This is a genomic window from Methanosarcina sp. WH1 (assembly GCF_000970005.1).
In the GTDB taxonomy this organism is placed as follows: domain Archaea; phylum Halobacteriota; class Methanosarcinia; order Methanosarcinales; family Methanosarcinaceae; genus Methanosarcina.
Genome location: NZ_CP009504.1, coordinates 57672 through 519044 on the forward strand (window position 1 = coordinate 57672; position 461373 = coordinate 519044).

Genomic DNA, 461373 nt, shown 5'->3' on the forward strand with positions numbered 1-461373 from the left:
GATTACATTCAAGGAAAAGCAGTAATAAGCCCGATTGGAGCAGGCTGGTATAATACGGCAGTCATTGAAAGTGTGGAAGCCCCGGATGACTATACAGTCCGGATAAAGCTCAACCAGCCATATGCGCCTTTCATGCAGCAGGTAGCTGCTGTAATTCCTATCATGCCGGAACACATCTGGAAAGATGTCTCTGACCCGACAAGATACATGGAAGATAAAGCTGCCGTTGGCACAGGGCCTTTCATCCTTGAAGACTATAACAAGGATCAGCAGTCTTACAAATATTCTGCAAATGAGAACTATTTCCTTGAAAAGCCGGTTATTGATACTCTTATTTTTGTGAAATCCACTGACCCTGTAATTTCCCTTAAGGTAGGGGACGTAGACGAAGCCAGCCTTACCCTGGACCAGGTTCAGGCCCTGAACGATTTGGAGGATATGAAAGTAATCGAAGGTCCAGGATATTGGGTTTACAGGCTGAGGTTCAACATCCCTGCAAATTCCATTCTTGAAAATACCGAGATCAGAAAAGCAATTTACCATTCCCTTGACTGTGAAGAAATCCAGAATAAGGTACTTCACGGAGGAGGCATTGCAGGCAATCCGGGATATGTGCCTCCCTACTCAAGCTGGTATAACCCGAATGTAACACAGTACGCATATGACCCTGAAGCTGCCGGTAAGATCCTTGATGAGGCAGGATATGATGAAGTGGGTTCGGACGGGATAAGGCTTACCCCGGATGGAGAAAAGCTTGAGTTCCAGTTACTGTATGCCTCAGACCAGCAGAACCAGAGGATTGCAGAACTTGTCCAGAGTTATCTGAAGGACGTGGGCATTGGGGTGGTCCTTAAGCCTGGGGACACGAAAACTGTGGATGGTCTGGTAAATGCAGGCAACTTTGACCTGGCTATCTATTCCCATGGCACCTCGACAGACCCTGCGAGGATGTTGAATTCTTTCACGACATCTACGGGTTGGAATAACATCGAATTCGTATCCCTGGCAAACCAGCAGATGAGCACCCTGGATGAAGAAGAACGCAGGGAGCTTGTCGACCGGATGCAGGTTTTGATTGCGGATAGTGTGCCGACTATCCCCCTCCTCTACAAGAACGTTTACAGTGCCTGTAACCAGGAAAAGTTTGATGGCTTTTTCTACACCCCCGGAGGTATGGGTGGAGGAGTCCCCACGGAATACAACAAACTGGTTTTCATCTATGGAAAGTGGAACGGTCAGGGTACTGCTTCTGCCGGGAACAATCCTGTCAGTTCAGTGGATAGTCCTTCGATGGATGCTCCTGGTATCCTGACTGCATTGATGGCATTTGCAGCTGTTTTTATGCTGTACAGACTAAAAAGGTAATGAACAGGTGTTGTGATTGTTGGACAGAGTTCAGTGGGGCCACATATTCTCAAGAGGGTTTGAGTATGCCCTCACATTTTTTTTGATCCTTGCTGTCAATTTTTTTCTGCCTCGCTTTATGCCCGGGGGGCCTCTCTTAAGTGTGCTTGGAAGCCAGAATGCCGACTTACCGGTGGTCATCGATGAGGAGACAAAATTAAAGTTGATGGACTACTATCACTTAAACGATCCCCTGCACCTGCAGTTTGTTCACTACCTGATAGATGCAGCACATCTGGATTTTGGTTATTCGATATTCTACAATGTGCCTGTGGTCGATGTAATCTCTGGCAGGTTACCCTGGACCCTGCTCCTTATGGGGACTGCACTGCTGCTGTCAACAGTGCTGGGGATTTTGCTCGGACTTGAATCTTCCTGGAACCGGGGAAAAAGGCTGGATAACTTGTTGCTTATCGGAATACCTTTGTTCCGGTCCGTTCCGGTATTCTTCTTAGGGTCTATCCTCATCTTCCTTTTTGGGTACAGGATGGGCATGTTCCCGGTTTCTGGAGCTCTGACCCCGTATATGGATTATCAGGGCTTTTCTTCCATGGTAAAAGATGTTGCTTCCCACCTGGTACTTCCACTGGTATGCCTTTCGGCTTTTGAAATGCCTGGCACATACCTGCTCGTAAGAAATGTCTGTTCCCAGCAGCTTGAAAGTCCCTATGTCCTGATGGATATCGCAAGGGGTCTGAAGGACAGCCATGTTAAGAGGCACATACTTCTCAATTCCATCGGGCCCGTGGTGAACCAGGTAGCCGCAATGCTCGGATTTATGATAGGGGGGGCCTTATTCGTGGAGACTGTATTCTCATATCCCGGAATGGGGCTTCTTGTCTATAACGCCTTTATCGAAAGGGATTATCCTGTCCTTCAGGGGGCTTTTGTTTTTATTGCTCTCTTTGTGCTGACATGCAACTATGCAGCTGATATTGTATGTACATACATTGATGGCAGGGCCGGGCAGGAGTGAACATGCACGAAAGGACTGTCTCACAGCGGTTAAAAACTCCAAAGGGAATCGCAGGTCTTACAATTCTGGTTTTTTTCATTGTAATAGCTGCAGCAGCCCCTCTTCTGGCTCCTTACGGACCCTCTGACATCTCAAGCCAGCCTTTACTTCCTCCGGATATTGATCATCCGCTTGGTACCGATGATGTGGGAAGGGACATCTTCACGGAGCTCCTGTATGGCTCAAGGACTTCACTTACGGTCGCTTTTGTCGTATCTTTCGGGGTGCTGGTAATAGGTACCCTCGGAGGGGTATTTTCAGGCTATGTAGGGGGAACATTTGACAGAGTCCTGATGAGAGGTGTTGACATTTTCCTTATGATCCCGGACCTTCCCCTCATCCTCATCCTTGCAGCATACCTGAGGCCGAACATCTGGAATATTATTTTCATCCTGATCATTATGGGATGGCCCGTAGGGGCAAGGGTCACAAGGGCCCAGACCCGATCCCTCAGGGTATCCGGACATGTGGATTTTGCCAGGGTATCCGGGGCAGGACCCTGGTATGTGGTCAGGAAACATATTGTGCCGGACCTGTATCCCATCATGGTCACCTCCATTGTAATGCAGTCCATCCGTGCTATTCTGTCGGAGTCAGGGCTTGCTTTCCTGGGGCTTGGAGACCCTTCTTACCCTAGCTGGGGGACCATGATAAAATACGCAATAGCCTATCCTATGATATTTTTCACGGATGCGTGGATGTGGTGGCTGCTGCCTGCAGGGATGTGCATAACACTGCTTGTACTTGGATTTGTGCTTCTGGGCCAGTCTCTGGAAGGTGATTATTGATGCCTGTGCTTGATATTGAAGGACTTACAGTTGATTTTACTACCCGAATGGGGACTCACCATGTGTTGAAAAACGTAAACCTCCATATTGAAAGGGGAGAAATCGTGGGCCTGATAGGGGAGTCAGGCTGCGGGAAATCAACGCTTGCTATGAGTGTCCTTGATATAAATACCCGGAATCGGGACATGTCAGGGCAGATTCGCTTCATGGGTGAGGATCTTCAGAAACTCAACAGGGAAAGAATGCGGGAGCTCAGGGGCAGGCATATAGGATTTATACCCCAGGCTTCCATGAATGCGCTCAACCCGCTTGTCCGTGTTAAGAAACAGTTTCTGGAGACTATCAGGGCTCATGTGGACATGCCTGAAAAAGAAATGCTTGCTCTCAGCCGCAATATGCTTTCCCTTGTGTCCATAGATCCCGGAAGAATGAACGCTTTCCCCTATGAATTCAGCGGGGGACAGCGCCAGAGGCTCATGATTGCTCTTTCCATGCTTCTCTCTCCCGAGCTGATCATTGCCGATGAACCCACCACTGCTCTTGATGCAATGATACAGTTGCAAATCATAGATCTTCTGAAGAATATGGTCAGGGAAAAAGATACTTCCTTGCTTGTGATTTCCCATGACTTGCACACGATTTCCAGAATTTGTGACCGGATTTACATAATGTATGCGGGGAGAATCGTGGAAGTGGGCACGAAAGAAGAGATCCTGAGGAGGCCGCTCCATCCGTATACACAAAAATTGTTAAGTTCGAGATTGCCCCTTATGGTCGAACCTGTAAGGGTGAAAGGTATACCCGGCAGGCCTCCGTCTACCCTGAAAGTGTATCAGGGATGTGAATTTCTGGAGAGATGTGAAAAGGGTTCCGAACTTTGCAGGGAGAAAAAACCTCCTGAATGTACTGGCAGTGCCAGAGTGTCATGTCACTTATTTCACTTTGAGGGATGAAAATGAACGAAAATGAACTTGTCAGGGTTGCCAATGTCACAAAGGAGTTCAGGAGTAAAAGGTTATTCAAAGGCAGTTCATCTGTCACCGCTCTTGATGGTGTGTCTCTTTCCGTGGAAAAAAACAAGATACTTGGAATCATAGGAGAAAGCGGAAGCGGCAAGACCACCCTGGCTAAATTAATACTGGGTCTCCTGAAACCAACATCAGGAGTCATATCCTTTGCCGACATGAAAGATGGGAACGGTGGATTAAGGAAACCTGAAGTCCAGGTGATTTTCCAGGACCCCTATGATTCCCTGAGCCACATGATGACCATCGAAGATATTGTGGCTGAACCATATCTCATAAAGCACAAAAGTCCGTGTAATGCTGATAAAGTACGCAGCGTCCTTGAAGCCGTGGGTCTGACACCTGTTGACGAGTACCTTCATAAGTATCCGCGTTCCCTCAGCGGCGGGCAGCGCCAGCGTGTGGCAATTTCCAGGGCGATAATTACCAGCCCTGACCTGATAATAGCCGACGAGCCTATTTCCATGCTTGATGCTTCCATAGGTGTCGATATCCTTAACCTGATCCTTGAAATGAACGAAAAATTAGGAATTACATTCATTTTCATCACCCATGACATCGCTGCCGCTGCTTATATATGCAATAATATTGCCGTGATGAATTCTGGGAAGATAGTTGAATACGGTTCTCGAAAGCAGGTAATAGTCGAATGTCAGAACCTCTATACCAGTTCATTGCTCTCGGCGGCAGGAGCAGATTTCATATTCTCCGAAAATAAAAAACGTAAGGCTGAGCTGGCAATCAAACAGATCTGTTGATGGAATAAAATCGGGATAACAGAATTCGGGGATAAAAAAGTGCCGGAATAACATACTATAGGAATAAAAAAGTGCCGGAATAACATACTATAGGAATAAAAAAGTGCCGGAATAACATACTATAGGAATAAAAAAGTGCCGGAATAACAGACTATAGGAATAAAAAGGAATTCCGGAATAACAGACTATAGGAATAAAAAGGAATGCGGCTTTTTCAGCCGTTTTTTCTATATTTTTTCGGAACTTCCGGATTCACTGATAAGCTAGAATAAGGGGTTCAACTGCTCTCGGATCCCCGATTTCAATAAGAATTAGGGCGGTTTCATCCTTGACTTTCCGGTCTTCCGTTTTCAGGTTTTCTATAAGAGGATCAACTGCCGGTTCTCCCATATCTATAAGGGCTTCTCTGGCGCTAACTCCAAAGTCTTTATCTCCCAGTTTTTCTACAACAAATCCTGCAGCTTCCTGGTTTTCGGTTTTGCCAAGAGCAAGGAAGGCTCCGTTTCTGACGCCCATATTCATACTCTGGTTGTCAAATACCGCCCTAAGGGTACTTACAGCTTCGGGGCTTCCTATATTTCCAAGAGCTGAGGCTGCTGCAACCCTGACTTCAAGGGCTTCCTCATCATCTTTCAGCACGCCGATTAATGCTTCCGTAGCTTCCTCGCCTCCTATTGCTCCAAGGGCAAGGACGACGCTTTTTCGGACATCTGCAAGCGTATTAATGTTATCTTTTCTTCTGCCTTCGGTTTCTTTTCCGCTTTCCAGCACATCTATCAGGGGTATCACCGCAGATTTGTCTCCCATTCTACCAAGTGTGAGGGCTGCATTGCTCCTTACCGTAGCTCTCGTGTCTCTCAGCCTTTCGATAAGATAGGGTACGGCTTCTCCTGCTCTTATTTTCCCAAGAGCGACTGCAGAGCTGCTCCTGATGTAATCTTTCCCGTTATTTTTCATTTCTGTCATCAGGGTAGCTGCCGCCCTCTCGTCTCCGATTTCCCCCAGTGCTATAACTGCACTGTATTTTGCCAGAGGGTAATCTCGAAGCAGGATCACCAGTAAGGGATCTATTGCAGCTTTTTCTTTTTTTTCTCCAAGAGCCATTGCGGCTGCAACTCTCACGTATCCATTTTCACTTTTAAGGGCTTGGAGAAGTGTTTCGGTTTCATTTCCATTTTCTCCAGATCCGAACTTTGAAATTGCAAAGGAAGTATAGAGAGTTGAATTCTGTTCTTCGGCATTGAGGGCTTCTTCAAGAACATCTGTTTCATTGTCATATTCCATATTAAGGGACTTTGCAAGAGACTGTCTCATGGCTTTATCTTTTGCTTCTATAGCTTGTAAAACATCTTCTGAAACTTCTCTCTGTCCGTTGACGGTATTTTCGGCTGCATCCTCACTTGAAGCCTCTTTTTTTTTAAGGTTGCTTGAATTTTCAAGGTTGCTTGAAAGAACATTTTCCGCTCTTTTATCTCCGGTTTCAAGAAGTGCGAGAAGCATGTAACTATTTATTTCCCCCGAACTCGAATTTCCTTCCTCAATCTTTTCAAGAAGAGCATCTGCTGCAGACCCTCCGAGTTCCCCAAGTTCGGCTGCAGCATTTAATCCTGTTTCACGGTCGCCAGTTTCCAGCCTATTCATGAGATTTATGATCTGATTTTCGCTTGAAACTCCAGCTACTGTTGTGGTGTTTGTTTTATATCCACTGTTTTCCGTAAACTTATCACCGCTTAAAAGGAGTGAAAAAAATATAGCAAGAGTGATAAGTGCAAATAAAAGAGAAATTTTCCATTTGACCTGGGACATTATGTTTGGTATTATTTTTTTATTGTTTATATCGGTTTCTCTGCTTGTAAGGCATAACTCAAGCGAAAGGTTCTTTCATATCGTAAATTTCAGGTTTTTCCCCCTTATCCGACACCCAAGTCCGCATAGAAGGGCTGTTACCCCAGTTTCGACAGAATCTGCATTAAAGTCTCCAAAAATAGTTATCCTGTAGGTCACTCCGAGCCTTTCTGTCTCTTTTCCCTCTTTTTCAACTTCTTTCCCCTCGGTCCCATTGTAAATGTCACTGATTTGACAGGCTACAAGATGTTTGTTTGTGCTTACAGCTCCCAGGATAACTTCAGGATCGGCGCCTTCGGGGATAAGGACTGAAATATCCCTGATCGCATGCTTCAGGTTTTCTTTTCTCCACTCTCTCAATTCGGATTCTGAAAGGAGGCGAAGGTTTTCAAGCTTAAGTTTTATGAATTTGTTCTTTATATGAGGAGCGGTGCCTTTTGAGGCAAGTTTTGTAAGAATTACCTCATTGGGACCAACCTTTTCCAGTGTACCGATGTGGACCTTTCCGGAATAAAAGTGAGAAAAGCCGCAGATTTTTCCGACAGAGTTCAGGATAGTCTCATATTCGGCTATTCTGGAGTTAATCAGCTTATCCGACCTTCGCAGGGCATGGGTTGTATCATCATATTTTCGGGCAGCAGCTTTCATTTTCCTTACAAAACCCTCCTCATCATGAGCCTTCACAAGTCTGGAAAGTTCCTCACATTCCTTTATAAATGCTTCATGCACTTTCGGTACACCCGGGTTTTCCATTTGGATCAGGGCATAGAGGTAGGGGTTCTGGCCAAGGATCCTGCCTACAAAGTCAAGCATTATGCTGTAAACCGGACTTACGAATTTCCTGGATTTCTTTATATCGAAATCAAGCCTGTCAATGGTCGTCCCTATGGCGATATAAGCAAAATGAGTAAGCCCCTGTACTACGGAGACCAGCCAGTCGTGTTCGGCTGCAGTCGTGATTTCAACATGTGCGCCGCTTTCCTCAAAAAGCTGCCTGATTACCGGAAACCATTTTTCTGAGCGCTCCTTTATCGGAACAAGGATTACGGTTTGCCCCCGGATGGTGGGAATTGTGGGGCCGAACATAGGGTGCGTTCCAAGAATCTCAACCCCGGCAGGTGCAAATCTCTGCATGGCTTCAACAGGTTTTACCTTGGTGGAGGTAAAATCCATAAGGAGGCTGCCTGCTTTCATCTTCGGGGCAACTTCTTCAATAGTTTTTTCGGTGGCGTTGATTGGAACGGATACTATTACTATATCATTTTCAGGGATAGTTGCCTCAAGGTCCGAAGCAAAAGGTACATCCAGTTTTCTGGCAACTTCCACCTTGCCTCCTTTTCCCCAGACCGTAACCTCATAGCCCCTTTCTTTAAAAAAATGAGTGAACCACTGCCCCATCTCTCCGGTTCCGCCAAGGATCAGAACCTTTGTTTTTCCGGAACTCTGTTTCTCAGGGTTCGTGTTCAAGCCTGCAGAACCTCCAGTACAGTTTTTTTCATGAGTTCCACTGGAGGTTCAACTCCGGTCCAGAGTTTGAAAGCTTCGGCTCCTTGATAGACGAGCATTAAAACTCCGCTAACGGTTTTTGCTCCTGCAACCTTTGCTTCCTTTAAAAGCCTGGTCTCAAGCGGGTTATAGACGATGTCAAAAACAGTAAGGTTGCTGTGAAGTTCTTCTGCTGTTGCAATAGTTGCATCTGTGTTTGGGTGCATCCCGAGAGTTGTGGTATTGATCAGGACATCTGCATCCCGCAACAGTTCTTTTAGCCCTGAAAGCCCTGTCCCGCTTATTTTTCCTGGAAGAACTGCAGACGACACATCTTTTGCAAGTTCTACTGCTCTTTCTTCTGTCCGGTTTATTACGGTGATTTCTGCGCCGTCGGCTGCAAGCTGGAAAGAAACCGCCCTTGCTGCTCCTCCTGCTCCCACAACCACCACTCTGGACCCCTCCATTTCCACTGCAGAGTTCAGAAGGGCCTGTCTTGCCCCCAGCCCGTCAGTGTTGTACCCCCGGATTTCTCCTGTTTTTCCGAAGACCACAGTATTTACTGCTCCAATTCTCTCTGCAAGGGGATCAGGCTTGATGAAGTCCAGTTTCAGAGCCTCTTCTTTTAATGGGACTGTCAGGTTAAGCCCTCCAAATCCCATAGTTTCGGCTCCCATGATCGCTTTTCCCAGGTTTTCCGGCCTGACCCTGAAAGCGTGATAGACGCAGTTCATGCCAAGGGCTGAAAACGCTGCATTATGCATGGCAGGGGAAAGGGAATGACCTATAGGGTCTCCAAATACACCAAAAACTCGCTTCATTTTAGCATTTCCATTATCTTCTTTACTTCGTCTACCGGAAGTTGGCCCGGAGCTGCGGATGCATCACCTTCTACTGAACCGTATGTCAGGACTGAGCCGTAAAGAGGGGCAACTACCCTTGTGTGTTTTCCTGGTTTGCCCATTGCAATGGTGCATACTGATTTTTCTTCTTTCCTGAAGTCCAGTGTAACTCTCAGCAGATTAAGTACATCTTCCATTAATTGAGGCATCACTGCAAGTTTGGCAATATCCGCCCCGGCAAGAAACATCTCTTCAAGAATTGCTTTCATTTCCCGGGGAGAAGGAGTTTTTGAAAAGTCGTGGGAAGAAACTATTACGGTTTTTCTGTGATCTTTAGCTGCTTTTATAACCTTATCTCTTTCTTCCAGGCTGGCAGAAAGTTCGATATCAACAGCATCCAGCCCTTCTTTAAGGGAAAATGGGTATTTCAGAAGCCCTATCAGAAGCTCTGTTCTGTCTTCCTCTGCTCCCTCCCATTTTCCTCCTTCTGCCCTGGAACGGTTGGTAGCGATTACAGGAAGTCCGGTTTTGGACTTTATTTCCCGGATTATTTCTGCGGCTCTCTCCAGATTCCTTATTCCCAGCAAATCCAGCCGGATTTCAAGGATATCAGCTCCCTTTTCGGCTGCCTTTTTTGAAGTTTCAAGTGGCTTTTCAAGAATTACTGCGACAACTGCAGCTTTTTTTTCAAGGTCAAATGAGCCTATTCGCGTCATTGCTTGCTCCGGGAGTTAAGGAATCTGGTTATTATTCAGTTTTCTCTGGTTCACTTCTCTATAATCGTTTCTTCAATTTTTTTGCCGAAATGCCTGGCTCCTTCCTCGAGGCGAACCAGGACCTCATCTCCTTTCTTGAGTTTTGCAACTGAGATGGGGCTTCCATCTTTTCCTACCAGTTTGATGGTTTCGGCATTTTGCAGGATTGCAGTTAAAGTTCTGTCTCTGGCTTTTGCTTCTATTAGCATGAGGGGGCGGCTTTCTATCTTGACTCTGCCAACTATGCCTTCCCGCTGTTTCCCTTTTGAGTCTACAATAGTTACGGCATCCCCGGTCCGGAGTTCCGAAAGATAGCGAGTTTTATCTCCTATTTTGATGTAAGAGTGAACCGCACCTGCATTTACCCTGAAGGGACGGGCTGCCACGTAAGGGCTTTCATCGGACTCCGAGTTTATCAGGAACATCCCGCTTGCCTGCGAACCTATGAGCATACCTTCTCCGCGCTGCATGAGATTGCATGTATCCACGCAGACCCGGTCTCCCATTCCAAGGGGTTCTACCCTGGTTATAACCGCAGCCTCAAGTTCGGCACTTTCACTTTCCAATTCTCTTGCAGCCTTGATCGTATCTTTTATTTCCTGGGGATTCCCGCTGTCAAGAAGGACCCCATCAGCTCCTGTCTCAAGAGTCTGGAAGGCGAGTTTTGCTTCCTCTGCACTTTTTACTCCGAAAATGATCTTTACTTTCTGGCGCTGGAGGTTAGCTATCAGGTTTTCAAGTGGGATGACTTTCCAGTCAGTGCCGGTAACAAGCAGATAATCGCAGATTTTTCCCATTTCGGCTGCGAAGTGTTCATAATGTTTATCCTTTATGATTATGTATCCACCTACGGTTACGCCTTTATCCATGAGCAAAGTTGCTGCGTTAACGTCTAAAGAACCAGGTATTTCAAGGGGCAGGGGTTTTGTCCCGTCACCTTCTCCTCTCTTTCCCACGACCACGATGTCAGCTCCGGATTTGTTGTCGCGGGCAAAGGCTGCTACTGTAATGTTTCCCAGTTCCCGGACTTTTTCCACCTCTCCCGGGTTTACCAGTATGCAGTCGGCTCCGGATTCCAGGCCTGTTGTTATCCTCTCTTTCTGTTCTTCCCATCCACCTTCATCGGCTTTTATCCAGACGCTTTTCTTTTTCAAAAGCTTTCAACCCCGTTCATAATTCTGTTTTTTTGCTTCTCAATATCCTTTTTACTTTAACTGTTCCAGAGCTTCTTCTACAGGTTTTCTATGGTGCACGATTTCGCAAATAGCCCTGGTCAGCCTGACAGGATCCCGGTGCTGGAATACATTTCTTCCTATTGCAGCTCCTCTTGCTCCGGCTTCCATTGCCCCGTCAATCATTTCAAGAAGTCCCAGGTCGGTTGAAGTCTTCGGCCCACCTGCAATTACTACAGGCACAGGACAGCCCCTTACCACGTCTCTGAAACTGTCAGGATCTCCGGTGTATACGGTTTTTACGACGTCAGCCCCCAGTTCAGCTCCAATCCTTGCAGCATGTGCCACATTTACAGGGTCGTGGGGGTTTGTGATCTTTTTGCCTCTGGGGTACATCATAGCAAGAAGAGGCATACCCCATTCTGTGCAGTCCCTGGAGATTGTTCCGAGTTTTTCGAGCTGGTCGGTTTCTGTGTCAGACCCTATGTTGATATGCATGGAAACTGCATCAGCTCCCATCTTTATCACTTCTTCAACGGTACAGACCTGCACCTTGGCGTTGGGGTCAGGGCTCAGAACAGAAGAGGCACTGATATGCACAACAAGCCCGATATCGTGGCCATATCCTCTATGCCCGTACTTGACCATTCCTTTCTGCATGAGAACTGCGTTTGCTCCTCCTTCGGCAACCTTATTAACTGTATCGGTAACATTGATTAGCCCTTCAATAGGTCCGTCGGAGAGCCCATGATCCATAGGAATAATGACAATGTTTCTGCTCTCCCGATTCATCAGCCTTTCTATGCGTATTTTTTTGCCAATTTCTGACATCGTGGTTCCCCTAAATTCCGAATTGGTTTACGTTATTTGTAAGTTTTATTGATTTTTATTAATTGATTTATTCTAGCGTGCTAGTATGTCACATACTAACACACATCTTATATTTAAACTTATTCAAGCTCTGATTCTTGTCAATTTTTCCAGTCACCATAGATTTAGATGACATGTATTGAACTAATATGTGCATCTATGTACTATAATGTTCAGTTCTTAAAGTTATCTCTTATTTGACAGGTATTTGACAGTTCAAGTTCACTATGCTTGCGATGGTTGCCCTGCATATCTTCTCTTTTTTAGATCGCTGCATGAGTCTGAAAACTGTGGATTTGAAGAGTAAGAAAGAGCTGAAGCAAAGCCAGAAAGATACATAAATTAAAATAGGATAACGCGGGCTAAAATAAGATAACATAGGCTAATAGGATAAGCTCAGAGCTAAGAATCATTTCATTTTTATAAACAGGAATGGAAGGAACTATGAACGAATTAAAAATCCTTGTTGTAAATAATTACGGGCAATTTTGCCACCTCATTCACAGGGCTGTCCGGGATCTTGACATGGATACAAAAATTATTTCCAATGTAACCCCGATAGAGGATATTCTGGCAGAAGAGCCTGACGGGCTGATCCTGAGTGGCGGGCCGGAGATGGAAAAGGCAGGCCTTTGTTTTGACTATGTTCGGGAAATCGATATTCCTATTCTTGGGATCTGCCTCGGGCACCAGGCAATTGCCCTGGCTTACGGGGGGCACGTCCATGCAGGGAAAAAAGGCGGGTATGCCGAGATTGAAATAGAGGTCCTCGAAGAAGACGACATACTCAGGGGACTTGGCTCAAAAACAACTGTATGGGCTTCCCATGCCGATGAGGTTGCTATTCTTCCTGAAGGCTTTATTCATCTTGCTCGCTCAGATGTCTGCGAGATTGAAGCCATGCGCCACCCCACAAAACCGATTTATGGCGTTCAATGGCATCCAGAGGTTTCCCACACAAAGAAGGGAGACGAGCTGCTGATGAATTTCTTTGAGGTATGTGACCAGTACTGACATTTCTCTAATTCTATAAAGAGCTCTAAACGGATCAGAGTTCTCTACAGAGTTCTCTACAGAGTTCTCTAAACGGATCAGAGTCCTCTAAACGGATCAGAGTTCTCTAAACGGATCAGAGTTCTCTAAACGGATCAGAGTTCTCTAAACGGATCAGAGTTCTCTAAACGGATCAGAGTTCTTTAAACGGATCAGAGTTCTCTAAACGGATCAGAGTTCTCTAAACGGATCAGAGTTCTCTAAACGGATCAGAGTTCTTTAAACGGATCAGAGTTCTTTAAACGGATCAGAGTTCTCTAAACGGATCAGAGTTCTCTAAACGGATCAGAGTTCTCTAAAAGAATCCGAATTCTATATAAAAATCCTGTGAGTTTTAAGAATCACGGGAAAAAGGTGCAAAGATAATAAAAGTATAAAAAAGAAAGACAGAAGAAAGTCCCGGGATTATTACATCCCCATTTTCTTCTTCATCATTTTCTGAATATTGAATTTTCCGCCTCTAAAGCCTTTCAAAGCCGTCTGCATGGTTTTGTGGTACTTCAGAAGTTCTCTTACATCTTCCGGGCTGCAGCCTGAACCTCTTGAGATTCTTTTGATCCTTGAACCACTTATGAGTTTAGGGTCTGTCATTTCATCTTCTGTCATTGAGTCCATGATGACCTTGTAGTTTTTCATCTTGTCACTGGTAGCCTGGAACATTTCGTCTGAGAACTTCGCGCCTCCCATTCCTCCTATGCCCATCGGGAGCATTGACATGATCTGTTTCAGAGGCCCCATCTTATTCATTGCTTCGAGCTGCTTGTACATATCCTTCAGGGTGAAACGTCCCTGCATCAGGGCTTCAACATTTACGTCTTCTTCACTCAGGCTTTCTTCTGCTTTTTCCATCAGGCTCTTAAGGTCTCCCATTCCGAGCAGCCTTGAAATGAACCTGTCAGCTTCGAATTTTTCAAAATCTTCCGGGGTTTCCCCGACTCCGATAAAAGCAATCGGAGCTTTTGTTTCGGAAACTGCTGAAAGGGCTCCACCACCTTTTGCTGTTCCGTCCAGTTTTGTGATGATAACTCCTGTAATCCCTACAGAGTCATTGAAAGCATGAGCTTGCTGGCTTGCCTGCTGCCCGATGCCTGCGTCCAGAATCATGAACCTGTGGTCGGGTTTTGTAACAGCATTGATCTGTTCCATTTCCTCTATCAGTTCGGCTTCAAGGGCGTGCCTGCCTGCAGTGTCTACAATTTTTATATCGTATTTTTCAAGTTCTTTAAGGCCGTTTCTTGTAATCTCGACGGCATCGGGGTTTCCTTCTTCCCCGTAAAATGCTACATTGAGCTTTTCACAGAGGGTCTTGAGCTGGTGGTAAGCCCCAGGACGGAAGGTGTCTGCGGCAATAACTCCTGCTTTGAGTCCCTTTCTCTGGAAGTAGCGAGCAAGTTTTGCAGTACTTGTAGTTTTTCCGCTCCCCTGCAGCCCTACCATCATTATGGTCTGGGGTTTGAGCTGTATCTCCGCTCCCTTCCCGATGATTTCCATCAGTTCCTGGTAAACAATGCGGATTACATGCTCCCTCGGATTCATACCCGCAGGAGGTTCTTCTTTCATTGCACGCTCTTTGATTCTCTGGGACATCCCCATGACAAGTTTTACGTTAACATCGGCCTGGAGCAGAGCCCGTTGAATATCCTTTACCACTTCGTTGACCGTGCGCTCATCAATTCTCCCTGCGCCGATCAGTTTCTTGAGTGCCCCCTGTAAGGAGTCTCCGAGTTTTTCCATTACCATATGAGAATCGTCCTGCTTAATTTTGAGAATGGATAAAAAGGTAGTTTAAGTTCCGTTTATTAGCCTGTGAAAGAAGGTTACTTTTTCTTGCGTTTATTTTTTTCCAAATATCAGAAAGTGGTTTTTTGAATTTATTTCAACCTGTATAAAATTTATTTCAATCCTGTATAAGAAAGTGATCTTTACTTAATAAGCCTTTGAGTTTCTTACGCTTTAAAAAGGTATGTAGAACACATAATATGGGATTGATTATTCAAGATCTGATTGATTAATCTGGGTAGGTACGCCTTTTCCTATAAAAAATAGAGGTATGGTACAAAATCTGAGCTAATATAAAATTATTGGGTATGGAAAAACGAAACCAAATTTTAAAAGAATTGTAGATAGCGGGGGATGGATTCGAACCATCGGTCTACGGGTTATGAGCCCGTCGGGATCTCCTGGCTACCCCACCCCGCTACGGGGCTTTTCGATTTATTCTGTCCATAAGGATAATTATCATGAAAAATGTTATTTGAAAGTTCTCTGATTATCTGAACGTTCTCTGATAGCGGGGGATGGATTCGAACCATCGGTCTACGGGTTATGAGCCCGTCGGGATCTCCTGGCTACCCCACCCCGCTACAGGGTTTTTGGTCAGGCACCTTGCCTGAGACAACTATCTGAACATACTAACGATTACTTATATACTTTTCGCTTGATCCTGCGATCTTTCCGGGAAATCTGGAAAACTTATGGTTTGCTTTAGAGGCTTCGCAGTCTCAATCCAACGTTTTATATTTTTTTTATCTCTTGTTTTGCTAGCTAACCGGGCTTTTCGGGAAAGATATTTGAAAGCTGGAGCCCCACATTATACTATGACCAGATGCTTGTTTTGCGGGGCCTATTGTGAAGTAAAATGTGGAGTTTACTGTGAAAGCTATTCCGGAAACCCGGAAGAAATAGAACACAAGGAAGATGTAAATATACTCGGGTGTACCCAGATAGGCACGTCGCATGTCTGCGACAGTTGTCTCAAAGACTTAAAACAAGCTCTGGGGCTCCTGTGAGATCGCTGGAAAAGAGGCTGCGTCTGATAGAAATAATTTTTTTCATGCCTCGCTTTCTTACTTGAGATAAGGGAAAAAAGGAAGTAGAGGCATGAAAAGAGAGGCTGCAGTTCAGACTACTTCAACATTAAGTGTAAATTTATTTTCCGTGCCAGTTTCATTTTCCCAGGATCTTATATATATTGCTGTTACCTGCTGGTTTCCCTTAGAATCGGCTTTTATTTCCCACAGATGAACCCCACCAGCACCAATAAGGGGCTGTTCTCCTTCTTTCAACTCCGGAGGATAATATGTCCCAGAGAAATTGGTGGGGTTGAGTCCCTGGCTCAGGTTGAGTTGCCAGGAATAGCCTGTAGTTGGGTTTTCCTTAAGCCTCAGGTAAAAAGTCTCTCCTTTTTCGAGACTTATAGTTGTTCCATTATTAGCTTCGGTTATAATCTGCTGTCTCGGTGGCATAGGGCTTGTCAGTCCGTCTAATTTATTGTCAATAGCAAGCTCAAATGATCCGTTTACCCCGTTTACATTTACAGTATAGTTTCCGGCGCTGAGTCCCTGAACTTCAAGAGGAATCGTTTTTGTAAAGTTCTCTATAGCTTGGGTACACATTGCATCTGTTGGGCGCTTCGTCGTGATGTTGATATTGAAAGTGTTTCCTTCCCTTTCAGGCTTTATTTTGTCAATCTCAGTGCAGCCGTCAGGCAGGTAGCCTTCTGCTATCACCTGTATCTGCACGGGGAAAGATTCCAGAGTCAGAATCTCGATATTTTCCACGTTTGCTATACCATATGTGTATTCTTCAGTACTGATATTCTGACTCTCGTTTACTGAACTTTCTGTCTGGTTATCCGTATTATCCTGTCCATCCCCAACACAGCCGGAAAGAGCAACTGTAAAGATCATGAACAGAACTGCCGTCAATCTCACAGTTTTTATAGAACTATTAGAATTGTTATTTGTCCTTCTTTTCATTTTTCTCCCTCTTGCTTCTTCTAATTTATACATGGAAGGATAAGCTTGTTTGAATTTATCCTTTGCTTAAACTTCAGTTCTGTTCGCAGCTTTAACAGTAAGTTTATTATTTTGGTTTAAAATAAATCTATATTTTTTTTAAATCCTGTTATTGTAGGATGTTGAAAGCAGTACCTATAGCATTTTTTGTTTTTATCTATGTCATATGATATTTTTGGTGGAATTCGATTGAGGGTTGTGGTCATCACAAAGGGCATCACGCAAGTTCTACAATCGGTTATAGAATCGAAACAAAAAGTGGTTGGAATTGTTGATTGTGCCCCAACAAACGAATCAAATAAACTTCTTAGAGCAACAGGAAGGTTTCTTACAGGTATTCAATATTCGTTTGCCTCAAATCCTTTAAGCTTAAAACTTTTTTCCAGAAAAATGCAGATTCCTTATTATTATCTCAGAAAAAGGGAAAGCAAGGATCTGGAAAAATGGGGCAGGAGTGTGGAACCTGATCTTATTTATTCGTACCCTCCGGAGTATTGGGAACCAAATCCTCTGTTCTGGGAATATTATGGTTATATTTATGATTATATACTTGATCCTGGTGTAACCGTCCACTGCGTGGATAAGGAAGAAGATACAGGGGACATCGTCTGTCAGGAACGTGCCTTTATAAGTTCTGGGGAGAAACTTGAAGAAACCGGTCAGAAGTTAGTCTCTGCCGGGATTAAACTACTTTCAGAGACTATAGAGGCTCTTGAAAGCGGGAGTGTTGGGTTAAAATTCAGCCAGTTGACACTCCAATACCAAGGGCTAGAAAAATCAAACCTGAAGAATATAATAAGCTAATAAAGTGGGAAGATTGGAATGTTGAGAGAGTCTTCCGTTTTTAAATGGAACTCCGAATTACCATTCTACTCAGTTGAAGAAAAACAACCTTTACAGGCTGAGATTCAGTATCAGGGTTCTTGATTACGAAAACTGCAATATTTCCGGATATAAAGTCGGTGACCTCTATAAAGAAAAATCAGGATATTTTTTCGCTTGTAAAGACGGAAAAATATACGTTGATATAAAACCCTCTCTTGATAACATTTTTTCCAGGATTTATCCCTTTATCTCCTGAGCCTGGTCTTTATAATGGAGAATAAGGTCTTCAGCCCATTTCAAAGGGGCAGGTTCAAAGCTTATGACACTCTCCTGATCATAGGCTCCTTTCCATGTAAGGAAATCAGCCATCATGAAATATTCGGTTTTTGTCAGCATGGCTATTTTTACTTCGTCAGCGCAGACAAAAAGTCGCTTCTTTTCCTGATTCAGATAAAGTTTCAGTTCTTTCCCAAAGTCGTTTTTCAGCCTTTCATAAATTTTTTTTGTTACTATAAGGGTAATTTCAACATCGTTATTCTCAGTCTTCAGAAATGTTTCTTGAAATACAGGATGGAATATCGAAGATAGAAAAAGTATGGTTTTTGATTTTTCTACATTTTCCAGAAACACTTCAGGGGTCTCGAAAAGTTTATCGGGGTCGGGTTTTACAAGAGAATAAGGTTTTAATTCGTTAAGTCTCTCAAGAAAGACTGGAGACAAACCACTCAGATCTCGCTCCTGCCAGAAATCCTTATCCTCCTCAATAACCTCAAGAATATCAAGCAGTGGCTGCATTTTTTCGACCAGAACTTCTGCCAGAGGGGTAAGCCTGTATACTCTATCATCCTGCAAAACCAGAAACTCCTCCTTTAATTTTTTAATCTGGGGAAGCATCCCTGTAGGGGTAACATTAAGAATATCTACGATTTCTTCTATTGTTTTTCCTCCGTTTCTGAGAAGGATCAAAAGGTCCTTTCTTTTCTGGGACATAAAGAGCAGGTCTATCAGCATTTTATCCATTGTTCTCACTTTCCAGACTCCCGTTTCTACTGGATAATTTATTTTTTGAGTATTTCTTTTTTAGCTTTTTTCTGAACCATTTTTTAGCAAGATAAGAAAACTTAAAGCAAGATAAGAAAACTTAAAGTCTATGTTCTGAATTATATAATCTCGAAGGTAGAGCCTGGAAATGAGCGCTCCTTTAACAGTAAATTTCCTTGTAACGTACCGGGTTCCGGATCCGGGAGGTTTTTACATAGAATCGTTTAGATGTGTGCTTACGAACTGGGATTACATTTACAACCTGTGCCGAAATATTTCAAGAGAAATTAAAAGTTCGGGGTATGAGCCGGACGTCATTATCGCGCTTGCCAGAGGAGGTTGGTTTGCAGGACGTGTACTGTGTGATTTCCTGGGGCTCGATGACCTGTCCAGTCTGAAAATCGAGCACTACATAGGGACTGCAGCTATTGACACTGGTGAACCCTATATAAGATATCCTCTCTCAGACAATGTAATGGAAGGCAAAAAAGTGCTTATTGTGGATGACATTGTAGATACCGGGGAAAGTATGATCAGTGCTAAGGCTTACGTAGAAGGCAGGAACCCCAAAGAGATTCGAACTTCTTCTTTACAATACCTGGGGAGTTCGAAAATCGATCCTGATTATGTGGGGGAGCGACTTGAAGACTGGGCCTGGATTGTCTATCCCTGGAATTTTATGGAAGACATGATGAGTATTCTGACAAAAAGCATGAGAAAAGGCCCTAAAAAAATATGGAATCTTGAAGACCTTAAACATAGCCTCTACGTAAACCATGCCCTTGACCCCGTAGTTTTTGAAATCACTCAACCTGGCAGACTTCCGGAAGTTATGGAAGAAATGGTTCGAATCCATAGAGCCAGTTCTGAGGTTATTGACGGAAAGGAGTACTGGAAACTTCTATAAAAAGTTCTGCTATCCATAAAACCTCAGCAGGAAATCCGTTAAATTTTTAGATTCAGCGGGTAGTTGACCTGTGTATCGGTAGTTTGTGTACCAATACAAATATACATATTTATTAAAGGTATTTATTTAAGATACCATTTAGGTATATGATATAAGTGCCAATCTCGTGTTAGAGTAAATCTCACAGACCGTTAAGAAGCCCTTTAAGTTATCCATTTAATATCAATTTAAGACATGTATCCAGGTAAGCTATTTACTTTATAGTCATAAAGCTTGCAACGATTAAGTTCATATTATTGATTACCGGTGAACTCATGCCCCACAGATGTACCAGATGCGGAACCATTTTTGAAGACGGGGATTCTGTAATCCTCAGCGGCTGCCCGAACTGCGGCTGGAATAAGTTCCTCTATGTGAAAAAAGAGCCAGAAGGTTTGGAAAACCAGGGAAGGCCCGCTCTGGAAGAACAAAAACTGGATCTGGAATCTTCTCTGGATGAAGTTGTCAGGAATATTGACGAAGCCCTTGCATCCGGAGAAAAAGACAGGGAGCAGCCGTCAGAAAATGAAAACAAAACTGAGGAAGAGAGGGTGGAATCTGTAAGGATCCTCGGTCCTGGTTCTTATGAACTTAATCTGGATTCCCTTTTAGAGCGAAAAGAACTTGTTATGGCAATCAGGGAAGAAGGTTCATATGCCCTCCATTTACCCTCTGTTTTTAACCAGCAGAAGGAAAGACAAAAAGAAAAATCAAAGTCAAAAAAGCAGAGATAATCCTGATCTTTTATTTTTTTTACCAAACTTTCCTTTTTAAACTTATCTTCGAAACTCTCTAACTTGCCATCATAATATATTTTTTTAGCATAACTTCTTATAAGTATCTCTATTTTTCTTCGGTTTATAAGTATCTCTATTTTTCTTCGGTTTATAAGTATCTCTATTTTTCTTCGGTTTATAAGTATCTCTATTTTTCTTCGGTTTATAAGTATCTCTATTTTTCTTCGGTTTATAAGTATCTCTATTTTTCTTCGGTTTATAAGTATCTCTATTTTTCTTCGGTTTATAAGTATCTCTATTTTTTTTCGGGTTTTTACCTTTTTCTATTGGCGTGGCCGTGTCAATGCACAAAAGTATGAAATAAAATAGGAAAGTTCTTCTAGGAAGAGCACAGATTAATTCTTTGTTGGGGAGTTTATTACTTATTATCTCCAGGGTGGGGGATTCGAATGAAAGCATATATTACAATAGTACTTGCAGCCTTTTTGACGCTGGCTGCTTTTTCAGGGTTTCTGGTTTTAACTGAAGACAATAGTAAAGTTAAAACTTCCGAATATTCTGGAACGCAACTTGATGAAATTGCTTTCAATGAAGGTTCATTCAAGAAATTTTCTGGAATCCCTGGAGACAATATCATTCAGAAGATCGAGATTCAGGACAATTCGCTTGAGTTCCAGGAGCATTGGGACGGATTAGAAACTGTTACAGTAGATGTTCAAGAATTCGAGCATGCCGCTTCAAATGGAGCTGTAAATCTCAGGTTATTGGAGAGAGACTTTGAAATAGAAATTGAGGAGATTTCCAGACTTAACGGAGGGAAGTCATATCGCTATTCGGGGTATATTAAAGGAATCCCTCAAAGTAAGGCAACTTTCTATGTATGCGGTGAGTTATTTAGTGGCTCCATAGAGTTTGAAGACCTGATGTATAATATTGCAGTTACCTCTGAGAAATATAATGGAAAAACTGTTCATACTGTATTTATAATTGACTGGAAAAAAGATCGAGAGAGATTGAAACGTTCGTTTAATCCCCTGAGGCTTATTTTTGTTGCGGGTTCAACAGGAAATTCTTCAGAGATTGAGAAATGTATGGCCGGTGAATACGGTGTATTTGAAGAAATAGAGTCTGGCAGGGATTTTTTCGAAATTCCTGAGGCTTGTGAGGATTTTGAGATTGTGATAGCAAATCCTCGAAGGTTCCGGGAATCCGCTTCAAATGGGACAGTGGATCTAAGTTTGATAGGAAAGCATTTTGAACTGAAGCTAAAAGAAACGAATACTTCCAGTTCACAGATAACCTATGCCGGATACATTATCGGAATGCCTCAAAGCAGTGCAGTTTTTGCAGTAGGCAACGATACAATTGACGGTTTCATTAATGTAGATTTTTACACCCTTTCCTATGGAATTATAGCTACGGATAAAAAATGTGATGGAAAAGTTGTCCATCTTATATGCAGATACTATAACGAAGACGCTGAAGAAGAATTAGATCAGGAATTTTCTGCAGATCCTCTGCAGTTCTTCCTGAAAAGTGATGATCAGAAAACACACGATATAAGCATCAAAATCCTCGATTTCTATAATGAATCAATATTCTACAAGACTTATTCGTTGAACCCGGGCAATGAAATTTCTTCTCCCGAGATTAGCGTGGAACCTGGAATTTACAGGTATGAGATTACTCTGGACAGCAATTTTACCTTTGAACAGGAAGTAAGGGCTGACTATGCTACCGATTCTGGTTCCTCTGAAAAACTGCATATAGACCTCGTAGACCACCCGGAATATCCGATAGTAATTGGGATTGAATCTACCTGAAGGGGTTTAATACATATGCAGGAAAAAGCAAAAAGTATAATTGCAATCATCATTGTCATGGCAGTATTATACTGTGCTCTTCCTCTATTCTATGAGACTTTTAATTATTATCCTCCCATGAAAGAGGATACGCCTTACAGAAGGACTGTACAGATATGGAACACTCTTACAAATCAAAGAGTAACCCTTGACACTGAAATTCCTTTAATACCTGTAAATCAGCTTCCGGTGTATCAGGGAAAATCTTCCTCAAACACTCTGAATGTTAGTTTTATTAACTCTAGTAAGTCTTATAATAAGAGCTACACTGAGGAAATTTATTTCCTTGTCTCGGATACGGGGGTTGCGGAAAGCAGGTTTAACTTAACCGATGGTTCTGCGGCTCTGGAACCCAAACAGATAGTAAGTTTTAAAACAGCGGGTTTAAATGACTCAGGTAACTATATAATCCAGCAGGTAAAAAACAGAAATTTCGTTACTCAGAAGGGTAAACTGCCGATGTTTTCACTGGGGAGGATCAGGATCACTGATGTCAAATTTGTTTATTTCAACGGGTTTGACACTTATCCCTACAGATATGAAGGTCAAACTACATATTATCCTGCCTGGAAAGTCATGGTTGAAACTTCAAATTACGGGGATGAAGTTTTGATGATTAAAGCATTTCAATGAATGAAAGATTAAAACATTTTAGTAAAATGTTTCCTCCCGGCTCAGTAATTCTTTTTAATTACCTCATCTTCATTTTTTTTTGTTCACATATTTTTTAACAAATAGTTTCTCCTCTATACAGGCCCAGATAATACTGAATAAGTTGGCACTACTGGAAAATTTCTGCTAAATTCCCAGGTATTTTCTAATATTGTCAGCCATATAGAAACATTTATATGTCATTATTGCTAACTAATGGTTACTAACTATTGTGCACATGCACCAATTAGTGCTCTGGCCAGGGATATCCGGTAACTTCTGCCATACAGATCAGTGAATTCTCTTTACCGGAGATTTGAGTAGCAGGAATAAGCAATTCAGGTGAACTGTAGAAAGGACCTGAGCTACTATTAAATATCTGTCAAATAAATATCTGACAAATATATTATGCATGTTATTATAATTACTGAGGAATATATAAAAAACAAAATTCAACACTTATCGTTAATTATACATCATAAAAATTCAATAATTACAGAGGAAAAAACATGGACCCAGCAAAACTACTTGACATCCTGGGGAATGAAAACCGTAGAAAGATAATTCAGCTTCTTGCAAACCGCCCCTGCTATGTCAGTGAAATTTCAGGTAGGCTGGGGGTGGGACCAAAGGCGATTATCAGTCATCTGAGCCTGTTAGAACAGGCAGGGATGATCGAGTTCAGTGTGGATGATCAGAGGCGCAAGTACTTCAATATTGCAAATAACATGAGGCTTGAGGTGTCCGTATCACCTTATGCATATACAATGTCTCTTCAGGACATTGATTTTGACAGGGAGAAAAAAGGGGAAAGATCCTCTGTCGAGAAGAAAGAAACTGTTGCTAGAGATGAATCATCCTGCTTCTTCCTGAAACTGAACGGCAAACTCCGTGAACTTAAAGAAAGGCAGGAAGAACTTGTGCAAATGCAGAAACAGCTACAGGTTGAATATATGGAACTGATGGACAGATGCCTGGACTCAATTGAAGAGGTTGCCAGAAATCCTGTAGAATGTGAGCTCCTGTTTGAGCTTCTGAAAAATGAGGCTACACCGGCTGTCCTCTGTTATAACCTGCGTCTTCACCCTAGCATTATAACGTCTAACCTTATGGATCTTGCAGAAAGGGGTTTTGTTGAATACACAATTAAAAATAATCAGCAGTATTGGAGAATATGTGAGACCGGAGTTGATAACAAATGACTGAAGAAATGAATCTGAGAGTAGCTGAGGCGTATCATAAGGATGTGGGTAGGGGAATTGCAAGAATTGATACCCGCATGATGCAGCAAATGGACCTTGTAAGTGGAGATATTATTGAAATCTCGGGTAAATCCAAGACTTACGCAATTGTCTGGCCTAACGTCGAGCGCGGGCAGGAGAGCAGGATTCGAATAGACGGAAACCTGCGCAGCAATGCAAAAGTTGGAATTGATGACAAAGTTACGGTCCAGAAGGTCGAGGCAAAACATGCGCAAAGGGTCACACTTGCTCCATCCCAGCCTGTCCGGCTTGTAGGCGGCGCCCATTACATCCTGAGAATAATCGAGGGCAGACCTCTGAACAAAGGTCAGCAGATCAGGGTTGAAACTGTAAATAATCCCCTTACTTTCGTTGTAGCATCTACAAGACCCGCAGGGCCGGTTGTCGTCACTAAAGACACTGAAATTGTTATCAAGGAAAAATCAATTGAGGAAATCAAGACTCCGGAAGGCATCTCATACGAGGACATCGGGGGGCTCAGGCGGGAAATCCAGCTTGTCAGGGAAATGATTGAGCTGCCAATGAGGCATCCTGAACTCTTCCAGAAGCTGGGAATCGAGCCTCCCAAAGGAGTCCTTCTTCGCGGTCCTCCCGGAACGGGCAAGACAATGATTGCAAAGGCAGTCGCAAGTGAAACTGATGCCAATTTCATCACCATAAGTGGTCCTGAAATCGTTTCCAAATATTATGGGGAAAGTGAACAAAAGCTCCGTGAGATCTTCGAAGAGGCTGAGAAGGATGCACCTTCCATTATCTTCATAGACGAAATTGACTCCATTGCCCCCAAACGCGGTGAAGTAACCGGAGAAATGGAAAGAAGAGTAGTTGCCCAGCTGCTTTCCCTGATGGACGGGCTCCAGTCCAGGGGGGAAGTAGTGGTCATAGCTGCCACAAACCGCCCGAATTCCATTGACGAAGCTCTCCGCCGCGGCGGAAGGTTTGACAGGGAAATTGAAATAGGAGTTCCTGACCGGAAAGGCAGAAAGCAGATTCTTCTGATCCACACCAGAGGTATGCCTCTTGAAGATGAAGTGAACCTTGGTGAAATTGCAGATGTGACCCACGGTTTTGTGGGAGCTGATCTGTCCTCTCTCTGTAAGGAAGCCGCGATGCATGCCCTTAGAAGGATCACTCCTGAAATCGATATCGAAGAGGATATCCCACAGGAAATCATTGACAATCTGGTGGTTACGAAGGAGGACTTCAGGGAAGCTCTGAAGAATATTGAGCCTTCAGCCATGCGAGAAGTCTACGTTGAAGTTCTGCATGTGGGCTGGGACGATATAGGTGGGCTGGAGGGTGCAAAACAGGAACTCCTCGAGTCTGTGGAATGGCCCCTCAAGTATCCCGAAATGTTCAAGGCTGTCAGTATAAAGCCCCCGAGAGGGGTGCTGCTTTTCGGGCCTCCGGGTACGGGCAAGACAATGCTTGCAAAAGCTGTTGCAAGTGAGAGTGAAGCCAACTTTATAAGTATAAAAGGCCCCGAACTGCTCAGTAAATATGTGGGTGAATCCGAGCGTGCAGTCAGGGAAACATTCCGAAAAGCAAAGCAGTCTGCTCCGACTGTAATTTTCTTTGATGAGATTGATTCAATTGCTCCTCAAAGAAGCTCTGTTTCCGATACCCATGTCTCCGAAAGAGTGGTAAGCCAGATCCTTACAGAACTTGACGGGGTAGAGGAACTCAAGGATGTGATAATAGTTGCTGCTACAAACCGGCCGGATATGGTAGACCCTGCCCTTCTGAGGCCTGGCCGTTTTGACAGGCTTATTTACATCAAACCGCCTGATAAAGAAGGCAGGGAGAAGATCTTTGAGATCCATACAAAAGAAAAACCTCTTGCAGAAGACGTAAATCTTTCCGAACTTGCTGAGATGACTGAAGGATATGTGGGTGCGGATATCGAGGGTATATGCAGGGAAGCGGCAATGCTCGCGCTCAGGGAAATAGTTACCCCGGGTATCGACCGAAAGTACATCCAGGAAAAGGTTGGAGAGGTCCGGATTTCCAAAAAACACTTCGAAAAAGCAATCCGCCGTGTAAAGCCTACAACATCCAGAGAAACTCTGAGTGCTTATGAAAAGAGTGCCGAACTCTTTGCCAGGTATGCAACTGATTTTGAGGAAGAATCTTCAGAAGTAAAAGAACAGGAAAAGAAAAGTGAGGAAATAGGAGTTCCGAGTTTTCTGCCTTCTGAATGAGGTTCTGCCTGGCATGCCGGTAAATACCGGCCGTTTTAATTTTTGTGAAAAAAGTAACCATTTCAATAATGACCTACTGATTTGAGTGGTACTCACTTAAGAAACTCAAGACGCATAACTTAATAATGATGTGATGAGATGGACAGAGACAGGAAAAAAAGAAGTTTTTTCGATGAAATATTTGGAATTGACCCCCTGAAGGATATGGACGAAATGTTCGAGCGCCTTAGCAGGGCCATGGGCATGAGCATGGATAACTTCGGGCAGCATCCTTTTGTTTATGGTTTTTCCGTTACCCAGCGGCAAGGGGAAGAACCTGAAATCAGGGAATTCGGCAACATCCCAATGTTTGAGCAGGCGGAAACCGGAGAAAAACGTTATCTTGACATAAGGAAACCCTTTATTGATGTACTGGAAACCGGGGCAACAGTCCATGTGATTGCCGAGATTCCAGGAATCGAGAAAGAAAACATTCAACTGAACGCAACTGATTTAATACTTGACATCGAAACATTAGATGGGAATCCAAAATATTCCGAACGTGTCGAACTGCCCGTAAAGGTAGACCCCCAGAGTGCTAAAGCCACATATAAAAATGGTGTGCTGGAAGTTACCTTTAACAGGCTGGAGTCCAGTTCTCGAACTTCAATTGATATAGAGTAATTTTTCGGGAGCGAGAGGTAAATCAGAGGTAATAATGGTGGGCACAAGAAAAAGAAAGGATTTCTTTGAAGATTTTGGGTCTGAACTTTTTGATAACCTGGAAGAGATGATCGAAGCCCTCCTGGAAGAAATGGGAGAGTCCGTTCCCTTTGTTTACGGATTTTCTATCATTCATCGCCCGGGGGAAGATCCTGAACTCCGGGAATTCGGAAATGTTCCGGAATACTCTCAAAACGAAGAGAACTTCTTTGCCTCAGAAACAAAAGAACCTTTAATTGACATATTTGAAAATGAGGACATGGTGTATGTACTTGCAGAATTCCCGGAGGTTGAAAAGAAAGATCTCCTGCTGCATGCTACCGCTCAACACCTTGAAATTAAAGTCCTTGGGCTTTCTGAATATTCGGAAAATGTGGAACTCCCAGTTCTCGTGGATCCGAAGAGTGCAAAAGCAAGTTACAAAAATGGAGTGCTTGAGGTTACCTTCAGGCGCTGCGCAGAAGAAAGTCTTGTAGCAATAGAGATCAATTAATTAGAAAAGACAGAGGACTGTTTCAGGGTGAAGGACAGGAAACAAAAGCCTGAACCCTGATAAATATGCTGAGTATAGGATTAGCATATAGAAGAATTATTGTTTTTCTCTTATTATAGAGAAAATAATTCTGAACCTCTTTTTATCAGCAGGCTTTTTTAATTTTCACTATTTTATCGAAAGCCTAATTCCCTAAAATATTTCCAGACCCTAAAATATTTCCAGACCCTAAAATATTTCCAGACCATTTCTGACAGTTTCAGAACCAGAAGGTTTCGAAGAATTATGTTAGATATACTCTTTTCCTTTTTGTGATCTTTTTTTGTCAGCTATTTCTTTTTTTTGACCAAGACCTTTCTTTCTAGTTTCTTTCTATTTTTATTTTTTTTACTTTCAATGAGCATATTTCTCTTTTTTATCTATTTGATTCATTTTATACGCAAGTTTCTATTTTTTGATATGTAATCATATATATTTAAATATAGAATTATTTTCAATAAACCTGCTACTGAATCATTCTCTATTGCTTTTTCAAATTAAATTTCCTGATACACAGTTTTAATTGTCTAAATAATTTCTATTGATTGAGGGGATAACTTATCAATTAATTTTGTCAATTATCCTGATTATATTGCTACTCAAAAAGGAAAAAAATTTTCTCTGACCTTTATTTTCATATTTTTTTTCTCGAAATCGCTGTTTTTCTTGATGGTGTTTTTTGGAAATATTCAAATATTTGAGAATCCACATGGAAATTAGTAAACCTAATGCTATCGGTTTTAAACCTCTACATTTATTTAGTTCTGATTTGGAGTACCGCATAACGTTCCATTAAACCCCCATAATGATAAAATCGGTAGCGTTAAGAACTGAGAAAATCTAAAATTTCAACGAAAAAAGTGGGATGTAATTTTAATTACGTAAAAATCTGCAGTTTTGAAAGGGAGGTATTTGCTGTAATCAGGAAATAATCCAGGAAGATTTCGTGTGCAATTTTGGACGCAAAATAGTTTGCTTGATGCTGAAGATGCGTCCAGTAAAAACCGAAACATTTTTACTATATGAAAAAAGAGTATACGCGAGGGAAATATAAGATTACATTATATCTTTATTTCCTATGTGGATTGAATTCTGGATTGAAACTTTTGAACCTGACTAGTATTCATTATCATTTATCAAGAACCAAAAAACTAAAGAGGTTGGGTTGATGATTCATGGATCCATTTAATGCAATAGTAATAGCTGTCTTTTTACCATTTATACTTGCATGGACTTTACCTGCGTTATATAAAGTATTTAAACAGAGGATTGGCTGGATTTCGGCACTTATAGCATTTACGTGTTTTGCGCTGAATACTCAGGTAATCCCGTACGCTATGGCAGGTACTCCTGTAAAGGGTTCGTTTACCTGGTTACCGGCAGCGGGTCTATCCTTAGACTTTTACGGAGACGGCATGGCTGTTCTCCTGGCATTAATCGTTTCAGGCATTGGTGTTATCATCATGTCTTATTCAAATGGTTATATGTCCACAAAGGAAGACCTGCCAAGGTATTACCAGTGGCTCTTACTCTTTATGGGTGCAATGCTGGGTATTGCCTATACAGACAATACGATCCAGATGTTTATTTTCTGGGAACTGACTAGTATAACATCTTTTATGCTTATCGGATACTGGAGAGAAAGACCAGAATCCGTATATGGCGCAACCAAAGCCTTTCTGGTAACTGCCGGTGGCGGACTTTTCATGTTCGCAGGCTTCCTGATGCTCAGGGTCATTACAGGCACTTATGCGATCTCTGAACTGGCTCAGAGTTCTGAACTCCTTGGAGTTCTCCACGGAAGCAACTTATACGTTGCAACTCTGATCCTGATCTTCATAGGGGCTGCTTCCAAATCAGCACAGGGGCCGTTCTATATTTGGCTGCCCAATGCTATGGAAGCTCCGACTCCTGTGAGCGCGTTCCTCCACTCGGCTACAATGGTCAAGGCTGGTGTCTATCTGGTTGCAAGGCTGCACCCTATCCTTTCGGGAACCCCCGAATGGCTTGTCCTGGTTGCCGGGACAGGGATGATCACCATGGTTATGGCGGGCTTCATGGCTTTCCGGCAGACGGATATCAAAGCCATCCTGGCGTACTCGACAATCAGCCAGCTGGCCTACCTGATGACCATGTATGGTTATAGTACGGCTGAACACCCGGGACTGGGCTTTGCGGCAGCAACCTTCCACATGTTGAACCACTCTACCTTCAAAGCTACCCTCTTCCTTGTGGCAGGTATCGTGGCTCACGAGACGACAACCCGAGATATCCGAAAATTGGGTGGGTTGCGTAAGGAAATGCCAAAAACGTTCATAGTTGCGGTGATCGCAGCAGCTTCAATGGCTGGTGTTCCTCCACTCAACGGGTTCCTTAGCAAGGAAATGTTCTATGAAACATCCCTTGAGATAGGTGAGCTGGTTTCAGAAACTTATGGAGGACCGTGGGCTATTGTCTTCCCGGCTGTTGCAGTGGCAGGTGGTGTATTCACCCTTATGTATTCTATCAGACTGATAGACGGGATCTTCCTCGGAGAGAGGACCCACGACCATGATGTTCCTCACCACGTGCACGAAGCTCCCTGGGTTATGCTGGCTCCGGCAGTTTTCCTTGTAGGTCTGATCATCTTCTTCGGGCTCTACCCCAAGTTCCCAATCGAAACTCTGATACAGCCTGCCTACAGCGGCCTTGTTCCCAACGCAGATCACCTGCATGTAGCGCTGTGGCATGGAGTAACCACGCCTCTTTTGATGACGATAGCAACCTTTGCCATCGGTATTGTGCTTTACAAGTTCTATGACTCACTTGCTGCCTGGCAGAACAGTTTCAACGACAAGCTTCCCTGGATCAGCACGAACTACTGGTACGATGCAACCGTAAACAACGCAAGAGACATAACCCACAAGTTCGCAGCGATTACCCAGCCAGGACCCATTGGAGTGTATATCAAGATGACATTACTCTTTATGGGTTTCCTGATCTTCTGGCCGGTCTATAAGTTTGGTATAGGCATGGGTATAGGAATTGGCAACATTCTGCCTGCAGGGATAAACTATGCTGCACAGCCTTATGAAATCGTGCTGTACGCTCTGATGATTCTGGCAGCGCTTGGTGCTGCAGTTCTTCCAAAATATCTGCCTGCGGTCATATCCCTCTCCGAACTTGGTTTCTTGGTAGCCCTGCTTTACGTATACCTCAAAGCTCCTGACCTTGCAATGACCCAGGTCTGCGTAGAAACCCTGTCCACCATTATTTTCATCCTGGTGGTCATGAAGGTTCCACAGAAGTTCAAGGAGCCTATGCCGGCAGGTAAGGTTCTGGTGAACCTGCTACTCTCAGGTGTTGTTTCATTTGGAGTTCTTGCCGTAATGTTAAATGCAAATATAGGGGTACTGGCTCCGTTTGAGACCTTCAACTACTACTTCATAGAGAAGGCTCTGGAAATGACCGGCGGACTTAACGTAGTTAACGTGATAGTCGTGGACTTCAGAGGGTATGATACCATCGGAGAAATCTCAGTCCTTTCCCTGGCAGCCCTTGGAGTGTATAGCCTTATCCTGAGCAGAGCAAAAAAGGTGAAGGGAGGTAAGGAATAATGGCCGATACCTCAGTAATTACCAAAACAATCGCAAAGGTCTGTTTGATGATCGATATGCTGTATTCAATCGATCTTTTGCTTATAGGAGGTAACAGGCCGGGTGGAGGTTTCATTGGTGGTGTGCTTTGTGCAGCTGGTATCGGACTAATCTACGTCGCATACGGGCATGATGCAATCAAGAAAATCTGGAATCCGGACTGGCATATGTGGTTTGGATACGGGCTCCTGTTTGCAAGCATAACTGCTTGGTCTCCATTATTTGCAGGCCACAAATTCTTCCGAAGTGCCTTTGATTTCATTCCCGTAGAAGTAGGAGGCATACACCTTTTTGAGCTTGAAATGGTCTCATCGATGTTCTTTGACCTTGGTGTGTACTTCGTAGTGGTCGGAGGTCTGCTGTTTATTGTAACTAAATTAGGAGCCGATAAAGGTCCGGAGGGAGAACATGAATAATTTTTTCCTTGAGCTTACAATCGCTCTGCTCTTCGGGATAGGAACTTTCCTGGTCCTCCGCAGGGACATGATGAAAGTTATTATCGGTTTCGGTGTAATTTCCCATGCCATTAACCTGTATATCGTTGGAAGCGGAGTTTTCACCGACGGTACCCTTGTACCTATTCTGGAGCATGAGCAGGCTTTAGAAGGTCTTGGCCAGGGGCTTATCTATAACGATAACCTGACAGCTGGAATTCTTGGGCCGATAACAACTAATCCGTATACAGAATTCGTGGACCCTCTTGTGCAGGCCCTTGTACTCACGGCAATTGTGATCGGGCTTGCAACCACTGCATTCGTATTGACTCTTTGCTACCGCGTCAATGAAGAATATGGTACTGTTGATGTCCAGGAACTCAGGAGGCTTCGAGAATGAGCTTTTTAATGGATAATCTGCCGATGCTCCTGGTTGCTATCCCTCTGTTAATGGCTCCGGTCACAATCCTGACCAAAAGTAATCCCGGGCTGCAAAAGGTACTCGACATCGTATCTGGCTTTGTTTTATTGTGCTTAAGTGCGCTCCTGATCACAACCGTCTGGAACAATGGAATTATTGCATATGATGTAGGAGAATTCGGAAAGTACGGGATTGTACTTGTAGCCGATCTGCTGGGTGCAGGGATGGTTCTTCTGAACTGCCTTATTGGCTTCTTGGGCTTGATTTACTCCTATGATTACATAGAAGAACAATCCCTTAATCAGACTTACCACTCCCTTTACAACCTGATGCTTGCAGGTATCAATGGAATCTTCCTGACGGGTGATATCTTCAATATGTTCGTCTTCTTCGAAGTAATGCTGCTTTCCTCGGCAGCTTTGATAGTTGCAAACGAAAACTCAAAGGTTACGAAGATTTCGGACAAGATGGAAGCCACAATGAAGTACCTGGTCCTGAACATTCTCGGGGGTAATGTGATGCTGATAGCAGTTGCGTCATTGTATGCATCTATCGGTTCCCTGAACATGGCAGACATTACCCTTAAGATCAGGGTGCTTGCTGAGGCAGGAGCTGTCCCATGGCACCTGTATGCAGTGGGCTTGCTCTTTATCATTGTATTTGGTGGTAAGGCAGCAATGTTCCCTCTACACTACTGGCTTCCGGATGTGCACCCCACAGCTCCGTCCCCTATCAGTGCAATGCTCAGTGGTGTTATCATAAAGATCGGAGCTTACGGTATACTCAGAGTCCTCTTTATGGTGTTTGCTCCCTTCCAGTCAGTGTACGGACCAGTCATTCTCTTCATGGCTCTGGTCACCCTGGGCTTGGGAGCAACTTCGGCAATAGGGCAGACGGATGTTAAGCGTATGCTGGCTTATTCCAGTGTATCCCAGATAGGATACGTCTTCCTGGGCTTTGGAATGGCAGCAATGGCAAATGCAGCCGGCGAAGCTGAGGCTGCAGCTCTAATTCTTGGCGCGTCCGTGGTCTACCTGATAAACCACGCACTTGCAAAGAGCATGTTGTTCCTTACCTCGGGTGGAATCATCCACACTGCCGAGACAAGGGATATGCGGCAGATGGGAGGCATGGTCAGCAAAGCTCCTATGATGGGTGTTGCTTTCCTTGTGGGAGCCATGTCCATTGGTGGAGTGCCCCCGATGGGAGGATTCATCTCCAAGTTCCTGCTCTTTGATGCAGGTCTTAGATCTCAGTTCTACATGCCCATAGGGATAGCTCTGATTTTTGCAGTCTTTACTCTCTTCTACATGTTCAGAGGCTGGATGCTTATATTCTGGGGAGAACGAGATCCGCAGTATGGGGAATATTCTCACCACAAACTGTCTCCTCTTATAGTGCTTCCAGTCCTGTTCCTGGCAGCTATTGTGCTGATCCTTGGACTGTACCCTGAACCTGTCGTAGAGTTATCACAGATCATTGCAAACCAGATTATTGATCCGCAGCCTTATATTGATGCAGTAATGGTGAGGGTGATCAGATGAAGCGTCGTACACTTACCTATATGGCACTTCCAGTTGTTTGGTGCCTTGTCAGCGGACAAATAACCCTTGGCAGCATTCTGCTTGGTTTCCTTTTTGGAATCGTAGTAGTAGCTCCCTTCAGCGAGCTGTACAGGCTGGATGAGGTGGTATACCCCACAGGAAACTGGATTTCAAAGATTCCGAAGAAAATCATGTATTTTTACGTTTTGATCAAGGAGGTCATAAAGGCCAACATAGCAGTTGCAAAGATCGTCATCAAACCCACGATAGACATCAAACCGGGAATTATCGCGGTTCCTATCCGGACCAAAACCAATATCGGAATTACGGGTATTGCCAATACCATTACCCTTACCCCCGGAACCCTTACAGTGGACATTTCGGAAGATAAATCAATCCTCTATGTGCATTCTATCGATGCAACAGATCCCCAGGGCATTCGTGATTCCATCCGGGATGATCTTGAACACTATGTACTGGAGGCATTCGAATGATGATTACACTGGAACAGGCAAATTTCCTGGCACTGGTCGTTATGGTAGTTGCTCTGGTGCCAAGTACGTACAGAGTTCTGTACGGTCCGACTCTTCCTGACAGAATCGCAGCTTCAGATGCCGTTGGTAACGTTCTTGCAATGATATTTGCTCTCTATGCTTTCCAGGGACGTTCGATCTTCCTAATGGATGTTGCCATGCTGCTTTCAATCATCTCCTTTGTGGGGACGGTAATAGTAGCAAAGTATCTTGATACAGGGGAGGTGTTGTAATGGCTGTACTCGCGAATATACTGGATATAATCAGTATAATCTTCCTTGTTGTAGGGCTCATATTCATATGTCTCGGAATGCTCGGCCTGCTGCGTTTACCTGATGTATACAATAGGCTGCACGCAACAACCAAAGTTGCAACCCTTGGTGCTCTCGGAGTCCTTGTGAGCATCATCATCCAGGAGGGCTATACACCAATGGGAGTAAAGGCGCTGACTGTAGGGCTTTTTATCCTGCTTACAGCTCCTATTTCAGGCCATATGATCGGCAAGGCAGCCTATCACTCAGGAGTAAAATTCTGTGAAGGCACCTGCCTGGATGAATACGGGCCTGAACACGGGCCAAAAAGTGTACCAAAAAGTGTACCAAAAAGCGTACCAAAAAACGGACAAAAGAGACAAAAATAAAAATAAAATGAATGTGTTTTTTAAACACATTCATCCTTTTGTTTTTTATCGGGTTTTTGTTTTTTCCGATTTATAGATATTTATAGATATTCGATTAGGCATCTGTTTCTTTTTTATCCGGTTCTAATTCGGTTTTTTTGATTCTATCGAATTTCTGTTTTCAGATTCTTTTTTTTCAGATATTCAGATTCTTTTTCTTTTTTCCAGATATTCAGATTCTTTTTTTCCCGGATTATAGCTGTAAAAAGTCAGGTGGCTTCAAATTTGAGGGAATGAGTTTATTTCAGCAGGATAAAAACCACTCCTGATGTAAAAAATAGCTTATTTTGAAATTGAAAGTCTAATGTTTTTTTTGCAAACAATAAAATTTTTTAGCCTTCTAAAAAGGGAATCAATTATGTTATCTATTTTCAGATCCCATTTATATATGCCAGTAAATCCCGGAGAAATTAAGGGTTCCTTTGTCAGATAGGCCCTTTTTTAGGAACCAACTTGAAAGCGAGTTATAATGGGTCTGAAAAGAGTTCTGAACATGATTCTACAGGATAAAGACCAAATTTGAAATACGGAAAAATTCTGAGTCCAGAAATGTTCTAAAAAAGAACAGGAACGGTCTTAAAAGAGTCAAATCGGATCGAAAAACGAATCAGAGCCAACTTTTAACAAATGATTCGCCATTGAAGATCCCTGAATTAAAATCATGGGTGAAATATTACCGGGATTTAAACTGGTTTTTTAAAGGGATTAAAGCAGTTTCGAGCTTTTTTTCAGCCAGATATTATCAATAAAGATTATCTGGTATGTGTAATATATAGACAACTCATTTAAATGGTATTTTTTCTTTTTTATATAGACTAAATCGAATAGGTATATGTTCTCCTCCGCGAATTCTAACCCTGAAAAAGCCAGAAATGTGAACAAGCAGAACAGAGAGGAATAGATATTATAAGAATGGTACATCTTTCAGACATTCATTTCTCAGAGGCATACTATATGCCGGAGATTGCAGATGCAATGCTTGAAAAAATAAATCAGGATAATCCGGACATTGTTGTAATTACAGGCGACCTTACGGAAAACGGGCTTGCTGCCGAGTATAATGGGGCAAAAAACTTCATTGACAGGATTGAATGCAAAAATAGGGTGGTTGTTCCCGGAAATCATGACTCAAGAAATGCAGGTTACCTTTTCTTTGAAGATATTTTCCAGGCGAGGTCTTCTTCCGGATGTTTTGGGGAAGTCACGGTTGTAGGGCTTGATTCTTCCCAGCCGGAACTTGAAGAAGGGCACATTGGAAGGGAAAACTACGGCTGGATAGAGGAGTCTTTCTCAACAAACGGTTTTAAGGTTTTTGCCCTTCACCATCATTTGATTCCGATTCCCAGGACAGGCAGGGGTAATAATGTGCTTGTGGATGCAGGGGACGTGCTTGAGCTTCTGGACCGTTCAGGTGTGAACCTTGTGCTTTGCGGGCACTGGCATATCCCCTGGGTCTGGAGATTAAACGACATGCTTGTCGTCAGTGCAGGAACAGTTTGCTCGTCCAAGATCCGGGGAAAAGCTTCGCAGTGTTATAACTATATTGAGCTTGAAGTGCCTGAACCTGGATGTACTCGCTGGCACCTGCAAGTTCACAGAGTTTTCGCCGGAGGAGAAAAAGAGCGGGTTGTAGACAGTATAATATAATCAGAGTTTTGGTAGTATTATTAATGGGTAAAGCGAAGAGGTAGTATAATATAAAGGAGAAAAAGAGCGGGTTGTAGACAGTATAATATAATCAGAGTTTTGGTAGTATAATTAATAGGTAAAGCGAAGAGGTAGTATAATATAATAATGAGGTTACGAAGAAAGAGTCCTGATAACTTCAGATTCTTTTGCCGTTTCCTCTATATTACATTTTTTGCTGTTTCCTCTATATTACTCATCTTCTTTTTTACTGCTTTTTTCCTATTGTCCTTATTATTCTTTTCTTTCAATATTTCGTTTCCTCTATTATTTCATTTTCCTCTATTATTTCATCCCCCTCAATATTTTACCCTCCTGCAGAACCTTATACTCCTGCAAAATTCTGGTCGGCTATGTTATATTTTTGGAAATAACTTATAAACTATGAAGCTCGGTTTAGGAATCGATACTGGTGGGACATACACTGACGCCGTTTTAATGAACCTTGCAGACGGCAGAATTCTTGATTCTAATAAAGCACTAACTACGCATTCCAATCTGGTTGAAGGGATAGAAAAAGTAGTTGCGGGCTTAAAACAGGAGTATCTGGAGGATATAAAACTTGTTTCGGTATCCACAACTCTTTCTACAAACTCCACACTGGAAGGCAAAGGCCATCCTGCAGGCCTGATCCTGGCAGGCTATAAAGTCAATGGAAATATCCCGGCTAGTGAGATAATTTCCATAGATGGTGGCCACGATTCAAAAGGAAACGAAGTTAGTTGCCTTGAACTTAATTCTGCAGAACAATTCGTTAACAGCACCAGAGGCAGGCTCTTTTCATATGCCGTATCTTCTTATTTTTCCGTACGGAACCCGGAACATGAGCTTTCAGTAAAAAAATCAATAGAAAGGTTGACCGATAAGCCTGTCGTCTGCGGTCACGAACTTTCCCTGGGCCTGGGAGCTTACGAAAGGGCAGTTACTGCAGTTCTGAACGCTCGTTTGATCCCGATAACCTCCCAGTTCATTCGTGCCGTTCTATCGGTTATGGAAGCACGAAATATCAAAGCTCCTATGATGGTAATGAAATGCGACGGTTCCCTTGCACGCATAGAAGAGGCTCTTGAAAAACCCGTCGAATCTATTTTTTCAGGCCCTGCCGCAAGCCTTGTAGGGGCTGCCCATATAAGCGGCTTGAAAACCTGCGTGGCTGTGGATGTGGGAGGCACGAGCACCGATATTGCTCTGATGGAAGGTGGAGTTCCCGAGATCAGTGAATATGGGGCTGTAGTGGGAAACTGGAAAACTATGGTCAAGGCGGTCAGGATCAGAACTTCGGCTATGGGAGGAGACAGCCACGTCTGGGTACAGAGAAAAATCTATATTGGCCCGAACAGGGTTATTCCTCTCTGTCTTGCAGCTTCAAACTATTCTTTCCTTGAAGACAAGTTGAGGAAAGCTGAAAAAATTTCGGACAGGATAATGGATGATATCTTCCAGCCAGCAAGCTTCTTTGTCAGGAGTGGGAATGCGGGGGTAGATGATGACATACATGCTCTTAATTACTCCATCGAGTTTGAACTGGAAAACTATGAACGTCAGATCTTTGATTTTATAGGATATGAACCGGTTTCAGTATCCGATATTTCTGAAGCAGTTGGAAAACATCCCCTGCAGTTTGTAAAGGCTCTGCGTTCTCTGGTCCAGAAGCGCTGCATTTACCATATAGGTTTCACACCTACGGATGCTCTTCATGCGCTTGGAGAGTATGAAACGTGGAACAGTACTGCCTCCTGGCTGGGAGCAAAAATTCTTGGCAACTATCTCGGACTGGATCCTGAAAGTTTTTCCCGAGAAATAAAACGAAATTTTGCAAAAAATATTGCTCTTGACCTGCTGGCGTTCTTTGCAAAAGACTTCAAGCGGGAAGACCTTGAAAAACTGCTGGAAAACACTCGCTTCACAAAGTTCAAAATCAATATTCCGGTTGTAATGATCGGGGCACCTGTCAAAGCCTATGTACCCGAACTCAGAGAATTTATCGATGCGGATATCAGGGTTCCCGAATTCCATGAAGTGGGCAATGCCGCAGGAGCCCTGGCTGGCAACGTCATCAAGAGAAGTGAAATTCTAATCCGGCCGGTAGGTCTCGGAACCGAGCAGTATCATGTGTTCTCTGAAGTAGAAAGGAGGGTTGCAGATAATTATCTCGAGGCTGTGGACTATGGAACGGAGCTTATGGAAAAACTGATTTTTGACCATATGGACGGGTATGGGCTTCAGAAAGATCAGGTCCGTTTTGACTTTGAAAGAAAGGACTTCAATCCTGGCTTCGGAGCCCAGAAAGAGACTCGTTTGACAGGGCTTGGTATAGGAAACCCTTTGAGGCTGGAGCAGTAACGAATCTTAAAAGTAAAGAACCTTAAAAGTATTTTCCAATTAGAGAGCTGACCTTATCAGGGGATTATAATAAATTTCCGAATAGATCTTCAGTTCTCATAATATCCTTTTAGTTTCTTTTCCCTTTTTCTGGAGATTACAGGAGTACTCTTTTTTTCTTCTCCTCCAGCCCCTTTTCCCGTTAGATCAGGTTTTTCGGTTCTGATAAACAAATTTTTATTTATGTTTAGTTACCTCCTTCTATCAGAACTATTATTCTATATAACTGAATTTTATTCTGCAAAATTGCTTATTTCAAAGGAGTGACGAAAATGCGCAGGGACTACATAGACAGGGATTATAGCCCAAAAGACACAGATCTGATCTGTGAATTCCATATCGAACCGTCGGCAGGAGTGAATTTTGAGGAAGTTGCCACCCACATGGCAGGGGAAAGCTCTATAGACTCCTGGACTGAGATTTCCACATTGAGTCCCGAACTTGCAGTAAAATTAAAACCTCACATTTTTTACCTGGACGAAGAATCACAGACCGTAAGGGTGGCTTACTCGGAAGACCTTTTTGAGCTGGGTTCGGTCCCCCAGGTGCTGAGTGCTGTTGCAGGAAACATTTTCAGTATGAAAATCGTTGACAACCTCAGACTGCAGGACATAGCCTTCCCCAGGCCAATGCTCCGCGAGTTCAAAGGTCCGAACTTCGGGCTGCCGGGGATCAGGAAACTTGTGGGGGTGCAGGACCGGCCTCTTATTGGGACTATCGTTAAGCCAAAGGTAGGCTTAACCTCTGAGAAACATGCGGAAGTTGCTTACAATTCTTTTGCCGGAGGTTGCGACCTTGTTAAAGATGATGAGAACCTTACCGACCAGAAGTTCAATGGCTTTGACAGAAGGGCTGAACTCACCCTGAAATTCGCAGAAAAAGCTGAAGTTGAGACCGGGGAGAAGAAGATGTACCTCTGCAACATCACAGCCCCGACCTGTAAGGAAATGACCCGGCGCTTAAATGTCCTCAAAAACCTGGGTGCCAGCTATGCAATGATCGATATCGTGCCGGTAGGCTGGACTGCTCTTCAGACTCTGAGGGAAGAGGCCGAAGATGCGGGTCTTGCCCTTCATGCCCACCGCTGCATGCACTCGGCTTATACCCGGAACCCTCGCCATGGGATAAGCATGGTTCTTGTTGCCAAGCTCTGCAGGTTGATAGGGCTTGACCAGCTCCACATAGGTACGGTTGTCGGGAAAATGCATGGAGAAAAGCATGAAGTCCTGTCTCTAAGGGATGAGTGCGTGCTTGATAAAGTGCCTGCGGATGAGAGCCAGCATGTCCTTACCCAGGACTGGGGAGGATTAAAGCCAATGTTTCCGGTAGCGTCTGGAGGGCTTGCCCCTACAATGATTCCTGACCTTTACTCTATCTTCGGAAAAGATGTTATTATGCAGTTCGGGGGTGGAATCCATGCGCATCCGATGGGTACGGTAGCCGGAGCTACTGCCTGCAGGCAAGCCCTTGATGCAAGCCTTGAAGGAGTAAGCATGCAGGACTATGCAAAGGACCACAAAGAACTTGAAGTTGCTATCGAGAAGTGGCTTAAAAAATAAGTTATGTAACGACTAGGATGTATAATAAGAACCAGTTTCTAAGAACCAGTTTCTTAGAACCAGTTTCTGAGAACCAGTTTCTGAGAACCAGTTTCTGAGAACCAGTTTCTAAAAGCAATTTACAAGCTGTTAAAAACAGAAAAAATAGCAGGATACTTATCAGTAAGGAGTTTACCTTCGGTGCAGGCAGAAAACGGAAATAAAATAAAGACCCGGTTTTTTCGGGTCTCTGAAGAGAACTTTGATGTCGTTCTTGACGAGGCTGCGGCGATTATCAGAAGGGGTGGGACAGTAGCCTTCCCTACGGAAACTGTTTATGGGCTTGGAGCTGACGGGCTGAACCCGGATGCTGTCCGGAAAATCTTTGAAGCAAAGGAACGCTCACCTGGCAATCCTCTCAGCTTGCTTGTCCATTCCAGGGAAGATCTCGGAAAGGTTGCAAAAAATATTCCTGAAAAAGCTTTCAGGCTTATGGATGCTTTTTGGCCTGGTCCCCTTACGATTGTGCTTGAGAAAAACGATATTGTCCCGGAAATTACCTCGGGAAACCTGCCGTCGATAGGGCTCCGCATGCCTGATCACAGGATTCCTCTGGAGCTTATAAAGAAGGTAGGCACTCCTCTGGCTGCTCCGAGTGCGAACCTTTCAGGAAAGCCCAGTCCCAGTCTGGCAGCCCATGTCCTGGCTGACCTTACAGGCAGGATTGATGCGGTTATTGATGGAGGGGGAGCAGCTATAGGGCTTGAGTCAACTGTTGTCGATATGACGGTTGAACCTCCTGTAGTGCTGCGGCCCGGAGCCGTGGGAATTGACGAGCTTGAAAGATTTATTGGTAAAGTCAGGCCCGCGTCTGGAGGGACTGAAGCCGGGACGGGAGAGGCTATGCCTGAAAAGCGGGCAGGTCAGAAATACAGTCATTATGCCCCTGATACGCAGGTCATGCTTGTGGAAGGGGACAGAAAAAAGGTTTCTGAAAAGATTGACGCCCTGCTCGAAAATTACCGGTGCGAATGTAAGAAAGTCGGGCTTCTGATCAGTGATGAGACCGCAGGCTTTTTTGCTTCTGAAAGATTGAGTGCATATGAATGCTTTTTATTGGGGTCCCGCGAAGAGCCTGAGGAAGCTGCCAGAAGACTATTTGAAGGGCTCAGGGTTCTGGACACGAAAAGTCTGGATGTGATTTTGGCTGACGGCTCTTTTACCCCTTCAGGACTTGGAGTTGCACTTCTTAACCGGTTAAGAGAAGCTGCCTCCGTAAGATATGCTGTTTAAGTCTGTTGTACCGGTTAAATTGCAATAGTATCGGTTAAATTGCAATAGTATAAGTAGAGTTTGACAGAGTAGAGTTTGACAGTCAGATTTGATAGTTATTGATTTTTTAGATATCTGGAGAGATCCTCTTGAAAGCAGAAAAAAAAGAACAGATGGAAAAGATGCGGGCTTATAAAAAAGTTCGGAAACAGAACAACAAGACAACAGGAGTAAGTCTTGCGATCCTGGCTGTAGGTCTGCTTTTTAAGACTCTTAATATAACTATTCTTGGTATTGATATCGGGTACTATCTTCTCTGGTCAGGAGTTTTTGTCTTCTTTGTGACTTCGATGTCAGGTCTCTTCGCTGCGGGATCCCTGCGTAAGCAAAAATAATCTTTTTCTTTCATTTCCTAAAAGAGGCTTTTCAAGATGGGTGAAACGATTGCAAGTGAAGAAATGCATGAATACTTCAATGGGCTCGAGGCAAGGCTAAAAGAGGCAATTGAGGTTGCAAACAGGGCCCGTTCCCGGGGTGGAGATCCGAAGCCCACTGTGGAAATTCCCCTTGCCAAAGACCTTGCAGATAGGGTAGAAAACCTTATCGGGGTCAAAGGAGTTGCTGCAAAGATCCGGGAACTTGAGGTCAATATGTCCAGGGAAGAAGCTGCCCTTGAAGTCGGGCGCCAGGTCGCCGAAGGGATTGTAGGAAGCTTTCCAGCAAAGAAAGATGCCGTGGAAGCTGCTATCCGGGTTTCCATGGCGGTCCTGACTGAAGGGGTAGTTGCAGCTCCTATCGAAGGAATCGATAAGGTAGATCTCGGGAAAAATGATGATGGTTCTCAGTATATCCGGATATTTTATTCCGGGCCTATCAGGAGTGCGGGGGGGACTGCGCAGGCGCTTTCCGTGCTGGTTGGCGACTATGTGAGGCGCGGGATAGGGATTGACCGCTACAAGCCAAGAGATGAGGAAATAGAGCGCTATGTGGAAGAAATCCTGCTTTACAAGAGGGTCGCAAGCCTTCAGTACATGCCTTCAGAAGATGAAATCCGTTTGATAGTCAGGAACTGCCCGGTTTGCATTGATGGGGACCCGACTGAAGAAGCCGAGGTTGAAGGGCACAGGAATCTTGAGAGGATAGGGACAAACCGTGTCCGGGGAGGAATGTGCCTTGTGCTTGCCGAAGGTCTCGCCCTCAAGGCCCCGAAGGTCAAAAAGCACGTTAACAAGTTGAAGATGGATGGATGGGACTGGCTGGAGACCCTTATCGGGGGTGCTAAAAGTGGGGAGAGTGCTGAAGATGAGCAGAAAAACAAGATCAAGCCAAAGGATAAATATATTCGTGACCTGATTGCCGGGAGGCCTGTGTTTTCTCACCCTTCAAGGCCAGGAGGTTTCAGGCTGCGGTACGGGCGGTCAAGGAATACTTCCTTTGCTTCGGCGGGGATCAGTCCTGCCAGCATGGTCTTACTTGATGATTTTATAGCTAATGGGACTCAACTCAAGGTTGAAAGGCCTGGAAAAGCTGCAGCCATGTCTGCCGTGGACTCCATAGAGGGACCTACGGTAAGACTTTTTTCGGGAGATCTTATCCGTATAGATAATATAAAGGAGGCATATGAAGTCCGGCCACAGGTTGAAGTAATTGTTGATATTGGGGAAATTCTGATCAATTATGGGGACTTCCTTGAAAATAATCATCCTCTTATGCCTTCTCCTTATGTTTTCGAATGGTGGCAGTACGATTACCAGGCAGCCTGCCCTGAACAAATTCCCGAGGACGAGCTGAAAAACCCGTCGGCTGCTCTTGCTCTCAGGCTTGCAGAGGAGTTTAATGTGCCATTGCATCCGAAGTTCACCTATCTCTGGCACGACATAAACCGGAACGAGTTCGAAGCTCTCAGAAACTTTGTGGCTGAAAAAGGGAGTTTTCTGGCAGGTGAAGTGGCTGGGGCAGGGGTCCTTAAACTGCCCATGAAAGCTTCCCTTGAAGAGGGAATAAAGCCGGTGCTTGAAAAGCTCCTTGTACTTCACAGGGTAAAAGATGATGAAATCCTTATCGAAGAGGCTCTTCCTTTTATTTTGTGCCTTGGGCTTGATCCTTCCCTCAAAGAAAAAGCCAGTATGCCAGACCTGGATGATATGGTGGAAGCTGCAGGTGTTTTAAGTGGGTTTAAGGTTTACCCGAGAGCTCCTTCAAGGATAGGGGCACGGATGGGAAGGCCAGAAAAATCTGACCTGCGCAAGATGTCTCCTGCAGCCCAGGTGCTCTTCCCGTTAAACAATTCCGGGGGAATTACGCGAAATCTTGTCTCTGCCTCCGACTACACATCCTGCATGAATGGAAAGATAGGGGAAATTGAAGTAGAATTAGGGCTGAGAGAATGCCCTGCCTGCAGGAAAGAAACTTATTTCTGGCGTTGTGAATGTGGAGAATTCACGAATCCCAAACTTTTCTGTTCTCGCTGCAAGATTGATGTAAGGGGTGCTGAGGTCTGCCCCAAGTGCGGGAGAAAGCCGACTTCTGTTGCAAACGTAAAACTGGATTTCCGTTCCATTTATAAGCAGGCTTTTGAGAACTTAGGGGAAAGGGAAAAAATGGGTCTGATTAAGGGGGTAAAGCGGCTCATGAACGGGCAGATGACCCCCGAGCCTCTGGAAAAAGGAATCCTGCGTTCAAAACATAATGTCTACGTTTTTAAGGACGGGACTATACGCTACGACATGTCAGATATTCCTCTTACCCATATCCGGGCGGATGAACTGGGAATTACGGCAGCCAAACTTCTGGAACTTGGTTACAGGGAGGATATATGTGGAAACCCTCTTGAGAGGGATGACCAGGTTGTCTGCCTGAAGGTTCAGGACCTTGTGATATCTTATGACGGGGCTGAGTATATGCTGCGTACTGCAAAATACGTGGATGACCTTCTTGTGAAGTACTATAAGATTGAGCCCTATTACAATGCTGAAACTATTCAGGACCTCGTGGGGGTACTGCTCATAGGGCTTGCTCCTCATACTTCCGCAGGAGTACTCGGGCGTCTCATAGGGTTTACGAAAGCTTCCGTAGGCTATGCTCATCCTTTTTTCCATGCTTCAAAACGCAGGAATTGTGATGGGGATGAAGATTGCATAATGCTCCTTATGGATGGAATTCTCAATTTTTCGAGGTCATATCTGCCTGATAAAAGGGGGGGGAAGATGGATGCTCCTCTGGTGCTAACTACCAGGATTGACCCAAAGGAAGTGGATAAGGAAGCCCATAATATCGATGTTTCTGCGCGCTATCCTTTTGAGTTTTACAGGGCTACGCAGGAGATCAAAAGCCCCACTGAACTTGAAAGTATTATGGACCTTATTAGCAGTCGGCTTGGGACACCTGAGCAGTACGAACATTTCATGTTTACACATGATACCTCAAACATTGCTGCAGGCCCTCTTAATTCTTCATATAAGACCCTAGGAAGTATGATTGAAAAAATGGAGGCCCAACTCACCCTGGCTAACAGAATAAGGGCAGTAGATGCATCGGATGTAGCTGAAAGGGTACTCAAGTCCCATTTCCTTCCGGACCTGATTGGGAACCTTCGTTCTTTTTCCAGACAGCGGATGCGCTGTATCAAATGTGGGGAGAAATTCAGGCGTCCGCCCCTTACCGGAGCTTGCCCGAAATGCGGAGGCAATGTGATACTAACCGTGCACGAGGGATCTGTCCGCAAATATCTTGAAATTTCAAAAGAGATTGGAGAGAGGTACGGAGTCTCCAGCTATACCAGACAGAGGATCGAGCTTCTGGATTATGATATCAGCTCTCTCTTTGAAAATCACAGGGTTAAACAGCTGGGACTTTCAGATTTTATGTCCGGGTCTGCGCGCTGAGGCAAGAGCCGCGAGTCTTAATAATATGAAAAAACTTCTTACTATCTGCAGGATGGAGACAGGGCGGTCTAAAAGCTGGAAAAAATCGGAATGTTTATTAGAATGTTTATTAATAATACTCCCAAACTCCTCTGCAGAGTTTTTTTTCTTCTGGAAAACAGGTCTTTTCATTTTCTGGCTTATTTTTACTGGCAAAACTTTTTCTATCTAATTGGACAGTTCCCTATTTATTTTTTTCCACACTTATATAATTTATTCTGAATTTATATAGGGTCTGTTTTAATATCTATACCTCAATCTGTATTTTTTTTTTATTAATGTTCAGCTTTTTTCAGAGTTCGAGTTTAACGCCTCTTGGGTATGGTGGGGCTTTACTTTACAGGCAGCCCCAGGGAGTTAATCTGACTAATAAGTTCTGTGAAGTTCTCTATTTCCAGTTCCAGAACCTGTTCTTTGGTCATGCCTATGGACATTTCCCCGTCCACGGAAAGACACTCTGGTCCCCTGCGCACAAGCCTGTCCACCCCGTCTCTTCTGAGAGCTTCTTTGACTTCCATATCATGGACAAAAGCTCTTCCCGGAATGAATACAGTTTCAGTCACCTCCGAGAGATCCAGGGTTTTGAAATCGTCAATCGTAATAAGGCAGCCAATGTCCTTTTTCAGTGGAACTACGTTTACAGTTCCTCCAAGGGCTTCAAATATTTCCATAAGCCTGGAGGCTGCGACTTGACCTGTGATGATAGTTGCCTTTTTGGTCACCTCAGGAAGTCTTGAAAGGGCTTCCGGAACGTTGCGGATTGCAAAAGGTGAGCCAATTAATGGGTCTTCCAGGGGTGTTCCTGTGATCCTGATTGAAGGATGTTTTTCTGCGGAACTGCGCACAATTTCGGTAAATTCGGAAACCTTATGTGGAGTTATTCCGGGAATGATAGGAGAATTATTGAGAATCAAACCGTTTTCCTGAAAGTTTGCAAATCTCATAAGAATAGCTCCCTTTGCTCCCATAGTTTCCAGGTCACTCAGGGTCTTTTCAAGAACCTCTCCATCATTTATTCCCGGGAGGAGAACTATTGCTCCGTAGACTTCACAGTGGGCACAGAAGTCTCGAAGAACCTGAATTGAAGCTTCAGGCTCAGGGTCTTTCATATAGTCGGCTCTCATCGCCGGGTCTGTTGCAAAGACAGTGAAACTCACTTCTGTAACTCCATGATCTATGTAGAAAAGAGCATCATCAGGCTTACTGAAGCCTTTCCCGCTGGTATATCCCAGGTGTATCGGAGTGTTGAACTGAGATAGAAAAGTAACAAGATTCTTCAGTTCGGGGTAACAGCTTAAGTCCCCTCCTCCGCTGACAGTGAATTTTTTTACTTCTCCGGTTGTGAAGTAAAGTTTTCTTGCAGTCTCTTCGAGTACTATCTGGAGGGACTTGAAGCCTGAGTACGATTCTTTTACACTGCGAGTACAGTAATCACATCCTTTTTTAATAGGGAGGCAATACTTGCAGCCCAGGGGCTGGACATCTTTGACCTTTTTAAAATAGCAATATTTGCAAAAGCCTTTGCAGTCTACTCCGGGATTTCCACCTACGTCGACAACTACTTCCATATTAAACTTTCGTATCACGAGGATATTACTAAATCTTTTTGGTATGATTCTCATGATTAGATGGGAACATTTAAAAAAAAATCACGTCATATTAATCTTTTCTTATGAAAATACTTATATGTGTATTCAAGGGATTTTTCGGTAATATTAAGTAACTTTGAAATTTCTTTTTTCCATTGATCCCGTTTTTTTATATGAATTAAGAAAAATAGGTCACATCTTTATAAAATTGTCTTTAAAAAAATACATGAATTCATTTACCGGAGAACACAAAAGATTTAAGTACCTTCTAAACGAATGAGATTTCATTGGGAAAGTGGACACTTAAAAACGATGCGGTACTTGATTTGTGAGTGCTTTTGCACTCGAGTAGGTGACCAGTCCCAAAATGATTTTAATAAATTAAGGAGGAAATTAAAGTGTCTGACACAGTAGACATCTACGACGACAGAGGAAAACTGCTCGAGAGCAATGTCGATATCAAGAACCTTGCTCCAACAAGAAACGCAGCAATTAAAAAAATCATATTGGACACCAAGAGGTCCGTTGCAGTCAACCTCGCAGGTATTCAGGGCGCACTTGCCAGCGGCAAGATGGGCGGCAAAGGCCGTCAGATCTTAGGCCGTGGGCTTAACTACGATATCGTAGGCAACGTTGATGCAATTGCAGAAAATGTGAAGAAGCTCGTTCAGGTCGATGAAGGCGACGATGCAGATGTAAAGATCCTTAAGGGTGGAAAGAGCCTGCTCGTCCAGGTCCCAGAGTCCAGGATACTCGCTGGCGCTGACTACATGTCCGCAACCACCGTCGGTGCAGCAGCAGTCACCCAGACCGTTCTGGATATGTTCAAAACCGACATGTACGATGCACCTATCGTAAAGTCCGCTATCTGGGGAAGCTACCCACAGACAATGGACCTCATGGGCGGAAACGTTGCAGGTATTCTGAACATTCCACAGAACAACGAAGGTCTTGGCTTCTCCCTCAGAAACATCATGGCCAACCACGTTGCAGCAATCACCAACCGCGGTGCAATGAACGCAGCAGCTCTCTCCTCAATTTATGAACAGTCCGGTATCTTTGAGATGGGCGGCGCAGTTGGTATGTTCGAGAGGCATCAGCTCCTCGGTCTTGCTTGCCAGGGTCTCAACGCCAACAATGTCGTATACGACACCGTAAAGGAAAACGGCAAAGACGGTACAATCGGAACTGTTCTCCAGTCTATTGTCGGCAGGGCAATTGAAGACGGTGTAATCTCCGTTGACAAGACCGCACCATCCGGATACAAATTCTACAAGGCAAATGACGTCCCACTGTGGAACGCCTATGCAGCAGCAGGTACCCTTGCAGCCACTCTCGTGAACTGTGGTGCAGGCCGTGCAGCCCAGAACGTCTCCTCAACACTTCTGTACTTCAACGACATGCTTGAGAAGGAAACCGGTCTCCCAGGATGCGACTATGGTAAAGTACAGGGTGTCGCAGTAGGATTCTCCTTCTTCAGCCACTCAATCTATGGTGGCGGTGGACCCGGTGTCTTCAACGGTAACCACGTTGTTACCAGGCACTCAAGAGGCTTCGCAATACCCTGCGTATGCGCAGCAGTAGCCCTTGATGCAGGTACCCAGATGTTCACAATCGAAGCAACATCCGGCCTCATTGGCGACGTGTTCGGTGGAATATCAGAATTCCGCGAGCCAATTAAGGCAGTTGCAGGAGCGCTCTAAACAAATTAATTAAAAAAGGTCTAAAGATGTCAGACTCTGCTTCAAACACGGAAGATCTTATCCAAATCGAAATCTTTCCCAGTAGAATCCTGTCTCCTGAAACCGCTCAGAAGCTTATTACTGAGCTCTATCGGATTGACGGGATAATCCGCGTTATGGTCCAGGGCTCGAGACTCCCCGAAAGGGTGTCTGCAGGCCCGGGGACCGGGGAAAAGGTGGAACACCCCCTAAGGAAACCTATTCAGATCGGAGATCAGGTTATTGAACTTAAGATCAGTGTAGGTAGGATCAGGCTTGAAATCTCAAATGCCGAAACTAAAGAAGAGGTCAGGTCAGTATGCGATAAAGTGCTCCCGTTCGCTTTTGAATTCAGGGAAGGACACTTTTTCAGGAGAACGCCTACTGTGACTGACTATGCTAAATTTGGTCCTAATTCAGACCCTTGCTTGCTTGGTATGGTTGATGCTAAAGCAAAAATCGACCAGCTCGTCTTCATCGAGAAACAAGAGAAGAAGCAAGAGAAAGACGATGGCAAAGATCAAGATGAGTGAATAGATATGATGATCGATCGGGAAACCCAGGTAGTTGACTGCCGATGCGGCGGAGGACTTGGCAAAGGAGGAGGGCTTGCTCAAAGAGGCACTCTTTCGGAAGCCGGTCGTGCCGATGTGGTAGCTATTGCTATGAGCCCCGGCCAGAGGCATATCACAAAACCAGTATGCGAGATTACATACGGAATGAGGAAGGAAAACATTCAGGTGAGTGTACTTGTACTTTACTCAGGTTCAGGGATTCCCGAATCAGGCATGAGGACAGGGTCATTTGTACTGAGTCCGGTAGAAGTCGCACAGATTGAAATGCACAAGCTGGCTGTTATTCACCTCGGAAATATTAAGGACCATGTAATTAGAAAAACCAGGGAGATCCTGAGCCAGGCTGATATCCCGGCAATTGTTGTCAGCCAGATTCCGGTGGATTTTGAGGATTTTGCAGAAGCAGGGATAAAGACGAGATTAGTGATGCCAAAGGATGAAAATATTCGTACCAAGGGAATTGTAATGGATATGGTAAGTGGAGTTACACGTGGTGACTTCTGTCCTAGGGATAAACTAAATTCAATAGTAAAATACGTCAAGACAACATTAGACCAGTTAGAAAATCATAAAGGAGTTGCATGAGATGGCATACGAACCACAGTTTTATCCAGGCGCTACATCAGTTGGCGCTAACCGAAGAAAACACATGTCCGGGAAACTTGAGAAGCTCAGGGAGATTTCAGACGAAGACTTAACTGCAATCCTCGGACACCGTGCACCAGGGAGCGACTACCCAAGTACCCACCCACCACTCGCAGAGATGGGAGAGCCCGCATGCTCGGTCCGCGAGCTTGTAGCAGCAACACCCGGCGCAGCAGCAGGAGACAGAGTCAGATACGTCCAGTTTTCTGATTCCATGTACAACGCTCCGGCTACCCCATACTTCAGATCATACTTCGCAGCAATCAACTTCAGAGGTGTAGACCCAGGTACCCTTTCCGGTCGTCAGATTGTTGAAGCCCGTGAAAGAGACATGGAACAGTGCGCAAAAGTTCAGATGGAAACCGAAATGAGCTGCCCAGCCCTTTCCGGTATGCGTGGCGCAACTGTGCACGGTCACTCTGTCCGTCTTCAGGAAGACGGCGTAATGTTCGACATGCTTGACAGGAGGAGACTCGAAAACGGCACCATCATCATGGACAAGGACCAGGTTGCAATTCCACTCGACAGGAAAGTAGACCTCGGCAAGCCAATGTCTGATGAAGAAGCCGCAAAGAGAACCACCATTTACCGTGTGGACAATGTAGCCTTCAGGGACGATACAGAAGTCATTGAATGGATACACAGAGTATTTGATCAGAGGACCAGCTTCGGATTCCAGCCGAAATGAGGTGACCACAATGTCAGCAGATATTTTCTCAAAATTCAAAAAGTCAATGGAAGTCAAGTTCACACAGGAATTCGGTTCAAACCAGCAGTCCACAACGGACATCACTGGCAAGACCGAGAAGTTCCTGAGGCTTGGACCTGCACAGGACGCAAGAAAGGCCGAAATGATTAAGGCCGGAAAAGAAATCGCAGAGAAGAGAGGCCTTGTAGGCTACAACCCGATGATGCACACCGGTGCACCCCTCGGTCAGCGTGCAATCACTCCTTACACCATCTCTGGCACTGACATTGTCTGTGAGCCAGATGACCTGCACTACGTCAACAACTCTGCAATGCAGCAGATGTGGGATGACATCAGGAGAACCTGTATTGTCGGTCTTGACATGGCTCACGAGACACTCGAGAAGAGGCTGGGTAAGGAAGTTACTCCTGAAACCATCAACCACTATCTTGAGACCCTCAACCACGCCATGCCCGGTGCAGCAGTGGTTCAGGAAATGATGATCGAAACCCACCCTGCCCTTGTTGACGACTGCTATGTAAAGGTCTTCACCGGTGACGACGAGCTTGCAGATGAAATCGACAAGCAGTACGTAATCAACATCAACAAGATGTTCAATGAAGAGCAGGCTGCCCAGCTTAAGGCCTCCATCGGCAAGACCACCTGGCAGGCAATCCACATCCCAACAATTGTCTCCAGGACAACTGATGGTGCCCAGACCTCCAGGTGGGCTGCAATGCAGATCGGTATGTCTTTCATCTCCGCATACAACATGTGTGCTGGTGAAGCAGCCGTCGCTGACCTGTCCTTCGCTGCAAAGCACGCATCTCTGGTTTCCATGGGTGAAATGCTCCCTGCAAGGCGTGCACGTGGTCCTAACGAGCCCGGTGGACTTTCCTTCGGTCACATGGCAGATATCATCCAGACCAGCCGTGTAAAAGCAGAAGATCCCGCAAAGGTTTCCCTTGAGGTAGTCGGTGCTGGATGTATGCTCTACGACCAGATCTGGCTCGGATCCTACATGTCCGGTGGTGTCGGTTTCACTCAGTATGCAACAGCTGCATACACCGATGATGTCCTCGACAACAACACATACTATGACGTTGACTACATCAACGACAAGTACAATGGTGCAGCAGAAGTGGGCCAGCCGACCGTAAAGGCCAGCCTCGATGTCGTAAAGGACATCGCAACCGAGTCCACAATCTACGGTATCGAGACCTACGAGAAGTTCCCAACCGCCCTTGAAGACCACTTCGGTGGTTCCCAGAGAGCAACCGTGCTCGCAGCTGCATCCGGTGTTGCATGTGCTCTTGCAACCGGAAACGGAAACGCCGGTCTCTCAGGCTGGTACCTCTCCATGTATGTCCACAAGGAAGCATGGGGCCGTCTCGGCTTCTTCGGATTCGACCTGCAGGACCAGTGCGGTGCAACCAACATCTGTACCTACCAGGGTGACGAAGGTCTCGCAGGCGAACTGCGTGGTCCAAACTACCCCAACTATGCAATGAACGTCGGTCACCAGGGTGGCTACGGTGGTATCGCTTCCGCAGCTCACTCGACCCGCGGAGACGCATTCGCTGTCAACCCGCTGATCAAGGTCTGCTTCGCCGACGATCTCCTGCCCTTCGACTTTACCGCACCCAGGAGAGAATTTGGCCGCGGTGCCATCAGAGAGTTTGTGCCTGCTGGTGAGAGATCCCTCATCATCCCGGCAAAGTAAACTCAATAAATTAAACACTTTAAAACAGAGTAGGCCTTCGGGCCTGCTTTTTTCTCTTTTTCCCGAATTGCACTTCGCCCGAATTGCGCTTTGGGATCTCAGGAAATCGGAGATTTTCTGGGAGTTGCACTGCAAGTGCAACAGTATACGGTTCTTTTCGCTACACTCAAGAGGGCGATTTTACGGGAAGTTGCTTCTTTTCGTTCATTCAAAAAATGTAGATGTGTTGACAGTATTCTTTCCATTCCAAATTCATATAATCCTCCTTCAAATCACGACAACTTTTTTGCCTAACTTGTTTGCAGCTTCCACAAATTCTATTGTGTCCACACCAGGAAATGTATCTATAATACAAATATCAAATTTTTCATCTAAACAATTCGCTAATTCTCTGATATCCATACTATAAACTTCAAATTTGTCTCCAGATGCTATTAATTCTTCTTCACTGCCTGAAAATTTGACTGGAAATCCATTTGCTTCCAAATTAATCAAAGTAGTCTCTATTGCAGGATTCCATATATCATTAAAAACAACTTTCTGCACTCCGGCTTTAAGGCATGCGATTCCTAAAGTCCCGGGACCACAAGTACAATCAAGAACAGTAGGTCTATCATAATCTTTCAAAGCTTTTTCAAGTATCTCTATTTTCGGTGAGTTTACCTGTGGAAACTCTATATGAATTTCACGCTGATATTTGTATATTCCTAAAGCCCCATAAGGAGTCTGTATAATATCACATCTCAAATCGCATCCAGCAAGAAGTTCATATACATGAGAATCAGAATCAGAGTCTTTTATACCCACAGTTTTTCTTATATCTCCCTTTAAAACCCCTTTAACTTCCCCTACTTCTTTTACAATTTTTTCAGCGCATCTTTTATCCATTTCTTTAGATAATATTACCAAAGAATCCTCAGGCAAATAGGGAACAGAATTAGTCGGATAGCCAGGAGTCACAAGAGGAACACATGCATTCCTTAAATTAGCTTTTTTTTCTTTTATTCCTTCATCGATCATTACTTTTAGTACGTGAGACATTACAATATCAAGTTGCCTCTTCCTGCATTTACAACTTCCAAAATGGGAATCTATTTCATCTAAGTTAATCTGTTCTGCCAGGGGAGAGAATTTCCTTATTTTTTCTGTTTTGCAATCGTTGCATGGTTTGTAGAATAATTCAATGTCTTTTAGTGCTTCCGAAATAGGCCTTATACACGACGTATCTCCACACCTACACCTTATTTCCATATGGTTAAATATGGATATTTTGTATAAAAGTTATGCCATCCTTATTATTCCTGAATTTTGGTTCAGATTCATTTACAAGGTAAATGATTTCTTTGACCGATTGGAGGTTAATTCAAAAAAGAAAATACTGAAAGTCTGAGGATTTCTCTCATGATCAGTTATTAAAGTTAAATAAAATCTGTTTAATCCGCATCTAATCTGCATCTAATCTATGTCTAATCTGCATTTAGAAATCTAGATTGTATTTTCAACTTATTCTTCTTCAGTCTGGTCAATTTTTACTCCAAGCCTGGACATATCTTTAAAGAAGTCCGGGTAAGAGATCGCTACGGACTCGGTTGTGTCAATTGTTGTATTTCCTGCTACCATCCCTGCAAGTGCAAGAGACATAACAATCCTGTGGTCATCCCAGCCGTGGACTGCTGCCCCTTTTAGTTCTCCCCCGGTGATGGTCAGGCTGTCTTTTTCTTCCTTAAGCCGGACTCCAAGTTTCGGGAGTTCAATTGCAAGGGCGCGAAGCCTATCGGTTTCCTTGTAGCGGACATGCTCGGCATTTTCTATCCTGCTCACCCCTTCGGCAACCGAAGCCAGGACAGCAACAGTCGGGACAAGGTCAGGGGTTGCTCCGGCATCAAAGGTAATGGCTTTTAATTTTCGTCCTCCCCTGACGGTCACAGTACCGGCTTCTCTGTCCCATTCGATGTCTGCTCCCATCTGTTTAAGGGTTTCAATAATTACTCTGTCTCCCTGTTTTGAGGGGAAGAGGTTTTTAACCGTAATTTCGGACCCCTCGGTCATGGCTGCAGCTGCAAGCAGGTAGGAAGCAGAGGAAAAATCACCTGGGATGGTATATTCTTTGAGATTATATTTCTGTTTTCCAGGGATGATGAATCTGATACCGTTATTATCATCTGTATGGATTTTGACTCCTGCCAGTTCGAGCATTTCCAGGGTCACGTCAACATAGGGCTTTGATTTTAGCTCTCCGACGATTGAGAGGGTGGTGCTGTTTTTAGCCAGGGGGCAGGCTATAAGGAGGGCAGAGATAAATTGGGAGCTGATAGAACCGTCAATTTTCACAATAGCCCCCCCAAGCCCCCCTTTAACCACAATTGGAGCTCTTTCGTTTCCGCGAGTCGAGAAAGCTTTTACTCCCAGCCTGTTAAGGACCTCAAGGAGAGGACCATTAGGCCTTGTACGAAGGGAAGCATCTCCAGTAATTACGGTGATCCCTTCAGTGAGGGCTGCAATTGCCGTCATGAAGCGGAGGGTTGTCCCGGAGTTTGCGGCATCAATTACATCGTCCGGAACCCTGGGCTTTCCATTCACTCCCTGGATGAAGAGGTCATCTCCCTTCTGTTCTATGGACGCTCCGAACATCCTGGAGGCATGAATGGTAGCGAGAGTGTCAGTGGAAAGCAGGGGGCGGTGGATAACTGCTCCTTTAGATAGGGCTGCCAGGGTTATGGCTCTGTGAGTATAACTCTTTGAAGGGGGTGCAAAGACTTCCCCTTTAATTGATGATTTATTGATCGAAACACGCATTTACAACAGGACTCCGGGTTTTTCTACTGTTTATTTTATACTGTTTTTTCTGACATTTAAATGGAATATTTATAGGAAGAAGCGTAAAACCCATGAAATCTTAATTTCATGGGATATAAACATCAACTTCCTCAACATTATTTTTGATCTGCGTTGCCTTCATATGTGCCATCGTCTAATATTTTATTAGATAAAGATATGTGAAAATCAAGCAACCTTTTTCCAAAAGTTTACCATCAGGTTCGATAGGTCTTGAATAAATCCACTGTACCAGGTTCGTATTCATGTAAAGCTGAAACGGATGAATGGACAGAACTCAGTAGGGATGTTATAGCCCGAATTAACGCTCATGGAGATGCCGATGGTCTTCTATGAAGTGAGAATCCGCTAAGTCTTTAGCTTAGGGGTAGTTCACTCTGATATCCTCGTAATACTTACTCTTATAAAGTTTTTCTATCTCAATTCGTATAATTTGAGATTCAGTACACGCCTTTCACAATATTTTCTACCATGTCCCAATCGTGGTCGTAGACATGGGCTGAAATACTGACCGTGGTGATTGTTCCCGGCTCCACTCCTACTCTTCCGGCAACGTATTCAAGGAGTTTCGAGAGCCCGTAAAGGTTTGCAGGGTAGGCTCCTCCGAAGTCGTGGCTCCTGAAGAGGGTTGTGAGGTGGACTTTTCCGTCCCTGATCTTGAAATCGTCAAGGATCATGCAGGGGACTTCATTGACTTTCGTGTCCACGGGCGGAATCCAGGTGACAGCTGTAGCCCGACGGGAAGTGGGGCTTTCCTGAAGTTTCTCGATTACGTATTCGATCTGGTCTACTTCTTCATTCCAGTTTCTGAGGCGCTGCCCGTAGGTGTACTCAAAGTCCTGTGCATTTTCGCCCGAGATTAGCTGTTTTGCATACTCTTCGAGCCTTTCTTCGTTCCAGGCGGTATCTTTGGGAATTCTGTCCGTATAGGGGTTTTCGATTACCACCATCAAGTCCATGAATTCCCTTATCTGGCTTCCCCTTTCGTCGGTAATTACCTGCCCGTGGTTCCAGATGATGTTAAGCCCGCGGTACCATGCATCAGAGATGTTTTTTGCTCTGATGATCCTGCCAATCTCAAACTTGTCTTCCATAGAAAATCCCCCAATCAGGTTAAGATAGGGTATTGATAATCATCATAATAATTTATTATTGACTATTCGTCCTTTCCACTTTATCTATCACTTTCTTTTATAAGTGCTTTTTCTCCTGCGAAGTCTTAATATTCTTTGTGCAATCTGATAACATATAGCATGCATAATTTAAAAAAATACCGGACAAGCTTTCAGAGAGAAAATGAGGCAGAAAACGAGATTAAGAAATAAGATCGGAAAAATGAATAAATTATTCAAGAGGTCAAGAAAAAGCAAAAAGTAAAAAAGAGATTTTGAGGGTTTTAGAATCTCATTGCCCTCAGGCGCTTTACACGCTCATCGGTTACCGGGTGGGTTCTGAAGAGAGACTGGAGCACTCCACCCTTGAGGGGGTTTACAATAAACATATGTGCGGTAGTCTCTTTTGCCTGTACGTCCCTGATGCTCGGCTGGAAGTGAGAGTTTCCGTATTCCAGTTTTTCCAGGGCATTTGCAAGTGCCCAGGGTTTTTTGCACATCCTGGCGCCCTCGTAATCTGCAGCAAACTCCCTTGAACGGGAGATTGCAAGCTGGATCAGGGTTGCAGCCAGTGGGGCAAGCACAGCCATTACGATAAAGCCTACTATTCCACCGTTGTCGTCATCCCTGCCGCCAAAGCCGCCAAAGATTGCAGCCCAGCGGGCCCAAGTAGCCAGCATTGTGATGACTCCGGCAATTGTTGCAGCCACTGCACTGATAAGGGTATCGCGATTTTTGACGTGAGCCAGCTCATGGGCCAGCACCCCTTCGATCTCTTCATTCGAGAGCAGGTTGAGAATTCCGGTCGTAACAGCCACCGCTGCATGCTTTGGGTTCCTGCCTGTTGCAAACGCATTCGGCATCCCGGACTCAACGATATAAACCTTAGGTTTCGGAAGTCCTCCCTTCATTGCAAGGTCGCTCACGATCTTGTGCAGGTTTGGAGACTCCGCCGGAGTAACCTCCCTTGCCCTGTACATTTTCAGCACGATCGTATCGCTGTACCAGTAACTCCCAAAGTTTATGACGACCGCAAACAAGAATGCGATGATCATCCCGCCCGTCCCACCGAAGTAGTTTCCGATAAGGACCAGAAGCCCTGTAAGGGAAGCAAGCAGAATTGTGGTTTTAAACATGTTCTTCATGACTTCTCACACGACATCCTCCCAGGCTAACGTCTGGGTTTTCAGTCTTTTGATTTATCTGTCTTTGTTTCTTTCTATAAGTTAGATCAGGTAGAACCAATAGTATATACTCTGATTGCATATATATATTTTTTATCTTCCATATGGCAGATTTTCCGTTTTGTATCATTTACCATTTCTATTTTATCTAAAAAAGCCCTTAAATTCTATAAAGTGGAAAATTTATTTCCTAGATTGGAAGTTCAATTTTTATATAAAAAGTATTATCCTGCCTTCTGCTGCAATCCCCATATTTTAAATTCGCAGCAGCCTTTTAAATATCTGTTTGGGGATATTTATAATTGGCATGTTTTTGGATGCGATTTTAGTTTGATTTCAAACTAATGAGTGAGTTTCGTGTATATATATTTATTGAAATAAATTTTACTAAATTAGTTTCAATGAAAATGAATGAAGCTTAGATTTTGCCATTACTGCAGTTGCTTGTACTGTAGTTGCCATTAATAAAGATCTTTGATTCTTTATTACAGTTTCAATAAGTTACATGTTTATGCTTAACTTCCAAACGAATCAGAAGTATGATGCTTCTTGTGAGACGAATGCCCAATATTCAGATCACTCCATCTTCAAAATAATCCGTATCCATTTTTTTAACATCATAAGACTTTACTTTCGAAACTCCTACTCCATATTCAATCATCAGCCTTGCAAGCATTTCTCCCTCAATCAATACAATATTCCCTGTAAAGTCGGCATATTCAATAGCCTCTTTTGAAAAACTTGAAGTCGTTATAAAAACTCCTTTTTTCGCCTTTTTCCCGATCAGGGCTCCGGCAAATTTCTGGATTTCAGGTCTTGCGACTGTTCCTTCCCATCTTTTTGCCTGTATGTAGATGACATCAAGCCCAAGTCTATCTTCTTTTATGATGCCGTCGATTCCACCATCATGACTTTTGCCAACCGCTTGCCAACCGCTTTCCTGGCATCAGCTCTTGAACCACCGTATCCCATTTTTGTTAGGACATCAACGACCAGTGATTCAAAGAATCTGGCTGAGCATTTTTTTATGATCGAGAGAATTTCGGAAACGAGTTCGTTGTGAAGTTTCTGGTATGCGATTTCGAGGGACTCTTCAGGATCAAGATCTTTTTTTCGTTCTATTTCAGGAACATCTGGCTTATCGATCACAGGCTGTTTATCTTTGTTGTAAAATCCGTTAAACTCTTCGTATCGCTTCAAAAAATTGACATCAATGGAAGGAGGTTTCTCTCTCAGAACATCCAATCCTCTCCGGGTAATAGAAAAATATCCCTTTTTTCCGGAATTCAATAGTCCAGCTTTTTTCAGATAAGTGCTAGCCCATCCTACTCTGTTCTTAAAAATAACCTGCTGGCCGCTTGGCAGAAGCTCATTTCTTTCCTCTTCACTTAGCCTGAATTCTTCGGCTAGCTTTTCTACCGCATCGCGGATTCTATGCTCTTTTCCGTCTCCTGCATATTTTAGCAAAGGAAGCATTACGGATTGATAATCTGGAATTACCATTAGATCACTCAAAAGGCTATATTATTTCATTAAAAACTTTGAGTGTCTGTCTTGTTATAGTTTGTTATTTTGTTATGTGTATCTCAATTTCGTACTCCACCCTCACCAGTCCGCTCTCATACCTCTCCGTATTAATCAACTTGAGCCCGATTTCCTTTTGAATCTGGTCAAACAGTGGAATCCCACTTCCAAGAATAACCGGAACAAAGAAAACAATCAAATCCTGCACAAGGTCTTCTTCGAGAAACACCTTGATAAGCTGTGAACCGCCGACGAGCCAGATATCCTCCTCAGTATTTTCCTTTAGCTGGCGCGCAAACTCCCCGATGTCTCCGGAAATAAATTCTATGTTTTTTTCGCGGCGCAGGAGCTCTTCTTGTCTTGTAAAAACATACGCTTTCTTCTCTCCGTAAGGCCAGTCTCCGAAGCCCAATACCTGTTCGTAGGTTTTTCTGCCCATAAGGACCGTGCCGATCGAGGAGTAAAATTCGGAATAGCCGTAGTCGGTTCCAGGGTTTTTTTCGTATTCTGTTAGCCAGTCTATGCTGCCGTTTTCCCGGGCTATGAAGCCGTCGAGGCTGCAGGCTATGTAAAGCTTTATTCTGGGCTTGTTTCCTTTCATTTTCTTGCCCCTCATTTAGTGATATATTATGGTTTTATGTTGATTTCTCTTATTATTTATTGTTCCATTTCTGTTGTTGTACGGCTCAGACCGTTCGCTTGCGAACGGGAAAAGACAGACGGGAATAAGCTATTCCCGCAGTATGGGTGAAGTTTTTGGTCTGTTTTTTGCTTGCTTTTTACCGGATTAAGCCGGGAAATACAGGATCTTTCTCATGGTGGTCTTTTATGAAAGACCAGAATATGGCAAAATTAGTATTCTATATAAGACTAAATTTTAAGTAAAATGGTCTCCTATAGAAGACCATGGAAAAAAAGGAGCTTTTCAAATACCTCATAAAGGAGTTCCACGAAAGAAAGCTCCCTGAAATTTATCCCCGTGCCCTTGAAATTCCGGAAACCCGGATGATTGTAAGTCTGATAGGGGCAAGGCGGATAGGAAAGACTTCTTACTTTTTCCAGATGGTAGGGGAACTGGAAAAGAAGGTGGGGAGAGGACGGATTCTTTACATCAACTTCGAGGACGAGAGGATTCTGCCGCTGGATGTTAAGGACTTGAACTCAATCCTTGAAGCCTATTATGAACTCTACCCTGAAAATGTGGATCGGGAGCTATATCTCTTTTTTGATGAGGTGCAGAATGTTCCGGGCTGGGAAGTCTATGTGCGCAGGCTCTATGATAGGGGGGATTTGAAGCTCTTTTTGACGGGATCGAGTTCGAAGATGCTCTCTAAGGAGCTTGCAACAAGCCTCAGAGGCCGGACTCTTTCTTTTTACCTCTATCCCCTGGATTTCCGGGAGTATCTTGCTTTCCGGGGAGTTGAGCCTGTTCGGGATTTTGAGTACTCTAAGCAGCGTTTTGAACTCAAGAAGCTTTTTGAGGAATATCTCTATGAAGGGGGCTTTCCCGAAGTCGTGCTCGAAGCCCCGGAACTCCGGAAGAAGATTCTTCAGGATTACTTTGAAATGATGATCTATAGGGATCTTGTGGAACGCTTCTCTATCCGGAACACCACCCTGCTCAAAGCTCTCACAAAATACTTGGTTACAAACATCGGGAATCCTTTCAGTGTAACTTCCTATTACAAAGCGATAAAGCAGGATCAGGAAGTCTCAAAAGGCACAATTCTGGGATACCTTTCCCACCTTGAAGATATCTCTCTGGTTTATTTTCTGCCCCTCTTCAGCTACTCGTTAAAGGCACAGGCAATAAATCCGAAAAAGGTTTACTGTCTCGATAATGGACTTCGAAACGCCGTGTCTTTTACCTTTTCAAAGGACGAAGGCAGGCTTGCCGAAAACCTGGTTTTCCTTGAGCTCATGCGCCGGGAAAAAGAGGTATATTACTGGAAAAACGGGGGTGAGGTAGATTTTGTGGTGAAGGGAGATGACGATTCGTTGACTGTAATCAATGTCACGTACAGCGACAGTATTGCTGAAAGAGAGGTCAGTGCCCTCAAGAAGTTCTCTGTGAAGGAGGAATTTGCTTCCCGTATAAAAGAATTCATCCTGCTGACAAAAGATACTGACAAAACCGAAAACGGGATCACATACATTCCGCTCTGGAAGTGGATGCTGGAAAAGTAAACAAATAGGCATTTGGGAGGCAATCATAACCTTTTTACCTTTCCTTCACAAAAACTCCTCCATGTCTCCTATGAATTCCGGCATCCCCCTCAAAATAAATCATTCTACAAGAGACCGTCTCTACTGGAACTTCTTCAACATGATCCCTTTCTTAATAGGTTCCATAGCAATTGCCAGGGATTCGCTCAAATGGGTTGCAGTTTACATCGGAATAGCTCTCTTTTTCTTCCTGGTAATCGAATTTCGCTTTGCCTGTACCCACTGTCGTTACTACATAAGAAGCAAGGGCTACGTAAAGTGCATGATGCTTTCGGGAGTGCCAAAGATTTTCAAAGCCTGTCCCGGACCTCACAGCCCTTTTGAAAAGGCTATGACCGTGCTCGGAGCCCTTCCCATGTTTTTCTTTCCGGTTTACTGGCTGGTCAGGGATCCTCTGCTGCTGGGGGGATATGTTTTTTCCTGGGCGCTGTTCTTTTTGACAGCAAGAAGGTATGAGTGCATTCGCTGCATTAACTTTGAATGCCCTATGAATCGGGTGCCTTCCGGTGTCAAAAAAGAGTTTGAGAACGGGGATAGGCTTTCCGCGAACTTTGAGCCTTCCGGAAAAGGGATTCGAGAGCCAGGTTCAGACCGATGTACTTCCCTACGAACAAAACATGAATTTAAGGACTTTCTCTACTGGAACTTTGTGACCTTTGTTCTTCTCTTTTCGGCGGGGCTTGCAATCGGTATCAGTTCAACAGGGTGGCTTCTTGCCTATATTTTCATAGTTTTTTTCCACTTTAATATTCTGGAACAGCGTTTTTTCTGTACTCATTGTCCTTACTATGGAGGGGAAGGAAAACGGTTGATGTGCATGATGAATTGGGGCTGGCCTAAGCATTTCAGGCACAGGCCGTACCCTCCGGGAAAATTCGAGCTTGTTATCACCACGCTGGGGTTCATAATCGTGATTCTCTTTCCGTTTCCCTGGCTTTTGAAAGAGCCGTTTCTGCTGGGGGCTTACTCCATTTCGATTTTGCTTTTCTTGCTGACAATATGGCGGTATGAGTGCTCTCGCTGTATTTATTTTGGATGCCCTTTTAACAGGGTTCCGGTTGACGTGAGGAAAGAATTTGAACAGGAAAACGCGAGTTGAATGGGGCCGGGACGATTTAAAGGACTGGTAATATACGGTGCAGTACCGTGTTTTTCTTTTTTCTTTTTTCATATCTCTTTTTCATCATTGAACTGGTTTTTTCCTGTCACTCTTGAACTGGTTTTTTCCTGTCACTCAGGTTAAAGTCCCGTAAATTCGATAGCAAGCAGTCCAAATGATTTTTCTTTTTTCCAGGTTGTGTTGTGTTATCCTAAAAATTCTAATTGTTCTCGAATAGATATTTATTTATCATATGACTAGGAAATAGGTTACCGTCTTCCTTACGTGCTGTGCTGAGAATACTTCATAAAATGATAATGAGGTTATTTTCTGAAAACCTTCAGTAAGCCGTAAAAACGTAGAAGTTCTCCAAAAAACAGATTCATTAGCGTTTTCCAATCCCAGTAAATGTATATCTATTTAACAATTGAATATATTTTTATACCATTATGTTTATCCGAACATAACGATTAAACTATAATAAGTCTGTAGGGATTTCTATGCGTGGAAAAATAGGTACGATATTGATACTCTCTCTGCTGGTTCTGGTTGTTGCATCCTGTGGATGTGCAGAAAATACGAATCAACAGGCTGTGCAAAATTCAAGCACTATGCTTCAGAACTCAAACATTGTGCAGATGCCCGATATGTTGGGCAGGCAGCTAACAGTACCGGCGAAAATCTCCTCGGTAGTTGCCACTTCTCCGCCTGCCACTATCCTCGTGTATATGCTTGCGCCGGACAAACTTGCAGGCTGGAATTTCAAAAACAATTTTACCCAACTTTTTATGGATGAAAATTACACAAATCTGTCCGTAATAGGGGGCTGGTTCGGGACCCAGACCGGGAACTATGAAACTATAATCAGCGTGGACCCTGATATTGTAATTGAAGGATACACCACGGACGGACAGATCAATGAAGCCATAGAACGCAGACAAGAAAGTTTCGGCAGCATTCCGGTGGTTGGTATTAATGGCTCTATCATCTTCGTGACACAATCCGATCCTACCATCGAATATGTGGGTAAGTTGCTTGACTGCGAAGCCCAGGCGGAAAAACTGATCGAGTTCCGGAGTTCAATTCTCAACGAGCTCAATAGCACTGTAAAAGATATTCCCGATGATGAAAAAGTACGGGTTTACTATGCTGAGGGGCCGAAAGGTCTGATGACCGATCCCTCAGGTTCTCAGCACTCCCAGGTTATTGATATTTGTGGGGGTATCAATGTTGCCGACTGTCCGTTAACTCCGGGAAGCGGTATGACCCAGGTCTCAATAGAACAGGTCATGGACTGGAACCCCGAGGTAATTCTCACTTCCAATCCGCAGTTTTACGCATCCGTATATTCTGATTCTCTATGGGAAAGCGTGGATGCTGTACGGAACAAAAGGGTATACCTTGCCCCTCAGAATCCTTTCTGCTGGATCGATAGGCCTCAGGGTCCTCACCTCATAATAGGGACTGCCTGGACTGCAAAAATGCTGTATCCTGACCTTTTTGCAGATATGGATCTCTCCGGGCTGACCCGTGAGTTCTACTCGGAATTCTTCCACTACGAGCTTACGGATGAACAACTGAATACGCTCCTGAATCCTGCAGCAGAGGCCTGAAAGTGGACGAAAATGGCAAATCTCCGGTTTTTCCCTATATTGCCGAGCACATCTTTGCTCCCATTTACCCTGTAATAGCGGCTCACATCATTGGTCAAAGCGGGATAAATCAGGGCATGTGCCTGGATCTGGGATGTGGCATTGCCTCCTTGGGAATCGCTGTTGCGGAACTCACGGATATGCAGGTCTATGGGGTTGATTTTTCAACGGAAATGTGCAGGCTTTCAAAGGACAAAGCTCACCGTCACTTCCTTTCAGATAAAGTTGTTCCTTTACAGGCAGATGTCCATCTGCTTCCCTTCAGGGATAACTCCGCATCCCTCATAGTAAGCCGCGGCTCCGTATTTTTCTGGAAAGACCTGCCTGTGGCTTTTAGGGAAATTTCCCGTGTCCTTGCTCCGGGAGGACAGGCATGGATAGGGGGCGGGTTCGGCACAAAGGAATTGAAATTGAAGATCTCTGAAAAAATGGTAGAAATAGACCCGGACTGGCATACCGCTTCAAAAAAGCGCCTTAGCCCGGCAATGATTCGGACCATACGGGAAACCGGGGAACGGACTGAAATCCCCTGCCGGGTGGTTAAGGACGATTCCGGCTTCTGGGTGGTTCTGAACAAGGGAAAGTAATGGAGATTAGGAAAGGAGGTTAAAAAATGCAGTGCAATGTGTGTGAGTTCGGGTGCGAAATCGATGAATACAGCCGGGGTAGGTGTGGGACTTATGTCTGTGCCGGCGATACCATAGTCCAGGACCCTGGGATGGGATACCTTGGAGCATATCCTGTTTCCATAGAAACGATTCCTTTGCTTCATTATTATCCCTCAGGTAAGTTCCTTCAGGTATTCGGCACGGGCTGCAATTTCCAGTGTTCAGGGTGTGTGGCTCGCTTGTTGGCATCGGACAAACCTCTTTCCCGTTCCACCTTAATTCCCTCTCAGGTCGTGGAAAGAGCCCTGCAGCAGGATTGTCTTGGCGTGGTTTCCACACTGAATGAGCCTGCTGCAAATTATTACCTGTTCAGGGACCTAGCAGTGCAGGCAAAAGAACAGGGTTTGCTCGCAGGCTGTTCCACAAACTGCTATTTCACAGAAGAGACTTTGAACAAGCTCGGGCAGCTTGTGGATTTCATGAATGTCGGAATCAAAGGTTATTCTGACAAAAGTTACATAAGCTGCGGAGTCCCTTCATCAGCTCCCGTTTTCCGCAATATTTCCCGACTTTTTGACATGGGAGTGCATGTTGAAACTTCGGTTGTTTATTCATGGGGAAATGAAACCGACGTGATAAAGGTTGCAGAAATGGTGTCCGACATCTCCCCCACCATTCCGGTTCAGGTCATGAGATTCATTCCCTTCGGGGATGCTCCTATTGAGCTTGAACCCTCTGTAGGAGAGGCGGAGAGCCTGTGCGCTGATTTGCGTAAGTATGTGGATTATGTTTATCTCTTCAATTCTCCGGGTACGGAACTATTGAATACTTACTGTCCGGAATGCGGCAGTCTCCTGACAGAACGGGAGTTTTACGGGCCCATGGGTTCGAGACCAGTAAGGCCCTGGGTAACTTATGCCTGTGATTGTGGGAAGACTGTGTCTGTTAAAGGGACAACTACCGTTGAACGTTTCAATGAGGAAGGCTTCATGGGCGGATACCGGATAAGCCGGGCTTTCGGGATGGTCCATGGAGTACTTACATGTCTGGGAATACTGGACGATTCCAGGTTAATAGATGTCTGGAGAGAAATCTCCGATTCCGGGACCCTTATGCAGGTACACCATATGATCCAGCAGCCTTACGCTTATCTTGATTTTGTCAGGCTAATCGCGGAAAAGGCTAATATGCCGGAAAAAGGAGAAGAGCTTATTTCCTTTATCCGTACACGCCTGGAGCTTGTCAAGGCTCTCGCAGCAAAAAACAGCAATCATAAGGTGTATTACTGCATGGGCTCTCCTCTCTTTGCCCTGAACGCCGGGAGAATGGAAAACAACCTTGTGACATTTTCCGGGGATGTGAGCATCAATAAGCAGCTCCGAAAGGAAGGCAAACCGGGTGTAAATGTTTCTCCTTTCTTTATCAATGAACATAATCCTGACACAATTTTCATCTCCGGTTTCCTTTCTCGCCCTCTAGATGAATTCTATGCCCTCTGCCGGGAATACGGTATACATGCGGATGCTGTAAAACAGCAGCGGATTTATGCAGTCCCACCCTCCTGGGATTTCGGAAGCCCTCGCTGGATACTGGGGCTCATGTACATAGCAGACAAATTGAATCCCGGAAACTCAGGAATCGACCTGAGGAAAGAAGCAGACGAGTTCTACCTGCAGTTTTACGGCATGCCGTTTGAGGAGGCCACGCCTAACAGGTCTTTTCACAGGCCCACTTCCGGGATCTGGCCCAGACATTTTTTGAGGTGCACCCATGCCTGAATGCAAGAATTCCCGCACTGCTCTGGTGTACATGCTTCCCCTCGCCTTACTCATAGGCTCTCTTTTTGTAGGGAGATATCAGATTTCGGTCTTGTCGGTTGTGGATGAGAGTATGAAAGCTTTTTCATCTCTCTTTTTTGGCACCCCTGCTTCGGTTTCTACTCAACACACGGTCCTGTTCAATGTAAGGCTGCCCAGGATACTTGCAGCTTTGCTGGTAGGAACTGCACTTTCCACAGCCGGGGCCTCTTTTCAGGGGATTTTCAGGAATCCCCTTGTCTCTCCCTATATCCTGGGAGTGGGTGCAGGTGCGGGTTTCGGAGCATGCCTGGCAATACTTCTGTGGGATAATTACCTGCTTATACAGTTGATGGCTTTTGCTTTCGGATTGCTGGTGATGTTTCTCGCCATAAGTATGGGGAAAGCCAGTAAAGGTTCGGGAACTCTGGTCTTCGTGCTTTCAGGAATAATCGTGAGCTCTATTTTCACGGCGCTTACCTCACTGGTAAAATACGTTGCAGACCCTTATGATGAACTTCCCACGATAGTATTCTGGCTTATGGGAAGCCTTGCTAATGTCAGGTATGGGGATCTGCTCTACATAATTATGCCCATGTTTGTTGGAGCTCTGGTGCTGTTTCTTCTCAGGTGGAGGATCAATATCCTGGCTCTCGGAGACGAGGAAGCTAAAGCCCTGGGGATGAACGTGGAAAAAATGCGTTTGGTTATCATTGTTTGTGCAACCCTTTTAACTTCAGCAGCAGTCAGCATCAGCGGTGTTATTGGCTGGGTCGGGCTGGTCGTGCCTCATATTTCAAGGATGATAGTTGGTCCCAACTACAGCCGCCTGCTGCCCATGAGCGCGGTCATCGGGGCTTCGTTTATGCTACTTGTGGATGATCTGTCAAGGACGATTGTCGCTACGGAGATTCCCCTGGGAATCCTTACTTCCCTGGTAGGCGCTCCTTTGTTTGCATATCTTATCCGGAGGGGGCGCATGGGATGGAATTGATGCTGGAAGTGAACTCCCTTGCTTTTTCCTATGGAAACGGGCCGGTCTTTGAGAACGTCTCTTTCTCGTTAAAAAAGGGGGAGGTTATGTGCATCCTGGGCCCGAACGGGGCGGGAAAATCCACATTGATCAAGTGCATTGCAGGGATTCTCAAGCCGACTGCCGGAGCTGTCCGAATTCTGGGTAAAGATACGGCTTTTCTCGGGGTAAAGGACATTGCCCGGCATATAGGTTATGTGCCCCAGCAGAATGAGGTGGTGTTTCCTTTTACCGTGCTGGATTTTGTGGTAATGGGCCGGGCTCCTCATCTTTCCGTGTTTGCATCCCCCTGTGCTGAAGATATGGAGCTTGCAAGGGAGTCGCTTGCAGTGGTAGGGCTTTCGGAGCTTGCGGAAAGGCAGGTTGCCAGTCTCAGTGGCGGGCAGGGTCAAATGGTTCTGATAGCCCGGGCTCTTGTCCAGAAGCCTTCTCTGCTTTTACTGGACGAGCCGACTTCCCACCTTGATTTTGGTAACCAGGTCCTTGTGCTGGAAACGGTGCAGCGGCTTGCTGCCCTGGGGATGTCTATTGTGATGAACACCCACATGCCGGACCATGCTTTCCTGGTGGGCAGCAGAGCTGCGGCCCTTTCCGGGGGCAGGCTGGTTGCGCTGGGAGAAGTAGAAAAGGTCGTAACCGGCAAGATGATGTCCTCGGTCTATGGGGTAAAGGTAGCTGTCCGGGAAATTGAAGATATGAAGAGAAAAGTGTGTCTACCCTTACGGGGGAATAATACACTGAACAAACTAAATCAAGACATTGTGAATAAATCAATACAATGAACAAATTTTTGAATAACAGAAAGGGGTACAATCTCCTGAATTTTGCTTTCATGATAAAGGTCTGAACATAGAAAAACAAAAATTAGACTTTAGTGGAGAATTTTTATGAACTTAAAGAGATTTAACGCTGTAGCTCTGGCTATCTTTGTGATAACTTTAATCCTTGCGTTGGCAGGAACGTGTACTGCTGCGTCGGTTGAAATCAGGGGCATTCCTCTTGATACCGGGAGTACGGATTCTCAGAATATCTCGTGGGATTTCAGAACCTTCCCGGCTTTTGTCTTCAATGCAAATAAGTACAGTAATTGCGTTAGTGGGCCCGGAGAGCACCTTTATTTTGAGGACAAAGGAAACAGCTCTGCCCTAGGTAAAGATAATCCTGCAGCCAGCAAAATTGATTAGAGTGAACTCTTTTATACTACCAAACAGTTCCCTTCGAAGTATAAGGTGTTTTCCGAAGAAGAAAATGTAACAAAGGTGTCATTCTTTACATGATATATTTGTTTGGTAAACTCTACAGTACTATTGACAATGATGCAACGCATCTTGCTAAGATGCTGTACCAGCAGGATTAGAGCGACAAAAAACTCTCAAAGCGGGAGAGACCTGGGATATTGCAAGTGGGTACAGCCTTACTCTGAACGGAATTAATTTGATGGCAACAAATGCTATTTTTTGCTTTACAATAATGATATGGAACTGGATACTGCGGTAATTTCCATGGACGGCACCGTAGATTACAGGATATTTACTGCAGATGATGAATTCGGAGACAATACTTCACATATTTATATGAAGAAGCGTAAAACCCCTGAGTCTTTAGCTCAGGGGATATAAGCGTCAACTTCAACCCTGATTCCGTATGTAATATTCTGCCGCCTCTTTACTCACATTTCCGATAGTAAACGCAAAATAACCATCACTCCATAACGTATTCTCACCCCAATAATACTTTTTCATATATTCTTTTTGAGTTTTCCATAACCTGTTAGTATATTCTTGTTTCAATTTTCTGACAATTGACAAAACGCTAACTTTCGGCTCACTCTTAATCAAGAAATGAATATGGTCTTTGTCAGTTTCCATTTCAAGGATTTCAAAGTTAGACTCTTTTGAAATGTCAATCATAATCTGTTTGAGTTCTTCGCTAATTGGTTCAAGTATGACTTTTCGGTATTTGCAAACAAAAATAACATGATACATTAACAAAAATTTGCTATGATTCCGTGTTTCATACTTCGTATTTACCAAAAAGTACATGTGTTGTTAAAGCATATAATGCCTTTGTATGATGCAAGCGTTCAAATTTAGACTCTATCCTACAACTACACAAGCTATTCAATTGAATCAGCATATAGGTAGCTGTAGATTTGTCTATAATTGGGCACTTGACCAGAAAATTAAAACTTATGAGCAGACAGGGGAATCAATTTCCAGATTTGACTTAAACAAATTAATTCCTACTCTAAAGGCTTCTAATGAGTGGTTAGGAGAAGTTAACTCTCAATCATTACAGGGGATGACTAAGCAGGTTGAATCCGCTTTCACTAGATTCTTTAGAGAGAAAACAGGGTTTCCAAAGTTCAAATCAAAAAAGAATCCGATACAGTCTTTCCCTGTACCTCAACACTACACTGTAAACTTTGAAAATAATACTATCAAGCTTCCTAATATAGAACCAATTAAAGCAGTTCTTCACAGGAAGTTTGAAGGAGAGCCTAAAACGGCTACGGTATCAAGGACATGTAAAGGACATTACTACATCAGTATCCTTGTTGAAGATGGAAAAGAACTTCCAGTAAAGGAAGCTTTCACAGAATCAACAACAGTAGGAATTGATGTAGGTATCAAAGACTTTGCTGTCCTTTCAACAAGAGAAAAGGTTGAGAATCCAAAGTACTTGAAAAACTCTCTTAAAAGGCTCAAAGTATTACAGAAAAGAGTCTCAAGGAAACAGAAAGGTTCTAAGAACAGGGCAAAAGCTAAACGAAGACTTGCTGTACTCCATGACAAAATAACAAATCAGAGAAATGACTTCCAGAACAAACTCTCTTTTAGACTTGTTAGCGAAAACCAAGCTGTAGCTCTGGAAACTCTAAATGTTAAAGGCATGGTTAAGAATCATCACTTAGCACAGGCTATAAGTGATTCTGCGTGGAGTAGTTTTGTAATAAAGTTGGAATATAAGGCTCAATGGTTTGGAAAAACCGTCCTGAGAATAGGACAATTTGAACCCTCTTCTAAGCTATGTAGTGTGTGTGGATACCACAATAAAGAGCTTCAGCTAAAAGACAGAGAATGGATTTGTCCAGACTGTAAAACCAAACACGATAGAGACATTAATGCCGCTATCAATATCAAAAAATTCGCTCTCATAGATCAGAATCTAATTGGATTATGACACCGTAGGGACTACGGGGATGAGCTTGGGGACTTGCCCTCAATAGAGGGAGGAATGAACCAAGAAGCCACTCAGTCTTTAGCTGAGTGGTAGTTCACTTTGTTATCTTTGAGGACTCTGTTTTTGCAAGTGAAGATACCGATTTTGCAGTGTTCAAATACACCTGGCTGATAGATAAGGATAAACTTCTTTTCATCGAATCGGGGGACGAATTTGGTAATTTCGAAGTAGACCAGGCTTTTGAAAACCTGATAGTAATGTCAAATACCGACGCAATAACAATTAATGTCGATGCTGACAGGAAGACCAATATTACGGAAGAGTGGTATTTCAGGACCTCTGATGTGGGAAAAGGAAGCAATGGGGGATACGTGATCTACCCGGCAAAAACAGTCATTCTCGCAGAACAAAGTCCTGCAACTGCAGGAACCGAAACTGCGGGAACTGATACTTTTGAATAGGTTTTTGAATAGGTTTTTGAATAGGTTTTTGAATAGATTTTTGAATAGATTTTTTGATCCTATTAACTAACCTCCAGAAATCCAACAAACCAACCTCCAAAACACTAAATAGATTTTCTCATTACCAGTTATTCACTTCATGCCTTAATTTAGCATGAAAGTATATGAGGAGATCTTCCTCACGTACTCTCTCTTTCTTCATTTCTCGCAATTACATATATTTCACTCATTATTTTGATCCTTTCATCAACTGAGAATATCTCAGTCTCCACTATCTTTCTCTTTTGAATTTCCCCCTTTTTATATCCAGTTTCATCTTCATACATCTCCTCGTTTGTGATCAGATGCCATATAATTGTTGCAATTTTTCTTGCCAGGGCAATAATTGCCTTTGAATGCCCAATCGACTTCTTTTTTCTGTTGAAAAACTCTTTTAACCTGCTATTTTTTGTTCTTGCTGCTGCCTGAGCAATCTGTGTTAGAATCCACCTTGCTTCCTTAGATCCTCTCTTAGTGATTCTTCCGTTATGGTATTTATCCGCTGATTGGTACACATTCGGAACTATGCCAAGCCATGAAGCAAGCTTATCCCCTGAAGAAAAATCTTTGAAATCGCCTATTTCAGCAATAAGAGTTGCCGCTCCAAGTTCTCCTATTCCTGGAACAGACATTAAAATTTCCATTTCTTGCTTATGATTTTTATAAGCATAATTGAATATTTCTTTTTCCAAAATTTTGATTTCATTGTCAAGATGCTTTATGATATCCAGACAGATCTGAAGCCTGAATGCAGCACCTTGAGAGATTTCTCTGTCCAGAGTTTCCCTTATCTGATCACTTTTTTTACGAACATTTGGGGAAAGGCTTGCTATAATCTGGTCAACGCTTTTACCTGAACAAATTCCTGATAGAATTGCTCTACCACTCTTACCAAAAATATCTGTTAGCACATTCTTCAGATTAAACATTTCAGGTGCGAGTATGGCGTGAGCTTCATTTTTTATATCTGTTCTTTTTTGTACAAGGTTATGGCGAAGCCGGATACATGAACGAAATGTTCTATGGTTTTTTGGGAAAACTCTTGATGGTTGAATCATATTATTCAATGCAAGTTGTGCGATGAATTCGGAATCGATCTTATCTGTTTTTTTGTGTGTAAACGCCTTCATATCTCGGGCATTTCCAACTATAACAGGTAGATGTTTTATCAACGCATCATAAATCGGAACCCAAAAGTCACTCGTTGATTCACAGGCAACAACGTCACATTTATCTGATATAACCCAGTTTTTAAAAGCTAAAATTTCGTCAGGGGTTCTAGAGAAATATTGTTGCTGTTTTTCACCAGATCTACTGAGGATTGTAGCAATGAAAAAGAGTTTGTGAATGTCTAAACCACAAGCTTTGTTAATGACTTCAACCAATTTAGATCACCAAATTAGATCACCAAATTAATTTGGGCAGTAGAATTGCCTCAAAGGCCAATTTAGCATCCGTGATCAAAGTCACATTTGAGCCTTCGATGGCAATTCACTGGTTAGTTTTATCACGGCTTCAAAGAACCAAAATAAGTACAACCTTACTGCCCAAGAGAATGATGAGGTTGATAGGTAAAAAAGGTAAGGAAAAAAAAGTACTTTCATTTCTTTGTGCCTGTTATTCGAAGAATTTCATATGCGTTTTATCTAGCCATTCTTATCTGGCTATTCTTTTTATCTGACTATTTTAAGCTCAATAAGATGGCAATGGACGTTGAATCTATAAAAAAGAAGCCGATGAAAATTTATCGAAAATTATTCTGTTGACCCATTAAGCTTTGTGCTTCTCCTGAGTTCAGATTCTCTCATTTCTTTCTTTTACTTTTTTTATTGTTTTTTGGCAGTATAAATAAACAGGTACACGCCTAGTAAACAGGTACACGCCTAGTAAACAGGTACACGCCTAGTAAACAGGTACACGCCTAGTAAACAGGTACACGTCTGCACCTGAATTAACTGCTGTCCTTTTTAAAGGAATATGTCTTTTTGCCCTTTTTTTTCAGCTTAAAAAGTTTTTTCCGGGTTACCCTTTCCATGATTTCTTCCTCTTTCATGTGATGGTCGCTAAAAGAAAGTGTCCCTTCGGGCTTCAGGACGCGGTGCAATTCTTTCATAACAATTTCTGGCTTGTTCAGGGTATGATAGGTATCATAGAAAAGGACTATATCCAGGCTCTCGCCGGGCAAGCCGGTATCGTAATCGGAAAGTATAGTCTCTATGTTTTTCAGCTGTTTTATCGAAGTCAGGTGCCGGACCATCTCAACAGCAACCGGATTGATATCCAGGGCATAGACTTTTCCTGAAGGTCCCACCATTTCGGAAGCGTCACGGATATAGGAACCTGACCCGCAGCCATAATCCAGAATTTTGAAACCGGGCTTTATCCCTGCCTCTTCCAGGATTTTTCTGCGGGGGAAAAAAAAGTCCCGGAACTTGAAAATAAGGGTCCTTGCGTGAAATCGAAAATCAGAAGCTGGTTCTTCCGTGGTGTTTTCCTCCTTATGGTCAGTCCTTGATTCAGTAATGTTTCAGGTTTTTTTTTGCAGACGGTTTTTTTCTTCAAGCCTATTTTGAGATTGACATGCTTTATATTTTTCCTAAGGAAAGTTCTCATGATTTTTTTGTTCTATCAGATTTTTGTTCTATCAGATTTTTGTTCTATCAGATTTTTGTTCTATCAGATTTTTGTTCTATCAAATATTTGGATATATATATAATCAAAGTACAGCTTGATAATCAAAGTACAGCTCATTGGTCATCGGTTAAGGAATTTTCTTGCCCGAAAGCTATCTATTTTGTACCATAAATCGATCTCAAACTTTGCCCTCTTTACCTAAAATCGATACTTTACTCCAGCCTATATTATATTAAAATTTTAGATAACTGTTGTAGAAATAGGTGCAATTTATCATGATTCCTCACTTTACCGAAGACACATGAAGTACAGCTTGATAATCAAGGTGCTGCCTGAAGTAGCTATCTGGAGTTCAGTCTCCAGCTGTATAACTTTTATATTGAAGTGCAAAAACCTTAATCTAAAATCAGGAAATAGAATGTCTTAATAAAGTATCTAAATGAAGTAATTACACCTTATAATTGGCAGGAATGAAAGACAACCATGAAAGCCGCTTGTATCCAGATGAATATCTCGCTTTGTTCGAAACAGGAAAACCTTGAGCGTGCCCTCTCTCTGGCAGAAGAAGCAGTTTCAAAAGAAGCCGATCTGCTTGTCTTTCCGGAAGTTTTCTCAACCGGCTTTTGTTATGACCATATAGAAGAATTGGCTGAAACCGCCTCTGGTCCCACGCTTGAAGCTCTCCTCGACTTTTCCAGAGAACATGGCTGTATTCTTTCAGGCTCAATGATCGAAAAGAAAGAAAGGAAAGAAAGTGATGCAATATGTCTAGAAAAGAAAACTCCTTCTCAGTTCAATCTTGGTTTTTGCATCGAATCCGGAAAGCTAACTGGTATCCGTCGAAAAGTCCAGCTTTACGGCATGGAAAAGGAATATTTTGCTCCTGGGGACAGCATAGCTCCTATCAGGCTGCAGAAGTACGGGCTCTCCATAGGACTTTTAGTTTGCAATGAACTCCGATATCCGGAAGTTGCCCGAAAATTAGCCCTTGAGGGAGCAGATTTGCTGGTTTCAGTTGCCGATATCCCGGATTTTTATATATATCCTTGGCGAATTATGTCCCTTTCCCGTGCACTTGAAAACCAGCTGCCGCATATCGCCTGCACCAGGGTGGGGAAAGACAGGTATTCGACTTATCCTGGCGGCTCTTTTATTGTTGACGGCTGGGGGCGCATTCTGGCAGAGGCTGGTATGGAAGAGTGTGTTCTTCTTGGAGAAATTGATCTGGAAGAGGCAAAAGAAATCAGGCAAACTGGCTCTATTCTCGAAGATCGAAGGCCTGATCTGTATTAAATAATATTTTCTTATAGGGTAGTGGGCGAGACTGCGCCGAGGTGCAGGGTAGAAAGCTCCAATTCTTTATTCAGCAATCCCTGCCAGAAACCCAATAAAAAAGTAGTTAAAAAGGTAAACCCTGCCGGGTTACCCTTTAAGTTCCTTTTCAATTAGTTCGCGAGCAGTTTTCGCATCTGCCGTGCCTTTTGTCTTTTTCATTACCTGTCCTACAAGGAAGTTCAGGGACTTTTCTGCTCCTCCAAGGTAGTCCTGCACTGCTGCAGCGTTTTCTGCAATTGTTTCGGCAACAGCCCTGGTGACCATGTCATCTTCCGCTTTGAAAAGACCTTTTTCTTCGATGATCTGAGAGGGAGTTTTTTCCTCTGTCCCGTCCAGAATTGTGCGGATGACTTCAACTGCCGCCCGGTCACTTACCTTGCCTTCGGCAAAGAGGGTGACCAGTTCTACCATATCCAGGACCTTGAAGGAATTCTCGATCCCCGGGTCTTTTGCGTGGATGAAGCCGATTGTCTTGCCGTCGTAAGAAGAGATTGCAAGGTCGCGGTAGTTCAGTTCTCCCAGGAAAACGTCGGCTGTCCAGGTAGCGGCAGTCTTCGGGTCAACACCTGTTGCACAGACACTTTCATAGAAGTCGGCAAGCATGATCTTGGAAGTAAGGGACCTTGCATGCATATCAGTGATGCCGTACTGTTCCATGAAGCGTGCACGTTTGGCGTCAGGAAGTTCAGGCAGAGTCTCTTTAATTGCAGGAATCCAGCCAGTAACGCGCATGGGCATAAGGTCAGGTTCACGGAAGTAGCGGTAATCTTCTGCCTCTTCTTTTGTCCTCATCGAGATTGTTACTCCTCTGCCCTCATCAAAATGGCGGGTTTCCAGCATGATTTTACCGCCACGGCGGATCACGTTCTTCTGGCGCATAATCTCGTAGAGAAGAGCCCTTTCCACTCCTTTGTGGGAGGAGATGTTCTTTATCTCAACACGGGTGCCCCAGTAGACTGAAACGTTTGCATCGACACGCATAGCCCCTTCGAGATTTCCGTCAAAGACATCCAGGTATTCGAGGATGTTTCTGAACTTGTCAAGGAATCTTCTGGCCTCCTTGGGGCTCCTCATATCTGGCTCGGTAACGGTTTCAATCAGGGGCATGCCTGACCTATTGTAGTCTATAAGGACACCTTTGGACTTCTCGATGCTCCCTATATGTACAAGCTTTCCGGGGTCTTCTTCCATGTGAGCCCTTGTAATTCCGACTACATGTTCCCCGTCCTCTCCTTCGATCACAACCTTTCCCTTACTAACAATGGGAAAATCGTATTGAGTTACCTGGAAACCTTTGGGAAGGTCAGGGTAGAAGTAGTTCTTCCTGTGAAACTGGGTCTCTTCTGCAATTTCTCCTTCAAGAGCAAGTCCCACCTTAATTGCTGCTTCCACGGCTTTTTTGTTCAGTACCGGAAGTGTACCTGGAAGGCCAAGACAGACCGGACAGGTGTGGGTGTTGGGAGCTGCATTGTGGTAATCGGTAGAGCAGCCGCAGAACATTTTGGTCTTAAGTTTGTTGAGCTGGATGTGGATTTCAAGCCCGATCCTTATGCCGTCAGGGTTTTCATAGACCATTTACGCCACCTCCGGAGGTCTCTTTGTGTGGTAATCAGTATTCTGCTCAAAAGTATAAGCTGCACGCAGAACCGCGGGCTCATCAAAAGGCTTGCCCATTATCTGAAGCCCGATAGGCAGTCCATCAGTAAAGCCGCATGGTATGGAAATTGAAGGCACGCCTGCAAGGTTGATCGGACAGGTGTTTACGTCCGAGAGGTAGAGAGTCAGTGGATCTTCAATCTTTTCCCCAATCTTGAAAGCAGGGTTGGGCATGGTCGGAGCCATAAGCAGGTCAACTGCTGAAAGAGCCTTATCAAAGTCCTGTTTCACAAGTGTCCTTACCTTCAGGGCTTTGAGGTAGTACTTGTCATGATAACCTGCAGAAAGCGCATAGGTCCCCAGGAGAATTCTTCTCTTGACTTCGGTTCCAAAACCCTCGGCTCTGGTCTTTGAGACCATTGTGTGCCAGTTTTCGGCGCTTTCCCTGAACCCATAACGTGTTCCGTCGAAGCGGGCAAGGTTTGAGGAGGCTTCACTCATTGCAATGATATAGTACGAAGCAAGGGCGTATTTTATGTTGGGCATCGAGACCTCTTCCCAGGTCGCTCCGAGGCTCTCATATTTGTGTATAGCGTTCCATACGGCTTTTTCTACGTCCGGATGGATTCCTTCTCCGAAAAATTCCTTTGGAATACCTATTTTCAGCCCCTTCACATCGTTAACAAGAGCTTTCTGGTACCCAGTTTTACTATCAATGGAGGTGGAATCTCTTCGGTCGTAACCGGCTATAACATCCATCAGGACTGCTATATCTTCCACATTGTTTGCTAGAGGTCCTACCTGTTCAAGAGAGTTTGCATAAGCCACAACTCCGTACCTTGAAACTGCCCCATATGTTGGTTTAAGCCCTACAACACCACAGAAAGCTGCAGGACAGCGTACGGATCCTCCAGTGTCAGATCCCAGGGCAAAAGGGGCTTCTCCTGCCGCAACAACCGCTGCGCTGCCACCGGAAGATCCTCCAGGTACTCTTTCGAGGTCCCAGGGGTTTGCAGTCGGCCCGAAATGGCTGGTTTCCGTGGATGAGCCCATTGCAAACTCATCCATATTGGTTTTTCCAAGGACTATGGCTCCGGCAGCAAGAAGTTTTTCGATTACGTGAGCATTGAAAGGAGGAACGTAGCCTTCAAGAATTTTCGAGCCGCAGCTGTTTGTCAGCCCGACCACGGAAATGTTATCCTTGATTGCGATTGGAACTCCTGCAAGGGGACCCTCATGCCCTTCAACATCGATCTTTTTTGCCTGCTCAAGGGCTTTATCGGAAACTGTTACATAACCATTGATTTTGCTCTTTCCGATAGCTTCGAGGTATCTGGCTGTTACTTCTTCGACTGAGCTTTCTTTGATCTTCTCTTTAACCTGTGCAACACTCATCCATTTTGCCATCAAAACATCTCCTCAGCCGATCTTCGGGACCCTGAAAGCCCCGTCCTGTTTGTGTTCGGTGTTTGCAAGAACGGTTTCTTGCGGGAGGCATTCTTCAACCACATCTTCCCTGAATACATTATAGATCTCAGCAACATGGTATGTGGGAGCAACATCTTCGGTCGGCACCTCATCGAGCTGCCCGAAGTACTCCAAAACTGAATTAAGTTTTTCCATATATTCGACTGTTTCCTGCTCATTGATCTCAATGCGGGCAAGCCAGCCGATGTGTTCTACATCCTCTTTTGTGATCATTAAAATTCCTCAAAAATAGAATAATCCTGAATAAAATGTCGTTAATTATGCATACTAGAAACAGTTTATGAAATAAATATATTCTTCCTATCTCATCTTGGGGGGTATGCTGGGAAGTATTTTTTAATATAATTTGGTGTAAATATTCTCTTTTTTCAGATCGAATTGAAATACTGATAATCATTCAGTTACCATTACTCCTTATTTATTCTTCTGCTACACTCAATGCTAATTATTTTCATACTGGCTAGAAATACGCCTGGAAATACACCTGGAAATACGCCTGGAAATACGCCTGGAAATACGCCTGGAAATATGCCTGGAAATATGCCTGGAAATATGCCTGGAAATATGCCTGGAAATATGCCTGTGGCAATATTCTGCAAATTCATATCTGCAAATTTATTGATTCTTCCATCTACGTAGATCAGCTTTAGAAAATCTCATGAAATTCCCCTGAAATCCCAAAGATTCCAAATATTCGGGAACAAGGTGAATAAGTGATAATAAATAGAGTAGCAGTGGATCAATTTAGTGAGACTCTTCAAAAAGCAAAGAACGATCTTCAAAAGCTAACAAAGTGATTGAGTTTGAAGGAAACTGGGAGATTGGCAAAACAGGACCTCAATTTTTCCACAAATATAATATTTGAAAGAGGAAGGGAGTACTTGATCCTATCTGAATGAGGGGGAAGTACTTGATCCTATCTGAATGAGGGGGAAGTACTTGATCCTATCTGAATGAGGAGGAGAGTACTTGATCCAATCGGATGAACCTGTAGCACTCGGAGGCGGTGCAACTGCTCCCAATCCTGTTCAGTATGAAGAAATCGATAATTCACTGAAATCGCAAAGCAGCGTTGTCCATGTTATTACTGTTTGACCACTGCAATTATCCCCTAAACTCTTATCTGTGGCTATATCCAATTTCGGGGCATATATTTTTTCTGCTTAAGATGACTGCCTTTTCATTTTGGATTTTTACACTTTCTGCCTCATATGCAATGCATACATCTGGACCTTTTTCATCTTTGCCAGGTTGAGTACTTTTTCGAGTTCTTCGTCGGTGAGGTGTCGGGCTTCGATGTAACCGTTGTCTACGGCTTCGTTGAAGATCTCGTAACCTATGGCTGAACGGGTGAGGACTGTGGTCCAGCCCTGGGGGCTGCCGACTCCGCCAAAGGAGATGTCCGCATTTTCAGAGGCTAGGTCTGTGCAGAACTGGCAGGATGAACTCCTGTATTCATCGAAATCGCTGAGTTCTAAGACGTGTTCTTTTCCGTTTTTCAGTGTAACTTCGAACTTTCCTTTTCGGATTTTCATGGCCTCTACATTTTCTAGCGTGATCCCATAAATTTCCAGCACTGCCTTGATCCCTTCATAGGCGAAGGTGTCCATGCAGAAGAGTCCCAGTTTCAGAATTTTTGCCCGCATGAAGAGATGTAGTAAGCCGTATGAGCTTTTCTGCATCTTTGTGACGGCGTCGATGTTGCAGCTCGTTCCCACAAAGGCGATACTCTGCTTTCCCTGCTTGATTGCGCTCATCAGGGCTTCAAGAGTCATTGAGTGGGAGTAGATGCTTCCTCCGCTCTCAAGAATCTCCTCCCTGGTTGTTGCTACTTTGGGTATGGGTTTCCAGGGTTCTTCCTTTGAGCGGGCTGTGACGACAGCGCAATCTATCAGTCCCTCGTCCAGTGCATATAGAAGGAAAGAGGTCACAGCTCCGCCGTCCTGCCTCTTTATTTCGGGAATTGCAGACTTTGCGGCGTAGGCATATCGGAAGCTCCCGATTAGCCCTTCTTCTGTGGTGATTGTCCTTGGGCACTGGTAATAGCAGACCCCACAGGCTTTGCAGGGGCCGACCAGTTTTGGCGCACCGTTCTCAATGGTTATGTACTCACAGTTTGCTGCACAGGCTCCGCAGAGGGTGCAAATTCCTGGTTTTATGATGTCTTTTTTCAGTTTTCCAAAGGAAATCTTTTCCTTTTCACTCAGGTTTCGCTTGAGCCGGATGACACTCTTTTCCAGTACATCGAACTTCTGCTTGCATTCGGTACTGCAGAAATAGTAATGTTTTCCCCCGTAATCCGAAAAGTATTCAGTATCGTCAGATATAATTTTCTTGCAAATAGGATCTAGCGGCATTAAAGGTCTCCGATGATTATTATTTCCGAATCTCAGGAAACGCTACATGCGTCATTCCTGAAAGAAAATATATTAATCAGTTCTTCATTATCTAATTATTATATTTCATAAGTGTGTACTAGTCATGCGCGTTATTATAATCATGCTCTTTATAATTTATGCTCTTTATAATTATGTGCTCTAATTTATTCTTATAGGTAAATAATTTAGGCTTGATTGAAAACGTTTCTTTGAAGTGGGAATATTTTGTAGAAATTGCCATTAAGGGATAAATGAAAAGGTACCACATCAAGAGAGATTAATGATAAGGTACATGACAAAAATGATACCCGAAGATAAGTGAATACAATAAAAAATGGATACAAAAACAATTGATAAGGATAGTCGAATAGGGATAAAAATAAATTATAGTTGTGAAAACCAGCGCTGATGGATCAGTTATGATAAGACTTAAATAAACTGGCACTTTGAAGTGTTTTAGCAAAGATTATTATAGACTTTGATTAATACCTTCCTAAAACTTCAGGTAAATTGTGTTCTTGTCATATCTCTTTATCATATCCTGAAGATACATACCTCCTGAATATTCCCATATTCAAAACATCCGGTTTCTAATTGCCGTATCCAATTCATTTATGTTAGACTCGACCAGATTTAAATAGTGTTTAAGTTAGTTTGAGTCAGTTTCGAATCATTTATGTTAGACTCGACCAGATTTAAATAGTGTTTAAGTTAGTTTGAGTCAGTTTCGAATCAGTTTGAATTACCTTTGATTAAACTGTAAAAAGCAATTAATCTCTAAAATGAAATTTATTATTACATTCTATGTACAAGTTCAATTGAATTAGATTTCGGCAGTTCAACTGTACCGGATGCAGATTCAATTGAAACTATGTACAGATCCTCAGGAAGGGATAAAAATGGCTCTGAAACCCAGAATTGCAGAATCTCCTCAGGTTCGTTTGATTGACCTCAAGTCAAAACCATTCTTTATCGTAGCTTCGGTAGAAGTAGGAAATACCACCACCAAATCTATCCTTACAGCCGTCAATATGGAAACTGGAAGGACCCACATCATAAACAAGGTCTTGCGCATGACCCGAGATGTCCGTCCTCCAAAACCCGGAGAAACCGTGTTTGGAAAGACACTTACAGGTGTGGAACTTACGCGCGAAGCCGTTGCAGAACTGGTGAGTAGCACTCTAACCGAAGCCATGGAAAAAGCCAACCTGGACATAAAGACTGACCTTCATTTTGTGGTGCGCTCTACGGGTGTCGTTGCAGGCTTTGACAGTCCGGAGGAAGTGGGTGAATTTGTCAAAGCCCTGGCAGAAGGGTGTCTACTGGGAGGTGTCCCTCCAAAGAACATGACTCCTCCAATGTCCATCTCGAATATTTCTAAAAAACTCCAGAAATACAGTAACCTGGAAAAAGTTGTCTTTGATGGGGCTGTAGCTGGGGTTACGCCTCCGATTGGTTCTACAGGGGTTGAAATTGTTGCAAACGAAATGGAGGGAGAGCTTGCAACAGCAGGAATAAAGGAAGCGGCTAAACTGACTGATGTTGATTTCAGGAACCCCTGCATCTCAATCGACTTCGGGACGACCCTTGACGGAAGGATCACAAGCCAGGACCAGCCATATGCAAAAACAATTGGAAACTTCTGCGGTTATGCAGGTGCAATTCCTGATGCCATTATCCGGGGTTCGAAAATCGTTGATTCTAAGTTAGGAACCGCTCTGGAAGCTTTTGAGAACCAGAAGCCGCCTTCTTTCCTCACTCTGAAGATGAAGGCTAAAGCTATCGAAGATTATGCGAGGCGCATTCATGAGCTCATAATCATTGAAAAAGTTCCAAAGGATAGAATGAGGTACGGCAGTGTTCCTGTAAGGCCGGATGCAGCCGAGGAGATAGGTGTAACGCTTATCGGATGCGATGTAGGAGCAAACGGTTCAGATATGGGAAAGCTGAGTGCAATAGGCCTGGAGATCTGCAAAAGTCATGGTCTTCCGATTGTTTATGCTGTCATTGATGAGGTAATGGCTGGAGTGGTGTGCAGGCTCATAGGGGTCGCAAAAAAAGAAGGGCTCATTTTTGAAGATACAACTTTTGGAATTACAGGCAGGGCCGGGATTACCGGGAACAAGCCTAAATTAATCCTGAGCTGCCTGGAAAAAATGAACCTCGCTCCTAAAATCGATGAGAGAGTGGTCTTTGTGGATGACGGGCTTGCCAGAGGTGCGGCTGTTATGGCGCGCTGCATGAACTCCCTTGGTACACCGCAAAAACCGCTTGGTGGCAGACACGGCGGAAAATGTATTCTTGCGCAGCGGATAAAAATGCAGAAGAGGTAACGAAATGCAAAGTCAACGAAGAAATTTATCGGTAAAATAAAAAATGATTTGTAACTATTCAGCCACTGATAAAAAAGTATGTTTTTTCAGCAAAATGCTGAAATTCTCAGAATAATAGCGGCGCTCCTTTGAGCGCCGCGAGAATACCGTCTATAACAGGTAAATCGTTCTTTTTAATGGTTGAGATATAAGCTCTAATTCTGCAGAAAGCTTCCGCTCCTTGTATAGTTCTGAAAGTTCCTGATATTTTCTGCTGTAATTTCATCATCCTTATGTCTCTTTCTGCTTGGTTATTCTCAAACGGAACTCTCAAGTCATTGAGGAATCTCAGGATCTGTTTTTTGTTTTCTATAAACCTGTCAAGTAGGTTCCTTGCTTTTGTTTTTGGATTTTTACCACGTTTTCCTTGTTTTTCAGGGTTTAGAGAAGGTGGATTTTCTTCAATCCCTTTCATGACTACAGCATCGAACCTTTCTTCTAACACTTTAATTTGCTCAAAGTCCAGATCTTTGACCTGCTCTTTACACTCATCAGTATACTTTTTCATTTCTGTTAACAGTTCATTCATCTCTTTAGCCCATTGCTGTTTATAGTTCTCCTCAATTCCAGTAAGTTCTCTCTGGAGATGAGCATTGCAAAGAGCATGATCACATTCATAACTGTTATAGGGTTTCCATCCGTCATGAACTGCTATTCCTTTAAACTCTGGAAGAATTCCCATGGCATTAATTGCTTCTGATCCTCTTTTTGAGTGAGCAAAATAACAGGTGTATTTGTCATTAGAAGCTACATGAAGCCAATGCCTTTTTCCTTCATTTTCATCCCAGTTTCATCACAATGGATTACAGGAAAGTTATTAACCTCTCCTGACTCACATTTTCAAACTCCTCTAAATTCCGGAAGCATTCTTTTTCTGCTCTGATTATCGTAGCAGAACAGATTTTTATCCCCATAACGTCATCAAAAAACTCTAAAATCCTTTTGTAGGGAATAAACTGGTAGTTTTTACAGTAAATTGCTGAAGCTAAAATATTAGGACCATACTGGACGGGATATTTCACAGATTCTGGAAAAGAAGCTTTATTTGATTTTCCACAGTGAGTACAGGTCTTAATCTGACTTCGATGTTCCGTAACAATTAGATTTACAGGAGGAATATCAAAAATTTGTCTTCTCTCATAAGCTTCAACTTCAACATCCTCAAGAGTATGTCCACATTCTTTGCAGCAGGTCAAAGAATGTTCAATTACCTAATCAGGATCATTAACCATATCAAGAGTTGTGCCTGGATGACCTTCTTGACCTCCAGGTTTCTTCCCACTCTTTTTCCGGAGACTCTTGGGATTAGGTTTTTCTTTGACTAAAAAATCAGTAGAAGGAGGTTTACTGCTGTTTCTGCTATTTTGATTTAAGCGAGATTCTAAAATCCTTACACGTTCTTCTAGTTCAGCAATTCGAATAGCTTGTTCTTCTATGATAGTTTCAAGTCTCTGGATTACAGAAATTACAGCTTCAGGACCAGCTTCATAGATAACGAGGATCTCTTCACGTGTAAGCATAATAACGAAACAAAATAGGATTCAATTTATATGCAATTTTTCCTCGAAAAGAGGAAAAATTGTAGCCTTTCAAAGGCTACCTGAATTGTTACAATGATTTTTGAGTAAAAAGTAAAGGCGGGAAGAATTACCCTCCTGCCCCTCCTCCTCCTCCAATTTTTTCAAGATCGAAGCTTTGAGCTACTTCTCTATCTTTCCTGAACCTTTCTTCCAGTTCCTCGACAGTATACTCCCTTTCTTCTCTCTTTTCTGTGGGTCTGATATCCGTAAATTCCAGGGTTTCTTCTCTATACCAGAGGTCGGTACTTTCGAGCAGGACCCAGACTTTTCCCTGGTCGTCCTTTTTGATCTCGTTAACCCTGCTAACGGTATCGCTATTTACGTATTTGACCGCATCTCCCACTCTGATGGTCTTTTTGTTGCGCCCTACTGCTATTATTTCTTCAGCATCAGCCATGCTTTCACCTCGAGAGCTTCCAGGACGCTGGCATTTTAGGCCCTGCAAGTCTATTCCTTCTTTAATAGCTTATAATAGGTTATTCCGGTCCTTTAATAAAGTTTATGTGGTCTCACCGTAAATGACTCCAAAAAAAGCCCTGAAATACTTAATTGAGGCTTCAAAATTTGATACATAAAAAAAGAATTTAAAGTTTGCTGATTTCTCAAAATCAGTTACCTTCTTTCGTAAAACCTCATCAGGAGCCCCTGAGTATTTTAGCTCAGGGGTAGTTGACTAGTTCGGGCTTTTTACTGATTGATTTCACTCCTGAGTTCTCCCATGAGAGCCACCCTCTCAGCAAATGCATTGTGCCTGTGTATGCTCTCTTCATTAATCTGTTTGATAGTGATTACCGCATTATCGGGAAGGTTCGGGAACTCTTTTACAACATTGTCTGCCATTGTCCTTACACAATCTTCCACAAACTTCGGGTTCATGTGTGCGGTTTCCACAACAACTTTTTCGTCCGAGCGTTTCAGAACCTCATAGATGCTTGAACTCATAGAGCGTTCTATTATCTTGATTATATTCTCAAGGGAAACGTCAAAGTCGTGAGCTACCTTGATTGAGATAATGCCTCTTCCGCGCTGGTTATGGGTAGCCATTGGCACTTTTTCCAGGAATTTTATAATTGTATCCCTGTCAACCCCAAGATTGGCAAGCTCGTTTGCAGCCTTATCTCTCATTATCTCCTGAGCGCAGGGACAGGCAGTCATTCCAACCACTTCAGCTCCGATGAGTTTTTTCACATCAAAGTAGTTTTTGTCGCCGTCACCTCTTACAGCCGAAGCTTCGGCAAAGATATTCACGACTTCCTGACACTTGATTCCTGTTGAGGGGGAGGCGCGCCTTATCATATATTCGCTTTTCATCCTTACTTCAGCCTGATTTGCATATTCATGGCGGCCAAGCAGGTTATGTGCAATATCGCTGCACAGTTGTTCTATTTCATATACCGGTGTGCTGAGAATCTTTTCCAGTACCTCGTTTACAGCTTCAAAGTTTCTTGAAAGGTTTGCTCCCTTACGGTCTGAAGGCAGGTCAACAAAGACATCAAAAGTTGAAATCAGCACTATCGGACGTTTGTCCTTTCGTTTGATTTCAACCAGCTTTTTCATGTTTGTTACCCCAACACGGGTGAGGTTGATAGCTATGTTTGGTTTGCTGGCTTGGACGTCCGGGAGGTTGAAAGTACACTGTTCCATGTTTAACCAGATCCGTGAAAAGATGAGTTTGTTTTTGATTTAGAAAATTAATCCTTAACAAATACATAATAAATCTTTAACAAATACATAATTTTATTATATGCATTTGGAAAAATATAGTGACCATAAGAAGTAATAGCATGTAAAGTTTGTGCTTTCCAGGCTTTTTTTCCAAATGTACAATATAATATCTTTTTCAAAAGTATCTAAAAACCCTTTCCTGAATACTATTTCAGGTCATATTTTTAACAATGAGTAAATATTTAAACATTTCCCATTTTGACAACAATCTCTAAAAATTTAGTGTATATACCCTGCACAGATTAAGGGCTATTTTGCATAAACCAATAACTATAGGCAACATTCTGAAGAAAGATTTTATATACTTTAAAAATTAATCAGTGTCTAGCAATACAATTTGCGAGGTGACCTTTATGTCCAACACAAGAAATTTTGTTTTACGAGACGAAGAAGGCAATGAGCATGGTGTTTTCACTGGAAAACAGCCTCGGCAGGCTGCCTTGAAAGCTGCAAACCGGGGTGCCGGTACAAAATCCAAACCGGATGTCATCCGCCTCAGAGAACGCGGGACAAAGAAGGTGCACGTTTTCAAGGCATGGAAGGAACTTGTCGCAGCCCCCAAAAACAGGCCTGACTGGATGCCGGAGAAAATCAGCAAGCCCTTTGTCAAGAAAGAAAAGATCGAAAAAATCGAGTAAACCTGTATTTCTCACATACCCTGAAAACCGGGGTTCTTTCTTTTTCTTTTTGATATCCATATGCAGAATTAGCCTGGGCAGTTCTTTAATTTTATACTATCCGGGCTGGCTTATTTCTATAATTCCTATGTGTTATTCCTATGTGTTATTCCTATGTGTTATTCCTATGTGTTTGTAAATTTTTAATGAAATTTGGATATATTTTCTTTTTTTACAGAATTTCTCTGAGCTATAACCTGTATGGTTTAACGATAAGTTTAAAAAGAGATTTTCTGATTCCTAAATGATGGAACTCAAAAGAGAGAATGTGCTTATTGAAGCCCTGCCTTATATGCAGGAGTTCTGTGATTCAATCATGGTTATCAAAGTGGGTGGAAACGCAATGATCAGCGTCCAGATCATGGAAGATATCATAAAAGATATTGTCCTCCTGCGTTATGTGGGAATCAAACCTGTTATCGTGCATGGTGGCGGACCTGAAATAACTGAAAAAATGGAACGTATGGGCAAGAAGGCTGAGTTTTTCCAGGGACTTCGCATTACAGATGATGAAACTATGGAAATTGCAAGGATGGTTCTTGTCGGAAATATCAATACTAAAATTGTATCCCTTATCGGAATGTTCGGCGGCAAAGGGGTTGGATTTACAGGCTACGACGGAAGAATGATCCTTGGTCATAAACAGGCTGCAAAACGTGTACTTATCGACGGTGTGGAAACTGAAGTGGATATAGGCTGGGTCGGGGAAAGTGAGGTCATAAACCCGGAAATTCTCCATATAATGCTTGAAAAAGGCTATATTCCTGTAATCTCTCCGATTGCTGTGGATGCAAAAGGTAATGCCCTAAATATCAATGCTGATACGGTTGCAGGAGACATTGCAGCGTCTTTGCATGCTAAAAAATTGATACTTATGACCGATGTTTCAGGTCTCCTGAGAGATATTAAAGATCTGAGCAGCCGCATTTCCCGCGTAAATCTGGATGAAATTGATTCCCTTATTGAGGAAGAAGTTATCAGGGGAGGCATGATCCCCAAAATCAAAGGTGCTGCGGTTGCGGTTAAAAGTGGGGTAGAAAAGGCACATATCATAAATGGGAGCGTTTCCCACTCCATGCTTCTTGAGCTCTTCACAGACGGTGGAGTCGGGACAATGATATACGGATCGGCCCAATCGCCGGAGTAACTACGGGTTACCAGTGGCCTTTAACTCTTGGAGTGTGGGGGCACGAGAAGCTACCTTCTTCGGAGTACATCAGCCCAATGGGTGGGGATAGTTATCTTCTAACAAAAGAAAGACTTCGGGATGAGGGCAGCCATGGATTTACTCCTTATGCTTTCATGGATTTACTTCTCATGCTTTCATGGATTTACTTCTCATGCTTTCATGGATTTACTTCTCATGCTTTCATGGATTTACTTCTCATGCTTTAATTGAGCATCAAGTCTCAACATCCTGGTAACGGAAGATCAAAATCATGAAAAAAAGAATTGCCTGCGGGTTGAAACAGGCAATTTTTACAGCCCACGAGTTGCTTTAAGTTTTTAAAGCTTGAATATTTAGCTTTAAGTTTTCAGAGCCTGCATACTTCGCTCTTCCTGAGCCAGTCAATGTCGGACTGGTAGAGAAGCCTCAGGTCTTTAAGCCCTAGTTTCAGCATGGCAAGCCGGCTTACTCCGAGCCCCCAGGCAAGGACGGGTTCTTTGATCCCGAAAGGTTCTGTGACTTCTTTTCTGAAAACGCCTGCACCTCCGAGTTCAACCCAGCCGAGGCCGTCTACATAAACCTCAGGTTCCACACTTGGTTCGGTATAGGGGAAATAGCCTGGACGGAAACGGATTTCTTCGAATCCCATCCTGTGGTAGAACTCTGCCAGGAGGCCTAACAGGTCTGCAAAGGACATGTCTTTGTCCATAACCACGCCTTCAAGCTGCTCGAATTCAGGGGTATGGGTCGGGTCAATCGTCTCCCTGCGGTAAGCCCTGTCAATGCAGAAGGCTTTTACAGGCGGTTCGGGGTTGTCTGCAAGGTACTTTATGGTTACTGAAGTGGTATGGGTTCTGAGTACATTGCGTTCGGCAAGTTCCCTGTCCCATATCCCTCCCCAGCCGCAGGAATCAATGTCTCCTCCGCGCTCGTGCATTGCTGCCACTTTTTCCGGATATTCAGCCGGGAGCTGGCAGGTACTGCCAAGGTGGAAGGTATCCTGCATGTCCCTTGCAGGGTGGTCCTGGGGCTGGAAGAGGGCATCGAAGTTCCAGAAAGAGCTCTGGATGATACCGCCTTTGATCTCTGTAAAGCCCATTTCCAGGAAGATCTGGCGCATTTGTTCAATCAGGCGCCTGTAAGGGTGGATTTTGGCTCCGTAGAGGGGTTTTGGAGTGATGTCAAGCCTATAAGGCCTGAACTTTTTACCTTTCCAGGTGCCACTCTTCAGCAGGTCGGATGTGATCTGGGCAATTTCTTCTTCAAGGATAATGCCTTGAGCTGCAAGAACACTTCCTTCACCTGTTATGGAAATAGTCCTGAACTTCTCTTCGTGTTTTATGACAAGTTTGCGCTTGAGCAGGTCTTTTATAGTCCTTTCATCGGCTGCAAGCTCTTCGAGAGTCTTTGCCTTGCCTGCGAAAGTTGCAAGGGCTTCTTCATCTTTGCCTGAAGGAGCTTTTCCCGAAGGTACCATTACTCCGTTTTCAACCTTCGCCCATCCTTTTTTCACGAGCCAGCCGGTTGCAATTCCTACGATCTGAGGGGAAAAACGGCTCCTCAGTTCTTCAAGAGAGGTAGGAGCTTTCAGGGCGTCAATTATCTGGCGCTCCGGAAGTCCGGTTTTCGTATATTCTTCTCCTTCTTTTGTAAGGGAGTAACGTTCGAGCACTTTTTCGGAAACGGAAGCAAGTTTTTTTTCCTGGAGCATGAAGGCTGCCTGCATTGCCGCATCCACCTGCAGCCCCGACTTCTCTTCCAGTTTATCGGGGGCGGTCGACCCCAGTTCCTCAAGGGTGAGTAAGACCTTTTTCTCGTTGATTGTGAGGTTATCCTGAGCACTCATATTGTAATCACGTCCTGATCTTCCTGAAATGATTAAAAAGTTGATCTGTTATAATAATTTGATTTGTTATCGGAATTTGGTAAGGCTCTAATAATTTAATTTTTGTAGATCTCTGAATAATTTAATTTTTGTAGATCTCTGAATAATTTAATTTTTGTAGATTATTCTGTACTCATCAAGCTGTTCCCGCGCAAGTTCCCGCTTTTCCTGATGGTCTTTAAGGAATTCTTTCATTTTTTCGGCTGCAAGCTGTTTACACGAGCCACACATCCTTGTGCCTGAGATACATTCCTGTTTGATTTCCAGCAGTTCGTTGTCGTCATCAAGCAGGTGGAAAAGCATCAGTTCGAAGACAGAGCACTCTTCGGGCTTTCCCCCAAGCTTTTTCTGTTCTTCCAGGGTTACACAGCCTCCGGTCTTTGCCTTCTTTACCTTTTTTTCTCCTTCTTTGGGGTCGTCCGTAAGGGCAATCTGGCTTTCAGGGATGCTGCTGGACATCTTCCCGCCCTGCAGCCCGCTCATGAATCTGTGGTAGGTGGATGCAGGAGGAATGAAAGCGTAGCCTCCGAACTCGACCGCTACCTCCCTGACAAGCTTTTCAAGCCCTGCAAGATCAGGATACTCTAGCACGTCAATGTGCTCTTCATAGAGTTTTACTTTCCCGGGAATGCGTTTCTTGAGCTCCTGAAGAGCATCTTTCTGGGCGGTTTTTCCCCGGACGCTCAGGTATTTCCTGCCTGTCTTTACGTCTTCCCGCCCCTCTACTCTGAACATGTTCATCTTGCCTGCAAGCCCCCTTGTAAGGCGGAGGTGAGGGTCCTGGTCCGGACCTACAGGAATTACAACTGGTTTTGGCCCCCCGAATTCTTCAAGCTGGGGCTGGAGGATGTCTGCGGCCTGGGTTGCCACGCTGAGCATGTGGGAAAGGCCTGTCTCTCCTGAAAAACCGTAGATGGCGCTCAGTTCCGAGAAATTTACTTTAACTCCGAGTTCAAATGCCAGGTCTTTGACGCTTCCGCAGCCTGACTGGAAATAAATAAGGCCGTCAGGTTTGAATCCAAGGGCGATCAGGCTTAATATGTATTCTTCTACCCCGATTTCTTTACATTTCTGCCAGGAAAACCCACGCACTGAAAAAGCTTCCCTGTCTGCAATCCCTACAAAGGCCGAAGCTCCCATTTCTTGGTGCCAGACGATCTGGTCCATGACCATCTTGTGCCCAAGGTGAACCTTTCCGGAGGGCATAAAGCCGTCCATTACTGAAAAAGGGGCACCTGTCCGCATGGCCTCTGCAATCTGTTCGTAATCACGGTGCCCGAAGATAACTTTTCTCCGCATGTACATATGCGGGGACGGGATTTCCGGAAGTACGTTTTCAAAAGGAGAAATCCCAAACTCTTCGAATAACTTGTAATAGTCAGTGATATTGCTTGAACTCCAGGGGTCAAGTTTAGTATTCATAAAGTCCCTCAGGGGCTGCCTTTTCCGGAATGTTGCCGCAGGCAGCTTTTTCTTGCTACATAAATAAGGGTAACGTTAATATGGGTATAAATCCCGTTCCGGCTAAATTGCTCTTTAAAAATACCTGCTCATATGTAAATGTTTATCTTCTGGCATTCAGTTCCAGAAATTAACATTACTTTATATTTCCTTTCTTAAGGTCATTTGGAGGTAACTCTCCTATCAAAAACGAAACCTTAATGTATAAAGATATTTGGAAAGTTATTCGTGCTTTTTCCTTCAATTGCTATGTTTTTTGAACACATAAGTCCAAAACAATTATCTTTTTCCTGATATGGATAATTTTCCTGATATGGACTACCAAATAGTGAAATTATTTTCAATGGGGACATTATCGATGGAGATTTTTTTCCAAGTACCAGATTCAAACTTCTCTAAGTACAGACTCTAACCTCCAGAAATATATATTCAAAAGCTCAATTGTAATTAGATGGATAAGAGCTTATTTTTAGCAGATATAATAAATATTTTATCCGGATTGAAAGATGTAGATGCAGCCTACATCTTCGGTTCATTTCTTGAAAGGAAATATTTCAATGATATTGATGTAGCTTTGCTCCTATCCGAAAGTTTAGATCCTTATCAAAGTCTCAGGTTTTGAATGGGTCTCTGAACCTTAATAAGGTTATTTCTCGCAAATCTTTTCAAAAGGATAAGGCAGTTTTGCCTCTTCAGGGATCTTGTCAACGAATTCCATAAACTCAGGGTCGTGCATAGGGCTCAAACTTTTCTGCCTCTGGAAATACGGATAGCTCCTCATCCTTTGCCAGATCTCTTTTAAGGGCACTTCTTTTACATTTCCGAACCTGAAAGGAGGGTAAGGGCTTGGTTTTACGTCGCCATCTGCGGTTACATGCATCCAGCGCCTGCCTGCCATTGCACCCATCATCTGGCCTTCAAAATAAGTGTTTGCAAACATGCGTGGGCCTTTCGGGTCCGAGTTAATCCTCCGGTACATTTCCAGAATTGTTTTCCGGTTACTGTCATTAAGCACAGGTTCACCTCTGGTTTTTGGCATTGCTTCCCAGACTGAAAACTCCTGAACCCCGAGTTCCGATGCAAGAGTATAGAGGGCAGGAAGTTCCTGCATGTTTGAGGGAGAGGCGTGAGTTGTCATTACAACCAGAAGCCCGGCTTCCAGAGCCATTTTTATGGCAGAGACAGCCCGGGCGTACGCTCCTGCGGAGTTTCGGGCAGCATCGTGTTTTTCGGGATTAGTTGAATAAACACCAACCATGAGGGAATGAAGTCCGGCTTCTTTCAGTTTAAGGGCAGTTTCTTTTGAAAAATCCGTGCCCCAGGTGGAACAGTTCACTATAGCACGGCTTTTGTCCACATACTCGATAAGCTCGAAGACATCTTCCCGCAGCAGGGGGTCATTTTCGGTAAAAGTGATTATGAAGGTGCCAAGTTCCAGGGCGTCGTCTATTACTCTTTTAATTGTGCCTGTATCCAGTTCGTCAACGGCTGTTCCCGGCGGGTACCTTGAACTGTTCTGGTGGGTGAGTTCGATGGAGACGGTTTCAGGAACGTATTTTCCCAGGGATATCTGAATTTCTGCAAAAATGAGACGCCTGAAAACGGGGCCTGGTATGGGAGGCAGCCATGCTGAAGGAATAACCCTGTCCTCCTGTACAAGAGCCGGTTTTTCCTCCTGCAGGCGTGAACTAATCTTTTTCAGTATAGGGCTGCAGGCTGCTTTCAGGGGTCCGCTTGCTGTAAGTTTCAGAGCTTTCCCTTCATGCCGCCGAAGGTTCACAGATAGCCCTGGCATGGAGAAAAGTTCTATATTTCTGTTCCTTGCGGGAGGGTCCGACACATTTTTTTTTTCAGAAGTCATTTTTCCTCACGGGTCATTTTCTTACGAGTTCCTAATTTAACTGTCTAATATTTAAATCCGTCTCCGGTTTAAACCACTCATCAAATCACTATTTTTTCCCGGGATAAACGTAGCTGTTCTATTTGAAAAATAACTTTAAACCAGCCTCAGAGGACCGTAAACTCTTTGAAAACAGGCACTGCTTGAATATAATACTGAACACAAAGCTATGTTGGATATCGAACACTAAGTCTCCGTATCAGAATATACTCTGCAGATTTCCTATTGAAAATCAAAACGTCATATAGGAACTCTACATAGGTTGTTCTGTGACGGCTAAAGAAGGACGATTACCATCAGTCAACATTATGAGCTACTAAAAAGAGCAAGAGAATACAATAAAACTGATCATTTCAAGGAAGATATGAAACAAAGAGCTCATATCGAACCAAAGCAAGGAGAAATGAAAAGACATCATGGATTGGAGAGGGTAAAATATTGGGGACTTCCAAAGATGAATATACAAGCAACAATGAGTGAAATTATGGTCAACGTAAAAAGATTTATCGCAATGAATAGTTGTGGCTATCAATTGGCATCATAAAATATGTAAAATGAATGAAAAATTGAAAGAAAAGGATGAAAAGAATGAATTGTTTTGATGAAAATTACTCCAAAAACTGGAGGATATTTATGAAGTGCAAAATTTTGCGCTGAAATTTTTATGTTGGCTGAACATTGCCTACTTTTACGACTCTATCGGATAGGCTCCATACTTGAAAATGTATCATACTTGAAAATGTATCATACTTGAAAATGTATCATACTTGAAAATGTATCATACTTGAAAATGTATCATTCTTGAAAATGAGGACTTGGGCTGTCCGGACGCGAGGGCTGAATTAATCCTTAGTCAGTCCGGACTGCCTCTTTAATTAGTAAAAAAGCTTGAACCTCATGCCGCCCTTTCTGAGAAGGCGAGGTTTCCGCTGATTTTCTTTATCTTCACTTTTACCACGTCGCCTTTTCCGGCACCGGGAACAAAGACAGTATATTTATCGATTTTTGCTATCCCGTCACCTTTGGACCCAACGGCATCTATCCGGAGTTCGTAGGTTCCTCCTTCCTCGATAGCATCCCTGACAACCACGTTGCTTACCTTTCTCTTTTTGACAGGTCTGTGAGCCCCGCAGGCAGAACATTTCAGGATAAGTACTCTGTCTACCCTGACAAGCTGGGTATCAGGGCGTTCGCATTCCGAACACATAACGTATTCGTCAACATATGCCTGAATATTATCTGTAATCTGAGCTCTCGTAAACCTGCCCTGGAAGACTGCACGTGTGCCTTCTATCTTCCCTGCAGTCCCCAGTTCCCTGGTGAGATATTTCATCAGGTGGTCAGGGTCCCGGTTAAGGGTGTCTGCAATATTTCCAAAGTTATCCAGAATTGTGGTTTTACCTTCGGAAAAGAGTTTGGGATCAGGGATTACGAATCGAGCGTCAGTAGTCTCAGTGTCCGGCATCTTTGCCATTGCACGATCCAAAAGCTCTTCGTAATCATACATTCTTTAGACTCCCTTGTAATCTTTACGGCTTTACCGGTTACTGTACCAGTTCTGCGCCTTCATCGATAACGATTCTGCAGGGGGTGGGCAGTTTCTGTCCAGCGTGCCAGAGAGCTTTCTTTGCAGCCTGGAAGTTCTGCTTCTCAATTGCCACTGTAAAGATCTTCTGCATTGCTTCTACCCTTGCTGCAGTACCGACATTCTTTCCAAAAGCCCTGCGCATCCCACTGGATACACGGTCAGCACCAGCGCCTGTTGCCTGCTTGTTTTCCCTGAGTACTTCATGGGGGTAAACACGGAGCTTCATGTAAAAGCCCATCTTTCCGGCATCTGCACTCAGGTGCCTGTTTGCTGTAATACGGGCTGCTTCGAGAGCAACGTGCCTGATCTGGCATTTTTCTTCTACAAGCAGGGAAATTTTAATTGGGAAGGAGGTATTTGCTTTGTCTCCCATGTCATAGTGAATAACCTGACTTCCGGGAACACCGCCCATGTATTTTTTTCTGGTAAATGAGCGCTGTCTAACGTTTCTGTACATACTTCCTGGCTTTCGTACCATTAGCTTGATTCTCCTGAAAGATAATGATTTTAATAGAAATTTGTTGTAACGGATTTGTTCCCGCATATAAATGTTTGCATCACGTTCGCAAAAAATCGTTTAGCAAACCATTCAGTATGAGATATGTGCATATAGAAATCACTGCATGTATTTACATTTATCTGTAAATCCGCCCTTGTGGGTTCTGGCAGGAAACTTCTGAGTCTCCAGGTTTTCCGATAGGGAATTTCATGCCTGATATTTTACAGCCCCTTAAATATTATATATCCCGGGCTTAGGTGACTTAATCCCTACTACTTAGTTGTTTATAAGTTTTATTGATGGCTTCTGGTGGTTTATAAGTTTTATTGATAGCCTCTTATGGTTTATATTTTATTGATGGTCTCTTGTGGTTTATATCTTATTGACGGCTCTTTGTGGTTTATATTTTATTGACGGCTCCGGGTATGTCTCATAAAATCCTGCAAGAAGCCCAAAGCAGCCTGAAAGCATCATACTCCCGAAGGGTGCAGCAAAATGCAGCTTTTTTGAAATTTCCTGCCTGACCTCTGAGCCCGGGAGCTTTTCAAGCATCTCCCTTTTAGGGCCGGTAATCATTATCGAACATACCTGTTCAATGCCGGAGGCTTCCTTTATATATGCACCATGCCCTCCGTCATTAAAGACTTCCTCAAAGCCAAGGGTCCCCCCGGCAAGCCTGATTATATAATCCTGGAGTTTTTCCGGGTTCATGCTGGAACTGTGGTGCTCAAAAATAGCTGTAATCCTGTTTTCATTTACAAGTGCCCCAAGAGTATGCCCGTTTCCTATATTGACCACGATGGAAGGCTGGACGGCAGCAGGGTCGGTAAGAGCCCCAAATACGGCTGCAGGCCCCGTATCCATGAAAACTGCCCGTGTCTTAAGGACAGTCGTGGATTTAAGAAGCGAATCTGCCTGGGCTTTCATGCGGGTAAAAGCCCGTGGGATTTCTTCGGGGCGGTAAACGAAGTTTTCGAGCTTTCCTCCTTTCTCTATAAGTTCTTTCAGAAGTTCAAACCTGTACACCCTGTTGCTCTTGTCCGGGGCGTTTCCGTGGTCCTGCACTGCCACTGCATAATTTTCCGGCATCCTTACTTCAAAATTTGAAAGTGCGCATGAAACGGCGCAGGGGTCAAAGTCCTGCATAATAACTTCCAGCGCCTCCCCTGAACCTGCAAGTTTCTTTGCCTCTTCCTCCGAGACTATCCTTACTCCAAAAGCCTTCACTTTCTCAAGGTTGTCATGAATGGTCAGAGCAGCTTCTTCAGTGGCATACACAGGAAGCCCTGCTTTCAGGTGAGTGCGGACAGCCCATGCCGAGGGTCCCCCTCCCATTATGGTCCCGGTAAGTACAAGCGCCTTTCCTGCCTTTGTTACTCTCCGCACTCTTTCCGCAGTAACCTGTGTGGGAGCCGGCATGACCATTATCAAGCTGTTTTCAACTTCTTTTGCCGAGTCAAAGAGCAGGAGATCCTGCGTACCTGTACCTATATCTGCCGTAAGTATATGCATACCCTGAGCATTGAGCTGATAAGTTATTAAAATATGGGCAGGCAAGTAACAGTGCAGGATACAGAACAACAGGATACAGGACAACAGGATACAGAACAACAGGAAGAAAAAGCATAATATGAAAATCATAATGTGGAAACTGAACAGGATACAGGGTAAACAGGAAGAAAAGTATTATATGAAAATCATAATGTGGAAACTGAACAGGATACAGGGTAAACAGGAAGAAAAGTATTATATGAAAATCATAAATGTGGATATTGAACCGGATACCCATAACAGGAGAATTATCTGAATATATTGGAGAGTGCCGTTTTCATGAAAGAATCCATTCCTGAAATTCACAAAAAAGACGCCAGAAAATCTTATTCTTTTGCCATAATTACAATTTCGACCTCAAGGTACGAAAAGTATGGGGATGCAGTTTCTCCTGATGGGGCGGAAGACCTTTCTGGAAAAGCTATGAAAGAACTTCTTGAGGCCGCAGGAAACACCGTTTCTTTCTACAGGCTTGTGCCTGACGAAAAGAATGCAATTCATGATGCCGTTTTTGCCGCTCTTGGCAGCTCTGCGGATATTGTTGTAACAAGCGGGGGCACAGGGCTTGCTCCAAAAGACCTCACTATCGAGTCTGTAGCTCCTCTTTTTGAGAAGGAAATCCCTGGCTTCGGGGAACTTTTCAGATATAAAAGCTTTGAAGAGATAGGGACGTCGGTAATCCTTACCCGGGCGTCGGCAGGTGTAATAAAAGGAAAGGCTGTATTCTGCCTGCCGGGGTCCCCGAATGCGGTGAAGCTTGCCCTTTCTAAGATTATCATTCCTGAAGCCGGGCACATTGTCAGGCATGTAAGGGAATAATTCCCTCCTTTTTTCCTGGTTTCTTTTTCCGGGCTGCGCCTTTTTACATTGAAATATATCGATAGTGTTAGAGGTAAAAACGGACTCAGTACCAAAATCCATTGATGAATGTATAATTAATAAATCATTAGATTTTGGACCAGAGTCCAAAAACGTTCTAATCAATTATAATCAATCGATTTGATCGGAAAGCAAATATCAATATCTATCAAAATCTATCAAATTGATAAAAACTGATAGAAACTGATGAATAAAAATGGAAAATCTTGCCCTTCGTCCCCATAAAAGAACCCAAAGCATCTAACACTCCACCCCCACCCGGATCTAACTTGCAAACTTGGAAGAAGCATAATTGGCAGGGAGCCCTTTTGATTTAGGAGAAACTTACGAGAAGCTCTTTAAAAGGTGGTGAACAAGCAAGGTGGAAAAGCAAACAGGTAAAACAATAACAGCAAAAAAGTAATTCCTTTTTACCTTCCCTTATTTATGCAAATAAAGGATGCTGGATATAAACCTTATATTTATTTTAAAGAAAATCGGTTGAAGTTCACACATATAATTTGTTTCAATCATTGGATATCGATAAATCTCTTCAAAACCATTTTCTAATAGATGGTATACAATATAGCATTGCTCTGTACTTCTGCTTGTTATTTTTTTGTATGGATAGCAGGAACAATTGCATTAGCTAGAACTCATAGTTATGAACCGGCTTTATATGGCATAACTACAGCTTTTGCCGTACTATATCCACTTTCGGTTTTTGGATCACTTTATTTTGTTGCCCTCAACCAGAGAAAGTCCGATAAATGGTTTCTGGGACTCCCCCTTCTTATTGTTATTCTCACATTGATCTTAAGCCTGTTTTTTTCAGAAAAACTGTTTGTGCTCCTTCTTGTGCTTGCAGCACCAGCTTCTGCACTATTCATCCTCTCCGTGCCCGAAGAACAGAGAGGATCAGCAAAAAAATACGTTACAGTAGCTAAGGTGGTCAGCATTTATGCGTTTATAACCGGTCTCATTTACTTCATGGAGACTTTTTCACTCATAGATCTTCCACATGGCTTGGTCCACAACATGCTTCTGATATATGTAGGCTTTGGGCTTCCCTTTATAGGGATATGCCTGGTGCTTATGGCAAAGAACGAACGAAAGAGGTCCGATTCCTCTCCCGGTATTTTTGGGGAATTATAGTCGCTTCCTGAACATAAAACCCAAACTCAAAAATTTCAAAACCCATCCTCAATACTTCCTTACCTCTCTGCTCATATCTCTGAAGTATTCGAACAGGTCTTTTCCCCATTCTATTGCTCCGGGTTCGAAGCTTATTATATACTGGCGGTCAAATCTTCCGCTTTCATTAAACAGCCCCATAAGCATTATTTTGTCAGAAGACACAACGACTGCAGGGATTTCAACTTCTTTTTTGTCCAGAATAAAGAGATTTGTGTTCTCCATTCTGAGATACTCCGCTCCTTCTTTTTTGAAATCTTCTGCAAGCCGTGAGTATACAGATTCACTCAGGACAAGGGATATTTCAGTGCCTCTTCTGGCAAGTTCCAGGAAGAAAGCAGGGAATTGGGGATGAAAATAAGAGAAAAACATGAGGATATGATTCGAGTTAGAAGTATGCTTCACGAATTCCGGGTTAAGGTCAAAAGTATGACTCAGGTCCGGTTCTATCAGGTGATAATCCCCAAGTTCGCGGATCCGCTTCATAAGGTAAGGGGGAATAGGTGTGAGTTTCCTGTCTGCCCAGAACTCCTCATTTTTCTCAAAAACCTCAAGGGTATCAAGAAGAGGCTGCATTTTCTCTATAATAATCTCTCCTATCAGGCTGAGGCGATACATTCCTTCTTCATGGATTACAAGGTTTTGTTCTTTCAGCTTCTTTATCTGGGGAAGGAGAGCGGTTCTTGGAACCTGAAGCCTGTCAAGAATCTCCTGGGCATTCTTTGGTCCTTCTTTCAGCAGCAGGAGAAAATCTTTTCTCTTCTCTGAAAACAGGATCAAATCAAGCAAGTTTGGGTTCATTTACGGTCGCCTCCCGGAAGTGGAAGAGGGGTTTTATTTTTCGTGTTTGGTTCTTTATAGCGTTAATGAATATCAAGCCGATAATAAAGATGCCGAATTTATTTGAAATTCCTGTTCAGGTTCGATATCTGCCAGCACAAAAAGCCACAATGTAGGTGAAAAAGAAGTAACTGATAAAACTGAAAACCAGATGTTCCTTAAATCAGGTTAACCGGGAAACTTTGATATAGATGCCGGTGAGAATGGATGAAATCATACTCAAGGGTAAACTAGCTTCAAGGTAGAAGGAATTATTTCATCGATGTTGTGCATTTCTTATCACATTGATGATGTGAGCTTTTTATAATTAGCAGGCGAGTTTTATCATTAACGATGTGAGGAAGGGCAATGGAGAAAGAAAAACTATACCAGCTGAAATCCGATGCAAGCAAGATAAGTCCTATTCTTAATATTGGAAAGAATGGGGTCACTGAATCTTTGATCGAAGAACTGAATAATAAGTTGAAAGTTAACAGGCTTGTAAAGGTCCGGGTGCTCAAGAGCGCAGAAGAAGGAAAAGATTTGAAAACTATCGCAGATGAGATCGCCGTATCTACAAGATCCACACTGATTGATGTGCGCGGCAGAACAGTTGTGCTGTACAGGTAATAATTTCAGGGAGAAGGCGTACTTGATTGTCGTTACTTGATTATCGTTACTTGATTATCGTTGTTTAAGTCGAAGCTTTTGAGTAACAGCATTATAATTGAGATCTAATCGAGAGTACTTAAGTAGCTGAAGTATGTCCCCTTTAACCTTCTCCCTGCAATATCGTTTTTTTCGGGTTGCTTTACAGGCAAGAAGTTCACCTCTGGAGGAAAATAACACTTTTTTATGTCTCATAATGAAGAACAAAGTTTTTCTGTAGAAGTGCCTCTAATAGTTAAGGTTCGTAAGTGTGGATCTGTTTAAATATGATCTATTATTTCATATTATTATATATTTCATCAGTATTATGTAAATTTCATCATTATTATGTAAGTTATGTAAATTTCATCATTATTATGTAAGTTACTTATATTGAAAAACAATTAGCTGTAAAGTTTATTCGTACACAAGCCTACAGGACCTCACTATTATGAGGTTGACTTCCATACCGCTGTATGTAAACGGATAAACGCATTAAGATCATCAAAGCACAAAAGTGCCTGAAACCCCCATTGAGACGGTTGAGCTGGGATACTTCTGCTTTACTTTTATTTTAAGACACAGTGGGGCAGATCGCACCCCACCATCCGGAGAGATTATTATGCTTGAAGATGAGTATCAACTTGACTTTTTCAAAAACAACGGTTTCGTCCGGAAGCAGTGCCAGAAATGTGGCAAATTCTTCTGGACACGTGACCCTGAAAGAAATACGTGCGGAGACGCGCCCTGTGACCCTTATTCTTTTATAGGGAGCCCTGTCTTTTCCAGGGAATTTAATATTTCAGAGATGCGCGAATACTACCTCTCCTTCTTTGAAGCAAGAGGGCACACAAGGATTGATCGCTATCCTGTGGTCGCCCGCTGGAGAGACGATATTTACCTTACCATCGCTTCAATTGCAGACTTCCAGCCCTTTGTAACTTCAGGGCAGGTTCCACCTCCTGCAAACCCCCTTACCATTTCCCAGCCCTGTATCAGGTTAAACGACCTGGACTCGGTGGGCAGGAGCGGGCGCCACCTGACAACTTTTGAAATGATGGCGCACCACGCTTTTAACAAAAGGGACAATGAAATTTACTGGAAGGAACATACCCTGGAACTCTGTGACGAGCTCCTGAACTCTCTTAAGGTAGACCCCTTCGCCGTAACCTACAAAGAAGAACCCTGGGCAGGCGGAGGCAATGCCGGGCCCTGTGTGGAAGTCATTGTGAATGGCCTCGAGCTTGCAACCCTCGTTTTCATGGATCTGAAGACCGACAAAAAAGGAGATGTCATGATCAAGGGCGAGACCTATTCAAAGATGGATAACTACATCGTGGATACCGGATATGGGCTCGAGCGTTTTGCCTGGGCTTCAAAGGGGTCTCCTACGATTTATGACGCTCTTTTCCCTGGCATAGTAAATGAACTCATGGGGCTTGCAGGGCTGGAACATGAACTGGATAACTCCGAGTATGCAAACATCCTGGCGCAGAACGCCCGGCTTGCAGGGTTTATGGATGTCAGTGAAAAGGCAAACCTGATGGAACTCAGGAAAAAAGTTGCCTCAAGCATTGGGATGACTGTGGACAAACTTTCGGCTATCATGGAACCTGTAGAAAAGGTCTATGCGATCACTGACCACACGCGTTGTCTCACCTTCATGCTCGGGGACGGAATCATTCCCTCCAATGTCAAAGCAGGGTACCTGGCGCGCCTCGTCCTGAGAAGGACGCTGCGCATGATGAAAGACCTTGATATCAGGACTCCACTCTCCGAAATCGTGGACATGCACATAAAGAACATGCCCGAGTATCCCGAGTTCCGTAACAATTTCTCTGTTATTCAGGACATCCTGGAATCCGAAGAGGAAAAGTTCAACGCTACCATGGAGAGGGGGCGCAGGATCATCCAGAAATCGGCATCCCATTTCAAGAAGACCGGAGAAAAAATTCCTCTATCCCAGTTAACCGAACTCTATGATTCACACGGAATCCCTCCCGAGATGGCAAAAGAAGTTGCAGCCGAAATTGGGGTAGGAGTGGAGTTCCCTGACAATTTCTATTCTATCATTGGGGAACTGCACAACAAGGCTGAAGAAAAGGAAGAACAGGTAATTCCTTTTGCAGAAAGGCTCAAACACCTCCCGAAGACCAAACGCCGCTTCTATGATGAGCCCACCCGTCTGGAGTTTGAGGCAGTTGTCCTTGATGTGTTTGATAACCATATTGTGATGGACAACACATTCTTCTATGCGGAAGGTGGAGGGCAGCCTGCAGATATCGGAACCATCACTGTCGGAGATGCTGTGTACAGAGTTGTGGATGTTCAGGTCTATGACGGTGTAATCGTACATACGGTTGACACCCCAGGCAGGGAACTTGAGATCTCAAAAGGCGATATTATCACCGGCAAGGTTGATGAAAAGCGCAGGATGGCTTTTGCAAGGCACCACACAGCAACCCATATTGTAAATGATGCCGCCAGAAAAGTTCTTGGAAAACACATCTGGCAGGCTGGTGCCCAGAAGTTTGAAGATCACTCCAGGCTTGACCTTTCCCATTACAGACATATCTCTCCTCAGGAAGCCAGGCAAATCGAGCTTCTTGCCAACCACACGGTTATGGAAAACAAACGTGTGATTACGGAATGGATGCCGAGGACTGAAGCCGAGCAGGTATACGGTTTCGGGCTCTATCAGGGTGGAGTGCCTCCAGGAGAAAAAATCAGGATTGTAAAGGTCGGAGACGATGTGGAAGCCTGTGGTGGGACTCATTGCCTGAGTACTGGAATCATCGGCCCTATCAAAATCCTGAAGACAGAAAGGATTCAGGACGGTGTGGAGAGGATCGAGTTTGCAGCCGGAGATGCAGCCGTTCGCGCCATGCAAAAAATGGAATCTCTCCTTGTTGATTCCGCAAAGACACTGAGCGTGCCTCAGGAACAGCTTCCGGTAAGTGTGGAACGTTTCTTCGGGGAATGGAAAGACCTGAAGAAAGAAAACGAAAGGCTCAAAGAAGAACTTGCCCGAACCAGGGTTTACAGGATGCTCGGGGATGCTTCTGAGGTTGCAGGCCTCAGGGTTGTTGCCGAGCCGGTTCCCGGAGCAGACTCTCTTGAGCTCCAGAAGATGGCTACGGAACTCCTGAAACACGAAAATGTGGTTGCCCTTCTTGCAAGTGATGTTGAAGGCGTCAAGCTTGTAGCATCTGCCGGAGAAAAAGCCCTAAAATGTGGAATCAATTCTGGTAGCCTTGTCCGTGAGATGTCGAAGATTGTCGGCGGAGGCGGAGGCGGAAAGCCTTCCCTTGCAATGGGCGGTGGAACTGACCCCACAAGAATGCAGGATGCTCTTGCCAGAGGTCTTGAGCTTGTGAAAGATGCCTGCAAAGAAGCCTGAAATAACGGTTTTATCAAGTTGGATGGCTCAATCAAATTCGATTGAGCCGAAAAACAAAACTGATGCCGGGTTTTTAAAGCCCGGTTTTTTTACTTTTTTTAGTTTCTGGCTGTCTCTCTCTCAGATTTTTTGAAATTAAAAAAGGAATTTGAGAATTGCCTATTACCTCAGGTTTTAAAGAGCACTTCACAGAGGATTGCAATGCTGTCTTTTACAAAGAGGTGTATGGTTTTCTTCCCTTCAAGTCCTTTTTCTACTTCGTTTCGAACTTCCCAGTAGTCCTCGGGTTTTACGCCTGCCCGAAGTACGACACTCCCAACATTCCTGTCCTTCAGAAACTTATTGATTTCCCTTGGCTCAAAGGGAGTGACTTTCAGGACCAAGTAGTGATTTTTGATCATGGACTGCTTTATCAGGGCATCAGAAGTCAGTAAAAGCCTCTTTTTGTCAACCCTGAAAAGTTCGAAAGCCCCTACAATCGGGCCTGCCATCTGCATCATGGATTCAACAAGTTCAGGTAGCAGACCTGCTGCAACAACAGAGGGCTCGGGTTCATAGGCGCAGAGTTTCATCTTTTCTGCTTCTCGGATCTGCGGAAGCGGCATATTCTTCGAGACCAGCCCTTCGCCTGCAGGAAGAGCCACAGCAAGCCGGTCATACTGTTTTAAATCGCCGAAGTAGAGAGTCAGGCGGTTGAGCTGCCCTTCCAGGGAAATATACTCTTTTTCGCAGTCAAAAGGAATCCTTTCCGGCGGCATCTGGGGTGGAGCTTCGAAAGCGAAATTTGCTGTCTTTTCCCTGTAAGCCGAAAGCACATTCGGGATTCCGGGCTCAAGGCTTGAGACATGCCTTTCATCTTCTTCTGCCGGGCGGAAAGGGTCCGAAAATACCACATCTACTGCCGGGATCTGCTCGATCACTTTCGGGTCAAGAGCGTCTCCGCAGATGAATTTCACATTGTTAAGTCCGTACATCTCACAGTTTTGTTTTGCATACTCGATTTTCTCGGGGTCGATTTCCACTGCATATACAAACTCGCACTGCTGTGCAAAAAAAACCGTCTGCCCTCCAATCCCGCAGCTGATATCAGCAAGAGTCTTGCACTTCAGGCGCTGCGCCCTGTAGCGAGAAATAGGCTCAGGGGTTGCAAAGCGCACGCTTTCCTTATCCCCGTGCAGGGGTTTTTCAAATTGTTTTCTCCGTGCCACATCGATCAGAGGAGTAGTAGGAGTTTTATGGGATTTAAAGGCAACTGAAAAAAGAGGGGTATATTACTTCCCGAGTTCCAAACCTTGTTTTCGTGGAGATTGCTCGCGAATAATATAATTATAAGGATGGAAGGTGTCCAGTAGAGTTTCAATCCTTGTTTTCGTGGAAGCCACTTCTCGACTGAACTACGGTTGGAAAAATGGAATTAATTGTGTTTCAATTTTTTCTGGCTTGAAATCTGCCTTATCCGTTTAAAGAATCTCCACTGCCTGCATCGTCATAAGCTCTTTTCCTACAATTTCTCTCAGCTTCGGAACTAGAGCCCGAATTTTTTCTTCACTATCAACCGCTTCCACAACTACTGGAAGACCATTGCTCAGCTCCAGGATCTTCAGGGTATGGATCTTTCCGTCTGTCCCGTAACCTTCGATTCCTCTGAGCAGGGTTGCGCCGATGATGCCGGAATCACGCAAAAGTTCGAGGACTGCTTCGTGGATGGATTTGCCGTGGTAGGTTGAGTTTTGTTTCAGATAGATGCGGAGAAGTGCAGATGACATTGTTTTAAACCTCAAGTGTGAGTTTTTTGAAAAAACTAATTTTAAAACTAATTTTAAAAACTAATTTTATTCTTATCTCCGATACAGGATATAAATTTGATCAAAAATAGTTCTGATTTTCAAAAAAAGTCGGAGAATTCCGGCAATTCTGCGTTAATTTGAAAAGAAAATGTAATGAGGGAGATTTGAATTATTCTCCCTTTATTATTCTTGTAATGTCGTCCCCGACGTCTGAGGTGGTGCTTCTGCCGCCCATGTCGTAGGTTTTGACTTTGCTGTCCAGGATATTTTTCTGGATTGCACTTACTATGTTGTCTGCAGCTTCCTTTTCTCCGAGCTGTTCTATGAGCATTGCGCCTGCCCAGATTGTGGCAATCGGGTTGACTTTGTTCAGACCCTTGTATTTAGGGGCTGAACCGTGGATTGGCTCGAACATGCTTGTCCCGTTCGGGTTGATGTTTCCGCCGGGAGCAAGGCCGAGGCCGCCCTGGATCATGGCTCCGAGGTCGGTTATGATGTCTCCGAACATGTTCGGAGTTACGACCACATCGAACCATTCAGGGTTTTTCACAAACCACATTGTAATGGCGTCAACGAAGTTGAAGTCCGTGGTAACGCCGGGGTGCTTTTCAGCAACCGCGCTGAACTCTTCTCTCCATAAGCCGTAGATGTCGGAAAGGACGTTTGCCTTATCAACAGATGAGATGTGTTTTTTCCGGTTTTCTGCAAGGTCAAAGGCGTATTCGATAACTCTTTTTGTACCTTCTTTTGAGATAAGGCCGATCTGGTACCCAATTTCTTCGCTGTCGGTCTCGATGTCAAGGCCGAATTTTGCGGAGTAGAGTGTCCTTTTGACTTCAAGGAGGTCTTTACTCTCTCCTTTTTTTGCTCTGCCGCCGATTCCTACGTAGAAGTCCTCGGTGTTTTCCCTGACCACGACAAAGTCGATGTCTTTTGAGGTCTTATCCTTGATTGGGGTCCAGACTCCTTCGAGGAGTTTTATCGGGCGCAGGTTGACGTACTGGTCAAAGTAAAAGCGTGCAGTTAATAAGATTCCCTTTTCAAGAACCCCGGGGGCAATCCTCGGGTCTCCGATGGAGCCAAGGTAAATGGCAGGGTAACCGGACAATTCCTTTAAGGTTTCTTCCGAAATCAGTTCTCCTGTTTCCAGGTAGTGATCTGCTCCATGCGGGTATTCAATCCATTCTACATCAAAACCAAATCTCTCGCCTGCGGCGTCAATTACTTTTCTGCCTTCGGCGAGGATTTCTGGGCCTATCCCGTCGCCGGGGAGGACCGGAATCTTATACTGCGTCATGTTTGTGCTCCTTTCAAATTTACAGGCAAAAATGCCTTTTTAATGCGAGATGTCAAACGTGGGTCAGGGCTGTCTCTGGACAGGTTTCCTGTTTTTCATTGCTCAGAGACTAGTTTCCGGGCATACTCTATAAGCCCTCCCGCATCCACGATCTCGCGGACGAAATCCGGGAGGGGGGTTGCCTGGTAGGTCTCTCCTTTTGTTTTGTTTTGAATGACCCCTGTTGCAATGTCTACTTCAAGTTCATTTCCGTCATCGATCCTGTCCGTGTCCGGGCATTCAAGGACAGGGACTCCGATATTGATCGCATTCCTGAAAAAGATCCTTGCAAAAGACTTTGCGATCACACAGGATACCTTTGACCCTTTAAGGGCAAGAGGTGCGTGTTCGCGCGAGGACCCACAGCCGAAATTGCTTCCTGCGACCACGATGTCATTTTCATGAACATTTCTTGCAAAATCAGGGCGTACGCCTTCAAATGTATACTTCGCAAGCTCTTCCGGGGTATTAAATATCAGGTACCTTCCGGGAATTACTGCATCCGTATCCACGTCATTTCCGAATTTCCAGGCTCTTCCTTTCATGAAATCACCGTAATTTGCTGTAATTAAACGCTGTTGATAAAATGTTCACAGCCTGTAACTCAGCTATACTCACAGGGTTGAAGTATCACAGGTAATATTTAAATTATTTTCTGACAGGCTATAAAACAGGTTAACAATTCCTGCCGTTTTGCGCCTGCTTTTGCCCGGTAAACTTTAGTAAAGGAAAACTTTTGTAAACAAATTCTCTGCCTTAAGCAAATTGCTGAGGGTTTTGAGCAGCTGTTTCTTCTTTTTCCCCTCTTCCGGGTTCAAGAGCACTTGGCTCTCCTCCACCGTGCCAGCTCTTCCTCGGGCGGATGCGCACCATATGGACAGATTCTGAGTGATCATCTATTATCAATGCAGCTCCCCTTTCACTCCCCATTTTCTTCAGGTATGCCCTGAGGCTTTCCTGCATATAAAGAGGCCGCGATGTTTCAAGAGCAAGGATATCATCACTTGAGGTGAGGCGGTGGCAGATAAGAAGGTCGCTCTGCGAGACAACATCAGGGTGAAGGCTTGCGGGTCTCTGGGTTGCCAGTACCAGGGAGAGCCCGGGTTGCCTGCCCTGCCTGAGGCAGCGGTTAATAAGTACCTCCGAAGCAAGACTTTCTGTCCCTGCGGGAACGAAGATATGAGCCTCATCTATGAAAAACCAGACCATGGGGAACTCTTTTCCTTCCTGCTTTTCCCCCATCTGCTTTTTTTCATAGGCTCTTCTTGCCTCAAGCCTCTCTGCATAAAGCCTGCCTGCAAGAATTGATACTGCCGCAGCGCAAACGTTTTCATTTTCAAGGGCGCTTATATCAAGGACTGTTGTCCTGCCTCCTGATATTAGTTCTGATAGAGGCGTCCCTTCCTTTGAAAACAGACCCCAGGATTTCACAGCCCTGAAATAGTTTTCAGCAGCTCCTTTAGATGCTGAATCCGAACGTGTATCCCGAAATATCTCGCTGATAATGTCTTCAAAAGAATAAGGTTCACTTTTTTCCCGGAGGGATTCAATAGTCCTTACGAGCATAATTCCAAGAGGAGAAACCTCTTCAATCTTGAGGAGCCTGCACCACTGGCTTCCTGAGAGCTCCCGGATTGAAATTGAAAAAGGCTGTACCTCTATGTTTCGCGTCTTATAGGCTTCGACCTTTCCTGCCGGCACGAAAACCTCGGTATCGAGTCCCGTGGGGGCAAGGTCCCAGCTTTTTAGCCTTCCTGCCTCGGAAGTATTCGGATAACTCATTGTCCAGAAAATTCCCATGGTATCAATGATAAGGGAGGCAAGTTTTCCCTTGATGGCAGGAGGGAGAAAGGCAAGTTCTTCCAGCATGCATCCCATCGTATAAGATTTTCCATACCCTCTTTTCCCACAGATCAAAACAGCATGAGGTTTAAGGGCATCCAGATAAACGGCTGCTCCCCTCGAATGGTCAAGTGCCATATAGTTTCCAAGAAACAGGAGTCCTTTTCCTTCATTTTTTTCATTACCAAGAACGCGCAATGTCCCGCTGAATTTTCCCCCGAAAGCAGGTTTGAACTTTTTATTCTCTCCCTCAGGCATCCTTGATAGTATCGGACGGATTCCTACTTAAAATAATTTGTTTAGGTGTGATCTAATAAAAGTCCCTATCTTTAAGTTTTTCAGGCTTGAATCTCGTTCTGAGTGGCCTTTACGTTATCTAAAACCTTAACTGGAAAGTATTTCATTGGTGTTTTTGTAGATGATGGAAAGGAACTTCCTGAGAAACCGAAATTTGATGATTCTACTACAGTTGGTATTGATGTAGGTATCAAGGATTTTGCTGTACTTTCTACATATGAAAAATATAATTATTTGAAAGCTTCTGAAGATTTCAGTAGCTTCAGGATATTATTTTATCCAGCTGGTTTGTCTGGGCTGCCTTTTTGATTTCCTGAGCTATTCTCCTTCCGGTCGAGAGGTCTTCCTGAATCAGGTCTGCGTAAGGGGAACCTGAAATGTAAAGGTTTGTCCCTGCCACAATTCTGGCTGAAATCTCAAATACCTTAATTTCAAGCTCATCCGTAAACACAGTTTCAAGGCAGAAAGCTCCTATCATCCCGCCGAAAAGACCAAGGGATTCTTCAACCACTCTTTCTCCAAGAGAGAAGATAAGAGGCAAGAGGGATTCCCTTGCGACGAGGGGCATGTTTCCTGTAACCACATATGTCGGGCGGATACCTGCTTCTATAAGTTCTCTGGGGGAGCCGAGCCTGAAGATCTCATCGGCATTGGATTCTACTCTGCGGTCCATGCTAAGAAGCTCAAGGCTTCCCTCGCTTAAGGTATATCCTTCGTTCCGGATTGGGGAGTAGAAGTAATGCAGGTAGTAGCGGGTCCCGGTAATGAACTCCTGGATAGTGTACTTCTGAGTGCGGTCAACTAGTTCATCGAATTCCTCATAGGTTTTTGCGACGAAGAAGCCTTTTCCTCCTTTTGCACCGTTGTACTTGACCATCACAGGCCCGTTGATGTCATGAGGGTCATCTATTTTTCCGGGCATGTGGATGCCTGCTCCAAGCAGCCATTCTCTTTCTTTATCCCGGTCTGACTCCCATTCCAGTACAGCCCGGTTCCCGAATGTAGGCACAGCTATCTCTGCAAAATTTTCGGTACCTAGATAAGCGACAAATGAACCGTGTGCGATAATGATTACATTTTTCTTTCTGAGTTCTTCAGCCTTATTCATTATGTCCGCATAGCTTTCAACAATAAGGTACTCATCAGGTTTTGCTTTTGGAAATGCCTCGTAGAACTTGGGTGGTTTGCCAACGCAGATCCCCAGAGTTTTGAAGCCTTCTTTTCGCGCCCCGTCAAAGATTTGAAGGCTTGAATGAGAACAGACTGTTGCAATAGTAATATTTTCTAAATCGTAATTTTTCAGAAATTCAAGAACCTGCTGTTTTGTTATCATGATTGCTACCAGCGGAAAATTTAGATTAGAATATACAATGTTATATTTAAGGTTAAGGGCAGGATTCTATATATAAATATAGTAGCCGATCTATAATAAACCGTAGAAATAAAACTTTATATTAAGATCGGTGCAAAGTACAGTACAGAGTATACTTGATAAATATTGATAATAAGGTTTTTAACTCAGGAAATATGCATGAACGGGCTTGAAGATAGAGACGGTTTATCTGAAACCGGTGAGCCTCCCCAGGGGCCTGGACTCGAGGAGCAGGATAACAGGGTACTTGTTCTCCCTGTAAACGGTGACTCAAGAAAGCTTACCCAGATCCTCTCCAACGAAACATCATTGAAGATTCTCGAACTTCTTGGGAAGAAAAGCATGTCTGCAACCAATATTGCAGAAGAGTTGAACCTTCCCCTTACCACGGTCAAATATAACCTTGATTCTCTGATCGAATCCGACCTGATTAAAGTCAAACAGATTAAGTGGAGCCAGAAAGGGCGGCAGATCAAGATCTACGAATCTGTGGAAAAACTGATTGTCCTTGTCCCTTCCAGAAATTCAATGGATAAACTCTCCATTATAAATTTGCTGCAGAAATACATGGGAGTAATAGGAGCAGCCTTCTTTGCAGCTGCAGGAATAGAGTACCTTTCAGTCTACCTGCGGGCAAAAAGTATCGTCGATGCCACTGCTCCTTTGCGGATGGGGATCACGGGGCCGGTAAATGAGACTTATCCAGAAGCAACAATTATGGAGAGCGTTAAAGATGAAAAGCTGAGCCCTAAAGACGGAGGTTCGAACTCTACTTTTGATCAGGCATTGCCGGAAGAGGGGGTGATGGAAGAGGAGGTAATGGAAAAGGAGGTGATGGATGCAAGCCCTGAGACCTTTGCCGGGCAGCAGGTAATGGACGGTTCAGGAGCAGAAAAATTGCCTTCAGAAATGGACGCTGCCCGGGAATCAGGGGCTGCTGAAGTCTCTGTCCCGGATACTCTGGACTCAACTCCGGAACTGCCTTCCGTTCCTCCTGAAGGGCTCACACACCTTGGAGGGGTTCATGGGCTTTATGATGCCCTTTCTCTTCATCCGGGGATCTGGTTCCTTTTCGGGTGCATCTTTGTAATATTTTTGGTAATTGTAAGAGAAGTCTATTATAAGAAAAAAACCAAGTAATCAGGGATTGGATGAGAGTCGCTTTAAAACTTGCATACATAGGCACCGAGTTTCATGGATCCCAGATTCAACCGAATGTCGAGACCGTGGAGAAAGAACTCTTCAAGGCTCTTCGGAATCTCAGGATTATAGAAAGCCCCAAATCTGCTAACTATAACTGTGCGGGTAGGACTGATGCAGGGGTTCATGCCCTCGGACAGGTTGTAGCTTTTGATACAGACAAACCGAACCTGGCAATTCCCAGAGTTATCAACTCCGAACTTCCTCCCTCCATATGGGCATGGGCCCATTCTGAAGTCCCTTTCGACTTTGATGCCAGGAGGAGCGCAGTTTCCAGGCACTACCGCTATGTGATGAGCGGCGGAGATTACGACATTTCAAAGATGAGAGAAGCTTCAAAACTGCTGCTTGGAACCCATGATTTTGAAAATTTTTCCAGGTCAAACGGAGAAAAAAGTACTGTTCGTACTCTGGAGAGGATCAATGTTCGTGTAGACGGGGAAATTACAAAGATTGATGTCGTTGGCAATAGTTTTCTTTGGAACATGGTAAGAAAAATAGTGACCGCCCTCTCAATGATCGGAAAAGGGGTGCGTGACAATGATTGGTTGCTCCAGATGCTAAACCCCGAGATTTATGAAGAAGGAATTGAACCGGCTCCTCCCTATGGATTAACTCTTATGGGAGTAAACTATGGAGAAAATATAGAATGGATTGAAGACAATTATTCAATCAAGCGGGCAGGTGAGCAGAACCACAAACGTATTCTCAGGCACAGGGTAATGGCTGAGGTGCTGGAAGAACTGATCTCCCATGAGTGAGAAATATCTTTAAAGATGAAAAGCTATCTTTCCTAAAGTTTCTACTCTTACTGTTCTTTACTCTTTCAGTTCTCCGGTAAATTCTACTCCATATCTTTCTGAAAAATAGTTATTATCCGTGTGAGACTTCTGTGCACTCTTTGTACATAAATCTCAAGAACCTTAAGTCCTGCCTTCTCCCCGTACTCGAATGCTGTCTTATCCGAGACAACAACTGCAATACCTCCGGGTTTTAAGACACGGTGGATTTCTTCAAGGGCGCTGGAATATAACTCTTCTAAGGACCCGGCAAGGATTGCAGCCGATCTTCCGTAGGGCGGGTCAGTGACGACTGCATCGATTGTAGAATCCTTTAGCGGAATCCTGCAGGCATCCCCTTCCATCAGGATGTAGTCCAGTTCATAGGCTTCAAGGTTCATGTGAGCCCCGAGGACAAGTTTTTCCTGGGCATCGATTCCTATGACCCTTGCACCCATAAGTCCGGCTTCTACAAGTATGCCTGCGGTGCCGCAGAAAGGGTCCAGAAAAAGCTCTCCCGGCTTTATCCCGGAAAGGTTTGTAATGGCGCGGGCAACTCTTGGCATAAGTACGCCAGGGTGGAAAAAAGGCTTGTTCTGGGGATTTCTGGCTTCATATGCGCTCCTGTCAACCGAGGATAGGAGAGTCCCAAGTACAGCTTTTTCACTCAGTATGAGCCGAAATTCCACATCAGGGCTCTTCAGGTTTGCCCTGAACCCTTTCCTGTAGATGAATCCTCCAATTTTCTGCTCCAGGTACTCGCACGGAAAGTTAACATGGTGTTTGATCCTCTTTGCCCTGACAACAAAACTTTTCCCGTCCCTGATATATCCTGCAGGTTCAAAGGCTTCTGCAAGTTTCAGGACAGCATCAGGGTTGTTTTTGGTAATCCCTACAACTTTTAGTATATGGTGAGTCATTGCCAGCCTTTCAGTTACAGGGTCGGTGAGGGTTCTTTCAATATCCTCTTCTCTGCCTGCGATATCCACTACAAGGCACTGGTCGATTCTTGCATAGGGACGGAAATCAAGCCCCTCAATTTTGAGGCAGGCAAGGACTTCGGCAGCTGGCAGTTCTTCGTGTTCTCCAGAAAGTTCAAAAGCGTATAACATTGATGATCAGAAATAAGTTGATTAATATAGTTCAAAATGATCTCTAGACAGGTCAAAATGGATCGACGCGATTCAAAATAATTCTTACAGGTCAGGGGACAAAATATAAAATATCATATATTTAAAAGTGTGTTGAGCCTGTGTTTTAATTTAAGTCTATTTTTTATTTGTGTTTTTTTATTCGTGTATATACCAGTGGGTTGCTTTGGGTCCTGTGCAGAATTTTGAGCTCAAAACAGGTTTTTACATGTAAGAAAAAAGTTGCCTGAACAGGAGACAGCCTGCAAGAGTTCATTGTATGATAGGTCCGAGTGTAAGAAATACATTTAAGACGTTGTCTGTGAAGTAGATCCTATCCTTCAACACATTTTTTCCATGGCTTCCCTGCCAGTCATTCCAATCTCAATTCCAAGCTCTCCGGCAAACTTTGTTACCTCAACAACAGTGGTTTTGAGCATATCTTCGAAATTCTGCACACCCTTCACTTTTGCTGCCGTATCCCCGAGTGCCTCAGCGGCGCTGATATTAAGATAGCCACACATCAGAAAACCCTTCTCTGCCCTTATAACCAGCAGAGGATACTTCTGCATCTCAAATCGGAGGCCAAGTGCGCATCCGTTTTCAAGCGGGATCTGTTCAATGAGCATGTTTTTCTGAATAAGCTTCAAGCCAGATTAACTTTTGGGCTCCTTTCAGGCTCCTTTCAGGTTCCGTTCAGGTTCCGTTCAGGCTCCTTTCAGGTTCCGTTCAGGTTTCGATTAATTTTTTTGAAGACATCTTTGAAAAACTCAGTGATTTGACTTATTTCAGCCTTTCCTCCAGAATTCAGGTTCCTGTTTACCCCTGTCCTGCTCTTTTTCTCCATACTCTTATTCTCAACACTCTTATTCTTGGCACTCTTATCCCTATTTATTTCCATATCCAGCGGTTCGGTTTTAAAGCTTTCATTTTCTGAAAGCCATAAAGTAATGTTTTTTTCAGGGCCGAAATTCCCCCTCAGTAAGGTACGGTTATTTTCAAACCCGAGGCTTTTGTTGTCGAGTCCTTCCGTTAATTCTGCATCAAGACCCTGCGGAAGAGTAATTGTAACACTTGAATTCGGAGTGTTCATCAGCCATATCTCTGTTCTGGGACCTGCTTCTTTTTTGAACCCATAGGTCACACTGGCGCGGTTTGTAATTGACGAGTTTTTTTCAGTTCTTCCGAGGGCATCTTTCGAGATCCAGAATTCAACGTCCCTTAATTCAACAGTATCTGACGTTGAGTTGAGCCTTACATTAGGTTCTTCTTCTATAGCTTTCTCCATTTTGTCCTCTAAAAAAACCTCCATTTTCAGGATTTCCCAGGCATTAACAAAATTGTCATTGTTGCCTGTTTCTCTGTCTATGAGATTCCTGTAAAAAATAGCTTCGTTATCCGTAATTTTCTCGTCGTAATTCCACGTCATCCCGGCTTTTTCCACTGTGATATGGTTGCCAAGGATAAAGGCAGCAGAGCAGGGTTCTGCAAGAAGGGCAGGAATGAAGAAAGTGGCCAGTAAAAGGCTGGCTGAAAGGAGGGAATATATTTTCAAGTTTTTCAACTCTTTTATTCGTCCTTTATCTGACATTCATTTTTCCGTTTTTTTTCAGGGCTTATTTTGTTGTGACTTCACATCCATCCCGGGTTATTATTAACGTATGTTCTGCCTGGGATACAAGTCCCCCGGCACTTTCAATAAGCACAGGATAAGAGTGGATAATTCTGGCTTTTTCAAGCTGGATTAATGAAAAATCAAGTTTGTCTGAATTGAGCCAACGCTTTGCAAAGGGAAGTCCCCTGTAATCCTCTGCCTGTTTCAGGACGTTTCTGATTGCTGGCAGACGTACAGGCTTTTTCTGTATAACACTGTAAATCTCTGCCCAGCTGCCGTCATGTACAAGGCCCGTTCCGTTAGTTGCAAAGGGTTCAATTGCAAGCACATCTCCTTCCTTCAGGACAACTCCCCCTTCTACATGTTTGTTAGGCACTGCAGGGTTGTCGTGGGCCTCATACTGAGAAAGCCCGTGGCCTGTGAGATTCATAATAGGATTTAAGCCGTAGCTGCGGATCGTCTCCTCTATTGCAGCTCCTACCTCTCCTGTGCTGACTCCCGGTTTCATGAGGTCAATGGCTGCTGCAAGAGCTTCCTCAGAGGCTTTTACAAGGTCGGAATTGCCTGAAAGGTCCACAGTTACTGCTGAGTCTGCTATGTATCCGTCTACGTGGACTCCGAGGTCCAGCTTCACTATATCTTTTCCAAAGACATCCTTATCCCCTACTTTGGGAGTCGCGTGGGCAGCTTCCTGGTTTCTTGAGATATTGCAGGGGAAGGCAGGCCTACCTCCAAGTTCTATGGTTTTCTTTTCCACAAATTCAGCAACTTCAAGCAGGCTGTTTCCGACTTTCACCATATCTGCGGCTTCAGTTCTGACAATCTTCAAAATCCTGCCTGCTTCTCTGTATTTTTCAAGGATATCTTCTCTGTTGTATACATTATCTGTCATGTTAACCTCAAACTGGATGATTTCTCATAATTATAAACTCTTATTATGGTAGATTCCTGCTGTATTTATGCTTATTTCATGTAATTAAGGGTTATAAAAGGCAAATTAAGGTGAATTAAGGCAAATTAAGAGTACAATCTGGTTGTATAATTTATATGGTTGTATAATTTATATGGTTGCATAATTTATATGGTTGTATAATTTATATAAATGATTTTAATACAAAGTTTTTCTCTAATCCTGTAAGGTTTTTACACCCTGTTTCAGTAACCAGCACCATATCTTCAAGCCGGATTCCCCCAATTCCCGGATAATATAGTCCGGGCTCGATCGTTATCACATTACCTGCCTCCAGAAGCACGCCGTTTTCTCCTACGCCGGGAAGTTCATGGATGTCAAGCCCGACCCCGTGGCCTGTAGAGTGTGTGAATCCGGCTGTTGCTCCGCTTCTGTAAGTGTGGTAGCCTCGTACCTCAAACAGGTCACAGACTGCACTGTGTATTTCAGCGGTTGAGACTCCAGGTTTAACCATTTCCAGAGCTTTTTGTTGGGCTGCAAATACAGTTTCATACATTGCCTTTAGTTTTTCCGAAGCCTCGCCTCTGATCACGGTCCTCGTCATATCTGCAAAATAGCGCTTCTTTTTACTCCTCGGGAATATGTCCAGGATGATCGGAGCATTTGCCCTGAGAGGCCCTTCGGTAGTTCCGTGGGGGTTTGCAGTATCCTCCCCGCAGGAGACAATTGTCTCTTCGGCTTCGCATCCAAAATCCAGCAGAGTATGGTCAATGGCCGAATTCACTTTAGCTCCGGTAAGTACCTGCCCTTTAAAATAGAGAATACCGTCCCTGTCTTCTGCTCCTGCTATCAGAGAAATTGCTGCCATCATAGCCTTTTCTCCAGCCATCTGGGCATACCTTATGGCTTCAATTTCTTCGGGTCCCTTCACGCTCCTCATTTTTCTGAAAGGGCTTTTTACAGGCACTACGGTAAAACCTGCTTCTGTAAGATAGTTTGAGTAAAAAACAGGAAAATCGTAGGCAACTGCAATTTTTTTTACTTTTTCTTCAAGGAGAAGCTCGGATATGCAGGCTGCATAGGCAATGGATACATCCTTTTTTTCCTTGATTTTTTCGCGGTAGCCAAAGTCCTGAGTGGTTTTTATATTTGAAATTCTTGACTCGATTTCAGCCCTCCCGCGCTCCATTTCCGAAATGAAAATAACTTCTTTCCCGCTTTTGGTCTGCAGGTAAACGAACTCGTCCGATGCCAGGAAGCGGGTTACATAGTAAATATCGGCACTGTGAATATTCCCTGTCATCAGATAGGCGTCTGTTCCTGCTTCCTCAAGGACCTTTTTTGTACTGAAATCTGTCTCTTTCATGCAAGGTAATTCTGATGTTTGTAGATAAAGTTGTTATCGTCGGCTTGCAGGCAGGTCTGTATATGGATCCTGATCCGGGGTATTTCTTCCTTTTTCATCTTCTCTTTTCTTTTTCCCCTTCTCTTCTCATTTTCTTTTTTCCTTTTTTATTTTCCTTTTTCTTTGTTTTTCTTTTTTATCTCCTTTATTTTGTTTCCAAGAATTTAAAGCTCCTCAAACATCGTGAAATAGAGGTCAAGAGAAGCTGTCACCTCGTCCGAAAACCTGAGAATGCATACATATTTTCTTCTTCCCTGCTCTTTAACCCATATTCTGTCTTCCAAATCTTCATTTTTCAGGTCAGTGAAAACTTTTGCCGCGCAGCCCAGAATTATTCGAATGCTTGATGTCAGTTTCCTCTTTATCCTATCTTTTTTAAACTCAAGGTAATCGCGAGAAGTGTCTGTCTGAAACAGCGGACTCCTGTGAACCCAGTACTCATCCAGGTTGAGGTTCTCTTCGACAATAAGAGGGACCCTGAAATTCATTTCCTTCAGGCGCGATAGTTCATTCAACTTATTTTTGTCGGTTTCTGAATTTTCGGAATAACCTTCGTTTTTCAGAGAAGGCGTGTTTACTTCCAGTTCCCTGTTAATCCATTTCAGGGCGAAACTTTTGGAGGTTTTGATAAAAATGAGAGTTTCCTCTTCCATTTTTTTCTGGTACTCTCCATCTTCTTGCATAGCTCGCTAAATCTATCGGCTTTTGCTTCGGAGCAATCCGGAGTATTGGACTCAATCCCCATTTTTTAACCTCCTGCTTCAACTTTATTCCTTTTTTTTAAAAACGTAGGTTGGTTTAAATAAGGGTTGGATAGCACTGACAAAAATTTTAAATTAGATAAAAACAGGCTCAAGAAACCTGTGTATAATAATATTTATACAGTTGCCAAATCGAAAAAAAAGAAACGCCCGGACCGGGATTCGAACCCGAGTCGGAGCCTCGACAGGGCTCCATGATAGGCCTCTACACTATCCGGACACTTCGGTCTTTTTAGTTGCTGTTTTGCCCGCGCTGCGAGCAAACCTTAAATGTCTCTCTGGTATATAAATGTTCCCGTTGACTGGTTCCGATTCTGGATTAAATTCCAGGTCCCGCCTCCCAGACTCGAACCGGGGACATCGCGGTGCCTGCGCAGAGATGTACGGGACATTTCCCGCACGAGCCGAACTACAGCCGCGCACTCTACCACTGAGTTAAGGCGGGACGATGATGCTGATCCAGTGCTGCACAGGGCTACACTGCCTCAGTGCACCATCTCCATATATGGTGATGGTATTTATTGTTTTCGCTAGGTGTGGGAGATTATGGCTGACATTTATAACATTTTTCATATTTGTCAAAAATACTTTTGTATATTACGGAGGACATAATGCATAATTACAGTAAGAAAATGAACAGATTTTACAATACAATATATCTTAAAATACCTTTACAATATAATATATCTTAAAATACCTCACAATACAATGTACTTTTAAATACCGAAGGAGTAAGGAATATGGTCGCCCAAATCTTTACAAACGCCAATAATTCCGATACGGTCAGCATCAACCTTGGAAACACTTTTGTGATTAAACTCAGGGACCAACCTGGAGAGCACCTGTACAGTAAGGAAGATTCTGTTGCCGAAACGGTATGGAAAATGGAGGCAGAAGAAGGTCTCAAACTGCTCCGGGAACAGTTTACTCCGGATGTCCCGGATACAAAGACTCTTCCGGGGATTCACGAATGGGAATACGAGGCTGTAAAACCAGGCATCTGGGTAATCGAAGGTAATTATACTATTTTCCGCTTTGGAGGCGAGGAGAAGTTCAAACTAACTGTTAAGGTTATCTAAAAAATCTCCTTGAATTAAAATATTTTTATTTTTCTGAGGCTCCCCAAGGGAAGTGAAAACCTGCATCTAATAGTTGAAAATGTCTTCTTTCCAGCTGAGAATTATTAATTCTTGAGTTCGGCAAATACCTGAAAGGTGCAGTAAAAAATATGTGAAAAGAACCCGAAGGTTCCCCTCGATATTTTCTTGCTTCAGATATTTTTGGTTTTATTAAAAGGTGCTCAGTTCTCCTTTGATAACCATTTCCGTGATTTTTGTCACATTGGCAAGCCAGTCGTCAATTACAACTTCAGCTTCTGACTTTACCTTTGCAAAGGAGGTGCCTTCTTTCGGAATGATCTGAGCGCTTGCCACAAGTGGCTGGTCAATGGGCTTTCCTATCTGGGAAAGCAGTCTGATATTAACGTCCTGTAAGTCCGGAACCTGCTTTACAATATCCCGTGCCATCTGTGTCGAGAGGAGGTTGTAGATTTTTCCAATATGGTTAATCGGGTTCTTTCCACTGGTTGCCTCCATGCTCATAGGCCTGTTGGGTGTGATCAACCCATTGCAGCGGTTTCCGCGTCCTACTGAACCATCATCTCCCATTTCAGCTGATGTTCCGGTGACTGTAAGGAAGACACAGCTCGTTTTCAGGTTATCGCCTGTGTTAATCTGGACTTTCACGTCCCGCTCAGTATAGCGAGTTGCAAGCTCTTCCACATAGGTCTTCATTTCCTGAGTCATGTTTATGTAGCTGTCCAGGTCGTCGATATACCGCCCTATCATGCCGCTGCATATAGTAAGGGTTATATCTTCCCCATCCCTGAGTCCCATAACTTTCATGTCTTCTCCTATTGCGGGCATGCGGGACTTCATATCAGTAAGGAGCTGCCTCTCGGTATTGTATACGATATTTTCAAGTTCCGAAAATGGGGCATGCCCAACTCCGAAAGAGGTGTCATTTGCGACTGGCACTCTATCTCTCTTGAAGACATCTCTGAGGTCTGAAGACCCTGTCCCGAGCTTGCAGTCCATGATCACGTCTCTTTCAAGATCCATGTTCACCATGGTATTTCTCAGGTACTTGCGGGCAGCCTGGAGGGCTACGGACTCTGTGGCAAGCTCGGCGCCTTCGAATTCTTTAGTGGCTCTGCCTACCAGTAGCATATATATGGGCTGCAGTACCTCTCCTCCTCCGAATTTCGGACTGGATCTTCCGGCTACTATCTGGGTTTCATCAGTGTTGTGGTGAAGTACAGTTCCACATTTGGTTATATATTCCCTGCATAGCGCTCGGCTTACGGCTTCGGCAAGTCCGTCCGATATGCTGTCAGGGTGCCCTATTCCTTTGCGCTCTACAAGCTCTATCCGCTGCTTTTCGATGGGGGTTTGCAAGAGCTCTTCAACTTTTATATTTCGGGCCATTTGGATCCTCTTTTTTCAAAATTATTGATACTTTTATTGCTAGATGTTAATATTACCGCTTTATTAATCTTTAGTCCGTTGACGTAATCAACATATTTACTTAGCGCTAACTCTAAATTAAATACTTATGTCATCCCAACATTTATATCATTATTTTTATAATACTATTTATATGACTCGTTCGTCTGTTTCTATTTAATTACTACAGATATATAATGATTCTCATGTATTCATTACTGTAGGTAATAATTCTTGATGAAGCTGTCTTTCGGCTTAAGCATCAAAAAATCAGTCTATTCCCTTTGGACCCACTGCGAAATAACATCGGCAACTTTTTAGACTGTACTCAACCATTTTCACAAGCAAACCCCTCGATTAAATCCCAAAATAATTATGCTTTACCCAAGTTATTTCGTAACGAGCCCTTTGTGTAAAAATTTACCGTAATATAAACAGAATCATCCTTAACAACGGGTTTCTGGAAAAAAGTTCACAACGAGCTTCACCGTGAAGTCTATATTATACAAGAGTATTGTGGATAAATGTTTTATACGGAATAAACATACCGGAGATAAGCTTCCCGGCAGATCACTTAAATCACTTATCAGCTTAGATCACTCAGATCACTTAAATTACTTATCAGCTTAGATCACTCAGATCACTTAAATTACTTATCAGCTTAGATCATTCAGATCACTTAAATCACTTATCAGAGATCACTCAGATCACTTAAATCACTTATCAGAGATCACTCAGATCACTTAAATCACTTATCAGAGATCACTCAGATCACTTAAATCACTTATCAGAGATCACTTAAATCACTTAAATCACTTAAATCACTTACCAGACTTATTAGAGGACAGAGCAGATGATTCGCATTGCAATACCCAATAAAGGACGCCTTCACGAACCCACAATGTCTCTTTTTAAAGATGCAGGGCTTCCCATTAGCGGAGGAGCCGAAAGCCGAATACTCTTTGCAAAAACTGCAGACCCTGATATCCATATTCTCTTTGCCAGGGCTGCCGATATACCTGAGTATGTACAGGACGGAGCTGCAGATGTAGGTATTACAGGAATTGACTTGATTACGGAAAGGGAGGCAAATGTTGAGGCTCTTCTGGACCTTAAATTCGGGAAAGCGAACCTTGTTCTGGCTGTCCCTGAGGACTCTGTTTTCCAGAGTGCCCGGGATCTTGAAGGCAAAAAAGTGGCAACCGAGTTTCCAGAGATCACGCGCAAGTACTTCCAAAACCTTGGAGTTAATGTTGAAGTTATAAAGGTCAGCGGAGCTTGTGAAATGACTCCACATGTGGGAATTGCGGACGCCATTGTGGATATTTCAAGCTCCGGGACAACTCTCCTGATAAACCACCTGAAAGCTATCGACACAGTCTTTTCTTCCACTGTCCATCTGATTGCTAACAAAAAAAGCCTCAGGGAAAAGGACAAAATTCTGGATATAAAAACTGCACTCGAAAGTGTGCTTAATGCAAAGAAAAAACGTTATTTGATGATGAACGTTCCCGAAGCTTCCCTCCAAGCAGTAAAAGAGGTCCTTCCGGGAATGTCAGGTCCGACGGTAATGAAAGTTGAGTCCAGCAGGTCGTCTGAAGAATCATTCCTTGCTGTCCATTCCGTTGTGGATGCAGACCTGATCTTTACCATGGTAAACAAGCTCAGGAAGGTCGGTGCAAGGGATATACTTGTCGTCCCGATCGAAAGGATCATGCCCTGAAAGGAAAAATACCTGGAAATAGTGAAGGCTTAAAACAGATCAGAAACAGAAGATGGTTTTCTTGCAAATATGCCGGAGATGTGGTTTTCTATGGTTTTTGAAGTGATTCCTGCAGTGGATATGAGAGAGGGAAAATGTGTTCAGCTGGTGCAGGGCGTGCCTGGCAGTGAGATCGTATCTCTTGATGACCCTCTTGCAGTTGCCCTTGACTGGGTCGGAAAAGGGGCAAAGACCCTTCATCTGGTAGACCTTGACGGAGCAATTGAAGGGGAACGAAAAAACGCCCCCATTATTGAAAAGATAGTCCGGACCTGCAGAGAGAAAGGTGTAAGTATCCAGGTTGGGGGAGGAATTCGTAGCTTTGAAGACGCAGCTTCTCTTCTTGAGCTTGGGGTTTCAAGGGTAATTCTCGGAACCGCTGCCCTCCAGAATCCCGAACTTGTAAAACAGCTTTCCAGTGTCTTTGGAAACTCATGTGTAAACGTTGCGCTGGATGCAAAGAATGGGAAAATCTCAATCAAAGGCTGGACTGAGGAGTGCGCGCAAACTCCTGTTGAAATGGGTAGGAAGTTTGAAGAGCTTGGAGCTGGAAGTCTTCTTTTCACGAATATCGATTCCGAAGGTTTGATGCAGGGAGTAAACCCTGTTCCTACAAGGGAACTCGTGGAATCTGTCAGCATCCCTGTAATTGCATCCGGGGGGGTAAGTTCCCTTGAAGACCTTAAGGTCTTGAAGAAAACCGGGGCTGCAGGTGTTGTGGTAGGCAGTGCCCTTTACACAGGCAGGTTTACCTTTGAAGAGGCAATTGAGGCCTCCCTCGGAGACTGATTGGGCTGCTTGTTTTCACTTCTCAAGAGCCCTTATTCATCAACCCATTTCCTTAATTTTTCCGGGACAAACTGAATATCAGGAAAAGATAATCAATGAATAGATAATCAATGAATAGATAATCAATGAATAGATAATCAAGGAATTGGTAATCAAGGAATTGGTAATCAAGGAATTGGTAATCAATGAATAGATAATCAAGGAATTGGTAATCAATGAATAGATAATCAAGGAATTGGTAATCAAGGAATTGATAATCAAGGAATTGATAATCAAGGAATTGATAATCAAGGAATTGATAATCAAGGAATAGGTACGCAGCTAGATACAAAGTATTTAATTATTTTAAAAGGGAATGTGATGCTGTATGAGAACAAGCAAAATCTCCCGTAAGACAAAGGAAACTGATATCCAGCTTGAGCTTTCCCTTGATGGTGAGGGAATTGCAGATGTCAGTACAGGGATTGGATTTTTTGATCATATGCTTACTTCTTTTGCAAGGCATGCCGAGTTTGACCTTAAAGTGCGTGCCGAAGGCGATCTTTATGTGGACGAGCACCATCTGGTAGAAGACGTCGGGATAGTCCTTGGAAAGGCTCTTGCCGAAGCTCTTGGAGACATGGCAGGAATCGCCCGTTTCGGGGAAGCTCGAATCCCAATGGACGAAGCTCTCGCAGAAGTTGCCCTGGATGTAGGTGGGCGCAGTTATCTAGTCCTGAAAGCCGATTTTGTTGCCTCACAGGTAGGGCAGTTCAGTACCCAGCTGGTGAAGCACTTCTTCGAGACCCTTGCCTCAAATGCGAAAATTACCATACACGCCAGTGTCTACGGGGAGAACGACCACCACAAAATCGAAGCTCTCTTCAAGGCTTTTGCATATGCGATGAAAAGGGCTGTAAAAATTGAAGGCAAAGAAGTAAAAAGCACGAAAGGGACACTGTGAATAATTCCCATTCTAATTTTTTAAACTCCGAAGGTTCCTTTTATTTTGAGAAATGACGCGCTTAAATCCGGACCCGCCATTCATTCGCAAATACCAGCATTGCTTCTGACCTGAGTTGCCCCACAAGGCATATGTTCGCTTTTTTTGCAGCTTCAACTCCGGAGTCAAAGGGCATGGCTTTGGTGGCAACAAGGGAAATTCCTGCCCGAGCTGCTTTTGTGACCATGTAGGCAGGCTGCCTACCGGTGGAAAGCATGTAGTGTTGTGAAATGTCGAGCCCCTTTAGGAATGCCGTTCCTACTACCTTATCCACGGCGTTGTGCCTGCCAATATCGACAATATGTGCTGTGAGTTTTCCTTTTCTGTTTATAAGGGCTGCAAGATGTGTCCCCCTTGTGAGCTTGTAAGTCTCGGATTCGAGATGATCCGTGCCTGTAAAAAGGGCTTCTGGATTGAACACAGCATCCGAATCTACGAAAATTTGTGTCCTGGCTGCCTCATCCCTTGGGGTTCGACTTTCCTTTCGAGTCAGGATATGGACATCATTACCTTCTACCTCAACCCCTGCAATCTCTCCGTAACTGATAATTCCTTCCGTTATCAGGTGCCCTACTGCAAGCTCTTTTAGCTCAAAAGGGGAGGCAAAAAGGGTCGTAAACGGTTTCCCGTCTAGAAAAAGTTTAACAGGGACTTCCCTTGCAAGCAATACTTTAGTGTCTTCGGCCCTGCCGTCGGAATGGATTCTTCTGGCAGGGTAAGGTGTGGTGTATCTCTCAGGCATATGGATCTGTTTTCTCGCTTTTTCTGTATAAGCAGATATAGTCTCCATATGCCTTTTTCTTTTCCGTTAGGAGTCGTCACAGAACAAATTATGCACAGGTTTCGATTGGATGCCTTAATTTTCAGAATCATTGCCACCAATTGAAAATTATCTTTATGAAAAATATGCATAATCTATTTTGGGACATATACTTAGTCTAAGCGCATTGTGAGGTAGTTGATATGTAGAATTCCCTGAATTTTACGGACTGACAATCTAAAATAACGGCACATGACTCTGGTTTTCTTCCATTTGCAATTCTCAGTTCAGTTCTCAGTACAGTGTTGATATGTTCCCAAATTTCTTTAAGTCGCCAGAGGCGGAAATAATGTAAACAGTTTTCCATGGTGGAAATTCGTGGAGTAACATTCGCCAGGCACAACCAGAACGTAACAAATAGAAGATGGTATTCAGTGTTTCTCGATAGGGATGAACGCGTTTTTTACCTCGATTCGTTCTTGGATTCGGAAAATGAGGTTTAATTAGTTGCAATTCTCGATCGGATAAATCGCCAGGAAAAGGAAGTATTCGAGATCGTTTTAACTCTGACGAACAATGATGGTATAAGGATTATTTAATTTTAAAATAGCCTCTTAGAGGAAAAATATGTCAAATCTTTGGAATCATATACTTTTTAATTAGGGCCAGCCATCTCGAATTCTGCGTGTTGCCCTCCAACATTGAGTATTATCTTGATGCCTTCAAGATCAATCGCTTCTCCTCCACTGTGGAAGATCTGCATTATTTCTTCTGACCTGTTAATACTTTCCTGCAGGTCGGTACGCGGTACACACGGGGGGTTTATTGCCCCCCCCCCATCTGAAAATACTGTAAGCGCGATTGAATAAAAAGCCAGCACGACAATAGATATCATGAGCACCTGCCCTATTACCTCTGAGACTGCCTGGCATTCCCTGGTAAATTTCCTGGTAAATTTTCTGGTAAATTTCCTGGTAAATTTTCTGGTAAATTTCCTGGTAAATTTTCTAGTAAATTCCCTGAGTTTTTTATTTCCCACCATGATAAAAATCACCTACTATAAAATTACATTCGGTTCTCTACATTCTTATTTGCACTGTTGTTTATTGAGTATTAATTTTACTGTCTGAATATAATGTTTTTATTCTTTGGGATTCCCGGGAAACATTTATAAAAACGAACTGCCTTAATTACTTAATTATCTTGTAAAGTATCAGCAAAAATTTATCTACAAAAGAAGTCTATCTTTAAGGAGAGTTGTAAAAAGTATTAATTGTTATTATGTGTTTTCAAGTGTTAAAATTCAGACAGGTTGTCCTGTCCGGATGTTTTTAACTCAGGAGGGAGAAGATCATATGGATCGCAAAAAAATATTTAGGAACGATAAGGCAGTGTCCCCGGTAATCGGTGTCGTGCTGATGGTCGCAATCACCGTCATCCTCGCCGCAGCAATTGGTTCATCTGTCTTTGGCCAGGGACCTGCAAAATCAGCACCGCAGGCGAACATCAATGTAAAATTCTCTAATTATGTGAGTGGTGTCCCTGAGAATATAACTATTGAACATCTTGGTGGCGACTCTATCAATTGGGATAATGCAGAACTCCGTTTATATGATATAAACGGCTCAACAGTTGGTGTAAATACCACTTCTATTCAAACTGATTACTTTAACGTTGGAGACGTTGAATCCCTCGGAATAAATGGTACTGACGTAATTGAACTTAATTCCATCTATAATGTGAAAATAGTTGATTTATTGTCTAACCAGGTCATCTGTAACAAAGAACTGAGGACTTAAACATAACTTTCAAAATTGTGCCCATTTGGGCGCATTTTCTTTCATTGATGCCGCCTCATCTCAAAACAAAGTTGCCCTCAAATATCGGCGTGCCAATAAAAGTCGAATAACACTTATATAATGTTTATTAAAAGCTTCTTCTATCTTGTTAAAAAAATTGAGAAGTAATCTTCATAAATATTTGTCTCATTATCTTCTCTAAATTTCTTCGATTTTTTATATTAATATGAATATTACTTACTCAACATTCCTAAGGACTAAATGAGTTGAACTAAATCTAAAAACGAATAAAATTGTTAAGAACAATCTCTATTTTTGTATATATTGTTTGCTTATTAAGGACATTGGTTTGTTTTGTCAACAACTACCTTTCCGAGATTTTATAAAAGCCCTGAATTTTCTTTTTTAACCGAATAAGCTTATGAATATAACTTCCTATATAATTAGAGGACACAATGTATTATTTGTGGAGATTCCCGTTTTCCTGTAGAGGCCGGGAATAGTAAAAAAGGGATTCAGGAACTTCTGCAGGTTCCATCTTGTAATTTTTAGACTGTCTTTTTTGGGTGAGGTATGCTTCGGACTTCACGCAATTTAATTTATTGGGAAAAGCTACAGGAACGATTTTGAAACGAAAATTCAGGGCTTTTAATTAAATCTCGGTCTCTATTTTTATCAGAGTACTGTATGCTTTAAAGTTGATACTTTTATTTTCCGGGGAAAGGGAAAATTTGACAGTGTAAGTATCGTTGGTTATGTTGTAATCTGTGCCTTCCTGAAGGGGAATCCCACTCTCGTCGACTGAATCTTCAAAATACTCTTCCCAGGCTTCTGTATTTTCTGTGTAGACAGTAAGGTCCACGGAGGTGACGTTAGCTTTTAAAGTTTTGTTTCCATTAGTAAATAAGTCGTCAGAGTCATAGAGATTTATGAAGTTCTGGGAAGTCAGCATTATATCTTCTATGCTGTTACTGGCCATTACTCTGCGTTTTCCGTCGAGGGTCACGGCTCGCACTGAAAGGTTTACGGAGGAGATGCCGGTTCCATTTTCAAGCACAATTCCCGGGGAAAGTTTCATCATGGACCTGCCGTTCCGGGCGACGATGAGAGCCCCGTTTTCGTAGCAGTAAGTTTCGTCCACGTAATGGGTGTTAGTAGGGCAGTATGAGACCGAACCGGTATAATCTAGAGTTTTATTGCTGTCGTATCCCAACATATCATCATCCACTACTATCAACATGCCTGAAATGTCATTGTTTATAGCAATGGTCCCGCCTGTTTTCATGTCTCCTATGAACGGCAAATCGGCTCCTCCCATCTGGATCGGACTGTTCAGGGTTATCCTGGAATTCGGATTCATTTCGGCCCCTGCGGCCAGAATGTCAACGTTAGACTTGAACCTGGTCATGTCCTGCCAGACGTCGGACATGTGGGCGTATTCCGCATCCTCTTTCCAGACGGGCACATAGTGGACCTGGATTGTCGTCATAGTGGCAACTATAATTCCGAGCAGCAGGGCTGCGGCAATAGCAGCTGCTATCCCTGATTCGGACTTTTTTAATGCTTCAAAACCCCTTTTTTTCATTCTTTCCCCTTCTCCAGTTTATTTTTAATTCACATACGACGCCATGTAGCTACGTTTAGGTCATTTCCGGAACTTCTATTTCCTGCAGTCATCAGTCTTGAAAATTGCCACCTGGTGTTGTTTATACAGGCAGATAGGTCGGTTTTAATAAGCCTCGATTGAATCATGTTTCGGAAGACTCTCATCATACCATTTTTCTGAGCTTTTCTCAGGGCGACAGCTGCAAGTTATGGATAACTTCTTTTGAGGGGGTATCGATAAGATACACATTTATTTCATCTTCTTCGTTGATGTTGACTCCCCATTCTCCCAATGTGTTAATCTCTATTTTGTCTCCCAGCTCCCATATGCTCCGGTTTCCCAGATTCACATATATCTGGGATGAAGAGTAAGTGTGTCGATTCCCATCGATGTTTACCGCTATTTCAAGAGATTCAGTATCGATAAACTCTCCTCCGCAGTGTTCCAGATAGATCGTATCTGTCGGTGCACCCATCCATCCTTTAACCTGAGTGTGGGGAACATCAGCCGGTCCACCGTATGATAAGATGGATGCGGCAATTGCGCCGAGAATAAGGACTGCTATTGTCGTCATGAGCATCTCCCCCAGGACATCCGAAACAGCAATGTAATTTTTAAAGAGTTTTTTTACTTTTGGCAAACAGATCCATCCATCTCATATTTTTTTTCACGTTTTTTTTACTATCAATAATTGCTTTCTTTCCAAAGTTGAGTTGTTGGCTAAAGATTGCGTTTTTTCTTTTTTCATTAGTTAATAAGCACACTTCTTTGTTACATCAAAATCAATATCAACTAACTGATTCTGGACTGGCTAAATAGTTCGTTTTCTCTACCCATAACCCCATATAATCGATAAATATTGCTTTATCATCAGACGAGGTAGTTGATGCCTCAATCCGTACCTTGAAATTAGCCAGGTCTGCAGGAGTATTGATATGATCTGTCAGGTTGATCGATTCTGATTCGAATTGATCAGTATGTTTTGGAAGCTGATTTTCGTAGTATACCCATTCCCCCTGTCCATACTCGTTTATGTCATAAAATTTAAGTCTGAAATCTTTAATTGATTTATCATTAGAATAGTAAACGATTATGAGAGTAACATTACAGAAAGTGTCCCCCGGTCTAATCCCCCAGGCAATGGGCTTAATTTTGAAATCGAGTTCCTGATATATACTGGTGTTTATCGTAGTTTTATTGGGATAATACGTAGTACAATTTCTATCTTCTTTGGTTATTTTTGGGTCCGTTGCATCTTCTGTTTTTGTGCAATCTACAAAACGAACCTGGATCTTGTTCCCATAGCCTTTTGTATCTTTTTTTGATCCTGATGTGTCCGTTATATCTCCCATCGGGGTGAGCAATATTTTTAAGTCGGGCATCTTTTGGAACTCTGTCGTAAGTGTACTTTTCTGGATCAACTCGTTTGATGGGGTATCGACCAGAAATAACTCTACTTGGTCGTCATTGTTGAGGGGAACCCCCCAAGTTTTTATTGTATTGATTTCAATAGTGTCCCCAATTTTCCAGACATTGTTGTTCCCCAGGCTTGCGTAAATTTGTGAAGATGTGTATATATACTTCTTGCCGTTTATATTTACTATTATCTCGGCATCCTCGGGACTTATTGGTTCACCTCCATTGTGTTTCAGGTAAATCGTGTCAGTGGAAGTGTCCATAATTTCCTGGACATTCGTGTGGGGGACATTGGCAGGTCCCTCCTGTGAAATAACAGAAATACTCAATACGCTGAGCATGATTACTACTATGCCTACTAGAAGGACCCCTCCCATTACTTCCGAAACTGCATTTTCTTCCGATATAATCTTTTTTTCGGACTTTTTTGGCACAGAAAACGCTCCTTGAAAATTCTTTATACCATGAATGTAAAGACCGCGTAGGTAATTATCATCATGCTGACGCTGTACTTCAAGCCCATGTAAACTGAACCCTGCTCCATTTTTCCTACAATAAGCCCGGAAGTTATAGCCTGGACAAGAATTGAGTGGTACATGAGCATCGTGTACTCCTCTAAGTTGAAGTAGCCGTTTCTTATCCCTCCGGATCCCACTCCCTGAGACGAACTCTTGAATGATGCACTTTCCGGGAAGAAGTACACAGCCAGGATGTAAACGATGAAAAGGAAGACGAAAAAGGCTATGTAGATGGTGACGACGTAGATCACCATTTCCGAAGAGCGCTCTTTTTTCAGCCTCTTATCACCCTTTTTTAACAGTAGATACTGTCACCACAACCCAAAATGCGAAAACCAATCTGAGGGAGTTGGATAACAGGGTATCGTATAACTTAAGGGATCGGGAACATTAAGCCGGAGAAAACCGGAAGCTTTAAGCATCTTGAGTAATCCGATCATATATTCCATTTCACCTGTGGTATGTGGGGTAGAACCTGTATGACTTGTCCTCAGTAGAGGGAAGGGTGACTCAGGAAGCCGCTAAATCTTTAGTTTAACGGTAGTCCTTTTCCCAGGCGGGAAGAGAAGAGAGTCTCCTGAATCCTGCTATGAAATACATCTCCTACCACGAGCAGCCCGGAATCAATAAAAGGTTCAAGATCCATTCCCAGAGATTTTGACTGAAGGATGACATCTTCCAGCAGTGATCTTTTAAGGATCAAAAGCTCCTTCTTCCCTGCAGAGTAGTTGCTGTACAGGAAATGTGTACCCATTATTGTCTTTCCCGAACCTGTGGGTCCTGTGATAAAGATACCTTTTCCCCTGGGATATCCCCCTCCAAGGAGTGAATCAAGGCATTTTATTTCACTCGTAATCCTTTTCATTTATTTTGCTCCTGAAAAGAGTTTAGGTCAAAGCAACTTCTTTCAATTTACTGTTATGTAATGATATTCGTCAGTACCTGTATTAAAAACAATCTCTAAAAAATAAATATGTGTTCGAATGTAACTCCCCTTCTACTTAAATGCCGGATGAAATTTTCAGGATACAGGTATTTTTCAGGATACAGGTATTTTTCAGGATACAGGTATTTTTCAGGATACAAGGGATTTGAGTGCATTGACTGCATTTATAAGTATATTTACTTCTTCTTCCGTGTTGTAGAGTGCGAAGGAAGCCCTCACAGTGCTGTCAACTTCAAGGAAGCGGGTAATAGGGATTGCACAGTGGTGTCCACTGCGGACGCAAATCTTTCTGGTCTGGTCAAGGATCAGGGCAACATCGTGAGCATGAAGCCCTTTCACATTAAAAGGTACAATACCTGTCCGGTTTTCAGGCCCGTAAACCTCCACGTGCTCGAGTTCTGAGAACCTCTTTGCAGCTTCCCCGGAAAGTTTCGCTTCATGCTTTTCAATCTCAGAAACCCCTATTTTTTCCACATACTCTACTGCTCTCCCAAGCCCGATAACCCCGGGAATATTTGGAGTGCCGGCTTCAAAACAGGCAGGCGAAGGCTCAAGTGTGTATGAAAGCCCGCTGACGTCCGAAACCGCACCTCCCCCTACTAAGGCACTTTCCAAAATCTCTGGTTGTCTGATGTAGAGTACGCCTGTTCCCTGCGGGCCAAGCAGCCCTTTGTGTCCTGCGGTTGCAAAAAAATCACATTCAAGGTCTTTCAGGTCCACTGGCATATGTCCTGCAGCCTGGGCACCGTCAATAAGAGTTTTTACCCCGTTTCTGCGGGCAATTTTCGTAACCTTGCTGACATCCTGGACAGAACCTAAAACGTTTGAAACCTGGGTTATAGAGATGAGTTTTGTCTTGTCAGTGAGCGCGTTTTCTATCATCCGGGGATCAATTATGCCTTTGCGGTCCGGGCTTACAACTGTTACGTTTACTCCTTTCTTTTGCAGGCGCAGCCAGGGCAGGAGGTTTGAATGGTGCTCGAGCAGGGTTGTAACAATGTGGTCTCCTGCTTCCCAGGGATAGCTGTTTGCAACAAGGTTTATCCCTTCGGTTGTATTTTTCGTAAATATGGTCTTTGACGGATCTGCATTCAGGAAATGAGCAACAGTTTCCCGTGCATCTTCATAGTGGTTTGTGGTCTCCCTGGCAAGGCGGTGCGCTCCTCTCCCGTGGTTGCCGGCGTACCTGTAAAAATATTCAACCATGGCTTCAACTGCAGGGATCGGGGTCTGCGTAGTCGCTGTGCTGTCCAGGTACACAACTTCTTTTAAAACAGGAAAATCTTCACGGACCGCATATACATCGTACATGCTTCTTTTCTAGGAATGAGAACTAAAAAAAGCTTATGCAGGTTATTTACCCTGCAAGCCGCCTATCATAAAGCGGTAAAGGTCTAATTCATCTGTGTCCAGACTGTCTGTGCAGCCTTTTACAACTGTGTGGTAACCGTTTTTACGGTGTTTGTATTTATATTCATTTCTTTTTCTATCTTCGTTATTTAGTTCACTCATAAGTTTTCCTCCTGTCTCTTCAATGTTTGCGCTCTGTCAGGGTTAATATTTCACTCCTTCCGGATACAGGTCCATTCGGTCAGGGCAGAATTCTTGCCCCTTTCGAAAGGGTAAACTGCACTGCAGGTTAGAGCTCAAATCTTTCCGGATAAAATTCCTCAAATTGGAATTTCCGGTCCTTCCGGACGAATTCCTGAAATACAGGCCATAATTCTAGGTCCTTCAGGTTGTAAACCCCCAACAGCGCAACAGGCGTTGTTCTTACCCACAACTATATATTAATTGTAATTTGTAATATATATCTATTCCGGAATTTTTTTTAGATTGCCTTAAAATTTTTTTGGATCACTCTAATTTCGGGACGTATGCTCCACGATAGTTTTTTTATCCCGGGATCATGGATTTAAATTCAAATATCACTTTTTTGTTTCCAGATTTGCCATGAGACCTGAGATGTGGGCAGGTATCGCTCCTATTGCAGTGCATGTCTCAAGGGAAAGCCCTTTAGAGGTAATATCAAGATGGTATTTCCCTCTTTCAAAAAGTTCTTTTGGAAGTCCCTTATGCCCAAGGCCCACAAGAAATAGAAATGAACGGTTGCGTAGCGCTTCTTCAGCGACTTTCACAGGCATAACCTTCTTTTTTGGGTCTGGTTTTGAAGTGGTGATAATTATCTTCCCAAACTGGGAAGGAAATCCTTTCTTTGGAAGGTCAGACACTGAAAGGTGGTTTTTTTCGTAAAGGGTCCTGAGATAACTTCCTGATTCTCCTATGGTGGTTTTATCCATTACGAATGCGACGAGCTCTTCTGCGGTTATTTTAAAAGGGAAGTCATAAAGAGCAAGGTGGAACCCAAAAGCATGGCAAATTGGAGCGGCTCTGGCAATTGCACGGTAATGAGCATCGAGAACTTTGATCTTGTCGTAGGTATTGACGATTCCAAGGGTGAGCATAAACTGCTTCATTATGCGTTTTTGTAAAATAATGTTTCGTTAACCTTTATCAGGTCCGTTTCTTCAGGAAATTCAAAAATACCTCATGGCGTGCTGTGCACACTTCTCAAAATGCTCGCACTTTCTGCAGTCTTCCCAGAGAAGTAATTTTTCAGAATCCTGCAGTGTTATAAAACCAAGTTTTTCAAAAAAACCCGGAGCAGTCGTCCGCACATATAATTCACAGGCAGGGGCTCCAGGAGTTTCCGGGAAATCAATAGTGTTTGTAAGGTACTCCATAAGCCTGGTTCCGATTCCTTTTCCTCGAAGATTTGGATGTATGGCAATGGAGTGAAGCTCCAGAAAAGTCTTCTCGTTTGAAGTGTCCCTTATAAGGGCAGCACATCCGATCACTTTACCTTCTTTTTCAGCTAGCACAAAGTCTTCGGGTTCAAGTTCTTCCATATCCAGAAAATAAGTGGATAGAAGCCTCTGGATTGCAGAAAGGTCTTTTTTTTCGGCTTTTCGGATTAAAATTTCTGTCATATTTCTTCAGCTTTTTTCCGCATGTGAGGTTCATCCATACTTCCTGAACGGAAGCCCTCAAGGTCGAGGGTTACATAGTCAAAACCAAGAGCTTTAAGATGCCTGGATATTTTTTCTTTTTTGCGGAATGCATCCTCAAACTCCTCGTCGGTGACCTCTATCCTGGCAAGGTTGGAATGCATTCTGACTCTGAACTGCGTAAAACCCAGTGATAATAAATAATCTTCGGCTTTTTCTATTTTCTCAAGGACTTCGGTGGTAATAGGCTGTCCGTAAGCAATACGGGTTGCAAGGCAGGCTGCAGGCGGCCTGCTGGCTGCTGAAAGGGAACGATTTGAGGCAATCTCCCTGATCTCTTCCTTTGTAATGTTAAATTCCACAAACGGGGAAAATATCTTCTCTCCTGCTTCCTCAATTGCTCTGTATCCTGGACGGTTTTCCCCCTTTATTTCAGAAGCATTCGTTCCTTCAAGCACGACATTATATCCGGTTTTCTCTGCGAACTCTACCAGGGTTTCAAGAAGGGCTTTTTTGCAGAAATAACACCTGTTAATCGTATTTGCAGAAAAATAGGGCACACTGGTCAGGGAGAATGGGAGGATTTTGTGCTGAATTCCTATTTCACAGGCTGTCTGGGCAGCGGTTTCAAGCTGCTGCCTGGGAAACAGAGGAGAATCTATAGTTACGGCAAGGGCTTTTTCCCCAAGTTCCTCAAATGCAAGTGCTGCAAGAGTTGAACTGTCCACTCCCCCTGAAAATGCAATGACTGCACTTTCTCTGGCTTTTATAGCTTCTCTTATCATTTCGATCTTTGCAATGTCCATTAATAACGAGTTTTCAGCTAATAAGATATATGTATTTTCCAGCCCTATGGTCAGGTGCCTCACAATAGTTATGTAAGGGGATATGTGTGTACCGAAACTTTGTTTTCCTATCAGGGTTCTGGTTACAATAAATAAATCTAATTAGAACCTAATTTCCTTATAATGGTATAATTTTGACGTAAATAATGAGATGGAGATCTTAAATGGAATTATTCGGAACTAATGGTGTGCGTGGTATTGCCAATGAATATGTAAACCCTGAAATGGCAGTCAATTTAGCCAAAAGCCTTGGAACATACATGGGCTCAAAAGGTACGGTTGCAATTGGCTGTGATACCAGGATTTCGGGCCAGATGTTGAAATCTGCCGCAATTGCCGGAGCTCTTGCAACAGGTTTGAGTGTGATTGATGTAGGGATTGGCCCTACGCCCTCTATTCAATACTATGTGCGCGACTATGCAGATGCCGGAATCGTTATTACGGCATCTCACAACCCCAGGGAATATAATGGGATCAAGTTGATTGCAGGAGATGGTTCAGAGTTCCCGAGAGATGGGGAAAGGGAAATTGAAAAAATTTATTTTTCAGGCAAATTTTCAACGGTCTCCTGGGAAAAAACTGGAAATTTCAGGGCAGATCCGGCAGTTAATGATTATTATATCAAAAATATAATCCGGGCAGTAGATGCCGAAACAATACGCAGCCGGAAATTTAAGGTAGTGGTGGATACGGGCTGCGGGGCAGGTTCCCTTACCCTTCCTTTCCTGCTCAGGGAACTTGGCTGTGAGGTACTGACTCTTGGGGCTCAGCCTGACGGGACTTTTCCATGGAGAAATCCCGAACCCACGCCTGAAGTCCTGACTGAGCTTTCGGACCTTGTTAAAAAGACAGGTGCAGCCTTCGGGGCGGCGCATGATGGGGATGCGGACAGAATAGTCTTCATGGATGAAAACGGGGTATTTGTAAATGAAGAAGTTCTGCTTGCCATGATGGCGAAATATATGCTTGAGAGTGAAAAAGGGCCTATAGTCACTCCTGTTAGTTCTTCCCAGCGCATGGCTGATGTTGCAAAGGAAGAAGGGGTTGAACTTCACTGGACAGCTGTCGGTTCAATCAATGTCGCCCGAAAAATGATGGAAGTAGGTGCCGTTTTCGGAGGAGAGGGCAATGGAGGCCTTATTTTCCCTAAACACCAGTACTGCCGGGATGGAGCAATGGCATGCGCCAAAATCCTTGAGATTCTGGCTGGAGGGAAAAAGTTTTCCGAGTTAACTAAAAGCGTGCCTGTATACTTCAATGCAAAGACCAAGACGCCTTCCAGTGATGTAATGGGCACTATGGGGAGAATCCGAGATGAGACTTCAAGCATGGGACTCATAACAGATACCATTGATGGGGTCAAGATCTGGTATGACGATGGGTGGGTCCTTATACGCCCTTCAGGTACGGAACCTATTTTCCGGATCTTTGCCGAGGCAAAAAAGCAGGAAAGAGCAGAAGAATTAATGCAGGCAGGTCTGGAAATGGTCTTAAGGGCAGAAAAGGCCTGAACAGTAATTTTAGCCACAACAGTATCTTTTTGGAATGCAGGTTCTCAACACATCCCGAAGTAAAATATCCGGGTAGTGATAACGTGAATCTACAGGATAAAAAAATGCAGGTGAGGTTCAAGTTAAATTGAGCCTTGATCTGCCATTCTTTATTTGACTGCCTCTTATCGAAGACGGAACCAAAAAGATTAACTGGTTATGAGTTTCTAATAGAATTTTACTTTCAAATTTAAAGTGATTGGTGATTTGCTTTTGTATATACTTTTATTCTTTTAATTGCTCTTCTTTTAATTGCCTTTCTTTTAATTGCTCTTCTTTTAATTGCTCTTCTGTATATTCTTTAATTTTGTAAATTCTTTAATTCTGTAAATTCTTTATTCTACAAATTTTAATTTTATGTGTTCCATCTTCTTAATTATTATCTATTATGTATTATTTTAACATAAGTAACAACAAATTATAAATACATTGAAGCATTTCTTACATATGAGACTAAAAAAATTATCTTCCTGCAGATAAATTTGTTAGTACGAGAGCCTCCTAATTTGAAAAACATACGCCTCCTGATTTGAAAAACATATGCCTCCTGATTTGAAAAACATATGCCTCCTGATTTGAAAAACATATGCCTCCTGATTTGAAAAACATATGCCTCCTTATTTGAAAAACATATGCCTCCTGATTTGAAAAACATACGCCTCCTAAATCGTAAAAAAGTATCAGAAGGTTCTAAATCACCTGCTAAGATGAATGAAACAACAATACAAGATCGATAAGCACATTTCAAAACAAGACCTAAATACAGGATCATCAAACATCCTTTAAGAAGAGCCATCAAAACTGCATAAATAAAGAGTTCTTGAAATATAAATACAGGCAGGAGATTCAATTCCGTTAATCGGAATTGACATCTGAGTTTATATATAGTAAAGTAACAGGGTCTAAAACAAAAGTCCCTTCGTGCGATTTAATTCAAAAACGGTTCAACCAGAACGCAGGATTGGGTTTTTAAAGCCGGCATGGAGTAGCACCTGTCGGCTTTCCTTAATCCTCTTCTCCTTTTTTTCAGGTTTTCTTTTATACTTTCCTGTGTTTTTCCCAGTAACCTGTTAGTTTTCCCCCAAGGGCAAGTTTTCCAAGTTCTCGCCTGACATGGGCGCTTACTTCCGAGGGGACTGCTGATACGTACGGAGTTCCAGGCAGGGGGGTCAGGTAATGAGCTCGGACAGTCCCACCTTTTCTGCAAATCCAGCGCACAAGGTCAAGGCTTTTTTCCTGATCCTCTTCGGTTTCGGTGGGGAGCCCGAAGATGAAATCAACTGCGGGAACTATCTCATGTTCAAAGCAGCACTCAATAGCTGAGATGCTGTCCTCAACCGTATGTCCTCTCCTTATCTCTTTAAGGATGCGGTCACTCCCGGATTGAACGCCCATGCTAAGGCTGTCATTTGCACAGTATTTTCTCACCAGTTCGGCAGATTCCTCGGTCACGAATTCAGGACGGACCTCAGAAGGGAAAGTCCCGAAAAAGATCTTCTTATCGGGCAGTTCGTGCAGGGTAGAGAGCAGTTTTTCCACCTTGTCGAACCTCGGGTGAATTCCATCGCTTCCGTAAGCGAAAGCATTTGAAGCTATGAAACGGAGGTCATCATAGTGCTGTGCATTTTTCAGGATGCAATCAATGCTCCTGTGCCTGACCTCCCTTCCAAAAAGCCTGGGAGTCTGGCAATACTTACAACCCCAGGGGCAACCACGGCTGATTTCAATGGGGGAGCGAAGCTTTTTCGGGTCAAAACAGAGATATGCATCCAGGTCTACATGCTTCCTTTCAGGAGTTATGATTATCCTGCCTGTATCTGATTTGTAAGCAATTCCCTTTACCTCTCCCGGCTCTCCCTTTTCTTTCAGGACCTTTACAAGTTCTGGGAGGGTTTCTTCACCTTCGCCAATCACAACGTAATCAAAATATTCAAGTGTCTCTTCGGGAGAGCCGGAAGGATGCGGTCCTCCTGCAATGAAGATTGAGTCAGTCCCTGCATTTTCAACCTCCATGAAGACTTTCGCTGCCTGTCGTGTGGTAAAACTGTAGATCATGATCCCATTAAGGGGACTGTCTGTAAATCCGGCTTCTGGAAGTAAAGGTGAAAGAACCGCAAAGCTGTAAGAGTTCTTTTTACTATACCGGAAATGCACGTCCATTATTTTTTTCTCCTTTTTTCAGTGCTTTTTTCAGGTTTTGGTTCTCTTCAGGTTTTCCAGTTCTTTTCAGGTTATGGGCCTAAAAGGAATAAGGGTAAAGCAGAGAAGACCAAGGATAAAGGTAAGTATTCCTATAAGGATACGTTTTCTATCCAGTTTCACTTTATCATGAAGAGGGGATGGATGCCCTGCCGCTGCAAAAGCCCACAGGAAGAGCGCCCAGAATATCCAGATAAATCCGTCTCCATTTAACCAGTAAACCACATAAAAACCTATCAGGAAAAGGACCTTGGGCATCATTGAAGATACCCAATCCGCTTTTTTGCCGAGCATTGCTCTGAGCACATGCCCGCCGTCAAGCTGCCCTGCAGGAAGGAGATTCAGAAGGGTTACAAACATCCCTACCCAGCCTGCAAAAGCTACAGGGTGCAGGTCGCTCCCCGTAACCCCAACAAGTTTCTGGAGCATCACAAAAAGAGGGGGGAGGCCAAGCTCAAACATCAGAGCATCGGGTAAGGGGGTTACTGCAGGTGCATCAAGATTTAGCCCGATTATAGTAACTGCAGTTGAGACCAGGAGCCCTACCAGAGGCCCTGCAATTCCAACATCAAAGAGAGCCTTTCGGTCAGGGATAGGTCCCCTGTAACGGATTACCGCTCCCATAGTGCCTATAAAAGTTGGAAACGGAATAAAGTAAGGGAGGGAGGTTTTCATCCCATGGTGCCTTGCCATTGCATAATGAGCCATCTCATGAGAGCCGAGCACAGCCAGTATTGCAAAGGTGAAGGGCAAACCCTGAAAAATCTGAAGGGGATCACTCCAGAGGTCAACTCCGAACAACCAGGCTCCGCAGATCATGGTTGTAAACACTGTTGCTATGAAAAGTGCAAGGTTCACCCAGACTTTTTCCTTTGACTTTTTTATAGGTGCAACAATAAGAACGTGTTCTCCAAGTTCGTATTTCAGGGTACCTCCAAACCCTCGTTGTTCGAGGGGAGCCCAGAGTTCTCCCATTACATTTTCGGCATCTGTTTTAGGGGTGCCGAAAAAATAAAGAATCTCTCTGGACTTCTGGATTTCATATACGTCAAATACCCTCATTATGAAAGGGTATATACGGGAAATCATCTCTTCAGTATCTAATTTACCATCGCTTTTTCTCTGGTCTTCTTTTCCCTGTTTCATTTTAAGTTTCACGTCTTTGCAGCTTGAGGTTTTTTTAGCTTTTACATTTAATGCAATTTTCACGTTTTAAGCTTAAACGGCAAGGTATTCAGGTTTAAAGTTAATTCAGGATCATTAATGTTTAATCTGCATCATTATTCTGCCTTACTGCCTTTCGGTTTAATAAATTTGATATATCCCTCGCTGCCGTTTACCAGGACAATGTCTCCATCCTTTAAAAACTCATATGGGCTTTTTTCCAGCATGTCAACTAAAGGGATTTCAGATATAATTGCTCCTACCGCTACAATCGGTTCGGTTTCCAGATTGATAATTGCTACCGGTCCAGCTTCATTCTTCTTCAGCTGGTACATTACATAGGAGCCAACAGTCGAGCCCTTTCCATGGGGAAAAACAAGAACTTTCCCTTTGATTGATTTTCCTGCAAGAGAGTGTTTTTCTTCGACAACAATTCCTGTTTTAGGGTCTACACTGCCAAGGAACGATATGGGGTCTCTGGAAAGCAAAACTTCCCCTTCTGCACATCCCCTGGAAATTGTCCGACCTTTGAGTTTAATAGGAATCACCTGCCTTTTTTCCTTTCCCTCCGGTTGCTTCCTCTATGCAGGCTTCCATATTTCCGTATACACTTTCAGCTCCGCACATCCCCGGCACGTAGGCAAAGGCTTTTCCCGAATTCACCATAACGCAGGAGTAGCTGTTGGTTGCCGGAGAAACTACCATACAGGTATCGCAGACAACCTTAGCCCCGCTTCCCTCAATGGTCCGGATATATTCAGGGTAGCGTTTTGCAAGTTCCCGCGAGGTAAAGATCCAGGTTTCTTTTGAAACCGTTTTTCCTTTCAGGAGCTCAGCCGCTTTTTTAAGTTCAGCTGCAGAACAGTGGGGACAACCGATGGTAATCAGCTCGGGTTCTTTTCCAACTCTTTTTCTGCTCTCATAAACTTCATCAAGCTGGCTTCTCTCGATAATAATTTTTTCTTCAGGTTCTTCAAAGCCCAGCCTGCAGGTTTCAGGGGTCACTTTTTCCACATGATAAAGTGCCACTGCTCCGGATGCCGCCATTGCAGCTCCAAGGGCTTTAAGCTCATCCTTCTCCGGAGTATCCTTCAGGTGAAAAATAGGTATCCTGCTCCCTATGATTTTGCCTGCTACATATCCAAGGGCTCCATAATCTGATTCTTTAAGTGAGCACTCCACACGGATCGAAACTTCAGGAATGCGGTTTTCCTTAAGATGTAACCCATAGTTTGCAGTTTTCCCCAGAAGCGCTGCCGAAAGGGCAGATGGTCCTCCCTCCCTGTTTGTTCGGGCTCCTATTACGGAGTTTGCATAGGAAATGGCTGAGGACTCACTCCATGCTAGGTGGTCGCCGTAGCCCGCTGAAAAGCCTTCTAGGTTATAAGGAGTACAGGTACATTCACAGCGAATCCCAAGCTTTTTGTAAGCCTGAATAATTTCTTTCTGCTTTTCTGCAAATTCAGGAGAAATTCTCAACCTTTCCCAGTCTTTCAGGTCCATTCCAGCCGGGTTTAGGATTGCAGGGACCTTTACCTGTCCCTCAAGGTCCGATATCCAGTCAAGTCCGGCATCGCCTATGGTTTTATAAGAGACGCCTGCAATCTGGGCACTTCTGATGGGGATCAACCCTTCCGCACCATAGATGTCCCCGAGAGCTACAAGGATCTCAATCGCTTTCCTGAGAGTCTCTCCGGCTTCTCCATTCAGAATTTGTTCTTCTTCTTTTGTAAGGTACATGAAAATTCACTCTTTAATTGCCAGGTAGTAAAGAAATAATGCAAAATCTTGAGTCAGGCCTGATTGTGGCATGTACAAACAATTAAATCAAGTACAGAACACTGAGGCAAGTATAAAATATTAAAGCAAGGTTAGGGTATTCTATACCTCGGATTGCAGCCACTTAAAAATTATCTGCCCTTTAAAAATCTCATATTTTTAAAAGCTTAATATCAGTCATTTAATATCAGTCATTTAATATCAGTCATTCTTCAGGAATGACTGCCCTTTCGAAGTTCTCTTTTTCAATAAGGACTTTTGTAGCATCGATTCCTACTTTTGTAGTCGTCCCGTCAGGAGCCCCTCTGGGATCAAGGGAACTTCCGCGGACATTAGGAATAATCATAATATCCATATCCCCTTTTACCCTTGTAGCAATTGCAAATTCGACATCATCAGGGTCAAAGATATTTATGTCCTCATCCACGACCACTACATGTTTCAGGCTTGTATGGGCTGCAAAGGCTGCCATTATGGCGTTTTTCCCGTCTCCTTCAGTCTGCTTTTCGATCTGTACGATTGCATGAAGGTAACAGCATCCTCCTTCTGTCAAGACCACGTTTTTGACGGTCGTAACTTCCCCTACAGCTCTGTATATCCTTGGCTCGTAAGGCACTCCCATCATCAGGAGATGTTCGGGACCAGCAGGCAGAATTCCGTGATAAATCGGGTCTTTTCTGTGGATCACGCGGGTGATGTGGATTACAGGTTCTTTCCTTACCACATCGTATGTTCCGGTAATGTCCACAAATGGACCTTCATCAACTTTTTTCACAGGGTCAACATACCCCTCGAGCACGATCTCGGAGTGTGGTACTTTTATCCCATTTGAGCACTCAAAGAGTTCTACCGGAGCACCCCGCAGGGCGGCCGCGTATTCAAATTCCTTTCCGACAGGAACCCTTGTAGAGGTTGCGTAAATAATCGTAGGGTCGCAGCCGATAACAATTGCAACAGGCAGAGGTTCACCTTTTTCGATGGCTTTTTTGTGCAGGAGGTAGGTATGTCTCGGGGGGACAAGGCGGGCTGCGAGTTTGTCTTTTCCCACAAGCATAAGGCGGTGGATTGAAGCATTAATGGTGCCTCCGTATTCGGAAACCACAATCCCTGCAGTTATATAGGGAGCTCCGTCTTTTTCAAAATGGGTAAGGATTGGAAGTTTTGTGAGGTCAACCTCGTTTTCTATGACTTCAAGGGTAGGAGATTCTGAAACTATCCGGACTTCGCCTTCCGGAGAAACTTCCGCAAGCTTCCTTATTATTTCTTCTTTAAGAACCCCTAGCATGGAAGCAAGCTCGTCCCTGGACCCGAGCAGGTTCATAATAACCTTTGAACCTGAAATGTCGCGGAAAAGAACCGGAGCTTTTGTTTTTTTTGCAATCCTTGAAGCCTCGAATCTCGGGGAAACGGGCTGCGGAACTTCTACCAGTTTTCCGTTTTCTTTTAACCGGTCTATAAAATCTCTATAACTCATGGGTATCTGGATATCAAAAAGCGGTCAGATGATAAAAAGATTCTCTGATACCAGGGCTTAATAGTTTCATGCCCTATTTCAGGCATAAACAGTTTTTTTCTGAAATTTTAACATTCATCGAGCATGAAGGCTCTGGGTCTTATGATCTTTTTCTTCTCATACTGGTCGAAACAATGGGCTATCCAGCCCGAGACTCTCCCGATTGCAAAGATCGAGGTCGCAAGCTGCGGAGGAATTTCCATATATTTGTAGATGACCCCGGAATAGAAATCAACATTCGGATAAATCGGCTTTCCTCTTTTTTCCACAAGCTCGCGGACAACAACATTTTCGATTGCCTCGGCTGTCGCGTACCAGCACATATCCCCTTTAGATTCAGCCAGTTTCTTTGAGAGCTGCTTGAATATTGTGCCCCTGGGGTCATATGTCTTGTACACTCTGTGCCCGAATCCCATTATTTTTTCTCTCTGTTTGATTTTCTCAAGGACAAATTTCTCAGCATTTTCAGGGCTGGCAACTTCTTCAAGCATATTCATAACTTCTGCCCTTGCCCCTCCATGAAGGGGGCCTTTAAGCGTGCAGAGTCCTGAAACAACTGCAGAATAGAGGTCGGACATGGTTGAAGCTGTAACTCTGGATGAGAAGGTGGAGGCATTCAGCTCATGCTCGGCACTGAGAATAAAGTCTTTTTCCATGACTTCAGCTTCCAGTGGTTCTGGCTTGCTTCCTTTTATCATGTACAGGAAATTGGCTCCGTGAGATATGGAGGGATCAGGGGGCACAGGTTCCTTTCCATTTGACACTCTATAATAAGCAGCAACAATGGTTGGGATTATGGCAATTAACCTTATGGCTTTTCTTATATTTCCTTCCGGGGAACTGTCATTCAGGTCCGGATCGAATTGGGATATGAAAGAAATGACTGTGCGCAGCGCTTCCATAGCATCGATATTGAAATTGCACATGCGGATAATGTCCATTACCTCCCTGTTGATTTCACGCTCCGCATGCAGGCGGGCTGAGTACTTGGCAAGTTCCTGTTCTCCGGGGAGCTCTCCCCGGATTAGCAGATAGGAAACTGCATCATAAGGAAGTTCGACTAGTTCGTGGATATCGACTTCCCTGTATTTCAGAACGCCCTCCAGCCCGTCTATGAAACATATATTTTTACTCATTTTCTACCTCACAGTTATGCGTAGAGGATTTTCAAAAAACTTTGAAATTGGGGAATCCTCTGATTATACGTGAAAGATTTAACACGAAGGATCTTTTGGGTCCAAAAATAGGGTGACAATGCAATTGTATTATCATCGAATAAGTATATTAAATTTGTTGAAATTGTAACTTTAAATCTTTTTAAATATATTTTCTTATGTTAAAAATCCTGCCCCCTTAATCTCCTTATCTATTTTAAGAACGGGGTATAATATTTTTCGTAAAGTACCCCTCTTCAAATAAAGTATCCCTCTTCAAAATACCTTTTTGAGCTAAAATACCCCTGTATACAATACGGATAAAAGAAAGGTTCCTGAAAAAATAAGAAGCCTTATTAAGGCTTGTGGAACCTCCTAACTAATCTTTTCATGCTATTCTGGCATAAGTGACCATTATTTTTTCTTCACCGAATCCCTGAGGAACTTATGCAAAATTCCTCCATTCCTGTAGTACTCTATCTCCACAGCCGAGTCCAGCCTCAATGCGACCTTAAACTCTTTTTTTCTCCCGTTATCGTCCTTTGCTCTTACGGTAAGCTCTCCGTGAGGTTCCATTTTCTCAATGCCGAGGATATCGTAGCTTTCTTTTCCCGTGAGGCCAAGGGTATCTGCATTTTCCCCCTCCCTAAATTGCAGAGGAAGAACTCCCATACCCACAAGGTTGCTTCTGTGTATGCGTTCGAAGGACTCGGCAATAACAGCCTTTACTCCAAGGAGGAATGTTCCTTTTGCTGCCCAGTCGCGGGAACTACCTGTTCCGTACTCTTTTCCTGCGAGAACAATCAAGGGGGTATTGTTTTCCGCATAGAGCAAAGATGCATCGTAGATAGGGATCCCCTCACATGCCTCGGGCGGGAAGTCTTCTCCTTTTAGGTGGTAGACAGTCCAGCCTCCTTCCCTGGCTACAAGCCTGTTCCTGAGCCGGATGTTCGCGAAAGTTCCACGCATCATTACTTCATGGTTGCCCCGGCGCGAGCCGTAGGAATTGAAATCTTTCTGGTCCACACCCCAGGATATCAGATATCTGCCTGCAGGGCTGTCTGCCGGGATATTTCCTGCAGGGGAGATGTGGTCTGTAGTGATGCTATCTCCGAAAAAAGCAAGAACCCTGGCGTTTTGTATATCTCCCGGCAGAGGCAAAGTAAGCGGGAAATCCACAAAATACGGCGGCTCCTGAATGTAGGTGGATGTCGGGCTCCAGTCATAGAGGGTACCTTCAGGCACATCCAGGTCTTTCCAGAGTTTTGCTCCTTCCAGAACCCCGGAGTATTCTTTTTTGAACATTGAAGGCTTAACGCTGTTCTTTTCAGCTTCCCTTATCTCTTCGTTTCGGGGCCAGATATCCTTTAGATAAACAGGGAGTCCGTTCGGGTCATAAGCAAGGGGGTCGGTTTCAAAGTTTATGTTTATTGTGCCCGCGATTGCATATGCAACAACAAGCGGAGGAGAGGCAAGGTAGTTTGCTTTTACATGGGGGTTGATCCTGCCTTCGAAGTTCCTGTTCCCGCTGAGTACGGCTGCAACTGTAAGGTCTTTTTCTTCAATTTCCTTTGCAACATGTTCGGGTAGAGGTCCGCTGTTCCCTATACAGGTCGTACATCCGTATCCTACCTGGTGGAAACCCAGCGCCTCCAGATAGGGCAGAAGACCTGCGGCTCCAAGATACTCGGTGGCCACCCTTGAGCCCGGAGACAGGCTTGTTTTCACAAAAGGTTTAACCCTCAGACCCTTTTCAACAGCTTTTTTTGCGACCAGCCCGGCTCCTATGAGAACCGATGGGTTGGAAGTATTGGTACAGGAAGTGATAGAAGCGATTACTACGGAACCGTGTGTGACCCTGAAATCTCTCTCATGGGGCTCAACCTTTTCTGCCTCTTCCATGCCCAATGCTTCGGCTTCTTCTACCGGGGCTCCTCCTTCTCCCAGCCAGCGCAGATAGGCAGGGTCTCTGGTCAGCTCAGCACCTCCCTCCTTCTTTCTTATAAAGGTCTGCCTCATTGTTTCACGGAAATTTTCCGAAACTTCGTTCAGGAAGAGCTGGTCTTGCGGACGTTTTGGTCCTGCGATACAGGGCTTTACAGTCCCCATATCAAGTTCGAGAGCGCTGCTGAAAAGAGGTTCGGGTTTGTGGATTGAGTAAAGAAGGTCCTGGGCTTCCAGGTACTTTTTTACAAGGTCAACCTGCTCATCACTTCTGCCTGTCCTCTTCAGGTAGTTTAAGGTCTCCATGTCAGGCGGGAAAATCCCGAGCGTTGCCCCGTATTCGGGAGCCATGTTTGAAATCGTTGCCCTGTCCGGGAGGCTTAAGGAATTCATGCCGGGTCCGTAGAACTCGACAAACTTGCCGACTACACCGTGCTTTCTTAATATTTTGGTGATCGTAAGAACTAGATCCGTGGCTGTAACCCCAGGTCCCAGTTTTCCATAGAGTTTGAAGCCCACAACCTCAGGAACGGGAATATAGTAAGGCTGTCCGAGCATTACGGCTTCGGCTTCTATGCCGCCTACTCCCCAGCCAAGGACTCCTATCCCGTTTATCATTGTGGTATGGGAGTCAGTTCCGACAAGGGTGTCAGGGAATGCAAATAACTCACCTTCCTTCTCTTTCAGGTGCACGAGTGGGGTCAGGTACTCAAGATTCACCTGGTGGATGATCCCTCTTCCAGGGGGTACGACCCTGAAATTATCAAAGGCATTCTGTGCCCAGCGGAGGACGGTATAACGCTCCCGGTTGCGTTCAAACTCCTTTTTCTCATTTTCTTCAAGGGCATATGAGGTTCCATAGGAATCCACCTGAACCGAGTGGTCAATGACCATGTCAGCAGGAATTACAGGATTGATTTTGGCAGGGTCTCCTCCAAGGCGCTCCATTGCCGAGCGGAGGGCTGCCAGGTCAACTACTGCGGGCACACCCGTGAAGTCCTGCATGATTACCCTTGAAGGAATAAACGGGATATCCCTCTTGCTTATATTTTCAGGACTCCAGCGGGCAAGGGCTTCCACGTCCTCTGTAGCTATCAGGTGCTTTTCAGTATCCGCATGCCGGAGCAGGGATTCCAGCAGGATCCTTATAGAGTAGGGGAGCAGGGAAATCCCTTCAAAGCCCTTTTCTTCCAGTTTGCTCAGTCTGTAAATTGTAGCTTTTCCGGCAATTGTTTCGATGCTATCTCTTACCCCAAAGGGGTCCAGGCCTTCTCTCATTGTATTTTTTACCTCCAGCAAAAATATAAAGTAAAGATAAGTATGGATTAAAGATAATCGTGGCTAATGTTCTTCCATTAACTCTTTATCTTATGAAACTTCCTCTCTTTTGTCCCTGAGACTATTTTATTCCTTCGGGCTTGTTATCTTCCTTTTTTTGGAGACCAGAAGTTTATCGCTCTTTCCCCCACCTGATTCCCGGTTCTCGGCATTCTATTTCAATTATATATTCAGGGGCTCTTTTCCAGCCCTTCCCCGTTTTCAAGCACTTGCAGGATAAAAGGTAAGTTTTAAAGACAGGTTTTTTTGATTTTTCCTGATTTTCCTTGGGAATTATACCCAAGTTAATTATATATCATTCAATGGGAATTATACCCAAGTTAATTATATATCATTCAATATTATATGTTATCTATTATAATAACCATTGACCGTTTCAGCTTTCAAAAATCTGTCCTTTAAGGTTCTGGGATATGAATGTCCAGAATTATGTATCCCCCCATACTGTTTTAGCAGGGGTAAGGGTGATGTGGACAGGAAAATGATTGAAATCCAGGTCGAGAAAATTAAAAGGCTCCTTTAATATGCCTGATTCTTCGGATCTGTATTCCCAGGGGTCGATCAACAGATTCCAGGCTCCTCCATCATCCTGAATATCTGATGAAGAGGGAAATGGATCGGAAATGGATCGGAAATGGATCGGGACTGAATCGGAAATGGATCGGAAATGGATCGGGACTGAATCGGGACTGAATCGGGACTGAATCTGAAAAAATGGAGCCTTTTATAGAAAAATAAACCAAAAAAAGGATGGAAAGGGGGTTGTTTATTCTTTAGCGTCCCTGATTGTAATTGTGTAATCAAAGTTTTCAGTGTTTTTGGGAAGGATTGAAAGCGTCCATTCTCCTGTAGCTCCCGGAACTGTATAGGTCTCTACAAACGTTGTGGTTCCACCCCGATAGCTTCCATGGTTGGAAGTTTCCATGCCGCCTGCGATTCTGGCGGATACATATGAAAGATACGGTTGTTGATATGTGTCATCTATTATGTTTACCGAGCCGCTGTATTTCGTGCTTACGAGAGTGGGTGTTACCTCGTTTCCAGAGGGGTCTTTCAGGCTCACCTCAAAAGAAGAAGCAAGGTCCCGTTTTCCTCCTGCGGTGTACAGGCCGTATCCGTACCGATAGGCGCTTACCTCTATGTTGATGGTGCCGTTAGTCCCGGCTTTAAAGGTGGCTTCATAAGGCTTTTCGAGGATCGGGAGAATTCGGAAATTAAGGGAAACTTTCCCTTCGTATTCTCTGATCCCGGGATCATCTATGTTAAGGTCAAGGCTTCCTGTGTAGCTGCCTTTTGCATGCATCTGTTGGAACTTTAAGTGTCAGCTTTACAATGGATGTTTGGCCTGCTTTTACCTTTTCCGGGGCTTCGACATTTATCGCATCATTTCCGAAGGCATATGTTACTCCTCCGTAAGGAGAGATGCTATCGTAATATATGATGTCTCCTCCCTCTGTAAGCTCAGGGGATATTGCAATATCTGTACTGCCCGTGTTCCGGAGTTTTATCTCATAAGTATAGGTATTTCCTGCTTTTACAAGGTTGTTGATGTAAGGTGTAAGGATCTGGACTGTGGGCGGGACCCATACCTGCAGGTTAAGCTGCATTGTGCCCGGAAATTTCGAATAATAGCCTGCTACATCTCCTTCAGGCACATCTTCCGTAAAGGCGATGAGTATGGCATAGTTCCCAGGTTCTGCATCTCCGGGTACGTTTACCTCCACCTCAAACTCCTCTTTTTCTTCCGGGGCCAGGTCCTTTGCGGAGGGGCTTATGCTGACCCAGCTTTCATTTATGAAGTTTTCAGTATAAGGGATGATAACAGGTCCGGGGTACAATGCAATGGTTTTATTGTCTTTGTTTCCAACAGTCACAGTAAAGTTTTTACTGTCTCCTGGCTTCAGTTTAAGGTACTGATAAGCCGGATCTACACTGATTTTTTCAAACTCGGGATACCCGGGATAATAATCTCCAGCATAAATTCCGGATGCAGCACCAGAGCTAGTTGCCACTTTCATCTTCATCACTTCAATTTCTGCAGGCGCAGTCGTCTTTCCTGCCCCTGCCCCTGCACAGGCATTTGAGAGAATGGATACGAGAAGGAGCCCGCATATGACTATTTTCAATGTCTTTACATTCTGTATACTCATGCTTTTCACCTCGCCTGATATTAACTAAAGCATGAGACTTATAAAAAAATTATCTAATCTACGAATCAATCTGCAGTTCTTTTTGAAAAAAAAGGAATTTAAGTGCTTTTTTTCATTTATAACCTTTTTTGTGGGCTTATTAAAGTAAAAACCGTTTTTATGCTTTTTTATTATTTTGTTCTCCTTTCCAGTACGATATTTATATGATGTTTATATGATGTTTCATTACTACAAGCGTTTCAGTATGATATTTCCGGGTTTACAATATTCTTGTACGATAACTCGGGATTTCGCCGCAATGTAAACAGAAAAAGATATTAAACCCCGGAATGAAATCTGTTTATGTAATTACGAACTATGTATGTGGTAAAAATGATACTGAAATCACTTCAGGCGATGAACATTTTCGGTAAAAATCGAGTAATTCTTGCTTCATAACAGGCATGGATGTGATTTTCTTGCTCAAAAATAAACAGGACATATTCAGGAAATTTTCAAATTCCGGCAGCAGGCTCAGGAAAAATCGTGGGTCTGGGAAGGATTCTTTACACGACTCTCTCATGTGGTCCTGTCCTGTAATTGACGCCGACTTTGTTGAGGTTAGCGAAGGTCCTACATTTGATGGAGATTATTCTGCCGAACCGGATCCCGAACTGATAGAAAATCTCAGAGAATACCTTGGAACAAGATCTAAAGAGGAAATCACTGAAATCTTTGAAGAAATTCGCAAAATCCTGGAAAGCAGAAATTCCGAAGGCAGATTTTCAAGAGACCCCAGGGGGAGCTCTTATGATTACGAAAAAGAGTGGCTGAAAGATATTCCGGGAAGAGCTTTCAGGACGGTTTCGAAAACTGCCTCCTGTGGGAGGGACCGGGTAATAAAAATCTCAAAAACCGTCTCTTCAAAAGCCTCAACAATAGCTTCCGACAGTAAGGAGTCAGTAAAGGGCTCTTCGAAAAAACTTAATGATAAGTGGAGTAATTTAAGTCCCCGGGACCGCAAGATGATCTCTGAAGTGATAATTACAGTGATCGAAATTGGTCTGCTTAAGAATTCCAATAAAGGTAAAAAGGCGGCATTTGTTGTTCTGTCAAGTATTTACAAACACCAAACGCCAGGTAAGAAAGATCTTGAAGATTTCATAGAAGAGATGAGCAGGCGTTTTAAACGCAGACGTTAATTGTAAATCTTTGATCCTGTTTTTATATGAAACCTGAGTTCTCGAGAATTCCAATCTGTATGAAATTCACTATTTCTATTTCTATGACCAGTTAAACCCCCCTCACAGGTCTGCTGATTGCTTTTATAAACCTTGCGGGGCTTTCTTCAGCCTGCCAGTTTCCGGCATCAGGGATAATATAGGTATGGTCTGAGACCTGGTCCAGCCCTCCTGCATCATAGTTTCCTATTATCAGGGAAAATATGCGGGCTTTTCTTTCGGCTTTTATTTCATTCCATTCCCGGATAAGAGGTATTTCTGAGAGTTCGGAAGCACCGTCGGTAAGGAAAAGGAGGTCTGCTCCCTGATAGGCTTTTTCTTCTTTTATTGCTTTGAGCCCTGCACGAAGAGCCGTATTGAAGTCTGTTCCGCCCCCGAAAGTATATTTGAGAAAGTCCAGAAACTCTTTACCCATGCGTTTTTTATCTGTAAGTTTGATCTCAACTGTCTGCCATTTCGATGAAAAAAGAATTACTTTGACATCCCTGTTTTCTCTTAACATCCTCCTTGTAATTGCCAGTACCACGGCTTTTGCAAAAATTTCAGGGGCTCCACGCATGGAGCCAGAGGTATCAACCAGGGCGACCACAGATCCTTTTCTCTTTTTTCCTGCAGAGTTTGAGTTCCAGTTTTTCCCTCTGAGCTGGTATGTAAGGAGTTTTTCTTCGATCATGTCAGCATAGAACTTGAGCTTCAGGATGGGGTGTTTGAGTTTTACGGCTTCTACCGGAAGCAGGGTCTGGATCTCCCCTGAAAAAGTAATTGAGTGCACTTCACTTTTGCTGTGCGGCGACAACTGCAGTTTCTTTGAGCCGTACTCAAGCTCAATTCTGCCAACCTGTTCGAGAATCTCATGCAGGTCGGAACTCTTCCTGAGAATTGCTGCATATTTTTCAAGGTTTTCGAAGTATTCCCTGTGAAGGGCCTGTAAAGAGTAGTCCCACATTCTTCCTGGAAAGAGCATGGAGAGGATCTCAAGCATTTCCAGGTGGTCTTCGAGGACAGGGATAAGCTCCTCAAGCTTTGCAGCTATCCTTTCTCCTATTACAGAGTCAACTGCTTCTCCAGCTTTTTCGCTGAACATGAATTCCAGGGTCATTGAGGCAAGTCTTTCCAACGCTGCAGTGTTTTCAGGCTCCTGGCTCTGTTTGCTCTCTATCCGATCTTCATCATTTTTATGGAAATTTCCCTGGCTATTATTTCCTGCTCTCTGGTTATCATCTTCTGCCTTTTTTCTGTCCTGCCATTCGTTCACATTTCTCTGCCAGTCAGAGTATTTCGGGCTTTCAGACCTTTCCAGCCTGTTCCTTTCCCATATGGCTTGAGTTTCACTGATCAATTCTTTCAGGGCTTTCAGACTCTTTTCCAGCCCTTTCTGGGATTTTTTGAACAGGGTCTGTTCTATTTTTTCGTAATCTTCAAGAAGAGTAAAAATTTCTTCCAGCAGACTTTTCAAGAGAAAAATCCCTGCCATACGGTTTGCTCCTGCAAGGGTTTTTACTTCTTCCCAGACCTGCTGGTTTCTCATACTGAGGAAAATCGGATAAAAAACTCCAAATTTCTCCATAAAGCGTTTTTCGTCTTTTATCTCGTAGCTTTTTCCTGAGAGGAGTTCATAAATAAGGACCTTGGCAATCTCTTCTCTGAGCCTGTGAGGCACTTTTCGGGGAGTTGCCAGAAATTCCCGCAGTTCGGTATTTAATATAGTAAAGGGATTAAACACCTGATCAAAATATAATTCCCTGCCTGATCCGGACAGGTCTTCGAAACCTTTTTTCGAACTTTTCGGGTTCTGCATATTTTTTGTTTCCTTTCTTTTTCGGACTTTCAGGAACTTTCCAATTCAGGAAACTTCTGCTTTTTTGAGTTCCACATCAAATATCTTCGGTTTTTCGAGCAGAGCCCGGATTTCTTTCAGATGGTTTGCAATTTCGTAAATATCAGTGTTTTTGGAACGGTATTTCATCAGGATCTCTTTGCTGTCCTGTCCGGAAACCCAGATATTTTCCCTGAGCGTATCCTCAAGGACTTTTTCTTCTTCCTGCACTTGCTTTCTGAAGTAGTTCAGTCTTTCTTCAAGGTTTTCGTACTCTTTTTCGTAGAGCCTCTTGTCTCCGTAGTCCAGGCTGAGTTTGAACTCAAACCCGTACTTCCGGCGGAACTGCTCTACAACTGCTTCAAAGCCCAGTGAACTGTTAATATTGTTGCCGTATTCAAGCCCGAAACTGTAGGTGTGGGTAGGGAACTCGGTGTGGTGTTTTAAAAAATCAAGGGCATTATTAAATGTGAGACTCTTCGGAGCTTTCACTCCTGTAAACCTGGAACTCTTCATGCCTCCGGTTACCTTTTTCTCCTGTTCAAAGCACTTGTTGCAGGACAGAGGGTCCGGAAGTTCCTGTTGCAGGCAACTGTAAACAGAATTTCTCAGGTCAAGCACGTTTTGTTTGAGCTTTCCGGTATCAGTACCTCCTGAGACAATCCTTTCCAGAATAAGTTTCCTTACAGTTTCCTTTTGCTCAGGGAGGTCCCAGAGCATGTGCTGGAGCAGGACCACAGTCATCCTGTTTACGCTGGTGTGCCCGTTTACGGCTGAAGCGACTCTGAGGACGTTTATAATCTTCTTCCAGCGCCTGTCTGAAACGAAGATATTGGAGTTCTTAAGCTCTCTTCTCAGCTCTTTAATAATTGCTCGAACTTCAGGGTCTACACGCATATCCCTTGCTTTCTTCTGGATTTCCTTTATATCTTCAACCGGGAGTTTTATTGAAGACATGAAATCCTCGGTATTTTCGAAAATAAGGGCTTCAAGGTTTTCTTCATGCTGAATATAATCCACGCTATACCTGAAAAGGAACCTGTCATAAAGCGCTTCAAGGCTTTCGTCTTCTTCGGGCAGTTCGTTGGAAGCCCCAAAAACGGAAAAGAGAGGAACATCCATGACCTCCTTGCCATTATGGTATTTTCTCTCGTTAAGAACTGTCAGGAGGCTGTTTAATATAGAGCTGTTCGCCTTGAATATTTCGTCAAGAAGGGCGATATGTGCAGTCGGCAGGTAGCCTTCTACCCTCCGGCTGAATTCGTCCTTCTCAAGCGCCTTTAGAGAAAGTGGTCCAAATATTTCTTCCGGAGTGGAAAACCGGGTAAGGAGGTAATGGAAAAAGTTTCCTCCTTCGATAGTTTCGCAGATTTTGTTTGCAAGCAGGGTTTTTGCAGTTCCCGGAGGGCCCAGCAAAAGAACGTGTTCTCCAGAGAGCAGTGCCAGCAGAGAACCGTTGATTTCAGCGTCTCTTTCTTTAAAGTAATCAGAGAATTCCTGTTTTATATTGAGGATTGTATTTTTTAAATCCAGAACTTTCATAAACTCCAAAACCTTTATATATCTCTCTTTTCCAGCATCTCATCTGTAAGCCTGTAAAAGGGTTTTGCAATAATAAATAGCAGTATCAGGCTCCAGTAATCTTAATAATGATTTAACTATTTTTATGTGTCCTGCCTTAATTAATTTTTCCAAAAAAATTCTGATTCTTAACCCCTTATTTTTAACCCCTTATTTTTAACCCCTTATTTTTAACCCCTTATTCTTAACCCCTTATATTCCTGCGGGTTGTCCGAAGAGGTTATGCATAAAGAATTCAATCATTACTGAAATGGTTTTAACTTCTCTGGATAATAAAGTTATTCGGAGAATAAATGGCGTTATTCGGAAACTAGCCAACAAAATCAATATTCGAGACGAATATTCTGGAAGATCTTTCATGAATGATTTTGAACATGAAAAATACAGCCGGCAAATTCTTCTTTTTGGAGAAGAGGGGCAGGAAAAGTTGAGAAATGCGAAAGTACTGGTTGCCGGTGCAGGCGGACTCGGAAGCCCCATTTCCACATATCTTGCAATAGCCGGGGTCGGGAAAATAATTCTTGCAGATTTTGATTCGGTGGATCTCAGTAATCTGAACAGGCAGTTTCTCCACCATGAGAAGGATATTGGAAGAGCTAAGGTCGAATCTGCAAAGGAAAAGCTTCTTTCTATGAATCCTGGAATCGAGGTTGAAACCATCGGGGAAATGCTTACCGAATCAAACATTGAATCCCTGATTCCTGAATGCGATATTATTGTCGATGCTCTTGATAACCTTGAAACCAGACATTTGCTCAACAGGCTTGCCGTAAAAAGGAGGATCCCTTTAGTTCATGGAGCAGTTACCGGATATGATGGGCAGGTAACTACGATAATTCCTGGAAAAACTCCCTGCTTTTACTGTATTTTCCCGCGAATTTCTAGAAAGGAAGTTTTTCCGGTTCTTGGAACAACTCCGGGTATTATCGGCTCTATTCAGGCAAATGAAGCAATTAAGTTTCTTATTGGAAAAGGAAAGCTTCTGGAAAGCCGACTCTTATTCTGGAACGGGCTTTCAGGAAATTTCAGTGAAATCTCTCTCTCAAAGTTAAATAATTGTCCGGTTTGTGGATCTCTTAATAAATCAAATGAATCTAAATAAGCACAAATACTCATAAATAAGATAATCTATAAATATATCGGAACCACTGTTATATAATAGAGGTGACTGGGTATAAATGTATTCACTGGGCATAAATGCACCTATACCTATTCAAAGGAAGGACGAATATTTGTTTTAATTTCCTGCTTATTGAACCTTTTTTTATATATCCTTAGTAATAATATCTTATAATATCTTATGGGATATATCGTAGGAGGATATTTATGAAACGGAAGGTCCCGCCAGTTGAGGCCAAAGGCGATAATTGGCAAGATTATTCAGGCTCATTGTCTCAGGGATTTTGCGATCTTAGTCCCTATGCCCCTTATTTCTCTTGTGCTTCTGTCCCGAACGTTCCCTATCTTGATCTAAAAATCTTTCGGGAATCCAGGGTTAAGTCATTGATTAAGACACACAGTAAGGATATGTACCAGCTGCTTGAGAAGGTTAACTTTGATGGGAAATACTACAGAATAAAGTGTGTGAATTCTGGGGAATGGGAATGCTGCTGGGACCTGGCTATCAAGGTTCAGTTTTTCGGGAAAATGCAGGGAGTGGTTCTTTATCCCAAACGTCTGTTTTCCCGGAAAGAAAAAAAGATTGTTTACAGGTCTGTAATCCTTGTTAACCCCTATCAGCTCTGGGACGAGGCTCTTGTAAACAAATTCTGGAACTTGCAGGAGAGAGTTGAATTCCTCATATCCAGAATCCTTTTCCACGAGTGTATTCATCTTATGATCTCACTTGGAAATACCCTGCCTTCCTGTTTTGGAAATACGGATATATATCTTGAGTTCAGAAAGATGTTTGAGGTCTCCAGTTCTAATAAACTTTTATCTGAGCGTCATGAGGTGGAGTTCCGCCTCTGGAGTCTTGTCCTTTTTGGAGCTTCAGGTTCCGAAAGTGAACAAGTCCTGCTCGGAAGAGTTCAGGAGATCTATGAATTTCTTATTAATGAAAAATACAGTAACCAGAAAACGGGAAATATTTTTCATTCCCCTTTTAAAAATGAAAAAATAGCCCGGAAATATGCCTGGGTGGCAGCTGTCAAAGCCGGAGGGGATGTCCATGTCAACAAAAATGTATGGAAAGTGGAAGTCCGCAGGCTCAGCATCGCACTTAGAGGGCTGTATAATGGGATTGATGCGCTGCTTGACAATTGAACAGAATGGGCTTTTGATCCTTTCCTTCTTTTTTCCTCATTCTTACCCGGATTGACCTCATCTTTCCCTATTTTTATTCATATTGATTAATTGAGGATTTTTCTTTTTACCAGACCCCGTTGTTTTTCAGGGTCGCAAGAATATTTGTGAACTCGTTGTTGAACTTACATTTTTGGAAATCAGGGGTGTTCAGAATATTTTTCTTTATTTCCTGCAGTGCTATTAAAAGGCACATGTCGTTACTGTACTCGAATTCTTCTTCAGATGAGGTTATGCTTTCGGCAAGAATTTCGATGAACCTCGGATCAAGGTCATTTGTAATATAAGTGTCCAGGATCAAAAGATCTGAAATCCTTTTATAAAAATCGATTAGTTTCTGGTAATCAGGTAAGGAGTAAATTTTTGCTGTATATTTTTGTCTGTTGAGATAAATCAGGTAACGTGATATTGTATTTATTAAGTTCTCTGTGAGTTCGCTTTCAGGGAATGTAATTGGAAACCTTTTGAGTATTTTTGGGTACATATTGTTGTTATTTCGCACTTTTTCGAGGTTCCAGATCTCAGGAAAAACCCTTGATATTGAGGAGTTAAGTGCCGCTGTTACATAATGGTAGAGTGTGGGGTCCCCGAGAACAACTCCGATTCCATCTGAAAACACGTGGTTTCCGGCAGAATCGTAAGAAGCCTGCAGACGGTAGTGATCAGTAATGATAATTTTAGGCGTGTTAATATACTGCAGAAAGTTTTCACCTTTCAAGCGATAACAATCAGCTGAATCGAGCTCTTCTCCATCTGTTCCGAATGTATATTTGATTTCCATAAGCCTTTTATATGCCATCGGAAACCTTGCTTTCATTTCTTCTGGCTGAAATATCCTGTATTTTTTCCTTATGTCCTGGCCGAGGATTTCATAGGGCAGCATAAACCGATACTGGGTTGAGTGAATGGCAAATTCATTCGACAGGGCACCATCCATATAAGGATACATAAGTTCCTGTTCTATGTTTACGTTCCTTAACAGATCTCTACAGACATACGGGGCATCTATGCAGTCTTCCTTTGAAAAGCTCACTTTGTGTAAAAAATCATTTGTTGAGGGTACGCCTTCAAAGATTTCGATTGAGATATCCTCCAGAGTTCGAGGTATTTTGCTCAACCTTTCTACAATATTGTCCTTACTCCAGAACATATATCTCACTTCTTTTTTTATATATTTATGAAGTTTTGGGCAAATAGCCTCTCATTATTAGTTGCAATATCATATTATAGAATTCTATTTTGAGACACTGGATATTTGACCTTCAGAATCTTTGTATCAAACTTTAAATAGAATTCTTTATATAATAATTTATTTATAACGCAGGTTAACAATTGAATCTACTTTTCTCCATAATCTGAAAATCAATGAAAGTCGATCCCGCTAAGTCCGATGCCTCCTGTCCTTAAGGAAAAACTTTTAAAACTTGGATGAAATCCAGGTTTATATATAAAATCAGAGTTTTAACTTTATCTTTATCTTTATGTTTCCAGGCAAATTGTAATCATTACTCAGTGCATTGAATGCTGTTAGCACCACACTATAAGTCTTAGAACATCTGATTCGTTTAATCTTATTTATGCACCCGACTTTCCGCAGATGTCCTTTCAATTTTCACAATTTTTCTTGTAATCGTTTTTACTGAAAATCGCCCTGATAACTCAAAAGTGTGGTTTTGATATTTTCCAAAGTTTTCGGCTTTTTGCCTTCATTGAAAACTTCCAGTAACCATTTCCCTAAGCCTCAGTTGAGACAATAACTGTAAATTTTCGAATAATTCTCAAAAAACGATAACAGAATAAATGTTCTTTTTTAGAAGAAATCTGCGGAAAGTAAGATGCACCAGTGAAAAGTAGAATTTAGACAAAATTAGTAAAGTAGAATTTAGACAAAATTAGTAAAGTAGAATTTAGACAAAATTAGTAAAATAGAATTTAGATAAAATTAGTACAAAGCCTCGTGCGTGATTTGAACACGCGACCTAGTGATTACAAGTCACTCGCTCTACCGGGCTGAGCCAACGAGGCGCAATGAAGCTGCCAGCAGACTTATCTAAATACAATACTAACAGATAAACTTTATGGCAGAATCCCCCTTTAAAGAGTTTGCCTCAGTGTTTTAACTGTCTCCATTTTCCCTGTTTTTGTTATTTCCGGAATGTGGGGCGCATAAACCTTATGGCATTCTTCCTCTATATCTCACATAAGATGTGGCAGGAAATGGCAAAATACGGGCGCAAGCTGGTAGAACACGGACTTGTGGAATCAAATTTTGGAAACATCAGTGTCAGAATCGGGGATCAGATGCTTATTACCCGGAGCGGAACTGCTCTTGACGAGATCAGCGGCGATAATGTTGTTGAGGTCGAAATTCAGGATACGTCTTCTCTTGACATAATTGCGTCTTCCGAGACGGTAGTGCACCGGGAGATCTACAGGCAGACCTCAGCCCTTGCAATTATTCATGCCCACTGCCCCTATGCAGTAGTAGAATCCCTGCTTGCAGGCCCCGGAGGGGTGATCGTTCCTGTAGATAGTGAAGGGCAGTACTTCCTTGGGGATATCCCGGTGGTAGGCGGCGGGATCGGGAGCCGGGAACTTGCCGAAAACCTGGCAGCCGGTCTTTCGAAACATAAGGGTGCGGTTGTTTACAGCCATGGGACTTTTGCCATTGGAAGAACCCTGGGGGAAGCGTATATTGTGACCACTCAGCTTGAGCACTCCTGCAGAATAAAGTACCTGTATGAGCTTGCAGCCGTAAAAAAGTGAAAATAAGAAGTGAAAATAAAAAGTGAAAATAAGAAGTGAAAATAAAAAGTGAAAAGTGAGATAAGTAAGTATTATCTAGGGAGTACACTGATAATCAAACATGCAGCCTTAAGTATAAATATCAAAAGACAGGTAAACAAAGAATTAATATAAATAAGTAGATCCAAATCGTTATAAGAAGCAGGATAAACTGCCATTCTTTCGGGCCTGCCTCTATAACGGATATACAACTAAAAGGAAGATTCCAAGTACCATGACGTTTAATGCCCTGAGACCCGTTGCTTCGAGAATTATTGACCCGCTGGCAGATCTTTTTATAAGATATGAGGTCTCACCTGATACGGTTTCCATAGTTTCTCTGGTCTGTGCTTTCTTTGCGGGGCTCAGTTTTTATTATTCTCCTGTATATAAAGAACTTACCCTATTAGCAAGTATCCTGGTAGTGTTTAACTCGCTTTTTGATGCACTTGATGGGGTAATAGCACGCAAATCCAACAGGGCAACATCGAGGGGTGATTTCCTCGACCATGTAATCGACCGCTATTCGGACGTTTTTATTATCTGCAGCATTTTTTTTGCAGGTTATGTGTCCTGGCAGATAGGGGTTGCGGCAATTGTGGGCGTGCTTCTTACGAGTTATCTCGGGACTCAGGCTCAGGCACTCAATCTGGGAAGGTATTACGGCGGGATTATGGGTAGAGCTGACCGTCTTGTAGTCATAATTCTTGCCGCTTTTGCCAATTCGGTTTATCCGGCTTCGATTGTAGGTTTTACCATCCTGGGCTGGGCTGTTATCCTGATTGCTGTGACCAGCCATATTACTGCAATTCAGCGGATTATCTATATCTGGAATAGGCTGGACTGATACTTTTCAGTGTTTTTTGATTTCAGCTGTTTCAGGGTTCATCTGGCTAAATCTTTTTTAAACCTGTTTTATTCCTGAAAACCGGCTTCTGAGGCGGATAGGTTAATGTAAGACAAAACCCAATACAGGGCTATGCCGTCTCAAGGAAAAAAGTATGAGTATCTGGAACACACTGCAGACATAAAGTTCCTGGCTTATGGAAATACTCTGGAAGAGGTATTTGAAAATGCAGCTCTTGCGATGTTCAATGTTATTATTGATACCGGGAAGGTTTCTGGAGAGACGGCAAGAGACGTTTACCTTAAGTCCCCTGACCTGGAATCTCTACTTGTGGACTGGCTTTCTGAGCTTTTATATCTTTTTGAGGTCGATGAGGTTGTTTTCTGGAAGTTTCGGGTAGAAGAAATCAGAGCAGAAGAAGGGGAATGCTCAATAAAAGCCCGGGCATCGGGTGAAAAATACTATCCTGAAAGTCATCCCTTTGAAACTGAAATTAAGGCGGTCACTTATAATCAGCTGGAACTCAAGAAGACTGCCGAAGGCTGGAAGGCTCAGATCGTTGTTGATATTTGAAGAGCAGGGATTTTTGTTTTTTTATGATGGCTGAAATGTACAGCTACTATGCGTGACTTTCGTGTATGCCTCCGGTTAACTTTGCGCTATACATATCTTCATGTACGTGAATTATTATCCTATCCTGTGCTATAAATCTAAAGTGAATTTTGACATTCTTAATTATAATATCTGAATTATATTCATATCCTGATTATAATATACAATTACATTCATACAGGGCTATAATCTCAGAGTTATATTCATAACACGTAAAGGAGCAGGGAGCATCGATTATGGTAGAAAATGAAGATATCGGTACTGAGGAATTGAGTGTGGAAAGTGTGCCCCGAGACATAAAACACATGGTTCTGAAGCTTTCCGATTATAGCTGGGAAATTCCGAAAGGGCATATTCCTAATATGAAGGTTCCAGGGCGCCTGTTTGTATCTGAAAATTTGCTTGGAGGCATTGAGCCCGATACTATCGACCAGATCGCAAACGTAGCAACTCTTCCTGGCATTCAGAAATATTCCATGGCAATGCCTGATGCCCACCTTGGTTATGGTTTTGCTATAGGGGGCGTTGCAGCTTTTGATGCAGAGGAAGGAGTTATCAGCCCCGGTGGAGTGGGTTTTGATATCAATTGCGGGGTGCGGCTAATCCGCACAAATCTTCAAAAGGAAGATGTAGTTCCTGAAATAAAAAGGCTGACTGATGAGCTGTTTAATAACGTGCCTTCAGGTGTCGGATCCAAAAGCCGGTTCAGGGCTTCTGACCGGGAACTGGACAATGCATTTCTTGAGGGTGCAAAGTGGGCAGTAGAAGCCGGGTATGGTGTGGAAGCGGATGTGGAACACTGTGAAGGGAATGGCTACCTGGAAGGTGCAGATACTTCTCATGTGAGCACAAAGGCAAGGAACCGTGGAAAACCTCAAATAGGAACTCTCGGTAGCGGTAACCATTTTCTTGAAGTCCAGTATGTGGACAAGATTTATGACAGGGAAGTGGCTTCGGCCTTCGGGCTTGAAGAAGGCCAGGTTACGGTAATGATCCACTGCGGATCAAGAGGCGCAGGGCATCAGATCTGCACTGATCATCTAAAAGAACTCTCTCAGGCTGTTAAGAAGTATGGGATTGAAATTCCGGATAAGCAGCTTGCCTGTGCTCCGGCTCAGTCAAGGGAAGCCCAGAACTATTTCAAAGCCATGCTCTGTGCTGCAAACTATGCCTGGGCAAACAGGCAGATGATCACTCACTGGACACGCGAATCGTTTGAAAAGGTATTTGGCAGAGATGCCGATGATTTGGGAATGAGCCTCCTGTATGACGTTGCGCATAATGTAGCAAAACTTGAAGAACATAACATTGACGGCAGGAAAAAAGAGGTTTACGTGCATAGAAAGGGGGCAACAAGAGCATTTCCCTCCGGGCACCCTGAAGTTCCGGCTGCATACAGGGACGTGGGACAGCCGGTTTTAATTCCTGGGAGCATGGGAACACCTTCTTTTATACTCTGTGGTGCAAAAGAGGCTATGGATGTTTCTTTCGGCAGTGCCTGCCATGGAGCCGGGAGGATTATGAGCAGAGCACATGCAAAGCAAGAGTTCCACGGGCAAAGCATAAAAGAGAACCTTGAAGCCCAAGGAATCACTGTAAGGGCAACTCACCCTTCCGTAATTGCAGAAGAAGCTCCTGGCGTGTACAAGTCAAGCAGTGAGGTAGTAAATGTCGTGCACGAACTTGGCATTGCCCGCAAGATTGCAAGAGTTATTCCGCTTGGGGTTGCAAAAGGTTAAACTGGTGAAAATTTCTCAGGAATTCCAGTCTTTTGAAAATAAATCAGGTTCTTTGAATCCTTCCACTCCAGCTAAGTCGGAGCTGTTTAAAGGTTCGTATTCCTTATAGAACCTGAACACAATCATGCTTGAATATGAAGTAGTTACAAAAGGTGTGCCCTGTTCTCTGAATATGTTTGAAAAGTATTCGACAAGGGTATTGATTACTTTTTCATTTTTGAAATCATGGAAGATTGTTACTGATTCCTTTCCTGGTTCAAGATAAATTTCTATATTCTTTACCAGCTGGGTTGCCAGGTACATCTTCTTGAAGTATATCAGTAAATCGGGAAGAGACATTTCGCTTACTGATTGTTTGCACAGGCGTTCCAGTATTTTTGTCGGATTCGGGACATCTCCGACTGTAAAAGTTTCGAACTGGCTTCTGTGCAACGTTACAAGGTTGTACCTTTCAACATTATATGTATACATTAGCTGGGTCCAGAACTCTGTATTATCATCAAGTTCTCTGCATATGATGTCAAGGTACCCAAAATGTTTTCGAATCCCTGGCATGGTTTCATTAAGAGAGACTGAGAGATTCTTCTTGAATGAGATCTGGGTTGAATTTGCCCTTCTGAAAATGTGTTCCACGTCCAGCTGTTTCCATCTGGCCAGAAAATGGGCTATAAGCTGGGCAAAAAATTCTCTGCTGTTTATGGTGGCATTTGAAAGGAGTATAAGGGCAGATTCAGGATTGTGTATGTCCTCACATTTGATTGAAGTTCTGATTGTCCACTGGTAGTTTCTGGAAATACGGTTAAGGTAGTTCTCGAGTTCTTTCATATCACTAATTTCAAAAGGATTGATGAGTTCATTAACCAGCTCTTCATCAGTGAGCCTTCCTTTTGTATACTTGAAAAGCCACTCGAGCATTGTTCTATTTATTATGGTATTTTCTCCGTTTTTAATTGTGTCACTAAGTTCTTCTTTTGCGGGGGTTTCTTTTAAAAATTTAATTGCTTCATCAATGCTTCTATGATATGAAAGTGCTATATCTGCAACTTCGATCGTATCTCTGACTGCAGCGCTAAGATTCCCGTCATTAGCTTCCAGAAGGGGCTGCAATTTTTTAAGGTACTTATCATCAAGGGATATGTTTTTTCTGATCAGCATATTTTACACCCAAGATGGTCTGGCTTTCTGGTCTTTTATGCTCCGATCCATAATTTATACCCCTTGTATCAATGGCTTTTCTATCTATTCCGGCTAAATGTTTAGAAATTTGTTTTATCAGATATAAATTCTAATTTTAGTACCTAAAAACCTTTATCAGTAGCTTATATATTGGTAAGTACTACCGAATATTAAATCTTTCTGTTTAGTGCCATTTATTGAGAATTTTTGTCAATTTATATTATTCTTCAGGGGGTCAATTAATTCGTAGTTTCATATAATATTCTCTGTTTATATCTTCTGGTAAATTCCTCTAATCGACGATTTTCTTTTCATTGCTCTACTGCCTATATAAGGTAGAACTTTTCTCCCATGTATTGAAGTGAATAAGTGGCAACGTATCTAAAACGGATAATATCGGTTCACAATTCTTTATATATATATGTAAGACAGTGTACGACATGTAAATTAAATAAATTGGAATGTGAATGGGGCTCAAATAGCCTTGAGAATCAGGTTAATGATTTCCTATGCTCACAGTTTTCACGTCTTTGTTGTCTTCTCTAGTTACGAAAGACATTGCTTAACTCTCTGACAAATTGTGAGTATAAAAGTGGATTTGTATGCCTTCTGATCGGGTGGGGGGTTCTGTATAAACACTCTGTCAGACATTTATATATCCGTAATAATCTGATCTCTACAGGGCGTATTTGTTCCCCACAAAAGCGAGTTGGGAGTGGATTCATCGTATCTGGCAGGCTTTTTAATGTTTCCTCGTCTGCCAGGTACTTTCCTTCCAAAAAATAACCTGTCTATGAAAAAATTTCTTCAAAGTATATTACTTTTTCTCTGTTGTTTTTTTTCTCTGTTGTTTTTTCTTTGTTTCAGTTTTCCCTATAGTTCCCTTATATGTCTCCCAATTTTTTACTATTGAAGGAAGTAACTACAAAAAAGGTACATAGGGGCTGGTACAACTTCACAGTTACTACACGGATTGTGGAATCTAATGATGGAAAATCTTGAACTAAATTTGCAGAATCTACGGTAAAAAAAGAAAAAGCAAAGAGAAAATGCCTCTTTGCTTCCGGATCTAGCGACCCATTTGATAATTTTTGAACTTACGTCAGTTTGGTGACCGGGTGGTTTTCCAGGTCTGCTATCTCGACGCCAAGTTCCTTTGCGGTTTCGCCGAGCATGATGTCTACCATGGCGACAGCAGGGAAAATCTGGTTGACGTTCTCGATAGGGCCGTAGAGCAGGAAGTCAGAACCTGCAATCTGGGCTACGAGGTTGGTACCAATGTCTGTAGGCATGTAGATTGCCTTGGGGTCAGGCTGGGTTTTCTTGAATTTCCGGAGCCAGTCCCAGGCAGAAGCCATGTTGTGGTATCCACCGCCGACAGGCAGGCCGAGCTTGCCCTTAATGGTGGGGATTGAGCGGATTGTTGCGCCTGAGCCAGCGCCAAGGGGCATTGCAGCAACGTCGACAAGGGGAATCTTGATTCCGCATTCCTCGGCGACCTGGAGCATACCCTTTGTCTGTCCTGAACCACCGATTTCAAGGATGTCCATCTTTCCTTTTACGGTTGGGTCAGTTGCGTTGAAAGCCAGAACTATTGCGGCTTCCACATCGCTCTCTGCGAGCACGTCCATTTCATCCTGTTCGATACTTGCGTTGATGGAGTTGTGGATTGCCCTGTTTGCAACTCCGATTTCAGTACAGTACTTGGCTGCAAATGCACGCACATCTCCGGCTGAGGAGTCGATCAGGAATGGGGTCCTGTCATCGATCCCAACGAACCAGTCGATGTAGTTCTTGATTGCTTCGGGGGTTTCACCCACAATCTGGTTTACATAGGGGTTTCCTGTGGCGTCGCTCATTGACACCTGTGTGTTCCACAGAGTTTCTGCAGCGGCTTTGTCAAAGAGACCTTTGTCCTCATCGGTCACGATCTTGTGCCTTGCATAGAACATGGTACTGACTAACACGGTTGGGTATTCGCCCGGCTGTCCACCGAACTTAACTCCACCTACTTCGTAAACTTCCTGTTTCCTGTCAAACTTGAACATTTTGATCCCTCATTATATTGTGAACATTGATGATACCGAGACATAGATCAGGAAGAGAAGCAGTCCTATCACTGCGCCGTACAGAATTCCGATATCTCTTCCTACCTTCTTTCCGATTCTCTGTGCAACTTCACTGTTGACGAACTCAACCTTTTCATCGATCTTTTCGAGCCTTTTCATTACTTCGTTAAACTCGGCTGGATCTACAAACGCTGCTGGTGCTTTTCCTTCCATAGTTTCACCTCTCAAGCTTAGAGACCGGCCATTAACGGGAGTATAATCACCATCAGCAGTGAAAAGAGGAAGCCTGCTGCAAAGCCAATCATTCCAGTGGACATTATTCCTGAATCCAGCTTCTGGTTCCTCGAAATCAGCTGTGCTCTGTACCGAATGCTCTCAACAGTAGCGTCAATTGCGCCCATCTGAGGGTTGAGCACCATTGGGACTCCTTTTCCGTATTCTTCTGCCATTCTCATTACCTCCCGAGCAGTAACATCCCAAGCAGGGATATGGTTACTGTCAACCCGATCATGGCACCTTCAACCTTTCCTGCATGAATCCCTGAGTGGAACTTATTCAAGTTTCCTATGTCAAGCATCCGGGCTTCAATGCCTTTCAGCCTGTTGCGGATGACTGCAATCTCACCGGAAACCGGTCTGACGACTCCGCCCTCTTCTTCTTCTTCTCCCTCTTCGCTGATTACCACGACCATTGGTTCTGCATCAAAAGCACCAGGGTCCTTTGATACAAGTTCCCTTACTTTGGCTGTGATTGCACCCATGTCTTCTGTGTCCAGCAGGTTTACGGTCTGGACCTGCTGCTGGAAGCGGTCAATTACCTCGTCGTTCAGGTTTTCTACATAAGGGATAGCGCCGACCGCACCTATAATTCTGTGGTCTTTTACACCATTTTCATGGATAGCAAGCATTGCCTGTCCTGTAACGTGCCCTTTGACTTCAGCTCCTGTTACAACCAGGAACCTGATATTGGGGTTTGCAATTATGTCGGCAACGACCTTCTCTATACCCAGGTTTTCTGTTTTACAGGACCCCGTGATTGCTGCTCCAGCATCGAGAATAGGCTTTCCGGGGAGGTGTGAAGCACAGGTAATGACTGCAACACAGCCCTTTACATCGCCTACTTCATACTCTCCTTTCAGGATGGGCCATCCAGGTGCTGGTTCTCTTTTATCTACCATTTTACATACCTCCCTCGATCAGTCTCTGTATGAATATGACCAGGGCAAGCAGTCCGCTGAAGGCAAGACCTACTACGATTCCGTAGAAAGAGTTCCCATAAATTCCTGCCATATAGGAGGTGTTCTCACGGCCGGGCCATGAGTTAAGGAGTGGTTTGCTGGGTGAAAGTGAGTTCAACAGATCATCTGCAATCCCATCAAGTTTGTCCATCCTCTCAAAGACAGGGTCCATGGAATAGAGGATCGAGTCCGCCCTTTCTTCTGCTACAATTGCAGTTTCAGGGTCCATGACAAGATGTACTTCGGGGGCTATGCGAATCATGCTCATTCTAATTCCTCCGCGCTTGGCAGCAGCCCGGTTCCAACGACCGAATGTGCATCTCTCTTGACAAACCCATAGTACTTCATAAAGGCAAAAGCCCATATCGCAAGTCCTACAGCGATGTTTAATCCTGCTGCCATCAATCCTTCATGGAGTGAAGACGCAAAACCTGTAATTACCAATGCGATGGCTGCCTTTTCAACAGCTACAGATAGAGTTCTGTCCTGTTTCTCATCAGGACCGAGGTTAGCATTGAAGGGGTGAAGGATTCCCATACCGCCTATGATAAAGATCAGTGCAATGTATCCATTGGCGACTACGTTTTCAATAACTGCGCTGTATGTGAATTCTCCTGCAATGACAACGCTTAATCCGATAATCGCCAGAGTTCCCGCACCTGCAATTTCCACCATCGCCTGTTCCATTATAGGAATTCCCATTCCTATTACTTTGTTTGCGAGGACACCAATTACGGCACCTATTACCGCTGCGGCAATGAAGGATACTATAGGTCCTGCAATACCTCCTACGGAAAGTCCGAACAGGGCAGCTACAATACCCATACCAAGGGAGATCATACCAATGGATGGAACCCCGGTACCAAGCCCGTAGCTTGCTACACGGCGAACCGCATCAGCACCCCATAAAATGGCGCAGATTGCTCCAAGACCTCCAAAGAAGGAAAACACTGGAGGCAGGAAGTGACCCAGATAAATCCCTGCAAGGCCGCCAATTGCACCTATAGCCATTATTGTTTGTGGAGGATACGCGGCTGGGGCTTCTCCTCCTGATCCACCTGCAGACATTTTTAGATACCTCCGAGCTGTGAAATTGCGATTACTGCCACAACGGCACAGAATATTGTTGCTACAAAGGAAGATATTACCGCTTTTGGCCACTTCTTCCACTTAGGATCGTGGAACCCTTCGATTGTACCTCCAATGTTATAGGAGGGAATCACGGCGTTCACGAAGAAGATACCTATTGCGAACATTGCAGCAATTCCTACAAGTTCATTTCCTGTAACCGAAGAGTTTGCGCTTGCAGCGAGACCTGCAGTAATGCCCACTTCTATAAGAGAATAGTATATGAGGGCTCCGCCGATTCCACCAAGTAAGCCGCCAATTACACCGCTGACGTAAGAAACTGTTGGAAGTCCGTGTCCCTCAGTACCCTGGGATACATACAGGTCCTGTCTGTATTTTGTAATAGGGTCGACTTTTACTTTTGCTGAGGAAGGCACACAGCCTACACCATAGACGTAGACCCAGGTTCCGACAATCATGGTTACAGAGATCATGATCATCGCCCCTACCGCACCTGAGGCAAGAATTAGGGGTAGATCCTTTGTCACGTTCATCATGAACCCTGCACTGACAAGTCCTGTCAGTCCTGCCCCTGCTGCCAGCTGCACGGTACCTGTACCGATACCAGTTGCTTGAGCCATAGCTGCAGGTGCGCCGCCCACAGGCACGAAGTGGACACTCCAGGAAATCAGGACGCCACCAACTACAATGAATACCATCCATAGGATGTTAGCCATGAGAGCGTCAATCATGCTGAAGCCTCCTCAGTTTTGTCTTCCTTGTAAGGTCCAAAAGCATTACGGGCTTTGACTTCAATCTTCCAGTTCCAGATAATTAAGATAAGAACAATTATGACACCTGTGATAACAGAGAACCAGCCTCTGGTAATGCTTACTGCAGGATCAAAAACGGTGGTAACCCAGCTTCCAAGGAACACAGTCATACCAAAAGCAATGCCTGTAACAGGACCTCCGAACTTGGCACAGAACCAGGAGTTATCATACCCGTTTCTGACCCCGGATTCTCCATATCTGACAATGTTTCCCGAGTTTGAAGCGTTGAGCCCGGAACCGAACTCGAACTGCTGGAATTCACGCTCTGCACCGTAGTGAACATCACCTGTAGATGAACCAATCGCACCTACTGTAATACCCCAGATAAAGGCAAGCATAGTTAGTGGGAAGGGGTGTCCGAGCACAACGGTCATCAGATAAGATACAATAAGGATACAGAAAGTCGTTATGAATGAGTATCCCATGATTACCGGGGTGTGGCTTCTTATCATATCCAGATAAACTGGTTGCTTGAAACGCCTCTGACTGGCTGCTCGACCCATTGTGGATGTGACAGCAAAGGTGCCGTGGACGCATGCTGCAACAAGGGAACCGATTACCAGTGCAAAGAGCGGAGATAAAGTAAATTCACTTATAAATACTGTAGCTACGGCTGCACCTACCGAGCACATCAACGCGTTTGAGGGTGGTTCCCCCGATACCGCTTTGTTATATATTCTGTGCGGAAACATCATTTGGGGAGCTAACTGGACCTGTGAGTTTGGATTACTCTGGGATCCGACATCGGATTCGAGGTCTTCTGAGGCACCTGCAATGGTTGCAGCTACGCCAATAAGTGCCAGCACTCCCATGCCTATGAGTGGTTCCATTTATTTTCCTCCTTTATAGTTATTAACATGTTAATAAGCTGGATTCAAAAACGTTATACATTTTTTTAAAATCGTCTGCCACATCATTGCAAATAAAAATGATGATGACGAGCGTTAAATTTTGGATTAGAGGGATCATTCATAAACCTTTCGAAATAAGGGTGCTTTTAAAATATTATTATAATATTATATAATATACAATCAATTTTATAAGATGCAGTGCACCGGTTAAAATAAACAAAATCCTATATATATAAAAAAAAATAAATTCTACTTTATTCAGTATCATATAAAGATTCCGATTCTTACTAATGAATTTTTTTATTTAATTTTACTAATATAATAATTATTTTTATAATAATAAGTTATCCTGATGTGGTTTTTATATTGTCAAATTTTATCTAATGTGCAGCTCTCCAATTTCCTTCATTTCTTCAGAGGACAAAAAGGACATTTTTCTGCTTCAAAAAATTTGAATTATTTTTTATTGTTCTTCTCTTCAGTGGAAATATATTCTTATGGACAAATCTGTATATTTATTCAGAAACTATTAATTAATTCTTTTGAAAAGAAGGGCGGGTAACAATTTATTATATATAAATATGTTGGCTATTTTCCCGTTTTTATAGAGATTTAAAGCCTTTTGCCTCGGGTTAAATACAAATATCATCTTTTTTTCATTCGGTGCTCAAACATCTCCATTAATTTTAACAGTCTGCAATATACTGGTTGTTACAGGCCCCGCAAAAGAATTTTATATTTTGTCTCCTTGCTTAATGCGTGATCTTCGGAGCTTCATCCTTTGCTGGTTCCCTTAAGGAACTAAAGGAAAATGTAAGGTCTATAGAATTATATGTCCCTAAACTGGGAATTTACAATGGTTCGGCACTTGAAAAGAAAGAGCTTGAACGTATCCTTGACGAAATGTCAGCATACTATTTCGCAGGTACTGTTCACGCCCCCTATTCTGCAGCAGATCCTAAGTACCCTGCAGCTCTGCAGGTGGATACTGCAAAAATGGGGGACAGAGAGTTTACTCTCCTTGAAGAGTCCATGGCAATTGCAAACAGGATAGGAGCTCATGTAGTGGTGCTGCACCCTGGGAGGGTTGGACCCGATAGAGAAAAATCCTTTGCTTCGATGGTCAATAATCTTCGATTTCTTGCCTCTTTGGCTGAAGACTATGGAGTTATGCTGGGGCTTGAAAATAAGGAAGGTACAGACCCCTCGAACTTTTGCTGCGAAGCAGAAGAACTTTCCCGGACCATTGAAATTGTGGACTCAGATTATCTTAAAGCTACCTTTGATATCGGGCATGCGAATCTCACCTGTGGGGGTGACTCTGAAAAACTCAAGATGTTTATCCGGACCCTGCAAAAACATATTATTCATCTTCATCTGCATGATAACAGTGGGCAGTGGACAGAAAAATATGATGGGGACGAGCATATGGCGCCAGGAAAGGGATGTGTCGATTTTTCGGTCCTTAAACTGCTTTCCGAATACAGGGGTGTCTACAATCTTGAAGTATTTTCCCTGGAAGATGTTCAGTTTGGAAAAAAAATCATTGAGAAAGCTCTTTATTAATATTAATATTTAATATTAATATTAAACCTCATAATTGCTCTCTCTAAAAAAATTAATGGGCTGGTTCGGTTAAGAACCTCAGCCTTCTCAAGGCTTCTACTTTTCTTAATTAATCCTTTTTTAGTAAAAGTCCAGATTAACCCCTTTCTGGCCAAGCACTTTTTTCAGCTCTTCATAAGCTGTGAAAAGCTCTTTTCTCTGCCTTTCAACGGTTTCAAGTTTTGGTTCGGCTTTGAGCCAGATATCCCTTTCTTCGCTTCCCCTTGTAACAGCGACGCAGGCAAGCATATCCCCGTGGGTCAGCCTGTATATGGAATCAAGCCCGGTTGGAGTAACCCATGCCGGAGAACTGGTTTTCAGCCTTTCTACAAGTTCGTGCCAGCTGAGAGTCCCTGAAGCCCGGAGGTTAAGCTGAAGGTGGGTGCGTTCCCCTGCAACTTTCTCATCAATGTTTTTGAGGAAAGCATTGTATGAGGGGTCTGCCTCACTGATATCACGTGCCTCGTAGCGAGCAAGCTCTTCTGCTTCCTCTTCGAAAAATGGTGCGAGATTAACCCTGCTTGAGGGCTTTGTCATAAGGGAGACCCCGAAGAAGGCAATGGCACTCAGGCCCATTCCCACAATAACACCATGGCTCATCAGAGCTGGGTGGATTGTTTCAAGATAGGAAGATGCCATGGGGGGGGTCTTTATAAGGTCCAGAGCTACAAGGGTTACCTGAACTGTAAAGCCTATCAGCATCCCTGCAAAAGCTCCTTCTTTCGTAGCTCTTTTCCAGTACAGACCTCCCATGAGAGGGAAGAAGTAAGAAGCACTTGCAATAAAGGTTGCAATATGAATTGCATCGATAATATTGGGGATAACAAATGAGCCGGCTGTCGCAGTAAGTACAATAATGAGCACACTGATCCTGTTTACAACCAGCATTTCCTTCATTGTAGCATCAGGCTTTATGTATCTCTGGTAAATATCCCTTGAGATACAGGAAGCTCCGGAGGTTGCAAAAGTGTCTGCACATGACATGGAAGCTGCTGCAAGCCCGATTGCGCTGAGAGCTATTATCAGAGGGATAGAGGTGAAACGTTCACTGACAAAGGCAAGAAGTGCAGGTTCTGCCAGAGCCATTCCTGCAGGAAAGCCCATTTCTGCTATTTCAGGGTAAATGGCGTTAAGAGCTATTGCAATTACAGCACATGCCGCGAAAACTACAGTGATCATAAGAGATCCTATGATCATCCCAAGCCGGGCTGATTTTGCATCCCTTGCAGCCCAGACCTTTTGCCAGGGGTCCTGTTCCGTAATCCAGCCAGGTACGATTGCAAACACAAAGATAAGAACCATGGGAATACCAATTGAGAGGGGGTTCCACCAGGTATTCTGTACGTTTCCGAAAAGCTCTGAACTGCTCATTGCAGGAATATTGAGGCCGCCATCAACTACTGTTCCTACTGCGACAAAAGCCATTGCTATTGTGAAGATTGCAAGGAAAGTAAACTGGATTACATCTGTCCAGACTACTGCCGAAAGCCCTCCCAGGGTTACGTAAAGGGAGACTGCAATTGCAACAATAGCCGCAGCATAAAGAGGGTCAAGGCCGTAAAAGACCTGAAGCACCAGGGAGAGCCCCGTAACATCCGCTACCGCAAAAAGGATCATCACTACGGTAATAATCAGGGCAATAGGCCATCGGACTGCGCTGCCATAGCGCTGTTCCAGAAGTTCGGGTTGTGTGATTGCAGGCAGGTTCTTTATCTTCCCAACAAGTACCGCAATGATAAGGAGGGCGAGGATGTTCGGGGCAACAAAAGACCATATAGAACCTATTCCCAGCATCATGTAAAGCCCGATAACTGCAAGAATTCCTCCGGCTGTCAGCCATGAGGCTGCAGCTGAAAATCCAAGGGCAGCGGGTCCTATCCTTCGTCCTGCAAGCCAGAAGTCAGTAACAGATTTTTGTTTTTTATTAAAATACCAGCCAATAGCCACAAGTCCGGCTATGTAGACTGAGAGCAATACTAAGAAGATGTTATAACCATCCATAAGGACACCTTTAAAAAGATAACAATTTATGGGAGTATATCTGTTTTATAGAAATTTTCCTACGTCTTACTCCTATTCAGGAACATTTGTTATATATATATTCTCATATTATTAATTCACATATTATATATTCTCATATTATTAATTCACATATTATATATTTACATATTATTAATCAATGAATAAGTAAAATTTACTTCAATTCTACTATTTATTTATTCCTCAGATGTTTTATGGGCTCTTTTTTGCTAATTAATGCAAGTTGACTTGGTTTTCATTTATTCATAAACCTTCAGCAGGAAACCCCTGAATCTTTATCTCAGGGGTAGTTGACTTTAACGTCTCGTTTTTTTGTTCAAGATTCTTGATTTCTTTATTTCTTTTATATGGACTGATTTTTCGCATGGAAAACGCTTTTTTAAGCTTCAGATCCCCTTTTCTTACTTATCTCGACTCCTTTTTGAGGACAAATATGGCATTTTTTCTCAAAAGGTTTATATCTGTTATGTTCAAGACCACCTAACATGAGAGGTAAAATTGGAGTTTTAAAGGTAATCGCTGTTCTTTCAATCCTGGCTGCTATATTTGCTGGTCTTGGCTGTGTTGACAACCAGGTAGAGGATGGAAATGCAGAAACTATGGAAGTCAATTCTGATAATACATCTGCAGGTGAAGGGTCAGTCCTTACGGTTTTTCATGCAGGGAGCCTGAGTGTGCCCTTTGAGGAACTTGAAGCCGAGTTCGAAGCCCAGCACCCAGGAGTCGATGTTCAGCGGGAAGCTGCAGGGAGTGCGCAGAGTGTAAGAAAGATCACCGAACTTGGAAAACAGGCTGATGTTCTGGCATCTGCAGACTATGTCCTTATTCCTTCCATGATGATGCCGGAATATGCGGACTGGTATGCGGCTTTTGCAAGAAACCAGCTCGTAATCGCTTACACCAATGAAAGCATGTACAGCGACGAGATCAATGCAGATAACTGGTATGAGATCCTCAGGCGCCCCGGGGTAACTTACGGATTTTCTAACCCTAACGACGATCCATGCGGTTACAGGACCCAGATGGTGACCCAGCTCGCAGAGTTCTATTATAATGACAGCACGATCTACGACGACCTGATCCTGGATAAGACCGGCATGACCGCTACAACAGAGGAGAACGGGACCGTCCTGGTACATGTCCCAGCATCCGAAGTCCTTTCCCCTGATACCAGCAAGATAATGCTCAGGAGTATGGAAGTTGAACTTTCCTCTGCCCTTGAAATGGGCGAAATCGACTATTTCTATATTTATCGGAGCGTTGCTGTCCAGCATGGTTTTAAGTTCGTGGAACTCCCGTCTGAAATTGATCTGGGATCCATCGAATATGCTGACAATTACTCAAAGGTCCAGGTCGAAATGGCAAACGGAGAAGTAGTTACAGGGTCTCCTATCGTGTACGGTATAACTATCCCTCTAAATGCTAAAAATCCTGAACTTGCTACCGAGTTTGTAAAACTACTCCTCGATGAGCCTGGTCAGCAGATTTTCATTGAGAACGGTCAGCCTCCGATTGTCCCTGCTATTTCCGAAGGAAAAGATAAAATGCCTGAAGAATTGCAGGTTCTTGTGGAATAATGATGAACTCTCCCTGGTCCGAAAAGCTGTTTCAAACACATCTGATAGGGTGGATCTCAGAACGCAAGGACCCAGGGAATTACTTAAAAACAAAAACGACAGTAAAAGAGTATAAGAATGAAAGCCACAACCCGAAAAATCCGTAAAATTGAGCCTATGACTTTCGTCTTTTCCCTTATACTGCTTGTTCTTTTTCTTTTTATTTTCCTGACTCTTTCAAACATGATCTTCGGGCAATTGTTGGGGGATTTTTCAGGTCTGGTAAAAGCTGCGGGAAACCGTTCAGTAATGGGCGCGATTTTTCTCTCTTTATATGCCGGTTTTCTTGCAACCCTTCTTGCTCTCCTCCTTGGAGCCCCTACAGGTTATATTCTTGCAAGGTTTGATTTTCCCGGAAAAAGGATGGTTGAGAGCATAATTGATGTGCCTGTTGTAGTCCCGCATACGGTTGCAGGAATTGCTCTTCTTACGGTTTTCGGGTCACGGGGGCTTATTGGTGGGCCCCTTGAAGCCTATGTCCAGTTTCGCGATGCTCTTCCGGGAATTGTGGTTGCAATGCTTTTCGTGTCCATGCCTTATCTGGCAAATTCTGCAAGGGAAGGCTTCAAAAGCGTGGATCCTAAACTTGAAAATGCCGCCCGTTCTCTGGGAGCTCCTCTCTGGAAAGCATTTTTCTTTGTAACCCTCCCGCTTTCAGCAAGGCATCTCTTAATAGGCGCCGTCATGACCTGGGCAAGGGCTATAAGTGAGTTTGGGGCAGTTGTGATTATCGCCTACTACCCTATGATAGGGCCCACGCTTATCTATGACCGTTATCTCTCTTACGGGCTTTCGGCGTCCAGACCCATAGCCGTACTGCTTATACTGGTCACACTTTCGATATTCCTTGTAATAAGAGTCCTTTCCGCAGGTTGGAGTATATATGATAGAGATTGAATCCCTCTCCCGGAAATGGAAAAATTTTGCCCTGGATGAGCTTAGCCTTAAAATAGAAGCCGGGGAATATTTTGTGATACTTGGGCCTACAGGGTCCGGAAAAACTCTGCTTCTCGAACTGATCGCGGGTTTTCATGTCCCTGATTCCGGAAGGGTTCTGGTTAATGGAAAAGAAGTAACCCACCTGCCTCCGGAAAAGCACAACCTTGCTTTTGTTTACCAGAATTATTCGCTTTTTCCTCACATGAACGTGAAACAGAATATCGCGTTCGGGCTGAAGATGAAAAAAATAAAAGACCCGAAAAGGGTTCTGGATGCTGCTCGAGACCTGAAAATTGCTCATCTTCTTGACAGAAACCCTCTGACACTTTCAGGAGGGGAACAGCAGAGAGTAGCCCTTGCAAGAGCTCTTGTCACGGACCCTAAAATTCTCCTTCTTGACGAGCCTCTGAGTGCACTTGATCCCCGTACGCAGGAAAATGCCCGGGAATTGCTTTTGGACCTCCATAAAAAAACTAATCTGACTGTGCTGCATATTACTCATGATCAGACCGAAGCCCGCTTAATGGCTGACAGAATTGCAGTCGTAATGGATGGAAAGCTTGTACAGGTTGGCACTCCTGAAGAGATTTTTGAAAAACCGGTGGATAGCCAGGTTGCCAGGTTTGTAGGATTTGAGAATGTGCTGAAAGGTAGGGTTCTCTCTGCTGATCGCGGGCTTCTCAGGATCAAAACCGGAGGAGCAGTGATCGACGCCTCAGGGAACATGGAGGCAGGAGAGCAGGTATATGCTTTTCTGAGGCCTGAAAACATAGCTTTAAGTAAAACTTCTACGCAATCCAGCATCAGAAACTCTCTGCAGGGCAGGATTGCGGAAGTCTGGATACTTGGAGCTCTTGTGAGGGTGAAGGTTGATTGTGGTGTTTCTCTGAACGCTCTCATAACACGGCAGTCAGCAGAAGAGCTGGATATCTCTCCGGGTGTTCCGGTTTATGTCCAGTTCAAGGCAAGTTCGGTCCAAGTGCTCCGTTAAAAGGGTGAAAGTCTGTGAAAGCAAGTTTCCAGTTTAAGGCAAGTTCGGTCCATGTGCTCCATAAAAGGGTGAAAGTCTGTGAAAGCGAAAACAAAGCTCTGGTTTACTGAAGATGGAAGAACGGTAATGGGGGCTGGCAGAGCCGAATTGTTGAAAACAATTGACAAAGAACGATCCCTTCGGAAAGCCTGCCAGAAACTTGGTATCTCGTACAAGCATGCCTGGATGATGCTTAAAAAAATGAATGATGCCCTCGGCGAACCTGCGGTAGTTACTGTGCGCGGGGGAAAAGATCAGGGCACCTTCCTGACTGATCTGGGTAGAAAACTGCTTGTTGAATATGATTCAAACAAAAAAATGATTAATGAAGCCATAGAAGACGAAACTTCATGGGAAAACGTAAGTTTCAAACTTTCAGCTCGAAATAAGCTTCCTGGAAGGGTACTTGAAGTCGAAAAAAGCGGGCTTGTCTCCAAGATCACTATTGAACTGGAACCTTCAGTCCTTACCTCTGTAGTTACGGAAGAGGCAGTGGAAAAGCTGGATATAAATCCCGGAGACCGGATTTATGCGGTCATAAAATCCACTGAGGTAATGGTTGCAAAAGTTGTCTGTGAAAAAGGACAGACCAAAACTGAGTCCGTAGATTCTGAGGAATAATCGCTCCGGTTGAAAAGTAGTCTCTGAAAATCAATTGTTTCATCCGGCTTGAGTTAACTCTCAAACCGGATGGCAACTGATTGAGTTTTATCTCGATTCTTGATTGAGTTTTATCTCGATTCTCGATTGAGTTTTATCTCGATTCTCGATTGAGTTTTATCTCGATTCTCGATTGAGTTTTATATCAATTTTCTTTTGACCCTTTCACTTCGCCTTCACTTTAAACCTGTTTCTTTCTTCTTAACATAACTAAACAGGCGCCTAGCACCATTACAATACCTGCTCCCAGCTCATATCCCGGAAGCGTCTGTTTAGCAGGCAGGACTTCTGTGTTGATCTTTACGGTATCTGAGACCCGGTCGTGCCCGTCCGAATCTTCATAGAGAATCTCACTGCTCAGGGAGTATGGCTTTGGAGTTGCAGTTTCGTCTACATCCATATCAAAAACGGCAACAGCTTCTTCCCCCGGATTCAAAGTCCCAAGGTAAGCCTGGTCGTCAGTAGTACTGAAAGGATCAGCTGCACTGACTCTTACAGTCGCGTCTTTTGCAGGTTCTTCTCCTGTGTTTTTGTATGTGACGTAAATCATCCCACTTTCGCCAGGGTAAAGGTCACCTGTTACATTTGCGGCTTCAAAGTAAGGTTCTTTTTTGACTTCTACATATATTGTCTGGGTTTGAGTCTTGTTTTCATACCAGATACCTACATCCTTGTTTGTCACAATGCCTGTAGTAGTATCATACTCATCTCCTCCCAGCTGAACATTGTTCTGATACTTGTATGCAAGTTCAAGGTTAAGGGGATATGTACCTGCAGAAGCGTTTTTATTGATTTCTATGGTGAACTTTGTGGGGCTGGAGCTCTGTTTCCCCTGTTTGAGAGTGCCTGCTTGCTGGGCTCCCGATTTGACTTTAATGTTTGGATCATCGGATTTAAGAGTTGCAAGAATGCCTATTGCTGTTGTAACCTGTGCCTCATACTGCATTTCTGTCTGCTGGAGAACCAGATCCACAGACTCTCCAAATTTCACGTCTTTATCAGCCTCAAAGCCTGTGATTTCTCCCTTATTCATCATTTCAATACTGAGGGTAACAGTATCTCCTCTGGAATACTCATTGTCTCCAATGAGTGTTGCATTGATGTCAGGGCTTCCATAAACATTATAATAATTCTCACTAATATCAAAATTTTTGGGTAAAGCAGCCTGCGCTGGCAGGACTACAGAGCAGAGGATCAGAAGAGTTATGGCCGTAGCAAATAATCCATTTTTATTCATTTTCATCACCTGATGCTTTTTCATCGTTTGGTGCATTTTCTTCATTCCTGTTTCTTTTCCGGTGTACATTTATGATCTGGTAAAGGGCGATAACGATAATCAGTATAATTGCTATTCCTGTTGTGCTGAATTTTTTCTCTGTAGCTTCAAGAGGTATGTTCACTTTCATGTTTTCAGAAAACGATGTCTTTCCGTCTTCATCAACGTATTTTATTTCACTGTTAATTCCGTAGTTCTTTACAAGGGCTTCCTTGTCTGCCGATATTTCAAAACTTGCAGTTTTCTCTTCACCGGGACCTATGTCCCCAAGCCTTACTATGGATTTCTCAGTGCTCAGGGGACTCATGACGATTATCCGGGCTAAAGCGTCTTCTGCTATTTCTTCTCTTGTGTTTTTATAGGTGACATTGATGAGTTTGCTTTCTCCCTGTACAAGGATTCCGGAGACATTGATTACTTCGAATTTAGGTCCGCTTTTTACGGAAATGGGTATTCTGAGAGTTTCTTTCTTTGTTTCATACACTCTTGCAAATTCTACACCCGTAACCCCGAGATTTATTGCATCCGCAGTTACAGTTTTAACATTTGCCTGGTACTGGTAAGTTACAGGCAAGAGGAGCTCATAATCCCCGGCAGGTGTGTAGCTGTTTATTTTGATGGTGTAACTGAGGGTTGATGTGTGCCCCGTTTCAAGTTCTTCTACACTCTGAGGATTAGATTTGGACTCGACCTCAATGTATTTTGTGTTCGATTGGAGGGTGGCCTCGATATCTTTTGCTGTTGTAGCTTCTTCCTCTTCCTCCATCTCTGCCAATGCAACTGTTTCCTCAGTGGAGTCGTTTATTAGTCTCTGGTTTGCATTGAGCCTCTTAAAACCGTCTATTACTCCGGTGTTTGCGATTTTCACCTTCAGGTCTACTGTTTCTCCTCTTGTTAACTCGGGATCCCCTGTCACTGATGCTTTTATAATTGGCTCTCCGTAGCTCTTGTAGTAATCTACAGTAGAGCCCTGATCCAGAACAATGAAGTTCGTTTCATCGTCCCCGAGGGCTGGAAGTGCAGTTACTGATACAATTAATAGAATTAACGCAAATGTAGTAACTTTCTTAATCATTTTCTGCCTTAATTTTTTGGGCACTGGTATCATATCTCGGCCCCCTGAATTTGTTTTTTTATCTCTGTTTCTTTTTCTGTTTCCCTGATTCCTTTTCTCCTATCCCTCCAGGCATCAAGGAATACTATCAGTGGTGGGAAGACCACAAAGGTTGCCAGGAGAGCCAGCATGACATCGATAACTGTAACCATACCGAAGTCGGATATCATGGGAAAAGGAGAAGCTAGCAGGGCCATAAATCCAAATACGGTAGTAGCTCCTGAAGCAACGATTGCGCTTCCTATTTTGGAACTGGCCATATGGATTGCTTCCATAGGACTTTGTCCTTTATCTTTTTCCTCAAAGTAACGTTCCATCATGAGGACAGCATATTCGGACCCCACTCCTAAAATCAAAGCTCCTAGAGTTGCTGTTAGAGGAGTATAGCTGAGGTTAAGGGAGCTCATGATTCCTCCTGACCAACCGATAACTATTACCATTGGAATTACAGGGACAAGGGCTTTCATCCAGTCTCTATAAACAATATAAAGCCCTGCGAGCACGAGGACAAGACCGAGGAAAGTCATTGCTACCCTTCCACTGGTAAGAGCAGTAATAACCTCTATAAAGACGACCGAATTTCCGGTAATCGTGGCCGTGACACCCGGAGGAGCTGGCATCCACTGCATATCCTGCTTAACGATGTTTGTAAGTTCTTTAATACCTATTACCTTGATGTCTGAAACTGCATTTCCTATATTGAAGTTCAGAAGAAGCATGTTTTTTCCGTACATGTAGCGGTCCTTCTGCGCATCAGGGATTTCTGAATAAATATCCTCTATCTCCTGTGTGGTGTCAGGAATCACTCCACCATTTCTTTCCTTTACGAGAGATACGATACTCGAGGCGCTGTAAATGTGGCTACTGGTTGCCACTTCATGTTCGGAAAACTGGTCAATCCATTTCAGGACATCAGGGTTGGCGGTGTTCTCAACTTTTATTATAAGATTTAATTCGTCGCTCCCTCCCATTATATCCCCCATGTGTTTGAGATCCACAAGAGAAGGCATATCCTGGGGTACAAATTCTTGAACGTCAGTCTGGATAGGGACGGACTGATCGAGGTATATACCGCTAACGCAGAGTAAGGCTGCGACTCCCAGTACGATAATATCGTATTTGATAGTCAGGTCCGTGGTTTTCTGGAGGATGTTTCCTATTAGGTGGTTGCTTTCTCTCTCTCCATCGGGTTTTTTCTTCTTTCTCGAATCTGCAGGCTTTATCTTATTTGTTACCTTTCTCAAGGGGTTTTTATCTGAATAACTATCAAATATTGAAATTGTTGTAACACCTACGAATATGGAGGAGAGGTAACACATGGCAATGCCTATCAGGAGCAGTTTCCCAAAGTCCTGGATCATTGGCACAGAAGATGTGAAAAGGGAGAAAAAGCCAAGGGCTGTCATTGTTAGAGCGATGAGGACTGCAGGACCAGTGTGCTTTACGGTTTCTATAACTGCTTTTGTTTTGTTCCCTTTTTCCTGCAGTTCTTCTTCAAGTCTGTTTTGGAACTGGATAGCATAGTCGATTCCTACGCCTATCAGGATCGGGAACGCAGACATTGAAACCATGGACATGGGAATTCCGACATAACCCATAGCTCCGAAGGTATAAATAATACCGAGAAGAACTACTGGCAGAGGAAGAAGACACCAGCGGACATGTCTGAACACGATTAGCAGTACAATAACCATGAAAATAGCTGAAAGCCCTAAAAGTATACCCATACTGGAATTCATTTCATAGTTCATGGAGTTTTGGAATGCCGGGTCGCCTGTAACGATAATATTGTAAGAAGGTGGAAATTCTGCAAACGGGACTGCATCTTCAGTAGCAGTAAGGATATCTTGCTGAGTTTTGTCATTGGTTGAACCGGCCATAACTACGGAAATCAGCATATGGGTATTGTCAGGGATAATCTGGTTGAAAATAGCAGGATTTCCGTCTATAATAGCTTCTATTTCTTCATCGTTTTCGGGAAGTTCATACCTCCCTGTTGTCCTGTAGTTGACAGCTTTGATAAGAGAGGCAGGGCTTGTAGTCTCAATCACTCCATTCGTTGCCGCAAGCTGATGTTCTAACCTGTCCACAGCCTCCATCAGGTCAGCATTCTTCACCTCGTTGCCCTCTACCATTACAACAATAGACTGTGTCTGAAAAATATTCTGATAAAGGTGATCGTAGTTCTGGTAGAGAGGGGAATCTTTTCCTACAAAGGTCTCTGTTCCTGATTTCATCTCAATTAGCTGTGCACCCTGTGTCGCTATGATTATGAACAGGAAAGCTATCATGAGTACGGAAAAACGGTTATTCTGAATTAAAAACCCCAGTTTTTCAAAATATTTTTTAATAGTCAATTCCTCTCCTAGTTTTGTTAATATGAAATTCGATTTAGGGACCTTGATTTACATATTCAACCTGTCGTTTTTTCCTTTGGGCTGGAGGTTCCCCATTCGAGGCTTGTTATTATTACATTCATATCCTTTTTATACTGTATGATTTTTTTTAAGCATTGTAGATTTGGTGACGTATTATAGATAGAAAAGATTTAAATCTATTGTTACTTTAGGGGTAACAAATGTTTTCACAACTTAATCCTCAGCTAATTAACAATCTGGAACGGCTAGGGCTAACTGAAAACGAGGCAAAGGTCTATGTTGGGGTTGTCAGTTTGAGGGAGGCTACAGCCAGAGAAGTCCATGAACTCACTAATGTGCCAAGAGCCAAGATATACGAAGTCCTTAAAGTGCTGGCAAAGAAGGGTTATCTGGAAGTTCGCCAGGGCTCTCCAACCTATTTTCGTGCAGTTGACCCCAAGCAGGTAATAGGCAAGATAAAAGACGAATTCATTAACTGTGCAATCGAGACGCTTGACCAGCTCAATGAATTAAGTTATGAACTTCCTAAAACCTCTCCTGTCTGGTGTATCCAGAGTGAGTGGGGTATAAAAAACAGAATCCTTGAAATCCTGAGCGAGGCAAAGGAAGAACTCATTATTTTCTCATCCAATCCTGAATATCTGCAGGAGTTTGAAGCGGCACTACAAAAACTGCAAAAAACGTGCAGGTTAATTTTTATTGTGGATGAGATTGATAAATTCAAATCGCTGCCTTTTGAGTTTAGAGAAGTTACTCAAGAGTTTAAAGATTTTATCAATGATATTGTAATTGACGGTGCTGAGTACAAAGAAGAACTCTTCATTATTGCTGACGGGAAAGAATCGATTGGTGTCCACAGTGCAGGAAATAAAAGAGAAGCAGTAGTCATCAGAATGCCTGTTGTCTGTTATCTTCAGAAGATGATCTATAATAAGGTACTGGAGCCAGGTTTCGTCAAAAAGGACTGATAACCGGTCTCCATGTCCAAATTTTAAAGTTATTCTTAAACTCCAGAAAGCTTGTTCTTGAACCCTTTAAAATCATACGGTTGCCCGGAATTTTAAGGGATCTTTTTTCTCTATATAATAGAGTCAACGCTGTCGGATACTATTAATATAATCCCGGGACAATCTTTCTATAAGTTTTTCTCGCAGGCTCAGTTACGGAGCCCGAAGGTGTATGAAATGAACAGTGTAAAGATTGAGGATGTTACTATTCAGTGGTTAGGCAACTCTGGTTTTTTACTTGAAGGGGACGGCAAAAAGATCTATATTGATCCCTATGAACTCAGTGAGGAGCCGGCTTTTGATGATAAAGCAGATATCCTGTTGATAACTCATGAGCACTTTGACCACTGCAGCCCTGAGGATATTCGGAAAGTCCGGAGGTCTGACACAACCACGTTGATCCCCGAGGGCTGTTCCCTTGAGTTCCGGGGTGATGCCCGGAGGGTTGAGGAAGGCGATATTCTGGCTGACGGGCTTGAGATTAAAGGGGTTCGGATTGAGGTAGTTCCAGCCTATAACCTTGATAAACCATACCATCCCAGAGGGCTTGGTGTGGGGTATATCATAGAACTCGAAGGATTGAGGATCTACCATGCAGGAGACTGTGATTTCTTTTCGGAGATGGAGACTTTCAGTGCCGATATAGCTCTTCTGCCCATCGGGGGCACGTATACGATGGATGAAGAGGAAGCCGCAAGTGCAGCAGCAGTTATCTCTCCAGGTTTTGTCATTCCCATGCACTACGGTTCAGAAGGAGTCAACGGAGATCCCGAAAGGTTTAAAACTCTTGTACACAGCAAGAATCCAGATATTAATGTGATCATTCTTGACTCCTGATTTTGCTTTTTAAGAGAAAGGCTGAAACAGGATTCCCTGGTCAGAAAAGGATCGGTCTACAATGCCTAAAGTAGCCAGAAAACACCAGAAAAACCTTATTCGGAATATAGCAACTCAACGTATGTGGCGGCTTTTTGAGCTTGCGAAAGTTGAGTTTCTAGAAAACCCTGAGCGCAGCAGGCGTTATGTGCAGCTCATACGAAATATCTCTATGAGGAACAGGATGAGCATTCCAAGGGAAATTAAAAGCAGGATCTGTAAACACTGTTATACATTTCTTATGCCTGGACATAATGCCCGTTACAGATTGAAAGGAGGGTTTATTGTCGTATCCTGCGAACACTGCGGAAAAGAAATGAGATATCCTTATAAAAAGTTAAAGTAAAGACTAATTGCATGCTGTATTCTGAATCTATATCAAATAAGCAGCGAGGTTAGAACTTCTTTTACCACGTAGGTAGCAACGAGGATCACTACCGCAGCCATGAGGTATGTAAAAACGTTTTTGTAAACTACATTCCTTTCTGATCCTGCCTTTATTCCAAGGGCTCCGGGACAATTTGAACAGGAAGCAGCTCCACACCCGCATCCAAGAGTTATTTCTTTGTATGGACTCTGGGCAATGTTTTTGGAACTACCTGATCCATCATTTATGACAGGTAGTATTTTTTTGTTATTTTCAGACATATCTGCAGGTTTTGTTTTCAAATGATATAAACATTCTTTTTAGTTCTCGATACAGTTTCTCAGTCATCGTCTCTCGTAAGAGTCTCTATGAGATTATTGTCTCTATGAGATTATTATATTTATCCTATATATAATCTCTATCTTATATATCGGCGTCTGATATATGTTTACTACGGTTAAGAACCTGTAACTTATAATTCATGTTCTTGCAGGTGCTTCTTTGCTTCTCATTTTTTTAATTGACAAAGAGATCTGCTTTGCAATTACGGATTTTGGACCTTTATCATCCACGAGCACCCTTCCGCTGACTTCCCACCAGGATTTTGGATAGGCTTTCTCAGGCTCTACTTCAGGGTTCAAGCCCAGCTGTTTGGCAGCTTCTTTAATCTCATTCAGATGCGGATCTTTTATGGAATTTTTTCGAGAGATTATTCTTCCACTACTTCTGGATCTAGCTTGGTCAATGTATGCAGGCCAGATTACAAGTTTTCCTCTATCTTTCATCATCATGCTATCTTCGTTCTAAATTGCTTTCATCAAATTTAAAACTGCCCGGCAGCTTCTAAAGTCCCGAAGTCTTTTTTTATCAATGTAAAGGTTCTGGCTTTTATCCGGACCCATAACCTGTAACTATTTATCTTCCTCTGACAATATCTTTCCCTGATAATTTCTGTATGGTGTATTTCCATGATTCCGGTGTTTTCAATTGATGAAAAAGTTAGAGCTTACATCAGGAAGAGCGGGCAGGACTTCCGGCTTTCCACTTCTTCAGACGGCCCTGTGCTTCTTCCGCTTGGGGAATCCTCTCCCAAAGCCTCTGACATGAAAATCCTTGTTGGCAGCAATGTTCTTTACGTTTCCAAACTTCAGGCAAAATATATCAAAAAAATTGACTGGCCTATGGTAGAAAGGTCTCTGAATTCTTCAGGAGAATCAAAAACATGAGCTTGAGCTTTGGTTGATATTTTTATTGTTACGCAATAAGTTTTTACTTTTCTGTTAGCTAAACCGTAGCTATTTTGTGTTCTCTTTCTGACAGGTTATCCGTTTTGTTTATTAAGAAGAGAGAGCATAGGATAAAGGCTGACCTGTTGCAGATACTGCAAGCTTCGCTCTAAATAAGAGGTAAATTGCTGCAGGTTGAGAAGAGATCGCTTCAAGCCCAAGGGAGAATTCTTCCGTGAAAATGAGAACAAAAAGTGTATTTATGCTCCTTGCCCTGCTGGTGGTCTTCATGTCGGGCTGTATTGATCAAAAGAAGGAGATCTTTCTGGATGAGCCCGGCAATGTCTCGAATTATGTATTTGAGGTTTTCCTGGATGAGTGGGATAATGAAATTCCAGCAAATACCACCACATATTACATTCTGGGAGATAATACAGAGGTACAGGTCGTCAACATCGTCATAAATAGCAGTAAGCTTGAAATTTTCCCGCCTGATTCCCTTGGCGGTGGATCCAATGAAGACCCTATTAAAAATTTCGTACTTCTGGTGGAACCTGCAAACGAAACTGTGGCAAGTTCAAGAACTTTTCTGAGGCTTTCAAACAGCAGCAACTTTTCGGATATCAATTATACTCTTACGCAGGAAATTACCCGGAACATAAAGGTAATAAACCTTGAATTTGAAGAACCCGTTACAGGTTTTATTGCATACACCCTTGATACACCCGGAACTCAGAGTTTTGCCTTTATGAAACCTGACTCCGAGTTCATCCGTGTGGTTCTTCCGAAGGGTTTTGTAACAGGGAATAGAGTATTCGGGATTGCAAGGCCTTCCCCACATTACACAAGCGTCGATGAGGAAGGAAGGCAGACTCTTCTGTGGATCTCTTCTAGGATGGAAGAACGGGAAGAGGTTATTCAGGTTAAATACTATGCTGAATCCGCACCCATGTATTTCTTCGCTGCAATTGTAGCCTTGCTCTTCGGGGTTGTTACGGTGCTTTCGCGTTATTCCAGAAGCAAAAAAGAATTGGAAAGCGTTCGGGAGATTCTCGAACTCGAAAAGGAATATGAGGAGAAAGACCGTCGGAAAAAATAAATAACCGAGGCAATATCCTCCTTCTTTTTTTCTTGTATTTTTTTGACGACAAGACTATATTTTGTCTGATACAAAATTATTTATTCATTCTCTGCGTATTATAGTCTCGATGAAGGCGTGGGGAAGTCTCCGGCATAAAAATTTGTATTTCTTTAAATCTTCACTCGAAGGTCTCTCTCCTGTTGTCGGCTCTCTTCTCCTTTTGCTTATTGTTTTTGTGCTTGTGGGTGCGGTTGCCAGCAGCATTAATCTCTCTGGATGCAGGGCAAACTTTCAGCAACCTATGGCAAGAATTACTCTTGAATCCTGTGAAGGGGGAATTTACGGTGCTGGATCAGTAAGCAAATGGGTCACGTTTAAGGAAAATCAGATTGTCCTTATGCATGAGGGAGGAGATTCCCTTCCATTAAACTCTATCTCGGTAAGGATTTCCGGATATGGAAATTCTTTCCAGGGAAATATTTCGAATGGAAGTGGAAAAAGAATTGAAGGAGATGTAGGGGTTCTTTATCTGGATCTGAGCCAAAAAGGAAAAAATCCGGACTATATAATTCGAAATAGTGCAGTGATAGAAGACGGGTTCTGGGATGTGGGTGAAAAATTGATTCTTTGCGGAAGAGATAGTGCTATCGGGTCTATTTATTCCAGTGTTAAGGTCAGTGTAGGCGGGGTCGAGAAAACAAAGGATAATTACGGTTTCAAAGCGGGTTCTGAAATTACCCTGATGGTTATTGACAGCGAAGGCAGGAATGTCATTGCTGAAAGAAAAGCCGTTGTCAAGCTCGCCGATTGATCAATCATTTTGGTAAATTCTATCCGGTCCATATCAATACATTGGGCGAGGCGGAAGATGAAATCCCCGCCCACAAATTCAGCACTTTTTTCCAGTTCGTTACCGCGGTATCGGGGTATGGAAGGGTCCAGAGCAGGCTGCGGTTGATAAAAACGTCGAATGTATCCGGCTCAAAAGTATCCGGCTCAAAAGTATCCGGCTCAAAAGGAGGGTTTTCTGCATCTCCCTCCCCAAAAGTTACGTCATCTCTACGGGCTTTAGCCTTTGCTTCCACGGTTTTTAGCATTTTTCTGGAAATGTCAATTCCTGTTACTTTGTGCCCCATCTCCGCAAAGATCAAGCTTAACTTTCCTGTTCTGCAGCCGACAATTATTATAATGGTTACAAAAAGAGTGATGATATTTATGCAGGTCTTACTGTGGGCCTGATCAAAATCGAATCTTTTTTTTCAGTCAGGTTGCCCCGGAATAATAATATCTTCCTGTTTCTCATGGACAATCGGTCTTTTTCAAATAGGAATTTTCGCCGTTGTCCTATTTTTTGAAAGAAAATCCCTTTTTGATCGATAATTTTATAAAATAGCGGTTTATATATTTTGAGCGCAATAGTCTTGTCTTCCGTTTTTATAGGTATGTTACGCTTTACATATCTGGAAGTTGCAGGGTTTCGGCTGGTGGTTCTTTCCGGCGCTCTGGCCAATTAGGGGAGTTCTATCCCTCAAATTGGAGTTTCGTCCATCTGAATCATACTAAAACAAGAAGGTTCTGTCAAAAGTCAATTATAAGTACAGTGCATCCTTCTGTGTTATGTTGGAATTTACCTAATGTAATTACTCCAATTAACCTGGCTGTCTGACATTTACTATGTCTGGACCTTAATATTTTTCCCGTTATGTTTTTTTAAACATAACGGTGGAACCTGTGGTGGTGCATACATTGCATAAAAACTCAGATCAAGAGAAATACCAGATGGAGGCAATTCTGAAGCAGGTAAAGGACCCAGAACTGCTTTCACAGATTGAAAAGGTCGTCCCCTTTCACGGCTTCCTGACCTCAGGGGCATTAATTGGCATCCAGATGCTCAATATTGCAAAAAGGGAGCTCGATGTCCGGGACGGGGAACGCATATACGTGACCTGCGAAACGAAAAGCTGCATGCCCGATCCTTTCCAGATCCTTGCCGGAGCTACCATCGGAAACAACGGGTTGAAGATCAATAACCTGGGGAAAATGGCGGTCACGGTAAACAAACAGGCGCCTGAAGGGGTTCACGGCATAAAAGGTATCCGGATCATCCTTGACCCTGAGAAGACAAAGGATTATCCCAAACTTCACGCCTGGTACCTGAACACTGAAAAGCTTCCCCACGAAGAGGTCGTGCCTATTCTTCTGGCTGCAGGAGAAAAGGTGTATTCCTGGAAACCTGTGGAGCTTGAAGTTCCGGTTCGAAAGAAAAAGCGGATACAGTGCTGTAACAAATGCGGTGAAATGTTCATTCAACATAATAATGAGCTGCTGTGCGGCGGATGCACAGAATAACGCTGAGAGGTAAGCAAAATGCAAAATGATATGCGATTGTCTGTCTTTTCTGAAAAAAAAGACCGGCAGCTGGTTTATAAGCCTGAAAAATGCATTGGCTGTGGAACCTGCGTACAGGCGTGCCCTAAAGGTATCCTGGCGGTAGGTGCCGTGGGAGCTATAGCACGGGGGTTTCTGGATGCTGATTTCCTGGAAATGAAGGAGAGTGAAGACTGTATTGTTTGTGGAATTTGTGCAAGGGTCTGCCCTACAGGTGCTCTTGAGTTGAGGCAGGAAGGAAAAGTCCTCAATGACAATTCCTATCTCTTTGGAGCCATGAAACCAACTTCCGTAAATGATAACTGCGTCCACTGTGGGCTTTGTGAAGACATTTGTCCCAGGGGCTGTATTGAGGTTACCAGAGATATTTCAGAGGACGGAAGCCTGAAGCTGGTCGGAAAGACCCTCATTGATACTGAGTGCTGTATCCATTGTGGCTGGTGTGCTGCAGTCTGTCCTGTGGATGCTATTTCCGTAGAAAAACCCTTTGAAGGACGCTGGACCCGGGACGAGAATGTCTGTCAGACCTGCCATACCTGTGTGGAAGTCTGTCCTGCAAATGCTATTTTCAATAAAAAGGCTAAACCCGGAGAAAGAGTAGAAAAGATTAGTCACCGCCCTGATGCCTGCATTTACTGTGGGGCATGTGCTGTTGCCTGTCCTGTGGATGCCATTGATGTCAGGAAAACTGCAATCCTTCCGGAAATGGAGAAAAAGGGCCCCCTCGAGAAAAAACTGCTTGAAGTCCCTGTTCCGGAGGTTCTGCTCCGCACATGCCTGGAAACAGATGAAACTGCTTGTCTGGGCTGCGGAAACTGTGTGATCGTCTGTCCGGTAAACGCTCTCAATAATCGTGAACTCGCTGCAGGGCACCTGAACAACATGGATGAAAAAGCTCTCCTTGAGGTTAAAAACGGAAAAATTTCGGTCGTAAACCAGGACCTCTGCGGAGCAGACGGAGCATGCGCCCTTATCTGCCCTGTTAATGCAATCTGGCTTGTGAAAAGAGAGGTGGAATGAATGGCAGGAACAATTGCAATCAAGCACGGATACGTCTTTGACCCCCTCAACGAAATAAAAGGGGAGAGAATGGATGTTTTCATCAGGGACGGAAAAGTTGTAAAAGAGCTTTCTGCAGCCGAACTGAAAAACGCAAAGGTTATTGATGCCTCAGGTATGACGGTAATGCCTGGAGGAGTTGACTCCCATTCTCACGTTGCAGGTGCAAAGGTTAACGCCGGCAGGCTAATGAGGCCGGAAGACCACTATAAAGCGACTCTCCAGAAAACTTCACTCACCCATGCCGGTTCAGGATACACTGTTCCCTCGGTCTACAAACAGGGATATGATTACGCAGCAATGGGCTACACGACGGTCTTTGAAGCGGCAATTCCTCCTATTGAAGCCCGCCACACCCATGAGGAGATGAAGGCAACTCCTCTTCTTGACATGGGTGGGTACCTGGTGCTCGGGAACAACTTTTTCTTAATGCGTTATCTCCGGGACGGAGACATAGAAAAGGCTGCTGCATATGTTGCCTGGATGATGAAGACTCACAAGACCTATGGGATCAAATGCGTCAACCCTGCAGGAGTCGAAAACTGGGGCTGGGGTAAAAACGTAAGTTCGCTTGATGAGGCTAACATCCATTTTGAAATTACTCCAAGAGAGGTCATAAAAGGGCTTGCTGAGATCAATGAACGGCTTGGAATGCCAATGCCTGTCCACCTGCATGCAAACAACCTGGGTCACCCGGGATGTTATGCAATTACCAAAGATTCCCTGAAAATCCCTGACGGGGTAAAGCCCAAGCAGAATATGGACGTGGAATGGGCAGAAACTAAAATGGATCCTTCAAGAGATCGTTCCGTATATCTCACCCACCTGATGTTCAACAGTTTTGCAGGCACAACCTGGGGAGACTGCGAATCCGGTGTAAAAGATATTGCAGACTACATCAATAACAAAGACCATGTGGTAATCGATAGTGGGTGCACTCCCTTCGGAGAAGCAACAGTTATGACCGGAGACGGACCTGCTATTCACGACCTTTACACACTTACAGGAAACAAGTGGTCGAATACCGATGTTGAGATGGAATGCGGCTCAGGTGTCATTCCCTTTACCTATCTCAAGTCCAACCCCGTACACAGTTTGCAGTGGGCAATGGGACTTGAATGTCTCCTGCTTATCAACGACCCCTGGAAAACAATAATGACCACGGACAGTCCTAACGGTGGGCCGTTTACGAAATATCCTGAGGTCATGACCTGGCTCATGTCTGAAGCTTTCAGGAAGCAGACCTTCAGTGAGTGCCACAAATGGGCAAATGACAGGAGTGAACTCGGAGGCGTAAACCGGGAACTTTCTCTCTATGACCTTGCGATTCTTACCAGGGCTAACCCTGCTAAGACAATTGGAATGGTTCACAGAAAAGGCTCTCTTGGCGTGGGTGCAGATGGGGATGTTACAGTCTACAACATAAATCCGCAGCAGCTTGACCCGAACAACTACGAGACTCTCCTCAGGACCTTCAGGAAGGCAGAATACACCATAAAGGGAGGAGAAATCGTGGCTGCTAAGGGAGAGATCGTTTCCGTTCCCGAAAAGCGTACTTATTATTCCAAAGTTCACGTAGAAGACGAGCGGGAAAAGGAGATGCTGGCTGACGTTAATGAATGGTTCAGGTACTACACTCTGGGCTTTGCCAACTATCCGACTTCAGAGAAGTATCTGGAAAATCCGACTCCCATAAAGGTTAACGGTGAGAGGTGAAGTGATGTCAGAAGTAATTCTTATTCTTAAGAGAGAGATCGACATTAAACTGGAGGCAGATGCCATAACTCCTGACTCCTTTGCAGGCAAAAATGCTGAAGAAATCGGAAACCTGCTTATCTGGCAGGGGCCAAAGACCTATCCTCTTTCCGACTTTTTCGAAGTGAAAGGCAATGGAGGCAGTTCTGCAGCTGAGACTCTGATCCGCATAAAAGGCGATGTAAAGAGGGTCAAAAGGATCGGAGAAGGTATGAGTGCAGGAAATATTGAAATTGAGGGTTCCACAGGTATGCATGTGGGATCCGGGATGAAAGGAGGCGAGATCCTCGTATCCGGAGATGCGGATTCCTGGGCAGGCATGGAAATGCTTGGCGGGCTCTTGCACATTAAAGGCAACGCTGGAGACCACGTGGGCTGTGCTTACAGAGGCAAGTGGCACGGCATGAAAGGCGGGCGTATCGTGATCGAAGGCTCGGCGCGGCACCAGCTTGGAGGCGGCATGGACGGTGGGGAAATCCTGGTAGAAGGCAATGTTGAAGGCTTCTGCGGGATTCGCCAGAATGGAGGGCTCATCGTTGTGAAAGGCAGAGCTCTTCGCTGCGTTGGCGTTGAAATGGCAGCCGGTACCATAGTTGTCGGGGGAGTAATTGAACGCTTTACTCCGGGTTTCGAATATACAGGTATGGTAGATGGCTTCACCCAGGGTGGGGTTGAGTTATCTGGAAAATTCAAAAAGTTTACCGGGGACTATGCAATCAGCAAGCGGGCAAAAGGAGTGCTCTATGCAGCTGCAGATGCAAATCCGGAACTCTGAGGTGAGAGGTATGGAAGTATTACTCATTACCGGAAGTACGATTGATGAAGGCAGGCTTGCCAAAGGCGGGGACAAGTTAACAGACGATTATATCACGGAATGTGCATCCTGCTGGCTTTCCCCGGTTGATTTCTTGTCACTCTGCTCCCCCGAAAAAGTGAAGGTTACAAGTCGGAATGGGAAGCATTCTGTAGCGGTCTATACGAAATGTACGGATTCTGTCCAGCCAGGGCATGTGTTCATGCCGAGGGCTATCTGGTCCAATGTTATCATCGATCCTGATACCCTTTCTACGGGTTCTCCTCTCTATAAGGGCGCCCCCGTGCAGGTTGAGCCCACAGAAGAAGAGGTTCTGAGCGCCGAAGATGTAGTGCTTAAAGTTTATGTCGGAGGGCAGTGAGTATGATTTACAAAAACATAATCTGTCCTGTCTGCGGGGCGGCCTGCGACGATATCCAGGTTGAATTCGGAGAAGGAAAGATTGAAGCTAAAAATGCATGTAAGATGGGAAACGCCAAGTTTAAGGAGGTTGTAAGTTCCCACAGGCTCAGGCAGCCCCTTATGAAAAATGGAGGGAAACTTACCCCTGCCGCCTGGGACGAAGCCCTTGAAAAAGCTGCCGATATCCTTGTTTCGGCAAAGCGTCCCCTCCTCTTTATGGGCAGTGAGACCTCCTGTGAAGCGCATGAAGTCGGGCTCAAGATCGGAGAATACCTGGGTGCTATTGTTGATTCCAATGCAACAATCTGCCATGGGCCAACAGCCATGGGAATCCAGGAAGCCGGAAAAGTCGGCGCAACCGAAGGGCAGAAGAAAAACAGGGGTGACCTTATAGTCTACTGGGGAACAAACCCTCTTGAATCCATGCCGCGGCAAATGTCCAGGTACGGAGTCTTCCCGCGTGGATACTGGACCAAACGTGGGCGTTTCGACAGGACAATCATCACTGTAGACCCAAGAAAGACTCCAACAACAGAAGCTTCCGATCTGCACGTGCAGCTCAAGCCCAACTCGGACTATGAACTGATAAGTGCCCTTCTTACCCTGCTCCACGGTAAAACTCCTCATCCGTCGGTGGAAGAGGTCACAGGGGTCCCCATCTCAGTGATGGAAGAGATGCTCGATATGATGAAGAACTGCAACTTCGGTGCCATCTCAGTGGGGCTCGGGCTTTCTTCTTCAATCGGAAAGCACAGGAATGCCGAAATTGCCATGAATCTGGTAAAGGAACTGAACAATTATTCCAAGTTCACCCTGGGTGCACTCCGTGGTCACTGCAACGTGGCAGGCTTTAACCAGGTCGCTTCCTACATGTACGGTTACCCCTTCGGGCTTGACTTCATGCGGGGCCACCCGCGCTACAACCCCGGTGAATACACAACCGTGGACGTGTTGCGGGAAAAGGACGTGGACGCAGCTCTTGTAATGTGCGCTGACCTTGTCTGCCACATCCCTGCAGATTGCGCTTCTTACCTCGCTGAAATCCCCATGGTCTGCCTGGACATCGCTCCCTGCCCGACCACAGTTGCCTCGGATGTTGTACTCCCTGGAGTCATCGATGCAATGGAATGCGATGGGACCTTCTACAGGCTAGACGATGTGCCTGTACACTTTGAGCCATTCACAAGCTCTCCCTTCGAGTTCACCCAGAGCAACGAAGATACCTTAAAACAGCTTTTTGCAAAGATTAAAGCAAGGAAGTAATTCTTTTACAGGTTTTTTTCTTTCTGCACCAGGGAAGAAAAGTAATGGAAAAGGGGGCAAATCCCCTTTTATTTTTTGATAAGATACAGTACGGTATTTCATACTTTCCAATCCTACTTTTCTAATATTGTGAGTTTCTTCTAAAAGCAACCATTTCCCCGCAGCATTTGTGCAGCTTTTTTTGTTTCCCCTGCCTCGCTGATAACTATAAGCATGGTCACAGGGACAGTGATCCTGGTGCTCATTACCTCTATAATTCCTTTTTTGAAGAAGGGTTCCGGATAGAAAGGAGCGCTCGGTCCTGGCAGAACAACTTCCCTTGCTTCGCCCTTTCCACAGAGCCCCTTTTTTCATCTTTCACCCCCTTCCTCTTTCCATTACCTTATGTCTATTTTTCCTTCAATACTAGGTGACTGTGATAACTGCGACCGCAGTTGAAGTTTAAGGAATTCTTTAATATGTGCGCATACATCTATTATTTGCTAGAATTGGCTGAATCGCAGTTAACAAAGTATTGAACAAGGAGTATGTGAATATGTCACAGGAAAATAAAAACGATAAATCTTATTACGTTATCATTGCACTATCAATTGTTCTGGTGCTGATGTCAGCAACGATATACGCTATTTCTCAGAGTGGGTCCGAAAAAGATATGGAAAATACTATTTCCATGAGTGGGTATGCTGAACAGAAAATCGTCCCTGACACAGCAACATTGAGCATAGGTGTTGTAGTTCAGTCTGCAACTGCAAAGGAAGCGTCCGATGAAAACGCAGCTCTCATGAGCGCTGTAATAGCAGAACTCAAAGCAATGGGATTGCTGGATAAGGAAATACGGACATCCTATGTTTCTGTGTACCCTATATACAATTATGATAAAGAACAAACAATCACAGGTTACTCTGCATCCAACAGCGTGCAGATCACAACCACGAAGCTCGACAACCTGAGTGAGATCATTGACAGGTCCACAGCCGCCGGAGCTAATGAGATTGGAAGCATTTCCTTCTCAGTATCCGATGATATGCAAAAACAGCTTCGTGAAGACCTGATGAATGAGGCAGTCGCTGATGCATCATCAAAAGCCGCTACGCTTGCTAAGAGCCTGGGGGTTGAGATAACTGGCGTGCAGACCTCATCTGTAAGTGAAAACGGTGGTTCCAGGGTATATTACGATTACGATATGGATACGGTAGAAAAGGGCTCAGGAGCAGTTTCCACTCCGGTTCAGCCAGGCGAGTCTACCGTTTCAATGTCAGTACAGGTCACATACTACATTGAATAAGAAATTTGGACCAGACAGTTTGAACGCTGAAGTATACAAATGATCAGGGGTTGCAGATAGCGAATGTTGTTTGCAACTTCTCATGTCAATGTATTTTTTATGTATCATCCTTCTATGCATCATCCATCGGTTGACGCCTATGGTCTTCTCTTTTTACTTTTTAAGGAATTTTTTAATTAATACGTTTCTTTATATGAAGAAGCGTAAAACCCCTGAGTCTTTAGCTCAGGGGATATAAGCGTCAACTTCAACCCTGATTCCGTATGTAATATTCTGCCGCCTCTTTACTCACATTTCCGATAGTAAACGCAAAATAACCATCACTCCATAACGTATTCTCACCCCAATAATACTTTTTCATATATTCTTTTTGAGTTTTCCATAACCTGTTAGTATATTCTTGTTTCAATTTTCTGACAATTGACAAAACGCTAACTTTCGGCTCACTCTTGATCAAGAAATGAATATGGTCTTTGTCAGTTTCCATTTCAAGGATTTCAAAGTTAGACTCTTTTGAAATGTCAATCATAATCTGTTTGAGTTCTTCGCTAATTGGTTCAAGTATGACTTTTTGGTATTTGCAAACAAAAATAACATGATACATTAACAAAAATTTGCTATGATTCCGTGTTTCATACTTCATATTTACCAAAAAGTATGTATGTTGTTAAAGCATATTATGCCTTTGTATGATGCAAGCGTTCAAATTTAGACTCTATCCTACAACTACACAAGCTATTCAATTGAATCAGCATATAGGTAGCTGTAGATTTGTCTATAATTGGGCACTTGACCAGATAATTAAAACTTATGAGCAGACAGGGGAATCAATTTCCAGATTTGACTTAAACAAATTAATTCCTACTCTAAAGGTTTCTAATGAGTGGTTAGGAGAAGTTAACTCTCAATCATTACAGGGGATGACTAAGCACGTTGAATCCGCTTTCACTAGATTCTTTAGAGAGAAAACAGGGTTTCCCAAAGTTCAAATCAAAAAAGAATCCGATACAGTCTTTCCTGTACCTCAACACTACACTGTAAACTTTGAAAATAATACTATCAAGCTTCCTAAAATAGAACCAATTAAAGCAGTTCTTCACAGGAAGTTTGAAGGAGAGCTTAAAACGGCTACGGTATCAAGGACATGTAAAGGACATTACTACATCAGTATCCTTTGTTGAAGATGGAAAAGAACTTCCAGTAAAGGGAGCTTTCACAGAATCAACAACAGTAGGAATTGATGTAGGTATCAAAGACTTTGCTGTCCTTTCAACAGGAGAAAAGGTTGAGAATCCAAAGTACTTGAAAAACTCTCTTAAAAGGCTCAAAGTATTACAGAAAAGAGTCTCAAGGAAACAGAAAGGCTCTAAGAACAGGGCAAAAGCTAAACGAAGACTTGCTGTACTCCATGACAAAATAACAAATCAGAGAAATGACTTCCAGAACAAACTCTCTTTTAGACTTGTTAGCGAAAACCAAGCTGTAGCTCTGGAAACTCTAAATGTTAAAGGCATGGTTAAGAATCATCACTTAGCACAGGCTATAAGTGATTCTGCGTGGAGTAGTTTTGTAACAAAGTTGGAATATAAGGCTCAATGGTTTGGAAAAACCGTCCTGAGAATAGGACAATTTGAACCCTCTTCTAAGCTATGTAGTGTGTGTGGATACCACAATAAAGAGCTTCAGCTAAAAGACAGAGAATGGATTTGTCCAAACTGTAAAACCAAACACGATAGAGACATTAATGCCGCTATCAATATCAAAAAATTCGCTCTCATAGATCAGAATCTAATTGGATTATGACACCGTAGGGACTACGGGGATGAGCTTGGGGACTTGCCCTCAATAGAGGGAGGAATGAACCAAGAAGCCACTCAGTCTTTAGCTGAGTGGTAGTTCACGAGTGGTTTTGTATAGAGTTTTCGCGATTGAATATTTTTTACTCTCCAGGGTCACACTATAGTATGGAATCAGCTCAGGAGAAAAGCCCATAATAAAATCCACAAATGCAGGAATATTTGCTGCCATTACGTTCATGTATTTGAAGTCTCGGGAGTTCAGGTCAAGAAATTCATTATAATACAGATGAGCAATTGGGCCCAGATGAGCAAAATCAGGGTTCAGGGCTGCGGTCCAGATTACAGCACATTTCTTTCCGTACAGGTTTAAGTGAGCTGCAACAGCTTCACCCTCGGGAGTCTCTGAGACAAACATGTATCCAATGTTTTTTTCCTGAAATAGCTTAAATACTCTTTCATAAAACTCCTCTGGAAGAGGAGGTTCCAGTTTCTGTTTCTCATAGGCAAGTGAAAGCAGACGGTAATATGTTTCAGGGTCATTCAATGCCCTGGTTTTAAGTCCTGCCTCAGTTGCAGTTTTAAGTTCCATCTGTCTTTCCCTTGAAAGATTGCTGTCTATGTTTTCTTTCAGATACAGGTAATGGGTGTAATGCACGGCGGAATCCCATCCATTCCACGTAAACGGCCTTATATCCTCAAAACCTGGAGCGAACGTTAGATGAATGCTGTCAAATCCCTGCTTACAGAGAAATTCCCTGAGGGGATTGAGGATTTCGTGAGTTTCCTGCATGCGTTTGCTAGCTTTCGTGCTGGCACTCTCTTTTATAAGAGGTCCACTGTAGCTGGTCATTCTACAGGTTGAAGTTGCCACTTTCAATATTCCCCTGATATTTTTTACAAAAAGGGGGCATCCTCCCACAAGCTCGCCGTTTCTGAAACAGCCGTAGATTTTTAGATCTTTTGACAGGACATCCCTGCAAATTTCAAGCCAGTCACTGGTATGAAAGAGTGTACCTGGTTGAGCTTCTTCTACAAGTAGATCCCATTCTTTGTACTCAGATGGTAATAATTCTCTGACTTCAATTCCTTCCATTTTAAGCTCCATGCAAACAGATAATTATTTTCCCCAAAACAACTCAAAACTGTAAAAAGGCACTAAATTGTTTTTTATATTCGTGGCTATATATAAATTTCTTTGCCGGTTAAACCTTCTTCAAATCTATTTTTTAATGTTCATATTTTCCTGTTTTGTTTTTCTCTCTGTTTCTAAATATGAATTTCCTCCTAATTTATTATAAATTTGAATCAATATGGTTGCAAAAAAATTATGTAGCTTTTGAGTCATAGTTTCCCGTTTTAAGCGAATATGTATACATATTAGAAAATTTATAAAATGTCTTATGCTCTGCTAGTGTATTCTGTAAAAAAAATTGTGCAGTTGAGTTCTAAAGCAAGTAGCATAGAACATCAAGCTACCTGAATATTTCTTTTTTCACAAACTCGCAAATGTTTGATTTTGAGATTAATTCCAAACAATAGTAGTAGTTAGAACTCTAAAATAACTAATAAGGTCTGATTATAGTGCTCAAAAGAAGGAACATTGGAAAATGGCTGATACTTATCATTTCTGTTTCTATTTTTCTATGCGTTTCTGCAAGTGCAGATGATAGCGAACTGAATTATTCTGAATATAATGAAATCTCTGCTTCCATACAGGGATTTGCAAATGATCCCTCTTTCATAGCCTATAGGGGAACCATACCGGAAACAATTGATCAGGAGTGGAAAAATTCAATTGTAGACTGCTGGCTAAATCTTAACCGAATAGGTCCGTCATATTCCGAATTTGACCGCTCAATAAGCAGCGTTGCCGCCAGTGATGTAATAATAATCGAACTGGGCTCTGCCTATAAAGAAGAAGTAAATGACTCAAGAATTGACGGGATATATCAGAAAATTGAGGATTATTGTCAAGAGCAGGAGGGAATAAGTGAGATCCCCGTTGTCTTTATGTGGGCGCAGGACGAGGAGGCTCTCCCATTACCGGATTATGGTCCTCATGTTTTTGAAGAAGTTAAACATGAATCCGGGTTCATAGCTACTCGAGGAACAATGCCTGTAATTACTGATGCCAGTGAAAAAGTGGAATGGACAGATTCACTTGTTCAGTGTAGTCGGTCACTCTGTAATCCTTATAATACTGATACAGGAATTATGCCGTATTTTGTCGAATTCGGCGGCCCTGTGAACAGTTTTGGAACTAACATCAATGGATATTTACTAGTAGGTTTCCAGGGATACAGTTCCGAAAAAGTAAATGAATCACTAATTGATGAAATATATCAAGTAATAGATGTCCGCTGCGAACAGGAAGGCGTAAGCGACGCACCAGTCGTTTTTGAGTTTATAGGATATATAACAGAAGCTGAAGAACTTTTACCAGAAGATGAGATCCCAAATGTGAATGAAAGTGATGACGCCAACTTATCAGGTAATGAAGAAGAGACTGCTGTTAATGAGACAACCAATCAGATGCCTGGCTTTACTTCAATAATGGCCATCTTAGGGCTTTTATTGCTTTTGATCGTCAAGCGTTCATAACTGCTTATTTCAGCCCAATACCCTACAACTTACTACAGGGGTGGGGGAAAAGAAATCAGGGGTCAGGAAATGAGGAAAGGGATTAAGATGATAAGATCGGAAGCGGTTAAATCTTCGAATCTGTTGTTGTTCGTTTTTTCTGTCGCTTTTCGTTTTCAATTTCTTTCGTTTTCATCTTTTTCATTTATTTTTGGAAAAGGCCGGCTTCCTTCGTCAGCCGGTGAGTTCATGGGGACTAAGAATCAATATACACAAACCTTCTCAGGGTTCTATTTTGAGTCCTAAAACGGCTATCTCATTACTTTCTTCTAAACGCAACCTTCTCTCCGCAATACTTGTGAAGTTTTTTCGTTCCTCCTGCTTCGCTGACAATGGTAAGCATGGTCTCAGGGATAGTGATCCGGGTGCCCATTACTGCTGTAATTCCTCGTTTGAAGAAGGGTTCCGGGTAGAGAGGAGCACTTGGGCCGAGCAGGATTACTTCCCTTGCTGCACCCCGGAGGGAAAGAAGTTCGTCAAAGGTCCTGTTTGCGAGAGTACTTGCACTGAGGATGATCACATCCGATGAGGGGAGGATCTCTCTGGCTTTTTCCGAAGGGAGGGTCCTGGTTTGAGGGGATTCGATTTCACGTTTTTCGAGGACCGTGAGTTTCTCGGTTATTTTCATGATTCTCGGGACGAGTGGGCCGAAATAGCCAATCATTGCAACCCTGTCTCCGGGCTTTATGAGGTCCAGGATGTCCGAGCTGGAACGCTGGAATTTTTCGGGTTCCAGGTCATGGAGCATATGGGAAAGTGCATTTATGGTTGCCACTCCTACTGCTGCTTTAAGGGGGTTTTCTGACAGGGCAAGTTCAAGTATTTTATTCGCAGTTTTACCTTGCAGGGTATCTACAAAACCCAGAGCAGGGCAGCAGGAAAACTCGTTGAGGGGAGTGCAGGCAACACCTCCGTAGTTTTCGGAAAGCAGGACTCCGGTATAGGCCAGCCCTATCCTGACATCCTTTACTTCGATTTCTTCAAGGGCTGGTCCCAGGTCTTTTTTGAGCGCACTTACGAGGGAGGACAGGATTCCAGTTTCTTTTTCTCCTTCCTCGTTCGTTTTTTTCATTTCTATCATTTCTCCCTCCTTTTTTCTTCTCTTTTTCTTATGTCCTTTCGATCTTCGTTGTAAAGTCAAGGGGATTTGCGTAATAGGGAGCGCTTATAACGATAATATCAACAAGAGGGGCGTATTCAGGAATCATTTTTGCCTTGATACCTCCCACTGCAAGTTCGAGTTTAGGGTTTAATTTCTTAAGTTCGGGTCCGAGTTCCCGCAATTCCTCTGGAGAAAGGTGGTCAAGGAGCATGATATCCGACATTTCGACATATTTGAATGCTTCTTCTCTTGACCTGGGCTCGATTTCTATTTTCTTCATAGCCCTGAGCTCTCCCAGTTCTCCGGCAACTTCCAGGTGGTTCTGGCTGAGCTGGATGGAATCACTGAGGGAGTTCCTGTGAATGTCTCCTCCGCCTGCTCGAACGGCTTTGAGCTCAAATATCCGGGACCCGGGATGGGTCTTTCGGCTTGTTGCAATTATAAGATCAGGGTTTGCTTTTCTGGCTGCGCTTACGAACGAAGAGGTTTTGCCTGCTATGGCACACATGATGGAAAGGAAAGTCTGAGAAACCCTCCACAATTTGAAAAGGGTTTTAAGGTCTCCTTTGGCTTCAAATATGCTGTCCTGAGGTTCAAATTTTTCTCCATCTCTGAGGTATTTCAGGACTATAAGGCCCTTTTTTTCATAATATTTGGCCAAGTCCTCGGCACAGGCGCAGACTCCGGCTTCCCTGGTTCGGATCCTGAGTGTTCCTTTTCCTTCAAGCCTGAGCAGTTCTGCACTTTCATCCTGGTAGGGGCAGTCTTCGTAAAAGTAAAGGTCAAAAAGGTCTATCATGCTTTGCCTCAAAAATTTTTATTTTTATGTTGATATTTCTTTTTCTTTACGTTTTTCTTAACATTTTTCCTGACATTTTTCTTTACGTTTTTCTTTACGTTTTTCTTAACATTTTTCCTGACATTTTTTTTACGTTTTTCCTGACGTTTTCCCTTATATTTTTCCTGACATTTTTCTTGATGTTTTCCTTGATGCTGGTTTTTTCATATCCCTTTCTTTGTTCCCGATCAATGTTCATTTTGAATGCTTTTAGTTTATCTTCGATCGTGTTTACCTTATTATCTTGGCATTTGAAGCTTTAAACACGGAATAGATTTCCCTGCCCGGTTCGAGCCCGAGTATTTCACATGAAGTCGGCGTAATCACGGCTTTAATTCCAGCATTTCCCATCTTCATTTCGACCACGACAAGGTGTTCTTTTTTGAAAATTCCCGAAACTCTTCCTTTCAAAATGTTCCGGGCCGAACTTTCCACAGTCTCTCTGGCAAGAATGATCTCTTCCGGGCGGATGGAGACAGTGACCTCTTCTCCGGGCTCTGCGGGGTCTGCAGAATAGATTTCCAGACCCTCGGCTTCAACTACTGCGAGTTTTCCTTTAAGAGCCTTTACTTTTCCTTTCAGCACATTGGTGCCCAGAAACTCGGCCACGAAATCCGGAGAAGGCCGCTTGAAGACAGATTCCGGGTCTCCTGCTTGCATAACTTCCCCTTTTCTTATGACAACCACCCGGTTTGCCAGGGCCCAGACGTCTTCAAAATCATGGGTCACATGCAGGACAGTGGTGCTGTAGTCCGCAATTGCCTTTTTCAGCATCTCCCTTAACTTTTCCCGTGTTCTTGTATCAAGGGCGCTGAAGGGTTCGTCAAGAAGGAGCAGCTTTGGTCTGGCAACAAGGCTTCTTGCAAGGGCTGCCCTTTGCTTTTCTCCTCCGCTAAGGGTAGTTGGTTTTCTGTGCAGGAGTTCGCTTATCCCGAGGACTTCAGCAACCTTCTTTACTTCGGCTTCTATCTGCTTTTTGTCCCGTACCTTTTTCCTGAGGGCATATGCTATGTTTTCGAAAACGTTCATGTGGGGAAAAAGCATGTGGTCCTGGTACACTATGCTGATATGCCTCATGTCGGGAGGAAGGTCAGTAATATCTTTTCCTTCCAGGATAATCCGACCTTTTTCGGGTCCGTAAAAGCCTATTACGGTTTCAAGGATCAGGGACTTTCCGCTGCCGGAGGGGCCTATTAGCGCCAGATAGTCCCCTTTTTCGGCTTTGAGTCCTATTCCGCTGAGTTCGAAACCCCCAACGTCAAGGCAGAGGTCTCTGATCTCAAGGAAACTCACATCTTACCTCCTTCGAACCTCTCGAAACTAAGGATTGCAAGAAAAGCAATTCCCATCAACAAAATTCCGCTTGTGATTGCCATTTCCAGGTTCCCGTAGGAGATGTTCAGGTAAAGGGTCACAGGCAGGACTTCGGTATGCATGTAAGAGCCTCCTGCAAGCACCAGGACGGCTCCAAAAGCCCCAATGCACCTGGCAAAGGTAATAACGCTCGAAGCAAAGAGCCCGCTCCTTGCCATCGGGAGGGTCACATGCCTGAAAGTTTCGAATTCCCCATACCCAAAACTCCTTGAGACCTGTTCGTACCGCGGGTTGATGTCTTCAAAAGTGGAGTAGATAACCCTTACAGCATAAGGAAATGCGACAAAAAATTGGGCGACCACTATTCCTAACTTGCTAAATATCACCTTTATTCCTGCCATCTCAAGGTAAGGTCCGAGAAACCCGTGTCCGAAAAGAAGCAGGAGGGCAAGGCCCATGACCAGTTCAGGAAACGCCATAGGAAGCCCGAGTACTGCCTTTACAATACTTTTTCCCGGAAAAGAATAACGGGAAAGGGCATAAGCTGTTGGGATTGAACAGCACATGACAGAAAGTGTCGAAGCTGATGAGGTAAGCATGGAAAGTTTCATGGAATAGGCCATCTCTTCTGAAAGCAGAGCTGAGATGATTTCCGAGGGTTTAAGGACGAAGAGCAGAACCCCTATGGATGAAAAAAGCAAAAAAGTAAAGAAGAAGGCAATGCCTACGGTGAGGTTCCTGAACCAGGAGTTGTTCATTCCCGGGGATCTTAAGAATTGCATGGCTCAAAGCCCCATTTTTCCCAGGTCTTTTCTGCCTCTTCTCCAGCAATGTAAGTGTTGAAAGCCTCTGCCAGTTCAGTATCTTCGGTATATACGGAAACTGCTGTTGGTATGGTTTTTACTTTATTCTGTTCTTCGGGAATCTGGATAATTTCGAGTTTTCCGTTGGCTTCACTCCAGCTTGCCATGTCCTCCCAGATAATTGTTGCATCCACTTCTTCGGATACAACGTAGATGAGAAGCTGATTTACGGTCGCAGTTTTGACAATTGTGTTATTCTCAACTTCGGGAAGTATGCCTGCCTTTTCACAGATTGCTTCCGAGACTCTGCCTATTGCAGGTCCGTTGGGGTCTCCGAGAGCCAGTTTTACTCCGGGTTTTCCAAGGTCTTCAAGCCCGCTTATGTTTGCCGGGTTTTTATCAGGAACTGCAATTACCGGAATATGCAGGGTCAGGTTTGTCACACTGTCATTGAAAACATAATTCCTGTCCATAGCCTGTTTGGTGTAGTAGTAATCTCCGGGAATAAAAACATCACACTCTTTTGAGGTCAGAATTCCGAATATTTCGGCACTTCCTCCGTAGCGCACCTCAACATCTGCCCCGGTCTCGTTTTCAAAATTCCCGATCAACTCGGTCATGGGTTTTATCAGCCCGGCTCCGGAACAAACCGTGATTTGTCTTCCCTCAAACTCTTTTCCCTGGTTTTCCAAAACAGGTGTAGATGCTCCTTTTTCAGCACACCCGGAACCAGCCAGGGCTATTGCCAGTATCATAATAATTATGAATGCGCAGACTTTTTTCATTCAAATACCTCTTCGGATGGAAGTTCAATGATATGTCTGAACACACATAACGGTTAATATAGTTTTTTATAATAATATTCCGTGCAAATATTATATAAAAGTATTGTGAGGTTCAGGCTGCCCACCAGGCCCGAATTCTCAAAAATCGAAATGAAGGCGTTTTCCTCTATATTTAAAGTTCAAATATTCTATTTCTATATCTCTTGAGTTCTTCAGCCCCCTTTTCCTTTGAAAGGCTGCTCACCTCGTAGATAATATGGGATGGCAGTACCTTCATCCCCATATACTCAAAAACGCAGTGAGTGACGGATTCAAGGTGCCTGTTAAGGTCCCCGTGTTCCCCTCCATCGGAGTACCATTCCTGCGAAGCCCCTGTAGTGGTGGCAATCATTGCAGCTTTTCCTTTCAGGAGCCCGGTTTCGTAGGCGCTGTTTGTGATAGGGTTGAATCCAAAGCCCGGAGCCAGGACCCTGTCTATCCAGCCTTTCATTATCGCGGGCATGGACGTGAAGTATATCGGGAACTGAAAGATGAGGAGGTCTGCCCACTTTACTTTTTCCATCTCCTCTTTTATGTCAGGTGCAAAAGCTCCGGTTTTCGAGGCATGGATTGCTTCAAGGAATGGCTTGAAAACATCCGGCTTTTTTCGTTCTGTGAAGTCCCCTGCATTGAGCACAGGATTGAAGCTCATTGCGTAAAGGTCTGACAGTCTTACTTCGTTGCCTTTTTCTTTCAGGGCAGCGAGAGCTGTGTCTTTCAGGGCGGCATTGAAGGATGTTGGCTCAGGGTGTGCGTAAATATAAAGAATTTTCATTTTATTCCCCCTAATTCTATTCATGAAATTCGTTTCCCTGAATAAATAAGTAAGGCTGCCTCTTTCTTTGAGGCAAAAAAGGTTGTTTCCTGGTATGTAGTGATATTATTATATTCTGAATTTTTCAGGGAGTGCTATAAATTATACCTTCAACTAAATATTACACATTAGCCAGGTTTTCTATCGCAAGCAAACCGCATAGCGGGCCTTAGAACCTTCAACTAAATATTACACATTAGCCAGGAGTAAAAGTTACGCATTGAGTTTTTTCAAAAGCCATGCCATATTCTGTCCCAGAACCTGCATGGTCCGGATGCCCTCTTCGTCTTTTTCGACATCCCCTTCAGCAAGTCCTATCCCTATGTTCCAGTAATTGGATCCTGGAATTATCATCTGGGAAATCGTAAAGAAGTGGTTGATAGAATCGAAAGCATGGACAGCTCCAGCTCTCCTGACTGCCACTACAGCTGCTCCTACTTTCCGCTTGAAAATTTCGCCATTGGCTATGGCAACAAACCCTGCCCTATCTATAAGGGCTTTGAGTTCAGGTGTCAGGTCTGCGAAATATGTGGGTGAGGCAAGGATTATGCCGTCGGCTTCAAACATTTTTTCAATGCAGTCATTGACGATGTCTTTGTCAATTACACACTTTCGGTCTTTGTTTTCAAAGCATTTTGTACAGGCTGTACAGCCGTGGATACTTTTTCCCCCTACCTGCACTGTCTCGGTTTCGATCCCTTCTTTTTCAAGCTCTTCAAGGACGTGCTTTATGAGAAAGGCTGTATTGCCTTCCTTCCGTGGGCTTCCGTTAAATGCGACGACTTTCATTGTTTATATCCCCCGATTAATTTCCGCATTTATATCTTATATGTTTGATGGAACTCCTTCAAAAAACGAATGGGAGTCGAATTTGAGGAATTTTATGATTTTGCCGTCAAATTAGATAAATCACAGCTTTTTTTTGTATATGTCAATTTCAGTTTCTTTTTCAAGATATTCTGAAAGCAAAGGAAATATTTCTTTGAAATGATTGGAGTTTAAGTGTTCGTCCAGGCTGTTTTTATCTTTCCATTCTTCTAATATCGTCAGGATTCCTGGATTTTCTAATTCCTGATACAACCCATATTCTATGCAGCCTTCTTCTTTTAATGATTCTTCAACAAGGTTTTTACACAAATCCATATATTCTTGAATTTTATCAGGTTTGACCTGGTTTTTTGCAACAACTCTTATCGTCAATAAAATCACCAGCTTGTAAAGAGTCTTGATTCTTTCAGTTCTTGATTCTGCCAGTATTACAGCATCATTCTTTATTCTGACCGTACCTGTTGTGGTAAACTTTCTCTTCCCTGTACCGGTCCTGAGATCCGGGCTGCTGAGCAGGATAACCGATAGGTACAAGCCCAAGAGGAAATACGTGATCAGGCAGTCCAAAAGCTTTCCGGAAGCCTTTAACCTTATCTGTCATGGGAAAAATCCCTGTCCAGACCGCTCCAAGCCCAAAATCGTGAGCTGCGAGCAGGAGGTTTTGAATGGCTGCCGAACAGTCCTGAACCCAGTACCCGGGGGCTTTTTCCTGAGTCGTATCCCCGCAGACCAGGATTGCAAGAGGAGCTTCCCTGCACATGCTTGCATAGGGGCTGTATGTGGGAATTTCATCCAGGAGTTTCCGGTCATCAATAACAATAAAGACCCAGGGCTGGGCATTAACTGCGGATGGAGCACTCATTGCTGCTCTCAATAGTTTGGTTACCAGCTCTCCCGGAACTGGCCTGTCAGTGTATTTTCTAATACTTCGGCGAGTGTGGATTGCTTCAAGAGTTTCCATATTCAGACTCCTTATTTATTCCTGAGAGATCCGGATGAGAAAATGCTTCTGCAGTTTTCTCTCCCTCTGTTTTACTGTTTTTGCCCGTTTTATCTCAGCTAATTACGGATTTTTTCCGCCATAAGACCTGACATGCTCCCAGGCTTTATGATGGCTGGCAAAAAGATCTCTATCCACATATATTGCATTGTCCTCCCTTTTATATCGCACTCTGTCGTTTCCTACAGGGCAGACCTTAATACATATTCCACACGGTGAGATGTAATGCTTGTTTAATTCAGCACTATATGAGGAACAGGCTTTCCTGTCTGTCAGTCCGCTGGGGTAATCTTCCTTATTCAGAGCATTTGCCGGGCACATTTTTACACAACGCATACATCGGGTGCAAAGCTGAGTCTTCAGCATTGGATCTGGAGGAAGTTCAGCCGTGGACAGAATTGAACCGAAACGGACTCTGGGGCCATAATCCGGTGTAAGGATCGTATTATTTACTCCAAAGGTCCCCAGACCCGCGAGAAAAGCAGCATGCCTGTGAGAAAAGAATGCAATGGGATTTTCCAGGAGTACCTGAATGTTTCCGTACCCGTCTCTCGGTACAAAAACAGATGGATATCCTTTATTGGTCAGGAAATTGGCAAGCCGATACGTATATTGATCCAGCAAGGTATTTACAGTATTGTACAGTTCGCGGTAATATATCGAGGGGGATGTCTCCAGCACCGGCAGAGGGATCGGCAATCCAATAACTATCACTGATTTTGCTTCTGGATATATGGAATGGGGATAGAATTCTTCAGGCACCCACGGCAAAAAAGGAGGGTTATTCCATCTTTCAATACTGGCAACCCCTACCATGGGTATATCCATGCTTTCGCATTTTTGCAGGAGAGCCTTTTTCAGATCTTCAGTCGTAGGTTCATCCCTTCTTTATAATTTTTTATTGCTACAGGGAGCTTGTTTTTTCTATTAATTCGAATATTTCATTCGCTAATATGTCAAGAAATTAATAAGTCCGGTGTTTCTGACAATTGGAAAGAAGGCGCGAACATCCCCCATTGTTTGTAGTGGGGGTGTTAGCGCAACTTTAATTTTTTTTCTTTAATGCCTGTTTACTTTAACAGGTTTAAACCTGCGGTTTTCGCTTTTTCCATAAGTCCGGAATCGTCCTTTACCTCTCCGGGGGCGTGGTATCCTACTCCTACTATCGTATCCTTTACCTCCATGCCCATGAAGTTTGAGATCTGTCCTGCGAACTCAGCATAGACCCCTTTGAAAGCGGCTGGGTCAGGCATTCCCTGAGTTCCTACTATCACAGCCTTTTTCCCTGCAGGGATGCGAGAGGAAAAGTCTGCGTTTATGAGGGAATAGCAGCGGTCAAGGAAAATCCTCATCTGGCCTGTAAATTGGCCAAAGTAAATTGGAGAGCCAAATACAACGCCATCAGCTGCTGCAAGTTCATCGAATAATTCCATAAGGTCGTCTTCAAGCTTGCACTTATCATGGCTCTTGCAGTAGTTGCAGCCCTGGCAGCCTTTGTAGTTCATCTCATTGAGGAAGAAGTTCCGGGTCTCAGCTCCAGCTTCTGCTGCGCCTTCAAGGGCCTGCTGGACAAGGATATTCGTGTTTCCGTTCTTTCGGGGACTTCCAACTATACCTATAACTTTCATTTTGACACCTTTCATCTGTTAATTTGAGCCTTTTTTAACAAAATAGAGTCTCTTCTGGCAGTAACGTGCATTTGCCAATATTTAATCTACAATAACTATATTTATATGCCATATATGCAATCCGGATACTTAGTAATAAAAAGGATAGTATGAAAGTTTATGGTAAACGAGGCACAAAATAATAAACACTATCATTGCCCTGTTGAAGCGACTCTGGACGTAATAGGTGGTAAATGGAAACCCTTAATCCTCTGGCAATTGCGAGCGGAGAAACTGCGATTTTCAGGGCTCAAGCGAAGCATGCAGGGGATTTCTCCCAAAATGCTCACAAAACAGCTTAGGGAACTCGAAGGAGATGGGCTTGTCCTCAGGGAGGCTTATCCTGAAATCCCGTCCCGGGTTGAATACTCTCTGACTGAATTTGGAAAAACCGTGCTTCCGGTTCTGGATGCTCTATTTGAATGGGGAAATGGGTACCTTGAAAGGGAGTACATTCTTGATAAAAATGAGGAAGTAAAAACCGCTGATGGGATTTCACATTAACTGTTTTTTCAGTAGCGGTCACTTTCCTGAAGCAGGTCACTTTCTTGAAGCAGGTCACTTTCCTGAAGCAGGTAAATTCCCTAAAGCAGGTAAATTCCCTTCAACCGGGTCAATTATCACATTTTTTCCTTTTTCAGCAAGCAGTTTGAACTCCTGGATTACCATGAATAGGGTTACTGCAAAAGCCAGGGTATCTGCAAGAGGGAAGGCTGCCCAGACCCCGAAGAGCTCCAGATACCTAGGGAGTATAAGTACCAGCGGGATCAGGAAAAGCACCTGCCTGCACATGGATAAAAATAGGGAGGGTCTTGTTTTGCCGAGCGCCTGGTAAAGAGCCCCTCCAACGACCTGAAAACCCACAAGGGGGGTTGCCAGCACCACAATTCTTACGGCGTATTTTCCTTCAACTATCAGCTGGTGGTCTCCACTGAATATCCCGAAAAGCTGCTCCGGAAACATGTAGAGTACCAGAAAACCTGCAATGGACATAACTGTGGTGGTGAGGATGGCAAGCTTTACAGTTTCCCTTACACGCTCAAAGTTTTTTGCTCCGTAATTGAAGCCTACAATCGGCTGAAGACCCTGGATAATTCCGAACATGGGCATGAAGGTAAACATCAGGAGCCTGTTAATTATCCCGAAAACAGCAATTGCTATGTCTCCTCCATAGAAGGCAAGGAGGTTGTTCAGGATTATTACCATGAAGCTACTTGATACGTTTCGCGCAAAGGGGGATACCCCGATTTCCAGGACTTCTTTTATGATTTTGCTGTCCGGCCTAAGATCAGTAGGGTGGAAATTGAGTGTGCTATTCCCACTCAGGAAGTAGTGGGCAATGTAAAGTACTCCTATTGCCTGGGCCAGAACAGTTGCGACAGCAGCTCCCTTAATTCCCATCCCAAAGCCAAAAATAAAGAGGGGGTCAAGTATTATATTGAGACCCCCGGACATCATCATGGATTTCATGGCAACCTTTGCATTCCCTTCGGCACGGGCAACAGCATTTGTTACCATTGCAAGTGAAAACAGGACAGTGCCGGAAAGGATTACTCCCAGGTATTCAAGGGCATAAGGGAGAATAGTGTCAGTTGCCCCGAACATTTTTAGGAGGGGTACGATATAGAGAAGCCCTGCTCCTGTTATCAGTAAGCTCGAAAAAATGGAAAGGAAGATCAGGTTTGCAAAAATTTTGTCGGCTTTTTTCGTATCTCTTTCCCCAAGGCGGCGAGATATGATGGACGCTCCTCCGATGCCGATAGCAAGGCTTACAGCCATTCCGATCATCTGGATAGGGAATGCAACTGCAATTCCTCCGATTGCCTGGATGCTCTCGGTTCCATAGGCCCTGCCTACGAATACCGTGTCCACAAGATTGTAGAAAGCCTGTACAAGCATTCCTATAGTTGCGGGCAATGACAATTTAAAAAGAAGTTTTCCGATTTTTTCTTCTGCCAGCATCCGGCTTCTTTCGTCCATCCTTTAATTCCTCAGAACTGTTCCCACATTTTATTTCTAATTGTTTTTATATTAGAGTATGAAACTTACAAGAACAGTTAATTGAATATAGTCTTATCGATGTTATGGTTTTATGAAATTGGAAGATAAGGCCGGAAAACTTTATCTGGCTATCTTTCGTCTGTCTTTCGTCTGCCTTCGGATAACTGGTCAAGCAATTACACACCACTCAACAAGTAAAAATAAATCCTCTCCCTCTGTGTTGGTATAGTACCAGGGATCGGTTTTTATCTGGCTTATTCGGTAGACAGTATAAATGATTTAATGATTCTCATAATAATAGTTCTCTGAAAATATCCCTCAAAAATAACTATAATAACGGGTTTCAAAATATTTATTTACTGTCGAGGGCGATAGTTAATTATGGTTCTTAAAGATGGTTAATGACAGTTCTCAGAAAGATATTAAGAGGAACTGTATGTTCCCCAGTATAATACATAAATATATAAATACCTAAATAAATATGTAAATACACAAATATATAAATAACTAATATATAAGTGTATAAATATATAAATAACTAATGTATAAGTATATAAGTATATAAATATATAAATAACTAATATATAAGTATATAAATGACAAATATATAAGTATATAAATATATAAATAACTAATATATAAATAAATAAATGACGAATATATAAGTATATAAATATATAAATAACTAATATATAAATATATAAATAACTAATATATAAATAAATAAATTAATAAAGTCTCAAAATGAATAAATTCCGATGGACTGTTCAGGGTTCAGGAAACCGGAGAGGTATCAGGGTTAAGCGTATGATGCAAAAGAACGGATACATGCGATATTTTACAAAAAAAAGCTGCTACCCAAACCAGGCAGAAGCCATGGAGAAGATTCATTCGGCTCTCCTGCAGGAAAAAATCGTGCTTTTTGAAGGGGCGTGCGGGACAGGCAAGACCCTGAGTTCCCTTGCTCCTGCTCTTCATGTGGGGAAGAAACTCAATAAGGTCGTAATCATAGTCACAAATGTCCACCAGCAGATGGTCCAGTTCATCCATGAGACCCGGGACATCAACAGGGACAACAGTATAAAAACAATTGTTTTCAAGGGCAAGACCTCCATGTGTCCCGAGAACCTCGACTATGAGGAGTGTAAGCTAAAAGGGGAAAACACCTATGACCTCCTTGAGTTTGAGAGGGAAGTCTCTTCAAAGGAAAAAGAACTCAAAGATGCCTCGGAAAAACACAAACGGACAAAAGACCCTGCCCTCTACGCCCTCAGGAACGAGCTTGAAAAAGAAATCGAGGAAGCCCGAAAAAAGGCGCAGTCCCTGAGAAACCACTCCTGCCCAAAGCTTTATGAGGTCCTCAAGTTCGAGGGAAATGAGTTTTCTTCCTGGCTCTTTTCGGATGTAAGAAGCCCTGAAGATGTTATGGAATATGCGGAAGACCGGGGCATGTGCGGGTATGAGTTGCTTAAAAAGGAGCTCAAAAACACAGAACTTCTGATCTGCAATTTCCATCATGTGCTCAATGCTGATATCTTCATGACTCTCCTTAAATGGCTTGAGAAGGACCCTGAAGACATCATTCTTATCTTTGACGAAGCTCACAACATCGAGGCTTCAGCCCGTTCCCATTCCTCCGTAATGCTTTCCGAAATATCCATTGAAAAAGCTCTTTCTGAGGTAGGGGAGATTCCTGAGCCTGACAATTCTTCTGCATTCGGGGGAGGTTTCGGATCAGGCTCCGGAATCCCTCTTGACCAGGACTATGCCTCCCGACTCTACGCAAAAAGGCTTTTTTCCTGTTTACTGACCTCTATAAGAGATACTTATGACTCTAAGTTGAAGTTCGGGGAGAGGAACAGGCTTGGAAAACACTGGCAGGACATTCAGATTAGTGATCCTTATGAGCGCCTCGATGTCCTGAAAGTTCGTTTTTTGCGGGATGCAAAGAAAGAAGGGTTTGCAGATGAAGAACAGGTACTTACCAGGCTGCGGGAAATTGGGGAATTTGGAGGCAGGCTGGAAGAAATTTATGCTGAAAACTACAAAAAAGGGCTTCTTTCTGTTCCCAAGCGTTCCCAGATCCGTTATGTTGCAGATTTTCTTTCTTCTTATCTTGTACTTTCGGATCGGCAGAACTATTACCCGATCCTGAACATGCGCAGAGACTTTAAAAGCGACAGGGTAATCGGCAGGCTTGAACTTTTCACCTGTATTCCCAAGAATGTGACCCAACCTTTGCTTGATTCCGTTTATTCGGCAGTGCTGATGTCGGCTACCCTTCGGCCTTTCGAGATGACCAAATCCTCACTGGGCATTACCCGGGAAATAGAAGAAATCACCTATGGGACTACTTTCCCACAGGAACGAAGGCTTACTCTTGCGGTTTCAGTCCCTCCTCTCTTTGCAAAAAACAGAGACAGCCCGGAAACTCTGGAAAGTTTGAAAGAAGCGCTTCTAGCTGCCATTGCTGCATCGTCCGGAAACGTGGTCGTTTATTTCCAGAGTTATGCGGAAGCCCTCCGCTATACAAAACTCCTTGGGCCCGAGCTTACGATCCCAATTTTCCTTGATGAAGTCGGGGTCTCAGCCCAGGAGATCAGGCAGGAGTTTTTCAAAATAGGTGAGCAGGGAGGAAAAGCTTTGCTCATTACCTATCTCTGGGGAACATTGAGTGAAGGTGTTGATTTCAGAGACTCCCGCGGCAGGACCGTGATCATTGTAGGCGTGGGGTACCCGGCTCTGAATGACAGGATAAAAGCTGTAGAGTCGGCATATGACACGGTTTTCAATTTTGGAGATGGCTGGGAGTTTGCAGTCCAGGTGCCAACAATCAGGAAGGTAAGGCAGGCAATGGGAAGAATTGTCCGTTCTCCTGGAGATTTCGGGGTAAGAATCCTCCTTGATGCTCGCTACCAGGGCTCCCAGATGCGCAAGCTGGGCAAATTTTCGGTTTTCGGATACTTCCCTCCCGAAGAGAGCAGAGAGTTTCTCGATGTAGCTCCAAGGGATGTGGGAAACTTGGTAGAAGAGTTTTTTGCAAATATAGTGCCCTGTTCCCCTGAAAAAAAGGAAAATGATAAAAAGGAGCCGAAATCTCCGGCTTCAGGTCGGCTGGAGTTCGGAAACCTTGCAGAAAAGCTCTGAAAAGTAAATGGCTCCATTACTCCATCTTTTTTCTTCATGATCACAAATTCATCATGTTAAATGTGAACTGTAAATAGGAGAAGCGGAACGTTATGAAACGTCCCGGTATCATTTCTTCATGCTCTTCAATACCAATCCGACTAACCCCAGAGCTCCGATAACGATCCCTACGCTTAACAGGATATTGCTGTTCCTGCTGTTCTCCTCAGATTCAGGTTCTTCAGTCTCGTTCTTTTCTGATTGAACATCACCAATAGATCTTTCTTCAGCGGGAATCTGTTTACTTTCTTCCTCAATCTGTCGGATAGTCGTACCTGTTATCGCAAAGGAAGAGAACCCGGGAACATCGGTAGTGAAGTAGAGGTATTTATCATCTTCTCCTGTAAGGTTGGTCGTCAGCTGCTCCCAGTTTTTTTCCTCATACCTGTTCAGTGTGATCGAGTCCTGATCTATACTTTTATTCTGTATCCAGGACTTCTCAACCTTGAAACTGAGAACAGGGTTTTCTATATTCTTTGAGCTTGCGATTTTGCCATTTCCAACCCAGACATTAAAGGATTTGTAGACCTCCCCTGCAGGCAGTTCGGAAACAAGTGCGGACTTATTTTTCAACTGCTCAGCAATAGTTGTGGTTTTTCCCAGAGTCTTTTTTGCGTCAAAGCCTACATACGCAACACAGGTTGCATTCTTTGTGAAGTCAAACTTTACAGCTTTTCCGTTTGTAATGAAGACCTGTGAAAGCTCCTTCACTTCAACATTCTTTGCAGGCTCAGGGGAACCTCCTCCACCGCCACCACCGCTACTGTGACTGCTTCCTCCTGAACTTCTCTTTTTCAGCACATTTATTTCGAGAGCTTTTGAAACCGTGCCGTTTTCATTGCTTGCGAACAGGTTTACGGTATAGGTTCCCGGAGATGTGTACACATAATCTATGGTACTGGAGCTTGCGTCAACCACTCCGTCATTATCAAAATCCCAGCCCTTCTCGGTTGCTTTTTGCGAGAGGTCTGTAAATAGGACTGCAAGGGGAGCATATCCGCTCGTAACATTCGCGCTGAAATCTACAACAGGAAGCCTGTCATCCTCTTCTGTCTCCAGCACTTCTATTCCTAGTGTTTTTGAAGCCGTGCCGTTTTCATTGCTCACTGTCAGGTTAATAGTATAGTCTCCCGGGACTTCATATACGTAAACCGGACTCCTGTCGGTGGAATCAGGTTGTCCGTTGTTGTCAAAGTCCCAGCTCCAAGAAACTGCATTTTGTGAGAGGTCGGTAAACTGGACCTCAAGAGGAGCAGGACCCTGAATAACGTTGGTGCCGAAATCTGCAACAGGAATTGTTGGTTTGGAGGTTTGAAGGACAGTTATCGAACCTGTTTTTGAAGATCCCCCATTTGCATTGCTTGCTGTAAGCGTTACAGTGTAGGCTCCTGCTGAGGTGTATGTGTGTACAGGGTTCTGGTCTGTTAAAGTGGTTCCGTCTCCAAAATCCCAGCTCCAGGCTGTTGGAGAGCCTGTACTCGTATCTGTAAATGAAACCTCCAGTGGGGTGTTTCCTGAGACAACATTGCTTGTAAAGTTAGCAACAGGAACGACTGGTTCAGTGGTTTGGAGGACCGTTATCGTACCGTCTTTTGAAGCTGTTCCGTCTGCATTGCTTACTGTAAGCGTTGTCGTGTAAGTTCCTGCTGAGGTGTATATGTGTACGGGATTCTTATCTGTTGAAACGTTCCCGTCTCCGAAATCCCAGTCCCATGTAGTGGGATCTCCTGTGCTTTTGTCAGTAAATGAAACCTCCAGCGGGGCATTCCCTGAAGTAACATCGCTGCTGAAGTCCGCAACAGGGGGCACAGGCTCAGGTGAGCTGGACGGGTATACAAGAGGCAGGTAATCTACGTATGAGCTGCCTGGCAGGGTGTATGTAGAGTCGGAAATCCCATCTCCATCATTATCTAATGCTGTGTCGGAGAACCCTGTTCCATCCGGTTTTCCCCAGTAGTTCCCTCCGATATTAGAGCCACCGACGATATTTGTTTCTTCGGTTTTTGTAGTATTAAATCTACTTCCTGACCCGGTTTTAATGGATATCCCGGTGTTATTGAAGTAGTTATTATAAACCAGATTTCGGTCACACAAGCTACAACTATAGAATCCTACATTATTGTTTAAAGTAACAGTATTGCCTGAAATGTTATTATCGTCAGAGCTGCCAATATAGATGCCGCGTTCGGAATTGGTAACCTTATTTCCGGATATGATATTGTTTTTTGAACTCTCAAGCAAAATTCCATAATAACCACAATTTATAACTGTATTACCTGATACCGTGCACTCTGTAGAACTCACGAGATAAATTCCGCGCCCGTTAACCGTGAGTTTGTTTTGTTCAATTACACAGTTATTGCATCCGGATAGACGTATTCCTGAGGCGCTTTGCGCAGTTGCTGCAGCAGCTTTAATGCCGCTAATTTTTACCCCGTCCGCATCCACAAAGACCGCGTTGTCTGCTGTATTCTTAGCTTTAATCATTGTATCGTCAGGGTTTCCGGATGCTGACCTGATAGTTAGGCCATCTGTATATATTTTGACATTTTCTGTATAAGTCCCGGGTTGTATGGTTATTACGTCCTCTGAACTTGCATTGTCAACAACAGCCTGTATAGAATCTCCTGGCTGGACTGTAATCTCGGCCGTGGCTCCAGTACCTGAAATTAATATTAAAATGAGAAAAGCAATTAGTAAAACGATTAATTTATTTTTAATTTCTAATTCCTCCGGCTATTCAAGAAATTGGGGGTGAAATCTGTATTATAGGTAAATTTGTTTGATGGGTATATTCCATAAACCCTCAGCAGAAAACCCGTTATATCTTTAAAATTAGCGGGTAATTAACTTGTTAGCAGTGAATCAAGATATACTCAAAACCATGCGAATGTATAAATCTGCTTATAATTATTTAATAACTGATTATATTCACTCCGCATCAACTTCTTTATATTAAAGAGTTATATTTAATTGGAAAGAATGTTAATTGATATAAATATTCTGATTTAGATTAATACTTTTAAATAGAGATAAAATATGCTATATGAGGTTGAAGCCCGGGGATGTCTGGATAAAAGGGTTACGGACATAATCGAGGATAATTGAGTCCTCCGGGGGCGAAAATTAGAAAACGTGATGAAGGAATAGGCCTTCATCAATCAATTTTTCGGTGTCAAAATCTGCATTCTGTTTTTGATTTTTTTCCTTTCTTTTTTTCAACTCTTACTTTCTCACTTTCTTTTATATTTAGGGATAGCGGACAAGCAGATTATCCCGTAGACTAGTTCAAATCCTGGGGCTTTCGTGTTCTCTCCCTGTGCAGCGCTCTGTTCAACTCCTTCTCCCGCATTTTTTACTGATTCACCTTCTGCGAGGCGAGTTTCCTGTTCTGGTCCCGAGCCTGTTGTATCTTCTCCGGAGAAGCTTGTTGCCTTTCCTGTCATTGCAAAGGATGAGAATCCGGGAACGTCTGCTGTGAAGTAGAGGTATGTATCGTTTTCTTCCGTGAGATTAACTGATATCTGTTTCCACGCTTCTTCCTCATCGTTATACCTGTTCAGGGTGATCGAATCCCGGTCTATACTTTTATTCTGCAGCCAGGCTTTTTCAACCTTGAAGCAGATTACCGGGTTTTCAATGTTCTTTTCAGTTGCAAATCCGCTGTTCCCCACCCAGACATTAAAAGACTTGTAGACCTCGCCTGCAGGAAGTTCGGGGACCAGGGCGGACTCGTCCTTCAGCTGCTCAACAATGGTTGTGGTCTTTCCAGCGGTCTTTTTTGAATCGAAGCTCACGTACACTACACATGTTGCTCCTTTTGCAAAATCAAACTTTACGGCCTTGCCGTTTGTGATGAAGACCTGGGAAAGTTCCTTGGTTTCAACGTTTCTTGCAGGTTCGGGGGATCCTCCTCCACCACCACTACTACTGCTTCAGCCGCTGCTTTTCCTCATCACGGTTATTGTAGTAGTTTCTGTGTCCGTGCTGTTTGCATTGATTGCGGTCAGTTTAGCTTCGTAAGTCCCTCTGGAACTGTAAGTATAAACAAAGCTGGACTCATTAGAATCTTCGATTCCGTCATTGTTTACATCCCAGCTCCTTCCTGTTGCATTTTGGGAACGGTCGGTAAAGAGGACTGTAAGGGGATAATGGCCGCTGGTTTTATTTACTGTAAAATTTGCTGTGGGAAGAATGTTATTATCACTTTCGTTTCCTTCATTTTCACTTTCGTTTTCTTCTTCCTCTTTTTCTAGCACAGTTATATCAGCAGTTTCTGAATCAGTGCCATTCAAGTTGCTTACCGTCAGGTTAACAGTATAGCTTCCTATCGCTGAATAAGTGTGGATTGGATTCTTTTTGGTTGAAGTAGCCCCGTCTCCAAAGTTCCAGTTCCATCCTGTTGTATCCTTTGAAAGGTCGGTAAAAAGGACAGAAAGAGGGGCATTCCCACTGGTCGTATTTGTTTTGAAATTTGCGGTAGGGAGGACAGGTTCAGGTTCCGTCCTGGGAGTTACAAGAGGCAGGTAGTCAATAGAACCTTCTGCGATCTGATATGCTTCCTCAGCTATCCCATCGCCATTAGTGTCCATGTGGGTCTGGGAAAAACCATCCCCCGAAGGTGTCGCCCAGTAGTTCCCGGCTATATTGGGTCCATCGATGATATTTTCACCTGCAGTTTTTGTAGTGTTCAGAGTGCAGAATGCTGCATCCTCAATCTGCAGGTTTATATTATTATAAAAATAGTTGTTGTAAATCGTGGCAGTGTCGTCGATCAGGCGGATACCTATGCCACAGTTTTTGAACGTATTTCCGGTGACTATGTGGCTGCCCATACCCCATCCGAAATGTATACCCACATTACAGTTTTGAAATGTATTCCCTATAATTTTATTATGCCAGCTGTCATAAGTATTTACTCCCGCCCCACTTCCTGTAAAGAGGTTGTTCATTATTGTCTGATTTCCATACATGTAACTGCTACCCATACTTACGCCGCAGTCTTCAAACCTGTTATTCCTTACTGTACATTCTATGCCGGCTCGGTCAAAATCAATTCCCTTAGTAATCGTTAGCCCCTCAACACGCGAATGCATGTACAGATTGAAACCACCAACTGAAGGATATCCTGAGGCTCCTTTTATTGTCACAGACACATTCACATCGATTCGTTCATCGTCTGGATAAGTTCCAGGATTCACTATTATAGTGTCTCCATCAACCGTATTATTTAGTGCATCCTGTATTGTTGTATAATCTGCAGATCCGTCATCGTCCACATAAATTGTTGCAGCTGATGCGCTTCCCCCTACAGACAAATAAAGTACAAGAATTACTGCAAATAAGAGGATACTATTTCTTTTTTCTTGCCACATAATAAACCCATTAAAATATATTTGGATGTCCTATTTGATAAATATTTGATAAATATTACATGTTCCCGTTTCCGGTTTTTGTAACATGCTCCATTCTGGCAGCTGTGTTACTTTTTTAACATATCTAAAGCTTCCAAAGCCCGGAGTCAGAATCTATGGTTTTAAAGAGTATTACTTTTAAAGAAAATGTACTGTTATATTATATTAACGAAATACTTTCTTATTTTTTCAATAAGCGTTTCCATCTTTCCTAATGTGTATGTTTCTCAATTAAAAGCTCTCAATCAAAAACGCCATATATTTCAAAAAATAATCTCAAGTAAGCCGGGTATTTGGTTGAATTTAGGGAAGAAAATAGACCCGGGGAGATAGACTGGAGGAAAAATATATCTGAAAAGACAGGCCAGAAGAGAAAAAGCATATACTCCGAAGGGTTCCGAAAAAAGCACTATTATTCTTACTCTAAAAATTGAATTTTAATTCGGAGTTACACCCGGTTAACTGTGAATACAGGGGAACAGCAAATACAGGATTACTCAAATACAATGAAGTTAATCTCTCTTATAACTTTATTATAAATGTCTTTAAGATGGGCAACATTTATTACTCATATAAACAAATGATACCGTACATCGGGGGCTAAAAAAGATGGGCGTAGAAGAGACCATTAAAGAAATTGCATCTGAACTTGAAAGAATTGCAACTACGAAAACTGTTGTAGGAGATCCTATTACAGCTGCCGGGAAAACAATCATTCCTGTTTCCAAACTCACAATGGGTTTCGGAGGCGGAGGTGGGGAAGGTAAAAAGGAGAAAGAATCCGGATATGGAGGTGGCGGAGGTGCAGGTGCGAAGATAGAGCCTGTTGCTTTTATTATGCTCTCTGAAGATGATGCAAAAATTTTCCGGATCTCTGAGAAAGGTGATGTAGGTTCAATCCTCAGTTCCCTTCAGGAGGTTGTGCCTGACATTCTGGAGAAATTCAAAGGCAAGACCGGCAAGCACAAAAAAGGAGAGGGGTCGGAAGCTGGCAAAACGGAAATTAAAGAACAAGAGCATACGGAACCCGAAGGGAAAGGGGGCTGTTTCCAGTAAATCCCTCCGGTTTAACCTTTTTGAGGAATTTTCCAGGAACCAGAACTAACGATTAGGATCTTCGGGATAGTCAGGGCTATCTTTTTCCCTCAACCTGTTTAGCATGCTTGCCATCTATCTTTTTCTTCTGGTTTTTCTGCTTGTTTTATTCATACTTTTTACAGCGATAGTTCTTACTTTCAAGCTCAAGGTCCTGAGCGTGGAAGAAAAGAAAGAACTGGGAGGCATATTTACTGTAAAATGGCTGCTCTTTTCCTATACTTTTTCAATTAAAGAGCCTGAGGAGGAAAAATCCATTCCTGAAAAGCCAGAGCCGGAAGAAGCTGAAAGCAGAAAGGAAGACCTCCTAAAATCAGAACTCAAGATGCAGATGGAAAAAGACAGGGAACCTGGAGAAAAGAAACCTGAAGAGGAAACATTAATTTTTGAGGGCAAAGAGAAAAGAGGGATATTTGCCCGGCTAAGAAGGAAAAAAGAGACTGGTCAGGAAGTTGAGGTTGAGGCAAAGAAAGGGATGAGCACCAGAGAAAAACTTCACTGGGGCCTTGAAGCTTACAAAGCTCTTCGAAAACCTCTGCTCCGTCTGTTTTCTGACACACTTTCCGCAATCAAAATCAAAAATCTGAAGGCTGACCTTACTTTCGGGCTTTCCGATCCCGCAGACACAGGAATGCTTTGCGGGCTTATACATGCTCTTCTGGGAACGGTTTACAACCGCTGTCGGAACTGCAGCTTTTCTGTATGTCCCGTGTTTATGGAGACACTGCTGGATTTTCGGGGGAACGCGGAGATTCGTATAAAAATATATTCGCTGATTTTTCCATTCCTTAAATTTATATTTAACGGGAAAACTTTATCTTTTACTTATTCGATTGTTAAGGAAAAACTTCGGGGTAGTTCGAAGGTTAACTCCTAAGCTTTATGAATAAGCAATGAGGATACAAATGAATATGATTAATGTAGTGTCTCCATCCAGACTGCATCTTACCCTTATTGATCTTAATGCAGAGATTGGCAGGGTTGATGGGGGAGCAGGAATTACTCTCGAATCACCCAGCCTGGAAATTTCGGCAGCTGAAGCGGATGCAGTCGAAGTTGTGGGGGATTCCCTTCTAGCAGGCAGGATGCGAAAAGCAGCAAAAGCTGTGCTTCCGGCAGGGAAAGGCATCAGGATTCATATTAATAAGGAACTTCCTGACCATGTAGGGCTTGGCTCAGGAACCCAGGTCGCGCTCTCTGCAGCAGCAGCCGTAAATGAGATTTATGGACTTGGAAAAAGTGTCCGGGAACTCGCAGTTGCCGTAGGTAGAGGCGGGACTTCCGGAATAGGGGTTGCTGCTTTTGAAAATGGAGGTTTTGTCCTGGATGGGGGGCACAAATTCAGGGATAAAGGTGCATTTTCTCCTTCCGCGGCCAGCCATATGCCTCCAGGCCCTGTGCTTTTCAGGAGGGATTTCCCCGACTGGCATATTGTCCTTGCAATTCCCAATACCAAAGGCGTCCATGACGCAGAAGAAGTCGATATTTTCAAAAAAGTTTGTCCCATTCCTCTTAGGGAAGTCCAGGAAATCTCTCATGTTATTCTCATGCAGATGCTCCCTGCGCTAATCGAAGAAGACCTGGAAAGTTTCGGCAGGGCAGTCAACCATTTCCAGACTGTGGGCTTTAAAAAGAGGGAAGTTGAACTGCAGCCTCAGGCTGTACTCGATGCCATGAAATATATGCAGGACAACGGAGCCAGTGGTTCAGGGATCAGTTCTTTTGGGCCTGTCGTCTACGGGATTGTCGGGAGTCCGGGAGAAGGTAAAAAACTCCAGAAAGAAGTCCAGCGGATGCTTGATGAATCACTTGGTGGGGATGTAATGCTTACAAAGGCAAAGAACCGGGGTGCGGACATCTTCGGAGGCTCCGATTGAAAATCGATACCTGGTTTGGAGTTCTTGAGATAGGCAGCAAAGGAGAAGTCTTTGCCTCCTACCCTTTTCCAAAAGATATCAGAGAGCTTGCACTCCGTTCCCTTTCTTTGAGGGGCAGCAAGAAGAATCTCCCCCCCGAAGGTTTTGACCTGAAAGCTGTCGCTGTCGAGTGCAGGTTTGTAGAGTCCCCTTCGGAATATTATTCTCTTTTACATGAAGTCATGCTGGAAGCTGCAAAAATCCAGGTCTCAGAGGCTCTTACTCCTGACCAGCGCATAGTTCAGGCAGTAGAAGCCCTTGACGACATCAATGAGACAACTAACTCCCTTTCGGAAAGACTTTTTGAGTGGTATGGAGGTTATTTCCCCGAAAGTGGGCTCAACGGGGAAGCTCTTGCGCTTTTTATCGTTAAATACGGCTCCCGTGACAATATTGCTCCTGATGATCCTCTTTTCTTAAAAGCCAGGAATTCCATGGGCGCAAAACTCGAAGCTTCAGATGAAGCGCTTCTTAAAGGTTTTGCAGAGAGCGTATGCGGTCTCTACGAACGGCGAAAGCAGATTGAAACTTACATCGAGAGCAGTATGGAAGTCCTTGCGCCCAATCTGACCATGATTGCGGGGCCCATGCTAGGGGCAAGGCTCATAAGCATTGCAGGCAGCCTTGAAAAACTTGCTGCTTTTCCGTCCAGTACAATTCAGGTTATCGGGGCCAGCAAGGCCCTCTTCAAACACCTCCGGGACAGGGCACCGTCCCCCAAGCACGGGGTAATCTTCAGCCATCCCCTTATCAATACCTCGCCCTGGTGGGTGCGAGGAAAAATTGCAAGAGCCCTTGCAGCAAAACTTTCCCTTGCCGCTCGAATCGACTTTTACTCCGGGAAAATTGACCCTTCTATGCAAGAGAAACTGGATGAAAAAGTCCAGAAAATCCGGGCTTCAAATCCCAGGCCTCCGCAAAAAAGGCATGAAAGTGGGGCAAAACCAAAGAAAAAGAGGAGGAAGTAAATGCCCGAAGTCAGGAAGCTTTATGATGGGGTTTTTGAGGTTACAAAGGGCAAAAAGCAGCTTGTCACAAAGAACCTGGACCTGGGAAAGACTGTTTATGGAGAAAAGCTAATCCCGGTTGAAGGAGTCGAGTACCGGACCTGGGATCCTCGCCGGAGCAAGCTTGGAGCCATGGTCCTCAAGAAGTTCAATATTCCCCTTAAGGAGACTTCAAAGGTTCTCTATCTGGGGGCTGCTTCAGGTACAACGGTCAGTCACGTTTCTGATATCGTCTCTGAAGGGGCAGTATACGCTGTTGAATTTGCTCCGAGAAGTATGCGCGACTTTATAAGGCTTGCTTCCAGACGCAAAAACATTTTCCCCATCCTTGCTGATGCGGGGAAACCGGACAGTTATGCCCATATCGTTGAGCCTGTAGACCTGATCTTTCAGGACGTTGCCCAGCCCAATCAGGCAGAAATCGCTGCAAGAAATGCTGCACGTTTTTTGAATAAAAGTGGATATCTCCTGCTCTCGATCAAGGCCCGTAGCATCGACACTGCGGCAAGTCCGAAGGAGATCTTTACGGAAGAAGTAAAAAAGCTTGAACAGGCTTTCGAACCCAGATTCGAAATCTTGACTACCAGGGATCTTATGCCCTACCATGAAGACCATCTTGGAGTTCTGGCAAAGTTAAAAGAGTGAACCTGCTTTTCCGGAAGATTGAATTTTTCGGAAATTTATTTGATCAGGATTCTCTGTATGGTAGTATAAGTTACTTTCACATAGGCTACTTTCATGAAAATTACTTTAGTTAAAGTTGCTCTGACGAACTTTAGTTAAAGTTGCTCTGATGAACTTTAGTTAAAGCTGCTCTGATGAACTTTAGTTAAAGCTGCTCTGATGAACTTTAGTTAAAGCTGCTCTGATGAACTTTAGTTAAAGCTGCTCTGGTAAGAGCTGCTTTATCTCTTTATATTCACAAGTAACCTTTTTTTCGTGACCGGAATTAGCTTCTTCCATTCCACGATGGCATCTTCATAAAACTTATATTCATCTACAGTTTTATCCGAGAATTTGCCGTCCACCTCATATATATAAAAACCCTCTTCCCCGTCAGTAGAGACTACCTTTGTCCTGTCTCCCATTTTCCTTACCTCTACAGCTGTTACGCTTTTCAAGGCTTCAAGCAGACTCGTACCTTCCTCCACCTCAAGCTTCTTGTTTTCTGCAAAGCGGTCCAGGAAAGAATATACATTGTTCATTTTTATGCCTATCATATGGGTATTTCCAAACTTTTTTCTTTCTACAAGTTCGGCTTTTTCCAGGATTTTTACATGTTTAGCAGCTACAGGCACGGAAATCCCTATTTCTCTTGCAATACCGGAAATATGCTTATCCCCTTCACTCAGGCTTTCAAGAATAGAGAGACGTGTATCACTTGAAATCGCCTTGAAGAGGTTTTCTCCACCGCCGTTTATTCCTGAATTTCTCATAACACTTACTACCATGATTACTTCTATTTTATCTCAACTACTTATAATTATTGCCCCTTCTAACACAAGTAACTCATGTTATGGTATCTTCTAATTGCTTTTTTCTTTTATTTTTATATCAAATTTACTTTCATTCCTTTCCCCGATCTCGGATTGTTCAAAAATATTCCATGGTTAACAGGGTGAATTCTCGCATAATTTTTGTTAAATTCTGACTCTCATTTGCTATTCTTGTCCCTGGATCTTTTTTTAAGGCAAATTATATATTAATGTATTCATATACCTATTCCCTCACTTTTACGATTGTTTCTCTGCAATTCCTGTCGCTGAGAGTCTGGAATTTTACCTTTATTCTTAAAAAACGTCTTCAATTGAACTTGTTATCCATATGGATAACGAACGTTACCCAAAAACCAGTTTTTATTTAATCCTATTATAGATGCTCAGAAGGTACTATGGACTCTTCGACGTTGACTGTTATTGGAATTTTGATAGGTATCCTTCTCTTCGGGATAAAAACTGGATTAGGTTGTGGATTTTCAAATATCACTACACGAGAAATTCTTACAATTGCGAGTAGTTACTTTTTTCTTGCTCTTTTATTCGGAAGCGTTGCTGATCATATAAGCCTGGATGCTTTTGAGCGTCTTTCTTCAATGGGTATGGGAGTCCATGTTCTTGTCTCCCTGCTTCTTATAGGGGCCGGGATTTATACCCAGAAAAAATGGAATTCAGGAAAAGATGTTTCCAGACACACTTTTCTGGCTATATCCATGCCCTGTCCTGTCTGCTTGGGGGCTCTTGCGGTATCCTGTATGCTGCTTTCAGAAAATCTCAATTTTTCTGGGATAGAAATAGGGCTTCTTGTAGGAATTGCTTTTTTTACTGTAGTTGTAGCTTCTTCTCTTCTTTTCAGGTTTGGGAAAACCCGGCTGGGAATGACTCCTGAAACAATGGGAAGCGCCATGATGCTTCTTGGAATTTATTATCTTTTAGGGGCTCTGCTAATACCGGCATATATGAAAACAAAACAGATGAACCTGGCTCCTATGGAAACGGGAGAATCAAGCATATTTCCTCTTCTGGCTTTCGGGGTCCTGGTCCTTGCAGGTTTTTTCCTTGGTCGCGTGAGGTCTAACCAATGAGTAATATGGATCTTTTATCCCAGACGATGTACGTATTTTCATCGGCTTTGCTGTATCCGGTAATGATACTTCTGACAATCCTTGCCTTCGTTTCACTTATCCAATTAGGAGAATTCATCTCTGAGTATTCAAAAAGGAACAGGGACCGGAACAACCTGGAAATTGATTGCAAAAAAATACGGGACAGTCTCTCTAATTCGGCTTTTTCTGAAGCATCAAGGGCTCTTGAGAGTCTAAAACAAAATTATATGGTCACGTCCTTTGCAAGAGAAGCTGCAAAATACCTCGAAGAACGGAATTTTCCTTCAATTGAGAAGCTCTCTGAGGAATACGAGATAAAAATGGCAAAGCGCCTTGAAAACACGAAGATCAGTTCAACGGTTGCCCCTATGCTCGGACTTATGGGGACGTTGATCCCGCTGGGACCTGCCTTGATAGGGCTTTCGCAAGGAGACCTCGAAACCCTTGCACAAAACCTGATGATTGCCTTTGCAACTACTGTTGTAGGGCTCTTTTCTGCCGGAATAGCCTATGTGCTTACCCAGGTCAGGAGGCGCTGGTACTGGGAGGATATGTCGGATATCGATTATATTCTGGATATACTCGAGGAGAAGAGCGGAAATTGATTGTTTTCTTAAAGGAGGAAAACCATGCGAAAACCCAGACGGTACAGGCGAACCGGGCTTTTAAATGACCCCGATGAGCAAAACCCCATGACCGGGGTTGCCAATCTTTTTGACGTTGCAATGGTCTTTTCTGTAGCTTTACTAGTAGCTCTTGTGATGTCTTACCATCTTCCTGAGCTTCTGAGCTCGAATGAAAATATTACTATTGTAAAAAATCCCGGAGCTGAGGACATGAAGATAATCATCAAGGAAGAGGGGAAACCCATAGAAGTCCTGAACATGACCGATAACATTGGAGGGGGAACGGGTGAAGCCCTCGGGACAGCTTACAAGCTGGCTGACGGCAGGGTGATTTACGTGCCTGAAGATTCGGAGGGGAATGGTACATCTTCTTCAACGGACACATCCGCTTCAACCGGTACATCCACTTCAGATTAATTTTTTTCAATAATTTACGCAAGTTTAGTTGTTGTGGCCTTCATTGGTGGAATTTATCTGGGATTCAGGAAAAAGAAGTTTTAATTTCGTATGTGAAATGAGGCGCAAAATAATAAGCGCCGTATTTTTTTTGGTAAGGCAAATTAATTCTTCATCTGCGCATATCTGCGTATATCTGTGGAATATTGATTCCTTTTTCTTTTTTTCTACATATTTTTAGGCTCTTTGTCATTCTCTATGGATAAGACGATTTTCACTTCCAGACCGCGTTGGTTTTTATGAGAATAGCCACACAAAACAACGAAGAGCCTATTTTTAACCTATCCCGCATATCTTTTTTATTGGGGACTCTACATGGGAGATGTATCAACTGCTTTTTTTCTCACAACATTTGCAGGAATTTCAACTGGTTTTGGTAGCCTTATAGCTTTTTTGGTTCCCAATCTGAAGTTCACATGGCTGTCCTAGTTGCTGGGAAATCCTGAAAAGTCAAAGTGATACCTTCTTCTTAACTCCCATGTGAGCTGTAATCTGGAAGACCGTATTCAGAGTTGGTGATTAATCGCTTTTTGGTTCATAATTCACTCCTGAACATCTGAGAAAACTTGGTTACTGAAAAGTTATCAAAATTAACACAATTGTCCTATGAGTCTGATTTTGATATAATAATTGAAGAATTTGCATGTAATTTTGGTTTTGAGGTCATAGAACCGGAAGGAAGTACTAAAATCGTGCAAAAATCGTACAATCAGATGCGAAACATGATTTTCAGACTGCTTAAAGTCTGAAGATGTTTTACACGCTTATAGCTGGAAGTTCAAGTATTGAAATCATCGTTTTGGTGCTTTCTCCAATTAACTCCACTTTTACTTGTTTTGTTATTTTTTCTTTTTTTTAATTTCTTTCTCTAAATGCGAAATCTATATATATTTAGATGTATTCTTATCTAATATCAAATCAAATTTACTTGATTTGTCTAATAGGTTCTGTTTTGAATCCTCCGATAATCTGCAGTCTCTAAGGAGTAATTTGCCATTTTATATCTCCTTAAACTTGCAGTTTTCCGGGAATAATTTGCCTGAAATCTCACACATTTTATTTTAATATATAAGTTATTAAATTACGGAAATGAAAAAAGTAAATAAATGATTTCATTTGTTGGGAGATTATTAAGTATGTCGAACTCAATAATTCCAAAATACCTTTTAAAATACCTTTTAGATGATATTGACAGGTTCATACATGAGAATTATCATTAACTTTTGCCATACTCTTTACTTATTGCTCAAGCATTTTGTTTAATTAAAATTCTAATTTGAGATTCTCTTAATAACCTAATTTGACAGATTCTGCTAATTAATACAGTATTTTCATACAAAAAACACGTTTTATCGACGCATTACAATTTGACAAAATAATAAATGTCATAAATCACTAAACATCCGATCTAAATTTATCTTTAATGAAGAAAACAGATGCATGAAGCCCATTTATACATTAAAAAATGTATACTTCTGTCAAAGTAGGGTAATAAAGCAAAAATATTGTGATAAATTTTGACTCTTTATCCATGGCCAAAGATGAATATGAGATACGGTAATATAGATCAGAAATTGATGGATGGTGAAACTCTCTACAGGATGATATTCGATCATAGCATAGATGGTATTATCCTGACCGATCCAAGAGACGATGGAAAAATCCTATCAGCAAATCTTGCAGTTTGCCGTATGCTTGGATGGACGGAAGAAGAGCTTGTTGGCAAAGAACATGATGCAATTTTAGATCTGCAAGAACCGTCGCTATCAGCTTTATTAGATGAACTTATTCTCTCTGGGTCAGCAAGAGCTCAACTTACTTACAGGCGTAAGGACGGAACTACATTCCTTGGAGAGGCAAGCATGGTCTTTTTTATGGATTGCAACGGAGAGCCTCGAACGGTTTCTATCATCAGAGATATTACTGAGCGTAAGCAGACCGAAAAATCCCTCTATAAAGCATATGAAACTTTAGAAGAAAAAATTAAAGAACGTACAGCTGAACTTGAAGAGGCTTATAAATCATTGCTGGAAAATAAATTAAGTCTCAGTGAAGCTCAAAGAATAGCTCATATCGGGAACTGGGAATGGAATCTTCTGACTGATGAAGTCTACTGCTCGGACGAAATTTACAGAATACTCCAGGTTCATCCGCAGGCACCGGTTTCAGCTCATAATGATTTTTTGAGTTATATAGATCTGGATGACCGAGACTTTATATATAATTCTATTCAAAAAGCTTTGCAAGGAGAGCCCTTTAGTATTGAATATAGGATTAACTTATCTGATGGAGAAAAGCGTACAGTTCATTCGCAGGGAGAAGTTGTTTTTGATGAGAAAGGTAGCCCTGCTCAGATAAGAGGAGTCCTTCAGGATATAACTGAGCGCAAAAAAGCTGAAGAAGCTCTGGAAAGAATGGACAAAATTCGGATAAAAGAAATTCATCACAGAATCAAGAACAATTTGCAGATAATCTCTTCTCTGCTAGATCTTCAGGCAGAGAAATTCGAGGATGAAAACATTATAGAGGCTTTCAGGGAAAGTCAGAACCGGGTAATCTCAATGTCTCTCATCCATGAGGAACTTTATAAAGGTGAAGGGACTGATACACTGGATTTCTCGGCATACATTCAAAAATTAGTTGAAAGTCTTTTTAAGACTTACAAGCTTAGTGGCAAAAATTTCAGTCTGAGCATGGATATGGAAGAAGACATTTTTTTTGATATGGATACGGCTATCCCGTTAGGAATTACCGTTAATGAATTAGTTTCAAATTCTCTCAAACATGCATTTACGGGGAGAGATAAAGGGAATATCCTTATTAAACTCTGTAAGGAAGAAATAAGTTGCAACACACATAAATCCCTTTTCAGCCTGACAATTTCTGACGATGGAAAAGGACTTCCGGAGGATCTGGAATTAAAAAGTGCCGAGTCCCTTGGTTTGCAGTTAGTAAACATTCTCGTTGACCAGTTAGATGGAAAAATTGAACTTAAGAGAAATAATGGGACCCAGGTTACTATCAGATTTATGGTGACGGAAAATGATAATCTGATTCAGTCGGCTTAAAATCATAGGATGAAGATAAGTAGTTTGAGGATATATACAACATTTAAAAAGTGTGTGATACGGAAAGATCTCCACAGTAGTTTTTTAGAAAATTGTCCTTTTAAAAAATTGTCCTTTTAGAAAATTGTCCTTTTAGAAAATTGTCCTTTTAGAAAATTGTCCTTTTAGAAAATTGTCCTCATAAAATTAATTCTCTTTTTATAATTCTTGTAAAATAGAGTACGTTATTATTGCAACCTACATTCCGCAGTATTTTTTTGAAAATCAATATTTTTTCCGATAGCGTTTTTCAAAAATTCTCAATTAATATACCCAAACTGAAATTTGAATAAAAATTGAATACTAAGTTTTTTGGTCTCTGAACATGCCGTATAGCCATTTTTAACTCCTGCATAGAAATCCGATAAATTCACGTTAGGACAAAAATCGATAGCAAGAAAAATAATGAATATACGAAAAATACTGCGGAAAGTGGGTTACAACAGCCATAACGAGACTTATCCGCTTAAGGTGTCGTATGTCCTCTAACTATGGAAACACTGCGCCATCATGGGCTTATGGAAGCACAGATATATTCCTTCCTTGGAGTAGAGCCTGCGAGAGATAAGGGGTACATTACCGGTTTTGAGGTCATACCACTAGAAGAGATGAATCATCCGAGGATCGATGTAATGGTCCATTCCTCTGGACTGCACCGAGATACGTTCCCATATCCACTGGAACTGGTCGATGAGGCTATCCGAAAGTTGCAGACATTAATGAAATCAATGAAACGAACTATGTCAGATGGAATTCACTGAAAATGGAAGCTGTACCCATAACAAATGGTTATAATGAGAGCACAGCACATTATCTTTCAAGATCAAGGATCTTCAGTGAAGCACCCGGGAACTATGATAACGGAATGGAAGATATAATAGCAGCAAGCGATACCTGGGAGAATGAATCCAAACTTGCCGACCTGTTCGTTCAACATTCTCCTATATCTATGGGCAAGATGTATGGGGTGACGGGTATGAAGCTGTGTTCACAATGAACCTGATATCAAATTAATTTAATACGAAAAATAGTTTAGCAATATCAATAACTGAAAAATATATGAAAGTTGACGCTTATATCCCATGAAATTAAGATTTCATGGGTTTTATGCTTCTTCCTATAAAGATGAAATCTATGAACTGTTGACTTAGATCCATCGCGACGAGGAACATCTTTCAAGTACAATCTGTCGTAACAACGTACAAAATGCCGTTAATTAACTTCCTCATATTTGCGCGTGGTCTCTCTGTATGTGATTTCGGTGGAGGAATCCAAGGTTCAGAAATTAATTACTAGCTGGTTTTCTTCAGTATATGTCAGAAAAAGTTCTGCTATATTTTTTGAACAAATAAATTCAATCCCTGGAATTAGTTCCTCTTTATTAAACCCGATCATATCTGAGGCAAGCTGACAGCACCGAAACTCTACTCCCATGTCAATGCACTCCTGAACAGTGGAATCATATTTTGGTGATCCTCTGGTTTTATTTTTTTTTGCAAGCAGTACACCCATAGGTCCCCATAGAACCACCAGTACTTTGAGCCCCTTACTCCGGTAAAACTTTGCAAATTTGAGAGTTTCCTGCGGGCTGTTGCTCTCATACACCATATTTTTAAGTAATAGTAAAACTTTTTCGACTTTTGCCATAATAGCTCCAGGTCTAAATCATACTTTGAAGCGACCGGCTACTTGCTTCCATATTTCACTTCCTTAACTATTTTGGCTATGCTCAAGAGAATCTACAATTTGGAAATATAAATAGGATTGAAAGCTTTGTTTAAGATTTAATCATAAAAAACATCAGTCTGACATTAATGAACAATTAATCTAATTATACTCAAAAAATAACTAAAGATATGGATTTAGCTAATAGATTTTAGCTTCGTAGATAATATAAATATAAAAATAAGAGATTATCCGTTTTTGAGCCATTTTGCAAGAACTTCATGCTCGTTTGGCAGGAATCAGGTCTTTAAATTTCGGATTGCAGGAGAAGGGGAATCTTCAGGAGCGGCTTTGGGAGCACCTTTGCCCACAGGGACGCTGAACACACTATTAATTCTTGAGAACTGCTGTGCAAGTATTGCACACTCCTGTCCGAGGGTAGCAGCAAGCATCGGATCAAAGCCGCTTCCGAGTCCATCAAGATCGAGCTCGGGGTCTCCTTCTATATCTACCCCTTCAAGAGATAGTATTTGTACATCTTTGAATTTGTCTGTTATTTCTGATAACTTAATTTTCTTTGTCATGTAATCCTCTCTCTATCCGTAAGTTTTTCGTTTGATATGTAATTAAGTAAAGTATAAATACAGATTTTACTATTCGATATGAAAGTACAGGTTGTGTTGCAAAAATTCTGAAAGTTAACAACTCTAATAACCTAGAAAATGGCATATACAAGTATCAATTATAGCCTTAAAGTGCGAGAAGAATATTTTTGCAACACAACCGGGATTTGGGACCCCAATGAAGGATCCTTACTTTGTTTCTATTCAGTTTCTATGTTTTTTCAATCCTTGAGGCAAAGTTCTGGAGTTTTTTCTTTTGGTGAGGTTTCTGGCTTATGTAGTTGATACTGATTTCTCAATACCTTTGAATTAGTTCTCAAGGCGGTAGTAATGCTATGTCAAATTGTTTGACATCTTTACTTCCAAGCACTGCTTATACAAGTTACTTTATATAAATTTAGCAAAAATGATAGTAACAATTCAGGTAGCCTTTCAAAGGCTACAATTTTTCCTCTTTTCGAGGAAAAATTGCATATAAATTGAATCCTATTTTGTTTCGTTATTATGCTTACACGTGAAGAGATCCTCGTTATCTATGAAGCTGGTCCTGAAGCTGTAATTTCTGTAATCCAGAGACTTGAAACTATCATAGAAGAACAAGCTATTCGAATTGCTGAACTAGAAGAACGTGTAAGGATTTTAGAATCTCGCTTAAATCAAAATAGCAGAAACAGCAGTAAACCTCCTTCTACTGACTTTTTAGTCAAAGAAAAACCTAATCCCAAGAGTCTCCGGAAAAAGAGTGGGAAGAAACCTGGAGGTCAAGAAGGTCATCCAGGCACAACTCTTGATATGGTTAATGATCCTGATTAGGTAATTGAACATTCTTTGACCTGCTGCAAAGAATGTGGACATACTCTTGAGGATGTTGAAGTTGAAGCTTATGAGAGAAGACAAATTTTTGATATTCCTCCTGTAAATCTAATTGTTACGGAACATCGAAGTCAGATTAAGACCTGTACTCACTGTGGAAAATCAAATAAAGCTTCTTTTCCAGAATCTGTGAAATATCCCGTCCAGTATGGTCCTAATATTTTAGCTTCAGCAATTTACTGTAAAAACTACCAGTTTATTCCCTATAAAAGGATTTTAGAGTTTTTTGATGACGTTATGGGGATAAAAATCTGTTCTGCTACGATAATCAGAGCAGAAAAAGAATGCTTCCGGAATTTAGAGGAGTTTGAAAATGTGAGTCAGGAGAGGTTAATAACTTCTCCTGTAATCCATTGTGATGAAACTGGGATGAAAATTGAAGGAAAAAGGCATTGGCTTCATGTAGCTTCTAATGACAAATACACCTGTTATTTTGCTCACTCAAAAAGAGGATCAGAAGCAATTAATGCCATGGGAATTCTTCCAGAGTTTAAAGGAATAGCAGTTCATGACGGATGGAAACCCTATAACAGTTATGAATGTGATCATGCTCTTTGCAATGCTCATCTCCAGAGAGAACTTACTGGAATTGAGGAGAACTATAAACAGCAATGGGCTAAAGAGATGAATGAACTGTTAACAGAAATGAAAAAGTATACTGATGAGTGTAAAGAGCAGGTCAAAGATCTGGACTTTGAGCAAATTAAAGTGTTAGAAGAAAGGTTCGATGCTGTAGTCATGAAAGGGATTGAAGAAAATCCACCTTCTCTAAACCCTGAAAAACAAGGAAAACGTGGTAAAAATCCAAAAACAAAAGCAAGGAACCTACTTGACAGGTTTATAGAAAACAAAAAACAGATCCTGAGATTCCTCAATGACTTGAGAGTTCCGTTTGAGAATAACCAAGCAGAAAGAGACATAAGGATGATGAAATTACAGCAGAAAATATCAGGAACTTTCAGAACTATACAAGGAGCGGAAGCTTTCTGCAGAATTAGAGCTTATATCTCAACCATTAAAAAGAACGATTTACCTGTTATAGACGGTATTCTCGCGGCGCTCAAAGGAGCGCCGCTATTATTCTGAGAATTTCAGCATTTTGCTGAAAAAACATACTTTTTTATCAGTGGCTGAATAGTTACAAATGATAACAAGTTTTAGCTTTATGAGTAAAATAAACACAGTATAGGTATTTTTGACCAACCTCACCTATCCAACCTTACTGGGTCCTGGCAAAGCAGTTAAGACTGTTTTTTCAGAAGTATGTATCCCTGCAGACTATTGATTCTCTGATCTTTTTTTCTACATATTTTAACCTTATCCCGTATATTTTCTTTATCGGGGAAACGGTATGGAAGATGTAACAATTGCTTTTTTCCTGGGGATTCCCAGGATGGGGCTTCTGGACCGTATGGTCGAGCACATCCATATGGACATCCTCTAAAGCTATTGCAGGAAAGAAATAGAGGAAAATCAACCGAATTTCTTGAAAACCAAGTTGTAGCAGCCCACAGGGTCAACTCTAGTTACCGGGAAATCCTGATAAGTTACAGTGATATCTTCTTCTTAAAGTTGCAGTGATATCTTCTTCTTAACTCCTATGTGGGCTGTAAATTAGAAGACTGAAAAAATAAAAAAATTAATGGAGGTTTTAAAGCAACATACTTCCGGAATACTGCAGTTTTTGGGAGATTTAAAATGGCAAATTACTCCTGGAAGACTGCAGATTTAAGGAGATTTAAAATGGCACTTTATTTCGCAAATCAAGTATATCTAATTTGCTTATGGGTAAAACTACGTCTAAATATATATATATTTCGCAGTCTTGAGAATTTGTTGATAAAAATAGATACTGTTAAAACAAGTAAAAATGAATATCTTTATTAAACTTGATATCCGGGTAAGAATATCTTCTTTTTCAAATTTTAATAGTTATATAAGAGTTTATTTGGTTTGTGGACAAAAGAATAATTTAAGACCTTAACTCCGATGAGTTAAGGAATAAGTATTGAATATTAGCCTCATATCCCAAATCAAGAGACATATTGCAATTCATTTTTTTCAAAATAATATATCCCCTATTAGGGAATGTAAATAACAAACCAAAGTTTCCATATTAGAGGCGATTGATGTTGGAAATTTATGAATTGGAATTACTTATTTCCTATAGATGGCAGAGTTAAGGTTAAGAATAAGCACAAGCTTCAGAATTTTTTAGATATTTTTTGAGTTGCTCCTTATTTTTCTAAAAACCTGACTTCATAATAGTTCTCCAGCTAAACTTAACTTTCCCGAATCCTTAACACAAATCAACCTGAATACAAAGGTCATATAATTATCTTTTTATTTTGCAGGAAAACGAGAACCTGAGAAATGGACAGGCTTTGAGTGAGTAAGCTAATTCTCGTTCTGAATATTTAAGGCGCAGCATCACGAAAATCAATTTAACTGGTTAAATATATTTATATATCATAAAAGGGCATAGTTATAATTAGCGGATGCACATAGGTGTAAAACCCGTATGTGTCAGCAAACAACCTAACAGATAATTGACCAGTAACAGAAAACAAGGAGAAGAATACATGATGCAATCTTTTATAGTTGAGCATTACCTCAACAAGGCTGTAGATGTCTATTGTGGAGGGCCTGATATTTTCAAAGGAAACGTAGAAGCCTGTGCCGATAATGTCCTCACCCTCAAAAACGATGGAAAGCTTACCCATATAACTATTGATAAAATAATAGCTCTTTGGGCACAATAATTTCAAAACTTTATATTTCAAAATCGTATAGTTGAGGTGCAAAGAAATGCAATCTTTTATAGTGGAACACTATCTTTGTGAAGTTATAGATGTTTACTGTGGGGGTCCTGATGTTTTTAAAGGAAAGGTGAAAGCCTGCGCAGACAATGTGCTCACTCTTGAACAGGATGGAAAGTATACGCACATAGCGATTGATAAGATTATAGCTCTCTGGGGAGAACCCGGTACCAAAATCCAGTGATGAAAGGAGAGATTTTTTATTATTTTCTGGGTTTTTGATTGATTGCAATCGACTGCTGGCGGAATTAATGGTGCATTTTGGCGATTCCCGAAACTGTTAAAAATTCGTAACTATTCAACCTATACAAAATAGGTCTGTTTGTATACAAAACAGGTCTATTAATATTGATTTCAACTTAATTGATAAGTACAAGTACCAACCAGTGAAATACAAAAAAATGTTATCAATAACAAAAAATGTTATCAATAACAAAAAATGTTATCAATAACAAAAAATGTTATCAATAGCCAGCAATTACAGAAAACGGACCTAGAGATATTTACCCGTTGAAGTTTTCTAAAGATAGTTTATGATATTGTTTTTCCCAGGCTGCTAGTTGACAGCGTGCTGACTTTCCTGTAAAGTTACATTTGTTAAAAAGTTATCGAATCAAAAACTCGATAGTATCAAAAAGGACTGAAAAATGGACATAAAGCTGGCAAAAAAGGCAAATAACCAGATACGGATCCACCTTTTAAATGTCAGCTTTGTATTGCCAGTTCTCGTTTCAGTTTTTGTATAACCTTTATTTGACAGAAGCATACATTTTATATAAAATATAAAATTGGGCTTCTTGACTATGTTTTCTTTGTATAATTTAACTTTTTATTGTGTGTGTTATACGTTTTGATAGTTTTCCATTTTTCCTATATAGTTCTTTTTTCAGTTTTTGTATCTTTTTTCAGTTTTTGTATAATCTTTATTTGACAGAAGCACACATTTTTTATATAGGATTGGGCTTCTAGCCCATGTTTTCTTTGTATAATTTAACTTTTTATTGTGTGTGTTATACGTTTTGACAGTTTCCATTTTTCCTATATCCTATATTATACTGTGTCGAAACAATGCGGTTAGATCAAAGACCTTATTCCGTCTTTTCACAACTCAAAAGGTGCTTCTTTTTTCCCCCTCGTTCATCTTCAGGATGGATCGGAGCTACATGAGCAACTTCTTCATCCTTCTTCTCTTCTTTCTTTTCTTCTACCATTGAGTTACACCCCCTATAATGAATTATTTAATCAAACTTATAAATTGGGGAATTTATTCCATACTAAATCCCCTATTAAATATAGCTTTGAGATTTAATAGTTTTTTGGTAATTATTCAGTCATTGGTGGTTCTCCTTGAAGAAAGGGAACATCTAGTGGTTTCAGTGCAGCTATAAATGTTAGATGTCGTAGTGAGATCAGCAATGTAATCAATATCAATACAACTGGGTGAAGTGATATCTATAACATCATACGTTTTTTATATTTATTTATATATATTTATATCTCAAAAGACGTGATGTTTTTGGTCTTTCAAGTGCGTAAATCCTACATATATCACTTAAAAACGCCATCATTCAACCTTTTTACCTGAATGGCTAATAATTGTGAGTTAAAAACCGTATTTTATGTATCTTCTTCCCTAATGCTCCGAATGTTGAAAATATTAAACAGAATCGGCTGCCATGTTTTTTTTGGAAGTTACAAGGTTATATTCTAAGTCATAATCGATAACTTCCACATCTATCTTAAAAATTTGGCGGCTGTTTTCCTGTAAGTTCCAAAGATTCGTAAACTTTCGCTTAAAAATAAATTAGTAGGCCAGGCATCCTGGTTATTTTTCTACCGGGGTGCCCCAGGGTTCATGATATATTGACTGGGGATAAGATGCGTACGTCACAAAGTAGGTTACTGGTTTTATGTGCAGTTTTCCTTTTAATGCTTGCACAGAATGTATCGGCTGATGAAAATCAAGTAAATATTACTTTTATCTGTTATGATGGAAACGCCCTTGCTGCGGCAGAGCAGTCCAATCCGTACAATGCAAGCATAAATGTAACATACATTTCGGCTTATTCTAACTTTGCTAATACCACTTTTGAAAACCAGGATGTAATATTTACCTACATGCTCTGGTCTCAGTTCAAAGATATCGGGGATGACCTTGAAAGTGCTCATGAAAATGGGACTGCACTTATAGACATTTCCTCTATGATGGACCCGGCACATATCAATACCTCAAGTTATGACCTGATCCTGTCGGGGACCAAGCCTTACAATTCCACTGAAGAAAAGTACTTCTACAGCATGGGTCCGAAAGGAGTCCTGCGAGAAAACACCGAAAACTTCCTTATCTATCTTGCAAAAACTTACGGGGATAAACCTGAGCTTACGGACAGCTGGGTTTACGATGAACCCATAGAATTTCCTGAAGCTGCGCTCTATCACCCGAATGCCGTTTCTTCTTTTAATGAATCGGAGCCTGACTGGTTCGAAAATACCTCTGATTATCTTGAGTGGTACTCCAACTCAACTGCCGTAAATGAGTCTAATCATGTTTACGATAAGAGCAAACCCACTATAGGGATCTGGTTCCACGCTTCCGATTATACAGCGGGAAACCTTGAGGTTATAGACTATCTTATCCGTGATCTCGAAGGAAAGGGCTGCAACGTAATTGCAGGTTTTGATACTTTCAATGATATCCACAAGTTTTATTTTGATGAAAACGGAGAACCTCTTGTCCAGTGCTTAATTTCTCTTAAATGTTTCCGTTTGAATTATGAGGACCCTGATAAAGGGATACAGGAACTTGAAGACCTTGATGTCCCGATTTTAAGAGGCATGGTTGTTTCAAATCCTGCAAATTCTATAGACGTAGCTGACCACAACAGGGGCATTCCCAGCAGTGAGGTTGTGTACAAAACTCTGCTTCCGAGTATTGACGGGATTTTTGAGTACATTGTAATAGGGATTGATAATTACGACTCCGAAACCGGGGAAAGCAACTACGAACCCCTGCCTGCTCAGGTTGATTGGATGGTCAACAGGTCAATAAACTGGGCGGAGCTGAAGTTAAAGGATAACGAGGACAAGAATGTTGCTGTAATATACTACAACTATCCTTCAGGAAAAGACAATATCGGGGCAAGTTACCTTGACACCACCAAGAGCATGTTCGACCTTCTTAACGAGATGAATGAAAGTGGGTACGAGGTCTCCGGAATTCCGGATAACAGCAGTGAACTCCTGGAAATGATGCAGGCACAGGGTATCAATGCCGGCTCCTGGGCTCCGGGTGTTATGAATGAAATGGTAGAAAACAGGACTGAATGGGGACTGCACCTGATACCCATGGAGACCTACAAAGAATGGTTTGAGTCTGAAATTCCTGAAGAACTGAGGTCTCAGGTAATAAAGGAATGGGGAGAACCCTGGGTTGAAGATCTTCCTCAGAATAAGAGCCTCATGATCTATGAGAACGAGACTGGGAAGTACATTGTAATCCCTTCTGTACGTTTCGGAGATGTCTGGCTCATGCCACAGCCTGCCAGAGGTTTCCTGCAAAATGATGACACCCTTTACCACAGCAGCCTTGTGCCTCCCCCACACCAGTACATAGCTTTCTACCTCTGGCTTAATCATGAATGGCAGCCTGATGCAGTTATTCACATGGGGACCCACGGTACGCATGAGTGGCTTCCGGGTTCTACTTATGGTATGAACCGGACTTCCGATTGGGCACCTTTACTGCTGCAGGGTCTGCCAAACATTTATCCTTACATAGTTGCAAACGTGGGAGAAGGGCTGACTGCCGAGTACAGAGGCAATGCCCTGATTATCGACCACCTGCCTCCGACCCTTGAACGCAGTGGGCTTTATGGAGAATTACTCAACCTTTCAATCAGTGTGCAGCAGTATTATGATCCCGGGCTTTCTACACAGACAAAGGCAGGGTACCAGACAGCCATAATCGAACAGATTATAGAACTTAACCTGGACGTTGACCTTGGAATCGAGAATGTGACTGCGCTTCGAGCTTACAATGAAGAAGAGTTTGGGGACTTTGTAAAATATGTCCTTCATGAATATCTCGAAGATGTGGAAGGAGAAAACATTCCTTACGGGATGCATGTCCTTGGTCGGGTACCCTCTACAAACCTGACAGATCCTGAAAAAGATGAACTTTCCGGAATGATAAGGGCCATGCTTGGAGGAGACTTCAAGGATAATATCACTGCTGCCTTCTATCCTGAATCCGTTTACCCCCTCGGGATTCCGTCAAATGATACTAAAGTGAACAGGCTTGTCTGGGAAGTCGTGACCAATAACACGGAGGTTTCCACGGCTCAGCTTGATGTTTATGGGGCAACTGATAGTTCAGTTACCCTTGATCTTGAACAGGGGCTGGAGTATAGAGAGCGGCTTCTTGACAGTGATGTGGAGATTGACAGAATCCTCTCAGCCCTGAACGGAGGCTTTATCCCACCCGGACCGGGCACGGACCCTGTTATGAACCCGGACGCAGTACCAACGGGGCGCAACTTCTACGGCATCAACTCAAAACTCTATCCTTCAAAGGCAACCTGGGAGCTTGGCAAATCCCTTGCAATCCAGCTGCTTGAGGATTATTACGATAAGTACGGAGAGTATCCGGAAAAGGTTTCATTCTCAAGGTTCGGGGTAGAGTTTATCCGCGACCACGGGACTCTGGAAGCCGAAGTGCTCTACATGCTCGGAGTGCAGCCGGTCTGGGATGAGTATGGGTATGTAACCGGGGTTGAGGCTATCCCTGAAGAGGAGCTGCTGCCGAACTATGATACAGAAAAACCGGGGAGACCGCGTATTGACATTGTCTATACAACCGCCGGTATGAGGGACGCTTTTCCGGATAAGATCAAAATGGTAGATCGCGCCGTGAAACTTGCAAGTTCACTTCCTGCCGGAAACTATCCCAACTACGTAAATGACAGCGCCCTTGCAATATATAATTCCCTGCTTGCGGCGGGCTATGACAATGAAACCGCAACCAAGCTCTCCACAATGCGTTGTTTTGCAGTAATGGATGGGACTTATGAAATAGGGGTCTCAAATGCTATCGGTGCAAGCGGGAGCTGGGACGACGAAGAGGCGATTGCAAATGTATACCTGGACAAGATGGGGTATGCTTATGGGGAAGATTTCTGGGGCATAAAATCCAGGGAACTTCTTGAGGGCAACCTGAAAAACGTTGAAGCTTCCGTACATTCGGATTCGTCAAACCTTTACGACACCCTTGACAACGACGACTTCTTCCAGTACTTCGGTGGTCTGAACCTGGCAACAAGGCATGTCAGGGGAGACGGAAGGACTCCCGAGATGTATGTTTCGGATACCAGAGATCCTGAAAGGGCTCAGATGACAGGAATGGGAGAGTATCTGAGCAAGAACCTGAGGTCCAGGTATTTCAATGAGAAATGGATTGAAGGGATGCAGGGCGCAGGGTATTCGGGCGGCAGGATGATGTCCGAGTTCGTGAACAACCTTTTCGGCTGGGAGGTCAGTGACCCTGATCTTGTGGATGACAGTGTCTGGGAGCAGACCTATGAGACCTATGTTAATAATCCTTCCATGAAAGAATGGTTCAAGCAGAACAATCCAGATGCTTACCAGTCGCTAACAGCCAGAATGCTCGAAGCTGTCAGGCATGAATACTGGAAACCTTCGGACGAGGTTATCGAAAACCTCGCAAAAGAATATGAAGAATCGGTAGCTGAAAATGGAGCTTCCTGCTGTCACCATACCTGTGGAAATCCGCTACTTCACGAGTTTGTAAGCGGGATGGTATCTGTCCCTGGCTATGCTGAACAAATGGAAGCAGCAACCAGGGACAAAACTCAGGAAACGGAAGAAGTTAAGAGCAGCAGCCATAAAAGCAAAGGGCATCAGACAAGTGTTGCCGATAAACTCAACCAGACAACTAGAGCAAATCCCGAATCAGCGGAAAGCAATCAGACTGTTCAGGACTCAGATGCAGGGTATGGTTTGGATTCCCCAGATCCTGCTCCTGAAGTTCAAAAGGCATCTGACTCCGATTATGTGGAAGGGTATGAGATGCAGAAAGATCCGGTCGATGAAGCTGAAAACAGCGGCATGTCCTTCTCGGGATCTGATGTTATCGGGATTCTCTTCGTGATGGTAGCAGTGGGTGGAATCTATCTCGGATTCCGTAAAAAGAAGATGTGAACCTGTCCGGAAGGAGAGCACTTTTTATTCTGTGCTCTTTTCCTTTTCTCTTTTTTAAGAACATTAACCTGATTGTAGATTTTTGTAAATCTTCAGGTAAGGAATAAAATGAAGTTGTCAGAATTTATATGAAGAAGCGTAAAACCCCTGAGTCTTTAGCTCAGGGGATATAAGCGTCAACTTCAACCCTGATTCCGTATGTAATATTCTGCCGCCTCTTTACTCATATTTCCGATAGTAAACGCAAAATAACCATCACTCCATAACGTATTCTCACCCCAATAATACTTTTTCAGATATTCTTTTTGAGTTTTTCATAACCTGTTAGTATATTCTTGTTTCAATTTTCTGACAATTGAAAGAACACTAACCTTTGGTTCACTCTTAATCAAGAAGTGGATATGGCCTTTGTCAGTTTCCATTTCAAGAATTTCAAAGTTAGACTCTTTTGAAATGTCAATCATAATCTGTTTGAGTTCTTCGCTAATTGGTTCAAGTATGACTTTTCGGTATTTGCAAACAAAAATAACATGATACATTAACAAAAATTTGCTATGATTCCGTGTTTCATACTTCATATTTAACAAAAAGTATATATGTTGTTAAAGAATATAATGCCTTTGTATGATGCAAGCGTTCAAATTTAGACTCTATCCTACAACTACACAAGCTATTCAATTGAATCAGCATATAGGTAGCTGTAGATTTGTCTATAATTGGGCACTTGACCAGAAAATTAAAACTTATGAGCAGACAGGGGAATCAATTTCCAGATTTGACTTAAACAAATTAATTCCTACTCTAAAGGCTTCTAATGAGTGGTTAGGAGAAGTTAACTCTCAATCATTACAGGGGATGACTAAGCAGGTTGAATCCGCTTTCACTAGATTCTTTAGAGAGAAAACAGGGTTTCCAAAGTTCAAATCAAAAAAGAATCCTATACAGTCTTTCCCTGTACCTCAACACTACACTGTAAACTTTGAAAATAATACTATCAAGCTTCCAAAAATAGAACCAATTAAAGCAGTTCTTCACAGGAAGTTTGAAGGAGAGCCTAAAACGGCTACGGTATCAAGGACATGTAAAGGACATTACTATATCAGTATCCTTGTTGAAGATGGAAAAGAACTTCCAGTAAAGGAAGCTTTCACAGAATCAACAACAGTAGGAATTGATGTAGGTATCAAAGACTTTGCTGTCCTTTCAACAGGAGAAAAGGTTGAGAATCCAAAGTACTTGAAAAACTCTCTTAAAAGGCTCAAAGTATTACAGAAAAGAGTCTCAAGGAAACAGAAAGGCTCTAAGAACAGGGCAAAAGCTAAACGAAGACTTGCTGTACTGCATGACAAAATAACAAATCAGAGAAATGACTTCCAGAACAAACTCTCTTTTAGACTTGTTAGCGGAAACAGAAAGGCTCTAAGAACAGGGCAAAAGCTAAACGAAGACTTGCTGTACTCCATGACAAAATAACAAATCAGAGAAATGACTTCCAGAACAAACTCTCTTTTAGACTTGTTAGCGAAAACCAAGCTGTAGCTCTGGAAACTCTAAATGTTAAAGACATGGTTAAGAATCATCACTTAGCACAGGCTATAAGTGATTCTGCGTGGAGTAGTTTTGTAACAAAGTTGGAATATAAGGCTCAATGGTTTGGAAAAACCGTCCTGAGAATAGGACAATTTGAACCCTCTTCTAAGCTATGTAGTGTGTGTGGATACCACAATAAAGAGCTTCAGCTAAAAGACAGAGAATAGATTTGTCCAGACTGTAAAACCAAACACGATAGATACATTAATGCCGCTATCAATATTAAAAAATTCGCTCTCATAGATCAGAATCTAATTGGATTATGACACCATAGGGACTACGGGGATGAGCTTGGGGACTTGCCCTCAATAGAGGGAGGAATGAACCAAGAAGCCACTCAGTCTTTAGCTGAGTGGTAGTTCACTCAAGACCTAAGTAGCTCTGTAGAAATCCTCGATATTTGAGTGAGTAGCCCAGTTTATAATATTTACAAATGTATTTTCAAATCTTGATGTTAATTGCTTTTTTAACCCAATTATCTCGATTTTGATTGTTTATCAGAGCCGCAATTAACATTATTAACGTGTTATTCAGTTTACTAATCCGATCTTGGTTTGAATGTGTAACATATTATAAACCTTCAGCAGGAAATCCGTTAAATCTTCAGATTTAGCGGGTAGTTGACTCCGTTCTTTGTACTATTTTTTTTCCTTTTTTGTTATCTTTATGGCTAATATCTATTACCCAAAATCGCAGTTTTTTATGTAAGTAAAGTAAAATTGCGTTCAAATTCTTTTATATATTTGTGTTTTGAGGTGAACAGTTAATAATTCTTTGAGGCGATGGCTATCTAAAACATATTTCAATGACTTCATTTGAATGGCATTATTCTCTAAATTAATTAGTAAAGTTTACTTTAGTTGTTGATTTGTGGTGTACTTTTATTTCTCTTTAGATCTGATCCGCCTGGTCTGCTGGTGGAGATCTAAAGCTGAAATTAAAGAGTTTACTGCAAGCAGCATACAGAATCAAGATTATAATATATTTTTTGCACAGTGATCCAATTAATCATTCTGGAGTAGGAATTATGAACGAACACTTGAATAAAAAAAGAAACCCTCTAAATAAAATATTTAAAGCCTATGGATTGATTATTTTAATCCTTTTAATGCTGTTTTCTACTTCTCCGGTGGCAGGAAGTGAATCCATCCAGTATGAACTTGTTGCCAGCACTACAAGTGATGCTGAAGGCAACTATCTGCTTTCCGGAATTCCCGATGGGAACTATACGCTTGTTGCTCTTTACAATGAGGACAAATGGCGTCGGGCTGACGAACAAATCCAGGTCCAGGGAATGGACCTTTTGGTGAACCTTGACACCTCAAGCAGGGGTATTGATGCAAACGAATCCCAGGCTCTTCTTGACCTGACTGGCAGTGGGATTGACCTGACAGGAAGTGCTACAATCAGCGGGCTCACCCGCCAGAAACAGATGGGTGGTGACCCTACATCTCTGGGGTTCACAAACGTTCTTTTGTTGAGGGAAACGGTAACAGAAACTCCGGTAACCCCCGACACCGGTCAGCAGCAGGAAACTACTTCTCCGGTGGCAGGAAATGAATCCATCCAGAATGATTCTCCAGTGGCAGGAAATGAATCCATCCAGTATGAACTTGTTGCCAACACTACAAGTGATGCTGAAGGCAACTATCTGCTTTCCGGGATTCCCGATGGGAACTATACGCTTGTTGCTCTTTACAACGAGGACAAATGGCGCCGGGCCGACGAACAAATCCAGGTCCAGGGAATGGACCTTTCGGTGAACCTTGACACCTCAAGCAGGGATATTGATGCAAACGAATCCCAGGCTCTTCTTGACCTGACTGGCAGTGGGATTGACCTGACAGGAAGTGCTACAATCAGCGGGCTCACCCGCCAGAAACAGATGGGTGGTGACCCTACATCTCTGGGGTTCACAAATGTTCTTTTATTGAGGAAAACGGTGACAGAAACTCCGGTGACCCCCAGCACTGGCCAGCATCTGGATATTGCCATTGTGACCGGGTACCGGAGCCATGAACTTCCCCTCAAAAACCTGATGGAGGATATCAATAATAACAGCAGCTTGGACCTGACTCTTAGCTGTTTTATGGCTGACTACGTAATGGAAAATGACGTTGACCTGAGCGGGATGGATATTATCTACATCAACATGCTTAGCCCTTCAACCGCCCAGAAACTCACACCCACGGTGGATGAAGTGATTGCAAGTGGGGGTGTGGTTATTGACGATGACACCCTGCTGAATGAGAGCATCCCGCTTTCTGCAGACCAGGTAGAGGGCTACAGGGAAAAGCTGAACAATTACTGGCTTAACGGGGCTTATGATCAGAGCAACCTGAAAAATCTTATATTCTGTATCGCTAACGATTGCTGCGGCAGGTCTGACCTCCTGTACGAGGATCCGCACACTCTTCCAGAAAGGGCGATCTACCATGCGAACATGACCGGTTACTTTACCGATTCTCTGGATACCTACCTTGTCTGGTACTCTAACAGAAGCGATGGAGGGCATGTCTACGATCCGGCAAAGCCCACAGTTGCAATTACCATGTACCAGAGCTATTTCCCCTTCCAGATTGAGCCAATTGATGCTCTGATCTCAGAACTTGAAGCAAGGGACTACAATGTTATTGTCACTTACGGGTCGGATTCCTTTCCCTCCGGGGACTTTTTCAAGCAGGGGGATGAAGTCCTTGTGGATGCGATTATTTCTTTTACGTACTTTGGCAACAAGTTTGATGCTGAAGAGCTCGATGTGCCTGTAATCAACGGCATTGTTAACAATTACATGAACAGAACAGAGTATGAAGCCAGCAGCAGCCCTCTTCCTGCAGATAAGATGATGAAACTCGATATGCAGGAACTCTGGGGGGCGATTGACCCGGTAATAATGGCTTCAACAGAACTAGACTCCGATACCGAGACAGAGATGTCAGTTCCCATAGACTATCAGTTGGACTGGCTCGTTGACCGCGTCGAAAGCTGGGTAAACCTCGGGGAAATTCCGGAATCCGATAAAAAAGTTGCTATAATCTATTATAACCATGGAGGGGGAAAGGATAACATAGGAGCTTCCTATCTCGATGTTGTTCCCAGTTTGTCCAGTCTTCTTGACGCCATGGCTGCCGGAGGATATACCCTGAACGAAAGCCAGGTCCCTAACGAGACCGAACTCCTTGATCTGATGCTTACTCAGGGTCTCAACATAGGGACATGGGCTCCGGGAGAACTTCAGAAAATGGTTGATACAGGCAAAATCGTTCTCGTGCCGGAAAGCACCTATGAGGGATGGTTTTCGGAGCTTCCTGAAGAGAGGCAACAGGACGTCATTGGCCAGTGGGGCTCTGCACCCGGAGAGATCATGGTCTGGGAAAACGAAAGTGGAAAATACCTCGTAATTCCCAGAATAGAGGTTGGAGAGAATGTGCTTCTGGCTCCACAGCCTTCAAGAGGCTGGCTTAATGACAACGAAGCTCTCTATCATGACAAAGATCTACCTCCTCACCACCAGTACATTGCGTTCTACCTCTGGCTCCAGCATTCCTCTGAAGAAGGGGGATTTGGCAGTGATGCTCTGGTCCACTTCGGCAGGCATGGGACTCAGGAATGGCTACCTGGAAAAGAGTTCGGACTTTCGCGGTACGACTGGCCTTCCCTCATGATCGGAGATCTGCCCGTGATTTATCCTTACGTTATGGATGGGCTTGGAGAAGGTAATGAGGCAAAACGCAGAGGAGGAGCAGTCATCATTGACCACCTTGTCCCCCCGATTATTTCAGCAGGAAGTTATGGAGCTTACGCAAACCTGAGTGAGGCTATCTGGAACTATGATCAGGCAAGAGCAGACGATTCCCTTAAATCAGCCCACAGGTCTGAGGTTTTAAACCTGACCCTGTCTCTTTCCTTGGATGACAAATTCAACATGACAGAGGCGGAAAACAACGAGACTTACTTTAATACTACTTTCCTGGAAGGGCTCGAGGAACTGCTGGAGGATTATAAGAGCCAGTCAATGCCTTATGGGCTGCACATCCTGGGCACAAGCCCGAAAGGGGATCAACTTGTGGGTATGGTAAATTCCATGCTTGGTACTGATTTTGCTGACTCGGTAAATAAATTCAATGAAACCGAAGGTGCCCAGCTCTATCTGCTGGATCTTGTTCTGAATCAGGGGTTTAATTCCACGGATGCTCAGATGCAGGTACTCGGGACAGGCAATGAAACTGTCACTAACTTCCTTTCCAGTGCAGAAGAATATGCTGCAAATCTGGCTCTTGGGGAAGAGGAAATCCAGCAGGTCCTTAATGCTCTGGACGGCAGGTTCATCCCTGGGAATCTGGGAGGTGACCCCGTTAGAAACCCTGAAACTCTGCCTTCGGGAAGAAACTTCTATGCTTTTGACCAGAGGATAGTGCCAACAGAAGCTGCCTGGACGCTCGGGCAGGAGATGGCTGGCCAGATGCTTGAAGCCTATGTTGCCGAGCACGGGACATATCCGAAAAAGGTAGCTTACATTCTCTGGGCCGGGGAAACCACCAGGCACGAAGGGGTTATGGAAGCAGAGATCTTCTACCTGCTCGGGGTCAAACCTGTGTGGAACAACGGTAGGGTAGTTGATGTGGAAGCTATCCCCATGGAGACCCTGGGCAGGCCCAGAGTTGATGTGGTGATCCAAATTTCGGGTCTCTACAGGGATATGTACCCTGGCAAGGTGGTCCTGCTGGACAAAGCCGTAAAATTGGCTTATGCTCAGGAAGACTCCCCCAACTATGTCCGGGAAAATGCTGAAGCTCTGAAAGCCTCTTTGATGAGTGAAGGTTCCATTAATGAAAGTCAGGCGCTGGATCTGGCTCTGCTAAGGATTTTTGGGTCTTCGGACGGCGCCTACGGTACAGGTCTTCCTAACGCGGTCTCTGCAAGTGATACCTGGGAGAGCAACGATGTGCTGGCAGACCTTTACATCAGCAAGATGTGCAATGCCTACGGAGAAAACGTCTGGGGTGAAAACCTGAGGGGTCTTTTCGAAAAGAACCTTGCAGATGTTGAAGCCACAGTGCACAGCCGGAGTACAAACCTCTATGGGACTCTTGATAATGATGATTTCTTCCAGTATCTGGGAGGGCTGAATCTCGCAGTCAGCTCCGTTTCGGGAGGAGAGTATCCGGATTCATTTATCACGAACATGCTGACCGGAGGAGATGAGAAGGTTGAAACTCTGGAAAAGTTCCTCATAAGGGAAACATACTCTCGCTATTTCAACCCCAAATGGATTGAAGGTATGCAGGAACATGATTATGCAGGAGCCCGGGAAATGGGAGACTTCATTGAGAACCTCTGGGGCTGGGAAGCCACAAACCCGGATTTGATCACCGATGATATGTGGAATCAGGTGTATCAGACTTACATGGCAGACCAGGAACTCAGTGACTGGATCAAACAGAATAATCCTCATGCATATCAGTCCATGACGGCAAGGATGCTGGAGACCGCTCGCAAAGGCAGCTGGGATGCCTCGGCTGAGGTCCTCGAAAGCCTGGCTGCGGAATACGCAGAGTCTGTGGTCGAAGATGGGGTAACCTGTTGCCACCATACCTGTGGGAACCCTCTTCTCAACAGCTACGTATCGGGCCTGGTCTCAGTTCCGGGTTTCACCGAAGCAATTGAAACGGCTACACAGAAATCCCTTGAGCAGGAAGAGCCTGAAAAACATCATAGTAGCAAAGGGCACCAGACAAGTGTTGCTGAAAAACTCAACCAGACTGCAAGCAATGGGGAATCAGCCAGCAACCAGTCTGTTCAGAATTCCGATTCAGGCTATGGGGTAGACTCCCCGGAACCCGCTCCAGAAGTCCAAAAAGTCGTGGACTCTGATTATGTTGAAGGCTACGAGATGCAGAAGGAACCGGCCGATGAAACTGAAAACAGTGGCATGTCCTTCTCGGGATCTGATATTGTCGGGATCCTCTTTGTGGTGGTAGCAGCCGGGGGAATTTACCTGGGGATGCGGAAGAAGAAGATGTAAATTCCGGCTCAGGTATGAGTTCGGTGAAAATCAGGAAAGTGGTGTTTTAACATGCCTTATTCACCACTTCCTGTTCTATTTTAGAAGTCAAATCTAAAAAAAGACTCTTAAAACTATATTGTTCCTAAGTTCCGCCTCTTTAGGTGCATATATGCTTTTCCGTAAATATGTAAGGTCAGAAGATTACGGTTTAGAGGTTCTACCTTGAATTTGATGTGCTTAAGTTATGCGCATGGGTCGGTATCAGGTGACATTTATGTGCTTAAAAATGCGGAACTAAGGATTGTTCTTTTTATGTTTTTTTCTTAAAAAATCCCAAATTTAGAAAATAATTGAAAATCAGTCCTTTCCTCCATTTCTACAATAAGCTGGGACTGTATACAAAAGGTGTTTCTATATGCTTGGATATGGGTGTATCTCTATTAATAAAAACTTTTGTATAAAATTTATAACTTCTGTATTGCTGTTAACGCTTCTAAGCTCGCTGACATCAACAGCCACAGCATCGGAAAATACATTCAGTTTTGTGCTGGGAGCGAAGAACAACACGGAGGCACTTGAAGCTGTGCTAGTGGAAGATAACCCGGGAGTAACTGTAAATCTCTATAATGCCACCGAGGCAAATTCCACGGACTTCAGTTCGGAAAAGGTACTCTTTTTGGCCTCCCTTGACGAGGGGGCCCTCGCAAAAATCAATAGTAAGCTGAACCAGAGTGCACACATCGTTTCTTATGACCTTCCCGAAGGGTTTGACCCTGGGAACTCAAACGACTCGAATATGACGGAGCTCTGGGAAACCGGAGGGTACCACAACATAAAAACGCTCATAAGATACATGAATGATACGTTTTATGGAGGAGGCGTTCAGGTTCCGGAAAAGCTTGAAGTTGCTTTTGTCTTTTCCAGGGAAAGTGCCGTACTGACGATGGATAAAGTGGCTCTTGACCCGGAGTTCCCAGGGGTCATTAATATCAGTACGTACTTCGGGCGTTCCAATGAGGACCTTAGCTTCGATCTCAGTGATAAGGACATTGTAATAATGAGAGACCTTGATGCTCAGGTAATAGAAGCTATTTCTCCGACTGTCAATCAGGCAAAAGCCAACGGGGCTTATGTTATCAGTGTGGGAAGCCTGATCCAGTCTTACAACCTGCACAATGTCAACCTCTCGGACCCGAATTATGCTGATATTACTGAATATTTCACATATGATTCGGAAGAAAACTTCAAGAGGCTTTCTACTTTTGTGGGAGTTAAGTTTGCAGGGAGTTATGAAGTGATCGAAGAGGCCGTTTCCCGTCCTTTATACGGGCTTTACCATCCGGATGCTCCGGAAATTTTTTCATCTCCTGCTGAGTACCTTGACTGGTATGGCACGGTGGGCTATGACCCTGTAAAGCCCACTGTAGGGATTGTATGTGATAGTTTCAAGTACATCGAAGACAGGGACGGGCCACTTGTGGAGGCTCTTGTTGATTCTTTCGAGTCAGCTGGTTGCAATGTGGTTGTTGTTACTTATTCCTACAAAGATTCGGGTTCCCGGGACTACTTAATGCTGAACGGAAGCTGTATCGCAGACAGTGTGGTCATAATTTCTCGAGGCTCTAGATTTAACTATTCCGACTCCTATCAGGGCATCGAAGATCTCAAGACCTGGAATGTGACTCCCCTGAATGGGATTCGCCTTTTCTATGATGTGAGTGCAGAGGAATGGGAAAACTCCTCTCACGGCGTCGGTCCCGAGCAAACTTATCAGCTTTCGGTTGCGGAGATGGATGGGATCATCGAGCCCATTGTGATCGGTTGTAAGGACCCTTCTATTGGAGATTCAGTTTATTATCCCATCGACTACCAGGTAGAATGGCTGGTAAACAGGACAATTTCCTGGACTGCACTCCACCACAAATCAAACTTCGAAAAGAAGATTGTAATCCCCTATTACGCTGCAGAAGCCGGAAAAGCTGAAATTGGAGCTGATATTGACTACTACCTGGACGCCCAGGCAAGCCTTGCAAACCTCCTTTTAGCAATGAAGGAAAGGGGATACAACCTAGGAAACGACAACCTTCCGGACAGGGATGAACTTGCCAAAATCATGCTGGAAAGAGGGCATAATGTGGGGGTATGGGCTCCCGGTGTTCTCGATTCCCTTGTTGAAAATGGGGATGTTATCCTCATCCCTGAAGCCAGGTATCTTGAATGGTTCGGAGCTCTTCCTGAAAAGAAACAGGCTGAGATGGAAGATATCTGGGGCCCTGCACCCGGGGAGATCATGGTCTGGGAAAACGGGACTGGAAAATATCTCGTAATTCCGAAAATCGAATATGGCAATGTACTGCTTGCTCCCGACCCGATGTGGGGCTGGGATCAGGACGAGTCCGTGACCTACTATGACGGTTCGATCTCTCCTACTCATCAGTGCCTGGCTTTTTACAAGTACATGGGGGAGGAGTATGGGGCAGATGCTCTTTTCACGATCTTTTCAAGTATTGAGATGATGCCCGGAAAGGAATCAGGGCTTTCCGCAAAGGACTGGGGTGCGATTCTACTGCAGGACATGCCTATAGTTCATGTACTTCCAATGGATGCTGAAGGGATTTTTGATAGGCGCAGGGCAAACATGCTGGTTGTGGACTTCCTAACCCCAACCATTGTGCCTTCTGGACTTTACGGGAACCTGACACTGCTCCAGCAGGACATAAGCCTGTTCGAACAGGCATCTGATCCGGCAGTCAAGGCCGAATACAGAGAACTCATCCTTAATGCTACCCGGGAACTTTGCTTGGATACAGACTTGGAGGTGGACTTTGAAAGCATTGCCGGAAACGAAACAAAAACTGATGCCTTTATAGAGGATCTGGACGCTTATCTTGGGGAACTGAAGACTGTCTACATGCCTTACGGTTCGCATACCCTCAGTGAACCCCCGGAGGGGGAAAGCCTGGTAGCAATGGTCGAGGCAATGCTTGGAGATGATTTCAAAGCCCACGTTGAGGAGCTAAATTCTACGGAAGGGCTGGCGACAGTACTTCTCAACGAGACTATACTTTCCGGAAAGACAGCTGAGGAAGCCCAGAATCTGGTGCTGGGTATGACTTCGGAGAATGTAACGTCCGACCTCGAACTTGCCCTTGAGTATACGGAGAGAATCAATGCTTGTGCTATTGAGATCCCGCGTATTCTCGATGCTCTGGAAGGTAAATACATCCCTCCGGGACCGGCTGGAGACCCTGTAAGGAACCCGGATGCTCTTCCGACCGGAAGAAACCTCTGTACCTTTGATGACCGTTTAATTCCTACTAAAGCTGCCTGGAATGTGGGAGCCAAACTAGGAGACGAACTCCTCAAAAAGCGCCTCGTTGAAAATGGTACCTATCCTGAAAAAGTCTCTTTCCTGCTCTGGTCTATCGAGACTTCAAGGAATCAGGGGACCATGGAGTCTGAGATCTTCTACCTTCTTGGCGTGAAACCGGTATGGGACAGCAAAGGGCGGGTACAGGACGTGGAACTGATCGATTCGGATGAACTCGGAAGGCCCAGAATAGATATTCTGGTCACTACTTCCGGGTCCTACCGCGATATGTATGCAAGCCGGCTTCAGTTAACCGATAGGGCGGTAAAACTTGCAGCAAATGCTCCGGATAATGAAACCTATCCTAACTACGTGAAACAGAACTCCAGGGAGACCAAGGAAGCTTTGCTGGCTGCCGGCTATAATCAGGAAACCGCTGAGAATCTTTCCACATCTCGTATTTTCTGCCCTCCACCCGGTTCATATACTCCGGGAATCGAAAATGCCATTTCTGGAGCGGACTGGGAAAACAGGGAAGAGATCGCAGACCTCTACATCAACCGGATGGGATACATCTACGGAGAAAACATCTGGGGAGAACAGTATACGGATATCTTCCGGGAAAACCTCGCTGATGTGGAAGTCGGGGTCTTTAGCCGGACTTCTAATGTTTACGGAGTTCTTGAGCACCCGATGGTAGCAGCCTATTTCGGAGGGCTTTCCATGGCAGTGGAAAGTGTGAGAGGCAGCAGTCCCGATCTGTACATCAATAACCTGCGCAACTCCGGGCAGGAAGGGATGGAAACCCTGCAGCACTTTCTGAGCCGGGATCTTCGTTCCCGCTATATGAATCCGACCTGGGTTGAAGGCATGATGCAGGATGGATACGACGGTACTCGCTATATGAATTCCTTTGTAGAAAATATGCGGGTCTGGGAAGTTGCTACTCCCGATCTTGTTACGGAGGATATGTGGAACGAGGTCTACAAAACATATCTACAGGACCAGTATGAAATGGGGGTTACCGAGCACCTGAAAAATACGAACCCTTATGCCTATCAGTCAATTACTCTGAACCTTCTAGAATCCGTAAGGAGGGAAGACTGGAATCCTCCTGATGAAGTCCTGGAAGAACTCGCCAGGGAGTATGCGGAATCCGTGGTTAAAGATGGGGTCACCTGCTGCCATCACACCTGTGGAAACCCTTTCCTTAACAGCTATGTATCGGGTCTGGTCTCTGTCCCCGGTTTCACTGAAGCAATTGAAGAGGCTACGCAGGCATCTCTTGAGCAGGATACACTTCAAAAGCACAGCAGTAAAGGGCACCAGACGAGTGTTGCCGAAAAACTCAACCAGGCAAATTCGACATCAAGATACGTGGACAGCAATCAGACTGTTCTGAATTCGGATGCTGGATACGGCGTTAATTCTCCGGAACCTGCCCCTGAGGTCCAAAAAGCTGCAGATTCCAATTACGTTGAAGGGTATGAGATGCAGAAAGAGGCTGTTGAAAATGAGGACTTGGGAGGGATGTCTTTCTCGGGTGCGGATATTTTAGGAACTCTTTTCGTACTGGTAGCAGCCGGAGGAATTTATCTGGGTATGCGGAAGAAAAAATTGTAAACAAAAATGATGTAAGGATTGTAAACAAAAATGATGTAAGGATTGTAAACAAAAATGATGTAAGGATTGTAAACAAAAATGATGTAAGGATTGTAAACAAAAATGATGTAAGGATTGTAAACAAAAATGATTCAAGTAAAATTTGAAAAAGGGTATTTTCCCCTTTGTTGCTGTGGTTTGCCAGGAACTTTCTCGTCGTGAGATCAAGGGATTTGAGGTAATCCCCGCAGTTTACGAACAATTATGTTAAAGACTCGACCTTGTAATCAAGGGGGATTTTGAAGCCCTGAGTTCGGGTCTGAATGGTGGCAGAAAGCACATTAAATGTCTGTTTAACCATAAGGTTGATTGGGAGTTTATGCACCCGGATCCTTTGAAGTATCTGGATGGTCTTGCTGTTTCTCTCAATATAAATGGTCCGTCCCTATTTCGGACTTTTAACGACGGTGAATATGGACAACCTTTGTATCATGAAGGATGATTATCTGACAACCTTTGTCGCCGGGGGCGTTACGAATCCTTCCCCTTCCGCTACCTACAAGCCGGGAATGATCAATATCATCCTTGTAGTTGGCGGGATAATTTCAGAGAGTGCAATGAATGGCAGGTGCTATAATTACTGCCACGGAAGCTAAGGGGCTTGCTCTCTCTGAAATGGGGTACGGGTTTTTAGGGACCACAACCGATGCAGTTATTGTAGCATATCAGAATGGTTTGGGACCATATCTCGAATATTCAGGTTCTTATACGGACTTTGGCAGGAAGATCACAAGAACGGTTTTTGAATGTGTAAAAGAAGGGGTGACAAAAACTATGAAGGAACTTGAATCTGATGAAACTAAAATATAGGTGATGACCGAAAAAGATGCAAGTAAAGTAGAAAAGGGATTTTGTCCCTTTGTATTTGTTTTAACTTTTATTTTCAGTTCGTGCCTTCTTCTATTCTCTTAAAGTAAGGCTTTATATCCAGCACAGGCGTCCCGTCGATGGCATCAAGACCTTTTACGTAAAGCACGTTGCCTTCTACTTTTAAAAGCTCTACAATGGTAAGCCCTATCCCATTAGGGCGGTATGGGCTTCTGCTTGCAAAAACTCCGGACATCTCTCCATCATAGCGGCGGCGGTGGATTAGTTTATACCCTTTCGATTTGCTGAAATAAAAGAGGATATACAGTTTTTCAAGCTCTTCTACCCTATAAAGCCCTTCTTCTAGGTTTTTTCTCAGAATGATTTTTGAAACCTTCTGGTAGATTTCTTCATTATATCCCGGTTCAAGGTAGTCATTCTCAACGTGTCCTATGGGGGTAAACTCGACCTTGTTGGGATTTTTCTCCGTATTTTCATTCATCTTTTGCCTCAAAACAGGAGATACAAACTATTTCTCCATTTTTCACCCTTCCCAGGGGTTCCATAAAGCCTTCTCCGCACTTACTGCATATGACGGTAGGGTAGATTATGGCTTTTTCCGGAGGCTCGATTTCCACTTCACTGACACGGAAAATTTCTTCTTCTGGCATTTCCAGGATTCTCTGGCTTTTTGCATCATGTGAAGCCTGAAACTCTTTTGCTTCTTCGGGAGTTGCAGTGCCTGCTCTCAGTTTTGCGAAAAGTGTTGTGTGTTTATCGTCCTGGGGGAGGGCGTCGGGTTTCAGGGAAATTCTCAGGGCTTTTTTGTCTCCTCTCTTGAAAAATGTATATACATGCTTTCCGTGCTCTTTAAATATGAGATTTCCTTTCCCGCAGGTGCAGCCGTTGATCGCCTGAATCGCATCTACCGCACATGACCGGTTTTCCACAATTGCAACAAGTTCTTCATCTTTGCTCCTGTCCTCAAAACGTTCTGCAGCCAGCATAGCCACTCTGTACCCTATAGAAATACCGGGGCAAATATGTCCGTGGAACTTTACAGCGGTATCAAAATTAGCGTCATTGAAATCCAGTTTTTCAGCTCCTACTTCCATTATTTTTCTGATGCGTCAGATTAATTTAATTAACGAGTTTCATATTCTCTGACTACTATTTATAAATTTTGTATTTAATTATTATTACAAAAAAAGTCTGAAGTACTATCGGCAGGTCGATCACCTGTATTATTTTAAAAAGCTTTAAAATTGTAGTGTTACTCTACCTCTCTTTATTCTTTTACTTTCATATACCGCAGATATAAGGAACATCGGATCTTCAGCCTGTTCTTTTATATCTCTTTTAATATTTATCTTACCTACCTATCTGGATATCAGTTTGGCCTTCAAAGAAGTCAGGTCTTCAAAGTAAAAAAAGAGAAAAACCAGTGCATCGATTCCAAAATAAATGCTTTGTTTAGCAGGAAATTCGTTGATATATAGATTTATATGAAGAAGCGTAAAACCCCTGAGTCTTTAGCTCAGGGGATATAAGCGTCAACTTCAACCCTGATTCCGTATGTAATATTCTGCCGCCTCTTTACTAACATTTCCGATAGTAGACGCAAAATAACCATCACTCCATAACGTATTCTCACCCCAATAATACTTTTTCATATATTCTTTTTGAGTTTTCCATAACCTGTTAGTATATTCTTGTTTCAATTTTCTGACAATTGACAAAACGCTAACTTTCGGCTCACTCTTGATCAAGAAATGAATATGGTCTTTGTCAGTTTCCATTTCAAAGATTTCAAAGTTAGACTCTTTTGAAATGTCAATCATAATCTGTTTGAGTTCTTCGCTAATTGGTTCAAGTATGACTTTTCGGTATTTGCAAACAAAAATAACATGATACATTAACAAAAATTTGCTATGATTCCGTGTTTCATACTTCATATTTACCAAAAAGTATATCTATTGTTAAAGCATATACTGCCTTTGTATGATGCAAGCGTTCAAATTTAGACTCTATCCTACAACTACACAAGCTATTCAATTGAATCAGCATATAGGTAGCTGTAGATTTGTCTATAATTGGGCACTTGACCAGAAAATTAAAACTTATGAGCAGACAGGGGAATCAATTTCCAGATTTGACTTAAACAAATTAATTCCTACTCTAAAGGCTTCTAATGAGTGGTTAGGAGAAGTTAACTCTCAATCATTACAGGGGATGACTAAGCAGGTTGAATCCGCTTTCACTAGATTCTTTAGAGAGAAAACAGGGTTTCCAAAGTTCAAATCAAAAAAGAATCCGATACAGTCTTTCCCTGTACCTCAACACTACACTGTAAACTTTGAAAATAATACTATCAAGCTTCCTAAAATAGAACCAATTAAAGCAGTTCTTCACAGGAAGTTTGAAGGAGAGCCTAAAACGGCTACGGTATCAAGGACATGTAAAGGACATTACTACATCAGTATCCTTGCTCCATGACAAAATAACAAATCAGAGAAATGACTTCCAGAACAAACTCTCTTTTAGACTTGTTAGCGAAAACCAAGCTGTAGCTCTGGAAACTCTAAATGTTAAAGGCATGGTTAAGAATCATCACTTAACACAGGCTATAAGTGATTCTGCGTGGAGTAGTTTTGTAACAAAGTTGGAATATAAGGCTCAATGGTTTGGAAAAACCGTCCTGAGAATTGGACAATTTGAACCCTCTTCTAAGCTATGTAGTGTGTGTGGATACCACAATAAAGAGCTTCAGCTAAAAGACAGAGAATGGATTTGTCCAAACTGTAAAACCAAACACGATAGAGACATTAATGCCGCTATCAATATCAAAAAATTCGCTCTCATAGATCAGAATCTAATTGGATTATGACACCGTAGGGACTACGGGGATGAGCTTGGGGACTTGCCCTCAATAGAGGGAGGAATGAACCAAGAAGCCACTCAGTCTTTAGCTGAGTGGTAGTTCACTCAAAATCTAAGGTTGTGAATATACTTTTGAATCATAGCAATTATATAGATATAAAAACCGGTAATTATATGGATCTCTGAACCAATTTACAAAGAGGACAAATATACGAAGAATCCTTTGAATTATTAGCTGGTTTTAGCTTTGGTAGGTAAAAATTTAATTTTTGATAATTCTTGTTGATGACGATTTTAAAATGATACCCCATAATTATATGCAGTTTTTAGGTTTACATATGACCAACTATTAATCTATTATACGTAACTTCTATGAAAAGACGATTCCGTGCTTTTATAGGTCGTGAGAGTTGGGTCATATGTTAACCAGCTTTAATCCTGGTAAATGGCTGTCTAATGTTTTATAACGATATCGAGAAAAATATTTTATTTTATACTGTCAACCTACCGAATGTAAGGTTGACTATCTACAACCAGGCAATTAAGAAGATTTTTTCATTTTGAAAAGAGAATTCAGGTTTAAGATAATTCAGGTTTAAGATAATTCAGGTTTAAGGTAATTCAGGTTTAAGATAATTCAGGTTTAAGATAATTCAGGCTTTATAATTTTTCTATAATAAGGATAATAGGGACCTTAATTTCCCATTCAGAGGTCCCTACCGATGATCCAACCCCGTTTGACTGAGAGATAACCCATTAACTCCCAATCTCTATTACTTTTTATGGTTTCTAATTATATAACATAAACTATATGAAATATTGTTTACTATTCAAATTATGCATACCCTTATTTTTTTAGCTGCCTTTAAAATATTTACTTCTGTCTCTTTTTTTGTTATCATTAAAAATTTCAAAATAGTTAAAAACAATCCTTTTTTTTGTTTTCTTTTCTTCTTCAAAATTTATCTCAGGATTTAAGTATTTACAATTGAAATTCTTTTTAATCTAAATATTTCAAATCTAAGGTTTCAGCTTATAATTTCTATACTAAGAACCTTTCCTATCAATAAGTTCACCAATCTGGGCACAACCGACTAAATTTATTCAAACTGGGCTATATATTTTTTAAAAGTCGGGTGTCATGATAACTCCGAATCCATAGTTTTTTATGGATTATTATTCTTCAAAAATATTGGTGTTAAAATTGGGAGCCGCTTGCCACCTCTGATTTGGCTCCCAATTGTGTGATTCAACCCCTACGATTAAGAGAAAAACCCCTTAACTCTTAATCGTTAACTTCCTCTTTATGTTATAGGGGTATATAACCTATACGACCTTAAAATTTGCTTCTCATTAAATTATTTAGCTGCTTCAAAATCACGTTCTTTTGGCTTGAAAAATTATATTTTACATCCTCAATTATAATCTTTTTTTACTATGTAATATTTATTTGGATTTATACGTTTTTGTCCACGCAGTAGACTATATTTTTTTCTACAGACACGCGATCATCTCCAGCCAATTGCTAATATTTTTTGGGGAAAACATTTCTTTGGAAAAAAATTGCTGGGAGACACGACAGATATTTATTAAGTGTTTCCATATATATCAAAAACATGAACAGCTCACTTCTCGAATTAATCTTCCTCTCTGAAAAAAGGAAAGATCTTCTTTTATTTTTGAAGGAGGGGCCAAAAACGATCGAGGAAATAAAAAACTATCTGGATGCCAGTTCTGTAGCTGTCCTTCCTCAGCTCAAAAAACTAAGGGAAGCTTCTCTGGTATTCAAGACAGAAGACGTTTACATCCTGTCTCCTCTTGGCATAGCGGTAGCCGGGAAAATGCAGGTAATGGTGAGTTTGTTAAACGTTTTTGGTAACTGCTACGAGTACTGGGCAAACCATGCAATTGAGTGCATACCTACCCCTTTAAGGAACAAGATTGGAGATCTGGAAAACTGTACATTCTCCGAACCTCCTGACAGGACACGTCTTTTTGATCCTCACAGGGAATTTGTGGAAAACCTTGCAACATCAAAACGAATAAAAGGCATTGCCTCCATTTTCCACCCTCTTTACCCGTCTCTTTTTCTCACTTTCGCAAAAAAAGGAGTGGACATATCCATTATTGTAACCCGGCCGGTTTACGAGAGAATAAAAGAGGAATATCGAACTGAATTTCGAGAATTTATACATTTCCGGAATGCATGTTTCTATGTTTGTGACGAAAAAATAGAATTATCTCATGCTGTCACTGACAGGTTCCTCTCTCTAAGTCTTCCTTTTTCAGACGGCACTTTTGACCATAAACAGGATGTAATGTGTTTCTACCCCATTGCCCTTCAATGGGGAGAAGACCTTTTTGCTTACTACAGGGACAGATCAGAAAAAATAAATGAGATCTGAATCTAAGCCAACTACCCGCTAAATCTGAAGATTTAACGAATTTCCTGCTGAGGGTTTATGAATCCGGGGCTTTATCTTCTGAGATCGGGAATAATCGGAAGATAGCTATAAATTGGGCTCTTACTATCCTTTATATTATGGAAAAAGTTAAGGAAACCGCAGAAAAGATCCGGACAATGGAAATCCGGGGTGCAGGCAGGATTGCAAAAGCTGCGGCTGAAGCCATCAGAGATTATGCTGCAGGGCTCGAAGCTTCCTCAATGGAGGAGTTTAGTTCCAGTATCCAGGAAGTTTCAAATTTTCTTATAAATACCCGCCCTACAGCTGTTTCCCTTCCGAATGCCGTAAAACTTGCTTCGAGATATTCTTCAGGAAATGTAGAAGAAGCAAGACAGGAAATCATCAAAAATGCAAACCTTTTTATCGAAAGAGCAGACCGCGCGCTTGAAAAAATCGGGAAAATCGGGTCAAGAAGAATTCAGGATGGAGACATTATCATGACCCACTGCAATTCTCATGCTGCTCTTTCTATCATCACCACGGCTTTTGAAGACGGAAAGGATATTTCGGTAATAGCCACCGAAAGCCGCCCAAGGCGTCAGGGCTTATTGACAATCCGGCACCTTAACGGCTTTGGAATCCCAACAGCCCTGATCGTGGACTCTGCCGTACGTTACTACATGAAAGACGTGGATAAGGTCATCGTTGGGGCGGACGCAATTGCAGCCAACGGAGCTCTTGTAAACAAAATCGGAACTTCTCAGCTTGCTCTTGCTGCTCATGAAGCCAGAAAAAGTTTTATGGTAGCTGCCGAGACCTTCAAGTTCAGCCCGAGCACCATTGTAGGAAATCCCATCGAAATCGAAGAAAGGGCTACAGATGAAGTAGTTGATCCTGCAATTATTGCGGACCTCTCCCACGTGCAGGTAAAAAACCCGGCTTTTGACTTTACGCCTGCTGAATACATCGACATGATCGTAACTGATATTGGAATTATTCCCCCGGAGATGGCATATACTGTTATAAAAGAGCACCTGGGATGGGAAATCGGGGAGATTTGAGGGGCAAAGATAATTATTAAAGGTTTTTCACTGATTTATTTCTCTTTATTTCTCCTGTTTTCCTCTTTTCTGCTCTTCACTTCTTTTCTCTTCCATATTGCCTTTTAATTACCTTCAATTATCTTTGATCATTCCGTCCGTAATCCTCAGCACTCTTGAACACTCCTTTGCAACATCGGGGTCGTGGGTAACCACAAGAATTGTCTGCCCCTTCTGGCTCAATTCCTTAAAAACCCGCACAATGGAATCCCGGGTTTTACTGTCCACCTCTCCGGTTGGCTCGTCTGCAAGGATCAGGGCAGGCCTGTTCGCAAGTGCCCTGGCGATCGAGACTCGCTGCTGCTCTCCCCCGGACAGCTCAGTGGGTTTATGATTTAGTCGGTCTCCCAGACCCAGGTCTTCCAGCAGGGCTTTTGCTCTTTCTCTCCTATCTTTTTTTGGCACTCTGGAAAAGCGCATTGCAAGTTCCACGTTTTCAAGGGCTGAAAGTGTAGGGATCAGGTTGTAGTGCTGGAAAATAAAACCTATTTTTTCTCTTCTCACGCGGGGAAGCAGTTTTTCAGGTACCGAAGTCAGGTCTGTTCCGTCAAGGATAACCTTTCCGTCAGTGGCTTCTTCAAGCGTGCCGATCAGAGCAAGAAGGGTCGATTTCCCTGAACCAGAAGGTCCCATGATGGCAAGGAACTCTCCTTTACGTACGGTTATACAGGCACAGCGAAGGGCATGGACAGGGATCTTGCCCCGGATATAGGTTTTGGAGAGGTTTTCAACCTGCATGATTACTTTCTGTCCGTTGTTATGTCCATCAGTTCCGGATTTTTCTGCCGACATCAGGCCCTCCATTTTTTCTTCACGCATGCTTCAAAGCCTCCATTGGACTCATCTTCGAGGCCCTATAAGCTGGATAAAGCCCGGAAAGAGCGCCAATCAGCAGAGCAAAAACCATGGCAATTATAAGAAGCCTCGGAGTTATCAGGAAAAGGACTATCCTTGTCGTTTCAAGCCAGGCATTCATGATATAGACAGCCCCGACCCCAACTATAATTCCAAGGATTCCACCTAAAAGGCCCATGAATGAAGCCTCCCCGAGTGTCAGGAGCAGGATATCCCGCGTTTCTGCGCCTATGGCTTTCAAAATCCCGAATTCCCTCGTCCTCTCGGCAACGGACATGAGCATCGTATTCATCACACAGAGCCCGCCTATGATTGCTGCAAGAAGCCCTGAGCTAATCGTTATTACGCTGAAAATCATGAAGGACTGCTTTGCCTGCACCTCAAGTTCTCCCGGAGAAAGGGTGCTTGTGCCTTTTACGCTTAACTCGATGCGTTTTGAGAGCATCTCGGCATCCACCCTCTCGTCAGGCACGGCAAAGATGTATGAGACCGAATCGCCCACATTATAAAGGTCCTGGGCAGTCTCAAGGGGGATGATCACGGCATTATCAAAGATCGAGCCGGTATAATCAAGGATTCCGACAACGGTGAAATATTTATCATGGATTTCAAATTTACTGCCTGTCTCAAGTCCGTATTCTCTTTTGATGTTGTTTCCGACGACCACGCTGTAGGAATCTCCGGGATTGAGGAAGCGGCCTGCTTTCAGCTCTACAGGGTTAAGGGCAACGCTGGACTTTTCAGGGGGGACGCCGAGGATTTGCTTGCCGGTCATGCCCATCTTGTCTTCATCAAAGGTGGTCATCAAAAGCCCATAGGCATCTTTTACCCCGGCTACGCGAAGCACATCGCTTACCTTATCGTCCGTGAGCCCTCCCCCAAAGACCCCGCTTTCGGCAAAAACCCGGATCTTATCGCTGGTAACGCTCATGGAACGCTCAAAAGTCTGGTGGAAATTCTCAGACATGGCGCCCATAACTATAACTGCAAAAATCCCGAGGGCTATCCCGCAGATTGTCAGTGCGCTCCGGACTTTCCTGTTCGTTATGTTTCGGATGATCAGGTCAAACATAATAATCCCGCATAAGGATGCTTTCGAACTGCAGCTGGTTCTAAACGGCTTGAAGTTGTTGATTTTGAGGTTGTTGATTTTGAGGCGATTGGCTTAAGCTATTGTTTTGAACTTATTGAGATGCCTATCACCCTTCTTTTTTCCCTCTCATTTTTTTCCCGAAAAAATCGCAAAGCACAGGAAAATACCAAGTGCTGCCTGAAAACCGAAGGCTGGAGACTCCTCCGAAGGGTTTATTTCGGCTACGGGCTCAAAAACTCTCAGGACTGTTTCATGGCTGTCCATGACTTCGCCTTCCAGGTTTGTCACATAAATCTTTACATTATAGTCCCCTCTGGGCACCCCCTGCCAGATAATTCCTACGGTATCTTCCTGTCCTGCGGTCAGGATATCTGCAGTTTCTTCAAAGACCTGCACATCTCCTTCTTCAGGAGTCAGCACGACCCTGATAATCCCATCAAAAGGCACCTGGGATTTTCCAATTATCGTAACGCTTGCCCCATATTCGTCCACATCGATGTCCGTATCAAGGAGTTCTACTTTTTCTTCTGCCCTGAAGTCCGATGTATAAGCCGTAGTAATGTCAGGGGAATGGGAATGCACTTCCAGGAGAGCCGTGTAATCTCTGTTTTTTTCGAGAAGGAAGGGCCAGGTCATTGCTTTATAGTATGCATCTGTCACAGGGACATTTTCCAGGCTTTCAGAATAGATGATGTCTGTGTCGGAAAGGAGTTTCAGGTTCAGGTCCACCACGCTGGGCTCAGGCATCTGAACGAATCCGAGATTTGCGGAGCTCATGAGGGTTATCAGAACGGAAGCTTTTTCGGAGTCTGCAGAGAAATCCACAATTTTGAGGGTTGAAAGATACTGGTTTTTGTAAGTAAAAGAAAGCTTCCGGGACTCAAGAGTTTGGGTGCCGTCCTTTACAGAAAGTTGTGCTGTATAGGAGTCCCTATCCTTTCCAAAGTCCTCTTCAAGCCCCCAGAAAAGGACTTTTGTAATCTCCTGCCCCTTATCTACGGAGCCAAGCTGGAAAGTTTCCGATTTCAAAATTTCTTTTCCCGAGCTCAGGGTAAAAACAAGATAAACGTTTTCAAGAGGCTCTTCAAACCTGACTGTTGCATCGCTCAGGTCATGGTCTGAGAAAAAATCAACAATAAGGGGACTTTCTTCTCCGGCAATTGTCCCGTTCATTGCCCCTGAAACAGGACTTGCCTGAACGCAGAGGAAAGTCAGGAATACAATTAAAGATAATAAACGAAAAGTAAACTCTCTCAGTTTTAAACAGTTCTTTTTTTCCGGCAGACTCAAGCCCGGTCCCTCCTTCTTTCCAAAAGCTGCCTGGAACCAGATTCGGTAAACTATCTGGTTCTCTGCAATATGAATATATGCAGGAACCTCTATGTTTAAGTTTTGATGTATTTTTTGTGTTTTTGATGAAGACTTTGTATTTTTTGATATACTGGAGAAGGGCTCAAAAGCCCAGAGGTCCAAACTTTCTAGGACTCAGGCTTTTTAGGGTCCAGGTTTTTTATTTTTTTACTGTAATCCAGGTCCCGCAGGATACCGGTGATTTCTTGGCTGCCTCTCCGCTCAGAATTTCTCCTAGCAGGGCAGGGTCCCGTGCATCCATTACAAGGGCGTCGAGCTTACAGCGTTCGATGATCTTTGCGGCTACAGGGTCTACCGGGGATTTGGAGCCTGCCTTCATCTCGATTGCCATGACTATGCTTATGAGCTTTTCAGGAGAGATTATGTCATATTTTTCTGCGCCCGAGTCACAGTTGGGGTCTGAGGAATAAACTCCGTCAATCGAGGTTGCAATTGTCAGCAGGTCTGCCCGCAGATATTCTGCAAGGATTGCAGCTACGGCGTCAGTGGTCTGGCCGGGTGTAACCCCTCCCATTACCACGACTTTTCCCGAGTTCATAGCTTTTGAAGCTTCAAGATAGTTTGAAGGAATCTCAGGGTATCCATCGGGTCCGAGAGCCGCAATAAGTAGTCTTGCGTTCAGACGCGTGATATCAATGCCTATGTAGTCGCAGGTTACTTCATCTGCCCCCATAGCCCGGGCAGCTCCGATGTAGTTTCGTGCCGCTTCTCCGCCGCCAGTTATTACAAGCAGCTTGTGCTTTTTTGAGATGTCGCGCAGGACCTTTGCGTATTTTAAAAAACGATCCGAATCAAGATTTTTTGCGAGAATTGAACCGCCTAATGAGAGTACTATGAGCATGATGATCTCTACACATTGACAATTTGGATTTTTAAATGTATCGCTGATATTTTTTGCTCACAGTTTTTTTACCTTTCTTTATTCTCCAGAGTGTGGCAGGGTTTCGGAGGGTTTTTTTTCATCTCATTTTTTCCAATGTTCATAATGAATATCGAGATCAATTTGACATGTTTTAGATCTCGCCTCATATATATTTGGATTTTTTTCTTTGTGATAACAGTGTTAATGCATAACTATTTACATAAAAACATTTGAACTATTGTGGGGTATTAATATATTTATATTTTAAAGAGGAGGCAATATATCTTGAATAAAGAAGTCTGTGCTGCAGTAATGGCCTCAGTTTCAGATCTCCAGAATCTTACAAACGATCGAATAGAAGCCCTTACCAAAGGACATGGAATGACAAATATAGGCGCTATGTGTGCCGCAAACGCTATTGCTACAGAGCTTTTCCGGGGTGCGAATATCAAGCTTACTGATGAAGACAGTGGCAGCCTGGAAATTGATCACGTACTCAAAAAAGGTATTGAAGCCGCAGAAGAAGCCGGAGCATGTCCCGCAAATGCGGCCCTTTTTGCAGCTACAATATGCTACTTTGCAGGTTCCAATGCCCAGGCTGGAGTACCTGCAGGGAACCGGAAGATAGGGGCACTTGCCCGTATGATTGCAGGAGCCGATAGGACAGGGGTTATAGCCATTCCCACTCCCAAGTCCAATAACAAAGTATCGGGTTTTGCGGCAGTTCAGGCGATTTATAGCGCCATGGCAGAGGGCAAACTGACCAGAATTGATGGGAGAAAAATTCCTCTCGGGGTTGCAGGGGGTCCTCTGTATGGGCATAACACCCTTGGAGAAGACATCGGCTTTCCAGAAGTGGCTATGAATGCTGCAAGGATAGGGACAGAAGCCATGATGCAGGCTTACTGGGGGGCAGGGGTTTCTGCAAGCCCGATTATCTGTGCAATTATAGGGTCTGCCGCAGCTCTGGAAATAGTCCACCCTGATGCTTTTGTTGGGGAGGAATATGGGGGCTTCTTTGATGTTAACAGCGCCTATCTTTCAGGAAAAGCTGCATGTGAAGTTGCCGGCATCCCGGAAAAACTCCACATACGCGGAACGGATGAGGAATACGACTCTGCCAGAATTGTGGGGGATCTGGGTGTCCTCTTAAAAGACATCGGAGCTCCCACAGTTGTTGGGATGATGTCTTTTGGGGAAATGCTCTGTGCCTTTAAGGAATCGGTTGAAATCGGAGCAGGTTTTTCGGGCGGGCCTATCATGCCCCCTCTAGGGCACATGACTGCAGACACTATCATTACCCTCAGGGCTCTGATCAAATACGGAGGCAATGTAGAACAGGCAGCCGATGTCATTGCAGAGGTGAAGAAGAACGAGTGGCTTGATCCTGAAATTGCTGCAGTTGCCCTTAACACCATCTCCAGGAAGACCGAGCAGGTCCGTAGAGGCTTGATTACTCGTGCTATGATCCTTGGAACTGAAGGGGTTCGCTCGGCTGCAATCTACCGCCGGGCACAGAAGGCTTATGAGGATATAAATGCCGGCAAGTCTGTAGAAGAGGTTGTCCGAGAACTCGACCTTGAAAGGAAGACCACTATTGAAACTCGGGCTGCGGCAATGCTAGGAGCCATGACCGGGCATGAGCTTAAGATCGAAATCACAAAACTGGTCGGTGGAGCCCGCAGGAACCATCCCTTCACGAACGCTTACTATGGTTTTGACACGGATGCAGACGTAAAATTGACCATTGACGGTAAGACCTTTGAACTCAAGGGGCTTGGGCAGAAAGTGATTCCTGATGCAATTTTCAACGACAAGAAGGACCTTCTTGAAATCATTCCTCTGGCGGCCATTCCTGTCTCTGAATTGCAGCTTTCCGGGCATTCAATTATCAACATCACCGTACCTGCAGCTGTTGCCGCTGCAATGAAGGCACTTGAGCCAAAAGAAGCTGCAAAACTGGCTGAAAAAGGCGGAAAGGGCGGTTCGGCTGCAATTCCCGGAGCCCGGGAAAAAGCTCTGGAAGTTGCAAAACTTGCAGTTCGGATAATGGATTCTACGAAATGCGTTTGAGTACCATCCTAAGCTGAAAACCGGCTTATCCACAAAATAATGCATTGAACGACTCTGGGCAGAGAAGAAATGATTTAAGTTACAGGCTTTTACTCCATTTCCACCTCTGCCTTTTTACGTTATGGAATTCAACGGGAGGTTTCCTTTTGTTGTTAATGACTAACATTGACAATATCACCTGCGATCAGGTCCCGTACCTGATCGAAGAATTGATGAAACTTGGAGCTAAAAACGTACATGTAATACCTGCCCTTACAAAGAAAGGTCGGAGTGAATATGTTTTCCTTATCGACAGTGAGGAGAGGAACTTTGAGAAACTTGCCGAGTTCATGGCCCTGGAAACCGGTACTCTAGGGGTCAGGCTTTTGAAGACCGAGCATTATCCCTTTGACTACGAGCTGAGGAAGCTTTGCCTTTCTTTCAGGGACGAAAATGGTCTGCTTCTCTGGGAAGGAGATATTGATATAAAAATAGTTATAGGAAAAGAGCAAAAGCCCCTTTCTGCCCGTGTGGAGTACGAAGAGTTGAAGGAACTGGCAAGCCGGGTAAGGGAAGCTGGCCTGAAGCTTTCCATGTACGAAATTAAGGAATTGATTGAAGAAAGGGCCCTGAAAGGCATAAAAGACTTTACTGTCAATTTCAATGATTGTGGTATGGAACTGGGCAGTGAGTCTCTGTTCCCTGTTTCGAAAAAACTATACTGTAAAGATAAGACGAAAACCTACTGAAGGAATTAAAGCCTGTTTTTTCCTTTTTTCGGAGTAAGGGCTCTTTTCCCAAAAGCCTTTCTTATTCTGGAAAATTTTTATCGTGAAAGATAGTATCATAAATTGTCCGTTTTCTTATAGTATAGTTGCCAAATATCTACTATTTGCCAAATATCTACTATAATACTTGGTTGGGCGTGTGAACTACCCCACCCTGCTTTCTGATGAAAGCGAGGACGGAACTTCCTTCGAGTAATTACGTCACCTGGATATTTGCATAATGCAAGTATCCATCTGTAATCCTGTTTGTCGAAGATTATCAGAAAATTTCTGATAGCCCATCCACAAAGCATTCTGTGATAAGAACCGTTTCATGATGTTGATAGCACTATTTCTATCTCTATCAATAACGTTTCCGCAATCATATTTCATAATTCTTTCCCAAATAAGCATTTCCTGTCATTTTCCACAGATACAGCACTCCTTTGAGGTATAAGCTTCATCAATTCTTATTACTCTTTTACCTGTAAGCTCTGCTTTGTAGGTCAAGAATTCGATGAAACGAGAAAGGTATCCTTGATTTTGGGTTGTCAAGAATTCGATGAACCAAGAAAGATATCCTTGATTCTGAGTTGATCTATTCTGAGAACGTTTTCTTTTTCCATTTTCTTTTTCCATTTACTTTCTTTGATTGAGCCATATTTTTTACATTAAGATCACCAACAATTATTGTATTGGCTCTGGTGTTCACAATCATAGTTTTGGAAAGCTTATGTTGAAAATCTTTTATCTAATTAGACTTCTTTACTTCCATCTTTCTATATGTTTTGTGCAGTCGATTCCATCTATTGCTTCCCTTTTTACAATGATCTCTTCTGGATTTGATTGTATCTATTTTAGTATTCAACATCAAATGCTTCACTTATGTTATGGATTTTAGTTTTAAGAAAATCAACAACTAAAGGATTCGTTAGAGCTTTTCTTCTATATTTCATGCATTGAACGAAATAATAATGGGGTGAATGGGAAGAATGGCTTCTAAGATCCAGTTTATTCTGCATAGTTATTGCTATATTGATGCAATTATAAGTATGAATAATTATATTACTTTTGTTTTGTAGAAGTTGACGGCTTTCATCCTCCACCTGTCGCTTACGCTCCGAGGAAGGGGACTTCCCGCCTCAGAGGTAAAAATCGCCGCAATGTATTTATATGACGATGCAATTTCTCTACATAACTGACTAATCAGTCAATGATAGAGATTATTCATGAAAGAACTAATCAAAGACAAAAGAACAGCCATAATGGATGCTGCCCTGAAACTTTTTACTGAAAGAGGTTTCCACGGCACCTCCACTGCACAAATATCAAAAGATGCAGGTGTAGCCACAGGCACCCTTTTCAATTACTTCCCTACAAAGGAAGATCTTATAAACAGCCTGTATTTTGAAGTAAAAGGGCAATTAAGTCAAAGCATGGGGAAAGAAATTGAGGCACAGAATACATTTCAAGATAAATTAAGAACAATATGGTCAAATTTAGTCAAATGGGGGGTAAACAATCAGGAGGAATTCCTTTTTGTCGGTCAGTTCTGTTCATCCCCTTACATAACAAAATTTACGCGTGAAGAAGTAATGAAAGAGTATGTCTTTCTCCATAAGCTTGTGGATGAAGGAATAAAAACAGGAGCGATCAGAGACTTTTCCGCGGAGCTTACCATTGCAATGTTTTATCAGAGTAGCAGGGCGGTAGTGAACCTTATCCTTGATTCAGATCCCTTGCTGGATGAAAACAAGGTTTTAGAAGACGGATTCCAGATTATCTGGAGAGGTCTGGCTAAAAACTAATTTTTTTCACTCATTCCATGAGTGATTGGTCAATCACATCTCGTTGATAACTACCGATCTCTCGCAAAAATAAGCTGTCGATAAAAGATCGGTCAGGGTCAAGTTAATCAATTCAACAATTCCATAATTCAATAATTCAACAATTCCACAATTCAACAATTCAACAATTCAACAATTCCACAATTCAACAATTCCGGAGAACTAAAAATGCTGTACAGAAAAATGCCTAAAAATGGAGACGAACTTTCAATACTTGGATTTGGATGCATGCGACTTCCCTTAATAGAAGATGGTAGTATAGATGAAGAAAGAGCCACTAAGCAGGTACGTTATGCAATCGACCAGGGAGTAAACTATGTTGATACGGCCTGGCCATATCACATGGGAGAGAGTGAGCCTTTCCTAGGTCGTGCCCTTGCAGACGGATACCGTGAAAAAGTGAATCTCGCAACAAAGCTTCCTTCCTGGCTTATAGAGAGCAGGGAGGATATGGATGAGTTCCTGAACGCTCAGCTGGAAAAACTCAAAACAGACCACGTCGATTATTATCTCATACACGCGCTTGTAGGATCCTTATGGGACAGGATCGAAAAGCTCGGAGTGGCCGATTTTCTTGATAAAGCAAAGGCTGACGGTCGGATCAACAATGCCGGCTTTTCCTTCCACGGTTCGGGAGAAGACTTCAGGAGGATAGTGGATGGGTACGACTGGGACTTCTGCCAGATTCAGTACAATTTCCTGGACGAAAAGAATCAGGCAGGCACAGAAGGGCTTGAGTATGCAGCTTCAAAAAGTCTTGGAGTCATCATTATGGAACCTCTGCGTGGAGGCAACCTTGCAAAGATGGTGCCTCCTGCTATAGAGGAAATATGGGGCGAAGCAAAGGAGAAACATACGCCTTCAGAGTGGGCTCTTCGCTGGGTATGGAACCACCCTGAAGTAACAGTTGTCCTCTCAGGGATGAATGAGGAGACTCACATTGAAGAGAACCTTGCGGTAGCAGATAAAGCATATCCAAATTCTCTAACTGAAACTGAATTGCAGCTGGTAAAGAAAGTGGAGCAAAAATACCGCGAAATCATGAAAGCAGGCTGTACAGGATGCCGCTATTGTATGCCCTGTCCGGAAGGAGTGGATATTCCAGCCTGTTTCGATGCATACAACAACCTTCATATGTTCGGCAATGCAGACGAGGCAAAGTTCATGTATGCAGTAGGGCTGAGTGGCACCTTATCCGGCGGAAAGCCCGGATTTGCTTCCCAGTGCGTGCAGTGCGGACAGTGCCTTGAAAAATGTCCCCAACACCTTGATATACCAACGATTCTTGAATCCGTTTCAGAAGAACTTGAAGGGCCTGATCTGGAGATGAGGGTTGCCATGGCAAAAGAGATGTTTAAGCGGACTTAAAAGTAAGACAAATTTGAAATGCTTAAAAGATAAAATGAAGATATTGTTTAAGTTGATTTTTATCGAATGATTAAACAATATCTCCATTTTCCGCTTCTGATCTTCAGGTTCGGTTAACCATACTCATCCAGCTTTAGAATTTTGAATTTTTACCTTAAATAGCAGAGTAATAACCCAAATAATTATAACTCAAGCCTATATGAGTATGGCACGAAACTCTAAAAAGCCTCCAAACTAATAATTATTGTCTAGTTACATGGTGTTTAAGCTTTTTATTGCTAAAACATTCAATTTTATTGCTAAAACATTCAATTCTTTTTGACCAAGGGTGGCGCATGGATCTTACTAATATATTAAAATCTGTCAAAGAAGGAAATATCGATATTGAATCTGCAGAACAGCAGGTCCGTAGTCTGGGTTTTGTTAGTTATTCGAACATTGCAAAACTTGATTCCCATCGGAAAAGCAGGACTGGAATAATCGAAGCTATTCTTGCCGATTGCAAGGAACCTGAAGATGTAGTAGAGATCGCCAGGGTTATGGTAAAACAAAGTAAAAGAGCTCTTATCACGCGTGTCTCCCCCCAACACCTTAATGCCTTGAGGGCAGTGTTTCCCGAGGACAGACTCGAATGGAACAGCCGGGCACGTACAGTGGTTATCCACGACGGCACACCAGCCCCAGGTACCGGAGGGGTCATTGGGATCATATCCGCAGGCACTGCAGATATCCCTGCTGCAGAAGAAGCCAGGGTTATTGCTTCTGAAATGGGCTGTGAAACCGTTGCTGTTTATGATGTTGGGGTTGCTGGCATCCACAGGCTGATCCCTGAACTCCAGAAACTCAAACTCAGGAACCCCGGAGCAATCGTTGTTGCAGCCGGAAGGGAAGGAACACTTCCAACTATTGTTTCCGGGCTTGTTGATGTGCCGGTAATAGGGCTTCCCGTATCCACTGGTTACGGGGCAGGCGGCGGAGGAAAAGCAGCCCTATTGTCAATGCTTCAGTCCTGTTCTGTACTTGCAGTGGTAAACATTGATGCGGGATTTGTTGCAGGGGCTTATGCAGCCAGGATCGCCAATATGATTGCTGTAGCGGCCGGAAAAAGGGAATATACTGAAGACCCGGAACAGGATGAAGGCCCTGCAGAAAAACAAAAAGAAGGACAGGAAGAGTAACTGTAGATATTTTCAGAGCAGAATTCAGGGTGATACTTTATGAAAACACTGGTCTTTAATCCCTTTTCAGGGGCAGCCGGGGATATGATTCTGGCATGTACTCTCGACCTCGGAGCGGACAGGAAAACGGTAAAAGAATTGGTTGAAGCTTCAGCGCCCGTATCCATGGATATAAGGGAAGTGGTGAAAAAGGGAATAAAAGCCCTGGATGTCCACATAAACGTGCCCGAAAAAGAACATGTCCGGACATATCCTGAAATCGTGGACCTTTTAAAATCTGCAAAACTGCCTCAGAAGGTGGAGGCAAGTGCTCTTGACATCTTTTTGAAAATGGCTGAAGCCGAAGCCGCAGTCCATGGGCAACCTGATCTTGAAAAACTCCACTTTCATGAGGTGGGGCAGAGCGATGCCCTTGCTGATGTAATAGGCTCTTCTGTAGCTATCCATTCCCTTAACTGTTCCTCGGTTTACTGCACCCCCATCAATGTGGGCGGTGGAACAATAGAATGTGCCCATGGGACTCTTCCTGTGCCAGCTCCTGCAACCCTTGAGATTCTCAGAAAAGGGAAACTCTATTTCAGGGGAGGAAACGTGAATAAGGAACTGCTGACCCCTACAGGGGCTGCTATTCTCTCTCACTTTGCAAAACCCGTTGAGGCTTTTCCTCAGGGCAGGGCAATTGCTGTTGGATATGGGGCAGGAGATGCTGAGCTTCCGGGCCCCAATATGCTCCAGGGAGTGCTTTTTGAACCTGATGCTCACCTTATTCAGGATATTATTGAGGTTCTTGAGACCAATGCCGACGATGTAAGCGGGGAAGTCTTGGGCAACCTTTTTGAGGAACTGCTCACGATGGGAGCCAGGGATGTTGCGATTATTCCTGTAACCATGAAAAAAGGGAGGCCTGCCCATATTATCAAGGTCATTGCAAAGCCTGAAGACAGCGCAAAACTCGCACGGAAGATCATCATTGAAACAGGGTCTCTTGGAGTTAGGGTTATGCCTGTGCGGCACAGGCTCATGGCTGCCCGAAACCTCGAAAGGATAACAGTAGAGCTTGAAGGTCAGGAGTTTGAAACCGCGGTTAAGATTGCCAGGGATTCTGAAGGGGTCCTGCTCAATATCTCTGCGGAGTTTGAGGATTGCAAAAAGATTGCAAAAGTAAGTGGAGTGCCTGTTCGAGACGTCATGCGCAGGGCAGAAGAGATTGCAAGAAAACTCTTCTTTTCCTGAAAACTCTAAAAGGATATGATGTAAAGTAAAAACAGACAAATCGTGTTGCTGTGATTAATAAAATATCCAATCCCGTAAAACGAATTCCGTAAAAGTAAAGGAGAAAAGTAAATGTCTGAAGCTTTTAGATTTTTACTTTTCACTTCTATTTCTATCTTTATTTTCAGAGTTTTCCCATCGAGTGCAGGAGTTCTGCATTAAGGACACTTGCACCTGCAGCTCCGCGGATTGTATTGTGTCCCATCGCGATGTAGCGGATGCCTTCTCTGATTCTGCCCACAGAAACACTCATGCCTTTTCCCATATTGCGGTCAAGGCGCGGCTGAGGTCTGTCAATTTCGTCCCGAACTATCAGAGCGTTACGCGGTTCTGAGGGGAGTTCTCCAAGTTTCGGGTCGAATTTGAGGAAAGCTTCCCTTACCTCTTCAGGGGTGGGTTTATCCCTCATACCTGCCCAGATAGCTTCCGTGTGCCCATCGATTACAGGGACCCTGTGACAGGAAGCACTGACCTTCATATCCGCAGGCACGATTTCTGAGCCATTAAATTCCCCGAGGAGCTTTAAGGTTTCAGTTTCCATTTTCTTTTCTTCGCTTCCTATATAGGGGATTACATTGTCACAGATTGCCATGGCTGAAACTCCGGAAAAACCTGCCCCGGAAATCGCCTGCATTGTTGCCACCTGTACTGTTTCGAGTCCGAACTTCATCAGGGGCTTTAAGGTAACTGTCATGACAATTGTGGAGCAGTTTGGGTTTGTAATTATGTATCCGTCCCAGCCCCTTGCGTCCTGCTGGACCTCAATGAGTCCCAGGTGTTCGGGGTTTACTTCCGGAATTACAAGAGGGATATCTTTTTCCATCCTGTAGGATGATGCATTGCTTGCAACTGCAAACCCGACTTTTGCAAACTCGGGTTCCACTGTAAGGGCAAGGTCTGCAGGAAGAGCCGAAAAGACCACATCCGCATCAACGGCTTTTGGGTCTACAGGAACAACCTCTATGTTTTCGACACTTTCCGGCATGGCTGTATCCAGCCTCCACCCTGCCGCTTCTCGATACGTTTTGCCAGCGCTTCTTTCGGACGCTGCAAGGGCTGTAATCTCAAACCATGGATGGTTTGCTAGTGCTTCTACAAATCTTTGCCCTACAGCACCAGTGGCGCCTAAAATACCCGCTTTAACTGCTACCATTTAAAAAGCTACCTCCGTAGAGATAAAAAATAATCTGATAAAAAGGAAAAAGAAAAATGGAATAAAAAATTTATTCCATGCTGTCTGTTTTTACTCTTCTACTTTGATTGCCTGGTTCGGGCATGCTTCTTCACATGCACCGCACTCTACACATTCGTCCTGGTCGACTACTGCAATTCCCTTTTCTTCGTCGAGGGTAATTGCCTCAGAGGGGCATTCATCGACACAGGTTCCGCATCCAGAACATTCATCTGCATTAACTATTGCTGGCATATTTTTTCACACTCCTATTTATTTGCTCGATATGTACCTGGAAATTAGATCGGTACGTTTTTGAAACTTCCATAGAATATCGAAAAATTTGGTCATAACGCCATTACTCAGACAAACATAAAAACTTATCGCTTTTTAGCAAAAAGCAATTTTCTGGAATCGGAATGAGCTAAGGCTCAAGCTTCCTAATTTTATGTTCTTGAAAATGCATAAAAAGAATAAAGAAATAGAAGAAGGAATAATAGAAGAAGGAATGTAACTATTCAGCCACTGATAAAAAAGTATGTTTTTTCAGCAAAATGCTGAAATTCTCAGAATAATAGCGGCGCTCCTTTGAGCGCCGCGAGAATAGCATCTATAACATTGAAACCATTCTTTTTAATGGTTGAGATATAAGCTCTAATTCTGCAGAAAGCTTCCGCTCCTTGTATAGTTCTGAAAGTTCCTGATATTTTCTGCTGTAATTTCATCATCCTTATGTCTCTTTCTGCTTGGTTATTCTCAAACGGAACTCTCAAGTCATTGAGGAATCTCAGGATCTGTTTTTTGTTTTCTATAAACCTGTCAAGTAGGTTCCTTGCTTTTGTTTTTGGATTTTTACCACGTTTTCCTTGTTTTTCAGGGTTTAGAGAAGGTGGATTTTCTTCAATCCCTTTCATGACTACAGCATCGAACCTTTCTTCTAACACTTTAATTTGCTCAAAGTCCAGATCTTTGACCTGCTCTTTACACTCATCAGTATACTTTTTCATTTCTGTTAACAGTTCATTCATCTCTTTAGCCCATTGCTGTTTATAGTTCTCCTCAATTCCAGTAAGTTCTCTCTGGAGATGAGCATTGCAAAGAGCATGATCACATTCATAACTGTTATAGGGTTTCCATCCGTCATGAACTGCTATTCCTTTAAACTCTGGAAGAATTCCCATGGCATTAATTGCTTCTGATCCTCTTTTTGAGTGAGCAAAATAACAGGTGTATTTGTCATTAGAAGCTACATGAAGCCCAATGCCTTTTTCCTTCAATTTTCATCCCAGTTTCATCACAATGGATTACAGGAGAAGTTATTAACCTCTCCTGACTCACATTTTCAAACTCCTCTAAATTCCGGAAGCATTCTTTTTCTGCTCTGATTATCGTAGCAGAACAGATTTTTATCCCCATAACGTCATCAAAAAACTCTAAAATCCTTTTATAGGGAATAAACTGGTAGTTTTTACAGTAAATTGCTGAAGCTAAAATATTAGGACCATACTGGACGGGATATTTCACAGATTCTGGAAAAGAAGCTTTATTTGATTTTCCACAGTGAGTACAGGTCTTAATCTGACTTCGATGTTCCGTAACAATTAGATTTACAGGAGGAATATCAAAAATTTGTCTTCTCTCATAAGCTTCAACTTCAACATCCTCAAGAGTATGTCCACATTCTTTGCAGCAGGTCAAAGAATGTTCAATTACCTAATCAGGATCATTAACCATATCAAGAGTTGTGCCTGGATGACCTTCTTGACCTCCAGGTTTCTTCCCACTCTTTTTCCGGAGACTCTTGGGATTAGGTTTTTCTTTGACTAAAAAGTCAGTAGAAGGAGGTTTACTGCTGTTTCTGCTATTTTGATTTAAGCGAGATTCTAAAATCCTTACACGTTCTTCTAGTTCAGCAATTCGAATAGCTTGTTCTTCTATGATAGTTTCAAGTCTCTGGATTACAGAAATTACAGCTTCAGGACCAGCTTCATAGATAACGAGGATCTCTTCACGTGTAAGCATAATAACGAAACAAAATAGGATTCAATTTATATGCAATTTTTCCTCGAAAAGAGGAAAAATTGTAGCCTTTCAAAGGCTACCTGAATTGTTACGAAGGAATATTAGAAAATAGGCTTTTTAACATACGGAATCGTGCATTGCAATTCCTGGATCCGTAAGGCGATACATTCCCTCTTCAAACTTGAGGAATCCTTCTTTGAGCAGGAAATCCATATGAAACTTAAAGAAGAAATCGTTTAATCCTGACTCTTCCTTTAGCTGTTTTTCATTTTTCCCAAAGATGCCAACTGTTTGGAGAAGTTTCCTTCTTGCAGGGTTTACGGAAACCTTTTCCATCATCATATGTTCCAGCTTGACAGCTTCTCCTTCGGTAGTTTCTCCCTTCGAGGCAAAATAAACATCAAGTTCGTCAATTTCATCATGCATATTGAAACTCCACTTTTTGTCCTTTAATCTCTTAGTTTTTCTAATATTTGATTTTTCTTTACTGATTGAAGCCGGACTTTTTAAAATATGAAAGTGTACCGATTTTTCTGTAATATCACAAATATCAATAAGTTATTGGATAGAAAATTCCATATCGGAAGAATTGATTTATACACAGTGCACAAAAACACGGCTTCGAATTTACAGCAAATTCGTGACACTGCCTAAAATTTCGATCTAATAATGAAATCGGTGTTTTTCTATTCGGTTTTTTACTTCTTTTTTATGAGCCCTTTTATTTCTGTAAGCGTGCCATGATGCTGTTTCTTTTTCTCAAAAGAGGCGTTTGATTCCTTCAGTTTCTCTTCAAGTGTGCTCTCTACTATTCCTGTGAGCCTGTCTTTCGGGACCTTTGTAATTGCGGAAAGCAGCCTGAGTTCGAGCTTTTCATTTTTACGAGAGGTAAATTCCACCTGTGGAGCTTCTTCTGAAGAAGTCACACTGCCCTTGATCATGAAGTCCGGGAGTTTCAGGGAAAGTTTAACATGTCCTACAAAATCAGGGTTAATTTCCTTTAATCTGTCCCTTATGGTTTGAAGGCTCTCTTCGATAAGTAGCCTGCTTTTTTCAGGGTTAAGATTACAGGATGTGAGGGTAAAAATAACCGAGTGAGCCGAGACTTCCGAATGTTCAATTGAATTTTTCTTTTCTTGAGGAGGCTTCCCAATCCCGGCGACTGCAAGATGGATGAGCAGATTTTCAAATTGTTCATCTTCTAATTTTGCCGAAAACTTCAGGATTTTTGCTCCAGGGTTCAGTTCGGTAAGCATCTGTTCTGTTGCCAGGATTATTTCTGCAGGTGCTATGTCTGTTTTGTTTATCCCGAGGATTTCAGCTTCCTTTACCTGTGTCTCGATAAATCTTGGAATTTCTTTTGTTTCTGTGCCAAAACGCCCGGGGTCTACTATGGTCACAATCGGAGCAAAAGACAGTTTGGAGAGCCCCATAAGTTCGATTTCTTCCCTTATCTGTCCTGGAAAAGCAATTCCTGTTGGTTCGATAATCACAACATCGGGCTTGAACTCTTCTTCAAGGGTCTGAAGAGTGTATTGCATACTGATTCTGAGTGTGCAGCAGATACAGCCGCTTGTTAATTCTTCAGTTATAATTCCCGGGCTTTTGAGGGTTTCTCCGTCAAGCCCTATTTCTCCAATTTCATTTACGATAATCGCAGTTCTTTTTCCGGCATCGATAAGCTGCCTGCTGATTTTCTGAATTGCGGTTGTTTTCCCGCTTCCGAGAAAACCTCCTATGATCATGACTTTCATGTTTTTCCGGTCCTTATTATTCTGAAAAAATATTATGTATCGGGCTGACAACTACCATATATTTTCTCCTATATATAAAATTGGCAAATCCTTTTATCCAGGAAATATGCCATTTTCCAATACCAAAAAGGAAGCCTCTTAACAGAGGCGTTTATTAAAACTGATGAAAATCAGTAAATAACCGGACATTACATTAACCAAACCTGACAGCAGGCTGAAAACTTTCATAGTTTGGGAAGTATTTTCAGCCCGAGTTCAGTCAGCCTGTAAACGCCCTTTTCATCTTGAAAGAGAAAATCAGCATTTATTAGAATTTCAGCGTGAAACCTTAAAGCAGCTTCATCAAGGCCAGTTTCTTTAAGAAGCTCTTCTTTACTTTTTCCGAGAAAACAAACCGTTCGCATCATATCCCTGCGAATCTGGTTGGATGCTGCATTGTAAGTCTTTTCACATTTTTCCTGCATCAGTTCTTTTTCGTTTTTTACCTGTGAATCCAGAAAAAGGTCAATCTCATCTATTTCTTCCATCGTTAATGCTCTCCTTTGCTGTAAAAACTACCTTTTAAAATTCAGGGGGGTAAATATATAATTATTTTGATTTTGTTTTCAGAACTCTCGGTTTAAGGGTACCTAATTTTTTAAAGATGACCTGTATAATCGGAAATCAATGCAATATCCTTGGTTTATTTTTTATTTCACTGTACTCAAGCAGGTCCAGGCGTCACGCAGGGCGGGGAAGAGATCATAAAAATAATGTTTGCCGTAATTTGGAAACAATAAGAGTAATTCTTGAGAGCACCCACAAACTACTCTCTGTTGTAAAAATTTTCTGAAAAATAGTATTGCGTTCCCATCCAAAAACCTGGAAGTTCCAAACGGCTTTAAGAGATGCTTTTATTTTTTTCTGGGAAGAGATACTGAGGTATTGGACTCATGGGTTGTGAGTTTTTAATTTAATTTTTCTTTATCCCTTTACTTGCGGAGTATCTTTTGTACTAATGTGGGGTATTGAAGGGATGAGAACGCAAATTGTACTATGTACTTCAGGTATATAATACTTTTGTAATTATATGTAACACATAATGTTATTTTATGCATAAATTATTATTGCATCATTTTAATTTTAACCCCCTGGTATAATATTATATAACCATTATAATCTCGTTAAAGCTCCTGATAACTCAGAATCATACACTTTCTTTTTATCATATTTTCATCTGATTTTATGCAATATTTTCATCTGATTTTAAGGATATTCTGGCATGAACACAGATTTTTCCATCCTGCAAAAAAAGCGTTGAAAAATTCATTATAATATTCGGTTTAAAATGCAGATAGCTAACAGGCAAGGATGTAAATTCTCTGTTTGTCGTAAAAAGTGGAAGATACATTAATATAGGACACCCGGGAACCGAGCGGGTATATAATAATTATAGGTACAGAATTTCAAGAAAAAACTGAATTGCTGAAATAAAAATCGGAATTGCTGATATAAAAATCAGAATTGCTGAAATAAAAATCAGAATTGCTGAAATAAAAATCGGAATTGCTGAAATAAAAATCGGAATTGCTGAAATAAAAATCGGAATTGCTGAAATAAAAATCGGAATTGCTGAAATAAAAATCGGAATTGCTGGAAAATCCAGCAGAATTGACGGCCTCTTATCTTATTGCCCCGCGGAATATTCCATTACATTTCCTTCTTCATCAACGATTTTCATTTTGCCATCTTTCATACTCATCTCGGAAATTATTTCTCCTGAAGTGTCATAAGCAGTCCAGAAATAGGTTTCTCCATTTTCGGACCATAAATATTCAATTTTGGAGAAGTCTTCATCTTCAAGGTTTGTCTCATAAACGGCTTTGCACATCGGGACTCCATCAATGTTTTCGGTCCCTGTGATCTTCATTATTACTTCCTCGCCTGTCTGGGGGTTTGTTGACTTCCAGGAAGAACCTACAGAACACCAGTCGCTGGAGTCTCCGGTGGATACCATTTCTACTTTAACTTCTTCTTCTTCTGCCTCCTCTGCAGAAGCCTCTTCTTCGGTTACTTCAACCGACTCTTCAGGAGCATTCGTGTCCTCTTCACTGTTTTCACTGCATCCTGAGGAAGCAGCAAAAATGGCACATATGAGTATTACAAGTACTGCAAACCATTTCTTCAACATAACTCTTAGTCCTCCTCGATTTATTTCAAGTATTACATAGCATTTATTTTATTTATATATGTTTATTTTACTTTTCTTGGGAAGAAATGGCTTTTTTTCCATCCAGATAAAATCAATTAATGTCTAACGAAAAGAATCTTCCTTATTTCAAAGATGGCTTCAGACTGTTTTAATTATGTTTTCAGAAGAAGTTATATAGTATCTGATGATGAAAAACAGACCGGAACTACAGGAAAAAATAGTTCTTTTGAGGAATATCCAAATGCAAGGCACGCAAATTACGCCGGAATTAAAAGCTTTTCTTATCTCAATAGGTTCAGTTTCTGTGGACCCTTCGCTTATTCCAAGGGCGCGAGGTTCTACTGCAGGTCCAGGGGCAGGTACCAGCTCCGTCTTTTTCAGTTCAGGGAAAAAGCGAGTCCGACTCAGTGTAAATAAGAACTCTCCGCTTTCCATCGAAGCCGCAGGAGAAGACGGAACAGTTGCGCTTTTACATGAAGGAAAAGAACTTGCCAGGGGAAAACTTGAGCCTGCCCTTGCTCATTGTCCTGAGCAGGCTTTCATTACGCTCTGTGAGAGGTGCATCTTTGACTGCAAGTACTGCCCTGTGCCCAAACTTCAGGGGCATGTCAAGGGCGAAGAGGAAGTCCTGAACATAGTGGACGATGTGATGAAGGCAGGGACCCTTAAAGCCATCTCTCTTACTTCCGGAGTTGAAATATCGGTCGAAGGGGAAGTTGAGCGTGTGCTCAAGTTGCTTCCCGCTCTCAAAAAATACAATGTTCCTATAGGAATTTCGGTGTATCCGACCGAGGGCTGTTCCCGCAAATTCTATGATGCCGGAGTTGCCGAAGTCAAATACAATGTTGAAACCATGGACAGAGATATTTTCCAGAAAGTCTGTGGGGACCTTTCCCTTGACTACATTCTGGACAGGCTTAAAGAAGCTGTAGAAATTTTTGGAAAAAACAGGGTCTTCAGCAATTTTATAATCGGGCTTGGGGAGAGTGACGCTTCTGTCCGGGAAGGAGTCGAGACCCTTGCAAAGATAGGAGTAATTCCCGTCCTTCGCCCGGTAAACCCTCATCCTCTCAGGTCCGGAGACTGTTTTACCGAACGCCCGTCTTCTGAGCGCCTTTTAAAGCTTGCGAAAATGGAGGCTGAAATCCTGGAGAAATACGGGCTTGACCCCAGGTTTGCAACGACGATGTGTCTTAAATGTACAGGCTGTGACCTTGTTCCATTTGTAGACTTCTGATTCATGTATAACTTCTGATCCAGGCATAATTTCATAGAATGCATTTTTGGTCTGGATCATTAATCTTTTCCGGGCCCCGTACTCGAGCTTTTTATTTTTGCTGTTTTGAGGTCTCTTTTCCCTTTTTATAGGTTCTCAAACCCTTTTTTAGAGTTTTTCAATTTCTTATTTTTCTTCAAACAGGGCCCCCATTGTTTCCACTGGAATTATTTGCAAATCAATTTTTTTACGACCTTTATTTTAATTCTTTTATGTGTCTTTTCTTCGTTTTCTATATACTTCTTCTCTCATTTTTGGGATTTCACTTATACAAAAGGAAATTTTTCTTTTACTTTTTTCGGATATGGTTTTATGCTAATAGGAGTCCTTCTGGGATACTGAACTTTCGAGAATATTCATATTTTGCACAGGTCTCTTTTATTTTATTTTTTCTTTAACTCTGTACTGATCTCTTATCTTAGATCAGTATCATTCCTTTTCCGGGTACATATCCCTTATTCAATCGTTTTCTCTTCGCCAGGTCTCCTCTATCCTGTTTGAATTCCACTGTCCCTCATACTCTTTTAATCCATCCGGATGTTATTTCCATTAACTCTCTCGAAATATCTCAATCTCATGTTTTTGCCTTTTCCTGCAGAAATATGAAACCCCATAATTTCCACTGGAAACTACAGGTAAACAAATATTCTTTTCCTGGCGTCTACAATAACAGAGCTCTGATCTGATTATCTTTTAGTGGGTAGGAAGTTCATTTTGACAACTAAAAGTTTCCCATTGTTAGGAGTCTCATATCTACCTTTTTTGATTGAGGTTTCTAACAGGGTCAATATTGTCCCGGATATATCTCCAATATGTTTCTGGACATATTTCTAATGTGGTTCCAGGGAGTCTCTGATATCTAGTGCATAGATTCTAATATATATCCATAAAATAATTATATTAATCATTCAATAAACTTCCTTATGCCTCGTATAAGCCGTCGTCCCAAATTATCATTCACTCAAAAAGATTTAGACTATCTTATCAAGCTCAGCCACTCTAGAAATCAAGCAGCAAGCACTGTCGAAAGATCTAAAATCATACTTTTAAGCTATCATGGAAAAAACGACACCGAAATATCCAGAGAGTTAAAAGTAGATTACAAAACTGTAAGAAAATGGATCAAAAGGGTTTTAGATTTAGGGGTTAAAGAAGGTTTAATAGATAAATCCAGAAGTGGAAGACCTCAAGACATTAGTGCCGAATCACGGGCTTTTGTAATTTCACTTGCACGTATGAAGCCAAAAAATCTTGGTTATCCTCATGAAATCTGGATGCAGAGACTTCTTGCCAAACATATCCGTAAGAATTGTATCAAAGAAGGACATTCTGATTTATCGAAGATAAATCAGGGGACAATTTCAAAAATTCTCAATGCAAGCAACATAAAACCACATAAGATCAACTCTTATATTGCTAAAGTTGATCCGGAGTTTGATCAAAAAGCAGTCAGGGTATTAGCTACATATAAAGAGGCTAATGAATTAAAAAGGCTAATGAATTAAATGATAATATATAAAAAAACAAACATGAAATTCTTCAGATTACAGGCACAAATAAATGAAAGTAATTTTCAAATCGCAGTACTTTCATACCAAAGAAGAAATTGAATCAGTGATTATTTCCTACGGTGAAAAAAAGATCAAAGTTTTGATGGATAATCACAAAATACATACATCAATAGAAACTCGAGAATACCTGAAAACCGTTCTTAATAAATTTGAATTTGTATTCACACCCAAACATGCTTCATGGCTAAGTATAATTGAAAGTTTTTTCAGGAAAATGGCAAGAAGCGTATTGAGAGGAATAAGAGTTGACTCAATAAAGGAGTTAGGGGAAAGAATTGGTCAATATATAGATCAGGTTAACGAAAAGTCAGTCATTTTTACATGGAAATATAAAATGGAAAAAAATTGTGGTTTGTTGAAAGAAGGCACAAAAATATGTGCAGATAGTGGATATTGTAGTGGAGAAAACATACATTACTTGAATGATAAGGAATTGAACCCATACATCCCCGAAAAAAAGAGGCAACTAAGACGGCAACAGAAAATGTTGAAGATATATTTAGTATGTACTGCAGCTAATTTAAGGAAAATATGGATTTATTCAATTAAAAACGGGCTAATTGGATGTGGAAATAGAAATAAATGGAACTTTTTCTGTTGAAAAAAAATAATGAATTTAATGCATATTTAATAAAATTAAAAAGTTCCAGTTTAACAATAGACAACTGTTATTTATTACTGATAGTAATTGTCGGACAGTCTTTTTAGGTTGGGGCGGCCGCCCGCAATTTGATTTTCTTACTTCCTTTAAACGTCTGGGTTTCAGGCCTTGCTGCCCATTTTTGTCACGTCTTCTGCAGTCATACCTTCGTGGACAACTTTTGCAATTCTCCGTACAAGACCTGTGGGATCTTCTGCCTGGAAGACGTTTCTTCCGATTGCAACGCCACGACCACCTGCTTCAAGGGAACCTTCGATCATTTCCAGCAGTTCCTTTTCTGACCCCATCTTGGGACCGCCTGCAATAATCACAGGTACGGGGCATCCTTCTACAACCTCTTTAAAAGTTTCAGGGCTTCCGGTGTAGTTTGTTTTGACAATGTCTGCCCCTAGCTCAGCTCCGATTCTGGCTGCATGTTTTACTACATCCACGTCGTATTCGGAACGGACCTTTTTCCCGCGCGGATACATCATCGCAAGGAGAGGGATTCCCCATTCATCACATTTTCCTGCAACATAGCCGAGCCCTTGCAGCATTTCATATTCGTCTTCAGCTCCTATGTTTATATGGACAGATACACAGTCAGCTCCGACTTTTATGGCTTCTTCCACCGTCGTTACAAGAACCTTATGGTTCGGGTCAAGAGCAAGGGAGGTTGAAGCAGAGAGGTGGATTATCAGGCCAACATCGTGCCCGTATCCTCTGTGCCCGTGTTTGGCAAGTCCCATGTGCCCGAGTACGGCATTAGCTCCACCTTCGGCAACCTTATTTACAGCGTCCTGAAGGTTTGTAAGCCCGTTAATGGGACCAGCACCAACTCCATGGTCCATGGGAATTATAATGGCGTTACCTGTGTTTCTGTTGAAAATACGTTCCATCCTTACGGATTTCCCTATTGTACTCATAGGTTGTGATATACCATCTAATAATATATACTTTGTCTATATATTTTCAAAACATGTCTTTTTCAGGCCTTCAAAGGGTTGTTGCTTTTCTCAGAAAGCTCATTTTGTATTTTCGTTTTGGTAGACTCCGGAATAACCTTCTTCTACTTCGCTGTTAAGGGTATAGAAAAGGAGCTGCATGATCCTGGCGTTTTTCTTCAGCCTGAAGCCCGCTGAGTTGTAAACTACAAGCATAGATTCGCTGCGTCCCCTGTATCCCGCATCCCATACCGCGGTTTCAAGGGTTGCTCCGCAGCGAATAAGGCTTGATCTCGGTTTTGCAATTGCAGCCAGGTTCATGGGGATATTTACTATCTCGTTAAATAGTACTTTATATATCCCCTTCGGAAGGTGAATCCACCCCTCGCTCCCGAATTCCAGGGTTTTTGCTTCGGGAACTTCCCTTTCAGAGTTGTCAAAGTCAACAGCTCCTGCACCTTCGATTGTTTTTATCTCCTTCAGGGTGAGCTCAAGCCCGTTTGGCTGTATCTGGGTTTTGATATCAATTGCATTTTCAAGCAAAGGAGGGTTTGCCTGTATAAGTTTTTTCAGTTCATTGCTGGATAGAAGCGTCATTGGAAAATGTAATTGTAAAGATTCTTTATTACCGTTTCGGACTCTTTTTCTGCTCTCTCACTCAATTTTTATATAAATTATTATTATTATTTTTTTATTATTCTGGGCAGGTCTTTATGAAAAGGTTTATTGTTTTTGGGTTAATAAGTATGTAAAATAAATAATTTCTTTTATGGTCTTGATAATGTCTGAATAGTATTTTTTTATCGTGTTTGATAAAAGGGCTTAAAAGAGGCTACTAAAAATGAAAAAGAGACTACTCACATGTGGGATTATTTCTATTTTTTTCCTGGTTTTGATCACAGGCTTTGCTCTGGCTACAGCGAATGATCTATGGGCTATATCTGCAATTAATGATACGGAAGCCTATTCTCAGGAGATCGTAATTACTGAAAATTCCGGAACAAATCTAACAGGTTATCAGGTTCCTATCAACCTGGATTCTTCTAACTTTAATTTCTCACAGGCAAAAACGGATGGTTCTGACCTTCGCTTCTTTTCCGGAGGACGAACACTCAACTACTGGATTGAAACCTGGGACCCGGAAGCCGAAAAAGCTCTTCTCTGGGTCAGAATCCCCTTCCTTCCTGCAAACAGGAGTATCACGCTTCTTATAAAGTGTGGAAATCCGGCGGCTGAGGCAGTGAGTAACGGAGAAAATACCTTCGAATTTTTTGATGGCTTTGAGGGAGATAAACTCCAGAGGCTTGAATGGAACGCTGAAAGTGCAGGTGGGGGTCTGGTTGAAGTCAAAAATGGAATCTGTAATGTATCAGCTCCTAAGGTTCATGCTTATGACTCCTCCCTTATCTACAGCAAAGACAGTTTTGACATTAATTCCATGTTCGTGGTCAAAAGAATGAAGGTTACTACAGGAAAAGATGAGAGAGGTCCTCTGCTGAGACAGGGTTTCATAGATCAGATTAACAGCAGGAAAAACGAGATTAAGCACGAGACCGAATTTGCCAATGAGAGCCGTGTGCGTTGGGAGACGTCTTACAGGAAGGAAAGGTTTAACTCTTTTGATCTAACCAATGTCCGCATTCCTGAAGGGGAATGGTACACCTCGGGAATTGCCTGGTACGAAGAAAACGATACCCGCAATATCGCCTGGTTTAAGAACGGAGTTCGGGATCCAAAGATGGACTACGCTTCAAACGATTACGTTACGAACCTCCCTATGCATGTTTATCTTTATGCCGCTTCTTACTCTGATGCTTCGAAGAACACAGGCTATATGGCTGTAGACTATGCGTTTGTCCGCAAATTTGTAGAACCCGAGCCAACTGTCAGGTTCGCTTCGGACCAGGTTGAAGATGAAATCTCTTCAGAAAATATTCTTTCTGAATCTGATTCTATTTCCGAATCTATAACTTCCACTGAAACTGAGACTCCAGTTTCTGAGGTTTCAGCCCCCGAAGAAATCCCTGAAACACCGGTGCAGCTACAGGAGAACCAGGATGAAAATGAGACTAATGCTCCAGAAACTCTGTTTCCCAGGTACAGTGTCAATGTTTCCGGAATTAAGCTCTCTTCTCCATACAGGTTCGATTTTCCTGGACTTACAAAGGATTTCGATTCTTCAAAAATCGATACCATCTTCCTGAGCATGAATGGTGAAGATTTCTGGCAGTATGAGCGCTTTGTAAAAATGGCTCATGAGGAAGGAATAATCGTGCATGCAGTGCTTTTTGAGGAACTCAACTGCACGGAAGAAGGAGCTATGAACACCTCCCAGGTTTACCTGGATTCCATTCTTGACTATAACGAAAAGTCGCTTGCACCTTTTGATGGAATCAACATCTACATGAAAACTTCTCTAAATTCCGATTCTGAAGAGGGCTGTATGGATTATGTAACCCTTTTTGAGGCTGCCCGGAAGAAAGCCGGAGAAGATGTGTCCATTTCAGCAAGTCTTCCTCCTGGTTATGATGCATCAAACGTTGAAAAAATTGCTCATATGGTAGATTTCTTTGTTGTCAGGGCTTATGACCGTGATAAGAAAGACCTGATCTCCGAATCGGATATTGTGGATGCGGTTGCACTTGAGATGGGTGAAATAAGAGGTGTGAACTCAAAAGGAATTATTGAAATTTCTGTAGAAGAGGGTTTTGAGGATAAGTATTCAATACAGAACCTTTTTGCTACCCTGGCGGAATATTATGCCAACGATTCGGCTTTTATAGGAGTTTCAATTTCCAATTATGATACATACAAAGCCCTGCCTGTGAAGGCCGAACTTGAAGAAGAGAAGTCTGTACTGCCCGGATTTGAAATACTCTCTGTTTTACTTGCAGGGCTTGGAGCATTTGCTTTTCTGAAGGCGAAGAATAAGTGAAATAAAATCAGGAAAATAGAAGGTTAGTAAAGAAGACAGGGTAAAAACGAAGAACAAACGAAGAACAAACGAAGAACAAACGAAGAACAAACGAAGAACAAACGAAGAACAAACGAAGAACAAACGAAGAACAAACGAAGAACAAACGAAGAACAAACGAAGAACAAACGAAGAACAAACGAAGAACAAACGAAGAACAAACGAAGGAAAAATAAATAAAAAATATTTTTTCCCTTTCTTTTTTCTTTATTTCTCCTGTTTCTTTTTTCTCATCGTCCCTCTTTATTTCATTCACTTTCGATTGATGGGGGTATACAGGCTAAGCATGTTATTATTATTAGTTTATTATTATTTTTCAATATACTGCTATTTATAATATCTAATAATATTATATTCTAACAACTCTTGCTCTATTACATTTCTGGGCAGGAAATATTTTCAAACCAGATATCTATGAGTTTTGTCGGGGGTAAATCCTTCCTGAGCAAAGGGGGACAAAAAACCTGTAAACAAAAACCCTTTCTGAAGAAGAACCTGCAGAGCATGCAGCTGGAGTCTGTATGAAGCAGTGGTCAAATCTGGATAGTGGTTTGAGTTTTACATTAACTAAAATGTAGTTGGGGGAAGTAGTTTGATTAAGTACCGAAAATTCGGCGTGCTTATTTTAAGCCTGATGATGTTGTCTGTGTTTGCAGTGTTAAATGTGCCTGCCTTATCCGAAGAAAATGATTCGATGATAGATGTGCCCACCCTGCCGCTCATTCTGCGTGGCGGGTTAAATGTAGATGGAGAACCTGTCTCTGAGGGCTCTGAGGTTATGGCATATTATGAAGGAGAACTAATTGCGAAAAGTACCATAGGAGAGGAAGGTAAATACAACCTGAACCTGAATCTCACTCCTGAAAACTATACTAATATCGGGAAGGTGGAACTCTATGTCTATGAAGACAATTCCAGTTTTGAGATCCCTGCCTCTGAAATTGAAGCTATAAACAAGACTCCGGGATCGATCTCTGTAATTGATCTCGAAGGTTCTGTTTCCTCTGCTGACATAAATAAGAGTTCAAATAGTAAGGATTCAAGTAGCAACGGTGATTCAGAAGGAGATGTCAAAATTGTGAAAAAAGATTCTGAACCATCTGAAGATTCCGCAGAAGAGAGTTCCATAGAAGAAGGAGATTCTCAAAAAGCCATCTCTGCAGAGGGAGTGAACGAAGGTTCTGTTGACATGCAGGAGCCTGTTTCTCAAGTAAGTGAAGAGGGAAGCAAAGGTGCTGAAAAATCAGGTTATTCAACATTCTTTACGGGGTTGCTTTTTATTACAGCGCTTCTTGGTGCGTTCTATGTAATTAAAAAGTAATCGGGATAACGGTCCAAACAAGCAGAATTCTCTTTTTCTCTTTTTTATTTTTTTTATTCCAGGGTTTCTATACAAACTCACGTATTTTTCCAACAAGAGAAACTTTTTTATTCTGATCCGTCGTTTATACCTTTGCTCAAAAATGTTTGATATCCTGTATTTTAAATTTTAATGGGGGTTCTAGAATTAAAGTTCTCGGATTGGTGGGCAGTCCTAAAGTTGATGGTAATACCTCAAGACTTGTGAATGCAATTCTCGAGGGAGCTGCGGAAAAAGGGGCAGAAACTGTGACCTATAACCTTGCTTCTCTTGACATCAAAGGCTGTGACGCCTGCGGCAAATGCCAGGAACACGGCTGCTGTGTTATAGACGATGATATGCAAGAAATTTATAGGGAAATTCAGACAGCAGATACTGTTGTACTTGGTTCTCCTGTGTATATGTGGCAGATGACAGCCCAGACAAAACTCCTTATTGATCGCATGACAGCTTTCTTAAAGCCGAATTTTTCGAGCAGGCTTGACAATAAAAAATTAATCCTTGTCTTTACTCAGGGAATTTCGGACAGAGATGCCTTTAAACCGTATTTTGAATACACGGCAGGCCTTCTTTACTATCTGGGCTTTGACGTCCTGGAGACAATCGTTGCAGCAGGCACGGATAAGCTTGAAGTTACCTTCAGGCCCCAGTTGTTGGAGAACTCAAAGGACATCGGAAAATTGGTCTCGGGTTCACAACTTCCGGGCCCGGAATATAGAAGAGCTGAATCAAGCTTGAGTCCGTCTCTCTGAATTTTTCCGTATCTCATATCTTTTTGTACTTTTTTTGCAGTAAAGGTGGCCGAAGGTAGGTTTTCAGAGGGAACTTTTATACCTTTGTCGGCTCATCTATTTTATCACTTTTTATTTTCTTTTTCGGAGGAATATTTTCAGATGAAAGTTTTAGGATTAATCGGAAGTCCCAGAGTGGATGGAAACACTACAAAACTTGTAAACGCAATTCTTGAAGGAGCTGCAGAAAACGGCGCTGAGACAAAAGTCTACAATCTTTCCGTACTGGATGTCAACCCCTGCAAAGGTTGTATGACCTGCAAAATCGAAGGCAAGTGCGTAATCGATGACGACATGCAGCAGCTTTATGACGAAATCCAGGCATCTGATGCTATCGTGCTTGGCTCTCCCATATATATGTGGCAGATGACAGCCCAGACCAAAATCTTTATAGATCGCCTTGTAGCCTTTATTAACCCTGACTTTTCGACCCGTCTCAACTTGCCAAAGAAGCTCTTCCTTGTCTACACCCAGGGAAACCCTGATCTGAATACCTTTAAACAGTACTTCGATTACATGGAAGGTCTGTTTTCCTTCATACACTTCGATGTCCAGGGTAGTATAGTCGCAGCCGGCACCTATAACCCTGAAGACATCCTTCAGCAGCCGGAGATTCTTGCAAAGGCAAAAGAAATCGGAAAGAACCTTTAAACCTCAAAGCAATAGAAAAAAAACAATTTTTTTAAGCCATGGGATTTTTCCAGCTTTCAACCTTTTTTTCTTGCTTTTTCACTTCTTTCCATTATTTTTTAGTTTCGCGGTTTCTGACAATTTCTCTGGCTACTTTTCCAAAGAAGAACACTTAATTAGCTTCCTGCTTATTTCTTCAGTAATAGATTTAATTTTCAGGACGAAATGTTATATTCCCAGGAAGGATAGTCACATGAATGTACTCGGATTGATAGGAAGCCCGCGTGAACACGGAAATACTGCCACCCTCGTGAATGCAATCCTTGACGGCGCTACCGAAAACGGGGCAGAGACAAAAGTTTACCACCTCTCTAAAATGGACATTAAGCCTTGCAAAGGCTGCATGTCCTGCAGATCTGAAGGAAAGTGCGTCATTGACGACGATATGCAGGAACTCTATAATGAACTTCTATCTGCCGATGCCCTCGTTATAGGCTCTCCTATCTACATGTGGGAAATCACAACACAGACAAAAGCATTTGTTGACCGCTTGATAGCTTTAACCTGCTGGCAGCCCTGTGCAAAGCCCGAATTCCCCTCACTCCTGAGAGGAACAACAGAACTCGTACTTGCTTATACCTACGGGAACTCTAATCCTAACAACTTTAACCAGTATTTCAAGTACATGGAAGGTCTTTTCAGCTACCTGGGTTTCGATGTACGGGGAAGCATCTGGGCTTCGGGAACCATAAATCCCGATGACATCTCCCATCAGTTCGAAGTGCTCGAAAACGCAAAAGAAATCGGGAAGAAACTCTAAACTTTTTTTTACATCTTGAACTCACACGTCATTGAACTCTTCAGGATACTCAATAATCCCGCCGGCACCTTCAAGAGCTCCTTTCTTTAACTCCAGCGCCATAAACACTTCAACCGGCGTACCAAAAGGATCTTTGGTCCCCGATTTGCTCGCTGGCTCAAACCCGAACTTTAGATAATACTCGGGGCCCGAAGAGTACTACAGAGTCATATACTAGCTCTCTGCAAACCTTGATCCTTTCATTTTCGTTTTATATTTTTTTTAAATGCTCTTTGGTTTTTTATTTTTCATATATCCTTTTTTGAGAACGGCTTACCTTTTCATGAATTAATTTTATGGTCTCTTCATACCTATAAGAAGAACTGTTTTTTGCGCCGTTGTTTGCATCTGATGGATGAGTAAGAGCAATTAAAAGAATCTTTCTTCCAGAATAGATGACATAGTTTTCTCCGTTTTTGGATATTGCATGTAGAAGTTTTTCACCTGTCACGTATTCAACAGCTTTTCCTCCCATACAAATTATAATTTCAGGTTCAAAAGCTTCGATTTCGCGTTTAAGATATTTGTTTGCGCATTCTTTTTTAGGTTGTTTGTGCTCTCCTTCTCTTTTTCCAGGGAAGCATTTTTGATAGTGAGTCCAGTAAAATATACTTAAGAAAGTTTCTCTAAAACTCTCAAAACATGTTCTGTTTTTTTTGCTTTCTCTGTTTTGTAATCTTCGAATAAGATTGGAAATACCTTATCCCTGAAAAATCGATTTTTGAAGCTGATCACGTTATCGAGTTTATTAGCTTGATTCGAAGGATCTCTGGTTATTAACTAAGTTTTCTGAGTATCTCTTACTTCAACGGTTTTTGGGATTGCAATTTCATCCCTTCCACATTCTAAACTCCCGTTTTTCCAGTTAGGGCACGAGTTTATCTCTTTACAAATTCTCGTTAGCAACTCTCTATTCATGCTATCTTCCTGGTTATTTTTTTTATGGAGGGCTACCAGTAAACTAACGGGATTCTAAATTACTTGTATTTTTCTAACTTATTTTTTATTTAAGTGTTTTAATATTTCTAATTCTTCTTTTCGGTCGCAAAATTGCTTCCCATATGAGTTTGCGTTAACATCGGTGGGCAAGATTCCAAAAAAAATTAATAGATTTTTTTATAAAGAGTTTCCAGTACAATTTATATATTTGATATATTCATTTAAATAAAGTTTAAGGATATCAGTTTGTCCTTCAATCTCAATTTTATCCTTTCTCCAAAAATATACAAAACGGAGCCCTTTTCATGATCCCTCTTTTCAATGCAGGAAAAATAGCGCTTGGAAGCATTACAAGTGCAAAGATGCGTTCAACCCTTACAGTACTTGGAATAGTTATCGGAGTAGCGGCTGTGATTGCAAACGTGTCCCTTGGGGCAAGCTTCAACCAGCACTTTACGAATGAAGTATCCAACATTGGTTCAAATTTCATTTATATTCAGGGGATGCAGCCCAAGCTCTTCTACGACAACCAGTTGAAGATAGTTGAAAATACGCCCGGGGTCTCCGGGGTTTCGCCTTTGAAGTACCAGACTGCTGAAGTCATGTACATGTCCGAGACCAAAAGTATCATGGTAAGCGGGGTAGGGGGAGATTATGATCAGGTTGCAAACACCCAGCTCCGGGAAGGCTCCTTTATTAATGACAATGATGGGAATGTTGCAATTATCGGGCATGATATTGCAGACGAGAAGTTCGGCAGGAAACTTTCGGTCCGAAACTCCATAGATATAACCTTCAGGGTCGGAGAAAACGAGAAAATAACAAAGACCTTCAAGGTTAAGGGAATAATCCAGAACCCAGAAAACACCATGGTTCAGGCTTATAACGATAACGAAGCTGTCCTGATCCCCATTGATGTCATGAATGAAATTCTTGGCGAAAAAGACTATGGAGGGGTTTTTGCAATGGCTGAAGACTCGGCAGCTATTCAAGAGACATCGGATGATGTGGACAGGCGGCTTGCCCGGAGCTTCGGGATTTCCGAAAGGGACCTTGAGGACAAAGATTCTCGGCCCTACATGCTAATTAACCAGGCTGAGATTTTAGAGCAGACTGACATGATGGCAGCAGCCCTCAGTTCTTTTCTTACCGTGGTCGCCCTTATTTCCCTTCTTGTAGGCTCCATAGGGATCATGAATATAATGCTCGTAAGCGTTACCGAAAGGACGAGGGAGATAGGGGTGCTCAAATCTCTTGGTTTCACAGGCTTTGACATCCTTTTTCTTTTTATGATCGAGTCAATCCTGCTTGGAGTCTTTGGGGGCGTTCTCGGAAGTGCTGTTGGAATTGCAGGCGCATACAGCGTGGAAAGCCTTCTTCACCTGCCTGTGGTCTTCCCTTTAAGCCTGATAGTTGCCGGGTTTCTCGTTGCGGTTGCTGTCGGTTTTGTCTCCGGCGTCTATCCTGCAAGAAAAGCCGCAAAAATGAAGCCGGTGGACTCGCTCAGATATGAATAAGATTCCCGGAACTTATTTCGAGTTCTTGGAAAAAGAGCTTGAAAGCTATCAGGATTAGAACAAAAAGCCCAATCCCTGCTTCTGCCGGAAATATAAGAGACCAGGTATAAGCCTGGCTTTCCCAGATTCCTATCCCGTACTGGTGAACTACTCCTGGCTAAAACATTGGAGCTCCCTGCTTCATACCTTGGAGCAACCTCCACAAGGCCACAGGCCTTACCCTCTGTCTCATAAGTGATAAATTATTTAATATGAAATAGGAAAATTCAGGACTTTTCCCCTGAACCGAAGGATAATAATGTTTCCGGTATAATTGAGTTATATGCATAAAGGGGGTTTGTAACTGGCACAAGATAAAATCGAGAAATCTGAAGAAGATTGGAAGAAGGTTCTCACTCCTGAGAAATATCATGTTTTGAGACAAAAAGGCACCGAGAGGCCATTTTCTGGCGAGCTGTATTATAACAAGGAAAAAGGCGTCTACACCTGTGCCGCCTGTGGGCAGGAACTCTTTTCTTCCGATACCAAGTTTGATTCCGGGACTGGCTGGCCCAGTTTCTGGGACGTTATTTCCAGTGATAAGGTCAGTCTCAAGGAGGATAACAGCCTTTTCATGAACAGGGTTGAAGTTGTCTGTGCTCGCTGTGGAGGGCACCTGGGTCATGTCTTTGATGACGGGCCAAAACCTACGGGAAAACGCTTCTGCATCAATGCCGTTTCCCTGGACTTCAAGAAGGAAGGAGAAGCAGGAAAGGAAGGAGAAGCAGGAAAGGAAGCGAAGCAATAGAAAAAGTAAGAGAAGAACCCTCTGAAATACCAGTACAGATACAGAAATTCAGAGTTTAGATCATTTTTAGGTCCTGTGAAAGGTAGGTGCCGGTAAGTTTGAACCTGACTAAAAAACAGATCGAAATTGGGGGATTTTTAGTTTTTCTAGTCCTCTACTTTGTTTTTTTTAATCTGATATACCACTTTGAAGGTCCAGGGTACCCTATTTACGCACCTGGGACTCTTATATTTGCCTTCTTGGGATACTGGCTGGGGGGATATCTTTACGATAAATATCTTAAATGATAGGCATTCTCCTGAGAGGGCTCTCGTGGAGAGCCGGGGGGGTGAAAGGTAGCATGATTCATCTTGCCTGACCCATTTGATTTTTTTCTATATAGAACTTTTATTTAGCAAGTACTTTCACAAGCTTTATCATAGATTACGGCGATTTTCAGGACAGATGTTCAAAGCAATTATTTTCGATGTGGACGGCGTTCTTGTGGATTCCATGCGTTTTCATGCCGACGCCTGGGCTGAAGCTTTTAGGGAAGCAGGGATCTCCATAAAAAGGGAGGATATATATGAAATCGAAGGTGGAAACAACCGGGGAATTGTCACAAAAATCTTTGAAAAGGCAGGAAAAACCCCCAAGGCTGAGGATTTCGAGTCTATTTCCCGAAAAAAGCGGGAAATTCTGGATCTTGGCATGTTAAAGCCTTTTGACGGCATGGTTGACTGCCTGAAAGAACTTAAAAAAAGTTTCCATCTCGCCCTGGTTTCGGGGTCAAGCCATCTGGTTGTGGGAACTGTAATTGAAAACTTCTTTTCCGGTATATTCGAAGTCGTTGTCACGGGTTCGGACGTCGAGAATGGTAAACCGTCTCCTGAGCCTTATTTGAAAGGAGTTGAAAAACTATCCCTGCCGGAAGATGAGTGCCTGGTTGTGGAAAATGCTCCGATGGGAATTGAAGCTGCAAAAGCCGCAGGTCTCTACTGTGTAGCGGTCGCAAGCACGCTCGGACCCGAAAGGCTGCAGCATGCAGACCTTGTATTTGAAAACCATGCTGCCCTTTTTGAGTACCTTAAAAGCCTCGTGCCGGATTGAGTTTTTTGGACTCTTGTTTATCTTTTACTCGTTTCTTTCAATTGTTTTTATTTTTTTCATGCTTATCTTTTAAGTCTTCTGGGCTTCAAAAGAGCAATATGGAGGGGTTTATTCAGGAGCTTATTCAAGGGGTTTTTGCTCCTACTTCCTTTTCAAGCATTTTTCTGATTGCTTTTGGCCCTTCCAGTTCTTTTGCAAGCCGGCAGAGTCGCTCAGTTTTGTTTCTGTACTCCTCATCTTCAAGGACTTCCCGGATGCATTCCAGAATGACCTCAGGGGGAGTGGAATAGCTGAGCCTTCTCCCGTATCCCTCCTCCTCGATCACAGCGGCGTTGCTTTCCTGTTCGTTGTGTCCCTCATCCGGAAAAGAGAGGATCGGGATTCCAAAACTTAAAGCTTCCATAATTGTGCTGTGCCCTCCGGGGGCGATTACGGCATCGGAACTCTTGAAGTAGGGGAATGGGTCTTTTATGTACTGAAGGATCTGCACGTTTTCCGGCAGGTCGGTGAATTTTGATGGGTCAAGGCTGGGGCCGGAAATGAGGGTGTAATGGATGCTGGAATCGAGCTTTGCGGTTTTTAGCACTTTCCTAAAAATTGGTTCCCTGTATCCGAAACCTCCAATAAGGGAGACGATATGGGGTTTTTTTAGGGGGATTTTTTCAACTTCATCGTACTTTTTCTGGACCAGTGGACCGCTGTAAAACAGTTTTTCCCGGAGTTTAGGAGTGAAATTCAGGTTTTCCCTGCAGACAGTGTAGGGGAGAGGATAGTCGGGGATGATAATCCTGTCTACCAGTTCAAAGACCTGGTTGTAGAGCTTTTTGGTAAGCTCCCCGAGAAGCCTTATTGGCACCCCCCTGCTCTTGAAAAAATCTTCCATGTTTGACTGGTTGAGGATGAGGTATACTGGAATTTTGAGGGCTTTTGCGGTAAGGATTCCCAGATAATAGCTGTCCGAAACCACCACATCAGGGGCAACATCTCTGGTTAGCTTCAGGATTTTTGGCCCTCCCAGGAGCTGGGTGCTTTTGAGAGTTGCCTCGATCGACCCTTTGAAGTCCAGGGTTCCTTCCTTTCCCACAAGCTTGATTTCCGAGGGGATTTCATGGGCATTGCAGCCTACCTTTTCGATCAGCTCTTTAGAGTATCCATAAGCTCCAAAGTGAACCTCATGCCCTGTACTCATCATTTCTTTCCCCAGGGCAAGGCAACGGCTTGTGTGGCCAAGCCCTTCCCCGCATATAAAAATCATGATTTTCATTCTTTATCCCTTATTTTTAAAATGTGTTTATTCCTATCCTTTTTTCCGATTCTCTCCTCCAGAAGTTTTCGGACAGCTGCCGGACCGTCCAGGGCTTCGGCAAGTTCTCTTAACCTCCGGGTTTTTTTACCGTACTCTTCGTCTTCCAGGCCTTCCCGGATGCAGGCAAGGAGAGCTTCGGGGCGCGTCAGGTAGCTCATCCGCTTTCCGTACCCTCCCTCTTCAAGCACGGTGGCATTGTTTTCCTGCTCACTGTGCTTCTCGTCCGGAAAAGAAAGCACCGGAAGCCCAAAAGCCAGGCTCTCAAGGATTGTCCCATGCCCGCCGGCGGTGATTACGAGGTCCGAGCCTTTGAAGTAAGGAAAGGGATTTTCCGTAAAACCTGTAAATTCTACGTTATCCGGGATTTCAGGGAACTGTTTTGGGTCGACCCCTGGCCCCGAGATAAAAGTATAGTGGATTCCCGGGTCCAGTTTTGCAGCTTCAAGCACGCTCCGGAATATTGCAGCTCTGTACCCGAAGGCACCGATAGTTGAGAGGACATTAGGGTGTGGAAGTTTTTTTGCTTTGACTTCCCGGTACCTCCATCGGATAAGGGGGCCGCTGAAAAATATGGTATCGTTGATTTCCCTTGTAAGCGTAAAGTTCCTCCGGTTGACCGAATAAGGAAGTGGGTAGTCCGGGACGATGATTCCGTCCACACTGCTGAAGATATAATAATAAAACCTTTTGATGAGTTTGCCTGCAGCTCCTACAAAAGGCCCTCTGTTCTGGAAAAATTCCACCATATTGAACTGGTGCCCGATAAAGTAGACAGAAATTTTCCTGGATTTTGCGGCAAGGATGCCCAGGTAGTACCCGTCTGAAAGCACCACATCCGGCTCAAGTTCATCTATAAGTTTTAGAAGCTTTCTATATCCGGAAAGGGGAGTGTTCTTGAGGGTGGCTTTGATGGATTTTCCTATATTAAGCGCACCGGCAGTTCCGACAAGGGTTATCTCCGGAGGAATTTCATGTGCCCCGTACCCTGTTTTTTCAACCAGCTCTTTTGAGTATCCGTAAGCTCCAAAATGTGTCTCATGCCCCGCAGCCAGGAACTCTTTCCCAAGGGCAAGGCAGCGGCTCGTGTGTCCCAGCCCTTCTCCACACATGAAAATAATTATCTTCATAAAACCTCAGCAGGAAACCTCTGAGTCTTTAGCTCAGGGGCAGTTTACATTCCAATCGCTCTTCCCGAACGTAATCCGTAACAATAACTATCTTTCTTAAGTTAAACCCTTGCTGCAGAATTATAACGGTTTCAAAAAAGATCTACATGACTAAAAATTAAAAAGAAGAGATTTGAGGTAAAATCCATCTAAAAGGGTGTAACATGGGAGGGAGATTTTTATTAACTCCTTAGTTACGGATGCTTTTTGGTCTGTTCGTCTGCTTTTTATATGAAGAAGCGTAAAACCCCTGAGTCTTTAGCTCAGGGGATATAAGCGTCAACTTCAACCCTGATTCCGTATGTAATATTCTGCCGCCTCTTTACTAACATTTCCGATAGTAGACGCAAAATAACCATCACTCCATAACGTATTCTCACCCCAATAATACTTTTTCAGATATTCTTTTTGAGTTTTCCATAACCTGTTAGTATATTCTTGTTTCAATTTTCTGACAATTGACAAAACGCTAACTTTCGGCTCACTCTTGATCAAGAAATGAATATGGTCTTTGTCAGTTTCCATTTCAAAGATTTCAAAGTTAGACTCTTTTGAAATGTCAATCATAATCTGTTTGAGTTCTTCGCTAATTGGTTCAAGTATGACTTTTCGGTATTTGCAAACAAAAATAACATGGTACATTAACAAAAATTTGCTATGATTCCGTGTTTCATACTTCATATTTACCAAAAAGTATATATGTTGTTAAATCATATAATGCCTTTGTATGATGCAAGCGTTCAAATTTAGACTCTATCCTACAACTACACAAGCTATTCAATTGAATCAGCATATAGGTAGCTGTAGATTTGTCTATAATTGGGCACTTGACCAGAAAATTAAAACTTATGAGCAGGCAGGGGAATCAATTTCCAGATTTGACTTAAACAAATTAATTCCTACTCTAAAGGCTTCTAATGAGTGGTTAGGAGAAGTTAACTCTCAATCATTACAGGGGATGACTAAGCAGTTGAATCCGCTTTCACTAGATTCTTTAGAGAGAAACAGGTTTCCAAAGTTCAAATCAAAAAAGAATCCGATACAGTCTTTCCCTGTACCTCAACACTACACTGTAAACTTTGAAACTAATACTATCAAGCTTCCTAAAATAGAACCAATTAAAGCAGTTCTTCACAGGAAGTTTGAAGGAGAGCCTAAAACGGCTACGGTATCAAGGACATGTAAAGGACATTACTACATCAGTATCCTTGTTGAAGATGGAAAAGAACTTCCAGTAAAGGAAGCTTTCACAGAATCAACAACAGTAGGAATTGATGTAGGTATCAAAGACTTTGCTGTCCTTTCAACAGGAGAAAAGGTTGAGAATCCAAAGTACTTGAAAAACTCTCTTAAAAGGCTCAAAGTATTACAGAAAAGAGTCTCAAGGAAACAGAAAGGCTCTAAGAACAGGGCAAAAGCTAAACGAAGACTTGCTGTACTCCATGACAAAATAACAAATCAGAGAAATGACTTCCAGAACAAACTCTCTTTTAGACTTGTTAGCGAAAACCAAGCTGTAGCTCTGGAAACTCTAAATGTTAAAGGCATGGTTAAGAATCATCACTTAGCACAGGCTATAAGTGATTCTGCGTGGAGTAGTTTTGTAATAAAGTTGGAATATAAGGCTCAATGGTTTGGAAAAACCGTCCTGAGAATAGGACAATTTGAACCCTCTTCTAAGCTATGTAGTGTGTGTGGATACCACAATAAAGAGCTTCAGCTAAAAGACAGAGAATGGATTTGTCCAGACTGTAAAACCAAACACGATAGAGACATTAATGCCGCTATCAATATCAAAAAATTCGCTCTCATAGATCAGAATCTAATTGGATTATGACACCGTAGGGACTACGGGGATGAGCTTGGGGACTTGCCCTCAATAGAGGGAGGAATGAACCAAGAAGCCACTCAGTCTTTAGTTGAGTGGTAGTTCACCTGTTCTACCTATTACCTTTCCGGATATCTTATATCATGTTTTTTCTTCCTTTAAATTGGTTTTTTACAAAAAGAAGGTCTTATATCCTTTATATTTCTTCTAAAATTTTTATTTGTTATACTCATGAAAAACCAACCGATATTGCTTCAGGATCTATCCGTCTTCTGAGCTTGCAGAAACTCTGCTTCAGGAGGGATGGAAAAAGTAGTCATATGTCTTCGGTTAAGAAAGGAACCATAATAAATTGCACCTATTTCTACAACAGTTATCTAAAATTTTAATATAATATAGGCTGGAGCAAAGTATCGATTTTAGGTAAAGAGGGCAAAGTTTGAGATCGATTTATGGTACAAAATCGATAGCTTTCGGGCAAGAAAACTCCTTAACCGATGACCAATGAAAAAGTAGTTAATCTGAAGGTCTGAATAAAATGAGGATAAAAGTTCAGTACGCAAAGTTAAAGAATGAAGTTAATGAAAAAAAGAAAAAGAGAACGGAGATTTCGGCTTAGAAGCCGTAGTTCTCCGGAAGGAAGACGTTAACTTCACTCTTGTACTTTGTGAGGCAGTCGTCCATGAATTTGTCCATGTCGTCCGTAAGGGAGTCCAGGGATGCCTTTGCGTCTGCGAGGGCTTTAGTTTCGAACCTGGAGAGATCGAGCTTGCCTGCAGCACCTTCGCTGACGATGTCACAGCATGCGATTGCAGCGTTCTTTGCTCTGAGGTAGATGTTGTCGCCGTCCTTAACAATTGCCTGGCCGATCTTGTATGCGTTGTCGTATGCAAGCACGTAGGACTGGGGGTCTCTGTACCTGTCGGAGAGCATGAAAAGGTCCCTGAGAACTTTTTCGTTCTTGGTTTCAAGAGCGGTGTTCATGAGGGCGCAGTCGTATGCAAGGGACTCGGACCAGCACTGAACTGTGGTACCACCGAATTCACCGTGGTATTCGACAGACTCGTTTGACCAGCAGTCACAGCACTGCATAATGAGGTTACCCACTAAGTCAGAGTGAGCGCAGGTGGAGGTCTTACCTTCCTGGGTCATTGGCATACCGGTGATTGCTTTGATGGTGACGTTTTCGTATCCACAGTCCTTTCCTGGACCAACGGCACCGCATTCGTATGCTACGAGGGACCTTGGGGCGGAAATTGCTCTTGCAAGGATTGCGAGAGTGTGGGCGAGGTTCTTGTCAAGCAGACCGCCGCCGATGAACATTGCGGTGTTTGCCTGTGCGCAATCGGTGTCACCAGCTGCAACAGTGCCGGTCTTCTTTGCAATTGCGGCAATGTCGGTCCAGATCATTTCCATGTCAATGGAGCCGAGACAGCCGATGCCGTAAAGCATACCAGCAATGTCGTTCCTGAGAACGGAATAGTCGAATACTTCCTTACCACCCATGCTCTCTACGGAAAGCAGGTCTGCACCTGACTTGGCGCATTCTTCGAAGGCTTCGAGAAATACAGAGTACTTGTCGCCTCTTAGCTGGAGGAAGTCCCTGTTTTCACGGATGTCACCGATTGTGTGGCGAAGTGCACACTTTATGCCGTATTCATCGTGGTATTCTTCCATGATGGTTTTCTGGGCGTGTGCAACTTCTGCTCCCCAGGAGGGGTTGTTGGACATCTGCTGAACGTGTTCTGTTTCAAGGATAATTGCTGGGAAACCGACCTGGACCATTCTTGACATAACGTCGGTTGTGATCCTCTCGTATTCCTTAATGAGTTTTTCCTTGGATGCGCCTGCTTCAGGTCTAGGAGCGTAGTTAATTTCAGGAATTGTGTAACCAGCACCGATCTCAAGGTCAAGGCCTGCTTTTACGGGGTGCTTGGATACGCCGAAGCTCATTTCGTCTGCGCTTGCATATGCCATTGAAGTGTATCTTTTTGCTGCCATCTCATTCACCTCAGTGCTTGTGGAATTTGTCTCTTAATGCTGCAATATCGTTTGTACCTGCAATGATTGCGTCAGCAATCTTGGGAGCGTCAGCTGCTTCTTCACCGTACACACCGAGTGCATACTGGGATACGAAGTCCTGGTTGACTGCGCCGCCACCGCATGCGAATGGGATCTTAATTCCCTTCTCAAGGAGCTTGTCGTTAACTTCCTTGAATGCATACATGGTGGTGGTCATGAGTGCAGTGCCTGTGACCATGAGGGGTTTGTTTGCAATAACCGATGCAATAACCTCGTCAACAGGGACGTCCCTTCCAAGGTCAACTACATTGTATCCATTTGCCCTGAGGAGAGCGGCAACGATATTCTTACCGATGTCGTGAACGTCACCTTCTGCGACGTGGCAGACAACAGTTCCCTTTGTTACAGGGGCAGTTTCAGAGTTTTCCTTACAGAAATCGATACCATTGAGCATGGCGTCAGCAGACATCATGACATTGGGGAGGAAAATTACTCCTTCATCGTAGAGTTTGGTGACAACGCCCATACCGATCATGAGAGCATCGTCGATGAGTGCGATTGGGTCCTTGCCTGCGTCCATTGCGGCTTGGAGACCCTCAACTACGTCATCTTCTTCTCCTTCGAAGATGGCTTTTGCAATCGGGTAAACAAGTTCGTCTTTAGGATAAAGCTCTTCTGCGGCTTCTTCAGGAGTCATCTCTTTTTCCAGAGCCACATTGTACCTGGTTAATACTTTTTTCAGACTTGCCTCTGTAAAGTCCAACATATTTCTAAACCTCCATTTAGATTATAAGCAAAAAGGTCCTTGCCATTCCGGATCTGCAGTTCACCGGATTTATAAGGCATGGGATGTTCCGGTTTTGCCTTTGTAAAGCTTCTTTGTAAAGCTTTTTTGCTCCTGTTACCGGAACTTTTCCTTTTTTATTGTATTTCACGTCTGCATGCTGACATGTGTTACAGCTCAATTAGGGGAAATCATCCCATATACCATAACCGACGGAAATTTTTTCCTGATTTTTACAGGGCAACACGGGGTCTGAAATTTTGAGGTCACTGAGCGACTTCCTGCCTGCAGATTTTTTAAGCCCTTGTTTCTTGATAAAAGCATTCAAAATTTTTGATGCAAATTTGGGGGTCATTGCTCGATATTTTAGGACGTTTTTCTTTTATAACATTTTTACTTTTTTTGAACAATGTCATTATTCCGATAAAGCAGGTAAAAAATTTCAATGTTCTTATTTACTCTTTTAGCCCATCATCTAATATTTATTTTATTAGTTAGGGTGTCATTTTCTTTTAAAACTCTGGCTGATGATACTGTTTTTCTTTAAATTTTACGTCTCTCTTTAACTGGCAAAATTATTTTGCTTTGATCTTCTTTGCGTTTTAAATTATTCATCCAAATCCTTTTATATAAATGGGCATATCGGTTATCTTCAGTATTATGGCGCAAATTCTTTCTTTTATTGAGGTCGTACAGGACCTGAACGGAACTCATATTTCTATTCGCCCCGGTACGAACATTTCTGTGCCGCATAATGCAGATTCCTATATTTACAAAAAATAGAGATATAAGTGGTTTGAATGCAACCTGAGTTAATAGATGTAGTATTTCGTTCCCAGAAAAGAAGAGATCTCCTTTTACTCCTGGGAGAAAAACCCCGAACAATGGAAGAAATTAAAGTCCTCCTTGATGTTTCTCCCACAGCCATCTTGCCCCAGATCAAGAGGCTTACAGACAGTAACCTGGTCATTCAAAAAAATGGCAGCTATGAATTGACAGATATGGGAGATCAGGTATTCAAAAAAGTCAGAGATCTTGTTGACGTCCTTACCCTGGTTGAAAAAGACAACTACTGGATCGAACATGACCTGGGTGGAATCCCTAAGTATCTTCTTGACAGGATAGGGGACATCAAGGACTGCAATCTGGTCAATGTCGATCCCAGCCAGATATTCGAACCTAATATGGAGCTTTTGAATTTCTTTTCTTCTTCCCGCTATCTTATGGTGTTTTCATCCTTTTACAGGCCTGAATTCCTCCCCCTTTATTCAAAGCTCGGAAGGCTTGATGCAGAGGTTTCCCTTATTTTTACGGAATCGGTACTCGAGAAGTTCCTGCACAACTATGAACGGAAAATAAGGAAATTTGCCACGATAGAGAACACCGAACTTTTCGTCTGTAAGGACGGGATAAAAATTGCCGAGCTTATTGTTTCTGATCGTGGGATGATTATCTCTCTCTTTGACAGCCAGGGCAGGTTCTATCACGACTATATGTGCTGTTCCGAGCCTCAGGCTATTTCCTGGGCAAGAGAACTCTTTGATTTCTATGTATCAAAGGCATCAAAGGTTGAAGGTGAGAAGATCATTGACAGTTTTATATGCACATCTGAAAACGGAGCTTTCTCAGAATCTCTGCTGTTAAGCCTTCATTGATATATACTGATGTATCAACATGTTTAATACCAATTTGAGGCTCAAATTCGAAATGACTCAGAAGAATTTTAATTAACATCTTATTTTATCTCAAACTCCTTTCCGGAGGGAGGCTGAATCGAATGAGTATGGAACTACAGTTAATAGATACTATTTTCTTTTCGGATAAAAGGAAAAACCTGCTTCTATTCCTGAAAAGCGGGCCAAAAACGATTGAAGAAATCAAGACCGAGCTTGATGTCAGTTCCAGTCCAATTATGGCTCAGATCCGCATCCTGATCAAAGACGGGCTTCTTGTGCAGAAAGAGGACGGTTACGAACTCTCTGTAAAAGGGAAACTCATAGTTCCCAAAATGGAGCCCCTTCTTTCCACATTCCGGGTCTTTGATGAAAATCATGATTACTGGGCAAGGCAGGATCTTCGCGCCCTTCCTTTGCACTTGCTTGATCGGATAGGGGAGCTGGGCAAGTGTATGGAGCTTGTGCCTGATAGAACTCATATCTTTGATTACCCTCCTGAAATTATGGATCTCCTTTATAGATCAAAAATGGTTATGGAAGTCTCTTCTTTTTTCCGTCCTGGGTATCCAGATCTCTACTTGGACCTTGCTTATAAAGGCATAGAGGTTTCTATGGTTCTGGAAAAGCCCATTTACAGGAAACTGGTCTCCGATCATAGAAAGGAGGTTGAGAGGTTCCTAAACATGGAAAATACGCAGATTTTTGTCTGTGAAAATAAAATTGAATTCGCTTCCAGCTTTATTACGGATCGCTTTTTCTCAATGTCCATGATCTCCAAGGACGGAAGGTACTATAACCATGAAATGGTGAGCTTTGAAAAAAGCGCCCTTGAATGGGGGAAAGAACTTTTCAACTATTACAGGGACATGTCTGAGCAGGTCACGCAGGTGTGAGAAATACTAAGAGATGAAAATTTTCAAACCTTCGAAATAATGCAAATCTGAGTAGTCCACAAAGGCTTAAACGTATTATACAAATTTACTTCTTTTCGATTCTAAAAATTAAAGTAACCTCAAAGCCCAACTTTCTTTAACCATGATAAAGCGAGGTTTTACTCCATTCCTTGATGAAAATACCAGGATCCTTATTCTGGGGTCCCTTCCCAGTGATGAATCCATCCGAAAGCAACAGTACTACGGAAATCCCGGAAATGATTTTTGGAGGCTGGTTGGACGCGCAATCGGAGAAAACCTTCAGAATATGGCATATGAAAAAAAGCTTGAAGTCCTGAAGAGTAACGGGATTGGGCTCTGGGACGTGTTTCATGCCGGAAGTCGGGAAGGGAGCCAGGACTCAAGGATCAGGGACGAAGAAATAAATGATTTTTCAAGTTTGAAAGAAATAGTTCCAGAGCTGAAGCTCGTCTGTTTTAACGGCAAAAAAGCAGGGGAATACGAACCTCTCCTGAGGGGAATGGGCTATCAAACAAAAGTTCTGCCCTCTTCAAGCGGGGCAAACCGGCGATTTTCAAAAAATAGGGAATTGGAGTGGGAAGTTGTTTTCAAGTATTAGATATCTACCCACTCTCAAAAGTTAAGGAATAGCATTGTTATTGCTGCTATTAATATTATTATTGTTTATGTTATTATACTATTATGTCTTTAGTATTATTGTTTATGTTATTATACTATTATGTCTCTAGTATTATTGTTTATGTTATTATTCTATTATGTCTCTAGTATTATTGTTTATGTTATTATTCTATTATGTCTCTAGTATTATTATTATTGTTTCTATTATTCTACTTTGATGGCTTCTGCTGGGCAGACGTCTTCACATGCCCCACAATCCACGCATTCGTCTTCGTTTACGACTGCAATTCCTTCTTTTTCGTCAAGGGTGATTGCCTCAGAAGGGCATTCATCGACACAGGTTCCGCAGCCTGTACATTTTTCTTTGTTCACTTTTGCTGGCATTAATTTCAACTCCTTCTAGATCGTTTTTCCATGCTGTTCTATTCAAATCGGTATTTTTTAAGCAAAGTTGGAGTTCAGAATTAGGTTTAATTTAAACTCCATTATTATTTATCTGCTCTGATATATAAAAATTTGCTTTCGTCCAGATGGAAATTTTCCTTCACCCCTCAATGATTCTCTCCTTCTCCAGAACATCAAGGATTTCAAGTAGCTTTCTTTTAAGTTTATTCTTTTCCCTGATCTCGCTGAGATAAGACTCCCATTCGACTTTTTGTCCCCCGGTTTCCATCGTGTTCCTGACCATCCGGAGATAAATGGATGCAGATTCGTATGCATCTACCTTTGTCCTGGAAATGAGTTCCTCTGCAATAGTTTTCCATATATCGACCGCAATTTCCGGATATTTCTCTTGTACAGTGTGGGCAATTTTATCTCTCCTGGTAAAATACCTGTCTTCTCCCTTTTTTCTCCTTATTTTTAGTTTGTTGTACCACCTGGCCACTTCATCGGGATTCTCTTCTTCGATGGCGATGTCGATCAAGAGTTCAAAGGCAGGTACATCTATTTTTTTGAAAGAATCCCTGTCAATCAGGCCTGTCTTTGGAAGGACCCCTAACAGGTTCGAGGATTCTTCTCCGGGTATGGCGCTGTCTGCGGGGAGGTTTCCGTTTTCCAGGTACTCATGGACAGCTTTCCGGACTTCTTCCCATACCCCGGCTTTTTTTGCTGATTCCCGCAGGTCTATATAAAATTGCAATGAAAGGTACCTGAAAAACTCTTCTGCATTTAAAGCTGCTACAAAGAGCCAGTTCTCTTCTTTTTCCTTGATTTCGAGGAGGGTCCGGAAGAGTTCATAGGCAGTTTCCGGGGAAGATTTCCTTGTTTCTTTTATTTTCCGGTAGATCCACTCTTCTGCCTTTTCTTTTTGCTCCGCGGCAAGCAGCACTTTGATTAGCCGGACATAACTCCAATCTTCTCCAGCTTCTACTTCCTCTTCGCAAAGGGAGATGGCTTCTTCATAATTCCTGGCTTTTTCGAGCGCAAGGGCAAGCCGTTTTACAAGCTGTTCCCGGTCCCAGTTGAAATCGGAGAGAGTTTTCCCGCTGTCGCTTGTCTCTAGCCTGTCTTTGAGGACTTCGGAAAAATGGTTCCACTCTTCTACTGGAAAATCCGAATTCCAGAAGGCTTCTTCGTCAAAAATCCCGTATTCGTCTTTTAATTCAAAGTCCAGAACTCTAAGCATCCTTTCGTGGGCTGGGTTTCCGGACTGCAGGAGAGCCTTGATAACTACTTCCATACATTCGCCAATCTCCATGCCGATATTCCCCTCTTCATCATAAGGAGCTATTTCTTCATACCCTTCCAGAATTTTCATACCCAGGTCTGCAACATCATCTGCATACCCGGCTTCAAGGAGTTTTTCCAGCCGGTTCCTCAGGTCCGAAAAATCAGGGGTAGGGGAATCATAATCTCTGTAGTCATAGCTTCTGGCTTCCTCCCAGAGCTCTTCCAGTTCGGAGTATATGTCCCCTACCGTCTCCTCCGTATCCCCCGATGCAAGGTTCAGCATGTCCCACAAGTGCCTGGAAAGCAGGGAATCCCTCTCGGATAAATTCATCAGAAGGTCAATCAGTTCCTCTTTTTCCATCTGCTTCAGGTACTCCCTCAGCTCTTTTCGGAAAACCTGATACGAATCCCGGGTCTCTTCAACTTTCAGGGCAATTCCCTGTCTGGCCATTATAATTAGGGGGTCTCCTTCGGAAGCAACGGGAACTTCTTCTCCCTGCTCTGCAAGTTCAAGGTATTCAAGTACAGTGGCAACCCCGTGTTTGCAGTCATGTCCAACCGGACAGGTGCAGGTGGAACTAAGCTCTCCGTTTTCCAGGGAAACTTCCGTGAAATATGTTTTCGTCCCCTGTACCCGGGCTATGAGGCTACCCTTAGAGGTTTGTTTAATCTTTTTTACCCTGTCTTCATCCTGGTACTTCATTCCCTTAGCAGTGGCTTTTTCTCCAGCCCAGGCCTGGAGGTCGCTCCATTTGAGGGTTTGGAAGGGGTCGGAATTCTTGCTTTCCGATGGCATAGGATAGTATTTCTCAAAGGGTCTATAAATAACGGTTTTTTTCAGTCCTCAATATGCCGGTTTTTTTTTCAGTCCTCAATATGCCGGTTTTTTTCAGTCCTCAATATGCCGGTTTTTTTCAGTCCTCAATATGCCGGTTTTTTCCCAGTGTACCAAGGATTTCAATGAGCCTCCTTTTGCGTTTATTTTTCTCCCTGATCCCACGGGGATATATCTCCCATTCTCTTTTTTGTCCTCTGGATTCTATATTATCTTTAACCTTCCGGAGGTGTACGGCAGCTTCTCTGTAAGCATTCACATTTGTTTTGGATATGAGCTCTTCTGCAAGTTTCTTCCAGACTTCGAGTGCAATATCTGGGTATTTCTCATGAACGGCATTTGCGATTTTGTTTTTGTCGATGTAATATGCGTATCTTTTTGTTGTCTCTCCTCCCTTTTTCAGTTCTCCGTACCACCTGACAACCCCATCCGGAGCTCTTTCTCCAATAGATATTTTGATCAGCAGGTCAAAAACAGACGTTTTAATCTCTATGAAGGAATCGGGTTCTAGCAGCTCTGTAGGGGGATAAGTTCCGGGGAGGATTGAAGTGTCTGCTTCCACTCTTTGTTTTACAAACTTTCATTTGTGTGTTGATTTGTGAAAAGCAAAACAGTTCAAACCAGGTCAATGACTCTTGTTTGCAGGCAGTTCTATTCTTTCTTCTCTATGTTTTATATTAATAACCTGTCAGAACACATTAATAGTTGTAATTCTTACAAAGCAGTTAATTAATAATTCGGAAGTGTTGATATGGCTGAAAGGCAAGTCGAAAGTGTGATTATCGAGATTCCAAAAGGAAGTCGGAACAAATATGAGTACGATAAAGAAAGGAAAGTAATTAAATTCGACAGAATGCTTTTTTCTTCAATGATGTATCCTTGCGATTATGGTTTTTTTCCTGATACTCTAGCTCTTGACGGTGACCCTTTAGATGTCCTGGTTTTAATGTGGGAACCTACATTTCCGGGATGTATAATAGATGTACATCCTATTGCATTATTTGCCATGGAAGACGATAAGGGAATAGATGACAAGATACTCTGTGTTCCAAAAGGTGACCCCTTATGGAATTATATAGAAACAATCGACCAGGTCCCTCCTCATCTATTAAAAGAAATTACTCACTTCTTTGAAACTTATAAGAATTTAGAGCATAAACACGTGAAGGTTATTGGTTGGGGAGGTCTTGAAGCAGCAGTCAATATAATTCAGGAAGCCAAATCCCGATACATTGAGCAAAATAAATGATTAACCGGTTTTGCATAAATGATGTAACCATTCTTGCTCAGTTTTATAGAAATTGCGCATTTGAAATGCTGAACCGTTAATTCCGGTTTTTATATAATTCTATTCTTACTCCATAAAAACACAATTAGAACCATTTAAATACAACTACTTTTGAATCAAAACAGTTTAGGGACAACAATGCCAGTTGATGAAATTATAAAGTTGATCCTTAAGGAGATTGGAAACACAAAACTAGTTTGTGTCACCAAGACGATTGAACCTGAAAGGATAAACGAAGTTATTAGGGCCGGAGCCACTATTATCGGAGAGAACCGGGTTCAGGAATACGAGGACAAATGTGATGATATATTGCCCTGTGAGACACACCTTATAGGCCATCTACAGACAAATAAAGTCAAAAAAGCCGTACATCTCTTTGATCTTATCCAGTCAGTTGACTCCCTGAAGTTAATCAGGGATATTAATAGGAGAGCCGGGGATATTAACAAAGTACAGAAGGTCTTCCTTCAGGTTAACATAGGCAACGAGTCACAAAAATACGGATTTGGACCGGATGAGGTAAAAAAGGCAATAAATGAGATCCATTCTCTCGGGAATGTCCGCTTGGAAGGCCTCATGTGCATCCCTCCTTTTCTACCCTCTGAACAAACCCGTTTCTATTTCAGGAAGATGAAGGTCCTTTTTGATGAAATGAAACAGGAAAACCGGGACAACATCAATATAAGGGAACTATCAATGGGTATGTCCAATGACTACAGGATTTCCATCGAGGAAGGAGCCACGATGGTACGGGTGGGCACTGCCATATTCGGGGAGAGGAAGTACTGAATGTGCTATTTTGTGGAAAATAATTATTCATTGCTTATTTTTTTCGAATAAATATTTTAAAACTATTTAATACCTTTAAACTAAAAAACAGAAGAAGAAAATGAGCAAAATGCATAATGGGCTCGCAGAGCTTCGAACTCAGGACCTCTGCTTTATGCCGACATCGAGGACCTGCATACTATTCGGCTGAACTACTATACCAGCGCCAGTTACAAAGAGTCGGTGCCCCTGGAGTGGACTTGAGCCAGCCCATACTGTATCCCAGGGTGCCGAGGTCCACAGCGCCTGGGCAGACAGCGGTACTGTCAAATGGACACAATTGAGCTGGGGGCAGAACCCCGTCAATGGCATATCATCACACTGGCAGAGCTGCCAATGCTCAAAATGGCTCCGTTTTTCATGTTGAAAGGGGTCGTCATTTTGAAACCAAATAACGGACATGTTCTCGAATAATTAAAAATACGAAAAAAAATATAAGAGAAAAAAGTAAGAGAGAATGTAAGAACGAAAAAGAAGTAAATAAAAGAAAAGCCGAGAATTTTCAAAAAGGGCTATAAATTATCAAACATTTGAGAATCAACTCAGCCGTAAGCAACCCCAGCAGTACATATAACAAAATAATCAAAAGGTTGAGTATGACCGGACCAATTCTGGTTCGAACTTTTCCTAGTCCATACACTCCAATTACCATATATAATTATGATAGATTAATATATCTTATTTTCGGTCATCGTTTTTGGGTTTTATCATTACTCCTTTTCTTTTAATTCTTTAATCTGCTTTGCAAGCCAGCTAAACCGTTCCTGTTTTTCAGCCAGATCCTCTTTAGTTAAATGAAAATCAGAAGTATAATATCAGAAGTATTATTCATTGTTTTACTTTTTCCTTCCACGATCAAATTATTCGACGTAAGGTCCCCGTCTCTTTTTCTTTTATGCTGACTCTTCCTGGGCCATCTCCGGCCACATCAAATAAGCGCCAACAAAAAAGCAAACTGCCCCGATCAGGGTGAAAACAGTGGACCATAGTGCGAGATTGTTAAAAATTGGTTCAGGTCTGATAACAGCCAGAAATGCCGAAATTAAGAATGCAACACATCCCACAAAGTTAATGATCGTAATCCACCAGTCAATGTTGCTACTGCGCCAGCACCACCAGCGATGACAAATTTCAAATATCGCAAGTGTACCGGAGATCTGGAAGAAAATAGAGCCAACCATGTCCGGTGTCCAGATCAACAGGTCTTGTCCTATCCAACCCAGATTGAGAAAAGCATCAAACGTGTTGAAGTTGAACATAATCGTTCCCAGAAATTGGCTAAATGTAACCCAAAAATCAATTCTAACAGGTTGCCAGGCCAACCATTTGCGTTTAGTATTTTGGACATCACCACCAACGGTAGTCTTGGCGTTGATAGACTGATGATATTGAGAATAACCGGCAGAGGTAAAGAAGATCGAACCGATGAAAAAAATCAGGGTGAGAATGAGATTCCTTTTGAACCCGGCCAGAAATAAGACGCTGCCCAGTGCAAAGTGGCTGGCACCAATCATGAACAAAACGGCGATCCACCAGTTTAACGAGCGGGGGCGCCAAAGCAGGTATTTGGGTCGTTTTTTTTCCGCCGCTTCAGGGCCTGGTTCCGGACCAAACTGCTTGCGATGTCGTCGGGAGGTCCTTACATCCACAGTGCCATCAGGCCGGCGGTGGACAATGCGGGTAACAAAGGGACCTATATACTGTGACTCGATATGTTCCCATGTATCCGGAAAATAGATATAGCCTCGTTTAATTGAAGTTGACATAAGCGTTTATCTCTCTTATTTAGCTGTCAATCAGCCAGGCATGGTCATATTCCAGTGGATAGCTGAAGCATGCAGCCCCAAAAATCTGGTACAACAAACATAGTTCTGGAGAGTGGTACAAATTCATTGGGTTCCAACAACCTGGGTTCTTGGGAGCTTTTCAAGAGACCGGACAGGATGACATTTACGTGTATCCCAGGTCACAAACCCACATCCATATGAAAAATTTCTGAAGTTAACCCCAGGGCTGAACAGTCTGTTTTGGCACTACTTGTTTGGTGAACCCATGATCTTCAGAATCTTCAGGATACTGGAGGGTTTGAATCCAGATAAATTAGTGTGGTTGAACTCGATGTGCTGCTGCGAAAGTTTATTACTACTTCGCTTATCATCAATAGAACTTTCACCACAGTGTATCATAGAGTTCTGTCTATTTTAATTTCCTATGTGTCTCTTACTTTTTCTTGTTAAAATTTGCAGTTATCTGTCACGTATCCAGTATTCTCATAGCCACTAAATATAAACACTTAGAATCCGTAAAAAAAGAATAAACAGAAGTGGGCCCGCTGAGATTCGAACTCAGGACCTCCGCCGTGTGAAGGCGACGTCATAACCGTCTAGACCACGAGCCCATTGATTGAAATTGAAAACTAATAAGGGTTAAGCAGGGTTAAGCAACCATAAAATAGAACTTCTTATGTATAAGCTTATCGCTTGCAAGCTGATTTTGGGCTTGACCGGGCCTGTTATGTTATTACTTGTTATATTTTTGCCTGGGGGTTTTCAGTTCCTTTGTATATTTTGAAGGATTTGAAGGGGGAAGAATCGTCGGCTGGAGTTTTCAGTCTGCGGGTGGAACTTTTGATGGGCTGTCGACGGGCTGTCCGGGAATTTTCATTCAAGCGATAAAGTAAAGAAGTAAATAAGTAATAATGTAAATAACTCTAAAAATAATTTAATTGTCTGGTTTGTATGATAGAAATCCTGAAAATCCTCTTTACCATGCCATTTTTGCTCTATTCGTGTTACACTGACCTGAAGGTGCGCAGAGTCTCAAATAAGGTGTGGAAGTCCATGCTTGCATCGGGTTTGGTATTTATTCTATATGAAGTTTTTACCGGAGGGATTCCCTATCTTAAATCTCTTATTTTTTCTGGAGTTGTTGTTTTCATTTCGATTTACATCCTTTTCCAGCTTGGAGCCTTCGGGGGCGGGGATGCAAAGGGGCTGATAGTGCTTTCCATCTTATTCCCTCTCTATCCGGTTTTCCTGTTCTCGGGAGAGCTTTATCCTCTGTTCGGGCTGCCTCCTGTAGGGCTCTTTGCCTTCACGGTGCTGGAAAATGCTCTTCTGGTAACGATATTCGTGCCTCTCGGGATGTTCTGCTACAACCTTCTGCATTTCTCGCCTGAAATGCTCAAAAAGCCCTTCTACATGTTTATCGGGTACAAGACTGAGGTTTTCTCACTGAAAAATAAGGAACATCTTGGTTTGCTTGAAAAGTTTGAGCTTGATGAAAACGGAAGCGTTATCAGGAAGTTTGCACGGGCAGGGCTCGATTTTGATGCGAACCGAAAGCCCGAACTTGAAGAATACGCAAAAAAAGGGCTCATTGAAAAGGAAGTCTGGGTTACTCCGGGCCTGCCTTTTATGCTCTCAATTACAGCAGGCTTTATAACCGCAGTCGTTTTCGGGGATTTGATCTTTTACGTTCTCATGAGCTTTATCGCGGTCTGAACCGAACGTCTGTGTTTTTTCCATTCTCTTTCCCCTTTTTATCTTTTCTGCACGACAAGCAGTCCGTAAAGAATAGTTTCCGCAATCGGGGGGTTGTCAGGAGTGCCTTTTGCGATCCTTTCTTCGGGGTAGCCGAGGTTTTCGCAGGTATAGAGCTCGGCTTCCAGTCCAAGGTCTTTAAGGATTTCCGCAACCTCGCGGGAGCCGAAGGTCTCTTCCGGCAGCAGGAAAATATTTCTCCCGTTCTTCAATTCCCGGATCAGTTCGGCTTTTGCAGGCTCAAAGTCCCTGCCGTGGGCTGTTATTGCACAAAGGTTCGTCAGGTTCACTCTTGTACGCGCACAGGCTGCCTGCATTGAAGAGATCCCGGGAATCACGGTATCCTTTTCCCCTGCAAATTTCCCGAGCCCGGAAAACATGGGATCTCCTGTGGACAGGACAACGGCATCTGCGGGCAGGAGATGGAGCGACTTATAATCTTTAATTGTTTTTGCTTCGCAGGTAATATATTCCTGGGCGAGCTCAAGGGATCTTTTTGCCCCGTAAACCACGGATGCCTTTCTTATCGCCCTTATCCCTTCTTCCGTGAGCATGCCGGGTCCGACCCCGACTCCTACCACAATCATAGTTTTTCTTCCCCTCTGTCCGGTTCGAATTTCTGATATCTCATTCTCTGGATTTCGCTTTTAATTCAACTTCAGAATTTAGTTTTATTCAATTTCTGAATTCACTTTTTCTTCTCACTCTTGCTGTCCATAAGGACAGACCCGTCCCTGTCAATTACCACGATTCTTGCACCTTTGCCTTTCTCAACCGCCATTTCAAAGGCTTCTTTCAGGCGCTCGTGTTCCGGAGCCATTTCAAGCATTTCAACAACGGTTGCATACCCGCTGTTCTGAAGCATTTCAGGGTTTCCCCATTTCAGGACAAGCCCCGGAAGCCCGCAGATAATAACATCGCCTGATGCGTTCTCAAGACCTTCCGAAATCCTGCTCCCTACCATAACAATAGTGTAGTCGGGGAAGAGCATGTGAGAATATTTCATTCCTATCCGGCCCGTAGTCAGGACTACCCTGTCAGTGCAGCGGATGAGGTCTCCTTTCATCTCTCCCAGGTGGTCGTTCCAGGGTTCAACAAAACCTGTGCTTCCGAGGACGGAAATCCCGCCTTCGACTCCTATCCTGCTGTTCAGAGTCTCTTTTCCTATCCTTTCCCCTTCAGGGATTGAAATCGTGACCTCAGCTCCCTTCAGGCCCAGTTCCTCTACGGCTTCCTGCACTGCAGCCCGGATCTGTTCCATGGGTTTAGGGTTGATGGCAGGTTTTCCCTTCGAGACCTGGAGCCCGTCCCTTCTTACAACCCCTATACCCTTTCCACCGAAGATGCTGATTCCCTCGGTTTCCCTGGCTTCGCCAACAAATTCAAGCCCCCGGGTAATATCGGATTCGTGGTCGTTAGGGATCTTCTTTACAACTGCGCGCCCTGGGGAGGACTCGCTGATTTCAAGGTAGGCTCTCAGTCCGACCGGGGTGGGTACGGATACATTGTCCACTGTTTTTTTAAGGGAAAGGACAGCGGCTTTTGCAGCTGCACTGGCTGTAGTTCCTGTGGTATATCCTCTCTTGAGTACGGACCCGTCACTCAGGACCACGACCATCCCGGACGCTACGTTTTTTTCAAGTTCTTCCCTGGGCAGCCCTGTAAGGGCAATCCATTCTTCAGGGATCTTGAAATTGTTAACAGGATCTATCATGGAAGAATACTCGGGGGTTTTTTATTATAAATGTATTGACCTGAAAAATCGGAAAAGCTACATGGACAATGTAATATTCACAGAACAATATAGAAAAGAGTGGCATCATTCCAGGACTGGGGATTTTTTCGTTTTTCTGGAAGTTGGGGGTATTTCTCTTGGGGTTTGAATGGGGGGTACCATTCTTTTGTGGGGGTTTGGGGGTTGGTGTGTGAAAAATAGCTTTGTGGAATGATGCCTTTTAGATGTCAATACTCGTCTGACATCGACCTTACATCATCAGTTATATTATATAAATCTATAGGAAATTAATGGTGGATTTCCAGTGGAAATCTTCCTGATATCTCCATAGCTAATTACCAGTATTCTTTCTGTACGCTCTATCGACAGATGGCTTTTTTATGGGGATTTTTCATTTCTTGATCAATCCCTTTTTCCGGATTTTTTTCAATATTTTCTTTTTTCCGGCAACTCTGTTTACTGAATTCTTGCAAACATGCGGTCCAATTCACTTTTTGTAAAGGTTATCACTGTTGGTCTCCCATGCGGGCAGGAGTAGGGATTTTCAGCTGCTTTGAGCTGTTCTATCAGCTCTTCCATCTGCCTCGAGTTGCAGGCTGCCCCTCCTTTGATTGCTGCCCTGCAGGCGAGGGTCTTGCTTACCTTTTCCGAAATTCCTGTGTCCTTTTTAACCTTTCCTTCAGCCAGCAGGTCAGAGATCACGTCATGGATTACGCTGGTATCCTCAAGCCGTCCGAAAACCTCGGGCACAAAAGTAACGACATAGGTATTGTCCCCAAATTCTGAGATCCCGAAGCCGTACTCCTCCAGATAGGGGATGTATTCTTCCATAAGCACCTTTTCTTTCGGGGTAAGTTCTATCACTACAGGGGCGATCAGTTCCTGCACCCTGGACTTTTTCGTTCTCAGGACCTGTTCGTAAAGGACCCGCTCATGGGCTGCATGCTGGTCGATGAGCACAAGATCTTCTCCTTTTTCGGCAATGATATACATTTTAGAGACCTGGCCTATGATCCGCAGGTCTTCTAGAAGGTCGATGTTTGCTTTTTGCTTTGGCTTTTTACTTTGCCTCTCCCCTGCATTTATTCTTTCATTTGCCTTTTCCCCTGCTTCTTCCTTTTCTTTTTCCTTTTTACTGCTCTGATCTTCTCTCCTCAGGACTTCCTGGGACCCTGTCCTTTCTGGAAAATCCAACAGGCGCTCGGATTTCTTCAGCCTTCTCTCCGTATCTTTTATCGGATAAGTATAAGCTTCTGATTTTTCTCTCAGGAGCCTACTGCCACTTTCAGGAACCCTGGTTTCCTCTTGAACCCCTGCTTCCTTTCCAGTTTCTTTTCCGGCTGCTTTCCTGATTTTCTCTGTTGCTCCCTTTTCCGGCAGAGTTAAGGGAGCTTTCTGTGCCTGAATTTCTTCTGATGGCCTCGGACTCTCAAAGGTTTTCTGAAACCTTCTTCCCTCTTTTTCCCTTACTTCGGGAGCAAGTCCGTGGTCCGAGAGGACCTTTTCAACTGCATGAATGACTGCATCCCCTACCTCCTTTTCCCGGCTGAACCGGACTTCGGCTTTGCGGGGGTGTACGTTTACATCTACTTCTCCCGGATCAAGGGTAAGAGCAAGTACTGCTACAGGATAGCGGCCTTTAGGGATCTTTGTATAATATCCTTCGCGGACAGCCGTGTTGATAGCTCTTGAAGTGACCGGGCGAGTGTTTACGAAAACATAAAGCTGGTCGCTTCCTCCCCTGGTGGTTTCGGGTTTTGAGATATATCCCCGAATTTCAAAGTCTTCTGTTCTGTACTCAAGGGGTAGCATTGAACGGGCAGTATCAGGTCCAAGAAGGTTGACCAGGCTTTTGAAAAGGTCGCTGGAGCCCGTATTTCTTATGACTGGCTTTCCTTCGCTGAGCAGGGTAAAGGAAATTCCCGGATTTGCCAGGGCAAGCCTTGTAACGGTGTCTGTGATATGGGCAAGTTCGGTGCGGTCGCTTTTCAGGTACTTGCGCCTTGCAGGTGTGTTATAGAAGAGATCTTTTACGTGCATCAAGGTTCCCGGAGCCGTGCCTGCATCAGATGTTTCCTGCACCTTCCCTCCGTGGATGACTATTTTTGTACCGGTAATCTCTTCCTGGGGGCGGGTAAGGATTTCTACCTTTGCAATGGCGGTAATTGAAGCAAGAGCTTCTCCCCTGAACCCCATTGTTGCGACCGTATCCAGGTCTTCGATCCGCGTGAGTTTGCTTGTTGCGTGTTTTTTATATGAAAGAAGGACATCTGCCCTGCTCATCCCGCAGCCGTTGTCCCTGATAAGGATGGAATGTTTTCCCCCTTTTCTTACTTCGATGCGGATTTCCGTTGCTCCGGCATCGATTGAATTGTCCACAAGTTCCTTTACCACGGATGCCGGGCGTTCTATTACTTCCCCGGCTGCGATTTTATTTATCGTGTCCCTGTCAAGGATCCGGATTTTATTTCCCTGCTCTTCCATTTTCTCTTCCATCTTTTCTTCAATCTGCTCCGTCATTTGTTTTTCACTTTTCCTTTCCTCTGTCCTTTATCTGTTCTTTATCTGCCTTTATCCACCCTTTCCTCTGTTCTTCCCTGATCCTTGCCCTATCAAGGTGGGCAATCCTGTAGCCCGTTTATTTTTTAGTCAAGTAGCTTTTTCAGCTCATGGAGCTTGTTCATGGCTTCTATTGGTGTCATCTCATCCACATTCGTCTTTTTCAGGGCTACTTCCACAGGGCTCAACCCTTTTGCCTTCTCCGAATTTCCATTGCCACTCCCAGGGTCAAAAAGCAGCATCTGGGTATAGCGTGCACCTGCCTTGCTTTTTCTTTTTTTCCCGTTTTCGCCATCCACGGCTTCCTCAAGCACGTTTTCCTTTTCCAGTTCCTTGAGGACCTCATTTGCCCTTTCGATCACCTTTTCCGGAACTCCGGCAAGCCTTGCAACCTGGATTCCGTAACTCCTGTCTGTTGCTCCGGGGACTATTTTCCGCAGGAAAACTAACTCGTGACCATCTTCTTTTACTGCAATGTGGTAGTTTTTGACCCTTTTTAATTTCTCTTCAAGGGCTGTGAGCTGGTGATAATGGGTCGCAAAAAGAGCCCTTACGCCAACCTTTCCTCTATTGTGCAGGAACTCTACTACTGCTTTTGCGATGCTGTACCCATCGTATGTGCTCGTTCCCCTGCCGATTTCGTCAAGCAGTACAAGACTTCGGGGACTTGCGTTATTCAGGATATTTGCAAGCTCCACCATCTCAACCATAAAAGTGCTCTGCCCGCTTGCAAGGTCGTCAAAAGCCCCTATTCTTGTAAAGACCTGATCAATCATCCCTATGGATGTATAGGATGCCGGAACAAAGGAGCCTGCCTGAGCCATAATTGCAATAAGGGCGGTCTGGCGCATGTAAGTGGACTTTCCTGCCATGTTCGGGCCTGTAACAAGCAAAAACTGTTGCTCCTTGCAGTCCATTTCGGTATCATTCGGGACAAAGCCTCCTGATACGGTACTTTCGACTACGGGATGTCGCCCGTCCCTGATGAGGATCTTGCAGTCTTCGGTGAGTTGCGGCCTTGTATAGTTGTTGTTTTCTGCAACCTCGGCAAGGTCTGCAAGGACATCAAGGGTCCCCAGTCTTTCTGCTGTTTCCTGGAGTTCCCTTGAATGGGTTGAAAGGATCTGTGTGAGTTCAGTGAAGATTTCGTATTCCAGAGCTACTGACTTTTCGTTTGCTGTCAGGATCAGGCTTTCTTTTTCTTTAAGTTCCGGAGTAAAGAAACGCTCGGCATTTGACATTGTCTGCTTTCTTATATAGTCCTCCGGCACCTGGCTACTATTTGCATGGGTAACTTCGATATAATAACCAAATACCTTATTGTACCCGACTTTCAGGGACTTGATTCCGCTTCTCTCTCTCTCTTTCTGCTGAAAAACCGCAATCCACTTTTTGCTGTTGCTTGCAATATCCCTGAGTTCGTCAAGCTCCGGATTATACCCTGGCTTTATCATTCCCCCATCCCGGATGGTTACAGGAGGCTCGTCAACAATTGCTTTTTCAATCATTTCCGCCAGGGTTTCCAGTTCCGAAAAGGCTGCAAGCCCTTCTGCAATCTCTTTTAAGATTTCAGACCCGGCTTTTTCCAGCAGGCGGTCCCGGATAGAAGGCACGACGTACATGGATTTTTTCAGGGCTACGAGATCCCTCGCACTGGCATTTCCGTACACAATTCTTCCTACCAGGCGTTCGATGTCTCTTACATCTGAGAGCCAGTCTCTTATATCGTAGCGGAGCAGAGAGTCTTCTGCCAGTTCTTCGACTGCATCCAACCTGAGGTTAATTTTTTCTACGGAAAGAAGCGGCTTTAAAAGCCATTTTTTCAGGATGCGGCTTCCCATGGGGGTCCGTGTATAGTTCAGGGTCCGATAGAGGGAATTTTCGTCCCCTCCCTCTCTCACGTTTTTCACGATTTCGAGGTTGCGCAGGGTAATCGAATCCAGGACCATGAATTCAGTGTTTGAGTAGGCTCTGAGGGTATTGATATGGGCAAGGTTCCTCATCTGGGTAGTTTTTGCATACTCAAGGGCAGCCCAGGCTGAGTAAACTGCAAACTCGAGTTTTTCACAGCCCATACCCTCGAGGGTCGCGACCCCAAAATGGGTTTTCAGGTTCTCTTCGGCTTCCTCGGGTCCGAAAATCTCGGGGGCAAATTCCTGTACAATTGTCTGGTCCTTTAACCTGGCTACAAGTTCCGAATTCCCGTACAGGGACGGGGGCAGGATGCATTCTGCAGGGTGCATGCGGGCAAGCTCGCTAAGTAATTTCTCAAAGCTGTCCGAGTCCGTAAACTGGGTTGTAAGGAACTCCCCTGTAGATATATCGAGGAAGGAGATCCCGAATTCTATTTCTTTTTCTCCGTTTTTCCCGGATTTTCCGATCTCTCTTCCTGCAACTGCCATGAGGTAATTGTTTGAGGCATCCGAAAACATGGAAGAATCTATTGCTGTTCCCGGGGTCACCACCCTAACAACTCCCCTTTTCACAACCCCTTTTGCCTGCTTTGGGTTTTCGAGTTGTTCACAGATGGCTACCTTGTACCCTTTATTTATTAACCTGGGCAGGTAGGTGTCAATGGCATGGTGGGGAATTCCTGCAAGCGGCATTTTCTCCCCTTTTTTGTCTTTCCCTCGTGCAGTCAGGGTAATTTCAAGTTCTTTCGCAATGGTTTTTGCGTCTTCCCCAAAGGATTCGTAGAAGTCACCCATTCTGAAGAAGATAAGGGCATCAGGGTATGCCTGCTTGGCTTCGTAGTACTGGCGCATTGCAGGGGTCATCATTTCTGTCATTTTTCAACTCACTGTAAGCCTTGATCATTAATATCTACAGTTAATATCTAAATCTGGAATGGGGATATATGAATAAGCGGCTGGTTATTTCAGCTAAGCAGCATGGTTCTTTTTTGCATGTCAGTTTGAGTCATTTTTAACATCATTTTTAACATCATTTTGAATATCAGGTTAAAATACTATGTCTTTATCTTGAATCATGCTTCTTATATATAATTTAACGATTCGGTATTGTAAGCCTTATTAAAGGAGGAATTGCCCTGAACCGGGAAAAATTAATTGAAGTCTGTCCTGTTTGCGGGAATGCGGATATCTATTATGAGGTTGGTGGGTATGCAGGTGCGGTCTACCATTGCAAAGAATGCGGGTATGTCGGAGCTTTCGTTGTTGAGGCTAATGAGGAAATGATTGAGAAAATTAAGGAAAAGTATAAGCGGGAAAAGGGGAAGGAGGAGGAATATAACTAATAAGTGAGTTTAACACGGTGTGCTTCCTGCACAGATTTTATTTTGACATCTGTGATTTTTTTCTTTTAACGCGTCCTTTATCATTTATTCTCAGTCGAATACCCCGCTAGCTTGCGTCGGGGTGTGCCAGCGCAATTTTGATTTTTGTGGACATTTGCGGAACGTCGGAACAAATAAACTGCTGAGATCTTTACAATACTTCAACTTGGGGAGTATATCCCAAGTTGAAGTTGTCAACTTAATTAATTTTTTTATCTTACTGAATATAATCCTAGCCAAGAGCCTTTATTTTTTATATTTTTGAAACTCCGGTTAAAGTTAGGTTGTTGCAGCAGATCATAAATTGCCTGTATCTGAGTTTTCAAGTCCTTTTTTCTGTTTCGGAAAGGCTGCCTGCTTCGCAGTCGTTGAGAGCCCGGGGCCCAAAAAACAAATTCAAATATGTGGGTAAGGTTTTGGATTATAAGCTCAAAAACTATGAAAAAAGATCCAAAACGATGAAAGGGGCTGAATATAGGAATTATGCAGCAAATCAGATATTGTAAAAACATGTAATGAAAAATCTAATAAATAATACCTATAAAAACGTCAAAAAGCTGAATAAAAGTTTGGTGGGGCCGCTGAGATTCGAACTCAAGTCGCAAGACCCCCAGCCTTGCAGGATGGACCAAGCTACCCTACGGCCCCGCAGAGTATTTACGTTTATCAGACGGCAATGGTCCTATTCTTACTTGCCATCATCCAACTATTGTAATCAAACATGTAGTATAAATGCATATCGGTAGGGAAAAGTCTGCACCTTATCTTTATTATTTTTTCAATTGTTGACCTGCGTTTTTTTTGCACGAGTTTTGTATGGGTTTTTTCCTTATTTTTAATTTCAGGGTTTCTGGAATTCGGATTCGGATAGCTCACTCAGGATACTTTTTGCCCGCAGAATCCTCTGGATGATGGTGACGTGGGAGATAATGGCTATCAGCACAAGAGCCCAGCCGAGGAAGCCTAAAAGAGCGCCTAAAGCAAGTATAAGCATCCTTTCCGTGCGTTCGGCAATTCCTATAGACAGTTTTCTGCAGCCTGCGGACTCTGCTCGGGCGCGAGTGTAGCTAACCAGAAAAGAACCTATCAGGGCAAAGCCAGCCCAGAGCCAGCCATCAATTCCGAGGATAGGGGTAAAACTGAGCCTTCCGTTAATCGCTCCTGCCATGATCCCGAGAAACATTAGCCCGTCGGAATAGCGGTCGCAGACCGAGTCAAGCACGCCTCCGAATGGAGTGATTCTGCCTTTTGCTCTTGCTACTCCGCCGTCAAGGATATCGAAAACTCCGCTGAAGAGGATCAGAAGCCCTCCTTCAAAAGGTTTGCCCAGAGAGAATGCAGCTCCAGCAGCTACGCTTACTGCAAAACCCATCAGGGTGAGGGTGTTTGGGGCAAGGGGTATTGAACGAGCAAATGGAATTACCAGCTTTCTTGCACTGTTTTTGAGGTCTTCGAATATTTCTATCCCTTCCTTTTATCTAGCTATTCTTATCTGGCTATTCTTTTTATCTGACTATTGATAATACGTATCTGGATATTAGTCTTATCTTTTTTCTAAAGATTCTGGGCTTCAGGGATGGAATAATCCAGAAAGAGGTTTATATGAAGAAGCGTAAAACCCCTGTGTCTTTAGCTCAGGGGATATAAGCGTCAACTTCACCCCTGATTCCGTATGTAATATTCTGCCGCCTCTTTACTAACATTTCCGATAGTAGACGCAAAATAACCATCACTCCATAACGTATTCTCACCCCAATAATACTTTTTCAGATATTCTTTTTGAGTTTTCCATAACCTGTTAGTATATTCTTGTTTCAATTTTCTGACAATTGACAAAACGCTAACTTTCGGCTCACTCCTAATGAGTGGTTAGGAGAAGTTAACTCTCAATCATTACAGGGGATGACTAAGCAGGTTGAATCCGCTTTCACTAGATTCTTTAGAGAGAAAACAGGGTTTCCAAAGTTCAAATCAAAAAAGAATCCGATACAGTCTTTCCCTGTACCTCAACACTACACTGTAAACTTTGAAAATATACTATCAAGCTTCCAAAAATAGAACCAATTAAAGCAGTTCTTCACAGGAAGTTTGAAGGAGAGCTAAAACGGCTACGGTATCAAGGACATGTAAAGGACATTACTACATCAGTATCTTGTTGAAGATGGAAAATAACTTCCAGTAAAGGAAGCTTTCACAGAATCAACAACAGTAGGAATTGATGTAGGTATCAAAGACTTTTCTGTCCTTTCAACAGGAGAAAAGGTTGAGAATCCAAAGTACTTGAAAAACTCTCTTAAAAGGCTCAAAGTATTACAGAAAAGAGTCTCAAGGAAACAGAAAGGCTCTAAGAACAGGGCAAAAGCTAAACGAAGACTTGCTGTACTCCATGACAAAATAACAAATCAGAGAAATGACTTCCAGAACAAACTCTCTTTTAGACTTGTTAGCGAAAACCAAGCTGTAGCTCTGGAAACTCTAAATGTTAAAGGCATGGTTAAGAATCATCACTTAGCACAGGCTATAAGTGATTCTGCGTGGAGTAGTTTTGTAACAAAGTTGGAATATAAGGCTCAATGGTTTGGAAAAACCGTCCTGAGAATAGGACAATTTGAACCCTCTTCTAAGCTATGTAGTGTGTGTGGATACCACAATAAAGAGCTTCAGCTAAAAGACAGAGAATGGATTTGTCCAGACTGTAAAACCAAACACGATAGAGACATTAATGCCGCTATCAATATCAAAAAATTCGCTCTCATAGATCAGAATCTAATTGGATTATGACACCGTAGGGACTACGGGGATGAGCTTGGGGACTTGCCCTCAATAGAGGGAGGAATGAACCAAGAAGCCACTCAGTCTTTAGCTGAGTGGTAGTTCACAAGGATCGCAAGGTTTTAACTCTAAAGTGGGAAGTCCCCTTCCTTGGAGCGTAAGCGACAGGTGGGGAATGAAAGCCGTCAACTTCTACAAAACAACAGTAACATAATTATTTCCTACTTATAGTTATCTCTATATAATTCCAACTATGCAGAATAAACTGGGTCTTGGAAGCCATTCTGTACATTCACTCCATTATCATTTCGTTCAATGCGTTATATATAGAAGAAAAGCTCTAACGAATCCTCCGATAATTGATTTTCTTAAAACTAAAATCCATAACATAAGTGAAACATTCGATGTTGAAGTGCTGAATATAGAGTGTGACAAAAACAATTTTCACTTATTATTTTCAGCAAAACTTTTGCTTGATATTCCAAAATATATCAACATTATAAAGATACTAACTTCAAGGGAGGTTCGTAAAAACTTCCCTGAAGTAAAAACTATGTTATGGAAAGATACGTTCTGGTCAAGATCGTATTTTATCGCATCGACAGGGCAAGTAACTCAAGACGTATTTAAAAAATATGTGAAGAATCAAGGCAAATATGCATCTGACGAAGAAGATCAAGATCAACCCAACTGAAGAACAGATAGATGTTCTTTGGTAATTATCTGAACAGTGTAGATGCCTCTATAATTTCGCTTTAGCCGAAAGAAAAGAAGCGTGGAAAATCGAACAGAGAACTGTAAAGTACGTAGTACAACAGAATCAGCTTCCAGCATTGAAAGAAAAATACCCTCAGTACAATATAGTGTATTCCAAAGTATTACAATCGGTATTGAAAAAGCTTGATGCTAATTATAAATCGTTCTTCTCACTCTTGAAAAATGGTGATAAGTCTGCAAGACAGCCAAAGTTCTGAAGTGAAAAATACTTCATGACTTTGGTTTACAATCAAAGCAGATTCAAAATCAATAGTGGAAAACTCAGTTTCTCTCATAAAGTATATGAAATTCCATTATCGTTTGAGATTGGAAATACTTTTGATTTATTGACAATCAAGCAGGTTGAAATCTACAATGATGATCCATACAAGGGTAGACTACAATGACGATCCATACAAGGGTAGACTACAATGACGATCCATACAAGGGTAGACTACAATGACGATCCATACAAGGGTAGAGGAAATTTCTTTGTATCAATAACATATGATGAAAATCCTATAAGTCCTATAACAGAGTATATTGATAACGATTTGTATCAAGCAATAGATTTAGGAATCACGAAAATAGTAACAGCAGTAAACACTCAAGGAAAATTCTTTGAAGTTAAAACACCACGTTCAGATCAATACTGGAATACTAAAATAGATACAATCAAATCCAGAAGAGATCATTGTAAAAAAAGACGCAAAAGATGGAATAGACTGCACAAAACATATGGAAAGATTGAAGCAAAAAAGTCTAATCAGATCAAAGATTTTCAACATAGGCTCTCTAAAACCATGATTGAAAAAACCAGAGCCAATACAATAATTGTTGGTGATCTTAATGAAAAAGTATGGTTCAATCAAAGAAAGTAACTGGAAAAAAAACGTTCTCAGAATAGATCAACTCAGAATTAAGGATATCTTTCTCGGTTCATCGAATTTTTGACCTACAAAGCAGAGCTTACAGGTAAATGAGTAATAAGAATTGATGAAGCTTATACATCAAAAGAGTGCTGTGTTTGCAGAAAAAGACACGACATGCCTCTTTGGTAAATAATTATGAAATGTGATTGCGGAAACGTTATTGATAAAGATAGAAATAGTGCTATCAACATCATGAAGCGGTTCTTATCACAGAATGCTTTCTGGACAGGTTATCAGAGTTTTTCTGATAATTTTCGACAAACAGGATTACAGACGGATACTTGCATCACTGCAAATATCCAGGTGACGTAATCACTCGAAGGAAGCCCCGTCCTCGCTTTTTTCCAAAAGCAGGATGGGGTAGTTCATGGATCGCTATAAGAATGGAGTCTCACGAGTTTAAAATAATGTGGAGTTAAAATATGAATCTAGTGGAAGAACACAGGGAAAAATGTACGCAATGCGGACAGTGTCTCGAGGTCTGCCCGCGATACGATGACCTCAGTTTGCTTGAACTACTTTACGGGTATCTGGATGAGGCTATTGAAATTGATCCTACTGGTATTGATTCTACTTCTCTGCTACGCTGCCTGACCTGCGGGCTTTGCGCTGAAGCCTGTCCCGAGGACCTGGGTCTCAAGATGCTTATTTCTCCTGCCCGGCAGAAATGGGTCCGTGAAAATGGCCTTACGGACAGGCAGACCATGTTGGACCCTGAGGCTGAGAATAATATCTTCAAAAAGATTGAGGAAATGGATGAGATTCCTGCGTACATAGACAGTCCTGGCTCTGTCGTGTATTTCCCGGGATGTGCCGGCACCTATATTAACAAAAATATGCCTCGGGCTGTTGTTGCCCTTCTGGAAAAAACAGGGGTTGATTACACTGTCCTTAGCGGGCTTGAATACTGCTGCGGAGCAGTATCTGCAGGTGCCGGAAATCCGGATCCAATCCGCAGGCATGGGCAGCAAAATATTGAAGAAGTTAGGAGAAGAGGGGCAAAAATTCTTATCACTTCCTGTCCGGGATGTTTCAAAGCTTTTAAGGAAATCTATCCAAAAATGTTCGGGAAACTGGACTTTGAGGTGCTCCAGGTCTCACAGTATCTGGAATACCTTTTAAGGGAAGGAAAACTTACTCCGGAAACTACCCTCAAACACAGGGTCTTTTACCACGATCCCTGCCATCTTACGCGGACAATGGGCGCCTACACGGAAGCAAGAAATGTACTTGAAAATATCCCCGGAACTGAGCTTGCAAATAAAACTCCCGAAGGTTCGGCTTGCTGTGGCTTTGGTGGAGGCACAAGAGTCAATTATCCTTCTGAGTCAATTTCTATAGCTTCTGACCGTTTTCGGGCTGCCGAAAAACGGGGCTGCGATATAATCATAACCAACTGTGGGGGCTGTATGCAGAACCTTGTCGAAGCCGGAAAGAATGAGAAAATAAAGATATTTGACCTTGCCGAGTACCTTTCCCTTGCCTGTGGAGTAAAAATAGAGAGGGAAGATCAGAAAATGCTTGAGCTTGTAAACAGGGCTTACAGGTTATGTATATCCGGCTATAAAGAACCCAGTTTGTCTTAATTTTCTTTGGGATTCTTTCTCTGAATCTGGCTCAGTAGATTATCTACTATATATTGTTATCTCTTTTTTCTGTTTTCTGGCCTGAATTTTATTCAGACTAAGTAAAATAGGAACAACAATGTTCAAAAAAAGGAATAATTGATCGCAAATCAAATATATGTTTTAAAGTTGTGGTAGAAAAAAGCTTCAATAGCCTTCATATTCTCATTATCGCTTTAACAATGAAATATCTTACTTTTTTAATATTTTTGCTGAAATTCCCCCTGTAACTTTACTTTTCCTTCTTTTATGTACCCTCAAAAGTCCATCTTTTTTATTTCATATTTATATTTTTCGTAATATCCTCTCATATTCTTTCCCGAATACTCCATTCAAAATGTTTCAACCAAAAAATATTTATATAACTCTTCTTTTTTGTATGTTTATTTTGAAAAAATATTTATACCAGTACTTCAAACTTAGTTTGGAGACATCTGAAAAGATGAGTAAACAGACGGGATTTAAAATGGCACCAAAAATACTCCCTCTGCTAAAATACTCATGAACCCTAATCAGGATAATCATGAACCCTTCATGATTTTGCAGTTTCGCTTGTGATAATCATGGTTTCCCACCCATGGTAATCATGACGTTACTTCTCGTGCATGACATGACTCGTAGAGCGTGAGCTTGCAGCCCAAATGTTAATGATTATTCATTTATTTTTGGGTCGGTACGTCTCCATTGTTCAAAAACTAAAACGGAGGATGCAACATTAGCCAAGAAGAATTACTTCAGGAACTTGCAGGCGCTGTAATCACCTGTAAAAAGGACACAGTGCTCGCTGCCGTTGAAAAGGCAAAAGGAGAACTGGATCCCGCATTAATTATTGAAAAAGGGCTTGCTGCAGGCATGAATGAAGTGGGTGTCCTCTTTGAGAGAGGCAAACTTTTCTTACCCCATGTGATGATGGCTGCCGACGCAATGACTGCCGGAGTAGCAGCTCTTAAGGAACTTATGCCTGATGGTTCTGCCAGCTCAAAAATGGGCGTCATTGTGAACGGTACCGTAGAAGGTGATGTCCACGACATCGGCAAATCCATCGTGTCCACAATGCTCCAGTCTGCAGGTTTTGAAGTGCACGATATCGGTCGTGATGTTCCTATCAAGAACTTCATTCAGAAGGCAAAGGAAGTCAATGCTGATATGATCGGGCTTTCTGCTCTTATGACCACAACTCTTCCCGGACAGAAAGGCGTTATCGAACTCCTCAAGGAAGAGGGCATAAGGGAAAAAGTAAAGGTCATGATCGGGGGCGCACCCGCAACCCAGGCATGGGCAGACAAGATCGGCGCAGACTGTTACGCAGAAAACGCAAGTGAAGCCGTTTCAAAAGCAAAAGAACTGCTTGTTTAAATAATTCCTATTCGGAGGTTAAAAAATGGCAAAATGTAATGCAGTTGCAGGATTTAATGCACTTAACGGTGTGGAATTAAACCTTTTTACGAATGACGAACTTAAAGCAATTCACTACGCCACTATGGAAGTTCTGATGGAACCCGGTATCCAGGTCTCCGACCCGGAAGCCAGGCAGATCTTCAAGGAAAATGGTTGTGAAGTTAACGAAAAGACCCAGGTAGTAAAAATCCCTGAATATCTTGTAAGAAGAGCTCTTCAGCTCGCTCCATCCAGATTTGTCCTCTGGGGCCGCGACAAGAAATACAACACTGTGCAGGAAGCCGGCGGAAAGGTTCACTGGACCTGTTTCGGTACTGGCGTTAAGATGTGCAAGTACCAGGACGGCAAGTACGTAACCGTAGACTCCGTAGAACAGGACATTGCAGACATTGCAAAACTCTGTGACTGGGCAGAAAACATCGATTACTTCTCTCTCCCGGTCTCTGCAAGGGATATTGCAGGTCAGGGTGCCCAGGACGTCCACGAAACCTTTACTCCTCTTACCAACACTGCAAAACACTTCCACCACATTGACCCAGTCGGCGAGAACGTCGAATACTACAGGGACATCGTAAATGCCTACTACGGCGGCGACGAAGAAGAAGCAAGGAAAAAGCCGATCTTCTCTATGCTGCTCTGTCCAACAAGCCCGCTTGAGCTCAGTGTCAATGCCTGTCAGGTCATCATCAAAGGTGCACGTTTCGGAATGCCTGTAAACGTCCTGAGTATGGCAATGTCTGGGGGTTCTTCTCCTGTATACCTTGCAGGAACTCTGGTTACTCACAATGCCGAAGTCCTCTCAGGTATCGTCCTCGCCCAGCTCACAGTGCCCGGAACCAAAGTCTGGTATGGAAGTTCCACTACCACCTTCGACCTGAAGAAGGGTACTGCTCCTGTCGGATCTCCCGAACTCGGCTTGATCAGCGCATCCGTCGCGAAGCTCGCCCAGTTCTATGGCCTCCCCGCATTCGTGGCAGGCACCTAGTCTGATGCAAAGATCCCTGACAACCAGGCTGGACACGAGAAGACCATGACATGCCTCCTTCCCGCCCTCGCAGGGGCAAACACCCTCTACGGCGCCGGGATGCTTGAGCTTGGTATGACTTTCTCCATGGAACAGCTCGTTATTGACAATGATATCATCAAGATGACCAAGAAGGCTCTGCAGGGCGTTCCTGTCAATGAGGAAACCCTCGCAGTCGAGTCTATCCAGAAAGTAGGCATCGGAAACAACTTCCTTGCCCTCAAACAGACCAGGCAGCTTGTGAACTACCCCTCCGACCCCATGCTCATCGACAGGCGCATGTTCGGTGACTGGGCAGCAGCCGGTTCAAAGGACCTTGCAACCGCTGCACACGAAAAGGTCGTAGACGTCCTCAAAAACCACGTAGTTAAACCAATCGATGCCGACATCCTCAATGACATGAAGGCAGTTGTCGACAGAGCTGACAAGGCTTTCAAAGGCATGTAATTTCAATATAAGGATATTCAGGAGATCTAAAAATGGCAAGTACAGAAGCAATCATTGCAAAAGCAAAAAACGCAATCACCGATTTTGATGAAGAACTCGCAGCAGAAGTTGCAGAAGAAGCTCTTGCAGCAGGTGTTGACCCTGTAGAAATCATTGAGAAGGGCTTTACCGCAGGCATGATGGAAGTAGGAGATCAGTTTGAACAGGGTACTCTCTTCCTCCCCCATGTGCTTGCAGCCGCTGAGGCAATGAAGGCAGGTATTGATGTCATGAAGCCGGAAATGGAGAGGCGCAAATCCCAGACCAAGAACCTTGGAACTGTTGTCATCGGGACCATCGAAGGTGACATCCACTCCATCGGAAAGGATATAGTTGCCTCCATGCTCAACATTGCAGGCTTCGATGTTGTGGACCTTGGAAGAGACGTCCCAATCGGCACCTTTATTGAAAAAGTAAAGGAACTCAAACCCCAGATTGTAGCATCCTCCGCCCTTATGACCACCACCATGATCAACCAGATCCAGATTGAAGAACAGCTCAAAGAAGCAGGTGTTCGCGACCAGGTAAAGACCATGGTCGGTGGGGCCCCATGTACCCAGGACTGGGCAGATAAGATCGGTGCAGACATCTACGGAGAAAGTGCCACCGATGTTGTCAGCAAGGTAAAAGCAGCCTTACTCTAAAAAACTCAATACGCAGAAAATGCAGAAGATCTGATCTAATGCATTTTCTGCCCAATTTTATTTTGTACAGTTTTTGCGAAACCGATAGTTGAGGGTATCTACAAAAAAAATTCTGCAGATCGGTCATAACTCACGGGAATCAAGTATCCATAAAAAAGACTGAGCAGAAGCCTGTTCAATGTTATACTACGGCAATACTACGGCAGACTTCAAAGCTACTGATAATTGTTTAAATATGGCAACTCAAAGCAATTAAAAAACCTGAAAACTGCAGTTAAAACGGAATAAAAACGGAATAAAAACGGAATAAAAAACGGAATAAAAAACGGAATAAAAAACGGAATAAAAAACGGAATAAAAAACGGAATAATATCCCGATTATTAACTGTAGCAGTATGACTTGAGTAAGCCGAAAAGTAGTCTTTAAATTAAATTTCAAAGTTAATCTAATTCCCTGAGATGTAAATGCCCCCATAAAGGGTTCGCAAGCTGTGCTTTCAGGCTGTGGAATAGGGCTGGGACGGACTCATGCCTTGAGGGAATTCCGCAGTGCTTTTGAAAAATGGAGGGATTTTTCGTGGATTTAAAATCTTTAAAAAAACAGGAAAGCAAAAGAAAAATCAGTAAAGGGTACATGTGGGCTCTTTTCTGTGCTGTATTCTGGGGTATCTGGTACCTTCCAGGGACCGTTGTGTGGGTGCTTAACCCATTCGATGAGATGTACAGCGCTATTGCCGAAACCGGAGGAGACGGTACAGCTCTTATTATAACTGCCGTTCTGATTACGGCCTTTAATGCACTTACGGTCATGCTAGCGCTTATGCTCTGGAATGGGGTTCTTGGTAAATACGGGGAACTCGGTAGGACCCTTAAGGAATTCCATCCGTGTTCCAAGTGGTTCTTCCTCGCCTCGATTTTCGGAGGTCCTATGGCAATTCTCGGTTCATTCATTGCTATGGGCTTTATAGGCGGAGCATTTGCAGCTGTTGCGGCTCTTCTTTACCCTGTGGTGGGCTCGATTCTTGCTTACTACTGGTACGGGGAAAAGATCTCCAAGAGAGCGGCAATCGGTATAGGAGTCATCATTGTAGGAGGCATCACGATCTTCGGAGGCGGGCTTCTGACTGAGCTTTCCTCAGGCAACGTTCAGTGGATCGGATACCTTGGAGGTTTGATGGCTGCTGCCGGCTGGGGAATTGAAGGTGCAATTGCAGGAAAAGGTCTCGACATTTCCGAGCCTGACGTGGGGTTGACCCTCAGGTTTGTAGGAGAAAACATTATCTGGTGGATCGTTCTTGTTCCGTTGCTCGCACTTTTCGGTTACCCGATGTATTCCTTTGCACTCCAGGCTTTTGAACCCATGACTCTGCTGGTTCTGATTTTCGCAGGGATCACTTTTGGTTTCTGTTATGTCTGCTGGTACAAGTCCTTCCCACTTATCGGAGTTGGGAGAGGCCAGGGTATCGGAAACCTCTATGGGCTATTTGCTATCATCTTCATTTTCCTCTTCTTCGGAGATGTTCCGCAGTGGACTATCCTTGTCGGAGGCACTCTTTGTGTTATTGGTAGTTTCGTTATGTTTACGGAAGACACAAGTGAACTTGAAACTCTGAGAGGTGAGTGATATGAGCGGAAACCGTCCTATCAAATTCAGGATTCTGGAGATTTTACTGGATGAGAAAGAACGATGGAACTATGAAATCGTTTCAAAAGTCCAGGAAGAGTATAGCATGCAGGGAGCTTACAACCGGGACAGCATTAACTTTGACATCATTGAACTGGCGTCAGGCGGGATGCTGAAGGATGTAGAGCAAAAAGTCGATGAGGGTGGTATCTACAAAAAAGGTTTCCTCCTGCACAAATACGTGATCACCGACTTCGGAAAGGCTCGTGGCTCTGATGCCTGCCTGAGATATGTGTAATCTTAATGGAGGTTAAGCATGGTACAAACAGCAGCTGCAATGGAAGCTTACAATGCCTACTGGGCAAACTCCTTCATCCCTTCCGCAGAGATCATGTGGATGGTTCTGATCCTGGTTCTGGCGGTAATTGCCCTCTGGCAGGCAAGGACTTTCGTGTCCAGGTTCTGAACCCCAATAGAATACAGCTTTCCAGATCTAATTATATTGAATAAATAATATAAATGGTGAAAAAATGGCAACTGAATATGCTTTGAGGATGGGAGACGGGAAACGTGTCTTCCTTACCAAAGAAAAGATTGTTGAGGAGATTGAGGCAGGCACGGCTAACGCCGCTGACCTCGGTGAGATTCCTGTCCTCAGTGCTGATGAACTTGAAAAGCTTGCAGAAATCCTGATGATGCCCGGAAAGGCAGTCAGTGTCGAGCAGGGCATGGAAGTTCCTGTGACCCACGATATCGGTACCCTCAGGCTTGACGGGGACCAGGGCAACAGTGGTGTTGGTATTCCTTCCAGCCGGCTTGTCGGCTGCATGATGCACGAGAGAGCCTTTGGTGCAGACACCATGGAACTCGGGCACATCGATTACAGCTACAAACCTGTAAAACCTGTAATCTCAAACGAGTGTCAGACCATGGAAACCTGCCAGCAGAACATGATCGTGCCGCTCTTTTACGGGGCAATGCCGAACATGGGCCTGTATTATACTCCCGATGGTCCCTTCGAAAACCCGGGAGACCTGATGAAGGCTTTCAAGATTCAGGAAGCCTGGGACTCCATGGAACACGCCGCAGAACACCTCACAAGGGACACCGTGTGGGTTATGCAGAAACTCTTTGCCTCCGGGGCAGACGGGATCAACTTTGACACAACCGGTGCAGCCGGGGACGCAGACATGTACGGGACCCTCCACGCTATCGAAGCTCTCAGGAAAGAATTCCCAAACATGTACATCGAAGCCGGGATGGCAGGAGAAATGGTGCTCGGGATGCACGGCAACCTGCAGTATGACGGCGTAACCCTTGCAGGGCTCTGGCCACACCAGCAGGCTCCTCTTATCGCAAAAGCAGGTGCAAACGTCTTCGGTCCAGTGTGCAACACTAACACCAGCATGACCTCAGCCTGGAACCTGGCTCGCTCCGTGACCTTCATGAAGGCAGCTGTTGAAGTCTCCACCATCCCCTGTCACGTTGACATGGGTATGGGTGTCGGCGGAATCCCTATGCTTGAGACTCCTCCAATCGATGCCGTTACAAGGGCAAGCAAGGCAATGGTCGAAATTGCCGGCGTTGACGGCATATAGATCGGGGTCGGCGACCCAATGGGTATGCCGATTTCCCACATAATGGCTTCCGGTATGACAGGTATGAGAGCAGCCGGTGACCTCGTTGCAAGGATGCAGTTCTCAAAGAACATGCGCATAGGAGAGGCAAAAGAGTATGTGGCAAAGAAGCTGAATGTCGACACAATGGACCTCTCAGATGAATATGTCATGAGAGAACTCCGTGAAGAACTCGATATTGGCGTCATTACCTCAGTCCCAGGTGCTGCAAAGGGAATTGCTGCAAAAATGAATATCGAGAAGTTGCTCGATGTTAAGATCAACTCCTGCGATCTCTTCAGGAAACAGATTGCTTAAGATGGATCGGTTCAGGCTTTGGCCTGTCCCTTCCTCCATGTAATGGAAAACCGGCAGGAAGCAAAATACGTGATCAGACCACCAAAAATGTTTCAATATCTCCGGAAAACCGCTCTGGAAATTTTATTTCCTGATCCGTGTTCCGGAGATAAATCCCTGCCGCCTTTTCCATTTTGTTTTTTTGGAATTTTATTATAATCTCTATTTTTCTTTCATGCAATTCTTAATTCCTGCTTTCGGCATGTGATGTTTAATTGGTGAAGAGTACTTTCATTTGTTTGTGCCTGTTATTCGAAGAATTTCATGTGCGTTTTATGGAGACGCCTCCTTCAGTGCTTGCCTGGAAAAACTTCCCTCTTCATAAAAATGTTCTGACATGCTCCCGCAGCCCAAAGGGCTGACAGCTTCTTATGGCTGACAGCTCCTTATTTTGCAGAACCTTTTTTTCCCTAGCTTAAAGAAATATTTATCTAATCCCTGTCCCTTTATGTCCGCATAGTCTATTAACGCTACATTAATGCTACATTGAAACACCTGATATTTCAGGAAAATTACAAGAGAAACTAAAGCTTTGGCATCCAAATGAGGCTTAAGAATCAGAGGCAAGGCAATGTTACCTGATGAAGACCTGAAGATTATTAAAAAAGAACTTGGGAGAGAGCCTACCCTGGTAGAGCAGGGCTGTTTTTTAAATCTGTGGAGTGAACACTGTTCCTACCGCTCAAGCGCCCCTCTCCTGAAAACCTTCACGACCACGGGCGAAAACGTCCTAATCGGTCCCGGAGACGATGCTGCAATTATTAAATTCGAAGATGGATATGTGCTTGCCATAGGCATGGAAAGCCACAACCACCCCTCATACGTGGACCCCTACAACGGGGCAGCTACCGGTGTTGGAGGGATCGTAAGAGACATAATTTCCATGGGGGCCCGTCCGATCGCCCTCATGGATCCTCTTTACTTCGGGTCTCTTGACACCCCGAAAAACCTCTTCCTTTTCGAGCAGATAATTAAAGGAATTGCAGGGTATGGGAACTGCATAGGGGTGCCCGTTGTCAACGGCGAGACCTTTTTTGACAGGGAATACAGCGGAAACCCACTGGTAAATGTGGTTGCAGTCGGGCTTTGCCGGGAAGAAGAAGTAATAACCGCCCGTTCCCAGAAAGCCGGAAATAAGCTTGTGCTCGCAGGTTCCAGAACAGGAAAAGACGGGCTTGGGGGGGCATCCTTTGCCTCCAGAGACCTTTCCGAATCTGCCGAAGCGGAAGATCGCCCAAGTGTCCAGGTGGGAGACCCCTATACCGAAAAGCTCGTCATAGAAATGACTCTTGAAGCCATGAAAAAGGGATATGTAAAGTCCTGTAAAGACCTTGGTGCTGCAGGGCTTGGAGGAGCAAGCTCGGAACTGGCTTCAAAGGGAGGGCTGGGAGCACACATTATTGCAGATGCGGTTCCGCAGCGTGAACCCAACATGAACGCATATGAAATCCTGCTTGCCGAGTCCCAGGAGCGCATGCTCTTTGAAATAGCTCCTGAAGATGTCGATGCAGTACTTGCCCTGGTCCAGAAGTATGACCTGAATGGAGCTGTGGTCGGATACCTTACAGAAGAACCCATGTATACCGTTGAGTTCAAAGGGGAAATCGTTGCCGACATTCCAATTGGTTTTCTTACAGGAGGAGCCGCTACCTGTGAGAAGCCCTCAGAAGCTCGCCCTCTAAGGGAAGAAGGCAAGAAACCGGAAGCTCCGGAAGACTTAAAAGCGGCTTTTCTGACGGTTCTGTCCTCTTATAACATTGCCTCAAAGGAATGGATCTACAGGCAGTATGACCATGAGGTTCAGTTAAGGACCGTTGTCAAGCCTGGAGAAGACTCCGGAGTGCTCAGGATTACCGATAAAAAAGGGATTGCACTTACCTGCGGCTGCCAGCCCAGAGCCACCCTTCTTGACCCCTACACAGGAGGAAAGACCGCAATTATCGAAAACGCCATGAATCTTGCAGTAAAGGGTGCGGAAAGCCTGGCTATTGTAAACTGCCTTAACTTTGGAAATCCATATCGCCCTGAAACCTACTGGCAATTCAAAAACGCCGTACTCGGGCTTGGAGATGAAGCCAGACGTTTTTCAATTCCGGTAGTAGGAGGGAACGTTTCTCTCTATAACGAAAGTGATGAGTTCAAGACTGCAGTACCTCCCACTCCCTCGATAGGAATGATAGGGAAAGTGGATCTTGAAACTCCTCTGCCCTCAAGTTTCTTTACGAAGGAAGGAGACAGCATTATCCTTGTAGGGGAGACCACGCCTGAAATGGGCGGCTCCGAATACTATGCCTGCATAGGGTCTGAAAATGCCGGAAAGGTCCCCGCAGTCCCTGAGAACACCCCTGGCATTATACATGCCATAATCGAAGCTGTTAAAAGCGGAAAACTGAGTTCTGCACATGACCTTTCTCTTGGAGGGATCGGTGCAGGGCTTGCAAAGATGTGCAGAAATCTGGGCGGAAAAGTAGATCTCAGTGAAGCTGCAGGAAATACGCAGGCAGAAGAGTTCCTGTTCTCAGAAACTCCCGCAAGGGCACTGCTTGCAACACCCGAGCCTGAAGCTGTACAGGAAATTCTTAAAGGCGTGCCCCATGCAGTAATCGGCAAAGTGGGAGGCGAGAACCTTGAAATCAAAGGCAAGAATTTCGAAGTTTCTCTCTCCTTAAAAGAAATTGCAGAAGCTTACGGCAGCCTTACCAGATTCATGATGGGATGATCACTTCATCCCCTCTTTTTCCCGAATGCTCCAACCCCGCGCGGCGCAGGGAGGGAAATCCTAAAAATTACCTCCGGGTTTTGGAGTAGATCCCCCAATTAATCAGGAATCAGCTTCTTTGAGTATGATCAATAATTCTTTATTAGGGAAAAGGCTGAAAGAAACAATAGTTTTTAGTAGGTTTCCGCACAAGAGTATTTCGTTATGAAAGCCGTGTGCATGTGTGTGGGAGTGCATTTGCCTTACAGTCCCAAGTGGTATTGGCCCGTACAGGGGTTTTCCGGAGTTCCTGAAATGGATCGGTATTTTGACCGAAACCAAATTTTTTCAAGGCTCTTAAACACAGGCAGAGAACTTCTGCGCCTTAATGATCTTTTTCTGGAATCCATTGAAAGGGGGGGAAGCTACACCTTTGACCTTTCAGGGCCTTTCCTGGAACAGTGCAGGTGGGACCCAGAACTTATTGAATCTTTCAGGGAACTTGCGGAGTGCAGAAAGGCAGAGTTTACAGGAAGCTGTTTTTATCATTCTCTGAGTGCCCTTTATCCCGATCTCTCCTGGTTTAGAGAGGAAGTAACGAGTCACAGGGAACTGCTCAGGGAACTGTTAGGGGTAAACCCTGAGACTTTCGTGAACACGGAACTTCTATACACGGAAAGGGTGGAAAGTATACTTACAGATCTGGGTTTCAGGTGCCTTATTGCCGAAGGGTCACGAAACATTCTGGATGGATATGATCCCATCCGCGTTTTTGAAAACCACCTTCCGACTCTTCTCAGGCACATAAACCTGAGTGAAGACCTTGAACTGCGTTTCTCTGAAAAAAATTGGGAAGGTTATCCTCTGATTCCGGATAAGTTTGCAGACTGGATTGCAAGCATGGAAGGGGATGTCCTGACCCTTTATTTAAATTATACAAGCCTCTGCCTTCACCACAGGAGTAAGAGCATGATAGCCGATTTTATACGGGTTTTTCCGGAAGCTCTGAAGAGCCGGGGCATTGAAATGATCACACCTTCGGATGCAGTAAGCAGGTTCAGTCCTGTGAGACTTCCTACTCTTGGGACTGAACAGACAATCCGTTACGGAATGCATAACGCTGTCGGAAACCATGCACAGCAGCTCTACCTGAGGGAGCTGGTAAGGGTAGGGGAAGAACTTGCAGAAATTAAAGAAAAAAAGAACTATCAAAAGCTGAAGCAGGTTTTCGGTTATCTCCAGCAGAGTGAAATTCTTTTTTCTATGAATACGGGAAACGTCCGTGAAGGGTCTGAAAGAGCTGTGAATTACTATTCCATTCTCTCGGATTTAAGAAGAGCCGTTCTGGAGGAAGGGGCATGACCTCTCTTTGTATGTACTTTCAGGTACATCAGCCTTTCAGGCTGCGCAGGTTCTGGCCTGATGACAGGGCTGGCTTTTTCCGCTATTTTGATGAAAGAAGCAACAGGGAGATTTTTGAAAGAGTAACTCATAAATGTTACCTCCCTGCAAATAGGGCTCTCCTGGACTCCCTCGACGAGCATAAAGGAGAGTTCAGATTTTCCCTGTCGATTACTGGTACACTGCTTGAACAATGCGAACTCTGGGGAAAAGAGGTACTTGAGAGTTTCCGGCAGATGGCGGAAACAGGAGCAGTAGAGTTTCTGGACGAGACATGTTATCATTCTCTCTCAAGCCTTTTTGACGACAAAACAGAGTTTATTGAAGAAGTAAAGGAACACCGAAAAATGGTTTTCGACCTCCTTGGGGTCAAACCTCAGGTATTCCGAAACACCGAACTTCTTTACAATAACACCATAGCAAAGATTGCTTCCGAGCTTGGGTACAAAGCGATCCTTACAGAAGGAGCAGACCATATGCTTGACGGGAGGTCTCCCAACGTACTCTACATGGCAAAAGGTTCAGGCCTGCCCATTCTTTTCAGGAACTACAAGCTGAGCGACGATATAGGGTACCGTTTTTCGGCAAGGTGGTGGGAAGGATATCCACTTACTGCGGAAAAATGGGCGTCGTGGGCTTCAGGGGTTAAGGAGGACTGCGTCAATATTTTTATGGACTACGAGACTTTTGGAGAGCACCAGTGGGAAGAAACCGGAATTTTTAAATTCCTGGAAAGACTGCCTGCAGAAGTCCTCAAAAATGGAATGGAATTCAGCACTCCTGTAGAGATTGCCAGAAAATATTCCCCTGTAGCCGAGATCGATATTGGAGACTTTTCAACTATTTCCTGGGCTGATATGGAACGTGATACCAGTGCGTGGCTTGGAAACGACATGCAAAGGCGTTGTTTTGAGGAAATAAAATTGCTTGAGCCTTTTGTGAGAAAAACAGGAGACCCCGAAATCCTGCGTATATGGAAGCACCTGTTGACTTCGGACCACTATTACTATATGTGTACCAAGTGGCTCGGGGATGGAGATGTGCATTCTTATTTCAGTGTCCACTCCACACCTTTCGAGGCAGCAGTAAACTTTATGGCAGTACTTATGGACTTCAAGGCTCGTGTATTCAGGAGCTTAATGCAATAACTTAATGAAATGCACGCATATATATTCATGGGAGTTTGAGTCACATGGTTAGAGACTTATGCATGTTTGCAGGGTTTAATGAAGATTTGCAGATTGTATGGTTCAAGGTTACCTATTCTAAAGAGCCTGGCTCTTTATCCTTAATAACTGATTTTCTTGAAAAAGAGAACGCATTCATTATGTTCGGGCACCTTGATAACATTACACAGGAGACAGGAGAGTATTCAATATTTGCAGAGTTTAAGAAAGATGTGGATATAGAGAATCTTGTCCGAAAGATAGGGGAACTTGAAGTTGTAAATTCAGTGGAATATGGGGTTTCAGAATTCGGGATGATATACTCTGTTGATTTCCCCCTGAATGTTATAGGAGCCAGGGGAGTTATGGCAAGGGCACTCACAATTGTCGATATCATCAAAACCCTCAACCAGAGTGTGCCACACGCAGAAGGGCTTCTTACCCTATCCGGACTGCGAGGGGGAAGTCATGCCGCAAAATATTTTAAGAGTATCATGCCTATTAATAACAGTAACTTCGCGAGTATGATTGCAGAGTTATTCAGAGCTGTAGGATGGGGAATACTGGAAATCGAATGCAATCCCGAAACCTATGAAGGAAAGATCATTGTTAAAGACTCGTTTATAGCCGATGTTTATGGAGCTTCGGACCAGCCAGTCTGTGCCTTCATGAGCGGCTACCTTGCGGGTTACCTGACCGAATATTTCGGTAAGAACATAAGTGTGAGGGAAGTCAGCTGTAAAGCCACAGGAAAGAATGTCTGCGAACATATAATCTCTCTGGCGCCCTCCGGTGGAAATCAGGAACACCAGCTAAGAGGGGACCCCCGGTGATCAAACAACCTAATGTCATTCTCGGAAATGATGAACTGCTTGTGACAATGGGCAGAAAGGGAGATATTTTAGGCTTATTTTATCCCCGTAGAGACCATGCCCAGCACGTAGATGAATCTCTCGCCTGTATTCATACAGGGGAAAGGCTTTTCTGGACAAATGATAACGATTGGCACTCTATTCAGAACTATATCGAAGATACCAATATCGTATCTACAAAACTCTACCATGACTCCGGGATAAGGATCTCGATTCTTGACCTTGTGCATCCTGAAGTGCCTGTCCTTATCCGCAGGTTTAAGGTTCAGTCCCAGCAAAAAATGTCAGGAAAATTCTTCTACTATTCAAATTTGAACGTAGGGGAAACTTCCAAGAAAAACTCAGGATTTTGCGATACGGAAGCTCGCTTGCTTGCACAATACTGGCAAAATTACTATATAGGAATCTATGCCCTGCCGGAGTTTACGGAATGGCAGATCGGAAAGGCTATGGACACCATATGGTGGACAAATTCTAAATACGATATGGAAGACGGAAAGCTGCAGCGGAATAAGGAAGATATCGGAAATATCAACAACGCTGTTGGCTGGGACCTTGAACTGGAAGCTGACGGAGCAAATGAATTTGTCATCTTTATAGGGGCTGCATCTTCCCGGAGCCTCCTGTATAAGAGAATGCATGAGTTATCCAAACTACCCCTGGAACACATCTTTGAAAAGACACGGGAATACTGGGTGATGTGGCTAGCAAAAAAATACGTGCTCAAGATGCCCGGACTTGAAGGACATAATAATCTGCGCCAGGAGTTATTCAATGCATATAACCGGGCTCTTCTCATGCTTTATCTCTTGAACGACCGTGAACACGGGTCCTTTGTGGCTGCTCCGGAGTTCGATTCCAATTTTGAGAAATGCGGTGGATATGGGTTTTGCTGGAACAGGGATACCTCGGAGGTCGTGCTTGCTCTCAAGCATTCTGGATATCCAGATTATTGTGACAGATTTTTCAAGTGGTGTATCCGGACCCAGCTCCCCAATGGTTCATGGTTCCAGCGTTACTGGCTCAATGGAGACATAGCTCCTTCCTGGGGAAATTTTGACTATTCAACCCAGATAGATGAGACCGGATCCACACTTCATGCCATGGATGTATATTACAGGATTCTCGAAGGCCTCAAAAAGGTTGAGTTTCTGGAAGAAGTCTGGGTCTCCGTGCTCAGAGCTGCCGAATACCTGATGAAAAGGACCAAGTCCGGACTGCATGAAAGCTGTATGGACCTCTGGGAGACTTATTACGGAGTTTTCACCTACACTAATGCCTCGATCTATGCAGGGCTCATGGGCGCTTCCCACCTTGCAGAAGAAAACGGCGAGTCTGGCATGGCAAGACGCTGGAAGAAAAGGGCTGAGTTCATCAAGCGGGCTACAATTGACCGTTTCTGGCTTCAGGAAGGTTACTTTGCAAAAGGAATCATCAATGAGAAACTGGACAAAACCATTGATGCAAGCGTCCTTGGGGCCTATATACCCTTTGGAATGCTCTCCCCGAAAGACCCTGTGGAAAGGGATATGATTCTTTTCCTGATCGAAAATATCCAGAAAAAGCTCTCAATTCCTATCAATGCGGGTAATGGAATCAAACGTTACGAAAATGACAGTTACATCGATGGAAATCCCTGGATAATAACCACCCTCTGGCTTTCGGAGGCTATGTTTGCTTTTGTCCTCGATCTCCCCAATGGAAAAGAGGGGCCGTATGCCGAAGATTTGAAAAAATTGACCAATGAAGGAATTAAATGTCTGAGATGGGCTCTGGCCGGAGCAACAAGCACAGGACTTCTCCCTGAACAGGTGGACAAGTCTACAGGAAAACCAGCCTGGGCGATCCCTCTTGGCTGGAGCGGTTCTCTCATGCTTGACAATATCCTTCTCCTTGATAAAATTTGCAGAAGAAATGCAGGAAATCATGAATAAGACCTGATAGTCAACTACCCCTGAGCTAAACTCAGAAGCTTGTCTAACTAGCTCTGGTTGACCAGATCACCGATTAGGAGCAACAGATAATCGACAAACGATCGTAATGAATACATAGTTACCCTTGAATGTCGCTTAATTTCTTTAGACAAGCAAGGATTTGCCCGGAAGGGCTTTCCTCAAAGTAATTGACGAGCTGCCGGCTTTCTCATTTTATTTTTTTTTCTCTGAATCGAGAAGCAATCTTGAGAGGCACGCCTGCTCATATACAAAACTCCTTGCACGTCCTGTGTTTCCTCCAGTTCTGTGGTCCTGTCAATTGTGCCATAGAGTTTTTGAAGTAATCCACAGAATCAAATTTACTGATTTTCAAATTTTGCTGATTTCTTTGGCTCCTCCCAGATACGGTCTGAGAACTTCCGGAATCTCCACACTTCCATCCTCACGCTGGTAGTTCTCCAGTATCGCAACGACGGTCCTGCCGACAGCAAGTCCTGAACCGTTAAGCGTGTGGACGAACTGCGGGCCTTCAGGGGTTCTGAAACGGATGTTTGCTCTCCTGGCCTGGAAGTTCTCGAAGTTCGAGCACGAGGATATCTCCCGGTACTTTTTCTGTGCGGGTACCCATACCTCGATGTCGTAAGTCTTGGCTGCTGAGAATCCAAGGTCACCAGTGCAAAGGCTTACGACGCGATACGGTATTTTCAGGAGTTTGAGAATCTCCTCAGCATCGAGGGTGAGTTTTTCCAGTTCTTCATAAGATGTTTCCGGTTTCACGAACTTGACAAGTTCAACCTTATTGAACTGGTGCTGGCGGATGATGCCTCTTGTATCTTGACCATGTTTTCCCGCCTCACGCCTGAAGCAGGCGGTATACGCTGTAAGGAATACCGGCAGATTTTCCATATACTCGTCCATGAAGAGGTTGGTCACCGGGACTTCTGCGGTAGGTGCAAGATAATAGCCGTCAGCGCTGCATACATACATGTCATCTTTGAACTTTGGCAACTGCCCAGTGCCGGTCATGGCTTTTTCATTGATAAGCACAGGTGGGAAAACTTCGAGATAACCCTGGTCTGTGTGTACATCAAGCATGAAGTTTATGAGCGCTCTTTCAAGCTTCGCACCCATGCCTTTATAGACTGTAAAGCCCTGACCTGCTATCTTTGCTCCTCTCTCAAAGTCAAGTATATCCAGTGCCTCCCCTATCTCCCAGTGAGGCTTTGGAGTGAAAGTAAATTCTCTCGGTTCTCCAACTACCCTTAAGACCGGATTGTCATTCTCATCCTTGCCTACAGGCGTCATCTCAGATGGGATATTGGGGATGCTGAGCATTATCTCATTTATCTTTGATTTATATTCTCGTATCTTCTCATCAATTTCTTTAATACGATTATTGATGCCCTGCATCTCATTTATTTTGGATACAGTGTCCTTCTTTTCCTTCTTAAGCTGCGCTATCTCGCGGGTGACCACATTGCGTTTATGCTTCAGGCTATCGCCCTCGGCGCTACATTTCCTCCAGGCCACGTCATATTCAAGAAGGCTATCTATAAGCTCGGTGCCCATATTCCTGTTAATAAGGGCACGCCCAACTATGTCGGGGTTATTACGTACAAATTTGAGTTCCAGCATGTTAAGCCCGAGATATCCTGCATGTTAGCTAATATATATTTTGCTATTTTCAGGCTGTAAGCCTGTTCTAAAAAACAGAAAAAAACCGAAAACTGAATAAATAAAAAAATATTACGGAATAAAGGAAAGAGAGGAAGTCCAGGAATTAGCTCATATAGGCGAGAATCTTGCCGTAGGGGCTTTTCTCAAAATAATTGACAAATTGACTGGTGTCCTCTCCGGAATTGCCAGAATCCGAACCGAGAAGTAAACTTGAAAGGCTTGCCCTGTTCATATACACAACCCTTGGTTCACCCTGTATATTCCCCATTTCTGCAGCCTTATCAATTGCATCATAGAGGTTTCCAAAGTCGTCCACAAGCCCAAGCTCTTTTGCTCTGGATCCAGTATATATGCGCCCGTCAGCAAGCTTTTTTACTTCACTCCGTTTCATATTACGCCCTTCTGCAATCTGGGTTACAAAGTTTTCATAGCTCTCCATGACAACGCTATCAGCGTATTCTTTTTCTTCGTCCGTAAGCCCTCTTGAGGACCCTCCCATATCTTTGAATTCTCCTGACTTTGAAATGTAATAATCTATACCTTCCTTTTCGTAGTAAGAAGACTTATTCTCAAAGGTCCAGATAACTCCAATAGATCCCGTATTTGTGGAGGGATTTGCAAATATGTAATCTGCTGGTGCAGAGATATAATAGGCAGCGCTGGCTCCCAGGTCTCCCATGGAAACAATAACTGGGACACCCTGTTCCTGGGCTTTCTTGATCTCTATTGATATTTCCTGAGCGGCTGCGGGAGACCCTCCTCCACTATTTATCCTGAGTACGATTGCCTTGACGTTTTCATCCGCTACAGCAGAGTGAATGTTTTCTGAAATTTCTTCCGAAGTTGCATAGCCGAGCCCTGCAGGAACATTTCCAGTGAGCATGGTGCCCTGCACATAAATTACTGCTATCTCTTCGGAAGCCCCAAAATTTCCTCCGAAGCCGAGCCCGTAGAAGATAGCAGCCATACTGATTATAATGACAGTAACCAGAGCCAGTAAGACTACAACGTAGGACGTGTCACTGCGTTTCTTTTTCTGTAGGGAAGGAGAAGAGCCTGAATTCATGCTTAAACTCTCTTTTTCAATAATTTTATTATCCGGGTCCCGGGGAGAAAGTTCCTGAGAATCCGTTTTTTCCGCCGCCTTTCTTTCAGGAGTAGCATCGGAATTTGATGAATTTACCTTAATAGTACTTTCTGAAATACCCCCTTCAGGGATAATAGTCTCTTTTTTATTGGAAGCACTACTTCTCGAAAGGTCGTCTCCAGATGCCTCTCCTGGACTCGTGTTTTTTGAATCCATACCTTCTGAGTTTACATTTTCATCATTCATATTTTACAGGACCGCATCTCGTGTTTTTTGAATCCATACCTTCTGAGTTTACATTTTCATCATTCATATTTTACAGGACCACATTTCTTGGATTTGTTTCTTTAATTTCCAGTCTATGCTTTTTCACTGCTGAAAACTCCATTTAAGAGGTCAGACAAATTCTCCTGGTCGGGAAATTATCAGAAATATATTTTAAGAAGCCTGCAAATAAAAGGATCTTAAGAAGAATTCAACCCTGCAAGTAAAAGGATCAATTCAACAGATCTGAATTGTCAGAGCAACTATTTATGTTTCTCTACATTCCACCCCTCTTTATATATGATTATCAACTATCCCTCAAATAAGTTCTCTTGTAAACACAATAAGCGAAATATATTTCAGAATTGCAGTCATCCAGAAGAGATACACTTATAAAATTATATGGAGATAAGAATGTCAAACTCATCCAGTAAACCCGTACTTGTCACCTGTGGCCTGCCCTATGCCAACGGAAAGGCCCATATCGGGCATCTCCGGACCTATGTGCCCGCTGATATTTTTGCCCGCTCCCTGCGGAAGGAAGGAAGGGAGGTTGCCTTTGTTTGCGGTTCGGATACCCATGGCACCCCAATCGTCGTAAACGCCGAAGAGCTCGGGATTACCCCTAAAGAACTGGTAGAAGTCTATCATAAACACTTTGATGAAACTTTCAAGCAGCTTGGAGTTTACTTTGACGCTTTTGGGACAACCGATGACCCTGAAAATCATCACCGGACCATGCAGATTGTAAACCGGCTGATTGAAAAGGGCTATGTATACCCGAAAATTATAGAAATCGCTTACTGCCCGAAGTGTAACCGCTTCCTTCCTGACCGCTATGTGGAAGGAGCCTGCCCTCACTGCGGAGAAACAGCCAGAGGCGATGAATGTGACCAGGGATGCGGAAAACACCTCGAACCTGGAGAGCTTCTGAACCCTGTATGTACTATCTGCGGAGGGCCTGCAGAGTACCGTCAGCAGGAACACTTCTTTTTCAAACTTTCCGAGTTCAGCGACTATCTGATGGATTACCTCTCAAATGACCTGGGAGGTACAACTAATGCTATAAATTACGCACTTGGCTGGGTAAAGCAGGGGCTTACGGACTGGTGTATCACAAGAAACCTTGAATGGGGAGTTAAATTCCCGGGGCATGAAGACCTTGTGGTTTATGTCTGGGTGGATGCCCCTATAGGATACATGGCTTTCACTGAGGAATGGGCTGCAAAGACAGGGGATTCCTGGGAAAAATTCTGGAAAGAGGACGGAGAAATAGTTCACTTTATTGGAGGGGACATTACCTACCACCATTGTATTTTCTGGCCTGCCATGCTTAAAGGTGCAGACTATTCCGTGCCTACCGCCGTTGTGGCTTCAGGTATGGTCAAGATCGAAGAAAAGAAGTTTTCCAAGACCAGAGGTTATGTGGTCTGGGTAGGGGAAGATTATCTTGACCACGGCTTCCACCCCGACCTCCTGAGATATTACCTTGCAAGCTACACCTCCCATACTAAGGAACTGAACTTTTCCTGGCGCGTGCTTCAGGAAAAGATCAATACCGAACTGGTGGCGGTTTTCGGAAACTTCCTGTACAGGACCATGCTCTTTGCTTTTAAGAACTATGGAGAAGTCCCTGAAGGGAAACTGGAACCTGAAATAAGTGCGGAAATTGAAAAGGTAATAAATGAAGTAAAAGCTGCAATGGCTGAGTATGAGTTCAAAAAAGCGGTTGATTCTGCCATGGCTCTTGCGTCTTTCGGGAATATTTACTTCCAGTCCCACGAGCCCTGGAGACTTATAAAAGAAGACCGAGCCGCTTGTGGACAGGTCCTCTACAATTGCCTCCACCTGGCAAAAGCCCTGAGTATTATCTTTGAACCCGTGCTCTCGCAGACCATGGAAACAGCCTGGAAAGGGCTCGGACAGGAAAGTGATATCCATGCTGTGCAGTACGAAGAAGCCCTTGTGCCCCTGAAGGCAGGCACAAAGCTTGCAAAGCCTGAGCTCCTCTTTACCAAACTTGAAGACGACAGGATCGGGGAGATGGAAGAGATCGCAAATCAGAGGGTAAAAGCTGCAGATGCAAAGAAAATTGCGGCAAAGGGAAGCGAAAAGGAGCCTTCAAAGTCAGATGGAATGGGCCCTGCAGAAGAGGCAAAACCAGCCGAAAAAGCCAAAGACGCAGCAAAAACTGAAGAAAATGGGCAAATCGAAACTCTTCCCATGATCAATTATGAAGACTTTGCAAAGCTTGACATCAGAGTAGGAAAAGTCCTTCTTGTCGAACCTATAAAGAAGTCAAAAAAGCTCCTGCGTGTTGAAGTGGATATCGGAGAAGAAAAACCCAGGCAGCTTGTAGCAGGCATGGCTTCGTATTACACTCCCGAAGAGCTTATCGGGAAAAATGTAGTCATACTTGCTAACCTGAAACCTGTCAAACTCTGTGGAGTTGAGTCAAATGGCATGATGCTTGCAGCCGATGATGGCGGAGCTATTGTAGCAGCCCTGATGCCGGACAAAGACATAAAGCCTGGCTCCAGAATAAGGTAATAATTAAGAGTAAATTAAAATCTAAATTAAAATTAAATTAAAATCTAAATTAAAACTTGCCAGTTGTTTTCATGTCCGTACATGACGCGGGCATGAATAATTTATTGATTTTGTCCCAAGGCCCATTTTAGTATCAATAAAAAATAGTCGGGATAATTACTGAAATTAATTCTATAGTTTTTTAATTTTTTTTATTCAGTACCATTTCAAGATAAGAAGTCCGGATGGAGTCTTTTTCTCCGGCGCCAAACTGTTTTAGTAATTCAAACAGCTTTTCCCTTGAAATGTCGAGATCTTTTTCATCTTCAGCTATGATTTCTACTTCCAGGAATTCTCCCAGTCCTTCGACGGCGTCAAGGCAGACAGTTATCTCCCCTGCTTTGAATACTTCCCTTTTTTTGCGGACCATCCCGGCTTCCGAGAATCCAAGGGCACGAAGTATTTTTGCAGTAGTTGCTTCATCTACAGAAGTTTCGAGTTCTTCCCGGGTTTTGGAGACTTTGTCAAGTTTAGGGCCTTTATAGGTCAGCACAGCCTTGCCGTCCAGGGAACGAATCCTGAGCGCCTCGTCAGTTTTTGCAAAATCCCTGTGAGGAGCTGCAAAATAAGAATCTGACTGATTTTCAATCCCTATTTTTATTGCCCCTAATTTCTGAAGGACGGAGCGGACCTTTGAATGATCCGCTCTTACTTTAACTTCCACTTCAATCATAGTTTGCAGACATCTCCAATTTGATCCGGAAGACCCCGGAAATCCTTATTTTAATTAATTATTAACGGAACCGGAAGAATCCGGACCCTCTCAGGCATCTGCAGGGATGAATTTAGTGCCGTAGTAAATCATGCCGCGATCGCCGTCTTCCCCTAGCTTCCTGAACACGGACTTAACCCGCGTTCCAATCTGGATTTTATCAGGGTCGCCAATCACCTGGGAGGTCAGCTGGGGCCCTTCATCCAGTTTAATAATTGCAAGGGTATAGGGAGCCTGGTTTTCAAAACCTTCCGCAGCCGTGTGAATCAATGTATAGGTTACTATTTCGCCGGTGCCTTTGAATTTGAATGGTTCGAGTTCACCCATGCGCCTGCAGTTTACGCAAACATTGCGCGGGGGATAGAAATATTCCCCACATTCCTTGCAGTGGGTCCCTTCAAGGTTATACCTGCTACCGAGGTTTCTCCAGAATCTTGGTACAGAAGACATCGAATATCACCTCTCCCTCGAGAAAATATGTATTACTGCGGTCGCTCCTGACCCTCCTACATTGTGGGTCATTCCATACTCAGCCCCTGCAACCTGGCGTTTTCCCGCATCTCCACGCAGCTGGGTTGCAATTTCCACAGCCTGCTTTATGCCGGTTGCTCCTACGGGATGTCCGCAGGCTTTCAGTCCACCGGATGTGTTGACAGGGATTCGACCTCCAATCTCAGTTTCCCCATTTTCTGTGACAATTCCGCCTTTCCCTTTCTCGGCAAATCCGAGGTCTTCAATTGCGCAGATTTCGGCAATGGTAAAGCAGTCATGCACCTCTACGAGGTCGATGTCTTCAGGCTTCAATTTTGCCATGGAATATGCCCTCTTTGCAGCCATCACGGTTGCGTCCAGAGTTGTGATGTCTCTTCTGTCATGAAGGGCAAGTGTGTCACTTGCCTGTGCTGTTGCCTTAATGTAAATGGGAGTATCAGTATATTTGTGGGCAACGTCTGCAGGAGCCAGAACAAGTGCAGACGCTCCGTCTGTTATGGGAGAACAGTCAAAAATATGTAACGGGTCGGCTACCATTATTGAGTTCAGTACGTCGTCCACGGTAATTCCATTTTTGTACTGGGCAATAGGGTTGAAACACCCGTTTTTGTGGTTCTTAACGGCTACTTCTGCAAGCTGTTCGCTTGTAGTTCCATACCTGTGCATGTGCAGCTTTGCAATCATTGCATAAAGCCCGGGGAAGGTTGCTCCTGCCATGCCTTCCCATTCCCGGTCAGCAGCTGCTGCAAGAGCTGAAGATGCCTCTTCAGATCCGACATCAGTCATCTTTTCTGCTCCTGCCGCGACTACGATATCACTGTAGCCTGAAGCCACGGACATTATAGCCTGGCGCAGGGCAAGCCCTCCGGATGCACAGGCAGCCTCCACTCTGGTAGCTGGAACATGAAGGTTTCTCGAAAGTCCTGAATAGTCTGCTATAAGGGCACCGATGTGCTCCTGATCAACAAATCGGCCTCCACTCATGTTTCCTACATAAAGAGCATCGATATCTTTTCCACTTACACTTGTATCTTCAATCGCTCCGATTCCGGCTTCTACGACTATGTCTCTCAGGGAACGCTCCCAGAGTTCCCCAAATTTTGTATTCTTTATTCCGATAATTGCTACGTCTCTCATGTATTCACCCCGTTTTCAGGCCAGACGGATTTTGCCTTTATGTCTGGCATACTTTGCGTAGTCGATGTATATAGGATCCTTTATAAGTTCGGAAACCGTCGGAGCCATATTTCGGATTTCTTCAATTCTGTCTGTAACTGTTATGCTGAAGGCATCAGACCCTGCACCGGATCCAAAAGCGGTTGCAAAAATTCTGTCCCCGGGCTTTGCCTGGTCAAGAGTTGCAGCGATTCCCATAAGGCAGGATCCTGAATATGTATTCCCTATTTTTGGAACTACAAGTCCCGGAGTAATCTGGGCTTTTGTGAATCCCAGCATCTTTGCAGCTTTGCTCGGGAACTTCCCGTTTGGCTGGTGGAATACTGCATAATCATAATCTTCAGGCTTTGTCCCGAGTTTCTTAAGAAGACCTTTTGCGCCGTTTGTCACATGTTTGAAGTACCCGGGCTCTCCAGTAAAACGTCCTCCGTGCTCGGGGTAAGGCATTCCTTCTCTTCTCCAGAAGTCAGGAGTATCTGTTGTAAATGAGTATGTATCTTCAATGATTGCGGCAAGTTCTGATTCTTTTCTTCCGATGAGACAGGCAACTCCTCCTGCTGCGGCAGTGTATTCAAGGGCATCACTGGGGGCACCCTGGGAAACATCAGCTCCTATAGCCAGGCCAAGGTCAATCATTCCGGAACCCACCATTCCCATACATGCCTGGACTGCAGCTGTTCCTGCCTTACATGCAAACTCAAAGTCTGCTGCAGTCATTTCGGGGGTTGCGCCGATAGCCTGGGCTACTATAGTGCTTGTTGGTTTTACAGCATAGGGATGACTTTCTGAACCTGTGTACACTGCGCCTATTCTGGAGGGATCTACGCCGCTTCTTGCCATTGCGTATCTTGCCGCTTCAACTGCAATTGTTGCTGCGTCTTCATCGACATCAGGTACGGATTTTTCGTACACCATGAGGCCATTTTTAAGAGCCTCTGCGTCATCACCCCAGAGCCGGGCGATTTCTTCAATTTTTATACGGTATCTCGGGACATAAGCACCGTATGATACAATTCCAATAGTCATGTGTTCACCTGTTTTTGAGTGTTTAGGGCATCTTTCAGGGGTCATTCCCTTGCATAGTATTGACTGTATTTTTTCAGTAATTGCACAATCTGCTCGAGATCCATTGTAGTTGTGACCAGGGGTACACGGTCTACTTCCGCCATCTTGATTGCAACAGGTTCAACCTCTTCTTTACGGAGCCCGTGGAGCACAACAGCTCCGGGTTTCAGGTTGGTGACCCGGATAGCTACCAGGGGGGATTTTCCGGTACTGACTTTCGTAAAGATCATGGCTCTATCCGTACTCCAACCATAGAGCTTCTGGAATTCGTGGGAGGAAAGTTCCAGGACTGCCCGTTGACTGTCGATGACAGAAAAACCATATAGAGGCTTCTCAATTCCTTTGTAGACAATATCGCCTTCAATAAGGTTAACCAGTTTAGCAAGCTGTATCGGGAGAGTATACTCATAGGTTGAGTAGATGGACTTTGAACTGTTTTCAGCGTTAAGTATCGATTCGTAGGTGTGAATCTTTTTGCCTCCCCGCTCGAGATCAACTTCAAGCAGGGATTCCACGATCTTCCGTACGATCATTGTCCCTGGGGACTTTCGCCTCCCGCTTTCGTAATCACTGATAACAGAAGGAGAAACCTTAAGGTAATTTGCAATATCGGTCTGGGATATCTCAAAGTTTAATCTCCACTTCTTCAGTGACTCTCCGGGTTTTTCAGAGAGTGTGATATCTCCAGCCATTTTTTCTGCCAGACGGTTGCGCAGATTTTCTGAGGAATCGTTGGATGTCATGACTTACTTAATCTAAGAGGAAACGTTCCCTTATATATTTAACGAATGCGAGTTCGTCAATTGTCGCAGGAGTTTTACTATCAGGCAAGAGTGGGATCTTATGCAAAAAATTTATATTATGTGTAAAAGGACTTAATATGTAATGCCTGCAGATTCACGGAATCCTGAGATAAGCGTTTCTGATCTTCTCCTGTATATCAATTGCCCGCGGCGCGTATACTTTGTCAGTCGTGGTTTTGAGTTGTTCCCGGAAATAAACGCTTCAAGGCTTGAAAGAATGCTCATGAAAGAGCTTTCTCTGACTTTTCCTGATATTATGAAGGAATGTTCGTTAAACGCCGATAACCTGTGCAAAGAACTTGAAACTGCTTTTCTCCATGCATGTGAGGACCTCCCGCTTATGTTCCCAGCAGAATTCGCATGTATTGAAAAGGAAGTCCTTGAAGAAGGGAAGGCGCGGGCAAGAGCTAAAATCCCTGAAATCGCGGCTAACCTTCTTAGAGGGCTTGAAGAATACGGAAAAGACCCTATGCTTGCGGCACTTACACCTGTTAAAACCGAGCCATTTCTTTCATCTGAAAAACTTAACCTGAAGGGTGTCCCGTCCAAACTTGTCTGTTTTGAGGGCAGGAATGTTCCATCGATTATGAAACCTGGAAACTGCCCTCTCCAGGGCGTGTGGGCATCTGACCGGATGCACGCCACATCGTTGGTCCTTCTGCTTGAAGCCGAGGCCGGAGGGGAGGTGCCCTTTGCCTTTGTTGAATACGTAAGTTTCGGCCTGCTCCGGAAAGTAACTATCCGAAGTTCGGACCGCAGAGAAGTTTTAAAAATCTGCAGGCGTGTGGAAAAAATAAAAGCCGGATTCATGCCTGAGAAAAAAGAAGAAAAATTCTGTTCAGAATGCACTTTTTCAGAGCATTGTGTTTCAAATTCGTCCTTGATGTCAAAGTTTTTTTGAACCGGGAATGGACGGAAAAAGACTACAGCACAATGAAAAGGGAAAAAACCAGAAGAAGGTGAACTACCGGGGTAATAGAAGGTAACTCTCAAAGGTACTATTAAAAGAGGCAAAAAACGAACCTGTCGTTTTGTAATATGTTTTAAGGTTTTTTTCGAATGCGACTGAACGATTTGTATCTTCCTTAAAACCAACATTTTCTATTTTTTAAGTTTAAGAAATCACTTGCGTTATATATAACTATTCTTACAACAGTCTCAAAATTTGTCTTATTTAAGTACTAAGCCTGAGAAATATATTCATAAATCCAACGTCCTTTCAGATTGTTTGATAACCTGCACAGAAAGTTTATAATGAGTAACAAAGAGTAATTTATGGAGTTGGAATGTACTTTCCAGGTTCAGCCGAACTCCATAAAACATGTGTTCTGAGGCATAATTAGGTTAGCTTTGCATATATTTAAGCCTGCCTGATTCTGCCTCCTGGGTGTTAAACAGGAGAAAAAATATGATTAAAAACAAAATTGGAATTGGAACGCTAATTTTAACAATATTGCTGGTTTGTATGGCATTGATACCAGCTGTAAGTTCACAGGAAGAAAAAGATTATTCTGTAACTGCTGAGGAAGCTTTTAAGCATGCCAATGCGCACATGATAAGTTTTATAGCAGCTGATGCACCATATTTTGAAAGAAACTAAACGCATATATGTACACTAAAATTTATCAGAGATTTCGATAAACTTCTAGCTTCAAAGGCTGCATATACATTTTATATAATCAACCAAAAAGCGGGATTTATCGAGATTCTCATTACTTTTTAATATATTTGTTAAATCAAGATACAAAATACTAATTAAACAGCGAATTAGACGGTAAAAAATATTTTTACCCTGAAAATTATTTCGTCTTGCAACTCATTTTTTTATCTTGAAATTGACTTAAATTAATGAAGATTTTAGAAAAATATCCAAAGTCCAAATTTTTTGATAATAACACTGGCATGAAAGGTATATACTGCTTGGTGAAAAAAGATGAAAAGTAAAATTATATCAACAATAAATATTGACACATTTTCTATTCCATTCCCATTTGTGGCAATGTCTAACAAAGCACACAAAGAAAATACCGTTATAAAAGCTTTGGGAATAACTGCACTTGCGATTTTAATATTGGCTGGTGTAGCAGGTGCAGACCCATTTGCATATGTTACGAGTCTTGGAGTCGACACTGGCACTGTCTTTGTAATTGACACAGCAACTGACAATCTTACAGCCGTGGTACCTGTAGAAGGCTGGCCCTTTGGAGTTGCAATCAACCCTGCAGGAACAAAGGTGTATGTGGCGGACTTGTCAGGCACAAGCACCACTGTCTCTGTAATTGACACTGCGACAAATAAGGTTGAAGCTGTGGTGGATGTAGGAGGATATCCTCGGGAGGTTGCAGTCGATCCGACAGGAACAAGGGTTTACGTGACGAATCGCTACAGTGTGGTGGATAATGACAGCAACAATGTCTCTATAATTGGCACAGCCACAAACAGTGTAGTGAGCACGGTTAATGTGGGGTTGAGTACTTATAACGTTGCATTTACACCGGATGGGGAAAAAATCTATGCTACTAACAGCCGCAATAACACTACTTCTGTGCTTGATGCGGCTACAAACAAAGTTACAGCCACTGTACCTGTAGGAGACTATCCTACTGATGTTGCAATCAGTCCTGATGGAAATAAGGTGTATATAACCAATACAGGCAGCAACGACTTATCTGTAATTGATGTGACTACAAACAAAGTTATAGCCACTGCGCCGGTAGGAGACGGTCCATGTGGCGTTGCAGTCACTCTAGATGGAAATAAGGTATATGTGACAAATAAACGGAGCAACAATGTTTCTGTTATTGACACAGCAACAAACAAAGTTACAGCCACCGTTCCTGTAGGAATTAAGCCTTTAGGAGTTGCAGTCACTCCAGATGGAAATAAGGTATATGTGACAAACGCCAAAAGCGACAATGTCTCTATAATTGACACAGCCACAAACAAAGTTACAGCTACTGTGAATGCAGGAAAATATAATATAAACTATCCTGTCGGAGTTGTCATTGGGCATCTTGCAGATTATGATATGACTGATCAAAGTATAAGGGCAACCCCCAGTTCAACTGAAGATATAGGAGTTGAAGAAATTAATTTATCATCCTCTGAAAAAATAAACGATATCAAACTCAATAACTCAAACAATAATAATTCAGAACCCGATAGTGGTAATAGCTCGGGTGAAAATGAATCGAGCAAAAATAACTCTGCTCCAGGCTTCGGATTATTGGGGAGCTTGACCTGCCTGTATGGAAGATGGAAACTCGGGAAAAAGTAATGAAGGCCCTGGATAACCGGATTGCTGGCAATTGGTAATCTGTAGCCTGTTGGATCGGATACACAAACTGTTGAAGCCTCTGGTTCTGAAATTAAATGCATATAAACGGGATTAAAAACCCATATTTTTGAGTGGTTGATATGAGCAAAATCAATAAGGAAATCGCTATTTTTATTGTATCCTGACTTTGACAGTTAGATAAAAATAAGTGCTCTTTGTTTTGTGTTATTCGGTCAAATGAACATCACAAAACAGAGAGCATTCCCTACAATTCCTAACAAGAATATATGTGTTCCTATCGGATCGATTCTTGCCGTCCAACTCTTTTATGAAAAGCTTAATTTCTGTGATATTTTTGGCAAACATAAAAACAAGGGTCTTGATCTCAATAGTTTGCTGATCGGTTTGCTAAGCTACAAGCTGACTGAAAATTTTAGTATCAAAGAAGCTGGCAAATGGTTAAATCAGGAAGAAATTCTCGAGATATTGAATCTTGAAAGGTTTCATGAAAGAGTTCTTTACAGAACTCTTGAACTCTTAGGACGTAACAGAGAGGAAATTCTCTCTGATATTCTGGATTCTCTATTTTCTGTATATGGTTTTGAAGAGACGGATATAAACCTGGATTGGACGAGTATAGTCCTTTATGGGACTAAATCCAACCTTGGTAAATACGGGTATAGCAGAGATCACAGGCCTGATAAGCTGCAGATAACTGTTGGAATTAGTGAATTAGCTAACCCCATTAACATACCTATTGGAGTTACAGTGAATAAAGGAAACGTTCTTGATCTTGAGCACTTTTCTGACACTTATAACCAGGTGAAAAGTAGACTTAAAAAAGGCTCTCTTATTGTTTTTGATAAAGGAGCTAATACCAAAGATAATATCGATATTATACAGGATGCTGAGATGGACTATCTCACTTCCATGAAACTGAATACGAGTGACGATAAAATAATTGAGAAATTTGATCTGGAAAGAGCAGAACTGATAGATTCCAAAAAAGGTATATATGGGATAAAAATAGTCAAGCCTAGCAGCATTAAATATTTCTATTTCTCTGAAGCTCTACAGAAAAGGCAATTAGAATCAAAAGCAAGAGCTGTTATGAGGAAATTAAAGGAAGCAAAAGAGATTCAGAAGGCCATCATAAACAACAAAAAGCTTCCTAAGAAATTCAGAGTAAATAATGAGTTGATCGAGATTGATTACTCTTTTAGAACTAAGCTAGAAGAGCTTAGTGACGAGGAAGCTGTAGAACTCCTAAAAGCTTCACTGATTAATGGAAGAGAAGGATTTTTCTGTCTGAAATCAAACAGGCATTTGACACTTGAAGATGCATTGATAACATACAGAAAAAAGGATTCTATTGAGAAAATATTTCATTCATTGAAAAATGAAATTCAGATTAAGCCATTAAGGGTGTGGTCGGAAGATAGCATTTATGGGGCCATTATCCTTGGGTTTATCGCCCAATTATTCATATCGCTGATGCGATATGAAGTTGAAGAGCTAAAACACACGTCTACAAAATTCATTAAAAAAAGCTTGAAGAATTTGACACTTACAATCAAGTTCAAGATAAATGGTGTCAAAAACCATATTTTTGCGAATTTTGACTGGATCAATAGCTTGATAGTAGCAAAAAGGAATGAAATTACATAGAATATATAATAAATTTTTATAAATTTATAGGACTTGTCAAGCCCGATTGAACCAAAAAAGAAGGGAAATATTCAGTACCAATTAGTGGGTACTGTCAAACTGAGGTTGTATTTCTAACTCTTGTAGCGCTTTGGGGGTTATTTGTAAAAGTGCCAGTAGAGGATACGAAAACACCAGATCCTGAATCGCAAGTCGCTGGTATGGCTATTCAATTTAAAGCTGGAATTTCTGAATCAGAAGTAAAAGCCATTCTTCAAAACTACAACATGATTCGGAACTATAGAATGACATACGATACTACTTCTCCGGAAAAATATTACATAGTGGCGGACAAAGATAATTGGAGTGACATAAGACGCGAACTTGTAAACGAGATGAAGGAAGATAAAAAAGATTGGACTATATCTTCTCCTGCTGATGTTACCCGAAAAGGAGATTATTACGTTCTTCCGGTCTCTGAACAAGCGATCCATGACGAAAAATTTCTTGCAATACTGGAAAAATATGATATAGGGGTGAAAAAGTTTACCTGGTGTGATATTCGTTTTCTTTATAGTGATGGACCCCTGACGTATTGGATTCCGAAAGAAGAAGCGATGAGGATAAAAAATGAGCTTGAGCAAAACGAAAATGTCTTTACTGTACAGCTTAGTTACCTTTATCCTCCATATGACCCCACGACCTAAGAGCCTGCCTGAAAATTATATGTAACTGTTTCACCTGTAATTATTTCGTCTTATAACTCGTTTGTTTTATCCTGAGATTGACTTAAATTGATGAAGATTTTAGGAAAATATTCTACGTCCAAATTTTTTGATAATGGCACTGGTATGAAGACAAACACTGCTTGGGGAAAAAGATGAAAAGTAAAACTATCTCAACAATACATATCGACACCTTTTCTATTCCATTCACATTTGCAGCAATATCTAATAAAAAATATCAAGAGCACACTCTCATAAAAGTTTTGGGAATAACTTCACTTACGATTTTAATATTCGCTGGTATAGCAGGTGCGGCTCCATTTGCATATGTGACAACTATGGGAGATTATGATCAGAGAGGTTATTATTACGATACGAATTATAATGGTACTGTTCCTACTCCTAATGTCGCTGTAATTGACACAGCAACTAACAATGTTACAGCCAGAGTGCCTCTCGGCGGAGGATGGCCTGTAGGAGTTGCAGTCAACCCTGCAGGAACAAAGGTATATGTGGTGGACTCACCTATGGACGCCTCCACTGTTTATGTAATTGACACAGCCACAAACACGGTTAGTGCAAAAATTAATTTAGGAAGTAGTTATCCTTCGGAAATTACATTTAACCCTGCAGGAACAAGAGTTTATGTGACGAAACAGCATGACTACACCGATATTTTTGTAATTAATCCAGCGACAAACACTTTAATGGCACCGATTATTGTGGGACCGAGTACTTATGATGTTGCATTTACACCGGATGGGAAAAAAATCTACGCTACAAACACTTTCAACAACACTATTTATGCAATTGATGCAGCTACAAACAAAATTACAGCCAATATATCTGTAGGAGACAGTCCTTATGAAGGTGTAGTCACACCGGACGGAAAAAAGGTATACGTACCTAACTATGACAGCAACACTGTCTCTGTAATTGACACAGCCACGGATACTGTAATAACCACTGTGCCTGTAGGAAGCTTACCTGGTCGTGTTGCAGTCACTTCTGATGGAAATAAAGTATATGTAGCTAACAATAACACTGTTTCTGTAATTGACACAGCTACGAATAATGTAATAGCCACTATACCTGTAGGAACTTCTTTTCGTAAAATTGTAATCAACCCAAATGGAAATAGGGTATACTTAGTGAACTTTAATAGCAGTAGCGTCTCTGTAATTGACACAGCCACAGATAATGTAATAGCCAACGTGCCCGTTGGAGAACAACCTATGGGAATTGCAGTCACACCAGATGGAAAAAAAGTATATGTGACAAATTCCAGAAGCAGCAATGTCTCTGTAATTGACACAGCCACAGACACTGTTGTGGCTACGGTAAATGCAGGAATCCATCCTACTGGAGTTGTAATTGTACCTCTTACAGATTCTGATATGACTGCCCAAATCACAGAGACAACTTCCAACGTAACTGAAGATGTCGAAACTGAAAAAACTAATTTATCATCTGAAGAACAAAATGCTGTCGAATTAAATAATTCAGACAACAGTGATTTTGAATCTGATAATGGTAGTAGCTCAGGTGAAAACGAATCGAGCAAAAGTAACTCTACTCCAGGCTTCGGGTGGGGATCTTGACTTGCCTTTATGGAGGATGGAAACTCAGGAATAAGTAATGAAGGACCTGGATAACCGGATTGCTGGCAATTGGTAATCTGTAGCCTGGTGGATCTGATATACAAACGGTTGAAGCCTCTGGTTCTGAAATTAACCGTATATATGTGAGGAGTTAATACTCCTCATTTTTTTCGGTGATTGATATGAATAAAATTAGCAAAGTCGTAGTTGTTTTTATTGTTTCTCTGACTTTCTTAGTACTGATGATGCAATCTCAAGAAGTTAAGGTAGCTGGTTTACTTATTCAATTTGAAAATGAAACTACTGAGCCGGAAGTTCAAGCCATTCTTGAAAATTACAACATACCTGTGAATTATACCATAGACTACAATTCTAATATTGGGCGAGGAATGTACTACATAAAAGTAGATGAAGATAAAATAAATGAATTGAGGAAAGATGAAAACTGGACTTCTGTAGTTGAACTCAAAAAAGGAAATTATAACATAATTATGTTATCTGAAGAATTTGTCCCAGATGAGAATTTTCTTACGATGCTGGAAAAATATAATCTTCAGTTGAAAAAGGCAGTCGTGTGTTATATCCATTTTGGAAATGGGTCACCAGACTGGGTTGTGGGGACGAATTGTGTTCTGGAAAAGGATGCAATCAGGATAAAAAATGAGCTTGAAACAAATGAGAAAGTTTTGATTATAGGTCTAGATGATATTGAAGGGTAAAAACACTGCACTGAATTATCACTGCAGAAATTATGATACATGAATCATTAAACTTCCAGAGTAAATGAATTTATCCAAGCTAAAATTTATTATGGTGAAATTATCATGATGAAAAAATCATACCAACTACTTTATATCGCTTTCTTCGTCATTTCTTTATCATAATCCTGATTATGCATATAATAAATAGTGACAGGAGACCATCTTAAATTACCCCCTAATATTTACGCACCCGATGTATGAAATCAAATACAGTAAACATCATAGTTTATATTTATATTTTAGACATTTAATGGTTTAACGCTACTTTTCCAGTTCAAATACATAAGTCCTGCCACGGCTGCAAAATAAATTCGATATTAAAACTTTTTCATAGGAAAAGCTAAAACCTTCCACAAAAATTTTTGGTCAAGCTTTTTTTTAAAAAGCTTGAGCCAAAGCCTTTTAAAGGTGAACCTCGCTCAATCTGCATGACATGTCCAAACCAGTATACCTTGGCAAAATGCTCCTGCACTGGTGCGATGCCTGCAATGTGCCTGTGCTCGGAAAAAAGTGTGGGTGCGGCAATAGAGCAAAAAAAGTTGAGGTCACTCCTCCCGGCGATATTCGTCCGGCTTTTGATTATGATATAAAACGCATAAATTCCGTTTCTGAAAAACAGTTCAATGCTCCCCTTATCCCCGAAGGGCACCTTGTGGTGCTTAACAAAGCCCCTTATGAAGACCGGATGGATGAAATTATAGTGGACGGGGAAGTCCTTGCATCTATCAGGTTTGAAATAGAAAACTGCACATGGGTCCTGCTCCCCAGGCTTGAAGGAGCACGGCGGCTTTTTCAGGGCAGGGACCGGAAAGAACTTAAAAAATGGGTGGTTATCGAGCCGGAAATTATGCCTTTTATCCTGAAAAAAGGGGCAAGTATTCTTGCTCCCGGAGTCCTTGATGCAGACCCGGAAATCGAAAAAGAGGACGAGGTTGTTGTCCTTATCCCTTCAGGTGAGGTAGTTTGCTGCGGAAGAGCCCGGCTGACAGGCAGGGAAATGATTAATGAAAAGCGTGGGAATGCAGTAAAACCACGCTGGAGTGCAGAACCCGTGGCTGCAAAAACCCTTCCCTCGGGAAAGAGCTGGGATGATGCCGTAAAAGCCAATGAGAAAATCCTTGACTCAATGATAGGGATGGCTCATTCTTTCATAAGAAACGTTTCCGGAAGTATGGACCTGAAAGTCAGCGTATCTTATTCCGGGGGCAAAGACAGCCTTGCAGTGCTGCAGCTTGTGGATGAAACTCTGGACGATTATGAATTGATGTTTGCAGATACAGGGATTGAGTTTCCGGAAACCCTTGAAAACGTCAAAAAAGTTGCAGAATATTACGGAAAAACCCTCCGGACAGCGAGTTCGGGCGATTCTTTCTGGGAGTCCATAGGAGTTTTCGGGCCTCCGACAATGGATACGCGCTGGTGTTGTAAGATCTGTAAACTGGGACCCATTGCCAGGCTGATTGATGAATATTATGAGGGGGGCTGCCTGAGCTTCATAGGACAGCGCCAGTACGAATCCCATGCCCGCTCCATCAGTAATAAGGTCTGGAAAAACCCCTGGGTAGGAAATCAGGTTGGAGCGTCTCCAATACAGGAATGGACAGCTCTGCATGTCTGGCTTTACATCTTCAGAACAAAAGCTCCCTATAATCCGGCTTATGAGAAAGGGTATGACCGGATGGGATGCTGGCTCTGTCCTTCTTCATCCCTATCCGACTTTTTCCTGCTTGAAGAAAGTCACCCTGAACTTGCACAAAAACTCAACACCCACCTCCTGGCTTACGCAGAAAGGATGGGGCTTTCTCCCGAATGGGTAAAATATGGCTTATGGCGCTACAAACGCTACCCAAAGGTACTTCAGGAGCTTGCGGATAGAAAGGGAATTTCCCTGCTCCCTTCCCAGGAAACTCCCGGAGAGCTCCATTTTGAAGTTGCTACAGGATACAGGCCCTGCAAAGCAGGAGGGATTTCTGCGGATGGAAGTTTCGGTCAGGCGATAGATCTTGAATCTCTTGAAGAAAGCGGAATGCTCTATCCTGTAGGGAAAGCTTCCTTCATCGAAGGGGCTGCCTCTGTCACTCTGGGGGAGTCGAGAGCCCAGGTCTTTGCTTCCGGAAATGTGAATGGAAGAAGTGAAAACGAAAAAACCCTGAAAAAGCTCATGCGAATGGTCGAGTTCTCGGTAAGAAGAGCTGTTCTCTGCCAGGGTTGTGGAGTCTGTGTAGGACACTGTGAGCACAACGCAATTCAAATGAAAGAAAAAAGAGCTTGGATCAGGGAGAGCTGTATTCACTGCGGAGCCTGTATAGAGGTCTGCCCGCTTGTGAAATTTCTGTAAGTGTTAATCCAGTGTTAAATTTTCAGGCTGTCCACAGTTAATTAATTTCTTGACATTATTCCTGGCGGCTTGACTTACAGCTCCTATTTTTTCATGTCCTGTGCAGTGCAACTCCCTGAAGACCTCCGATTTCCTGTGATCCAGAATCGCAATTCGGGGAAAAAAGCAGATAATGTATAAAGTGAGTCCACGGCAAGGCAGGGCGGATGGACTTTTACCAGAGAAGGTGACCTTGCCAGGGCTCCGGATTCTGTGGCCTGTAAAATGTATTATTCGGCATCAATATTGATTTCAAAACAGCTTGCTATCTGGTTTCCCCTCCTGTATGTGCCTTTTATCTTTTGACTTCCCTGGCAAGTCACCTGAATATCCCATACATGGTATCCCATGCTTTCGGTCTTTTCCTCATCTTCAGGGACAAACATGTCCCTCATTATCTGTAAGCCGTTACTGGTTGCAATGTCCCAGCTAAATCCGCTGACTGGATTTTCCGGAAATTGGATTGTAAACGGTTTTTTGATCATATTGTCCCTCTCCTAACCGTCCTTATGCAGTCGTCCTTCCTTACCCACTTTATAATTCTTTCGCCATTTTTTGCGAATTTCAGATAAAGTACTTTTCTGAAGAAATCCGCATGTAGGGCTGATCTACATAAAATAATAGCCTCTTTCAAAAATGGGACCGAAATTCAGGTTATGGAAGAAATTTCGAACTATTACCCATATTATTATTACATTTCTTGTTTGATAAATTTTATGAAAAAATTCTCTTTGGGGTTAACAATAAAAAGGATTAAATCATTAAAATATTTTTAACTGCGGCAAATGTTGTTTATATACTAATTATAAATATAAATTATGTGGTTAACTGGAGTACTATAAATGTGTAATTGAGTAAACATTAACTCGCCTGATAAATCTCCTGGCTTGTACAAACAACCAGGTAAACACAGGATCTAAATAACACAAATAATGAGGTAGACCTAATCCCAAACATATGCACAATACAGCATTCAGGCTTAATAATCAAAAAGGCTTTTTTGACCCTTTTTTTTCTGGAGCCCTCCTACCTTTACCCCCACACGCCGGAGTTCAGTTCTGTTTTCCGAAAGGAATTCGCTCAGGATTTCTCTGGTTGCTTCAAGAAGGGCTTCCTTTGAAGAAACGGTATGGTTAAGTGTGCGGCTCCTGGTATACATCCTGAAATTTGAGTTTATGGCTGTAAAGGTTACAACCTTGAAGGAGAGTTCCCTTGAATTCAGTTTTTCAATAACGTCTCCTGCAAGCCTTTCCAGCAGTGGAATGATAAGTTCCTGATCCAGAGTATCTTCAGGCAGTGTTGCAATCCTCCCGATCTGTTCTGAGCCTTCCCTTTCCTTAAGGGGGGATTCATCAAGTCCTGTCGCAGCTTGTTTAAGCCACGTTCCCCGGGCTTTTCCAAAGGTGGAAATAAGTTTGATAACATCATGTTCTGCAAGGTCCTTTACCGTAACTATGCCCATTTCCTGCAATTTTTTTGCAGTTACATCTCCGATCCCCCAGAGTTTGGACACTTTCAACGGCCAGAGAAAACCTTCCAGATTTTCGGGGCTCACGACTGTAATCCCATCAGGTTTTTTTGCGGAGGAAGCCATCTTGGCAATTAGCTTATTTGGTCCTATTCCTATAGAGCAGGTCAGGTTCTCCTTTTCTTTTATTTCTTTCTTTATCTGCATCTCGAGTTCAAAAGCAAGGTTAAAGTCTCCCTCTGTCCTGTCGGTAATTTCAAGGAAAGCCTCATCAATACTTATCTGCTCAAAGGAATCTCCATTTTCTCCGGGGTCTGCATAGTTTCGGAGAATTTCCATGATTCTATCTGAAACCGAGGTGTAAAAATCCTTCCTGGCAGGCAGAAATACGGCTTCAGGATTAAGGTTCTTAGCCTTTGAACAGGGCATTCCTGCTCTGATTCCAAACTCTCGCGCAATGTAATTACATGTGCTTACAGATCCGCTGAGTTCGCTTCGCCCGGAGAGCATGCAGACTACAACTGCTTTTCCACGAAGTTCCGGCTTTTCCCGTTCCTCGATGGCTGCATAAAAATAGTCCATATCTATGTGAAGAATGACCCGCTGCATCACAGCAAAAGATGCGGGGAAGATTTGTATAATTATCTCTCAAACTAGCGTATAATTATCTCTCAAACTAGCGTATAATTATCTCTCAAACTAGCATATAATTATCTCTCAAACTAGCATATAATTATCTCTCAAACTAGCGTATAATTATCTCTCAAACTAGCTTAATCCACTAACCTTTAAAGATAATTTAAGCAATGAACATACACTTCAAAACGGAAAGTACAACCCATAACACATAAAAAAGATAACTTCATTAGCTGTGACATTATTTTTAAAAAAGGTATATTATAAGGTCAGTAGTGGTCTCCTTACAGGACGTTTTCAAGTATGAGCATCTCGAATCCCCCACACAACTCCGATGAAGCAAAAAATATCCTTGAAGAAATGGCAAGCAGGAGGAATCTTAAAACAGAGGCAATTCCTGAAAAAGCAGGCAATTCTTCTAAAATAACCGGTACCCCCATCCTTGAAGTAAGAGATCTCTGCCACAGATACCCTCACCTGGAGACTAACACCCTTGATAAAATAAACCTGAAGGTCCACAGGGGAGAAAGAGTTGCAGTGCTTGGGGCTAACGGAGCAGGAAAGTCCACCCTTTTTAAGCACCTTAACGGGATCTTACGCCCTCTTTCTGGAGAAGTCCTGGTAAAGGGAGAAAAAATTACTAAAAAGAATGTCCGGATGTGCAGGGAGGCTGTAGGAATAGTTTTTCAGGATCCTGATGACCAGGTGCTTGCTCCGAGTGTTGAAGAAGACATAGCTTTTGGACCGATCAATATGGGCCTGTCCAGAGTAGAGGTAGAAACCAGGGTTAAAGAAGCTCTGGAAATGGTGGGACTTACGGGTTTTGAAGAGAGGGCTCCGCACCATCTGAGCGGAGGACAGAAGAAACTTGTGGCAATCGCAGGCATTCTTGCCATGCGCCCGGAAGTTATTGTGCTTGACGAACCCACAGCAGGGCTTGACCCGTTGAGTTCAGCCCGAATTCTGGAACTTATAATTAAAATGAACAGAGAACTCGGGATCACCATGCTTCTTTCAACCCATGATGTGGATGTTGTCCCTTATTTTGCGGAAAGGGTTTTCGTACTCCATCACGGGAAACTTGAAGCTGACGGAAGCCCGGAAGCTATTTTCAGTGACCCTGAACTTCTCAGAAAAGCACATTTAAAACTTCCGAGAGTGGCTGAAGTCTTCGAAATGCTCCAGCAAGAAGGACTCAATGTAAACATACAGATTACAGCCGAAGCAGCCAGAGATGAAATCCTGAAGCTCATAAGCTCGGGACAGAAAACCGCTGGACTTGAGTGAAAGCCAAAAAGAAGGCTTCTTACTGGAGAATGTATAATGGTAACTCTCACTGATATTGAACGTGAATCCTATAAAAACAGCCCCATACACAGGCTTGATCCTCGGGTAAAATTATTCTTTGCGCTTGCTATAATTATTTATGTAGTTAGCCTGCCCAGGATTCACGATAAAAATATGGTTCGCCTTCTTGCCATAGAAGTTTATTTGCTGGTTCTTGTACTTGTTGCAGGGTTGGATCTAAGGTACTTTTTCCTCCGTATTCTTGCAATTTTACCTTTCGGGCTTGGAATTGCCCTTATCCAGCCTTTTCTGCGACCTTCCTTCGTAGAAAATTATACTCTTTACCCTCTTGACCTGCCTTTAGGTCTAAGCATAACCTATGAGGGGCTTGCCTTTGGGAGCACACTGCTTGCGAAATTTCTTGTCTGCATAACATCCATCGTCTTGCTATCTTCCACTACACGGTTGAGAGATATGGTTGCAGCAGCAGATAGGATAGGCATCCCGAGGGAATTTACCCTGCTCCTGAGCATGATGGTTCGCTATCTCTTTCTTTTCTGGGCCGTCCTTAAAAGGATAAGGATCGCACAGCAGACAAGGCTCTTTGATATCTGGAACAAAGATGTTCCGAAGAGATGGGTCCTCGAGCAGGTAGGAAACAGCATGAGCTCAATTTTCATACGCTCCTATGAGCAGGGGGAAAGAACCTATATCAGCATGCTTTGCAGAGGCTACGGAAGCGGGTACGAAAAATCTTATTACAAAACTAAAATCAGAACCCCGGATGTCCTTTTTGTGCTTCTGGGTGTAGCCTGTATATTATGTGTCCATCTTTATGTCTGAATGGTCTGCTGCATGAAATCTTTTAAGAACTGAGTATCATGGTTTTTGAAACCTATTTATGGTTTTGTAACTCTTTTCCTGCAGTTTCCAGAGATTTTTATCTTCGTTTCAGAAATACAACCGTATTATTAACTGGAGGTTCCGGCTGAACCCTGAGATATTCTTCAAATCCTGGCGGCAGATCGAGGAAGGAATTCCCCTCAAGGATTCTTCGGAGACCTTTTTCATAGAGGCGGTAGGAAACCTTACTCCCTTCGGGAAGTATTTTTGCGAGATGTTCGAACACCTCCTTTTTGGGTTCGGCCTGAGCGGCGACCATATAAAGGTCACATCTGGTTTCAAGTGGCAGATTGAAGTGGGTTCCTTCTATTATTTTGATGCTTTCGGAAAGCCTGAGGCAGGCAATTACCTCTCTGGAAATACTTGCCCTTTTTCCGTCCTGTTCAATTCCTATTCCGAAAAGGCCGTATTCGCGGCAGAGCAGTATCAGACTCAGAGGTAGAGGACCGCTGCCAAGAAAAAGAATACAGTCTCCGGGCTTCAGACCGGAACCTGTATATTCGGTCCTGGCAAGCTGCAGGTAGTTCGGATAAAATGTAAAATTTCGGAGAGTTTCCCATGGATTGGAGCTTCCAATAAGGTTTCTTGCTTTTTCGTTTTCAAGTTTCAGATTGTATATAAACCGAAAACGGGAAATCGAATCTATCAGAGCATCAAAATCCGGGCTTTTAACGACTACAGCAATAGACTTTTCATCTATTTCCAGGGCTGCGAGTTCGTCCAGCTTTTTAAATAAGGTATACAGTTCGCCTGAGGTATTTTCCTGAATTTCTTCCTCTCCAGACCCCTTTACCACAGCAGAAATCTGCCGAAGCTCAGCAACTAAGGAAGCAGTTTCGATTTGTGGGATGTTATTCACACTCCAGGAAGACCAGGGAGTTGTTAACCCGGCAGGAAGGGTGTATTTCATTTATTTTCCGAAACCCCCGGGTATGCTCAGGAAGGACAGGCCAGTAGAATAGTTGCCTCATGCCTGTATAGCTCCGATAACACACGGAAATAGGCTTACCATTCTTGGATTTTTTCTTTTTGATTATTGTATGAAGATTCTGGAAAATGCGAGATTTCGGTTCAGCAAGAGCTGCTATGAGCACAGAGCCCCATTCAAGTTTTGAAAGTACAGTTTCATCCCCTTCAATAATATTGATCTCTTTTTCAAGACCAAAGTGCTTTACACAGCTTTTTGCCAGAGCTACTGCTTCTGGGTCTTTGTCTATTCCGATGCAGTGAATGCCGTATAGTTTACTTAATAGCAGCAGGGTAACTGGAAGGGGACCACAGCCTATAAAAGCCAGAACCCTGATCCGGGAGGAATTCTGGAAATGGGTATTGATCAGATTTTTATATCTTGGATACAGGGGAAAGGATTCGAGCACTTCCCAGGGGTTTCCATTTTCAAGAATTTTTCGTGCAAGCTGGGTCTCATGAAGGCTAAAATAATTGCTGTAATTGGAATGGACTGCAGGAAGTAAGGCTCGAATTACCGGGTCCTGAAGCACACACTCACAAATCGTACTGTCAACATCCAGATGTCCCAGATCATCGAGCTCGGAAAATATCTCGTAGAGCTCTTCCAGGTTTGATTCTGCAATTATACTTAAATCTCGATCTTTAATATTATCGTAAAAATGCAATATGTGTGACCTTATGTCATATAATTGCGGCTCATATTCCTGAAATAGGGCTGAAAAAGAGTTGCCTTCAACGTTCAGTAGGCTGTTCATGAGTCCATATCCCTCGTTATTTTCCATTATTATTTTTCCCCTTTATTATATATTAAAAATTATAAAATTGTTTTTAATTTATAGTTAGTTTTTTTTGAATTGGAATAAAAAGCTTTCTACAATTTTGGACAAGTATGTATGTTAAAAAGTTTTATTGCATTAAGTAAAAAAAACAAGATGAAAAATGTAAAAGCAAATGGTAAATATCGTCAGGATCGTGTGACTATAAATAAAATATCATTGTTAACAACGATGATATAAAAATGTCAGGGCATTTTATGGAAAAATCCAGCTAATTAATAGGGCGAGGCAAAAAAAGCAGTTTGGGGGCAAAAAGCTTATTCTTGCTTTTTCTGCCCTGATACCAGAAAAATGGAGTTATTCTTGAGAAGTCTCTGTAAGAACGAGTGTCTGTTTTTTTGAAACTTCTGCACCCCAAGGAGAGGATTTATTGCAGTGTTCACAAGTCCGGTTTCGGAAAAGATGTGGGAGATATTTTCCGGGCTTATTTTCTCATAGAAAGGAAGAGAATTTCTTATCGGATTGTAAGACTTCTTGAATACCAGATTGTACTGGTTTTTCTTCGCAAAGCTTTCTGCTAACTCGGAAATTATTCTTTTGATACACCGATCTGGTCGGGGATCAAACCAGTTGCCATCTATGGCAAAGATCATCCCTCCAGGTTTGAGGACGCGCTTCCACTCGCTAACAGCACATGCAGGCTTCTGGAGGGTCCAGAGAAGGTATTTGTTCACAACCAGATCAAAGGAACAGTCTTCGAAAGGCAGATTTTCCGCATCTCCATGGAACAACTCAATTTTTAGACCCATGTTATCTGTGTTATGCTTTGCTTTCTCGAGCATGCCTTCAGAGAGGTCTATGCCTGTTACCTCATGCCCCATCTCGGCAAAAAGGAGGGCGAGAAAACCTGTGCCTGTTCCTACGTCCAGTACTTTTAAACGCTTGCCGGAAGCCAGGAAATTCTCAAAGATTTGTTTCCAGACCATACGTTCTTTCTCATCAAAGCCATTTACTCCGTTTGTGTAGGTGGAAGACCTGAAATTCCAGTAATTGGCAATAACTTCCTTGCAGTCCATAAATACTCCTCCATATAATACTGGATATATGGTAATATACAAATATTACTTTTTTTCATAATAAATATTACCAAAAATTAAAATCTGATGAGCACATATTACTCAAATGCTTATAAAAGCAATCATTCAGGGATCAAAAAGCTAGTAAAAATGGGACTGATGTGGATTAACACCAACTTTTCTTAGATGAATATCTATTCGACTTGATGGAAGATCCAAGGTTACTTAATTTGATTAAAAAATAATTATGCCAACACTGAAGGAGATTTCATAAAAAAAATTATCAAATAAAATAATACCAAAATGTATATATGTAATACTGAATTATTTAAAATTATACAGAAAATCTCCTGAAAATGACTCTCAAAATACACATTAGGAACAGTCATAATAGATATCTAATTGTAATAATTCACATGATAATACTTAACAAATTTTGACTTTTTGGGTTTTTTATTCTTTATGTAATGAATATTCTGAAAAACAAGGGATATGGAATGTTCACAGTGTAAATGAAATCTATAAAAAATAAGGTTTAAAAAGAGGAATAAAAAAATGCATATACCTGATTCTTTTATGCCGTTAAGTCAGGCAATTGTCTATTGGGTAATTGCCCTTCCATTTATTATCATGTCAATGAAGTGGGCAAAAAATGAACTTGATGAAATGAAAGTGCCAGTTCTTGCCGCCCTTGCAGCAGGAATCTTTGCTATCCAGGCAATGAATATTCCTATCGGAATGGGAACGAGTGGACACATGGTCGGGGCAGCCCTTGTTGCTATTGTTTTCGGAAGCCCCTGGGCAGGAGTTCTCGTACTTACGCTTGTGTTGCTTGTTCAGGGGTTTGCCTTTGGCGATGGCGGGATCACCGCAATGGGCGCAAATATCCTGAACATGGGAGTTGTTTCCGGGTTTGTGGGATATTATACGTATGTTGTTCTTCGTAAGAGTATGGGCACAATCATCGCAGCCTTTGGAGGTGCCTGGCTTGGGCTCTTTATGTCGTCAATTGTCTGCGCAGTTCAGATGTGGATTGCAGACATTTTCCCCCTTGTTCCAGGTCTCATTGCGATGGGCACCTATCACCTGATAATTGGTTTCATCGGAGAAGGGCTGATCACTGCAGTTGTAATCACAGCGATTTCAAAATCTCGCCCTGATCTGCTTGAAGACAGTTTCACTGACAGACCGGAAAAATCTAAGAAGGAGACTCATGCATGAGCGGTAACTCAAATATGAAATTCCTTTATGCTGGAATTGCAATTGCACTTTTACTTTCGGTTTTGGCCCCCTTTCTTGCATCTCCCGACCCGGACGGGCTTGAAAGTGCTGCTGGAGAGATAATTGATGAATCGAAAATGACCCAAATTGAAGAAATGGAACCTGCAGTAAGTTCTCCAATGCCTGATTATTCAATTGAAGGCATGGGGAAGAGCGGGGAAGTCCTGGCAATTGCAGTAGGAACGCTTGCAGTACTGGCAATCAGTTTCGGGTTTGGGAAACTTTTCAATAAAAAAGCTTGAGCAAAAATCGTTTCTCATTTTTGAAAAGCTATCTTCTTCCAGATAGTGGGAGAAGCTGCTTTTTAGCAGAATTCTGTTACTCCCCGATAAATATAATACTTGAAGGGCACAGCTCTTTTACAACACAAATGCGGCATCTGGGTTTTTTTGCCTGGCAAACTTTCCTCCCGTGATATATCAGGGTCATGGAAATTGAATCAAGGTCTTCTTTTCGGGTAAGGGCTATCAGATCCTGTTCGATTTTTTCAGGGTCGGAGTGCCTGGTAAATCCAAGCCTTCTAGAGACTCTTTTTACATGGGTATCCACGGCAATACCCTCTATTATCCCAAAAGCCCTGGCAAGCACTATATTCGCTGTTTTTCTCCCGACCCCTGGCAGGGTAATCAGTTCACCCATTGTCTTTGGCACTTCTCCATTATAGTGCTCGATAATCAGTTGCGCGGAAGCTTTGAGATTTTTTGCTTTGTTTTTGTAAAACCCTGTAGAATAAATGTCAATTTCAAGTTCCCTGAGGTCTGCGCTGGCATAGTCTTCGGCAGTCCTGTATTTTTTGAATAAATTTTCAGTCACCCTGTTGATCTGGACATCCGTTGACTGAGCAGAGAGGACAGTTGCTACAAGAAGTTCTAGTGGGTTGCTGTAGTTAAGAGAAGGTTTTGCATCCGGGTACTCTTCCTTTAAATGAGCCCATACCCGGTCAAAATTATGCCTGTTGTCAGGAATATCATACTCCTGCCAGGGCTCATTAGAGGTCGATTTCGTCGGTTTTTTTTCAGGCATCAAAAAACTCCATTATTGTTTTCATTTTCCCTGCCCCAGCCATAAGAACAATTTTCTCAAAGGAAACTGAATCTCTTTTTATTTTACCTTTTCCAGGCCAAAATCTAGATCTAGATGTAAGAAACCTCAATGCTTTAGCGTGAGATAGTTCACAAAATACCAAAAACTTAAAGAACTAGAACTCCAAGAGGTTCATGATTAAATGTTAACCGAAATATTGCATTTGAGGAGTTAAACTCTGATTTTTTCAATAAAAAAAAGTTTCTTACTAATAAAATAACGTGTAAACCATAAGTTTTATAGCTAATAATTTTTAAACCAAGTATATTGGTGATTTTTTGGTAAAAAGGGCACTGCTCAGCGTCTCAGACAAGACAGGAATTGCGGAATTTGCACGCGGGCTTGAAGCACTTGGCGTGAAGATCATCTCAACGGGTGGGACTGCGAAAATCCTTCGCGACGCCGGCATCGAGGTTACCGATGTCGCGGAAGTCACAGGCTATCCGGAGATGATGGGAGGAAGAGTCAAAACTCTCCACCCGAGAATTCATGGCGGGCTCTTATGCCTGCGGGACAGCAAAGAACAGATGGAGGAAGCTGTAAAAGAAGATATCTCTCTCCTCGATCTGGTGGCTGTAAACCTATACCCCTTTGAAGTAACGGTTTCCAAAGAGGGTGTGGAACTTGAAGAAGCCATCGAAAACATAGACATCGGGGGTCCGACCCTTCTCCGTTCGGCAGCTAAGAACTACCGCTCGGTAACAGTGATATCTGACCCTTCGGACTATGGTCATGTCCTTAAAGAACTGCGCTCAAGTGGAGTAATCTCCGATAAAACCCGTGCTGACCTCGCGGTTAAAGCTTTCAGGCATACAGCTGATTATGATGCAGCCATTGATACTTACCTGAGCAGGACTCTGCTTGGAGAAGAGGTACTGCGCCTGAAATTTTCCGATGGCGTGAAACTTCGCTATGGGGAAAACTGGCATCAAGAAGCCTCTTTTTTTAAAGACCCTAAAATTGAAGGTCCGAGCCTGGCAAAAGTTGCCCAGTTGCACGGGAAAGAACTTTCTTACAACAACTATGTGGACGCCGACAACGCCCTTCAGACGGTCAAAGAACTGGGAAACACTTCTCCTGCTGTTGTTATTGTGAAACACAATAACCCGTGCGGACTTGCTACTGGAGATACACTCTTGCAAGCTCTGCAGGCTGCTTGGGACGGAGACCCGATTTCGGCTTACGGAAGCATAATCTGTACAAACGAGATTTTTGACCTCGAAGCTGCAACTTTTCTGAACGGGAAATTCGTAGAAATTATCCTTGCTCCTGACTTCAAGCCCGATGCTCTTGAATATCTGAAAAATAAAAGTGAAAATCTGAGGCTCCTGAAACTTCCAGAACTTAGGGAGGTTTTTGGGATGGAGTATACCTACAAGTATGTAATTGGAGGCATGCTTAAGCAGAGCCGCGATATAGGGATTTACGAAAAATGGGAATCTGTTACTGAAATTTCCTATCCTGAGGACAAGCGCGCTCTCTCGGAGTTCTGCCTTAAAGCCTGCAAAGCCACAAAATCCAATGCTGTGACCCTTGCCCACGAATACGAACCTGGATACTTCATGGTACTGGGTATGGGAGCAGGGCAACCTAACAGGGTGGACTCGATCCGCAAACTGGCAGCCACAAAGGCAGTTGAAAATCTAAGGGTAATCTACGAACGTGAGCAGCCTGCTGCACCATTTGAAGAGTACTGCCAGAAGATTATGTCAGAATGTGTAATGGCATCAGACGCTTTCTTCCCCTTCGATGACAGCGTCGTCCACGCAGCAGAAAATTACATTCGTTATATTGTTTCTCCCGGTGGGTCGATCAGAGATAACGAAGTTATTGATACTGCAAACCGACTTGGAGTTTCCCTGGTTTTTACAGGTATGCGGCATTTTCTTCATTGAAATATCAATAAAGATAAAGAATAACTCAAGGTATACACTTACTCAAGGTATACACTTGAGTTCAATGTAAAAATTCGAGTACCCCTGCATCTAAAGCAGGGCACATTCTCATTTTAAGCTTATTTCTTATTACTTATTTTCAGAATAGCATGGTTTGAAAGATAAGAGATTTGCCGGAGTTGAAGCTCTTATGTATCCTTAATCAAGTGCTGTACATATGGGTTAATGGATGGCAAATTTTATTAATTTATTAATATATCACATCCTGTATTTACTTCACTGCTGGATCTGCATACTTTCATTAACAATTCATCAAACGGTTACATTAAATCTCAATTTTTTATTTATGATTTTTAACCGGCGTGCTGAGTATGCAGCTTTAAACTGTATATTGGTAGAATAATTCTATATCTTTATTATAATAACTTTTTTTGAAAGTCATGTGCGTTTTTTCAACCGGATATCTTATGTTTTCGAAAGACTGTTACACAGAATATCTAAATTCAATAATAAATTATTAAGAATCAAGTCTACTCTTGAAAAAGATAATATATATTGAATTCGTATATCATTCTAGCAATATTATATCACTCTGATATAACTGCCACATCAATTCAATATAAAAAATGAAAAGAATTTCAAAAAACAATTTGCCTTCACTTCAAATAAAAGCCGGAGAACTTACTTTTCCATAATATCTCTCAAATTTCTCCAGAAACAGTACTAATAATCACGGGCTGATATGTGTGAAATCAATTGGACTTTTAAGCATCCTAACCTTCTCTGAAAAACGAAAAGACATCTTATTTTGTAACTATTCAGCCACTGATAAAAAAGTATGTTTTTTCAGCAAAATGCTGAAATTCTCAGAATAATAGCGGCGCTCCTTTGAGCGCCGCGAGAATACCGTCTATAACAGGTAAATCGTTCTTTTTAATGGTTGAGATATAAGCTCTAATTCTGCAGAAAGCTTCCGCTCCTTGTATAGTTCTGAAAGTTCCTGATATTTTCTGCTGTAATTTCATCATCCTTATGTCTCTTTCTGCTTGGTTATTCTCAAACGGAACTCTCAAGTCATTGAGGAATCTCAGGATCTGTTTTTTGTTTTCTATAAACCTGTCAAGTAGGTTCCTTGCTTTTGTTTTTGGATTTTTACCACGTTTTCCTTGTTTTTCAGGGTTTAGAGAAGGTGGATTTTCTTCAATCCCTTTCATGACTACAGCATCGAACCTTTCTTCTAACACTTTAATTTGCTCAAAGTCCAGATCTTTGACCTGCTCTTTACACTCATCAGTATACTTTTTCATTTCTGTTAACAGTTCATTCATCTCTTTAGCCCATTGCTGTTTATAGTTCTCCTCAATTCCAGTAAGTTCTCTCTGGAGATGAGCATTGCAAAGAGCATGATCACATTCATAACTGTTATAGGGTTTCCATCCGTCATGAACTGCTATTCCTTTAAACTCTGGAAGAATTCCCATGGCATTAATTGCTTCTGATCCTCTTTTTGAGTGAGCAAAATAACAGGTGTATTTGTCATTAGAAGCTACATGAAGCCAATGCCTTTTTCCTTCAATTTTCATCCCAGTTTCATCACAATGGATTACAGGAGAAGTTATTAACCTCTCCTGACTCACATTTTCAAACTCCTCTAAATTCCGGAAGCATTCTTTTTCTGCTCTGATTATCGTAGCAGAACAGATTTTTATCCCCATAACGTCATCAAAAAACTCTAAAATCCTTTTATAGGGAATAAACTGGTAGTTTTTACAGTAAATTGCTGAAGCTAAAATATTAGGACCATACTGGACGGGATATTTCACAGATTCTGGAAAAGAAGCTTTATTTGATTTTCCACAGTGAGTACAGGTCTTAATCTGACTTCGATGTTCCGTAACAATTAGATTTACAGGAGGAATATCAAAAATTTGTCTTCTCTCATAAGCTTCAACTTCAACATCCTCAAGAGTATGTCCACATTCTTTGCAGCAGGTCAAAGAATGTTCAATTACCTAATCAGGATCATTAACCATATCAAGAGTTGTGCCTGGATGACCTTCTTGACCTCCAGGTTTCTTCCCACTCTTTTTCCGGAGACTCTTGGGATTAGGTTTTTCTTTGACTAAAAAGTCAGTAGAAGGAGGTTTACTGCTGTTTCTGCTATTTTGATTTAAGCGAGATTCTAAAATCCTTACACGTTCTTCTAGTTCAGCAATTCGAATAGCTTGTTCTTCTATGATAGTTTCAAGTCTCTGGATTACAGAAATTACAGCTTCAGGACCAGCTTCATAGATAACGAGGATCTCTTCACGTGTAAGCATAATAACGAAACAAAATAGGATTCAATTTATATGCAATTTTTCCTCGAAAAGAGGAAAAATTGTAGCCTTTGAAAGGCTACCTGAATTGTTACCTTATTTTTACTTAAGGAGAGTCCAAGGACCCTTTCGGAGATCAGGGACTACTTCGATGTAAGATCCCCGGAAATTCTACCTCGCCTGAAAGAAATGGAAAATGCGAATCTAATTGTCAGACAGGAAGGAGTGTATCAGTTGACTTCCCTGGGAAAAGTTTCAGCCATCTATTACAAACCTTTCCTTGACACTCTGGCAGCTATAGAAGCAAACGAAGACTTCTGGAGAGACCATGACCTTGGAGCAGTTCCCGAGACGTTGCTAAACAGAATTTTGGATCTAAAGGAGTGTAGAGTTGTAAAGGATGAACATGAACATATTTATGACTCTCATAAAGCATTCATGGAAAATGTCCTGACTGCCAGCCGTTTTATGGGTTTTACATCCATTTTCCTTCCCAGCTATCCATCGATGTTTCTTGAGATGGCCCGAAGGAACATCCCTATTTCCATAATTGTTACGCCAAATGTCTTTTTCAAATTAAAAAGTGAGCATAGCGCTGAAATTGAAGAGTTTCTTAAGTACAAACACACAAGTTTCCATGTCTACGACAGCGCAAAGGTAGCTTTTGTCGTAACAGACAGGTTTGTATCACTCTCACTGTTTTTCAAAAACGGAACTTTTGACCCGAGAACTGACCTTGTGGGTTTTGATTCTTCATCCATTAAATGGGGAGAAGACCTTTTTAAACATTATAAAGAGAATGCAGTTGAGATTAAGAATCTGTAAATCGAAAGGTTGTAATTTCCTATGTTCGCAGATGTTTTGAGAGTCTGAAAAGAAAAAAGCTGAATAATTGAATTGGAAGTATAAATGGAAGGTCTTGATCTTCAAATAAAGATGCTTGATCTTCAAATAAAGATGCTTGATCTTCAAATGAAATGTCTCGATCTTCAAATGAAGAGGCTAAATGTCTCGATCTTCAAATGAAGAGGCTTGATCTTCAAATGAAGAGGCTTGATCTTCAGTCTGACCTCTTTAAGGCCTATTGATAAGGGTAATATGAATTTTTCTGTCTTACAAGGCTCTCTATCTTCCGTATAATGCTTTTGTAAATGTCTTAATGTAAACATCAGGCTCCAGATGTATTACCAGATCGAGTTTTTTATTATATTTTTAATTAGTATCTTTTGTACAGCCAGGTCTTTATGTAATCAGAGCGCCTGCAACCATCTTGAGTCCAAGAATAGAAGTGGATTCCCCGTCTACAAGAACGGTCCTTTCAAGTTTTCGGGAAGAAAGTTTCTCGTCCTCAGAATTTGTAAAGCTCTGGATACATATAAGTCCGCAAATGAAACTATAGAGAACTATAAGGGGTTCGAAAGCAAGGACTCCATGGATAAGGGCAATCCCAAGCGCTAGATGAGAAAGCAGGTGCATGGCAGTAAGAAGATTGCGGGTTTTCTGTGTTCCAAGGCTTACGGGAAGAGTCTTGAGACCTGCAAGAGTGTCTCCTTTTATATCCTTGAAATCATATATGGCAGAGTTGATAAATACTTTAACTCCAAAGAAAATAAAAACCAGAACGATAGGGACCAGGTTTCCACATCCACTGCCTGCAAGACCTGCAATAAAAATGCCCCATGTAAGCCCCACAACAATATTCTTAACTCCAAGTCCTCCTTTTAGTTTCAAAGCGAACCTTCCTATTTTAATTCCTTTACTGTACAGGTAGCCAGTTATGAAGGGCATGAACGCAAGTGCAAGCATTCCCTCTTTTGCTAGTATATAAGTTCCTATCATAAAAGCCAGCAGTGAAACCGTGAGTCCAACTTTTTTATTCGAGCCATTCAGTTCCGCCCGGTTTACAGTATCTTCCTCGGCTCCTAAAGCTCTGTCAAGTGTGTATACAGTATAAATTATTAGACCACCTGCAATGCAAGTTAGTATGCTTGATTGAATATGGAATAGTAAAAATGCGAGATGTATCCGTAGTGCACCAGAGAACGCAACTAAAACAGAACTTTTAAGGAGTTCGAGAGTGGCATTTTCCTCTTTGTATTCAGGAGCTTTAGTTCTTATGTACTTGAAAATCTGCTCTAAATTTCCAGAAAATACATTGGAGTCCATGAAATTAATACTGTATGACTTTTAAATATTATTATTTCATTATAATATCAATAGATCTGTATAATTAATACTTTACTGGACAAATTGTATATCATTAAACTAATAATTAACATAATTATCTATCAATTATATTTATACAGATAAACTATCTGATCTTTGACTTCTTAAAAAATGCAACGGGATACGTTATTCTAAGAACTTGAACGCGCACAAAAACGTGTAATTCTACAGGATTAACCCTGTACTCTGAGTATCGATGGTGAATTTAAAACGAATATTTAACCTTCGTAAAAACAAAAATGACCCAAAATGGGGTTGTCGCCGGATTGACAACTTTCATAACGATAACATTCTTATTTTTTGTAAAATCTAAGGTTCTGGATAGCACGGGAATAGATTTTGGGACCTTTATGGATGACCTGATTCTCAGCTCTTTGAGCAAGCCCTAGAGTTTAGAAGAAAGCACAGGCAAAAAAGGGAAAAAACACAGGTAAAAAAGGGAAAAAACACAGACAAAAAAGGGAGAAAACACAGACAATAAACAGTATAAATCACTTTGTCCTCTTTGTTTTTACGGAGGGCAAAAAAACCTTGTCCAAACCTTTGATACGGACATTTCTAGGGAGGAATCACTTGGAAAAAAAATATATATATTGATTTCGCAAACTATTTTTAGCAGTAATATTCGTATATATAAATTGTCCTAAAAGGATATTTGAAAGATTGTACTCGAAATCTTCTTATTTCAAAAGGCAGAGACTTTCCACCACATTTTCACCCTTGTGCTCCAGCCCTTTTGCACGAGAGCCCCATTGTCTTCTTCCAGCATCTTTTGAAGGTAGGACCTTAGAATTTCTTCCTGCTCAGGTGAAAATGCAGCGTATTGAGGCTTAAAGTGCTCAAGAGCTTCTTCGATGTTTTCAAAGCGGTTTTTGTGCTCAAAAGGAAAAACCTTCACATCAGGATAGACTCCCATATCGTAGAGTACGTTGTAAAGAACGTCTGCTTTTGGACCCTGCCTATACTCGTGCCCGTGCAGGATAGGCCAGAGGTTTCGAGAGTGTATATCCCAGGAAGTATCTCTTGCAAACCAGTATAGGTAAACATATCCTGAAGATACGTCAACCATTTTTTGGATTGAAGCCCGAATATCTTTCATGCCCAGGGAGTAAGATGCAAACACGACATCATAGGAAGGACAGAGGTCAGATATTGCATTAACAGTTTCCCAGTCTTTATAGACACAGTCAATATTCCTGATTCCATAAGTCTTGATATTTTGTTTCAGAATCTCCATCATTCCTTCTGCAGGCTCGACTGCTGTTACATGCGCAACCCTCTCCTCAAGAGGAATTACCAGGCGTCCGGGGCCTGCTCCAATGTCAAGAACTCTGGATTCGGAGGTAAGGGCCATTCCAGTTAGGGTTTTTTCAACCCTATCTTTATTTTCCAGAGACATTTCTCAGAATTTCCTGGTGTTTTCTTTTTTCTGCCAGATACTGGAGCAGTCGGTATTGAGGCTAGCCTTGCTCTGGAATTCTATTCTTTCTTTCCAGACTTCATTCCAATCAATTTTTACATTCATGGTATTTTCCTCAGCCTCCCACATTGAACTTTCTATATAATGTTATAAATATATTAATAAGTATTAAATATAATTTTCTAAAAAAAGATTCCCAGAAATAAGGATAATGAGGATATGAGGATAATGAGGATAACAGTAGTTCCGATCAGGCTTACTTCCGAATGACAAAAACATATTGATTTTACTTTTTACCCACTCATTTTCAAAATATTTTCTATTACTGGTTAGAGTTTAAAATTCTTAATCTATAATTTCCACTAACAGTTCTCAAAAAATAATTTTTTATCGAGTGATTTTATAGCATAAGCTATTAAGTTAGCAATTTTTAATTCAATACAAGTTATATTGTAGTTAATCGAGTGCGTAGCACTCGATTTCGTTCTTCATTAAACCATCTCAAACATTCCAGTAACACCTTAACTGGAATAAAATTCAGCGATTTTAGCCCATATCTAACAGCTTTGTTTATGTCTTCATTTATTAATGATTTTAGCTCATAAGCTGTAATTTCGATAACTGACTTTAGCATATTTAGAACATTGTACATGATGCATTGAATAACAAAGAACAATACTCTTGCTACTGGTGATTTTGTACATGTTCGTATCTTGAAGTCGTTTTTCACTCTATAGCCAGTTTCTATGTTCCATCTTTTTCGGTATTCTTCAGGAATTGTCTTTTCAAATTTCTCAGTTGATTCTGCCTCTTTGTTTGTAGCAAACAGGATGTACTTTTCCTTTTTATCATCATATATTGCCACAATATTGAAGGAAGGTCCTCCTTGCTTAAATTGATATTCAAAAATTACTGAAGTATTTCCCCATTCTTTTTGATGATTTTTAAGTTCTCTATTGATAACCTGATTTGATTTAGCTGCTATAACAAAATTGACTTTAAGTTCATCTAATTTTGAAATCACAGCTCTATTACAAAATTCCTTGTCAAGGTATGATGTCCCTGTTTTTACACCTATTGCCTTAAGTCTTTCGAATAARGATTCGATGAATAGAGAATATTCTTGTTCAAACTATTAATGTCGATTACGTCAAGTGTCAAGTGAGAAGTTCCAATTATATCCAGGGTACAAAACGATTTACCCCACGAACTGCCATTCTTTGGTTTTATGCCCCTAATTCCGGGAGTATTTTTGTCTCCATAAAATGGAACATCATGAAAATCAATAGCTATGTCATGAACAGTGTTTTCAAGTTTCATCATCTTGAAAATCTCAAAATTCATTTTTCTGAAAGCAGAAAGAGTATCTTCAATATTATTGTCTTTGATGTAATTGAAAATAGTATCTGCTGAGGGGATTCTTAAGTCAGGATTTTTGCTTTTGAGGTCATTACTTGCAGATTCAAGAGAGTTTGTAGAAAATGTTGAGGCATGTAATAACACGTTTAAAATGTCCTGACATTCATAATTTGCAGATTCTGGCAAAGTTATTATATCATATTTGCGAAACAATTCAGAGGATACAGCCATCAAGCTGGCTGTATCTATGGCCATGGAGTCGTTTTTGGTTGGCATCACAAACGAATTCCATGGTTCATTAGATCTTTTTTTCGGTAAATCATAAATATTTGATGACTGCCAAATTCAGCATTCGGAACTTGGGTTATTCGGAACTACTGGATAATGAAGATTATGGGATAATGAAGATAATGGGATAATGAAGATAATGGGATAATGAGGATAATGGGATAATGAAGATAATGGGATAATGAAGATAATGGGATAATGAGGATAATGAGGATAATGAGGATAATGAGGATAATGAAGATTATGGGATAATGAAGATTATGGGATAATGAGGATAATGAGGATAATGAAGATTATGGGATAATGAAGATAATGAGGATAATGAGGATAATGAGGATAATGGGATTATGAGGATAATGAGGATAAAACACATATTAGTTAAAAAAAAGAAATCCGGACACTTAGCCCGGAAAACGATCCCAATATAGGGAAAGTGAATAATTGAAATTAAGTGATTTTATTCCGCAAATTCAGAGAGGAATCATCTTTTTACCATACATCTCGTTCAGCACCTGGCCAAGGGCCGCGTAGATGGCTGAAAGCCCTGTGATAATTCCTTCATAACCAGCTATTTTGAGTATTGCCTCACTGCCAAGGTAGTTTCCGGCAGCAAGCAGGAAGAAAAGGATCGCAAGAGTCAGAAAAACAACTTGTAATGCCCTGTTGGCTTTCAGAGTGCCTATGAACATGAAAAAGGTGAAAACTCCCCACATGAAGAGGTATGCAGCAAATGGGAATGCCTCAGCTGCCAATCCTGAGTAGTTTCCAGACTGCGGAAGCAGGACAATTCCTACCAGAGTGAGCCAGAAAAATCCGTATGAGGTAAAAGCTGTGGCTCCGAATGTATTGCCTTTCTTCCATTCTTCGATCCCGGCAATGACCTGAGCTATCCCACCATAGAAAAAGCCCATTGAAAGGATCATCGCGTTCATAGGGTAGAAGCCTGCATTGTGTATATTCAAAAGCACAGTTGTCATTCCGAAAGCCATCAAACCCAGGGGAGCCGGGTTCGCCGTATAATCCTGGATTTTTACGTGCGTAAGATTCATAATGTCTTGAATTTCCTCACTCATAATAATCATCCTCCTAACAATCCTAAAGGTCAATCCACCTACCTGTTACCGGAGACCTAACCAGACATTTCTATAGATGTTAACAGAGACACGGGTCGTTTTTGTGTTCTCGTTTTTACCTTTTGGATAAATATGTAATTATTAATACTTATATTTACGGACAGTAAATAAATTTTTAATACATCATTAATATATAACATATATTTTTCATTATAAGCTATTAGAGAATCTTATGGCTGGATATTATGGAGTTTCATAACAAGCTATTTATGAACAGGTGTGGAATTCCCTTTATATGACTCAGGCAAGAAGACCTCTTATGCTCATGATCCTTGATGGATGGGGCTACAGGGAAGCAAAAGAAGGAAACGCTATCCTGGCAGCCAGGACTCCAAACCTCGACAGCCTGCTGAAAGAATATCCATGGTGCTTTTTAAAATGCTCTGGAGAAGCCGTAGGTCTGCCGGAAGGTCAGATGGGAAACTCTGAAGTCGGCCATCTGAATATAGGGGCAGGGAGAATCGTTTATCAGGACCTTACAAGAATAAACCTCTCTGTTAGGAACGGTGACTTTTTTAAAAATCCTGTTTTGCTGGATGCAATTTCGAACGCAAAGCTCAATGATTCAAGCCTGCATATCATGGGGCTTGTCTCTTACGGAGGCGTTCACAGTTATATGACCCACCTTTATGCCCTTATCAACCTTGCACAGGAAAAAGGGCTAAAAAAAGTATATATACATGCTTTTCTGGACGGGAGAGACGTACCCCCCAAAGCTGCTCTTGCAGATATTAAGGAACTTGATGCTTTTTGTAAGAAGAGCGGGAGTGCCAGGGTTGCGACAGTCTCAGGGCGCTACTACGCAATGGACAGGGATAAGCGCTGGGAGAGGACACAGCTTGCCTATGATGCCCTGACTCTCGGAGTTGCTCCGTATACAGCTCCTAATGCTGAAACTGCAGTTTCTGAAGCCTATGGTAGGGGGGAAAATGATGAATTTGTAAAACCTACTATAGTCACTGGTCCTGAAGGAAATCCCAAGGCAGTCATACAGGACAATGATTCAATAATTTTCTTTAATTTCAGGCCCGATAGAGCAAGGCAGCTTACCTGGGCTTTTGTAAATGAGGACTTCGAAGGTTTCGCCAGGGAAAAACGCCCGAAGGTTCACTATGTTTGCATGGCACAGTATGATGAAACCCTGGATTTGCCTATTGCCTTCCCACCTGAAAAACTGGATAATGTGCTTGGAGAAGTACTTAGCAAGCAAGGGCTTGTCCAGCTTCGCATTGCAGAAACCGAGAAATATGCCCATGTGACTTTTTTCCTGAATGGCGGGCAGGAAAAATTCTATGAAGGAGAAGACCGCTGCATGATTCCTTCACCAAAAATTGCCACTTATGACCTCAAACCCGAGATGAGTGCATATGAAGTTACGGATGAGGTGGTCAGGAGAATCCAGTCAGGAAAGTATGATGTAATTATACTCAATTTTGCAAATATGGATATGGTCGGGCATACCGGAATTTTTGAAGCTGCGGTACAGGCGGTAGAAACCGTTGATGACTGCGTGGGTAGGATTACAGAAGCTCTGAAAAAAGCAGGAGGTGTAGCACTTATCACTGCAGACCACGGAAATGCCGAACAGATGGAAGATCAACACACCGGAGAGCCGCATACAGCCCATACCTCAAATCCTGTCAGATGCATTTACACAGGAAACGGTGAAGTAAAAGCCCTTGAGGACGGAAAATTGTCTGACCTTGCTCCCACCCTCCTGGAGCTTCTTAGGGTCCCTAAACCTGAAGAGATGAAAGGTAAATCATTAATTGTAAAAGAGTGACGGTAAAGGAGAAGTAAAGAGCAATCGTAAGTAAAGGAAGTATTAACGAAAAAATCAGTGTTTTTTGATTTTTCATTCAATTTTTTTTGCTTCTTTTACTCTCTTTTTAGATTTCGCATGTCTCCTGCTACATGGTTGATATTTTGGTATTAGAGCTTCCAATCAGGAACCACCTGAATTTTCGTTCCCCTTTTCTTTTCTTCCTGTTTGCGCCCTTTCTTTTCTTCTGAAGTTTTTACTATTTGCCATTGTTTGGTCTAATTTTATTTTTTTTAATGAGTTTGCTGCCTCGTTTTTCATAAATTATACAGGCTTTCCAGACAGGATTTTTTTAAAAAGATTAAATATCAGTAGGTATAATAAAAAATGCAGATAATTATGGTATTATAATATTTTTAAATGTTCTTCGAGGTTGTACTACACATGATCAAAATAACTACTCCCTCTCGGCTTCACATAACCCTTATCGATATGAACGGTGAGATCGGAAGAATGGACGGGGGAGCAGGGTTGACCCTTTCCTCCCCGAACATAACAGTTACCGCAGCAGAAGCTGATGAAATCCATATCGAGGGGCTGCAGGGATTTGCCGACCGCATGAATAAAGCCGTAGAAGCCTTGCTTCCTGAAGGAAAAGGGATCCGGATTAATGTAAAAGAACTGATTCCTCCTCATGTGGGCTTTGGATCAGGTACCCAGGCTGTTCTGGTTGTGGCAGCAGCTGTGAATGAACTGTATGGGCTTGGAAAAAGTGTTAGAGAACTTGCATTTGCAGTGAAAAGAGGAGGTACTTCGGGCATAGGAGTAACTGCTTTTGAAAAAGGTGGATTCATAGTTGATGGAGGGCACAGGTTCAAAGACAAGGGGGCTTTCATGCCTTCCGCCGCCAGCAGGGTGCCGCCGGGTCCTGTGCTTTTCAGAGAAGATTTTCCTGATTGGGATGTAGTTATTGCAGTTCCTGATGATACGGGTATGCACGACCAGGAAGAGATCAATGTGTTTCAGAAATTCTGCCCCCTTCCGATAGAGGAAGTCCGGGATGTTGCACATATGGTACTCATGAAGATGATGCCTGCAGTAATAGAGGGCGACATCGAAAATTTCGGAGCTGCGGTAAACCATGTCCAGACAGTGGGTTTTAACAAAAGGGAAAGTCTGATCTGGCCAGAATTCGTAAAGAACATTGCCTCTTTTATGCGCAGCCGGAGTTACGGAGCTGGAGTAAGCTCTTTTGGGCCTGTAGTTTATGCTTTTGTAGATAACAGGGAAGAAGGCAGGCAGCTTAAGGCAGAAGTCCAGAAAATGCTTGATGAATCGGTAGGTGGAATCACAATGATGACTCGAGCGAAAAACAGTGGTGCAGAGATATCTAAACTCTGATATTAAATAATTTATTTTAACCTTGTTTCATTTTCTAATACTTTGTCTCAATGAGACTTAGCAGGTGATATAGGTTCGTGTTCCGGAAGCTGATGATAAGCCTCTCCGGACGCTTCCCTGGGATCTACGTGTACAACCGCGTTTGACAGGTAATTTAGACTATGAAGCATCCTATGTCTGACGTTTACAGCGATTTCATGCCCTTCCTTAACAGAGAGTCCGGATTCTACTGCAATATTAACTTCAGCATGAAGCCTGTGCCCTAACCAGCGTACTCTGATCTCTGTAATATCCCTTACATCTTTTACCTGGCTTACCACCTGTCGGATATCATCCACAATTTGAGGGTCAACCCCATCCAGCATGCGGGAAAATACGGATTTTCCTGCGTCCCATACTATGTGGAGGATTGCGATCGTGATTAGGAGCCCGATTATAGGGTCTGCGAGAGGATAACCCAGCCAGGTGCCCAGGGCTCCAAAAAGTACGGCAAGGCTGGTAAACCCGTCTGCACGTGCATGGTATCCATCTGCAATAAGGGCAGCACTTCCTATTTCTTTTCCTACCTTTATCCTGAACTTTGCTACCAGTTCATTTCCCAGAAAACCAATAATTGAGGCTACAGCCACAGCCCATAGAAAATCAACAGGCTGCGGAGATAGAAGCCGGGAAACTGATTCATAAGCCGCAACTGCTGCACTGAGTAAAATAAGGAAAACAATTAACAGACCTGCGAGATCTTCTGCCCTGCCGTAGCCGTAAGTATAACTTTTGTTGGGTTTTTTTCTGGAGAGCAGGAAGGCAAAACCCAGCGGGATTGCAGTTGCGGCGTCCCCAAAGTTATGAATGGTGTCGGCAAGAAGAGCTACACTTCCTGAAACCCATACGACATAAATTTGAAAGAGCGCCGTTAATATCAAGCCAACAAAGGACCATTTGATAGCATATAGCCCTCTATCTGTGGAAAGAAGTCCGGGGTCCACAATTCCGTGGGCATGGGAATATGAGTGTTCTTTTCCTGAATGCTCGATTTCTTGTCTTGTCAGGCTCAGACCTCCCTGCCTGTATATCTCTGACGAAGATACTTTCACAGGGAATGGATTCAATTTATAAAAAATGTAAGGACAATGTAAGGAATATGTAAGGAATATGTAAAGAAAGAATCTTAAATAGAAATACCTCTTTATCTCTTATAATTATTTAGAACCACTGGTCAAGGGTTTTCTGCCTTGCACCTGAAGCCGCTTTAAGGCGTTCTATAGCTTTTTCCATCCTGTCTACAGAGAAGCCATTCTCCCCGCAGAGGAAGTTGATGAGTTTTTCGGAATCCGGTTTACCCCATTTGATTTTGTAGTCGTCCGTAACATCAGGATGGGTAAAAAGTTCCTTTATATTGTCCAGCCCTTCGATTTCTACTCCCTTCTCCCGGAGCACGGCATGGATGTCTCCATGCTTTTTAATTAGTTTAAGGGCTGTTTTAGGACCCACTTTTTCCAGGCCTTTGTTATAATCCGTGCCTACACAGATTGCAATATCGATAAGTTGGTCCCTGTTAACTCCCAGAACCCCGAGGGTTTCATCGAGGTCGATCATTTCAAGTTCAACATCAACGTATACATTCTTTCCAGGGAGCTTGCGTTTTCCAGTTACCGTCATGTTACGGACAACACTCGGGGCTCCGAAAAGGAAGGAATCATAGTCCTGGGAAGCAACACAATCTGCATCCTTTTTAATAACCATATGAGCAGCCTGTGCCTCTCCTTCACAGGGGGCCTGTATCCAGGGAATACCCATTATTCCGAGAAGGTATTTGGAATCTTCAACAATGGTCTGGTCAACCTTTGAAGACGCCTGAGCATACTTATGAGCAGCTTCAAGGTTCCCTTCTGCCTTTGCATTTTCCCATTTCTCCAGTGAAGTCTCCCTTACTTCTTTTCTTCGGCTCAGGGTTTCGGATTTCAGGTCGGGGGGTTTGCCGTCAAAAACGAATACAGGTTTGATTCCGGCTTCAACCAGGCTTGCTGTCCTGTAGAGCAGGCCGGAGAGGTGGGAGGTCACTTTTCCGCTTGAATTAACCAGAGGACTTCCGTCCCTCTGGCGGATAATGCTCAAAAACTGGTGAAGGGTGTTAAATGCATCAATTGCAATCACCCGGTTTGAGAGGTCAGTAAGCTCTATTTTTCTTTTCTGAAGAAGATCTCCTATGTCCGTGCCCATATTTTTTCCCTCTGGTATATGAAACTCTTTTGGCTCTTCGCTATTTCATGTGGGTAACTCAAATTTAAGTTTCCCTAATTTTAGATAGATCATATTAATAAAATATTGTACGTTTTTAAACCGGAGTTTCTAAGATATTAAGAAACAAAGGCTCTTGGCTATGATTATTTACAGTCTACCAAAAAATTAATCAAGTTGGCGACTTCAACCTGGGATGTACTCCCCAAGTTGAAGTTTTGTAAAGATCTCCGCAGTTTCTTTGTTCATTTCCTCTACGACAAACTCTGCGTTTTCCCCTCCTTTTCCATTGTATACTAATCCCATTCTTATCTTTTCAAGATTCTCGGCCAGCTTTTGAATTGTTAGTTCCTGGTCATCGATCAAATGAAGCAAATAATTGTGTAGCAGTAACCCCATTACACAGAGAAATACATGAGCTCTGATCTTCACATCCTTTCTGACATACACAGGCTTTACCGGTATCAATAACTTGTCTTTCAGCCACTTTATATCCTCTTCAATCATGTTTCGAGAATCGTACATGTCCACAATTTCTTTTGTTGCAAGATTTTCCTTATCAGTAAACACAACAGTCTTTCCCATCCCTAAAAGAAACTCTTTTTCCTTATCATCATTTAAACTGAAATTAAGTTGTAACGCTCCCTCTTTTTCAACGACATTGTAATCAAAGAGACCTCTATATTGCTTTGGAATTGCATCAACAACACGATTCATGAGACCTTTTGCAGTCATTTTTCTACCTTTTCCTTTACGATTAAGTTTTGAGCCTATTTCTTCAATCTTCTCCAGGATATCAGATTTTTTAATTTCCCACTCATGCATCTGTTTTCGACTAGTAATTTCAGTGTATTTTATGACTCCAGTAAACCCTTTACCATACCAGTTTCCGTTTACGCGATGAGCTTTGATGATATTCTTTTTTTCATTCTCCCATTCTTCTTCAAAATCGGACAAAGGAACATGGAATAAATCTTTGCACATCGAAGAAGGTAAAGCCCCAACAACGTGCATTTTATCCAAAACGTGTTCTATGTTATCTGTAGAGTTCCTTCCTCGATTAAAAACAATTGTTATTTCCTTAAGAGGAATCCCTATCTCTTCTATACGTTTACAAATACCGTCAATCAGATCCGAAAACAAAGTTACATCGGGAACGTTTGCAGGATACGTAATTGTCTGAAAAGGAATGTTTTCGTTGAACGACTCTCAGCTTCAAGGCAAACAGATAATAATATATTCTGGTTTTTTTATCCACGCTCTCTATCAGATTTTCAAAATAGTTCTACGTTTTGATAGGGACGCTCCCCTAAAATAGTTCGGACTTCCTCAAATTGCTACTTTGTAGACTTCGAAAATAACACAGTTCGGCTCTTTAAAATAGGGGAAGTTAAAGCTGTCTTACACAGTATAGTTAAAAATCACTGTCTGGCGCAGGTTATAAGTATTTTTGCATGGAGCAGTTTTGTGACAAATTCATCTTTCAAAGATGTGTGACGAATACTCCGTTAGATAACGAAAATCCATGGCCCCCAAGGAACTAAATCCAAAAATGGTCTTATTTATCACGAAAATTCGTAGCTGCGATACTGGTATGTAAATATAATCCTAAAATATTGCAAAGTTTACAGGCTCTAAGCATAGCGATTTTAAAAGACAAAAAAGTATTGAAATTGAATAAAATCACCATCAGACAGACCATTTTTCTGTTAAAATGTTAACTATATAGTCTATTGTTATCGTTTTTTTACGATCTTTGAAAGTCAAGACAAAGTTAGAGTACAAAGCCTAATGGCTCGGAAAAACTGTCCGTCAGATTAACGGCCTTTTGAGATGGAGGGAAATTAAAAAAGGGGTTTTCAGGAAATTATCCCAGGATAATCTCCGCAGGTTCGCTCATATTGAAGTTCAGGCGGTAATCTTCTGCATAGAGTGCGGTATAATAGGTCCCTTCAGGCAGAAAGTCATAGACAAAAGTCGTATTTTCATCCATCTTAAGCCTGCCAAGTGCTGTCCAGTCCTTAATGCCGGATTCTCCGTAGACCGGTGCATACGCAGTGATAATATCTCCGGATTCCGGTTCAAGTACTTCTTTTGAGAACAGGATGTTTCCGTCATCCAGGGATTCGTAGGGATTCATGTAAGCTTTGACAGTCCCGTTGAGAGTGTCCAGATAAAGCTGGGCAAGACAGGATCTGGACTCTCCATCTCTTTGAAGTCCCAGTTCGGTAGTAAGTATCCTGTTTCCATTCTCGCTTTCTCCCCCACAAGCTGCATAAATAAGAGAGCTTTTCCCTGTTTTGGAGTTCTCTATAAATATCCATTCCCCGCCCCAGGCAGGGAGGCTATAGTTTGTGCTCCCTGAACAGGTAAGGGGTATTCTTCCTATGAGAACCGGGCCTTCTGGAGAGTCTATAAAGTAAACCTGGTCTACTGAAGCCAGCCCTGAATTGTCTTCTACTGAAAAGGAATCTCCGGATTTCGAGATGGCGGGTTCTGTAAAGTCTGCACAGGTTCTCACTGAGTAGCCGTCAAGGAATTCCGACCAGGCTTTTGAAATGGAAACCCTGCCGTAATATGTAGAGTAGTTGTCCTGAGTTTGGGGGGAATATACAGATATACCATATGCATCAGGCATTGTGCCGTCCTGCCTTGAGTAAATAACAAAATCTTCAAGCGATTTAATGAGAGCGTCAGACCTGCCTTCAAGTTCCGGGATTTCCTCTCCGATTCTCAGGGCAAAACTCTTAAGGTCCATTGAGATTTCAGAACCTTTCTTTGGTTCTACTCCAAACTTTCGGGCTTTCGTAATAGATGCCCCAAGCCCACAATACCCTTTTGAGTTTGAAACGCTTGTACCTATATCCTCTGCAAGCCAATCTACATTCTGCAGTACTTCATCGGTTTTAGAGAGGTCAAGGAGAGAAAGAGTTCTAGGGGGCACATGAGAGGGATTCTCCAGGTAGCTGTCGATGACGACCTTGCCCATTTCTTCTGTAGAGGCGTTTGGATTCTCTGAGATATAACCTATGAAAGCAACATAGTCCCAGCCGTGGGTGGGTTCGATTGATTCTGAGGCGAGCATAAAATCTGCAGAAGGCTTGACTGCTCTTGCAAGCTCAAGGGTGGACATGAGGCAGGCATCAAAACCGATAAGGTCAAAATGCATTCCAGAAGCTTTAAGAGTGTCACTCAGTTCAGGAAGCTCCAGCCTGTCGTAACCATGATTTTCGTCAAAGCAAACCCCCCTGTAAGCATCTCCATGGTCCCAGAAAATAAGCAGGACCCTTTCACTCTCATAATTTTCTCGGAGATACGAAAGAAAGGTTTCAAGCCCTGCGGCATCTCCCATGTTTGCATGGGGATATGTTTTCCTGTAGCTGCCCCCATTACCTATGACTCCATCTTCTCCGTCCTTTCTGAGGTCATCAAGCGCTGCGATTGTCATGCCCTTCCATCCCTCCACAGAAGCTCCTCCATAAGCTATCAGAATTTCAGTATCTTCCCTGTTCAGTGTGGAGGCTCCGTCAATAATTTCAAAGATATCCTTGCTGGCATATCCGCTTGAAGACTCAAGGTCACTTCCAACCATATAAGCAGCAACAACAGTAGATAGCTGCCGTTTCGGAAAATCCGTCTCAGGTCCTGCAGAGTAGTTGCTTTTTATTTCAGCTCCACTGCTGGATTTTTCAAAGTCGGCGTTTTTTTCTTCTAGACAACCACTGCTCAGCAGAAAAAAAAGAATTGTAATAAAAATAATTGCAGTAAATCCTGCTTTCTGGAATTTCCATCCCAAATTCAACACTCCATAAATTTCAACCGGGGCTATCCCGGAGAAAAGGAGAAAATCAAGGAATCTCAAAGTTTTGTCGGCATATGTCGAAGTCAATGGCTGTTAGGCGGTAAGATCAAGTCGGACATCTATTACAGAATCTTCATTTGCCTCTATTTTGGATATTGTCAATAGGTTTCCTTTCCTTTCAAGAAGCGTCGCCTTCGTGACCTGGACCTGGTGACCATCTATTTGTTTTTTGCTATTATTTTTATGGATAACCAGAAGTTTCTGGCCCATCTCAGCTCCTTCTCCTATTTTGGAAACGATATTTCGTATAACCTGCTCAAAATCAGAATAAATTAAAATCTCCGACTTATTTGCAACTTTTTTGATAATGCCAATAGGTTCCAGATTGAGGTGCATATTAGCTTTCCTTCTTTACCTGTTTACACAAGGTAATCAATATACTAACTCTGAGTAATAATAACTTACGATACACTATGTCAATTTGAATATATTTATATTTGTCTAGATGCCAGATGTTTTTCCCTTACTACAGGACCTCCGGTATATATACTTTGCTAATTCGTGGATCTTGCGCTCGAAATGATCTATCAATATAACAATTAATTTGGGTTGGATATCATAATTTATTAACTATTCAAATAATCGTGTTAATAAATTGAATCTAATTCAAATGGAAATTAGGATTTCTTCTACAAAACCTGTATATTTACTTTTCTTTTTAATGAAATCTGTCTGCACCGGGATTTGCGTCATAGAACCTTTAAATAATATAAGTTTTTCCTATTGTCCGACGTGGAGAGATCTTCATAAATGAACACCCCCGGGAGTTTACACAAAAAATCGTTGATTAACGATAAAATCAGTTATAAAACCGTCCTGAGACAAAGAGGGGGAAATAGAAACTGGGGGAAATAGAAATAGGGGGAAATGGAAAGGGGGGAAATGGAAATTGGGGAAATAGAAATGGGGGAAATAGAAATAGGGAGAAATGGAAATATGGGGAAATGGAAATAGGGGGAAATGGAAATAGGGGCAGTTTGAAGGTAAAATACAGAAAGGAAAGCGTCATATGAAACAGATGACAATCATTCATAATCATTCAATGTCTGGTTATTGACGCGACACTAGAAGATGTTTCCTTTAATATCTCATTTCTTAAAAGACCAGGCCATAACCGGAAGAAAAAGGTGAAAACGGATCATAGATAAATGGATTATAGATATTAGAGTAAACCTTGCCGTATTTTACCGTATTTACCCCTGCAGGAAAAAATAAGAGTATGAGCAGAAATCAGTGATATTTTCTGCGGTTAAATTCATATACTGCATTATCAACTTTACTTGAGAGCTCATTCATCCTCTCTACAATTTTTGTGTCCGAATTTTCCATGTTAACCCTTAGGGAACGGTCTTTTGCTTCCATCTTATCTTCAAAATCCTGAAGTTTGTTATTGATAGAGATGAGCATGAGAGATAACGTTCCGGCCAGAACCATAATAGATAGAATAATTAAAGGGTCGATGAAAGGGTTTGTGGGTTTGTATGTAAACCTTCTAAGCCATTCGAAGGATAGAAGGAAAGATGACAGAACCATCACAACAAGGAATACTGTGTCTCTGGTTTCCATTGTATACCTCTAACGTACTTATGGAAATTCTCCTTATGCAGTCATAAACTTCGTGTAAAACCACAAATTCCTCAATACCGGCGGAAAGTTATTAGATGGAGATAATTCCATTAAAGTATTATACTGTTTTATACTGTTTTTCTATTTTTATCGTATTATACTGTTTTATACCGTTTTTCTATTTTTATCGTATTATACTGTTTTATACCGTTTTTCTATTTTTATCGTGTTATACTGTTTTATACTGTTTTTCTATTTTTATCGCATTTCCATATTTATTCTTTTTCTATTTTTGCTCCTTTTTTATACAGTGGTCCTATATGATTTTTTGCATAAACTATTTATGTATCTTTTATCCCTAATTTATTTTTTCCCTTGATCCTGTCAAAAAAACAAGATAATACCTTTAAGAGGATTACTGTGACTCCTGTCAGGTAAACTAACAGGAGCGGGGGAATTATCTCAAGATGATATCTCAGAAATAATTGTAAATCCAGACGAAGGTAACCTAAAAACCATTGCTGGGGCGGAAAATTGGTTGAAGTGATTATTTATTAAGAGATATAAATATTGAAGACAGAGGATACAGTAAATATATAAAGGAATAGAAAAGGCATAGTGTCAAGAAATAAGGAGTTTAGTACTTGAGTTCGAGCGAACATTCACTTAAAGATTATTTGCCGATTCTTTCCATGGCAGGGTTAATTCTGATTGTGCAGGTTCTAGCCCTTCTTTTATCAACGCCAATGGAAATAAATGATATGCAGGCTTTTGAGGACCCGACACAGGTTTCCAATTCTATTTATTATCTTATGATGATCCTTGTTTTTACGCTTTTTGTCCTGATTGCAATAAAGAAAAACATGAAATGGATTATCAGCTTATTTATATATCTCGCTATAGTCAGTACTCTCTACTATGTATTTTTTGCATTGTTTACCCTTATTCCTTCCTTCGCAGGCTTTGAAAATACCGCTTCACTCCTGATTTCTATAGGGTTGACAGTATTGCTTTACAAATACCCGGAGTGGTATGTAATCGATATTCTGGGGGTCTGCATAGCAGGTGGGGTCAGCGCCCTGATAGGGATCTCTCTTTCCGTTCTCCCTGTAGTTGTCCTTCTTATATTGCTTGCAGTCTATGATGCCATCTCGGTATATAAGACAAAACATATGATAGCCATGGCTGAAGGTGTAATGGACCTTAAACTTCCTATTCTTTTTATAATCCCAAAGAACTCAAACTATTCATTCATTAAGGAAAGTTTTAAAGAAGGAGAAAAACGTGAAGCTTTTTTCATGGGCCTTGGAGACGCAGTCATGCCCACTCTTCTGGTAGTTTCCGCAAATGTATTTCTCGAAAATGGAGGGTTCTCGTTCCCTGTACTTGGGGCAATGCTGGGAACTCTTGCAGGGCATGTATTTTTGTCTATCCTGGTAATGAGGGGCAATCCTCAGGCAGGGCTGCCCTTCCTGAATTCAGGAGCAATTCTCGGTTTTTTTGCCGGGGTCCTGATTTCGGGAGCATCAATCATATAAAAGAACTTCTAAATGTAAGTTTAATTTTTCCACTTCATTTATTTTTATAAATTTCTGTTTCCCATCCATTTTCCGGGTTTTTACAAAGATTTTTTTATTTTATAGATTAATCAATTTACATGACCAAAAGAATTGCAGTGGTCTTTGACAGTGCCGGAACTCTTCTCCACATGTACAGAGTTGCAAAAGAATCCAGCACCGGCAATATCCTTGAAAACATAGAGAGCACTGCTATTGTCGCGAAGAAAAACGGTTGCGGCCTTGTAGCTCTTAATACCGATAACGAAATAATCCTGAGCTCGAGAAGGGATATGTTTTTATTTGAGTTTATAAGGGAATACGGAGTTTCAATAGGTGTAAGCTGTTCAAAAGGAATATTTATCCCGGAAGTTGCCTCTGAGATCATAAGAGGGGCTTCTCTCCTTATGGGAGATGTGCATGATGTGCTTGAGGCAGTTACATCCCGTTGCCCTGACAGCATTTATCTTGCGGCAGGTATTATAGTGGACTCGGAGGCAAGAAGAATACCATATGTGCTCAGTACGGGAGGGCAGGTATTCGGTAAGACGTTGCAGACCGTCCAGTTGCTCCATGCCATGGAAGTGGATATATACATAGCATCCGGGGACCGAATGTCTGCTCTCGTGCAACTTGCAGAATTAGTAAATATCCCGCAAGAAAGAATCTTTGCCTTTGCAGATTCAATTATAAAGGAAAAAGTGGTGCTTGAACTTAAACACAGGTATGATAAAGTAGTTATGGTAGGGGATGGAATTAACGATATTCTGGCTCTCAGGGCAGCAGATGTGGGTATAATGACGACCCAGCAGGGAGACGACAGACCAGAAGCGCTCAGAGAAGCAGCCGATGTGGTGCTCGATGATATAATAAAAGTTGTGGACGTGGTAAAAGGATTATAACGAGCAAAAATTTACTAAATTTACCAACTAATGTTGGTTCTGGATGTTCACAGTGACAAAATAATGCGTTATGTTTATCTAATGTTTACTCTTATCTAATTGTTGCCCATATGTGTGAAATTTATTGATTAGGTTAATACGGTATTCACTTTAAAGTAATTACTTTTCACTCTTGAGCGATACGCCCAGGCAGGCAGAAGAAAGCTACTTAAATTTATTTGCAGCTCGTAATTTGCGGAGGAAAATGCATGCCAGTATTTATTGAAGTTAAAAACTTAACTGTAGACTTTGACGGTTTCAAAGCCCTGAAAAATGTAAATTTAAGTATCAACGAAGGGGAAGTCGTTGGGATCTTGGGAAAAAGCGGATCCGGGAAAACAATCCTGATGCATGTATTGCGCGGGACCGAATCTTTTGAGAATATCTCAGGTGAAGTAATCTATCATCTAGCTCGCTGTGAAAAATGCGGGTATATAGAACGTCCAAGCAAAATCGGCCAGAAATGCCCGGTATGCAGCGAAAGTCTTGAGGCGTACGAAGCTGATTTTATAAAACTTTCACTTTACGACCCGATAAGAAAAGACATCGCCAAACGCATTGCAATTATGCTACAGAGAACCTTTGCCCTCTATGGGGATGAAAGAGTTCTGGTAAACGTCATAAACTCCCTGAATGAAATCGGGTATAAGGGAGAAGACGCCATGAAAAAAGCGATTGAACTCCTCGAGGAGGTAAACCTGAGCCACCGTATGATGCACGTGGCAAGGGAGCTTTCCGGTGGAGAAAAACAGAGAGTTGTGCTTGCAAGACAGCTTGTCAGAAACCCTCTCCTCCTGTTAGCTGACGAGCCTACAGGTACCCTTGACCCCATGACTGCAAAGCTGGTTCACGATGCTATGATTAAGGCAGTGGAGAGCTACAATATGAGCATGATCCTTACCTCCCATTGGCCGGAAGTTATTGAAAACCTGGCAGATAAGGCGATCCTGCTCGAAAACGGTGAAGTAATCCAGGAAGGAGATCCGCTTGAGGTTTCTGCGATCTTTATGCAAAGTGCATCCCTGACCAGGCAGGAAAAGAATGCTCTGGTAGGAGAACCTATTATCCGCGTAAGGGACCTGGCAAAGCGCTATATCTCAGTAGACAGGGGCGTGGTCAGAGCCGTGGACAAAATCTCTTTTGACGTGAAGGAGGGAGAGATTTTCGGACTTGTCGGGCTAAGTGGAGCAGGCAAGACTACAACCTCGAAAATCCTTATGGGAATTTTACCTCCAACCTCAGGAGAAGTTGAAGTACGTATCGGAGATGAATGGGTGGACATGACTAAATTAGGGGTTGATAACAAAGGCAGGGCAACAAAATACATGGGATTCCTGCACCAGGAATATGGGCTTTATACTCACAGCTCCGTAATAGACAACCTTACAGAATCCATCAGCCTGGACCTTCCATTCGAACTTGGGGTTAGAAAAGCCTTAATCACTCTCAAGGCAGCAGGTTTTGACGAAAATAAGGCAAAAGCTGTTTTGCCCAAAATGACCAATGAAATGAGTGAAGGAGAGCGGCATAGAATTGCACTTGCGCAGGTCCTTATCAAGGAGCCAAGGATCGTTATTATGGACGAACCAACAGGGACCATGGACCCCATTACCAAGATATCAGTGACAAACTCCATCCTTAAAGCCAGAGAAGAGATCGGAGAAACCTTTGTAATAGTTTCTCATGACATGGATTTTGTAAACGAGATCTGTGACCGTGTAGCACTTATGCGTGATGGAAAGATTGTGGAACTAGGGGAACCAGGTACCGTACTTGCTCAGCTCACAGAAGAAGAGAAGATCAAAGCTGCAGAAGAAATATAAATATGCTGTCACCTCTTAGTATGGAAAATACTAAAATGAGGTGCCGATTACGAGTAATGAGATCAGCGTAGAGGTGAATGGGCAAAGTTATACTCTGCCTGCAGGCTCTACCCTTGGAGACTCCCTTAAAGTTTCCGGAGCCCCCTACATAGCCGGTACAGCGGTTGGTATTCTTAAAAAAGCCGCTGAGAAGAGAACGGAGAAAATCACCGAATACGCTATCAATACGTCCAGAGGGGAACTTAGGATAGAAATCAATGATCCAGAATCATCCTCTGGAAAACTATGGACTGAACATTATAAAGAGTTCGAAGGTAAAAATATCCACTGGGCAAGTCCTGAAGCGCTGGCTTTCGGACCTTTTGAAGTTGATATAAAGCCTTTACGTGAGACAGGAAATTTTGAAGCATTTGATGTTGTGTTCGGGGCAGGAGGATTCGACTCCCGTAATACTCATCTGATCCTGTCAAGAAAAAGACATTCTGCTGAGTATGGATCTCCCGATGATGGCGTTTTTGCAACAGTTGTAACCGGGAGAAATCTTATTTTCAGGCTTTCGAGAGAAGACTCCATCCTGAGTATAGAGCCGATTATAGAATGGGAGCAACTTGCAGAGAAATACTGCACCACTGATCTTTCGACCCTCCTTGAAGATGAAGACAGTGTATTTACTTATTTCGAGGTCGAGCTTTCCATAAACGCTCCTAAGGGAGCTGAACACTTCTATGCCCTGACTCGTGAGGGAACTCTTTCCATAGATGCGGTAACTAGCGCATTTATTTCAGATGATAGCCTGAAAGAAGAACCCGTTCCTTATGAAAACTTTGAACCGAGAAGAGAAGGCGCCATCTCTGTCAGGACTGCTGGATACGGGACAGGCAGGGTATATATTTCCAGAGATGACCGGCCTTCAAGCCTTGTGCATTCGGTTGTAGGGCAGGTAACAAAAGGCCTTGAACTTATCAAACTCGCGGAAAAAGGGCAGAAGCTGTCAGTAGAAAGTCTTCCTCCCCAGATAGTCCTGCTGGGCCACAGCTTTGAAGAGGTCGAGCCCGTGCTTTCCTCCATAGGAGTGGAACTGGTAAGAGATGGACATACAGGAAAAGATGCAGTAATTGTCAGGCAGGACCCGCCAACAACCCTGGAAATTCTCGGAGAAGCGAAAGTGACTGCTTATGCGGTATCCAGGGAAAAACTTATTGAAGTTGAACTTTACCCGGAGAGCGCCCCAAAATCGGTGGACTTTTTCCGTCGCTCTCTTGAACTCAAAACAAAAACCGTCGGGAAACTTCCTGTTTATATGGTATATGAGAACACTTTCCTTTTCAAAACAGAAAAGAAAGTGGTGAAATACGTAGAATTACTCCCTGAAAACACACCAACTGACAGGGTACTTGCCGGGGAAATAGGAATTACAAATCAGGCCGCAAAAAGGATGGGGAATATAGGAGTTAAACTTATAGATGACGATCTCTTCGGTCCTACCGGAGAAAAATTATCCTCAACGAATATTATCGGTCGGATAGTCGAGCCCGAGAGACTCAAGGGTATTGAAGAAGGAGATACGATATATATAAGTGAAACTGCACGCAAGAACACTGATGATCAGGGGAACTAAGAATCCAGAGTATTGATACTCATATACTCCCATAAATATAAAAAAGGAACTAATTAATTTACTTGAATAATGCATAATAAAATATTACATAACCGAATTAATGTACTTGATACTTGAGCGGATTCACATGTTTGGATTTATCACAGGTGAAGTCTCCCGAAGTTGAGGAGAGACAGAAGATGACAGAAATAAAACAAAATGAGATTACAAAGTACATTGTAATCAGTTCGGATATAGTGCTACCTGCGGATGCAGCCATGAAGATTTATGAATCAGAGTTTCCGGTTATTGTAAAGGAGACATGCTTTGGACTTATTGTAACAGGACCGGAGGAGGATGTCCTTGCGGTGGTAGAAAAGATCCAGCAGATGGATAAAAACCATATTTTTATAAAAGAGAGGGGATTTCCTGCCGGCGATGAGAGGCGCTGCCGGGCAAGCCGGGGTGGAGGCCCGAGGCCGGGATTCCATTTCCTGAGGGAAGAAGTGAAGATGCTCCCTGCCATAGGGGCTGCACTTGATGAACTGGACGCAAATGGGTCCGTAAAAGAAAAGCGCAAAGAGAAAAGCAGGCTTAAAGTTTCTGATTTGGAAAATATTATTGAAGAAGAGCTTGCGAGGTGAATTTTTTGGCAAAGGTTTTCATTTACCCTGTAAACAGTCTTATTTTGTCTGACCTGGTTGAGCGCTTTGAGCATAAACCCCTTACAATGATGAATCAGGTAAAAGAAAAAGTTACAAACATCAGCCTGGATTCTCCCCCTATTAATATTACTCCGGAAGACCCAAAAATCGGGCTTCGATATGCTGCGGTTGAAGTTCCGGCTGGAGTAAGGGGCAGGATGGCTCTAATAGGCCCCCTTATAGAAAAAACCGAAGCTGCAATAATAGTTGAAAATCCACCCGCAAACTTTGGCTGTGTGGGCTGTAACCGCACAAACGAACTGATGAAATATCTGGTGCGCGATAAAGGGGTTCCTATTCTGGAAGTAAAATACCCGGAATCAAATGAGGATGCTCGTGACTTCGTGAGCAAAATCGCTGCATTTCTACAATCACTGCCAAAAGAAAATCCTGAAGAAGAGGGGTTGCCAGAAGAAGATGAAAAGCCAGTAGAGGATGAACCGGCAGAAAAGGGGGCTGAGTAATGAGTGCCGAGGAATCTGGACTTGTAAAGATTGCTCTGGTCTCCTGCGGCTCTGAGTATGCCGGAGTTCAGCCAGAATTTGAAGCTGCCGCAGCCAAAGTAAATGCAAAATTCATTTTTCCTGAAATTGATATTGCATCAATAGATACCATAGGTAAAGAATTCGGGCTTGAAGTTGCAAGTGGGGACCTCAGGCTCATGATGGCACGGGCAAAAGCCGTCGTTGAAGGTCTGACAAAAGTAGATGGAGTCTTTATTACTACCTGCTTCCGTTGTGCAGAAGGAGCCATTGTTCGAAACGAGGTCCGAAGGTACATCCATAAGCACTCCGAGATCCCTGTAATCAGCTATTCATTTACCGAACGGACAAGTGCAGGCACTCTGCTGACCCGCCTTGAAGCCCTGACCACAATTGCCAGGCGCAGGCATCTCCTTGCCCGGGAAGTCCAGACTGGACTGACTGCGGGAATTGATTCGGGGTCAACAACCACAAAAGCTGTGGTTATGAGGGATAACAAGATCATAGGGAAAGGCTGGGTGCCCACAACAAAAGTCCTTGAAAGTGCAGAAGAAGCCTACTCTCAGGCCCTTAAAGAAGCCGGAGTTACCAGAGAAGAAGTACAGGCTCTGGGCACTACTGGATACGGTCGTTTCCTTATAGGGAGCCATTTCAACGCTCAGCTTATCCAGGAAGAAATTACTGTCAACTCAAAGGGAGCTGTCTACCTTGCAGGCAGGCAAAAAGGCTCTGCAACGGTCATTGATATAGGAGGTATGGACAACAAGGCGATATCTGTTGAAGACGGAATCCCGGGCATGTTCACAATGGGGGGGATCTGTGCTGGAGCCTCGGGACGTTTCTTTGAAATGATCTCAAAGCGTCTGGGTGTGGATATTACGGAACTCGGGGCACTTGCTGTCAAGGGTATGCAGGAAAATGTAAACATGAACAGTTACTGCATAGTCTTCGGGATACAGTCCCTTGTAAACTCTCTTGCCAGAGGAGCTACCCCGGAAGACGTGGCAGCTGCAGCCTGTTATAGTGTGGTAGAACAGATATACGAACAGCAGTTACAGGAAGTGGACGTAAAAGAGCCGTTGATCCTTGTAGGTGGGTCTTCCCTTATCGAAGGAGTCCCTAAAGCTCTCGGAGACCTTCTTAAAATTGAGGTTCTTGTACCGGAAAACTCCCACTTGATTGGGGCGGTAGGAGCAGCACTTCTTGCTTCAGGCTATGTGGAGGAGTGAGGTCATAATGGAATCGTTAGAGATCTTTATTGTCAAGTCTGCGATTGATTCGGAGCAGGAGTTTTACAGGAAGATTATCGAGGACAACCTTGCAAGTCTCAAGCTTGCTCCTGCAATAGGAAGGATCAAGGTAGTGCTGAGACCTGAAGATTCTCTCTTCCAGATGGCAATCATTCTCAGGGATGTTGGCACCAGGGTTACGGTAATCGATATTGCTGACGTGGAAGCAAAACCTCTCGCCAGTGAAATAATGATTTCGATCAAAAAAGAGCAGTACATTCCGGAACTGCTTGGGAAACTCTGGGAGCGCTACGGGAAGGCGAATATCCGCCAGCCGGACCGCTGGACTGTAGCTATAACCACAGATAAACCAGCAGAAGAGGCGGCTTTTCTTAAAGAAATGATGGTTGCAGACCCGAGGCACAGGCTTCATGAAAACCTTGTAGATTTTGCGATTCGTGCCACTCCCGAGGGGTTCAGGGTTCGCTACCATCTATATAAAGGTAATCGCTTTGTTTTTGTGGCATCTGAGGAAGCATTGAAACAGGAGTGGATTGAAGAAGCAGGAACAATGCTTAACGAACTGATGGAAGGAGGGAAGAATTAAGATGGTTGTACTCCTACCCTATCTTTACACCGGTGGGGTTCATAAACACGGGCTTTTAATCGAACTAATGGAAGACCTCGGAGGCTACATAATTCAGAAAGTAGTTACCGGGGTCGAAGTCAATCTTATAATGCTTATCCCTGAAAAAGATATTGATCTTGTAAAACAGCTCTCAGCCGAACTGCTCGGGGTTCTGTTGGAAGCTCCTCTTACAGGGGTAGAGATTGCAGTTGTCTCTCCCACTCTTGCCTCACACCACCTCCCACATTCGGCTTGCGATATAGCAGAATACCTCCGCCATCCTGGAGCCAATACAAATATGATCGGGCTTGCAAGGGGAATGGGTCGCAGGGTCTCCCTGTCTATGGACTATGAAAGAAAGCTTATCAACGAGCATGATATTGCGGTTTTTACCTTTGGGTCTTTCAGTGATTGTATTACAAAAAAGAAGCCGAAACTCTTTGAAGGCATTGAGATCCCTATTGTGGTTACAGGAGGGCCTACTGAACTGAAAACCGAAGATGTCCCCGGGGCAGACCTCTACATTGGAAATATCGGAAGGGTTTCTCACAGATTAAGAAGAACAGAAGAGATTAATGCCCTCGAAAACCTGAATGAAGGGGTTTCAAAGATCGCTTCTGAGATTCGCCAGCAGCAGGCAAAAGACCCCCTTGCAGTGCTTCCTGCACGAGTCATGAAGGAGATCGAAAACCAGGTTCCGGAAATCCACAGGGTGCTCTCTCCTGCCCCTCTCACTCTTCAGCTTGACGGGATCAGGGTCAAACTGCCATACGATGAATACCATGAGAAAATTGAAAAGCTGGAGTTTGATGAAGGGGTCATCCTTTCCGAGCTTGCAAATATTTCCAGATCAAAAATGAAAAATTATATATTGATAAAAATCAAATCTAAGTCTGACGTTGGTTTTGCAATTTGATCCGAATTCTGTTGGGTTAAAATTTATCCACTTTACATTTTTACTGGGTTTGTGCCTTTTCACTTATCCTTTAAACTGTAAATCCTTGCCCGAAAAACGGTGCCTGACCAGGTTTCTACGTTAATGTGTGCTGGTGGTTTCTTATGGAACTTGAGGATATTGTAGAAATTTTAAAAAATGATCCCGAGAAGGTCATTCCGGAACTCCTCGAGGATGTCCGGAAGCAGTATGGGGAAGTTCCTTACATTATGAATTTTATGAAAGACCTCCCTGAGCTCTTCATCCCAAAAACTCTTTATGATAATTCCATCATGCGAGAGTTCAAAAATCTCGACCCGGAATCTGTAGAGCTTATTTCAATAGGTGTGGCTTCTGCCCTCCGCTGCGAGCATTGCCTGAAAATGCATATAAGAATCGCAAAAAGAAAAGAAATCCCAAAAGAAAAAATATTTTCTGCAATAATGATAGGGGCATCCCTGTCCAACGCTGCAGTACTTGCAGAAAGTACAAGGGCTCTTGCCTCCGAATTCCCTGGTGATGACGACGAAAACGAAGAAAATGAACAATGCTGCGATCCTGATTGCGAAGTATGCAATATCGCAGGAGCTAATATTAAGTAATATTAAGTAACCAGTAAGCAAAATTCTAGAAATTTTACTTCTTCAAGCTTACTTTAAAAGTTCAATTTTAGATTTTATTTTGAAAAATGATTTTTGAAGATCAGTTTAAATTAAAAATCGGTTTACAAATCAAATTCTCGGTTAATTTTTGGGAAATATATTGTGAAGTTAAATTCTTATAATCTTAAGGCTTATTTTTTAACAGATCTTTCAGGTCTTTGATTAACGTAATTTATATACTTCGTCAAGACATCCTGAGAAATCCTTAGGTTCAACAGGTCCACCTGATATTAATATTCCTAATATGATTCATAATAATATTCATAATGAGATCTATAACAATATTTATAAAAATATATATTCTGACTGATACAATATTTCTAAAAAGATATGTAAATCGGTTGTAATAATATTTATATAAATCGGTTGTGATAATATTTATACTAATGATCACAATTGAACTTAATAGTATTGCCGATACGGAGGTTCATTTGTATTAATCAAAACAACATTTTTAAAATAATTTTACCTTTCATCTTATTGCTGATGGTATTGGTTTTACCTGCTGTTTTACCAGTATCCGGGGCTAGTTCAGAGAAGATTCTCGAGAAACCCTGGAATCATTCTCCTATCACAGTGTACGTAGACGACAAAAATATACCGCCCCATTATAGCCCTACATACTATGAACAAATAGAAAAGGCTCTTGAATACTGGGAAGAAGGAGGAAACGGTAACCTCGAATACAGCCCTGTTTTTGAGATTGTTGACTCCGAAGACGCTGACATAAAAATAATGTGGGTGGAAAACCTGGAGAACGTTGCAGGTGCTCCTTCGGGTGTAGCAGGCTATGCAAAACCCAGTGTCTCTGGAGACCGTTTCGTTGAAGTGGATATAGTCCTTGAGGTTGGAAACTATCAGGGCAGGGGCTGGCGGCAGTATGGCGACGCAACCATGCTCACCATTGCAAAGCATGAGCTCGGGCATGCTCTTGGCCTCGGGCACAGCAATGATCGGGGAGATATAATGTATCCTGAGTACGAACTCAGGGATAATGTGAACCCCATTCTTTTGAGCAAATATGGAACTCTGCTGCGTGCGGCAGGTTTTATAGCTCTTGCAATTCTCCTGTTCCTTGGTGTAAGCTGGCAGTACAGCCGGAAAAAAAGAAAAAAACTTGAAGATAAGTACTTCAAATGAGAAAGAATAGATAGGCATATTTTTCGGATCAAACTGGAGGCTTGTAAGGTTTTTTGTTTTCGAGGGCAAACCTTTTGAAAAAATCCCTGAAATATGCAGGAAGTGTCTCCATTTCAAGAATACTTTCAAGGGAAGTCCAGGCATATTCCATGTGTTCATAGCTTAATTTAACGTCAGCGACAACATACCCCCCATTAAATACAATAGCAATAACCTTTTTTCTCGGAAGTTCAAAGGTTACTTCCCCTGCAATTTCCCCTGGAACGATTGAAATTCCCGTTTCCTCCCAGACCTCACGTATAACTGCCTCTTTAAGCGACTCTTCCGGGTTCACCTTCCCGCCTGGAAGATCCCATTTCCCAGGGTTGGTATGGGAGTTTTCCGAGCGCATGAGCAGCAGGAATTCTCCTTTTTCGTTCCGGACAAGGGCATATACAGAAATGATGTAAGGTTTCTCCAGATTCATGTAATATTATCTAAGATTTCTTTGCCTTAAAGTCTGGCTCTTTCAAGATCTTCACAGTACAGATCCTGATTAAAAATTGCTTCTCAATAGAAAGGCTTTAAGGCAAATATTTCTATAGAGCAGTTAAAGAGTTTAAGGAAAGGACAGAATTCACGCAATGGACGAATAATAATATAATATGGGATTGATATGGCTGGCTGGACAGGAAAAACAGTATATGTAGACCTTAGCTCCGAAGCAGTTACCGTCACCGGTACCGATGAAAGATTAATCCAAATGTACCTGGGCGGCAGAGGACTTGGAGTTAAGTTACTTTTCGAGCTTTCAGATCCTGATATTGACCCTCTTAGCCCCGAAAACCCCCTGATTTTCACTATCGGGCCGCTTACAGGCATTGCCCCCATGGCTTCAGGGACAGTCCTTACTTCGAAATCTCCTCTCACAGGCACCGTATTCAGCTGGAACACAGGTGGGGGCTTTGGGCGAGAACTGAAAAAAGCTGGAATCGATGCCCTGGTTCTTGCTGGAAAGGCAAAACAACCTTCCTTTGTGGAAGTAAGGGGAGATGAGATTAAAATTGTGCAGGCAAGCCAGCTCTGGGGAAAAGGTACTGACGCATGCACCGAGGCCCTGAAAAGTAAAGGAAACGTAGCTTGCATAGGCAGGGCAGGAGAAAATGAAGTTCTTATTTCTTCTTTCGTCATTGATTCCATCCACAGCGGAAGGGGGGGGCTGGGAGCGGTTGCGGGCTCAAAGTTGCTGAAGGCAGTGGTTGTAAAAGGGGAAAAAGAGTGTTTACCAGCCAGTCCTGAAAAGTTCAAAGAACTTGAAACAAAAATGCTAAAGCTTTTTGAAGCCAATCCCGTGCTCTCCAAAGGGCTTGCAAATTATGGTACGCCTGCATTTGTAAAGCTTCTGGATTATATGGGACTCATTCCATGCAAAAACTTTTCCGGAAGGGAAATTACTTTTGCGGACCTGTTTTCAGGGGAGTATATCAAAACCAGCTTCGAGCTTGAGAAAGAAAGCTGCTCTGCCTGTCCTCTGGGCTGTAAACGAAGGATTAAAAAAACCGGGCAGGTTCTTCCTGACTACGATTCCCTCTGGGCTTTCGGGTTCAACCTTGAAAATCAGGTATTTGATTCGGTGCTCCTGGCAGACAGAATCTGCAAGGATTACGGGCTTGACCCCATTTCTGCAGGTTCCGTGCTTGGCGCCTGTGCAGAACTCCAATCCAGGAAAATGAATGTCAGGGAACTTGAAACCCTGCTTGCAGGAATCGGAGAAGGAAGCGAACCCGGAAAAGGCTCCAGAAAGTACCTCTTGACCCGGGATAGGAAATACCTCAGTATGGATGTAAAGGGTCTAGAACTCGGAGGTTTTGATCCCCGGGGGATTAGAGGACAGGCCCTTGCTTACGCGACTTCCTGTCACGGAGGAGATTACCTCACAGCCTTTATGGTCGGGCCCGAAGTACTTGGAAAGCCTCTGCTCCTTGATCGTTTCAGCCTCAAAGGAAAAGCTGGAATTCTGCAGGTATTTGAAAACTTGACTGCTGTGCTGGATTCTCTTGTGTTCTGTCCGTTTTCGATTTTTGCCATCAATGAGGAACTCTGTTCAGCTCTTCTACATTCGGGGGCCGGGATAGACGTATCTCCTGCGGAACTCCTGAAAGCAGGAGAAAGAATCTGGAATCTGGAGAGGATTTATAATTTGAGAGCGGGGTTTACACGGAAAGATGATACTCTTCCGGAAAGGTTGTTTGAAACCGGCAGCGAAGAAAGAGGAGATGGGATTCCCAGGCAGGAGTTTGAAGCTGCTCTTCAGGATTATTACCGTTATCGTGGCTGGAATAAGGAAGGAGTACCCTCTCAGGGAAAACTGAGAGAACTTGGACTTGGATGATAAAGAAAACCTGAAAACAGGCTGCGGATTTTGCATGTACCTCAAATTCCACAGGAACGGGGTTCGTCTGGACCTCATTCAAACAGCCAAATTTTACCTCTAATATTGAAGACTTCGTTCACATTAGTGGAATAATCCGATTATTTAGGACTTTTTCTCTAATTTTTGTGCTCGGAAATACGAAATCTCTCATAAGCGTTATATACTCTAGGATAATTAATCGTATTAGTTCTCTATCTGTGAGATTGTACATGCATTCAGGTAGTAATTACTTTCCAGTTTTTCTATACAGAGCAAGTAAGCAAAGTATGGATAAAAGGGTAGACAGGCTTAAAAATTAGAACAGCCATCTTATACCACTTCACCGGAATTGGCACTGGAAAATTTCCAGCAAATTCGGTATGGTGCTTACAACTTATTGATGCACATAGCTAAAACGTAAGGGAGATTTGTTATGAAACAGCAGGTTGAAGTTAAGGAGTTAAAAGAAGGGAAGTACATGATCGTCGACGACGAAGCATGCGTTATAAAGAGCATTACAAAATCCAAACCCGGGAAACATGGATCTGCAAAGGCAAGAATAGAGACAATTGGCCTATTTGACGGTCAGAAGCGCTCCTATATCGGCTCTGTTGCAAACAAAGTATATATCCCGATTGTGGAACGGAAGAATGCACAGGTAATCTCAATCGTCGGCGAAATCGCTCAGCTCATGGATCTGGGGGATTTCTCAACATTTGAGATTATAATCCCTGAGGAATACAAGGATAAAGTAAAAGAGGGCGAGGAAATTTCTTATATCACAGCTCTTGGAAAAGTCAAACTCGATATAAGGACATAAACCCTGAAAAGCAGGAGAAATCTCAGGTTAATAACCTGAACTCTTTTTTTAAGTGAACAATTTACCTCAGGTAAGAGTATGTTTTTACCCACTTCCTTTATAGATGCCCTTGCAGACTATGAGTCTGCACGTTATGTTATTTTCGGTGTACCCTTTGACAACACCTCCTCGTATCGCGCAGGCAGCCGTTGGGCTCCGGATGCGATGAGGCAGGTCTCTGCAAATTTTGAAAGTTATAACCATACTTTTGACATTGACCTTGTGGATCTTCCTATTTATGATGCCGGGAACCTGGAAACTTCAGCTTCAGTTGACGAGACCCTGTGGGATCTTTACGAAAATGTAAAGGGTTTACTGAATGACGGAAAGCTTCCAATTATGCTTGGAGGAGAACATTCTCTGACTTATTCTACGGTTAAAGCGTGTGCCGAGTTTGCAGGAGATGATTTCGGAGTTCTTGTCCTTGATGCCCACTTTGACCTCAGGCAGGAGTACAGAGGGTTCAAGCATAACCATGCATGTGTATCCAGGAATATTCTCGATCAGGTCACGGAGAATCTTGTTTCCATAGGCATAAGGAGCGGCCCGGAAGAAGAATGGGTTTTTGCCAGGGAAAATAGCCTGAAATACTACACGGCAGATGATGTTGAATCCATGGGGATGGTCGAAGTCCTCAAAGAAGCAATCGAATGGCTGGATTGCAGCCAGCTCTACCTTTCCCTTGACATGGATGCAATAGACCCTGCTTACGCTCCTGGTCTAGGCACACCTGAGCCTTTTGGCCTCAGTGCCCGGGATGTCAGAACTGCAATAAGGACTCTTGCTCCTTTCTCAATGGCTTTTGACATTGTTGAAATTGCTCCTGAATATGATTCCGGACAGACAGCCATGCTTGGAGCAAAACTCATGAGGGAGTTCATTGCCTCCCATGCAAAAAGTTGCATCAAACTATAAGCTGCAAAGAAAAAACAGTTTCAGCTTTTTGTAAAAAAGTAATGGAAAGGGACGAGGTTTCCCACTTTGGAACTTCTCCTATTTTTAGTGATCCTTTAAGTGATCCTGAAATTTAAAGTTTTGAACTTACTGAGCCCACAAGGCAACAATCTTGTCAATGGCTAAATGCGTCAGTTTTCCTTTATTTTCGAGGGTGAGTACATTGTCTGCACAGGCTTTTACTTTCCCCTTGAATATATCTGGCCCACCACAGTAAACATCCACGGCACTCTCCAGGTAGTGCTCTACTATAAAAGATTGCAGCATATTTGTTAACTCCTGTTGATATTCTTATTTTCAATAGATGTTTTGTTGATATTCTTATTTTCAATAGATGTTTTGTTGATATTCTTATTTTCAATAGATGTTTTTATTTGCCTGTTACCTGTTGATTTTATTCTTTATTTCCGAGATTTCCATTGTTACCATATATCAGCTTTCAAACTGAGATCTTATAAACAGACATCTATATTTAACTACTTGTTCATTCTTTATAAATTTATTTGGAAATTGTTCTTGATTTTCCGGACGCAGTAGATTTAAACCCCCAATTAAGAAAATGAACTTATGCACTGAAATCTCAGTTCTTTATTAGATCTCGATTTTGTCAAATATAATATCCTGATTATATGGTCTTTTACTTCAGGTTTATTTGCGTGGAAGGGCTCGTGAAAGTTAAGTTTAGCTGGAAAAATTATTATAATGTTTGCTTTTGTGACAAATCGGGGGAGAACTCAGGCAATAACTGAGAAAATACTTTTTACTGTTTTTATTAAGAAGGGGATGTTCCGGTATCTTAAAAAAAAGGTTTATATGTCTCTTTACAGGGGACCTCTCAATTCTTGTCGTCCTCGTAGAGAAAAATATCTTCAATGCTTGTGTTAAAAAGTCTGGAAAGCTTGAACGCAAGATCAAGGGAAGGGTCATATTTTCCTTTTTCAATAGCGTTTATTGTCTGCCTTGTTACCCCCACCTTTTCAGCAAGACTTTCCTGGGTAAGGTCATGAATTGCCCTGTAAACTTTAATATTATTCTTCATCCCAGCCCCCATATTCCCTGTTGTAAAACCTGTAAAATAGAGTGTAAAGCACAAGGACACCGCAGCTTGCGTATGCCATGAAGAAACCAAGGTCAGTATGTCCGGGATATGTATTCCTCATGGTTATCAGGACTGCACCTCCAAGGGCAAGGCCCAATGCCATTATCTGGAGAGTAACGCGCGAAGCCTTCTGGCTAACCTGTTGAATCCTCTCATCTTCAACCACACCTTCCAGCCTGCTTTTTAAATTGTACATAGCCGCCATGCCTGCGAGTACAACACCTGCTGCAAGCGCCGGATTTCCTATCGAGACTGAAAAACCTACAACAGCCCCCATGATCATCGTGATCAGTAGGGTAATCATTCTAAATTGCTTTTTTTTCATCTGAAAAACCTCTTCATATATTTTCCAATTACAATAGTTATCATTTTCATTTTTTCAATTTTAACTCCAAGTATACTTCTAATGACATATTGTCAATATGGGTATATAAAATGTAATGTATATTTTACATTAAGTTGGATAAATATTACATTATTTATAGATTTCGGAATGGGAAGAATAGTTAAAAACTCTGAATAAATATGGTCTGAAAAAAAGGTTTGAAGAAGAATATTTGAAGAGGGGGTTGTCCTCTTCGAGTGTGTCTGATAGGAATTTCAGCTGCTTAATCTTAATCTGGAACATTGTGCCAGATTGTTTAAATCTCTAAAAATCGAAATTCCATATAAAAATTTGAAGTTTTAAACCTGTTCAGCAGTCCATCTAAAATAGTTAATCTGTATCAGAGGGTTTTTCGCATTTTATCTGCACTGTACTAAATAATTTATATCTGATTAACCCATTATTATAACTATGGAGGATAAATTTTTAAGATATGCTGAAATTATATTTTGTATTACTCTTTTTGTACTTATTTTGGTTGCCTACAGTAATACACCGGTTTGAAATAAAATGAATTTTCTCATTTCTTCTCCTCAAAAAGCTCTCTAAGCTCTTCAAGTCTCTCCGGAGGGCTTATCACAAGCAGGATATCATCGGACTTAAGTTCTGTCTCAGCTCCCAGATCATAGATTAGCTTGTGGTCCCTGGAAATTGCAAGCACAGAAACTCCATACTTCTTCCGGATATTAAGGTCCACCAGAGTTTGCCCCGTGGCTTCCGAATTCTTCCCTACTCTTACGCTTCGGATTTCTACATCGGAAAAGTCAAGGGAAATTTCACAGATACTTTTCCGGCGCATTTCAGGGCTGCGAAGTATCCTGTAGTGGTTAGCTCGAAGTTGGTTTCCCATTGTTTCTATCTCACTGAAAGGGACCATGTACTTGTGGAGCACCCGGGAAAAGAGTTCTATGGAACTTTCAAATTCGTCCGAGATGACCTCATCCGCCCCAAGAGCATAAAATCGGTCGAGTTCACTCAGGAAGTGGGTTCTTGCAATAATATGGATTTCAGGATTCAACCTCCTTGCCGCTTCAATGATCCTCTGTGCACTTACGGGGTCGCCTGCAGTTATAACAACTGATTTTGCAGCCCTGATGCCTGCATGTTCCAATACGGCTTTCTGGGCTGCATCTCCGTACATAATAGGTTCTCCTTTTGACTTTTCTTTCCTTACGGTATCCGGGTTGATGTCGATTATGTTGTAGGGAATCAAAGCTGCCCGGGCAGCGGTCGCAACGTTTCTTCCGTTGACTCCGTAGCCTATAATGATCAGATGGTTTTCAATTCCTCCTTTCCTGCTGTACTCTAAAAACCCTCTGTACCAGCCGGATTTTAGCACCGGGGGAAGGGAAAGCCCCTGAGCGAAAGCCGCAGCTCGGGGGGCCATACCCATGATGAAAGGGGTAAGCACCATGGAAAGCACTGCCACGTCCAGGAACTCCTGATAGATTTCTGCGGAAAGGAGCCTGTTTTCAAAACCGACACCTGCAAGGATCAGGGAAAACTCTCCTACCTGGGAAAGGGAAAAGCCTACCAGGATCATCGTATTCAGGGGAAAACCGATAAGGAAGGTGCTCAGGGCATTTATGAAAGCCTTGAGTAGCAGCACTGCAAAAGTGGCAGTCAGGATCAGGAATAAGTGCTGCCTCAGGATGTCCAGGTCAAGCAGCATCCCTATGGAGATAAAAAAGATGCTCATGAACATATCCCTGAAGGGGATGACGTTTCCAAGGGCCTGGGTTGCATATTCGGACTCGGAAATAATCAGCCCTGCCAGGAAAGCCCCGAGGGCGAGGGAGAGCCCTGCCATGGAGGTTATCCAGGCAACAGAGAGCCCTATTACCACCACACTCAGGAGAAAAAGTTCACTATTGCGGGTCCTTGCAACCTGGTACATAATAAAAGGAACCACATACCTGGCGCTGATCAGGGTAAGCAGGACAAGCCCCAGGGCTTGCAGGATAAGCTCTAAAAAGCCGTTTCCTTCTCCCGAAACGCCCGCAAGAGGGGGAGTCAGGAGGATAATTACCACTGCAGCCACGTCCTGGAAAATCAGGATTCCCAGTGAAGTTCTCCCGTGGGCACTGTAGATCTCTCCTCTTTCTTGCAGGATCTTAAGGACAATTGCCGTGCTGCTCAGTGCTACCAGCGTCCCCAGGAAAATAGAAGTTTCCCTGGAGCTCCCCAGCAGCAAGAAAATAATAGTGATCGCAAGAGTAGTAATTGAAAGCTGAAGCCCACCTCCAAGGAGTACTATTCGCTTGAGCTGCAGGAGGTCGCGCAGGGAAAACTCTATCCCTATGGTGAAAAGCAGGAGTACGACCCCTATCTCGGCCAGCAATTCGATTTCTCCGCTCTCCTGAATCAACCCGAGCCCAAAAGGCCCGGCAATGATACCTGCAATTAAAAAGCCCACCAGCGGTACAATCCTTAGTCTGGAAAATGCAAAGACTACAGGGATCGAGAGCCCGAAAATAATCAGAAGGTCCCTTAAAAGTAATGATACCATCAATTGTAGATTGATTTCTAAATTAATATATATTTCATTGATGCAAAGTGGAAACACCCCTGCAATGGGGTACCCTGGCAATAACAAAATTCATCGGGGATATATCCGGAAAATAAATGTAAAAATGGAATTATAGGGCATTAAAATCTTTTTTTAACCCTAAAACCCTTAAATAAACTCTATTAGATAATTAAATGTAAATTATAGCCTTTATCTCTTTATGAAAATTTTATTGCATTCCGGAAACTGCTAAATAAAGAATCAATTTCTTTTCTTCCTTTTTATGTGCATATACTCTCCCCAGAGGAAGCAAAATAGAGAATGCCAGAAGAATTGTAATTTTAAAAGAAGATAAAAGGACAGAAAAAGGTGAAATCTAAAATTGTCATGAATATAATAGTGATTTTTAAGATTTATTTTTGAAAAAGGGAAATTTTTAAAACTTCTTTAACAAAAAAGTATTTAATATATGCATTAAATCTTAGTATTATTCAATTAAAGACGCATTTTCTTTAAATAAGCTGGAAAAGACAGGATTTTTTATCCTAATCAGGATTCCATTTACTATATTTTGGACATGTGTCCCTTAATTTTTCTTCCAGCTTTCACGAGGTTTAAACGTGAGATCTAAAATTAAAGACTATTTTAACGCATCTAATGAAGAATTTTCAGACTGGAAATGGCAATACAGGCACAGAATTACTACCGTGGAAGAGCTTGAAAAACTGGTTCCGCTTTCGGAGCCTGAAAAAAAAGACATAAAGAAAGCGCTTGACGTTTTTCCAATGGCGATATCTCCTTATTATGCTTCCCTTATTGATCCGGAAGACCTGGAATGTCCTATCCGAATGCAGGCTGTACCCCTTTCAGCTGAACTTCAAAAATCATCATGGGAACTTGAAGATCCTCTATGCGAGGATAGTGACTCTCCTTCTGAAGAGAGTTGCATAACTCACAGGTACCCGGACAGGGTACTTTTCCTTATCTCAAATCGCTGTGGGATGTACTGCAGGCACTGCACCCGTAAACGCAGGGTCGGCAACAGAGAACATGACTATTCTGAACAGGTAATCAGGGAGGGGGTCGAGTATGTCAGGGAGCACCCTGAAATAAGGGATGTCTTGCTTTCGGGGGGAGATGCCCTTCTTGTTTCTGATGAGAGGCTGGACTGGCTCTTAAGGGAACTTTTTGATATTCCTCATGTGGAGATAGTAAGGATAGGCACAAGGGCTCCTGTAACCCTGCCCCAGCGCATAACCCCGGAACTGTGTGAAATCCTGGGGAAATACCCTTCGGTCTGGCTCAACACCCACTTTAACCACCCAAAAGAGATTACTTCTGAAGCTAAAAAGGCAATGGATATGCTTTCCCGTGCAGGAATCCCTCTGGGCAACCAGTCCGTACTCCTCAGGGGAGTAAACGACTGTCCGGTAATAATCAAAAAACTCTGTCACGAACTCCTGAAGATAAAGACCAGGCCCTATTACCTCTACCAGTGCGATCTTTCCTTCGGGCTGGAACATTTCAGAACCTCAGTTGCAAGGGGTATAGAGATCATAGAGATGCTCAGGGGGCATACCTCAGGGCTTGCTGTCCCTACTTTTGTGGTCGACGCTCCTGGTGGAGGAGGAAAAATCCCTGTTGGACCCAATTACCTTATCTCAAATTCAGATAATGGAGTCACCCTCAGGAATTACGAAGGGGTGATCTGCATATACCCGGAACCTGCAGAGTATTCTGCGGTGTGCCAGCAAAAATGTTCAATCTGCGATAAGAACCCCGGGCTTAAAAGTGATACGGGCCTTGCAAAACTCTGTGATGAAGATAATGATGTCATATCCATCGAGCCCGAAGGGCTTGAAAGAAAACAGCGTTTCTGAAGAGGAAAAAGCCAGGAAATACCGGTGCTCCGAAAGCAAAAAAAGTGTTTAATAACTTAAGGAGGTGTTACTGCGGAAAAAAACGTTCCTTTAACGCTTGAGATTAAAGAAGAACTCCCGGACTATTGGAAAAAAGCAGAACTGAATACTCCAGGGGCAAAGGCTGAACTCATTATTGATTACTACAATAGAAGAATAAAAATCATGGATTTTTCCGGGTTTTTTGAAGAAATCTCCGGAGCCCTCGAAGCCCTTGCCGAAGCAGAAGAAATGGAAAAAATAATCGTATACACTCCGCCAGAAAAAGGGCACGAGGTCAAAAACTGCGGATATGTAGAGGAAGGGATCATCAGAGGATATTACCCCGAAAAGGACTGCCGTATTTTCTCAAGCTACCTGGATAAATCTAGAGGAATTTCCTTTAATAAGGAAAAAGAGGATCAGGTAATCAAAAATTGCCTGAGGAAGGGTAGAGGGACTGGAAAACACCCACATAAATCAGGAAATTCCCGGAAAAAAGAGGGCTGGAAAAAACAAAAAGAAAAAATCCAGCTTCCAGAAGAGTACGTACTCAGGTTCGCAGTCCAGGCTGATGCCTCCTCAATGGCAACTCTTTACAGTCAGGAATTTCAATTTTATCCCACTCCCGTGCACATGGAAAGCTACCTGCTCAAAACCATGGATTCCGATGTCCTTTACCTTCTTGTGGAAAAGCAAGGGAAAATTGTGAGCCTTGCTTCGGCAGAAATGGATTCCGAAACCGGGAGTGCTGAAATCACTGACTGCCTGACAGTTTCTTCAGAAAGAGGAAAAGGGTTGATAAAAGAGCTTATTGTAGCTCTGGAAAAAGAACTTTCAAACAGAGGCTTCCGGAGTACCTATACTCTCTGCAGGGCTTTGTCTTTTGGCATAAACACAGCCTTTGTCTCCCTTGGCTATGCTTACACAGGCAGGCTCGTGAACAACTGCAGGATAGGAGAGGGGTTTGAAGATATGAACATCTGGTGTAAAATGCTAAAGTGAATGCCCCTGAAAAATCAGGACTTAAGGAAAAACGCTTAAGGAAAAACGCTTAAGGAAAAACGCTTAAGGAAAAACGCTTAAGGAAAATCGCTTAAGGAAAAATGCTTAAGGAAAAACGCTGATTTGCTGTTGAAGCTGTTCTACGGTTTTCTTCGCAGCTTCTTCAGCCAGATACTTTCTGTAAACTTTTAAAGACACAATCCTTTTTGTGGAATCCTGCAATTCCATATTCCCATGTATCAGCTTTTCCCCACCCCTGGAGCCCGTGTTTACAAAAGTTACAGTTACATTTCTTTCTTTGAATTATTCAAAATATTTTGTGTCTCTCCCGCAGAGGTATAGAATAACAGGATATTCGGGTCTGAAGAGGCGTAAACAGGTGTATTGAGCCCATCTTGTTTACTTACATTCACCAGAAGGGCTTGAAAATCATACTTATCCTCAACCGCATCGGTGACTGATATTTCCATGCATGTTTTTCCAGTTCCGCTTCGAGTTTTACTCAGGTATTTAGAGGTGGAATCGTCTCCTTCTACATAAAGATAGATCCTGCTCGGGAAGTCAATCTGAGGGTCCCCCGAGGAATAAGCACTTACCTTTGAATTTGTTTGCGTCTCACTCTGAGCCGCCTTAGAGTCCAGAGTATAAAATGAATAAAATGACAACTGTAAGGATAAGCACGAAAAGGGGAACTTTTTTTATATACCTTCAGCAGGAAACCCCTGAGTCTTTAGTCCAGGGATCGTTAACTTCAAACAATTACACAATAAACATTATATATAAAATATTAAAAAAATATAAAATTAAGTGGGTTTTCGATTCATTCTTTTGACTTCAGGTATTCTGCAATCTTCTTGCCCAGTTCTTTTGCGGCAGTGACAGCTTCAGGCTGGTCTTCAAATTTGTTTATTCCTGCGGACGCTTTAGTTGCATCCGGGCCGAACATCATCTTGATGCCGCTCATGTCACATTCGTCTCCATATTTGCATTTCACACAGGGGTTATTGCCAAGGACCCTGACAGAACCTACTGCCTCCATCCCTTCCTCCATCATGTAATATGTGATCGCATTAATACCGTTCTCACATGCAGGTGGCAACTTAAATGATTCCTTAGGGACTGCACATGTAACTATGATCCCGCCTGGTTTTCCCTTCATGAATCCGTATCTATGGCGAAGCGGATAGAGCCTTTCAATGAATGCCTTTGTACGTGAGTCAAGGGTGGAATATGGTGTAAAACCTGCAATAATAAGAGCATCTGCTTCTTTAGCTTTTTCTGCCAGGGCAATGCCGTCGTCTTTAATTACACAGACATTTGTATCTACGCAGCCCAGACAGGCCTTGCAGGGAGCAATGGTATAATCGATCAGCTTGACAAATTCGTAATCCATACCTGTTGCTTCAAGTGCCGCTTTAAGAGCACGATCCGTATTGCTATCTTTAATCGGGGAACCCGATACTCCCAGAACTTTCATAATTATCCTCCACTTAAATAATCAGTTTGTAATCACTTTAAATCTTGTGCTTAAAAGAAGGTTTGGAAAGGAGGTATCAAAACTGAATATGAAAATGATGAGTAAGATATTGGAGGAAATGTCTTTATATGAAGAAGCGTAAAACCCCTGAATCTTTAGCTCAGGGGATATAAGCGTCAACTTCACTCCTGATTCCGTATGTAATATTCTGCCGCCTCTTTACTAACATTTCCGATAGTAGACGCAAAATAACCATTACTCCATAACGTATTCTCACCCCAATAATACTTTTTCATATATTCTTTTTGAGTTTTCCATAACCTGTTAGTATATTCTTGTTTCAATTTTCTGACAATTGACAAAACGCTAACTTTCGGCTCACTCTTGATCAAGAAATGAATATGGTCTTTGTCAGTTTCCATTTCAAGGATTTCAAAGTTAGACTCTTTTGAAATGTCAATCATAATCTGTTTGAGTTCTTCGCTAATTGGTTCAAGTATGACTTTTTGGTATTTGCAAACAAAAATAACATGATACATTAACAAAAATTTGCTATGATTCCGTGTTTCATACTTCATATTTACCAAAAAGTATATATATTGTTAAAGAATATAGTGCCTTTGTATGATGCAAGCGTTCAAATTTAGACTCTATCCTACAACTACACAAGCTATTCAATTGAATCAGCATATAGGTAGCTGTAGATTTGTCTATAATTGGGCACTTGACCAGAAAATTAAAACTTATGAGCAGACAGGGGAATCAATTTCCAGATTTGACTTAAACAAATTAATTCCTACTCTAAAGGTTTCTAATGAGTGGTTAGGAGAAGTTAACTCTCAATCATTACAGGGGATGACTAAGCACGTTGAATCCGCTTTCACTAGATTCTTTAGAGAGAAAACAGGGTTTCCCAAAGTTCAAATCAAAAAAGAATCCGATACAGTCTTTCCCTGTACCTCAACACTACACTGTAAACTTTGAAAATAATACTATCAAGCTTCCAAAAATAGAACCAATTAAAGCAGTTCTTCACAGGAAGTTTGAAGGAGAGCCTAAAACGGCTACGGTATCAAGGACATGTAAAGGACATTACTACATCAGTATCCTTGTTGAAGATGGAAAAGAACTTCCAGTAAAGGAAGCTTTCACAGAATCAACAACAGTAGGAATTGATGTAGGTATCAAAGACTTTGCTGTCCTTTCAACAGGAGAAAAGGTTGAGAATCCAAAGTACTTGAAAAACTCTCTTAAAAGGCTCAAAGTATTACAGAAAAGAGTCTCAAGGAAACAGAAAGGCTCTAAGAACAGGGCAAAAGCTAAACGAAGACTTGCTGTACTCCATGACAAAATAACAAATCAGAGAAATGACTTCCAGAACAAACTCTCTTTTAGACTTGTTAGCGAAAACCAAGCTGTAGCTCTGGAAACTCTAAATGTTAAAGGCATGGTTAAGAATCATCACTTAGCACAGGCTATAAGTGATTCTGCGTGGAGTAGTTTTGTAACAAAGTTGGAATATAAGGCTCAATGGTTTGGTAAAACCGTCCTGAGAATAGGACAATTTGAACCCTCTTCTAAGCTATGTAGTGTGTGTGGATACCACAATAAAGAGCTTCAGCTAAAAGACAGAGAATGGATTTGTCCAGACTGTAAAACCAAACACGATAGAGACATTAATGCCGCTATCAATATCAAAAAATTCGCTCTCATAGATCAGAATCTAATTGGATTATGACACCGTAGGGACTACGGGGATGAGCTTGGGGACTTGCCCTCAATAGAGGGAGGAATGAACCAAGAAGCCACTCAGTCTTTAGCTGAGTGGTAGTTCACATATCAGTCTCTTATCTTTTTCAGCAGTCACGCCATGTTCTGACCGAGTTTTTTCATGGTCTGCAGTTTGAAAAGTGGATCTTTTCCTCTATTATGCTCTGATCCAGAAACTATAACTGCCCTTTCTATCAGAGCTTTCATCTCACTTTTCAGATCGGCAACATATGTGGGTGTTGTCAATATGATGCCATCGGCTTCGATCATCTTTTCAATGCACTCATTTATTCCATCTCCAGAAGCTCTCGGATAGCGGTATGATCATTCAACAACATGAAAGAGGGGAATATGTGATCACTGGTAAAGGATTCAGGGTGATGGAAAGTGTCAGCGATATATGTTTCTTTTTCGTTTCTGAAGAGAATTAAGCATTCTGGAACAAATGTAGAGGGGCAAGGAATGTATTCAACATGATACCTCTCTTTACCGCAGACACATGAAAACCCATCTTATTTGAAGAGGATATACGTTTTTTTTGCTTAATTTCTGCTTAATTATTCCTCTGAAACCGATTCGTAAAGTTTTCTCCTTTCCGGGGGCATGGCTTCAAGATATTCCTTTGCTTCTTCGGGAGGGACTGCTCTGCAGGTACCGTCAGGTTCCTGTATGACCACGCCGCTTTCTTTGAGCATCCTGTACCGTGCTTTTCGGACTTCTTTGTCTGGATGGCAGACGAAGTGGCAGTTGGAACAGGTATATTCCATTCTATTTCCTGGAATCAGGCAAATAAAAAACCCACCCTTTATCTTCGGCCTTTCGAGGTAAGCTTCTATGGTACCGGGCAGAGCAGCAATGAACTCTTCATCCTTTTCAGGGATTTTAAAGCGCGCAGGAGACCAGGTAGACCACTTTCCTGAAGAGTTGAGGCCTGCGAGTCCTCCGCAGACAAGGAAGCAGCGGCTATTGCTTCTTCGCTTCCCATAGCTAAACTCTTTTCCTCCAAGGGTTATAGTGACCTTCTCAACCGGGTCCACGTATCCGGAGGAACAGACTGAAAGGCAGAGCTTGCATTCGTCACAGTAGTTTTCTTCTTCTGGAAGAGGGTCTGTTGGAGTCAGTTCCGCGTCAGTAACGACTGAGGCCAGGACAATCGCTGACCCGTATTCCTTTGTAATAATGTTTCCTGAGTATCCGAAGTGCCCTATCCCTGAGCGAACAGCCAGGTACCTGTGGGAAATAGGGGGGTGCATGTCCATCATCCAGTTTTCCGTATCCATCCTGTAAACGAAATTTGCAGATTGAGGGACAGCTTTGTACCCCATCTGCTGCAGGAACCCTGCCATTTCTAGGGCGATCCCGTTGGCAAGAGTGGTTGTCCGGACCTTATTCTTTTCGAGGGATTCATGGTCCTCTTTTTTGAAGTAAGGGTCGATAAGGCTCTGGTCAAAAGCCAGGGCAAAACAGATAGCTGACTTTGCTTCAGGCAGTACATAGGTCAGGTCGGCAGAAGGGGGGCCTCCTGCAAGGGTTTCAGTTGTTGCTATTCCCACTTTGAAGGCTCCAAGGGTCAGAGCCATCTCTTTGAGAGATTCGGTTAGTTCGTTCATTTTCCTATTCCTCTTAAACACCAAAAAAGATTAATTCCCAGTATAGTTTATGTAAGGTCACCGATATATTCTTAACCTGCACTGGAGTGTACTTCTAAGACTCAGGTATAGTCCAATGACCTTTTGCCTACTTCTTTTAGTACTGTTTTTCAGAACACGTTTTTTCTGAATTTGGAAGCCCCAGGATAAAAAATGTAATAATAAAAGTAATAGAAAAGTTAGTCTGCTTGAGCGAGTAAAACGAGCGAATCAGACAGCTCACTGCAGAGTTGCAACTCTGCTGGCACAACTATACTGAAAAATAAAAAGTCGTTTTTAGGGAAAAATCATTCCTCTGAAACCAACTCGTAAAGTTTTCTCCTTTCCGGGGGCATGGCTTCAAGGTATTTTTTTGCTTCTTCGGGAGAGACTGCCCTGCGGGTTCCATCGGGTTCCTGTATAATCACACCGCTTTCTATGAGCATTCTGTACCGTGCTTTTCTTACTTCCTTATCTGGGTGGCAGACAAGCTGACAGCAGGAACAGGTGTATTCCAGCCTGTAACCTGGCATCCCTGCGAAGAAAAATCCTCCTTTGATCTTTGGCCTTTCAATGTACGCTTGCATAGCAGGAATCTGCGCATCAGGATTCAGCATATCAGGAACATCTTCGTCTTTTTCGGCAATCTCAAAGCGTGCTGGAGACCAGGTGGACCATTTTCCTGAAGGGTTCAGGCCTGACAGTCCTCCGCAGACATAACCGCAGCGGGAGTAGTTTCTTCGCTTCCCATAACTGAACTCTTTTCCCCCAAGAGTAACCGTGACCTTTTCAACGGGGTCCACGAATCCGGAGGAACAGACTTTGAGGCAGAGCTTGCACTCGTCACAGTAATTTTCTTCTTCTGGCAGGGGGTCTGTCGGGACAAGTTCTGCGTCTGTAACTACTGAGGCCAGGACAATTGCAGACCCGTATTTGTTTGTGATAATTTGTCCGGAATACCCGAAGTATCCGACACCTGAGCGGACTGCCAGGTACTTGTGAGATATCGGGGGTTTCATGTCTTCAGGCCCGTTTTCGCTGTCCATCCTGTAAACGAAATTTGCAGCCTGAGGGACAGCTTTGTACCCCATCTGCTGCAGGAACCCTGCCATTTCCAGGGCGACCCCGTTGGCAAGGGTGGTTGTCCGCACTTTATTAGTTTCAAGAGATTCATGATCCTCTTTTTTAAAGTACGGGTCTATAAGGCTCTGGTCAAAAGCCAGGGCGAAACAGATTGCCGATTTTGCTTCAGGAAGCACATATGTCAGGTCGGCAGAAGGGGGCCCGTCTGCAAGGTTTTCCGTGGTTGCTATTCCCACTTTGAAGGCTCCAAGGGTCAGAGCCATTTCTTTGAGAGATTCGGTTAATTCGTCCATTTTCAATTCCTCTAACACTAAAAGATTAATTTCCAGAATAGTTTATGCAGGGTCATTTATATATACTTAACATACACTGGAGTGTACTTCTAAGACTCAGGTATAGTCCAATGACTTTGTTCCAGCTATATGCTCTTACGGAACAGAGCGGAATATGGGAAAAAAGTATAAACAAAAATAAAAATAAAAGAAAAGTTAGTCCGTTTGAGCGAAGCGAAACGGACCGCGCACTGTTGCGATTACATCGTAACTTCCCGAAAATCTCCGATTTCCTGAGATTCCAAAGTGCAACTCGGGTTTTACGCCATCACAACTCCGTATTTCGCAAACACCTGTACAAATGTCTGTCTCAGTTCTTCTGCTACCTTTATTGTTTCCACCGTATCATTGAGGCTTGCAGTGTTTCCAAGTTCTGTGATTTTTAGCTTTACAGCCTGCACTGCAGAAATGTCGTTTTTACAGGAAGAAGTGTAAAACCCATGAAATATTAATTTCATGGGATATAAGCGTCAACTTTCATAAATTCACTGTACCAAGTTCGTATTCATGTAAAGCCTAAACGGACGAATGGACAGAACTCAGTAGGGATGGTATAGCCCGAATTAACACTCATGGAAATGCCGATGGTTTTCTATGAAGTGAGAAGCTGCTAAGTCTTTAGCTTAGGGGTAGTTCACTTTTATCTTTATATGAAGAAGCGTAAAACCCCTGAGTCTTTAGCTCAGGGGATATAAGCGTCAACTTCAACCCTGATTCCGTATGTAATATTCTGCCGCCTCTTTACTAATATTTCCGATAGTAGACGCAAAATAACCATCACTCCATAACGTATTCTCACCCCAATAATACTTTTTCATATATTCTTTTTGAGTTTTCCATAACCTGTTAGTATATTCTTGTTTCAATTTTCTGACAATTGACAAAACGCTAACTTTCGGCTCACTCTTGATCAAGAAATGAATATGGTCTTTGTCAGTTTCCATTTCAAGGATTTCAAAGTTAGACTCTTTTGAAATGTCAATCATAATCTGTTTGAGTTCTTCGCTAATTGGTTCAAGTATGACTTTTTGGTATTTGCAAACAAAAATAACATGATACATTAACAAAAATTTGCTATGATTCCGTGTTTCATACTTCACATTTACCAAAATATATATATGTTGTTAAAGCATATTATGCCTTTGTATGATGCAAACGTTCAAATTTAGACTCTATCCTACAACTACACAAGCTATTCAATTGAATCAGCATATAGGTAGCTGTAGATTTGTCTATAATTGGGCACTTGACCAGAAAATTAAAACTTATGAGCAGACAGGGGAATCAATTTCCAGATTTGACTTAAACAAATTAATTCCTACTCTAAAGGCTTCTAATGAGTGGTTAGGAGAAGTTAACTCTCAATCATTACAGGGGATGACTAAGCAGGTTGAATCCGCTTTCACTAGATTCTTTAGAGAGAAAACAGGGTTTCCAAAGTTCAAATCAAAAAAGAATCCGATACAGTCTTTTCCTGTACCTCAACACTACACTGTAAACTTTGAAAATAATACTATCAAGCTTCCTAAAATAGAACCAATTAAAGCAGTTCTTCACAGGAAGTTTGAAGGAGAGCCTAAAACGGCTACGGTATCAAGGACATGTAAAGGACATTACTACATCAGTATCCTTGTTGAAGATGGAAAAGAACTTCCAGTAAAGGAAGCTTTCACAGAATCAACAACAGTAGGAATTGATGTAGGTATCAAAGACTTTGCTGTCCTTTCAACAGGAGAAAAGGTTGAGAATCCAAAGTACTTGAAAAACTCTCTTAAAAGGCTCAAAGTATTACAGAAAAGAGTCTCAAGGAAACAGAAAGGCTCTAAGAACAGGGCAAAAGCTAAACGAAGACTTGCTGTACTCCATGACAAAATAACAAATCAGAGAAATGACTTCCAGAACAAACTCTCTTTTAGACTTGTTAGCGAAAACCAAGCTGTAGCTCTGGAAACTTTAAATGTTAAAGGCATGGTTAAGAATCATCACTTAGCACAGGCTATAAGTGATTCTGCGTGGAGTAGTTTTGTAACAAAGTTGGAATATAAGGCTCAATGGTTTGGAAAAACCGTCCTGAGAATAGGACAATTTGGACCCTCTTCTAAGCTATGTAGTGTGTGTGGATACCACAATAAAGAGCTTCAGCTAAAAGACAGAGAATGGATTTGTCCAGACTGTAAAACCAAACACCATAGAGACATTAATGCCGCTATCAATATCAAAAAATTCGCTCTCATAGATCAGAATCTAATTGGATTATGACACCGTAGGGACTACGGGGATGAGCTTGGGGACTTGCCCTCAATAGAGGGAGGAATGAACCAAGAAGCCACTCAGTCTTTAGCTGAGTGGTAGTTCACCTCCTCCTCTTGACTTTCATATTTCCTTCAACTTTCTTTTCCCCTTAAATTCAGGGACCTTTGTTTCAGGTCCTTATACCCTTTTATGCTTCCTTCTTACTGATCTCAGTGCCTGTTTTTGACTCTTAGAGTTTCCCGATTTCGAAATGCGGTCGGCATGCCTTATATATCGCAAACATTCGAAAGTTTAAATATTATCTTCTCTAATTAAGGTGCAAATATTAATGGAGGACTTTAAGATTAAAGACGAGATCTGGATTGAAAAATACAGGCCAATCAGGCTGAATCAGGTAGCAGGGCAGAAGGAAACAATCGAGCGCCTGATGTCCTATGTGGCAACTAAAAACCTTCCCCACCTCCTCTTTTCCGGGCCTCCTGGTGTCGGAAAAACAGCTTCCGCAGTTTCAATTGCAAGGGAACTTTTCGGGGAAGATTTATGGCGAGAAAATTTTACTGAACTCAATGCTTCCGATGAAAGGGGCATTGATGTAGTTAGAAATAAAATTAAAAACTTTGCAAAAACTGCTCCTATAGGCGGAGCTTCGTTCAAGATCATTTTCCTTGATGAAGCCGATGCCCTTACCTCGGATGCACAGTCTGCCCTCCGCAGGACCATGGAAAAATTCAGCAGTAACTGCCGTTTTATCCTTTCATGCAATTATTCCTCCAAAATCATTGAACCTATCCAGTCCAGATGTGCAGTTTACAGGTTCAGGCGACTTTCCGATGAAGCAATTAAAGAACGGCTTGAATACATTGCTAAAGACCAGGGTTTGTCCATCACAGAAGGTGGGTATGAAGCTCTGATTTATGTAGCTCAGGGAGACATGCGAAAAGCTGTCAATTCTCTTCAAGCTGCCGCCTTCATTGATACGAAAAATCCTATTTCCAGAGAAACAATTTACAGGACTACGGCAACCGCAAACCCTGATGAAATTAAGAACCTGATTGAGACTGCCCTGCGCGGAAATTTCAGGATTGCCAGAAAAGAGCTTAACAGGTTGCTTTACGAAGAAGGGCTTTCCGGAGAGGATATTGTGGGCCAGATCTACAGGGTGGTTTCTGAAATGGATAACCTTATGGTTCTGGATCTCGGACTTTCGGAAAGGGACATTGTCGCACTTGTGGATATCATCGGGGAGGCCGATTTCAGGTTAACCGAAGGAGCCAGCGAAAAAATCCAGCTGGAAGCCTTACTTGCACATTTCGCTCTTTCAAGAGGAGAATGAGGCTTCAGAATTCCTTACAAACAGGTTTTGCCGCATGTTTACATCTGGATCTCTGAAAGGTAGAAAAGGCAGATGAAAAAGGCCTTAATGAAGCGAGCCTTTTTCTCTCTAAAGATTATAATTATCACTCCTGATCATCATGTCTGTTGAAAATTTACTGGTAGAAATGCTAGGGTCTGTGCCCCATTGGCTTGCAGTAATGGTTATAGGGGCTATTCCGATCTCCGAACTGAGGGGGGCAATCCCTGTTGCCATGGGTATCTATGGAATGGGGCCCCTTGAGGCTTATTTCCTTTCGGTGCTTGGAAACCTTATTCCTGTGGTCCCCCTTCTGCTTTACCTTGAGCCAGTCTCCGGGTACCTGAGGCGCTACCACATCTTCGATATCTTTTTCACCTGGCTCTTTGCAAGGACCCGGCGAAACCACACTGAAAACTTTGAAAAATACGGGCTCTTTGCCCTGACTCTCTTCGTTGCCGTGCCTCTGCCAGTTACCGGAGCCTGGACAGGTTGTGCAGCCGCGTTTGTGTTCGGGATCAAGTTCAAGCATTCACTGCCAGCAATCGCTGCAGGGGTAATGATAGCAGGAGTCATTGTAACCGTATTCACGATGACGGGCATGGGCCTGGCTGACCTGATTTTTGGAGTTTGACCTGAGGTCAGTCTCTTCGAAATCTTCATATACCTTAAAAATATCAAATATATCATAGACATATCAAATATAAATTTCTCTTTATATTTGCAGTCAGTCCTGCTTCTACAGATAATTACAGGTATATTTCCCGTTGTCTGGCAATTCTCTGGAGTTTTTGAGGTGATTTTTAATGGTAAAGGCAGATAAGAAAAACAAAAAGGTAGTTCAGTCCGAAAAGTGTATTGGGTGCGGGATATGCTATTCCGTCTGCCCCGTGAACGCAAAAATTATGAAAAACGATGATTTTGATCCTGAAACTGCCGAACTTGCAATTCGGATCATCGACGGAATGGCAATTATCAGTGATGAATTCTGCATCCGCTGCGGAGCCTGCTCAAGGATTTGCCCTGTGGAATCTCTCACTATGGTTGAGCTTGAAACTGCAACTGCATAATCAGGATACAGTATAAAATAAGAAAAATGCTGTTTTTCAGCATTTTGTCTTTTTTAATTTAAAGCATTTCTTTTGCTAATTTTATATCTTCAGCCTTTACGGTTTTTCTGCCTGCGTGTTCTGCAAGTTTTATAGCTTCTTTTGATATTTGAAGTCCATATTCTTCCAAAATTTCCGTAAGGGCCATTCCTGCACTTTCGCTTACTCTGTGGGCACCTGCTGTCCTTATTAAACGCTCAATTGGTGCAAACGGTATAACTTTTGCTGTCATGTTATCCTCCAAGCTTCTTTTCTTTAAATAAATCCCTTCTAATCTCTGATTTTGTAATCAGATTCTATAAATACTTTTGCTTATATCGGGGTTTTCTTCACTTCTTATTCAGCTTTTAATGCTCTTTTTCCCCTTTATTTACTTTGTAAAGCTTATTTATCTCTTTTTCTTATTGTAACTATTTTTATAACGATCCTCAAATACTCGTAAATTCCTGGAAATCTGTTGCTTTTTTATTTCTACTAACTTTTATTTAATTCCTCTCATTTTATTCTGGGCCTCTTTTTCGAAATCTTGATATTAGATTATTCGAATCTAGTCCAACATGCTCTTACAGGAACTCCTTGACATAGAAGAAGAGATCTACCTTGTAGAAGAAAGTTATACTGCCCAGAGGGCTCCTGAGCGTACCTTCCAGTACCTCAACGGGGTCCGAAACTTTCCAGGCGCGGGAAACATTCGACTTATCAGGGTCAGGGAAAGGGAACACACGCTGGGATTGCTGTTTTTCAATCCTGCCGATGAAAATGTTCCTGTAGATTTCTGGTCAGTATTTACCGGAGCCCTTGCATCAGCTCCCCTTAAAGCCAGCTTTGAAGCCCTTGCAGACTCCCTTCTTGCCTCTAACCCTCCTGAAAAGGACATTGAGCTTTCTGCCGAAACCTGGCGGGACGTAATAAACGAATATTACTCCTTCATGCTTGTTAGCCGGAACCTCTGTCCGGGCTGCTCTGTTAGACCCGAGTCCTACAAAAGTGTTTTTTCAGAAAATCGTGTAAAGAGGGTCACAGACATTTTTGAGCTTCTCCGAAAAAAAGGCTATTACCCTGAAGGCAGGCTCCTTGAGGTTTGCTGTGGAAACGGGATGTCCACACTTGCACTCTACAGGCTTGGGCTGAACCCTCTGGCAATAGAAATCAATAAATGTACTGTCTGTCAGGGGCTCGAGCAGCAGGTCCTGAATCCCCAAAGGGTCGTGGTTATGGATGCAACAGCCATTTCAAAATACTTTGAGCCCGGAAGTTTTGATGCGGTAATGGGTTTTATGCTGGGGCTCGTCTACGAATTTAACAAAGGGCTCTGGACCGGTATTATTAGAGAAGCTGTCTCGGTCGCAGCTGATGGGTCTGTCCTGCTCTTTACTGTAAGCAGCAAACCCGAGATTGAAATTCTCGCCGATGCTCTCCTTAAGGAAGGGGTCGAGGGGGAGATTGTGGACAATACGGATTCAGAAGGTACTTATGACCAGTGGCTCTTTGTCGGGCGAAAGCAAAAAAGTGTATTTTCCAGACAATGAGCTTTTTTTTTGTTCTCTTTGTCTCTCTCGTTTTGTTCTCTTTGTCTCTCTCGTTTTGTTCTCTTTGTCTCTCTTGTTTTGTTCTCTTTTTCTTTCTTTTTGTCTCTTTTTTTGGCATGAAAGTGCTTTAATTATTTTTAATTACTTTCATTTTTTGTGCCTGTCATTCAAAGAATTTTATGTACATTTTTTCGTTTTTTCTCAGGTTCGGGAGTTTTCCTTATTTTTGTATCATAATTATTTTTTTTTATCTGGGAGATAATTGTTTTTCTGATCTGGGATCTTCTTTTTGAAAAGAGTACTCTCCAATGTTAACGCTAGCGAAAAGTATTTACTTGTTAACAATGGTATTATTAAAAATATTCCTATCGACGCAAGACACGTTGAGTTTTGCGAGTTTATCTATAATCTTAATTTTCTCCTGCTAAGTTATGCGGTATCGGAGATTCGGTTATACTATACCGAATTAACCCCTCTCCAGGCAAATTGCAAGCTACTGCAGTCAACCGCTATCAACCGCTATCAGGAGACTAATATGCTTTGACCGAACCGAATCAAAAAACAAGTTCCCATTATACTCTGTAAATCCCAGATCAATCTCTCTGGAAAAGTCACGGATGGGTATATTTCAGGGTATATTTCAATAACTTCTGTTTTTTTGATTTGATTTAAGAGGCTCATCCATGCGTATAAAAATTACTGAAACCGTCCTCCGGGATGCACACCAGTCCCTCCTGGCAACCAGGATGCGGACAAGGGACATGCTCGAAGTGGTTGAACAACTGGACCAGATTGGATATTTTTCCCTCGAGATGTGGGGAGGTGCCACCTTCGACACCTGTATTCGCTACCTTAATGAAGACCCCTGGCAGCGCCTCAGGGACCTCAAGAAAAAGATGGTCAACACAGATGCTCAGATGCTACTCCGTGGCCAGAACCTTGTAGGGTACAGGCACTATTCTGACGACGTTGTTGAAAAGTTCGTCACCAAAGCCTATGAAAACGGCATCGATATTTTTCGGGTTTTTGACGCGGTCAATGATATCCGGAACATGGAACTTTCTATTAAAGTGGCAAAAGGCCTGGGAGCCCATGTACAGGGTACGGTCTGCTACACCATAAGTCCTGTGCATACAGTAGAAAAATATGTGGAGCTTGCAAAACAGCTTGAAGAGCTGGAGTGTGACTCTCTCTGCATCAAGGATATGGCAGGGCTGCTCTCTCCCAATGAGGCTACCAGAATAATCAGTGCCATGAAAAAAGAGATATCGATCCCAATTTCTCTGCATTGCCACTGTACTTCGGGAATGGCCCCGATGAGCTATATGGCAGCCTGTACTGTTGGGGTGGATGTTCTGGACACCGCGCTCTCTCCTCTAGCGTGGGGGACATCTCAGCCTCCTACCGAGACCGTTGTTGCAGCTCTTAAGGGAACTCCGTATGATACAGGTCTTGACCTCGGAGCCTTTGAAGAGGCTGTCAGGTATTTCAAAGACCTGAAGGATAAGTACCGTGGGATTCTTGACCCAATTTCCGAACAAATTGACACCAATGTCCTTATCTACCAGATTCCCGGAGGGATGCTCTCTAACCTGGTTTCCCAGTTAAAAGAGCAGAACGCCCTTGACAAGTATGCAGCTGTGCTAGAAGAGATGCCAAAAGTCAGAAAAGAGCTCGGGTATCCGCCTCTTGTTACTCCTACAAGCCAGATCGTAGGCACGCAGGCTGTGCTCAATGTGCTCATGGGGGAAAGATACAAGGTCATTCCTAAAGAGGTAAAAGATTATGTACGCGGGCTCTATGGGCGCTCTCCTGCTCCAATCAGCCCTGAGATTATCGGGAAGATCATAGGCGACGAAGAACCTATTCACTGTCGCCCTGCAGACCTCCTCAAGCCGGAGTATGAAAAGAGAAAAAAAGAAGCAGAGGAAATGGGTATTGCAAAGTCCGAAGAAGATATCCTTACATATATCCTTTACCCGGCAATTGCTCCGAAGTTCCTGAATGGGGAAATGGAAGAGGAATCCCTGGCAGTTATCACCCCTGCCCCTGAGGCGCCTCAGGAGTACACAATGCCTACTCACTTCAGGGTCGAGGTAGATGACGAGGTCTATGAGGTCAAGATCGAGCCCCTTGGGGGAGTTTCCATCTCCGAGGTATCCACTAAAAAACCCGAATCCATTAAAGGCGGAGTTACCTGCTCAATGCAGGGTATGGTGCTTTCCCTGAAGGTTAAGGTAGAAGATGTTGTGAAGGAAGGGGACACAGTTGCCGTCATCGAAGCCATGAAAATGGAAAACGCGGTTCATGCTCCACATTCGGGAACCATTAAGGAAATTTTTGTTTCCGAAGGAGATATGGTTGCTCCCGGCAACATAATACTGTCAATCGAGTGAATTGAGCAAGGTGGAAGGTATATGTTCAAAAAAGTACTCGTTGCAAACCGTGGTGAAATAGCAATCAGGGTCATGCGTGCCTGCCGGGAGCTCGGAATTTCCACTGTAGCTGTCTGTTCGGAGGCTGACAAAAATGCTCTCTTTGCCAAGTATGCCGATGAGGCTTACCTGATAGGTCCTGCCCCTGCCAGCCAGAGTTACCTGAACATGGAAGCTATCCTCGCAGTTGCAAAAAACACCGGAGCCGATGCAATCCATCCCGGCTATGGTTTTCTTTCTGAAAACCCTGTCTTTGCAAAACGCTGTGAGGAAGAGGGTATTATCTTCATAGGTCCTCCGAGCCATGTGATTGCCGAAATGGGAAGCAAAATCAGGGCAAGAAATCTGATGATGAAAGCCGGGGTCCCTGTAGTTCCGGGAACAAAAGATGCAGTTGAGGACGTGAAAGAAGCCCTTGATGTGGCTGAGATGATAGGTTATCCCGTCCTTATCAAAGCTTCTGCGGGTGGCGGCGGAATTGGGATGAAAGTCGTTCATTCCAGGGAAGAGTTTGCTACAGCCCTGAGTTCCACGCGGCAGATGGCAGGTTCGGCTTTCGGAGATTCTTCTGTATTTATTGAAAAGTACGTAGAAGAGCCCAGGCACATAGAGATCCAGATTCTTGCTGACTCTTTTGGTAATACGGTCTATCTTTCGGATAGGGAATGTTCCATCCAGAGAAGGCACCAGAAGTTGATTGAAGAGGCTCCTTCCCCTATCATGACTCCCAAACTCAGGGGGCAGATGGGAGATGCTGCCGTAAAGGTAGCAAAAGCGATCGGTTACGTAAACGCAGGCACTGTCGAGTTCCTTTACTCTAAAGGAAATTTTTACTTCCTTGAAGTCAATACCAGGCTGCAGGTGGAACATGGAATCACTGAAATGGTTACAGGGGTCGATATTGTAAGGGAACAGATCAGGGTTGCCTGGGGCGAAAAGCTCGAGTTTGAGCAGGAAGATATAGTTATTGACGGGCATGCAATCGAATGCCGGATAAACGCTGAAGACCCCTTAAACGACTTTGCCCCGTCTCCAGGAAAGATCCGGAGATACCGTTCGGCGGGAGGTCCCGGAGTAAGGGTGGACAGCGGTGTGCACACGGGGTATACGATCTCTCCTTATTATGACTCCATGATTTCCAAGCTCTGCGTCTGGTCAAGGAGAAGAGAAGATGCCATTGCCAGGATGGAAAGGGCTCTTTACGAATACGTGGTCGTGGGAGTAAAAACCAATATTCCTTTCCATAAAGCCGTCATGAGGAATCCAGCATTTCGCAGAGGAGATCTAACAACCGGGTTTATCGAAGAGCAGAATATCCTTGAAGCTGTGGAAGATGTCGTTAAGGCTGACAGTGAAAAAGGGGCTACCCTGGCTTCGGCTCTGGAGGCAAAGGACAAAAAGGTCGCAGCGATCACGGCTGCTGTACATGCCTATGTTAACATGGCACAGAAAACACAGCGGTGATTCTGTTTACTCTCCGGAAATCAGTAACATAAGAGATTTCCGGTCTGTTTGGTATGAATATATGTTTAGACTAAGAAAATATATACGGTGGAACGTATACATTTGTATGGGGTGCACGGATGGGAGATAAACGATCTCGAATTATTAAGGCACTTAAGGATGCGCAGAAAACCCCCGTTTCTGGGGAAGAACTGGGGCTCAAGCTTGGAATTTCTAGGACTATGGTATGGAAATACATCAAATCCCTTCAAGCGGATGGATATGAAATAGAATCATCCCCGAAGAGGGGCTATGTCCTGAAATCCGTGCCTCAACTCCTGTACCCTGATGAGATCCAGATGGGGCTCAAAACAACTCTTCTGGGACAGAAGATCCATTACTTTGAGGAAGTTAGTTCTACTAACAGTGTCGCTAAAGAAATTGCAGCTTCCGAAGAAGAAGGAGCTCTTGTTATCGCTGAGGTTCAGAAGGGAGGCAGGGGCCGCATGGGCAGGGAATGGGTCTCGCCCCACGGTGGAATTTGGATGTCTGTGATCCTGAAGCCCGGGATTCCTCTCAGACACGCCTCAAGGCTGACCCTTGTTGCCGGGCTTGCAGTTGCAAATGTAATCCGCAATATGGGGCTTGATGCTCGCATCAAGTGGCCAAATGACGTCCGTATCAATGGGAAGAAAGTCTGCGGGATCCTTACTGAAGCAAAGGCTGAAGTGGATAGGGTGGACTATGTCGTTCTCGGGATAGGAATCAATGTAAATATGGATTTAAAGGATATTCCCGAGTCTTTCCGTGTAGGTTCGACCACTTTGAAAGTCGAGCTTGGAAGACATCTTAGAAGAGTTTCGTTCCTTCAGGATTTTCTCTTTGAGCTTGAGCAGCAGTATATAAGTTTCAAGACTCAGCCCTTTTCCCAGATCCTCAATGACTGGCTTGCTCTCTCGGATACTATTGGTAGAGAGGTAAAGGTGACCACCCCTTCCAGGATTATAGAAGGCAAAGCTATCGGAGTAACTCCGGACGGAGCGCTTATAATCAGGAAGGCAGATGATACTAAGGAAGAAATTATTGCAGGTAGATGCATTTATGCGCGTCCCAAATAAGCACGGAAGAAAAAGCAGGAAAGGAACAAATCTCCTGCCTGCATTTTTTTTCACCCTTCTGGTCTTTTTTTTCTTTTCAGTTATCTTCTGTGCAGTCTTTCCTGTCCCAGCCTGTGCAGATGAGGAGAAACTTTCTATTATTTTAATTGACGGGGACGAGATTTATGTTCGATCCGGCGATTACTACACATTCTTACAGGATTATCAGATTCATGTAAAAGGTGCTGATACTGAGGGCAGTAGGGTATGGATTGAACTTCGAAGGAAAGAGTTTTTCCTTGAAGACGCTATTGTAAGTGAGGGTAGCACTTTTGTATATTCTAATAACTCTACAGAGATTTTGAACCTCACAGTGGACACTATCTATTCCGGGGCAGATGGAGTACTGGTAAGGTTCTTTCCGGTGTATCAGCACCTTGACCCCAGGCTTCCCATGCCTCAGAAACCTGAGACTTCTCCTGCCAGTGACTCCGTTAGCAACTCTTCTACCTCTATCGGGTTTGAAAATCAGGCAGAAGGTTTTGATCTCCCCCTTTTTCTTCTGAGCATTGGAGCTGTTTTTTTGGTAACTGGCTTTTTTGCGGGATTATATAAGAAAAAGTGATTTATCCGAGTAAAACCAGTTTAAAAATAAAAGTCAGACTTAAAAGTAAGGGCAGGCTTGAAAGTCAAAACTATATGCCTAAAGCAGAACCCGATTTAAAAACTGGGAACTGAAGTTTTTAACTGGAGCTCCCTATGAATAAATAAGTCTGAAACGTCTGAAACAGACTTTTTAAATAACGGTTTCTATCGCTTTTTTATTTTTTGCTCTTTCTTCCGGTCTCAGTCGTTTGTGGAGAACTTTACATCTCCTTTCTCTATGAGAAGCTTAAGATCTTCCAGGCTGAGGCGAGCATTTTTCTGCAGTTTTTCACGGGCATCGCTGTGTTTCTGGCTAACTTTATGTTCATTCTTTGTAAGTTGGATGTCTTTTAATCTGTCAAGGTATGACGAGAGTTCTTTTCGATTGCCTGCGATGTTGCTCTTGAGGGGATCTATTTTTTCTTTAATGGAATTTATGTTTGCAATTTTATCCGTAAGCTGGGCATGGTACATATTTGCCTCTTTTCGGATTTCGTCTGCTGCCTTGAAGTTTTCGAGCATTTCCAGGTGGCATGCCTGAGATTTGTCTGAAAGCTCCTGGATTTTTTTGTGGAATTCGTCCCCTTCTTTGTGAATTCCTTTGGACTCTTTATAACTGTCCTGAATCAGTGAATGCAGTTCGTTTGCTTTTTTCGCAGCTTCAAGGCGATTAATCAGGTCGTTTAACTTCTGGATTATCTTGATTTCTACTGCAAGGGGGAGTTCTTTGTTTAAAAGAGCATCCAGTTCAGCCTCATACGCCCTTGAGAGGGATTCCACGCTTCCGTGAGAGAGTTTGTTGCATTCATCACGCTGTTCCTTGAGGTCTGCAATTCCTGAAAAAAGTTTCTGGGTTTTGGAATTTACGTCGCTCCTTTTTTCCTTGTACTCTCCAATTTGCTTGTTAATCTCGTCCCTTCGGTCTCTAAGTGACTGTGCTTTTGCAACCCTTTCCTTAACCTGCTTGTTCAGAGAGTCTCTCTTTTCTTTCAATTCGTCGATATCGGTCCTGTTTATTTTCAGTTCCTTAAAAATCGAAGCCAATTGCCTTTCGCTTTTCTCTATCCTGCTCCTGAGCTCGTTCACCTTGCCCTTAAGCTCCCGTTCGTTAAGGTTTGAAAGGTCGGCCGTTGCAGTTTCTGCTGTTGAAACGTCGTTGTTCATGTCCTACCACCCAAGTGTTTTCTTTAAATTGTTATACTTTTTGTTTTTCCCAGTAACTCAGGGCTTCTTCGTGACTTTTTATTTTGCTGCTGAGCCATTTGTGCTGGGGTTTATTTTTGGAAATTTCACTGTTTTTGCTTCCATCATCCTCTTCAAGTTGTTTTTCAGACTCTTTGATCTCTTTTAGCTCCAGGTTTGAGTCCCTGGCTTCCTCCAATCTGGCTCTGGTTTGCAGGAGAAGGCTTTCTCCGACTCCTTTTTCTCTGGTGAGCTCTTGCAGGTTTTCCATAAAAGAGTCTTTAAGTTCCTGTTCTTCTTCCGGTTCGATCTGTCCTTTGAGTTTTTTTATATCTTCCTTTATTTTATCAGCAGTTACAGGGTCCAGTTTCGGAAAGAGCTCTTTTTCGAGCAATCCCTCTGCCTGATGGTAATATTGCTGGCGTTTTTCCTTCAGGACCTCTTTTCGCTCCGCCATCCGGGTTCTGGAAATTTTTGCATTTTTTGCGTCTTCTTCAAACTGGCTCAGCTTGCTGTCCAGTTCTTCAAACTCCTTTCGATATTCTTCCAGAAACCTTTTGTGTTTTTCCACAACCCCGGAAATCAGTTCACCTTCTGTCAGCATTCTGATTCCGACTTCTTCGATATTTTCGCTCACAGTATCACGATTTTGCAATTTTCTCTTATAGGTTTTATTTTTATCCGGTTCTGGTAGGGCCAGCCCGGAAAATTAAACCGGGAATTGCCGTATACCACATTTTAGCCATTTACACAACCAGCGTGAGATATAAGATCTTTTTCAAATTCTGAATATCTGGGCGTGTGGTACACTATCGATAATGATTACAGAATCAGGATCGATAAGCCCGCACTTTATGGCGCATTTGATTGTTTTTTCCCCGAAGAGATTTGCAGTCATAGCTTCTTCCAGAGCTTGCTGAAGTTCTTCCTCAGAGACAAGTTCCACTCCATAGAAAGCACTGCTGATCTCTATTACGGCGTTGCCATGTTTCAGGGTTTTTCCGAGCACTTCCTTATCACAGGCTGCAACAAGCCCGCACCCTTCATTTTTATAAATTTTTAGATACATATTTTCCCTTTTTAAGTAATACTTCGCCCTTTTAGTATTTACAGCTTAACCATTTTGCCCTATTTAGTATTTACAGCTTAACTATTATTATTTTGTTTACGGGTATGCTGCTCGTCCGCTGGACTTCCAGTGTGCAGCAACTTTTTTAGGCTATGAAATACCACTGTCTTTTGATTTAATTAATGAGCCTGATATGGTTCTGGTCCGGAGAAAGAATGTCCCCTTTCTGCTTCATTTTCTTTATATATTCTTCTGCATGATCTCTGTCCATTCCATGCTCATTTTCAGCTTCGGTGTAAACTTCTTCGAGAGGAGCTTTGGCACCAGTATGTCTCTCGGAGACTTTTTTTATTATGTCTTTAAGGAGTTTTATTTTATTTCTCTGGCTCATGCTTGTGCCTGAAGCAAGTACGTCTGCATCAAGAGCTCCCGTTTCAGGATCAACACCCACGTTTTTAAGGCAATTCATGGTGATTCTTATAGTCCGTTTTGCATCTTCCAGAGTGACTATATTGCTCAGACGTACTCTTGCACTGGCTTCGGAGAGACGAACCAGCGCCTCAAGCTGCCTTGCTGTCACGGGTACGGGCGTATTCTTACCTTCTCCACTTTTCCTGATGTCTGTATAGAAGTTGATTATGTGGCGCCGGGCGTTTTCTTCCATTACTGGGTACACATTTTTTCGTGCATATGCAACGTACTTTCGCATAATTTCTGCTTCTATTGCGGGCTCTATTATTTCCAGTTCTGCATCAACAAAATCTTCTGTTACCTGAGATCCGGGAAGTTTCTGCCGCTGTTCGAAGAGTTCTCCTGCATAATGCGACTGAAGAATATGGTTTGCGATCCTGCTGTCCAGGGTGTGGTTTGGGGTGTCGAGCAAAACAAAGATGAGGTCAAAGCGGGAAAGCAGTGCTGGAGGCATATTTATTTGTTCTGCGAGGCCCTCATAACGGTCAAAACGTCCGTATTTTGGGTTTGCAGCTCCGAGAAGTGCGCAACGGGACTTAAGGGTAGCAATAATCCCGGCTTTAGCAATACTTATAGTCTGCTGTTCCATTGCCTCGTGCAGGGCGCTCTTATCCTCAGTCTTCATTTTATCCATCTCGTCAACCGCAGCAATCCCCATGTCAGCCATGACAAGGGCACCGCCTTCGATTGTCCACCTGCCGTCATTCATGTCATCTTTAACGGCAGCAGCAGTCAAACCGCTTGCGGATGCACTTCTTCCGGATGTAAAAACGCCTCTTGGTGAGAGTTTTACCACATAACGTAGCAACTGGCTTTTTGCAATTCCGGGGTCACCTACAAGCATCATATGGATATCCCCTCTGATCCTGGCTCCGTCAGGAAGGGTTTTCACAACTCCTGAAAAAAGCTGAAGGGCAAGGGCTTCTTTGATATCTTCATATCCATAGATAGAGGGTGCAATGGACGCTATGATTTTGTCATAGATTAACGGGTCACGGGAAAGTTCAAGGATCTGTTCCTCGTCTTCGGCAGTTATTTCAAGTTCGTCATAATCTTTGTCCAGGCGCTCGATAGAATTTGCTTCCAGCACCAGGTCATAGAAAGTGGATTTTCCATCTTTGAGGGTGCGCTGCCTTGATTTCAGGATTCCGTTAATGATGACGCGGTCTCCGGGGGTGACATTTCCCGTGAGGTCGTCTTCGGAATCTACTTCCAGGCTCTGCGGCTGCGAACCTCCTTTTAGATTTTCCGGAGATTCCTGGATCTGGAGTTTCTGGGCATCTATAAAGGTCGAATCTTCAATTGCAACCTTAAAAGGTCCTTTTTTTCCGCATGTCTCATTTTCACAGCCTGCAAAGGGTTCCTCAAACTTGAAACTATTTTGTTCGACAATGGTAAGGTGCCCGCATCTCAAGCACTGGAAGGCAGCTTTAGTAATCCTTGGTCTTACCTCTGTGGCTTTCCTTATCATGCCTTCGATTGCAATAAGGCGTGATAGGTGTTTGCTTCTCAGTTCTCTGATAGGGACCCTGTTTGGGATTTTTATAATCCTTACATGAGCCTGCTCAAGGCTCTTTTCTACAGGAAGGTCAATTTCTTTCAGGGCAGCTTCAGCTGCACATATAAGTTCTCCTGGGTGCTCGAGCAGCTCTTTTGAAAGCTCCCTGTCAAACTTCTCTATATCTGTAAAATCCACACCAAGGCTTCGCTGATCCGGATATTCGTTTGCAAGTTGAAGGATTTCATTCCAGTAGTAGTCTTTAAAGAATCTTTTTAGTTTCTCGTCCCACTTGCTTTCTGTCTCGGTCATGGCGTTCTCAAAAATACTTGGCTTTTATGTAAAATTTTTCCTTTTTGATAAGGTTATTTCTGCTTAAAAATGATCCTAAAAAAAGTTAAAAAATGTATTATAGATTCTGATGTAAATCAGGCTTAGTATCATATGAACTTTTCTATGCTTTCTGAATCTTCTGCTTTCTGCAGGTTTTTAGCTTCTGCTGCGAACCCCATTTTTCTCTCGGTTTTCCTTATTATACCCCTCAGAGTCTGGACTTCTCTTGGGGTCAGCCCGGCTCTTCCGAATATTCTTCTCAGCATCAGGGAAGTTTTGTCTTTTTTGTGGGCCGGATAACCTATTTCCTCAAGCAATTCATCCATATGCCCGTACAGGAGCTGCAGGTCAAAGCCTTCAGCAAGTGGGTTGTTTCCCCCTTTGAGTTCCGAAAGCTCGTAAAGCACAATTGCAATCGCATGAGATAGATTCATTATTGGGTATATCTCTGAGGTCGGAACCGTGATAAGCATATCAAAACCTTTAAGTTCGTCGTTTCTGAAACCGCTGTCTTCACGCCCGAAAAGGACTGCAATGGTGCCGCTGTATTCTTTAATTTTTTCTTTGAATTCCTTTACAGTGTAAAGGGGAAGGCGGATATGCTCTCCTGTCTTCAGGCTTGAGATTCCTGTTGTCCCTACGAGCAGGTCTGTGCCTCTTACGGCTTCTTCAATGGTTGAGGTAATTCTTGCACCTTCGAGCACATCCCTTGCATGGGAAGCCATTGCTCTTGCCTGTCCCTCGAGTTCACAGGGGTTTACCAGAACCAGATCAGAATATCCAAAGTTTTTCATTGCTCTTGCAACCGATCCCACATTTCCCTGATACATGGGTTCTACAAGCACTACACGAATTTCAAGTGACAAATTTCTCAATCCTGGTTGTGTTTTTTGTTTTTTAAAATCAGTTTTCAAGGGTGATTGCGTCTTCCATACAGACGGTCACACACATTCTGCACCCGAGGCAGTAAGAAGGATCTTTCTGAATACAAACTCTCTTACCATTTTTTTCTTCTATGGAATAAATCCTCGGACCTTTAGGGCAGGCAGCCTTACATGTCCCGCAGCCTGTACATTTATCTTCATCAATATAAATTTTCATCTTAACTATTTTCCACTTATCATTCTCAACTTTGATTTTTTTTCTTTATCTGTTGCAATATTTTTTATCTTTATATATGCAGAACTCTTATTTGTCCTCTTTTATATATTAGTGTTAAACCTTTCAATTTATAGGAAGAAGCGTAAAATCCATGAAATCTTAATTTCATGGGATATAAGTGTCAACTTTTCCACGTTCGATTGTTATTGATTCAGGTAACTTATTAATATTTTGAAGTCTATTGTTCTGTGCTGAAATTCCAAAGCGATAACCTGGCACAGGATAAAGGGATTTTGCTGTTACCACAATGTTTAGGCAAGTTGGCTAACAGGGCAAACTTTTCCGATCATACCCTCTAAGGGCTAGAGGCAGTGCCAGCGAAAACTGGAAACCGAAAGGTAGCTCAAGTACATCTTTCCACCTGCGGAATACGGGGTAGAGCCTGTATGACTAGCAGACAATAGTCGGTAGATGATTCAGGAAGCCCTTTAAATCTTTAGATTTAACGGGTAGTTTACAAATAGGTTTTTTTTAAAGGAGAAATGGTGATTTAATGGACCTTGAAAAGATTCTGAAAGATACCTTTAGAGGAGAGACAACTGAGGTTGGATTGTACCTGGCAATGTCCAAGATTGCTGAACAGGAAGGGTTTGCAGATGTTGCAGTCTACCTCCGTCAGATAGCAATGGACGAAGCCTGGCATGCCACGGAAGTGGCTGAAATTATGGGGCTCGTAAAAAGCACGACAACTGAAAATCTTGAAATGATGTTTGAAGGGGAAAGCAAAGCCGAGATCGAAAAAGCCGAAGCTGCGGAAATTGCCAGAAAGGAAGGCAATACCAGAGCTGCTCTTTTCTTCGAGAGGGCGTCCCTTGACGAAGCCAGGCATAAAGCAGGTCTCAAGGGCTTTCTGGAAAGAATAAAAAAGCAGCAGTAAAAACTATTGACGGATCTCATGATCCGTTTATCAACTGATTAATCCGGAACCACCCATGCATTTGCTCCGGATATTTAATTCACTCCCTGAAACCGGTTGTTGTGGCACATACAATTTATATTGTTTCGAGCAATATATTATCTGGTCTGGTACTCTCTTTATGGGTCCAGAAGTCTAAATCCTCTAATCCGGAAGGGTGCCGGGTTATCGAGGTTCTGTAGTTATGGAAGGGGTCTAATTCACCGGGGTTAAAACAGGTTCACATATCCGTTTCTGTGCGGGTCTCTGTACGGATCGAAGATATTGTTCGGAAACTTCAGCCTGTTCGTCAATCTCAGTTTTTGCTTTGATGTCCAGACATTGGTCTCAGGCTAACCGATAATTAGATCCTGAAACAAACTTGAAACTATTTACCAGGAGAGTGTAAAAATATGACAAAAGAATACGTTAAAGGCGACCTTCCTGAGAAGGCTGCAATCCTGCAGAGAGACGGAGAATCCTACGCAATTGCTCCCCACATTCCCGGAGGGATCGTATATCCAGAGACCCTTAGAAAGATCGCAGACATTGCAGAAAAATATGGGGCAGCGGCTTTAAAAATCACATCGGCCCAGAGAATTGCTATTGTAGGGCTTAAGAAGGAAGACCTGGATGCAGCCTGGGGTGAACTGGGTATGAGCCCGGGAGCTGCTATCGGGCTCTGTGTCCGGAGCATCAAAATCTGTCCAGGAACTACGTTTTGTAAGAGGGGCAAACAGGATGCTGTCGGGCTTGGCCTGAAGCTTGACAAAAAATATCACGGAATGCAGCTCCCTTCCAAATTCAAAATGGCTGTTTCAGGTTGTCCTAATTCCTGTTCTGAACCAAGTATAAAGGATTTAGGTGTCATGGGCACGGCAAAGGGCTATAATCTGACTGTTGGAGGAAGCGCAGGGCCGAGTCCGAGGCTCGGAGATTTGGTGGCGAAGGATCTTTCGGAAGAGCAGGTGCTGGACCTTGTTGAAAAAATCATTAATTTCTACAAAGGTTATGGGAAGCCAAAAAGGCTTGGAAAAGTTATAGATGAGATCGGGATTGAGAAATTCAAAGAAGAGATAGGGCTGTGAGCAGTTCTCCATCATGGTTAATATGAGTTAAGCTCAGGAAATATGAGTTAAGCTCAGGAAATATGAGTTAAACAGGAAGGACGCCGGGTAGTTTTTTTCAGAGTAAAAGGTGCTTTCAAACATCTTCTATGAATTTTAATCCGGATATCCCTCTTTTCCCATCTTTTTCCACCTTATAGTTTTCGACTTTTTCTGAGTACGTTCTATCTTTTTAGATGTTCGTCATTATGTGTGGGTAACACAATTCTCAATTCAAGACAGCGTTGGTTTTTATGGGTACATATGCACAAAAAAATAAAGTGTTTTTTTTCAGCACCTTTTTCTTATTTTCTTAAACTCATTTTTTTTCATTATCAGCTAGAATGAATTTTAGTTAGGGTTTCCTATAACCCGTCTATTATAATTTTACTACTATTTCCCCAGTTTCTCTTTTTTTTATCTGTTAGACCCCTTTAATGTTTCCCTATTTTCGCGCCTCTTGCGAGCTTTTCGATGTATTGTATGTTAAAGATAACGTTTAAATATAATAGATACAAAGACTAACAGACTATTCAAACCTTATACAGACAGTTGCTACGGTTCTTGCTCTGTCTTTACTGTAATTGATATCCTGTAACATCAATACAGACAGTTGCTACGGTTCTTGCTCTGTCTTTACTGTAATTGATATCCTGTAACATCAATGATATTTATAAAGCAGTATCAGTTCTCAGTTTTTACCCATATATAGGAGGAATAAACTATTAGCAGTGAGATGGCATACTTCTCTGGGCTCTCGGATGCACTCAGACTTACGTTTGTCCAGATAATGATATTCAGCACAATCGCCATTGTGATTTTCTTGTACGGTATGATCCTTAACTTCCAGAAATGGGGTGCTGGCGTCACAGGCTATGCTCTTGAGCCTCAGGCAGGAAGCAAGGGAAGTGCGATCAGATTTTTAAAGACCTGGTGGGAACAGGTAGTAGAAGAGTCTCACCATGGGCACGGAAAACCGATTCTTGAGGTTCTTATCCTCGATATTATGTTCCAGAGGAGAATTCTCAAGAGAAGTCCGCTGCGCTGGTTCATGCACTTCACGATTTTTGCAGGCTGGATGGCTCTGTTTGCCCTGTCGGGGCTCATGTTCGCGGTGGAAATGATCGAAAAGTTTGGAATCGAGCTTCCATTCACCCCCGCCGAGTTCAGAGATTTCCTCGCCATCCCGAACTACATTTTCGGATACGTTCTGCTTCTTGGAGTCATAATTGCAGTGGTCAGGAGACTCTTTGTCTCTAATGTAAGGGAAGCTACCATCATGTATGACTGGATTCTGCTCGGAGGAGTTTTCATAGTCACGATTTCCGGTTTCATTGCCGATGGTATCAGGACCGGATTTATCTGGAGCTTTGGGCTTGATCCCTCAACTGCACCCCCCGCAGCTCTCTTCCACTCCATTATTTCCCTGCTATTCTGTATTGCATACATCCCGTACAGCAAGTACATACACGTAATCGCCACCCCTCTTGCAATTCTTGCAAATAAGGGAGGAGAATAAAAATGGCAAAAAAAACTCCATCAATAGACACCAAGAACCTTACAGCCGTCCAGCTTATGGAGCTTGACTCCTGTACCCGCTGTGGTGAATGTGTGAAGTGGTGTCCAACCTACGCTGCTTCCGGGCAGAAGCCCGGGTTAGCTCCCAGAGACAAGATCCTGCGCTGGAAGCAATTCATGGATAAGTCCTATGGACTCAAGGCAAAGCTCTTTGGCCCGAAGGAGATCCCTGACGCCGAACTCGAAGAGTTCAAAGATGACGTCCACGGCTGTACCACCTGTGGTATCTGCGGAACCGTCTGTGAGTCCGGGATCAACACCGTGGAACTCTGGGAAGCCATGCGGGCAAACCTTGTAAAGAAAGGAATTGGCCCCTATGGGAAACAGAATATGTTCCCAAAGCTTGTTAACAAGTACAACAACCCTTACCTTGCAGCTCCTGAAGACCGCCTTAAATGGATTCCGGATGATGTCAAGATCGCCGAGAAAGCCAACATCCTCTATTTCGGTGGGTGTACTGCCGAACTCAGGCAGACCAAGCTGGCTGTTGCAACCGCTAGGGTGCTTAACAAGTTAGGCATTGAGTTCACCATGCTCGGGGAAGAAGAATGGTGCTGTGGTTCAGCTATGATCAGGACTGGTCAGTCCCATATTGAAGACGTCGCCCGCAAGGTTGCCAAGCACAATGTAGATGCCATCAAGGCCAAAGGCGCAACAAAAGTCCTCTATGCCTGTGCAGGCTGTTTCCGTGCCTCCAAGGTCGATTGGCCAAGGCAGCTAGGAGAAGAACTGCCCTTTGAAGTGGTCCACATCACCGAGTTCCTGGCAGAACTTATCAAGAAGGACCAGATCAAATGGGAAAAGTCCATTGACAAGTCCATCACCTATCACGACCCCTGCCACCTGGGCCGCCACGTAGGTGTATACGATGCCCCCAGATATGTGCTTGAGCATATCCCAGGTGTCAAGTTTGTTGAAATGGACAGAGTCAAGGAATTCCAGCGCTGCTGTGGAGCTGGCGGTGGTGTGAAAGCAGGTATCCCTGACCTTGCTCTGGGAGTTGCCGAAACCCGTGTAGAGGATGCTCTTGCAACCCACGCAGATATCCTCTCAAGCGCCTGTCCGTTCTGTAAGAGAAACCTTCAGGACGGAACGGATTCCCTCAATAAAAAGAACACACCGGGTGCAGAAAAGCTGGAAGTCGAGGACATTATTGTTCTTGTCGCAGAAGCTCTCGGGCTCGAAGTTATAGGAGATTAAACCCTTCGGGGTTATTTTTTTCCTTTTATTTCCTTTCTGGTTCCTTTTTGGTTCCTTTCTGGTTCTATTCTGGTTCTACTCTGGTTCTACTCTGGTTCTATTCTGGTTCTATTCTGGTTCTACTCTGGTTCTATTCTGGTTCTATTCTGGTTCTATTCTGGTTCTATTCTGGTTCCTTTCTGGTTCTATTTTGGTTCTACTCTGGTTCTACTCTGGTTCTATTCTGGTTCTATTCTGGTTCCATTCTGGTTCTATTCTGGTTTCATTGTTTGCTTTTGCTGCCGGTCTTTGATTTTATGGATAGGTATAAATACTGCTAAAATCTCATGACCAATGTATGCAAATTCCTTACGAATTCATGGGAAAAGTGTTCGTATTCCTGACTTTCCTGGCTTTGTGCGGGACTGTGTTTGCTCTTCTGATAGGGGCTTACTCTTTTAAAAAACGCAGAATACTTTTTCCAAGTTTTACACTCTTCACGCTCTATCTTTTCTATTCTCCTTCCAGGTGGATATGCAAGGTTTTTCGAATCCGGGAAACGCTTGTTGACGATATCCTTATCGATGTCCGGAATGCTATGATGCTGGATGATTTCGTACATACGAAGGAGGGGAGGGTTGTCCTGCTGCCGCAGTGTATGCGCCATCCGAATTGTAAGGCAAGATGTGACCCAGTGCACGGGTATGAATGCAAGCGCTGCGGGCTCTGTGATATTGCAAAGATTTGTGAGGCCGGCGACAAGTACGGGTTTAAGGTATTCGTAATTCCTGGAAGCAGTTTTGTCAAAAAGATCTTCAAGGAATACAGGCCCCGGGCTTGCCTTGGTGTTGCCTGTTACAATGAGCTTGCAGAAGATATGCAAGAGGTATCTTTTGTTCCTGTGCAAGGGGTTCTTCTCCTTCGTGACGGCTGTTTCAATACCGAAGCGAACGTTGAAGAAATTATCCGAAAAATGGAGATGTGCAATGTATAATCTTATAGGAAAAGTCCTGTTTTTTACCGTGATTTTTTCGGTTTTTATAGCGTCGATTGCTCTTCTGGTAAGTCGGATAAGCCTGAACAGATATGTCTGGCTGGCCGGTTTTTTTGCAAACGTGCTTGACTTTTTCTATTTGCCACTCAGGCATCTCTTTGTTAGGTTTTCGGATTCCAGAACACTGGACAAATGGATGGCTTCCCTGAAAAACATGGCTCATAAATCAGCTTTTGCAAAAACCAGGAAAAGGATCATTCTTGCTCCCCACTGCATGCGAGCCCTTGACTGTCCCGCCCATTCCACGAGGGAAGGTATCCAGTGCAAGTCCTGTGGAAAATGTGTGTTTGCCCAGCTAAAAAAAGATTCGGAAAAATACGGGTACAAGCTTTTTATCCTGACCGGGTCTTCTTTTGTCAAACGCATCCTGCAGATGGAAAAAGCTGATGGAGTGCTCCTTATCGCCTGTGATTACGAGCTCAACAAGGTTATGCGTGCCATCAAAAGTAGAAAAATCGTGACCTACGGGGTTCCGATGGAAAGGGACGGTTGCTTCGGAACGGAAGTGGATTATCAAAAGGTTCTGGATGCTTTCGAAACTTTCAAATACTGAACCTGATTTCCTTCTTTCGGGTAAAAAGCAACTTTTTCCCTGCAAATCTATATTTTAAATACGTGCCTCTCAAAATTAATATGTGATTTTGAATTCATTTAAATATACTTTTAAAGGTGCTACTTTCATGTATGACGTAATTATCGTAGGTGGTGGTCCTTCCGGAGCCTCGGCCGGAAGAAGAGCCGGAAAACTTGGTCTCAGTACACTGTTGCTTGAAAAAGAGGAATTTCCCAGATACAAACCCTGTGGTGGGGGACTTTCGGACCATGCTATCTCTTATCTTGATTTTGAACTTCCCGAGGAGTTTATTGAGTGGGAAGTCACAGGGGCAAAAGTCTTTTTCAAAGGCCAGTTTATCGAGACACATAAAGATTACCGTTTGTCAGTGATTGTCTCCCGATACATGTTTGATAATCTCCTGCTTGAAAAGGCAAAGGAAACCGAAATTGAAGTTCATACAGGGGAAAAGGCTCTTTCTTGCAGAGAAATGCCAGAATGTGTCGAAGTTGAGACTAATAGGGGCACATACAGAGCAAAATTTGCAATTGTTGCCGAGGGGGTACAGGGGCTCGTCAAAAACTGTGTGCGGCATTCGGATACTAAAGAGGAGTACGGGATCTGCATGGTCACTGAAGTTCCTGCCAATGAAAAAGAAATTGAACAGCGATTGGGAAAAACCATTGAATTGCATTTCGGGATTGCTGGCGGTGGTTATGGCTGGGTTTTTCCTCATAGAACCTATTATTCTGTCGGGATCGGCGGAGTTGTTAAAGACCTGCCTCACCCAAAAGAAACAATGCTTAATTTCCTGAGAGACAATGGTTTTTCCGGAAACTACAAATTGCATGGGCATAAGATCCCCTGGGGAGGGCTTAAGCGCAGAATTGCAGGTTCAAGGGTTCTCTTGAGCGGGGATGCTGCAGGTTTCGTTGATTCCTTCTCCGGGGAAGGGTTGGCCTATGCCATCAGTTCCGGACAGTTTGCTGCAGAAGTAATTGCCGGGATTTGCATGCATGGTGGAAAAATCAAAGACCTGAATAAATATGAGTCTCTATGCCAGGCTGAGTTTGGGACTCACCTTAAGTATTCCCTTCTGTTTTCAAAGGTAATGCACCGCTTTCCGGATAGGACGTTTAAGATCTTCACTTCAAGTGAAAAAATGATTTATAAATATCTTGATGTTGTGGATTTCAAGATCAATTATAAAGATTACCTGCGCTGGGCACTTCTGAATTTTAAACTAAAATAAATTTATTTTTGCTTAAGAAGGGGCATTTTCCCGGGCAAAAGACCGGATAAAAACAAAACCAGAGAAAAGGAATAAAGAACAAATTAGAATAATTGTATGCGAGTGAGGCTTGTAAGCTCCCTTCTGTTCATGCAAAAATTCCTGCCATTCATCAGTGGAAGAAATGGTCCCTGAGGACTCTTGCATCGACGGCATTCGGCTAAGCGTTACCAAAACCAATCGGGCGATTCCGGACTACTCGTTCTTCCCGATTTCCAACTTGCACCCACGAGGATTCGCCGTTTCATCCACTCTCCCTGCGACCTCAGCTTATGGCATCATTGCATTTGCAGGGGGCAGTTATCGTTTCTGTGCCAGAGCCCAGGCTCTCGCCCGACATCCTTTACAGATGTTCGTGTGTCCGGAGCGGTGGGGAGACTTTCCTCAGACCAAAAGGTCCGGCAGCCGCCCAGCCTCTCTCGCATGTTGTTGATTAACCTGTCCTATGTATTTTTTGATCGTATATATATTTATGGGATAATATTTTTGCAAAAGGAGACTGGCTAAATAAGGTGCTTGAGTAACATTGTTTTCAGCAGCTATTGGCTTATTTTTCGGGCTGATTTTTTTAACTCTTTCCTGGTCTGGATCAACAGGTGCATTCCTTCTGTATGTTCTATATAACCTTTGAGTGTTTGAGATCTGCCCAAATATTAATATATATGTATTGTAATCGGAAAAATAAAATGGATTTTCCATTTTAATAATGGATTTCCCATTTTAATAAATCTCTGAAAAAATATTCTCATAAGATTAAAATGATTCGTTAGCTTAATATGTGACTATAACTATCATTTTTGTGTTCAGTTTCCAGTCTTATTTTTTAGAGGTAAAACATGAGTGATTATCTATTTGATTTGCATATTGGATATGTCCGTTTTAGAAATCCCATTGCACTGGCGCCAATGGCAGGTATTGTCGATAGCGCTTTTGCCAACCAGTATGCAGGTGATGCCGGGCTGGTAGTGCTTGGAGCCTTCAATCTGGATAAAGGGTCTATTGAAGTTGCATCAGCCCTTGTTGCCAGGGGTAGAAAAGAGTTCATCTCCGATGAACCTATGGAGCTTATAAAACAGGAAATCCGGGCAGTAAACTCGGGTAGTGCTGTTGCAGTAAACGTAAGAAGCACTACCCTTGAGCCTTTGGTTGAAGCCGCAAAAATCGTAAAGGAAGAAGGGGCGATCCTTGAGTTAAACGCCCACTGCAAGCAGCCTGAAATGCTTGAAGCGGGCATAGGGGAAGCCCTGCTGTATGATCTCCCCAGGCTTTCTGCCTGGATAAAGGCAATAAAGGAAACAGGAGTCGTGCTTTCCGTAAAGGTAAGGGCAAATGTAGTGAATGATGTTGAACTTGCCAGGCTTATTGATAAGGCCGGGGCTGATATCATCCATGTAGATTCCATGCTGGAAGGGTTTGGAGCCGACCTTGATTCGATTTTAAATTACAGAGATGCTACAAGGCTCTTCCTTATAGGCAACAACTCGGTTACTGACTTTGCCACGGCAAAGGACATGTTTTCTCGAGGAGCTGACATGGTCTCTGTTGCAAGGGGAGCGATGGAAAACCCTGAACTGATAAAGGAACTTGTAGAAAGTGTCAGTTCGTATCAGGAGTCAATAGGCTGGTATAATGCTCCCAAACACGTTTGCAGTGAAGGGGACTTCAGGGGTCTGGCTTTCTGCTGCCTCCCGGTAAAACCCTGTCCTGTGCACGAGAAATCCCGAAAGCTGGGGTACACTGCCGAAGAGTTCGCCCGGACAAAAATGGAATTTGCCAGAGGCACAATGCTGGAGTTCGGGGAGGATACCTGTTTCGGCAGCCTTGTCTGGTGCTGCAAGATTACAAAGCCCTGCTGGATCAGGGATGGTGTACTGAATACACTTGACCTCTCTGATGCGGAGTATATGAAGCTTAAGGAGCAGTTGTCAAAATACATCCTTGACCATGCCAGGATTCCGGTAAATGAAGCCCAATAATTCTGCTTTCTCCCTTCATATCCCTGAATGGGTAGAGGAATCCCGAACCCCGAGCCTGATTGCACGCTGTGCACAGCTTGCTATGTTGCTCGAGGTCTCAGCCTCTCCGAAGCCGGGGAACGTTGATAGGGAACATAATTATCCTGACACCTGTTTTGAGCATTTTATAGCTTCTTCGGTTGCCGCCTATCCTGTCCTGGAGCTTGCTGCAAGAAGCAGAGATGGAATAGGAATTCTTCTCAGGAGTGCGGTTTACGAAAGCTCTGCCTGGCAGCAGGGAGGGAATACACATTTTGGCGCTTTTTTACTCCTGATTCCTCTGGCAATGGCGGCAGGTGAAATCTCCGGAGAACCCCCTCATCGCGGGAAGGCAGGCTTTCGGCTTGAAGCCGGGGATTTTGAAGGGCTTGCTGCCCGAGCCCATGCTTTTGTCCGCGCAACTAACTGCGAAGACGCCGTTGAGTTCTACAGGGCTTTCGGGCATGCAGGAGTCAGAGTAAATAGTGTGGACGAATTCGATCTTGAAGACCCTGAAGCAACTGCCGATCTCAGAAAACAGAACATTACCCTTTACGACCTTATGGAAATTGCCAGAGGGTATGACCTTATTGCAGATGAGTGGACATCAGGTTTCGGGCGTTGTCTTGAGGGCGCAAAAAGCATCCTTGAGTTCATGCAGGTACGAAACTGTGAAGCAGAAGCTTTCACAGGAGGCTCGGTTTCCACCTGTTCGGGCACAGGAATCAACGAGGCTATCGTGTATACGTTCCTGAAACTGCTTTCCAGGCACAGGGATACCTTCATCCAGACCAAGTTTGATACTGAAACTGCAGATTACGTTTCTTCCAGAGCAGGCAAGATCCTTTCAGGCTGGGAAGCTTCTGGGAAAACAGCCCGAGACTTTACCTTTATCCTGCCTTCAGTACAAGATTTTGACTCCGAGCTTTTGGAAAAAAGGATCAATCCTGGTTCTACGGCAGATATCATTATTGCAGGACTTTTTATTTCTTTTCTTGGAGGCTTGCGCTTTTGACAGGGCTTTCTTCTGATTGCAGGGAAGTTGGTAAATTATCTCCGGAAATCGACTTATTTTCGTTCGGGATCCGGGAGGGTATCTCGGAAGTAATAGTAAGTACAGGCTTTGAAAGCCCGAACGCTGCTCCGATAGGTATCATTACAAAGGGTGGAAGGTCTTTTGTCCGGCTTTTCAAAGGCAGCCATACCTGGGCAAATGTTTTTCAAGAAATGTATCTTGCTTCAAATGTAGTTTATGATCCACTTCTTTTTGTGCGTTCCACCTTTTTCGACCTTGAACATTCCGAGTTTGAATATGTGACGGCAGGCAGGCTTAAGTTCCCAATCCTAACAGAAGCCGCTGCCTGGGTCGTTTTCGAATGCGTTAATGTTAAAAACACAGAACAGGCTCTTGTTGCCGATCTTGTTCCTGTGGAGGCGGGCTTTAATGAAGATAAGAGAAAAGCCTTTCCCGTACCCAACAGGGGATTCAATGCCGTGCTTGAAGCTACAGTCCATGCAACCCGTTACCAGTTGTCGGGGGATAAAAAATACCTTGAATGGATCCGGCACTATGAAACCCTTGCTTCCAAATGCGGGGGCGAGGGGGAAAAGAAAGCTATGAAACTGCTTTATGAAGTGCTGGGGATCTGACTTTCTTTATATCTCCAGACTCTTTTGATTCTTTTCCGGTTTCAGTTCTTTGTTGTAATTTTCAGTTTCCTGTTTCAAGTTCCTCTTTTTTAGAAAATTATATTATCTTCCTCCTGCATGATTTCTTTTCATGAGTTTTAAGAGCATTGCATGGGGTATTACAGGAGCCGGACATTTCCTGGACCGCAGCTACCAGGTCTTTAAGGAACTTAAACTCAGAGACCACGGGCTTTCCGTAAACACGTATATTTCCAGGGCAGCTGAAGAGGTCCTCCGGATGTACGGGCTTGAGCAGAAGCTTGTAAAAATCTCGGGAGGAGACTACCTTGAAGAGATCTTTCGGGAAAGTGAGCAGGGTTCAAGTTCTCCCAAGGTCGGGCGTTTTCTCCTTGAAAGGTACGATGCCCTCTTCGTTACGCCTGCAACCTCAAACACAGTCTCGAAAATCGCCTACGGAATTGCCGATTCCCTGGTAACCAATGCCGTTGCCCAGGCTGTCAAGGGAAGGATCCCGGTTTATGTTGTGCCTGTGGACATTGAAGGCTCGATCGTCTCGGAAATGCCCTACAACATTGACAGGAAACAGTGCCGGCATTGCGAGGACTGCCCCCCCAGGGCAAACTGTCCCCATGGAGCAATCACTGAGAAAAATGGTGTCACAGACCAGATAGAACTCCTGAAATGCAAAGGCTGCGGGATCTGCAAGGAATTATGCTCTTATAATGCCATCAAGGGCGGACCTGTTGAAGTCCTGGTGCGGGACGTGGACATGCGTAATGTCGAAATTGTAAAAAAGCTGCAGGGAATTACTGTACTTGAAAGCCCGGAAGCTATTCTGGAGCTATTTTGAGGTTTAGGTGCCTGGTTTCAGGTACCTTTCCGATTTTCTCTTTGTTTTCTCGGACCCTATCCTTTTTCATTCTTAATTAAAATAAGTTGATTTGATTTCAGGGCATGACGAAATATAAAAAATAAAAAATGGTTTGTAAGGTATCGTTTTTTATTGAATTTGTGGAGGTTTTTTTGGCAAACAAGTACAAATCAATTTAACTTGTTTTACTGGATATTGATATACTTTGCTTCTGTATATATTTTGTCATACATCTCACTGCTTTTCTTTTTTGAGGGTCTGAAGCTATAGTTTTGCTACATTTTGTTTCTCCAGTTTAATTTGTTTTTCAGCTTTCCTTGCCAGTTTTTCTTCCGGGTGCAAACGCAATGAGGCAGAATGTCCTTTATTCAGGATTATGAGGATTATTCAGGATTTATGGGGATCTTTCTTTCTTGCGATAATAAGTTGCGTGGGAATAGCATCGTGAAACTCCGTTTCATATTCTGCTTCGAAGCCTGCATCTTCAAGAGCCTCCCGGATCTCCCCGCTGCTCATCATGTACATATTTCGGCCTGCAATCTTTTTGTATAGGTCATGGAGAAGAGAATTCAGAGGGCCGGTCCTATCAGCCTTTATTGCAAAAGCCTGGATTATGAAAATTCCTCCGGGCCTTAAACACCCGGCAACATTTTGATAAAACTGTTTCACGTCGTCTAGGTTGCTTTCAAAAGATAAGATTTCAAGGGCGATGTCGTACTCTGCCCCCTGTTTATCCTTTACGTAGTCTCCTGATACGGCTCTTACGCGTTTTTCCATGCCGTATTTTCCGATAAATTCCCGGGATATCTCAGCCATTCCGGGGCGGTCAAAAATTACCACTTCCAGGTATGGGTTTTCCTGGGCAAGCCCTATTCCGAACAGTCCGTGCCCGCCCCCAAGGTCGATAAGGCGCCGGGCCGCCTGAAATTCCGGAAGCGCGATAACGATTTTCAGGATCTTTTGCAGCCTACCGAGCAGGGTGGATCTTGCAATCAATTCCATGGACTTCCGGTCATAAAAATACTGGTAATCAGGCTTTTCCTTCTTCTGTGGACCGTGTATCAGGATTTCTTTCAGGTTCAGCCAGTTACGTTTTTCCTCTTTGGATAAGAGGAGCTGCTTTGAATAATAAAGCCCATCGTCTGCAAGGAACGGATAAAGGTCTGCCGGTGTTACGTAGGCTCCATCGTTTTTGGCAAGGAGGCAAAGGGCAACGAGTACATCCAGAAACCTGCCAGTAAGTACAGGGTCTGTCCCTGTTTCCCGGGAGATTGCTTCGGCGGTCATTGGGGTTTTGAGTTTTGTAAAAACATCAAGTTCAAGAGCCGTCTGAAAGACCTGCCCTTTTTTAAAATTCGCAGCAAGGTCTCTGAGAAAGGGATTTTTATCTTCCAGGGGAGGCTTTATATCGGTTAATTTTTCCATCGTAAACCCTTCTTCGTTCTTTTTTCACTTTTTCTTCTCTTCACTTTTTCTTCTCTTCACTTTTTCTTCTCTTCACTTTTTCTTCTCTTCATCTTTCCTCATAATCTGCTTGATCCGGAATCTGTTCCGGTTTCACGCTTCAATAACGTCCAGCTTCCCGTTTTCAAGCATTCCCATCCTCTCCGACATGAAGCGGATAACGGCTTCATCATGGGAGATCAGGAGGTAGCCGATTCCCTGCTCTGTCTGCACTTTTTTCAACAAGTGGAGGATCTGGGCCTGAACCGAGACGTCAAGGGCTGAGGTCGGTTCGTCAAGCACAATGTATTCCGGTTCGAGCAGGAGGATCCTGCCAAGGGCAAGGCGCTGGAGCTGGCCGCCTGAGAGCTGGGTCGGGTAGCGGGCAAGCACTTCTTCGGGGAGGCCTATGGTCTTCAGCATTTCTTTTGTGCACCGGATACACCCGGTTCCCGGGGTATCGAGCAGTTTCAGAACTTCAAAAATCGAATGCTCAATCCTCTTCCTGGGGTTAAAGGCATCTGTCGGGTCCTGGAACATCATCTGGACCCTGCGGCGGAAAGTCGCATGTTCGGTTTTTTTCATCCCGAAAAGCGGACTCCCGTTAAGAAGAACTGCGCCATCGGTGGGCCTTTCAAGTCCTGTAATAACTCTTCCGAGCGTGCTTTTTCCTTCCCCCGAGGGGCCCATCAGCCCGAAGGTTTTCCCGGGTTCAAGTTCAAACGACACGTCCCGGAAAATGCATTTTCCTTTTCCTAACAGGCCGGACCCGTATGTCTTTGAGAGGTTTTCGGCTTTCAGGGACATAAAAAACACCTCACTGCCCTTCCGTTTCCTTCTTTGAGTTCGGGGTGTTCCTGCGTGCAACGTTTTTCCTTGGAGGGGCATCTCGGATGGAACCTGCAGCCTGCAGGCGGGCTGCTGAGGGGTGGGGATGAACCGGGTATGGGTACAAAACCGTTTTCAGGCAGGCTGTTCAGGAGGCCCTGGGTATAGGGGTGGAGCGGGCTTTCAAAAAGGGTTGATGGGGTGGCAATCTCAACGATTTCTCCCGCATACATTACGGCAACCCTATCTGCGATCTGCCGCACAAAACCGAGGTCGTGGCTTATCAGAAGCAGGGATGTTTCACTTTTTTCTTTCAGTCCCTTCAGCTCGTTTTCCAGTTCGGCTACGCGGCTCCTGTCGAGCCCTTTGCTGGGTTCGTCTGCTATAAGGAGGACCGGGTCAAGCATGGTTGAAGCCGCAATCAAAAAGCGCTGGTTCATCCCTCCGGAACACCAGGAGGGATAGTAACCCATGTATTCCTGGGGATTTGAAAAACCCACTCGTTTAAGGGCTTCCACGACTTTTGATAGGGCTTTAGTTTTTTTCTTTCCCTTCACTTCCTCTTTTTCCTGTCCGTGAATCCGGAGAGGTTCTGCAAGCTGGTGCCCTATTGAATATACGGGATTTAAAGCAAGAGACGGATTCTGGAAAATGATGGAGATTTCTTTTCCCCTGAGTTTTGCCATCTCTTTTTCGCTCAGTTCGAGGAGGTTTTTGCCTCCGAATTCTATTCTCCCTTTAACTCTGGATTCCGGGGGGAGCAGACGCATAATCGCATGTGCGACAACGGATTTTCCGCAGCCCGTCTCCCCTACGAGAGCCACAGTTTCTTTTTCCCTTATAGAAAGCGAAAGGCAGGAAACAGCGGCCACGGTTTCGTTTTTATTCCCGGTTTTATTCTCATTCTCATTTCCCTGAAAAGAAACGTTGAGGTCTTTTATTTCCAGCAGGGTGTTCATTCCGCATCCACTCCTCTTTTTCCACGTTCTTTCTCTTTTCCTTCGAACCCGAACCCTATCAATGCAATGGACATTACACAGAGTGTTATGCAGACTCCCGGAGGCAGGTACCACCACCACATTTCCCTGATAAAACCACCTCTGGAAAAGGCAAAGGAAAGCATGATCCCCCAGCTTTTCATGCTTATGTCCCCGAGTCCCAGGAAGGAAAGTGAGGCTTCCGAAATCATTGCCGAAGCCGTTGCCAGCATGAACTTGGGGAGCAGGACATGGAAGAGGTTCGGGACGATGTCCGAGGTCATGATGTGAAATGGGGAAAAGCCCATGCATCGGGCACTTTTGACATAGCCTGATTCTCTTATCTGCAGGGTTTTTGAGCGGACAACCCTGGCAATTGACTCCCAGGAAAGCAGCCCAAGTACGAGGATCAGGATCCAGATGCTCGGGTGGAGGAATGCTCCCAGGATTATTATCAGGGGGATTTTGGGGATTATCAGGACAACGTCGGTAAAGCCCATAAGCAGTTCGTCAAGCGTCCCCCTGAAGTAGCCTGAAAAAAGCCCTATCATGAGGCCTATTAAGGTTGAGATGCAGGCTGAGGCAAACCCCACCGTCATCGAGATTCTTGCCCCGTAAACCAGTTCCGAGAGTATGTCATTTCCGATATCGTTTGTCCCCAGAAGGTGGGCAGTCGATGGGGCTTCATAGGGAATGAAGCGCTCTGTCGGGGAGTAAGGGGCAAAAAGGGCAGGAAAGAGGGCAAGAATTAGGAAAAAAGTAAAGAGAAATAGTCCTCCTTTGTTGAATCTTTTCAGGTTTCTTCCGTATTTCCGGATATCAAGGTTTAAATTAAAGGATAGAAAATCTTTCCACTGACTGTCTCTTTCCTGGGCGGTGCTTTCCCCTATGTATGTTTCCTTCTGTATCATGCCGGCCTCCTTACTCTCGGGTCGGCAACTGCATACAGCAGGTCCGCAAGCATGTTTGCCAGCAGGACTGCAAGGGCTATTACCAGAAACGAGCCCTGGAGGACCGGGTAATCTTTCCCGATTATTGCATCATAGATAAGGGTCCCCATTCCGTTTAGGGAGAAAACGATCTCTGTAAATAGTGCTCCGCTGAAGAGAAAACCGAAATCAAGGGCAAGCAGGGTAATGATCGGAAGGGAAGCATTCTTTATGACATGCCTGAAAAGAATGGATATGTCATAGAGGCCCTTTGCCCGGGCATAGAGGGCGTAAAGCTGCCCTTTTTCCTGTATGACGCTTCCCCGCATTATCAGGAAGTTTCTGGAGGCGGAAAAGAGAGCCATCACGGTTACCGGTAAAAACATGTGGTGTGCGATACTTCCCGGGGTCGGGACGTTATAAAAACCCTTGAAAGGAAAAAGCCCTAGCTTGAAGGCAAAGATCTCCAGGAAAAGCAGGGCAAGGAAATAGGGAGGTGTGCAGGAAAGTGCAATAAACCCGCAGCATAGGATGCGGTTTGCCTTTGTTTCTGGTTTCCAGCCCGCGTATGCTCCTAGCAGGGTTCCCAGGGCTGCTCCCAGGAGCATGGATACACCCACAAAAAGGAGGGTCCAGACAATCCTATCCCTCAAGATCTCGGTCACAGGGCTGTGAAGGTGGTAGGAGTAACCCAGGTCAAAGCGGAGGAGGTCTCCGATGTAAGCAGTAAACTGCTCGTAAAGCGGTATGTTAAGCCCCATCTCGGCTCTCAGTTCCTCCATTACAGCCTCCGAAACGTAGACGTCTTCCCCTATGAGGTTCTTTACTGGGTCCCCTGGCATAAGCCTGGGGAGCGCAAAGTTGAGGGTGACTATGAGGAGAAAGGAAGCCGCATATCTTAACACTTTTTTTGCCACTTCACGCATTGTACCACCTTCCCGTTTTCAAATCTCCTTACCTTTTTCAAACTGTTTTGTTATTTTCGAGGCACTTCGCCTTTTCAAATCGTTTTTTCGTTTTCAAAGCAATGTTATCCGGAAACTGCTCCTGTCTCATACCTCATGTACATCGAGGA

Annotated in this window: 386 protein-coding genes, 7 tRNA genes, 1 other RNA gene and 25 pseudogenes (2 of these 419 running past the window's edge); 213 read left to right on the forward strand and 206 right to left on the reverse strand. The window is 43.0% G+C overall.

The features are described from left to right. The 5 genes in view from MSWH1_RS00230 to MSWH1_RS00250 are tightly spaced (at most 19 nt apart) and all read left to right on the forward strand, a layout consistent with a single transcriptional unit that may run on beyond the window. A protein-coding gene (locus MSWH1_RS00230; RefSeq protein ID WP_231591848.1) for an ABC transporter substrate-binding protein crosses the window boundary here: on the forward strand, positions 1-1365 show its 3' portion. The gene continues 387 nt to the left of window position 1, outside the view; 1365 of the gene's 1752 nt are visible here — the last part of the coding sequence; its start codon lies beyond the left edge, outside the window; its stop codon occupies positions 1363-1365. Between the two features lie 19 nt (positions 1366-1384). Next, positions 1385-2380, forward strand: coding sequence for an ABC transporter permease (locus tag MSWH1_RS00235; RefSeq protein WP_231585522.1), 996 nt, complete (start codon positions 1385-1387; stop codon positions 2378-2380). A gap of 2 nt (positions 2381-2382) precedes the next feature. After that, the gene (locus MSWH1_RS00240) at positions 2383-3207 is read left to right on the forward strand and encodes an ABC transporter permease (protein WP_048125029.1); all 825 of its coding nucleotides are present in this window, start codon (positions 2383-2385) and stop codon (positions 3205-3207) included. Continuing rightward, a complete protein-coding gene (locus MSWH1_RS00245; protein WP_048125031.1) occupies positions 3207-4160 on the forward strand; it encodes an ABC transporter ATP-binding protein in 954 nt (317 codons plus the stop codon). Before MSWH1_RS00240 ends, MSWH1_RS00245 begins: the two co-directional genes overlap by 1 nt. Positions 4161-4162: 2 nt before the next feature. Beyond that, a complete protein-coding gene (locus MSWH1_RS00250; RefSeq protein ID WP_048125033.1) occupies positions 4163-4990 on the forward strand; it encodes an ABC transporter ATP-binding protein in 828 nt (275 codons plus the stop codon). Between the two features lie 252 nt (positions 4991-5242). Here the strand turns inward: MSWH1_RS00250 and MSWH1_RS00255 are convergent, their stop codons facing one another. The 6 genes from MSWH1_RS00255 to MSWH1_RS00280 form a co-directional block, all read right to left on the reverse strand. Beyond that, a complete protein-coding gene (locus MSWH1_RS00255) occupies positions 5243-6796 on the reverse strand; it encodes a HEAT repeat domain-containing protein (protein ID WP_048125035.1) in 1554 nt (517 codons plus the stop codon). 75 nt (positions 6797-6871) lie between these two features. Then, positions 6872-8302, reverse strand: coding sequence for a prephenate dehydrogenase (locus MSWH1_RS00260; RefSeq protein WP_048125038.1), 1431 nt, complete (start codon positions 8300-8302; stop codon positions 6872-6874). After that, positions 8299-9141 carry a shikimate dehydrogenase gene (locus tag MSWH1_RS00265; protein WP_048125040.1) on the reverse strand — a complete coding sequence of 281 codons (843 nt, stop codon included), beginning with the start codon at positions 9139-9141 and terminating at the stop codon, positions 8299-8301. The genes MSWH1_RS00260 and MSWH1_RS00265 overlap by 4 nt, the downstream gene beginning before the upstream one ends. Further along, the gene (gene aroD / locus MSWH1_RS00270) at positions 9138-9878 is read right to left on the reverse strand and encodes a type I 3-dehydroquinate dehydratase (RefSeq protein WP_048125042.1); all 741 of its coding nucleotides are present in this window, start codon (positions 9876-9878) and stop codon (positions 9138-9140) included. Before aroD ends, MSWH1_RS00265 begins: the two co-directional genes overlap by 4 nt. A gap of 50 nt (positions 9879-9928) precedes the next feature. Further along, entirely contained in the window at positions 9929-11071 is a 1143-nt protein-coding gene (locus tag MSWH1_RS00275; RefSeq protein WP_048125044.1) for a 3-dehydroquinate synthase II, read from the reverse strand. Positions 11072-11122: 51 nt separating this feature from the next. Then, positions 11123-11920, reverse strand: coding sequence for a 2-amino-3,7-dideoxy-D-threo-hept-6-ulosonate synthase (locus MSWH1_RS00280; protein WP_048125047.1), 798 nt, complete (start codon positions 11918-11920; stop codon positions 11123-11125). A 483-nt stretch (positions 11921-12403) separates the two neighbouring features. Here MSWH1_RS00280 and MSWH1_RS00285 point away from each other — a divergent pair, with 483 nt between their 5' ends. Continuing rightward, positions 12404-12973 carry a GMP synthase subunit A gene (locus MSWH1_RS00285; RefSeq protein WP_048125050.1) on the forward strand — a complete coding sequence of 190 codons (570 nt, stop codon included), beginning with the start codon at positions 12404-12406 and terminating at the stop codon, positions 12971-12973. A 447-nt stretch (positions 12974-13420) separates the two neighbouring features. Here the strand turns inward: MSWH1_RS00285 and MSWH1_RS00290 are convergent, their stop codons facing one another. From MSWH1_RS00290 to MSWH1_RS00300, 3 genes are all read right to left on the reverse strand, one after another. Further along, entirely contained in the window at positions 13421-14752 is a 1332-nt protein-coding gene (locus tag MSWH1_RS00290) for a signal recognition particle protein Srp54 (RefSeq protein ID WP_048125052.1), read from the reverse strand. Between the two features lie 384 nt (positions 14753-15136). Then, positions 15137-15211 (reverse strand) — tRNA-Met (locus MSWH1_RS00295). Positions 15212-15300: 89 nt separating this feature from the next. Continuing rightward, positions 15301-15375 (reverse strand) — tRNA-Met (locus MSWH1_RS00300). A gap of 207 nt (positions 15376-15582) precedes the next feature. On the opposite strand from MSWH1_RS00300, the gene MSWH1_RS00305 reads away from it, so the two are divergent. Further along, positions 15583-15801: a hypothetical protein gene (locus MSWH1_RS00305; protein WP_231591849.1), complete on the forward strand. Its 219-nt coding sequence runs from the start codon at positions 15583-15585 to the stop codon at positions 15799-15801. 111 nt (positions 15802-15912) lie between these two features. Here MSWH1_RS00305 and MSWH1_RS00310 read toward each other — a convergent pair whose 3' ends face one another. Next, the gene (locus tag MSWH1_RS00310) at positions 15913-16770 is read right to left on the reverse strand and encodes a protease inhibitor I42 family protein (protein WP_048130128.1); all 858 of its coding nucleotides are present in this window, start codon (positions 16768-16770) and stop codon (positions 15913-15915) included. Between the two features lie 228 nt (positions 16771-16998). Here MSWH1_RS00310 and MSWH1_RS00315 point away from each other — a divergent pair, with 228 nt between their 5' ends. Then, positions 16999-17613: a hypothetical protein gene (locus tag MSWH1_RS00315; protein WP_197073996.1), complete on the forward strand. Its 615-nt coding sequence runs from the start codon at positions 16999-17001 to the stop codon at positions 17611-17613. Positions 17614-17871: 258 nt separating this feature from the next. On the opposite strand, the gene MSWH1_RS00325 is transcribed toward MSWH1_RS00315, so the two are convergent. Further along, the gene (locus MSWH1_RS00325; protein WP_048125060.1) at positions 17872-18654 is read right to left on the reverse strand and encodes a winged helix-turn-helix domain-containing protein; all 783 of its coding nucleotides are present in this window, start codon (positions 18652-18654) and stop codon (positions 17872-17874) included. Between the two features lie 253 nt (positions 18655-18907). Between MSWH1_RS00325 and MSWH1_RS00330 the strand changes: the two genes are divergently transcribed. From MSWH1_RS00330 to MSWH1_RS00445, 21 genes are all read left to right on the forward strand, one after another. Beyond that, positions 18908-19582, forward strand: coding sequence for a phosphoribosyltransferase (locus MSWH1_RS00330; RefSeq protein ID WP_231585688.1), 675 nt, complete (start codon positions 18908-18910; stop codon positions 19580-19582). A gap of 314 nt (positions 19583-19896) precedes the next feature. Continuing rightward, positions 19897-20355, forward strand: coding sequence for a Zn-ribbon domain-containing protein (locus tag MSWH1_RS00335; protein WP_048125062.1), 459 nt, complete (start codon positions 19897-19899; stop codon positions 20353-20355). Positions 20356-20807: 452 nt separating this feature from the next. Next, positions 20808-22181 carry a hypothetical protein gene (locus MSWH1_RS17280; protein WP_052722518.1) on the forward strand — a complete coding sequence of 458 codons (1374 nt, stop codon included), beginning with the start codon at positions 20808-20810 and terminating at the stop codon, positions 22179-22181. A gap of 15 nt (positions 22182-22196) precedes the next feature. Then, positions 22197-22853: a hypothetical protein gene (locus tag MSWH1_RS00355; RefSeq protein WP_048125066.1), complete on the forward strand. Its 657-nt coding sequence runs from the start codon at positions 22197-22199 to the stop codon at positions 22851-22853. A gap of 527 nt (positions 22854-23380) precedes the next feature. Next, entirely contained in the window at positions 23381-24073 is a 693-nt protein-coding gene (locus tag MSWH1_RS00360) for an ArsR family transcriptional regulator (RefSeq protein WP_048125068.1), read from the forward strand. Then, entirely contained in the window at positions 24070-26334 is a 2265-nt protein-coding gene (locus MSWH1_RS00365; RefSeq protein WP_048125070.1) for a CDC48 family AAA ATPase, read from the forward strand. Before MSWH1_RS00360 ends, MSWH1_RS00365 begins: the two co-directional genes overlap by 4 nt. 138 nt (positions 26335-26472) lie before the next feature. Further along, positions 26473-26997 (forward strand): archaeal heat shock protein Hsp20, encoded by a 525-nt coding sequence (hsp20, locus tag MSWH1_RS00370; protein WP_048125072.1) that lies wholly within the window; start codon positions 26473-26475, stop codon positions 26995-26997. Between the two features lie 34 nt (positions 26998-27031). Then, entirely contained in the window at positions 27032-27529 is a 498-nt protein-coding gene (locus tag MSWH1_RS00375) for an Hsp20/alpha crystallin family protein (RefSeq protein WP_048125074.1), read from the forward strand. Positions 27530-28743: 1214 nt separating this feature from the next. After that, positions 28744-31164 (forward strand): hydrogen gas-evolving membrane-bound hydrogenase subunit E, encoded by a 2421-nt coding sequence (gene mbhE / locus MSWH1_RS00385; protein ID WP_048125080.1) that lies wholly within the window; start codon positions 28744-28746, stop codon positions 31162-31164. Next, positions 31164-31619, forward strand: coding sequence for a monovalent cation/H+ antiporter subunit B (locus MSWH1_RS00390; protein WP_048125083.1), 456 nt, complete (start codon positions 31164-31166; stop codon positions 31617-31619). Before mbhE ends, MSWH1_RS00390 begins: the two co-directional genes overlap by 1 nt. Continuing rightward, the gene (locus MSWH1_RS00395; RefSeq protein ID WP_048125085.1) at positions 31612-32037 is read left to right on the forward strand and encodes an NADH-quinone oxidoreductase subunit K; all 426 of its coding nucleotides are present in this window, start codon (positions 31612-31614) and stop codon (positions 32035-32037) included. The genes MSWH1_RS00390 and MSWH1_RS00395 overlap by 8 nt, the downstream gene beginning before the upstream one ends. Then, positions 32034-33602: a proton-conducting transporter membrane subunit gene (locus MSWH1_RS00400; RefSeq protein WP_048125086.1), complete on the forward strand. Its 1569-nt coding sequence runs from the start codon at positions 32034-32036 to the stop codon at positions 33600-33602. The genes MSWH1_RS00395 and MSWH1_RS00400 overlap by 4 nt, the downstream gene beginning before the upstream one ends. Beyond that, positions 33599-34096, forward strand: coding sequence for a Na+/H+ antiporter subunit E (locus MSWH1_RS00405; protein ID WP_048125087.1), 498 nt, complete (start codon positions 33599-33601; stop codon positions 34094-34096). Before MSWH1_RS00400 ends, MSWH1_RS00405 begins: the two co-directional genes overlap by 4 nt. Further along, entirely contained in the window at positions 34093-34368 is a 276-nt protein-coding gene (locus MSWH1_RS00410) for a cation:proton antiporter (RefSeq protein WP_052722519.1), read from the forward strand. Before MSWH1_RS00405 ends, MSWH1_RS00410 begins: the two co-directional genes overlap by 4 nt. Continuing rightward, the gene (gene mnhG / locus MSWH1_RS00415) at positions 34368-34775 is read left to right on the forward strand and encodes a monovalent cation/H(+) antiporter subunit G (protein ID WP_048125089.1); all 408 of its coding nucleotides are present in this window, start codon (positions 34368-34370) and stop codon (positions 34773-34775) included. The genes MSWH1_RS00410 and mnhG overlap by 1 nt, the downstream gene beginning before the upstream one ends. 945 nt (positions 34776-35720) lie before the next feature. Continuing rightward, positions 35721-36461: a metallophosphoesterase gene (locus MSWH1_RS00420; RefSeq protein WP_255350499.1), complete on the forward strand. Its 741-nt coding sequence runs from the start codon at positions 35721-35723 to the stop codon at positions 36459-36461. Between the two features lie 423 nt (positions 36462-36884). Continuing rightward, positions 36885-38843, forward strand: coding sequence for a hydantoinase/oxoprolinase family protein (locus MSWH1_RS00425; protein ID WP_048125091.1), 1959 nt, complete (start codon positions 36885-36887; stop codon positions 38841-38843). A gap of 284 nt (positions 38844-39127) precedes the next feature. Continuing rightward, complete coding sequence (gene rbcL / locus MSWH1_RS00430; RefSeq protein WP_255350500.1) at positions 39128-40441, forward strand: type III ribulose-bisphosphate carboxylase; 1314 nt, start codon at positions 39128-39130, stop codon at positions 40439-40441. Between the two features lie 180 nt (positions 40442-40621). Beyond that, complete coding sequence (locus MSWH1_RS00435) at positions 40622-41713, forward strand: L-threonylcarbamoyladenylate synthase (protein WP_048125098.1); 1092 nt, start codon at positions 40622-40624, stop codon at positions 41711-41713. Between the two features lie 128 nt (positions 41714-41841). Continuing rightward, positions 41842-42087 carry a hypothetical protein gene (locus MSWH1_RS00440; protein WP_048125099.1) on the forward strand — a complete coding sequence of 82 codons (246 nt, stop codon included), beginning with the start codon at positions 41842-41844 and terminating at the stop codon, positions 42085-42087. A 36-nt stretch (positions 42088-42123) separates the two neighbouring features. Further along, positions 42124-45576, forward strand: a complete 3453-nt coding sequence (locus MSWH1_RS00445) for a DNA polymerase II large subunit (protein ID WP_048125100.1) — start codon at positions 42124-42126, stop codon at positions 45574-45576. A gap of 371 nt (positions 45577-45947) precedes the next feature. On the opposite strand, the gene mmp10 is transcribed toward MSWH1_RS00445, so the two are convergent. Continuing rightward, the gene (gene mmp10 / locus MSWH1_RS00455) at positions 45948-47183 is read right to left on the reverse strand and encodes a methyl coenzyme M reductase-arginine methyltransferase Mmp10 (protein WP_048125102.1); all 1236 of its coding nucleotides are present in this window, start codon (positions 47181-47183) and stop codon (positions 45948-45950) included. Between the two features lie 419 nt (positions 47184-47602). On the opposite strand from mmp10, the gene mcrB reads away from it, so the two are divergent. Genes mcrB through mcrA form a run of 5 tightly spaced genes read left to right on the forward strand, consistent with a single transcriptional unit; the run spans position 47603 to position 52556 of the window. Further along, a complete protein-coding gene (gene mcrB / locus MSWH1_RS00460) occupies positions 47603-48907 on the forward strand; it encodes a coenzyme-B sulfoethylthiotransferase subunit beta (protein ID WP_048125103.1) in 1305 nt (434 codons plus the stop codon). Positions 48908-48933: 26 nt separating this feature from the next. Next, entirely contained in the window at positions 48934-49458 is a 525-nt protein-coding gene (gene mcrD / locus MSWH1_RS00465; RefSeq protein ID WP_048125104.1) for a methyl-coenzyme M reductase operon protein D, read from the forward strand. A 6-nt stretch (positions 49459-49464) separates the two neighbouring features. Next, positions 49465-50085 (forward strand): methyl-coenzyme M reductase I operon protein C, encoded by a 621-nt coding sequence (gene mcrC / locus MSWH1_RS00470; protein ID WP_048125105.1) that lies wholly within the window; start codon positions 49465-49467, stop codon positions 50083-50085. Position 50086: 1 nt separating this feature from the next. After that, positions 50087-50833, forward strand: coding sequence for a coenzyme-B sulfoethylthiotransferase subunit gamma (gene mcrG, locus MSWH1_RS00475; protein WP_048125106.1), 747 nt, complete (start codon positions 50087-50089; stop codon positions 50831-50833). Between the two features lie 10 nt (positions 50834-50843). Continuing rightward, the gene (gene mcrA / locus MSWH1_RS00480) at positions 50844-52556 is read left to right on the forward strand and encodes a coenzyme-B sulfoethylthiotransferase subunit alpha (RefSeq protein WP_048125107.1); all 1713 of its coding nucleotides are present in this window, start codon (positions 50844-50846) and stop codon (positions 52554-52556) included. A gap of 267 nt (positions 52557-52823) precedes the next feature. On the opposite strand, the gene MSWH1_RS00485 is transcribed toward mcrA, so the two are convergent. The 7 genes and pseudogenes from MSWH1_RS00485 to MSWH1_RS00515 form a co-directional block, all read right to left on the reverse strand. Further along, positions 52824-53807 carry a 50S ribosomal protein L11 methyltransferase gene (locus MSWH1_RS00485; protein WP_048125109.1) on the reverse strand — a complete coding sequence of 328 codons (984 nt, stop codon included), beginning with the start codon at positions 53805-53807 and terminating at the stop codon, positions 52824-52826. Positions 53808-54059: 252 nt separating this feature from the next. Further along, positions 54060-55352, reverse strand: coding sequence for a 3-phosphoshikimate 1-carboxyvinyltransferase (aroA, locus tag MSWH1_RS00490; protein WP_048125111.1), 1293 nt, complete (start codon positions 55350-55352; stop codon positions 54060-54062). A gap of 479 nt (positions 55353-55831) precedes the next feature. After that, positions 55832-56485, reverse strand: a complete 654-nt coding sequence (locus tag MSWH1_RS00495) for a thymidylate synthase (RefSeq protein WP_048125113.1) — start codon at positions 56483-56485, stop codon at positions 55832-55834. 302 nt (positions 56486-56787) lie between these two features. Beyond that, positions 56788-57648, reverse strand: coding sequence for a zinc metalloprotease HtpX (htpX, locus tag MSWH1_RS00500; protein WP_048125122.1), 861 nt, complete (start codon positions 57646-57648; stop codon positions 56788-56790). Between the two features lie 748 nt (positions 57649-58396). Beyond that, a pseudogene (locus MSWH1_RS19780) lies at positions 58397-58585 on the reverse strand (restriction endonuclease); the annotation flags it as partial. After that, on the reverse strand, positions 58570-59190 hold the full coding sequence (locus tag MSWH1_RS00510; RefSeq protein WP_231591852.1) for a winged helix-turn-helix domain-containing protein: 621 nt from the start codon (positions 59188-59190) through the stop codon (positions 58570-58572). The pseudogene MSWH1_RS19780 and the gene MSWH1_RS00510, both read right to left, overlap by 16 nt. Positions 59191-59254: 64 nt before the next feature. Then, on the reverse strand, positions 59255-59812 hold the full coding sequence (locus MSWH1_RS00515; protein WP_048125127.1) for a dihydrofolate reductase family protein: 558 nt from the start codon (positions 59810-59812) through the stop codon (positions 59255-59257). 305 nt (positions 59813-60117) lie between these two features. Here MSWH1_RS00515 and MSWH1_RS00520 point away from each other — a divergent pair, with 305 nt between their 5' ends. The 9 genes from MSWH1_RS00520 to MSWH1_RS18660 all read left to right on the forward strand — a co-directional run bounded on the left by MSWH1_RS00520 (position 60118) and on the right by MSWH1_RS18660 (position 69244). Next, positions 60118-61398: an ATP-binding protein gene (locus MSWH1_RS00520; protein WP_048125129.1), complete on the forward strand. Its 1281-nt coding sequence runs from the start codon at positions 60118-60120 to the stop codon at positions 61396-61398. Between the two features lie 61 nt (positions 61399-61459). Beyond that, on the forward strand, positions 61460-62536 hold the full coding sequence (locus tag MSWH1_RS00525; protein WP_048125131.1) for a hypothetical protein: 1077 nt from the start codon (positions 61460-61462) through the stop codon (positions 62534-62536). 500 nt (positions 62537-63036) lie between these two features. Beyond that, the gene (locus MSWH1_RS00530; protein WP_048125133.1) at positions 63037-64149 is read left to right on the forward strand and encodes an iron ABC transporter substrate-binding protein; all 1113 of its coding nucleotides are present in this window, start codon (positions 63037-63039) and stop codon (positions 64147-64149) included. Positions 64150-64151: 2 nt separating this feature from the next. Beyond that, positions 64152-64775: a class I SAM-dependent methyltransferase gene (locus MSWH1_RS00535; protein ID WP_048125135.1), complete on the forward strand. Its 624-nt coding sequence runs from the start codon at positions 64152-64154 to the stop codon at positions 64773-64775. A 26-nt stretch (positions 64776-64801) separates the two neighbouring features. Then, positions 64802-66574: a radical SAM protein gene (locus MSWH1_RS00540; protein WP_048125137.1), complete on the forward strand. Its 1773-nt coding sequence runs from the start codon at positions 64802-64804 to the stop codon at positions 66572-66574. Beyond that, positions 66567-67586 carry an iron ABC transporter permease gene (locus MSWH1_RS00545; RefSeq protein ID WP_048125139.1) on the forward strand — a complete coding sequence of 340 codons (1020 nt, stop codon included), beginning with the start codon at positions 66567-66569 and terminating at the stop codon, positions 67584-67586. The genes MSWH1_RS00540 and MSWH1_RS00545 overlap by 8 nt, the downstream gene beginning before the upstream one ends. Next, entirely contained in the window at positions 67577-68407 is an 831-nt protein-coding gene (locus MSWH1_RS00550) for an ABC transporter ATP-binding protein (protein WP_048125141.1), read from the forward strand. Before MSWH1_RS00545 ends, MSWH1_RS00550 begins: the two co-directional genes overlap by 10 nt. A 105-nt stretch (positions 68408-68512) precedes the next feature. Continuing rightward, positions 68513-68809 carry a hypothetical protein gene (locus MSWH1_RS00555; protein WP_048125143.1) on the forward strand — a complete coding sequence of 99 codons (297 nt, stop codon included), beginning with the start codon at positions 68513-68515 and terminating at the stop codon, positions 68807-68809. A gap of 273 nt (positions 68810-69082) precedes the next feature. Continuing rightward, entirely contained in the window at positions 69083-69244 is a 162-nt protein-coding gene (locus MSWH1_RS18660; protein WP_197074608.1) for a hypothetical protein, read from the forward strand. A 9-nt stretch (positions 69245-69253) separates the two neighbouring features. Here the strand turns inward: MSWH1_RS18660 and tnpA (MSWH1_RS00560) are convergent, their stop codons facing one another. Beyond that, entirely contained in the window at positions 69254-69667 is a 414-nt protein-coding gene (gene tnpA, locus MSWH1_RS00560) for an IS200/IS605 family transposase (RefSeq protein WP_048125145.1), read from the reverse strand. Positions 69668-69695: 28 nt separating this feature from the next. Here tnpA (MSWH1_RS00560) and tnpB (MSWH1_RS00565) point away from each other — a divergent pair, with 28 nt between their 5' ends. Next, the gene (gene tnpB / locus MSWH1_RS00565; RefSeq protein WP_048125147.1) at positions 69696-70808 is read left to right on the forward strand and encodes an IS200/IS605 family element RNA-guided endonuclease TnpB; all 1113 of its coding nucleotides are present in this window, start codon (positions 69696-69698) and stop codon (positions 70806-70808) included. Positions 70809-70894: 86 nt separating this feature from the next. Next, the gene (locus MSWH1_RS00570; protein ID WP_048125149.1) at positions 70895-71269 is read left to right on the forward strand and encodes an S-layer protein domain-containing protein; all 375 of its coding nucleotides are present in this window, start codon (positions 70895-70897) and stop codon (positions 71267-71269) included. 179 nt (positions 71270-71448) lie between these two features. Here MSWH1_RS00570 and MSWH1_RS00575 read toward each other — a convergent pair whose 3' ends face one another. Beyond that, positions 71449-72693 carry an IS110 family transposase gene (locus MSWH1_RS00575; protein ID WP_048125153.1) on the reverse strand — a complete coding sequence of 415 codons (1245 nt, stop codon included), beginning with the start codon at positions 72691-72693 and terminating at the stop codon, positions 71449-71451. 566 nt (positions 72694-73259) lie between these two features. Then, positions 73260-73832, reverse strand: coding sequence for a class I SAM-dependent methyltransferase (locus tag MSWH1_RS00580; RefSeq protein ID WP_048125154.1), 573 nt, complete (start codon positions 73830-73832; stop codon positions 73260-73262). A 593-nt stretch (positions 73833-74425) separates the two neighbouring features. Between MSWH1_RS00580 and MSWH1_RS00585 the strand changes: the two genes are divergently transcribed. After that, positions 74426-75235, forward strand: a complete 810-nt coding sequence (locus MSWH1_RS00585) for a carbon-nitrogen hydrolase family protein (RefSeq protein WP_048125156.1) — start codon at positions 74426-74428, stop codon at positions 75233-75235. Between the two features lie 129 nt (positions 75236-75364). Here the strand turns inward: MSWH1_RS00585 and gatB are convergent, their stop codons facing one another. The 4 genes from gatB to MSWH1_RS19530 all read right to left on the reverse strand — a co-directional run bounded on the left by gatB (position 75365) and on the right by MSWH1_RS19530 (position 78960). Further along, positions 75365-76852, reverse strand: coding sequence for an Asp-tRNA(Asn)/Glu-tRNA(Gln) amidotransferase subunit GatB (gene gatB / locus MSWH1_RS00590; RefSeq protein WP_048125161.1), 1488 nt, complete (start codon positions 76850-76852; stop codon positions 75365-75367). Next, positions 76853-78280: an Asp-tRNA(Asn)/Glu-tRNA(Gln) amidotransferase subunit GatA gene (gatA, locus tag MSWH1_RS00595; protein WP_048125163.1), complete on the reverse strand. Its 1428-nt coding sequence runs from the start codon at positions 78278-78280 to the stop codon at positions 76853-76855. It abuts the gene before it with no gap. A 12-nt stretch (positions 78281-78292) separates the two neighbouring features. After that, a complete protein-coding gene (gene gatC / locus MSWH1_RS00600; RefSeq protein WP_048125165.1) occupies positions 78293-78574 on the reverse strand; it encodes an Asp-tRNA(Asn)/Glu-tRNA(Gln) amidotransferase subunit GatC in 282 nt (93 codons plus the stop codon). Between the two features lie 194 nt (positions 78575-78768). Continuing rightward, complete coding sequence (locus tag MSWH1_RS19530) at positions 78769-78960, reverse strand: hypothetical protein (RefSeq protein ID WP_197074609.1); 192 nt, start codon at positions 78958-78960, stop codon at positions 78769-78771. Between the two features lie 370 nt (positions 78961-79330). Here MSWH1_RS19530 and MSWH1_RS20430 point away from each other — a divergent pair, with 370 nt between their 5' ends. Beyond that, positions 79331-79456, forward strand: coding sequence for a hypothetical protein (locus MSWH1_RS20430; RefSeq protein ID WP_255350475.1), 126 nt, complete (start codon positions 79331-79333; stop codon positions 79454-79456). A 98-nt stretch (positions 79457-79554) separates the two neighbouring features. Here MSWH1_RS20430 and MSWH1_RS00610 read toward each other — a convergent pair whose 3' ends face one another. Continuing rightward, positions 79555-80718 carry a Coenzyme F420 hydrogenase/dehydrogenase, beta subunit C-terminal domain gene (locus MSWH1_RS00610; RefSeq protein ID WP_048125168.1) on the reverse strand — a complete coding sequence of 388 codons (1164 nt, stop codon included), beginning with the start codon at positions 80716-80718 and terminating at the stop codon, positions 79555-79557. A gap of 920 nt (positions 80719-81638) precedes the next feature. Between MSWH1_RS00610 and MSWH1_RS00615 the strand changes: the two genes are divergently transcribed. Further along, complete coding sequence (locus MSWH1_RS00615; RefSeq protein ID WP_048125170.1) at positions 81639-83072, forward strand: methanogenesis marker 14 protein; 1434 nt, start codon at positions 81639-81641, stop codon at positions 83070-83072. 106 nt (positions 83073-83178) lie between these two features. Here MSWH1_RS00615 and tnpC (MSWH1_RS00620) read toward each other — a convergent pair. From tnpC (MSWH1_RS00620) to mptA, 3 genes and pseudogenes are all read right to left on the reverse strand, one after another. Continuing rightward, positions 83179-84631: pseudogene (tnpC, locus tag MSWH1_RS00620) on the reverse strand (IS66 family transposase). Positions 84632-84758: 127 nt separating this feature from the next. Continuing rightward, a complete protein-coding gene (locus MSWH1_RS00630) occupies positions 84759-85088 on the reverse strand; it encodes a DUF2098 domain-containing protein (protein WP_048125174.1) in 330 nt (109 codons plus the stop codon). A gap of 290 nt (positions 85089-85378) precedes the next feature. Then, the gene (gene mptA / locus MSWH1_RS00635; protein ID WP_048125176.1) at positions 85379-86335 is read right to left on the reverse strand and encodes a GTP cyclohydrolase MptA; all 957 of its coding nucleotides are present in this window, start codon (positions 86333-86335) and stop codon (positions 85379-85381) included. A 434-nt stretch (positions 86336-86769) separates the two neighbouring features. On the opposite strand from mptA, the gene MSWH1_RS00640 reads away from it, so the two are divergent. Continuing rightward, on the forward strand, positions 86770-87054 hold the full coding sequence (locus MSWH1_RS00640) for a non-histone chromosomal MC1 family protein (RefSeq protein WP_048125178.1): 285 nt from the start codon (positions 86770-86772) through the stop codon (positions 87052-87054). A 286-nt stretch (positions 87055-87340) separates the two neighbouring features. After that, the gene (gene argB / locus MSWH1_RS00645) at positions 87341-88240 is read left to right on the forward strand and encodes an acetylglutamate kinase (protein ID WP_048130134.1); all 900 of its coding nucleotides are present in this window, start codon (positions 87341-87343) and stop codon (positions 88238-88240) included. Positions 88241-88628: 388 nt separating this feature from the next. On the opposite strand, the gene MSWH1_RS00650 is transcribed toward argB, so the two are convergent. Next, on the reverse strand, positions 88629-90107 hold the full coding sequence (locus tag MSWH1_RS00650) for a phenylalanine--tRNA ligase subunit alpha (protein WP_048125181.1): 1479 nt from the start codon (positions 90105-90107) through the stop codon (positions 88629-88631). A 147-nt stretch (positions 90108-90254) separates the two neighbouring features. Continuing rightward, the gene (locus tag MSWH1_RS00655) at positions 90255-91568 is read right to left on the reverse strand and encodes a tryptophan--tRNA ligase (protein WP_197073999.1); all 1314 of its coding nucleotides are present in this window, start codon (positions 91566-91568) and stop codon (positions 90255-90257) included. A gap of 490 nt (positions 91569-92058) precedes the next feature. On the opposite strand from MSWH1_RS00655, the gene MSWH1_RS00660 reads away from it, so the two are divergent. After that, on the forward strand, positions 92059-92229 hold the full coding sequence (locus MSWH1_RS00660) for a hypothetical protein (RefSeq protein ID WP_048130135.1): 171 nt from the start codon (positions 92059-92061) through the stop codon (positions 92227-92229). 24 nt (positions 92230-92253) lie between these two features. On the opposite strand, the gene MSWH1_RS00665 is transcribed toward MSWH1_RS00660, so the two are convergent. Beyond that, positions 92254-93468, reverse strand: a complete 1215-nt coding sequence (locus MSWH1_RS00665) for a radical SAM protein (RefSeq protein WP_048125184.1) — start codon at positions 93466-93468, stop codon at positions 92254-92256. 334 nt (positions 93469-93802) lie between these two features. On the opposite strand from MSWH1_RS00665, the gene MSWH1_RS00670 reads away from it, so the two are divergent. After that, positions 93803-94051, forward strand: coding sequence for a transposase (locus MSWH1_RS00670; protein ID WP_231585690.1), 249 nt, complete (start codon positions 93803-93805; stop codon positions 94049-94051). A 351-nt stretch (positions 94052-94402) separates the two neighbouring features. Here the strand turns inward: MSWH1_RS00670 and MSWH1_RS00675 are convergent, their stop codons facing one another. From MSWH1_RS00675 to MSWH1_RS00685, 3 genes are all read right to left on the reverse strand, one after another. After that, positions 94403-95014 (reverse strand): translation initiation factor IF-2 subunit beta, encoded by a 612-nt coding sequence (locus tag MSWH1_RS00675; protein WP_048125187.1) that lies wholly within the window; start codon positions 95012-95014, stop codon positions 94403-94405. A gap of 37 nt (positions 95015-95051) precedes the next feature. Beyond that, positions 95052-95573 carry a 50S ribosomal protein L16 gene (locus MSWH1_RS00680; protein WP_048125188.1) on the reverse strand — a complete coding sequence of 174 codons (522 nt, stop codon included), beginning with the start codon at positions 95571-95573 and terminating at the stop codon, positions 95052-95054. Positions 95574-95966: 393 nt separating this feature from the next. Then, the gene (locus MSWH1_RS00685) at positions 95967-97106 is read right to left on the reverse strand and encodes a DUF1786 domain-containing protein (RefSeq protein ID WP_048125189.1); all 1140 of its coding nucleotides are present in this window, start codon (positions 97104-97106) and stop codon (positions 95967-95969) included. Positions 97107-97224: 118 nt separating this feature from the next. Here MSWH1_RS00685 and MSWH1_RS18670 point away from each other — a divergent pair, with 118 nt between their 5' ends. From MSWH1_RS18670 to MSWH1_RS00695, 3 genes are all read left to right on the forward strand, one after another. Next, positions 97225-97401, forward strand: coding sequence for a hypothetical protein (locus MSWH1_RS18670; protein ID WP_156148040.1), 177 nt, complete (start codon positions 97225-97227; stop codon positions 97399-97401). A gap of 23 nt (positions 97402-97424) precedes the next feature. Next, the gene (locus tag MSWH1_RS00690) at positions 97425-97964 is read left to right on the forward strand and encodes a molybdenum cofactor biosynthesis protein B (protein ID WP_048125191.1); all 540 of its coding nucleotides are present in this window, start codon (positions 97425-97427) and stop codon (positions 97962-97964) included. Between the two features lie 612 nt (positions 97965-98576). After that, positions 98577-99158, forward strand: a complete 582-nt coding sequence (locus MSWH1_RS00695) for a hypothetical protein (protein WP_048125193.1) — start codon at positions 98577-98579, stop codon at positions 99156-99158. A 48-nt stretch (positions 99159-99206) separates the two neighbouring features. Here MSWH1_RS00695 and MSWH1_RS00700 read toward each other — a convergent pair whose 3' ends face one another. Next, the gene (locus MSWH1_RS00700) at positions 99207-99998 is read right to left on the reverse strand and encodes a winged helix-turn-helix domain-containing protein (RefSeq protein WP_048125195.1); all 792 of its coding nucleotides are present in this window, start codon (positions 99996-99998) and stop codon (positions 99207-99209) included. Positions 99999-100385: 387 nt separating this feature from the next. Between MSWH1_RS00700 and MSWH1_RS00705 the strand changes: the two genes are divergently transcribed. Together MSWH1_RS00705 and alaS are read left to right on the forward strand one after the other, a co-directional pair. Further along, the gene (locus tag MSWH1_RS00705) at positions 100386-100646 is read left to right on the forward strand and encodes a YhbY family RNA-binding protein (RefSeq protein WP_048125196.1); all 261 of its coding nucleotides are present in this window, start codon (positions 100386-100388) and stop codon (positions 100644-100646) included. 640 nt (positions 100647-101286) lie between these two features. Further along, positions 101287-104064, forward strand: a complete 2778-nt coding sequence (gene alaS, locus MSWH1_RS00710) for an alanine--tRNA ligase (protein ID WP_048125197.1) — start codon at positions 101287-101289, stop codon at positions 104062-104064. 167 nt (positions 104065-104231) lie between these two features. Here the strand turns inward: alaS and MSWH1_RS00715 are convergent, their stop codons facing one another. The 5 genes from MSWH1_RS00715 to MSWH1_RS00735 form a co-directional block, all read right to left on the reverse strand. Further along, positions 104232-105272 carry a methyltransferase domain-containing protein gene (locus tag MSWH1_RS00715; protein ID WP_048125199.1) on the reverse strand — a complete coding sequence of 347 codons (1041 nt, stop codon included), beginning with the start codon at positions 105270-105272 and terminating at the stop codon, positions 104232-104234. Between the two features lie 252 nt (positions 105273-105524). Beyond that, positions 105525-105830 carry a DUF190 domain-containing protein gene (locus MSWH1_RS00720; RefSeq protein ID WP_048125202.1) on the reverse strand — a complete coding sequence of 102 codons (306 nt, stop codon included), beginning with the start codon at positions 105828-105830 and terminating at the stop codon, positions 105525-105527. Between the two features lie 190 nt (positions 105831-106020). Beyond that, positions 106021-107148, reverse strand: coding sequence for an isocitrate/isopropylmalate dehydrogenase family protein (locus tag MSWH1_RS00725; RefSeq protein ID WP_048125203.1), 1128 nt, complete (start codon positions 107146-107148; stop codon positions 106021-106023). 95 nt (positions 107149-107243) lie between these two features. After that, the gene (locus tag MSWH1_RS00730; protein ID WP_048125205.1) at positions 107244-107732 is read right to left on the reverse strand and encodes a 3-isopropylmalate dehydratase small subunit; all 489 of its coding nucleotides are present in this window, start codon (positions 107730-107732) and stop codon (positions 107244-107246) included. 211 nt (positions 107733-107943) lie between these two features. Beyond that, positions 107944-109287 (reverse strand): ATP-binding protein, encoded by a 1344-nt coding sequence (locus tag MSWH1_RS00735; protein WP_048125207.1) that lies wholly within the window; start codon positions 109285-109287, stop codon positions 107944-107946. Positions 109288-109419: 132 nt separating this feature from the next. Between MSWH1_RS00735 and MSWH1_RS18675 the strand changes: the two are divergent. Continuing rightward, positions 109420-109572 (forward strand): annotated as a pseudogene (locus MSWH1_RS18675) (RNA-guided endonuclease TnpB family protein); the annotation flags it as partial. Between the two features lie 16 nt (positions 109573-109588). On the opposite strand, the gene MSWH1_RS00740 reads toward MSWH1_RS18675, so the two are convergent. Further along, a complete protein-coding gene (locus MSWH1_RS00740) occupies positions 109589-110659 on the reverse strand; it encodes a formate--phosphoribosylaminoimidazolecarboxamide ligase (RefSeq protein WP_048125209.1) in 1071 nt (356 codons plus the stop codon). Positions 110660-110857: 198 nt separating this feature from the next. Between MSWH1_RS00740 and MSWH1_RS00745 the strand changes: the two genes are divergently transcribed. Both MSWH1_RS00745 and truA read left to right on the forward strand, forming a co-directional pair. Beyond that, entirely contained in the window at positions 110858-111838 is a 981-nt protein-coding gene (locus MSWH1_RS00745; protein ID WP_048125211.1) for a transcriptional regulator, read from the forward strand. 11 nt (positions 111839-111849) lie between these two features. Continuing rightward, the gene (gene truA / locus MSWH1_RS00750) at positions 111850-112659 is read left to right on the forward strand and encodes a tRNA pseudouridine(38-40) synthase TruA (RefSeq protein ID WP_048125213.1); all 810 of its coding nucleotides are present in this window, start codon (positions 111850-111852) and stop codon (positions 112657-112659) included. A gap of 83 nt (positions 112660-112742) precedes the next feature. Here truA and MSWH1_RS00755 read toward each other — a convergent pair whose 3' ends face one another. The 8 genes from MSWH1_RS00755 to MSWH1_RS00790 form a co-directional block, all read right to left on the reverse strand. Next, positions 112743-113789, reverse strand: coding sequence for a TRM11 family methyltransferase (locus MSWH1_RS00755; protein ID WP_048125215.1), 1047 nt, complete (start codon positions 113787-113789; stop codon positions 112743-112745). A 359-nt stretch (positions 113790-114148) separates the two neighbouring features. Beyond that, a complete protein-coding gene (locus tag MSWH1_RS00760; protein WP_048130136.1) occupies positions 114149-114436 on the reverse strand; it encodes a YunC family protein in 288 nt (95 codons plus the stop codon). Between the two features lie 89 nt (positions 114437-114525). After that, positions 114526-115398 carry a hypothetical protein gene (locus MSWH1_RS00765; protein WP_048125217.1) on the reverse strand — a complete coding sequence of 291 codons (873 nt, stop codon included), beginning with the start codon at positions 115396-115398 and terminating at the stop codon, positions 114526-114528. A gap of 25 nt (positions 115399-115423) precedes the next feature. Then, on the reverse strand, positions 115424-116314 hold the full coding sequence (map, locus tag MSWH1_RS00770) for a type II methionyl aminopeptidase (protein WP_048125219.1): 891 nt from the start codon (positions 116312-116314) through the stop codon (positions 115424-115426). A gap of 202 nt (positions 116315-116516) precedes the next feature. Beyond that, the gene (locus tag MSWH1_RS00775) at positions 116517-117698 is read right to left on the reverse strand and encodes a Xaa-Pro peptidase family protein (RefSeq protein WP_048125221.1); all 1182 of its coding nucleotides are present in this window, start codon (positions 117696-117698) and stop codon (positions 116517-116519) included. A 203-nt stretch (positions 117699-117901) separates the two neighbouring features. Then, the gene (locus MSWH1_RS00780) at positions 117902-118420 is read right to left on the reverse strand and encodes a hypothetical protein (protein ID WP_231585525.1); all 519 of its coding nucleotides are present in this window, start codon (positions 118418-118420) and stop codon (positions 117902-117904) included. A 225-nt stretch (positions 118421-118645) separates the two neighbouring features. Then, a tRNA-Asp gene (locus MSWH1_RS00785) sits at positions 118646-118718 on the reverse strand. 111 nt (positions 118719-118829) lie between these two features. After that, positions 118830-118943: transfer RNA gene (locus MSWH1_RS00790), tRNA-Tyr, on the reverse strand. Between the two features lie 295 nt (positions 118944-119238). Here MSWH1_RS00790 and MSWH1_RS00795 point away from each other — a divergent pair. Continuing rightward, complete coding sequence (locus tag MSWH1_RS00795; RefSeq protein WP_048125231.1) at positions 119239-119577, forward strand: protease inhibitor I42 family protein; 339 nt, start codon at positions 119239-119241, stop codon at positions 119575-119577. A 210-nt stretch (positions 119578-119787) separates the two neighbouring features. Here MSWH1_RS00795 and MSWH1_RS00800 read toward each other — a convergent pair whose 3' ends face one another. Then, on the reverse strand, positions 119788-120984 hold the full coding sequence (locus MSWH1_RS00800) for a methionine adenosyltransferase (protein WP_048125233.1): 1197 nt from the start codon (positions 120982-120984) through the stop codon (positions 119788-119790). Between the two features lie 871 nt (positions 120985-121855). Between MSWH1_RS00800 and hisG the strand changes: the two genes are divergently transcribed. The 3 genes from hisG to hisB all read left to right on the forward strand — a co-directional run bounded on the left by hisG (position 121856) and on the right by hisB (position 124496). Further along, positions 121856-122725, forward strand: coding sequence for an ATP phosphoribosyltransferase (hisG, locus tag MSWH1_RS00805; protein WP_048125235.1), 870 nt, complete (start codon positions 121856-121858; stop codon positions 122723-122725). A 90-nt stretch (positions 122726-122815) separates the two neighbouring features. Then, on the forward strand, positions 122816-123553 hold the full coding sequence (hisA, locus tag MSWH1_RS00810; protein ID WP_048125240.1) for a 1-(5-phosphoribosyl)-5-[(5-phosphoribosylamino)methylideneamino]imidazole-4-carboxamide isomerase: 738 nt from the start codon (positions 122816-122818) through the stop codon (positions 123551-123553). 367 nt (positions 123554-123920) lie between these two features. Beyond that, positions 123921-124496: an imidazoleglycerol-phosphate dehydratase HisB gene (gene hisB / locus MSWH1_RS00820; protein WP_048125244.1), complete on the forward strand. Its 576-nt coding sequence runs from the start codon at positions 123921-123923 to the stop codon at positions 124494-124496. A 61-nt stretch (positions 124497-124557) separates the two neighbouring features. Here hisB and fdhD read toward each other — a convergent pair whose 3' ends face one another. The 3 genes and pseudogenes from fdhD to MSWH1_RS17285 all read right to left on the reverse strand — a co-directional run bounded on the left by fdhD (position 124558) and on the right by MSWH1_RS17285 (position 126337). Next, entirely contained in the window at positions 124558-125325 is a 768-nt protein-coding gene (gene fdhD, locus MSWH1_RS00825) for a formate dehydrogenase accessory sulfurtransferase FdhD (RefSeq protein ID WP_231591858.1), read from the reverse strand. A 181-nt stretch (positions 125326-125506) separates the two neighbouring features. Beyond that, positions 125507-125844: pseudogene (locus tag MSWH1_RS17715) on the reverse strand (transposase); the annotation flags it as partial. Between the two features lie 106 nt (positions 125845-125950). Continuing rightward, positions 125951-126337, reverse strand: a complete 387-nt coding sequence (locus tag MSWH1_RS17285) for a type IV pilin N-terminal domain-containing protein (RefSeq protein WP_052723110.1) — start codon at positions 126335-126337, stop codon at positions 125951-125953. Positions 126338-126650: 313 nt separating this feature from the next. Here MSWH1_RS17285 and MSWH1_RS00835 point away from each other — a divergent pair, with 313 nt between their 5' ends. After that, a complete protein-coding gene (locus MSWH1_RS00835) occupies positions 126651-127094 on the forward strand; it encodes a type IV pilin (RefSeq protein ID WP_048130139.1) in 444 nt (147 codons plus the stop codon). A 652-nt stretch (positions 127095-127746) separates the two neighbouring features. On the opposite strand, the gene MSWH1_RS00840 is transcribed toward MSWH1_RS00835, so the two are convergent. The 10 genes from MSWH1_RS00840 to larE all read right to left on the reverse strand — a co-directional run bounded on the left by MSWH1_RS00840 (position 127747) and on the right by larE (position 135394). Continuing rightward, entirely contained in the window at positions 127747-128679 is a 933-nt protein-coding gene (locus tag MSWH1_RS00840; RefSeq protein ID WP_048125246.1) for a hypothetical protein, read from the reverse strand. Between the two features lie 208 nt (positions 128680-128887). Next, complete coding sequence (locus tag MSWH1_RS00845) at positions 128888-129340, reverse strand: type IV pilin N-terminal domain-containing protein (RefSeq protein ID WP_048125252.1); 453 nt, start codon at positions 129338-129340, stop codon at positions 128888-128890. A 148-nt stretch (positions 129341-129488) separates the two neighbouring features. Next, the gene (locus tag MSWH1_RS17720; protein ID WP_231585526.1) at positions 129489-130550 is read right to left on the reverse strand and encodes a type IV pilin N-terminal domain-containing protein; all 1062 of its coding nucleotides are present in this window, start codon (positions 130548-130550) and stop codon (positions 129489-129491) included. Between the two features lie 23 nt (positions 130551-130573). Beyond that, complete coding sequence (locus MSWH1_RS00855; RefSeq protein WP_048125253.1) at positions 130574-130888, reverse strand: hypothetical protein; 315 nt, start codon at positions 130886-130888, stop codon at positions 130574-130576. 275 nt (positions 130889-131163) lie between these two features. Next, positions 131164-131499, reverse strand: a complete 336-nt coding sequence (locus MSWH1_RS00860) for an RAD55 family ATPase (RefSeq protein ID WP_052722520.1) — start codon at positions 131497-131499, stop codon at positions 131164-131166. 210 nt (positions 131500-131709) lie between these two features. Then, entirely contained in the window at positions 131710-132891 is a 1182-nt protein-coding gene (locus MSWH1_RS00865; protein ID WP_048125254.1) for a cysteine desulfurase, read from the reverse strand. A gap of 42 nt (positions 132892-132933) precedes the next feature. Then, on the reverse strand, positions 132934-133092 hold the full coding sequence (locus MSWH1_RS18680; RefSeq protein WP_156148042.1) for a hypothetical protein: 159 nt from the start codon (positions 133090-133092) through the stop codon (positions 132934-132936). 416 nt (positions 133093-133508) lie between these two features. After that, positions 133509-134057 (reverse strand): DUF531 domain-containing protein, encoded by a 549-nt coding sequence (locus MSWH1_RS00870; RefSeq protein ID WP_082087989.1) that lies wholly within the window; start codon positions 134055-134057, stop codon positions 133509-133511. Between the two features lie 60 nt (positions 134058-134117). Further along, positions 134118-134570: a GNAT family N-acetyltransferase gene (locus MSWH1_RS00875; protein ID WP_048125257.1), complete on the reverse strand. Its 453-nt coding sequence runs from the start codon at positions 134568-134570 to the stop codon at positions 134118-134120. Next, complete coding sequence (larE, locus tag MSWH1_RS00880; RefSeq protein ID WP_048125259.1) at positions 134567-135394, reverse strand: ATP-dependent sacrificial sulfur transferase LarE; 828 nt, start codon at positions 135392-135394, stop codon at positions 134567-134569. Before larE ends, MSWH1_RS00875 begins: the two co-directional genes overlap by 4 nt. A 203-nt stretch (positions 135395-135597) precedes the next feature. On the opposite strand from larE, the gene glmM reads away from it, so the two are divergent. After that, positions 135598-136944, forward strand: a complete 1347-nt coding sequence (gene glmM / locus MSWH1_RS00885; RefSeq protein WP_048125261.1) for a phosphoglucosamine mutase — start codon at positions 135598-135600, stop codon at positions 136942-136944. Between the two features lie 1077 nt (positions 136945-138021). Here the strand turns inward: glmM and MSWH1_RS00895 are convergent. The 9 genes from MSWH1_RS00895 to MSWH1_RS00935 all read right to left on the reverse strand — a co-directional run bounded on the left by MSWH1_RS00895 (position 138022) and on the right by MSWH1_RS00935 (position 150224). Next, the gene (locus MSWH1_RS00895; protein ID WP_048125264.1) at positions 138022-139143 is read right to left on the reverse strand and encodes a TIGR04013 family B12-binding domain/radical SAM domain-containing protein; all 1122 of its coding nucleotides are present in this window, start codon (positions 139141-139143) and stop codon (positions 138022-138024) included. 66 nt (positions 139144-139209) lie between these two features. Next, a complete protein-coding gene (locus tag MSWH1_RS00900; RefSeq protein WP_048130141.1) occupies positions 139210-140328 on the reverse strand; it encodes a site-2 protease family protein in 1119 nt (372 codons plus the stop codon). A 134-nt stretch (positions 140329-140462) separates the two neighbouring features. Next, a complete protein-coding gene (locus MSWH1_RS00905; RefSeq protein ID WP_048125266.1) occupies positions 140463-140894 on the reverse strand; it encodes a DUF126 domain-containing protein in 432 nt (143 codons plus the stop codon). Next, positions 140881-142086: an aconitase X gene (locus MSWH1_RS00910; RefSeq protein WP_048125268.1), complete on the reverse strand. Its 1206-nt coding sequence runs from the start codon at positions 142084-142086 to the stop codon at positions 140881-140883. The genes MSWH1_RS00905 and MSWH1_RS00910 overlap by 14 nt, the downstream gene beginning before the upstream one ends. A 244-nt stretch (positions 142087-142330) precedes the next feature. Continuing rightward, entirely contained in the window at positions 142331-143599 is a 1269-nt protein-coding gene (locus MSWH1_RS00915; RefSeq protein WP_048125271.1) for a UbiD family decarboxylase, read from the reverse strand. Between the two features lie 107 nt (positions 143600-143706). Next, positions 143707-144774: a citrate/2-methylcitrate synthase gene (locus tag MSWH1_RS00920; RefSeq protein ID WP_048125272.1), complete on the reverse strand. Its 1068-nt coding sequence runs from the start codon at positions 144772-144774 to the stop codon at positions 143707-143709. Positions 144775-145206: 432 nt separating this feature from the next. Continuing rightward, positions 145207-148014 carry an aconitate hydratase AcnA gene (gene acnA, locus MSWH1_RS00925; protein ID WP_048125273.1) on the reverse strand — a complete coding sequence of 936 codons (2808 nt, stop codon included), beginning with the start codon at positions 148012-148014 and terminating at the stop codon, positions 145207-145209. An 826-nt stretch (positions 148015-148840) separates the two neighbouring features. Continuing rightward, a complete protein-coding gene (locus MSWH1_RS00930; RefSeq protein ID WP_048125274.1) occupies positions 148841-149377 on the reverse strand; it encodes a hypothetical protein in 537 nt (178 codons plus the stop codon). Beyond that, entirely contained in the window at positions 149343-150224 is an 882-nt protein-coding gene (locus MSWH1_RS00935) for a hypothetical protein (RefSeq protein WP_048125276.1), read from the reverse strand. Before MSWH1_RS00935 ends, MSWH1_RS00930 begins: the two co-directional genes overlap by 35 nt. A 449-nt stretch (positions 150225-150673) precedes the next feature. Between MSWH1_RS00935 and MSWH1_RS00940 the strand changes: the two genes are divergently transcribed. Then, positions 150674-151405: a hypothetical protein gene (locus MSWH1_RS00940; protein ID WP_231585527.1), complete on the forward strand. Its 732-nt coding sequence runs from the start codon at positions 150674-150676 to the stop codon at positions 151403-151405. A gap of 91 nt (positions 151406-151496) precedes the next feature. Here the strand turns inward: MSWH1_RS00940 and MSWH1_RS00945 are convergent, their stop codons facing one another. Both MSWH1_RS00945 and MSWH1_RS00950 read right to left on the reverse strand, forming a co-directional pair. Beyond that, positions 151497-153242: a VWA domain-containing protein gene (locus tag MSWH1_RS00945; protein WP_048125279.1), complete on the reverse strand. Its 1746-nt coding sequence runs from the start codon at positions 153240-153242 to the stop codon at positions 151497-151499. Between the two features lie 45 nt (positions 153243-153287). Beyond that, the gene (locus tag MSWH1_RS00950; RefSeq protein ID WP_048125281.1) at positions 153288-154802 is read right to left on the reverse strand and encodes an AAA family ATPase; all 1515 of its coding nucleotides are present in this window, start codon (positions 154800-154802) and stop codon (positions 153288-153290) included. 397 nt (positions 154803-155199) lie between these two features. Between MSWH1_RS00950 and MSWH1_RS00955 the strand changes: the two genes are divergently transcribed. Then, entirely contained in the window at positions 155200-155943 is a 744-nt protein-coding gene (locus MSWH1_RS00955; protein ID WP_048125282.1) for a HesA/MoeB/ThiF family protein, read from the forward strand. Positions 155944-156167: 224 nt separating this feature from the next. Continuing rightward, on the forward strand, positions 156168-157106 hold the full coding sequence (locus tag MSWH1_RS00960; protein ID WP_048125283.1) for a hypothetical protein: 939 nt from the start codon (positions 156168-156170) through the stop codon (positions 157104-157106). A 106-nt stretch (positions 157107-157212) separates the two neighbouring features. Here MSWH1_RS00960 and MSWH1_RS00965 read toward each other — a convergent pair whose 3' ends face one another. Next, the gene (locus MSWH1_RS00965) at positions 157213-158295 is read right to left on the reverse strand and encodes a hypothetical protein (protein WP_048125284.1); all 1083 of its coding nucleotides are present in this window, start codon (positions 158293-158295) and stop codon (positions 157213-157215) included. Positions 158296-159096: 801 nt separating this feature from the next. Then, positions 159097-159170: transfer RNA gene (locus MSWH1_RS00970), tRNA-Thr, on the reverse strand. A gap of 150 nt (positions 159171-159320) precedes the next feature. Here MSWH1_RS00970 and MSWH1_RS00975 point away from each other — a divergent pair. The 4 genes from MSWH1_RS00975 (at position 159321) to MSWH1_RS00990 (ending at position 163127) form a co-directional block, all read left to right on the forward strand. Further along, complete coding sequence (locus MSWH1_RS00975; RefSeq protein ID WP_048130142.1) at positions 159321-159911, forward strand: aldolase; 591 nt, start codon at positions 159321-159323, stop codon at positions 159909-159911. Between the two features lie 253 nt (positions 159912-160164). After that, complete coding sequence (locus tag MSWH1_RS00980; RefSeq protein WP_048125288.1) at positions 160165-160776, forward strand: CDP-alcohol phosphatidyltransferase family protein; 612 nt, start codon at positions 160165-160167, stop codon at positions 160774-160776. 132 nt (positions 160777-160908) lie between these two features. Next, positions 160909-161349 (forward strand): archease, encoded by a 441-nt coding sequence (locus tag MSWH1_RS00985; RefSeq protein WP_048125289.1) that lies wholly within the window; start codon positions 160909-160911, stop codon positions 161347-161349. 275 nt (positions 161350-161624) lie between these two features. After that, positions 161625-163127 carry an RtcB family protein gene (locus MSWH1_RS00990; protein WP_048125296.1) on the forward strand — a complete coding sequence of 501 codons (1503 nt, stop codon included), beginning with the start codon at positions 161625-161627 and terminating at the stop codon, positions 163125-163127. Between the two features lie 15 nt (positions 163128-163142). Here the strand turns inward: MSWH1_RS00990 and MSWH1_RS00995 are convergent, their stop codons facing one another. The 9 genes from MSWH1_RS00995 to mtrE all read right to left on the reverse strand — a co-directional run bounded on the left by MSWH1_RS00995 (position 163143) and on the right by mtrE (position 170340). Next, on the reverse strand, positions 163143-164282 hold the full coding sequence (locus MSWH1_RS00995; protein WP_048125297.1) for a hypothetical protein: 1140 nt from the start codon (positions 164280-164282) through the stop codon (positions 163143-163145). Between the two features lie 1118 nt (positions 164283-165400). After that, the gene (mtrH, locus tag MSWH1_RS01000; RefSeq protein WP_048125298.1) at positions 165401-166351 is read right to left on the reverse strand and encodes a tetrahydromethanopterin S-methyltransferase subunit H; all 951 of its coding nucleotides are present in this window, start codon (positions 166349-166351) and stop codon (positions 165401-165403) included. Between the two features lie 12 nt (positions 166352-166363). Then, the gene (gene mtrG, locus MSWH1_RS01005) at positions 166364-166585 is read right to left on the reverse strand and encodes a tetrahydromethanopterin S-methyltransferase subunit MtrG (RefSeq protein ID WP_048125304.1); all 222 of its coding nucleotides are present in this window, start codon (positions 166583-166585) and stop codon (positions 166364-166366) included. Between the two features lie 17 nt (positions 166586-166602). After that, complete coding sequence (locus MSWH1_RS01010; protein WP_048125306.1) at positions 166603-166827, reverse strand: tetrahydromethanopterin S-methyltransferase subunit F; 225 nt, start codon at positions 166825-166827, stop codon at positions 166603-166605. Continuing rightward, positions 166827-167549 carry a tetrahydromethanopterin S-methyltransferase subunit A gene (mtrA, locus tag MSWH1_RS01015; RefSeq protein WP_048125308.1) on the reverse strand — a complete coding sequence of 241 codons (723 nt, stop codon included), beginning with the start codon at positions 167547-167549 and terminating at the stop codon, positions 166827-166829. The genes MSWH1_RS01010 and mtrA overlap by 1 nt, the downstream gene beginning before the upstream one ends. Position 167550: 1 nt before the next feature. Next, the gene (locus MSWH1_RS01020; RefSeq protein ID WP_048125310.1) at positions 167551-167877 is read right to left on the reverse strand and encodes a tetrahydromethanopterin S-methyltransferase subunit B; all 327 of its coding nucleotides are present in this window, start codon (positions 167875-167877) and stop codon (positions 167551-167553) included. Further along, positions 167874-168677 (reverse strand): tetrahydromethanopterin S-methyltransferase subunit MtrC, encoded by an 804-nt coding sequence (mtrC, locus tag MSWH1_RS01025; protein WP_048125312.1) that lies wholly within the window; start codon positions 168675-168677, stop codon positions 167874-167876. The genes MSWH1_RS01020 and mtrC overlap by 4 nt, the downstream gene beginning before the upstream one ends. A gap of 2 nt (positions 168678-168679) precedes the next feature. Then, complete coding sequence (gene mtrD / locus MSWH1_RS01030; RefSeq protein ID WP_048125314.1) at positions 168680-169429, reverse strand: tetrahydromethanopterin S-methyltransferase subunit D; 750 nt, start codon at positions 169427-169429, stop codon at positions 168680-168682. Then, the gene (gene mtrE, locus MSWH1_RS01035) at positions 169426-170340 is read right to left on the reverse strand and encodes a tetrahydromethanopterin S-methyltransferase subunit E (protein WP_048125316.1); all 915 of its coding nucleotides are present in this window, start codon (positions 170338-170340) and stop codon (positions 169426-169428) included. Before mtrE ends, mtrD begins: the two co-directional genes overlap by 4 nt. Before the next feature lie 780 nt (positions 170341-171120). On the opposite strand from mtrE, the gene MSWH1_RS01040 reads away from it, so the two are divergent. Further along, positions 171121-171927, forward strand: coding sequence for a sugar phosphate isomerase/epimerase (locus MSWH1_RS01040; protein ID WP_048125318.1), 807 nt, complete (start codon positions 171121-171123; stop codon positions 171925-171927). Between the two features lie 120 nt (positions 171928-172047). On the opposite strand, the gene MSWH1_RS01045 is transcribed toward MSWH1_RS01040, so the two are convergent. Beyond that, positions 172048-173967: a sodium:solute symporter gene (locus MSWH1_RS01045; protein ID WP_048125320.1), complete on the reverse strand. Its 1920-nt coding sequence runs from the start codon at positions 173965-173967 to the stop codon at positions 172048-172050. Between the two features lie 524 nt (positions 173968-174491). On the opposite strand from MSWH1_RS01045, the gene wtpA reads away from it, so the two are divergent. The 4 genes from wtpA (at position 174492) to MSWH1_RS01065 (ending at position 178212) form a co-directional block, all read left to right on the forward strand. Further along, the gene (gene wtpA, locus MSWH1_RS01050) at positions 174492-175583 is read left to right on the forward strand and encodes a tungstate ABC transporter substrate-binding protein WtpA (protein ID WP_048125322.1); all 1092 of its coding nucleotides are present in this window, start codon (positions 174492-174494) and stop codon (positions 175581-175583) included. Positions 175584-175700: 117 nt separating this feature from the next. Further along, on the forward strand, positions 175701-176519 hold the full coding sequence (locus MSWH1_RS01055; protein WP_082087990.1) for an ABC transporter permease: 819 nt from the start codon (positions 175701-175703) through the stop codon (positions 176517-176519). After that, complete coding sequence (locus MSWH1_RS01060) at positions 176506-177552, forward strand: ATP-binding cassette domain-containing protein (protein WP_048125324.1); 1047 nt, start codon at positions 176506-176508, stop codon at positions 177550-177552. Before MSWH1_RS01055 ends, MSWH1_RS01060 begins: the two co-directional genes overlap by 14 nt. 78 nt (positions 177553-177630) lie before the next feature. After that, positions 177631-178212: a TOBE domain-containing protein gene (locus MSWH1_RS01065; RefSeq protein ID WP_048125327.1), complete on the forward strand. Its 582-nt coding sequence runs from the start codon at positions 177631-177633 to the stop codon at positions 178210-178212. Positions 178213-178432: 220 nt separating this feature from the next. Here the strand turns inward: MSWH1_RS01065 and MSWH1_RS01070 are convergent, their stop codons facing one another. Genes MSWH1_RS01070 through MSWH1_RS01080 form a run of 3 tightly spaced genes read right to left on the reverse strand, consistent with a single transcriptional unit; the run spans position 178433 to position 182992 of the window. Then, entirely contained in the window at positions 178433-179488 is a 1056-nt protein-coding gene (locus MSWH1_RS01070; RefSeq protein ID WP_048130144.1) for a COG1361 S-layer family protein, read from the reverse strand. Then, positions 179481-180635: a COG1361 S-layer family protein gene (locus tag MSWH1_RS01075; protein ID WP_048125329.1), complete on the reverse strand. Its 1155-nt coding sequence runs from the start codon at positions 180633-180635 to the stop codon at positions 179481-179483. Before MSWH1_RS01075 ends, MSWH1_RS01070 begins: the two co-directional genes overlap by 8 nt. Beyond that, positions 180632-182992, reverse strand: a complete 2361-nt coding sequence (locus MSWH1_RS01080; protein ID WP_048130145.1) for an RND family transporter — start codon at positions 182990-182992, stop codon at positions 180632-180634. The genes MSWH1_RS01075 and MSWH1_RS01080 overlap by 4 nt, the downstream gene beginning before the upstream one ends. A gap of 227 nt (positions 182993-183219) precedes the next feature. On the opposite strand from MSWH1_RS01080, the gene MSWH1_RS01085 reads away from it, so the two are divergent. From MSWH1_RS01085 to MSWH1_RS01095, 3 genes are all read left to right on the forward strand, one after another. Continuing rightward, positions 183220-183987, forward strand: coding sequence for a TrmB family transcriptional regulator (locus MSWH1_RS01085; RefSeq protein WP_048125330.1), 768 nt, complete (start codon positions 183220-183222; stop codon positions 183985-183987). Between the two features lie 216 nt (positions 183988-184203). Then, entirely contained in the window at positions 184204-184863 is a 660-nt protein-coding gene (locus MSWH1_RS01090; RefSeq protein WP_048130146.1) for an MBL fold metallo-hydrolase, read from the forward strand. Between the two features lie 61 nt (positions 184864-184924). Further along, positions 184925-185248 (forward strand): ribonuclease P protein component 4, encoded by a 324-nt coding sequence (locus MSWH1_RS01095; protein WP_048125332.1) that lies wholly within the window; start codon positions 184925-184927, stop codon positions 185246-185248. A 32-nt stretch (positions 185249-185280) separates the two neighbouring features. On the opposite strand, the gene MSWH1_RS01100 is transcribed toward MSWH1_RS01095, so the two are convergent. Next, positions 185281-185571 carry a hypothetical protein gene (locus tag MSWH1_RS01100; RefSeq protein ID WP_048125335.1) on the reverse strand — a complete coding sequence of 97 codons (291 nt, stop codon included), beginning with the start codon at positions 185569-185571 and terminating at the stop codon, positions 185281-185283. A gap of 177 nt (positions 185572-185748) precedes the next feature. Next, positions 185749-186054, reverse strand: coding sequence for a signal recognition particle protein Srp19 (locus MSWH1_RS01105; RefSeq protein WP_048130147.1), 306 nt, complete (start codon positions 186052-186054; stop codon positions 185749-185751). A 183-nt stretch (positions 186055-186237) separates the two neighbouring features. On the opposite strand from MSWH1_RS01105, the gene MSWH1_RS01110 reads away from it, so the two are divergent. The 3 genes from MSWH1_RS01110 to MSWH1_RS01120 all read left to right on the forward strand — a co-directional run bounded on the left by MSWH1_RS01110 (position 186238) and on the right by MSWH1_RS01120 (position 188387). After that, complete coding sequence (locus MSWH1_RS01110) at positions 186238-186495, forward strand: hypothetical protein (protein ID WP_048125337.1); 258 nt, start codon at positions 186238-186240, stop codon at positions 186493-186495. Between the two features lie 241 nt (positions 186496-186736). Further along, the gene (locus tag MSWH1_RS01115) at positions 186737-187594 is read left to right on the forward strand and encodes a DUF5803 family protein (protein WP_231585693.1); all 858 of its coding nucleotides are present in this window, start codon (positions 186737-186739) and stop codon (positions 187592-187594) included. 142 nt (positions 187595-187736) lie between these two features. Continuing rightward, positions 187737-188387 carry a type IV pilin gene (locus tag MSWH1_RS01120; protein ID WP_231591860.1) on the forward strand — a complete coding sequence of 217 codons (651 nt, stop codon included), beginning with the start codon at positions 187737-187739 and terminating at the stop codon, positions 188385-188387. A gap of 19 nt (positions 188388-188406) precedes the next feature. On the opposite strand, the gene MSWH1_RS01125 is transcribed toward MSWH1_RS01120, so the two are convergent. Continuing rightward, positions 188407-188793 (reverse strand): class I SAM-dependent methyltransferase, encoded by a 387-nt coding sequence (locus tag MSWH1_RS01125; RefSeq protein WP_369798572.1) that lies wholly within the window; start codon positions 188791-188793, stop codon positions 188407-188409. Positions 188794-189313: 520 nt separating this feature from the next. Between MSWH1_RS01125 and MSWH1_RS01135 the strand changes: the two genes are divergently transcribed. The 6 genes from MSWH1_RS01135 to MSWH1_RS01160 are packed head-to-tail and all read left to right on the forward strand — an operon-like array spanning position 189314 to position 195257. Further along, the gene (locus MSWH1_RS01135) at positions 189314-189925 is read left to right on the forward strand and encodes an FmdE family protein (protein WP_231585694.1); all 612 of its coding nucleotides are present in this window, start codon (positions 189314-189316) and stop codon (positions 189923-189925) included. Positions 189926-189943: 18 nt separating this feature from the next. After that, a complete protein-coding gene (locus MSWH1_RS01140) occupies positions 189944-190984 on the forward strand; it encodes a 4Fe-4S binding protein (RefSeq protein WP_048125346.1) in 1041 nt (346 codons plus the stop codon). Further along, positions 190985-192739 carry a formylmethanofuran dehydrogenase subunit A gene (locus MSWH1_RS01145; RefSeq protein ID WP_048125348.1) on the forward strand — a complete coding sequence of 585 codons (1755 nt, stop codon included), beginning with the start codon at positions 190985-190987 and terminating at the stop codon, positions 192737-192739. Between the two features lie 4 nt (positions 192740-192743). Continuing rightward, on the forward strand, positions 192744-193553 hold the full coding sequence (locus tag MSWH1_RS01150; protein WP_048125349.1) for a formylmethanofuran dehydrogenase subunit C: 810 nt from the start codon (positions 192744-192746) through the stop codon (positions 193551-193553). Positions 193554-193563: 10 nt separating this feature from the next. After that, a complete protein-coding gene (locus tag MSWH1_RS01155; protein ID WP_048130149.1) occupies positions 193564-193953 on the forward strand; it encodes a molybdopterin dinucleotide binding domain-containing protein in 390 nt (129 codons plus the stop codon). 2 nt (positions 193954-193955) lie between these two features. Beyond that, positions 193956-195257 (forward strand): formylmethanofuran dehydrogenase subunit B, encoded by a 1302-nt coding sequence (locus MSWH1_RS01160; RefSeq protein WP_048125351.1) that lies wholly within the window; start codon positions 193956-193958, stop codon positions 195255-195257. A gap of 140 nt (positions 195258-195397) precedes the next feature. On the opposite strand, the gene MSWH1_RS17725 is transcribed toward MSWH1_RS01160, so the two are convergent. Then, positions 195398-195565, reverse strand: coding sequence for a Rossmann-like domain-containing protein (locus MSWH1_RS17725; protein ID WP_082087991.1), 168 nt, complete (start codon positions 195563-195565; stop codon positions 195398-195400). A 227-nt stretch (positions 195566-195792) separates the two neighbouring features. Between MSWH1_RS17725 and MSWH1_RS01170 the strand changes: the two genes are divergently transcribed. Continuing rightward, on the forward strand, positions 195793-196542 hold the full coding sequence (locus MSWH1_RS01170; protein ID WP_048125355.1) for an SIMPL domain-containing protein: 750 nt from the start codon (positions 195793-195795) through the stop codon (positions 196540-196542). A gap of 247 nt (positions 196543-196789) precedes the next feature. Here the strand turns inward: MSWH1_RS01170 and tnpA (MSWH1_RS01175) are convergent, their stop codons facing one another. After that, the gene (gene tnpA / locus MSWH1_RS01175) at positions 196790-197185 is read right to left on the reverse strand and encodes an IS200/IS605 family transposase (RefSeq protein ID WP_048125357.1); all 396 of its coding nucleotides are present in this window, start codon (positions 197183-197185) and stop codon (positions 196790-196792) included. Positions 197186-197234: 49 nt separating this feature from the next. Between tnpA (MSWH1_RS01175) and MSWH1_RS01180 the strand changes: the two are divergent. Continuing rightward, positions 197235-198249 (forward strand): annotated as a pseudogene (locus MSWH1_RS01180) (RNA-guided endonuclease TnpB family protein); the annotation flags it as partial. Positions 198250-198423: 174 nt separating this feature from the next. On the opposite strand, the gene MSWH1_RS01185 reads toward MSWH1_RS01180, so the two are convergent. Continuing rightward, on the reverse strand, positions 198424-199434 hold the full coding sequence (locus MSWH1_RS01185) for a GNAT family N-acetyltransferase (protein WP_048130150.1): 1011 nt from the start codon (positions 199432-199434) through the stop codon (positions 198424-198426). Positions 199435-199922: 488 nt separating this feature from the next. On the opposite strand from MSWH1_RS01185, the gene MSWH1_RS01190 reads away from it, so the two are divergent. Next, positions 199923-200942, forward strand: coding sequence for a hypothetical protein (locus MSWH1_RS01190; RefSeq protein ID WP_048125359.1), 1020 nt, complete (start codon positions 199923-199925; stop codon positions 200940-200942). 298 nt (positions 200943-201240) lie between these two features. Here the strand turns inward: MSWH1_RS01190 and MSWH1_RS01200 are convergent, their stop codons facing one another. The 11 genes from MSWH1_RS01200 to MSWH1_RS01250 form a co-directional block, all read right to left on the reverse strand. After that, on the reverse strand, positions 201241-202062 hold the full coding sequence (locus tag MSWH1_RS01200) for a Rossmann-like domain-containing protein (RefSeq protein ID WP_048125362.1): 822 nt from the start codon (positions 202060-202062) through the stop codon (positions 201241-201243). A gap of 28 nt (positions 202063-202090) precedes the next feature. Further along, entirely contained in the window at positions 202091-202882 is a 792-nt protein-coding gene (locus tag MSWH1_RS01205; protein WP_048125365.1) for a nicotinate-nucleotide pyrophosphorylase, read from the reverse strand. A gap of 270 nt (positions 202883-203152) precedes the next feature. Next, entirely contained in the window at positions 203153-204214 is a 1062-nt protein-coding gene (locus MSWH1_RS01210) for an ATP-binding cassette domain-containing protein (RefSeq protein WP_048125367.1), read from the reverse strand. After that, positions 204211-205017: an ABC transporter permease gene (locus tag MSWH1_RS01215; protein ID WP_156148045.1), complete on the reverse strand. Its 807-nt coding sequence runs from the start codon at positions 205015-205017 to the stop codon at positions 204211-204213. The genes MSWH1_RS01210 and MSWH1_RS01215 overlap by 4 nt, the downstream gene beginning before the upstream one ends. After that, the gene (gene modA / locus MSWH1_RS01220; RefSeq protein WP_048125369.1) at positions 205005-205823 is read right to left on the reverse strand and encodes a molybdate ABC transporter substrate-binding protein; all 819 of its coding nucleotides are present in this window, start codon (positions 205821-205823) and stop codon (positions 205005-205007) included. The genes MSWH1_RS01215 and modA overlap by 13 nt, the downstream gene beginning before the upstream one ends. Before the next feature lie 172 nt (positions 205824-205995). After that, positions 205996-206637 carry an NAD(P)H-dependent oxidoreductase gene (locus MSWH1_RS01225; RefSeq protein WP_048125371.1) on the reverse strand — a complete coding sequence of 214 codons (642 nt, stop codon included), beginning with the start codon at positions 206635-206637 and terminating at the stop codon, positions 205996-205998. A 252-nt stretch (positions 206638-206889) separates the two neighbouring features. Continuing rightward, positions 206890-207465, reverse strand: coding sequence for a flavodoxin family protein (locus MSWH1_RS01230; RefSeq protein ID WP_048125373.1), 576 nt, complete (start codon positions 207463-207465; stop codon positions 206890-206892). A 120-nt stretch (positions 207466-207585) separates the two neighbouring features. Beyond that, a complete protein-coding gene (locus MSWH1_RS01235; protein WP_082087992.1) occupies positions 207586-207876 on the reverse strand; it encodes a putative quinol monooxygenase in 291 nt (96 codons plus the stop codon). A 64-nt stretch (positions 207877-207940) separates the two neighbouring features. Continuing rightward, complete coding sequence (locus tag MSWH1_RS01240) at positions 207941-208465, reverse strand: nitroreductase family protein (RefSeq protein ID WP_048125374.1); 525 nt, start codon at positions 208463-208465, stop codon at positions 207941-207943. Positions 208466-208567: 102 nt separating this feature from the next. Further along, positions 208568-209332 carry an epoxyqueuosine reductase gene (locus tag MSWH1_RS01245; RefSeq protein ID WP_048125377.1) on the reverse strand — a complete coding sequence of 255 codons (765 nt, stop codon included), beginning with the start codon at positions 209330-209332 and terminating at the stop codon, positions 208568-208570. A 242-nt stretch (positions 209333-209574) separates the two neighbouring features. Beyond that, the gene (locus MSWH1_RS01250; RefSeq protein ID WP_048130152.1) at positions 209575-210132 is read right to left on the reverse strand and encodes a flavodoxin family protein; all 558 of its coding nucleotides are present in this window, start codon (positions 210130-210132) and stop codon (positions 209575-209577) included. Between the two features lie 159 nt (positions 210133-210291). On the opposite strand from MSWH1_RS01250, the gene MSWH1_RS01255 reads away from it, so the two are divergent. Then, the gene (locus MSWH1_RS01255) at positions 210292-210675 is read left to right on the forward strand and encodes a helix-turn-helix domain-containing protein (RefSeq protein ID WP_048125379.1); all 384 of its coding nucleotides are present in this window, start codon (positions 210292-210294) and stop codon (positions 210673-210675) included. Between the two features lie 54 nt (positions 210676-210729). On the opposite strand, the gene MSWH1_RS01260 is transcribed toward MSWH1_RS01255, so the two are convergent. Further along, a complete protein-coding gene (locus MSWH1_RS01260) occupies positions 210730-212151 on the reverse strand; it encodes an MATE family efflux transporter (RefSeq protein WP_048125381.1) in 1422 nt (473 codons plus the stop codon). Positions 212152-212979: 828 nt separating this feature from the next. Between MSWH1_RS01260 and MSWH1_RS01265 the strand changes: the two genes are divergently transcribed. Further along, positions 212980-215319, forward strand: coding sequence for an ATP-dependent DNA helicase (locus MSWH1_RS01265; RefSeq protein ID WP_048125383.1), 2340 nt, complete (start codon positions 212980-212982; stop codon positions 215317-215319). Between the two features lie 108 nt (positions 215320-215427). Here MSWH1_RS01265 and MSWH1_RS01270 read toward each other — a convergent pair whose 3' ends face one another. From MSWH1_RS01270 to MSWH1_RS01275, 3 genes and pseudogenes are all read right to left on the reverse strand, one after another. After that, complete coding sequence (locus MSWH1_RS01270; protein ID WP_197074629.1) at positions 215428-218079, reverse strand: PGF-pre-PGF domain-containing protein; 2652 nt, start codon at positions 218077-218079, stop codon at positions 215428-215430. A 512-nt stretch (positions 218080-218591) separates the two neighbouring features. Continuing rightward, positions 218592-219248 (reverse strand): annotated as a pseudogene (locus MSWH1_RS19790) (PGF-pre-PGF domain-containing protein); the annotation flags it as partial. Between the two features lie 45 nt (positions 219249-219293). Further along, complete coding sequence (locus MSWH1_RS01275) at positions 219294-220733, reverse strand: NosD domain-containing protein (RefSeq protein WP_052723112.1); 1440 nt, start codon at positions 220731-220733, stop codon at positions 219294-219296. Between the two features lie 648 nt (positions 220734-221381). On the opposite strand from MSWH1_RS01275, the gene MSWH1_RS01280 reads away from it, so the two are divergent. The 5 genes from MSWH1_RS01280 (at position 221382) to MSWH1_RS01300 (ending at position 225435) form a co-directional block, all read left to right on the forward strand. Then, the gene (locus MSWH1_RS01280; RefSeq protein ID WP_048125387.1) at positions 221382-221828 is read left to right on the forward strand and encodes a GerW family sporulation protein; all 447 of its coding nucleotides are present in this window, start codon (positions 221382-221384) and stop codon (positions 221826-221828) included. A gap of 103 nt (positions 221829-221931) precedes the next feature. Then, on the forward strand, positions 221932-222744 hold the full coding sequence (locus tag MSWH1_RS01285; protein ID WP_048125389.1) for a DUF2953 domain-containing protein: 813 nt from the start codon (positions 221932-221934) through the stop codon (positions 222742-222744). Between the two features lie 34 nt (positions 222745-222778). After that, a complete protein-coding gene (locus MSWH1_RS01290; protein WP_048130153.1) occupies positions 222779-223744 on the forward strand; it encodes a beta-ribofuranosylaminobenzene 5'-phosphate synthase in 966 nt (321 codons plus the stop codon). After that, positions 223741-224751 carry an NOP5/NOP56 family protein gene (locus MSWH1_RS01295; RefSeq protein WP_048125392.1) on the forward strand — a complete coding sequence of 337 codons (1011 nt, stop codon included), beginning with the start codon at positions 223741-223743 and terminating at the stop codon, positions 224749-224751. Before MSWH1_RS01290 ends, MSWH1_RS01295 begins: the two co-directional genes overlap by 4 nt. Further along, a complete protein-coding gene (locus MSWH1_RS01300; RefSeq protein ID WP_048125394.1) occupies positions 224752-225435 on the forward strand; it encodes a fibrillarin-like rRNA/tRNA 2'-O-methyltransferase in 684 nt (227 codons plus the stop codon). 260 nt (positions 225436-225695) lie between these two features. On the opposite strand, the gene MSWH1_RS01305 is transcribed toward MSWH1_RS01300, so the two are convergent. Continuing rightward, positions 225696-226241, reverse strand: coding sequence for a winged helix-turn-helix domain-containing protein (locus MSWH1_RS01305; RefSeq protein WP_048125396.1), 546 nt, complete (start codon positions 226239-226241; stop codon positions 225696-225698). Between the two features lie 440 nt (positions 226242-226681). Here MSWH1_RS01305 and MSWH1_RS01310 point away from each other — a divergent pair, with 440 nt between their 5' ends. From MSWH1_RS01310 to MSWH1_RS18695, 5 genes and pseudogenes are all read left to right on the forward strand, one after another. After that, positions 226682-227371: a DUF2162 domain-containing protein gene (locus MSWH1_RS01310; protein WP_048125398.1), complete on the forward strand. Its 690-nt coding sequence runs from the start codon at positions 226682-226684 to the stop codon at positions 227369-227371. After that, on the forward strand, positions 227368-227997 hold the full coding sequence (locus tag MSWH1_RS01315; protein ID WP_048125401.1) for a MotA/TolQ/ExbB proton channel family protein: 630 nt from the start codon (positions 227368-227370) through the stop codon (positions 227995-227997). Before MSWH1_RS01310 ends, MSWH1_RS01315 begins: the two co-directional genes overlap by 4 nt. 24 nt (positions 227998-228021) lie before the next feature. Continuing rightward, positions 228022-228435: a DUF2149 domain-containing protein gene (locus tag MSWH1_RS01320; RefSeq protein ID WP_048125403.1), complete on the forward strand. Its 414-nt coding sequence runs from the start codon at positions 228022-228024 to the stop codon at positions 228433-228435. Between the two features lie 1586 nt (positions 228436-230021). Next, positions 230022-231542 carry a histidine kinase dimerization/phosphoacceptor domain -containing protein gene (locus tag MSWH1_RS01330; RefSeq protein ID WP_231591861.1) on the forward strand — a complete coding sequence of 507 codons (1521 nt, stop codon included), beginning with the start codon at positions 230022-230024 and terminating at the stop codon, positions 231540-231542. Between the two features lie 557 nt (positions 231543-232099). Further along, positions 232100-232578 (forward strand): annotated as a pseudogene (locus MSWH1_RS18695) (cobaltochelatase subunit CobN). Between the two features lie 281 nt (positions 232579-232859). Here the strand turns inward: MSWH1_RS18695 and MSWH1_RS01345 are convergent. Together MSWH1_RS01345 and MSWH1_RS01350 are read right to left on the reverse strand one after the other, a co-directional pair. Next, on the reverse strand, positions 232860-233228 hold the full coding sequence (locus MSWH1_RS01345; RefSeq protein ID WP_048125408.1) for a DsrE family protein: 369 nt from the start codon (positions 233226-233228) through the stop codon (positions 232860-232862). 306 nt (positions 233229-233534) lie between these two features. Then, positions 233535-233830, reverse strand: a pseudogene (locus MSWH1_RS01350) (acetyl-CoA synthase subunit delta); the annotation flags it as partial. Positions 233831-234373: 543 nt separating this feature from the next. On the opposite strand from MSWH1_RS01350, the pseudogene tnpC (MSWH1_RS01360) reads away from it, so the two are divergent. From tnpC (MSWH1_RS01360) to MSWH1_RS01380, 3 genes and pseudogenes are all read left to right on the forward strand, one after another. Beyond that, positions 234374-235828 (forward strand): annotated as a pseudogene (gene tnpC / locus MSWH1_RS01360) (IS66 family transposase). A 1496-nt stretch (positions 235829-237324) separates the two neighbouring features. Next, on the forward strand, positions 237325-237504 hold the full coding sequence (locus MSWH1_RS01375; RefSeq protein WP_048125417.1) for an MM0924 family protein: 180 nt from the start codon (positions 237325-237327) through the stop codon (positions 237502-237504). A gap of 46 nt (positions 237505-237550) precedes the next feature. Next, positions 237551-237745, forward strand: a complete 195-nt coding sequence (locus MSWH1_RS01380; protein WP_048125419.1) for an MM0924 family protein — start codon at positions 237551-237553, stop codon at positions 237743-237745. Positions 237746-238649: 904 nt separating this feature from the next. On the opposite strand, the gene MSWH1_RS20435 is transcribed toward MSWH1_RS01380, so the two are convergent. After that, positions 238650-238772, reverse strand: coding sequence for a hypothetical protein (locus MSWH1_RS20435; protein WP_255350476.1), 123 nt, complete (start codon positions 238770-238772; stop codon positions 238650-238652). A 667-nt stretch (positions 238773-239439) separates the two neighbouring features. On the opposite strand from MSWH1_RS20435, the gene MSWH1_RS01385 reads away from it, so the two are divergent. Continuing rightward, positions 239440-243777: a cobaltochelatase subunit CobN gene (locus tag MSWH1_RS01385; protein ID WP_048125421.1), complete on the forward strand. Its 4338-nt coding sequence runs from the start codon at positions 239440-239442 to the stop codon at positions 243775-243777. A 182-nt stretch (positions 243778-243959) separates the two neighbouring features. On the opposite strand, the pseudogene tnpA (MSWH1_RS01390) reads toward MSWH1_RS01385, so the two are convergent. Then, positions 243960-244355 (reverse strand): annotated as a pseudogene (gene tnpA / locus MSWH1_RS01390) (IS200/IS605 family transposase). Positions 244356-244401: 46 nt separating this feature from the next. On the opposite strand from tnpA (MSWH1_RS01390), the pseudogene MSWH1_RS19795 reads away from it, so the two are divergent. The 6 genes and pseudogenes from MSWH1_RS19795 to MSWH1_RS19800 all read left to right on the forward strand — a co-directional run. Further along, positions 244402-245178: pseudogene (locus MSWH1_RS19795) on the forward strand (RNA-guided endonuclease TnpB family protein); the annotation flags it as partial. A gap of 2 nt (positions 245179-245180) precedes the next feature. Further along, positions 245181-245633: pseudogene (locus tag MSWH1_RS20675) on the forward strand (RNA-guided endonuclease TnpB family protein); the annotation flags it as partial. A gap of 761 nt (positions 245634-246394) precedes the next feature. Continuing rightward, complete coding sequence (gene cobN / locus MSWH1_RS01405) at positions 246395-251392, forward strand: cobaltochelatase subunit CobN (protein ID WP_231585529.1); 4998 nt, start codon at positions 246395-246397, stop codon at positions 251390-251392. Between the two features lie 565 nt (positions 251393-251957). Then, entirely contained in the window at positions 251958-256307 is a 4350-nt protein-coding gene (locus MSWH1_RS01410; protein ID WP_231591862.1) for a cobaltochelatase subunit CobN, read from the forward strand. Between the two features lie 452 nt (positions 256308-256759). Continuing rightward, positions 256760-256942 (forward strand): hypothetical protein, encoded by a 183-nt coding sequence (locus tag MSWH1_RS20445; RefSeq protein WP_255350477.1) that lies wholly within the window; start codon positions 256760-256762, stop codon positions 256940-256942. Continuing rightward, positions 256908-257156, forward strand: a complete 249-nt coding sequence (locus MSWH1_RS19800; RefSeq protein ID WP_255350478.1) for an adenosylcobinamide amidohydrolase — start codon at positions 256908-256910, stop codon at positions 257154-257156. Before MSWH1_RS20445 ends, MSWH1_RS19800 begins: the two co-directional genes overlap by 35 nt. Before the next feature lie 73 nt (positions 257157-257229). On the opposite strand, the gene tsaA is transcribed toward MSWH1_RS19800, so the two are convergent. The 3 genes from tsaA to tnpA (MSWH1_RS01430) form a co-directional block, all read right to left on the reverse strand. Beyond that, on the reverse strand, positions 257230-257655 hold the full coding sequence (gene tsaA / locus MSWH1_RS01420) for a tRNA (N6-threonylcarbamoyladenosine(37)-N6)-methyltransferase TrmO (protein ID WP_048125427.1): 426 nt from the start codon (positions 257653-257655) through the stop codon (positions 257230-257232). Further along, positions 257648-258268: an FmdE family protein gene (locus MSWH1_RS01425; RefSeq protein WP_048125429.1), complete on the reverse strand. Its 621-nt coding sequence runs from the start codon at positions 258266-258268 to the stop codon at positions 257648-257650. Before MSWH1_RS01425 ends, tsaA begins: the two co-directional genes overlap by 8 nt. Positions 258269-258712: 444 nt before the next feature. Continuing rightward, on the reverse strand, positions 258713-259108 hold the full coding sequence (gene tnpA / locus MSWH1_RS01430; RefSeq protein ID WP_048125431.1) for an IS200/IS605 family transposase: 396 nt from the start codon (positions 259106-259108) through the stop codon (positions 258713-258715). A 46-nt stretch (positions 259109-259154) separates the two neighbouring features. Between tnpA (MSWH1_RS01430) and MSWH1_RS01435 the strand changes: the two are divergent. Beyond that, positions 259155-260040: pseudogene (locus MSWH1_RS01435) on the forward strand (RNA-guided endonuclease TnpB family protein). An 823-nt stretch (positions 260041-260863) separates the two neighbouring features. Here the strand turns inward: MSWH1_RS01435 and MSWH1_RS20450 are convergent. After that, a complete protein-coding gene (locus tag MSWH1_RS20450; RefSeq protein WP_255350479.1) occupies positions 260864-260992 on the reverse strand; it encodes a hypothetical protein in 129 nt (42 codons plus the stop codon). A 657-nt stretch (positions 260993-261649) separates the two neighbouring features. On the opposite strand from MSWH1_RS20450, the gene MSWH1_RS01440 reads away from it, so the two are divergent. Further along, positions 261650-262438, forward strand: a complete 789-nt coding sequence (locus tag MSWH1_RS01440; RefSeq protein ID WP_048125433.1) for a winged helix-turn-helix domain-containing protein — start codon at positions 261650-261652, stop codon at positions 262436-262438. A 137-nt stretch (positions 262439-262575) separates the two neighbouring features. Beyond that, positions 262576-263499, forward strand: a complete 924-nt coding sequence (locus MSWH1_RS01445) for a ribose 1,5-bisphosphate isomerase (protein WP_048125435.1) — start codon at positions 262576-262578, stop codon at positions 263497-263499. Between the two features lie 114 nt (positions 263500-263613). On the opposite strand, the gene MSWH1_RS01450 is transcribed toward MSWH1_RS01445, so the two are convergent. The 4 genes from MSWH1_RS01450 to pyrH all read right to left on the reverse strand — a co-directional run bounded on the left by MSWH1_RS01450 (position 263614) and on the right by pyrH (position 267698). Further along, complete coding sequence (locus MSWH1_RS01450; protein ID WP_048130158.1) at positions 263614-264330, reverse strand: ABC transporter ATP-binding protein; 717 nt, start codon at positions 264328-264330, stop codon at positions 263614-263616. 19 nt (positions 264331-264349) lie between these two features. Then, positions 264350-265465 carry an ABC transporter permease gene (locus tag MSWH1_RS01455; RefSeq protein WP_048125437.1) on the reverse strand — a complete coding sequence of 372 codons (1116 nt, stop codon included), beginning with the start codon at positions 265463-265465 and terminating at the stop codon, positions 264350-264352. Positions 265466-265612: 147 nt separating this feature from the next. Further along, positions 265613-266776, reverse strand: a complete 1164-nt coding sequence (locus MSWH1_RS01460; RefSeq protein ID WP_048130159.1) for a hypothetical protein — start codon at positions 266774-266776, stop codon at positions 265613-265615. Positions 266777-266996: 220 nt separating this feature from the next. Beyond that, on the reverse strand, positions 266997-267698 hold the full coding sequence (gene pyrH, locus MSWH1_RS01465) for a UMP kinase (protein WP_048125439.1): 702 nt from the start codon (positions 267696-267698) through the stop codon (positions 266997-266999). A gap of 306 nt (positions 267699-268004) precedes the next feature. On the opposite strand from pyrH, the gene MSWH1_RS01470 reads away from it, so the two are divergent. Both MSWH1_RS01470 and larC (MSWH1_RS01475) read left to right on the forward strand, forming a co-directional pair. Beyond that, positions 268005-269792, forward strand: coding sequence for a hypothetical protein (locus MSWH1_RS01470; RefSeq protein WP_048125440.1), 1788 nt, complete (start codon positions 268005-268007; stop codon positions 269790-269792). 155 nt (positions 269793-269947) lie between these two features. Beyond that, positions 269948-270520, forward strand: a complete 573-nt coding sequence (gene larC / locus MSWH1_RS01475) for a nickel insertion protein (RefSeq protein WP_231585696.1) — start codon at positions 269948-269950, stop codon at positions 270518-270520. A 438-nt stretch (positions 270521-270958) separates the two neighbouring features. Here the strand turns inward: larC (MSWH1_RS01475) and MSWH1_RS20680 are convergent, their stop codons facing one another. Next, complete coding sequence (locus MSWH1_RS20680; RefSeq protein WP_052722527.1) at positions 270959-271177, reverse strand: zinc ribbon domain-containing protein; 219 nt, start codon at positions 271175-271177, stop codon at positions 270959-270961. Positions 271178-271767: 590 nt separating this feature from the next. Here MSWH1_RS20680 and MSWH1_RS01485 point away from each other — a divergent pair. The 4 genes from MSWH1_RS01485 to larC (MSWH1_RS01500) all read left to right on the forward strand — a co-directional run bounded on the left by MSWH1_RS01485 (position 271768) and on the right by larC (MSWH1_RS01500) (position 276164). After that, positions 271768-272346: a TetR/AcrR family transcriptional regulator gene (locus MSWH1_RS01485; RefSeq protein WP_048125445.1), complete on the forward strand. Its 579-nt coding sequence runs from the start codon at positions 271768-271770 to the stop codon at positions 272344-272346. Between the two features lie 207 nt (positions 272347-272553). After that, positions 272554-273753 carry an aldo/keto reductase gene (locus tag MSWH1_RS01490; protein ID WP_048125447.1) on the forward strand — a complete coding sequence of 400 codons (1200 nt, stop codon included), beginning with the start codon at positions 272554-272556 and terminating at the stop codon, positions 273751-273753. A gap of 335 nt (positions 273754-274088) precedes the next feature. Continuing rightward, positions 274089-274931: a nickel pincer cofactor biosynthesis protein LarB gene (gene larB, locus MSWH1_RS01495; RefSeq protein ID WP_048125449.1), complete on the forward strand. Its 843-nt coding sequence runs from the start codon at positions 274089-274091 to the stop codon at positions 274929-274931. Positions 274932-274970: 39 nt separating this feature from the next. Next, on the forward strand, positions 274971-276164 hold the full coding sequence (gene larC, locus MSWH1_RS01500) for a nickel pincer cofactor biosynthesis protein LarC (protein ID WP_048125451.1): 1194 nt from the start codon (positions 274971-274973) through the stop codon (positions 276162-276164). A 163-nt stretch (positions 276165-276327) separates the two neighbouring features. On the opposite strand, the gene asd is transcribed toward larC (MSWH1_RS01500), so the two are convergent. From asd to MSWH1_RS01540, 7 genes and pseudogenes are all read right to left on the reverse strand, one after another. Continuing rightward, positions 276328-277356 (reverse strand): aspartate-semialdehyde dehydrogenase, encoded by a 1029-nt coding sequence (gene asd / locus MSWH1_RS01505; RefSeq protein WP_048125452.1) that lies wholly within the window; start codon positions 277354-277356, stop codon positions 276328-276330. Between the two features lie 90 nt (positions 277357-277446). Continuing rightward, positions 277447-277629: a 4Fe-4S binding protein gene (locus MSWH1_RS01510; protein ID WP_048125454.1), complete on the reverse strand. Its 183-nt coding sequence runs from the start codon at positions 277627-277629 to the stop codon at positions 277447-277449. Positions 277630-277940: 311 nt separating this feature from the next. Then, a pseudogene (tnpC, locus tag MSWH1_RS01515) lies at positions 277941-279396 on the reverse strand (IS66 family transposase). Between the two features lie 117 nt (positions 279397-279513). Further along, complete coding sequence (locus tag MSWH1_RS01525) at positions 279514-279822, reverse strand: hypothetical protein (RefSeq protein WP_048125456.1); 309 nt, start codon at positions 279820-279822, stop codon at positions 279514-279516. 272 nt (positions 279823-280094) lie between these two features. Beyond that, complete coding sequence (locus MSWH1_RS01530) at positions 280095-281150, reverse strand: GTP-binding protein (protein ID WP_048125458.1); 1056 nt, start codon at positions 281148-281150, stop codon at positions 280095-280097. A gap of 224 nt (positions 281151-281374) precedes the next feature. Then, positions 281375-281677, reverse strand: coding sequence for a hypothetical protein (locus MSWH1_RS01535; protein ID WP_048125460.1), 303 nt, complete (start codon positions 281675-281677; stop codon positions 281375-281377). 1139 nt (positions 281678-282816) lie between these two features. Next, entirely contained in the window at positions 282817-283320 is a 504-nt protein-coding gene (locus MSWH1_RS01540) for a hypothetical protein (RefSeq protein ID WP_048125462.1), read from the reverse strand. Between the two features lie 262 nt (positions 283321-283582). On the opposite strand from MSWH1_RS01540, the gene MSWH1_RS01545 reads away from it, so the two are divergent. The 3 genes and pseudogenes from MSWH1_RS01545 to MSWH1_RS19540 all read left to right on the forward strand — a co-directional run. Beyond that, positions 283583-284578, forward strand: a complete 996-nt coding sequence (locus tag MSWH1_RS01545; protein ID WP_048130160.1) for a radical SAM protein — start codon at positions 283583-283585, stop codon at positions 284576-284578. Between the two features lie 962 nt (positions 284579-285540). Then, positions 285541-286528 (forward strand): annotated as a pseudogene (locus MSWH1_RS17745) (transposase); the annotation flags it as partial. Then, a pseudogene (locus MSWH1_RS19540) lies at positions 286523-286686 on the forward strand (IS5/IS1182 family transposase); the annotation flags it as partial. The pseudogenes MSWH1_RS17745 and MSWH1_RS19540, both read left to right, overlap by 6 nt. 264 nt (positions 286687-286950) lie before the next feature. Here the strand turns inward: MSWH1_RS19540 and MSWH1_RS01560 are convergent. Both MSWH1_RS01560 and MSWH1_RS01565 read right to left on the reverse strand, forming a co-directional pair. Next, entirely contained in the window at positions 286951-287754 is an 804-nt protein-coding gene (locus MSWH1_RS01560) for a 2-amino-3,7-dideoxy-D-threo-hept-6-ulosonate synthase (RefSeq protein ID WP_048125466.1), read from the reverse strand. Between the two features lie 99 nt (positions 287755-287853). Further along, on the reverse strand, positions 287854-288369 hold the full coding sequence (locus MSWH1_RS01565) for a deoxyuridine 5'-triphosphate nucleotidohydrolase (RefSeq protein ID WP_048125469.1): 516 nt from the start codon (positions 288367-288369) through the stop codon (positions 287854-287856). 244 nt (positions 288370-288613) lie between these two features. On the opposite strand from MSWH1_RS01565, the gene MSWH1_RS01570 reads away from it, so the two are divergent. From MSWH1_RS01570 to MSWH1_RS01590, 5 genes are all read left to right on the forward strand, one after another. Next, positions 288614-290707, forward strand: a complete 2094-nt coding sequence (locus tag MSWH1_RS01570; protein ID WP_048125472.1) for a DUF2341 domain-containing protein — start codon at positions 288614-288616, stop codon at positions 290705-290707. Positions 290708-291338: 631 nt separating this feature from the next. Then, entirely contained in the window at positions 291339-292067 is a 729-nt protein-coding gene (locus MSWH1_RS01575; RefSeq protein WP_048125474.1) for a hypothetical protein, read from the forward strand. A gap of 146 nt (positions 292068-292213) precedes the next feature. Further along, complete coding sequence (locus MSWH1_RS01580) at positions 292214-292858, forward strand: flavodoxin family protein (protein WP_255350480.1); 645 nt, start codon at positions 292214-292216, stop codon at positions 292856-292858. A gap of 141 nt (positions 292859-292999) precedes the next feature. Next, entirely contained in the window at positions 293000-293548 is a 549-nt protein-coding gene (locus tag MSWH1_RS01585) for a flavodoxin family protein (protein WP_048125476.1), read from the forward strand. 232 nt (positions 293549-293780) lie between these two features. Beyond that, positions 293781-294347: a flavodoxin family protein gene (locus tag MSWH1_RS01590; RefSeq protein WP_048125479.1), complete on the forward strand. Its 567-nt coding sequence runs from the start codon at positions 293781-293783 to the stop codon at positions 294345-294347. A 280-nt stretch (positions 294348-294627) separates the two neighbouring features. Here the strand turns inward: MSWH1_RS01590 and MSWH1_RS17755 are convergent, their stop codons facing one another. Continuing rightward, complete coding sequence (locus MSWH1_RS17755; protein ID WP_082087996.1) at positions 294628-295083, reverse strand: uracil-DNA glycosylase family protein; 456 nt, start codon at positions 295081-295083, stop codon at positions 294628-294630. Positions 295084-295630: 547 nt separating this feature from the next. Between MSWH1_RS17755 and MSWH1_RS01600 the strand changes: the two genes are divergently transcribed. The 3 genes from MSWH1_RS01600 to MSWH1_RS01615 all read left to right on the forward strand — a co-directional run bounded on the left by MSWH1_RS01600 (position 295631) and on the right by MSWH1_RS01615 (position 298718). Then, entirely contained in the window at positions 295631-296842 is a 1212-nt protein-coding gene (locus MSWH1_RS01600; protein ID WP_048125483.1) for an ABC transporter permease, read from the forward strand. A gap of 343 nt (positions 296843-297185) precedes the next feature. Further along, a complete protein-coding gene (msrB, locus tag MSWH1_RS01605; RefSeq protein WP_048125485.1) occupies positions 297186-297629 on the forward strand; it encodes a peptide-methionine (R)-S-oxide reductase MsrB in 444 nt (147 codons plus the stop codon). Positions 297630-298073: 444 nt separating this feature from the next. Continuing rightward, positions 298074-298718 (forward strand): HAD family phosphatase, encoded by a 645-nt coding sequence (locus tag MSWH1_RS01615; RefSeq protein ID WP_048125489.1) that lies wholly within the window; start codon positions 298074-298076, stop codon positions 298716-298718. A gap of 124 nt (positions 298719-298842) precedes the next feature. Here MSWH1_RS01615 and MSWH1_RS01620 read toward each other — a convergent pair whose 3' ends face one another. From MSWH1_RS01620 to tnpA (MSWH1_RS01630), 3 genes are all read right to left on the reverse strand, one after another. Beyond that, the gene (locus MSWH1_RS01620) at positions 298843-299982 is read right to left on the reverse strand and encodes a UDP-N-acetylglucosamine--N-acetylmuramyl-(pentapeptide) pyrophosphoryl-undecaprenol N-acetylglucosamine transferase (RefSeq protein ID WP_048125491.1); all 1140 of its coding nucleotides are present in this window, start codon (positions 299980-299982) and stop codon (positions 298843-298845) included. Continuing rightward, on the reverse strand, positions 299979-301151 hold the full coding sequence (locus MSWH1_RS01625; RefSeq protein WP_048125493.1) for a UDP-N-acetylglucosamine--N-acetylmuramyl-(pentapeptide) pyrophosphoryl-undecaprenol N-acetylglucosamine transferase: 1173 nt from the start codon (positions 301149-301151) through the stop codon (positions 299979-299981). Before MSWH1_RS01625 ends, MSWH1_RS01620 begins: the two co-directional genes overlap by 4 nt. Positions 301152-301475: 324 nt before the next feature. After that, a complete protein-coding gene (tnpA, locus tag MSWH1_RS01630; RefSeq protein WP_048125496.1) occupies positions 301476-301871 on the reverse strand; it encodes an IS200/IS605 family transposase in 396 nt (131 codons plus the stop codon). A 46-nt stretch (positions 301872-301917) separates the two neighbouring features. Between tnpA (MSWH1_RS01630) and MSWH1_RS01635 the strand changes: the two genes are divergently transcribed. Next, positions 301918-303027: an RNA-guided endonuclease TnpB family protein gene (locus MSWH1_RS01635; RefSeq protein WP_156148046.1), complete on the forward strand. Its 1110-nt coding sequence runs from the start codon at positions 301918-301920 to the stop codon at positions 303025-303027. A gap of 606 nt (positions 303028-303633) precedes the next feature. Here the strand turns inward: MSWH1_RS01635 and mtaB are convergent. Beyond that, positions 303634-305019 (reverse strand): methanol--corrinoid protein co-methyltransferase MtaB, encoded by a 1386-nt coding sequence (gene mtaB, locus MSWH1_RS01640; protein WP_048125498.1) that lies wholly within the window; start codon positions 305017-305019, stop codon positions 303634-303636. A gap of 10 nt (positions 305020-305029) precedes the next feature. Next, on the reverse strand, positions 305030-305806 hold the full coding sequence (gene mtaC, locus MSWH1_RS01645; protein WP_048125500.1) for a methanol--corrinoid protein MtaC: 777 nt from the start codon (positions 305804-305806) through the stop codon (positions 305030-305032). Between the two features lie 818 nt (positions 305807-306624). On the opposite strand from mtaC, the gene MSWH1_RS01655 reads away from it, so the two are divergent. From MSWH1_RS01655 to MSWH1_RS01665, 3 genes are all read left to right on the forward strand, one after another. Next, positions 306625-307479: a winged helix-turn-helix domain-containing protein gene (locus tag MSWH1_RS01655; RefSeq protein ID WP_048125505.1), complete on the forward strand. Its 855-nt coding sequence runs from the start codon at positions 306625-306627 to the stop codon at positions 307477-307479. 122 nt (positions 307480-307601) lie between these two features. After that, positions 307602-308393 (forward strand): winged helix-turn-helix domain-containing protein, encoded by a 792-nt coding sequence (locus tag MSWH1_RS01660; RefSeq protein ID WP_048125507.1) that lies wholly within the window; start codon positions 307602-307604, stop codon positions 308391-308393. 142 nt (positions 308394-308535) lie between these two features. Next, positions 308536-309012: a DNA-deoxyinosine glycosylase gene (locus MSWH1_RS01665; RefSeq protein WP_052722531.1), complete on the forward strand. Its 477-nt coding sequence runs from the start codon at positions 308536-308538 to the stop codon at positions 309010-309012. Positions 309013-309236: 224 nt separating this feature from the next. Here the strand turns inward: MSWH1_RS01665 and MSWH1_RS01670 are convergent, their stop codons facing one another. The 3 genes from MSWH1_RS01670 to MSWH1_RS01680 all read right to left on the reverse strand — a co-directional run bounded on the left by MSWH1_RS01670 (position 309237) and on the right by MSWH1_RS01680 (position 312100). Next, the gene (locus tag MSWH1_RS01670; protein WP_048125508.1) at positions 309237-309416 is read right to left on the reverse strand and encodes a 4Fe-4S binding protein; all 180 of its coding nucleotides are present in this window, start codon (positions 309414-309416) and stop codon (positions 309237-309239) included. Between the two features lie 160 nt (positions 309417-309576). Then, entirely contained in the window at positions 309577-311499 is a 1923-nt protein-coding gene (locus MSWH1_RS01675; protein WP_048125510.1) for an SWIM zinc finger domain-containing protein, read from the reverse strand. 118 nt (positions 311500-311617) lie between these two features. Further along, positions 311618-312100 (reverse strand): SWIM zinc finger domain-containing protein, encoded by a 483-nt coding sequence (locus tag MSWH1_RS01680; protein ID WP_048125512.1) that lies wholly within the window; start codon positions 312098-312100, stop codon positions 311618-311620. A gap of 189 nt (positions 312101-312289) precedes the next feature. Between MSWH1_RS01680 and MSWH1_RS01685 the strand changes: the two genes are divergently transcribed. From MSWH1_RS01685 to MSWH1_RS18710, 3 genes are all read left to right on the forward strand, one after another. Beyond that, a complete protein-coding gene (locus MSWH1_RS01685; protein WP_048125514.1) occupies positions 312290-312787 on the forward strand; it encodes an inorganic diphosphatase in 498 nt (165 codons plus the stop codon). Positions 312788-312964: 177 nt separating this feature from the next. After that, positions 312965-313615 (forward strand): YggS family pyridoxal phosphate-dependent enzyme, encoded by a 651-nt coding sequence (locus MSWH1_RS01690; RefSeq protein WP_048125516.1) that lies wholly within the window; start codon positions 312965-312967, stop codon positions 313613-313615. Between the two features lie 309 nt (positions 313616-313924). Further along, complete coding sequence (locus tag MSWH1_RS18710) at positions 313925-314068, forward strand: hypothetical protein (RefSeq protein WP_156148047.1); 144 nt, start codon at positions 313925-313927, stop codon at positions 314066-314068. A 479-nt stretch (positions 314069-314547) separates the two neighbouring features. Here MSWH1_RS18710 and MSWH1_RS01695 read toward each other — a convergent pair whose 3' ends face one another. Beyond that, positions 314548-315420 (reverse strand): hypothetical protein, encoded by an 873-nt coding sequence (locus tag MSWH1_RS01695; protein ID WP_048125519.1) that lies wholly within the window; start codon positions 315418-315420, stop codon positions 314548-314550. A gap of 558 nt (positions 315421-315978) precedes the next feature. Continuing rightward, positions 315979-316052, reverse strand: a tRNA-Val gene (locus tag MSWH1_RS01700). Between the two features lie 340 nt (positions 316053-316392). Between MSWH1_RS01700 and MSWH1_RS01705 the strand changes: the two genes are divergently transcribed. Then, the gene (locus MSWH1_RS01705) at positions 316393-317157 is read left to right on the forward strand and encodes an A24 family peptidase C-terminal domain-containing protein (RefSeq protein ID WP_048125521.1); all 765 of its coding nucleotides are present in this window, start codon (positions 316393-316395) and stop codon (positions 317155-317157) included. Positions 317158-317195: 38 nt separating this feature from the next. Here MSWH1_RS01705 and MSWH1_RS01710 read toward each other — a convergent pair whose 3' ends face one another. The 7 genes and pseudogenes from MSWH1_RS01710 to tnpA (MSWH1_RS01745) form a co-directional block, all read right to left on the reverse strand. Continuing rightward, on the reverse strand, positions 317196-317783 hold the full coding sequence (locus MSWH1_RS01710) for a cobalt-precorrin-7 (C(5))-methyltransferase (protein ID WP_048125523.1): 588 nt from the start codon (positions 317781-317783) through the stop codon (positions 317196-317198). A gap of 101 nt (positions 317784-317884) precedes the next feature. Beyond that, positions 317885-318910, reverse strand: a complete 1026-nt coding sequence (locus MSWH1_RS01715; protein ID WP_048125525.1) for a cobalt-precorrin-5B (C(1))-methyltransferase — start codon at positions 318908-318910, stop codon at positions 317885-317887. Positions 318911-319387: 477 nt separating this feature from the next. Beyond that, positions 319388-321451 (reverse strand): DNA mismatch repair endonuclease MutL, encoded by a 2064-nt coding sequence (mutL, locus tag MSWH1_RS01720; protein ID WP_231585532.1) that lies wholly within the window; start codon positions 321449-321451, stop codon positions 319388-319390. A 125-nt stretch (positions 321452-321576) separates the two neighbouring features. Next, complete coding sequence (gene mutS / locus MSWH1_RS01725) at positions 321577-324279, reverse strand: DNA mismatch repair protein MutS (RefSeq protein ID WP_048125528.1); 2703 nt, start codon at positions 324277-324279, stop codon at positions 321577-321579. 1076 nt (positions 324280-325355) lie between these two features. Then, positions 325356-325433 (reverse strand) — tRNA-Pro (locus tag MSWH1_RS01735). Positions 325434-325626: 193 nt separating this feature from the next. Further along, positions 325627-326187: a CDP-alcohol phosphatidyltransferase family protein gene (locus tag MSWH1_RS01740; RefSeq protein WP_255350504.1), complete on the reverse strand. Its 561-nt coding sequence runs from the start codon at positions 326185-326187 to the stop codon at positions 325627-325629. A 254-nt stretch (positions 326188-326441) separates the two neighbouring features. Continuing rightward, positions 326442-326651: pseudogene (tnpA, locus tag MSWH1_RS01745) on the reverse strand (IS200/IS605 family transposase); the annotation flags it as partial. On the opposite strand from tnpA (MSWH1_RS01745), the pseudogene MSWH1_RS20685 reads away from it, so the two are divergent. The 16 genes and pseudogenes from MSWH1_RS20685 to MSWH1_RS01835 form a co-directional block, all read left to right on the forward strand. Then, positions 326646-327566, forward strand: a pseudogene (locus tag MSWH1_RS20685) (RNA-guided endonuclease TnpB family protein); the annotation flags it as partial. The pseudogenes tnpA (MSWH1_RS01745) and MSWH1_RS20685 sit on opposite strands and share 6 nt — an antisense overlap. A 244-nt stretch (positions 327567-327810) precedes the next feature. After that, a complete protein-coding gene (gene tnpA / locus MSWH1_RS01755; RefSeq protein ID WP_048125534.1) occupies positions 327811-328251 on the forward strand; it encodes an IS200/IS605 family transposase in 441 nt (146 codons plus the stop codon). Between the two features lie 493 nt (positions 328252-328744). Next, on the forward strand, positions 328745-329194 hold the full coding sequence (locus MSWH1_RS19545; RefSeq protein ID WP_052722533.1) for a transposase: 450 nt from the start codon (positions 328745-328747) through the stop codon (positions 329192-329194). Between the two features lie 473 nt (positions 329195-329667). Then, a complete protein-coding gene (locus MSWH1_RS01765; RefSeq protein WP_048125536.1) occupies positions 329668-330831 on the forward strand; it encodes a (Fe-S)-binding protein in 1164 nt (387 codons plus the stop codon). A gap of 753 nt (positions 330832-331584) precedes the next feature. Continuing rightward, the gene (gene mtbC / locus MSWH1_RS01770) at positions 331585-332226 is read left to right on the forward strand and encodes a dimethylamine corrinoid protein MtbC (protein ID WP_048125538.1); all 642 of its coding nucleotides are present in this window, start codon (positions 331585-331587) and stop codon (positions 332224-332226) included. 25 nt (positions 332227-332251) lie between these two features. Then, positions 332252-333739: pseudogene (gene mttB / locus MSWH1_RS01775) on the forward strand ([trimethylamine--corrinoid protein] Co-methyltransferase). A 32-nt stretch (positions 333740-333771) separates the two neighbouring features. Then, positions 333772-334422: a B12-binding domain-containing protein gene (locus MSWH1_RS01785; RefSeq protein ID WP_048125544.1), complete on the forward strand. Its 651-nt coding sequence runs from the start codon at positions 333772-333774 to the stop codon at positions 334420-334422. A 562-nt stretch (positions 334423-334984) separates the two neighbouring features. Then, on the forward strand, positions 334985-336046 hold the full coding sequence (locus MSWH1_RS01790) for a DMT family transporter (RefSeq protein ID WP_197074005.1): 1062 nt from the start codon (positions 334985-334987) through the stop codon (positions 336044-336046). A 1-nt stretch (position 336047) separates the two neighbouring features. After that, positions 336048-336344 carry a hypothetical protein gene (locus MSWH1_RS01795; protein ID WP_048125546.1) on the forward strand — a complete coding sequence of 99 codons (297 nt, stop codon included), beginning with the start codon at positions 336048-336050 and terminating at the stop codon, positions 336342-336344. Positions 336345-336362: 18 nt separating this feature from the next. Then, positions 336363-336512, forward strand: coding sequence for a hypothetical protein (locus tag MSWH1_RS19550; RefSeq protein ID WP_197074006.1), 150 nt, complete (start codon positions 336363-336365; stop codon positions 336510-336512). A gap of 64 nt (positions 336513-336576) precedes the next feature. After that, a pseudogene (mtbB, locus tag MSWH1_RS01800) lies at positions 336577-337980 on the forward strand ([dimethylamine--corrinoid protein] Co-methyltransferase). A 610-nt stretch (positions 337981-338590) separates the two neighbouring features. Next, positions 338591-340738, forward strand: a complete 2148-nt coding sequence (gene purL, locus MSWH1_RS01815) for a phosphoribosylformylglycinamidine synthase subunit PurL (RefSeq protein WP_048125551.1) — start codon at positions 338591-338593, stop codon at positions 340736-340738. Positions 340739-340942: 204 nt separating this feature from the next. Beyond that, positions 340943-342079, forward strand: a complete 1137-nt coding sequence (locus tag MSWH1_RS01820; protein ID WP_048125553.1) for a glycoside hydrolase family 57 protein — start codon at positions 340943-340945, stop codon at positions 342077-342079. Beyond that, positions 342076-343266 (forward strand): glycoside hydrolase family 57 protein, encoded by a 1191-nt coding sequence (locus tag MSWH1_RS01825; RefSeq protein WP_048125555.1) that lies wholly within the window; start codon positions 342076-342078, stop codon positions 343264-343266. Before MSWH1_RS01820 ends, MSWH1_RS01825 begins: the two co-directional genes overlap by 4 nt. Before the next feature lie 44 nt (positions 343267-343310). Beyond that, positions 343311-344117: a V4R domain-containing protein gene (locus MSWH1_RS01830; protein WP_048125557.1), complete on the forward strand. Its 807-nt coding sequence runs from the start codon at positions 343311-343313 to the stop codon at positions 344115-344117. Beyond that, on the forward strand, positions 344114-346090 hold the full coding sequence (locus MSWH1_RS01835; protein WP_048125559.1) for a glycoside hydrolase family 15 protein: 1977 nt from the start codon (positions 344114-344116) through the stop codon (positions 346088-346090). The genes MSWH1_RS01830 and MSWH1_RS01835 overlap by 4 nt, the downstream gene beginning before the upstream one ends. A 369-nt stretch (positions 346091-346459) precedes the next feature. On the opposite strand, the gene serS is transcribed toward MSWH1_RS01835, so the two are convergent. Together serS and sppA are read right to left on the reverse strand one after the other, a co-directional pair. Continuing rightward, a complete protein-coding gene (gene serS / locus MSWH1_RS01840) occupies positions 346460-347725 on the reverse strand; it encodes a serine--tRNA ligase (protein ID WP_048125561.1) in 1266 nt (421 codons plus the stop codon). A 145-nt stretch (positions 347726-347870) separates the two neighbouring features. Then, positions 347871-349100, reverse strand: coding sequence for a signal peptide peptidase SppA (gene sppA / locus MSWH1_RS01845; protein ID WP_048125563.1), 1230 nt, complete (start codon positions 349098-349100; stop codon positions 347871-347873). A 432-nt stretch (positions 349101-349532) separates the two neighbouring features. On the opposite strand from sppA, the gene metG reads away from it, so the two are divergent. Beyond that, positions 349533-351668 (forward strand): methionine--tRNA ligase, encoded by a 2136-nt coding sequence (metG, locus tag MSWH1_RS01850; RefSeq protein ID WP_048125565.1) that lies wholly within the window; start codon positions 349533-349535, stop codon positions 351666-351668. Positions 351669-351849: 181 nt separating this feature from the next. Here metG and cyaB read toward each other — a convergent pair whose 3' ends face one another. From cyaB to MSWH1_RS01875, 5 genes are all read right to left on the reverse strand, one after another. Then, positions 351850-352380, reverse strand: a complete 531-nt coding sequence (gene cyaB / locus MSWH1_RS01855; RefSeq protein WP_048125567.1) for a class IV adenylate cyclase — start codon at positions 352378-352380, stop codon at positions 351850-351852. A gap of 90 nt (positions 352381-352470) precedes the next feature. Next, on the reverse strand, positions 352471-352869 hold the full coding sequence (locus MSWH1_RS01860; protein ID WP_048125569.1) for a Zn-ribbon domain-containing OB-fold protein: 399 nt from the start codon (positions 352867-352869) through the stop codon (positions 352471-352473). A 6-nt stretch (positions 352870-352875) separates the two neighbouring features. After that, on the reverse strand, positions 352876-354048 hold the full coding sequence (locus MSWH1_RS01865; protein WP_048125571.1) for a thiolase domain-containing protein: 1173 nt from the start codon (positions 354046-354048) through the stop codon (positions 352876-352878). A 15-nt stretch (positions 354049-354063) separates the two neighbouring features. Then, positions 354064-355113, reverse strand: coding sequence for a hydroxymethylglutaryl-CoA synthase (locus MSWH1_RS01870; protein WP_048130168.1), 1050 nt, complete (start codon positions 355111-355113; stop codon positions 354064-354066). Positions 355114-355154: 41 nt separating this feature from the next. Then, entirely contained in the window at positions 355155-355895 is a 741-nt protein-coding gene (locus MSWH1_RS01875) for a helix-turn-helix domain-containing protein (RefSeq protein ID WP_048125573.1), read from the reverse strand. Positions 355896-356037: 142 nt separating this feature from the next. Between MSWH1_RS01875 and MSWH1_RS01880 the strand changes: the two genes are divergently transcribed. From MSWH1_RS01880 to MSWH1_RS01915, 8 genes and pseudogenes are all read left to right on the forward strand, one after another. After that, positions 356038-356856, forward strand: a complete 819-nt coding sequence (locus tag MSWH1_RS01880; RefSeq protein ID WP_048125575.1) for a Dna2/Cas4 domain-containing protein — start codon at positions 356038-356040, stop codon at positions 356854-356856. Between the two features lie 507 nt (positions 356857-357363). Continuing rightward, positions 357364-357546: pseudogene (locus MSWH1_RS01885) on the forward strand (GTPase - sulfate adenylate transferase subunit 1); the annotation flags it as partial. 408 nt (positions 357547-357954) lie between these two features. Beyond that, positions 357955-359232: a beta-propeller fold lactonase family protein gene (locus MSWH1_RS01890; RefSeq protein ID WP_048130169.1), complete on the forward strand. Its 1278-nt coding sequence runs from the start codon at positions 357955-357957 to the stop codon at positions 359230-359232. Positions 359233-359469: 237 nt separating this feature from the next. Continuing rightward, positions 359470-360900 carry an IS4 family transposase gene (locus MSWH1_RS01895; protein WP_048130170.1) on the forward strand — a complete coding sequence of 477 codons (1431 nt, stop codon included), beginning with the start codon at positions 359470-359472 and terminating at the stop codon, positions 360898-360900. Positions 360901-361049: 149 nt separating this feature from the next. After that, positions 361050-361586, forward strand: coding sequence for a UPF0228 family protein (locus MSWH1_RS01900; RefSeq protein WP_231591863.1), 537 nt, complete (start codon positions 361050-361052; stop codon positions 361584-361586). A gap of 173 nt (positions 361587-361759) precedes the next feature. Next, a pseudogene (locus tag MSWH1_RS01905) lies at positions 361760-363243 on the forward strand (YncE family protein). 144 nt (positions 363244-363387) lie between these two features. Further along, positions 363388-363924: a UPF0228 family protein gene (locus MSWH1_RS01910; protein WP_048125581.1), complete on the forward strand. Its 537-nt coding sequence runs from the start codon at positions 363388-363390 to the stop codon at positions 363922-363924. A gap of 475 nt (positions 363925-364399) precedes the next feature. After that, the gene (locus MSWH1_RS01915; RefSeq protein WP_048125583.1) at positions 364400-366304 is read left to right on the forward strand and encodes a phosphoadenosine phosphosulfate reductase family protein; all 1905 of its coding nucleotides are present in this window, start codon (positions 364400-364402) and stop codon (positions 366302-366304) included. Between the two features lie 269 nt (positions 366305-366573). On the opposite strand, the gene MSWH1_RS01920 is transcribed toward MSWH1_RS01915, so the two are convergent. Together MSWH1_RS01920 and dinB are read right to left on the reverse strand one after the other, a co-directional pair. After that, complete coding sequence (locus MSWH1_RS01920; RefSeq protein ID WP_048125585.1) at positions 366574-366828, reverse strand: protease inhibitor I42 family protein; 255 nt, start codon at positions 366826-366828, stop codon at positions 366574-366576. Positions 366829-367322: 494 nt separating this feature from the next. Further along, positions 367323-368423 carry a DNA polymerase IV gene (dinB, locus tag MSWH1_RS01925; protein WP_082087999.1) on the reverse strand — a complete coding sequence of 367 codons (1101 nt, stop codon included), beginning with the start codon at positions 368421-368423 and terminating at the stop codon, positions 367323-367325. A 327-nt stretch (positions 368424-368750) separates the two neighbouring features. Between dinB and MSWH1_RS01930 the strand changes: the two genes are divergently transcribed. Continuing rightward, a complete protein-coding gene (locus MSWH1_RS01930; RefSeq protein WP_048125589.1) occupies positions 368751-369734 on the forward strand; it encodes an energy-coupling factor ABC transporter ATP-binding protein in 984 nt (327 codons plus the stop codon). Positions 369735-369770: 36 nt separating this feature from the next. Continuing rightward, positions 369771-370577 (forward strand): cobalt ECF transporter T component CbiQ, encoded by an 807-nt coding sequence (gene cbiQ, locus MSWH1_RS01935; RefSeq protein WP_048125590.1) that lies wholly within the window; start codon positions 369771-369773, stop codon positions 370575-370577. 97 nt (positions 370578-370674) lie between these two features. Here the strand turns inward: cbiQ and MSWH1_RS01940 are convergent, their stop codons facing one another. The 3 genes from MSWH1_RS01940 to MSWH1_RS01950 all read right to left on the reverse strand — a co-directional run bounded on the left by MSWH1_RS01940 (position 370675) and on the right by MSWH1_RS01950 (position 373458). Continuing rightward, positions 370675-371547, reverse strand: a complete 873-nt coding sequence (locus MSWH1_RS01940) for a nicotianamine synthase family protein (protein ID WP_231585534.1) — start codon at positions 371545-371547, stop codon at positions 370675-370677. Beyond that, on the reverse strand, positions 371489-372388 hold the full coding sequence (locus MSWH1_RS01945) for a nicotianamine synthase family protein (RefSeq protein WP_231585535.1): 900 nt from the start codon (positions 372386-372388) through the stop codon (positions 371489-371491). The genes MSWH1_RS01940 and MSWH1_RS01945 overlap by 59 nt, the downstream gene beginning before the upstream one ends. 311 nt (positions 372389-372699) lie before the next feature. Continuing rightward, positions 372700-373458 carry a class I SAM-dependent methyltransferase gene (locus MSWH1_RS01950; protein ID WP_048125594.1) on the reverse strand — a complete coding sequence of 253 codons (759 nt, stop codon included), beginning with the start codon at positions 373456-373458 and terminating at the stop codon, positions 372700-372702. Between the two features lie 555 nt (positions 373459-374013). On the opposite strand from MSWH1_RS01950, the gene cbiM reads away from it, so the two are divergent. Both cbiM and MSWH1_RS01960 read left to right on the forward strand, forming a co-directional pair. After that, a complete protein-coding gene (gene cbiM, locus MSWH1_RS01955) occupies positions 374014-374679 on the forward strand; it encodes a cobalt transporter CbiM (protein WP_048125596.1) in 666 nt (221 codons plus the stop codon). Beyond that, complete coding sequence (locus MSWH1_RS01960; RefSeq protein ID WP_048125598.1) at positions 374676-374981, forward strand: PDGLE domain-containing protein; 306 nt, start codon at positions 374676-374678, stop codon at positions 374979-374981. Before cbiM ends, MSWH1_RS01960 begins: the two co-directional genes overlap by 4 nt. Positions 374982-375057: 76 nt before the next feature. On the opposite strand, the gene nth is transcribed toward MSWH1_RS01960, so the two are convergent. Further along, a complete protein-coding gene (nth, locus tag MSWH1_RS01965) occupies positions 375058-375762 on the reverse strand; it encodes an endonuclease III (protein ID WP_048125600.1) in 705 nt (234 codons plus the stop codon). A 338-nt stretch (positions 375763-376100) separates the two neighbouring features. Between nth and purH the strand changes: the two genes are divergently transcribed. Continuing rightward, positions 376101-377717 (forward strand): bifunctional phosphoribosylaminoimidazolecarboxamide formyltransferase/IMP cyclohydrolase, encoded by a 1617-nt coding sequence (purH, locus tag MSWH1_RS01970; protein ID WP_048125602.1) that lies wholly within the window; start codon positions 376101-376103, stop codon positions 377715-377717. A gap of 866 nt (positions 377718-378583) precedes the next feature. On the opposite strand, the pseudogene tnpC (MSWH1_RS01975) reads toward purH, so the two are convergent. Continuing rightward, positions 378584-380038, reverse strand: a pseudogene (gene tnpC, locus MSWH1_RS01975) (IS66 family transposase). Positions 380039-380269: 231 nt separating this feature from the next. On the opposite strand from tnpC (MSWH1_RS01975), the gene MSWH1_RS01985 reads away from it, so the two are divergent. Continuing rightward, positions 380270-380860 (forward strand): winged helix-turn-helix domain-containing protein, encoded by a 591-nt coding sequence (locus MSWH1_RS01985; protein WP_231591864.1) that lies wholly within the window; start codon positions 380270-380272, stop codon positions 380858-380860. A 417-nt stretch (positions 380861-381277) separates the two neighbouring features. Here the strand turns inward: MSWH1_RS01985 and MSWH1_RS01990 are convergent, their stop codons facing one another. From MSWH1_RS01990 to MSWH1_RS02010, 5 genes and pseudogenes are all read right to left on the reverse strand, one after another. Next, positions 381278-382201: a UbiA family prenyltransferase gene (locus MSWH1_RS01990; RefSeq protein ID WP_048125605.1), complete on the reverse strand. Its 924-nt coding sequence runs from the start codon at positions 382199-382201 to the stop codon at positions 381278-381280. Between the two features lie 745 nt (positions 382202-382946). Continuing rightward, positions 382947-383660 carry a class I SAM-dependent methyltransferase gene (locus MSWH1_RS01995; protein ID WP_255350481.1) on the reverse strand — a complete coding sequence of 238 codons (714 nt, stop codon included), beginning with the start codon at positions 383658-383660 and terminating at the stop codon, positions 382947-382949. Positions 383661-383663: 3 nt separating this feature from the next. After that, positions 383664-383786 (reverse strand): hypothetical protein, encoded by a 123-nt coding sequence (locus MSWH1_RS20455; RefSeq protein ID WP_255350482.1) that lies wholly within the window; start codon positions 383784-383786, stop codon positions 383664-383666. A 340-nt stretch (positions 383787-384126) separates the two neighbouring features. Continuing rightward, positions 384127-385316 (reverse strand): annotated as a pseudogene (locus tag MSWH1_RS17770) (ISH3 family transposase). Positions 385317-385798: 482 nt separating this feature from the next. Further along, positions 385799-386401, reverse strand: coding sequence for an acetate uptake transporter (locus MSWH1_RS02010; RefSeq protein ID WP_048125611.1), 603 nt, complete (start codon positions 386399-386401; stop codon positions 385799-385801). A 295-nt stretch (positions 386402-386696) separates the two neighbouring features. On the opposite strand from MSWH1_RS02010, the gene gpmI reads away from it, so the two are divergent. Continuing rightward, positions 386697-388244: a 2,3-bisphosphoglycerate-independent phosphoglycerate mutase gene (gene gpmI / locus MSWH1_RS02015; RefSeq protein ID WP_048125613.1), complete on the forward strand. Its 1548-nt coding sequence runs from the start codon at positions 386697-386699 to the stop codon at positions 388242-388244. Between the two features lie 162 nt (positions 388245-388406). On the opposite strand, the gene MSWH1_RS18720 is transcribed toward gpmI, so the two are convergent. Continuing rightward, entirely contained in the window at positions 388407-388544 is a 138-nt protein-coding gene (locus MSWH1_RS18720) for a hypothetical protein (protein ID WP_156148050.1), read from the reverse strand. Between the two features lie 123 nt (positions 388545-388667). On the opposite strand from MSWH1_RS18720, the gene MSWH1_RS02020 reads away from it, so the two are divergent. After that, positions 388668-389624, forward strand: coding sequence for a beta-ribofuranosylaminobenzene 5'-phosphate synthase (locus MSWH1_RS02020; protein ID WP_048125615.1), 957 nt, complete (start codon positions 388668-388670; stop codon positions 389622-389624). A 47-nt stretch (positions 389625-389671) separates the two neighbouring features. On the opposite strand, the gene MSWH1_RS02025 is transcribed toward MSWH1_RS02020, so the two are convergent. From MSWH1_RS02025 to MSWH1_RS02050, 6 genes are all read right to left on the reverse strand, one after another. Further along, complete coding sequence (locus MSWH1_RS02025) at positions 389672-390676, reverse strand: cation diffusion facilitator family transporter (RefSeq protein ID WP_052722785.1); 1005 nt, start codon at positions 390674-390676, stop codon at positions 389672-389674. A gap of 148 nt (positions 390677-390824) precedes the next feature. Continuing rightward, a complete protein-coding gene (gene fen / locus MSWH1_RS02030) occupies positions 390825-391841 on the reverse strand; it encodes a flap endonuclease-1 (RefSeq protein WP_048125617.1) in 1017 nt (338 codons plus the stop codon). Positions 391842-392045: 204 nt separating this feature from the next. Continuing rightward, entirely contained in the window at positions 392046-393050 is a 1005-nt protein-coding gene (locus MSWH1_RS02035; RefSeq protein ID WP_082088000.1) for a transposase, read from the reverse strand. A gap of 676 nt (positions 393051-393726) precedes the next feature. After that, positions 393727-395655, reverse strand: coding sequence for a clostripain-related cysteine peptidase (locus MSWH1_RS17320; RefSeq protein ID WP_156148051.1), 1929 nt, complete (start codon positions 395653-395655; stop codon positions 393727-393729). 99 nt (positions 395656-395754) lie between these two features. After that, positions 395755-396057: a hypothetical protein gene (locus tag MSWH1_RS02045; RefSeq protein WP_011032857.1), complete on the reverse strand. Its 303-nt coding sequence runs from the start codon at positions 396055-396057 to the stop codon at positions 395755-395757. Positions 396058-396951: 894 nt separating this feature from the next. After that, positions 396952-397287 carry a hypothetical protein gene (locus tag MSWH1_RS02050; protein WP_048125622.1) on the reverse strand — a complete coding sequence of 112 codons (336 nt, stop codon included), beginning with the start codon at positions 397285-397287 and terminating at the stop codon, positions 396952-396954. A 644-nt stretch (positions 397288-397931) separates the two neighbouring features. Between MSWH1_RS02050 and MSWH1_RS02055 the strand changes: the two genes are divergently transcribed. The 11 genes from MSWH1_RS02055 (at position 397932) to MSWH1_RS02105 (ending at position 408983) form a co-directional block, all read left to right on the forward strand. Further along, positions 397932-398825, forward strand: coding sequence for a presenilin family intramembrane aspartyl protease PSH (locus MSWH1_RS02055; protein WP_048125624.1), 894 nt, complete (start codon positions 397932-397934; stop codon positions 398823-398825). Positions 398826-398944: 119 nt separating this feature from the next. Then, the gene (locus MSWH1_RS02060) at positions 398945-399745 is read left to right on the forward strand and encodes an HAD family hydrolase (protein WP_048125626.1); all 801 of its coding nucleotides are present in this window, start codon (positions 398945-398947) and stop codon (positions 399743-399745) included. 248 nt (positions 399746-399993) lie between these two features. Beyond that, positions 399994-401607, forward strand: coding sequence for a methyl coenzyme M reductase system, component A2 (atwA, locus tag MSWH1_RS02065; protein WP_048125628.1), 1614 nt, complete (start codon positions 399994-399996; stop codon positions 401605-401607). Between the two features lie 40 nt (positions 401608-401647). Further along, the gene (locus MSWH1_RS02070) at positions 401648-403225 is read left to right on the forward strand and encodes a methanogenesis marker 3 protein (RefSeq protein ID WP_048125630.1); all 1578 of its coding nucleotides are present in this window, start codon (positions 401648-401650) and stop codon (positions 403223-403225) included. 179 nt (positions 403226-403404) lie between these two features. Next, positions 403405-403848 (forward strand): methanogenesis marker 6 protein, encoded by a 444-nt coding sequence (locus tag MSWH1_RS02075; protein WP_048125631.1) that lies wholly within the window; start codon positions 403405-403407, stop codon positions 403846-403848. Between the two features lie 5 nt (positions 403849-403853). Next, on the forward strand, positions 403854-404372 hold the full coding sequence (locus MSWH1_RS02080; RefSeq protein ID WP_048130174.1) for a methanogenesis marker 5 protein: 519 nt from the start codon (positions 403854-403856) through the stop codon (positions 404370-404372). Further along, the gene (locus MSWH1_RS02085) at positions 404372-405619 is read left to right on the forward strand and encodes a methanogenesis marker 15 protein (protein ID WP_048125633.1); all 1248 of its coding nucleotides are present in this window, start codon (positions 404372-404374) and stop codon (positions 405617-405619) included. Before MSWH1_RS02080 ends, MSWH1_RS02085 begins: the two co-directional genes overlap by 1 nt. A 7-nt stretch (positions 405620-405626) precedes the next feature. Continuing rightward, entirely contained in the window at positions 405627-406226 is a 600-nt protein-coding gene (locus MSWH1_RS02090) for a methanogenesis marker 17 protein (RefSeq protein ID WP_048125635.1), read from the forward strand. A gap of 1 nt (position 406227) precedes the next feature. Then, positions 406228-407163: a methanogenesis marker 7 protein gene (locus MSWH1_RS02095; protein WP_048125637.1), complete on the forward strand. Its 936-nt coding sequence runs from the start codon at positions 406228-406230 to the stop codon at positions 407161-407163. 143 nt (positions 407164-407306) lie between these two features. Then, on the forward strand, positions 407307-407783 hold the full coding sequence (locus tag MSWH1_RS02100) for a carboxymuconolactone decarboxylase family protein (RefSeq protein ID WP_048125639.1): 477 nt from the start codon (positions 407307-407309) through the stop codon (positions 407781-407783). Positions 407784-408329: 546 nt separating this feature from the next. After that, entirely contained in the window at positions 408330-408983 is a 654-nt protein-coding gene (locus tag MSWH1_RS02105; RefSeq protein WP_048125641.1) for a matrixin family metalloprotease, read from the forward strand. Positions 408984-409011: 28 nt separating this feature from the next. On the opposite strand, the gene MSWH1_RS02110 is transcribed toward MSWH1_RS02105, so the two are convergent. Further along, positions 409012-409449 (reverse strand): NUDIX domain-containing protein, encoded by a 438-nt coding sequence (locus MSWH1_RS02110; RefSeq protein ID WP_048125643.1) that lies wholly within the window; start codon positions 409447-409449, stop codon positions 409012-409014. A 189-nt stretch (positions 409450-409638) separates the two neighbouring features. On the opposite strand from MSWH1_RS02110, the gene MSWH1_RS02115 reads away from it, so the two are divergent. From MSWH1_RS02115 to speB, 3 genes are all read left to right on the forward strand, one after another. Beyond that, on the forward strand, positions 409639-411354 hold the full coding sequence (locus MSWH1_RS02115; protein ID WP_048125645.1) for an aldehyde ferredoxin oxidoreductase family protein: 1716 nt from the start codon (positions 409639-409641) through the stop codon (positions 411352-411354). A gap of 454 nt (positions 411355-411808) precedes the next feature. Further along, positions 411809-412195: a translation initiation factor IF-5A gene (locus MSWH1_RS02120; RefSeq protein ID WP_048125647.1), complete on the forward strand. Its 387-nt coding sequence runs from the start codon at positions 411809-411811 to the stop codon at positions 412193-412195. A gap of 78 nt (positions 412196-412273) precedes the next feature. Further along, positions 412274-413149 (forward strand): agmatinase, encoded by an 876-nt coding sequence (speB, locus tag MSWH1_RS02125; protein ID WP_048125649.1) that lies wholly within the window; start codon positions 412274-412276, stop codon positions 413147-413149. A 126-nt stretch (positions 413150-413275) separates the two neighbouring features. Here the strand turns inward: speB and MSWH1_RS02130 are convergent, their stop codons facing one another. The 4 genes from MSWH1_RS02130 to MSWH1_RS02145 form a co-directional block, all read right to left on the reverse strand. Next, entirely contained in the window at positions 413276-413455 is a 180-nt protein-coding gene (locus MSWH1_RS02130; RefSeq protein WP_048125651.1) for an MM0924 family protein, read from the reverse strand. Between the two features lie 568 nt (positions 413456-414023). Continuing rightward, positions 414024-414227, reverse strand: a complete 204-nt coding sequence (locus MSWH1_RS02135; RefSeq protein ID WP_048125653.1) for a helix-turn-helix transcriptional regulator — start codon at positions 414225-414227, stop codon at positions 414024-414026. Next, entirely contained in the window at positions 414217-414612 is a 396-nt protein-coding gene (locus MSWH1_RS02140; RefSeq protein ID WP_048125655.1) for a DUF2178 domain-containing protein, read from the reverse strand. The genes MSWH1_RS02135 and MSWH1_RS02140 overlap by 11 nt, the downstream gene beginning before the upstream one ends. A gap of 580 nt (positions 414613-415192) precedes the next feature. Next, positions 415193-417262 (reverse strand): cation:proton antiporter, encoded by a 2070-nt coding sequence (locus MSWH1_RS02145; protein WP_231591865.1) that lies wholly within the window; start codon positions 417260-417262, stop codon positions 415193-415195. 539 nt (positions 417263-417801) lie between these two features. On the opposite strand from MSWH1_RS02145, the gene ablA reads away from it, so the two are divergent. Both ablA and ablB read left to right on the forward strand, forming a co-directional pair. Then, entirely contained in the window at positions 417802-419061 is a 1260-nt protein-coding gene (ablA, locus tag MSWH1_RS02150; RefSeq protein WP_048125659.1) for a lysine 2,3-aminomutase, read from the forward strand. Positions 419062-419235: 174 nt separating this feature from the next. Next, positions 419236-420084: a putative beta-lysine N-acetyltransferase gene (gene ablB, locus MSWH1_RS02155; protein WP_255350505.1), complete on the forward strand. Its 849-nt coding sequence runs from the start codon at positions 419236-419238 to the stop codon at positions 420082-420084. A gap of 284 nt (positions 420085-420368) precedes the next feature. On the opposite strand, the gene MSWH1_RS18725 is transcribed toward ablB, so the two are convergent. The 3 genes from MSWH1_RS18725 to tnpA (MSWH1_RS02175) all read right to left on the reverse strand — a co-directional run bounded on the left by MSWH1_RS18725 (position 420369) and on the right by tnpA (MSWH1_RS02175) (position 422139). Next, the gene (locus MSWH1_RS18725; protein ID WP_156148052.1) at positions 420369-420749 is read right to left on the reverse strand and encodes a hypothetical protein; all 381 of its coding nucleotides are present in this window, start codon (positions 420747-420749) and stop codon (positions 420369-420371) included. 155 nt (positions 420750-420904) lie between these two features. Then, on the reverse strand, positions 420905-421561 hold the full coding sequence (locus tag MSWH1_RS02170; protein ID WP_048125665.1) for a flavodoxin family protein: 657 nt from the start codon (positions 421559-421561) through the stop codon (positions 420905-420907). A 182-nt stretch (positions 421562-421743) separates the two neighbouring features. After that, positions 421744-422139, reverse strand: coding sequence for an IS200/IS605 family transposase (gene tnpA / locus MSWH1_RS02175; protein WP_048125667.1), 396 nt, complete (start codon positions 422137-422139; stop codon positions 421744-421746). Positions 422140-422185: 46 nt separating this feature from the next. Between tnpA (MSWH1_RS02175) and tnpB (MSWH1_RS02180) the strand changes: the two are divergent. Next, positions 422186-423299: pseudogene (gene tnpB, locus MSWH1_RS02180) on the forward strand (IS200/IS605 family element RNA-guided endonuclease TnpB). Between the two features lie 125 nt (positions 423300-423424). Here tnpB (MSWH1_RS02180) and MSWH1_RS17775 read toward each other — a convergent pair. The 5 genes from MSWH1_RS17775 to tnpA (MSWH1_RS02200) form a co-directional block, all read right to left on the reverse strand. Continuing rightward, on the reverse strand, positions 423425-423601 hold the full coding sequence (locus tag MSWH1_RS17775) for a hypothetical protein (RefSeq protein ID WP_082088003.1): 177 nt from the start codon (positions 423599-423601) through the stop codon (positions 423425-423427). A 287-nt stretch (positions 423602-423888) separates the two neighbouring features. Beyond that, positions 423889-424941, reverse strand: a complete 1053-nt coding sequence (locus MSWH1_RS02185) for an epoxyqueuosine reductase (RefSeq protein ID WP_048125671.1) — start codon at positions 424939-424941, stop codon at positions 423889-423891. A gap of 326 nt (positions 424942-425267) precedes the next feature. Then, positions 425268-426335, reverse strand: a complete 1068-nt coding sequence (locus MSWH1_RS02190; RefSeq protein ID WP_048125672.1) for an epoxyqueuosine reductase — start codon at positions 426333-426335, stop codon at positions 425268-425270. Between the two features lie 299 nt (positions 426336-426634). After that, entirely contained in the window at positions 426635-426832 is a 198-nt protein-coding gene (locus tag MSWH1_RS02195) for a hypothetical protein (protein WP_048125674.1), read from the reverse strand. Positions 426833-427078: 246 nt separating this feature from the next. Next, the gene (gene tnpA / locus MSWH1_RS02200; protein ID WP_082088004.1) at positions 427079-427492 is read right to left on the reverse strand and encodes an IS200/IS605 family transposase; all 414 of its coding nucleotides are present in this window, start codon (positions 427490-427492) and stop codon (positions 427079-427081) included. Between the two features lie 28 nt (positions 427493-427520). Here tnpA (MSWH1_RS02200) and tnpB (MSWH1_RS02205) point away from each other — a divergent pair, with 28 nt between their 5' ends. From tnpB (MSWH1_RS02205) to MSWH1_RS02220, 4 genes are all read left to right on the forward strand, one after another. Continuing rightward, positions 427521-428633: an IS200/IS605 family element RNA-guided endonuclease TnpB gene (gene tnpB, locus MSWH1_RS02205; RefSeq protein WP_048125676.1), complete on the forward strand. Its 1113-nt coding sequence runs from the start codon at positions 427521-427523 to the stop codon at positions 428631-428633. Between the two features lie 322 nt (positions 428634-428955). Continuing rightward, the gene (locus MSWH1_RS02210; protein ID WP_048125678.1) at positions 428956-429960 is read left to right on the forward strand and encodes a replication factor C small subunit; all 1005 of its coding nucleotides are present in this window, start codon (positions 428956-428958) and stop codon (positions 429958-429960) included. 139 nt (positions 429961-430099) lie between these two features. After that, positions 430100-430612 (forward strand): small multi-drug export protein, encoded by a 513-nt coding sequence (locus MSWH1_RS02215; RefSeq protein ID WP_048125680.1) that lies wholly within the window; start codon positions 430100-430102, stop codon positions 430610-430612. A 172-nt stretch (positions 430613-430784) separates the two neighbouring features. Then, complete coding sequence (locus MSWH1_RS02220) at positions 430785-431048, forward strand: 4Fe-4S dicluster domain-containing protein (protein WP_048125682.1); 264 nt, start codon at positions 430785-430787, stop codon at positions 431046-431048. Positions 431049-431106: 58 nt separating this feature from the next. Here MSWH1_RS02220 and MSWH1_RS02225 read toward each other — a convergent pair whose 3' ends face one another. Next, entirely contained in the window at positions 431107-431352 is a 246-nt protein-coding gene (locus tag MSWH1_RS02225) for a histone family protein (RefSeq protein WP_255350506.1), read from the reverse strand. 292 nt (positions 431353-431644) lie between these two features. On the opposite strand from MSWH1_RS02225, the gene MSWH1_RS02230 reads away from it, so the two are divergent. The 5 genes from MSWH1_RS02230 (at position 431645) to MSWH1_RS02255 (ending at position 438216) form a co-directional block, all read left to right on the forward strand. Beyond that, on the forward strand, positions 431645-432616 hold the full coding sequence (locus MSWH1_RS02230) for a class I SAM-dependent methyltransferase (RefSeq protein WP_048125686.1): 972 nt from the start codon (positions 431645-431647) through the stop codon (positions 432614-432616). A gap of 683 nt (positions 432617-433299) precedes the next feature. Next, positions 433300-435012 carry a sodium-extruding oxaloacetate decarboxylase subunit alpha gene (gene oadA, locus MSWH1_RS02240; protein ID WP_048125690.1) on the forward strand — a complete coding sequence of 571 codons (1713 nt, stop codon included), beginning with the start codon at positions 433300-433302 and terminating at the stop codon, positions 435010-435012. Positions 435013-435033: 21 nt separating this feature from the next. Beyond that, positions 435034-436515, forward strand: a complete 1482-nt coding sequence (locus MSWH1_RS02245) for an acetyl-CoA carboxylase biotin carboxylase subunit (RefSeq protein ID WP_048125692.1) — start codon at positions 435034-435036, stop codon at positions 436513-436515. 119 nt (positions 436516-436634) lie between these two features. After that, on the forward strand, positions 436635-437612 hold the full coding sequence (locus MSWH1_RS02250; RefSeq protein ID WP_048125694.1) for a biotin--[acetyl-CoA-carboxylase] ligase: 978 nt from the start codon (positions 436635-436637) through the stop codon (positions 437610-437612). Further along, on the forward strand, positions 437578-438216 hold the full coding sequence (locus tag MSWH1_RS02255; protein WP_231585538.1) for an S-layer protein domain-containing protein: 639 nt from the start codon (positions 437578-437580) through the stop codon (positions 438214-438216). The genes MSWH1_RS02250 and MSWH1_RS02255 overlap by 35 nt, the downstream gene beginning before the upstream one ends. 221 nt (positions 438217-438437) lie before the next feature. Here MSWH1_RS02255 and MSWH1_RS02260 read toward each other — a convergent pair whose 3' ends face one another. The 6 genes from MSWH1_RS02260 to MSWH1_RS02285 form a co-directional block, all read right to left on the reverse strand. Continuing rightward, positions 438438-439400 (reverse strand): coiled-coil protein, encoded by a 963-nt coding sequence (locus MSWH1_RS02260; RefSeq protein WP_048125697.1) that lies wholly within the window; start codon positions 439398-439400, stop codon positions 438438-438440. Between the two features lie 31 nt (positions 439401-439431). Continuing rightward, a complete protein-coding gene (locus MSWH1_RS02265) occupies positions 439432-440073 on the reverse strand; it encodes a hypothetical protein (RefSeq protein ID WP_231591867.1) in 642 nt (213 codons plus the stop codon). Between the two features lie 123 nt (positions 440074-440196). Further along, on the reverse strand, positions 440197-440487 hold the full coding sequence (locus MSWH1_RS02270) for a DUF424 domain-containing protein (protein ID WP_048125702.1): 291 nt from the start codon (positions 440485-440487) through the stop codon (positions 440197-440199). Positions 440488-440662: 175 nt separating this feature from the next. Then, the gene (locus tag MSWH1_RS02275) at positions 440663-442768 is read right to left on the reverse strand and encodes a minichromosome maintenance protein MCM (RefSeq protein WP_048125704.1); all 2106 of its coding nucleotides are present in this window, start codon (positions 442766-442768) and stop codon (positions 440663-440665) included. 128 nt (positions 442769-442896) lie between these two features. After that, positions 442897-443655, reverse strand: coding sequence for an RNA methyltransferase (locus tag MSWH1_RS02280; protein ID WP_048125705.1), 759 nt, complete (start codon positions 443653-443655; stop codon positions 442897-442899). Between the two features lie 37 nt (positions 443656-443692). Further along, positions 443693-443890 (reverse strand): 4Fe-4S binding protein, encoded by a 198-nt coding sequence (locus tag MSWH1_RS02285; protein ID WP_048125706.1) that lies wholly within the window; start codon positions 443888-443890, stop codon positions 443693-443695. A gap of 553 nt (positions 443891-444443) precedes the next feature. On the opposite strand from MSWH1_RS02285, the gene MSWH1_RS02290 reads away from it, so the two are divergent. The 7 genes from MSWH1_RS02290 (at position 444444) to MSWH1_RS02320 (ending at position 451567) form a co-directional block, all read left to right on the forward strand. Further along, positions 444444-444827 carry a ferritin family protein gene (locus tag MSWH1_RS02290; RefSeq protein WP_048125708.1) on the forward strand — a complete coding sequence of 128 codons (384 nt, stop codon included), beginning with the start codon at positions 444444-444446 and terminating at the stop codon, positions 444825-444827. Positions 444828-445258: 431 nt separating this feature from the next. Continuing rightward, positions 445259-445933 carry an NAD(P)/FAD-dependent oxidoreductase gene (locus MSWH1_RS02295; protein WP_048125710.1) on the forward strand — a complete coding sequence of 225 codons (675 nt, stop codon included), beginning with the start codon at positions 445259-445261 and terminating at the stop codon, positions 445931-445933. Positions 445934-446687: 754 nt separating this feature from the next. Beyond that, positions 446688-447470 (forward strand): dihydromethanophenazine:CoB--CoM heterodisulfide reductase subunit HdrE, encoded by a 783-nt coding sequence (hdrE, locus tag MSWH1_RS02300; protein ID WP_048125712.1) that lies wholly within the window; start codon positions 446688-446690, stop codon positions 447468-447470. A gap of 2 nt (positions 447471-447472) precedes the next feature. Next, entirely contained in the window at positions 447473-448729 is a 1257-nt protein-coding gene (gene hdrD, locus MSWH1_RS02305; protein ID WP_048125714.1) for a dihydromethanophenazine:CoB--CoM heterodisulfide reductase subunit HdrD, read from the forward strand. A 337-nt stretch (positions 448730-449066) separates the two neighbouring features. Beyond that, on the forward strand, positions 449067-449702 hold the full coding sequence (locus MSWH1_RS02310) for a DUF116 domain-containing protein (RefSeq protein WP_048125716.1): 636 nt from the start codon (positions 449067-449069) through the stop codon (positions 449700-449702). Continuing rightward, positions 449695-450315, forward strand: coding sequence for a DUF116 domain-containing protein (locus MSWH1_RS02315; RefSeq protein WP_048125718.1), 621 nt, complete (start codon positions 449695-449697; stop codon positions 450313-450315). Before MSWH1_RS02310 ends, MSWH1_RS02315 begins: the two co-directional genes overlap by 8 nt. Before the next feature lie 127 nt (positions 450316-450442). Beyond that, positions 450443-451567 carry a geranylgeranyl reductase family protein gene (locus MSWH1_RS02320; RefSeq protein WP_048125720.1) on the forward strand — a complete coding sequence of 375 codons (1125 nt, stop codon included), beginning with the start codon at positions 450443-450445 and terminating at the stop codon, positions 451565-451567. A gap of 100 nt (positions 451568-451667) precedes the next feature. Here MSWH1_RS02320 and rnpB read toward each other — a convergent pair. Then, positions 451668-452027, reverse strand: an RNA gene (rnpB, locus tag MSWH1_RS17710) — RNase P RNA component. Between the two features lie 415 nt (positions 452028-452442). On the opposite strand from rnpB, the gene MSWH1_RS02330 reads away from it, so the two are divergent. The 4 genes from MSWH1_RS02330 to MSWH1_RS02345 all read left to right on the forward strand — a co-directional run bounded on the left by MSWH1_RS02330 (position 452443) and on the right by MSWH1_RS02345 (position 456100). Further along, positions 452443-453582, forward strand: coding sequence for a methanogenesis marker 9 domain-containing protein (locus MSWH1_RS02330; protein ID WP_048125724.1), 1140 nt, complete (start codon positions 452443-452445; stop codon positions 453580-453582). After that, positions 453569-454615 carry a triphosphoribosyl-dephospho-CoA synthase gene (locus MSWH1_RS02335; RefSeq protein WP_048125725.1) on the forward strand — a complete coding sequence of 349 codons (1047 nt, stop codon included), beginning with the start codon at positions 453569-453571 and terminating at the stop codon, positions 454613-454615. Before MSWH1_RS02330 ends, MSWH1_RS02335 begins: the two co-directional genes overlap by 14 nt. Further along, entirely contained in the window at positions 454612-455250 is a 639-nt protein-coding gene (locus MSWH1_RS02340; RefSeq protein WP_048125728.1) for a DUF447 domain-containing protein, read from the forward strand. The genes MSWH1_RS02335 and MSWH1_RS02340 overlap by 4 nt, the downstream gene beginning before the upstream one ends. A gap of 130 nt (positions 455251-455380) precedes the next feature. Next, positions 455381-456100 (forward strand): dihydromethanopterin reductase (acceptor), encoded by a 720-nt coding sequence (locus MSWH1_RS02345; protein WP_048125730.1) that lies wholly within the window; start codon positions 455381-455383, stop codon positions 456098-456100. A 408-nt stretch (positions 456101-456508) separates the two neighbouring features. Here MSWH1_RS02345 and MSWH1_RS02350 read toward each other — a convergent pair whose 3' ends face one another. The 6 genes from MSWH1_RS02350 to MSWH1_RS02375 form a co-directional block, all read right to left on the reverse strand. Beyond that, positions 456509-457546, reverse strand: a complete 1038-nt coding sequence (locus MSWH1_RS02350; RefSeq protein ID WP_048125732.1) for a methyltransferase — start codon at positions 457544-457546, stop codon at positions 456509-456511. A 132-nt stretch (positions 457547-457678) separates the two neighbouring features. Further along, the gene (locus MSWH1_RS02355) at positions 457679-458371 is read right to left on the reverse strand and encodes an ABC transporter ATP-binding protein (protein ID WP_231585541.1); all 693 of its coding nucleotides are present in this window, start codon (positions 458369-458371) and stop codon (positions 457679-457681) included. After that, positions 458362-459351 (reverse strand): ABC transporter ATP-binding protein, encoded by a 990-nt coding sequence (locus MSWH1_RS02360; RefSeq protein ID WP_048125736.1) that lies wholly within the window; start codon positions 459349-459351, stop codon positions 458362-458364. The genes MSWH1_RS02355 and MSWH1_RS02360 overlap by 10 nt, the downstream gene beginning before the upstream one ends. Then, positions 459348-460280, reverse strand: coding sequence for an ABC transporter permease (locus MSWH1_RS02365; RefSeq protein ID WP_082088007.1), 933 nt, complete (start codon positions 460278-460280; stop codon positions 459348-459350). Before MSWH1_RS02365 ends, MSWH1_RS02360 begins: the two co-directional genes overlap by 4 nt. Further along, complete coding sequence (locus MSWH1_RS02370; protein ID WP_048125739.1) at positions 460277-461224, reverse strand: ABC transporter permease; 948 nt, start codon at positions 461222-461224, stop codon at positions 460277-460279. Before MSWH1_RS02370 ends, MSWH1_RS02365 begins: the two co-directional genes overlap by 4 nt. Positions 461225-461350: 126 nt before the next feature. Next, positions 461351-461373, reverse strand: the final stretch of a protein-coding gene (locus MSWH1_RS02375; protein ID WP_052722536.1) for an ABC transporter substrate-binding protein. 1621 nt of this gene lie beyond the right edge of the window; the window shows 23 of its 1644 coding nt (coding positions 1622-1644); the start codon falls outside the window, past its right edge — the gene reads right to left on this strand; it ends in the stop codon at positions 461351-461353.

Coding starts and splice junctions, on each gene's coding strand:
- mtaC (WP_048125500.1), bottom strand. CDS start 305,806: ATGTTGGACTTTACAGAGGCAAGTCTGAAAAAAGTATTAACCAGGTAC.
- MSWH1_RS02295 (WP_048125710.1), top strand. CDS start 445,259: ATGACAAAAGAATACGTTAAAGGCGACCTTCCTGAGAAGGCTGCAATC.
- MSWH1_RS02365 (WP_082088007.1), bottom strand. CDS start 460,280: ATGATACAGAAGGAAACATACATAGGGGAAAGCACCGCCCAGGAAAGA.
- MSWH1_RS01910 (WP_048125581.1), top strand. CDS start 363,388: ATGAATAAAATTAGCAAAGTCGTAGTTGTTTTTATTGTTTCTCTGACT.
- MSWH1_RS17775 (WP_082088003.1), bottom strand. CDS start 423,601: ATGATCGAAGCCGATGGCATCATATTGACAACACCCACATATGTTGCC.
- MSWH1_RS01945 (WP_231585535.1), bottom strand. CDS start 372,388: ATGGAAAATAACGAGGGATATGGACTCATGAACAGCCTACTGAACGTT.
- MSWH1_RS02195 (WP_048125674.1), bottom strand. CDS start 426,832: ATGAAATTAATATTTCATGGGTTTTACACTTCTTCCTGTAAAAACGAC.
- MSWH1_RS02275 (WP_048125704.1), bottom strand. CDS start 442,768: ATGACCGAGACAGAAAGCAAGTGGGACGAGAAACTAAAAAGATTCTTT.
- MSWH1_RS01950 (WP_048125594.1), bottom strand. CDS start 373,458: ATGGACTGCAAGGAAGTTATTGCCAATTACTGGAATTTCAGGTCTTCC.
- MSWH1_RS01865 (WP_048125571.1), bottom strand. CDS start 354,048: ATGAGAGACGTAGCAATTATCGGAATAAAGAATACAAAATTTGGGGAA.
- MSWH1_RS01585 (WP_048125476.1), top strand. CDS start 293,000: ATGAAAGTTTTAGGATTAATCGGAAGTCCCAGAGTGGATGGAAACACT.
- MSWH1_RS02120 (WP_048125647.1), top strand. CDS start 411,809: ATGAAACAGCAGGTTGAAGTTAAGGAGTTAAAAGAAGGGAAGTACATG.
- MSWH1_RS00280 (WP_048125047.1), bottom strand. CDS start 11,920: ATGTCAGAAATTGGCAAAAAAATACGCATAGAAAGGCTGATGAATCGG.
- MSWH1_RS01255 (WP_048125379.1), top strand. CDS start 210,292: ATGGTAAACGAGGCACAAAATAATAAACACTATCATTGCCCTGTTGAA.
- MSWH1_RS02245 (WP_048125692.1), top strand. CDS start 435,034: ATGTTCAAAAAAGTACTCGTTGCAAACCGTGGTGAAATAGCAATCAGG.
- larB (WP_048125449.1), top strand. CDS start 274,089: ATGGATCTTACTAATATATTAAAATCTGTCAAAGAAGGAAATATCGAT.
- MSWH1_RS01280 (WP_048125387.1), top strand. CDS start 221,382: ATGGGCGTAGAAGAGACCATTAAAGAAATTGCATCTGAACTTGAAAGA.
- MSWH1_RS00555 (WP_048125143.1), top strand. CDS start 68,513: ATGAACTTAAAGAGATTTAACGCTGTAGCTCTGGCTATCTTTGTGATA.
- MSWH1_RS01075 (WP_048125329.1), bottom strand. CDS start 180,635: ATGATACCAGTGCCCAAAAAATTAAGGCAGAAAATGATTAAGAAAGTT.
- speB (WP_048125649.1), top strand. CDS start 412,274: ATGTTTTTACCCACTTCCTTTATAGATGCCCTTGCAGACTATGAGTCT.
- MSWH1_RS00995 (WP_048125297.1), bottom strand. CDS start 164,282: ATGCTGATCAGAAAAAACATATCCCTTGATGATAAGTACCTTAAAAAA.
- MSWH1_RS17285 (WP_052723110.1), bottom strand. CDS start 126,337: ATGGTGGGAAATAAAAAACTCAGGGAATTTACTAGAAAATTTACCAGG.
- MSWH1_RS02320 (WP_048125720.1), top strand. CDS start 450,443: ATGTATGACGTAATTATCGTAGGTGGTGGTCCTTCCGGAGCCTCGGCC.
- oadA (WP_048125690.1), top strand. CDS start 433,300: ATGCGTATAAAAATTACTGAAACCGTCCTCCGGGATGCACACCAGTCC.
- MSWH1_RS00375 (WP_048125074.1), top strand. CDS start 27,032: ATGGTGGGCACAAGAAAAAGAAAGGATTTCTTTGAAGATTTTGGGTCT.
- MSWH1_RS01930 (WP_048125589.1), top strand. CDS start 368,751: ATGAGCATCTCGAATCCCCCACACAACTCCGATGAAGCAAAAAATATC.
- MSWH1_RS02075 (WP_048125631.1), top strand. CDS start 403,405: ATGACAGAAATAAAACAAAATGAGATTACAAAGTACATTGTAATCAGT.
- mptA (WP_048125176.1), bottom strand. CDS start 86,335: ATGGAACAGTGTACTTTCAACCTCCCGGACGTCCAAGCCAGCAAACCA.
- MSWH1_RS01660 (WP_048125507.1), top strand. CDS start 307,602: ATGAGTATGGAACTACAGTTAATAGATACTATTTTCTTTTCGGATAAA.
- MSWH1_RS01665 (WP_052722531.1), top strand. CDS start 308,536: ATGATAAAGCGAGGTTTTACTCCATTCCTTGATGAAAATACCAGGATC.
- MSWH1_RS02215 (WP_048125680.1), top strand. CDS start 430,100: ATGTCTGTTGAAAATTTACTGGTAGAAATGCTAGGGTCTGTGCCCCAT.
- MSWH1_RS19800 (WP_255350478.1), top strand. CDS start 256,908: ATGGCAGGTGCTATAATTACTGCCACGGAAGCTAAGGGGCTTGCTCTC.
- MSWH1_RS18680 (WP_156148042.1), bottom strand. CDS start 133,092: ATGAGTGAACTAAATAACGAAGATAGAAAAAGAAATGAATATAAATAC.
- mtrD (WP_048125314.1), bottom strand. CDS start 169,429: ATGATTGACGCTCTCATGGCTAACATCCTATGGATGGTATTCATTGTA.
- MSWH1_RS02105 (WP_048125641.1), top strand. CDS start 408,330: ATGGTATTGGTTTTACCTGCTGTTTTACCAGTATCCGGGGCTAGTTCA.
- MSWH1_RS01890 (WP_048130169.1), top strand. CDS start 357,955: ATGTCTAACAAAGCACACAAAGAAAATACCGTTATAAAAGCTTTGGGA.
- wtpA (WP_048125322.1), top strand. CDS start 174,492: ATGAGAGGTAAAATTGGAGTTTTAAAGGTAATCGCTGTTCTTTCAATC.
- MSWH1_RS00865 (WP_048125254.1), bottom strand. CDS start 132,891: ATGTACGATGTATATGCGGTCCGTGAAGATTTTCCTGTTTTAAAAGAA.
- MSWH1_RS00755 (WP_048125215.1), bottom strand. CDS start 113,789: ATGTTATACGCTTTTGAACTTTCTGGAGAACACGAAGAACTGCCAGCT.
- MSWH1_RS02110 (WP_048125643.1), bottom strand. CDS start 409,449: ATGAATCTGGAGAAACCTTACATCATTTCTGTATATGCCCTTGTCCGG.
- MSWH1_RS01060 (WP_048125324.1), top strand. CDS start 176,506: ATGATAGAGATTGAATCCCTCTCCCGGAAATGGAAAAATTTTGCCCTG.
- map (WP_048125219.1), bottom strand. CDS start 116,314: ATGACAGATAATGTATACAACAGAGAAGATATCCTTGAAAAATACAGA.
- MSWH1_RS01565 (WP_048125469.1), bottom strand. CDS start 288,369: ATGACGCTTCTATCCAGCAATGAACTGAAAAAACTTATACAGGCAAAC.
- MSWH1_RS02250 (WP_048125694.1), top strand. CDS start 436,635: ATGGGAGATAAACGATCTCGAATTATTAAGGCACTTAAGGATGCGCAG.
- MSWH1_RS00920 (WP_048125272.1), bottom strand. CDS start 144,774: ATGAGTAAAAATATATGTTTCATAGACGGGCTGGAGGGCGTTCTGAAA.
- MSWH1_RS00660 (WP_048130135.1), top strand. CDS start 92,059: ATGGATAAGAGCTTATTTTTAGCAGATATAATAAATATTTTATCCGGA.
- MSWH1_RS20680 (WP_052722527.1), bottom strand. CDS start 271,177: ATGGAAAAAGAAAATGGAAAAAGAAAACGTTCTCAGAATAGATCAACT.
- cbiQ (WP_048125590.1), top strand. CDS start 369,771: ATGGTAACTCTCACTGATATTGAACGTGAATCCTATAAAAACAGCCCC.
- MSWH1_RS01820 (WP_048125553.1), top strand. CDS start 340,943: ATGAAAGCCGTGTGCATGTGTGTGGGAGTGCATTTGCCTTACAGTCCC.
- MSWH1_RS01530 (WP_048125458.1), bottom strand. CDS start 281,150: ATGAAAGTCATGATCATAGGAGGTTTTCTCGGAAGCGGGAAAACAACC.
- MSWH1_RS00950 (WP_048125281.1), bottom strand. CDS start 154,802: ATGAAAGTTCTGGATTTAAAAAATACAATCCTCAATATAAAACAGGAA.
- MSWH1_RS01145 (WP_048125348.1), top strand. CDS start 190,985: ATGGCAGGAACAATTGCAATCAAGCACGGATACGTCTTTGACCCCCTC.
- MSWH1_RS00665 (WP_048125184.1), bottom strand. CDS start 93,468: ATGACTTCTGAAAAAAAAAATGTGTCGGACCCTCCCGCAAGGAACAGA.
- tnpA (WP_048125496.1), bottom strand. CDS start 301,871: ATGAAGTATGAAACACGGAATCATAGCAAATTTTTGTTAATGTACCAT.
- MSWH1_RS00740 (WP_048125209.1), bottom strand. CDS start 110,659: ATGATAACAAAACAGCAGGTTCTTGAATTTCTGAAAAATTACGATTTA.
- MSWH1_RS00955 (WP_048125282.1), top strand. CDS start 155,200: ATGAATGATTTTGAACATGAAAAATACAGCCGGCAAATTCTTCTTTTT.
- MSWH1_RS20455 (WP_255350482.1), bottom strand. CDS start 383,786: ATGAATGTAAAAATTGATTGGAATGAAGTCTGGAAAGAAAGAATAGAA.
- MSWH1_RS01260 (WP_048125381.1), bottom strand. CDS start 212,151: ATGGACGAAAGAAGCCGGATGCTGGCAGAAGAAAAAATCGGAAAACTT.
- MSWH1_RS01825 (WP_048125555.1), top strand. CDS start 342,076: ATGACCTCTCTTTGTATGTACTTTCAGGTACATCAGCCTTTCAGGCTG.
- MSWH1_RS02330 (WP_048125724.1), top strand. CDS start 452,443: ATGAGTGATTATCTATTTGATTTGCATATTGGATATGTCCGTTTTAGA.
- mtrC (WP_048125312.1), bottom strand. CDS start 168,677: ATGTCTGCAGGTGGATCAGGAGGAGAAGCCCCAGCCGCGTATCCTCCA.
- MSWH1_RS02170 (WP_048125665.1), bottom strand. CDS start 421,561: ATGAAAGTTCTGGGAGTATCGGGTTCCCCGATTAAAGATAGCAATACG.
- MSWH1_RS02285 (WP_048125706.1), bottom strand. CDS start 443,890: ATGAAAATTTATATTGATGAAGATAAATGTACAGGCTGCGGGACATGT.
- MSWH1_RS01710 (WP_048125523.1), bottom strand. CDS start 317,783: ATGATTGTGGTAGGAGTCGGGGTCGGACCCGGCATGCTCACGGAAGAA.
- MSWH1_RS01085 (WP_048125330.1), top strand. CDS start 183,220: ATGTTTTCACAACTTAATCCTCAGCTAATTAACAATCTGGAACGGCTA.
- MSWH1_RS01315 (WP_048125401.1), top strand. CDS start 227,368: ATGAGTAATATGGATCTTTTATCCCAGACGATGTACGTATTTTCATCG.
- MSWH1_RS01880 (WP_048125575.1), top strand. CDS start 356,038: ATGCCTGCAGATTCACGGAATCCTGAGATAAGCGTTTCTGATCTTCTC.
- MSWH1_RS01830 (WP_048125557.1), top strand. CDS start 343,311: ATGGTTAGAGACTTATGCATGTTTGCAGGGTTTAATGAAGATTTGCAG.
- MSWH1_RS01185 (WP_048130150.1), bottom strand. CDS start 199,434: ATGGAAGGAATTGAAGTCAGAGAATTATTACCATCTGAGTACAAAGAA.
- MSWH1_RS00725 (WP_048125203.1), bottom strand. CDS start 107,148: ATGACGCAGTATAAGATTCCGGTCCTCCCCGGCGACGGGATAGGCCCA.
- MSWH1_RS00240 (WP_048125029.1), top strand. CDS start 2,383: ATGCACGAAAGGACTGTCTCACAGCGGTTAAAAACTCCAAAGGGAATC.
- MSWH1_RS01690 (WP_048125516.1), top strand. CDS start 312,965: ATGCCAGTTGATGAAATTATAAAGTTGATCCTTAAGGAGATTGGAAAC.
- MSWH1_RS02345 (WP_048125730.1), top strand. CDS start 455,381: ATGAGTTTTAAGAGCATTGCATGGGGTATTACAGGAGCCGGACATTTC.
- MSWH1_RS00965 (WP_048125284.1), bottom strand. CDS start 158,295: ATGTTCTGGAGTAAGGACAATATTGTAGAAAGGTTGAGCAAAATACCT.
- MSWH1_RS01245 (WP_048125377.1), bottom strand. CDS start 209,332: ATGGATATACCCATGGTAGGGGTTGCCAGTATTGAAAGATGGAATAAC.
- MSWH1_RS01625 (WP_048125493.1), bottom strand. CDS start 301,151: ATGAAGATAATTATTTTCATGTGTGGAGAAGGGCTGGGACACACGAGC.
- MSWH1_RS00530 (WP_048125133.1), top strand. CDS start 63,037: ATGCGTGGAAAAATAGGTACGATATTGATACTCTCTCTGCTGGTTCTG.
- MSWH1_RS00765 (WP_048125217.1), bottom strand. CDS start 115,398: ATGTCAGATAAAGGACGAATAAAAGAGTTGAAAAACTTGAAAATATAT.
- MSWH1_RS02090 (WP_048125635.1), top strand. CDS start 405,627: ATGGAATCGTTAGAGATCTTTATTGTCAAGTCTGCGATTGATTCGGAG.
- MSWH1_RS02010 (WP_048125611.1), bottom strand. CDS start 386,401: ATGAGTGAGGAAATTCAAGACATTATGAATCTTACGCACGTAAAAATC.
- MSWH1_RS00515 (WP_048125127.1), bottom strand. CDS start 59,812: ATGAAAGGAAACAAGCCCAGAATAAAGCTTTACATAGCCTGCAGCCTC.
- MSWH1_RS01695 (WP_048125519.1), bottom strand. CDS start 315,420: ATGTCAACTTCAATTAAACGAGGCTATATCTATTTTCCGGATACATGG.
- atwA (WP_048125628.1), top strand. CDS start 399,994: ATGCCAGTATTTATTGAAGTTAAAAACTTAACTGTAGACTTTGACGGT.
- MSWH1_RS02360 (WP_048125736.1), bottom strand. CDS start 459,351: ATGAACACCCTGCTGGAAATAAAAGACCTCAACGTTTCTTTTCAGGGA.
- MSWH1_RS01115 (WP_231585693.1), top strand. CDS start 186,737: ATGAGAACAAAAAGTGTATTTATGCTCCTTGCCCTGCTGGTGGTCTTC.
- MSWH1_RS00445 (WP_048125100.1), top strand. CDS start 42,124: ATGGGTGAAACGATTGCAAGTGAAGAAATGCATGAATACTTCAATGGG.
- MSWH1_RS00745 (WP_048125211.1), top strand. CDS start 110,858: ATGAACGGGCTTGAAGATAGAGACGGTTTATCTGAAACCGGTGAGCCT.
- mbhE (WP_048125080.1), top strand. CDS start 28,744: ATGGATCCATTTAATGCAATAGTAATAGCTGTCTTTTTACCATTTATA.
- MSWH1_RS18710 (WP_156148047.1), top strand. CDS start 313,925: ATGGACACAATTGAGCTGGGGGCAGAACCCCGTCAATGGCATATCATC.
- MSWH1_RS02220 (WP_048125682.1), top strand. CDS start 430,785: ATGGTAAAGGCAGATAAGAAAAACAAAAAGGTAGTTCAGTCCGAAAAG.
- MSWH1_RS00545 (WP_048125139.1), top strand. CDS start 66,567: ATGCCTGAATGCAAGAATTCCCGCACTGCTCTGGTGTACATGCTTCCC.
- glmM (WP_048125261.1), top strand. CDS start 135,598: ATGGAATTATTCGGAACTAATGGTGTGCGTGGTATTGCCAATGAATAT.
- hisG (WP_048125235.1), top strand. CDS start 121,856: ATGATTCGCATTGCAATACCCAATAAAGGACGCCTTCACGAACCCACA.
- MSWH1_RS00650 (WP_048125181.1), bottom strand. CDS start 90,107: ATGAGTGCTCAGGATAACCTCACAATCAACGAGAAAAAGGTCTTACTC.
- MSWH1_RS00875 (WP_048125257.1), bottom strand. CDS start 134,570: ATGACAGAAATTTTAATCCGAAAAGCCGAAAAAAAAGACCTTTCTGCA.
- MSWH1_RS01230 (WP_048125373.1), bottom strand. CDS start 207,465: ATGAAAGTCGTCGCATTTAACGGAAGCCCACGGAAGGAAGGCAATACA.
- MSWH1_RS01375 (WP_048125417.1), top strand. CDS start 237,325: ATGATGCAATCTTTTATAGTTGAGCATTACCTCAACAAGGCTGTAGAT.
- mutS (WP_048125528.1), bottom strand. CDS start 324,279: ATGACAGAAATGATGACCCCTGCAATGCGCCAGTACTACGAAGCCAAG.
- MSWH1_RS00360 (WP_048125068.1), top strand. CDS start 23,381: ATGGACCCAGCAAAACTACTTGACATCCTGGGGAATGAAAACCGTAGA.
- MSWH1_RS00800 (WP_048125233.1), bottom strand. CDS start 120,984: ATGGCCCGAAATATAAAAGTTGAAGAGCTCTTGCAAACCCCCATCGAA.
- asd (WP_048125452.1), bottom strand. CDS start 277,356: ATGGTAGCAGTTAAAGCGGGTATTTTAGGCGCCACTGGTGCTGTAGGG.
- MSWH1_RS20445 (WP_255350477.1), top strand. CDS start 256,760: ATGGACAACCTTTGTATCATGAAGGATGATTATCTGACAACCTTTGTC.
- MSWH1_RS00795 (WP_048125231.1), top strand. CDS start 119,239: ATGGTCGCCCAAATCTTTACAAACGCCAATAATTCCGATACGGTCAGC.
- MSWH1_RS02020 (WP_048125615.1), top strand. CDS start 388,668: ATGATCAAAATAACTACTCCCTCTCGGCTTCACATAACCCTTATCGAT.
- MSWH1_RS00265 (WP_048125040.1), bottom strand. CDS start 9,141: ATGAAGCGAGTTTTTGGTGTATTTGGAGACCCTATAGGTCATTCCCTT.
- MSWH1_RS01670 (WP_048125508.1), bottom strand. CDS start 309,416: ATGCCAGCAAAAGTGAACAAAGAAAAATGTACAGGCTGCGGAACCTGT.
- MSWH1_RS01380 (WP_048125419.1), top strand. CDS start 237,551: ATGCAATCTTTTATAGTGGAACACTATCTTTGTGAAGTTATAGATGTT.
- MSWH1_RS01445 (WP_048125435.1), top strand. CDS start 262,576: ATGGAAAAAGTTAAGGAAACCGCAGAAAAGATCCGGACAATGGAAATC.
- MSWH1_RS01250 (WP_048130152.1), bottom strand. CDS start 210,132: ATGAAAGTTATAGGTATAGTTGGAAGTCCCCGAAAGAACGGAAACACG.
- MSWH1_RS01200 (WP_048125362.1), bottom strand. CDS start 202,062: ATGATAGAAATGAAAAAAACGAACGAGGAAGGAGAAAAAGAAACTGGA.
- mtrH (WP_048125298.1), bottom strand. CDS start 166,351: ATGTTCAAGTTTGACAGGAAACAGGAAGTTTACGAAGTAGGTGGAGTT.
- MSWH1_RS00860 (WP_052722520.1), bottom strand. CDS start 131,499: ATGAAAAGGATTACGAGTGAAATAAAATGCCTTGATTCACTCCTTGGA.
- argB (WP_048130134.1), top strand. CDS start 87,341: ATGGAACTCAAAAGAGAGAATGTGCTTATTGAAGCCCTGCCTTATATG.
- MSWH1_RS00335 (WP_048125062.1), top strand. CDS start 19,897: ATGCCCCACAGATGTACCAGATGCGGAACCATTTTTGAAGACGGGGAT.
- MSWH1_RS02190 (WP_048125672.1), bottom strand. CDS start 426,335: ATGGACGAATTAACCGAATCTCTCAAAGAAATGGCTCTGACCCTTGGA.
- tsaA (WP_048125427.1), bottom strand. CDS start 257,655: ATGAATGAAAATACGGAGAAAAATCCCAACAAGGTCGAGTTTACCCCC.
- MSWH1_RS02230 (WP_048125686.1), top strand. CDS start 431,645: ATGCTCTTACAGGAACTCCTTGACATAGAAGAAGAGATCTACCTTGTA.
- fdhD (WP_231591858.1), bottom strand. CDS start 125,325: ATGGAGACTATATCTGCTTATACAGAAAAAGCGAGAAAACAGATCCAT.
- MSWH1_RS00540 (WP_048125137.1), top strand. CDS start 64,802: ATGCAGTGCAATGTGTGTGAGTTCGGGTGCGAAATCGATGAATACAGC.
- mcrA (WP_048125107.1), top strand. CDS start 50,844: ATGTCAGCAGATATTTTCTCAAAATTCAAAAAGTCAATGGAAGTCAAG.
- MSWH1_RS01265 (WP_048125383.1), top strand. CDS start 212,980: ATGATGCAAAAGAACGGATACATGCGATATTTTACAAAAAAAAGCTGC.
- MSWH1_RS00510 (WP_231591852.1), bottom strand. CDS start 59,190: ATGGTAATTCCAGATTATCAATCCGTAATGCTTCCTTTGCTAAAATAT.
- MSWH1_RS01960 (WP_048125598.1), top strand. CDS start 374,676: ATGAGCGGTAACTCAAATATGAAATTCCTTTATGCTGGAATTGCAATT.
- MSWH1_RS00775 (WP_048125221.1), bottom strand. CDS start 117,698: ATGAAAGAGACAGATTTCAGTACAAAAAAGGTCCTTGAGGAAGCAGGA.
- MSWH1_RS01675 (WP_048125510.1), bottom strand. CDS start 311,499: ATGCCATCGGAAAGCAAGAATTCCGACCCCTTCCAAACCCTCAAATGG.
- mcrC (WP_048125105.1), top strand. CDS start 49,465: ATGATGATCGATCGGGAAACCCAGGTAGTTGACTGCCGATGCGGCGGA.
- gpmI (WP_048125613.1), top strand. CDS start 386,697: ATGACTCAGGCAAGAAGACCTCTTATGCTCATGATCCTTGATGGATGG.
- modA (WP_048125369.1), bottom strand. CDS start 205,823: ATGAAAAAAGTCTGCGCATTCATAATTATTATGATACTGGCAATAGCC.
- MSWH1_RS00680 (WP_048125188.1), bottom strand. CDS start 95,573: ATGGTACGAAAGCCAGGAAGTATGTACAGAAACGTTAGACAGCGCTCA.
- mcrD (WP_048125104.1), top strand. CDS start 48,934: ATGTCAGACTCTGCTTCAAACACGGAAGATCTTATCCAAATCGAAATC.
- MSWH1_RS18720 (WP_156148050.1), bottom strand. CDS start 388,544: ATGAAAAACGAGGCAGCAAACTCATTAAAAAAAATAAAATTAGACCAA.
- MSWH1_RS00550 (WP_048125141.1), top strand. CDS start 67,577: ATGGAATTGATGCTGGAAGTGAACTCCCTTGCTTTTTCCTATGGAAAC.
- MSWH1_RS01150 (WP_048125349.1), top strand. CDS start 192,744: ATGTCAGAAGTAATTCTTATTCTTAAGAGAGAGATCGACATTAAACTG.
- MSWH1_RS01715 (WP_048125525.1), bottom strand. CDS start 318,910: ATGATAGATCCTGTTAACAATTTCAAGATCCCTGAAGAATGGATTGCC.
- sppA (WP_048125563.1), bottom strand. CDS start 349,100: ATGAATGATGAAAATGTAAACTCAGAAGGTATGGATTCAAAAAACACG.
- MSWH1_RS01535 (WP_048125460.1), bottom strand. CDS start 281,677: ATGGAAGAAATAGATGAGATTGACCTTTTTCTGGATTCACAGGTAAAA.
- MSWH1_RS01285 (WP_048125389.1), top strand. CDS start 221,932: ATGCTTGCCATCTATCTTTTTCTTCTGGTTTTTCTGCTTGTTTTATTC.
- MSWH1_RS01620 (WP_048125491.1), bottom strand. CDS start 299,982: ATGAAAATCATGATTTTTATATGCGGGGAAGGGCTTGGCCACACAAGC.
- tnpB (WP_048125676.1), top strand. CDS start 427,521: ATGATGCAAACGTTCAAATTTAGACTCTATCCTACAACTACACAAGCT.
- MSWH1_RS01920 (WP_048125585.1), bottom strand. CDS start 366,828: ATGATCAAAAAACCGTTTACAATCCAATTTCCGGAAAATCCAGTCAGC.
- MSWH1_RS00355 (WP_048125066.1), top strand. CDS start 22,197: ATGCAGGAAAAAGCAAAAAGTATAATTGCAATCATCATTGTCATGGCA.
- alaS (WP_048125197.1), top strand. CDS start 101,287: ATGCTTGAAGATGAGTATCAACTTGACTTTTTCAAAAACAACGGTTTC.
- gatC (WP_048125165.1), bottom strand. CDS start 78,574: ATGATCACAAAAGAGGATGTAGAACACATCGGCTGGCTTGCCCGCATT.
- MSWH1_RS00780 (WP_231585525.1), bottom strand. CDS start 118,420: ATGCAAGAAGATGGAGAGTACCAGAAAAAAATGGAAGAGGAAACTCTC.
- MSWH1_RS01090 (WP_048130146.1), top strand. CDS start 184,204: ATGAACAGTGTAAAGATTGAGGATGTTACTATTCAGTGGTTAGGCAAC.
- MSWH1_RS01875 (WP_048125573.1), bottom strand. CDS start 355,895: ATGACATCCAACGATTCCTCAGAAAATCTGCGCAACCGTCTGGCAGAA.
- MSWH1_RS01785 (WP_048125544.1), top strand. CDS start 333,772: ATGGCAAGTACAGAAGCAATCATTGCAAAAGCAAAAAACGCAATCACC.
- mutL (WP_231585532.1), bottom strand. CDS start 321,451: ATGACGGAGCAGATTGAAGAAAAGATGGAAGAGAAAATGGAAGAGCAG.
- MSWH1_RS02130 (WP_048125651.1), bottom strand. CDS start 413,455: ATGCTGCAATCTTTTATAGTAGAGCACTACCTGGAGAGTGCCGTGGAT.
- MSWH1_RS01095 (WP_048125332.1), top strand. CDS start 184,925: ATGCCTAAAGTAGCCAGAAAACACCAGAAAAACCTTATTCGGAATATA.
- MSWH1_RS00425 (WP_048125091.1), top strand. CDS start 36,885: ATGAAGCTCGGTTTAGGAATCGATACTGGTGGGACATACACTGACGCC.
- MSWH1_RS00730 (WP_048125205.1), bottom strand. CDS start 107,732: ATGAAAGGAAGAGCCTGGAAATTCGGAAATGACGTGGATACGGATGCA.
- cyaB (WP_048125567.1), bottom strand. CDS start 352,380: ATGATTGAAGTGGAAGTTAAAGTAAGAGCGGATCATTCAAAGGTCCGC.
- MSWH1_RS00250 (WP_048125033.1), top strand. CDS start 4,163: ATGAACGAAAATGAACTTGTCAGGGTTGCCAATGTCACAAAGGAGTTC.
- MSWH1_RS00365 (WP_048125070.1), top strand. CDS start 24,070: ATGACTGAAGAAATGAATCTGAGAGTAGCTGAGGCGTATCATAAGGAT.
- MSWH1_RS01870 (WP_048130168.1), bottom strand. CDS start 355,113: ATGACTATTGGAATTGTATCATACGGTGCTTATGTCCCGAGATACCGT.
- MSWH1_RS00975 (WP_048130142.1), top strand. CDS start 159,321: ATGGCATTCTTCCTCTATATCTCACATAAGATGTGGCAGGAAATGGCA.
- MSWH1_RS02310 (WP_048125716.1), top strand. CDS start 449,067: ATGCAAATTCCTTACGAATTCATGGGAAAAGTGTTCGTATTCCTGACT.
- MSWH1_RS00720 (WP_048125202.1), bottom strand. CDS start 105,830: ATGTCATCTGCACTTCTCCGCATCTATCTGAAACAAAACTCAACCTAC.
- MSWH1_RS02315 (WP_048125718.1), top strand. CDS start 449,695: ATGTATAATCTTATAGGAAAAGTCCTGTTTTTTACCGTGATTTTTTCG.
- MSWH1_RS01545 (WP_048130160.1), top strand. CDS start 283,583: ATGCAAGGCACGCAAATTACGCCGGAATTAAAAGCTTTTCTTATCTCA.
- MSWH1_RS00290 (WP_048125052.1), bottom strand. CDS start 14,752: ATGGTAATGGAAAAACTCGGAGACTCCTTACAGGGGGCACTCAAGAAA.
- MSWH1_RS00245 (WP_048125031.1), top strand. CDS start 3,207: ATGCCTGTGCTTGATATTGAAGGACTTACAGTTGATTTTACTACCCGA.
- MSWH1_RS01510 (WP_048125454.1), bottom strand. CDS start 277,629: ATGCCAGCAATAGTTAATGCAGATGAATGTTCTGGATGCGGAACCTGT.
- MSWH1_RS01215 (WP_156148045.1), bottom strand. CDS start 205,017: ATGCAATTCTTAAGATCCCCGGGAATGAACAACTCCTGGTTCAGGAAC.
- tnpA (WP_048125145.1), bottom strand. CDS start 69,667: ATGTACTTTTTGGTAAATACGAAGTATGAAACACGGAATCATAGCAAA.
- MSWH1_RS01070 (WP_048130144.1), bottom strand. CDS start 179,488: ATGAATAAAAATGGATTATTTGCTACGGCCATAACTCTTCTGATCCTC.
- MSWH1_RS00390 (WP_048125083.1), top strand. CDS start 31,164: ATGGCCGATACCTCAGTAATTACCAAAACAATCGCAAAGGTCTGTTTG.
- pyrH (WP_048125439.1), bottom strand. CDS start 267,698: ATGCTCATAGTACTCTCATTAGGCGGTTCAATTCTCGCAAAAAATCTT.
- purL (WP_048125551.1), top strand. CDS start 338,591: ATGTTACCTGATGAAGACCTGAAGATTATTAAAAAAGAACTTGGGAGA.
- MSWH1_RS00945 (WP_048125279.1), bottom strand. CDS start 153,242: ATGCAGAACCCGAAAAGTTCGAAAAAAGGTTTCGAAGACCTGTCCGGA.
- mtrE (WP_048125316.1), bottom strand. CDS start 170,340: ATGGAACCACTCATAGGCATGGGAGTGCTGGCACTTATTGGCGTAGCT.
- MSWH1_RS00735 (WP_048125207.1), bottom strand. CDS start 109,287: ATGCCTGAGGGAGAGAATAAAAAGTTCAAACCTGCTTTCGGGGGAAAA.
- tnpA (WP_048125534.1), top strand. CDS start 327,811: ATGCAGAATAAACTGGGTCTTGGAAGCCATTCTGTACATTCACTCCAT.
- MSWH1_RS01385 (WP_048125421.1), top strand. CDS start 239,440: ATGCGTACGTCACAAAGTAGGTTACTGGTTTTATGTGCAGTTTTCCTT.
- MSWH1_RS00700 (WP_048125195.1), bottom strand. CDS start 99,998: ATGAACCCAAACTTGCTTGATTTGATCCTGTTTTCAGAGAAGAGAAAA.
- MSWH1_RS00705 (WP_048125196.1), top strand. CDS start 100,386: ATGGAGAAAGAAAAACTATACCAGCTGAAATCCGATGCAAGCAAGATA.
- MSWH1_RS01795 (WP_048125546.1), top strand. CDS start 336,048: ATGAGCGGAAACCGTCCTATCAAATTCAGGATTCTGGAGATTTTACTG.
- MSWH1_RS01995 (WP_255350481.1), bottom strand. CDS start 383,660: ATGTCTCTGGAAAATAAAGATAGGGTTGAAAAAACCCTAACTGGAATG.
- metG (WP_048125565.1), top strand. CDS start 349,533: ATGTCAAACTCATCCAGTAAACCCGTACTTGTCACCTGTGGCCTGCCC.
- MSWH1_RS00410 (WP_052722519.1), top strand. CDS start 34,093: ATGATGATTACACTGGAACAGGCAAATTTCCTGGCACTGGTCGTTATG.
- truA (WP_048125213.1), top strand. CDS start 111,850: ATGAGAGTCGCTTTAAAACTTGCATACATAGGCACCGAGTTTCATGGA.
- MSWH1_RS01055 (WP_082087990.1), top strand. CDS start 175,701: ATGAAAGCCACAACCCGAAAAATCCGTAAAATTGAGCCTATGACTTTC.
- MSWH1_RS01540 (WP_048125462.1), bottom strand. CDS start 283,320: ATGTTGAAGAAATGGTTTGCAGTACTTGTAATACTCATATGTGCCATT.
- MSWH1_RS00935 (WP_048125276.1), bottom strand. CDS start 150,224: ATGAGTATACAGAATGTAAAGACATTGAAAATAGTCATATGCGGGCTC.
- MSWH1_RS02095 (WP_048125637.1), top strand. CDS start 406,228: ATGGTTGTACTCCTACCCTATCTTTACACCGGTGGGGTTCATAAACAC.
- MSWH1_RS02135 (WP_048125653.1), bottom strand. CDS start 414,227: ATGAAGAATAATATTAAAGTTTACAGGGCAATTCATGACCTTACCCAG.
- htpX (WP_048125122.1), bottom strand. CDS start 57,648: ATGAAGAACATGTTTAAAACCACAATTCTGCTTGCTTCCCTTACAGGG.
- MSWH1_RS02100 (WP_048125639.1), top strand. CDS start 407,307: ATGGAACTTGAGGATATTGTAGAAATTTTAAAAAATGATCCCGAGAAG.
- fen (WP_048125617.1), bottom strand. CDS start 391,841: ATGGGCACGGACATAGGAGATCTTCTTCAGAAAAGAAAAATAGAGCTT.
- aroD (WP_048125042.1), bottom strand. CDS start 9,878: ATGACGCGAATAGGCTCATTTGACCTTGAAAAAAAAGCTGCAGTTGTC.
- serS (WP_048125561.1), bottom strand. CDS start 347,725: ATGCTGGAACTCAAATTTGTACGTAATAACCCCGACATAGTTGGGCGT.
- MSWH1_RS01160 (WP_048125351.1), top strand. CDS start 193,956: ATGATTTACAAAAACATAATCTGTCCTGTCTGCGGGGCGGCCTGCGAC.
- tnpA (WP_048125357.1), bottom strand. CDS start 197,185: ATGAAGTATGAAACACGGAATCATAGCAAATTTTTGTTAATGTATCAT.
- larE (WP_048125259.1), bottom strand. CDS start 135,394: ATGGACATTGCAAAGATCGAAATGATAAGAGAAGCTATAAAAGCCAGA.
- MSWH1_RS00980 (WP_048125288.1), top strand. CDS start 160,165: ATGACGTTTAATGCCCTGAGACCCGTTGCTTCGAGAATTATTGACCCG.
- MSWH1_RS00585 (WP_048125156.1), top strand. CDS start 74,426: ATGAAAGCCGCTTGTATCCAGATGAATATCTCGCTTTGTTCGAAACAG.
- MSWH1_RS01240 (WP_048125374.1), bottom strand. CDS start 208,465: ATGGAAACTCTTGAAGCAATCCACACTCGCCGAAGTATTAGAAAATAC.
- MSWH1_RS00835 (WP_048130139.1), top strand. CDS start 126,651: ATGGATCGCAAAAAAATATTTAGGAACGATAAGGCAGTGTCCCCGGTA.
- cbiM (WP_048125596.1), top strand. CDS start 374,014: ATGCATATACCTGATTCTTTTATGCCGTTAAGTCAGGCAATTGTCTAT.
- MSWH1_RS01705 (WP_048125521.1), top strand. CDS start 316,393: ATGATAGAAATCCTGAAAATCCTCTTTACCATGCCATTTTTGCTCTAT.
- MSWH1_RS02050 (WP_048125622.1), bottom strand. CDS start 397,287: ATGGAAACCAGAGACACAGTATTCCTTGTTGTGATGGTTCTGTCATCT.
- MSWH1_RS01990 (WP_048125605.1), bottom strand. CDS start 382,201: ATGGACTCCAATGTATTTTCTGGAAATTTAGAGCAGATTTTCAAGTAC.
- MSWH1_RS00690 (WP_048125191.1), top strand. CDS start 97,425: ATGAAAGAATCCATTCCTGAAATTCACAAAAAAGACGCCAGAAAATCT.
- mnhG (WP_048125089.1), top strand. CDS start 34,368: ATGGCTGTACTCGCGAATATACTGGATATAATCAGTATAATCTTCCTT.
- MSWH1_RS00255 (WP_048125035.1), bottom strand. CDS start 6,796: ATGTCCCAGGTCAAATGGAAAATTTCTCTTTTATTTGCACTTATCACT.
- MSWH1_RS00485 (WP_048125109.1), bottom strand. CDS start 53,807: ATGGAAATAAGGTGTAGGTGTGGAGATACGTCGTGTATAAGGCCTATT.
- MSWH1_RS01020 (WP_048125310.1), bottom strand. CDS start 167,877: ATGAGCATGATTCGCATAGCCCCCGAAGTACATCTTGTCATGGACCCT.
- MSWH1_RS00910 (WP_048125268.1), bottom strand. CDS start 142,086: ATGTACCTTACAAAAGAAGAAGAACAAATTCTGAATGGAGAAGCCGGA.
- MSWH1_RS01305 (WP_048125396.1), bottom strand. CDS start 226,241: ATGGTAGTAAGTGTTATGAGAAATTCAGGAATAAACGGCGGTGGAGAA.
- MSWH1_RS01570 (WP_048125472.1), top strand. CDS start 288,614: ATGAAAAAGAGACTACTCACATGTGGGATTATTTCTATTTTTTTCCTG.
- MSWH1_RS00325 (WP_048125060.1), bottom strand. CDS start 18,654: ATGGATAAAATGCTGATAGACCTGCTCTTTATGTCCCAGAAAAGAAAG.
- hdrE (WP_048125712.1), top strand. CDS start 446,688: ATGGCATACTTCTCTGGGCTCTCGGATGCACTCAGACTTACGTTTGTC.
- MSWH1_RS00930 (WP_048125274.1), bottom strand. CDS start 149,377: ATGCATGCAAAAGGCAGCTACACAGGAAGCCTTGACCTTAACATAGAT.
- MSWH1_RS18670 (WP_156148040.1), top strand. CDS start 97,225: ATGAAAATCATAATGTGGAAACTGAACAGGATACAGGGTAAACAGGAA.
- MSWH1_RS00990 (WP_048125296.1), top strand. CDS start 161,625: ATGGTAGAAAATGAAGATATCGGTACTGAGGAATTGAGTGTGGAAAGT.
- MSWH1_RS00895 (WP_048125264.1), bottom strand. CDS start 139,143: ATGGACGTGCATTTCCGGTATAGTAAAAAGAACTCTTACAGCTTTGCG.
- MSWH1_RS01205 (WP_048125365.1), bottom strand. CDS start 202,882: ATGATAGACCTTTTTGACCTTTACTTTTACGAAGACTGCCCCTACCAG.
- MSWH1_RS02355 (WP_231585541.1), bottom strand. CDS start 458,371: ATGTCCCTGAAAGCCGAAAACCTCTCAAAGACATACGGGTCCGGCCTG.
- MSWH1_RS00630 (WP_048125174.1), bottom strand. CDS start 85,088: ATGGCTGATGCTGAAGAAATAATAGCAGTAGGGCGCAACAAAAAGACC.
- MSWH1_RS00915 (WP_048125271.1), bottom strand. CDS start 143,599: ATGAGTTATAGAGATTTTATAGACCGGTTAAAAGAAAACGGAAAACTG.
- MSWH1_RS01155 (WP_048130149.1), top strand. CDS start 193,564: ATGGAAGTATTACTCATTACCGGAAGTACGATTGATGAAGGCAGGCTT.
- hsp20 (WP_048125072.1), top strand. CDS start 26,473: ATGGACAGAGACAGGAAAAAAAGAAGTTTTTTCGATGAAATATTTGGA.
- MSWH1_RS01045 (WP_048125320.1), bottom strand. CDS start 173,967: ATGGATGGTTATAACATCTTCTTAGTATTGCTCTCAGTCTACATAGCC.
- MSWH1_RS19545 (WP_052722533.1), top strand. CDS start 328,745: ATGACGATCCATACAAGGGTAGACTACAATGACGATCCATACAAGGGT.
- MSWH1_RS02210 (WP_048125678.1), top strand. CDS start 428,956: ATGGAGGACTTTAAGATTAAAGACGAGATCTGGATTGAAAAATACAGG.
- MSWH1_RS17280 (WP_052722518.1), top strand. CDS start 20,808: ATGAAAGCATATATTACAATAGTACTTGCAGCCTTTTTGACGCTGGCT.
- MSWH1_RS01635 (WP_156148046.1), top strand. CDS start 301,918: ATGATGCAAGCGTTCAAATTTAGACTCTATCCTACAACTACACAAGCT.
- mcrG (WP_048125106.1), top strand. CDS start 50,087: ATGGCATACGAACCACAGTTTTATCCAGGCGCTACATCAGTTGGCGCT.
- MSWH1_RS19550 (WP_197074006.1), top strand. CDS start 336,363: ATGGTACAAACAGCAGCTGCAATGGAAGCTTACAATGCCTACTGGGCA.
- MSWH1_RS00855 (WP_048125253.1), bottom strand. CDS start 130,888: ATGGTGATCTACGTCGTCACCATCTACATAGCCTTTTTCGTCTTCCTT.
- MSWH1_RS01455 (WP_048125437.1), bottom strand. CDS start 265,465: ATGTTTGACCTGATCATCCGAAACATAACGAACAGGAAAGTCCGGAGC.
- MSWH1_RS20435 (WP_255350476.1), bottom strand. CDS start 238,772: ATGGTAGAAGAAAAGAAAGAAGAGAAGAAGGATGAAGAAGTTGCTCAT.
- MSWH1_RS00655 (WP_197073999.1), bottom strand. CDS start 91,568: ATGAATACTAAACTTGACCCCTGGAGTTCAAGCAATATCACTGACTAT.
- MSWH1_RS01105 (WP_048130147.1), bottom strand. CDS start 186,054: ATGAAAGATAGAGGAAAACTTGTAATCTGGCCTGCATACATTGACCAA.
- MSWH1_RS00610 (WP_048125168.1), bottom strand. CDS start 80,718: ATGCCGCTAGATCCTATTTGCAAGAAAATTATATCTGACGATACTGAA.
- MSWH1_RS01320 (WP_048125403.1), top strand. CDS start 228,022: ATGCGAAAACCCAGACGGTACAGGCGAACCGGGCTTTTAAATGACCCC.
- MSWH1_RS02335 (WP_048125725.1), top strand. CDS start 453,569: ATGAAGCCCAATAATTCTGCTTTCTCCCTTCATATCCCTGAATGGGTA.
- MSWH1_RS00685 (WP_048125189.1), bottom strand. CDS start 97,106: ATGCATATACTTACGGCAGATATAGGTACAGGTACGCAGGATCTCCTG.
- MSWH1_RS01765 (WP_048125536.1), top strand. CDS start 329,668: ATGAATCTAGTGGAAGAACACAGGGAAAAATGTACGCAATGCGGACAG.
- MSWH1_RS00870 (WP_082087989.1), bottom strand. CDS start 134,057: ATGAAGCAGTTTATGCTCACCCTTGGAATCGTCAATACCTACGACAAG.
- MSWH1_RS01940 (WP_231585534.1), bottom strand. CDS start 371,547: ATGAAATACACCCTTCCTGCCGGGTTAACAACTCCCTGGTCTTCCTGG.
- MSWH1_RS01790 (WP_197074005.1), top strand. CDS start 334,985: ATGGAGGGATTTTTCGTGGATTTAAAATCTTTAAAAAAACAGGAAAGC.
- MSWH1_RS01345 (WP_048125408.1), bottom strand. CDS start 233,228: ATGGCAAAAGTCGAAAAAGTTTTACTATTACTTAAAAATATGGTGTAT.
- MSWH1_RS01140 (WP_048125346.1), top strand. CDS start 189,944: ATGCAAAATGATATGCGATTGTCTGTCTTTTCTGAAAAAAAAGACCGG.
- nth (WP_048125600.1), bottom strand. CDS start 375,762: ATGCCTGAAAAAAAACCGACGAAATCGACCTCTAATGAGCCCTGGCAG.
- MSWH1_RS00495 (WP_048125113.1), bottom strand. CDS start 56,485: ATGGAAGACAAGTTTGAGATTGGCAGGATCATCAGAGCAAAAAACATC.
- MSWH1_RS01275 (WP_052723112.1), bottom strand. CDS start 220,733: ATGTGGCAAGAAAAAAGAAATAGTATCCTCTTATTTGCAGTAATTCTT.
- MSWH1_RS00960 (WP_048125283.1), top strand. CDS start 156,168: ATGAAACGGAAGGTCCCGCCAGTTGAGGCCAAAGGCGATAATTGGCAA.
- MSWH1_RS00520 (WP_048125129.1), top strand. CDS start 60,118: ATGGAAAAAAAGGAGCTTTTCAAATACCTCATAAAGGAGTTCCACGAA.
- MSWH1_RS00675 (WP_048125187.1), bottom strand. CDS start 95,014: ATGTATGATTACGAAGAGCTTTTGGATCGTGCAATGGCAAAGATGCCG.
- MSWH1_RS00985 (WP_048125289.1), top strand. CDS start 160,909: ATGCCGTCTCAAGGAAAAAAGTATGAGTATCTGGAACACACTGCAGAC.
- MSWH1_RS01655 (WP_048125505.1), top strand. CDS start 306,625: ATGCAACCTGAGTTAATAGATGTAGTATTTCGTTCCCAGAAAAGAAGA.
- tnpA (WP_048125667.1), bottom strand. CDS start 422,139: ATGAAGTATGAAACACGGAATCATAGCAAATTTTTGTTAATGTATCAT.
- MSWH1_RS01330 (WP_231591861.1), top strand. CDS start 230,022: ATGAGATACGGTAATATAGATCAGAAATTGATGGATGGTGAAACTCTC.
- MSWH1_RS00760 (WP_048130136.1), bottom strand. CDS start 114,436: ATGCTCATTGAACAGATCCCGCTTGAAAACGGATGCGCACTTGGCCTC.
- MSWH1_RS02350 (WP_048125732.1), bottom strand. CDS start 457,546: ATGGAAAAATTAACCGATATAAAGCCTCCCCTGGAAGATAAAAATCCC.
- MSWH1_RS01170 (WP_048125355.1), top strand. CDS start 195,793: ATGTCACAGGAAAATAAAAACGATAAATCTTATTACGTTATCATTGCA.
- MSWH1_RS00640 (WP_048125178.1), top strand. CDS start 86,770: ATGTCCAACACAAGAAATTTTGTTTTACGAGACGAAGAAGGCAATGAG.
- MSWH1_RS02115 (WP_048125645.1), top strand. CDS start 409,639: ATGGCTGGCTGGACAGGAAAAACAGTATATGTAGACCTTAGCTCCGAA.
- MSWH1_RS01525 (WP_048125456.1), bottom strand. CDS start 279,822: ATGCATGATGAAATTGACGAACTTGATGTTTATTTTGCCTCGAAGGGA.
- MSWH1_RS01600 (WP_048125483.1), top strand. CDS start 295,631: ATGATCCCTCTTTTCAATGCAGGAAAAATAGCGCTTGGAAGCATTACA.
- MSWH1_RS00840 (WP_048125246.1), bottom strand. CDS start 128,679: ATGAAAAAAAGGGGTTTTGAAGCATTAAAAAAGTCCGAATCAGGGATA.
- MSWH1_RS01225 (WP_048125371.1), bottom strand. CDS start 206,637: ATGAAAATTCTTTATATTTACGCACACCCTGAGCCAACATCCTTCAAT.
- MSWH1_RS00395 (WP_048125085.1), top strand. CDS start 31,612: ATGAATAATTTTTTCCTTGAGCTTACAATCGCTCTGCTCTTCGGGATA.
- MSWH1_RS00900 (WP_048130141.1), bottom strand. CDS start 140,328: ATGAAACAGGGAAAAGAAGACCAGAGAAAAAGCGATGGTAAATTAGAT.
- larC (WP_231585696.1), top strand. CDS start 269,948: ATGACTAACATTGACAATATCACCTGCGATCAGGTCCCGTACCTGATC.
- MSWH1_RS00615 (WP_048125170.1), top strand. CDS start 81,639: ATGGCTCTGAAACCCAGAATTGCAGAATCTCCTCAGGTTCGTTTGATT.
- MSWH1_RS02260 (WP_048125697.1), bottom strand. CDS start 439,400: ATGAACAACGACGTTTCAACAGCAGAAACTGCAACGGCCGACCTTTCA.
- MSWH1_RS02085 (WP_048125633.1), top strand. CDS start 404,372: ATGAGTGCCGAGGAATCTGGACTTGTAAAGATTGCTCTGGTCTCCTGC.
- mtrA (WP_048125308.1), bottom strand. CDS start 167,549: ATGGTAGATAAAAGAGAACCAGCACCTGGATGGCCCATCCTGAAAGGA.
- MSWH1_RS01310 (WP_048125398.1), top strand. CDS start 226,682: ATGGACTCTTCGACGTTGACTGTTATTGGAATTTTGATAGGTATCCTT.
- MSWH1_RS01290 (WP_048130153.1), top strand. CDS start 222,779: ATGATTAATGTAGTGTCTCCATCCAGACTGCATCTTACCCTTATTGAT.
- gatB (WP_048125161.1), bottom strand. CDS start 76,852: ATGGTCTATGAAAACCCTGACGGCATAAGGATCGGGCTTGAAATCCAC.
- aroA (WP_048125111.1), bottom strand. CDS start 55,352: ATGCGTGTTTCGATCAATAAATCATCAATTAAAGGGGAAGTCTTTGCA.
- MSWH1_RS01685 (WP_048125514.1), top strand. CDS start 312,290: ATGGCTGAAAGGCAAGTCGAAAGTGTGATTATCGAGATTCCAAAAGGA.
- MSWH1_RS02045 (WP_011032857.1), bottom strand. CDS start 396,057: ATGCACCTCAATCTGGAACCTATTGGCATTATCAAAAAAGTTGCAAAT.
- MSWH1_RS00400 (WP_048125086.1), top strand. CDS start 32,034: ATGAGCTTTTTAATGGATAATCTGCCGATGCTCCTGGTTGCTATCCCT.
- MSWH1_RS01450 (WP_048130158.1), bottom strand. CDS start 264,330: ATGTCGGCAGAAAAATCCGGAACTGATGGACATAACAACGGACAGAAA.
- MSWH1_RS01895 (WP_048130170.1), top strand. CDS start 359,470: ATGAACATCACAAAACAGAGAGCATTCCCTACAATTCCTAACAAGAAT.
- MSWH1_RS02270 (WP_048125702.1), bottom strand. CDS start 440,487: ATGTATCTAAAAATTTATAAAAATGAAGGGTGCGGGCTTGTTGCAGCC.
- MSWH1_RS00525 (WP_048125131.1), top strand. CDS start 61,460: ATGTCTCCTATGAATTCCGGCATCCCCCTCAAAATAAATCATTCTACA.
- MSWH1_RS01110 (WP_048125337.1), top strand. CDS start 186,238: ATGATTCCGGTGTTTTCAATTGATGAAAAAGTTAGAGCTTACATCAGG.
- MSWH1_RS01560 (WP_048125466.1), bottom strand. CDS start 287,754: ATGAGTACAATAGGGAAATCCGTAAGGATGGAACGTATTTTCAACAGA.
- tnpA (WP_048125431.1), bottom strand. CDS start 259,108: ATGAAGTATGAAACACGGAATCATAGCAAATTTTTGTTAATGTATCAT.
- MSWH1_RS01300 (WP_048125394.1), top strand. CDS start 224,752: ATGCCCGAAGTCAGGAAGCTTTATGATGGGGTTTTTGAGGTTACAAAG.
- mmp10 (WP_048125102.1), bottom strand. CDS start 47,183: ATGGAAGTAGTTGTCGACGTAGGTGGAAATCCCGGAGTAGACTGCAAA.
- MSWH1_RS02060 (WP_048125626.1), top strand. CDS start 398,945: ATGACCAAAAGAATTGCAGTGGTCTTTGACAGTGCCGGAACTCTTCTC.
- MSWH1_RS00695 (WP_048125193.1), top strand. CDS start 98,577: ATGGTATACAATATAGCATTGCTCTGTACTTCTGCTTGTTATTTTTTT.
- mtrG (WP_048125304.1), bottom strand. CDS start 166,585: ATGGAAGGAAAAGCACCAGCAGCGTTTGTAGATCCAGCCGAGTTTAAC.
- MSWH1_RS01615 (WP_048125489.1), top strand. CDS start 298,074: ATGTTCAAAGCAATTATTTTCGATGTGGACGGCGTTCTTGTGGATTCC.
- MSWH1_RS01440 (WP_048125433.1), top strand. CDS start 261,650: ATGAACAGCTCACTTCTCGAATTAATCTTCCTCTCTGAAAAAAGGAAA.
- MSWH1_RS01860 (WP_048125569.1), bottom strand. CDS start 352,869: ATGTCTTCTGTACCAAGATTCTGGAGAAACCTCGGTAGCAGGTATAAC.
- mtaB (WP_048125498.1), bottom strand. CDS start 305,019: ATGGCAGCAAAAAGATACACTTCAATGGCATATGCAAGCGCAGACGAA.
- tnpB (WP_048125147.1), top strand. CDS start 69,696: ATGATGCAAGCGTTCAAATTTAGACTCTATCCTACAACTACACAAGCT.
- MSWH1_RS01490 (WP_048125447.1), top strand. CDS start 272,554: ATGCTGTACAGAAAAATGCCTAAAAATGGAGACGAACTTTCAATACTT.
- gatA (WP_048125163.1), bottom strand. CDS start 78,280: ATGGCAAAATGGATGAGTGTTGCACAGGTTAAAGAGAAGATCAAAGAA.
- MSWH1_RS01485 (WP_048125445.1), top strand. CDS start 271,768: ATGAAAGAACTAATCAAAGACAAAAGAACAGCCATAATGGATGCTGCC.
- MSWH1_RS01010 (WP_048125306.1), bottom strand. CDS start 166,827: ATGAGAATGGCAGAAGAATACGGAAAAGGAGTCCCAATGGTGCTCAAC.
- MSWH1_RS02370 (WP_048125739.1), bottom strand. CDS start 461,224: ATGCGTGAAGTGGCAAAAAAAGTGTTAAGATATGCGGCTTCCTTTCTC.
- MSWH1_RS01590 (WP_048125479.1), top strand. CDS start 293,781: ATGAATGTACTCGGATTGATAGGAAGCCCGCGTGAACACGGAAATACT.
- MSWH1_RS02290 (WP_048125708.1), top strand. CDS start 444,444: ATGGACCTTGAAAAGATTCTGAAAGATACCTTTAGAGGAGAGACAACT.
- MSWH1_RS00285 (WP_048125050.1), top strand. CDS start 12,404: ATGAACGAATTAAAAATCCTTGTTGTAAATAATTACGGGCAATTTTGC.
- larC (WP_048125451.1), top strand. CDS start 274,971: ATGAAAACACTGGTCTTTAATCCCTTTTCAGGGGCAGCCGGGGATATG.
- acnA (WP_048125273.1), bottom strand. CDS start 148,014: ATGAGAGAAGGCCTGGACCCCTTTGGGGTAAGAGATAGCATCGAAACA.
- hisA (WP_048125240.1), top strand. CDS start 122,816: ATGGTTTTTGAAGTGATTCCTGCAGTGGATATGAGAGAGGGAAAATGT.
- MSWH1_RS02140 (WP_048125655.1), bottom strand. CDS start 414,612: ATGAAAAAAAAGCAATTTAGAATGATTACCCTACTGATCACGATGATC.
- MSWH1_RS01915 (WP_048125583.1), top strand. CDS start 364,400: ATGTCCAAACCAGTATACCTTGGCAAAATGCTCCTGCACTGGTGCGAT.
- MSWH1_RS00405 (WP_048125087.1), top strand. CDS start 33,599: ATGAAGCGTCGTACACTTACCTATATGGCACTTCCAGTTGTTTGGTGC.
- hisB (WP_048125244.1), top strand. CDS start 123,921: ATGAGAACAAGCAAAATCTCCCGTAAGACAAAGGAAACTGATATCCAG.
- MSWH1_RS01425 (WP_048125429.1), bottom strand. CDS start 258,268: ATGGAAGTAGGAGCTGAAAAACTGGATTTCAATGACGCTAATTTTGAT.
- MSWH1_RS00310 (WP_048130128.1), bottom strand. CDS start 16,770: ATGAAAAGAAGGACAAATAACAATTCTAATAGTTCTATAAAAACTGTG.
- cobN (WP_231585529.1), top strand. CDS start 246,395: ATGAACGAACACTTGAATAAAAAAAGAAACCCTCTAAATAAAATATTT.
- MSWH1_RS02185 (WP_048125671.1), bottom strand. CDS start 424,941: ATGAACGAACTAACCGAATCTCTCAAAGAGATGGCTCTGACCCTTGGA.
- hdrD (WP_048125714.1), top strand. CDS start 447,473: ATGGCAAAAAAAACTCCATCAATAGACACCAAGAACCTTACAGCCGTC.